Here is a 453,265-nt window from a genome sequence, read left to right as displayed (position 1 = left end):
AGGCCTGCACGTCTACCTTGGCAAATTGAGCGGGAAATCAGATAGACCATGTTCGGCCCCGGCGTCAAAACCATTCCCAACGCCACAAGAGCGAACATGAGCAATTGTGTGAAATCAGGCATAACCCATCTCCATGGATAGTAGGTAATGCCCAGGCGCGCGGCGGCAGCAAACTCACGCTCCCCGATAGTGTTCTATCTATATGCGCCAGTCACGCGAGTGAAGAGATCCTAGCACGTCTTCTCGTCTGCCGTCTCGATCCGAGCGTCCGCCGGCGTGCCCCTGCTCTTCCTCAGTACGCCGACACACAACTCCCGCGCGATTTGCTACATTCAGCGTCTGCCCCGGACTAAGAGATGAGCGCCTCACATGCTGGAAGAGTTCGATGACTTTGTCGAAGCGCCGATGGCTGAATGGCAATTGCCGGGCCTCGCGCTGGCCGTGACCAAGGAGCGGGAGACGATCCTGATGGAAGGCTATGGCGTTCGCGACGTCGACTCGCGATTGCCGGTAACCTCCGGCATTTGGAGCCGAGTCGCGATCTTCGTGACACCTATTGGCACTAGAGCCTCGTCTATCTAGCGGCCGGACATATCGCGGAACGTATCGCAGGCATGCGCCATGGATGCATTCGTCAGCGCGATTTTGCTGATTGTTTTAAGCAACATTCCGTCTTTAACGCTAAAAAAATTCGACCGGCTGGAATCTAAGAAGGATAGTATCGTGTTACTCAAAGAAGTGGACAGCTGTGAAGTTCTTGTTCTTCTCGACAATGTCAGTGATCTTCTTTCCTCGCTTCCAGAACGTGTAACTGGCGAGGTTTCCAACATTGTGAGAGCCGGTGCGTCCCAATTGACCGGACGGTGCCTGTGTTGTGCGCAATGGGGTCTTTCCCTGGTGATCAAGACTACGCTCAACGGCAAAACGCATACGGTCCTGTTTGATAGCGGCCCGGAAGGCTATGCGATCAAACGAAACGGCGAGAGGCTTGGTCTGCGTTTCGGAGATATTGACGCAGCGGTCTTCTCTCATGGCCACTGGGACCATGTCGGGGGGATGTTGACAGCGATCCAGTTGATCACCGATGCAAATGGTGACCGCAAGATCCCCGTACACGTGAATGACGGCATGTTCGTACCGCGAGCCGTGCATAAGCCGGGAGCCGATGGAGAACTCCTCCCGTTCGATGAGGTGCCATCCAAAGAGCAGCTTTCCGCGGCCGGAGCCGAGATTGTCTCAAGCGATGACGCACGCACCCTGCTTGATGGGCATTTCCATCTGAGTGGCGAGATTCCGCGGCGAACATCATACGAGAACGGGCTGCCTGGACATTTTGCGCAGACGAACGACGGCGCTTGGCTACCGGATCCATTAATAAAAGATGAGCGATGGATGGCAGTAAACGTGGCAGGCCTTGGGGCGATAGTCTTTACCGCCTGTTCCCACGCCGGGGTCGTCAACGTGCTGCATCGCGCTCAGGAAGAGCTAGCGCCAATACCGCTATGGGGAGTCATGGGAGGTTTCCATCTCAGTGGTTCAGCCAGCGAGACGTTGATTCCGCAGACCATCAGTGATCTAGGGCAGTTCAATCTGAAACGCTTTGTGCCTGGTCATTGCACTGGCTGGCGTGCGACTCACAGGCTCGTCGAGGCATTCGGGGAGGAGAAAGTCGTGCCTTCTGCTGTGGGGCAGAGACACCTCTTTCAGGCTTGAAGGCGCCGCCGGCCAGCACGCATGGACGGCTGCACGGCCCAAGATGCCCTGGAGGGCTTTACACGAAAAACGAAGAAGCTGCCGACCTTTCTGCGCGAGAGTCTGACCTACAGTCGCGGAACTGAAATGACCTGCCATATCGAGCTCTTCCGGCGATTGAGACGCTAGTCGTAGCGGAAGGTGACGGTATTGGCGGGCGATACCGTCACGCACATCCCGTCCCGGTCAGAAACCTTATAAGTCAATGACTTAGGCTTGAGATTGCGCAGCGCTGTGTCGGTCAGCATCGAGGTTTTCTCCTGTTTTTTTTGACGGCTTTTACCGTCAGGGACCAGGAGACCCGCTGATGCCCGGAAAGCCGCATGAAACAAGCTTTCCCGAGAAGGCTTTTACCGTCAAAGACGGTAAAAGCCTCAATAGTGAACGTGAGTGTCTTAATCTCGCCTCAATTCCTACCGTCAGCTCTACCGTCAACCTTTTTTGCTGGCCGGCGATAGCCACCGATAGCTGCCGTGACGTATTTCTTTTTAAATCAACACGTTACGGCAGCTTTTCGATAACTGGCGATAGTCCCCGAACGACGTCAATTCACTCCCACTCGATCGTCGCCGGCGGCTTGCCCGAGACGTCGTACACGACGCGGTTCAGCCCCCGCACCTCGTTGATGATACGGTTCGAGGTGCGGCCCAGCAGCGCGTATGGCAGGTGTGCCCAGTGCGCGGTCATGAAGTCCGTGGTCTGCACCGCGCGCAGCGCCACCACGTAGTCGTAGGTGCGGCCGTCGCCCATCACGCCGACCGACTTGACCGGCAGGAACACGGCGAAGGCCTGGCTGGTCAGGTCGTACCAGCTCTTGCCGACCTGGTCGGCGCCGCACAGGCCGGCGGCGGCGTCCTGCTCGGTGGCCAGGGTCTTGCGCAGTTCCTCGATGAAGATCGCATCGGCGCGGCGCAGCAGGTCGGCGTAGTCGCGCTTGACTTCGCCGAGGATGCGCACGCCCAGACCCGGGCCCGGGAAGGGGTGGCGGTAGACCATTTCGGGCGGCAGTCCCAGCGCCACGCCGAGCTCGCGCACTTCGTCCTTGAACAGGTCGCGCAGCGGTTCCAGCAGCTTCAGGCCCAGCGTCTCAGGCAGGCCGCCGACGTTGTGGTGGCTCTTGATGGTGGTGGCCTTCTTGGTCTTGGTGCCGCCCGACTCCACCACGTCCGGGTAGATGGTGCCCTGCGCCAGCCACTTGGCCTTGTTCAGCTTCTTGGCTTCGGCCTGGAACACTTCGACGAATTCGCGACCGATGATCTTGCGCTTCTGCTCGGGGTCGGTGACGCCGGCCAGGTGGCCGAGGAACTGTTCGGAGGCGTCGACGTGGACCACCTTGGCGTGCAGGCGGCCGGCGAACATGTCCATCACCATCTTGCCTTCGTCCAGGCGCAGCAGGCCATGGTCGACGAACACGCAGGTGAGCTGGTCGCCGATGGCGCGATGGATCAGCGCGGCGGCCACGGAGGAGTCCACGCCGCCGGACAGGCCGAGGATCACTTCCTCGTCGCCGACCTGCTCGCGGATCCTGGCCACGGCCTCGGCGATGTGGTCGCGCATGATCCAGTCGGCGCGCGCGCCGGCAATGCCCAGCACGAAGCGCTCGATCAGCTCGCGGCCCTTCGCGGTATGGGTGACCTCGGGATGGAACTGCACGCCGTAGTAGCCGCGCGCCTCGTCGGCCATGCCGGCGATCGGGCAGCTCGGTGTGGAGGCCATCAGCTTGAAGCCTTCCGGCAGCGCGGTGACCTTGTCGCCGTGGCTCATCCAGACCTTGAGCATGCCATGGCCCTCGGGCGTGGCGAAGTCCTGGATGTCCTTGAGCAGCGCGGTGTGGCCGTGCGCGCGCACCTCGGCGTAGCCGAACTCGCGCTGGTCGCTCCACTCCACCTTGCCGCCCAGCTGCACGGCCATGGTCTGCATGCCGTAGCAGATGCCCAGCACCGGCACGCCCAGATCCCACACCGCCTGCGGCGCGCGCAGCTGGTGATCTTCGTAGGTGCTGGCGTGGCTGCCCGACAGGATCACGCCCTTGGGGTTGTACTGGCGCACGAACTCGTCCGACACATCGTTCGGATGAATCTCGCAGTAGACGTGCGCCTCGCGGACGCGGCGGGCGATCAGCTGCGTAACCTGCGAGCCGAAATCAAGGATGAGGATTTTGTCGTGCATGATGTGCCGGTGGCGTTTCTTCTGGAGCGCTCTCCGTCATCACCTCCGTACCCGGCCCGTAGCCAGGCGGCGGCGTGATGACCGGCTCGCGCCGGGGTTCGTTTGATTGCGTCTGGCGCGCGGCGGGCGCGCCGTTGTTCCTTCTGGCGTCCTTGGCGGACGGCCGTTCCTGGTCCTGCTCGCGTTGATCGCGCTGTTCGCGCTCGCGCAGCCTGACTTTCTTCGCTGCGGGAATCTGCACCACCGCGAAGAAGGCAAGCACCACCGCGAGGGCGAGCAGCCAGATCTTGCCGGCGGGTTGCAGGGGTACGTCGAGGAAGAGTGTCCAGACCGCGACGATCAGCGCGCCCGCCAGGTTGACCTGGCCGACCGTGCGCGCCACCGCCACCGTCAGCTGCCCGTTGAGCGTGGCCTGCCACAGCAGCCAGGCCAGGCCGACCAGGGCCACGCCCAGCAGCTGTCCGTAGAACGCGGGCTGGGGCTGCGGCAGTTGCAGCGCGCTGTACAGCGTCGCCGACGGCGACAGCAGCAGCAACAGGCCGAGCAGCAGGTTGAGCACCGCGTCGAGAAACAGCACGCCTCGCAGCAATACCTTCATCCGAAGTCCTCCGCTAGGTTTTCCCGGGCGGGCGGATTCGCGCTGCGGCCACGGACGGCGATGCCGGACGGCCGCGGATGCCCGCGCCGTGCGCCTGCGCGCACCGGCCGGGCCCGCTTCTCGCGGTTGCCGGCCGGCGCGCCGCCGGGCGCTCAGTCGATGTGGTAGTTCGGTGCTTCCTTGGTGATCTGCACGTCGTGCACGTGCGACTCGCGCATGCCGGCCGCGGTGATCTGCACGAACTGCGAGGTCTCGTGCCAGTCGGCGATGGACTGGCTGCCGCAGTAGCCCATCGAGGCGCGCACGCCGCCGCACAGCTGGTGGATGATGGCCATCACCGAACCCTTGTAGGGCACGCGGCCTTCGATGCCTTCCGGCACCAGCTTGTCGACGTTGGCGGTGTTGTCTTCCTGGAAGTAGCGGTCGGCCGCGCCATCCTTCATCGCGCCCACCGAACCCATGCCACGGTAGCTCTTGAACGAGCGGCCCTGGAACAGGAACACCTCGCCCGGCGCCTCTTCGGTGCCCGAGAACATGCCGCCCATCATCACGGCATGCGCGCCGGCGGCCAGCGCCTTGGCGATATCGCCCGAGTAACGGACGCCACCATCGGCGACCAGCGGCACGCCCGTGCCCTTGAGCGCCTCGGCCACATTGGATACCGCGGTGATCTGCGGCACGCCCACGCCGGCCACGATCCGCGTGGTGCAGATCGAGCCGGGGCCGATGCCGACCTTGACGCCGTCGGCGCCGTGCTCGACCAGCGCGCGCGCCGCCTCGCCGGTAGCGATGTTGCCGCCGATGACCTGCACCTGCGGGAAGTTCTGCTTGACCCAGCGCACGCGGTCCAGCACGCCCTGGCTGTGGCCGTGGGCGGTGTCGACCACGATCACGTCGACGCCGGCCTTGACCAGCAGCTCGACCCGCTCGTCATTGTCCGGACCCACGCCGACCGCGGCGCCTACGCGCAGTTGGCCGTGATCGTCCTTGCTGGCCAGCGGGTGCTCGACCGCCTTCTGGATATCCTTCACCGTGATCAGGCCGCGCAGCTCGAAAGCGGTGTTGACCACCAGCACGCGCTCCAGGCGGTGGCGGTTCATCAGGCGCTTGGCCTCTTCCAGGCTGGCGCCTTCCGCCACCGTGACCAGCTTCTCGCGCGGCGTCATCTTGGCGCGCACCGGCGCGTCCAGTTCTTCCTCGAAGCGCAGGTCACGATTGGTGATGATGCCGACCACCGTCTTGCCTTCCAGCACCGGGAAGCCGGAAATGCCGTGCTGATGCGACAGGGCGATCACATCGCGGATCTTCATATCCGGCGAAATGGTGATCGGATCACGCAGCACACCCGATTCGTAGCGCTTGACGCGTGCCACTTCGCGGGCCTGGTCGGCCGGCTTCAGGTTCTTGTGGACGATGCCGATGCCGCCGGCCTGTGCCATCGCGATCGCCAGGCGCGCTTCCGTCACGGTGTCCATGGCGGCGGACACGAGCGGAATGTTCAGGTCGATCGAGCGGGTCAGGCGGGTGCGGAGGGAGACATCCCGGGGAAGGACGGCCGAATAGGCCGGGACGAGCAGCACATCATCGAAGGTGAGTGCTTTCTGGACAAGACGCATAGCAATTCCTCTAGGCGCAAAACCGAATTATACAGGAACCTCGCCGGCGCAGATGTGTCGGCGCACGCCGTCTGCTATCCTCGATTCCTTTTAGCCGCAGCACGGACGCCGCGGCGTCGTTGCCATGGGAATCGGGGTACTGTGCGGTCTGCTGGCCGGTGCGTTCTGGGGCATGGTTTTCATCGCCCCCAAGCTGCTGCCAGCCTTTTCCCCCTGGGAGCTGGCGATCGGGCGCTACCTGGCCTACGGCCTGGTGGCGGCCATCGCCTCCCTGCCGCTGCTGCGCCGCATCGCGCGCAAGCTGACACGCACCGACTGCGTCGCGCTGCTGCGCCAGGCCTTCACCGGCAACCTGCTCTACTACGTGCTGCTGGCCTTCGGCGTGCAGCTGGCCGGCGTCGGCCCCACGTCGCTGATCATCGGCATCCTGCCGATCTCGGTCACGGTGATGGGACGGCGCGATCACGGCGCAGTGCCGATGGCGCGGCTGATCTGGCCGCTGCTGGTGGTCGCGGCCGGTATCGCCTGCATCAATATCGACCTGTTCGGCGGCGGCGCCAGCGCCCACGCGGCGGCGGCCGGCGCTGCCGCGCGGCCGGTGTGGGAGAAGGTCGCCGGCGTGCTGTGCGCGGCCGGCGCCCTGGTCTGCTGGACCCTGTATGCGGTGGACAACGCGCGCTACCTGCAGCGCAATCCCCAGTACAGCGGCAATGAGTGGTCCGCGCTGTATGGCATGTCGACCGGCGCGGTCTCGGTGGTGCTGGCGCTGGCCGGCTGGCTGTTCGCCGGCAGCGCGCCGGGCGGATCCGGCAGCGGACGTGACTGGCACTGGTTCTGGATGGTCAATGCCGCCGTCGCGCTGGGCGCCTCGCTGATCGGCAACAACCTGTGGAACATCTCGAGCCGGCGCCTGCCGCTGACGCTGTCGGGCCAGATGATCGTCTTCGAGACCCTGTTCGCGCTGGCCTACGGCTTCGTCTTCGACCACCGCTGGCCACGCCCGCTGGAGCTGGCCGCCATCCTGTTGCTGATCATCGGCGTGGCCTGGTCGGTGCGGTTGCACGCGGACGACAAGTCTGCCTAAACTAGCGCCCACGGCCGGTGTGGCGCGTGCGCCGCGCCGGCCCGCCAAGCCCGCCGCGCCAGCCAAACCCGACGCCCTGCCCCGCCATGAAACGAACGCCTGCGCTATGCCTGCTCGCCACCTGCCTGCTGCTGCCGGCCACCGCGTTCCCCCAGTGGCAGTGGCGCGACGGCAACGGCCGCATGGTCTACAGCGATGTGCCGCCGCCGCCCGGTGTGCCGGACGGCAGCATCCTCAAGGCGCCCGGACGCTTCGCCGGCAGCCTGCAGGCGCTCGATGTCAGCGCGCCGGCGGCGGCCGCGCCGGCCCCACTGCCGGCCAAGCCGGGAGCGGCACTGGCAGGCGAGGAAGAGGCCTTCCAGAAGCGCCGCGCAGCACACTTGAAGCAGGAAACCGAACTGGCCCGGAAGGAAGCCCAGGAAGCGGAGCGCGAGACCCGCTGCTCCCAGCTGCGCAACTATGCCAACGGGCTCCAACAAGGCATCCGGATCGCCACCGTGGCGCCGGACGGCTCGCTCAATCGCCTCGACGGCAACCAGCGCCAGGCCGAATTGGAACGTACCAACGCCAACATCGAGCGCAACTGCATCTGAGCGCGCCCGGCTGGCGCCAGCCGGGCGCGTAGCGGGCTACCGGCCACTGGCTACTGGCCGCCGCCCCGCCACTTGTGTCCTTCCCGCGAGCCCGCCGCGCGGGTCTTCTGCACCCGCCGCTGGCGCGCCGACTTCGGATCGGCGACCAGCCCGCGATAGACCTCCACGCGGTCGCCTTCGCGCACCACGGTTTCCATCGTTTTCAGCTTGCCGAAGATGCCGACCCGCGCGCTGGCAGGATCGATCTGCGGGCAGGCCTGCAACAGGCCCGCCGCGGCGATCGCCTGGGCAATGGTGGAGCCGGCCGATAATTCGACCTCGCGCAGGAAGACCTCGCCCGGCCGGGCGTAGCAGACCAGGGCTCGCACCTGCGCGGCGGCGTCATTGTCCCTCATAGACCACCTCGGCACGCTTGACGAAGGCATCGACGAAGGTATTGGCAATCATGCTGAAGACCGGCCCGATCAGCTTCTCCAGCAGGAAGCTGGAGAATTCGTAGTGCAGGTGGAAATCGATCTTGCAGGCATCCTCGCGCAGCGGCGTGAAGCGCCATGAACCCTTGAACACCTTGAAGGGACCGTCGGCGAAGGTCATGTCGATCTGGGTCGGGCGCTGCTGCACATTGCGCGTGTGGAAATACTGCTTGATGCCGTTGAAATGGATGTGAATCTTGGCGTCGAGCAGGGTCTCGGTCTGCTCGAACACCTCCACGCCGCCGCACCAGGGCAGGAACTTGGGATAGTCTTCGACGCGCGTGACCAGGTCGTACATTTGCGCGGCCGAATAACCGAGCAGCACGGATTTATGGACGTCTGCCATGAATGGGGAAAGACAGGGGCTGCCGGCGCATGTCGGACGCCGGCAGCGTCAGTGCCGGACGTGAACCGGTGCCGGGCCGGTTTGTTAGAATTGCGATTTTAGCCGACGCGCGCCTTCCAGGCATCCCGTCGGGCCGGCGCAGGCCATCCCGCCGCCGGCCGTGCCGCCCACCCGCCGTTCAGACCGGAACCGCATGACCATCGCAGACAACAAGAAAGCCTTCTTTGACTACTTCATCGAGGAACGATACGAAGCCGGCATCGTGCTCGAAGGCTGGGAGGTCAAGGCGATCCGCGCGGGACGCGTGCAGATCAAGGAAGGCTATGTGGTCGTGCGCGATGCGGAGATGTTCCTGATCGGCGCCCACATCAGCCCGCTGCAGAGCGCCTCCACCCACGTCAATCCCGACCCGGTGCGCACGCGCAAGCTGCTGCTGAAAGCGGACGAGATCAAGAAGCTGATCGGCAAGGTCGAGCAGCGCGGCTACACGCTGGTGCCGCTGAACCTGCACTACACACGCGGCCGGGTCAAGTGCGAGATCGGCCTCGCCAAGGGCAAGAAGCTGTTCGACAAGCGCGAGACCGAGAAGAACCGCGACTGGCAGCGCGAGAAGGCGCGCCTGCTCAAGGGCGGCAGCAAGGAATAGGCCGCCGCAGGGCATCCATCCGCCGCCCCCTGAGCAATATCTATCAGCCGTACCGATCCGCCAAAGTGATGTGATTCATGAGCACCATGACTCTTGCGTGCGGCGAAGAATGCATCTGAAACTGGCCGGGTCAGCTGATTGATTTTCCATCCGAATCAGCGCTTTATAGAAGGCTCTGTGAATTCTTCATGAATCGCGGCAAGACCTGACACTGCCACAAGCGTGGTTGCGTGGTTATTCAGGGTGCAGGCCCAAAGACTAGTGGAGAGTCTAGAGATCGGCAAGCAATCGCCGAAGCGAAGACACGCAATCAATGTCAATTGCACGCCCCGTATTTGCCTGCCAGACGCTTCCGTGGCTGCCGCCGCGCAGCAGTGTTGGCGGCCAGTCACGCCGCACATCGACCAGCCCGGCCAGCGGTTCGCCCGGCAAGTCGCCCGAAGCCGCCTCATCGCGGGAATCCGCCAGCCGCTTGAGTACTGCGCTCAAACGGTCCCGCCAGCCCGGCCGGTAATTGGCCCACAGCGCATCCACCATGCCGTTCAAACCCGTGGGGCCCGGCAGGCGAGCGTGGTCGTGGACCACTTGCGCCAGATCCGTCAGCCAGTTCGCCGGTGCAGCAAGCATGAGCTCAGCCCATTTGGCGCTGGCCGCCTGCCAGACCACCAGTGAATAGCGCCGGCCGACCCGGTCGCGGGAAGCCGTCACGATACCAATCAGGTAGTCCGCATCACTCGGAAACCGCAGCCCATGTGGGCGCAGGATGAAATAGCAAGGCTCGCCCGCGCACAGCCCGGAATCTCTCACCAGGCTGGGTGGCGTCAAATGTAGCCAGTGGGGCCGGTGGCCGTCAACGGACGCCCCGGGCATCGCTCTCGATGCGCCGGCGTCCCCAGGCTCGAACCAGGTGCGCCACGCTTTTACCTGATGCAGCGGCGCATTGTGGCAGATGAAGGCGCCCGAATCCGGCAGTTTGCCGAAGATCGACGGCACGGAGATCATCCTGATCTTCCTGGACATTGGAAGCCCTGCAACAAACCCGTGGTCCATGGATTGGCAAGGCTGCCGGTGTTGATGTCGAGCTTGGCTTTGCGCCCATCGAAATCATATTCGGCAAGGAAATGGCTAGCCGTGGCTGAGCCGGCGAGCTTTCCTTTGGCAATGACCCGCAGCAATGCCCACGGGCCATCGGCAGAGAGCGTCGAGGTATCCGGCCGAATGCGCGGACTGGCCGTTATTTCCGCCCCCTGCCCGCCGCGTGGGCCAGGCCATGTCACTTTGAGCGGAATGACAGGGCCGTGTACGTAGCGCTGGCTCTGCCCGTCGAAATCCATGTTCAGCTCGACGATTTCGGGATCGAGCTCGACGACTTTCAGGTCGACCTTCCAGGCCATCTTCTTCGCGCCCGATTCGCGGAAGAATACCTCCCGGATTTCCTTGGCGCGCTGGAACGGCACCAGGCTCGGTCCGGCGATCGGCGGCACGTCAGGCGCAGTCAGCTTGTAGCGCCAGGGCGAGGTCGCGGAATCCACATGCGGAGCCAGCACCTTCTGGAAGAAATCGTCCAGCACGCCGCCGGTGGAGAAGACCCGCGCAAAATCGTCCGGATCGACATCCTGCATCGAGGTCGGCGTGAATGGATACTTACCATCGATGGCGCTGCGGCAACTCTCGCCAATGACGGCATCCATCTGGGCGATCAGGATATCCCCGATGCCCTTGTTCACGTCGCGGGCCCCCTGCACCACCAGATCGGCGAGCACTGCCTTAAAGGGCGCCGGTAGCTTTTCCGCCTCCATGCGCAGTTGCGCGCCGGCCTCCGCAGGCGGCGGCAGATTGCGTGTATTCAGAGCGTTGTTGGCCACCACCAAGGTGGTGTAGTACGCATTGACCATACCGGCAATGACATCGAGCTGCGCTTTGCCGCTCGCCCCCTGTCCGGCTGGCGAAGACGCATCCGCCTGTCCGGTGACGACTTCCCGAAGTGCTGCAAAGCGGCTGTCCAACAGTTCACGCTCCTGGCGTGCTTCGCTCCTGGCGCTCAAGCCGCCGACCTTGTCGGTCGCCTTATCCAGGACTGCGAGCGCCTTGTCGGCCAGCGACTTGTCCACCGGGTCAGCCGGCTGGCTCAGCGAGGTCTCGCGTACCGCTGCGCGACCAAGCCTTGCCAGCGGTGAGTCTGGTGCCGCGAAGTTACGCAGGATCTCCAGATCGAAGGCCAGATTGTTCCCAGTCACGGTCCGGATGTCGGACAAATACGTTTCCCATCGCTTAGCATACTCAAGCAGATAAAGGCGCCGAATCTCGCGCGTCAGAGGATCGTTGCCGTTCAGCTTGCCAGTGGCCGCGGCATCAAGCGTTTTTTTTTGAGCGCCCAGGCCGGTTCCGCGCCCCATCACCCATGCGTCAATGGCCTGCGCCTTGCCCAGGAACTCGGGCAGGCGAGCATTGAACAATTCGTGATAGCCCGCATAGGTGAACAGCCCGGGAATGCCGCGCTCCAGCGGTTCGCCGCTCGCCAGGGTAAAGACCATTCCTGCCTGTGGGCCAACGGCCCGCACGAGTGTGAAATCGTGCGGTGCCTCCTCCATCATGGCGGCCTTCGCCCGCTCATACAGCCGCTCGATGGAAGTGCTGCCGTCGAGCAAGTCCCGGGCAGTGCGAATCAAGGCCTCATTCCTGGCATAGGGAGACTGCACCGGACGGGCCCCGCCCAGCAGGTTGTTCAGGTGCTCGAGGACCGCCACCCTTCCGCCGAAAGCGTCGCCGCCATTTCCGATGGCCCAATCGCTCTGCACCCAGCTACGCACATCGGACGCGTTGAACTTGTCCTTGTCATGCAGCATCAGGTAAACGCGCAAGGTATCGTAGGTCTGCTTCGTATCCCGTGAATTCACCGCCTCCACCAGCACCGATTCGACGCGGCGTACCAGGTACGGGACCAGCAAGTGGTCCTCCAGCTTCGTATGGGTCTGCCGCGCGGCGTCCGCTACCGGCGGCACGCTGTAGAGGCCGTAGCGCCAGTCCATCGTTGGCGCGGACAGGTCCAGCCCGGTATATGCCGGCAGATCCTGAGCGGCGGCCAGCACATCCGGCATGGCAACCGGCTGCGGCTTCTTGTAGAACTCACTCACCGTCGCAGCCAGGGCCTTTGCCCTTCCCCGCACCACCTCCACATAGCTGCCATTGTGACCGAAGCTGGTGCAGAGGGCCGCAGCCAGCCACAGGAAGACGACCACCACCAGAGCGTGTCCGAGCCTGCGCAGGAGCCGGAAGCGGAATTCCCAGCGCAGGTTCGGCTTCACCAGATGCGCCTCGGGGATGATGATCTGCTTGAACACATCCTCAAGAAAGTAACTTCGGTTGCCGCTGACGGCCGCCAGACTCGGAACGCCCGCAGCCTCGCTCGCGGCCGTGGGATAGGGCTCGGACTCGCCCTCCCCGGATCCGCTGTCTAACGCTGCCTGATCGCGATCATGGCTCTCCAGAACCGTCGCATGGCTGGCGATGACGCGCGCCCCTGACTGGGCCGCACTGGTGAAATAGACTCCACGCAGCATGGATGTGCGTTCGGTGCGATCAAAACGCGAGCCAAGAAATATCTGCGAGAGCAGGTCGACGAGCGACCCCGTCAGGCTTTCCATGTCCTCCGGCAACCCGAACAGTGCTTTGTCCGGTGTCTTGCCGCATTCCTCCTCCAGGCGCGTATCTAGCCCGTGCCGTACGCGCTTGATCAGCAGCTCCATTTCCTCGCGGCACCGCTGCTCGAATGGCACCGTGGCTTCCCCGCGCTTACGCTTCTTTTCGCGAAGCGGAAACGTAAAGCCCCAGGGCCGGGCACGGCCTTCGCTGCTCAAGTCCTGAAAGTATTCAGCAAATCCTGCTAGCTGGTCCATCTTGGTGACCAGCACATAGACGGGAAAACGGATGCCCAAATCCTCACGCAGTTCCACCAGGCGGGCACGCAAACTGGCAGCCTCCGCAACACGTGCCTGCGGCGTCTGGGTCAACAGATCCTCGACGCTGATGGTCAGGACGACACCATTGATGGGGGCTCGGCTGCGGTATTTTCGCAGCAGGCCGAGGAACCCCGACCATTCCGCGGCGTCCATCCTCTGGTCCTGCTCATGATTCGTGTAACGGCCCGCGGCATCAATGAGAACGGCCTCATTGGTGAACCACCAGTCGGCGTGATCGGTGGCCTTGCGCGCCTTGGCCGCCTCGTTCATCTGCTCCGGCAGCGGAAACTGCAGCCCTGCGTTGAGCAGGGCTGTGGTCTTGCCGGCACCGGCAACGCCGAGGATCATGTACCAAGGCAGTTCATAGAGGTAGCGCCGGTCGTCGAGAAGGCGCATCGAGCCGCCACCCGACCGCATGCTCTTCAGTTGATTCAACGCACTCTGGACAGCCTTGTCCACCTTGGCGATACGGTCCTCGGCCACTACCTCCGGGCGCTTCCGACCGAAGTTGAGAATCTTCTCCAGCGCTGTCCCACCGGCCTGTGCCCGTCGCAGGAACTGATACGTCTCATAGGCGATCACCATGAAGATCAGTACTGCGATGATAACCACCCGGACGGTTGCCGAAGCCAGCGGATGCGACGCCCCGAACGCGAGCAGCGGCCCGGCATACCAGACCAGCAGGCATAGCACGGCCACCGCGATCGCTGCGAGCGACCATTTGAGAGTGATGAACAGCGCCAGGGCCAGCAACAGAACGATCGCAGCGACCCGGATGCCGGCACCGGCGAGGGGATGCATCCCGTTGAAACCCAGCAGGGGCCCGATGAACCAGATAGCGAGCCCCACCACGAGCAGCGCCACGAAGATCAGCATCTGACGCGAGAACAGTACGGCAGCGCAACGTTTCAGGAAATTCATACCGTTCTTCTCTATGATTGCGTTACCACGATTTCCACGCGCCGGTTCCTGGAGCGCTCAGCCGCAGTCGTGTTTGGCCCGAGCGGCTCGCTGTCGCCCTTGCCGATTGCCTCCAGGCGGCCCTTGGCCACGCCCTTGCCGGCCAGATACTCGATCACCGTGGTGGCCCGTTCTTCGGAAAGCGCCTGGTTCGACGGAAACCTGGCCGTCTTGATCGGCACATTGTCGGTATGACCGATCACGGTCACCTTGCCCGTCACCTTGTTGATCTCGCTCGCCACCTTGTCCAACACAGGCAGGACCCTGTCGCTCACCTCCACCTGCCCGGCGCCGAACATGTCGTCGCCTCGGAAAGTGACTTCGCTGTGCACACTGTCCTCCTTGACGCTGACGACGCCTCTCGCGATCTCCTCCTTGAGCAGCTCTGCAAGCCGCAGCGCCTTTGGCGGCTCGGGCGGCGTGGCACGGCCAATCGCCAGAATCTGCTGCTCGAGATCGTGCGAGCGCAGCAGCAACTGGTACTTGAACCACGCAAACATCCCGAACAAGGTCAGGGTCAGCACACAGGCGGTGACCCACACCGGCACTGAGCGCATCAGCTTCAACTTGCCAGCCGGCTCGCCACGCCAGTGCGGCGACAGATCCTGTGGCACGCTTCCCCGCGCCGAGGTAATCAGGCTTAGCAGACGTTGACGGATAGCGGCAAGTTCACGATCCCCATCGGGCCGTTTGCCATAGCGGCCCTGAAAGCCCAGGCACAGGGTCTGGAAGATCACCTGGATGACGTCTATATGCTCCTGCGGCGAATTCACCAACCTGCCCAGCACCTGAAAGACCTTCTCTCCGCCATCATTCTCCTGGTGGCATTGGATCAGCAGGCTCTGCGTGGCCCAGTTGTATTCACGGCCCCAATATGTGGCGTTCGCCGCCTCGTCCAACGCCGTGCAGAGGGTGTAGCGGGCGGCCAGCACATGCTCGCGACGAATATTGGCTCGCTCGCAAACGGCCTGGAACTGGCGGATTTCCTCCATCAGGAGGCGCTTGAGTGCATCGGTCGCCGTGGCGGCGTGACGGAGGTCCGCTGGCAGGTCAGCCAGCGCGCGCAGCAAAGGCTGCGCCGCAGCCAACAGCGGATTGTCTGCCTTTGCGATACGCTCGGCACGCTGCTCCTGCGTTTCAGGAGTCATCCAGCGCCATGCGGTGCGTCTGGCTGGCGCGGCCGCCCGCGGGGCGCGGCCGGACGGAGCATTCAGCGCGGCATTGCCAAGCCCCCCCGGCTCTGTGGCAACGGTGGTACCGGTATTTTCGTCGTTCATGGTCTTTTCCATCAGCCGCGCACGCCCCACAGTTCAAGTCGCAATTCGGGAAAAGTCCCGGCCACATGCAAGGCCAAACCGCCATTGCGCTGCACCTGGCCCCACAGCGGATGGTCCTTCGCGAATTCGAAGTAAACCTGCCCGGCATGGAAGGGAATCTGTCGCGGCGGAACCGGCATCGCGTGCAGGGGAATCCCCGGCAGGTGGGAACGGATCAGCTCGCCCAAGCGTTCGGACGGCCCCGCTTTTGCTTGCGCCGGAAAGCGCTTCTGCAGCACATCCGCCGGCATCTGCGCCCCCACCGCGAGCACGAACGTCCCAAAACGGTCAAACTCCGCCGGATCCAGCACCGCCACGCGAATGCCATGAGACTGGTCTCGCAACTCGAAGCGTTGTGCGCTGCGCTCAAGCACGACGTTCAGCAGGAAGCGCAGGTCGTCCACCACCGGCTTGATGCAGGTGTGGGGCTCGTCGTGCCGGTAAGCATCGTAGGTGTTCGGGCGACGCGTCGCCGTGCGCACGAACGTGGAAAGCTCACCCGCCAGCGCCGTCAGCTCAACGTAAAGCGCTTCCGGCGACGCTGCCTTGGCTTCCAGCATGTGCGTCAGGATCGGCTCACAGCGGTTCAGCAATTGCAGGATCAGATATTCCGAGACTTCCGCGGAGTCTCCGCCACGGGTGCTCGAAGCCGCCAGCCGCTCGGCCATCGCGGTCGCGCGCAGACGCAGCAGACCGTGGATCTCGCCAAGCCAGGTATGTAGCAGCGCGCTGGCGGTATAGACGTTGACGGGCGGGATCAGTGCCGGGTCCAGGCGGGCGCTGCCGTCCGCACGGATCTCGCTGACCCTGGCCAGCGGCAGTCCGAGCCAGGACTGGGTCAGCTCCCGCGCTGGAAGCAGCCGCAAGCGCAGGTCGCCCAGTTGCACCAGCTTCGGCCCCTGGGCAATCGAATTGGCGTCGAGCAGCTCTTCTTCGAAGCTGCGAAAGCGGGCCAGAGAATCAGGCGAGTCCTCGAAGTTGGTCTCTTCCGCATTCGGGGTTCGAATGGGCACAGCCAGGAAGATGGTCTGGTTCAGGTGCTCATGGCGCAGTGCCAACGGAGCGGGCAGCTTGGCATGGGCCGGCGCGTCGAATGGCGTGCCATCCTGGAAGATGCCGGCAGCCCCGGACACCACCAGCTTTCCCAAAGCGAGGGCCTCCGTATCCACCGCAAAATGATGGAAACCCCAGAAGAACGGGCTCAACGCTGCGGCACGCTTGTGAGCAAAATGCTCCAGATAGCGCTCTTGCTGCTGGAACAGTTGGGGGCGAAGGAAGAGCCCTTCGCTCCAGACGACCTTGTTATACCAGCTCATGAATCAGTCGGGTTGGGATACGGTTATCGATTGCTGGTCGAGAACGACCTGGAGCTTGACCTTGCGTGCCGGCACCACGGCGCGGTACCACGCCACTTCGGGTGCCGGCGGCAGCTTGTAGACGGTACGCCAGGTCGCCTTGGCAAGATCCCGGTAACCGACCAGGATGCCCAGCGTGGTCGTGTCACGATTCAGCTTCCGCTCGATGTCTCTCGACTCACCGGGACGCAGGATGAACTCGTCGCGAGCCAGCATGTCCTGGGTGAGAACCGTCTTATCGTTCTTGTCGAGCGAGAAGTAATCCGCGCCCTGAAACGTGGATTCGGTCTTGAGTTCGTAGACACGCACGAGAACCGGCGATGCCCTGTCCTGGTCATCCGGATTGACCGCCGCGCCAGCACTGACAGCCAAGTCAAGCTTGATCTGCTCTTTCGGGGTGGTTGACGGGGGCACTGTACATGCGGCAAGAAGCAGAACCGGCAGCGACAGAAGCGCTGCGGCGGGCCGGCGCCATTCATGCATGCTCAATCTCCCACGGAGGCGCTGCCGCACGCCATCAGTCTGCAGCCGCATTCCGTACGGCAACCTTCAACCGCCACCGCTATCCCGCCGACTGTAAAGGTCGGGTGAGCCTCGATGATCTTGTTGACGCCGTGAGGACGGCCGTTCGGATACTTCAGCGGACAATCCACCAGGTCGTGCAGGCGCGCGATCGGCTTGCCGCCGATCGTATGCGTCGGCGAGCCACTGATCACCTTGCCGCCGTGATCGGTGCGGTCTCCAACTATGATGATGCCTAGACTCATACTCTCAATCCCCTTCCCACACAATGCGGTCCGTATCCTTTAGAGGCACCGTCTTCTCCCGATTCCCATCGCATTCAGTGAATCTCACGGCTCAACAGCGAATAGCCGAAGTAGCGCCACTTGGTGGTGCCACCGTTCTCAAAATGTCCACCGGCTGCGCCCGGCCCTTCGTCCTGCCTTGTCCAGCTTTCGCCGCCGTCCCGGCTGACGAGCGCAATATCGTGTTCATTCCTGCTGCTGCTCGCGTCGATCAAGAGCAAGCCGTCCTTGCCCACGTAGAGCGCGTCGGGCCGGATATCGTCATCGAATGTCTTCAGGTGTGTCGCACGCTCACCCGTCCACCGCCAGACGCCAGCCGGACGCGCACGATCCGTGTCATGGGGAATGTCATGGTTGTGCGGCAGGCCCTGCTCCGTCAGCAGGTACAGCGCATTGCCTCGCGGCCCCCGTTCTCCGCCCCGGACCCACAACACATCCACCACAGTCGCCTCGGGAATGACGATCTCCGGGCCACGGGGCTCATCGGCACGCGCAAAGATGTCCGCTGGGTCCTCCCAACGGAGCGCGTACACCAGGCTCACTGCCTTCTGTCCGCGATATGGCTCCGGTGAGAAGAAGGCAAAAAACAGTACTCCGTTTTTCTCCAGGGATGCCGCCGTCAATTCAAAGCGCGTCCCCTTGATCGGCCGCACATCTGCTCTTGCGCTCATTTGCGCCGCACGAGTCCGCTCGGAATCCACTTCGTATGCGAGCGCAGGTGCCTTGACCTCTTCCCAGTGTTCTCCACCGTCCGCCGTACGCCAGATGCGAGGGCCCCAGCCGATCGCGTAGCCGCGATCGGCATCCAGAAAAGACAACTGACCGATATTGTTCACCTCGGGCCAAGCGAGGCGCCTCCATGTCATGCCACCGTCAGTGCTCTTCCAGAGTTTGTGGAGCGTCACACCATAGCCGTCGGGTCCGTTGCCCTGCTTGTAATCGGTCCATTCGGTGGCGATATAGATCACCTTCCAATCCGGGCTGACCCACCAAGTCGCGTTCTGGCCAAACTGCTCGAAGCGCTTAGTCAGATCCTGCTCGAAGCTCCCGGTGAAGAAGCGAACTGTGTAGCGGTTCAGTGTCTCGTGTACGTTGTTCATCCACGGTTCCGTGGGCTCCGCGATCATCGGATCTCTCCATTCGCTACGGGGCTTGAGAGTATCAAGAGGCGGGGAGACCTTCAGCCAGAGTAGCTGATTGCCTTTCACCCGAAAATCCGCACCACCGTACGGCTTGTCATGGCGTAGTACCGTTGCACGATTCGTCCACATCCAAGTTCCCCCACATCCATATCCAATGATGCCGAGCAGCACCCCGAAAATAGCGAATCCGACCAGCCAGCGGCGACTCATTGCATTTCAGCCAGAAGGCCTTGAATCACCCGCACAAGCGCCTCCCCTGATTCCTTGATGGTCTGTCGTGGTTGATTCAACTTGTGCCTCCCGACATCTGCCCCACTATCAATGGCCTGCTCCCATGTAGCCCCGTCGAGCCACTCTTCGGTATTCGGCTGGCCACCGATTCTCAGAAGATCGTCCGGAGGAAGATCCGCTAATCCTCCGTCCAAGTACGCAGGAACGTGGGTCTTAAATGCGAACGCCTTGAAATCTTCGCCATTCAGTTCGAGCTCCAACCGCTTGGCTTGTATTCTGAAGCCACGACGCTTATTGAATCGGCACGGAATCAAGATGACATCTCCCATCATGTTCTGCGCCAAGCCAAGCTCCATGTTCTTCTGCAAGTTTCTCCTTGCATCCACAAGCCAAGTCTTCCCCTTGGCTGTCAACCGCGGATACAGCTTCTCCCCATAATTCGAGCAGTAGTAGTACCCATACCCCACGTAGTACTTCGGCAGCTGATGCCCGCAGCCAATGTGCCGCATCATGAAGTTCATTCCGCGCGACCACAGCGGCGAATCGCTGGACGGCTGGATCAGGACATCACGGTTCTGCAGCAGTCTCCTGACAACATCCTGGTCGTCCCACGGGTCCCATGCGGTCAGCCATGCCTTCACGGCTTCCCAGGTCGTGACGCCACTCTTCTCGACAATCTCGGGATGGACCGGCCGGTAGTAGTAGATGCACTGGCCTATGATCTTGTCCGTTGCCGGGGGAACCATCTTGTCGCAGGACGATACCCGTACCTGGGCTCGCCCCTGCCAGCTCGCCGGGGTGTAGATGGCGTCACCGCTGCCAAGCGAATTCTCTTTTCCCTCGCTCATGCCGTCTTCCCTCGCTTGTCGAAGAGTTCCACGGTCACGCCATCCGGAACCTGGCTTTGCAACAACGCGGTCTCCCCGTTCTCGCCAGTAAGACCCTCGGCAATGACCTTTCCGCCGGCATCACGCAGGCGATAGCCAACCTGCGACGCCGGGAACCTTGTTCCGGCCCAGGTCGCAACGAAAGCCTGGTCGTAACTGCCTTGCAGCCCTTGCGGCATGGGTGGTAGGGATTGCGCCAAGATCTTCGGACCGGGGAGCCCATGCGAGCTGGCATGCGCCTTCCAACTGCCATTCGTCCCCTGCTCGATACCGCCCGCATGGAGGCGGATGTAGCTGCCTCCAGCGTTGACCAGGATCTCCTTCCTGGCACTGATCTCGATCTGGTCCGTGACACTGATCAACTTGAGCACCTTCTGCGCGATGATCTCGATATCATCGGACTGCGCCTGCAATTCGATCTTGCCCTTAGCCGCGAACAAGCGCATGCCGAGTTGCCGTGCGAACAGCACCGCGCGTTCCGCAAAGCAACCGAGTAGACTCTTCCCGGTGGCGACCGATAGGTGCTCTCCACTGGTGATGGCGGTATGCCGGCCGCTGTGCAGGTGTGTCGTCTCCGCGGTGGTCGCGCCAATCCCCGCCGGGCTGGCCAGCACCAGGTGCGGGGCGCTGAGTTCCCCTTGTTCGCCACTGCCGCGAATCGCGTCGTTCTGTGCTGCTAGCGCCTTCGCCACATCGAGCTGCTCGCCCGCCTGCGCCTGCTGGTGCTGCGCGGCATCCCCCAGCGCTTGCTGCGCATCGCCGCCGCCGGCGAGCCGCTGCACGGTCTCGCCCAGGTCCTTGTGGTGGGCCTGTGCCCCAGGCCGCGCTTCCGTCGTGACCAGCATGCCCTTGGCCGCGCGCAGCACACCCCAGCCGTCGGTGCGCAATTCATACCCTTCCCCGCGCTTTTCCTTGCGTCCCTCGGCGTTCGGCACCCGCGTGATATAGCCGAGGCTCAGCAGCGTTGCCTGGTGGTCGCTGCCGATCTGTGTCTGGATCTGCCCCTGGGTGTCGTCCTGCAGAAAGGTGTTGTGGCGCTCTCCGAACAGCTCCTTGCTGCGAAACCCGGACAAGGTATGCTGGCTCGGCAGCGTCCACGGCGCCATGGTCTCGCGATTGGGCACCCGGCCCGTGATGATCGGGCAGTCCGGATCGCCCCCGAGGAAATCGACGATGACCTCCTGCCCGATACGGGGGAGATGGCTTGCGCCGAACTGGTCGCCCTGCCAGGCCGACGACTGCCGGATCCAGCACGAACTATTCTCGTTGCGCTGGCCGACCCGGTCCCAGTGGAACTGCACCTTGACACGCCCGTACTCATCGACCCATAGCTGCTGATTCTCCGGGCCGACCACGGTAGCGGTCTGCGGCCCGTGGGTGCGGGGCTTCGGCACCTCCCGCAGCGGCCGGAAAATTTCCTTGGCCGTCTGAACCTCGAAGGCCAGCTCGCACTGCCAGTGCTGGCCCTGTCCAGACTCTTCAGCGACATCTTCCAGCGTCAGGCTCGTGGCATAGGCCAGGTACTCGATGTTGGCCAGCTTCTGCGGGTGATGTGTCAGCCTGAAGGTATTGCCGGCTGCCAGACCTCGCAGGTTTCCCTTGCCGGCGGCGCGGTTGCCGCTCTGGCGCAGCGCCTCGATGCGGATGCGGGAGAGCATGTCTCCCTCCCGCCATGGATCGCTTCCCGTCGCCGGCTGGGCGTGATCGCCTGGCCACTGGTAGATCTCCCCGTCGGCATGGGCCGTATCGCGCGGGTCCCGCGTGCCAACGCTCAGGTCCGCCCGCGGCCTGCCGAAGTCATAGTCGTTCGACACCCATGCGCCGGACACCAGCTTGTCGATAGTCGCAAACTCGAAGATGTGCTCTTCGTCGATGCGGCCGACGGAATCATGCCACCGCACGGTGTGATACGCCGGGCATCGCGGCTTGCGGAAGGCCCCGTTGCCATCGCTCAGCACCAGCCGATGACGGCCTTGCGAATGCTCGAAGAAGAAGGCAATACCCCACTCTTCCGTAAGCCGCTTGAAGAAGGTGTAGTCAGTCTCGCCGTACTGGACCTGATATTCCCGTTTGGGGTAGCGCGCCACGTCGAGGCGCCTTTCCACTGGGAACGTATAGTCGGCCAACAGTTCATCCAGAATCTCGACCACCGTCTTCTGCTGGAACACCCGGTAGTCGGAAGTAAGCGAAGCAAGGAAGAGCCACGGCCGCAACGTCAGCGTGTACGCCAGCGACCGTCCTTCGCTGGACGGCCCTTCCACCTGCGTGACCAGCCCGGTGACTTCACGAACGCCGGCGCCAACGCGACCAGTCATGCGAGTACCCATCCCATCCAGCTCGATCCGGATGGTCAACTCCCGTCCCTGCAGGCCTGGCATGTCCAGATTGGCGGCCGGACCGAACAGTTCATTCTGGCTGTCCGGCGTCTTGAGGGTGACGCGGTATTCGAAGAGTTCGCAGAGATCCTCGTGACCCTCGACGCGCACCACGGTCAGCGCCGGCTGTCCAAGCAGCTCCGGCAAGCCATCGCCCTTGAGCGTGACCGTGCGACCGCCCGAGCCGGACAGATGGAACGAGGCACCCATTGTTTCTCCCACGTTGCGAACGCTTCGAACACCTAGCCTTCGACACCCTGCCGCAGCGCACTGGCAAAAGGCCGCGGCAGGGACATCGATCAGGCCTCTTTGTTGCCCTTGATGTCATAGCCCGCGGTCACGGCTCCGCCGCTTCCGCCCTGGGCGTTCTGCACCACATACTCCTGCTTGACCTTGGAGAACGACAGCGCCACCTTCTCGCGCATCCGCACTTCGTCCTCCACCGAACCCCGCGGCGCCACCTTGGTGACGATCACATCGGTCATGGTGAGCTTCAGGTACTCGAGCGGATTGCCGCCGGCCTTGCGCACTACCAGCACGGCTTCGTTGATGTGCTTGCCGGTCAGGCAGTACTTCATCAGGTTGGGCGAGGCACGGTCGATGAAGTGCTCGAACGACATATCGGACACGGTTGCCTTGCCGGCACCGCCACCGCTGCCCGCATGCATGGTGGATTGCTGTTCGATGCTCCAGTCCCAGGCCAGCACTTCGATCTCGTTCTTGTGCGACGAGTCCTGTGACTCACCGTCGATGCCATTGATCTTCAGGAAGATGTCCTGTGCCATTGCATAACTCCTTCTGGTTTGGATACTGCAGACAAGGGCCACAGCGCCGCCCGCTCCCCAAGATGCGGGGGGCGGGGAAGGCGGTGCGCCGCTGTGGAACTACCGGTTGGATTCAGGGCTCCGACACTGTTTAGGCGGCATCCTTGACGGACGGCAGGCGTGCCACCAGACGCAGCGACACGGTCAGGCCCTCAAGCTGGAAGTGGGGGCGCAGGAAGAACTTGGCGCTGTAGTAACCAGGATTCCCTTCGGTCTCCTCCACCACCACCTCGGCTGCGGCCAGCGGGCGACGCGCCTTGGTCTCCTGCGACGAGTTGGCAGGATCCGCGTCCACGTAGTTCATGATCCATTCGTTCAACCAGCGCTGCATGTCCTCGCGTTCCTTGAACGCACCGATCTTGTCGCGCACGATGCACTTGAGATAGTGTGCAAAGCGCGAGCAAGCGAACAGGTACGGCAGGCGGGCCGACAGGTTGGCATTGGCGGTGGCATCCGCGTCGTAGTACTCCGCCGGCCGCTGCAACGACTGTGCGCCGATGAAGGCGGCATAGTCGGTGTTCTTGCGGTGCACCAGCGAGATGAAGCCATTCTTGGAAAGCTCCGCTTCGCGACGGTCGGAGATGGCAATCTCGGTCGGGCACTTCATGTCCACCCCACCGTCATCGGTCGGGAAGGTGTGGCATGGCAGGTCTTCCACTACGCCGCCACTCTCCACACCACGGATCAGCGTGCACCAGCCATACAGCTTGAATGACCGGTTGATGTTGACCGCCATGGCGTAGGCTGCGTTGCTCCACGTGTACTTGCGGTGATCGGCACCGTCGGTATCCTCCTCGAAATCGAATTCATCGACCGGATTTGTCTTGATGCCATAGGGCAGGCGCGACAGGAAGCGCGGCATGGCCAGGCCTACGTAGCGCGCATCCTCAGAATTGCGCAGGCTGTTCCAAGGCGCATACTCCAGGTTCTGGAAGATCTTCGACAAGTCGCGCGGATTGGCCAGTTCCTGCCACGAATCCATCTGTAGCACCGACGGGGAGGCGCCGGCAATGAACGGGGCGTGCGCAGCGGCCGAAATCTTGGCGAGCGAGCCGAGCAGTTCCACGTCGGGCGGTGTGTGATCGAAGTAGTAGTCCGCCACCAGACAGCCATAGGGCTCGCCGCCCAGCTGGCCGTACTCCTCTTCGTAGATGCGCTTGAAGAACGGGCTCTGGTCCCAGCCGATGCCCTTGTAGCGGCGCAGCGTGCGGCGCAGTTCCTCCTTGGACACATCCATGACACGGATACGCAGCTTGTCATCGGTCTCGGTGTTCGAGACCAGGTGATGCAGACCGCGCCACGCCGACTCCAGCTTCTGGAAATCTTCGTGATGCAGGATCAGGTTGATTTGTGCCGAGAGCTTCTTGTCGATTGCGCCGATGATGGCTTCGATGCTCTTGTAGGCGTCGTCGCTCATCGTGAAGCTGGACGCCAGCGCCTGCTCGGCCAGCGTCTTCACCGCGAGATCGACCGCCTCGCGAGCCTGATCGGTCTTCGGGGAAAACTCGCGATTGATCAACGCCGCGAAGTCGGACTGGTCAGCGCCGGTGGCGGTCGCTTGTTGCTTGGATTGTGCGGAAGCCATGGATAGCTCGATCAATGGAATGGGTCACTAGGGCGAGGCACCGCCTCAGTCAGGAATAGGCGGCGTCGCTTTCGCCATCGGAGGTCTTGGGCTTCGGCGCCTTGGCCAGCGCCTGCAGCAGTGCCGGGTCCTGCAACAGTTGGTTGATCAGCGATTCGGCACCGGACTTGCCATCCATATAGGTCTGCAGGTTGGCGAGCTGCGTGCGGGCTTCGAGGAGCTTCCTGAGCGCATCGACCTTGCCGGCAACCGCCGCCGGCGAGAAGTCCTCGATGCTCTCGAACGTCATGTCGACCATCAGTTGCCCCTCGCCCGTCAGGGTGTTGGACACGGCGAATGCCGCGCGCGGCTTCATGGCCTTCATGCGCTCATCGAAGTTATTGATGTCGACTTCCAGGAACTTTCGATCGGCTACCGGCGGTAGCGGCTCCGCTGGCGTTCCGGACAGATCGGCCAGGACCCCCATGACAAATGGCAGCTCGATGCGCTTCTCCGAGCCGTACACCTCGACGTCGTACTCAATCTGCACGCGCGGCGCACGGTTGCGCGCGATGAATTTCTGCGAACTGTTCACAACAGACATGATCCTCCCCAACGGGTTGCATGGATGTGCCGCACGGCATCACGCCGTTTTGGCTTCGGGAATCTCCGGCACGACGACATCGCAGCCGGCACGGTATTCGGTGTGATAGGCCAGCCCGAGCGATGCTTCGCTGTCGTGCCTGACCTCGATCGCGGCCAATTGGCGCCCGTCTGACAGCGCGGAGAGCCAGAGTCTGGCGAGTTGTGGTTGGATGACCAGTTCGATATAACTGATCAGTTGCCGAGCGCCGGTCTCGCCAACCGGGCAGGACCGCACAATGTGCGACACGACCGCCTCGCCGTAGGTCAGCGCGATGCCGTGTTGCTCGCGCATGCGCGATACGACCCGATCGAGATGCAGACGAACGATACGAGCGAGCCTGTCGTCGGCCAACGGCAGGTAGGGCACAACCACCAGGCGGCCAAGGAACGCGGCAGGGAACACTTTGCGCAACTCCGGCATCAGCGCATCGCGCAGCGCCGCCGGCTCCGGGATCAACGCCGGATCGTCGCAAAGGCTGGCCAGCAGATCCGAACCCGCATTGCTGGTCAGCAGCAGGATCGTGTTGCGGAAATCGATGTAGCGCCCTTCCCCGTCTTCCATGTATCCCTTGTCGAAGACCTGGTAGAAGACCTCGTGCACATCCGGGTGCGCCTTCTCGACCTCATCGAGCAGCACAACACTGTAGGGTCGGCGCCGGACCGCCTCGGTCAGGACGCCCCCTTCGCCGTAGCCGACATAGCCGGGAGGGGCGCCCTTGAGCGTCGAAACCGTATGGGATTGCTGGAATTCCGAGAGGTTGATGGTGATCAGGTTCTGCTCACCGCCATAGAGAGTGTCGGCCAGCGCCAGTGCTGTTTCGGTCTTGCCGACACCGGAAGGCCCCACCAGCAGGAAGACGCCGACAGGCTTGTCGGGGTCCGTCAATTGCGCACGGGCCGTCTGGATCCGCTCACCCAGTTGCTCCAGTGCATGCTCCTGGCCGATGACCCGCTCGCCGAGCGTCTGCGGCAGAGCCATCACAGTCGCGACCTCATCGGCTACCATGCGCGCGACCGGAATGCCAGTCCAGTCGGCCACGATTGCAGCCACGACGGCCTCATCGACTTCGGTGCGGACCAGCACGGCACCGTCTTGCGCAACGCGCAGCGATGCCTCCAGGTCTCTCAGTACCTCGGCGCCTGAACCACCCTCTTGTGCCGTTGGCGTGCTGGCGATCACTTTCCGGTGGCCAAGGATGGCGATCGCCAATTCCCTTTCCCGTTGCCAGCGTCCCTCCGCTCGGGAAAGCTCGGCCTCGGTCCGTCGGATCGCGTTGTCGACCTCCGCAAGTCGGGACTGATCTCCCTTACCGAATCGAGCGTCCTTGGCAAGAAGATCCGCTTCGACATTGACCGCGGCCAGCTTCTGGCGTAGATGCTCCACCATAGCCGGTGGCGCGTGCAGAGACAGCGCAACGCGCGCGCAAGCCGTGTCGAGCAGGCTGATAGCCTTGTCCGGAAGCTGGCGCGACGGGATATACCGATGCGAAAACTTGACCGCAGCGCGCACGGCTTCGTCGCGGATCAGCACTTGATGGTGCATCTCGAACGTGTTCACGAGGCCGCGCACCATGGCGATCGCGTTGGCTTCCTGTGGCTCCATCACCTGCAGGACTTGAAAGCGGCGGGTCAGCGCCGGATCTTTCTCAATATGGCGCTTGTACTCGCTCCAAGTGGTCGCTCCGATGGTGCGCAGCGCGCCACGGGCCAGGACAGGCTTGAGCAGGTTGGCCGCATCGCCGGTCCCCGCCTGCCCACCGGCGCCGACCAGTGTATGCACCTCGTCGACGAACAGGATGACGGGTGTGGGGGATCTGGCGGCTTCCTCGAGTACTCCCTTCAGGCGCGCCTCGAATTCGCCCTTCATGCTGGCGCCGGCCAGCAATGCGCCGACGTCGAGACTCAGCAGGCGGACTTCCTTCAGGCTCGGTGGCACGTCTCCGGCGGCAATGGCTTGCGCAAGCCCTTCGATCACAGCGGTCTTGCCCACCCCCGCCTCCCCTGTCAAGAGCGGATTGTTCTGCCGACGGCGCAGCAGGATATCCGTCATCGTACGGATCTCGTCTTCGCGTCCGATCACCGGATCCAGCCGGCCCGCCCTTGCCTCCTCGGTCAGATCCCGGCAGTACTGCCTCAGCGCGCCTTTGCCAGGCCCCGCAGGCGCCAGAGAGCCGCTCGCCTCGCCTGGCACGGCCGGCGCCAGGCCGCTGCCATCGTAGGCGGCTTCCCGGCTTTCCGGAGATTGGGCGACCAGTGCAGGAATGCTGGCGACCAGATCGTCTGCGCGCACCTTGGCGAACTGCCGGGAGATGCCGAGTACCGTGCGGCGCAGTTCCGGCGTCTTGAGCAGGGCGGTCAGCAGGTAAGCGCCGCGCACACGGTCATCGGCGAACGCCAGCGTCGCATAGACCCAGGCCCGCTCGATCGCGGACTCGAGTTGAAATGAGAAATCACTGATCGAAGTCGCGCCGGAAGGCAATGCCGCCAGCGCCCGTGCGAGATCCGCATCGAGAGCCTGCGAGTCGCCCCCCGCATCTCGAAGCACTCGCTGCAGATCGCCATCCGGTGCCTGCAGCAACTGGTGCAGCCAGTGCACCAGTTCCACATAGGGGTTGCCACGCAGCTTGCAGAAGACCGTTGCACTTTCGATCGCCTTGAACAGCGTGGGATTGAGTCGGCCAAACAGCGCCTGACGCGAGATATCCATCCGATGCCTTTCGTCTTTTCTGAATGGGCCATTGCTATTGCCCGTTGAAGCGCAACATCAATTCTTCTTTTTTAGGCTAGTGGAAAAGCAATCGACACGCAATCATCCTGAGAAAAGCGTCCTGTCGAATTTCCTTGCAGTCTCCCCGCAACCGACAGCACGTCGATTTCATGCATCTCTTGAATAGACAATACGCTACGCCGTTTCAACCAAGCCTCCGCAGAATTCCAGTTCCGCCTCGCAAATTTTCAACCCAGTAGAAAAACCAGAAGATATCAAGGCAGAGATGGAGATTTCCGCATAAAAAGCGGGAGTTAACCTAGATAAATATAAGATTTATCCGACCAAAATCTTATTGACGACTCACAATGGCTATTTTTCTTTTGCCATTCCATGATTTGCGATTACTATCCGCATCCAGGGAAGCCAAAGCTTAGAACGGACGAGCATGTTGAAAAAGACGAATATGTGCGACTTGGAAAAGCCATCGATGGAAGGCGGCGGCCCCGGACAGACTTCCGCCGGCGAAGGCGATCTCTGGCATTTGGTCGGCTCTTCCCTGGCAGATGAGAACAGTCCATTCTCACTGCTGGATCCCGCCGCCGGCCCGAGGTGCACCGGGCCAGCGCGTTCCGAGCCGGCCGAGTCTGTGGACATCCTGGAGCTGCTCATGTACGAAGCCGAGTCAGTACTGCAGGACCCGAACTACGTGAGCATGCACACGGCGACCGTCGCAGCGCTGCACGAACCCGCGCCAACTGGGTCGGGTCCCGATCCGCGTCCCTCCCGGGAACCCACAGGGCACGACAAGCGCAGCCTGCTCGAACTGCTGGAAGGCCCCGCAAGCATCAGCGGCCTGAGCGAGCCCCTCGACGACCTCGATGGTCTCGCGCTCTTTGCGGCAGCGCCGGCACCAGACGTACTACGCCTCTTTGCGGGCGGCATCGTCCCCACCCGAGTGCGCGATGTCGCCTCGCCCCTTAGCCGCCGCGAGCACCACCTCGTCTCGATGGACAGCGCCTATCGTCCGGCGCCAGCGCAGGCGCCCGGCCATGACGCCTGATACCGCGTCCAGCGAACGTGGCGGCACCGGTCTCGCGGCTATTCTCCGGCAGATGGGCTCTATCACCGAAACCCTGGCGACGGCAGAGGCTTTGGTACGCCGGCAGCCCGCCGCATTCCCGGCTCGCTGGCAGTTGTTCCAGTGGCTCTGCGTAGTGGGAGACTGGCCGCGCGCCCTCAAGCAACTGCAGGTTGTCGCCCAATTGACGCCCGATTTTGTACAGACCTCACACGTTTATCGCGATCTGATTCGTGCCGAGGTCTTCCGCCTGGAGGTATTCAAGGGAGTGCGCGAACCTGGCGCGTTGCTGCCCGCGCCAGCGTGGATGGGGCACCTGCGCGCGGCACTGGCGTCGGCCGCAGCGGGTGACATTGACGGCGCCGACCGCGACCGCCATCTGGCATTGTCCGTGGTGACGGTTTCCTCCGGCCACCATGATGGCGCCCGTTTTGACTGGATCACCGACAGCGACACCCGCCTTGGTCCTGCCTGTGAGATTGTCGCGGCCCGCCGCTATGCCTGGCTGCCATTTGCTCAACTACGCAAACTCGAGATGGATCCGGTAGCCCGCCTGCTCGATCTGATCTGGCGCCCGGCCACGCTGACCCTCGCCGATGGAGTGGTTGTCCGCGGATTCATACCCGTGCGCTATCCAGGCTCCGAGCAAGGCAGTGACGCCATCCGCCTCGCACGGGAAACCCGGTGGACCGAGATTGGCCAAACCGGGGTCATCGCTTCCGGCCAGAAGACTTGGATGACCAATGCCGGCGATATCGGCCTGCTCGAAGTGACAACGTTGACGATAAGCGAAAACGGCCATGAGTAATCCCCGCACGCCACGCCGGCCCAATGCGCAGTTGCTTCCCACGCTCTTCGATCGCCTTCGCGACGATGCGCCACTGCGTCAATCGGAGGGGCCAGGCGAATTCACCGTGACCCGTGCGCAGATGCGCGAGATCATCCAGCGCGACCTCACCTACCTGCTCAACACCACCAACCGCGAGGACGAGATCGACCGCGAGCGGTATCCCGAGGCCGCCAGTTCGACGCTGAACTACGGCGTTCCACCGGTGGCGGGCAGTTATCTATCCGAGCACAAGTGGGACGACATCATCGGCATCGTGCAACGCGCGATCGAAGACTTCGAGCCGCGGCTGATACCGGGCTCCCTCAAGGTCCGGCCGCTGATGAAGGAAGACGCCCCTCACCGCTACAACGTGCTGCTGTTCGAGATCCGCGGGCTCATCCACATGGACCCGTACCCCATGGCATTCACCGCACAAAGCTCGCTGGATCTCGAAACCAGCCGGATACAACTCCAGTCGCTTAGCGCTCACTGACGCCATGGACCCTCAACTGCTCGACTACTACAACCGGGAACTCGTCTACATGGGCGAGCTTGCCGGCGAATTCGCGCGGCAGCACCCCAAGGTCGCCAGGCGCCTGGGCATGCATGGCATCGAGGTCGCCGACCCCTATGTCGAACGCCTGATCGAGGCCTTCTGCTTCCTGTCGGCCCGCACCCAGATCAAACTGGATGCGGAGTTCCCTCGCTTCACCCAGCGGCTGCTTGAGGTCGTCTATCCGAACTACATCGCACCCACACCTGCCATCGCGGTCGCGCGGTTTCATCCAAGCCACAGGGAAGGCGACCTCGTACGTGGCGTCGCGGTGCCGCGTGGCACCTCGCTCCTTGCCCGGGCACCTGCCGGCGAATCCACTCAGTGCCAATTCCGCACCACGCAACCACTTTCCCTCTGGCCCATCGAGATTGCCGAGGCGCGGCTCACCGGGATTCCGACGGACATCCAGGGACTGGAACGGTATGTGCCAGCCCATGTGAGCGTGCAAGGAGCATTACGGATCCGCCTGCGGCTCAACCGCGACATTACCTTTGCGCAGCTGACTGGCCTCGATTGCCTGCCGGTCCACCTGAGCGGTCAGGACCAGGTCGCAACGCACCTGTTTGAACTGCTGCACAGCGCTGGCAGCGCCATCCTCATCGGCAAGCCCGGGGCGATGAGCGAGCGACCCAGCGCGGTCACGACCAACGCCGTCGGCTATGTCGGTATGGCACCTGACGAGAGCGCACTGCCGCTGGCCTGGAACAAGTTCCACGGCCATAACCTGGTGCATGAGTACTTTGCCTGCCCGCAGCGCTTCTTCTTCTTCGGCCTCAACGGGCTCCGGCCTGGACTGGCCAAGGTGGATAGCCGGGAGGCGGAGCTTGTCGTGCTGCTCTCGAAGCCGCCGGGCACCCTTGCCAGCCAGGTCGATGCTGCGCAGTTCGCGCTCTTCTGCACGCCCGTCGTCAACCTCTTCCCAATGCGCACCGATCGGATGGAAATCGATCCCGGACGCACGGAATTCCATCTGGTGGCGGACCGTCGCCGCCCGCTCGACTACGAGATCTTCTCCGTCCAGGGTCTGTCCGGGCAGGCGCACGAGCACAGCACTCCGATCGATTTTCGCCCCCTCTTTGCCACGCTCAACAGCGACGAGGGCAACCACGGCCGGTATTTCTCTGTGCGGCGCGAGCGGCGGCTCCTCTCCAATCACGCGCGCAAGTACGGCACGCGCACGCCCTATACCGGCACCGAGGTCTTTGTCTCACTGGTGGACCAGAACGAGGCCCCCTACTCCAACGATCTGCATTACCTGTCGGTAGAGGCCATGGTCACGAACCGGGACCTGCCGAATTTGATACCACGCGACGGACTCAACGATCTCCGCTCGCCCGACTCCATCCCCGTCGCCGGGGTCAGTCTGATCCGTCCGCCATCGGCGCCGCGCGCGCCCTTTGCCGAAGGCGAGATGGCCTGGCGGCTGATCCGGCAGCTGGGCTTCAACTATCTGTCGCTCACGGATCTGGATCATCGCGAGGGCGGCCAGGGTCTGCGCAGTATGTTGCGGCTGTTCGTGGCCAGCGACGACACCGCCCAGCAACGGCAGATCGAAAGCCTCATCGGCTCGCGTGTATTGCCCGTCACGCGGCGCCTGCCGGGAAACGGTCCGATTCTCTATGGCCGGGGCATCCAGTGCCAGCTAACCGTGGATGAAAGCGGGTTCTCCGGGATCAGCCCCTACCTGTTCGGCGTGGTGATCGAGCATTTTCTAGCACGCCACGTCTCGGTCAATGCCTTCACGGAAACGGAGCTGTACGCGATGGAGCGCGGCCTGATTCACCGCTGGGCGCCGCGCATGGGGGGCCGCAGCGCCTTCTAACCATGTTCCAAGGTCCCGATGACATCGGCCCGCCGGCCAGGCCCACGCACAACGCCACCAGCCACTATGCGGGTGTGGCGCCGTGGAAACTGAGTTTCCTCGGCCTGCTGCGCGGCCTCTCGGCGCGCCATCCGGACTTGCCTCCAGTCGGCCGCGCATCACGTCCGCAAGCGGAACCGTTCCGCATCGGACAGACCGCTGCCCTCACCTTCGCACCGCGGGAAATCGCAAAGCTGGAGGCGGGTGAGAACGGGTTGCGTATTCAGTTGTTCGGGCTCGGTATGCTCGGTCCCAATGGCGCGCTCCCGCTACACATGACGGAGATCGTGCGCGAGCGTAGCGCAGCACACCGCGACGATACGATCGCCGCCTTTCTCGATCTCTTCCACCACCGGGCGTTGACACAGTTCTATCGCGCCTGGGCAGGCTCGCAGGCGACCGCCGGCCTCGACCGGGAAGGCGAGGAAGTGTTCTCCCGCTATATCGGCTGGCTCGCCGGCCACGAGGCCGGTGAAATCGGCAGCAGTCCGCTGCCGCCGCATGCGCGCCTGGCTGCCAGCGCCCACCACGTGCGCGAATCGCGCAACCCGGACGGCATCGTCGGCGCGCTCGCCCACTTCTTCGGCGTTCCGGTGCGGCTGGACGAATTCGTGCTGCACTGGATCGCCCTGGATCCGGCCGAGCACAGCCACCTAGGCCGCCCCGGCGCAGCGAGCATCATGGGCCAAGGCGCGTTGCTGGGCGAGTCGGTGCCCGACCGTCAGCACCGGTTCCGGCTGGTGATCGGCCCGCTGGACCTGCAACAGTACCTCGACTTCACGCCCAAGGGCCGGGACCTGCCGGTGCTGGTCGATTGGGTACGCAGCTTCGTCGGCTTTGAATTCGAATGGGAAGTCGAACTGCAGGTTCGGCCGAACGCCGCACCGCCTGCCGTGCTCGGCGCGCAGGAGCAACTGGGCTGGTCCACCTGGCTCGGTGAGTCGGACGCCAGCCGCCCTATCTCAGGGATGGTCTTCCAGCCCGAACAATACGTCACCCGATCAGCCATGGAACAACGATGAAGGCAAGGACCAAGTCACCCAAGTCAGTGCCTGCTGCCAAGATACGGTTCGCAAACCTGGCATTGCCGGTGGATGCTGCAGTTCCTTGCGGCCGCGACCTCGAATACGATCCCGAATTCGTGGTACTCATGGCTAAAGCCGCTCCACGCGAATCAGCGCAGTATGGGAACTTCGTCGCGCCAGCCGATCCACTGAACTGGACGGAACTGGAACGTGACTGCCAGCGGCTGCTGTTGCGCAGCAAGGATATCCGCCTGCTGACGCTCTTCCTGCGTTGCCGCACGCGGCTGGAGCAAGCCGAAGGACTGCGCGATGGCCTGGCCCTGCTGTGTGCCTTGCTGACAGCCTATCCAGCCCAGATTCATCCGCAGCTCGAGGTGGACGGCGAGCAGGATCCCGCCCTGCGCGCCAATGCACTCGCAGCACTCACCGACCTGGAAGGCTTGCTGTCCGATGTGCGCGAAATCAGCCTTGGCGGCAACGCCACCACGCGCCTTCAAATTCGGGACATCGAGCGCGCGCTGGGCGCCCCGCGTCCGCACGACGCACTGGCGCCCGATGCCGTCAGGCAACAGCTGGAAGCCTACCGGCAGCAGGGTCTGGCAACGATTGCGGCGCTGGACCAGGCTTGCGCGCTGGCACAGTCCGTCCAGCGTTGGTGCGAGGCAAACCTGCCGGGCGATGCGCCCGACCTCAGTCCGCTGCTCCGCTTGCTGCACCTCGTCGGTAATCCGGAGTTGGCGCAGCCTGCCGCCTTGTGCGACGAATCTTCCTTTGGCACTTCCGCCCCCACGCACTTGCCCTCGCCGCCGCCTGGCTCGCTCGACACGGGCGTTGCCACCGACCTCCCGCAGAACGCCTCCGACGTGCCAACCGGCCGCGAGGCCGCCGTCGTGCAGGTCCGCGCTGCGCGCGAATGGTTCGAGAACCATGAGCCGAGCAGCCCCGTCTCGCTGCTGCTTCGTCAGGCCGAGCACCTCGCAGGCAAGCCCTTTGCCGAGGTATTCCAGGCCATCCCGCCCGACCTCGTCACACGCTGGACACAGGAGACGCCATGACCCGCCGCCGCGCCATTTCTCCAGATCCCAAGCTGATCCAGACGGTACGAGAGTATCTCCAGCTACGCCGCGGGGGCCGCTATAGCGCCAACAACCTCGCCCGAGTACTGAACACCAAGCCAGCCGCAGTGCTGTCCGCCCTCGAAGTCTTGCGTGCCGCCGGCGAACTCAAGACGGAACACAGCCCGCCCAGCGGCTGTGTCTATTTCATGCCGATCGAGGCCATGCCCGGACTCCGCTGGCCCTGGACGCGGGGGGAACTGACCGGCTGGGAAACGCAACTTCGCCAACGCATGGCCACCTGCATGGCCGCGCGCTGATCCTGCCGTCTTCCGTAAAGGACCACAATCATGGGCTCTCGCGACTTGCCACTCCACCCGCGGCGCTCCATCACGGTCAAGGGCCCCGGCCTGCCGCTTGTCCCTGGTGGCTCTCTCACTCTTTCACGCCTCAAGGGGCGGGACGGTATCAACACGCTCTTTGCGTATGAGATCGAGCTCAAGACGCCCGATCATTCACACGTCCGCATCGGGCCGGGAGCCAACCTGGACCTGGAGGCCATGCAGGGTAAGGAGCTCACGCTCGAGATCGAGCTCGACGGCACTGGCATCGGACTGTCCGGTGGCATCGGCGCCGGGACCCGGGAAATCACGGGGCTCGTCGATGAAGTGCGCGGCCCCTTCCTCGTCGGGCGTCAGTTCGCATATCGGCTCACGCTGAGGCCCTGGCTATGGCTCTCCACCCTCACCACCGACCACAAGATCTTCCAGCACAAGACCGTTGTCGAGATCCTGGATGCCCTTCTCACCGACTACAACTTTCCAGTGGAGAAACGGCTGGATGTGGCGCGTTACCCGAAGCGGGAGTATCAGGTGCAGTACGGGGAGACCGACTATGCCTTCTTCAAGCGGTTGACCGAGGAATGGGGAATCTCCTGGTTCTTCGAGCACTCCGATGGCAGGCACCGGCTTGTGCTGAGCGATGGAAATGGCGCCTTCCGACGCTTTGCGAGCCCGGCCTATCACACCCTGCGCTGGTACCGCAGCGCGGACCGGATCGATGAAGAACACCTGTTCGACTTCCGGCTCGTGGACAAACTGGTATCGGGGAAGTGGACGAGCAACGACTACGATTTCGTGAAGCCGCGAGCTGACCTGACCGTTGGCACCGCCGATCCGCGGGACACTGCTCACGCCGACGGCGAGATGGTAGCTTGGCCCGGCACGCACGCACAGCCGGCGACGGACAACGACCCCTGGCGCGAGGGCGATATGCTATCGCGTATCCGCATCGAATCGATCCGGCAGCATGGCAGCCGCGCCAAGGGCCGTGGGAATCTGCGCGGCATGGCTCCGGGGCACACTTTCAAGCTCGCCAACCATCCAAGCCGGCAAGCGAATCGGGAGTATCTCGTTCTCGCAACCCGCCTCGAGATCGAGGATGTGGCCGAAGCCTCCGGCCAGGGTCAGCAATGGCGATGCGAGGTGGATTTCGATGCCCAGCCAAGCAGCGAGATCTTCAGACCCGATTGCGAGCAGGCGCGAGCGCGCACGTTCGGGCCGCAAACGGCAACGGTCGTCGGGCCCGGGAACCAAGAGTTGTGGGTGGACCAGTTCGGCCGGGTCAAGGTGCAGTTCCACTGGGACCGCATCGGCCAGCACAACGAGCATAGCTCCTGCTGGATACGTGCCGCCTCCAACTGGCAAGGCGACAACTATGGCGCCATTCAACTGCCGCGTATCGGCCAGGAAGTCATCGTCGATTTCCTCACCGGAAATGCCGATTGCCCCATCATCACCGGGCGTGTCGCCAACCGGGTCAATATGCCGCCTTGGGCACTGCCCGCTCAGCATGCCCTGTCGGGATTCCGCAGCAAAGAGCTGTTTGGCGAGCGGCACAACACCTTGGTGCAGGATGACACCCAGGGGCAGATCCAAACGCAGATCAGCAGCGACCACCAGGCCTCGATGCTGAGCATGGGGTACATGATCCGCATACCTGACCATGACGGACGCAAGGACAGGCGCGGCGAAGGGTACGAACTGCGTACCGATGGCTGGGGCTGCGCTCGCGCAGGGGCCGGGATGCTGATCACCACAGAGGCCCGCCAGAATGCCTGCGGGCATCATAAGGACCTGAGTGAAACCGCGGCGCGGCTCAAAAGCGGTCAGGACATCCAGCGCTCGCTGGGAGAATCCGCAGACGCTCAGCAGGCGCTGGCAGGTGAACAGGTCGCCGTTGCCGATGCACTCCATGCGCAGAACGAAGCCATCCACGGCAGTGGAGAGCAGGACGAACTGGAACAGCCGGCACTCGTTCTGGCCAGTCCGGCCGGCATCGCCGCGACCGCCGGCAAAGACATCCACCTGCACGCTGCCCGGCACACGGCGCTCTCGACCGGCGAGCATCTGGCACTGGCGACGCACAAGAGTTTCCTCGCCAGCGCGCGCGATAGCCTGGTGCTCTTCGCTCGCCGGCGCGGTCTGCGCTTCATCGCGGCCAAGGGAAAGATCGAGGTCCAGGCCCAGAGCGACGACATCGAGGCGATTGCGCAGCGGGTGCTGCGGCTCATCAGTGCCCAAGAGCGTATCGAGATTGCATCGCCCCAGGCCGTGACCTTTTCGGTTGGAGGCAGTTTCCTGAAGATCACCGACGGCGGCATCGTGGAAGGCACGACAGGCACGTGGAGAGCGCATGCCGCGGCACACGACCTGCCTGGGCCGAAGTCGATGCGTACCGTTGTCGGCGTGCCGCCGTCGGATGTTTGCCTGCCGTGTGCCGTACAGGCGGCCCGGGAAGGTGCCGCAATCACGGAGCGTGGCAACTCGGGACCTCGCGCATGAACTCCAGCATCCACGTGGACACCGATTGGCGGCAGCCCCCGCTGCGCGAGACGTTCCGAAGAGCGCTTCTCGCCGATTTGCAGCGCTGGCTGGCGCAGACCGGGCCGACCCCAGGGTATGCGCTGGTCGACGCAGGGCAATTGCACTTCACGGAAGTTCAACTGGTTTCGCTCCTGCAGGAGCACGCCCTCCCCTTCGAGCCGATCCTGCGCCAAACACCGGAGGCGGAACTGGAAACCGTCGGGCCCTACCTCGTCGAACTGAACGGTGCAAATCCCGCAGCTCTCGAAACCATCACGGGGCTGATGGCGTACGGGTGGGTCGTCAGTTTTCTCAGCAGCCCACTGCCAACCTTCAAGCTGCACACCCATTTGCGCAGTTGCCTGAATGGCGTGCTCGAAGACGGTACGAGCGTTCAGCTCCGCTACTACGATCCGCGAATTCTGCCGGTGCTTCTGCGCTCCGCCCCGGACTCCATTCGCTCCCCGCTGATTGGCCCGATCGAAACCATCGCCTTCTGGGACCGCGAACTGCACTGGCATGCCATCGAGGGCCCGAACCAAGCAACGTTCCAGCCGGAGCACGCGAGCTTCACCTTGCCAAACGCCCTCATGCAGGCATTTGGCCAATCAGGCCAGGCGGACCTCGCCCTCAGCTGGATCCTCGCCGACGAGACGCGATCGGAACAGCTCGATTCACTGGCGCCCCATTTGCAATACCAGCTCGCTGCCGATCTTGTCAGCCGCGCGCGCAACTACGGTCTCGACTCCCAGTCCAGCATCCGCCTGTTCTGCTCCATCGGGCTCAATGCCTGCTTTACCTTCGACCAGGCCGCGCCTGCCATGGCGCAAGCGCTGGCATCACCGCTCCATGCCGAGTCACGATTCCTAGCTGCCGTGGATGGGATACCCGATGGGGATTGGCATGTCTTGGCGTTGCTTGGAGGGCAGCAACTGAAAGCCATGCGCAAGCGCTTTGCCGACGACCTGACATCGAGAATTGCATCATGACCACTCCCGAACTCACCGCCGCCGAGAGGGTGCGCATCGCCCGCACCAGTGTCACGCATGAGCGGAAGCTCGAAGGGTGTGTGGACTGCGAGGAAAAAGCGCCTATCCGTGCCATCATCCTCAGTCCCAGTCTGGGTACGCCCTTGGTCCTGCCGCCCAAGCAGACCCGGTGCAGCCTCTTTATCGCGGCTGAGGCCATGGCAGAGCAGTACTTCGGCGTGGGCAAGCCCGTGCAGCCCGTTGAGTACTACGGCCGCAAGATCATCAAGGCCAAGTACGGCCCCGTCTTCGTGGACCGCCATCTGCGCCTGTACCCGATCCAGGGCAAAGGGACTGCGGCCGAGCCCAAGGACACCATGCTGTTTCGGGACGGCAAGGCCGCCTCTCGCGCCATGGAGGTGGTCAACGTCTGGCAGGTCGGACGGTTTCATGGCGGGCTGATGGTCGATCACCGTGGCGAGCCGGTGGCCATCATCCGCCCGGAGACAGTCAGGCTGTACAAGGACATGACGCATGTCTACGAGATTGACATCGATCTCGCGACGTTGCCCGACAAGCCCGACCTCACCCTCATGCATACCTTCGCGTGGATGGTCCCGGTGCCGTCCAGGTATGCGCAACGTCCGGAGGTCAAGGGCGTACAGGCCTGGGAGTACCAGGATCAGGTGATTCTGGATTTCCTCGACGCGCAGGCGAAATCCGAGCAACAGAATGGTCAGAACCACGTGCCGCGCTTCTACGAATACGATGTGGACAAGGCCACGGCATTCGCTTTGCCGCCGCTGAAGGCCGATACCGTACACCGCCTGACGGCGTGGCATCCGGTCATCCAGAAGCCGATCGCTACCTTGAAGCTCGGACACCTGTCGGATGTCCACGTCAACGTTCGCCACCTGGCCCTGCAGAAGTCTCCGGCGTGCCTGATCGAAACTACCGATGGCACGCCAGTGCCGGGGACGCCTCCGACTCCACGCGCTTCCCATCTGTGCAATAGTTTCCTGGCGCTGCGTGATCTGATCGAACAGTTCGGCAAGGCAGGCCGCGCCGACGCCCTGGTGATCACCGGCGATCTGATCGACTTCAACCGCAACATTGTGCCGGCGGAAACTGGCAGTACCATTGCCGAGCAGTGGAACGCCTTCAACGTCCTCAACCAGATCCGCAATGGGAAACTCTACCAGCGCGGCGCGGATGACATGCTGCTCTATTCGCTGCTGCGCCATGCCTATCGGGACCTGAAGCTGCCGGTGTTCCTGACGACCGGCAACCATGAGGCCTACGCGGTGCCGTACGGAGTATCGCCACGCACCAACCCGTGGGTCGCGACGGCCGGCGCGCTGGAGCAAGTCGGGGCGCTCAAGGGCACGCACGGGCCGCGAGCGATCGACCCCGCCAAGATCGAGGATCTCGGCAAAGTGGCCAGCGCCGGGGCCGGGATCCTCGGCGGGATCCTCGGCGGACCTCTCGGTGGTCTCGCCGGCCGTGAGTTGGGCAAGCACGGCAGCAGCAAGGCGGCGGACAAAGCCGCCGAAATCTACCAGGACTTCGATCGCGCCAGCGATTGGGCCGAGGCCAAGGCGAACGCCGGGATCGCGGCGGACCACAACCTCACCCTCTACGAAATCTGCCTGGCGTATGGCCCCACCTATGCGCAGGTCCTCACGGCAAAGAACTTTACGCCCGCGAACTTCGATTGGTTCTTCACCCTCATCACGCCCCTCTCGGACTGGCGCCTGGATTACGGGCCAAGACAGACGCTGCTCGGCCTGGACTGGGGCAGTGGCGAAAACTATCTCAATCCCCTGGGAGGCATCGACAAGCTCCCCGAGGTTGACGACAAGATCCGCTGGGTAGCTGAACATCTGCCCAGTCGAGCCGACAAACAGGGGCTCGGTATCCTCCCCCGGGCAACGCAATCCCTCTCAGAAGAACAGAAATTCCTGCTGCAAGGCGGGCGCCGCCGCAAGCGCGACATCGGCGCCAGCCTGACCGTGTTCTCGCACTTCACCATCGTCAACTATGACGGCGCGATTGAACTCTCAAAGCAAGGCCGCCAGATCGAACCCCAGCAGAGCCCCAATGCTCTGAAGACGATGCGCTTCGAGGACAACGCCGGGGGCTGGAACCTGAATAATATGGGAACCTGCGAGCGCAATGTCGACTGGTATTTCCACACCTGCGTGGCGGGTCATGACCAGCCCAACCATGACAAGGTGGACTATCACCTGAGCGGGCACTCCCATCGCGCCGGGGTGTACACGGTGGGACTGCAACATGGTGGAAAGCTGGTTCAGGTGCGCAGCGCCTTCGACCCCGGACTGTCCGCCACGCAGAGTACCAACAAGCACGGCGGCCCCACCAAGCTGATCGTGAGTTCGTCGGGTGGCCCGCTTGGCACGCAGAACCTGAACGGCGAACTGAAGCAATGGTTGCTGACGGCACCGTCCGGCACGCTGCTCAACGAAGCCGACGCCACGCCCATCCGCCAGGTCAGGACCGAGGCGGGCAACGGCAAGCCGCGCCTGGCGGTGGCGCTCGATTATCTGCACGTCGACAAGGTGGAGACGCCGCTGGTGTGGGTGCCACCCGCCAACGGCCCGCTGCCGCCCACCTCCTGGACCATGCAGGTTGGCCCGCTGACCGATGCGCTGCAATGTATCGACAAGGTGAGATTCTGGGTCTTCACAGCCAGCCCAACCGGTGAAGGAGGCGACTGGAGCAAAGTTGATGCCCTGCTCAAGCCAGCAACGGACTGGCGAGCACAGCCCCGTCCGGGTAGCTATGTCATGGCCGCCCCTCTTCAACCGCTGCTGGTGCGCTTCAACCCCTCGACGTGCCGCATGTTCTGCGAGGTCTTACTGAAGGAGCCGACCTGGCCCAAGGGCGCGGAGAAGCTCAAGGGCATGTTCGATGTGGCGAGTTCCTGGGTGTTTCCCGTTGACTATCAGCATGGGCTGATTGCCCGGCGGCTGGGGGAACAGGGGGAGGTGCCGGATTGGGATTGGCTGAGTCTGACTCTCAATCCAAGTCGCTACCCAGCGAAGGGGAAAACAACAAAGGTGAATCGAGAATGATCTCGCGCCGCCATTTTCTTCGATCGCTCGCCGCCGCAGGACTGACTCTCACTGGATGCAAACGCATGACCGCCAAGAACATCGACCGGATGCCGCATGAATTTGCCATGCTCACCGACCCCGGGCTTCGTAGAAGGACGCTGGGCAACCAAGCGCTCAAGATCAGCGGGGCAGACTTCGTCACGCTCGAAGCGTTCTATGAAGCCACCTGGGAAAACGTGCACTTCTACGACTGCATCTTCTACGGGATGACCCGGCTGAGCCTGCTCAAGAATTGTGTCTTCGAGCGATGCCAGTTCCCGGGATCGAACTTCCAGGGCTACGGCTGGGATAACGTGCTGTTCGTGCGGTGCGATACGCTCGGCGAGGTCAACCTTATGGGGGGAGACGAGAGCAAGACAGTCCGCTTCGTCGAATGCGATTTCGGCGGAACCAATGAGGATCCCAATCACTGGGGTGCGGTGGGAACGTGGGCGGGTGATATTTCATTCGAAAACTGCACCGGCAAGTTCACGAGTGTATTTGGTAGAGATGCGGTCTCATACAAGGACTGTCGATTCGGTAGCATTGATTTGAGCGGCGGAGACTATGACCACAAGACCGGCACCACGTACCCGGGCAGGATGCTGCTCAACAATGTCAAAAGCGATGGGAGGCTGCGGCTAGGCCGGCGCGTATCCTCCCTCACCGTCCGCAACAGCGCCTTTGCGCTGCTCGACATGGCCCAGCTTCAAGCGACCGGTGCCGTTCGATTCGAGAACGTCACCGCCAACGGGATCGCCGCCAATGGGATCGATGCGGGAAGCTTCACGATGTCCGACGTGGTTCTTACCGGAGATGGGCTTCACGACTGGTCCCGTACCGTCATGGATGCCGGGCGCATGTGTGCAAACGCTATCGTGCTGGAGCGCGTGAGATGCCGGTCGGATAAGACCGCCATTGCACTCAGCGGTGCGGGGGTACGAGAAAGGTTGCCCCGAGAAGCATCCATTGTCTCGCAGATTGTCCTCCGCGAGTGCCAAGTGCCAGAAATCAAACTGCGATCAATCAATGCCCACAACGTGGCAATTGAGAAGGTCGACGCACAGACCGCGGACTTCTCCGAAAGCACGATCGGCTCGCTGACACTCAACGGGACAGGCATCGTGCGCAAGATCGATTTCACCAAGGCACGCATTGAGCAGATCAGCGGGCTGGTTCGATATACAACCCAGGAAATCGTGACCGAGGGGAGCAACGTCAGGCTGTGAGGGCAAGCGAGCGGGGTCTACCTGCCATACAGCGCGAGGCTTTACTGAAGGAGCCGACCTGGCCCAAGGGCGCGGAGAAGCTCAAGGGCATGTTCGATGTGGCGAGTTCCTGGGTGTTTCCCGTTGACTATCAGCATGGGCTGATTGCCCGGCGGCTGGGGGAACAGGGGGAGGTGCCGGATTGGGATTGGCTTCATGACACACACAAACATACCAAGCGATATCCGTTGAGAAAGAAGATCATTGGAGTGGATAGCAAATGATCTTGCGCCGCCAATTTCTTCGATCGCTCGCCGCCGCTGGGCTGACTCTCTCTGGATGCAAACGCATGACCGCCAAGAACATCGACCGGATGCCGCATGAATTTGCCATGCTCACCGACCCCGAGCTTCGTAGAAGGACGCTGGGCGATCAGCCGCTCAAGATCAGCGGGGCGGACTTCATCACGCTCGAAGCGTTCTATGAAGCCACCTGGGAGAACGTGCATTTCTACAATTGCATCTTCTACGGAATGACACGGCTGAAGCTGCTTAGGAATTGCGTCTTCGAGCGATGCCAGTTCCCGGGATCCAACTTCCAAGCCTCTGACTTCGAGGATGAGCTATTCCTGCGCAGTGACACTCTCAACAAGGCGTACCTGATGGCAGGGAAAACCAGCGAGAACGTCCGCTTTGTGGCGTGCGATTTTGGCCGAAAAAATTCCGATATCAATCAATATGGGGCAATCTACTTTCCGAATGTCTCTTTCGAACGTTGCACCGGTCAGTACATGGTTGTCGCCGGCGACGGTATGAGCGGATAACGTCTGCAGCACAGTGTGGTGCGCGCAACCGTCAGCCTGCGGCGCCGCTCTGGTATTTATGGAACAACGCCTCCCCAATGAAGAAGATCCTGCTCTTAAGCGTCAGCGCCGGCGCTGGCCACATGCGCGCGGCCGAAGCCATTCGCGCATGCGCTGATACGCACCCTGCCGGCATCGAAGCTACACATCTCGACGTGATGGACTTTGTGTCGGCAGGCTTTCGCAAGCTCTACACCGACCTCTACATCAAACTCGTCAGCAACCAGCCGGCGCTATGGGGCTACCTGTACCAGAAGACCGATGCGGCGGCGCCCGGCGCCCTCTCCCAGAAGATCCGCCGTGCCGTGGAGCGGCTGAGCTGTCGCCCGTTGCTGGCCGAGATCAAGCGCCAGCGCCCGGATGCCATCATCTGCACGCACTTCCTGCCCGCGGAGCTGCTTTCCCGCGAGTTGCGCAAGGGGCGCCTGGCTGTGCCGGTCTGGGTGCAGGTGACCGATTTCGATCTGCACAGCATGTGGATCGTGCCGAACATGCGGGGCTATTTTGCCGGCAATGAAGAGGTCGCCTGGCGCATGCGCGAAAGCGGCCTGGCAGAGGCCGCCGTTCACGTCAGCGGAATCCCCATCATGCCGGCGTTCAGCGAACCGCTCGACCGCGCCGTCTGTGCCGCAGAGTTCGGTATCGATCCACGGTGCAAGACCTTCCTGATGATGTCCGGTGGCGCGGGGCTGGGCGATCTGGATGTGTTGGCCGAGCGGCTGTTGGCAATGGACGGCGACTTTCAGCTCATCGCACTGGCGGGCAAGAACCAGGCGATGCTGACAGCCCTCCAGCGCGTTGCGCAGCGCTATCCGGGCAGGCTCTTCCCACAAGGTTTCACCCATCAGGTGGAACGTCTGATGGCATGCGCCGATCTGGTCATCACCAAGCCTGGTGGCCTGACCACCTCCGAATGCCTGGCAATGCAGTTGCCGATGATCATCAATTCACCTATCCCCGGCCAGGAAGAGCGCAATGCCGATTTCCTGCTGGAACACGGCGTCGCGCTCAAGGCCATCGACGACGCCGCGCTCGAGTACCGCATTCGCGCACTGCTGAAAGAGCCGGATCGCCTTACGGCGATGCACCACAGGATCGCGCCCCTTGGCCGGCCGCACGCCGCGCAGTTCGTGCTGAACCGCGTGCTGGATATCGGGCCATGAGCCCGCACCGCATGAGCGCAGCAGCCTTCATTCCGCAGCGCCGGACCCTGGTGCTAGTGGCCTGGGTGCTGCTGCTCGGCTTCTTCTTCGCCAATGTCGAGATCCAGATCGAGGGCAGCGCTGGCTGGGCCGCCGATCTCCCCACGTGGCGCATCGAAAAGCACTGGCTGCTGGACCTCTTCTGGGGCGGCCGCCCGATGACCGGCTACCACGCGTGGGTGTTCCCGTTCGTGGCGCTGTTCTTCCACCTGCCTTCGGTCTTCAATGGCCAATGGTGCTGGCGCGACGAGGCACGCATCATCGCCTGCATCATGCTCTTCTGGTTGACGGAGGATTTTCTCTGGTTCGCGCTGAACCCCGCTTACGGCCTTGCGAAGTTCGCACCGGCCTATGTGCCCTGGCACATCCACTGGATTGCGTTTGCCCCCACCGACTACTGGACTATGAGCGCCGCCGCATTCGCGCTGTTTTTCGTCTCCCGCACGCGCCCCGTCCTGCGCTGACCCGCTCGCTGCCAGGCGCATTTCATTTCTTACCACCGCGGTGTACATATCTCGAGGGAAGATATACCGCAGTTGCAGAGTCAGTGAGTCACCAGCAATGTGTACCCCTTACTGGACTGGCGCCAAGGCAGGTTTCACGGATTCGCTACCGCACCACCCTTCTGCTGCCCCTTCACGATCTGCAGCGCCGAGGCGATCATCCCGCTCATCTCGCCCAGGTTGCCCGGCACGATCAGGGTATTGCCCTGCTTGGCCAGGTTGCCGAAGGCGCCTACGTACTCCTCCGCCACCTTCAGGTTGACCGCCTCCATGCCGCCTTCGGTGCGGATCGCGCGGCCGATCTTCTCGATCGCCTGGGCGTTGGCTTCGGCCACCGCCAGGATGGCCGCGGCCTCGCCCTGCGCCTTGTTGATGGCTGCCTGCCGCTCGCCTTCGGACTTCTGGATGGCGGCCTCGCGCGCGCCGGCGGCCAGGTTGATCTGTTCCTGCCGCTTGCCTTCCGAGGCCGCGATCAGGGCGCGCTTCTCGCGCTCGGCGGTGATCTGCGCCTGCATGGCATGCAGGATCTCCTTGGGCGGCGTCAGGTCCTTGATCTCGTAGCGCAGCACCTTGACGCCCCAGTTGGAGGCCGCCTCGTCGAGCGCGTTGACCACGCTGTGGTTGATGAACTCGCGTTCCTCGAAGGTCTTGTCCAGCTCCAGCTTGCCGATCACCGAGCGCAGCGTGGTCTGCGACAGCTGGGTGATGGCGACCACGAAGTTGCTGGAGCCGTAGGAGGCCTTCATCGGATCGGTGACCTGGAAGTACAGCACCCCGTCGACCTGCAGCTGGGTGTTGTCCTTGGTGATGCAGACCTGGCTGGGCACGTCCAGCGGGATTTCCTTCAGCACATGCTTGTAGGCCACGCGGTCGATGAACGGTACCACGATGGACAGGCCCGGCGTCAGCGTAGCGTGGTAGCGCCCGAGCCGTTCCAGCACCCAGGCATGCTGCTGCGGCACGATCTTGATCGCCTGCGCGATCAGCACGACGGCGATGATGAGGATGATCAGGGGCAGCAGGCCGAGCTGGAAATCGAGCATGAATTCACTCCGTACGTAGTGAGGGGCTGCGATACCGCATCGCAGCAACGTGGGAAACACGGATGAGACGGATTCGGGCCGGGGGCGCCCGGCCCGTTCTGGCCCTGTGGCTGCGGCTAGGCCGCTGCACCTGCGGATCCGCCTGATGCAGCAGCCGGCACCACCACCAGCGTGGTGCCGTCCACCTCGATGATGCGGAAGCGTCCCGGCACGGCCGCGTGGCCGGGCGCCAGGCGGACCGACCAGTCCGCGCCCCGGTAGGGCGCGCGCGACAGGCCATAGCGGTCCCAGGCGGCCACGTCGAGTTCCTGGCCGATGTCGAGGTTGGCATTGGGATCGCTGCCCGGGGTGCGCCGCTTGGGCCGCCCGAAACGGGTGCGCCGCAGCACGGCGATGCCGGCGACCGCCACCACCGCACTGAGCACCGCCTGTGCGCCGGGCTCGAGGCCGGCCAGTCCGCCGAGCCCGCCCACCAGCAGGCCGATCGCGACCATCAGCAGGTAGAAGGTCCCGCTGGCCAGCTCGGCGATCACCAGCAGGCCGGCAGCCACGAACCACGCGTACTCGCTCGTCATCGCGTCCCCTCTTCGCGCAAGAAAAAACCCCCGCCGCGCCGTGGGCGCCTGCGGGGGCCATATCACACCTGACGCAGGGCCGGTGCGTGCCGGCGCGCGAGGCGCCGGCAACTGTCCAACGATTCTATTGTGACGCGAAATGCCTCAGGATGCCAGCTGTTGCCAGGTATCGACCACCGAGTCCGGGTTCAGCGAGATCGACTTGATGCCTTCCTTGGCCAGCCAGGCAGCGAAGTCGGGGTGGTCGGAAGGACCCTGGCCGCAGATGCCGACGTACTTGTCCAGGCGCAGCGCGGTCGAGATGGCGCGCGACAGCATGAAGCGCACGGCCGGATCACGCTCGTCGAAGTCCTTGGCCAGCAGCTCCATGCCGGAGTCGCGGTCCAGGCCCAGGGTGAGCTGGGTCAGGTCGTTCGAACCGATCGAGAAGCCGTCGAAGAACTGCAGGAATTCCTCGGCCAGGATGGCGTTCGACGGCACTTCGCACATCATGATGATGCGCAGGCCGTTCTCGCCGCGCTTCAGGCCATGCTTGGCCAGCAGCTCGATGACCTTCTCGGCCTGGCCCAGCGTACGCACGAAGGGCACCATGATCTCGACGTTGGTCAGGCCCATTTCGTCGCGCACGCGCTTCATGGCCTTGCATTCCATCTCGAACGCTTCGGCGAAATCTTCGGCGATGTAGCGCGAGGCGCCACGGAAACCCAGCATCGGGTTTTCCTCGTCCGGCTCGTAGCGCGAGCCACCGATCAGCTTCTTGTACTCGTTGGACTTGAAGTCCGACAGGCGCACGATCACGGGCTTCGGATAGAAGGCCGCGCCGATGGTGGCGATGCCTTCGGCCAGCTTGTCGACGTAGAAGGCGCGCGGGCTGGCGTGGCCCCGGGCCACGCTTTCCACTGCCTTCTTCAGATCGGCGTCGACCTGCGGGTAGTCGAGGATGGCCTTCGGGTGCACGCCGATGTTGTTGTTGATGATGAACTCGAGGCGGGCCAGGCCCACGCCGTTGTTCGGGATCTGGCTGAAGTCGAAGGCCAGCTGCGGGTTGCCGACGTTCATCATGATCTTGACGTCGATCGCCGGCATCTCGCCGCGCTGGACCTCGGTCACTTCGGTCTCGAGCAGGCCGTCGTAGATGCGGCCTTCGTCGCCTTCGGCGCAGGACACGGTCACCAGCGTGCCGTCCTTCAGCAAGTCGGTGGCGTCACCGCAACCGACCACGGCCGGCACGCCCAGCTCGCGCGCGATGATGGCCGCGTGGCAGGTACGGCCGCCGCGGTTGGTCACGATGGCGGCGGCACGCTTCATCACCGGCTCCCAGTTCGGGTCGGTCATGTCGGCCACCAGCACGTCGCCGGGCTGCACGCGTTCCATCTCGGACGGGTCGTTGATGACACGCACCGGACCGGTACCGATCTTCTGGCCGATGGCGCGGCCGCTGGTCAGCACCGGGGCGGTACCCTTGAGCTTGAAGCGCTGCTCCACCTTGCCGGCGGCCTGGCTCTTCACCGTCTCGGGGCGGGCCTGCAGGATGTAGATCTTGCCGTCCTTGCCGTCCTTGCCCCACTCGATGTCCATCGGGCGGCCGTAGTGCTTCTCGATGATCAGCGCGTACTGGGCCAGCTCGGCGACGTCGGCGTCGGTGATCGAGTAGCGGTTGCGCAGCTCGATGGGCACGTCCACGGTCTTCACGCGGCCGGCTTCGCCGGGCGCGGTGAACTCCATCTTGATCAGCTTGGAGCCGATCGAGCGGCGGATGATCGGGTACTTGCCCTCGCGCAGCGTGGGCTTGAACACGTAGAACTCGTCCGGGTTCACGGCGCCCTGCACCACCGTCTCGCCCAGGCCGTAGCTGGAGGTGATGAAGACCACGTCCTGGAAGCCCGATTCCGTGTCGATGGTGAACATCACACCCGAGGAGGCCAGGTCCGAGCGCACCATGCGCTGCACACCGGCCGACAGCGCCACCACGTCGTGGGCGAAGCCCTTGTGCACGCGGTAGGAGATGGCGCGGTCGTTGTACAGCGAGGCGAACACGTGCTTGATCTTGTCGAGCACGTCGTCGATACCGCTGACGTTCAGGTAGGACTCCTGCTGGCCGGCGAACGAAGCGTCGGGCAGGTCCTCGGCGGTGGCCGACGAACGCACGGCGAAGGAGGCTTCAGCACCTTCGCGTGCCGACACGCGGGCGTAGTGCTCGCGGATCTCCTGCTCGAGGCGGGGCTGGAACGGGGCCGAGGCGACCCATTCGCGGATCTGCGCGCCGGCCTCGGCGAGCGCCTTGACGTCGTCGACGTCCAGCGTCTTGAGACGCTCGGAGATGCGCTCGGTCAGGTTGTTGTGGGCGAGGAAATCGCGGAAGGCCAGCGCCGTGGTGGCAAAGCCACCGGGCACGCGCACGCCGGCTTCCGCCAGCTGGGAGATCATCTCGCCCAGCGACGAATTCTTGCCGCCGACGATTTCCACGTCAGCCATGCGCAACTGTTCGAACGGCAGCACGTAGGCGCCGTCTTTAGCCTGGTTGGTCATAAAAGCCTCAAAACAAAGTAAGAAACCTGTTGCGCGTTCGGCATATTCTTAGTGTTCTGCTCCCGAACAGATCGCTTGGCTAAGCCACCCCACCGCAGCCCTTGCTGCAGCGCACATTGCGCACAATCCACCGCGTAACCATTGCAACGACTGGGATTGTGGAATTGCTTAGCGAAAAGATCGCCGCTATTCTACCGTGCCGCACCGCACTTTCGCGGAAGCCGTACTCAAAATATTGTTCAGATATGACCGAGCCTGAAGTGCCGCAAGCGACCTCGCCCGCCGAGCCTACCAACGGGCGTCCCGCCGTCCGCACCGTCTTCATCGTATCCGATGGCACCGGGATTACCGCGGAGACTTTCAGCCACTCGATCCTGGCCCAGTTCGAGATGCGCTTCCGCAAGGTGCGCATGCCCTTTGTCGACACGCCCGACAAGGCGCATATCGCCGTCGGCAAGATCAACGAGGCCTTCTATGCCGAGGGCGCCCCGCCGATCGTCTTCACCACGCTGGTCAATCCCGAGTCGAACAAGGCACTGCGCCGCGCCAAGGCCATGATCCTGGACATGTTCCAGACCTTCATCGAGCCGCTGGAGAAGGAACTCGGCATCAAGTCGACCCATGCGATCGGCCGCTTCCACCAGAATGCCGACACCGAGGCCTACAAGAACCGCATCGAGGCCATCAACTTCTCGCTGGCACACGATGACGGCCAGTCGCACAAGAACCTGGCCGAGGCCGACGTGATCCTGGTCGGCGTGTCGCGCAGCGGCAAGACTCCGACCAGCCTCTACCTCGCCATGCAGTACGGCCTGAAGGCAGCCAACTATCCACTGATCCCCGACGACTTCGAGCGCGGCCGCATGCCGTCGGCGCTCTATCCGTTCAAGGGCAAGATCTTCGGTCTCTCCATCGATCCGCAGCGCCTGACCGAGATCCGCAACGAGCGGCGTCCGGGCAGCAAGTATGCCGCGCTGGAGAACTGCCGCTATGAGGTCAATGAAGCCGAATCGATGATGCGTCGCGAAGGCATCAAATGGCTGTCCTCGACGCACAAATCGATCGAGGAGATCGCCACCACCATCCTGCAGGAAATCAAGGTGGAGCGGGACAACGGTTATTGAAAGGCCGTTGAACTGCTATTGAACTGCTATTGAGTGGCGCCGCCGGACCCGGCATCCGCACTGGCCCGGCGGCGCGCCTCACCCGCGCCGCTGCCTGACTGCCTCGAACAGGCACACCGCCGTCGCCGCCCCGACATTGAGCGACTCCAGCCCGCCCGGTTGCGGAATCCCCACCTTGCGCGTCACGGCCGCCATCCATGCCGGCCCCACCCCCGCCCCTTCGTTGCCCACCACCCAGGCCACCGGCCCGCGCAGATCCACGTCGTAAAGCTCGGCGTCGGCATGCGAGGAGGTCGCCAGCAGCGGCACGGCCAGCCGCGGCAGCAGCAGTTCCGGCGTGCAGTGTTCGACGATATTCAGGTGGAAATTGGCCCCCATGGCAGCCCGCAGGGTCTTGGCCGACCATGCCAGGGCGCAGCCGGTGGCGAGAAAGGCATGGGGAATGCCCGCCGCCGCCGCGCTGCGCAGGATCGAGCCCACATTGCCGGCATCCTGCACACCATCGAGGATGATGCAGTCGGTGTCCACGCGCGCAGGCAATTTGCCCTGCGGCGTATCGATCACCAGCATCAGGTCGATCCCGTTGGCCACGGTGGCGATCTGCGCGAACAGCGCGTCCGCCAGCACCACCACCCGATCATCCGGCACGCGGCGCAGCAAAGGCACGACCTCGGCATGGTCGAAGTGGCGCTCGGACACCACGCACTGGAGCGGCGTGCCCTGCGCGTCCAGATAGGCCTGCGCCAGATGGACGCCGTCGAGCAGCGCCTGCCCGGCCTTGCGCAACTGGTGGGTGGAGGTGGTCAGCGCCTTGAGGTGCTTGAAGAGCGCGTTGTCGCGCGAGGTGAGATGCTTCACGGCGGAATCTCCGGAGTTCGGCGGGCCGGGCACGGCAGGCGCTCGGCCCGCCCGGCCATCCATCAGGCGGCGCCGGCGCCGGCTTCGAGCGCCTTGCGCACGGGTGCGAAGGAACGGCGGTGGTGCGCGGTCGCGCCATGGCGCGCCAGGGCCGCCAGGTGCTGCGGCGTCGGGTAACCGGCGTGGACGTCGAACCCATACTGCGGGAATTCCGCGTGCAGGGCCAGCAGTTCGCGGTCGCGCGCCACCTTGGCCAGGATGGAGGCCGCCGAAATGGCCTGGACCTTGGCATCGCCCTTGACCACGGCCTCCACCGGGAACGGCACCTGCGGGCAGCGGTTGCCGTCGACCTGGACCAGGTCCGGCGTGACGCCGCCGGCCGCCAGGCCCTGCACCGCGCGCTGCATGGCCAGCATGGTGGCGTGCAGGATGTTGAGCCGGTCGATCTCCTCGACGCTGGCCTGCGCGATATGCCAGCCCAGCGCACGCTCGCGGATGAGATCGAACAAGGCCTCGCGCCGACGCGCCGTCAGCACCTTGGAGTCGGCCAGCCCTTCGATCGGCCGGGCCGCGTCGAGCACCACCGCGGCGGCGTAGACCGGACCGGCCAGCGGACCGCGGCCCGCCTCATCGACACCGCACAGCAGGCCCGCAGGGGCCTGCCAGCCCAGCTCCAGCTGTGGCGCCGCCGCAGCCCTGGTCTTGCGGGTCACCATCAGAGCTGCCCCCGCTCGTGCATCAGCCGGACCACGACCTCGCTGGCGAGTCCGGCGGTGTTGCGCTGCAGCGAATGGTGCATCTGGGTGAAATGCTCACGCAGGAAGGCGGTGTTGCTCTCGTCGTTCAGCTGCAGCAGCGTCTCGCGCGCCAGCGCCTCGGGCGTGGCATCGTCCTGCAGCAGTTCCGGCACGACGAAGCGACCGGATAAGATATTGGGCAGGCCGACGTAGGGCAGATAGCCCTGGCGCTTCATGATCTGCGCGGTCAGCCAGGGCACCTTGTAGGAAATCACCATAGGCTTCTTGTACAGCGCTGCCTCCAGCGTGGCGGTACCGCTGGCGAGCAGCACCACGTCGGCCGCTTCCATCGCCAGGTGCGACTGCCCGTCGACGACGGTCAGGGCCAGGTCCGGATACTGCCGATGCAGTTCCTCGACGATGGCGCGCAGCGGCGCGCTCGCCGCCGGCAGCACGAAGACCAGGTCCGGCTCCATCGCCTGCATCCGCGCCATCGCCGCGAAGAAGGTGGCGCCCAGGTTACGCACCTCGGAGCGCCGGCTGCCCGGCAGTACGGCAACCACGCGGCGTCCTTCAGGCAGGCCGAGCCGGGCGCGCGCGCCCGCGACATCGGGCACCATCGGGATCACATCGGCGAGCGGATGCCCCACGTAGGTGGCGGGAATGCCGGCGCGCGCATAGATCTCGGGCTCGAAGGGAAAGAGGCACAGGATATGGTCGACCGCCCGTGCGATGGTGCGGATCCGCCCCCCGCGCCAGGCCCAGATCGACGGGCTGACGAAATGGACGACCGGGATGCCTGCGCGCCGCAGCGGCACTTCCAGGCCGAAATTGAAATCGGGCGCATCGACGCCGATGAAGCACAGCGGCGGCTGGGCGAGCATCTTGTCGCGCACCGCGCGGCGCGTCGCCAGGATCTCGCGCAGCGAGCCCAGTACTTCCACGTAGCCGTTGACCGAGAGGGTTTCCATCGGCCAGTCGGAGCGGAAACCCTCCGCCATCATACGCTTGCCGCCGATGCCCGCGTAGTCGACCGTGTCCCCGAGCCGGGACTTCAGCCCGGCCAGCAACTGGGCGGCGAGCAGATCGCCCGACGCCTCGCCCGCCACCATGCCAATGGTGCCCCGCTTGCCGGGCATCTGCCCGGCGTCCTGCCTTGCGCCGACGGCCGTCACCCCGGCCGCCTCAGCGCACGATGCCGCGCTGCGTGGCGGCGATGAAGGCAAGGAAGGTGTGCAGCGGCTGCGACGTGCCGGCATCGGTCTGGGCGGCGAGATCGGCAATCTCCACGCGAGCCTGGTCGAAACTCAGGTCCGACTTGTAGAGCAGCTTGTAGGCCTGGCGCAGCGCCGCGATCTGCGCGGCATCGAAGCCGCGCCGGCGCAGTCCTTCAACGTTGACGCCGTGCGGCGCCGCCTTGTTGCCGTTCTTGTCGCTGGCCGCGATCACGTAGGGCGGCACGTCCTGCACCAGCGCCGAGGCTCCGCCCAGCATGGCATGCTCGCCGATGCGCACGAACTGGTGCACGCCGCTCATGCCGCCGATGATGGCCCAGTCGCCAACCTGCACGTGGCCGGCGATCTGCGCATTGCTGGAGAACACCGTATGGTTGCCGACGCGGCAGTCGTGCGCGATGTGCACGTAGGCCATGATCCAGTTGTCGTTGCCGATGCTGGTCAGGCCCTGGTCCTGCACGGTCCCCGTATGGATGGTGGTGAACTCGCGGATGGTGTTGCGGTCGCCGATCTCCAGGCGCGTCGGCTCGTCGCGGTACTTCATGTCCTGCGGCGCGCCGCCGACGGAAGCATACGGCCCGATACGGTTGTCGGCGCCCACGGTGGTGTGACCGTCGACGGTGGTATGGGCTCCGATGCGGGTGCCGCGCCCGACGCGTACGTTGGGGCCGACGATGGAGAACGGCCCGACGCTCACGTCGTCCGCCAGTTCGGCCTTCGGATCGACCAGTGCGGTGGGGTGGATTTGCGTCATGCGTCCTGTCCTATGGTCTGATAAAGCGCATTCATGCAGGGTCCGCCGGCGCTACAGAGCGCGGCGGCACCCCTGCCCATCAGGCCTCGGCCTGCTTGACGGTACACATCAGTTCGGCCTCGCACGCGACCTTCTCGTCGACGGTGGCAAAAGCCTTGAACTTCCAGATACCGCGGATGTAGCGCTCGACGGTCACGTTCAGGTGGAGCTGGTCGCCCGGATAGACGACCTGCTTGAAGCGAGCGCCGTCGATGCCGACGAAGTAGTACAGCGCGCCTTCCTTGCGTTCGAGTTCCGCGCCGAACGTCAGCAGGCCGGCCGACTGCGCCAGCGCCTCGAGGATGAGCACGCCGGGCATCACCGGCTGCTCGGGGAAATGCCCCATGAAGTAGGGCTCGTTGATGGTGACGTTCTTCAGCGTCTTGATGCGCTTGCCCGGCTCGAACTCGAGTACCCGGTCCACCAGCAGGATGGGATAGCGATGCGGCAGCAGCTTGAGGATCTTGCGGATGTCGATGTCGGCTGCGGTCATGATGATTTCCCTTCGATTTCTTGGGTGTTGCGGTTTCCGGCGCCCTCGCCGCGCAAGCGCTTCTCGATCTGCATGACGCGCTCACGCAGCTTGGAGAGCCCGCGCACGATGGCGGCGTTCTTTTCCCATTCGCCGTGCGGCAGGAAGGGGAAGACGCTGGTGTAGTGCCCGCCGGGTTTCGTAATGGATTTGGTGATGGAGGTGCCGCCCGATACCGTGGTGCGATCGGCGATATTCAGGTGTCCGGCGAAATTGGCCGAGCCGCCGATCACGCAGAAGCGGCCCACGTGCGTGCTGCCGGCAATGGCGGCGCAGCCCGCGATCACGGTATGGGCGCCGACACGCACGTTGTGCGCGATCTGCACCTGGTTGTCCAGCTTGCAGCCGTCCTCGATCACGGTGTCCGCCATGGCACCGCGATCGATGGCGGTATTGGCGCCGACCTCGACGTCATTGCCCAGCACCGCCCTGCCCGTCTGCGGGATCTTGACGTACTCCACGCCAGCGGGGCCGATGTCCGGCGCGAAACCGAAGCCGTCCGCACCGATCACCACGCCGCTGTGCAGGATGCAGCGGGCACCCACCACGCAGCGGTGGTAGATCGATACATTGGCGTAGACCAGCGTGTCGTCGCCCACCTGCGCACCGGCACCGACGAAGCTGTTGGCCAGGATGCGCACGCGCTCGCCCAGCCTGGCCCCGCTCTCGATCACCACATTCGGGCCGATGAAACAGGACGCCGGCACCACCGCATCCGCTGCCACGCTGGCGCGCGCGTCGATACCGGTACGCAGGTCGGCATTGGCCTCGCGGTCGAAGCGCTGCGCGATGCGGGCGAACACGACGTAAGGGTTGCGCGCCACGATCCAGTGGCGGCCCTCGGCGTGGCCCTCGGCGCGCAGGCGCTCCAGGTCGGCCGGCGACACGATCACCGCCGCGGCGGTGCTGGAGGCCGCCTGCGCGAGGTAAAGCGGATTGGAAAGGAAGGAGAGCTGGTCCGGCCCCGCCTGGTCGAGCGGCGCGAGGCCGCGCACGGCGAGGTCGGGATCACCCACAACCTGCGCGCCGTTTTCGGTGGCGAGCTGACCCAGTGTGGGCGTCTTCATGGCAGTACTTCCAGGAGGGAAAAACAGCAGGCGCGAGCGCCTTACTTACCGGCCGGGGCCGTGGCGGCACCGCCTGCGTTCAGGGCCTTCATCACGTCGTCGGTGATGTCGATGCGCGGGTTGACGTAGACCGCTTCCTGCACGATCAGGTCGTACTTGCGCTGCTCGGCCAGCTGGCGGATCACGCGGTTGGCGCGCTCCAGCACCTGGGCCAGCTCTTCGTTGCGGCGCTGGTTCAGGTCCTCGCGGAACTCGCGCTGCTTGCGCTGGAACTCACGGTCGAGATCGGCCACCTCGCGCTGACGGCGCTGACGGTCGGTATCGGCCAGCACGGCCGTGTCCTTGTCGAGCTTGTCGGCCATGGTCTTGATCTTCTGGGCCATGTCCTGCAACTCGCGGTCACGCTTGGAGAACTCCTGCTCCAGCTTGACCTGCGCCTGCTTGGCAGGCTGCGAATCACGCAGGATGCGCTCGGAGTTCACGGCGGCGATGCGCGCCTCCTGGGCGAAGGCGGGTGCTGCGGCGACGGCAGCGGCGGCCAGTGCCAGCGCGCCCAGGGATTTGATCAATGGGGAAGTGGTTTTCATATAACTGTATCCCTTCTTCAGAATGCCGTACTCAGAATGCCGTACCCATCTGGAATTGGAAGCGTTGGGTCCTGTCTTCCGGTGCCAGGCGCAGCGGGAAGCCCATGCTGATCTTCAGCGGGCCGATCGGCGACAGCCAAGACATGCCGAAGCCGGTCGAGTACTTGAGCTGGCCGAAGTTCAGCGGCGCGCCTTCCTGGTAGACGTTGCCGAAGTCGAAGAACGTGAACAGGCGCAGCGTGCGATCCACGCCCGAACCGGGCAGCGGGAAGATGAATTCGGCGTTGCCGATCATCTTGGAGGCGCCGCCCACCGGGTTGCCGTTCTGGTCCTTCGGACCCAGCGTGCTGGTCTGGTAGCCGCGCACCGAGCCGATACCGCCGGCGTAGAAGTACTTGAACACCGGGAACGGCGTGTTGCCGTAGCCGTGGCCGTAGGCGACCTCGCCGTTCAACGCCAGCGTGAACGACTTCGAGATCGGGTAGAAGTACTGCTGCTGCACGCTGGCGCGGTAGTACTGCGTATCGCCGCCCGGCAGGCCGACTTCCAGGTTGGCCTGGGTGTAGGGGCCCTTGGTCGGTACCAGCGCGCTGTCACGGCGGTCGCGCGCCCAGCCGATGGTGAACGGGATATTGTTGATCGGATCGCCGCTACCCTTGCCGATCTTGTTCAGCCAGGTCACGTACTGGCTGGGCGTATTGACATCGGTGTAGACCTGGGTTCGCTCGAAGCCCACCCCGAAGAACACCGTGTCGACCTCGGAGAACGGCACGCCGAACTTGAAGCTGCCGCCCATGGTGACGATCTTGTAGTCCGAGTCACCGGTGTAGTACAGCGGTCGTGCGGTACGGTAGTAGACGTCGGTCGTGCGGCTGATGCCATCCACCGTGAAGTACGGGTCGTACTGCGTCAGCGAGATCGTGCGGAAGGACTTGGCGGTGTTCATGTCCAGGCCCAGGCTGGTGCCCGAACCGAACACGTTGTCCTGCCGCAGGCCGGCCTGCAGCACCAGCTTGTCGGTCGACGAGAAGCCCAGGCCGAGGCTGATCTGGCCGGTCGGCTTCTCGGTCACGTTGACGTTGACGTCGACCTGGTCGGGCGCGCCCGGCACGTCCTCGGTGGTGATGTTGGTGTCGGTGAAATAGCCGGTGCGGTTGATGCGGGCCTGCGATTGCGTCAGCTTCTCGCTGTCGAACCACGAGCTCTCCATCTGGCGCATCTCGCGGCGCACCACCTCGTCACGCGTCTTGCTGTTGCCGATCACGTTGACGCGGCGCACATAGACGCGGCGGCCCGGATCGACCATCAGGGTCAGCGCCACCTCGCGCTTCTCGCGATCGATCTGAGGCTGCGGATTGATGGTGGTGAAGGCGTAGCCGTAGGTACCCAGCAGGTCGGTGATGGCCTTGGTGCTCTGCGTCAGCTTCTCCGACGAGAAGACTTCACCCTTGTGAAGCTTCAGCAGCTTCTCCATCTCGTCCTGCTTGCCCAGCATCTCGCCGGCCAGGCGGATGTCCGACACCTTGTACTGCTCGCCTTCCTTGATGTTCAGCGTCAGGAAGATGTCCTTCTTGTCCGGCGTGATCGACACCTGGGTCGACTCGATGGCGAACTCCAGGTAGCCGCGGTTCAGGTAGAACGAGCGCAGCGCCTCCAGGTCGGCCGTCAGCTTCTGCTTCGAATAGAGGTCGTTCTTGGTGTACCAGGACAGCCAGTTCGGCGTCGACAGCTGCATCTCGTCGCGCAGCGTGCTTTCCTTGAAGGCCTTGTTGCCGACGATATTGATCTGGCGGATCTTGGCCACCGGACCTTCGTCGACGTTGAACACCACCGACACGCGGTTGCGATCGACCGGCGTCACCGTGGTCTGCACGTCGGCGGCATAGTAGCCGCGCGAGACGTACTGGCGCTTCAGTTCCTGCTCGGCCTTGTCGATCAGCGCCTTGTCGTAGTAGCGCGCTTCGGCCACGCCCACGGCGCGCAGCGAGCGGCGCAGGGTGTCCTTGTCGAATTCCTTGATGCCGACGAACTCGAGCTGGGAAATGGCCGGCCGCTCCTCGACGCGGACCACCAGCACGCCTTCCTCGGATCGGATCTGCACGTCCTTGAAGAAGCCGGTATTGTAGAGCGCGCGGATCGCGTCGGCGCCCTTCTCGTCGGTGAAGGTCTCGCCGACCCGGACCGGCAGGTAGCCGAACACGGTGCCCGGCTCGACCCGCTGCAGCCCTTCGACACGGATGTCCTTGACGACAAAGGGCTCCGCGGCCCAACCCGCTGGCGTCCAGGCGGCAATCATGGCGCTAGCCAGAACGCTCAGCGAGATGCGCTTATGTCTGATCAATCTTGATCCCCTCTTTGGTTCCATGCAGGATTGGACTCCGATGCCCCCGGGCTGCGCCTGGGCATCGGTATGCCTGACATCGTCGGCGACGGCTGCGCCGCCCGCCTCTTGTTCTAGCCGCGCCCGAACAGCAGCCGGCTGACGTCATTGAACAGGGCGAGCGATGTCAGGAGCAGAATGCAGGCGATGCCGACCCTCTGTAGCATTGCCTGCCAATGGTCTGGTACTGGCCTGCCGGTCAAAAATTCCACGCAATAATACAGCAAATGACCCCCATCCAGTACCGGAATAGGTAACAAATTCAACACACCGAGGCTGACGCTGACCAGCGCCAGAAAGCCCACGAAGGGCTGCCAGCCCAGGCTCGCGGCACGCCCTGCGTAGTCCGCCACGGTCAGAGGCCCGCTCAGGTTCTGCAGCGAGGCCTGGCCGACCAGCATCTTGGCCAGCAGCTTCAGCGACAGCGTGCTGGTCGACCAGACCTGGCCGGCGGCGCGCAGCAGCGCCTGGTCCGGCCGGTAGCGTACCGTCTCCATTTCCACCGCCTGGCTGAGGGCAGCGCCGAGCTTGCCGGAAGCCGCCGCACTGCCGGTGGCCGGCGCCGTGTCGAGGGTCACCGCGACTTCCTGCCGCTGCCCGTCACGCACGATGCCCAGCGTCACCGCCTGGCCGGGCCGCGCGCGTACCGCGCGGATCAGCTCGCCGGCCTGGGTCAGCGCCTGCCCCTGCAGGGCAACCACCTGGTCGCCGGCGCGCAGGCCGGCGCGCCGGGCCGCGGAATCCGGCAGCACCTCGCTGATGGTGATCGGACCGCCCTGCAGGGCGAGGCCGAGCAAGGCCAGCGGATCCTGTTCAGGGTCGCGTCCGGTATCGGGCAGCTTCGGCAGCACCGCGTCCCGCTCCGCGCCGTCGGTGCCGCGCACGCGCAGCACCGCGCGCGCGCCGCCGAAGCCCTCGGCGAACACCGCCATGCGCAGGTCGCCCCAGGAACGCACCGCTTCCGTGCTGCCGTTCGCGCTCAGCGACAGCACGCGGTCGCCGGCGCGCAGGCCGGCCTGGGCGGCCACGCTGCCGGGCGCCGGTGCGGCCAGCAGCGGCGCCGCCTCGCGCATGCCACCGGCGAACAACAGGAAATACAGCAGGATGGCCAGCAGGAAATTGGCGATCGGCCCGGCCGCCACGATGACGAAGCGCTTGCCGACCGGCTGGCGGTTGAAAGCGCGCGGCAGCTCGGCGGGATCGACGGTCGCCGCCTCACCGGGCTCCAGCTCGCGCTCGTCGAGCATCTTGACGTAGCCGCCCAGCGGGATTGCCGCCAGTGTCCACTCGGTGCGGTCGCGCCCCTTGGAAACCCGGCGCAGCAGCGGCCGGCCGAAGCCGATCGAAAAACGCAGCACCTTGACCCCGCAGGCACGGGCGGCGAGGTAATGCCCCATCTCGTGCACGAAGATCAGCACGCACAGGGCGACAAGGAAAGCGATCAGGGTCTGCATGGGCTGCGGCTCGTCACAGGGTTGCGCTTGGCGGGCACCGCCGGCACGGCGTCGTCATCGCTATTGTGGCAGAAGCCAGCTGCGCACCCGCGCATCAGGCGGGCTGCGCGCCCAGCAGCTTGTGCGCCTGGCGGCGCGCGCCGGCGTCGGCCGCCAGCACACCCTCCAGCGAGGCGGCGTCGCCCTCGGCCGGAAGCTCCAGCACGCGCGCCACGACATGGGCGATGTCCGTGAAACGGATCGCGCCCTGCAGGAACGCCTCGACGGCCACCTCGTTGGCGGCGTTCAGCACCGCCGGCGCCACGCCTTCCGCGCGCAGGGCGTCGAAGGCCAGCGCCAGACAGGGAAAGCGCTCGAAATCAGGGTGCTCGAACACCAGGCTGCCCGCCTTGACCAGGTCGAGCGGTGCCACCCCGGAATCGATCCGCTCCGGGTAGGCCAGGCCATAGGCGATCGGCGTACGCATATCGGGGTTGCCGAGCTGGGCCAGCACCGAGCCGTCCGTATAGGCCACCATCGAATGCACGATGCTCTGCGGATGAATCAGCACCTCGATCCGGTCGGCGGGAGCGCCGAACAGCCAGTGCGCCTCGATCACCTCCAGCCCCTTGTTCATCATGGTGGCCGAGTCGACGGAGATCTTGCGGCCCATCGACCAGTTCGGATGGGCGCAGGCCTGGTCCGGCGTGACATCGTGCAGGGTATGCGGATCGCGCGTGCGGAAGGGCCCGCCCGAGGCGGTCAGCAGCACCCTGGACACGCCGCCCTGGCAGCGCGGATCGTCGGCGGGCAGGCACTGGAAGATGGCGTTGTGCTCGCTGTCGATCGGCAGCAGGGTCGCGCGGTGCTCGCGCACCGCGTCCATGAAGATCGCGCCGGACATCACCAGCGCCTCCTTGTTGGCCAGCAGCACGCGCTTGCCGGCGCGCGCCGCCGCCAGCGACGGCCGCAGCCCGGCCGCACCGACGATGGCCGCCATCACGGCATCGGTCGGGCCGTCGGCAGCGATCGATTCCAGCGCCGACTCGCCCCACTCCACCACGGTCTTCAGGCCGGCTGCGCGCAGCCGGCCCTCCAGTTCGCGCGCGGCCTCGGCCGAGCCCATCACGGCGCGCTCGGGGCGGAATTCCAGGCACTGGGCCGCCAGCTTGTCCACCTGGCGGTGCGCAGACAGGGCATGGACCGAATAGCGGCCGGGGTGGCGCCTGACCACGTCCAGCGTGCTCTCGCCGATCGAGCCGGTGGCTCCGAGAATGGTAACGCGATGCATATCAGCTTGAACTTAGAAAAAGGTCGCCAGCAGCGCGGCCAGCGGGAAGACGGGCAGGAGGGCGTCGATGCGATCGAGCACGCCACCGTGGCCCGGCAGCAGCGCGCTGCTGTCCTTCATGCCGACCTGGCGCTTGAGCAGCGATTCGAACAGGTCGCCGATCACGCTGGCTGCGACCAGCAGCGTCACCAGCAGCGCCACCGGCAGCAGGCCCATGGCATCGGCACCGCGCGAGAACCAGGTCGGCGCCAGCACGTGGCTGGCAGCCAGCCACAGAGAGATCAGCGAGGCCAGCAGCCAGCCACCCAGCGCGCCTTCCCAGGATTTGCCGGGACTGATGGTCGGCGCCAGCTTGCGGCGGCCGACGGCCTTGCCGACGAAATAGGCACCGATGTCGGCGGCCCACACCAGCACCGCCACGGACAGCAGCACGCCGATGCCCGCCTGGCGCAGCACCATGGTGGCATGACCGAACGCGGGCAGCATCACCAGGCCCAGCAACGCGCCGAGCGCGGTGAAGCCCGGCGTGGCACGCCGCACGCCGCGCGCCAGCAGCACCAGCGCGATGCCCCAGCACACCACCGCCGCCTGCAGCAGGCGTACCAGCAGTGCCGGATCCGACAGCGCCTGCCAGCCGAGCAACGCCAGCAGGCAGGCGGCGCCGTACCCCCAGGCCCAGGCGCCGGGCAAGCCGATCAGCCGGCCGAATTCCCAGCCGCCGAGCAGCACGATCACGGCCACCAGGCCGGCCAGCGCGACCGGCGGCGCCAGGAACAGGATGGGCAGGAGCACCAGCAGCAGGCACAGCGCGGTGATAACACGGGTGATGAGCATGTACCGCGGGTTCCCGAAGAGCGGTTGCAGTGCGATGCGCGGCGGCGGTCCCCGGCCCTCAGGCCGTGCCGGACAGACCCGAAGGTGCCACCACCTGCGCACTGGTACGTCCGAAGCGGCGCTCGCGCTGGCGGTACGAGGCAAAGGCCTTGTCCAGTTCCGCGGCGTCGAAGTCGGGCCAGAAGACGTCGGTGAAATACAGCTCGGAATAGGCGAGCTGCCAGAGCAGGAAGTTACTGATGCGCTGCTCGCCGCCGGTACGGATGAACAAGTCCGGCTCCGGCGCGTAGGCCATCGCCAGGTGGGGCGTCAACTCCCCCTCTTCGATCTTATCCACGTCGAGCATCGGCGATCGCGCCAGCATCTTGCGCATGGCCTGCAGCAGGTCCCAGCGGCCGCCGTAGTTGGCGGCGATGGTCACGGTCAGGCCGGTGTTGCCCGCCGTGCGCGCCTCGGCATCGCGGATCAACTGCTGGATACGCGCGCTGAAGCGGCTCAGGTCGCCCACCACCTTCAACCGGATGTTGTTGGCGTGCATCTTGACCACCTCGCGGCGCAAGGCGGACATGAACAGCCGCATCAGGAACGAGACCTCCTCGACCGGACGGCGCCAGTTCTCGGAGCTGAAGGCGAACAGCGTCAGGTACTGGACGCCACGCGCGGCGCTCGCCTCCACCACGGCCCGGACGGCTTCCAGGCCGCGCGTGTGGCCGGCGATACGCGGCAGATGCCGCTGGGTCGCCCAGCGGCCGTTGCCATCCATGATGATGGCGACATGCCGGGGCACGTAGCTGGTATCGGGTACGCCTAGCGTGGAACTGATGTGCTGCATGGTGTAGGACGATCGTCCGCGGTGCCGGCGGCGGGCCGCCGGCCGCCCGCTCAGACCGTCATGATCTCCTTGTCCTTTTCCGCGACCATCTTGTCGATTTCCGCCACGTATTTGTCGGTCAGCTTCTGCACCTCGTCCTGGCCGCGGCGCTCGTCGTCCTCGGAAATGGTCTTGTCCTTGACCAGCTTCTTGAACTGCTCGTTGGCATCGCGGCGCAGGTTGCGCACCGCCACCTTGGCGCTCTCGCCCTCGGACTTGACCACCTTGGTCAGTTCCTTGCGGCGCTCTTCCGTCAGCGCAGGCATCGGCACGCGGATCACGTCGCCCATGGTCGAGGGGTTCAGGCCCAGGTCCGAGTCACGGATGGCCTTCTCGACGGCGCCGACCATCTTCTTTTCCCACGGCTGCACCGAAATCGTGCGCGCGTCGGCCAGGCCGACGTTGGCCACCTGGTTGACCGGCACCATGGAGCCGTAGTAATCGACCTGGATGTGGTCGAGCAGACCGGTATGCGCGCGACCGGTGCGGATCTTGGCCAGGTCGGCCTTGAATGCCTCGATCGATTTCTGCATCTTCTGCTCGACGCTCTTCTTGATGTCGGCGACGCTCATCATTACCTCCAAATGCCAATCGTGGCCCCGCACGGCGGGGCCGAAAATGAACCATTCTACTCTTTGCCGGCGCGGGCGCCACTGCGGCGGCCCGCCGGCCGTTTACTACACATGCACCAGCGTACCTTCGTCCTCGCCCAGGATGACGCGCTTGAGCGCACCCGGCTTGACGATGGAGAACACCTTGATCGGCAGCTTCTGGTCGCGGCACAGCGCGAAGGCGGTGGCGTCCATCACCTGCAGGTTGCGCGAGATGGCCTCGTCGAAGGTGATCGTGGTGTAGCGCGTGGCGCTCGGGTCCTTCTTCGGGTCGGCGGTATAGACGCCGTCCACCTTGGTCGCCTTCAGCACGATCTCCGCGCCGATCTCGGAACCGCGCAGCGCGGCTGCGGTGTCGGTGGTGAAGAAGGGATTGCCGGTGCCCGCGGCGAAGATCACCACCTTACCCTCCTCGAGCTGGCGGATGGCACGCGGGCGGATATAGGGCTCGACCACCTGGTCCATGCGCAGCGCGGACTGCACGCGGCCTTCGATGTTGGCGTGGCGCATGGCATCCTGCAGGGCCAGGGCATTCATCATGGTCGCCAGCATACCCATGTAGTCGGCCGTCGCGCGGTCCATGCCGGCGGCACCGCCAGCCACGCCGCGGAAGATATTGCCGCCGCCGATGACCACCGCCACCTGCACGCCGAGTTTCACGATCTCGGCGATATCGTTGACCATGCCTTCGATGGTGGCACGGTTGATGCCAAAGGCATCGTCGCCCATCAGGGCCTCACCGGACAGTTTCAAAAGGACGCGCTTATAGGCTGGCATGTTCACCCTCGGGCTGGTTCGGAACGCTGGTTCGAACGGATGTTTGAAAGCGCGCGGCGCGGATCGGCGCGCCGCCGCGCAGGAAAGACTGGTTTTCGCCGTCGTCTGCTCCGTGCGCGGTGGTACCGCGAGCGCAGGCGACGGCGGAAGCCGTCTGTCGCAGTCCGGAGACGCATGCGCCTGCCAGACCACATTTGTGCAGAAGGGCACCTTGCGGCGCCCCTCTCGGCATTATACGGGGCCGCCCTGCCTCGCTTCCGAGACAGGTGACCCGTCCGGCATCAGGCCTTCTGCGCCGCGGCTACCTGGGCAGCCACTTCCGCAGCGAAGTCGTCCTGCTTCTTCTCGATGCCCTCGCCCACCACGTAAAGGGTGAAGCCCTTGACGCTGGTGTTGGCAGCCTTGAGCATCTGCTCGACGGTCTGCTTGTCGTTCTTCACGAACGGCTGGTTCAGCAGCGAGACTTCCTTCAGGTACTTCTGCACCGAGCCTTCCACCATCTTGGCGGCGATCTCGGCGGGCTTGCCCGATTCGGCTGCCTTCTGCTCGGCGATGCTGCGCTCCTTGGCGATCAGCTCGGCCGGCACGTCGGCCGACGACAGCGACACCGGCTTCATCGCGGCCACGTGCATCGCCACATCCTTGGCGGCAGCTTCGTCACCGTCGAATTCCACCATCACGCCGATGCGCGTGCCGTGCAGGTACGACACCAGCTTGCCACCGTCGGCGTAGCGCACGAAGCGGCGGATGGCCAGGTTCTCGCCGATCTTGCCGATCAGGGCGGTACGGGTTGCCTCGACGCTCACGCCGTCGATTTCCAGGGCCGACAGGGCAGCCACGTCGGCCGGGCTCTGCTTGGCCACCAGCTCGGCGACCTTGGCCGAGAATGCCAGGAAGTCGTCGTTCTTCGATACGAAATCGGTCTCGCAGTTCAGCTCGACCAGGGCACCGACGGTGCCGTCGATGAAGGACGCGACCACGCCTTCGGCCGTGACGCGCGACGCGGCCTTGCTGGCCTTGTTGCCCAGCTTCACGCGCAGCAGCTCTTCGGCCTTTTCCATGTTGCCTTCGGCCTCGGTCAGGGCCTTCTTGCATTCCATCATCGGCGCGTCGGTCTTCGCGCGCAGTTCAGCCACCATGCTTGCGGTAATTGCCGCCATTTGTCACTCCTTGATTGGTTCTCGCCGGACAGGCACTTCGAACTGGCCACGTCCGGTCCGGATGCATGCATTTCATCCGCATCGGATCTTGCACGAGGCGGATGACAACAATTCAAAAAAAGGGGGCGCCAATGTGCCCCCTTTCCTGTCGCCTTGTCTCAGGGCGCACCCTGGCGCTCCGGCCGCCGGCCCATCCTGCCTTGCCCGGCCTGCCTGGTGCGCCAGCCTTGCGGCCGGCAGCAAACGATCGTCATTGCCCGCCGCAGCGCGGCACCACCAGGGGCCGCGCGGCGAAAGGGCTTCAGCCTTCCTGGACCTCGACGAACTCGTCGCCTTCGCGCACGGCTTCGACCACTTCCTGCACCGCGTTGGCGCGGCCTTCCAGGATGGCGTCAGCCACGCCGCGCACGTACAGCGCGACAGCCTTGCTCGAGTCGTCGTTGCCCGGGATCACATAGTCGATGCCTTCCGGCGAGTGGTTCGTATCGACCACGCCGATCACGGGGATGCCCAGCTTGTTGGCTTCGGTGACGGCAATCTTGTGGTAGCCGACGTCGACCACGAAGATGGCGTCGGGGATGCCGTTCATGTCCTTGATGCCGCCGATGGACTTTTCCAGCTTTTCCATCTCGCGCTCGAACATCAGCGCTTCCTTCTTGCTCATGGTTTCCAGCGCGCCGGCTTCCTTGGCGGCTTCCATGTCCTTCAGGCGCTTGATCGAGATCTTGACCGTCTTGAAGTTGGTCATCATGCCGCCGAGCCAGCGGGCGTCGACGTACGGCATACCGGCGCGGCCGGCTTCCTCAGCCAGGATCTCGCGCGACTGGCGCTTGGTGCCCACGAAAAGGACGGTGCCGCGGTTCGCTGCCAGTTGACGCACGTACTTCAGCGCGTCCTGGAACATCGGCAGGGTCTTTTCGAGGTTGATAATGTGGATCTTGTTGCGATGACCGAAGATGAAGGGGGCCATCTTCGGGTTCCAGAAGCGGGTCTGGTGGCCAAAGTGGCAACCGGCTTCCAGCATTTCACGCATCGTGACGGACATGGGATTCTCCATAAGGGTTGGGTCTGAAGCCCGCCCAGACATTCCTCAACAGGAACACCCCGGAAGGACGGGCTCGCGATTTACTTACCAATGAACTGCCTGCCCCGGCAGCGGACGACGCACAGCGGAAAGCGGTGCAGGAGCTGGAACCGAGATCAGGACAGCCAACGATTGTAGCAACAATGGCGCCCGCGCTCAAGTGCAAGCACGGGCCCAGAAGAGGGGTTCGGCAGTCCGGCACGCCGGCACAAGGCCGGCACAAATGCCGGATGCGGGCAGGAAAAGAGATTTACACGCAACACAGACCGAGCTGCGCAGCCGGTACATGGCCAACGCACGGCCGGCAGGCCGGGACGCGCCACGAATCGCGCCAGATCCTGCATTCCGGGCTGCGGTCCACCGCCGAAGGTGCGATAATTCGCATTTACGAATCGACTGACTGCACGACCCGGGGCAACGCCACGGCCGTCGCTTTCGTCACCTTCTTCCCGCCGCAGCATGAGCATCCATCTGAAAACGGCCGAAGACATCGCCCACATGCGGGTGGCCTGCCGCCTCGCATCCGAAGTCCTCGACTACATCACCCCCTTCGTCAAGCCGGGCGTCACCACCGGCGAACTGGATCGGCTCTGCCATGCCTATATGCGTGACGTGCAGGGCACGGTGCCGGCGCCGCTGAATTATGCGCCGCCCGGCTACCCGCCCTTCCCCGCGGCGATCTGCACCTCGGTCAACGACGTGATCTGCCACGGCATCCCGGGCGACCGCGTGCTCAAGAGCGGCGACGCGGTCAACCTCGACATCACCGTCATCACCAAGGAAGGCTACTACGGCGACACCAGCCGCATGTTCATCGCCGGCGAGGGCTCGATCCTGGCCAAGCGACTGGCCCAGGTCACCTTCGAGTGCATGTGGAAGGGCATCGCCCAGGTGCGCCCGGGCGCGCGGCTGGGCGACATCGGCCACGCCATCCAGGTCCACGCCGAGGGCGCCGGCTACAGCGTGGTGCGCGAGTACTGCGGCCACGGCATCGGCAAGAACTTCCACGAGGATCCGCAGGTCCTGCACTACGGCCGCCCCGGCACCGGCATGGAAATCCAGGCCGGCATGATCTTCACGGTGGAGCCCATGATCAACGCCGGCAAGCGCGACATCCGCACCATGCCGGACCACTGGACCGTCAAGACGCGCGACCGCAGCCTGTCGGCGCAGTGGGAGCACACGGTGCTGGTCACGGAGACCGGCTTCGACGTGCTGACGGTCTCCGCCGGCACGCAAGCGCCGCCGGCCTTCGTCACCGAGTCCCTCGCGGTCTGACCACTGCAACGGGCGCCGGATCGGCGCCCTTCTTACATCCACCGCCCGCCGCCGTGTCCGCCCATCCTCTCCCCACTCCGATGTCCGCCTCGTCCGAAGCGCAGCTCGGCGCGCGCATCCGCGACCAGCTGAAGGCCGACAAGCAGGCGTTGTTCGATGCCTTCGCCGCGGGCGGCCAGGTCGGCACACTGCTGTCGCAGCTGCGCCGCGCGGTCGACATTGCCCTGGTCACGGCCTGGCGCGAACTGTCGCTGCCCGAGGATGCCGCGCTGGTGGCGGTCGGCGGCTACGGGCGCGGCGAGCTGTTCCCGCACTCCGACGTGGACGTGCTGCTGCTGCTGTCGCGCGAGCCCGATGCCGATACCATCGAGCGGCTCGAACGCTTCATCGGGCTGTGCTGGGACCTCGGCCTCGAGATCGGCTCCTCCGTGCGCACGGTGGAGGACTGCCTGCGCGAAGCGCGCCAGGACATCACCATCCAGACCTCGTTGCTGGAGGCGCGGCTGCTGACCGGGGACCGCCAGCTGTTCACGGTCTTGCGCGAGCACTACCTGGCCGAGCTCGATCCGGCGGCCTTCTTCCAGGCCAAGCTGCTGGAGATGCGCCAGCGCCACGCCAAGTACCAGGACACGCCGTACTCGCTCGAGCCCAACTGCAAGGAAAGCCCGGGCGGCCTGCGCGACCTGCAGGTGATCCTGTGGATGACCAAGGCGGCGGGGCTGGGAGACAGCTGGAAGGAACTGTTCCAGAAGGGTCTGCTGACGCAGCGCGAAGCCCAGGAGCTGTCGCACAACGAGCGCCTGCTCAAGACTATCCGCGCGCGCCTGCACCTGGTCGCAGGCCGTCGCCAGGACGTGCTGGTGTTCGACCTGCAGACGGCCCTGGGCGAAGCCTTCGGCTACCGCCAGAACGCCAACAAGCGCGCCAGCGAGCAGCTGATGCGCCGCTACTACTGGGCGGCCAAGGCCGTCACCCAGCTCAACAGCGTGCTGCTGCTCAATATCGAGGCCCTGCTCTTCCCCAGCGAATCGAAGGTGACGCGCGTGTTCAACGAGCGCTTCGAGGAGCGCCAGGGCATGCTCGAGATCACCAGCGACGATCTCTACGAGCGTGAGCCGCGCGCCATCCTCGAGACCTTCCTGCTGTACGAGCGCACGCCCGGCATCAAAGGGCTGTCGCCGCGCACGCTGCGCGGCCTCTACAACGCCCGCACCGTGATGGACGCGCGCTGGCGCAACGATCCGGAGAACCGCCGGCAGTTCCTCGCCATCGTGCAGGAGCCGCAGGGCATCACCCACGCGCTGCGCCTGATGAACCAGACCAGCGTGCTGGGCCGCTACCTGATCAATTTCCGCCGCATCGTCGGCCAGATGCAGCACGACCTGTTCCACGTCTACACCGTGGACCAGCACATCCTGATGGTGGTGCGCAATATGCGCCGCTTCGCCATCGTCGAGCACACGCACGAGTTCCCCTTCTGCAGCCAGCTGATGGCGAGCTTCGACCGCCCCTGGGTGCTTTGGGTGGCGGCGCTGTTCCACGATATCGCCAAGGGCCGCGGCGGCGACCATTCCTCGCTGGGCGCGGTCGACGCGCGCCGCTTCTGCAAGCAGCACGGCATCGCGCGCGAAGATGCCGACCTGATCGCCTGGCTGGTCGAGCACCACCTGACCATGAGCCATGTGGCGCAGAAGCAGGACCTGACCGACCCGGACGTGGTGCATGCCTTCGCCCGCACGGTGGGCAGCGAGCGCTACCTGACCGCGCTCTACCTGCTCACCGTGGCCGATATCCGCGGCACCAGCCCCAAGGTCTGGAACGCCTGGAAGGGCAAGCTGCTGGAAGACCTGTACCGCATCACGCTGCGCGTGCTGGGCGGCGCCCGCGTCGACCCGCATTCGCTGTGGTCGCAACGCAAGGAAGAGACCATCGCGCAACTGCGCCTGATGGCCTTCGATCCCGACCTCGGCAAGCCGCTGTGGGCGCAGCTCGACGTCGCCTTCTTCCTGCGCCATGATTCGCGCGATATCGCCTGGCTGACGCGCCACCTGTACAACCGCGTCGACAGCGATACGCCGGTGGTCAAGGCCCGCATCTCGCCGGCCGGCGAAGGCCTGCAGGTGGCGGTCTACGTCAAGGACCAGCCGGATCTGTTCGCGCGCATCTGCGGCTATTTCGAGCGCAAGGCCTTCTCCATCCAGGACGCCAAGATCCACACCACGCGCCACGGCTATGCGCTGGACACCTTCCAGGTGATCGATCCGCGCATCTCCGGCGCGGCGGCCGGCCAGCACACCGGCAGCCAGGGCTACCGCGACATCATCACGCTGGTCGAGCACGAACTGGCGGAACGCCTGCACACCCAGGCTGCGCTGCCGGAACCCACCCAGGGCCGGCTGTCGCGCCAGTCGCGCAGCTTCCCGATCAAGCCGCGCGTCGACCTGCGCCCGGACGAGCGCGGCCAGTACTACCTGCTGGCGCTGTCGGCCAACGACCGTACCGGCCTGCTCTACGCCATCACGCGCGTGCTGGCGCGGCACCGCGTTTCGGTCCATACCGCCCGCATCAATACCCTCGGCGAACGCGTCGAGGATATGTTCCTCGTCGACGGCAGCCGTCTCGCCGCCGACAACAAATTGCAGTTACAGCTTGAACAGGACCTGCTGGACGCGCTCGCCATCTGAGCGCGGCCCGCAGCACCGACTCCATGACCGATGACCAATCGCCCAAGCGCAAGACGCTGGGCCTGAAACCCACCCGCACCGACAGTGCCCAGGCCGCGCCCCGCAAGGCCGGCGCCACCCGTCCCGTGCGTATCTCGGACCTGAACCGCCAGCGCGTGCGCGACGTGGCCGAGGGCATCAAGCGCGCCCGCGCCGCCCAGGATGCGGCCAAGCCGCGCAAGCCCGCCGATGCCGCGGCCAAGGCCGGCGGCGAGCGGCCCCGCCGCTTCGACGATGCGCAACCGAGGCGCGAGGGCGATGCACGCCCGCGCCGCTTCAGCGATGACCCCGCGCGCGGCCGCGCCGGCGGCGACGGACGCCGCTTCGGCGATGGCGAGCGCCAGGCGCGGCCACGGCGCTTCGGCGACGACGATGCCGGTGCCCGCCCGCAGGGCGAATGGCGCCGCCCGGCCCCGGGCGCCCGCCGTGGCGACGATAGCCGCGACGCGCGCGGTGCCGGCGATGCGCGCGGCCCGCGCCCGCGCCGCTTCGGCGACGACGACGGCAACGCCCGCCCGCAGGGCGAGTGGCGCCGCCCGGCCCCGGGTGCCCGCCGTGGCGACGACAACCGCGACCCGCGCGGTGCCGGCGATGCACGCGGCCCGCGGCCGCGCCGCTTCGGCGACGACGACGGCAACGCCCGCCCGCAGGGTGAGTGGCGCCGCCCGGCCCCGGGCACTCGCCGTGGCGACGACAACCGCGACACGCGCGGTGCCGGCGATGCACGCGGCCCGCGCCCGCGCCGCTTCGGCGATGACGACGGCAACGCCCGCCCGCAGGGCGAATGGCGCCGCCCGGCCCCGGGTGCCCGTCGTGGCGATGACAATCGCGACGCACGCGGTGCGGGCGATGCGCGCGGACCGCGGCCGCGCCGCTTCGACGACGATGGCAGCGCACGACCGCAGGGTGAGTGGCGCCGCCCGGCTCCGGGTGCCCGACGCGCCGGCGATGCGCCAGCGCGTCCGCGCGATGCTGCCGGCGACGTGCGCGCCCGCCGCTTCAGCGACACCGCCGACCGCACCAAGCCCGCGCGCGCGCTGCCGGCCGAGCGGCAGGAAGCGCCCGAACCCGCTGCCGCGGACGGGCTGGTGCGCCTGTCCAAGCGCATGTCGGAGCTGGGATTGTGCTCGCGCCGCGAGGCCGACGAGTGGATCCCGCGCGGCTGGGTGCTGGTCGACGGCGAAGCCATCACCGAACTGGGCTCCCGCGTGCGCCCCGACGCCGAGATCGAGATCCTGCAGGCCGCCCGCTCCGAGCAGGGCGAGCGCGTGACGGTACTGCTGCACAAGCCGGTCGGTTATGTGTCCGGCCAGGCCGAGGACGGCTACGAGCCGGCGGCCGTGCTGTTCGCCGAAGAGAACCACTGGCAGGACGATCCGACCCGCAAGCGCTTCGCCCCGTGGCAGCGCAAGAACCTGGCGCCCGCCGGACGCCTCGACATCGACTCGACCGGCCTGCTGGTCCTGACCCAGGACGGCCGCGTCGCGCGCCAGCTGATCGGCGAGGACTCCACCATCGAGAAGGAGTACCTGGTGCGGGTGGTCTGGCATGCGCCGCAGGGTCGCGTCGAGCGCAACGTGGCCGATGTCTTTCCGGCCGAAAGCCTCGACAAGCTGCGCCACGGCCTCTCGCTCGACGGCGTCGAGCTCAAGCCCGCCAAGGTCAGCTGGCAGAACGAAGAGCAGCTGCGCTTCGTGCTGCGCGAAGGCCGCAAGCGCCAGATCCGCCGCATGTGCGAGCAGGTCGGCCTCGAAGTGGTGGGCCTGAAGCGCGTGCGCATGGGCCGCATCGTGCTGGGCGACCTGCCGGTCGGCCAGTGGCGCTTCCTCGGTCCGTTCGAGAAGTTCTGAGGCTGCCGCCCGCCCTCCGCCGCGCGACCGTCGCGGCGCGCGCCGGGGCACCACGGGCTCCTGACACCGTGCTGTCAGGAGCCCGCAGCACCGGGCCCGTCCCGCCACATTGCAGGGCGGCGCACCGGGCCGGCAGGCGCTAGAATCCGCACTGGATCCGCTTTCCCCTCTGCGTCTTGCTTTCCCCACAACCGGGCTTCATTCTCACGCGGCACTGGCATGACACGCCGGCCGGCACGGCGGTCGAGTTCTGGCTGGCCACCGACGCGGGCCCGCGCCAGGTCAGGCTGCCGCCGCAGCCCTCGGTCGCCTTCATTCCCGCCGAGCAGGCCGAGCACGCCGCCGCCTTGCTGCGCGGCGAGCCGCAGGCCGAACTGCGCCCGCTGCCGCTGCGCGACTTCCGCCGCCGTCCGGTGCACGGGCTCTATTGCCCGCAGCACAACCAGCTGATGCGGCTGGAGAGGCTGCTGCGGGAGCACGGGGTCGACGTCTACGAAGCGGATATCCGTCCGCCCGAGCGCTACCTGATGGAGCGCTTCATCACCGCGCCGGTCTGGTTCAGCGGCAGCCATAGCGACAGCCGTAGCGACGCCGACGGCGGCGCCCTGCTGCGCGACGCGGTGCTCAAGCCGGCCCCCGACTACCGCCCCCGCCTGCGCTGCGTATCGCTCGATATCGAGACCAGCATGGATGGCGAGCTGTACTCGATCGCCCTGCACGGCTGCGGCCAGCGCCAGGTCTTCATGCTCGGCGAGCCGCCCGCGGCTGACGCGGCCGCCGATACGGCGCCCGCCGCCGGGCGGGACGACGCGGCCGATGGCGGTGAGCGAGGCGGGCAAGGCGAGTGCGGCTTCGACCTGGCCTACTGCCCCGACCGCGCCGCCATGCTGACGCGGCTCAACCAGTGGTTCGCGCGCCACGACCCCGATGCCATCCTCGGCTGGAACCTGATCCAGTTCGACCTGCGCGTGCTGCATGCCCAGGCCGAGCGCCACCGCGTGCCACTGCGCCTCGGCCGCGACGGCAGCACGCTGGAATGGCGCGAGCACCGCCTCGGCAACGGGCACCTGTTCGCCAGCGCGGCCGGCCGCCTGCTGATCGACGGCATCGAGGCGCTGCGCTCGGCCACCTGGAACTTCGCCTCGTTCAGCCTGGAGTTCGTCGCGCAGGCGCTGCTCGGCGAGGGCAAGGCGATCGACACGCCCTACGATCGCATGGATGCCATCGACCGCATGTTCGCCGAGGACAAGCCGGCGCTGGCCCGCTACAACCTGAAGGACTGCGAGCTGGTCACGCGCATCTTCGACAAGACGGAGCTGCTGACCTTCCTGCTCGAGCGCGCCACCATGACCGGCCTCGCGGCGGACCGCAGCGGGGGCTCGGTGGCGGCCTTCACCCACCTCTACCTGCCGCGCATGCACCGGCTCGGCTACGTCGCCCCCAACCTCGGCGAACTGCCCGCCGCGGCCAGCCCCGGCGGCTTCGTCATGGATTCGCGCCCCGGCCTGTATGACTCGGTGCTGGTGCTCGACTACAAGAGCCTGTACCCCTCCATCATCCGTACCTTCCTGATCGATCCGGTGGGCCTGGTCGAGGGCATGCACGAAGCCGGCGCGGCCGGGGACGGCGGGAACAGTGTGAACGACGAGGGCGACGAGGGCGACGAGGGCGACGAGCCTGGCGCTGCGGCGGCGGCGCATGGTACCGGCGGACCATCGGGTACGGGCGGGCCCGGGCCGGCAACGACCGTCCCCGGCTTCCTCGGCGCGCGCTTCTCGCGCGACAGGCATTGCCTGCCCGCCATCGTCGCCCACATCTGGCAGGGGCGCGAGGCGGCCAAGCGCGAGCGCAACCAGCCCCTGTCGCAGGCGCTGAAGATCATCATGAACTCGTTCTACGGCGTGCTCGGCTCCACCGGCTGCCGCTTCTTCGATCCGCGCCTGGCTTCCTCCATCACCATGCGCGGCCACGAGATCATGCGGCAGACGCGGGCCCTGGTGGAGGCACAAGGCTACGCCGTGATCTACGGGGATACGGATTCCACCTTCGTCTGGCTCAAGCGCGAGCACGGCGAAGAAGAAGCGGCGCGCATCGGCCATGCGCTGGTGGCCCACGTCAATCAATGGTGGCGCGAGCACCTGGCGCAGGCCTTCGGGCTCGAGAGCGCCCTCGAGCTGCAGTTCGAGATCCATTACCGGCGCTTCCTGATGCCGACCGTGCGCGGCGCCGAGCTGGGCAGCAAGAAGCGTTACGCTGGCCTGGTGCAGCGCGCCGACGGCAGCGAGGAGCTCGTGTTCAAAGGCCTGGAGACCGTGCGCACCGACTGGTCGCCACTGGCACAGGCCTTCCAGCAGGAGCTCTACCGGCGCATCTTCCGCCGCGAGCCTTACCGCGACTACGTGCGCGACTACGTGCGGCGCACGCTGGCCGGCGAGTTCGACGACCAGCTCGTCTACCGCAAGCGGCTGCGCCGCCAGCTCGACGACTACCAGCGCAACGTGCCGCCGCACGTGCGCGCCGCCCGCCTCGCCGACGAGCACCACCGCCGCCTGGGGCGGCCGCCGCAGTACCAGGGCGGCGGCTGGATCAGCTATGTGATGACCCTGGCCGGCCCCGAGCCGCTCGAACTGCGCCGTGCCGCCATCGATTACGAGCACTACCTGACGCGGCAGCTGCAGCCGGTGGCGGACGCCATCCTGCCGTTCGCCGGAGACAGCTTCGACAAGGTGGTCAGCCGCCAGCTCACGCTGTTCTGAGCGCTGGCCTGCACCTCCAGGGCCGCCTTCCCCGGCCTGGAAGCTGCGCTAAGGCAATGGCGAAGCACTAGAGCCGCCCAGCGCAGCCAAGCGCGCGTAGAATGGCGGATTACTTGACTGAACAACGAATCGAGCCACCCCTCCCCGTGGCCCCGCCAATCCCTGCGCCCGCGAACCGGGCGCGGCGCTGCGGGCCGGAATCCCCCATCGTGACGATGACTTGCCCTGCCTACCGTGGCCGGCGCCGCGACCCTGCGTCCGCCGGCACCACCTGCCGCACCGGAGACCGCCGTGGCCGCTGACCGTGCGCACGATCCGCGCGCCGCGCGCGGCATCGCCCTGCTGACCTTCGCCTTCTCGCTCAGCCAGTTCTACCGTAGCTGCCTGGCGGTGATGGCGCCCGAGCTGCAGCACGACTTCGGCCTGTCGCCGGCCGGCTTCGGCACGCTGTCCTCCTGCTTCTTCCTGGCCTTCGCCGCGGCGCAGATCCCCATCGGCATCGCCTTCGACCGCTATGGCGTCGGCCGGCCGACCGCCGGCCTGCTGGCCGTGGGCGCCGTGTCCGCGGTGCTGTTCGCGGCCGCGCCGAATGGCGGCACCGCCATGCTCGCGCAGGCGGGCCTGGGCCTGGCCTGCGCGCCGGTGTTCATGGGGCTGCTGCATTTCGCTTCCGAGCAGTTGCCGGAAACGCAGTACACCAAGGTCGTCAGCCGCTCCAATGCCACCGGCATGATCGGCGCGCTATGCGCGACCGCGCCGCTCGGCTGGGCGGCGGAGCTGTTCGGCTGGCGCGCGGCCATGTCCTGCGCCGCGCTGGGCATGGTGACCGCCTGTATCGGCGTCTGGCGCTTCGTCCACGATGAAGGGCACGCCGAGGCGCGCCATGCGCCGCTGGGCGAGATGCTGCTGCACAGCGTGCGCCTGCTGGCCCTGCGCCCGCTATGGGCCCTGATCCCGATGTGCGTGGCGATGGCGGCAGGCACGACCTTCCGCAATGCCTGGGGCGGGCCCTACCTCGCCGATGTGTTCGAGCTGAACGCAGGCCACCGCGGCATGGCCCTGACGCTGGTCAGCCTCGGCGGCTTCCTGACCGCCTTCGTGCTGCCGGTGCTGGTGTGGCGCAGTTCGCTCAAGACCACCATCGCCGGCTGGTCCTGCCTGTCGCTGGCGGGCGCGGCGCTGCTGACGCTGTGGCCGGCGCACGGCGTGGCGACAGGAGTCGGCCTGATGGCCCTGCTGTCCACCATCGGCATGCTGCATCCGCTGGTGATGGCGCAAGGCCGGGGCCTGATCCCGCCCGCCGCGCGCGGGCGCGGGCTCGGCCTGCTCAATACCTTCGTCTTTCTCGGCTCCGCGGTAGCGTCCTGGACCTTCGGCCTGATCGCCGATTTCGGCCACCACGACAACTGGCCGGTGGCCAGGATCTACTCGTCGATCTTCCTGTGCGCCGGCATCCTGGTCGCGCTGGCCCTGCTGGTCTACCTGCGCAGCCCGCTGGCGCGCCGGAGCTGAAAGCGGCGGGCCGGATGGCCCCGGAACGCCCGGCCGCGTCAGGCCGGCGCGTCTTTCACCACCACGGTATCGTCCGGCCCGAGCAGGCGCCCGTCCTGCGCGCGCAATTCCAGGTGCCGTACCGGCTGCGCGTGCTCGCGGTCGAGCAGGCGCACCGCGGGCCGGTCCGCGCCGAAGCAATAGTCCTCGCCCCACTGGCGCAGCGCCACCAGCACCGGGAACAGGCCGCGCCCCTTCTCGGTCAGCTGGTACTCGTGATAGGCGCTGCCATCGGATGCCGGCGCGGTGGCCAGGATGCCGTGCTCCACCAGGTTGCGCAGGCGCGCCGACAGGATGTTGCGGGCCAGTCCCAGGCTGCGCTGGAACTCGCCGAAACGGCGCAGGCCCTCGAAGGCGTCGCGGATGATCAGCAGCGACCACCAGTCGCCGATCGCATCCAGCGGCCGCGCCACCGGGCAGCCTGCTTCCTTGTGGCTGGTCCGTTTGACCATCGTTGCTCTTGCCTCCCTCTCACTCGTCGTCGTTGCAGCAGCGCCTGGCTGCCGCGGCGCCATTAGTTGCATTTTAAAACTGACAAAGCGGTGCGGGCAACGCAATGCCCATCCGTTCCAGCCCGTTTTCCGTTCGAGATCGGGAAAGAACGCCTTCGGCGATGCGGAATACCGGACCACGGGCAGCCGGCTGCACTCCGTAGTACCATCGTCGGCACCCCGCATACATCGCTGCGAGCCGGCGCCGGCCTCCCCATGCGCCTGCCTCCCCACGTGCCGCGACCCGGAGTCCACATGCCCGTCTATCTGCTTGCCCAGCTAACGTTCACCCAGCGCGCTGCCTACGACCGCTACCAGGCGCGCTTCATGGAAGTGTTCCGCCGCTTCGACGGGCGCCTGCTGGTGGCCGACGAACATCCGCTGCGCCTGGAAGGCGAATGGGAGCGCGACAAGGTGGTCATGATGTCGTTTCCCGATGAGGCCGCCGCGCGCCGCTTCTCCGAGTCACCCGAGTACCTGGAGATCGCCAAGGACCGCAAAGCCGGCGCCGATGCCATCGTGCTGTTGCTGCACGGCCTGCCCGGCTGAGCTGCGCAGAGATCGGCCCCGCACCCGCCATGTCCACGCCAATGCTGCCGATGTGCGCCCGCATCCGGCTCAAACCCGGCTCGCTGCCGCGCGTACGCGAATGGGCCGCCCATTTGCGCGAGCACCGTGCCGAAGCGCTGCGCACGCTCGCGGCCGAGGGCGTCTCGATCGAATCCGTCTTCCTGGACTCCAGCGCGGATGGCGATTTTCTCGTCTACTACATGCGCGCCGCCTCCGAAGCGCAGGCCCGCCAGGCCGCACAGGCGTCCACCGCCGCCATCGACGACTACCATCGGGCCTTCAAGCGCGACACCTGGGCGCAGCTCACCCGCCTGGAACTGCTGGTCGACCTGCAGTGCGAGGCCGGCCCCTCGCCGCAAGGTGATGCGGGGCCAGCCGATACTGCCCGCGCCCGCACTGACGGCTAACCGCGCGCGGGACTAGACGGCGCCGGCAGGCTGCGGGAGAACGCCAGCACGCTCCAGCGCACGCTGTCGTGGAACAGGCTCGCGCGCGCGCCGCGATGGCGCAGCGCCAGGCCGTTGGCCGCCGCCAGCGCGACCGTCTCGTCGGCGTCGACCTGGAACATGCGGCGCCCCGCCGGCACCGGTCCGTGCCGCAGTGTCAGCACCAGCAGCCCGCCGGGCGCCAGCAGCGCCGACACCGCCGCCATCGCCTGCGGGCGCTCGGCGCCGTCGAGATGCATCCACACGGCGATGCACAGGATCAGGTCGAAACGCGTGCCGCCGGCGCGCACCTGCGCGAGCGCCGGCAGATGGTCGTCGACCCACTCGATCGGCTGCGCGCCATGGCGGCGCCGGCCTTCCTCGCGCAGGCCGGCGGTCGGCTCGACCGCCACCACGCGATGCCCGCGCCCGGCCAGCGCGGCGGCGTCGCGTCCGGAACCGGCACCGATGTCCAGGACCCGGCAAGGGCGATCGGGAAAGAGCGGCAGCACCTCGCGATGCACCGCTTCGAACGCGACGCTCTCGAAACGCTGCGCGAGCGCCTCGGACTCGTCTTGGTAGCCGGCGGTACCGGCGATCATGGCGGACATGGCGGCCTGGAAGGAAGGGACAGGGGCGGCCAGTGTAGCGCCCCGCGGCAACGGCCGCAGGATGCACCGGGCCGTGTCCATGCACCAGCTTGCAGCGCGCCGGGCACGGCGGTAGAATCGATTCACCAGACGCGCGCATGGTCGCGCGTCTTGCGTTCCGACCCACACTTCACTCACCCAGGGAGGCGTCCGATGGCAGACATCATGTGCAGCGCCTTTCCAGGCGTGACCCCGCGGCGCCACTAGGCCGCCGGCCACGCGGCGCCGCCCGCCGGCACCGCTCCGCTCCAGACCGCCCTTCCCTCGCCGCCCCAGCGGCATGCCGGGCCGTCTCCGTTCCATCCTAGTCCGACGATCCAGGCGCCGCGCGTGCCTGGCTACCACAAATGGCTCGCAAGAAATTCGACCTGCGGGGACAGGCCTTCCAGGACGTCCTGCGCTTCACCTTCCGCCATTGGGCCCGCCAGCCCTGGCGCATCCTGCTGATCGCGCTGCTGGCGCTGCTGTCGGCCTGCGCCGACGTGCTGACCCCGCTCTACGCCGGGCGCCTGATCGACGCGCTGGCCGCCGGCACCGGCACCGCCCGGCCGGCAGCGCTGGGCGCCTTCACGCTGCTGGTGTCGCTCGGCGTGGCCGGCACGCTGCTGCGCCAGGCGGTGTTCCAGAACATCATCGTGCTGACGCTGCGCATGATGAGCCAGATCGCCGCCAATGCCTTCCAGCGCGTGCAGCGCTTCTCCACCGACTGGCATGCCAACAGCTTCGCGGGTTCCACCGTGCGCAAGATCACGCGCGGCATGTGGGCGCTCGATCTGCTCAACGACACCCTGCTGATCGCCCTGCTGCCCTCGCTCACCATGCTGGTCGGCGCCACGGTGCTGCTCGGCATCCGCTGGCCGATGATGGGCGCGGTGGTCGGGCTGGGCTCCGTGCTCTATATCGCTGTCACGGTCGCGCTGTCGCTCGGCTTCGTCGCGCCGGCGGCGCGCCTCGGCAATGCCTGGGACACCCGCATGGGCGGCGCCCTGGCCGATGCGGTCGGCTGCAACGCGGTGGTCAAGGCCTTCGGCGCCGAAACGCGCGAAGAAGCCAGGCTGGCGCGCGTGATCGCCAAATGGCGCCAGCGCACGCGCCGCACCTGGGTGCGCGGCACCATCAACGGCGGCGTGCAGGGCACCATGCTGGTGGCCATGCAGGCCGCCATCCTCGGCGCCGCATTGTGGCTGTGGGCGCGCGGGCAGGCCAGCGTGGGCGACATCACCTTCGCCCTGACCATGTTCTTCATGCTGCAGGGCTACCTGCGCGACGTCGGCATGCATATCCGCAACCTGCAGCGCTCCGTCAACGACATGGAAGAACTGGTCGCGCTGGAAGCGCAGCCGCTCGGCGTGGAAGACCGCCGCGGCGCCGGCCCCATCCGCATCCGCGACGGCGAGATCCGCTTCGAGCAGGTGACCTTCCGCTACGGCGCGCTGGAGAAGCCGCTCTACGCCGGGCTCTCGGTGCGCATCGCCCCGGGTGAACGGATCGGCCTGGTGGGCCACTCCGGCTCGGGCAAGACCACCTTCGTCAAGCTGATCCAGCGGCTCTACGACATCGACGGCGGGCGCATCACCATCGATGGCCAGGACATCGCGCTGGTCGAGCAGGCCTCGCTGCGCGCGCAGATCGCCATCGTGCAGCAGGAGCCGGTGCTGTTCCACCGCACGCTGGCGGAGAACATCGCCTACGCCCGCCCCGGTGCCAGCCGCGCCGAGATCGAGCGCGCGGCGCGCCTGGCCAACGCGCACGAGTTCATCCAGGCCCTGCCCAAGGGGTATGACACACTGGTGGGCGAGCGCGGCGTCAAGCTGTCCGGCGGCGAGCGCCAGCGCGTGGCTCTGGCACGCGCCTTTCTCGCCGACGCGCCCGTGCTGATCCTGGACGAGGCCACTTCCAGCCTGGACAGCGAAAGCGAGGTGCTGATCCAGCAGGCCATGGAACGGCTGATGGTGGGCCGCACCACGCTGGTGGTGGCGCACCGGCTGTCGACGGTGCGCGCGCTGGACCGTCTGCTGGTGATGGACAAGGGCCGCATCGCCGAGGAAGGCAGCCATGACGAGCTGATCCGGCGCGAGCACGGCCTCTATCGGCGCCTGTTCGAGCGCCAGGCGCTGGAGCTGAACGCGGGGCTCGCACAGCCGGCAGCGGTGCCGCTCGGCGCAACGCCTCCCTGGCGCCAGCGCGACAGCATCGCACAAGCCGAGCCGGCCGTCGGCCTGCCCTGAAGCCGGCCGCCGGACGCGGCACGCCGTCAGCGAATCGACGGCGTGCCGGCGGCCACGACGATCTCGCCGCGCCGCCGCATGCGTTCGCGGCACCACAAGGTCCAGGCGATCAGCCCGCCGTACAGCGCGTAGCCGATCAACGGCGACAGCACCAGGTAGCGTTCGATGGGCCAATGCCAGGCCAGCCAGGCACGCAGCAGGTTCTCGCCGGTCAGGCCGAGGCCCCACACCAGGGTGATCTGTCTCAGGGCCACCCGCAGGCTGGCGCGCTCCTGCCACAGCGATTCGAAACGCACGTGGCCATCCGCGCTCTCGCGCGCGAACGTGGCCCGCGCAAGATAGAAGACAAGCGTACGCCGGCAGCCCAGCGACAGCAGGAAGACGATGCCGACCACGCCCGAGACCAGCGATTCTCGCAGCAGCAGCAGGCGCGGGCTGCCGCCCAGCATCATCGCTGCCAGCGACAGGCCGATGCCGAGCAGTACCACCGCGCTGACGGCATCGACGCGGCGCGTGCGCGCGAACTCCATGGCGCTCCAGGCCACCGGCGGCACGGCCGATGCGTACAGGGCCCCCGCCATGCCCCAATGCGGCAAGGCGAGCCGGTAGGCGAGCCAGGGGAGCAAGAGATTGGCCCCCAGCTCGGCGGCCGGGCCTGCGCGCAGCTTCATCATGGTTCCGGTCGTGGGCGTCACGCGGAGCGGGAGTTGCTAGCAGTATAGGTGGCCGGCAATTGCCGGCCAGCGCACTCGGCGCGCCAGCTCACATCACGCCGGGGCCGGGGCCGGCGTCCGGGCCGCTGTATCCGGGTAGCCGCGATCAGGCCGCGGCGTCGCCGAGCCCGCGCTGGATCACTTCGGTCAGCAGGCCGGTCATCCCTTCGGCATGGTCCGCCGCCAGGGCATTCAGGCGGACCACCAGGTCCTTGTCCAGCTTGCAGGCGAACGGCACCAGGCCCTTGGCCTGGTCCAGCTTGCGCTGCTCGCGGCGATCGACCGGGGCGTCCGCAGTCTTGCCGAAGCGGTCGGCCGTCGCCTGCTTCATCTTGTTGGTGAGCTTGAGTGCCTTGTTCTTCTCAAGATCGGTCTTTTTCATTGCCATGCGGACTTCCTCTGCGGGAAACGGAAACCCCGCATTGTACGCATCGCGCCGGCGCGTGGCGGAAGCGGCTGTACAGTCAGCGCAGTCAGCCACGGCGAGCAGCCGGCAAATTCGACCGCAAGCGACGGAGTGCGCGCTCGGCGCATGCCCGTCTAGCATGGAAGCCGGAACATCGAACAGGAGACCAGGATGCCTGCCTGGCAGTCCACGCCGGCCACCGCCGTGCCTCAAGCCGCACCCGCCGACACCGCGGCCGCCGCCCTCGCCCGCCTGCAGGCGTTCGACTGGCAACAGGTGGGCGTCGAGCTCGACCTGCACGGCCATGCCGTCCTGCCCGCCGTGCTGGCGCCACCGGCATGCCGCGCCCTGGCCGCGCTGTACGCGCAGGAAGGGCCCTTCCGCAGCCGCGTGGTGATGGCCCGCCACGGCTTCGGACGCGGCGAATACCAGTACTTCGCCTACCCCTTGCCCGCCCCGCTCGCCGCCCTGCGCAGCGCGCTCTACGCCCGGCTGGCGCCGACCGCCAACCGTTGGAACGCGGCCATGGGACTGGCACCGCGCTACCCCGCCGCTCACGCGGAGTTCCTCGCCCGCTGCCATGGCGCGGGCCAGCTGCGGCCGACACCGCTGCTGCTGCGCTATGGCCCCGGCGACTACAATTGCCTGCACCAGGACCTCTATGGCGAGCATGTTTTTCCGCTGCAGGTCGCCATCCTGTTGTCGGCACCTGACACGGACTTCACCGGTGGTGAGTTCGTGCTGACGGAGCAGCGCCCGCGCATGCAGTCGCGTGCCGAGGTGGTGCCGCTCACCCAAGGCGATGCCGTCGTCTTCGCCGTCAGCCAGCGCCCGGTGACAGGCGGCCGCGGCGTCCACCGCGTCAACCTGCGCCACGGCGTGAGCCGGCTGCGCTCAGGCCAGCGCTTTACCCTGGGCATCATCTTCCATGATGCTGAATAGACCGGAATTGGCTGGCCGGTGCGCGAATTCGAGCGCAAGCGCCGGAGTGCGGCATCGCCGCGCGCGCCCTACAGTCGAACCCGAGACCACTGCTTGCCAAGGATGAAGAGGATGAACGCGATCGTGAGCACAGGCATGAGGACAAAGCAGGCTGCCAAGCGCGCCGCCGGCGTGGCCGGCACCCAGGCCCGCCACAGCGTCGCCGAGGATCCTCGCTGGGCCAAGGTATTGGCGCGCGACCCGGCTGCCGACGGCGAGTTCGTCTATGCGGTGCGCACCACCGGCATCTACTGCCGCCCGAGCAGCCCCTCGCGGCTGCCGCGGCCGGAGAACGTCGAGTTCTTCGCCACGGCCGCCGAGGCCGAGGCGGCCGGCTACCGCGCCAGCAAGCGCGCCGAGGACGATGCCGCCGAAACCGGTGCGCGGCATGCGGCCATCGTCGCCGCCGCCTGCCGCCGCATCGAGGCGGCCGACACGCCGCCAACGCTGGAGACCCTGGCTGCGCAGGCCGGCCTCAGCCTCTATCACTTCCATCGCATCTTCAAGTCGCTCACCGGGCTGACGCCCAAGGCCTTTGCCGACGCGCATCGCGCGCGGCGCCTGCGCCAGCGGCTGGGACAGGCGGCCACGGTCACCGAGGCCATCTACGACGCCGGCTTCCAGTCCAACAGCCGTTTCTATGCGGCCTCGGACGGCATGCTGGGGATGACCGCCAGCCGCTGGCGCGCGGGCGGCGCCGACATGGCGATCCGCTTCGCCATCGGGCAGTGCTCGCTCGGGGCCATCCTGGTGGCGCAGAGCCAGCGCGGCGTCTGCGCCATCCTGCTCGGCGACGACCCGGACGCCCTCGCGCGCGAATTGCAGGACCAGTTCCCCAAGGCCGAGCTGATCGGCGGCGATTCAGGTTTCGAACAATTAGTGGCGCGCGTGGTCGGCTTCATCGAGGCGCCGTCGATCGGCCTGGACCTGCCGCTGGACCTGCGCGGCACCGCCTTCCAGCTGCGTGTGTGGCAGGCGCTGCGCGAGATCCCGCCCGGCACCACGGCCAGCTACGCCGAGATCGCCGCCCGCATCGGCGCGCCCAAGGCGGTGCGGGCGGTGGCCCAGGCCTGCGCCGCCAACCACCTGGCGGTGGCGATCCCCTGCCACCGCGTGGTGCGCAGCGATGGTGCGCTGTCCGGCTACCGCTGGGGCGTGGAGCGCAAACGCGAGCTGATCGGGCGGGAAGCGCTGGCCTGAACCGGTGCCGGCGGCCGCGCTTGCGGGCGGCCACGGCAAGGCGCATGCTGGAAGCCTGTCCGCTTCCGGAGAGCTGCCATGCCTGAACCGCTGACCCGGCTGCTGGCGGCGGTGCTGATCGCCCTGGCCGTGCTGAAGCTGTGCGCGGTCCTGCTGGCGCCGCAGGGATGGCTGCGCGCCATGCGCCGGCTCTATGCCCGCCCGGCGCTCCTGGCCGCGCTGGCCTATGTACTCGCGGCGCTGGTGCTGTACGCCCTGCTGGCTTCCGGCCTGTCGATCGTGCAGATCCTGGCGGTCTGCCTGTTCATGGCGCTGCTGACGATGGCGGGCATGGTGCCGCTGGCACCACGCCTGCTCGAGGCCATGGCTGAGCCCGGCGCGCTGCGCAGGATGATGCGCGCGCAATGGCTCTATGTGCTGGTCTGGCTGGCGCTGCTGGCCTGGGGACTGGCCGCCATGCTGGCCTGAGCGCCGCCCGCGTCAGTCCTCGGCGTTGGGCGGCAGCTCGGGGAACAGCACCTCGGTGAAGCCGAAGCGCGTGAAGTCGCGCACCCGCATCGGGTAGAGGATGCCTTGCAGGTGGTCGCATTCGTGCTGCACGACGCGCGCGTGGAAGCCCTCCGCCTCGCGCTCGATGCGGTTGCCCTGCAGATCGTAGCCGCAGTACTTCAGCCGCGTATAGCGCGGCACCACGCCACGCAGGCCCGGCACCGACAGGCAGCCTTCCCAGCCGTCCTCCTGCTCATCGCCGAGCGGCGTCAGCTCGGGATTGATCAGCACCGTCTTGGGTACGGCCGGCGCGCCCGGATAGCGCGGATTGCGCTCGAAGCCGAAGATCACCACCTGCAGCCCGACGCCGATCTGCGGTGCCGCCAGGCCGGCGCCGTTGGCATGGTCCATGGTGTCGAACATATCCTCGACCAGCGTGCGCAGCTCCGGCGTGTTGAAGCGCGCGACCGGGCGCGCCACCTGCAACAGGCGCGGATCGCCCATCTTGAGGATGTCATGGATCATGCCTGTTCTCCGTGGTCGGGCTGCGCGGAAGGCGCGGAATCAGAGGGATCGGAAGGTTCGGAAGGTTCGGAAGCATCGGGGGCGGGCTCGGGATCCGCGCCATGGGCACCGGCCAGCAGCGCCAGCATGCCGTCCTCGTCGAGCACGGCCACACCCAGCGCCTGGGCCTTTTCGAGCTTGCTGCCGGCTTCGGCGCCCGCCACCACGTAGTCCGTCTTCTTCGACACCGAACCGGCCACCTTGGCGCCGGCGGCTTCCAGGCGCTCCTTGGCCTCTTCGCGCGACAGCGTCGGCAGCGTGCCGGTCAGCACGAAGGTCTTGCCAGCCAGCGGCGCGGGTGCGCGCGCCTGCGGTTCGCTCTCGGGCCAATGCACGCCGGCCGCGCGCAGTTGTTCGATCACCTCGACATTGTGCGCCTCGGCGAAAAAGTTGACGATGGACTGCGCCACCACCGGGCCCACGTCATTGACCTCGAGCAGGGCCGTCTCGTCGGCTGCCATCAGCCCGTCGAGCTTGCCGAAGTGGCGCGCCAGGTCCTTGGCGGTCGCTTCGCCGACGTGGCGGATACCCAGCGAGAAGATAAAGCGGTTGAGCGTAGTGGCGCGCGCGCCTTCGATCGCCGCCACCAGGTTGGCGGCCGACTTGTCGGCCATGCGCTCGAGCGCGGCCAGCTTGGCCACGCCCAGCTTGAACAGGTCGGCCGGGGTGCGCACGATGCCCTGGTCGACGAGCTGTTCGACCACCTTGTCGCCCAGCCCCTCGATGTCCATGGCGCGCCGCTGCGCAAAGTGCAGCAGGGCCTGCTTGCGCTGGGCGGCGCAGATCAGGCCGCCGGTGCAGCGAGCGATGGCCTCGCCCTCCAGGCGCTCGATATGCGAGCCGCACACCGGGCAGGCGGTCGGCATGACGAAGGCGCGCGCATCGACGGGCCGGCGCTCCAGCACCACGCCCACCACCTCCGGGATCACGTCGCCGGCGCGACGCACGATCACGGTGTCGCCGACATGGACGTCCTTGCGCCGTACCTCGTCCTCGTTGTGCAGCGTGGCATTGGTCACGGTGACGCCACCGACGAAGACGGGAGCCAGCCGCGCCACCGGCGTGATGGCCCCGGTGCGGCCGACCTGCACCTCGATGTCCTCGACCACGGTGGTCATTTCCTGTGCCGGGAACTTGTGCGCCAGGGCGAAGCGCGGCGCACGCGAGACGAAGCCCAGGCGCTCCTGCTCGGCCAGCGCATTGACCTTGTAGACCACGCCGTCGATGTCGTACGGCAACTGGTCGCGCCGCGCGCCGACGCCGCGGTAGAAGTCCAGCAAGCCCTGCGCGCCCCGCACCACCGCGCGCTCCTGGCACACCGGCAGGCCGAGCGCGGCAAAGCCGTCCAGCATCTGGCTGTGGGTATCCGGGCGCGGCGCGCCCTGCAGCTCGCCGATGCCGTAGGCGAAGAAGGACAGCGGGCGCCGCGCGGTGATGCGCGGATCGAGCTGGCGCAGGCTGCCGGCCGCGGCATTGCGCGGATTGACGAAGGTCTTCTCGCCGGCCTCGGCCTGGCGCGCGTTGAGCCGGTCGAAGTCGGCGCGGAACATCAGCACCTCGCCGCGCACCTCCAGCACCGCCGGTGCCTGGCCGCGCAGGCGCAGCGGGATGCTCTTGATGGTGCGCACATTGGCAGTCACGTCCTCACCGGACTCGCCGTCGCCACGCGTGGCAGCCTGCACCAGTTGCCCGTTCTCGTAGCGCAGCGACATCGCCAGTCCGTCGAACTTGAGCTCGCAGGCGTACTCGACGGCGGCCGCGGCCGAGAACAGGTCGGGCTCGCCGGCGCCCGCCGGCTCGAGCCCGAGGCCCTGGGCGCAGCGCCGGTCGAAGGCGAGCACGTCCTCGTCCTCGAAGCCGTTGTTCAGCGACAGCATGGGGATGGCGTGGCGTACCGTGGCGAACGCCGCCAGCGGTGCGCCGCCGACGCGCTGGGTCGGCGAATCGGGGTGCAGCAGCTCCGGGTGCTCGGTCTCGATCTGCTGCAGCTCGCGGAACAGCGCGTCGTAGTCGGCATCCGGCACGGTGGGCGCATCGAGCACGTAGTACTCGTAGTTGTAGCGCTCCAGCGTCTCGCGCAACCAGTCAGCGCGGGCGGCCGGCGATGCGGCGGCGGGCGCGGAGGCCTGGGCCTGCGCGCCGGTTCGGGTTCCGGTCATGGTGTCGCTCCGGACTAGTTGCTGAACAGCCGCAGCGCGACCGGCGAGCCGGCGGGCATGCCGCGCGCCTCGAGCTTGTCGTACAGCACTTCGAGCTGGCCGAAGATGGCGATGAAGGAAGCCTCGCTCAGCGGACGCATATTGTCGTCGACCAGGCGCGCACCCATGCGCTGCGCCAGGCTGTGGCCGTATTCGCAGACCGTCTTGAAGGGCTTGCTGGCGCGCGCCACCTGCGGCACGTCGAGCAGCAGCGTGATCTGGCGCCCGGCCTTGACGGTCAGGTCATCGCGCAGGAAGTTGGTATCGCCGAACTGCAGCGTGAAGAGCGCGCGCTGCACGCCGTCCGCACCCGCCAGGTAGCGCGTGAAACGCGTGCCGTCGCGCGACAGCACCAGGCCGTCCTGGGTGGCAACGGTCTGCACGTAGGCGGCCGACCAGGGTGCCCCGTCGGAGATCACATTGACGCCGAGCTGGACGTCGCAGCTCGCGGCAAAGCTGTCGAGCTCGCGTCCGTTGGCCACCGACTCGCTCATGTCGGGCAGGTCGGTCGCGCCATCGAGGGCCTCGGCCAGCCCCTGCACCGCGTTGACGAACTCGGAGAACTCCAGCGCGTTGAGCGGACCGGAGCGGTTGGCCAGCTGCACCGCCACCTGCAGGTCCTCGTACTGGTGCCCCGCCGTGACCACTTCCCAGGCGTTGGCCTCGGCATGCAGGCCCTCGATATGAACCTGCTTGGTGCCGGCGCGGCGCAGCCGCCCGGTCAGCGGCAGGATGCGGTCGCCGGAGGCCTTGCGCTCCAGGTGCAGCGGCACGATGCAGTCGACCAGCGGGTCGATGACGGCGGGAAGCGGCTGGCCTTCGAGCGCCTCGGGCGCCGTATCCTGCAGATGCTGCTGCACCGTCGCAGCCGGCTCGGCCTCGTCGCCCCGGTCCGCTGTCGCAGTGGCTTCGGTGCCTTCGCCGTTCGTGGCAGCGACATTGGCCGCCACGGCCACTTCATCGGCCAGCGCCTGGTCGGCGTCGGTCGAGGCAGCGGCGCCGATCGCGGCCGCCGCATCGAGCGGCGAGGCCGACAGCGTCGGCTCGCGGCGCTGCGCCGCCGGCGCAGGTTCGCTTTCCTTGGCGGCGGCGGGCGCGGGCCGGTCCGGCATGGACGGCGCCTTGGCGGATGCGGCGGGATAGTCGGCGCCGGGCGGCAGGTCGAAGGTGGGCTCGCGCATCGGCGCCACATCGTCATCCGGCTGCAGCGCACGCGGGCGGCGGGCCTTGCGGATCTGCCACTGGTTGTAGACGACGACCAGCAGCAGCAGGACGAGACCGGCGACGATCAGGGCGGTTTGCAGGTCCATTTATGCTGCGGCTCCCTTGAGGATGTTGTTGTGCATCGAGATTGCGAGAATTCTGGTCCCCGCCGGGCGCGCCGCGCCACGGCGGGTGGGATCAGGCGGCTTCTTCCACCATCGACATCGCGGCGTCCATGTCCACCGCGACGATACGCGACACGCCCTGCTCCTGCATCGTCACGCCGATCAGTTGCTGGGCGATTTCCATCGCGATCTTGTTGTGGGAGATGAAGACGAACTGCGTCTTGTTCGACATGCGTGCCACCATCTTGGCATAGCGATCCGTGTTGGCATCGTCCAGCGGTGCGTCCACCTCGTCGAGCAGGCAGAACGGCGCGGGATTCAGCTGGAACATGGCGAACACCAGCGCGATCGCGGTCAGGGCCTTCTCACCGCCCGACAGCAGGTGGATGGTGGAGTTCTTCTTGCCGGGCGGCTGCGCCATCACCTGCACGCCGGCATCGAGAATCTCTTCGCCGGTCATGATCAGGCGGGCCTGTCCGCCACCGAACAACTGCGGGAACAGTTCACCGAAGTGCATATTGACCTGGTCGAAGGTGCCCTGCAGCAGCGAACGGGTTTCCTGGTCGATCTTGTTGATGGCGTCTTCCAGGGTGTTGATGGCGTCGTTCAGGTCCGCCGACTGCGCGTCCAGGAAGGTCTTGCGCTCGCGCGCCGTGGCCAGTTCGTCGAGCGCGGCCATGTTGACCGGGCCCAGCGCATTGATGGCGTTGTTGATACGGGTGACCTCGCCCTGCAGCCAGGCCGGCTTCAGGTCGGCGTTCAGCTTGCCGGCCAGCGCCGCCTCGTCGACCCCGGCCTCGGTGAGCTGCTCGGCAAACTGCTCCTGGTTCAGGCGCGCGGCCTGCTCCTTCAGCTGGAATTCGGTGATGCGGTCGCGCAAGGGTTGCAGGCTGCGCTCGGCGGCCAGGCGCTGCTCGTCGAACTGGCGCAGCTGCGCCGACAGCGAGTCGAGCTCGACGCGCGCCGTGTTCAGCCTGGCTTCCTTCTCAGCACGCACTTCCAGCGCTTCCTGCAGCCCGGTATGCGCGGTCTGCTCGTTGATGGTCTCCAGCTCGGCGCGCGCGTTCTCGAGCGACTCGGCGATACGTTCGCTCTGGTCGGATGCCACCTGGATATTGCGGCGCAGCTCTTCGATGCGGCTGCCCAGGTTGCGCTCGGAAAAGACCGCCTCCTGCGCCGCGCGCTCCAGCTCACGCAGTTGCTGGCGTGCCGCCGCGAGGCGCCCGTCCAGGGCTTCGAAGGCGCCCTGGTGCGCTTCGTGGGCGGCCTGCTGGTCGGCCAGCGCGGCATCGTGCTGCTCGAAACTCGCCTCCGACTCGGCGCGGATGGCGCGCTGCTCCTCGACCTGGGCGGCGATCTCCTCCAGATCCGCGCGGATCTGGCTGCTGCGCGCAGCATAGCGCTCCATCGCCTGGGACAGCTTGAGCACGTCCATCTGCAGCGCATGCACGCGCCGCGTGGCCTGCTCGCTGGCGGTGCGCGCCTCGACCAGCACGCGGCTGGCGTGCGTGTGCGCGGTCTCCGCGCGTACCGACTGCGTCTTGGCCTCTTCGGCCAGCAGCGCCTGTGCGCGCACCTGCTTCTCCAGGTTCTCGATCTCCTGGGCACGCGCCAGCATGCCGGCCTGCTCGGAATCGGCCGCATAGAGCTGCACGCCGCTGCGGCCGACCAGGTGGCCTTCGGCCACCACGAAGGTGGCGCCCTCGGGCAGCGTGGCGCGCGCCGCCAGCGCCGCGTCGACGTCAGCGGCGGTATAGACGTTGGCGAGCCAGTCCTGCATCACCGCGCGGATGCCCGGCTCGGCGATCTGCAGCAGGGCCATCAGCGGGCGCAGGCCCGGCGTTGCTTCCTGGGGCCGTGCCGCGGCGGGTGGCGCATAGAAGGCCAGCTTGGCGGGCGGCGCGTCGGACAGGAAGGCCTTGACCGCGTCCAGGCCGGAAACCTCGAGCGCCGCCAGCTTCTCGCGCAGCACCGACTCCAGTGCATTCTCCCAGCCGGGCTCGATATGGATCTTCTTCCACAGCCGCGGCAATTCGGCCAGCCCGTGGCGGGCCAGCCACGGCTGCACCTTGCCCTCGGTCTGCACGCTCTCCTGCAGTTGCCGCAGCGCGGCCAGGCGCGCCTCCAGCGCGGCGATGGCCGCGGCCTCGCCCTGCACACGCTCCTGCGCGGCACGGCGCTCGGCGTCGAGGCGCGGCAGGCTTTCCTCCGCTTCGGCCAGCGCGACCTGCGCTTCCTCCAGCACGGCTTCCTGCTCAGCCAGGTCCGCGCGCAACTCTTCCAGGCGCACGTCGTCGGGGCGGTCGAGCCCCTTCTCTTCGCCGGACAGGCGCTCGCGGCGCTGCTCGAGCTGCTGCAGCATCTGGTCGGCGCTGCGCTGCTGCGCAGCCTCCAGCTTCAGCGCCTGCTCGGCCTGGATGATGCCGGCGCGCTGCTCGTTGAGCAGTTGCTGCGCCTCGCGCCACTGGGCCTCGAGCGCCGGCAGTTCGTCACTGCGCTGGGCCAGGGTGTCCTGCGCCTCGATCGTGCGTCCCTCGGACAGCGCCAGCTCTTCCTCGGCCTGCGCCAGGTCCTCCGAGGCCTGCTCGGCCTTGTCGCGCCACTGCTCGCCCTGCGCCGACAGCGCCGCGATCTGGGCCTGCACGCGGTTGCGCGATTCCACCACGTAGCGGATCTCGGCCTCCAGCTTGCTGACCTCGGCATTGGCCTCGTACAGCGCGCCCTGGGCGGCATGCATATTGTCGGAGGCCGCATAGTGCGCGGCGCGCATGGTCTCCAGTTCAGCCTCGACATGGCGCAGCTGGGCGGTCTGGGCCTCCAGGTCGACCTGGGCCTGCCCGACGGCGCGTTGGTGGCGTTCCTGCTCGCCCAGCGCCTCGCGCTTGCGCAGCATCCACAGCAGGTGCTGCTTCTCCTCGCCGTCGGCCTGCAGCGCCTTGAAGCGCTGCGCCACCTCGGCCTGGCCTTCGAGCTTCTCCAGGTTGTTGCCCAGCTCGCGCAGGATGTCCTCGACACGCGTCAGGTTCTCGCGCGTGTCGGACAGCCGGTTCTCGGTCTCGCGCCGGCGTTCCTTGTACTTGGAAACGCCCGCGGCCTCTTCAAGGAAGATGCGCAGGTCCTCGGGCTTGGCCTCGATGATGCGCGAGATCATGCCCTGTCCGATGATGGCGTAGGCGCGCGGGCCCAGGCCCGTGCCCAGGAAGATGTCCTGGATGTCGCGCCGGCGCACCGGCTGGTTGTTGATGTAGTAGGACGAGGTGCCGTCGCGCGTCAGCACGCGCTTGACCGCCACCTCGGCGTATTGGCTCCACTGGCCGTTGGCGCGGCCTTCGCTGTTATCGAAGACCAGTTCGACGCTGGCCCGGCCGGCTTGCTTGCGCGCGGTCGAGCCATTGAAGATGACGTCCTGCATGGACTCGCCACGCAGTTCCGAGGCACGCGACTCGCCCAGCACCCAGCGCACCGCGTCGATGATGTTCGATTTGCCGCAGCCGTTGGGTCCGACGATGCCGACCAGTTGGCCCGGCACTTGAAAATTGGTGGGATCGACGAAGGACTTGAAGCCCGCCAGTTTGATCGAGGACAGTCGCACGGTTGGTCGTGTGGATTCGGCGTAGGAAAGCGTTCGAGGAAACGGGCTGCCGCCGGGCGCCCGGCAACTCGTGCGACATCGCGAAAAAGTGAATTTCGGATCGCATTCAGCCCTGGCGTGCCCGTTGGCTGGCGCTAATCATACCATCGCCCATCCCGCATCCGGCCGGCTTTTCACGGCTTCCCGGCATCACTTTCCCTGCTGGATCGGCCATTTACGGGCGTTCCTGCGAGCACTTTCTCACCTGCCCGCCACCCCGCGCCGCGCCATGACCGCCGGCTGTCATGGCCGGCAGGCAGGAGGACAAGAAACTTATCAGGGTTGATGCTAGTCTCTGAATTGACAGCGTGACCCCGGATGCCCACCCCGAGCCGGAACCCTTGCGACGCGCCCGCGCGTCCTTTCCTGGGAGGACCAAGCATGACCGCATCTTCACCGACCCGCCTGCCGTGGTCAGTCGGAGAGATCGATTACGAAGCCATCGACACGGCGCGAATACGTCCCGACCGGCTCCTGTTCTATCTGCTGACCGCCTCCTCCTTCATCGAGAGCGGCTCCGACACCTACGCCGGCAATCTCGCCTCCTACTACGCCGACGTGCCGCAGGCCGCCTCGTGGCTCGAGCGGCACTGGGAAGCCGAGGAACTGCAGCACGGACTGGCGCTGCGCCGCTACGTGGAGCGCGTCTGGCCGGAGTTCGACTGGGAGCGTGGCTACGCACGCTTCTTCGAGGAATACCGCGTGACCTGCTCGATCGACAATTTCGAGCCCACCCATGCCCTGGAGATGGTGGCACGCTGCGTGGTGGAGACCGGCACCGCCACGCTCTACCGCGCCATCGAGCAAGCCACCGACGAGCCCGTGCTGCGCGACCTGAGCCGGCGCATCGCCAATGACGAAGTCCGCCACTACAAGCATTTCTTCCGCTATTTCAACGACTTCCGCCTCCAGGAGCAGGTCGGGCGCGGGCGCGTGCTGGGAGCGCTGGCGCGCCGCCTGCTGGAGATCAAGAACGAGGATGCCGAGATCGCACTGCGCAACGTGCTGCGCATCGAACGCGGCACCGAGGCGGTGTCCGACCGCGAAGTGCGCCAGTTGAATTCACAGGTCAGCGCCATCGTGCGGCGCCACCTGCCGGTCGATATGGCGGTCAAGATGCTGCTGCGCCCGCTGCACCTGCACAGTGGCGTGGAACGGGCCATCCGGCGCCCGCTGATCGCCCTGGTTTCCCGCGCGATGCTTCACTGAGCGGGGCCGCGTGCCGCGCGCGGCCGGTGCACCAGCCCGGACAGCGCCCCCGCCGCGACGATGCACAGGCCTCCCGCCCCCTCCTTCCAGCTCAGGGTTTCCGCGGCCAGCCACCACGAGGACAGGGCCGCCACCACGATCTCGAACAGCATCAGCAGCGACACCCGGTTGGCCGGCAGCCGCTGCAACCCGTACTGCACGATGGCGTTGCCAAGCACCAGGGTGCCCGCCAGCGCCACCGCCAGCAGCAGCACCGCGCCTTCGCGCCCGGCCGCCGGCCCCGCCAGCGCCGGCTCCAGCCACAGCGCGCAAGGTGCGCTGACCGCCACACTGCCCAGGAACACCGCCACGGTACGCACGCGCCCATCGACCTGGGGCAGGCGCTGCCCGGCGTGACGCGACAGCACATTGTTGACGGCAAAGCCCATGCCCGCCACCAGCCCGGCCCATTCCGCCAGGTTGGCGGGCAAGGGCACGCCGGCCTGCGGCGACCACAGCATCAGGCCGGCGCCGCCCAGCGCCAGCGCCACCAGGCCGAAGCCGGTGGCCGACAGGCGCTCGCCGAGCCACAGGCGCGCGAACAACGCGGTCCAGACCGGGGTCAGGTAGAACAGCAGCAGCACGCGCATGACGTGGCCGTTGACGCTGCCCCAGACGAAGCCGGCGTTGGTGATGCCGGCGGCCGCGCCGATCGCCAAGAACAACCAGGACTGGCGCAGCCCGCCCAGGTGGCGGCGGAAGGCCAGCATGGCGATGGCGGCCGCGATCAGGCTGACCAGCGCCGCCGCGCGCAGGCCGCCCAGGCCCCAGCCGGCCAGCACGCGATAGGGAAACCAGGCGATGCCCCATACCGAAGCGCCCAGCAGGATGGACAGCGAGGACTTGACGGGATCGTGGTCGGCAGCGCCGGGCTGCAAGGCAAGGGACGAAGGGCTCATCGGACCCGGGAATGACGGATGGAAATGGAAAACGGCAACGGAAAACGGGGATCCGGCAGCACGCAGCGGACATCACGGTACCGTGATGCGCGCCATCCTGGCGGGCGCCGCCCCCGCGCGGGAGCGGCGCGCCCGGCGATGGGCCCTGTTCCTCTATAATGTCCGGTTTCAACCGGCCCACCACCACAGAACGTGAATCCGCGCCTCGACCTGCTCCAGCCCTACCCGTTCGAGAAACTGCGTGCGCTGTTCGCGGACGTGAAGCCCGATGCCGCCAGGACGGCGATCAGCTTCGGCATCGGCGAACCCAAGCATCCCACGCCCGAGTTCATCAAGACGGCGCTGGCCGAGTCGCTGGCGGGGCTGGCGAATTATCCCACAACGGCAGGCTCCGACGCGCTGCGCCAGGCCATCGCCGCCTGGCTCGAGCGCCGCTACGGCCTGCCCGCGGTGAACCCGGCCAGCGAAGTGCTGCCGGTGACCGGCTCGCGCGAAGCGCTGTTCGCCTTTGCCCAGACCGTGGTGGACGGCAGCAAGCCCGGCGCGCTGGTGTTGTGCCCGAATCCCTTCTACCAGATCTACGAAGGCGCAGCCCTGCTGGCCGGCGCCACCCCGGTGTTCGCCAACAGCGATCCGGCGCGCAACTTCGCGCCCGCCTTCGACCGCATCGACGACGCCACCTGGTCGCGCGTGCAGCTGGCCTACGTCTGCTCGCCGGGCAACCCCACCGGCGCGGTGCTGTCGCTGGAAGACTGGCAGCAGCTGTTCGCCCTGTCGGACCGCCACGGCTTCGTGATCGCCTCGGACGAGTGCTACTCGGAGATCTACTTCGACGAGGGCCGCGCCCCGCTGGGCGCGCTGGAAGCCGCCCGCAAGCTGGGCCGCGGCTTCGAGCGGCTGGTGATGTTCTCCAGCCTTTCCAAGCGCTCGAACGTGCCCGGCCTGCGCTCGGGTTTCGTCGCCGGCGACGCCGCGCTGCTGAAGAAATTCCTGCTGTACCGCACCTACCATGGCGGCGCCATGAACCCCGCGGTGCAGGCGGCCAGCGTGGCGGCCTGGAACGACGAGGCCCATGTGCGCGACAACCGCGCCGCTTACGGGCGCAAGTTCAGCGAGGTGACGCCGCTGCTGGCCGAAGTGCTGGACGTGGCGCTGCCCGACGCCGGCTTCTACCTGTGGGCCGACGTCTCCCGCACCGGCCTGAGCGACACCGAGTTCGCCACGCGCCTGCTGGCTGCGCAGAACGTCACCGTGCTGCCGGGCAGCTACCTGGCGCGCGAGGCCGGCGGCATCAATCCGGGTGCCAACCGGGTGCGCATGGCGCTGGTCGCCACCCCCGAGGAATGCCTGGAGGGCGCACGCCGCATCGTGGAATTCTGCAAGGCACCGGGCTGAGCGCCCGCCCCCGCACCGGAAGCCCAGCAACCGGACCCGAGACTGTTGTAGACAACGCTTAACCATCAAGAAACGCATATGACGCAAGCACTGCAAGCCCTGATCGACCAGGCCTGGGAAGACCGCGCCAGCCTGTCGCCGAAGTCCGCCCCCAACGATATCCGCGAAGCGGTGGCCAGCGTCATCGGCCAGCTCGATGCCGGCACGCTGCGCGTGGCCGAGAAGCAGGGCAAGGACTGGATCGTCAACCAATGGATCAAGAAGGCCGTGCTGCTGTCCTTCCGCCTGGAAGACAACGCACCGATGGGCGCCGGCGGCTTCACCCAGTTCTACGACAAGGTGCCGAGCAAGTTCGCCGACTGGAGCGCCGACGACTTCGCCAAGGGCGGCTTCCGCGTGGTGCCGCCGGCCGTGGCCCGCCGCGGCTCCTTCATCGCCCGCAATGCGGTGCTGATGCCCTCCTACGTCAACATCGGCGCCTACGTCGACGAAGGCACCATGGTCGACACCTGGGCCACCGTCGGTTCCTGCGCACAGATCGGCAAGAACGTGCACCTGTCCGGCGGCGTCGGCATCGGCGGCGTGCTGGAGCCGCTGCAGGCCAACCCGGTCATCATCGAGGACAACTGCTTCATCGGCGCGCGCTCGGAGGTTGTCGAAGGCGTGATCGTCGAGGAGAACTCGGTCATCTCGATGGGCGTGTACCTGGGCCAGTCGACCAAGATCTACGACCGCGAGACCGGCGAGATCCACTATGGCCGCGTGCCCGCCGGCTCGGTGGTGGTGGCGGGTAACCTGCCGTCGAAGGACGGCAAGTACAGCCTGTACTGCGCGGTGATCGTCAAGAAGGTGGACGCGCAGACGCGCGCCAAGACCAGCCTGAACGACCTGCTGCGCGGCGACTGAACGTCGGCGCGCGATGCGCCGGCCCCCGCGCGGCCGCCCCGGCGGACGCAGCGTGGCGGCAGGCGCCGCGCGAGATGATCGTGCCCTCCCTGCGCAAGCGCATCATGGCCCTGGATCCCGCCACCGTCAGCACCGTCCTGTCGCTGCTGCCGACTATTCTCGAGCAGGCCAACAAGACCATCGAGAAGATCAAGAAGGGGCGCCGCCGCGAAGACGGGGCGCCAGGCGCGGCGGAGCCGCGCGACCCGGCCGCGCGCCTCGCCGAGCTCGAGTCGGCCGCCATGCAGCAGGCCGAGGCGGTCAAGCTGCTGGCCGAGCAGCATGCCATCACCATCGACGCGCTGCGCAAGGAGGCTGCGCGGCTCGACCGCCGGCTGCGCCTGATGACGGCGGTGGCGATGGCCGGCGTGGCGCTCGGCATCGGCGCGCTGGTGGTCTCGCTGAACCTGCTGCTGCGCTGAAGGCGGCGCCAGCCATCCCGCACGACCGGAGCCGGGCCACCCGCCCGGCTCCTTCCCCGCAATATCCGCTGAGGCAAGCTCCATGACCGTCCAGCTCTACGGCATCCCCAACTGCGACACCGTCAAGAAGGCCCGCACCTGGCTCGACGGCAACAGCGTCGCCTATTCCTTCCACGACTTCAAGAAGCAAGGGGTCAGCGAAGCCTTGCTGCGCGGCTGGCTCGCACAGGTTCCGCTCAGCACCCTGCTCAACCGCAAGGGCACCACCTGGCGTGCGCTGTCGGACGCCGACAAGGCGCGCGCCGAGGACGAGGCCGGCGCCATCGCGCTGATGCAGCAGAGCCCCTCGCTGATCAAGCGCCCCGTGCTGGAACACGGCGGCAAGGTTGCCGTGGGCTTCAGCGCCGACCAGTACGCCACCCTGTTCTGAAACCGGCCGGGCCGGCGGCCTTGCCCTGCCGCCGGCCCCGACAGCGTCCGCCCGGCTGGGCGGCGCACAGGCGTAAACTAGTGCCCCGACCTGCCGCGCCGTGCGCGGCCCGTCGGGCGCCTCTGCCTCTAGCAAACGATTCACTCCATGACCACCACCCTCGCCCTCACCGAAGACCTGATCCGCCGCCGCTCCGTCACGCCGGCCGACGAAGGCTGCCAGGCCGTGCTGGAAAGCCGCCTGAAGGCGCTCGGCTTCCACTGCGAATCCATCGTCAGCGGCCCGGACGACTTCCGCGTCACCAACCTGTGGGCGGTGCGGCGCGGCAGCGCAGGCAAGGACGGCAAACTGCTGGTGTTCGCCGGCCACACCGACGTGGTGCCGACCGGCCCGCTGGAGCAGTGGCATTCCGACCCCTTCGCGCCGACCCATCGCGACGGCAAGCTCTACGGCCGCGGCGCCGCCGACATGAAGACCTCGATCGCGGGCTTCGTCGTCGCCGCCGAGGAGTTCATCCAGGCCCATCCCGCGCACACCGGCTCGATCGGCTTCCTGATCACCAGCGACGAGGAAGGCCCGGCTCACGATGGCACCGTCAAGGTGGTGGAGGCGCTGGCTGCGCGCGGCGAGCGCCTCGACTACTGCGTGGTCGGCGAGCCGACCTCGGTCGACGTGCTCGGCGACATGGTCAAGAACGGCCGCCGCGGCTCGCTCTCCGGCAAGCTGGTGGTCAAGGGCGTGCAAGGCCATATCGCCTATCCGCACCTGGCCCGCAACCCCATCCACCTGGCCGCGCCGGCATTGGCCGAACTGGTGGCCGAACGCTGGGACGAAGGCAACGAGTACTTCCCGCCCACCACCTGGCAGATGTCGAACATCCACGGCGGCACCGGCGCCACCAACGTGATCCCGGGCCAGGTGACCATCGACTTCAATTTCCGCTTCTCGACGGCGAGCACGCCCGACGGACTGAAGGCGCGCGTGCACGCCATCCTCGACCGCCACGGCCTGGACTATGAACTGGCCTGGACCCTCGGCGGCGAGCCCTTCCTGACGCCGCGCGGCGAGCTTTCCGAAGCGATGGCCGCGGCCATCGCCGCGGAAACGGGTGTCACCACCGAACTGTCGACCACCGGCGGCACCTCGGACGGCCGCTTCATCGCCAGGATCTGCCCGCAGGTGGTGGAATTCGGCCCGCCCAACGCCAGCATCCACAAGATCGACGAGCACGTGGAAGTCCGCTTCATCGAGCCGCTGAAGAATATCTACCGCGGTGTGCTGGAACGCCTGGTGGCCTGAGCCCCGGCAGCCCGCACCGCCTCCCCGCCCCTGACCGAGAACAAACCCATGGCAACTCCCTCCCCGCTGCGCACCGTACGCGACCTGCTGCGCCTGGCGGTCTCCCGCTTCAGCGCGGCCCAGCTGTCGTTCGGCCATGGCAGCGCCAATGCCTACGACGAAGCCGCCTACCTGGTCCTGCACACCCTGCACCTGCCGCTCGACACGCTCGACCCTTTCCTGGACGCGCGCCTGCTGCCAGAAGAGATCGACGCCGTGTTGGCGGTGATCGAGCGTCGCGTCACGGAGCGCGTGCCGGCCGCCTACATCACGCACGAGGCCTATATGCACGGCCTGCGCTTCTACGTCGACTCGCGCGTGATCGTGCCGCGCAGCTTCATCGGCGAACTGCTGCAGGACGGGCTGGAACCGTGGCTGGGCGAAGCCGATGACGTCGGCCCGGTGCTGGAGCTGTGCACCGGCTCGGGCTGCCTGCCGATCCTGGCGGCCCACGCCTGGCCGAACGCCCGCATCGACGCGGTCGACATCTCGCCGGACGCGCTGGCGGTGGCCTGTCGCAACGTGGCCGACTACAAGATGGCGGAGCGCATCCACTTGCATGAGGGCGATCTCTACGCCCCGCTGCCGCATGGCGCCACCTATGACGTCATCCTGAGCAATCCGCCCTACGTCAACGAGGCCTCGATGCAGGCACTGCCGGCCGAGTACCTGGCCGAGCCGCGCATCGCGCTGGCCGGTGGCGACGATGGCATGGACGTAGTGCGCCGCATCATCGCGGGTGCCAAGGCGCACCTCAACCCGGGCGGCGTGCTGGTGGTCGAGATCGGCAACGAGCGCGCCAACGTGGAAGCCGCCTTCCCCGACCTCGAAATCATCTGGCTGCCGGTCAGCGCCGGGGACGACCAGGTCTTCCTGCTGACCTACGACACGCTGCCGGGCTGAGCGGCCGTATCACGCGGATCCTCCGCCCCGCGCAGGGGCCCGCCGCGCTCCGGCGCCCGGCTCACCATCCGGCCAGCGCCCGCAGCGCCGCCTCGCGCACCTGCTCGAGCACGCCCGCGCGCCAGTCGTCGCTATCGCCGTAGAAGGCGCGCCACATGCTCTGCTGGATCAGCGTGCGCTGGCCCTGGTCGGCGTCCGGATGCAGGTGCAGCCAATGGTCGCCGCGCAGGGCCTCCAGCACCTCGCCGACCGGCAGCGTGCCGAACTCGAGCGCGATGCCGGCATAGTCGAGCGCGGGCAGCGTCTCGGGGATGGCCCGCCAGGCCATCCCCGTCAGGCTGGCCGAGGTGGACGAACCGTCGTGGATGGAGGTCACTTCCCTGCCCCAGATGGCACGCGCATTCGCCAGCTGGCGCGCGTCGTCCGGCCCCATGTAGATGGGCTCGCCATAACCCCACGGACCGAGCCCGGTGTGGATGCCCAGCCAGCGCAGGCTGGAGCGGCCGGCACCGAAGCGCGCCAGCAGCCGACGCAGCGTGTAGTTGCTCCAGGCCGGCTTGTGCCCGCCGAAGAACAGCCCGTCGGGAAACGCATACTGGCCCGCGCTGACCGCGGCCTGGAACCACGACAATCCCTTCTCCGCCACCATCCTGTGCAGGCTGGCTTCGTCTTCCTGCGATGCCGGCCAGTGCTCGGGCAAGAGCAGCGGCGCCAGCTCGGCGTAAGCGGCGTTCTCCGGCAGCGGCCGGCTGAAGTCGAGGAAGTTGCGGTTCAGGTCGACATTGTCCTCGTTGACCCGCCGCAGATGGGAAAAGCCGTAGGGATTGAGCGCGTGCACCAGCAGCAGCGCCGCATCCGCCGCGCGCGCGGCGGCGCACAAGCCGGCATCGCGCAGCAGCGTGACCTGCGCTCCCGCACCGCAGAAGCCCTCCACCCCGTGCATGCCCGAGCTGATCATCAGGCAGTGCCGGGCGGACGCCTCGCCGACCCAGGCCACGTCGATGGCCAGGGCCTCGCCGCGGGCACCGCGCTGCGTCGGGTGCGGGAACTCGGTCAGCGCCGCGCCCGCGTCGCGCGCGGCATCGAGGAATTTCTGTCTGGCTTCGGCATAGCTGCGGGAGAAGGCGGACATGGCGTCGACGGCGAGTGGCGGCTGGCTCTTCATTAGACGCCAAATCCCGGCGCGCTGCCACCCGCCGGCCACCCGCCGGCCACCCATCGGCCGCGGCTAGAAGCCGGGCAGCTCAGTCTGGCCGCGGGCCGGCTCCGGCGGCAGGAAGGCCGCCGGATGCAAGGCCAGTCCGGCGCTTTCGATCTGCGCCGGGGTCAGCATCAGGTGGCGTGCCAGCCAGTCCTCCAGCCCGCGCAGGAAGCGCTGCTCGGAGAGGCTGCGCGATTGCGCCATGCGCCAGCACAGCTTGGTATGCGCGGTGTAGACGTCGAGCAGGTTGGTGGTCTTCAGCTTGTACGGCGTGGCCGGGCCGCGCTCGATGGCAAGGATGCGCCGCGCCTGGGCCAGCTCCAGCCCGCCCTGGCGCAGATAGCGCTCATGCAGCTCCTCGAGCGCCGCATAGCGCACCGATGGCTGGATGCGCGGCACCGCCGCCACCTTGTCGATGCGCAGCACCAGATAGCGCTCCGCCTCGGCGCGCAGCAACGCTTCCTGCCGGTACCTTGTCTTGGCGCGCTGCACGGCCGACACGCGGCCGGCCACGGCCGGCGCCTGGCCCGGCGTGGGCTGGACGCCGGCGCGCGGCGTCGCCAGACCCGCATCGCGCGCCGTGTAGTCGGGCAGGCAGGCCAACGCATCCGCGTCCGCCACCACGGCCTGGGCGCAGTCCGGCGCGAACGGGTACTCCAGCCCCTGTGCATCGCGCATCACGATGGCGCGCCCGCCGGGCACGCCATGCGGGCGCCCGTCGCTGCCCGCGATGCCGGCATGGTCGGCCACGCCGGCCAGGGCGTGGCTGCAGCGGACCTCCGCCTCGACGAAATCCTTGCGCACGGGCGTCCAGCCCCTCTCCTTGCTGTGCATTGCCTGCTTGTCCTGCCGTCCTGCTGTGATGAAGGGCCGGGTTTCCCGCCCGGCCGAAGGCCGTATTGTCCCGCATCGGCATGCCGCGCGGAATCCCTCTGCCCGCTCGCGGCGCTGCACGGCAAGCGCCTGACGCTACAATGTCGGGTTGTTCGCCGGGGCACACGCCCCTCCCGAAGTCTTTCTCCGTCCCCCTCGTGATCCGAATCGACCAGCTTGTCCTCCAGCGCGGCACCAAGGTGCTGTTCGACCACAGCAGCGTGACCCTCAACCCCGGCGAGCGCGTCGGCCTGGTGGGCGCCAACGGCAGCGGCAAGTCCACGCTGTTCGCGCTGCTGCGCGGCGAACTCCATGCCGACGGCGGCGACGTGGCGATCCCGCCCACCTGGCGCATCGCCCACGTGGCACAGGAAACGCCGGCGGTCTCGCGCAGTGCGCTGGACTACACCATCGACGGCGATACCCGCCTGCGCGACATCGAAGCGCAGATCGCGGCCGCCCAGGCCAGCGGTGATGGCAGCGCCGAAGCCGAGGGACATGCCGCCTATGCCGACGCCGACGGCTATACCGCCGCGGCGCGCGCCGAGACGCTGCTGCTGGGCCTGGGCTTCACGCTGGACCAGGTGGCGCAGCCGGTGGCGGACTTCTCCGGCGGCTGGCGCATGCGCCTGAACCTGGCGCAGGCGCTGATGTGCCCGTCCGACCTGCTGCTGCTCGACGAACCGACCAACCACCTGGACCTCGACGCCATCGTCTGGCTGGAAGACTGGCTCGCGCGCTATCCCGGCACGCTGGTCATGATCTCGCACGACCGCGAGTTCCTCGACGCCATCTGCACGGTCACCGTGCACATCGAGAACCAGCAGCTCAAGCGCTACGGCGGCAACTACACCTTCTTCGAGACGCAGCGCCTGCAGCAGATGGCGCAGCAGCAGGCCGCCTACGCACGCCAGCAGAAGCAGATCGCCCACCTCGAATCCTTCATCACCCGCTTCAAGGCCAAGGCCACCAAGGCACGCCAGGCGCAGAGCCGGGTCAAGGCGCTGGAGAAGATGGAGCGGCTCGCGCCGGTGCACGCGGCGGCGGGCTTCTCCTTTGAGTTCCGCGAGCCGGATGCCGCCCCCAACCCGATGATGCAGCTCGACGCGGTGGACTGCGGCTACCCGCCCGCAGACGGCGCCGAAGCGGCCAAGGTGATCCTGCGCGGGCTGACCTTGTCGATCCAGGGCGGCCAGCGCATCGGCCTGCTCGGCGCCAACGGCCAGGGCAAGTCGACGCTGGTGAAGACGCTGGCCGGCACCCAGGATGCGCTGGCCGGCACGCTGCGGCTCGGCAAGGGCCTGCAGATCGGCTATTTCGCCCAGCACCAGCTCGAGACCCTGCGCGACCATGACTCGCCGCTGCAGCACCTGGCGCGCCTGGCGCCCGACACGCGCGAGCAGGAGCTGCGCGACTTCCTCGGCAGCTTCAATTTCCGCGGCGACATGGCCACCGCGCCGATCGCGCCCTTCTCCGGCGGCGAAAAGGCACGCCTGGCGTTGTCGCTGATCGTCTGGCAGAAGCCCAACCTGCTGCTGCTCGACGAGCCGACCAACCACCTGGACCTCGACACTCGCGAGGCGCTGACCATGGCGCTGGCCCAGTTCGAGGGCACTCTGATCGTGGTCTCGCACGACCGCCACCTGCTGCGCGCCACCACCGACCAGTTCATGCTGGTGGCCGAAGGCCGGCTCACGCCCTTCGACGGCGACCTCGACGACTATCGCGACTGGCTGCTGCAGCAGGCCGCCGCCAAGCGCAACGCCGCGCTGCCCGAGCGCGCGGTGGCCGCGGGCGAAGCGGCGCCGGCGGCGCTCAACCGCAAGGACCAGCGCCGCGCCGAAGCGGACGAGCGCCAGCGCCTGGCGCAACTGCGCAAGCCGCTGACCAAGGAACTGGAGAAGGTGGAGAAGCGCATGGCCGAACTGCAGCAGGCCAAGGCGGAGATCGACGGCTTCCTGGCCGACGAGAACAGCTACGCGGAAGCGAACAAGGCCAAGCTGATGGCGATGCTCAAGCGCCAGGGCGAAGTCGAGGGCGAACTCGGCACGCTGGAAGAACGCTGGCTGGAACTGCAGGAGCAGATCGAGCAGATCACCTGAGTCCCGCCTGCCACGCGGGAAGCGGACGCCCGCGCCGGAGCGCTTCCGGCACGGGCGTCCGGGACGGGAGCCGCGCGGAACTCAGCGGTAGTTCTTCTCGCGCCGGATCAGCCCGACCGCCAGCGTCAGGGTCAGGATCGCCAGCCAGATCAGCGACCATGCCGGGATCGACAGGCCGAAGATCGGCGGCAGCGGCGCGGTGCACAGGCCGTCCGAGAAGAACACCTGCGGCAACAGCTTGGCGGTGGGCAGCGCATTGACCCAGTTCTCCAGCGGATCGATACCGCACGAAGCCTTCGGATTCAGCAGCAGCGACACGTGGTAGCCAGCCACCGCGATGCCGGCCACGCCGGACAGCATGCCCAGCCCCTGCCACAGCGAGCGCGTGTTCTGCGCGACCGCTGCCAGCAGCGAGAAGCAGCCGATGGCGACAAAGGCGAAACGCTGCATCACGCACAGCGGACAAGGCTGGTAGCCCTCCACGTGCTGCAGGTAGAGCGCGTAGCCGACCAGTCCGAAGGAGATCACGGCGATCAGCAGGAAATAGGCGCGAGAATTGGCTTGCATGGAAGAAATAGAGGGGTCTGACAAAGCACGGAGCCGAGCCTGGCGCGGCAAGCGGATCACGCGCGCGTGAAGCGCATTATTACCGATTTTCGCGATACGGCGCGGCCGCGGGCGCGGCACACCGCGGTAGCGCTTGCGACAGATTGACGCACCCCCGCCTTACGCCTGCGGCACGGCGGCCTGATGCGCCAGCCACTCGCCGCGCGTGATGCGGTAGAGGCAATGGCGGCGCAGGGGACTGCCCTCGGCCACGGCCGGATGGTCGAAATCAGCGCCGCTGTCGCGCATGCCGATGCGCTCCATGACGCGGCGCGAGCGCTGGTTGGCAAGCACCGTGAAAGACACGATCGACGCCAGCCCCAGCACTTCGAAGCCGGCCCGCAGCGCGGCGGCCGCGGCCTCGCTGGCATAGCCCCTGCCCCAATGGGCGCGCGCCAGGCGCCAAGCCACCTCCACGCACGGCGCGCACGGCAGTGCGGCCGCCGGCACGTGCAGGCCGACCATGCCGACGAAGGCACCGTCCTCGCGCCGCTCCACCGCCCACGGGCCCCAGCCGTGCGCGGCGATCAGGCCCTGGCAGCGCTCCGCCATGGCGTCGCTGTCCGCGCGCGCCAGCGGCGCGGGAAAACAGCGCATGACCTCGGGATCGGCGTTGAGCGCGGCGAACGGCGCGCGGTCGGCGTCGCACCACTGGCGCAAGCGCAGCCGCGCCGTGGCCGGCTCCAGCAGCGCCGGCAGCCCCGGCACGCCGGACGGAAGCGCGTCGGCCGGCGCGCTCATTCGAGATGGCGCACGCGGTCGATGGCCTGCTCGATGCGCTCCACGGCGATCACCTCAAGGCCGTCGATCGGCTGGCGCGGCGCATTGGCCTTGGGAATCACCGCCTGCGTGAAGCCCAGCTTGGCGGCCTCCTTGAGGCGCTCCTGGCCGCGCGGGCTCGGCCGGATCTCGCCCGCCAGCCCGACCTCGCCGAACACCACCAGGCCGCGCGGCAGCGGCTTGTTGCGCATCGAGGAATGAATGGAAAGCAGCACCGCAAGGTCGGCCGCCGGCTCGGTGATCTTCACGCCGCCGACCGCGTTGAGGAAGACATCCTGGTCGAAGCAGGCAACGCCGGCGTGACGGTGCAGTACCGCGAGCAGCAGCGCCAGCCGGTTCTGTTCCAGGCCCACGGCGAGGCGGCGCGGATTGGGCACGTGGGCGGTATCGACCAGCGCCTGGATCTCGACCAGCAGCGGGCGCGTGCCCTCCTGCGTCACCAGCACGCAGGAACCGGGCACGGTCTGCTCGTGCTGAGACAGGAACAGCGCCGACGGGTTGCTGATGCCGCGCAGGCCGCGCTCGGTCATGGCGAACACGCCGAGCTCGTTGACCGCGCCGAAGCGGTTCTTGAAGGCGCGGATCAGGCGATGCGACGAATGCGTGTCGCCCTCGAAATACAGCACGGTATCGACGATATGCTCGAGCACGCGCGGACCGGCCAGGCTGCCCTCCTTGGTCACGTGGCCCACCAGGATAATGGTGGTGCCGCTGCTCTTGGCGATGCGCGTGAGCTGCGCCGCGCACTCGCGCACCTGCGCCACCGACCCGGGGGCCGAGGTCAGCGCCTCGGAGTACAGGGTCTGGATCGAATCGATCACCGCCACCTCGGGCCGCTCGGCCTCCAGCGTGGCCTGGATCTTCTCCAGCTGGATCTCCGCCAGCAGGCCGAGCGCCGGGCTTTCCACGCCCAGGCGCTGCGCCCGCAGCGCGATCTGGGCGCCTGACTCCTCGCCGCTGACATAGAGCACCGGGCGCTGGGCCGCGAGATTGGCCAGCGCCTGCAGCAGCAGCGTCGACTTGCCGATGCCCGGGTCGCCGCCGATCAGCACCACGCCGCCGGCCACCAGGCCACCGCCCAGCACGCGGTCGAACTCGTCGATGCCGCTGGAGAAACGCGGCACGTCGGCAGCCTCGATCTCCGCCAGCTTGCGCACCCTGGTCGACGCCGCGAGCGGCTGGAAGCGTTTGGCCGAAGCGCTTTCCGCCACGCTCTCCACCAGGGTGTTCCACTGCTGGCAGTGCGGGCACTGCCCCTGCCAGCGCGGCACGGTGCCGCCGCATTCGGTACACGTGTAGACCGTCTTGACCTTGGCCAACTCAGTCCCCCGTGTTGCCAGGCTGGTCCGGGGCGGTCAGCATCGCCACCGTGGTCGGCACGCGCGGCGCCAGCGCGCACATCAGCTCATAGCCGACCGTGCCGCTGGCCTCGGCCACGTCGTCGATCGGCAGGCCCTGTCCCCACAGCGTGACCGGCGAGCCGACGCGTGCCTTCGGGCAGGGCGTCAGGTCCACGCACAGCATGTCCATCGATACCCGTCCGACCAGGCGCGTGCGCACCCCGTCGACCAGCACCGGCGCCGGCTTGTCGCCCCAGCCGGCGGCGTGGCGCGGATAGCCATCGGCATAGCCGCAGGCGACCACGCCGACGCGCATGGGCCGCTCGGCCGTGTACAGCGAGCCATAGCCGACGGTGTCGCCCGGCTGCAGGTCCTGCACCGAGATGAGTTCGCTCTGCAAGGACATGGCAGGCTGCAGGCCCATGCCTTCGACGTCGGCCTGGCGCCCGGTGGGCGCCGCGCCGTACAGCATCACGCCCGGCCGCACCCAGGCACGGTGGGCCTTGGGGTGCCACAGGGTGGCCGCCGAGTTGGCCAGGCTGGCCTCGCCCGGCAGGTTGGCCGTGGCCGCATCGAAGACGGCCAACTGGTGCTCGATGCCGCGCGGGCTGTCGGCATCCGAAAAATGCGTCATGTGAACGATGGAGCCCACGCACGACAGGGCGCGCGCGCGCTCCCAGATGGTCCGGTACTGGTCGGGATGGAAACCCAGGCGGTTCATGCCGGTATTCATCTTGAGCTGCACCGCCAGCGGCCCCTTGGGCCGCGCCAGCTCGAGCATGCGCAGTTGCTCTTCGCTGTGCAGCACGGTGGTCAGGCGGTACTGCTCCAGCAGGGCCACGTCCTGCGGCTGGAAGATGCCTTCGAGCAGGAGCACCGGCCCCTGCCAGCCCAGGTCGCGCAGCAGCACCGCCTCGTCCAGGTCCAGCAGGCCGAAGCCGTCGGCGGCGCGCAGGCCGGCGAAGGCACGGCGGATGCCGTGGCCGTAGGCATTGGCCTTGATCACGGCCCAGATGCGGGAATCCGGCGCGCAGCGGCGCGCCACTTCGAGATTGTTGGCAAGCGCCGGCTGGTGGACGACGGCGTGAATCGGTCTTGGCATGAAATCGGCTACTCGAGCGTAGAGAACGGCACAAAACCACCGCCTCGAACACAGAAAACGACCGGGGCACACCGCGCATGCACCACATCGGGGATTACCCGGTCCGCGCGCGCTGCCGCTCCAGCGTTGATGAACGATATTTGAACACATTCGGATCGTGCGGCCGGGAATCGAATGGCTGCCAGGCTGTCAAACTGCCTTCCCGCCGATGCGCCGAAATGTCTTGTTTTCATGATATAAAGCCGGACGCTCCGGCCATGTTTCATTCCTGATGCAATATCGATGACGAACAGACGGACCGAACGGCGTTCCACCGCTGCACGCATGCATCACTTTGACATGCCGGCAGCGCCGGGTTCCCTGCCGACGACGGCCATTGCCCCGCGCATGCCGCCGGCCGGCCTGCGCGGCGCAGGCGGGGCAGGAGTCGCCGCCGGCCTGAGCGAGTTAGCGAACCGAAGCGAGACCAGCCATGGAGAGACAGTCCACAGTATGAAGAAGGGTTTCTACATCATCATGGCGGCGCAGTTCTTCTCTTCGCTGGCCGACAATGCATTGCTGATCGCCGCGATCGCCCTTCTTGCCGAGCTGCATTCCCCGCAGTGGATGACCCCCCTGCTCAAGCTGTTCTTCGTGCTGTCCTATGTGGTGCTGGCCGCCTTCGTGGGCGCCTTCGCCGACTCCATGCCCAAGGGCCGGGTGATGTTCATCACCAACACCATCAAGATCGCCGGCTGCGCCATCATGATGTTCGGCCTGCATCCGCTGCTGGCCTACGGCATCGTCGGCTTCGGCGCGGCGGCGTACTCTCCCGCCAAGTACGGCATCCTCACCGAACTGCTGCCGCCGGAAAAACTGGTGGCAGCCAACGGCTGGATCGAAGGACTGACGGTAGGCTCCATCATCCTCGGCACGGTGGTCGGCGGCGCGCTGATCTCCGTGCACATCTCGCAGCTGCTGCTGAGTATCGACGTGCCCTATGTCGATACGGGCATCACCACCCCGGCGGAAGCCGCGATGGTGGTCATCATGCTGTTCTACCTGGTTGCCACCATCTTCAACCTGTTCATCCCGGACACCGGGGCGCGCTATCCGCAGCAGGAAAAGAACCCGATCAAGCTGATCGCCGAATTCGGCGACTGCTTCATGGCTCTGTGGCGCGATAAGCTCGGCCAGATCAGCCTGGCCGTCACCACCCTGTTCTGGGGTGCCGGCGCCACCCTGCAGTTCATCGTGCTGAAGTGGGCGGAGAAATCGCTGGGCCTCAACCTGTCGCAGGGCGCCCTGCTGCAGGCCGTGGTCGCCGTCGGCGTGGCCGTGGGCGCCATGCTGGCGGCCATGCGCATCCCGCTGCGCAAGTCGCTCTCGGTACTGCCCTTCGGCGTCGCCATGGGCGCGGTGGTGATGCTGATGGCCTTCTACACCAAGGAGATGGTGCCGACCGTCACGCTCGACCTGCTTGGCATGCGCATGCCGCTGCACATGCTGATCGCCTACCTTTTCCTGATGGTGGTGGGTGGCATGTCGGGCTATTTCGTCGTGCCGATGAACGCCCTGCTGCAGCACCGCGGCCACGTGCTGCTGTCCGCCGGCCATTCGATCGCCGTGCAGAACTTCAACGAGAACGTCTCGGTACTGCTGATGCTTTGCCTGTACGCGCTGCTGGTCAAGCTGAACGTGCCCATCGGCGTGGTCATCGTCGCTTTCGGCATCTTCGTCTGCACCACCATGCTGATGGTGATGCGCCTGCACCGCTACAACGTCCGCACGTTCAACTCCCTGGCGATGATCGGGGAAGACAAGCACCATTGAAGCCGGCGGCGCGGCACCTTGGCAGTGCCCGCGCCAGCCCGGTCCGCCGCACGCCGGCCTTTCGGCCCGCCTTCTCCGCCGCCTCGGCGCCCGCAGCCCTAGTCGCGCAACGCGCCGGCCACGCTCCCCTGTGCCGCCGGTCCTCCGCCGGCCCGCAGGCGCGCCCGCTGCTCCCAATCCAGCGGCACCACGAAGCCACGCGACACCTCGCGCCACATGCCCGGCGCCTCGGCCCCTGCCGGCTCCAGTTCGCACACCATGACCGGCGATTCGCGCCGCCAATGCCGGTCCGCGCGCGGCTCGGCGAAGCGGCCGGCCAGCTCCTCCTGCAGGGTGGCCGCATCCAGCGTCTGCGCGGCGGACACCAGCGCGCCCGACAGCCACTGCGAGCGCGACAGGCGGCACCAGCGCGCGCCCGCCTGCCGGGCAGCCCAGCCGGACCACGAGGGCAGCGTCGACCACCATCCATGCAGATGGTCAGGCGCGAAGCCGGCGTCCTCGAGCCAGTCCGGGCGCCGGCCGTCGCGGTAGAACAGCCAGCCGAGCAGGTAGGCTTCGCTGCGGTCCGGTGCCTGGCCCAGCAGCGCCAGGGCTTCGGCGGAGCGGCCCAGCGGCAGTTGCCGGCGCACGGTGTGGTCCAGCTTGTCGGCCAGGCGGTCGACCAGGTTCGGACCGACGAAATGACGCAGGTGCGCGGCCTCATCGGCGTCGCAGAGATCTCCTGCGCCTTCCGCTTCGACCAGCAGGTAGAACTTGGCGGCCATCTCCCAGTGCACGATGGCGCCGTCGGCCCGGTCGCGCCAGACGAAGTCCAGTTCGCCCAGCGTCTGCACACCGCGCGCGGAAGCGCGCCGCACCGGCAGGTTGGCGGCCAGCAGTTCGAGTCCGGCGCAGCGTTCCAGCGCGAAATGCAACAGGCGCTCGGCATGGCGGCCCAGCCGCAGGCTGCGGCCATCGCGCTCGCCGGCGGCCAGTTCATCGATGGTAGGGGGAAGCCGTTCGGGATCGGCGGCCTGGAGCCAGCGCTCCCAGGCCGCCTGCGCCGCCACGGGCCAGCGCGCCGGCGTCGCGCCGCCGGGCCCGTCCGGCAGCCTCTCCAGCAACTGGGGCGACAAGGTGCACCAGGCCAGTTCGCGCAGCCGCCGCGACGGGCTGGCGCGCCAGAGCGGCACGCGCGCCGGCGTGCCGCCCGCTGCTAGGGCTGCCTCAAGCCTCGGCTCCCGCACGGTCGTGTACCTCGCGCGCCAGGCAGAGATCGTCCCAGGCACGTGCCTTGTCGGCCGGGGTGCGCAGCAGGTAGGCCGGATGGTAGGTCACCACCACCGGGATACCCTCGTAGCTGTGCACGGTGCCGCGCAACTTGCTGATCGGCGTGGTGGTGCGCAGCAGGCTCTGCGCGGCGAAGCGTCCCAGCACCACGATCAGCCTGGGCCGGATCAGGGCGATCTGGCGTTTCAGGAAGGGCTCGCATTGCACCACCTCCTCGGGCTCCGGGTTGCGGTTGCCCGGCGGCCGGCACTTGAGCACGTTGGCGATGAAGACGCGGTTCCCACGCGCCAGGCCGAGCGAGCCCAGCATATTGTCCAGCAGCTTGCCAGCCTGGCCGACGAAGGGTTCGCCCTGCTTGTCCTCGTTCTCGCCCGGGGCCTCGCCGACCAGCATCCAATCGGCCTGGGGGTCGCCCACGCCGAACACGGTCTGCGTCCGCGTGCTGCACAGCTTGCAGGCGGTGCAGCCGGACACCTGGGCTTCCAGCGCCGGCCAGTCGAGCGAGGCAATGCCGGCAGCCCGGGCCGACAGCGCACCGTCGGCCTCGCCCTGCGTGGCAACGGCTTGCCGCGCGGGGACCGGCACCTGCGCGTGTGGCGGCATGGCGGACGGCGCCGGCGGGCGGGCTGCCGCCATGTCCGCCACGGCCGGCGTGGCGGCTTCCATGCCAGTGCCAGCGGCTTGCGGCAGGCGCGCAGGCGGCAAGACCGCTTGCGGAACGGACACGGCTGGATCGTCCCGCAGCGGGGCCATGGCTTCCACCGGCGCCACCGCCAGCGCTTCCACTGCCTCTACCGCTTCCATCGGCTCCATGGGCTCTGCCAGCGGTGCGGCTTCGGCGGCCAGCGGCGGCAGCCCACGCGGCAGCCACTCATGGGTAATGCCGAGCACTTCCAGGAATCGAGCGCGCCGGTCCGTCATGCTGCCTGTCCTCCGGTCCATGCCCGACGCAGCACCAGGGCATCCTCACGGCCCTGCGCGGCGGCCGGATAGTAGCCCTTGCGCCGCCCGATCTCGACAAAGCCGGCCTGGCGATACAAGGCCAGCGCGGCCGCATTGGACGGCCGCACTTCGAGCAGCATGGTGTGCAGGTGGTGCGCCTCGGCCGTCGCCAGTGCGGCGGCCAGCAGCAAGCGGCCCAGGCCCTGCCCTTGGCGAGCCGGCTCCACCGTGATGTTCAGCAGGTGCATCTCGTCGACCACCGGCATCAGCACGGCATAGCCGGCCAGCCCGCCTGCGGCGTCGCGCAGGACCAGGCCCAGGTGGCCCGCCTTGATCGAGTTCTCGAAGTTGCCGCGTGTCCACGGATGGCTGAAGGCGCGGGACTCGACCTCGGCCACCGCATCCGCGTCCAGTGCGCTCATGCGACCCAGCGCCCATCCTGCGGGCAACACGGGCATCTCGGGCACCTCGCACAGGCTGCTGTGCTGCGCCATATCGCTCATGGCCGGCTCCCGGCGGCGCGCAGCGCTGCCGCCGCCTCGCGCTCGGCGATGGTCTGCGCCACCTTGTCGCGCAGGTAGATCGGCATCGCCTCGGCGGCCTCGACCGCCTCGCCGCGCGCCAGCGCGCCGAAGGCCAGGGCGGCCACGGCGCGCGCGTCCGGCATCGCATCGGATGCCAAGCGCTGCGCGCCGCCCAGGCCGGCCAGCCGCTCGCCGAACACTTCGGCCGCGTTGCCGGCCAGCCAGTACGGTCCCGCCGGCAAGGCCACGGTCTCGGGCGGCCCGACCTGCATCGCGGTGAGCGCATGCCAGCGGCCGTCGCGCCAGGCGAACGCGCCGGTATAGGCTTCGTCCATGCGCGCATCCAGCGCCACCAGCACCGCGGTGCCGTCGGGCAGCGGCGGACCGTCGCGCCGGGCGCGCTCGGCGCAGGCCATCAGGGTATTGACCGGCACGACCGGCAGGCTGGCGCCGAAGGCCAGGCCCTGCGCCACACCGCAGGCGGTACGCAGGCCGGTGAAGGACCCCGGGCCGGCGCCGAAGGCGATGGCGGCGCAATCGGCCAGGGCGATGCCGGCTTCGGCCAGCAGCTCGCCGGCAGCCGGCAGCACGCGGGAGGACGAGCGCGCGCCCGTATGCTCGTGGCGGGACAGGCACGCCAGCGTGCCATCCGCATCCAGGCGGCCAAGGGCCACCGAACACCACTCAGTGGAAGTTTCAACTGCAAGAATCCAGGACATGGCGCGATTGTAGCCGCTGTCGGCCCGCTTGCCGCGTGCGGACGCGCACCCGGCGCACGCGCAGTCGAGTGCTTCCTCGGTTTTTTTCAAGGCAAACGCAGCGGGGCCGCGGCTATCATCGCCCCTTTTCCACGATGCCCAGACAGGAGATACCGATGAGCGACCTGCAAGCCCGCTTCGACCAGGCCCAGATCGATGTCAAGCAACTCAGCGAGCGCCCGAGCAATATGACCCTGCTGCGTCTTTACGCACTGTTCAAGCAGGGCAGCGAGGGCGATGCCCACGGCGACAAGCCCGGCATGACGGATTTCGTCGGCCGCTACAAGTTCGAGGCCTGGGAAACGCTGAAAGGCACCGGCCAGGACGAAGCCAAGGAGAAGTACATCGCGCTGGTCGAGGAGCTGCGCAGCGGCAAGGCCGCCTGAGATACGCACCGCGGCCGCCGGAGACGGCGCCCGCCGGCCCGGCCGCTCAGCCCGGCGGCGGCTCCGGCCGCGGCCGGATCCGCCAGGCCGCCAGGATGGCGATGGCGATCACCACGCCGACGGCGAGGAAAGTCTCGTCGAAGGCACGGATGCGCGCGGCACCAGCCGCGGCGGCACCCGCCTCGCCCAGCGCCGCCCCATGCGTGGCCAGGCGCCACTGCAGCCCGACCCCGGCCAGGCTCACACCGATCGCCCCGCCCAGCTGCCGCAGGAAATTGATGCAGCTCGAGCCCTGCGGGATCAGCGAATAGTCCACCCCGCGCATCGCCCCGAGCGTCAGCGACGGCAGGATGCAGCCCAGGCCGACGCGCCCCACCACCGCCAGCAGGACCAGCAGCAGGTAAGGCGTCGATTGCGAACCGGTCGCCATCAGCAGGAAGGACACGGCCAGCAGCGCCAGCCCGAACGACACCTGGCGGTGCGGCGGGATGCGGCGTGTCAGGCGCCCGGCGACGGCGATGGTGACCGCCAGCACCAGCCCCGCCGGCAGCAGCACCAGGCCTGCGCGCGACGGCGTATAGCCCAGCGCCATCTGCATATAGACCGGCAGCAGGTAGGTGGAGCCGAACAGGCCGGCGCCGTAGATGAAGGCCACCATGGCGCCGGCGGAAAACTGCCGGTAGCTGTACAGCCGCATGTTCATCAGCGGATGCGGCGCGCGCAGTTGCCACCAGACGAAGGCCAGCAGCATGGCCAGCCCGAGCCCCGCCAGCGCGAGGCCGTCCGCCAGGTCGCCGCGCATGGCCACCACGCCGTTGAGCAGGCTCACGGTGGCAATGCCCGCCAGACCCAGCCCGCGCCAGTCGAGCGGCTTGCGCTCTCCCATCATGGCTGAATCGACCGCCATGTAGCGGCGCGCCATCCACCATGCCGCCAGCGTCAGCGGCACCACCACAAAGAAGATGGAGCGCCAGCCGAAGGCCTCGACCAGGAAGCCGCCGAGGCTGGGACCGAGCGCGGGCGCCAGCACCACGCCGAAGCCGAACAGGCTGACCGCCTTGCCCTGCTCCCGCTCCTCGAACACGCGCAGGATGAGGATATTGGGCAGCGGCTGCAAGATGCCGGCGGCGATGCCCTCGGCCACCCGCATGGCGATCATCACGCCGTAGGTGGGCGACAGCCCGCCGACCAGCCCGCCGCAGCCGAGCAGCGCCAGGCAGCCGATGAAGGTGCGGCGCAGGCCGAAGCGATTGAGCAGCCAGGGCGTCAGCAGCAGCGACAGCGTCATGGCGATCATGAAGCTGGCCGCCACCCATTGCGCGCGCTCCTGGCCCAGGGCGAAATGGCGGCTGAGGTCGGGAATGGCGACGTTGACGATGGTCGACGAGACGATCGAGGACACCGTCCCCAGCATCAGCGTGAACAGCACGCGCCAGCGCGCCCGCTCGCCGTAGCGCGCGCGCAGCGCGGCACGCGTGGGCGCGCCGCGCGGGACGCCGGCCTGGGCGGCCGCGGCCGGCTCGCTCACCCGAGCCGCCCGCTGGCGGCCAGTTCGCGGATCTTGCGCACGGTGTCGAGATCGGCCTCATGGTAGGCGGACTTGACGATCTCCGCATAGCGGTCGTTGCCGGTCTCGTCGACCGTCGGCATGGTGGTCTCGTAGAGGAAGCGCAGCAGCAGCGCCCCTTCGGCCGGCGCCTCGATCATCATGCTGAGGGTGCCCCCGGCGTGCTCTGCCGTGGCCGCGCTTTCGTAGCGCACGCCGCGCCGGGGCTCCAGCACCACGCGGTCCTGCACGGTGGCGCCGCCGAAATGCAGCTCTCTATCCATCCAGTTGTCACCGCGTGCAACGATCTCGGAACGATCGAGCCCGAGCATGAACAGCTCTGGCTCCATGGCGCGCAGGACCAGCCCCTGCCAGAGTTGCTCCGGCGTGAGCGGCGTCAGCCGCGGATCGCCCGGGTCGTTGATCTCTACCAGATGCTCGAAACGCAACTTGATTCTCCAGAAATGGGGGGAACGTATAGCCGATATTATGACGGCACCGTGTAGCCCGCGATATCAATTCGCTTGATGCACCGCACCCAATCCCGGAGCCTTCCCATGCCAGATGCCCAGACGCCCCCCGCCGCTAACGCCCTGCCCTCCGGCGCACCGGACCCGCGCCAGATCCTCGTCTATGCCGACTCCCTGTCCTGGGGCATCGTGCCCGGCACGCGCCGGCGCCTGCCCTTCCCGGTGCGCTGGCCGGGACGCATGGAACACGTGCTCAACCGCGCCGGCGGCCCGTGCGCCGAGGCGCCGGTGCGCGTGCTGGAGGATTGCCTGAACGGGCGCCGCACGGTCTGGGACGATCCGTTCAAGCCCGGACGGAATGGTCTCGACGGCTTGCCGCAAGTCATCGAGATGCATTCGCCGCTGGCCATGGTGATCCTGATGCTCGGCAGCAACGACTTCCAGTCGATGCACCCGCACAATGCCTGGCACGCCGCCCAGGGAATCTCCGCCCTGGTGCAGGCCATCCGCGGCGCGCCGATCGAACCGGGCATGCCGGTGCCGCCCGTGCTGGTGGTGGCGCCGCCGCCGATCCGCGCCCCCCGGGGCCCGCTGGCGCCGAAGTTCGCCGGCGGCGAGCACAAGTGCGCGGGCCTGGTCGACGCCTACCGGCAGGTCTGCGACACGTTGGGCTGCCCGCTGTTCGATGCCGGCACGGTGATCCGCAGCAGCGAGGTGGACGGCGTGCACCTGGACGCCGAGGCCCACCTCGCGCTGGGCGACGCCCTGGCCGACGTGGTGGTCCGCCTGCTGCCGTCGGCGCGCTGAGCTTCACCGATCGGCGCTGTTCCCGCGCCGATGCCCCGCGCCGATGCCGGCCGGGCCACGCATCCTCCTGACAACTCCTGTCAGGAGACCGGGATCACAATGCCGCCATTGCGCCCCTCGGGCGCGCTCGATCCCTGGAGGCGGCGATGCAGTTGCTCACCCGCATTGAAGTCGATGACCTGGCCCAGGCTGCCGCGTTCTACCGCGACGGCCTGGGCCTGCACGCGGGCGCCTGGCGGCCCGGCGCCCGCGCCGTGATGCTGCACGCCGGCGGCGGGCAGCCCGCCCAGATAGTGCTGCTGGAATTGCCGCAGCGCGCCATGCGGCGCAGCATCCCGGCCCGGGTCGACTGGCTGGTGCCCGAGCTGGAACCGGCCATCGAGCGCGCGCTGGAAGCCGGCGCCGACCTCGAGGACTGGCCGCAGGAATGCGGTGCCGGCAGGCAGGCAGTGCTGCTGGATCCGTTCGGCAACGCCCTGCGCTTCCTGCAATGGCCGGGCCTGCCGGAGACCCTATGCGACCGGGCGGACACCGGCACACTGGCGACCGCGGTCGCGCCCGGCGCTGGCTTGCTGGCAGCCCCGCAAGCCAGGCAGGCTGGCAGCCCGCGCAAAGCACGAAGCCCCGCCGGCTGAGCCTGGCGGGGCTTCATCGGGTCCAGCCGCCGCGCTGCAGGAACGCAGCGCGCGGGGTACACCCTTACAGCAGCGGCGCGCCGGTCTTGGCCTGGATCTCCTCGCGGCTGACGCCGGGAGCGGTTTCCACCAGCTTCAGGCCCTGCTCGGTCACGTCGATCACGCCCAGGTCGGTAATGATGCGGTTGACCACACCCACGCCGGTCAGCGGCAGCGAGCAGGAACCGAGGATCTTCAGGTCCTCGCCGCCGTCCTTCTTCTTGGCGGTATGTTCCATCAGCACGACCACGCGACCGACGCCGGCCACGAGATCCATCGCGCCGCCCATGCCCTTGACCATCTTGCCCGGGATCATCCAGTTGGCCAGGTCGCCCTTCTCGCTGACCTGCATGGCGCCGAGGATGGCCAGGTTGATATGGCCACCGCGGATCATCGCGAAGGAATCGGCCGACGAGAAGATCGACGAGCCAGGCAGCGTCGTCACGGTCTGCTTGCCGGCGTTGATCATGTCGGGATCGACCTCGTCCTCGGTCGGGAACGGGCCGATGCCGAGCAGGCCGTTCTCCGACTGCAGCCACACCTCCATCCCTGCCGGGACATGGTTGGCCACCAGGGTCGGCAGGCCGATGCCCAGGTTGACGTAGAAGCCGTCCTGCAGTTCCGCGGCAGCGCGCGCCGCCATTTCGTCACGTGTCCATGCCATGATGTGTCTCCTTAGGCTGCGGCACGCACGGTGCGCTGCTCGATGCGTTTCTCGGGATTGGCGTTCAGCACGATGCGCTGCACGAAGATGCCCGGCGTATGGATCTCGTCCGGATCCAGCGTGCCGGTATCGACGATCTCTTCCACCTCGGCCACGGTGACCTTGCCGGCCATCGCGCACATCGGGTTGAAGTTGCGCGCGGTGCGGCGATAGATCAGGTTGCCGGCACGGTCTGCCTTCCAGGCCTTGACCAGCGCCACATCGGCGGTCAGCGAGCGTTCCATCACGTACTGGGCGCCGTCGAACTCGCGCACTTCCTTGCCCTCGGCCACCAGCGTGCCCACGCCGGTCTTGGTGAAGAAGGCCGGGATGCCGGCGCCGCCGGCGCGCAGCTTCTCGGCCAGCGTGCCTTGCGGCGTGAATTCGAGCTCGAGTTCGCCGGCCAGGTACTGGCGTTCGAACTCCTTGTTCTCGCCCACGTAGGACGAGATCATCTTGCGGATCTGGCGGGTGGCCAGCAGCAGGCCGAGGCCGAAGCCGTCGACACCGGCATTGTTCGAGATGCAGGTCAGTTCCTTGGCACCGCTGTCGCGCAGCGCGGCGATCAGCGCCTCGGGAATCCCGCACAGACCGAAACCGCCGACCGCGACGGTCTGGCCGTCACGGACGACGCCGGCGAGCGCCTCGGCGGCGCTGGCGTAGACCTTGTTCATGCTTTGCTCCTTCCTCGGTGGTTCCCGCCCGCTCGGGGCCGCCGGTCCAGCCGGCGGCGGGCGACGCGGGGAAATTGTAACGGTACAATCGGGCGGCAAGCGCCGCCATGTCGACCGAGCGAAAGCATACGCGATGGGGCGCCTGCTAGGCCATTACGTAAAAATACATAAGGACATGCCCGCAATCGACTACCAGACCGCCTTCCTGCTCGCCCCCGTCGGCCTGGTGCTGTCACGCGAGCGCGTCATCGAGGATTGCAACGACGAGGTCTGCCGCATCTTCGGCACCACCCGCGAGACCCTGGTCGGCCAGTCGTTCCAGGTGCTCTACCCCAGCGCCGACGAGTTCGAGCGCATCGGCGCACGCATCGTGCCGATCATGAACACGCGCGGCCTGTACTCGGACGAACGCATCATGAAGCGCGCCGGCGGCGAACTGTTCTGGTGCCACGTCACCGGCCGTTCGCTGGATCGCAAGGACCCGCTCGGCGCAGGCATCTGGAGCTTCGAGGACCTCTCGCAGAAGCGCCCGGTCACCGCCGAGCTGACCGCGCGCGAACGCGACGTGGCGGCCCAGCTGGTCGACGGCAAGACCAGCAAGCAGATCGGCAAGCTGCTGGCGATCAGCCCGCGCACCGTCGATATCTACCGCGCCCGCCTGATGAAGAAGTACGGGGCGAGCACGGCCGTCGACCTGGTGCAAAGGCTGATCAACCACTAGCCCCGATCGGAACACTCGTGTCCTGAATCACAAATTCGTGGACTAAGTCGGCCCTGATTGCGTCGATCAGCCGCGCGATGCGTCATCAGGAATGCTCCAAGACTCCAGCCTTGCTGCGCTGCGTACCAAGCCTCGCACGCCTTCCCGGCAGGCTGGATACTCCCGCGAATTCTGGACTCGGGGCACTAGCCGGTGATCAACGCCAGGATGGCCTCGGGCAGCGGGACCGATTTCTCCGCCTCGTAGTCGCACCAGACCACCTTGGCGCCGCCTTCGGCGTAGACCACCTCGGGCTCGTCGATGCGGCGGATCTCGATACGCGTCTCGAAGCTGGTACGTCCGGGGGCCCCGGCGTAGAGGCGGCACTCGATGTCGCCCGGATAGCGCAGCTGGCGCAGGAAGGTCATGTGCGCGTTGATGACGACCGGTCCGCAGCCGTCGGCGTCCTTGCCGCCGCGGCCCAGCGATTCGAACCAGGAGATGCGCGCCTGCTCCATGTAGCGGAAATAGACGGTGTTGTTGACATGGCCCATGGCGTCCATGTCGCCCCAGCGGATGGGCATCTGGCAGGTATAGACGGGTTTCATGCCAGCTAGCCTACCATTGCGGATGCCCCTCACGCCATCGGCCTGCCGCCGGGCCGCTCACTGCCCGAGCAAGGGCGCGTGCCCGCGCAGCTCGAATGCCGTGTCCGAAGCCGCGTAGGCGACGTCCTCGGCAGGCAGATGCCGGCTTCCCGGATGGGATTGCCAGCCGGCGCCCCGGTGTATCGACGCCGCCGGTCCCACCGCCGCCGATGACGCGGCACGCGTGGACGTTCGCCGGCCGTTCGAGGCGCCCTGCTTCCCCGCCGCTGCCACGCCTGCGCGCCGCGCCGGCACCGCCTTGCCGGCCTCCGCCGGCGGAACCCCGGCCGGCGCCATGTTGGCGGCCGGAGCGGCCGGCGCCATGTTGGCGGCCGGAGCGGCCGGAGCCGCCGCAGACCTGCTCCCCGGCACACCGGCCCCCACCTCACCCGGCGGCGCTGCCGAGGCATCCGGTGCCGGTGCCTCGCGCGCCACCAGGAGCGCAGCAGCGGCATCGGAGGCAGAAAACGCGGCCGGAGCCGGGGCGACCGGAGTCAGGGCAGTCGAGGCGCTCACGGGCGGTTCCGTCGGCGGCGCGGCCTGCTGCAGCCACCAGGCCGCGCCGCCACCACCCACCCCCAGCAGCAAGCCGGCCAGCAGGCCGCCACCGAGGCCGTGCCGGAAGGCGCGCCGCCGGGCGCGCAGGGCCCCGCCGGCAGTCCCGGCGATATATTTGGCCACGGCGTCGGCACGCATCGTCTCCAGCGCTTTGCGCACCTCGAAAGGCGTACCGAACGGCGGCGGCACGGCGATGCCGGGATAGGGATCAGAAGGGAATGCGTCGGACATGGGGATCACCTGCAGGAAGCTCGCCGGATACTGGCGTCGGCGCAGCCGGTTGCTGCGCGGAGAATTCGGAAGATGCGGGGGCATCCGCGCAATGCTCCGGCGGATGATGCGTCGGCCGCCTCGATTCCGTCCCGGCGGCCCGGCGTTCGAGCCGCCGCAAGCGGTCCGGCGCAGACGATCGGGCTCAGCGCCGGTCGCCCGCTCGCCGGCCCGCCTTTGCCGGCGGATCCGCCACGCCATCGAGCAGGCTCGCCTCGAGTTCACGGATGCGCGTGTACAACTGGTCGAGCTGCAGGCGCGCGGCACGGTTTTCGACATGCGCAGCATTGGCCTGCGCCTGCGCACTCTGCTGCGCCTCCAGCATCAGGCGCCGCTGCGCCTGCATCCGCATCAGTTCGGCGTCGAGGAGGCCGAGACGCGCCTCGCTTTCTTGTGTCAGGCGGGACAGTTCGCGCTGCTGCGAGTTCAGCACGGTGCCGACGATGGCATCCTTGGCCCAGTCGGCGTTCTGCTGCGACAGGCGCGTGAAGGCCCGTTCGGCATCGGCGAAGGCATCGAAGCGGAATACCCGCCACAGGCTGCGCTGGTGCAGCAGGGCGACATAGCAGACCACCGCATCGTCGGCGACCAGAAGGCTGGTGCCATAGTCGCCGTCGTAGCGGGTACGCAGTTCGCGCACCCGTCCTTCGCGCATGCGCGCCTGCAACTCCACCAGCATGCTGCGCGTGCCGGCAGCCGGCTCGACCCCTGCCCCATCTTGCGGCAGGACCTGGGCGCCGGCGGCCGGCATATCGCCCACCGGCAGCCCGAACTCCGCCGCGGCAGCCCCGCCCGACAGCAAGCTCGCGGCGAGTGCAACGGCGGACAACAGGGCTGGCAGGATCGGGCTGGGACGGAGCGAACGCAAGAGCATGGCCTCGGACGGGAAAAGACAGCCAAGTCTAGCGAGGGCCCTACGCCCTCGAAATCGGATGAATCTGAATCACCCCCAGAAAATGGCTGAAAGAAAAACGGGCGGAGCATCCGCCCCGCCCGTCGTCATCCCTCGTCGCGCGAGACTCAGCGCTTGGCGATGGCCGCTTCCGCCTTGGTCACCAGGTCGGCCCCGACCTGTTTCTTCCACTTCTCGTAGACCTTGGCGGTCGCCTTGCGGAAGGCATCGTGCTCGGCCGGCGACAGCTGGGTCACCTTGACGCCGTGGGCTTCCATGTCCTTCCATGCCGGCGCGCCGGGCTCGGCCAGGCCCTTGCGGGCCAGCGCGGTCTCCTGCTTACCGGCATCGATGGCGGCCTGCCTGACGATGTCGCGGTCGGCCGGGGTCCAGCTTTCCCAGATCTGCTTGTTGACGACGAAGATCAGCGGATCGGCCACATAGCCCCAGGTGGTGACGAACTTCTGGCCCACGGTATAGAGCTTGGCGGCGGCGAACACGGACTGCGGGTTCTCCTGGCCATCGACGGCGCCCGAAGCCATCGCCGGCTGCGCATCGGCCCAGCTCATCTGGGTCGGGTTGGCCCCCAGCGCATTGAAGGTCTCGATGTACAGCGGCGAGCCCACCACGCGCAGCTTCATGCCCTTCAAGTCTTCGGGCTTGCGGATCTCGCGCTTGGAGTTCGACACCTCGCGGAAGCCATTCTCGCCCCAGGCCAGCGGCACCACGCCGCCCTTCTCCAGCGTGGCGAAGAGCGACTTGCCGACCTCGCCCTGCGTCAGCGCGTCGAGCGCCTTGTAGTCGGGCATCAGGAAGGGCAGCGAGAACAGGTTCAGCTCCTTGACCTGCGGCGACCAGTTGATGGTCGAGCCCACCGCCATGTCGATCACGCCCTGGCGGATCGCGGAGAACTCGCGCGTCTGGTCGCCCGCCACCAGCGAGGTGCCGGGATACAGCTTGATATTGATGCGGCCGTTGGTGCGCTGGCGCACCAGGTCCGCCCAGATCTCGCCGCCCTTGCCCCAGGGGAAGGCGGGACCGAGCACCAGCGACATCTTGTACTCGGACTTGTAAGTCTGCGCCATGGCGCCGGCCGGCGCGAAGGCGGCGGCGGCGATCGCGGCGGCGGCGGACAGCATCAGGGCACGGCGTTTCATCGGTTTCCTCTCCTCTTGGGAATCGTTCTTCATCGTTGTGTGGCTCGGCGCCAGCGTCATCGCATCAGTAGCCGAGCCGGTCGGGCAGCCAGGTCGCCAGCGGCGGATAGGCCAGCACCATCAGCATGGCGATGAACATCGCCAGCAGCATCCAGATCACCCAGGGCACGGTCTCTTCCATGCGCACGCGGGCGATGCGGCAGGACACCATCAGGTTCACGGCCAGCGGCGGCGTGAACTGGCCGAGCGCCACCTTCAGCGTCAGCACCACGCCGAACCAGACCGGGTTCCAGTGGAAGGCGTTGGCGATCGGCAGCAGCAGCGGCACGAAGATCAGGAAGATGGAGATGCCGTCGAGGAACATGCCGACGGTCATCAGCAGCAGCACGATCAGCGCCAGCACGCCGTACTCGCCGAGGCCGGAATGGGCGATGGCATCGGCCAGCGGATCGATCACGCCCAGCGTCGACAACGCATAGGCGAAGATGCCGGCCAGCGCCACCACCAGCAGGATCACCGCCGAGGTCTCGGCCGCTTCCTGGAAGATCACGAACAGGTCGCGCATACCGATGCTGCGGTAGACCACCATGCCGACGAACAGGCCGTAGACCACCGCCACCACCGCCGCCTCGGTCGGCGTGAACCATCCCGCGCGCATGCCGCCCAGGATCAGGAACGGCGCGATCAGGCCCCAGGAGGCCTCGCGCAGGCTCTTCCAGAACGGCGGGCGCGGCAGCGCGGCCTCGATAGCGCCCATCTTGTGCTTGCGCGCCAGCCACACGGCGGGCACGATCAGCGCCACACCGGCCAGCACGCCCGGGATCATGCCGGCGGCGAACAGCGCCGGCACCGAGGCGCCGGGCACCAGCACGCTGTAGATGATGAAGGCGACCGAAGGCGGGATCAGGATGTCGGTGGCGGCCGCGGCGCCGACCACTGCGGCACTGTAGGAGCCCGGATAGCCGGCGCGCGACATGGCGGCGATCATCACCCCGCCCACCGCGGCCGCGTTGGCCGGGCCCGAGCCCGAGATGCCGCCGAGGAACATCGCCACCAGGATGGCCACCAGCGGCAGCATGCCGGGGCCACGCCCGACGATGGCGATGGCGAAGGTGACCAGGCGCTGCGCCACGCCGGAGCGGTCGAAGATAGAGCCGACCAGCACGAACATCGGGATGGCCAGCAGCGGGTACTTGGCCAGGCCGGCGTAGAAGTTCTGCGGCACCGCCAGCAGGCCGAACATCTGCGTGTCCAGGTTGGACAGGCCGATCGCGACCAGGCCGCCCAGCCCCAGCGAGACGCCGATGGGCACGCCCAGCAGCATCAGCCCGATGAAGACCGCGAACAGGATGATGGCGATCAGGGTCATCGCGCACCTCCTGCACCCGCGCTGCCGGTGGCTTCGCTGCGCCCTGCGTGCAGGGCCTTGAGCGCCCGCACGTTGCGCTGCAACAAGGCCAGCGCGCGCAGCGTGATGGCGAGCGACAGCACCGGCAGCCACATCGAGTACCACCAGCTCGGCACACCGATGCCGGGCGAGGTTTCGCCGAAGGTGTATTCGTCCCAGGCGATGCGGGCGCCAAGCACCGCCAGCGCCGCGAACATCAGCGCGACCGCCAGCGCCGACACGATCGCCAGGCGCTTCTGGCGCGCCTCGCTGCCGCGTTCGAAGAAGTATTCGATGCGGATATTGCGGTCGCGCGCCACGGCGGCGCTGCCGGCCACCAGGGCCAGCACGACCATCAGGAACACCGAGAATTCCTCGGTCCAGGCGAAGGACTCGTCGGTGAAATAGCGCACCACCACATTGGCGAAGGTGATGCCGACCAGCAGGATCATCACGATCACGCCGATCCAGTCCTCGATGCGCGGCGAGACGCGGAACTCCGCCTCGGCGGCCTCGTCGGCCGCCTGCGGGATCACCGCCGAATCGACGACATGCTGCGGCGCGGGCTCGCGCCGCGCCTCCCGTTTCTGCTCCATCCTCCCCGGCCTCCGGTCCGGTCCGCGCGGACCGTTGCGGCCGTCGCGGTGATTCGTTATGCAAAGACTTTTATGTAAAGACTTAATCGCAATGCTTGGGGCGATTATGCCAAGAGTGTGGCGAGCGTGGCGATAGGCTCGGCAGGAACTGGCTGGATTCCGCTTCGGCCTGCGTCGCAGGCGGTCGAAGCCGCGGCATGGCCGAGGGGACCGGATCGTTGTCCTCGGCCGAAAGCGACTGGCCCCGCCGGGCGCTTGTGGCGCCGGCCGGGGCTGTGGCTTGCCGGCAGCGCGCCGGACGGTGCCGTCCGGCGCCGGGCCGTCACACCATGCCGTCGTCGGCGGTGATCACGGCGCCATTGATGAACTGCGACTGGTCCGAGGACAGCAGCAACACCAGGCCGTCGAGATCCTCGGGCTTGCCCAGGCGCTTGCGCGGCAGCATCTGGATCAGCTTCTGGCCCGCCTCGGTGCCCCAGTGATGGTGGTTGATATCGGTATCGATATAGCCGGGGCAGATCGCATTGACGTTGATGCCGTGACGTGCCCACTCCAGAGCCATGGCGCGGGTCATGTGCACCACCGCGGCCTTGCTCATGCAGTAGACGCCGATCTGCGACAGCACCTTCAGCCCTGCCACCGAGGCGATGTTGACGATGCGCGACTGCGGCAGAGGATGCCCCGCCTTCTCCGCTCCCTTGGCACGCACGATCATGCGCTTCGCCACTTCCTGCGCGACGAAGAAGGCGCCGCGCGTATTGGTGTCGAAGACGAAATCGAAATCGTCCGGCGTGACGTCGGTGAGCTTCTGCGTGGTCGACACGCCCGAGTTGTTCACCAGGATATCGATCGCGCCGGCCTCGGTCTCGGCATGGGCGATCGCGGCGCGGATGCTGTCCGGATCGGTGACGTCGAGCCGCACCACGTGGGCATTGCCGCCCTCGGCCTCGATGGCCGCGCGCAGTTCCTTGAGCCGTTCCGTGCGGCGCGAGGCCAGCACCACCTTGGCCCCGGCGGCCGACAGCACGTGCGCGAAGCGCTTGCCCAGGCCGCTCGATGCACCGGTCACCAGCGCGACCTTGCCTTCCAGATTAATCGACAAACCCATGTTGACCTCTTTTACCAGCGCGCGGCCCGGATGCCCGGGGAACACGCTGCCGGCCTTCCCGCCTGTTCTTTGCTAGCCGCGGACTCCGCCCGCCGGCAACGGCACACCCGTTCACGAGCGCGCCGGCCAAAGCCAGGGCGGAAGGCAGCATATCAAAAAAAAGAACGATCGTTCAAAAAAAATCCTTGCCTGTGAGTGGCGACTCCCGGACAATGCCGGAGATTCTAAGAACTTGGCCGACAAAGGGGAAGCGAAAAAGTTCGCTCCCGGCCCGGTTCGCCTGAAGACGAATACCGTATATCCCACAAACCGCGAGGGATGGCGTCCCGGCTCCGCGCCCGCGCGGTGGCAAGGCGCGCCCGCCTGCGCGTGCTGCCAAGAAGACAGAGGGTTAGAGACAATGGATCAGCAACAGCTCCTGGAACAGTTCGGTCCCCGCGAATCGATGGAGTACGACGTCGTCATCGTCGGTGGCGGCCCGGCCGGCCTGGCGACCGCCATCCGCCTGAAGCAACTGGCGCAGGAGAAGGGCAAGGACGTCAGCGTCTGCGTGCTGGAGAAGGGTTCCGAGCCCGGCGCCCATATCCTGTCCGGCGCGGTGATGGATCCGCGCGCGATCGACGAGCTGTTGCCCAACTGGAAACAAGACGGCGCCCCGCTCAACCAGCCCGTCACCGGCGACGACGTGCTGTTCCTGAGCGAGACCGGCGTCAAGCGCACGCCCGACTGGCTGGTGCCGCGCAACTTCCATAACCACGGCTGCTACGTCATCTCGCTGTCCAATGTCGTCAAGTGGATGGCGACGCAGGCCGAGGGGCTGGGCGTGGAGATCTTCCCGGGCTTCGCGGCAGCCGAGGTCCTGTACGACGACAAGGGCGCGGTGCGCGGCGTCGCCACCGGCAACATGGGCGTCGGCAAGGACGGCGAGCCGACCGACAACTTCCAGCTCGGCATGGAACTGCTGGGCAAGTACACCATCTTCGCCGAAGGCGCGCGCGGCCACCTGGGCCGCCAGCTGCTGGAGAAGTACAAGCTGACCGCCGGCAAGGACCCGCAGACCTTCGCCATCGGCGTCAAGGAATTGTGGGAAATCGACCCGGCCAAGGCCAAGCCCGGCCTGGTGGTGCATACGGCCGGCTGGCCGATGGAGGACGACACCTTCGGCGGCGGCTTCCTGTATCACCTGGAAGACAACAAGGTCACGCTCGGCTTCGTCATCGGCCTCGACTACAAGAACCCCTGGCTGAGCCCGTTCGAGGAAATGCAGCGCTGGAAGACGCACCCGGCCATCCGCGCGCATATCGAAGGCGGCAAGCGCATCGGCTACGGCGCCCGCGCCATCAACAATGGCACCCCGCAGGCCCTGCCCAAGACGGTGTTCCCGGGCGGCGCGCTGGTCGGCTGCGATGCCGGCTACCTGAACGCCGCGCGCATCAAGGGCAGCCATGCCGCCATCAAGAGCGGCATGATGTGCGGTGAAGCCGTGTTCGACGCCGTCACCTCCGGCCGTTCGGCCGATGAGCTGTCCGCCTACCCGGCCGCCTTCGAGCAGAGCTGGCTGAAGGAAGAACTGGACCAGACGCGCAACTTCAAGCTGTGGTTCAAGAAGAGCCCGACGCTGGGCAAGATCATGACCGGCATCGAGCAATGGCTGCTGCCCAAGATCGGCGTCGCCAGCCCGCCCTGGACGCTGCACGGCACCAAGTCGGACAACCAGTCGCTCATGCCGGCAGCCGAGTGCGCGAAGATCGCGTATCCGAAGCCGGACGGCAAGCTGACCTTCGACCGCCTGTCCTCGGTCTTCATCAGCAACACCAACCATGAAGAGAACCAGCCGGCCCACCTGACCCTGAAGGATGCCTCGGTGCCGGTCAAGGTCAACTGGACCAAGTACGCCGGCCCGGAAAGCCGCTACTGCCCCGCGGGCGTGTACGAGTTCGTGCAGGACGACGCCGGCAAGGAGCGCCTGCAGATCAACGCGCAGAACTGCGTGCACTGCAAGACCTGCGACATCAAGGACCCCACCCAGAACATCGTCTGGGTCACGCCCGAAGGTGGCGGCGGTCCCAACTACGTGGGCATGTAAGGCCGGCGCCGCGTTGCGCGCGGCACCCCGGCATCAGGGAAAACGGCAGCCTCCGGGCTGCCGTTTTTTCCTGTCGCGCCCGCTATACTTTTTCCATGGGTGCACCGCCCGCCGCCTGCGAGGCGGCGCGGCGCGCCGGAATCCCCAGGGGGTGCGCAATGGAACTGTTCTCTCGGATCCTGCTCTGCTATGACGGTTCGCGCGAGGGGCGGCGCGCCTTGCGCCTGGGCGCCGACCTGGCACAGCGGCTGGGGGCGGAAACCCACCTGCTGGCCGTGCTCGACAACGCCTACTGGATCCGTGGCTACGATGCCGCGGTGATGGAAGCCACCCTGGTCGAGGAGCAATCGGCACGCGAGATCCTGCGCGAAGGCGTCGAGAAGCTGGAAACGCGCGGCGTCAACGCCACCGGACACTTCGCTACCGGCAGCCCGATCGACCAGATCGCGCGCATGGCCGACCGCATCCGCGCCGACCTGATCGTGGTGGGGCACAAGCGCTGCGGCCTGCTGGCGCGCTGGTGGGCCGGGCAAGGCCACGGCCTGCTGCTGGACAAGGTGTCTTGCAGCGTGCTGGTGGCGGTCGATACCGGCGAGGGGCCGCCGCACGAGTGATGGCGCGTGCCGGGCGCACGCTACTTGTGCCCGGCGCCGGCGCCCCAGCCCCCTCCACCGCCTCCACCGCCCCAGCTGCGGGCGGACGATGCGCCGCCCGAGCCGCCTGTCGTCGATGACCCCAGGTTGTAGAAGGTGGCGCCGAACAGCACGATCAGGCCGTAGACCAGATAGAGAATACGCACGGATCAATCCCCCTCGGCACCGCCCAGGCGGCCCACCACCCAGATGGGCGCCCACAGCAGCAACAGCGCAAAGGCCAGCGTGAACCAGCCGCTGCCGGAAAACAGCGCGATCGGCAGGTTCAGCACCAGCAGCACCAGCGCATAGACCTTGGCCGCCTTGCGGCAGAACGCCATGTCTCCGACCGCCACGCCGACCGCCTTGGCTGCTGCCGGCGTGGCCGCCGCGCTGGCCAGCCCGGGCTTGTCCGGAAACCACTGCGCCACCTGCCGGCGCGCCACCGCCACCGATAGTGTCCACACGATTTCGGTCGCCGAGGTCTCGCGGGTCAGGCGCCGCTGGCGCGGCCCGAATTCGGTCAAGCGCGTGCGGTCACCCGCCTGCACCCGCCAGTTGAAGGTGCCGGCCGCGTACAGCACCTCGCTTTCGTAGTCGGACCCGCGCTGGAAGTTGCCCCCCTGGTAGGTGGCAGTCGTCCCGGACACCAGGCGCGGCCAGGTGTCGAGCACTTCGACGCGGTCCCAGCCATCGCTCTGTTCGACCAGCCACAACAGGCCGCGCTCTTCATTGAAGAGCAGGTACTCGACCCAGGTCGAAGCCTCTTCCTCGTCATGGTCGGTGCACTGCAGCAACCCAAGCACCGTGTAGGCCCGGCCATCGATGCGGCCGCTGTCCCCGGGCGACAGGCTGGTCTTCAGCGCCTCGATCTCACCGTGCTTCTCCAGCACGATGGCGGTCGACGTCGTGCAGTCGACCTCGCTGTGGCACTGCGCGCAGATGACGAAGTTCGCCATGCCGGCACGGTACTGGATCGGGCTGCCGCATTGCGGGCAGGCCAGCGGCACCGCCTTGCCGCGGTAGCGATCCGCCGTTTGCCCGATCTCGTCGGCGGGCCGCAGCAACTGGCAGGCGAGCTGTTCCAGCTTGACCAGTTCGCCGGCATAGAGCGCCGGCGGATAGCCATCGGCATAGTCGAGCGTGAGGAAGCGCCCTTCCTCGCGGAAATCCGCCACCTGCGCTTGCCAGCCCGCCCCCACGGCGAAGGGCAGTTCGCCTTCGCCGCCGGTGCAGCGCGCGCTGCGCACGTCGCCGGCAAGGTAGTTCCGCTTGTCGAAGAACAGGCTTGCTCCGGGTGCCAGCGCCTCGAAACGCGGCAGCCCCTCGCCGCCCTGCCGCACCGGCGCATCCGCGACGCGGCGCGTCAGCATGTACTGCCCGGAAGCATCGGCCAGCCAGCCATCGCTGCCATCGTCGAACAGCAGGTACCACTCGTTCCACAGGCCGGCGTCGTAGCGCAGCTGGAGGCGGCCCACTACGATGAAGCCCTGCCCCTGCCAGCGGCCGCTGGCATGCAGCCGCAGCGGCGTGTAGTCCTCCAGCACGGCCGACATCTTGCCGATGTCCTTGACCGCATCGGCTTCCTTCAGCAGCGTGCTGTGGCAGTACTCGCAAACCGCCATCACGGCGGCAGAGGAACGGAAGGCCCCCTCCGCGCCGCAGCTCGGGCAATGGAACGTCTGCATGCGCGCCGGTCAACCCACCAGTTTCTTCAGAATCTCGGCCTTGGCGGCATCGAACTCGGCCTGCGAGATCAGGCTCTTGTCGAGCAGCTCCTTGAGCTTCTGCAGGCGTGCGGCGGGATCCTCCGCCGGGGCGCCGGCGGGAGCCGCTGCGGCAGTGGCAGAAGCGGCAGCGGCGGGCGCCGCAGCGCCTGCCAGGCCCCCGGCCATGGCCTGGCCGATGGCCGCGCCGGCGGCCAGGCCGGCGCCCAGCCCGGCCACGCCGCCCTCGTTCTGCGCCGCCAGCGGGATCGAGCTGGCCACCTGGTACTGGGTGAAGCGGCCCATATCCCCCATCATGCCCATCGAGATGCGGGTGTCGATGGCCTTCTGCAGTTCCTCGGGCAGCGAGACATTGGTGACGGCGAAATTCTCCAGCGCCACGCCATAGCGGGCGAATTCCGGCGCCAGCTTCTCCTGCACCGCCTGCGACATCAGCGCCTGGTTGGCCGCCATGTCGAGGAAGGGCAGCGAGGATGCGCCCAGCGTGCTGGTCATGGTGGCGACCAGCAGGTTGCGCAACTGCTCCTCCAGCTCCTCGCGGCCGTACTCGGCGCGCGTGCCGCTGATCTCGGTGTAGAACTTCGCCGCATCGGCAATCTTGTACGAATACAGGCCGAAGGCGCGCAGCCGCACCATGCCGAAGTCCGCGTCGCGGATGGTGATGGGCTGGGCCGTGCCCCACTTGCGGCCGATCTGCAGGCGCGTGCTGAAGAAATAGACGTCCGACTTGAAGGGCGACTCGAACAGCTTGTCCCAGTTCTTCAGGTAGGTCAGCACCGGCAGCGTCTGCGTGGTCAGCTTGTGCATGCCGGGGCCGAACACGTCGGCGATCCTGCCTTCGTTGACGAACACCGCCATCTGCGACTCGCGCACCGTCAGGCTGCCGCCGTACTGGATCTCCATGTCCTCCATCGGATAACGCCAGGCGAGCACGCCGTCGGCGTCCTCGGTCCACTGCAGGATGTCGATGAACTGCTTCTTGATGAACGAGCCGAGGCTCATGGCGGACTCCCTGGAGGCGGTGAGCGTGGAAAGGGAAGCGGGCCGGCGCGGCGGCCTCAGGACAGGCAGGCGGCGTTGAGCGCGCCGACCGCCGACGACATCGTGCCCATCAGGGCGCCCATGCCGATATTGTTCGATTCGATGGCCGCGTCCATGTCGGGCAGCATGCGGGTGAGCGCGGCATAGACCAGCACCTGCACCAGCATGGCGCCGACCGACCACAACAGGAACATCGGGAAGGTGTCGTTGTGCTGGATGCTGGCCGACAGCGTGAAGCACAGCCCGAACACCGAGCCCGCCAGCGACAGCGCCGCGGCCATATTGCCCTGGCGGATCAGCGCGAACTCGCGGAACGGCGTGATCCTGGTGTAGACTCCGACGAACACGGCCAGCAGCACGAGGCTTGCGAGAAGGTGCAAGGCGTAGGCATAGACGGGTTGCATGGTGCGTGTTCCGAGGCAGGTTGCACGGCCGGACCGGCGGGGCCGGACCAGTGGTCCCCGGCGACCCCGTGGTAAGCGACCCTGTGATCAGCGACCAAGTATAGCCGCTGTCACGGCCGCAGTCCCTTCACCCGATCACATCGCAGCGATCCGAACCCGCACCCGCCCGGTGCGCCGTGCCTTCCTTTTCCCGTTTTTCCCCGCCGCCCGATGCGCGACCGTACCCTCGTCCTTTCCGTGCTGATCGTGGCCTCCTGCGGGCTGGGCTACGAACTGATCGCCGGCGCCCTGTCCAGCTACCTGCTGGGCGACTCCATCCTCCAGTTCTCTTCCATCATCGGCTGCTACCTGTTCGCCATGGGCGTGGGTTCGTGGCTGTCGCGCTACGTCAAGGACGAGGACGTGCTGGCACGCTTCGTCGATATCGAGATCCTGGTCGGCCTGCTCGGAGGCGTTTCCGCCGCGCTGCTGTTCGTGGTCTTCGCCTGGCTGTCGGCACCCTTCCGCGCCGCGCTGTACGCGCTGGTCTTCGTCATCGGCCTGCTGGTGGGCATGGAGATCCCGCTGGTGATGCGCATCTTCAACGCGCGCCGCGCGTCCTTCAGCGAACTGGTCAGCCGCGTGCTCACCTTCGACTACCTGGGCGCGCTCGCGGTCTCGCTGGTCTTCCCGCTGCTGCTGGCGCCGCGGCTCGGCCTGTCGCGCACGGGCTTCCTGTTCGGCATGTGCAACGCCGCCGTGGCCCTGTTCACCACGCGCGTGTTCCGCGCCGAGCTGCCCGACGTGGCCGGACGCACCATGCGCGCCATGGTCGTCATCGCGCTGCTGGGGGCCGGCTTCGCCGGCTCGGCCCGCCTCACCCACTGGGCCGAGCGAGGCCTGTTCGGCGACGAGATCATCCACAGCGAGACCACGCCCTACCAGCGCCTGGTCATCACCCGCTGGAAGGACGACCTGCGCCTCTACATCAACGGCAACCTGCAGTTCTCCTCGCGCGACGAGCACCGCTACCACGAGGCCCTGGTGCACCCGGCGCTGCAGGCCCTGCCGTGGGCGCGGCGCGTGCTGGTGATCGGCGGCGGCGACGGCCTGGCGGCGCGCGAGATCCTGCGCCACCGGCAGATCGAGCACATCACCCTGGTCGACCTGGATCCGGCCATGACCATGCTGTTCTCCCGGAGCGCGCCGCTGCGCGCCCTCAACCGCGACGCGCTGCGCGACCCGCGCCTGCACGTGGTCAACGCCGACGCGGCGCAATGGCTGGAACAGAACACCGAGGTCTTCGACGCCATCATCGTCGACCTGCCCGACCCCTCCAACTTCGGCCTCGGCAAGCTGTACTCGGTGCCGATGTACCGCCTGCTCGCCCACCACCTGGCGGAAAAGGGCTACGCGGTGATCCAGTCGACCTCGCCCTACTACGCGCCACGCTCGTTCTGGGACATCGACGCCACCCTGCGCGAAGCCGGCTTCCACACCTGGCCCTACCATGCCTACGTGCCCTCCTTCGGCGAATGGGGCTTCATCCTGGCCGGCAAGCGCAGCGACTACACGCCGCCCACGCGCTACGACATGCCGATGCGCTTCCTCGACGCCGCCAGCACCGCGCTGATGTTCCGCTTCCCCGCCGACATGGCGCCGCGCGCGGGCCAGCCGAACCGTCTCAACGAACAGACGCTGGTGCACGACTTCGAACAGGACTGGCGCGACGTCATCCGCTGACGCACCCGCCCCCGCTGCCCGCCCGATGGACCGTCGCCGCTTCCTGATCCATGGTGCCGCCGCAGCCGGCAGCGCCGCGCTGGCCGGCTGCGACCGCCTGGACGAGACTGCCGGCCGCTTCCTGGCCGGCCTCGGCCTGAGCGAACTGGAGCCCGCAGTGTTGCGGCCCGGCATGGCGCAAGGCCACGCGCTGCGCGACGCGCAGCGGTGGCCCGCGCCCGACGGCGAACTGCAGACCGAGGTCGCCATCCTCGGCAGCGGCGCCGCCGGACTGTCGGCCGCGTGGCAGCTGGCGCACGCCGGCCTGCGCGATTTCGTCGTGGTCGACGGACCGGAGTCCGGCGGCAACGCGGCCGCCGGCCGCTTCGGCCCGCTCGGCTTCCCGCGCGGCGCCCACTACCTGCCGCTGCCCTCGCCCGAGTCCGCCCATGTGCGCGAGATGCTGGCCGACCTCGGCGTGATCGAGCAGGACCCGTTCGGCATGCGGCCGCGCTTCGACGAGCGCGTGCTCGTCCACGCGCCCGACGAACGCGTGTTCTTCGCCGGCCGCTGGCAGGACGGCGTGCTGCCGGCCGAGGGCATAGGCGCGGACGATGCGGCGCAATGCGCGCGCTTCTTCGCCCGCGTCGAGGGGCTCAAGCAGGCGCGCGGCAGCGACGGCCGCAAGGCCTTCGCCATTCCGCTGGCCCTGTCCTCGCGCGATCCCGCCTGGACCGCGCTCGACCGCACCACGCTGCGCCAGTGGCTGCTGGACGAGGGCTTCACCTCACCGCTGCTGCACACCTATGCCGACTACTGCTGCCGCGACGACTACGGCGCCGGCCACGGCGCCATCTCCGCCTGGGCCGGCCTGCACTACTTCGCCAGCCGCGGCGGCCACGCGCAGAACGCGGCCGACGGCGCGGTCCTGACCTGGCCGGACGGCCTGCACGGCATGGTCAGGCTGCTGACGGCACGCGTCGACCATCTGCTCGGCACCCGGCCCGGCGCGCAGGCCCAGGGCTGGCGGCGTGCCGGCATGGCCCTGCGGGTGGAGGAACAGCGCGACGGCGTCACCGTGCTGTGCGCCAGCTGGCCCGCCTGCAATGGTTCCGGCGACGCCAGCTGCGCAGGCCCGCTGCCCCCGCCGCGCACCTGGCGCCTGCGCGCGCGCCGCGTGATCTGCGCCATGCCGCTGCATGTGGCCGGCCGCCTGCTGCCGCTGGGCCGCTTCGGCTTCGACGCAGCCCGCCACCTGCCGGCGCATGCCGCCTGGCTGGTGTCGAACTTCCGCCTGCAGGGCTTCCCAGCCGAAGCCGAGGGCGTGCCGCTGGCCTGGGACAACGTCGTGCACGGCTCGCGCGCGCTCGGCTATGTGGTCGCCACCCACCAATGGATACGCCAGGCCCGTCCCGCACAGACCGTGTTCACGGCCTACTGCCCGCTCGACGCCGCGGCCCTGGGCCCGGCCGGCGCCGCCTACGGCGCGGAACCCGGCGCGCCGGACGCGGTGCGCCACTGGCTGGCGCAGGCCAGCCCCGCCGAACTGATGGACTATGCCGTGACCGATCTGCGCCAGGTCTACGGCCGCGCCTTCTGGCGCCACGCCGACCGCGTCGAGATCACCGCGCGCGGCCATGCGATGGCCTCGCCGCGCCCCGGCTTCCTCGGCAATGCCGGCACGGCGGCGCTGCGCGCGGCCGATGGACGCATCCTGTTCGCCCACGCCGACCTGTCCGGGCTGTCGGTGTTCGAGGAGGCGGCATGGTGGGGCACGCGCGCCGCGCTGCGCATCGTCGGATAGGCCGTTTGCGGGCGACGGAGCGCCATCCCGGCATCACGCATACGGCACGCCCGGCCAGTGCCACGCGTCCGTGACCGCTGCGTACTGCTCCGCCGCAGGACAGGCCATCGGGCACGACCGCCCAGGCGAGCGGAAGCCGTGTCAGGCAGGTTGGCCGCCGCCCGGCCGCAACGCCATCGGCACGAAGGCAATGCCATCGCGCTCGACACGGGCGCCGGTGACCCGGAAGCCGAAGCGCTCATAGACCGGCACCGCATAGGGTGTCGAGTTGACCGTGAAGGCCTCGCGATTGCCGGCGGCCATGGCATCCGCCTTCGCGTGTTCCCACAGCAGGCGGCTCAGGCCCCGGCCCTGGAATGCCGGCGCGACGAACAGGTGATAGAGGTGGGTGGTGCCGCGCATCGCCACCACACCGGCCAGCTCACCATCGATGAAGCCCGCGGCATAGCGAAAGTCCGGGGCCGAGATATATCCGCGCACGGCCTCCGGCCCGATGCGGGCCAGAAAGCCTTCCGCGCCCAGGCCGTGCGGATCCAGCGTGAAGAAGCGGGAGACGCTCCGGATCAGGGAACTGATGCGTTCTGCGTCGTGAGGGGTGGCGGATCGGATTTCCATGGCGGTGATGGTATCGCCTCCCCTTCCCGTTGAAAAGAACCGGAAGGATCGCCCGAGGCGGATTCCTCAATGGCTGGCCAGGTTGTCAGAGCCCCCCTGGCTATGGCATGCTGTGCGAATGCACACGACGATGACCCCTGCCCTCCGCAACTGGTGGCGCTCCTGAAGGAGCGGCATCGTCACGTTTTTCCTGTCTTTTCCCCTGACCATGCCGCCGCAGACCGGCCGGCATCGCGTCATCTCCCTGCCTTACCCGTGCTGCGGCGGTTCCCGATGGAATGCCCCATGCACGATACGCAACACTCCAGTCAAGCTTCTCCCCAGGCCGCGCGCGAAGCGTCCGTTCCCGCGCCCGCCGCCAGCCCTGTCCGCCCCATCGTCCTGACCGGCGACCGCCCCACCGGAGCCTTGCACCTGGGCCACTACGCCGGTTCGCTGAAGAGCCGGCTGGCGCTGCAGGACACGCATGACCAGACCCTGCTGGTCGCCGACACCCAGGCCCTGACCGACAATGCCGACGACCCCGACAAGGTGCGGCGCAACGTGCTGGAAGTCGTGCTCGACTACCTGGCGGTCGGTATCGACCCCACCCGCACCACCATTGCGCTGCAGTCGGCCCTGCCGGCCCTGGCGGAACTGACACTGCTGTACATGAACTTCGTCACGGTGGCGCGGCTGGAGCGCAACCCCACCATCAAGGAAGAGATCCAGGCGCGCGGCTTCGGCCGCGACATCCCGGCCGGCTTCCTCTGCTATCCGGTCTCGCAGGCGGCCGATATCACCGCCTTCCGCGCCGGCGTGGTGCCGGTGGGCGAAGACCAGGCGCCGTTGATCGAGCAGACCAACGAGATCGTGCGCCGCATCAACCGGCAGGCCGGGCGCCCGGTGCTGACCGAAGCGCAGGCGCTGATCCCCACCATGGGACGGCTGCCCGGCGCGGACGGCAAGTCCAAGATGAGCAAATCGCAGGGCAATGCCATCCCGCTGTCGGCCAGCCCCGAGCAGATCCAGGCCGCGGTGCGCGGCATGTACACCGATCCGGGCCACCTGCGCGCGGCCGACCCGGGCAGGGTCGAGGGCAATGTGGTCTTCACTTACCTGGACGCCTTCGACGAAGACCACACCGAAGTCGAGCGGCTCAAAGCCGCCTACCGGGCCGGCGGCCTCGGCGACATGGTGGTCAAGCGCCGCCTGGACGAGACACTGCAAGCCCTGCTCGCCCCCATCCGCGAGCGCCGCGCGCAGCTGGCGCGCCACCCGGACTACCTGTTGGAGGTGCTGCGGCAGGGCACCGAACGCGCCCGCGCAGTCACGCAGCTGACCCTCGACGAGGTACGCGCCGGGCTCGGGCTGTTCTCGCTGTTCTCCGCTTCGCGCTGAGCCGAACCGGCACCGGGACAGGGACGACGCCGGCCCCGGTGCCGGCAAGGACTACAGCGGCAAACGCGCGCCGGAGAGCAATTGTTCGTAGATGAAGCAGTGCAGCAGGGTCAGCTCGCGCTCGCCGAGGCTGTCGAAAGCCACGCCGAAGGCGGGAAAGCCGGCGTCCTCGGCCTCCCCCGGCAGATTGCGCACCCGCGCGACGATGTCGAGTTCGCTGTCGGCGGCCGCGGTACGCAACTGGAAACGCAGGCGCACCCGGCTGCCCGGCGTGGGCGCCGGCTCGGCGGCATGCAGCAGCGCGCCCCCCAGGCTCAGGTCGGACAGCATGACGAGGCGCTCTTCGCCCTCGCCTCCCGCCTCCTTGCCCAGGAAGGCGGCGAGGCGTGTCGGCACGCGCGCGGCCTTGCGCACGGGGATCTGCTCCACATCGGTCGGAGCCGACAGCACCAGGTAGCGGAACGGGCTGCGGCACACCGCCGTGATGGTGGAGCGGAAGCTGTAGATGACCTGGCCGGAAAACCCCCGCAGCAGCAGCGACTCGCCCGCCTCGATCGCTTGCTCGCGGCCGCCCTGTTGCGGCCAGGAGATGAACAGGGCGTGCTCCATGAAGCCGATCAGGCGGCTCGCCGCGGCACGTTCGTTGTCTTCCGGACGCTTGGCATGCAGCAGCGTGCCGACCGGCAGCCCCAGCGGACCTTTGCCGGCGCGGCCGCTGTCTGCGTTCGGCCGCACCGGCTCGCTGTCCTGGCGGCACAGTTCACCCTGCCGGAATACCAGGGCGGCGTCGCGCGCATCGCGGATGATGTTGCCGCTGCCGAGCACGCAGTTGCCCTCGTCGTCGAACAGCGACCAGGGTAGCGGCTGCCCGAGCGGCAGATCGGTGAGAGAAAGGGGGATCAAGTCCATGCGCGACAAAGCCTCGACGAAAGCACGGCTGGCAGCCACAGACACTTGCCGTGCCCGGCGGCGCCAGCCACCCGATGCGCGTGCTAACGGCGCGCCGGCGCGAAAATTAAGCTTCCGTGACAGGCACGCTGCGTCCGCCATGCGCCTGCCCGAAGCAAAGCGATGATGCGCGGACGGCCGGCGCACCACCAGCTCCAGGCGCCACATTCCGGCATGGCCGCACTTGACGGCGCCGGCCGGGCTCAGCAGAATACGCCCATCGCCCCATGCTGTCTGACAGCCTGACAGATTCAAGCCACGCCGATGGATACCCTGAGCCGCCCTGCATCGCTCGCCACCCGCATCGCCGACGCCCTGCGCGCCGACATCGCAGCCGGCCGCTTCGCGCCCGGCGCGCGCCTGCCGGCCGAAGCCGCGCTGGCGCAAGCCTTCGGCGTGAGCCGCCCGATCGTGCGCGAAGCCATCGCCCTGCTGAAGGCGGACGGCGTACTGCTGACCCGCAAGGGATCCGGCGCCTATGTGTCGGACACGCCCGGCGGGCAGGTCTGGCGCGTCAACAGCGCACCGGACGGGGGACCGACACCGGTCCAGCTGTTCGAGCTGCGCATGGTGGTGGAGACCGCCTGCGCCGAGATGGCGGCCGCACGGCGCACCGAGGCCGACCTTGCCGCCATCCGTGCGGCGCTGGAGGCGATGCGCACCCGCGCCGGTGACTTCGCCGGCGCGGCAGCTGCCGACGTGGCCTTCCACCACGCGATCGCCGCCGCCGCGCACAACCCCTGTTTCACCGGCCTGACCGACCTGGTCGGCCAGCACCTGCTGCAAGCCCGCCAGACGGCCTGGGAAAACGCCGCCCGTTTCCGCGGCGGCCACGGCGCCGCGGATGCCGAGCACGCTGCCCTGGTCGAGGCCATCGCCGCCGCCAATCCGGCTGCCGCGCGCCAGGCGGCACGCCGGCACCTGCTGGCGGCGGCACGGCGCATGGGCCTGGAACCGGGCTGAGGCCAGCCGGGCGCGCCGCGCAGGCGCCATGACGAACGGCAAGGAACAGAAACCTGTGACCGGTCACTGGCTGCTAGCTCACCGGTAGCTCGCCGGTAGCTCGCCGGTCACTGGCAACAACGAACAACGAAAAGGAAGCAAGATGGAACAAGTGGATTGCGTGGTGATCGGCGCCGGCGTGGTCGGCCTGGCGGTAGCGCGGGCGCTGGCGCAGCAGGGCCGCGAGGTGATCATCCTGGAAGCGGAGAATGCCTTCGGCACCATCACCAGCGCGCGCAACAGCGAAGTGATCCACGCCGGCATCTACTACCCGGCCGGCTCGCTGAAGGCGGAGCTGTGCGTGCGCGGCAAGGCCATGCTCTACGACTACTGTGCCGACCACCATGTCAGCCACCAGCGCTGCGGCAAGCTGATCGTGGCCACCAGCCAGGAGCAGGTTGCCACGCTGGACGGCATCCGCGCCAAGGCGGCCGCCAACGGCGTGGACGACCTGCGCTTGCTGTCGCGCGACGAGGCGCGCGCGCTGGAACCACAGCTCGAATGCCAGGCCGCGCTGTTGTCGCCGTCCACCGGCATCATCGACAGCCATGGCCTGATGACGGCGCTGCTGGGCGATGCCGAGCGTGCCGGCGCCATGCTGGCCGTGCAGTCGCCGGTGCTGTCCGGCGCGGCCGGCGACACCGGCATCCGGCTCGAGGTCGGCGCCGCCGACGGCGCAGGCACCACCACGCTGCTGGCACGCAGCGTCGTCAATGCCGCCGGCCTGACGGCCCCCGCCTTGGCGCGCCGCATCGCCGGCCTGCCCGCTGAGCATATCCCGCCGCAGTATTACGCCAAGGGCTGCTATTTCACGCTGGCCGGCCGCGCCCCCTTCTCGCGGCTGATCTACCCGGTGCCCGAGGCCGCCGGCCTGGGTGTGCACCTGACGCTCGACCTGGGCGGCCAGGCACGCTTCGGCCCGAACGTGCATTGGATCGACGAGATCGAGTATGGCGTCGACCCGTCGGACGCCGACAGTTTCTATGGCGAGGTGCGCCGCTACTGGCCCGGACTGGCCGACGGCACGCTGCAGCCGGGCTATGCCGGCATCCGCCCCAAGATCAGCGGACCGGGCGAGACCGCGGCCGACTTCCGCATCGACGGCCCCGCCGTGCACGGCGTGCCGGGGCTGGTCAACCTGTTCGGCATCGAGTCACCGGGGCTGACGTCTTCCCTCGCCATCGGCGAGCGCGTGGCCGCCCTGCTCGCCTGAACAGCGCCGCGCCTCAGCCTGCGGCCGGCAGCGCCGGCCGTGCCTCGCCAGCGAAGCTCAGCCAGGCGCACAGCGCGCCCAGCAGGGCCGCCAGCGCGGCCAGCCCGAAGGTGTGCTCGGGACCGAGCGCTTTCCAGGTCCAGCCCATCGCCAGTCCGCCCAGGGTGCCGCCCAGGCCGTAGGAAATCCCGGTGTAGAGCGCCTGCCCGCGCCCCTGCAGCGGCCCGGCGAACCAATGCTGCAGGCGCTTGAGGCTGGCGCTGTGGTGCGCGGCGAAGGTCGCCGCGTGCAGCAGTTGCACCGCCGCCATCAGCCAGGCCAGTTGCCCGAAGTAACCGGTCAGGCCGAAACGCAGCGCCGCCAGCAGGAAGGTCCCGGCCAGGATCGCGCGCAGCGGCACCCGTGCGAACAGGCGGCCCTGATAGAAGAAGAACACGATCTCGGCCACCACGCCGATGGTCCACATCACGCCGATGGCGAACTTGCTGTAGCCGAGCCGTTCCAGGTACAGCGAATAGAACACGTAGAGCGCTGCGTGCGCGAACATCATCAGGAAGGATGCGCCCAGGAACCAGGCCACGTCGGCACGCCGCAGCAGCGGCATGGCCGGCGGCGGCCGCGTGCGCGGCCCCTCCTCCGGCGCATCCCGCATTCCTGCCACCACCAGCGTGAACAGCGCGAGCGTGGCGCTTGCCAGCCACGGGAAAGCGTCGATGCCGACCCGCTCGAACAAGGCCCCGCCCAGCAGTACCGCGGCGATGAAGCCGGCCGAGCCGAACATGCGGATGCGGCCATAACGGTGGTCGAAGGCGCCATGGCGGCGCAAGGTGGAGATGGTCAGCGCGTCGCCCAGCGGTGACATGGCGCTGGTGATCAGGTTGAGGCCGAGCATCATGGCCACCATGGCGCCGTAGCCATGCACGCCGGGCACCACCAGGAAGGCCAGCAGCGCGCACACGGCGGTGAAGCGCAGGATGCGCACGCGGGTATGGGTGACGTCGGACAGCCAGCCCCACAGATAGGGCCCGGCGATGCGGGTGACCTGGAAACAGGCCATCAGCACGCCGATCTGCAGCGCCGAGAAGCCGCGGCCGGCAAAGAACAGGCTGACGTAGGGCGACACCACCCCCACGTAGCTGTAGTAGCCCAGGTAGAACAGGCCGAAGCGCGTCAGCGGCACGCGCGCGCCCGCGGCCTGGCCGGCGGGCTGCAACTCAGCCTTGTTGCGGAGCCTGGGCCGGGATGCGCGGCGTGTCCACGCGCACGTCGCCGCACTGAGCGCGGTGGCGCAAGGCGTGGTCGATCAGCACCAGCGCCAGCATGGCTTCGGCGATCGGGGTGGCGCGGATGCCCACGCAGGGATCGTGGCGGCCGAAGGTCTCGACGGTGGCGGCCTGGCCGGCCTTGTCGATCGATTCGCGCGGCGTGCGGATGCTGGAGGTCGGCTTGATCGCCAGCGAGGCCGTGATGTCCTGGCCGGTCGAGATACCGCCCAGCACGCCGCCCGCGTTATTGCTGCGGAATCCGGCAGCGGTCAGTTCGTCGCCGTGCTGGCTGCCGCGCTGCGCGACGCTGTCGAAGCCGGCGCCGATCTGCACACCCTTGACCGCGTTGATGCCCATCAGCGCATAGGCGATGTCGGCATCGAGCTTGTCGAACAAGGGCTCGCCCAGGCCGACCGGCACCTGGCTGGCCACCACCTCGATGCGCGCGCCGACCGAGTCGCCGTCGCGCCGCAGCGCATCCATATAGGTTTCCAGTTCCGGCACGATGTCGGCATTGGGCACGAAGAAGGGGTTCTCGCCGACCTGCGACCAGTCGACGAAGGGCACCTCGATCTCGCCCAGCTGCGACAGGTAGCCGCGGATCTCGGTGCCGTACTGCTCGCGCAGCCATTTCTTGGCCACCGCGCCGGCCGCTACCACGGGCGCCGTCAGGCGGGCCGACGAGCGGCCGCCGCCGCGGTGATCGCGGATGCCGTACTTCTGCCAGTAGGTGTAGTCGGCGTGGCCGGGGCGGAAGGTCTCGACGATATTGCCGTAGTCCTTGCTGCGCTGGTCGGTGTTGCGGATCAGCAGGCAGATCGGCGTGCCGGTGGTCTTGCCCTCGAACACGCCCGACAGGATCTCGACCTGGTCGGCTTCCTGGCGCTGCGTCACGTGGCGGGAAGTGCCGGGACGGCGGCGGTCCAGGTCGCCCTGGATATCCGCCTCGCTCAGCGCCATGCCCGGCGGGCAGCCGTCGATCACCGCACCGATGGCCGGGCCATGCGATTCGCCGAAAGTCGTGACAGTGAAGAGCAGGCCTAAGGTATTGCCGGACATGATGGGGAGCGCACAGGAAGAGGGAACGGCCTACATTGTAAGGCCATTGTGCCGCTTTGCCCCAGCCGTGCCGCGCACTCAGGCGGCAGCTGCCGGCCATGGCGCGGGCGGCACCGCCGCCGGCGCGGCCAGCTCCGGATAGTAGCAGCGGCGCATGCGTTCGACGTAGGCCACCACATTGGCATGCGAGGCCGCCGCCGCGCGGATCGGCGACTCGAACGCCGGCGCCAGCGCCCCCATGGCGAAGGCGAACAGCGTGGCGTCTGCGCCACATGGGCGATCACCCATCAGGTAAGGCTTGTCGCCCAGGATATCGGCCACGGAGGCCATGCCCTTGGCGGCCAGCGCCAGCAGCTCCTCCGGCGCATGCCGGCCCAGCCCCTGCGCCCACAGCGCCTGCCTGACCTTGCGCCGCACCAGGGCCTCGACCAGCCCGCGCAGCGGCGCCGGCACCGCGCGGAAGAACTGCGCCGGCCCCTTGGCGAAGTTGTCGCCCTCGAGCCAGCGCATGCGGGCGATGGCCCAGTACAGGTTATCCTCCAGCAGCTTCTCCACCGCCCAGGCGATGCCGCGCTCGGCGGCGCTGAGACCCTCGTCGAAATCGATGTGGTAGGTCTTTTCGAGATGCCAGCGGATCAGCGTCGAATCCGCCACGATGCGGCCGCTGTCGTCCAGGTAGGGCAACTTGCCCTTGGGTGCCCGCCGCAGGCTGCCGCGCTCGGAACGGTACGGCAGGCCCGCCAGCTTGAGCAGCATGTCCGCCTTGGTGACGAACGGGCTGGCATCCGGCAGGCCGAAGGCCGGCCCGAAGGTGTAGAGGACGATCATCGCTACCTGCTCCCGGGAAGATGAAGACTGCGCCGGAGCGCACGGGGCAGCCCCGGCACCACGTCCGGCACCACGCTCAACGCCAGTCGCCGCGCAGGTCGAGCACCACCTGGCGCAAGCCTTCCGGCGTCACCGCCTCCGGCGCGATCGGCTCGCCCACCACCAGCTCCAGCCGGCTCAGGATGCCGCGCCGGAACGGCCGCGACATGGCCGCCCCGCCCTTGCGCGAGAAGAAGCTGCCCCACAGGCCGCGCAGCGCCATCGGCACCACCGGCACCGGCGTGCGGCCGATGATCTGCATCACGCCCTGCTTGAAGGGATTGAGCTCGCCGTCCGCCGTGATCTTGCCTTCCGGGAAGATGCAGACGAGATCGCCCTCGGCCAGGGCCGCCGCAATGCGGTCGTAGGCGCGCGCCAGCAGCGTGCCGTCCTCGTGCGCGGGCGCGATGGCGATCGCCCCCGCCTGCCGGAAGAACCACGACAGGAGCGGCACCTTGAAGATGCGGTGATCCATCACGAAGCGCACCGGGCGGGGGCTCGCCGCCATCAGCACCACCGCATCGGCGAAGCTCACGTGGTTGCACACCAGCACCGCCGCGCCCGCCTCCGGAATGCGCTCGGCATGGATGCGGCGCAGCCGGTAGACCGTATGCACCAGGATCCAGGCGATGAAGCGCAGCAGGAACTCCGGCACCAGCGAATAAACGTAGAGCGCCACCACCACATTGAGCAGGCCCACCACCAGGAACAGGTGCGGAATGGTGTAGCCGGCCTGCGTCATCGCCACGCCCAGCAGCGAGGCAGCGATCATGAACAGGCTGTTGAGGATGTTGTTGGCGGCGATGATGCGGGCGCGGTGCGTGGGCGCGCTGCGGCTCTGGATCAGGGCGTAGAGCGGCACGCTGTAGAAGCCGCCGAACATGGCCAGCAGGAACAGGTCCGCCAGCACGCGCCAGTGGCGCGGATCGGCCAGGAAGTCGCCGACCCCCGACAGCGCTGCATGGTGCTCGCCATGGCTGGCGAAATACAGCTCGATGGCGAACACGCTCATGCCGATCGAGCCGAACGGCACCAGCCCGATTTCCACGTGGCGCCCCGAGAGGCGCTCGCACAGCAGCGAGCCGATGCCGATGCCGAGCGAAAAGACCGCCAGCAGCATCGTCACCACGTTCTGGTCGCCGCCGAGCACCTCCTTGGCGAAGCCGAAGAAGGAAGTCAGCATGGTGGCACCGAGGAACCACAGCCAGGAAATGCCCAGCAGGCTGAGGAAGACGGTGCGGTTCTGGTGCGCCAGCTTCAGGTTGCGCCAGGTCTCGCTGAGCGGGTTCCAGTTGATGCGCAGGTCCGGCTGCGGCGCCGGCGAAACCGGCACGCCGCGCGACACCAGCCGGCCCGCCAGCGCCAGCGCGAGGCAGAGCGCGCCCACGTAGAGCGGCCCGATCACGTCCCCGCCGCGGCTCAGGCCGGCCAGCTCGCCGCCCACCAGGGTGCCGATCAGGATGGCCACGAAAGTGCCCATCTCGACCATGCCGTTGCCGCCCACCAGCTCGGTCTCGTCGAGGTGCTGCGGCAGGTAGGCGAACTTGACCGGCCCGAACAGCGTGGAATGCAGCCCCATCAGGAAGGTGCAGGCGTACAGCACCGGTGCGCTGTGCCAGACGAAGCCGGCCAGCCCCAATGCCATGATGACGATCTCCAGCGACTTGACCAGGCGGATCAGGCGCGACTTCTCCATCTTGTCGGCGATCTGGCCGCTGGTGGCCGAGAACAGCACGAAGGGCGCGATGAAGATGGCCGAGATCAGGAACGCGGCGCTGTGCGGGTCGACGCCCTCGAACAGCGTGGCATGGTAGGTGACCAGCGATGTGAAGGCCACCTTGAAGACATTGTCGTTCATCGCCCCCAGGAACTGCGTCCAGAAGAAGGGAGCAAAACGGCGCGTGGACAGCAGTTGGAACTGGCTCTTGGAGTGGCTCTTGGAGTGGCTCTTGGGATCGCTCATGGGGACGCAGGAATTGGCCCGTCCGGGCAGGACGCCGGCCGTCGCCGGCAGCGGCCGCCGCGGGCGCCGCGCCATCGGCGCACCCGCGGGCGCGCCGATGGCGCCCGCCTGCGACGCCGGGGACTCAGTCGGCCCGCTCCTCGGGCCAGTCGCGGATGTAGGCCTTGAGCATACGGTTCTCGAAGCTCTGCTCCTCGACCACCGCCTTGGCCACGTCGTAGAAGGAAATCACGCCCATCAGGGTGCGGTTGTCCATCACCGGCAGGTAGCGCGCATGGCGCGCCAGCATCATGCGGCGCACCTCGTCGACGTCGGTCTCCATGGTGCAGGTCAGCGGGGCGTCGTCCATCACCTTGCGGATGCTGACGGTGCCCACGGCGCCATTGTTCGCCGCCAGGGTCTGGATGATCTCGCGGAACGTGAGCATGCCGACCAGATCGCCGTACTCCATCACCACCAGGGAGCCGATATCGTGCTCCGACATGGTGTGCACGGCCTGCATCAGGGACGTGTCCGGCGTCACGGTGAAGAGCGTGTTGCCCTTGATCTGCAGGATGTCGCTGACTTTCATGATGGTCTCCGCTGGGTCTGGCCGGATGCCCGCGCTGCAGGCGCTGGGGCTCGGGATAGCCGGTGTTGGGTAGGAATAATGTTTGTTGGAAGGGTATGTCGGCCCGGCGCCGCGAGCACTGCACAACCTCATGCGCCCGATCCTAGCCGAAACGGGCCGCCGAAGTAAAGCACAGGCGCCTTTCCGGGCGCCCGGAGAGGCGCCTGCGGGGGGTGCCGGCGGCGCGCGCGCGATGCTACGATGCACGCCGGAATCCACTTCAGCCTGCCTCATCATGTCCGGAACCCGCTTCGACACCTTGGCGCTGCATGCCGGCGCCGCGCCCGATCCCGCCACCGGGGCGCGCGCCACCCCGATCCACCTGAGCACGTCCTTCGTGTTCCGCGACAGCGAGCACGCGGCCTCGCTGTTCAATATGGAACGGGCCGGCCACGTCTATTCGCGCATCTCCAACCCCACCGTGGCGGTATTCGAGGAGCGCGTGGCGGCACTGGAGAACGGCGTCGGCGCGATCGGCGTGGCTTCCGGCCAGGCCGCGCTGCACCTGGCGGTCGCCACCCTGATGGGAGCGGGCTCCCATATCGTCGCCTCCAGCGCGCTGTACGGCGGCTCGCACAACCTGCTGCACTACACGCTGCGCCGCTTCGGCATCGAGACCACCTTCGTCAAGGCGCGCGACATCGACGCCTGGCGCGCGGCCATCCGCCCGGAGACCCGCCTGCTGTTCGGCGAGACGCTCGGCAACCCCGGCCTGGACGTGCTCGACATCCCGACGCTGGCCCAGCTCGGCCAGGAGCACAAGATCCCGCTGCTGGTCGACTCGACCTTCACCACCCCCTACCTGCTCAAGCCCTTCGACCATGGCGCCGGCCTGCTCTACCATTCGGCCACCAAGTTCCTGGGTGGCCACGGCACCACCATCGGCGGCGTGCTGGTGGAGGGCGGCACCTTCGACTTCCAGGCCTCGGGGCGTTTCCCCGAGCTGTCGGAGCCCTACGAGGGCTTCCACAACATGGTGTTCACCGAGGAAAGCACGGTGGCGCCCTTCCTGCTGCGCGCGCGCCGCGAGGGCCTGCGCGACTTCGGCGCCTGCATGAACCCGATGGCGGCATGGCAGCTGCTGCAGGGCATCGAGACGCTGCCGCTGCGCATGCAGCGGCATATCGACAATGCGCGCCGCGTGGTGCAGTTCCTGGTGTCGCACCCGATGGTCGAGTCGGTGGCCTATCCCGAGCTGGAATCCCACCCCGACTACGAACTGGCCAAACGCCTGCTGCCGCGCGGCTGCGGCGCGGTGTTCAGCTTCAACCTGAAGGGCAACCGCGTGGCGGGCCAGCGCTTCATCGAGAGCCTGACGCTGTTCTCCCACCTGGCCAACGTGGGCGACGCCCGCTCGCTGGTGATCCACCCGGCCTCGACCACCCACTTCCGCATGGACGCGGCGGCGCTGCAATCGGCCGGCATCGGCGAAGGCACCATCCGCCTGTCGGTGGGCCTGGAAGACCCGGACGACCTGATCGACGACCTCAAGCGCGGCCTCAAGGCCGCCGAGAAATCCATGAGCGGCAAGTGAGGACAGCCTGATGGAACTGACCGTTTCCGGCCGCAAGGCCTACGCCTACACCGGCGGCAAACCCTTCGACCCCACCCTGCCCTGTGCCATCTTCGTGCACGGCGCGCAGAACGACCACAGCGTCTGGGCCCTGCAATCGCGCTGGTTCGCCCACCACGGCTTCTCGGTGCTCGCCGTCGACCTGCCCGGCCACAACCGCAGCGAAGGCGAACCGCTCGCCACCGTCGAGGCCATGGCCGACTGGGTCATGGACCTGGCCCGCGCCGCCGGCGTGCAGGGCCCTGTACTCGTGTTCGGGCACAGCATGGGCTCGCTGATCGCGCTGGAATGCGCGGCGCGCCACCCCGACTCGGTACGCGGGGCCGCGCTGCTGGCGACCGCCTATCCGATGAAGGTCTCCGACGCGCTGCTGCAGGCCGCGCTGGAGCGTGAGGACCAGGCCATCGCCATGGTCAACAACTGGTCGCTGTCCAGCCTGGCCAACAAGCCCTCCTCGCCCGGCCCGGGCTCGTGGATGCACGGCGGCAACCAGCGCCTGATGGAGCGGGTGGCCCAGCGCAATCCTGGCGCCCACGTCTTCCACACCGACTTCTCGGCCTGCAACGCCTATGCCCACGGCGACGAAGCGGCGGCGGCGGTGCGTTGCCCGGTGCTGTTCGTGTGCGGCAGCAAGGACCTGATGACCTCGCCCAGGGCAGCCCAGGCGCTGGCGGCCAGGATGACCGCCGCCAGCGTGGTCACGGTGCCGTGCGGCCACGCGCTGATGGGCGAGAAGCCCGACGAAGTGCTGGACGCGCTGGCCGCGTTCGCGCGCCGCGCGATGGCGGCCGGCTGAAGCCCGCCCCCTGCCCGGCGCGGGCCGCCCGGTCCGCGCCGCAGCATGCCCGGCGCGCGGCGGCGCGCTACACTGTTTTCCGGATGTATTCCAACGAAAACAGGAGACCGCCATGCGCCCGGCATCCACGCGCGAATTCGACAGCTTCGCCGCCTTCTACCCCTTCTACCTGAACGAGCACCGCAACCGCACCTGCCGCCGCCTGCATTTCGCCGGCTCCACGGTGGCGCTGCTGTGCCTGGCCGCGCTGGTCGCCAGCGGCAATGCCTGGTGGCTCGCTGGCGCCGTGGTGTCCGGCTATGCCTTCGCCTGGGTCGGGCACTTCGCCTTCGAGAAGAACCGCCCGGCCACCTTCCGCCACCCGCTCTACAGCCTGATGGGCGATTGGGTGATGTACGCCGACATCCTGCGCGGCCGCCTCCCCTTCTGAGCGCGCGCGGCGGGCCGCCGCCCGCGGCACGGACTCAGACCTGGCCGTGCCAGCCCGGCGGCACCACCTCCAAGGTGCGGCGGCGCCCCTTGCCCTGGTCTTCGCTGCCGCCATCCCCGCCGCCGGCCGGATATTCCGCCTGGCGGAAGACCGATTCCAGCGAGCGGTCGAGCTGCGGATTGTCGAGCATGGCCTTCAACTCATCGCCGCCCTGCAGCTGCTGCGCCAGCGCGGTGCGCGCCAGGCGCGGCAGGTTGAGCACCAGTCGGCTGTGCAGCGTGCGCAGCGCCACCTGGCTCGGATCGCACAGCAAGGCCCAGTGCGCCTGCCCTCTTTCCTGCTGCAGCCGGCCCACCAGGTGCATGGCCTTGAGCTTGCCCAGCAGTGCCGCCAGGTAGTCGGCCTCCACCCGCAGCTTGCGGCCCAGGTCGAGTTCGCCCACGCTGCGCGGCACCTCGTCGCGCGCCTTGTACAACAGGTAGAGCACGCCGAGCGCGTCGAAGAACTCGCTGCCGGCGAAGCTGCGCCGGCGCCAGTGGCCCTGGCGGATCACCGGCAGGTTGGCGGCGATGGTGGCGCCCAGCAAGGTCACCAGCCAGCTCAGGTAGATCCACAGCAGGAAGATCGGCAGCGCGGCGAAGGTGCCGTAGACCACCGTATAGGTCGGGATATGGGTGATGAAGTAGCCGAAGCCGCGCTTGGCCAGTTCGAAGGCCAGCGCCGCCACCAGCCCGGCGACGATGGCGTCGCGCCAGTCCACGTAGGCATTGGGCACCGTGGTGTAGAGGAAGGCGAAGGCCAGCGCCGACAGCAGCACCGGCACCATGCTGACCAGCAGGCCGACGCCGAACGGCATGGTGCCGACGTAGCCGGCCGAGACCGAGATCAGGTAGGAACTGATCGACAGGCTGGCGCCGATCAGCACCGGCCCGAAGGTCAGCGTCGCCCAGTACACCAGCACGCGCTGCGCCAGCGGGCGCGGCCGGCGCACGCGCCAGATGGCGTTGAGCGCGTTCTCCACCGTCAGCATGGTCAGCACAGCGGTCACCATCAGGCCGCCCAGGCCCATCGCGGTCAGCCCGCGCGCGCTGCGGGAGAACTGCCCCAGGTAGCTCGAGATCGAATTGCTGACATTGCCCGGAATCAGGTTCTGGAACAGGAAGGCCTCGATCTGCGCGCGGAAGTCGCGGAACACGGGAAAGGCGGCCAGCAGGGCGAAGGCCACGGTCAGCACCGGCACCACCGACAGGAAGGTGGTGAAGGTGAGGCTCGAGGCAACCTGCGGCAGCTTGTCTTCGCCGGCGCGGCGCAGCACATAGCGCAGCAGCGCGCGCAGCTTCTGCAGGTTCCAGCCGCGGCGCAGGCGGTTCAGGCGGACGGAGGACATTGGGGGCACGGCTCCAGCTTCGATGACGATGGCCCGGCGCAGCCGGAGCTGGCGCCGGGGCCACATCTATAATAACCGCTATTGCCGGCCCGCCCGCAGCGGACCGGCCTGCTGCGTGCCCGGCACCAGCCCGGCCAGAGCCGGCCCAGGCGCGACCCAGGCGCGACCCAAGCACGACCAGAGCCCGACACCATCTGCCCGCTCCGCTCCCCGATGACCGAAATCCTTGTCCTGTACTACAGCCGCCACGGCAGCACGCGCCGGCTGGCCGAACTGATCGCCAGCGGCATCGACAGCGTGCCCGGCGCCCATGCGCGGCTGCGCACCGTGCCGCCGGTCTCCACCGTCAGCGAAGCCACTGCCCCCGACATCCCCGGCAACGGCCCGCCCTACGCCGAGCTGCGTGACCTGGAGGAATGCGCCGGCCTGGCGCTCGGCAGCCCCACCCGCTTCGGCAATATGGCCGCGCCGATGAAGTACTTCCTCGATGGCACCGTGGCGCAATGGCTGTCCGGCGCCCTGGCCGGCAAGCCGGCCTGCGTCTTCACCTCGACCGGCAGCCTGCATGGCGGACAGGAAAGCACGCTGCTGTCCATGATGCTGCCGCTGCTGCACCACGGCATGCTGCTGCTCGGCCTGCCCTATTCCGAGAGCGCGCTGATGACCACGCGCTCCGGCGGCACGCCCTATGGCGCCAGCCACTACGCCCACGTCGACAACAGCGGCCCGGTCACCGAGGACGAAAGCGCGCTGGCGCGCGCGCTCGGGCGCCGCCTGGCGCAGACGGCGCTGCGGCTCGACGCGGGAGTGCGCTGATGGCGGCCGCCCCCTTCACCGACGACACCCGCCTGCACAATCCGGCACTGCACGCCCTGTCGGCGGGCAGCCTCGTTGCCCTGCTGCTGCTGTGCGTCGGCTGGGAATGGCTGCTGGCGCCGCTGCGCCCGGGCGGCTCATGGCTGGTCCTGAAGTGCCTGCCACTGCTGCTGCCGCTGCGCGGGGTGCTGCGCCGCGACCGCTACACCATGCAGTGGTCGTCGATGCTGATCCTGCTCTACTTCACCGAAGGCATCGTGCGCGCCACCAGCGACCGCCAGCCGTCCGCCACCTACGCCTGGATCGAGGTGGCCCTGGTCCTGCTGTGCTTCGTCAGCACCATCCTCTACCTGCGCCCGTTCAAGCAACGTGCCCGCGCCAGCGCGCGCGGCCGCTGACTCCCGGCCCATCCCCGACCCTGCAGACACCATGTCCACCGCCTTCCGCCCCGACTCCTTCCTCGACCTGTGCCGCGCCGCCATCGGGCCGCAGCACGTGCTGACCACTGCCGACGACCTGGCGCCCTACCTGACCGACTGGCGCCGGCGCTACACCGGCGAGGCGCTCGCCGTGCTGCGCCCGGGCAGCGCCGAGGAAGTGGCCACGGTGGTGCATGCCTGCCACGCGCACCGCGTGGCCATGGTGCCCCAGGGCGGCAACACCGGCCTGTGCGGCGGTGCCACCCCGGCCGCGGCCGGCGAACGGCCGGTGGTGGTGATCTCGCTGCAGCGGCTCAAGCGCGTGCGCCAGGTCGATCCGCTCAACAACACCATCACGGTCGAGGCCGGCGTGGTGCTGCAGCACCTGCAGGAAGTGGCGCGCGAGCACGGCCGCCTGTTCCCGCTGAGCCTGGCGGCGGAAGGCAGCTGCACCATCGGCGGCAACCTCGGCACCAATGCCGGCGGCACCGCGGTGCTGCGCTACGGCAACACGCGCGAACTGTGCCTGGGGCTGGAAGTGGTGACCCCGTCCGGCGAACTGTGGGACGGCCTGCGCGGCCTGCGCAAGGACAATACCGGCTACGACCTGCGTGACCTCTTCATCGGCGCCGAAGGCACGCTGGGCATCATCACCGCCGCCGTGATGAAGCTCTATCCGCTGCCGCGCGCGCGCGTCACCGCGCTGGCGGCAGTGGACAGCCCGCGCGCGGCGCTGGCGCTGCTGGCCATCGCCCAGGCCCATGCCGGCGCCATGCTGACCGGGTTCGAGCTGATGTCGGCGCTGTGCATGACGCTGGTGACGCGCCACTTCCCGCAGCTGCGCTATCCCTTCGTGCAGCCCTATCCCCAGCTGGTGCTGCTGGAGCTCTCCGACAGCGAAAGCGAGGACCATGCGCGCCAGATCTTCGAGACCATGATGCAGGCCGCGCTGGAGGCCGGCGTGGTCCAGGACGCCGCCGTGGCCGAATCGGTGCAGCAGTCGCGCGACTTCTGGAACCTGCGCGAGCACATTCCGCTGGCCCAGGTGGAGGAAGGCAAGAACATCAAGCACGACATCGCCGTGCCGATCTCGCGCATCGCCGACTTCATCGAGGCCACCGACGCGCTGCTGCAGCAGGCCTTCCCGGGCGCGCGCATGGTCACGTTCGGCCATCTCGGCGACGGCAACCTGCACTACAACGTCTCGCCACCCGCAGGCACCGACCACGACGCCTTCCTCGCCAACCAGGCAGCGGTCAACCAGATCGTGCACGACAGCGTGCATGCGCACCGCGGCTCGATCTCGGCGGAGCACGGGCTGGGCCAGCTCAAGCGCGAGGAAAACCAGCGCTACAAGAGCGAGGTCGAGCTGGCCATGATGCGCGCCATCAAGCAGGCGCTGGATCCGCTCGGGCTGATGAACCCGGGCAAGGTGCTGTAGGCGCGGCACGGCTCCCTCGCTGGCCCCCCCCCCAGGCGGGAACGCGCGTCCCACCCGGGGCCGCACACGCCCTCGAGGCGCCGGCATGCACGCCGGACCATGCCGGACATGCCGATTATCCCAGCGCGACCCAGCGCCGGTTGGGAATATTCTATTTTCGGAAGTTTATTTTCCTAATTTTCATTAAAAATAAATCAAGCCATTGATTTATAAGAAAAATATTAATCTCCCACGAAAAACAGACCAGCAACACCAGGCAGCGCAGGAATTGAGCGGATATTTTTGACCTTCGATAATCCTCGGTCCACAAGGAGTGCTTGTGAAAACACAGGAACGGAGGAAAAAACCATGAAGCTCAGACTGATCGCCGCGTCGGCCGCCCTGCTGGCCTCGGGCACGCTGCATGCCCAATCGAGCGTGACGCTCTACGGCGTCGCCGACGTCGGCATCGAAGCCCTCAACCGTGCGTCGCAGGGGCATGCTCCCGGCGCCGACGGTCGCACCGTGCGCATGTCGTCGGGCAACCTGTCCGGCTCGCGCTGGGGCCTGCGCGGCGTCGAGGACCTGGGCCAGGGCCTGAAGGCGGTCTTCACGCTGGAGAGCGGCTTCCACCTCGATACCGGCAGCACCAGCGGTGGCTCGCGCCTGTTCGACCGCCAGGCCCTGGTCGGCCTGCAGGGCGAGTTCGGCAGCCTGACGCTGGGACGCCAGCAGACGCCGGTCTACGATTTCGGCATCACCTACGACCCGATGGCGCTGTCGGCGCGCTATTCCATGCTGTCGCAGGATCGCGGCATGGCCGGCCGCGCCAATAACGCCATCAAGTACACCGGCAGCTTCGGCGGCCTGACGGCATCGGCCCTGTATAGCTTCGGCTACGGCGACGAGGGCGAGCGCCCGGGCGACTCGCGCCTGGGCCGTGAGTATGCCTTCGGCCTCGGCTACGCCGACGGGCCGTTCAGCGTCGGCGCCATCTACGACCAGCGCTTGCCGTCCACCGATAAATCGCTCGGCCGCGACGTCAAGGTACAGCGCGCCGCAATCGCCGGCAGCTACGCCATCGGCCCGGTCAAGGCTTTCGCAGGCTACCGCTGGGCCATGCTGCAGGCCGGGACACCCCACTCGCGCGCCAACTTGTGGTGGGCGGGCCTGGGCCTGCAAGCCACGCCGGCGCTGTCGCTGAAGGGCGCGGCCTACTACCAGGACTTCCGCGACACGCGCGCCGACCCCTGGCTCTTCGTCGCCTCGGCGGACTATGCGCTGTCCAAGCGCACCGATGCCTACGTGAACGTCGCGCTCGCCTGGAACCGCGCCGACGCCGGCCAGGGCGTCGCCTCCAACCTCGGTGTCAACGGCGGCGACAGCCTGTATGGCGCGCCGGCCCCCTTCATCGACGGCACGGCCAAGCGCAACCAGGTCGGCGCGGTAGTCGGCATCCGCCACAAGTTCTGAGCACGGCGATACCCGGGCGGCACCCACGGCGCCGCCCGGCCTCAGGCCTGGTCTGCTTCGGCCCGGTGCTGCGCCTGCAGCTTCACGTAGTTGCCCGCGGTATAGCTGAAGAAGCTGCGCTCCTTGTCGGTCAGCGCGCGTACCTGGCGGGCGGGACTGCCGACGTAGAGATGTCCGCTCGCCAGCACCTTGCCGGGCGGCACCACGCTGCCGGCGCCGAGGATGACCTCGTCCTCGATCACGGCGCCGTCCATCACGATGGAACCCATGCCCACCAGGATGCGGCTGCCGATGGTGCAGCCATGCAGCAGTACCTTGTGGCCCACGGTCACCTCGTCGCCGATGGTGAGCGGAAAGCCGTCCGCGTTGAACGGGCCGGCGTGGGTGATATGCAGGACGCTGCCATCCTGGATGCTGGTACGTGCGCCGATGCGGATGCGGTGCATGTCGCCGCGGATCGTCACCAGCGGCCACACGGAACTGTCGCTGCCGATCTCGACGTCGCCGATCACGACGGCGCTGGCGTCGACGAACACACGGTCGCCGAGTTGCGGGGTCTTGCCTTGGAAGCTGCGGAGGGTCACGTTCGATGCCTGGGTTGAAGCCGGGCGCGCAGTGGCCGGTGGCCGGATGCCGCCGCGGCCGGGATTGGCGCCGGACCCAGGATTCTAGTCCACGGCGCATTCGAAAGGCACCCCCGATCGGACCGCGCCTCCGGGCCGTCCGTATGCGTCGTTGCAAAGGCCCGCCATGGCCGTGCCATGGCTGTGCGTTGCACCTGGCCTGCGACCTGGAGGCGGCGCCGCTCCGGTGCGCCTTCTCTGACGCAATGGACCAGCCGCCCGGGCAGGCACCTATTGCCTGAACGAGCGAAAGCGCCTAGTGTCCGAGGCTGGCCTGCGCGTGCAGCTGGCTGCAGGCCACGTTGTTCGTGCGCCGTTGTTCGTGCGCCGTTGTTCGCCCGCCGTTCTCCGCGGCCGTTCTTCGCTTGTCAGACGCAGCAACTGGACCAAGAAGCCACCTGTGAACCTGCGAACCGTCCTCTCGGCCTGCGCGGCCTGCGCCGTGCTGCTGCTCGTCGCGCTGGCGGCCGCCATCGCCTTCGGCGGCCCCACGCGGCCGCAGCCGATGCTGAGCATCAGCAACCCTTTCCGCAATGTCGATTACAGCGCGCTGCCGCCGCTGTCGCACTATGCGGCGCGCGACGGCACGCAACTGGCCTACCGCCGCTATGCGCCGGCGGGCGGCGCTGCCGCGCGCGGCAGCGTGGTGCTGGTGCACGGCTCATCGGCCAACAGCCAGAGCGTGCATCCGCTGGCGCAAAGCCTCGCCGGAGCGGGCTTCGCCGTCTACGCACTGGATATCCGCGGCCACGGCGACTCGGGCCCGCACGGTGACATCGCCTACATCGGCCAGCTCGACGACGACCTGCAGGACTTCACGGGCAGCGTGCGCCCGCCGCGCCCGAGCACGCTGGCGGGCTTCTCCTCGGGCGGCGGCTTTGCCATCCGCGTGGCCGGCGGAGCGCGCCAGGCGCTGTTCGACAATTACCTGTTCCTGGCCCCCTACACCAGCCGCCGCGCCGCCAGCTTCCGGCCCAATGCCGGCGGCTGGGTGGCGGTCGGCGTGCCGCGCGTGGTCGCGCTGACCCTGCTCAACCGCATCGGCGTCACGCGCTACAACCACTTGCCGGTGGTGGCCTTCGCCGTCGGCAATGCATCCGCTGCCGGGCTGGTCGGCACCTATTCCTATGCCCTGGTGACGAATTTCCAGCCCGACGAAGCCTACCAGGACGATATCCGCGCCATCCGCGAACCGGCCGCGGTGCTGGCCGGCGTGGACGACGAGGTCTTCCTGGCCGCCCGCTTCGCCCAGGTCTTCGCCGAAGCCGGACGGCCCGACATCCCCGTCACGCTGGTGCCAGGCAGCGGGCACATCGGCCTGACGCTGGATGCGCAAGCGCGCGCGGCCGTCGTCGCCGCGGTGGCAAAGCTCGACGCCGCGACCAGGCCGATGCCTGCCAGCGCCAGCCAGGCCCCCGCCCCCATCGGCGAGCGCGCCTACTAGCACCGGCGCCGCCGCGCTCACGGCGCTCACGGCGCTCACGGCCCAGCGCGTGCAGGCAGGCCACCGGAACGCGCCCCCGGCGGGGCGCGCGGCACCGGTCAGCGCCTGGCCAGGCGGCTGCGCACCTCGGGTGCGGCCAGCTTGCACAGTCCGCCGGGAATCTCCTCCATCACCATGCCGCGCACCTGCTTGCCCAGGTGCACACGCAGGCGCCCCAGGAAACGCGGCGCGGCCGCCAGCCGCAGCTTGTCGAAGCGGCGGGCCATGCGCGCCTCGTCGAGGAAGCGCCCAAGCCAGCGCGCGAACAGTTCATGTTCCTTGGCCGCCGGATCGGTACGCGGCGACATCGAATGCGAGGGCTCCCCCTTGCCAGCGAAGCGCCCCTGCGCATCGGTCCGCAACTGGCTGTCGCGGGCCCTGCCGAGCGGATTCAGCAGATCCTGGATCTCCTCGAAATCGCGGGAACGGCCGTTGCTCTGGAACACCCGTGCCCGGCTGCCGTCCGCAACCACTGTCCAGATCGTCGTCATCGGTCTCTCCTTCACGTGGGCGTAGCCACTGCCACCAGCATAGGTGCTGCCGGCAGTCGGCGTGCCAGGCTTCGCCATCCGCGTAGACCGCGGCCGCGCCGGTGTGCCGGCCAGGCGGAGCGGCTAGCCGGCCAGCCGCTCCCTGGCCAGTTCCTGCGCTGCCTGCGCCGACGGCGCGATCGCCATCGGTACGCCGAAGGCCTTCACCGCCAGCGCTGCCTGTGCATTCAGGGCCACGCGCTTGAGCGCATCCGGCTCGACGGCGATCACCGCCTTGCAGAGGCGGGCAAGCGCCTCCTTGTTGCGCTTGAGCCAGAGCGCACGTACCTTGCGGTCCGCATGCTCCTCTTCGGCCTGGCGCTCCGGCATCAGGATCACGAAGGGAAACTGCTGCCGCAGCAGCTCGTCCATCTCCCGCTCCCACTGCGCGGCGTAGCCCGGGCGGACGGCCTCGCGCCGGGTCCAGACCAGCGGGAACGCGGCGATATCGTGAACGGTAAACGGTGTGGCGTGCTCGAATACCTGGGTCATGGCATTGCTCCTTCTGCTTCTTCAAGCCGCGTCCGCGGCATCCATGGCAGCGGCGAGGCGTGCCGCCGCCGCGGCCGAGGCCTCCAGCGCAGCCGCCGCGCGCTCGCGCATGCCCGCCTCGTACCGCCCCAGCGCCGCCGGCAGGGCTTGATAGCCACCTGCCACCGCAGCCAGGCATGCGGCGAGCTCCGCGGCATCCTGCAGCGCCGTATTGGCTCCGACTCCGCCAGCCGGCGACATCGCATGCGCCGCGTCACCGAGCAGGGTTGCCTCCCCGGCCGGCCAGAGGGCGGGCTGGCGCGCGCTGCGCACGGGCAGCATGGCGATACTGCGCGGGTCGGTCTGATCGAACACCGTCCGCAGCGCCGGATGCCAGTCGGCGACCAGTCCGGCCACCTGCGCGAAGCGCCGTGCCGGCGTCGCTTCGGCATCGGCCGGTCCGACGCGCGCCCGCGGGCCGATCACGGCCCAATAGAAGTAGTCCTCGACCGCGCCGAGCCGGCAACCCGGTGCCAGGCGCGCGGCCAGTTGCGGCAGCGGCTCGCGGAAACGCATGGGGTCGAGGATGGCGGCAAAGCCATCGGCGAAAATCACCGAGGTGCCCTGGCACAACGCCTCGCCGGCCGCGCCGGCATCGCGCCGCAGCGCTGGCATGGCGGCACTGCGGCCGTAGAAGCAGACGGCGCCGGTGTCCTCCGGCGCGGCCGCCGGCGCCAGTTGCGCGCGGACCGGGGAATGCACGCCATCCGCGCCGACCAGCACGCTGGTGGCCAGCGCCGTGCCATCGTCGAACGCCACCCGCAGGCCGCCTTGCCCCATCGGCGCGTGGCGCAGGTAGGACTTGCCGAAATGCACCCGGCTCTCGATGCCGCACAGCAGGATCTCGCGCAGCGTCTGCCGGTGCGCGCTGAGGTCGCCACCGGCAGGCGCGCCGGCCTCGTCCACCGTGCGCCGCCAGCCGGGCGCCGGCCTGCCACGCGTCGGCCTCAAGCCGGTGTCGAAGAAACTCCCCGCGCTGGCGGCGACGGCACAGCTGTGCCGGAACAGCACGTCCAGGCCGGGCGGCAGGCACGCCGACAGCGCGCGCTGCCCGTCGGCATCGATGCGGATACGGTAGCCCTGGGCGCGGCTGTCCGGCCGCGCATCGCGCTCGAAGACGTCGAAGGCGATGCCCGCGCGCTGCAGGCCCTGGGCCAGGCACAGGCCGCCGAGGCCCGCGCCGATGATGGAAACGTGTAGACCCTTCATCGTGGATTCTTCCTGTGACCGGCGGCGGCCCATGCCGCAGCGCCGTGCCGACAAAGGTAGCCCGGCCGCGCCTTTCCGCGATAACGATATTCGGACGATAATTAATGCAATTCGGCCAACCCGGGGAAAGCCTCGCGCGGCGGCCTATCCCCACCCTGCAGGAGATGCCACGGGAAATGCCACGCACGACAGGCCGCAAAGGACAGGACCAGGCATCCGTCCAGGCATCCGACGACACCAATGCCAAGGCGCACGGCGCTCCGGACAAGCGGCGCGGCGGTGACCACGGGAAGCCTCGCCAGCCGCTCCGGGCCACGCTCCTGGCCACGCCGGCGGAGAGCGAGACCGTCCTCGCCCTGCGCGACCTGAGCGACCGCGCCGACGGCCCCGCGCTGGTCGCCTTCTGGGGCTCGGAAGCCGCGCAGAGCGAGTTCCGCCTCGGCACGCGCGAATACGGCTGGCACCGGCACCTGCGCGGCCAGTTCTTCTGCATCGAGAACGGGCTGGTGCACGTGCGCACCCGGCACGGCTCCTGGATCCTGCCGCCGCACCGTGCCGGCTGGCTGCCGCCCGGCATCGAGCACAAGGTCAGCATCAGCGGCGCGCTGAGCGGCTGGGGCGTGATGCTGACGCCGGCCGCCAGCGGCGGACTGCCGCCGGAGCCCCGCGTGCTCGGCGTCAGCGAGCTGTTGCGCGCGCTGGTGCGCCGGGCCACCTCGTGGTCGCAGGCGGAGCACCTGCTGCCGGAACAGGAGCGGGTGGTGGCGGTGCTGCTCGACGAGATGCGCCTGGCGCCGCACGAACCGCTGCACCTGCCGATGCCGTCCGACCGCAGGCTGCTGCGCGTTGCCACGGCGCTGCTGGCGCAGCCGGCCGACGCGCGCACGCTGGCGTCGCTGGCCGGCGAGGCGGGGCTGTCCGAGCGCACGCTGCGGCGCCTGTTCCTGGCCGAGACCGGCATGAGCCTGCAGCAATGGCGCCAGCAGGCACGCCTGACCTTGGCGCTCGAACGCCTGGCGGGCGGCGATGCCGTCAACGACGTGGCCGAAGCGCTCGGCTACGCCACTCCGAGCAACTTCATCGCCATGTTCCGCAAGGCCTTCGGCGACTCTCCCGCGCGCTACTTCTCGCGCCGCCGGGAGCCGCTTTAGGCCCGCGCCCGGCAATCGCGGCTATCATGTCGCTCGCCGGCCGGCCCCGCGCAGTCGTGGCGCTGCGCCCGCCGGCTCCAACATGCCTCTCCCGGAGCGCGGCGCGGCATGCGCGCGCTGCGGGCGAGGCGAGCAACCCGCGGAACCGACCATGCAAACCGAAGCCCCATCCACCGCCCGCCCGGCCATGCGGCCGCTGACGCCCCTGGAGGCACGCGTGCTGGCCGTGCTGCTGGAGAAGCAGCACACCGTGCCAGACACCTATCCGCTGTCCCTGAACGCGCTCACCGCCGGCTGCAACCAGAAGACCGCGCGCGCGCCGGTCATGAATGTCAGCGAGACCGAGGTGCTGCAAGCCATCGAGGGCCTCAAGCAATTGAGCCTGGCCATGGAAGGCAGCAGCAGCCGCGTGACCCGCTTCGAACACAATATGGGCCGCGTGCTCGGTATTCCCAGCCAGTCGGCCGCCATCCTCGCGGTACTGATGCTGCGCGGCCCGCAGACGGCCGCCGAACTGCGCTTGAATACCGCCCGCCTGCATGGCTTCGCCGACACGTCCTCGGTCGAAGCCTTTCTCGACGAACTGGCCGACGGCGAACCGGCGCGCGTGGTCAAGCTGCCGCGCATGCCGGGGGAACGCGAACACCGCTGGACGCACCTGCTGTGCGGCGAGGTCGCCATCGACGCCATGGCGGCGGCGGACGCCGTCGGCCGCGGCGCGAACGACGATGCCCTCGCCGGCACCGCCGGCGGCGTCCCCATGGCCGAGTTCGCCGCGCTGCGCGCCGAACACGAGGCGCTGAGCGACAAGGTGGAACGCCTGCAGGCACTGATCGAGCGCATGGCTGGCGAGCTGGGCATCGCCGTCGACACCACCCAGCTGTGAGCCTGGCCGGCGGCCGGTTGCCGCGGCGCTCGGCCGCTCGGCTAGAATGAGCGCCGCTGCACCGCCGGCCCTGCCTGGCGCGCCCACCGCCCACCCCCGATGCTCGTCGCCCAACTCAAATCGTTCTTCATGGTCGCCCGCCTCGGCAGCATCACGCTGGCGGCCAAGCAGCTCGGCCTGAGCCAGCCGACCGTCACCTCGCAGGTCCGCGCGCTGGAAGAGGCCTACGGCGTCGAGCTGTTCCATCGCGGCGGGCGCCGCCTGGCCCTGTCGGATGCCGGCGTGCGCCTGATGCCCCTGGTCGACGAACTGGTGCGCCAGGAGACCGAGATCGACTTCATGCTGCGCAATTCCGGCGACCTCGGCTCGGGCCACCTGCGCATCGGCGCCACCGCGCCCTACTACGTGCTCGACATCGTCGACCGCTTCTGCCGCAGCCACCCGGGCATCGAGGTCAGCATCGAGACCGGCAATTCGGTGCAGATGCTCGAGGCGCTGCAGGAGTACCGCGTCGACGTGGCCCTGTCGTCGCACCGTGCCGACGACGCGCGCTTCCTGCGCCTCGAACTGGCGCGCGACCCGCTGGTGCTGGTGGTACACCGCCGCCACCCCCTGGCCGGCCGCGCCAGCCTGCCGCTGCAGGCGCTGGCGGACTGCCGCCTGCTGGTCCGCGAAGCGGGCTCGATCACCCGCGCGATGACCGAGACCATGCTCGCGCAGGCCGGCGTCAGCGCCCGCGCCACGCTCGAGATCGGCAGCCGCGAGGCCATCCGCGAAGCCATCCTGCGCGACCTCGGCGTCAGCGTGATCGCCCGCCACGAGGTACCGGACCATCCCGAGCTGCGCGTGATCCCCTTCGCCGGCGCCACGCCCGAACTCAGCGAATACCTCTATTGCCTGCAGGACCGGCGCGAGGCGCGCCTGATCGCCGCCTTCCTGGCCCTGGTGCGGACGTTCGCCCGATAGACCATCGGCTCGGCCGTCCGCCACCCGCCGGCGGGGCTTGCGCCACCCGTGCCCGCCACCCGCCGCGGTGGCCCATCGCAAAACCAGCAATGACCGCATCGGCGTTTTTGCGATAACTGCCACGGTGCCTACATGTCGGCTGGCTACAGTGCAAGGCGTCAACCACCACGCTTGCGCCGATGTCCCAGCCCCCCAACGCCCCCCAAGCCGGCACCGCCAGCCCCGCCTTCCTGTCCGTGCGCGGCATCTCGCGCCGCTTCGGCGCCTTCACCGCGCTCGACGGGGTTTCGCTGGACGTGGCGCAAGGTGAATTCGTCTGCCTGCTCGGCCCTTCGGGCTGCGGCAAGACGACCCTGCTGCGCATCGTGGCCGGCCTGGAGGACTGCGACGGCGGGCAGATCCTGGCCGGCGGCCGCGACATCACGCAAGCGCCGCCGCGCGAGCGCGACTACGGCATCGTGTTCCAGTCCTACGCCCTCTTTCCCAACCTGACGGTGGCGCAGAACGTCGCCTATGGACTGGATTCGCGCAACACCGACCGTGCCCGGCTGCGCGCGCGCGTCGCCGAGATGCTGGCCCTGGTCGGCCTGGCGGGCAGCGAAGAGAAGTACCCCGCGCAACTGTCCGGCGGCCAGCAGCAGCGCGTGGCGCTGGCCCGCGCGCTGGCCCCGGCGCCGTCCCTGCTGCTGCTCGATGAGCCGATGTCGGCGCTCGACGCGCAGGTACGCGAGCACCTGCGCGTGGAACTGCGGCGGCTGCAGCGCAAGCTGAACGTCACCACGGTGATGGTCACGCATGACCAGGACGAGGCCATGGCCATGGCCGATCGCATCGCGGTGATGTCGAATGGCCGCATCGAGCAGACCGGCGCGCCGCAGGACATCTACGCCGCCCCGGCCACCGCCTTCGTCGCGGGCTTCGTCGGCCAGGCCAACTGGCTGCCGCTGGAGCATGCCGGCGACGGTTCGCTGCGCCTGGCCGGCCAGCCGCTGCAACTGTGCCCCGCCCAGGCCGCGCCGCGCGGCCGCGCGCGCCTGTTCTGCCGCCCCGAAGCCGTCACCCTGAATGCCCCCGAAGGCATGCCCAACCGGCACCTGGCGCGCATCACCGACCAGCTCTACCTGGGCAGCCGCAGCCGCGTCACGCTGGCGCTGGATGGCCTCGAAGACACCCCGGTGGTTGCCGAAGTCCCTTCGGCAGCGCTGCCGGCCGGCGGCGGCAAGCTCTGGATCGCGCTGCAGCGCGACGGCCTGCGCGTCTATGCGTGAGGCGGCCATGTCGACGATCCCGCGTGAACTGAGGGCCGCCACGCCGGCTGCCGCCGCTCCCGCCACCCGCCGCGGCCGCGCGCCCGGCGAAGGCGCCGTGCTGGGCAGCATGAAGCTGGCCTGGCTGGCGCTGCTGCTGCTCGGCCTGCTGCTGCCGCTGGCCGCGATGCTGCTGCAGGCCACCGGCCTGGTGACCACCGCGCGTGGCGGCGAACACGGGCTGGCGCTGGTGGCGCACGTGCTCGGCGACGCCAATTTCCTGCCGATGGTGGGGCGCAGCCTGGCCGTGGCCGCCACCGTGGCGGCCATCGTGGTACCGCTGGCCTTCGCCTTCGCCTATGCGATGCAGCGCACGCGCCTGCCGCTGCGCGGCGTGCTGCGCGCGCTGGCCATGCTGCCGCTGTTCGCACCCTCGCTGCTGCCGGGCATCGCGCTGGTCTACCTGTTCGGCAACCAGGGCCTGTTCAAGGACTGGGTGGGCGGCAGCATCTACGGCTTCTGGGGCATCGTCGCCGGCGAGGCGTTCTACACCTTCCCCTATGCCCTGATGCCGTTGCTGGCCACCCTGGCGCTGGCCGACGGCCGTCTCTACGACGCCGCCCGCGCCATGGGCGCCGGGCCGTGGCGCACTTTCCGCACGGTCACGCTGCCCGGCGCACGCTATGGCCTGTTCGGCGCCTTCGCCCTGGTCTTCACGCTGGTCGCCACCGACTTCGGCGTGCCCACCGTGGTGGGCGGCAGCTACCAGGTGCTGGCGGTGGAAGCCTACAAGGCCGTGGTCGGCCAGCAGCAGTTCGCGCGCGGCGCGGTGATCGGCCTGCTGCTGCTGCTGCCCGCCGTGCTCGCCTTCGGACTGGAGCGGCTGGTACAGCGGCGCCAGCATGCGCAGATGGCCAGCCGCGCCCAGCCCTATGCGCCACGCGCCAACCGCCTGCGCGACGCCGCCTTCCTGCTGCTGGCGCTGCTGGTGGCCGGCTGGATCCTGCTGATCCTGGCCACCGCCGTGGGCGCCTCGCTGGTCAAGCTGTGGCCCTACAACCTGGAGCTGACGCTGCGCAACTATGATTTCGACAATATGGACGGAGGCGGCTGGCTGGCCTACCGCAACAGCCTGAAGCTGGCCACGCTGACCGCTGTGTTCGGCACCGCGCTGATCTTCACCGGCGCCTGGCTGCTGGAAAAGACCCGCGCCGGCCGCCTGGCGGCCTGGACGCACCCCTTGATCCGCCTGTGCATCCTGCTGCCGATGGCGGTGCCCGGGCTGGTGCTCGGCCTCGGCTACGTGTTCTTCTTCAACCACCCGGCCAACCCGCTGCATGGTCTGTACGGTGGCATGGCGCTGCTGGTGCTCTGCACCATCATGCACTGCGCCACCACCGCGCACCTGACCTCGGTCTCGGCGCTGGGCCAGCTCGACCCGGTCTTCGAAGCCGTATCGGCCTCGCTCAAGGTCGGCGCGCTGCGCACTTTCTGGCGCGTCACCCTGCCGATCTGCCTGCCGACGGTGCTGGCCAACGCCCGCTACCTGTTCGTCTCGGCCATGACGACGGTGTCGGCGGTGATCTTCCTGTACAGCCCGGACACCGTGCTGGCCTCGGTGGCCGTGCTCAATATGGACGACGCCGGCGATATCGGCCCGGCCGCCGCCATGTCCACGCTGATCCTGCTGACCTCGATCGCCGCCACGCTGCTGCTGTCGCTGCTGACGCACCGCCTGGTGCGGCGCACGCAGGCCTGGCGCAGCGCGCCGCGCGACTGAGGCAGTGAACCCACCGCGGGCTGCCGGGGCACCTCCATGCCCGTGCGGCGGCCGCCGGGCAAGACAGGAGCGCGCCGCAACCCGGCCTCCGCCACAAGACGATAGCCACACCACCACGACTGACCGTCCGCCAGGACACTGCCTGAGACAACGCACCGACCATGGAACAAGCAAGCACCCCGATCGCGCGCCGCGAAGCCGCACCCGCCACGGCCCTGCGCCTGGAAGCCGCCATCCTCGACTGGGCCGGCACCGTGATCGATTTCGGCTCCTTCGCGCCGACGCAGATCTTCGTCGAAGCCTTTGCCGAGTTCGGCGTGGCCATCACTCTCGAAGAGGCACGCGGCCCGATGGGCATGGGCAAGTGGGACCACATCCGCGCCCTGTGCAACGATGCCGCCATCGCCGCGCGCTTCGCCCTGGCACAGGGGCATGCCCCGACCAATGACGACGTCACCGCCATCTACGAACGCTTCATGCCGCTGCAGATCGAGAAGGTCGGCGCGCATTCGGCACTGATTCCCGGCGCGCAGGAAACCATCGCCGCGCTGCGCGCGCAGGGCCTGAAGATCGGCACCTGCTCCGGCTACCCCGCCGCCGTGATGGCGCGCGTCGTCGAGTATGCCGCCGAGGCCGGCTACCGCCCCGACTGCGTGGTCGCCTCCGACGAGGTGCCGCGCGGCCGTCCCTGGCCCGCGCAGGCCTTGCGCAACGTGGTCGAGCTCGGCATCGGCGACGTCGCCGCCTGCGTCAAGGTCGACGACACCGTGCCGGGCATCGAAGAAGGCCGCCGTGCCGGCATGTGGACGGTGGCGCTGCTGATGTCGGGCAATGCGCTGGGGCTGACCTACGAACAGTACGCCGCGCTGCCCGTGACCGAGCGCGCCCGCCACCGCGTGGCCATCTCGGCCGGCTTCGCCGCCTGCCGCCCGCACTACGAGATCGACACCATCGCCGACCTGCCCGCCGTGGTGGCCGATATCAATGCGCGCCTGGCACGCGGCGAACGGCCGCAGTGCCAGTGAGGCGCCCGCCGCGCGCCTGCGCCGCACCTGCCGACCGTCTTGCCCATTCCATCCGTCTCATCCTTAGCCGTATCCGAACCAGGAGAAACTCCATGACCGCTCGCTTCGCCCTGCCGGCCGCCATCGCCGCGGCCGCCGCCACGCTGCTGGCCGGCCCCGCCCAGGCCGCCACCACGCTGACCGTCTACACCGCGCTGGAAGCCGACCAGGTGGCCGCCTACAAGGCCGCCTTCGAGAAGGCCAACCCCGATATCGAGATCAAGTGGGTGCGCGACTCCACCGGCATCGTCACCGCCAAGCTGCTGGCCGAGAAGAACAATCCGCACGCCGACGCCATCTGGGGCCTGGCCGCCTCGAGCCTGGCCATCCTCGACAAGGAAGGCATGCTGACGCCGTACGCGCCGGCCTCGCTGGCGCAGATCGACGCCCGCTACCGCAGCGGCGCCAACCCGCCGGCCTGGGTCGGCATGGACGTCTGGGGCGCGGCGATCTGCTTCAACACCGTGGAAGCGCAGAAGCAGAAGCTGCCCAGGCCGACCTCCTGGGCCGACCTGGCCAAGCCCGTCTATGCCGGCAAGATCGTCATGCCGAATCCGGCTTCGTCGGGCACCGGCTACCTCGACGTGAGCGCCTGGCTGCAGATGATGGGCGAGCAGAAGGGCTGGGCCTACATGGACGCCCTGCACCAGAACATCGGCCAGTACACCCACTCCGGCTCCAAGCCCTGCAAGATGGCCGCCACCGGCGAGTTCCCCATCGGCATCTCCTTCGAGTACCGCGCGGTGAAGACCAAGAAGGAAGGCGCGCCGATCGACATCGTGCTGCCGTCCGAAGGCCTGGGCTGGGACATCGAAGCCACCGCCATCGTCAAGGGCACCAAGAACCTCGACGCCGCCAGGAAGCTCGCCGACTTCTCCGCCAGCCCCGCCGCCATGGCCCTGTACGAGAAGAACTTCGCCGTGACCGCCATGCCCGGCGTCGCCAAGCCGGACGCGCTGCTGCCGGCCGACTATGAGAAGCGCCTGATCAAGAACGATTTCGCCTGGGCCAGCGCCAACCGCGACCGCGTGCTGGCCGAATGGTCCAAGCGCTACGATGGCAAGTCGGAGAAGAAGTAAATGATGGTGCCGTCCGATACCTCGCCGCGCCTCGATGGCGAGACCGATGTCGCCATCGTCGGTGCCGGCATCCTCGGACTGGCACACGCAGCCGCGGCGCTCCGCCGCGGCCTGCGCGTGACCGTGTTCGAACGCAGCGACATCGCGGTGGGCGCCTCCATCCGCAATTTCGGCCAGATGCTGGTGACCGGGCAGCCGCCCGGCATCATGCTGGACCTGGCGCGCGAGAGCCGCGCGCTCTATCTCGGCTGGGCCGAGCGCGCCGGCCTGTCGGTGCGCGCCAACGGCTGCCTGCTGTTCGCCCGCGATGCGCAGGAAGAGGCGGTGCTGGAGGAGTTCATGGACACCCGGGCCGCCGCCTTCGGCTATCGCGTGCGCCTGCTGCGCGGCGCCGCGCTGTCCGGGCTCTACGATGGCCGCTTCGCGCGCCATCATGCAGCCCTGCAAGGCACGGAAGACCTGCAGCTCTATTCGCGCGAGGCCGTGCCGGCGCTGGCCCGATGGCTGGCCGGCCAGGGCGTGCGCTTTCACTTCGGCACGCTGGTGCGCCACGTGGAGGATGGCCGTCTCGACACCACGGCCGGCCCCTGCCGCGCGCAGCACGTCATCGTCTGCAGCGGCCACGACTACCAGACCCTGTGCGCCGACCAGTTGCGCGCGCTGCAGCCGCAGGTATGCCGGCTGCAGATGCTGCGCGTGGCGCCGCTGGACGGCTTCGCGCTCGAGCACGTGGTACTGACCGGGCTGTCATGCACGCACTACGGCGCCTTCTCGGACCTCACCTCGGCACGCGCGCTGGCCACGCGCATCGCGCAGCAGCGGCCCGAGCTGGAGCGCCACGGCATCCACCTGCTGGTCAGCCCCACGCCCTACGGCGACTGGATCGTCGGCGATTCGCACGACTACGGGCAGGACGCGCGCCCATTCAACGCCGAGAGCGTCGATACCCTGATGCTCGACCTGGCGCGCGAGGCGCTGGGCTCCGGACTGCGCGTGATCGAGCGCTGGCAGGGCGTGTACGGCGCCAAGCGCCGCGTGCCCGAGGGCGGCGCCTTCTCGGTGACACGCGTCGACGCTCGCACCACCGCCGCACTGATGCACAGCGGCATCGGCATGAGCGTCGGCCCGGCGCTGGCGCGCCGCCACGTCGACGCTTTGCTCGACGGCAGCGCGCTGCCGGCCTGGACGCCGCCGGCCCGGCCCGGCTTGCACCAGGCAGCCACCGCGGCCTGAGCCGGCACGCCGCGGCGCCGGCGCGCCCCCGGGACCTCAGGCCTTGCGGTGCGCGTCGGCGTCGAGTTCGCGCTCGGCGGCCTCGCCCGAATGGCCCTTGTAGTAGAGGTGCACGCCGATCGCCAGCGAGTCGTGGCGGATTTCCTGGAAGGCCTTCCATGCCTTGACCGGGTCGCGGAACACCAGGTAATGGGCTTCCTGTTCGATCAGCGTGGCGACCTGGTGCAGGCCGTGCCCGTGCAGCACGTTCACCAGCGCATCGAGGCTGCGGTGCGTGCGCGCGTCGCTGCGCGGGTACAGCATGTGCAGGATCGCGACGCGCTGCGGCGCTACCAGCGCCGACAGCGCGACAACGATCTGCTGGTGGTTCAGGGCGCTGACGACCGTGTCGGCATCATGCTGGTGGCCGGGGAAAAGGGCTTCGATGGTGGTTACCATGGCTTCGCTTCCTGTTGCCTTCGATGGGCTTTATTGGCTTTGGGTGCGCGGCTGGCAGGCGCGCGGCCGGCCAGGGCGCTGGAGACGGCTGGCCGCCGGATCGAGGCGGGCTCCGCTTCGCCTCGGGGGGCACGGCCAGTCGCGCCGCTCGCTGCACCGCACTGGACATCCCGCGCTGCAGCAACGGCATGGTGCACTGTAGCGCAGGGCTTGTATCAGGGAAAACCCTGAAAGTCGCAATACACTGTTCCGCAAGCAGGACAGTCGTGAGCGTACGGCGTCCAACACGCGCCCTGCACAGCATTTGGCGCCGCGGCCGATTTCGCCAATAATGGGCTCACTGACTGGCATCTGCCATCGCTGCACGAGGGGGCGACCATGCTTCGCGGTCCCGATGCAATTCGTACCATTGCCCTGCTGGGCCATGCGGGGGGCGGCAAGACCTCGCTGATCGAGGCACTGCTGCACCGGGGCGGCGCGCTGCACGCGGCGGGCAGCGTCGAGCGCGGGACCACGGTGTGCGACTCCGACCCGCTCGAACGCAAGTATCACCACTCCCTCACCTCCGCCGTCACCCACCTCGACCACGCCGACACCCGCCTCTACCTGATCGACACCCCGGGCTATCCCGACTTCGCCGGCCTCGCCCTGAGCGCGCTGCCGGCGGTGGAGACCGCCGTCATCGTGATCCATGCGCAGACCGGCGTGGAGATGACCACGCGCCACATGATGGCCTGGGCGGCCGCGCGCAAGCTGTGCCGGCTCATCGTGGTCAACGGCATCGATTGCGACAAGATCGACCTGCCCGCCCTGGTAGCCGACATCCAGGAGGCCTTCGGCAAGGAGTGCCTGCCCATCAACCTGCCGGCGGCCCACGCCGGCCAGGTCGTCGACTGCTTCTTCGATCCGTCCGGCGAGGCGGATTTTCTTTCTGTGGGGTCGGCGCACGACGCGCTGGTCGACCAGGTCATCGAGATCGACCCGGAGCTGATGGAGCGTTACCTGGAGCAGGACCAGGCCATCACGCCCGAGCAGTTGCACGCGCCGTTCGAGCGCGCGCTGCGCGAAGGCCACCTGGTGCCCATCTGCTTCACCTCGGCCGCCAGCGGCGCGGGCATCGCCGAACTGCTCGACGTGTTCGTGCGGCTGCTGCCCAATCCCGCCGAAGGCAACCCCCCGCTGTTCTACCGCGAGGCGAACGGCAAGCGCGAAGCGGTGCGGGCCGAACCCGATCCCGGCAAGCACGTGCTGGCGCATGTCTTCAAGATCGTGGTGGACCCTTATATCGGCAAGCTGGCGCTGTTCCGCATCCACCAGGGCACGGTCGCGCGCGACAGCCAGCTCTACATCGGCGCCGGGCGCCAGCCGTTCAAGGTGTCCCACCTGCTGCTGCTGCAGGGCAAGGAGCACACTGAGGTGCCGCGCGCCGGTCCGGGCGATATCTGCGCGGTGGCGAAGATCGACGAGATCGGCTTCGATGCGGTGCTGCACGACGCCAGCGAGGACGGCGACATCCACCTGGTGCCGCTGGACTTCCCCACGCCGATCTACGGCCTGGCGATCGAGCCCGCGCGGCGCGGCCAGGAACAGCGCCTGGCCGAGGTGATGCAGAAGCTCGGCGCCGAGGATCCCTGCCTGCGCATCGAGCATCCGGCCGACACCAACGAGACGGTGGTGCTGGGCCTGGGCGAGTTCCACCTGCGCTGCCTGCTGGAGCGCCTGACCGAACAGTACAAGCTGGAGGTGGTCACGCGGCCGCCCAAGATCGCCTACCGCGAAACCATCGGCGGCAAGGCCGAGGGCCAGCACCGGCACAAGAAGCAGACCGGCGGTGCCGGACAGTTCGGCGAGGTCATGCTGCGCGTCGAACCGCTGCCGCGCGGCAGCGGCTTCGAGTTCATCGACGCGGTCAAGGGCGGCGCGATTCCGGGCCAGTTCCTGCCGGCTGTCGAAAAAGGCATCCGCCAGGTGCTGGACAGCGGCCCGCTGGCAGGCTTCCCCATGCAGGACGTGCGCGTCACCGTGTACGACGGCAAGAGCCACCCCGTGGACTCGAAGGAGGTCGCCTTCGCCACGGCAGGACGCAAGGCCTTCATCGACGCCGTGCTGAAGGCGCGGCCGAGCGTGCTGGAGCCGATCGTCGACATCGAGGTGCTCACGCCCGAGGCGGCGATGGGCGACATCATCGGCGACCTGTCGGCCAAGCGCGGCCAGGTGCGCGGCACGCGCGGCGCGACCAGCCACAGCGTCGTCGTGATGGGCAAGATCCCGCTGGCCGAACTGAACGACTACCAGACGCGCCTGAACAGCCTGACCGGCGGGCACGGCAGCTACACCATCCAGTTCAGCCACTACGATCCGGTGCCGCCCGCGCAGCAGGACCAGATGGCATCGCGCCACAAGGCCCGCGGCGAAGCGTCGGGCTGAGCGCCTCCGTCGCCTACGCGCGCGGGCGCGGCTGCCGCTGCCGTGGCGGCACCCGCGCCTGCAGGCCCGCCAGGAAGATCTCCCCGGCCCGCTGCGCCAGGGCCCGGTGGTCGATGGGCTCGTCCACGCCGGGTTCGAACTCGATGCGGCCATCGAGGATCAGCAAGGCCAGCCCGTGCGCCAGGCTCCACGCCGCCATCGCCTCGGCGGTCGCCGGCCGCGCGATGTCGAGCGCCTCGATCGCCGTGCGCACTGCGTCCAAGGCGCGGAAGCCCGCCGCGGCGAGCTGGGGATGGTCCGCCTTGCGCAACTCCGGGCCGAACATCAGGCGGTAGATGGCCGGCTCGGCCGCAGCGAACTCGAGATAGGCACGCAGCAGGTCGGCGAAGCGCAGCGCCGCCTTGCGGCGCCGCGGCAGGGCCTCGAAGCGCGCGTGCAGGCGCTCGAAGCCGCGCGCGGCCACGTCTGCCAGCAGCGCGTCCCGGTTCGCGTAATGGCGATAGGGTGCGGCATGCGACACGCCCACGCCGCGCGCCACTTCGCGCAGGCTGACCTCGGCGACGCCGCGTGTCTGCAGGATGCGCTCTGCCTCGGCCCGCAGGGCCGGCTGCAGGTCGCCGTGATGGTAAGGCGCGGCCTTGGCGCGCGACGCGGGTGGATTCATGGAGGCCTCCGGGCCGGGATGTGTGGCACGCAATGCCTGCAGCGGACAGGCCGATTCAAACGCGCGCACTTTGCCGAACCGATGTTGACAGTGCTTACATCGCTAGTTTATGTTGTCGCCGTCAACATGAAAAGCACGGCGGCCACCGCGGCCGGACGCGCGGCGCTGCCGCCGTGGCACATCGTCCACGGATCGCTCCCCAAGCCCTGCGGATACCGCCCCGGAACCAGGAGACAACGCATGGTCAGTCGAAGAACCTTCCTGCGCGCCAGCGCGGGCGCCGTCGGTGCCGCGGGCGCGCTGGTGGTCGGCTGGTCGGTGATGCCGGCGCGCCAGCGTCTGCTGACCGCCGAGCCGCTGCCGCTCGGCCCCGCGCAGGCGGCGCTCAACGGCTGGCTCAAGGTCTCGCCGGACAACACCGTCACGGTGATGATGAGCAAGTCCGAGATGGGCCAGGGGGTGTACACCGGGCTGGCCATGCTGCTGGCCGAGGAACTCGATGCCGACTGGTCGCAAGTGCGCATCGAGCAGTCCCCCATCGACAAGATCTACAACAACGTCGCGGCCACCGTCGACGGCCTGCCCTTCCACCCTGACGACCAGGGTGCGCTCAAGCGCGCGGCCGGATGGATGACCGGCAAGCTGATGCGCGAGATCGGCGTCATGATGACCGGCGGCTCCTCCAGCATCAAGGACCTGTGGCTGCCCATGCGCGAAGCCGGCGCCTCGGCGCGCGCCATGCTGGTAGGCGCCGCTGCCGCGCAGTGGCAGGTGCCCGCGCAGGAGTGCCGCGCCGAATCGGGCAAGGTGCTGCACGGCTCCGGCCGCAGCGCTACCTTCGGTGAACTGGCGGCGCTGGCCGCGCAGCAGCCGCGTCCGGACAAGGTGGCACTGAAGGAGCCCGCGCGCTTCAAGCTGGTCGGCCAGCCGCTGCATCGCATCGAGGCCGCCGCCAAGCTCGACGGCTCGGCCCGCTTCGGCATCGACGCCGCACCCGACGGCCTGCTCTACGCCAGCGTCGCCATGTGCCCCACGCTGGGCGGCAAGGCGGCGCGCTTCGACGGCGCCGCCGCGGCGCGCCTGCCGGGGGTGCACAAGGTGCTGGCGGTCGAGCCTTACCACGGCGGCAGCGGCGGCGTGGCGGTCATCGCCGACACGCCCTGGCACGCCATGCGCGCGCTCAAGCAGGTCACGGTCGAATGGGACCACGGCGCGGCCGCCAGCACGTCCAGCGACGCCATCTTCACCCAGCTGGCGGCCACGCTCGACAAGGCCGACGGCCACGCCTACTTCAGCCGCGGCGACGTCGACGGCGCGCTGGCCGGCGCCGCGCGCAAGGTCAGCGCCGAGTACCGCGCGCCCTACCTGGCACACGCGGCGATGGAGCCGGTCAACTGCACCGTGCAGGCGCAAGACGGCGCCGCCACGGTGTGGGCCTCGACCCAGGTGCCGGGCATCGCACGCGACCACGTGGCCAAGGTGCTGGGCATCGCCGCCGACAAGGTCGACCTGCGCGTGCAATTGCTCGGCGGCGGCTTCGGCCGGCGCCTGGAGGCCGACTACGTGGCGCAGGCCGCCGCCATCGCGCGCGCCATGCCCGGGCGGCCCGTGCAGACCATCTGGTCGCGCGAGGAAGACACCCGCCATGACTTCTACCGCCCTGCCTGCGTCTCGCGCTTCCAGGCCGGGCTCGATGCCGACGGCAAGCTGGTGGCCTGGCGCAACACCTCGGCGGGCCAGGCCATCATGCCCAATGTGCTCAAGCGCAGCTTCGGCCTGCCCGGCGCGGGTCCGGACAAGACCACGTCCGAGGGCGCCTTCGACCAGCCCTACGAGTGGCCCAACGCGCGCATCGCCCACGAAATCGTCGACCTGCCGGTACCGGTCGGCTTCTGGCGCTCGGTCGGCCATTCGCACCAGGCCTTCTTCAAGGAGAGCTTCCTCGACGAAGTGGCGGCGGCGGCGGGCCAGGATCCGGTCGCCTTCCGCGCCGCGCTGCTGGCGCAGCATCCGCGCCACCTGGCCGTGCTGCGGCGGGCCGCCGCGCTGGCCGACTGGGGCAAGCCGCTGGCGCCGGCCGATGACGGCAGCCCGCGCGCGCGCGGCGTCGCCCTGCACCAGTCCTTCGGCTCCATCGTGGCGCAGGTGGCCGAGGTTTCGCTCGGCCAGGACCAGGGCCAAGGCAAGCGCATCCGCGTGCATCGTGTGGTGTGCGTGGTGGATTGCGGCACGCCGGTCAACCCGAACCTGATCCGCCAGCAGATGGAGAGCGCCATCCTGTTCGGTCTGTCGGCCGCCCTCCATGGCGAAATCAAGGTGGTCGACGGCCAGGTGCAGCAGAGCAACTTCCACGACTACCCCGTGCTGCGTATGCACGAATGCCCGCGCATCGAGACCGAGATCATGTCCAGCCAGGACGCTCCCGAAGGCGTGGGCGAACCGGGCACGCCACCCATCGCGCCGGCCGTCGCCAACGCGCTGTTCGCCTTGACCGGCCAACGCCAGCGCGCCCTGCCGCTGCGGCCGGCCTGACCAGCGCAGATACCGCGCAGACTCCCGCCATCACGGCCCATCCCGACCGGAGACCGACATGCCCACCCTGAAGATCAACGGCAAGGCCGTTGACGTGCAGGCCGAAGCCGATACCCCCCTGCTGTGGGTGCTGCGCGGCGAACTCAAGATGACCGGCACCAAGTTCGGTTGCGGCATGGCGCTGTGCGGCGCCTGCACGGTCCACCTGGACGGCGCGCCGGTACGCGCCTGCGTGACCCCGCTGAGCGCGGTCGGCAACCAGGAGATCACCACCATCGAAGGGCTGCAGGGTCCGCAGGCGCAGGCGCTCAGAGCCGCCTGGACGGAACTCGACGTGGTGCAGTGCGGTTATTGCCAGAGCGGCCAACTGATGTCGGCCTGCGCCTTGCTGAAGCAGACGCCGCGGCCCACCGACGCGGACATCGATGCCGCCATGTCGGGCAATATCTGCCGCTGCGGCACATATCCGCGCATCCGCGCGGCGATCCACCGCGCCGCGGCAAAGCCGGAGGGCTGAACCCTCATACCATGGTCTGAGCCCGCTAAACCCATGCCCTAGGAAGTCTGCCCGCAAGCACAGCGGCGTCGATGCCCGCTTCGCTCTAAGCTGTGACTGGCAGACCGCGCCGGCTCCCTGACCCTCGGCCGCTGCATCCGTACCGCACAGAGGATAGCGATGACCGAGACCACCAGCCTTCAGTTGATCCGACTGCGCGCGGCCGTCCATGCCAACGGACAGGACGCCGCCCTCTGGCGCTGGTTCTCGGACCAGATGGAAGAGCGGCGGCTGTCCTGCGAGCGTGTGCAGGGATACTGGTCGATCCGCATCGCCGGCCGCGAACTGGCCTGCGATCGCTCCTTCGACGCCGCCGTACGTGCGGCCCACGTGCTGAGCCACGCCCTGCGCGCACTGTAGCCAGCGCGCCATCGCGGCACGGACGGCACCTGCCGGCCGCTCTTGCCTGCCGTGCTCCGCCCCGCCACGGGAGGCGGCCGGAGTCCGTACCGCTCAGCGCCCTCAGGCGTGGCAGATGCCGAGTTGCTGCGCCATCAGCACGAGCTCGGCGAAGGTGCGCGCCTTCATCTTGCGCATGGCCTGTCCGCGATGGATCTTCACGGTGACCTCGCTGATCCCCATCCGGCCCGCGACCTGCTTGTTCATCAGGCCGGACACCGCCAGCCCCATGACCTCCGACTCGCGCGGCGTCAGCGTCTCGAAACTGGCGCGCAGCGCCTGCGTGCGCCGCCCCGCCTCGCGCCGGCGGCGGTCCTTGTCGAGCGCCGCCGACACCGCATCGAGCAGGTCCTGGTCGCGAAAGGGCTTGGTCATGAAGTCCTCCGCGCCGGCCTTCATGGCGGCCACCGTCATGGCGATATCGCCATGGCCCGTCATGAAGATGATCGGCACGTGCACGCCCCGCTGCGCCAGGCGCGCCTGCAGGTCCAGCCCGCTCGGGCCACGCAGGCGCACATCGAGCACCAGGCAGCACGGCACGTCCGGCATGGCGAATTCGAGCATCTCCGTGGCCGACCCGAACAGTGCGACCTCCAGCCCGATCGAACGGAACAGGCAGCCCAGCGCCCCACGCAGTGCCGCATCGTCATCGACCACCAGCACCAGGGCGTCATCCCGGGTGCCCGCTTCGGCCGGTTCCAAGTTCTGTCGTGTCACAGCCCCTCCTTCTTCCCCTCGTCGCCGATCCGGCCGCCCCGCGCGGCCGGCTCAGCGCTCTGCAGCGGAATCTACGCCATGCGACCGCCGCTGCCTTGTCAATTTGTGCTGCGCCTTGATCCTGTTTGCGCTTTTTAATCGCAGGCGATGCAATCGCGTGCACAGCACTCTGACCGCCCCATATGGCTTCCTGTCGCCGAGGCTCGCAAGGACGCCGGATCCCCTCCCGCTTCAACAGTCCTCCGATTATAGGTGCCGGAATCTATATTCAAATATTTTGAATAACTCAACCTCAAATATGCCTGAAAAGATACCTGAACCAGCCCTATAGTTGAGCCCATGAACGGGATGAAGCGAAACGCAGACATTCTATAAAACTCAATAACCAATGGCATTGGAGCACATCATGAGCCACATCGTTTCCCGCAGGATCGTTTCCACCCTGCTGCTGTCCCTGGCCGCCCTCACCGCCGCGCCGGGCGCCGGCGCGCGTGAACCGAACGCCGCCGATACCTACGGCTACACCTTCCGCAGCCATGACGTCTACAGCGACGGCGCGCGCAGCGGCAAGCTCGACACATTCACCGACGGGGCGCGCGGCGCCGGCCCGGACCACGGCGATGTGTCCGCCTGATGTGTCCGCCTCGACGGCACACAGGTAATACGAACAGACAATGGCCTCCGGCCACCGCCGGGTTTAGCCTTCCGTGCGGTTGCCAGGCGAGCTTCGACCCGGCACCAGCGCGTATCACGCGCCGCAGCGCGGCGGTGAGCGCACTTTCCGCAAGCAACCCGCGCTGTCCGCCCTGGCGCCTTATCCTGCCAGAGCGGCGCAGTTTCCGCCCCCTCTTACTTCAGGAAGACATCATGTCGAACGCCAAACTCGAAGTCCTGACCCCGCAGAACAGCCAGCTGATCTTCATCGACCAGCAGCCCCAGATGGCGTTCGGCGTCCAGTCGATCGACCGCCAGACCTTGAAGAACAATGTGGTGGGCCTGGCCAAGGCAGGCAAGATCTTCAACATCCCGACCACCATCACCACGGTCGAGAGCGAGTCCTTCTCCGGCTTCACCTACCCGGAACTGCTCGATGTCTTCCCCGGCCAGAAGACCCTGGAACGCAGCTCGATGAACTCCTGGGACGACCAGAAGGTGCGCGACGCCCTGGCCGCCAACGGCCGCAAGAAGATCGTCGTCTCCGGCCTGTGGACCGAGGTCTGCAACCTCACCTTCGCCCTGTCGGCCATGCATGACACCGACTACGAGATCTACATGGTGGCCGACGCCTCCGGCGGCACCAGCAAGGAAGCCCACGACTACGCCATGCAGCGCATGATCCAGGCCGGCGTGGTGCCCGTGACCTGGCAGCAGGTACTGCTCGAATGGCAGCGCGACTGGGCGCACCGCGACACCTACGACGCCGTGATGCAGCTCGTCAAGGAGCACTCCGGCGCCTACGGCATGGGCGTGGACTATGCCTACACCATGGTGCACAAGGCACCCCAGCGCACCGCCACCACCCACGAGTCCATCGCGCCGGTGCCGGCACGCTGATCGCCGCGCCGCCGGCAGCCCACCCCGAAGCACCTCGATGCGCGGGCAAGCCGCGCGGCGGGACATGCAGGCCGCTACGGCTGGCGCCGCCGCGCAGGCGGCGCCACCGGCAAGCCGCAGGCCCGCACCCACCACGCCTCAGGAGCACACAGCATGAGCTACGTCACCGCCAAGGATGGCACCCGCATCTTCTACAAGGACTGGGGCGCCGGCCGCCCCGTAGTGTTCTCGCACGGCTGGCCGCTCAACGCCGACGCCTGGGACGCCCAGATGCTGTTCCTGGTGCAGCACGGCTTCCGCGTGATCGCCCACGACCGCCGCGGCCACGGCCGCTCCGGCCAGCCCGCCCAGGGCAACGACATGGACACCTATGCCGATGACCTGGCGGCGGTGATCGAGGCACTCGACCTGAAGGGCGCGACGCTGGTCGGCCATTCGACCGGCGGCGGCGAGGTAGCGCACTATATCGGGCGGCACGGCACCCGGCGCGTGGCCCAGGCGGTGCTGATCGGCGCGGTGCCGCCGATCATGCTGAAGACCGCGGCCAACCCGGGCGGGCTGCCGATGGACGTGTTCGACGGCATCCGCAAGAACACGGCGGAAAACCGCTCCCAGTTCTTCAAGGACCTGGCGGTCCCCTTCTTCGGCTTCAACCGTCCCGGCGCCAAGGTGTCGCAAGGCACCATCGACGCTTTCTGGGCGCAGGGCATGACCGGTGGCATCCTCGGCCAGTACCTGTGCATCCGCGAGTTCTCCGAGGTGGACTACACGGAGGACCTGAAGAAGATCGACGTGCCGACGCTGATCCTGCACGGCGACGACGACCAGATCGTGCCGATCGATGACGCCGGCAAGCTCAGCGCCAAGATCGTCAAGAACGCCACGCTGAAGATCTATCCCGGCGGCTCGCACGGCATGTGCGTGGTCGACGCGGACAAGGTCAATGCCGACCTGCTGGCCTTCCTGAACGCTTGACGCCCATGCCGTCCCGCGACTCCCAGGCAGGCCGGGACGGCCTGTTTTCGCCCCGACCGGGCCAACCGCAGCTGCCGCTGACACGCCGGCAATTCATCGCCGGCGCCGCCGCCCTCGGCGCGGCAGCCGCCACCAGGACATTCGCCATGAACGCTTCGACGCCTCCGGACCTGATCCTCGTCAACGGCAAGTTCGCCACCCTCGACCCGGCCAACCCGCAGGCCGACGCCGTTGCCATCCGCGATGGCCGCTTCGCCGCGGTCGGCCGCCGCGATGACATCATGCGCCTGGCCGCCAGCTCGACCCAGGTCGTGGACCTCGGCGGCCGGCGCGCCATCCCCGGCTTGATCGACAGCCACATGCACATCATCCGCGGTGGCCTGAACTACAACATGGAACTGCGCTGGGACGGCGTGCGCTCGCTCGCCGATGCCATGCGCATGCTCAAGGAGCAGGTGGCGCGTACCCCCGCGCCGCAATGGGTACGCGTGGTGGGCGGCTTCACCGAGCACCAGTTCGCCGAGAAACGGCTGCCGACCATCGACGAACTGAACGCCGTCGCGCCCGATACCCCGGTCTTCATCCTGCATCTGTACGACCGCGCCATCCTCAACGGCGCGGCACTGCGCGCGGTCGGCTACGCCAAGGACACGCCCAACCCGCCGGGCGGCGAGATCGTGCGCGACGGCAACGGCAATCCGACCGGCCTGCTGCTGGCCAAGCCCAACGCCACCATTCTCTATGCCACGCTGGCCAAGGGCCCCAAGCTGCCGCCCGAGTACCAGAAGAACTCCACGCGCCATTTCATGCGCGAGGTGAACCGGCTCGGGGTGACCGGCGTGATCGACGCCGGCGGCGGCTACCAGAACTACCCCGAGGACTACCAGATCATCGAGGAACTGCACAAGGACGGCCAGTTGACGGTGCGCCTGGCCTACAACCTGTTCACGCAGAAGCCCAAGGAAGAGCTGAGCGACTTCCGCACCTGGTCCGGCCAGGTCAAGCCCGGCCAGGGCGACGACCTGTACCGCCACAACGGCGCGGGCGAGATGCTGGTCTACTCGGCGGCCGACTTCGAGGATTTCCGCGTCGAGCGCCCCGAGATGCCGCCGTCGATGGAGAGCGACCTTGAACCGGTGATCCGCCTGCTGGCCGAGCAGCGCTGGCCGTGGCGCCTGCACGCCACCTACGACGAGACCATCTCGCGCGCGCTCGACGTGTACGAGAAGGTGGCGCGCGACATCCCCTTCGACGGCCTGCACTGGTTCTTCGACCACGCCGAGACCATCAGCGACCGCAACATCGACCGCATCGCCGCGCTGGGCGGCGGCATCGCGGTACAGCACCGCATGGCCTACCAGGGCGAGTACTTCGTCGAGCGCTACGGCGCGCGCGCGGCCGAAGCGACGCCGCCGATCAAGCGCATGCTGGAGCGCGGCGTCAAGGTGGGCGCCGGCACCGACGCCACCCGCGTGGCCTCGTACAACCCCTGGGTCTCGCTGTACTGGCTGACCACGGGCAAGACCGTGGGCGGCATGTCGATGTATCCGCAGGCCAACCTGCTCGACCGCGAAACCGCGCTGCGCCTGTGGACCGAGGCCAACACCTGGTTCTCCTCCGAGGAAGGCAAGAAGGGGCGCATCGCCGTGGGCCAGCTGGCCGACCTCGCAGTGCTGTCCGCCGACTACTTCGCCGTGCCCGGCGACGAGATCCAGGACATCACCTCGGTGATGACGCTGCTGGGCGGCAAGGTGGTGTACGGCGACGGCGACTTCGGCCCGCTCGCGCCGGTGGTGCCGCCGGCCATGCCGGACTGGTCGCCGGTACGCCACGGCGGCGGCTACCAGGGCCGCCCCGGTGCCCTGCGCGACAAGGCCGGGCTGGCGCGCAGCGCGGCAGCCGCCTGCGCCTGCGCCAGCGCCTGCGGCGTGCACGGCCACGCGCACACCTCGGCCCTCGCCGCCAACGTGCCGGCCTCCGACGCGCGCGGCTTCTGGGGCGCGCTGGGCTGCTCCTGCTGGGCCTTCTGAGGGAGCGCGCCATGCCCGACATGACCCTGGACCGCGCCGCCCCGCGCGTGCTGCCCCGCTGGCTGCGCTGGCTCGCCCTGCTGCTGCTGTGCGCGGCCTACCTGCAGGGCGGACTGGTCAAGCTGAGCGACTTCGGCGGCGCCGTGCAGGAGATGCAGCACTTCGGCCTGGCGCCGGCGGCGCCGCTGGCGGCGGCCGTGATCGCGCTGGAGCTGGGCGCCTCGCTGCTGATCCTCAGCGGGCGCTGGCGCTGGCTGGGTGCGCTCGGGCTGGCCGCCTTCACGCTGCTGGCCACCTTCCTGGCCAACCGCTTCTGGGCGGCGCCGCCGGCCGAGCGCTTCGGCCTGGCCAATGCCTTCTTCGAGCATCTCGGGCTGGTGGGCGGCTTCCTGCTGGTGGCGTGGGAGGACTGGCGGCACCGGTCCCCGCCCGGCGGCTGAAGCCGTGGCACCCGCGCCGGCCGCTCTCCCCCGCTGCCCTCCACCTCAACCCATGACACCGTGACATCGAGAACATCATGAAGGTCTACATCGTCTCGCTCGCCGCCGGCATCCTGGTCGGCATCATCTATGCACTGCTGCAGGTGCGCTCGCCCGCCCCGCCCGCGGTCGCCCTGATCGGCCTGCTCGGCATGCTGATCGGCGAACAGGTGGTACCGCCCGTCAAGCGCATGCTGGCCGGCGAGCCCGTCAGCGTGGCGTGGTTCCGCAGCGAATGCGTGCCCAAGATCACCGGCACGCCTGCGCCCACGCTGGTCGCCGCGCGCACCGAAGCCGAAGCATCGCCGGACCAGCCGCCGCCGGCCGCGCGCTGACGCCGGCCTCGCCGTGCGGCGGCGGCGCGCGCCTCAGGCGTCGGGCTGCCATGCCGGCAGCGTGAAGCTGAAGGCCGCGCCGCCCCCCGGCCCTGGCATGCCGTCGGGCCGGGCCGGGGACTCGGCCCAGATGCTGCCGCCATGCGCCGCCAGGATCGAGCGGCAGATCGACAGCCCCATGCCCAGGCCCTCCTTGCGCGTGGTATAGAAGGCGCCGAACAGCTTGCCGATCTGGTCCGCCTCGATCCCCGGCCCGCTGTCTTCGACGCGCAGCCGCACCTTGCCATCGTCCTCGTGCCGCGCGAGGCAGACCAGCAATTCGTGCGCCTGCCCGGGGCATGAAGCCATCGACTGGATGGCATTGACCAACAGGTTGATGATCACCTGCTGCACCTGGATGCGGTCTCCCGCCACGTCGGGCAGGCCCGGCGCTTCGTGCCGCACGATGGCGATGCCGTGCGACTCGGCCTGGTGCCGCACCATCGCCAGGGTCTCGCCGACCAGCTCGCCCAGTGCGAAGGGTTGCCGGCGCACTTCGTCCTTGCGCGCCAGCGCGCGGATGCGGCGGATCACCTCGCTCGCGCGCAGGCCTTCGGCAATCATGCTCTCGACCGCCTGGCGCGCCTCGCCCAGCTCGGGCTGGGGCCGGTCGAGCCAGCGCAGGCAGGCGCCGCCGTAGGTGACGATGCCGGTCAGCGGCTGGTTGACCTCGTGCGCGATCGAGGCAGCCAGCTCGCCCAGCGTGGCCACCCGCGACGCGTGCGCGAGTTCCGCCTGCACCCGTTCGCGCTCCTGGTTCTCCCGCAACAGCTCGTCATAGAGCCGCGCGTTCTCCAGCGAGATGGCGGCCTGCGAGGCCAGCATGGGCAGCAGGCTGATGCGGCGCCCGCCGAACAGGCCGTCGGCCAGGTTGTTCTCCAGGTAGAGCAGCCCCACCAGTTCGCCTTGCTTGACCAGCGCCAGGCAGGCCACCGAGCGCACGCTGCGCGCCCGCACATCGGGATCCTGCCCGTAGCGCGCATGCGCCTTGGCATTGTCGAGGATCAGGTCCGCCCGCACGGCGAGCGCCGCCGCGACGATCGTGCGCGGGTACGGCACCTCTCCCGACGCTTCCCCCGGATCGAGTTCAACCGAAATGCCGGCCGGCTGCGTGGTCGCCAGCGCGGCCAGCCGCAAGCTGCCGCCCTGCCACAGGAACAGCAGTCCGCGCTGTGCGGCGGCATGCTCGAGCGTAGTGGTCAGCAGCGCCTCGATCAAGCGCTCGCGGCGCATCTCGCCGGCCAGCACCTGGGTGGCGCGGATGGCGGTGTCCAGGTCCAGCTGCGCGGCCGGCCCGATATAAGTGGCCGGCAGCTCGGCCGCGCCTGGCACGCTGTCGTGGGCCGCGCTGGCCAGGCCGGAGGCGGTGTTGTCCAAGGCGCGCAGCAGCGCCTCGAGCTTCGCCACCTGGCCTTGCGCGCCCCAGCGTCCGTAGGCATCGACCGCGCGGCGCAGATAGGCCAGTCCGACCGTGGACAAGGCCTGACCGAAACAGCAACGCGCGCACAACTCATAGGCCAACGCTTCCTCGTGCAGCAGGTCCTGCTCGCGCGCCAGCCGTGCGGCCTGTTCGTAGCCCCGCATCGCCTGCAGCACATCCCCGCCCAGGCGCGTCGCCTCGGCCGTGAGCAAGGCGGCACGCGCGCCGAAGTTGACCGGGCTCTGCCGCGCCCAGGCCTCGATGGGTTCCCGGTGCCGGGCCATGGCTGCCATCCGTCCGCTATCGGCGTCGCTTGCCGCGCGCCCGCCCTCCGGCGGCGCCCAGGCCAGCGCCAGTGCACTGAAGAAGTGATAGTCCGCGGCCTCGAGGAAGCCGCTCACCGTCCACAGCCACGGCTCGGCCCGTTCCACCGCTTCCAGCGCGCCGCGCCAGTCATCCAGCGCGAAACACGCCTGCAGCTTGCGGACCCAGTAGCAGCAGGCAGCCACCGCCAGGCGCCTGTCCGCGCCCAGGCGGGCCTCGATTGCCTGCGGCGCAGGCTCGCCGGGCAGAGGCGCCGTCCAGCACGGTGCGCGCCCGCGCAGCACCGCGATATAGCGCGATTGCGCGCCGAGGATATCGTTCACGCGGCCCAGCCGCTGCGCGTGCCCGAAGGCCAGGCCGGCGTTGACCTTGGCCTCCACGTCCGCCAGCGGCTCGGCACCGCTCAGCAACTGGGTCACGAGCCGGTGGCGGCTGTCCCCCGCCAGGTTGACGTCGCCGCTCCGCCTGGCCTCGTCGAAACTGTGTTCGATCAGTTCGCGCCCGCCCTGTAGCGGCTGGGTCCAGGGCAGCAGGAAGGCACCGAAGTGCATCCTGGCCTTGGCGCGCATGCGTCCCGTGCCCTCCCGCTCCGCCAGTTCCACGCCGAGCCGGCCCAGGCGGTAGCCCGACGGGTAGTCGCCCAGGCGCGGCCCGAAGGCCATGCCGAGGTGGACGTAGGCCATGCAGGACGCCTCATCATTGCCGTGCGACAGGCTGATCGATGCCATCCAGGCGGGAATCAGGTCACGCAGGTTGGCATCGAGGCAGGACGCCGGCGACATCATTTCCGTCAGCACGCTCATGGTGGCGCGCCAGGTCGCATCCTGCATGCGCGGCAGACGGGCGAGCGCTTCGAGCGGCCGCCCGCCGAGCAATTGCAGGAAGCGGCGATAGGCCTGCTCCACCTGCCAGTCGGCGCCCGGCAGGAACACCAGTCCCGCGCCGGCCACGAACTCCAGCCCGATCTCGGCTGCCCGGTCCGCCTGGTCCAGCGCCGTATGCACGGCCACACGCAGGCGCGTGATCTCGGCCAGCGACGAAACGTCGGGCGCCCTCCTGGCCAGCGGCTCCAGGATGGCGGCCGCGACAGCCGGCTGCCCGCTGGCGAACTCGCTCTCGGCGCGGCCCTGAGCCAGCGCCAACGCCAGCGCGGGCTCGCGCTCCCACGGCTGCGCGGGCAGGAAGCGCTCGCCGGCAGCGAAATAGGCGCTGGCCGATCGATAGTCGGTGGTGCGCAGCGCGCGCGCGCCGGCCTCCAGGATCAGGCGGGCCGCCGCGATGCGCTCCGCCTCGTCGGTGATGGCCGCCCCGCCCCGCCGGAACTGGTCGGCGGCGGCGAACAGCTTGTCGGCAGGCTCGCGCGCCAGCAGGCGTGCCAGCCGCAGATGCATCAGCGAGCGGCCGGACGCTTCCAGCGCTGCGTAGGCAGCCTCCTGCACGCGGTCGTGCGAGAACAGGAAGCCGTCCCCGGCCGGCACCAGCAGGCCCGCCGCCAGGGCGGGCGCCGCCACCGCCTCCAGGGCGGCACCGTCCTGCGCCGCCTCGCCCGCCGCTTGCGCGGCCTGCCAGGCCAGCCGCGCGGCCATTGGCGAGACGCTGCCGCCCAGGCAAGACAGGGCACCGAGCCATGTGCGCGCCGGCTGCGGCAGCTGGCGCAGTTCCCGGCCCAGCAAGGCCGGCAGGTCGGCCTGCGCGGCGTCGGCGTCGAAGCCACCCGGCACCTCGCCCTCGGGAACGCCACCGCCCTCCGCCGGCAGCAGCTCGGCTCGCTGCAGGGCATAGAGGTAGCGCAGGAAGAACAGCGGGTTGCCCCCGGTCCGGCGTGCCACCAGCCGCGCGATCGCCTGCGCCCGGTCGCTGCCGCAGCCCAGCGTGCCGGCGACCAGCGCGGACAACGCCGCACCATCCAGCGCATCGAGTGCCAGTTCGCCGCGCAGGCCCCCTTGGGCACGCAGTTCCGCCAGCCAGTGGCCGGGTACCGGATCGCCAAGCGCCTCACTGCGGCAGGAGCAGATCACCAGCAAGGGCTGGGCGGGTCCGCGGCGGGCCAGCGCGGCGAAGACCTCGAGGGAGCCCGCATCCATCCATTGCAGGTCGTCCAGCACCACGGTCAGGGGCGGCGCCACGGTGCCGAACACCGCCAGCAGGCGGCGCAGCCTTTGCGCGAAGCGCGCCGCGGTAAGGCCGGCGCGCGGCTCGCGGCCCGCCTGCGGAGGCAGCCAGGCGGCGAACGCCGGCACCACCTCGCTGAACGCGCCCAGGTCGTCGCCCAGTGCAGCCGCCATGGCCGCCGCCCAGCCCTGGCGCCGCGCCTGCGCCGAATCGCAGGACTGGCGCGCGAGGTCGGCACAGATTTCCGCCACCGCCGCCAGCGGAGTGCCGCCACGTTGCGGATGCGCCTTCGCCCGTGCCACCACGCCGCCGGCGGCTTCCTGTGCACGGCAGAAGGCGCCGATCAGCGCGGACTTGCCGATGCCCGCCCGCCCCGTCACCAGCACCGTGGACAGCGCCGGTGCCGGCACGCCCGGCGCCATCGCCGCGTGCTGCAGCCTGCGCAGGGCTTCGAGTTCGCGCCCGCGTCCGTACAGCCCGTACAGCCCGGCCGGCGCGGCGGTATCGCCATCGGCCTCGGCACAAGCCGGCAGCCCGCTGCCGCTGCGCCAGGCATTGCGGCAGGCCCTGAGATCGGCGAGCAGGGCATGCGCGCCGGCATGGCGCTCGGCCGGTGCCTTCGCCAGCAAGCGCATCACGATGGCCGACAGTTCCCAAGGGACGCCGGCCTGGCGCTCGGCGGGCGCCAGCGGCTGCCGGGCAAGATGACTGTGGACCCAGCCGACGGGCTCGTCGGCCTCCAGCGGCAGCACACCGGTCAGCATCTGGTAGAAGACCACGCCGAGCGCGTACAGGTCGGCGCGCGCGTCGACCGGCATGCCGCCCCGGCCCGCCCGCTCCGGCGCCATGTAGGCCAGCGTGCCGGCCAGCATCGGCGCCGCCGGCCGCGTGCGGATCGTGGCGGCGGCGCCCGCGATGCCGAAACCCGTGAGCCACGCCCGCTGCCGGTCCGGCGCCACCAGCAGGTGGGCCGGCTTGATATCCAGGTGCACCAGGCCGGCGTCGTGCATGGCCGCCAGGGCTTCGGTCACGGCGATGGCGATATCGAGGCAATCGGGCACAGGCAGCGGCCCGCCCATCGACAGGGCCAGCGGCATGCCGCCGGCATCGGCGGCAACCAGCGCGGGCCGGCCATCGAAGCGCGTCAGCGCAGCCGGCACCACCGCCCACTGCGGGCGCAGCACGGCTTGCAGTGAGTACTCGTGCTCGAAGCGGCGCTGTACCGCGCCGGCGTCCGCGGCCGCACCGGCCACGGCCAGCAGCACGGGCTCGCATCCCGGCGCGGTCCCGCGCAGGAAAGCGATTTCGCCATCCAGCAAGTAGCTGAGCCGGTAGTGATGCAAGGGATTCATCGGGGATTGGGAAATACGTGATATCGGCGCCGGGTACGCCACGTCCGGCGCGGCCCAGTATAGCCGCGGGCGCGGCCGGCATCCGCCCACGCCGCACAATACCTACGTATGATTCCACCTGCCCGGCGCCGGCGCTAGGCTGAGTCCAATGCGCGCAATGCGAGCGCCGGCGTCCGTGCGGCGGGCTCCGGCCGCCCTCGCGACTAACAAGGAAGGCCACGTGACCGCAACCCCGGTGATCGCCATCGTGGACGACGACGTCTCCGTAAGACAAGCACTGGGGAGCCTGCTGCGCTCCTTCAACCTGGCCGTCGAGCTGTACGCGAGCGGCCCCGACCTGCTGCGCTCGCCCGGATTGGATGCCATCCGCTGCCTGGTCACGGATGTGCAGATGCCCGCGATGAGCGGCTTCGCGCTGCACGCCGAACTGCGCGCGCGCGGGCTCGACATCCCGGCGGTCTTCATGACGGCCTTCCCGGAAGCGCGTTACCGCGAGCGTGCGAAAGAGCTCGACGGTTGCGGCTTCCTCAGCAAACCCTTCCTCGATATCGACATGATCCGCTGCGTCGAGCAGGCACTCGCCCGTCAGCGCGGCGCCGGGCGCGCCGGCTGAAGTGCGCCCCCCGCCCCGCTCAGGCGCACACCTGACGGCGCCAGTTGCCCGGCGCCGCGCCGACCGTACGCGAGAACACGCGCGTGAAATGGCTCTGGTCGGCAAAGCCGCAGGCGACAGCCACCTGGGCCAGCGGCAGCCGGGAATCGCGCAGCAGCGCACAGGCATGTTCGAGCCGCTGCGCCATCAGCCATTGGTGAGGCGTCTGGCCGGTCGAGGCATGGAAGGCGCGCGTGAAATGGCTGCGCGACAAGCCGCAGGCATCCGCCACATCGGCGACCGACAGGTCACCGGCGATGTTGGCCGCCAGCATTTCCTTGGCCTTGGCCAGGCAGCGCGGCGCCAGGCGCCTGGCCGCAGCCGCCGCGGCAGCGCCCGCCTCGCCGTAGCGCCCGAGCAGATGGGTGCCGACGGCCAGACCGAGCTGGTCGATGAACAGCCGCTGCGCGTGCGACGGCTGCTGCAGCGCGGGCACCAGCGCCCGCGCCAGATGAGCCAGCACCGGGTCGGGCTCGCCCGCCACGGCGCGCAGCCCGTGCAGCGAGGCCTGCCCCAGCTCGGTGCCGGTGCGCTCGATGAAGGGGCGCGGCAGTTCGATCAGGATGAAGTCGAAGCCGTTGTCGAAGTCTGCCTTGTAGTCCTCGCCCAGGCTGCGCACATAGACCGAGCCGGCGGCGAATTCGTGCGTCCGTCCGCGGCGGCCGTCGAAGATGCGGCGGCGGTGTCCCTCGCGCAAGGACACGCCGACGAGAAAACCGCGCGGCGCTGCCGGCATCACCACCTGGCTAGCCCCCTCGCCGGCCGTGCGCTTGCGGTGGAAGCGGACGTCGCTGCCCACCAGTTCCTGGTCGTCGGCGAGCTTGTCACCGGCGCAACCGAAGGCGTCGAGTGGACAGGATGTCGCGCCATTGCTATTGGCAGGGCTTGGGCTTGTGTCGATATGCATGGATCAGGGAGAGGCTCGCCGAGGAAAGCGCGCGCGGCTCGCCTGAGCATAGCAGGCGAATCGCCTCCCCGATACCGCGGCCATGTGTCCCGCGGCCGTGCGTCCCGCGGCCGCGCGCCGATGGCGTGCCTTGCCGCGGCGCGCGCCTCCCCCCTTTCAGGCTCCCGGCACCCCTGACAGGACCGGCTCGGCGCGGTAGCGCTGCGGGAAGAACTGGCGCAGGGCCGCCACCTTGGGCAGGTCGTTGATGACGATGTACGGATAGGCCGGATGGCGCACCAGGAAATCCTGGTGGTAGGCCTCGGCCGGATAGAAGGCCTTGCCGTCCTCGATACGCGTGACGATCGGCGCGTGGAACACCTTGGCGCGTTCGAGCTGGGCGATATAGGCCTGCGCGATGCGGTGCTGCTCGGGCGTAGCGGGGAAGATCGCCGAACGGTACTGGGTGCCGTGGTCCGGCCCCTGGTAATCGAGCTCGGTGGGGTCGTGCGCCACCGCGAAAAAGATCTGCAGCAGTTGCCCGTAGCTGACCTGCGCCGGGTCATAGTCGATGCGCACCGACTCGGCATGGCCGGTGTCCCCGCCGCCGACCCGCTCATACCGGGCGGTGGCCGCGGCGCCGCCGGCATAGCCGGCCAGCACCCGCTTGACGCCCCGTACGTGCTCGAACACGCCCTGCACGCCCCAGAAGCAACCGCCGGCGAGCACCGCCGTGGCGTCGTGGGTGGCCCCGGCGGCCTCGTCGGCCGCCGGTGCAGGAAGGCGGCCCGCGCTCTCGGCGGGCAGCGCGACCTGTGCCAGGGCCAGGGCGCCGCCCGCCAGCACGGCGGCGCCGGCCAGCCTGGCCGCCAGCATGAAGCGGCGGCGCGGCCTGGAGGGATTCAGGATCTGGTTCATGGGAAACGCTCCTTCAGGTGATCTCTGGTGATCTCTGGTGATCTCTGCTGTTATCAGGCAATCGCACGGGGATCGCGTATCGCGGCTCAGCCGAAAGTAAAGGCATAGGCCTCCACGCCGGCATCCAGGAACTCGATCGAGAAGGTGTGGTCCGCCACCGGGCCCTGCTGCCGCACCAGCTGGTAAAGGCGCTGCGCCGCCACCACGCCCTGTCCGTCCGCCGCCACGTCGGCACCGTGCGCCGCGCCCGGCGCCATGCCGTCGATGCGCACGCGGAAGCGCACCGGCCGCCCTTGCGGCCCGGGCCCCAGCACAAGGTGCAGGTCGCGCGCATGGAAGCGGTAGACGATGCGTCCATCGGGCTGCACCAGCCGTGCCTGTTCGGCGCCCACGCTCCAGTCGCCTTCCAGCCCCCACTGGTTGAGCGCAGGCCGGGCCGGCGCCAGGTAGCGCTGGGCGCGGTCGCGCGCGGCGCCGCCGGGCGAGGCGAAGTGGTCGGCACGGGCATAGCCGACATAGGTCTCGGGCGAGCGCATGTCGCCACCGTCGGCGGCCGCCTGCACGCCTTGGGCGGGTGCCCCCTCCAGGCCCGGCGGCACCGCGGTGGCCTGCGGATGACCGGCCTCGGCCAGCAGTTGCTGGATCACGCGCTCCGATTGCGCGTACTCGCCTTCGCCGAAGTGATGGTGGCGGATACGCCCTTGCGCGTCGACGAAATAGTGCGCCGGCCAGTACTCGTTGCCGAAGGCGCGCCAGATGGCGTAGTCGTTGTCGACGGCAACCGGATAGTCGACGCCCAGCTCGCGTACCGCCTTCTTCACGTTGCCGAGGTCGCGCTCGAAGGCAAATTCGGGTGCGTGCACCCCGATCACCACCAGCCCGAGGTCGCGGTACTTGTGCGCCCAGGCCTTGACGTAAGGCAGGGTGCGCAGGCAGTTGATGCAAGAGTAGGTCCAGAAATCGACCAGTACCACCTTGCCGCGCAGCGCCTGCGCGCTCAGCGGGGGCGAGTTCAGCCACTGCACCGCGCCGTCCAGCGCCGGCAGCATGCCTTCGACCGGCAGCGCCGCCGCGGGCTGGGCGGCCACGCGCAGCATCGCCGCGTCGCCGGCGGCGCCGGCCTGTGCCGATGCGCGCATCATACTGGCTCCGTCGACGTCGGCACCGCCGCCGGCGGCCGCGGCATGATCGGCACTGGCGGCGCGATCGCGCGCCCCCAGCACTGCCAGCAGGCGCGCCTCCAGGCCACTGGTGGCGACCGTCGACAGGCGTGTCAGCACCCCGGTATCGAGTCCGGAAGCGATTGCCGCCACCCCCGCCAGCATGGCGGCGCCGATGCCACGCCGGATCCACTCGCCAGCCCCCAGGGAGCGCTTCATCGCCGCGAACACCTTGCCGCCCAGCAGCAAGGCCACCGCCAGCGAGGTGGCCGCGCCCGCCGCATACGACGCCAGCAGCAGCGTCGTGCCGACGCTGGCGCCGTGCAGCGCCGCGCCTGTCAGCACCAGCCCGAGGATGGGCCCGGCGCACGGCGCCCACAGCAGGCCGGTGGCCACGCCCAGCAGCAGCGAGCCGCCGATGCCGGGCGGACGGTCGTCCCGCTGCGCGCGCGCCGACAGGCGGTTGCCCGCCCGCACCAGCGGCTGTGTCAGGTGCTCGGCCAGGCGCGGCAGCAGCAACGCCGCCCCGCACGCGGCCAGCAGCGCCAGCGCCACCCAGCGGCCGGCCTGGTTGGCCTGCGCCGCCCAGCCGCCACCGACCGCCGCCAGCGTGGCCACGCCGGCGAAGGTCAGCGCCATGCCGGCCAGCAGCGGCAAGCCGCTGCGCACGAAAGGCTGGTCGGCGCGCGCGAAGACGAAGGGCAGCACCGGCAGGATGCAGGGGCTGAGGATGGTGAGCGCGCCGCCCAGGTAGGCGAGCAAGGCTAGCAGCATGATGGGACTCCCGGTCGGATCGTCGGCGTCGTGAGGGTCATCAAGGTCACGAGGGTCATGAGGGTGATGAGGGTGATGAGGGTCTTGGCGGTGCAGCGATGGCGGCGGCGCTCACACCGCCGCCGTGCGGAAGCGCATGGCCACGCCGTTCATGCAGTAGCGCAGCCCGGTCGGGCGCGGGCCGTCGTCGAACACATGGCCGAGGTGTCCGCCGCAGCGCTGGCAATGCACTTCGGTGCGGATCATGCCGAAGGTGCTGTCGGTACGCGTGCCTACCGCATGCTCCAGCGGTGCCCAGAAACTCGGCCAGCCGGTATGGCTGTCGAACTTGGTGCGCGAGGAAAACAGGTCCAGCCCGCAGCCGGCGCAGGAGAACAGCCCGGCGCGGTGCTCGCCGTTGAGCGGGCTCGAGTAGGGGCGTTCGGTGCCCTCCTCGCGCAGCACCGCATACTGCTCGGTCGTCAGCAGGCGCCGCCACTCGGCATCGCTGTGCGTGACGGCGAAACCGGCCGCGGCCGGGGCAGGCGAACTGCCGGAGGCAGCGGCGGCCGCGCGAGCCGGCAGCCGCACGGCCGCCGCCAGCGCGGCAAGGGCGGCCGCGCCACCGGCCAGAAAGTGTCTGCGTGTTGCCATGATCGGCTCCTGGAAAGAATGCTCCACCCCGCGCCACCGCTCGCCCCGGAACCCGGCGGGCCACGCCTGGCGGATGGGAATGCACGCAGCGTAGCGGCCGCCCCGTCCCGAAGTCCTCACGGAAAGTTAAATTTATTGTGATAACTCGGCGCCGGAAATCCTGCAGAATGGGGCCGCAACCTGCCAGCCTCCCGCCTCTCCCGCCCTGCCATGGAACAGCCCAGACGGATCCTGATCGTCGAAGACGACATCGACATCGCCAACGTGCTCAGCCTGCACCTGCGCGACGAGCGCTACACGGTGGTGCACAGCGCCGACGGCAACGAAGGACTGCGCCTGCTCGAGCAAGGCGGCTGGGACGCGCTGATCCTGGACCTGATGCTGCCCGGCGTCGACGGGCTGGAGATCTGCCGCCGCGCACGCGCGATGGCGCGCTACACGCCCATCATCATCACCAGCGCGCGTTCCGGCGAGGTGCACCGCATCCTCGGGCTGGAACTGGGCGCCGACGACTATCTCGCCAAGCCGTTCTCAGTGCTGGAACTGGTGGCGCGCGTCAAGGCGCTGCTGCGGCGCGTGGATGCCCTGGCCAGGGACTCGCGCATCGAGGCCGGCACCGTGGAGATCGGCGGCGTACGCATCGATCCGCTCACGCGCGAGGTCTCGGTCGACGGCACCCGCATCGAGCTGACGCCGCGCGAGTTCGACCTGCTGCACCACTTCGCGCGCCACCCCGGCAAGGCCTTCTCGCGCATGGACCTGCTCAATGCGGTGTGGGGCTACCAGCACGAGGGCTACGAGCACACGGTCAACACCCACATCAACCGGCTGCGCGCCAAGATCGAAGCCAATCCGGCCCAGCCGGCGCGCATCCTCACCGTATGGGGACGCGGCTACAAGTTCGTCGCGCCGGGCACGGACGACAGCGGGGAGACGCGATGAACCTGACCCTCTCGCAGCGGCTGTCGCTGGTCTTCTCGGTGCTGCTGCTGGCGTGCTGCGGCGCCTCGGCCTGGCTGCAGATCCGCTCCAGCGAGATGCATGAGAAAGAGGTCGTGCAGGACCTGTCGCGCGACATCGCCCGCCATATCGCGCAGAGCGCCTCGCTGATGGACGAGCACGGCCTGCGCCCGGACGCCGTGCGGCGCCTGTTCGGCCAGCTGATGGGCGTCAACCCCAGCACCGAGATCTACCTGCTCGACAATGAAGGCAATATCCGCGGCGATGACGCGCCGCCGGGACGGGTCAAGCGCACGCGCGTCGACCTGGAGCCGGTGCGCCGCTTCATCGCCGGCGAGCCGCTGCCCATCCTCGGCGACGATCCGCGCAGCGCCGACGCGCGCAAGGTGTTCAGCGCCGCGCCGCTGCAGCGCGGCGGACAGGCGCCCTCCGGCTACATCTACGTGGTCCTGCAGGGCGAGGCGCACGACCGCCTGGCCGCGCGCGTCGCCGCCAGCTCGGTGTTGCGCAACACCCTGTGGTCGATGGCCCTGGTCGCCCTGCTGGGCCTGGTGGCCGGCCTGATCGCCTTCGGCCTGATCACCCGTCCGCTGCGGCGGCTCGCCGAGGCCATGCGCCGCTTCGATGCCGACCGCACGCCCGACCTGCAGCCGCCCGTGGTGCCGCCCTCGCCGCCTTCACCGCCCTCACCGCCCGCCGCGCAGCGCAGCCGCGACGAGATCGCGCTGCTGGAGACCACCTTCGCCCAGATGGCCGGCCGCATCGGCGAGCAATGGCGCGCCCTCACCCGCCAGGACCGCCAGCGGCGCGAGCTGATCGCCAATATCTCGCACGACCTGCGCACGCCGCTGACCTCGCTGCATGGCTACCTGGAAACCCTGTCGCTGAAGGCGGAAACCCTGGACGTGGCAGAGCGCCGCCGCTATCTGGCCATCGCGCTGGCGCAGAGCACCAAGGTCGGCAAGCTGGCGCAGGAACTGTTCGAGCTGGCACGGCTGGAGTCCGGCCACGTGCAGCCGGCGCTGGAAGATATCGCGCTGGTCGACATCGTGCAGGACGTGTTCCAGAAATTCGAACTGGCCGCGCGCGCGCGGGAGATCGCGCTGCGCGCCGAGATCCCGCCCCAGGTGCCCACCGTGCGCGGCGACGTCGGCATGATCGAGCGGGTCCTGACCAACCTGCTCGACAACGCCGTGCGCCACACCCCCGCAGGCGGCGCCATCGAACTGGCGCTCGCCGCCGCCGGCGGCGGCGTCGAGGTGACGGTCGCCGACACCGGCCCCGGCATCCCGCCGGCGCTGCGCCAGGACCTGTTCCAGCGCTCGCTGAGCGCTGACGGCCGCCGCGGCGGCGGCGGGCTTGGCCTGATGATCGTGCACCGCATGCTGCAGCTGCACGGCAGCACGATCCACCTGGTCGAGCGCGCCGGTCACGGCGCGGTGTTCGTCTTCACCCTGCCGGCGCGCCCGGCGGCGCAACCTTAGCAACGGGTGGTCGAGCCGCGCTGGAGGTTCGACGCCCCGGGATGCGCACGCTTGGCGCCAGGCGGCCCCACCACACCGTCATGGGCGATGATGAATCTGACTCATTGCGTCCCCGCGACAAGGCGAGGTCAACTGCATGCACACGCTGGCAGAACACGCCATCGGCGCCGACCTGCCCGGCGCTCAGCGCTCGGCACCGGCCGGGGCCAGGCCGCCGGCACGCGCGCGCCGACGGCTCAGCACACCCATCAGCGTCAGCGCCGCCGCCGCGATCACGGCGGGCACCGCCAGCGAGCTGAAGATGGCCTGGAAGCCCAGGTTCATCGCCAGCATGCTGCCGCCCGCCATCGAGCCCAGCACCGAACCGCAACGGCCGACCGCGTTGGACCAGCTGACACCGGTGGCACGGCTGCTGGTGGGGTAATAGGCCGCCGACAGCGCGTTGACGCCGACCTGCGAGCCGCTGACGCAGAAACCGACACCGAAGATGGCGGCGGCCAGCATCCCGGTGGAAGCGGCCGAGGTGGCGCACAGCAGGATGAAGCCGGCGGCGCACAGGTAGGACAGGCCGAGCACGCGGTAGGGATCGAAGCGGTCCATCAGCCGGCCCAGCGCGATGGCGCCGACCGTGCCGCCGACCTGGAACATGGTCGTGACCAGGGCCGCGCGCTGCAGCGGCACGCCGATATTGGCCAGCAAGGTCGGCGTCCAGCTCGACACCAGGTAGACGATCAGCAGGCTGGCGAAGAAGGTGGCCCACAGCAGCAGAGTGCCGCCCAGCATGCCGCCGCGGAACAGCTCGCGCACCGGGGAGGCCGCGCTGGCGGCATCGGGCACGAAGCGATGCGAATCCGGCAGGGCCGGGTCGAGCCGGCGCGCGATGGCCAGCACCTGCGCCTGCGGGCGCTGGCGCGCCACCAGGAAGCGCAGCGACTCGGGCAGGCGCAGCGCCAGCACCGGCACCAGCAGCAGCGGCAGGATGCCGCCGAGCGCCAGCACGCCGCGCCAGCCGACCACCGGCAGCAGTTGGGCCGAGGCCAGGCCGCCCAGCGCCGAGCCGATGGTGAAGCCGCAGAACATCAGCGTGACCAGGCCCGAGCGGCGCTGGCGCGGGCAGTACTCCGAGGTCAGCGTGATGGCGTTGGGCATGGCGCCGCCGAGGCCGAGGCCGGTCAGGAAGCGCAGCACCACCAGGGCCTGCAGGTCGGGCGCCAGCATCGAGGCCAGGCTGGCCAGGCCGAAGAAGGCGGTGGTGGCCACCAGCAGCGTCTTGCGCCCGAAGCGGTCCGCCAGTGGGCCGAACACCAGCGCGCCCGTCATCAGGCCGAACAGGCCGGCGCCGAACAAGGGCGCCATCGCGGCCGCAGCCACGTGCCACTCGGCACGGATGGCCGGCGCCAGGAAGCCGATGGCCGCGGTATCGAAGCCGTCGATGGCGACCACCAGGAAGCAGAGGATCAGCAAGGTCCGCTGGAAGGCGGTGAAGGGACGTGCATCGATGAACGCCTCGATGCGCGAAGGGGCATGGGTTGTCACGGTGTCTCCTGTTCGATCTTATGGTCTGGCGATGATCCGCCGCGCGTCCTGCCGGCCCGCTGTGGCGGGCCGTGCCGGATCGTCCTGGCAGCCGCCGGGGCGCCGCACGGCGCGGCGCCCCGGCAAGGGCTCCGGGTGAGGCGGTTCAGGTGGGAATGTCCTGCAGGCAGTCCTTGGCCTGCCAGCCGTGCAGCCACTGCAACGCGTCGTAGAACTGCTCCTGCGTGCGGCCGGTCCACAGCGAATTGCGCACCAGCCGGTCGACGCCCTTGGCGTGGTAGATACGGCCCATTTCGCGCGCCGAGTACAGCACGCGCGCGGTGCGCGGGATGCGCGCCGCCTCGTACAGCCGGAAGGCGGCCGCGAAGTCGCCGCCGCCTTCCCGCACCGCGGCGCCCAGCGTGACGGCATCTTCCAGGGCCTGGCAGGCGCCCTGGGCCAGGTACTGCGTCATCGGATGCGCAGCGTCGCCGAGCAGGGTGGCGCGGCCGAAGCTCCATTGCGGCACCGGATCGCGGTCCGCGGTGGCCCAGCGGCGCCAGGAAGTCGGGCGGTCCAGCATCTGGTGCGGCAGCGGATGGATGTCCTCGAAGTAGGACAGCACTTCCTCCTTGCTGCCGTCGCGCACGCCCCACGTCTCCTGCTCGCGGCTGTGGAAGGTGACGACCAGGTTGTACTGGCGCCCGCCGCGCAGCGGGTAGTGCACCAGGTGGCAATGCGGTCCGGCCCACACCACCGGCGCGTTGATCTGCAGGTCCTTCGGCATGTTCTCGACCTCGACCACCGCGCGGTAGACCACGTGGCCGGTCACGGTCGGCTCGTCGCCGATCAGTGCGGCGCGGATCGCCGACTTGACGCCGTCGCAGCCGATCACCGCGTCGGCCCGGTAGCGTTCGCCGTGCTGGTCGATCACGGTGACGCCGCCATCGTCCTGTTCGAGCGCCCCCACCTGCGTATTGGTGCGGAACTGGATCAGGGGGTTGTCCTGCACCGCTTCGAGGATCGACAGGTGGATGTCGGCGCGATGGATCACCGCGTACGGATTGCCGAAGCGCTCGCGATAGCGCGCGCCGGTCTCGATGCGCGCGACTTGCTTGGCGTTGGTGGCATCCATCAGCGTCAGCGAATCGGTGAAGACCGCGCGGTTGCGCGCGGCCTCGCCCGCGCCGAGCGCGTCGAGCGCGTTGAAGGCATTGGCGCCGAGCTGGATGCCGGCGCCGATCTCGCCGATCTGCGCGGCCTGCTCCAGCAGCAGCACCTGGACGTCCTCGCGCGCCAGCGCGAGTGCCGCGGCCAGGCCGCCGATGCCGCCGCCGACGACGATCACGCGGCGCGATGAGGTGGATGTGTTCATGCAATGTCTCCTGGACTGCCTGGTTCGTTCACGGCACGCGGCACGCGGCACGCGGCACGCGGCACGCGGCGTGCGGCGCGCGGTTGCCGTCATGCCGTGTTCATGCCGTGTTCATGCCGTGTTCATGCCGTGTTCATGCCGTGTAGTCGGGCTGGCGCCGGGGCTCGGCCGCGACGAAGGCGGGATGCTCGCTGGCGTGGCGGTACACCGCGAGGCTGCGTGGGAAGGCGTCCAGGTCGCAGCCCATGCGCAGGGCATTGGCGATCTGCGGCACCAGGCAGCAGTCCGCCAGCGTGGGCTGCGCGCCGAAGCACCACGGCCCGCCGTAGGCTTCGGCAGCCTGCGCCAGCAGGCGCTCGACGCCGGCCATGCCCTCGGCGATCCAGTGCCGGTACCAGGCGTCCTTCTGCTCCGGCGTGACCTTCAGCACGTCCTGCAGGTACTTCAGGATACGCAGGTTGTTGACCGGATGGATATCGCAGCCGATCAGGGTGGACAGCTCCAGCACGCGCGCCCGCAGGCCGGCGTCGGCCGGGAGCAGGCGCGGCTCGGGATAGCGCGCGTCCAGCCAGTCGATGATCGCCAGCGACTGCCCCAGGTGGAAATCGCCGTCCACGATGGCAGGCACCGAGGCGGAGGGGTTGACCTGGTTCACATACTGCTTGTCACGATGTCCGCCCGTGCGGATGTTGACGCCCAGATACTCGTGTTCGACGCCCTTGAGCCGCAGCGCGATGCGCACGCGGTACGAGGTCGAACTGTTGAAGAAGCTGTAAAGCTGCACGGTGGATTTCCTTGCGGGTACGTCGAATGCATGGGAGGCGAGGAAGGCACCGCAGCATCGCCGCCTCAGCGGTCGGCCATGCTGCGGCGCCCGGTCCGCGTCTCAGACGATCTTCACGTTCAGTTCGCCCAGGCGCTCGACACCGACCCGGATGGTGTCGCCGGCCTTGACCGCGCCGACCCCTTCCGGCGTGCCGGTGAAGATCACGTCGCCCGGCTCGAGGCGGAAGAACTTCGACAGGTAGGCCACGGTTTCGGCCACCGACCAGATCAGGTGCGACACGTCGCTCTTCTGCCGGGTCTCGCCGTTCACATCCAGCCACACGCCGGCCTGCTCGAAATGGCCGACCACGCTGGCCGGGTGGATGGGGCCGAGCGGGGCGGACAGGTCGAAGGCCTTGCCGATCTCCCACGGACGGCCCATCTCGCGCATCTTCATCTGCAGGTCGCGGCGCGTCATGTCGAGGCCGACCGCATAGCCCCACACGTAGTCGAGCGCCTGTGCCTCCGGGATATCCGCGCCGCTCTTGCCGATCACCGCCACCAGCTCGGCTTCATAGTGGTAGTTCTGCGTCTGCGCCGGGTACGGCAGCGCGAGCGTCTCGCCGTAGGCGACCGGCACGATGGCGTTGTCGGGCTTGCAGAAGAAGAACGGCGGCTCGCGATCGGGGTCGAAGCCCATCTCGCGGGCGTGGGCGGCGTAGTTGCGGCCGACGCAGTAGACGCGGCGGACCGCGAACTGGTCATCGCTGCCGGCGACGGGGATGGCGACCGGTGCTTCGGGCGGGAAAACGAATGCCATGATATGGACTCTTTCAGTCGGGTTGCTGGAGGCGAGCGCCGGCCACGGCCCTGGCCGTGGCGCAGGAGCTCGCTGTGTGTCGGATCGGAGAAAACGTACTGCCGCGGCAGGCCCGCGTGGGCGCGGGGCCGCCGGGGCGTCAGTCGCGCGCTTCGCGCAGCAGGTTCAGCGCCGCCAGCACGGGCCGGTCGGAATAGCTGAACAGCACCGCGTCGCTGTCGGCCTCGAGCCGCACCGGCTGCCACGACGGCGCGACGAAGACGTCGTGCGGATCGAAGGCGAAGGTGTGCGCGCCGATGCTGGCCCGGCCCTGCCCTTCCACCACGCAGTAGACGGTGGAATCCGTGCTGCGGTAGCTCCTGCCATGGAAGCCCTTGGGCAGGAACTGCATGAAGGTGGCCATGGTGGGCATCGGCCAGCCGCCGGTGGTCGGGTTCACGTAGCGCAGCTTGACCCCGTCCCACTGGTCGAGGTCGCCGTGGCGGTAGAGCGTATCGAGCGCTTCGCGGCTGCGGGCATACGGATAGCTGAAGACCGGCGAGGTCGGGTCGGTGCTGGCATGGCGCACCGGCATCATGTTGTGGCCGAAGCGCGCGAAGCTGTCGCCCTCCGGCCGCGTGACCGGCTGCATGGCCTCCGGATAGTTCTCGGCGAAGCCGGCGTCGAGCTGGCGCAGCAGGGGGATATCGAGGCCGTCCAGCCACACCACCGGCTCGCCGCCCTCGTCCACCGAAGGATTGCCGTGGTCATGCCAGGTCCACGACGGCGTGATGATGAAGTCGCCGGGATGCATGGTGGTGCGCTCGCCGTCGACGGCGGTCCAGGCCCCCTTGCCCTCGACGATGAAACGCAGCGCCGACTGGGTGTGCCGGTGGCTGGGCGCGACCTCGCCCGGCAGGATCAGCTGCAGGCCGCCATACAGGTTGGGGGTCAGGCTCGACTTGCCGGGCAGGCCGGGATTCTCCAGCACGAGGACACGGCGGATCGCCTCCTCCGCGCTGATCACGCGCCCCGCCTCCATCACCAGTTCGCGCAACTGCGCGTACTTCCAGATGGCGGGCACCGCCTGCGGCTGCGGCGCCTTCGGCACCAGGCTGTGCAGCGATTCCCACAGCGGCGACATGCTATGGCGCGCGATGTGCTCGTAGTAGGCTGCGCGGGCGGACGCTTGCGCGGAGTCGGACATACGGGTCTCCTGTCTCTCTTGATGGCCCGGCGCGAAGGCCGGTGCGGCTGCGGGCCGCATGGCCCGGACCGCTTCGTTCGTGGTCGGGATGGCTGTATTTATAGGGCGGCGAGCTATACCATGTAAAATCACGAATTCTTCTCATCCATACGATTTATCGTATATCTGGACGAACGCAGATGACCACCGACTGGACCCACCGCCTGCGGCTGCGCCATCTGCAGATGCTGCTCTCCGTCGGCCAGACCGGCAACCTGAGCCAGTCCGCCGAGGCGCTCAATACGACACAGCCGGCCCTCTCCAAATGGTTGAAGGACCTGGAAGAGGACATCGGCCTGCCGCTGTTCGAGCGGCACGCGCGCGGCCTGCGCCCCACCCCCTACGGCATGGCGCTGATCGAGCATGCCAGGCGCATCGAAGGCCATCTCGACAGCGCGCGCGACGACATGCTGGCGCTGCGCGATGGCGGCAGCGGACTGGTATCGATCGGCACCTCGGGCGTCTCGGCCGCCGACACCGTGCCGATGGCGGTGGCCCGCCTGGTGCGGCAGATGCCGCGCGCGCAGGTGCGCCTGGTCGAGAGCACCATGAACCAGCTGATGCCTGCGCTGGTGCGCGGCGAGATCGACGTGGTGGTGGGCCGCGCCGCCAACGCCCAGCTCGACCCGGGGCTGGAGACCGAAACGCTGTATCGCGATCCGGTCAACTTCGTGGTGGGCCTGCAGCATCCGCTGGCGCAGCGCACCGCGGTCGACTGGAACGACCTGTTCCGCTACCCGTGGATCGTGTGGCCGCCGGGCACGCCGGTGCGCACCGCGCTGGAATCGGCGCTGGCCAGCGCCGGGCAGGCCATGCCGCAGCATTGCGTCGAGTCCAATTCGGCCATGCTGAATGTCACGCTGCTCAACCAGGCGGACCTGATCGGCGTCGCCTCGCACCGCGCCGCGGCGCGCTTCGAGCGCCTGAACGTGCTGCGCGTGCTGGCCATGCCGATGCCACTCGGCAGTTCCGGCGCGGTGGCGATGTACTGGCGGCCGGACAGCGTCAGCCGCCAGGCCGTGGCGCTGGCGCTCGACTGCCTGCGGGCCAGCGCCAATCCGGCGGCGGAAGCGGGCTAGTGTCCTCAATCACAGCTTGGTTGATGAAGCCAGCCCTAAGCCCGTCGATGGGCCGCGCGATGCCTCGCCACGAAGGCGCGCAAGGCTCCGGCCTGGCTGCGTCAGCGCATTGCCGCCCGGTCGTCATCCGCCTCGCTGGGCCGCGCCATCATGTCGTTCAAGGCCGGGATCAGCTTGCGCGGTTCGCGCGGCGCGCGACGGCACCGCCAGCATTCCATCCCGGCGCACGCGCAGCCGTCATACCAGGCATGCGCAATGGTCGGCTTGCGCGCGCCAGCGCTGCCCATGCCCGACCGCGAACAACACAAGGAGCCGAAGCTTGACGGCATCAGCCAGAGACCAGGCGCGTGCGCGCGCCAGCACCCTTGCCCGGACCGCATGCCGATGCGCCCGCTGATCCTGGCCTGCCTGGCCGTGAGCGCCGGCTGGATCCTCACGCCCGCGGCTGCCATCCTGGCGCGCCACCAGGCCGGCCCCTGGCCGGCCATCGCCGCGATGCTCGGCCTGCTCACCCTCCTTGGATCCGGCTGGCTCGTCGTACGGCTGCTGCGCACCGGCGCCCCGCCCCCGCTCAGCGCCGACGAACGCGCACTGCTCGCCGCCGCCTTGCGGCTGCCGGATGTCCTGCGGCAGGTCGACGGCAGGCTGGTCAACGACCACGGCAAGCGCGGGCGCGAAGCGGCGGAACAAGCGTTGGTGGAACTGGTGCGCCTGGCGCAGCAGGCAAGGGACGGCGCAAGCGAGCGCGCGGCGCGGTGAGCGTGGCGGGCGCTGCCACAAGAAGGCGGCCGCCTGCGACCGGCCTCGCGCGCGGCGCATGCACGGATTCGACCGTGCTGGCGAGCCGGGCCTCCGGCTGCCGGCGCATGCTGGATCGCAAGGGCGTGCGCACCATGGTCGCACCCGTAGGCTCACGATATCCTGGCCCACTGAATCCCAGGGTTCGGTCGGTGCCTGCCATGCCATGCAGGCGCATCGCATCGCTGCAAAGGCTCGCCATCGCGCGATGGCTGTGCTTTGCGCCTGGCGCTGATTCCCGCAGGCCATGTCTTTCACCTCCCCATTCAATGATTCAGCAATGATTCAGCGGACTAGCTGTCCGGCCCGCGCCGGGCACAGCCCTCCTGCAGCCAGGACGGCAGCTCGCCGCGCGCCCGGTAGTACTCCAGGCGGTTGTAAAGCGTCTTGAGGCTGACCCCGAGCATGCTGGCCGTATGGTTCTTCACGCCTTTGCAGGCCGCCAGGGTGGCAAAGATCAATTGCATCTCCGCCTCGGCGATCGAGCACCCGATGCGAAAGGAGACCGTGGAGCGATCGCGGGGCGACGGCGCGGCGCAAGGGGGAGGCAGCGTGATCTCATCCACGACGTCACGGTCCGCCATGATGTAGGCACGTTGCACGACATTGCGCAGCTCCCTGACGTTGCCGGGCCAGGCATGGCGGCGCAGGGCGTCCAGCGCGGCGCTACCGAACCGCCTGTGGCTGCCATAGCGGCTGTTGAGCTGCTCCAGCACCGCCTCCGCAAGCATCACCACATCGTCGCCGCGCTCGCGCAGCGGCGGCATCATGATGGGGAAGACGCTCAACCGATGGAACAGGTCGGCACGCAGCCTGTTCTCCGCGATGGCTTGGCAGGGATCCCGGTTCGTCGCGGAAATGATGCGAACGTTCGCGCGGTACTCCTGCTGCCCGCCCACTCGCATATAGGTGCCGGACTCCAGCGTGCGCAGCAGCTTGACCTGCAGCTCGGCCGGCATTTCGGTGATCTCATCCAGGAACAGGGTTCCTCCCTCTGCCTGGGCGAAGTAGCCATCATGCCGCCGATTCGCACCGGTAAAGCTCCCCCGCTCGTGGCCGAAGAACTCACTCTCCAGCAGCAGCGGCGAAATGGCAGCGCAATTGACCGCCAGGAACGGCGCGCCGCGCTGCAGCGAGAGCTCGTGCAGGGTCCGGGCGACCAATTCCTTGCCGGTGCCGCTCTCTCCGATCAGCAGCACGCTGACATCGGTCGGCGCGACGCGGCGCATGGTTTCGTACATGCGCAGCATGGCTTCCGAGGTGCCCACCATGGAGCCGAAGCCCGCCTGCCCCGCCTGCTCCGGCGCGGCCGCCGGACTGTCTGCGCATCGCGCCGGCCGCGGCTTGCCGGCAATCCTGGCGAGCAGTGTCCGCAGGTAGCACAGGTCGATCGGCTTGACCAGGTAGTCAGCCACGCCGAAACGCATGGCATCGATCGCCGTCTCGACATCCGCGTAGCCGGTGGTGACGATGACGTCGGCGCACGCCCTGTCGATCTTGGAGATGAGTTCGAGCCCGCTGCCATCGGGAAGCTGCAGATCCGCCAACAACGCGTCCGGCATCTTCCGCTCGATGTGCACAGCCGCGTCGCGCAATGACCCAGTGCTGGCGACGGAGAGCCCTTCGTCCGTCACAACCTGCTCGAGCACCTCGCGCGTCGCTTCGTCGTCGTCCACGATCAGGACATGAGCCATCGAATGAGCCATCGCTATCACCCCATTTACCGGGCCACCTGGCCCGGACGTCGGCAATACAGAACCGCCTGGGGAAACCCTGGCTGTGCGCCTTCGTTGCCACGGATGGGAAACATGGGCTTTCGGCCCGGTGTGTAATCTTTACTGGGAAGCTTAGGAAATTTTCCTGCCGAAGACTGTCCGCCTGTGTCCGACGCTCCGTCGCCCTGCATGCTGCTTTCGTTTCCTCTTTCGTTTCCTCTCAGGAGATCGGCACACCGCGGGGGCATCACCGGTGATGCGGGGCGGAGATCCCGGCCGCTCGACGCGAGGCTGAACGCCTCATTTGGCTGGACAGCGCCCGTCCGGCGAGGATATTCAAGGAAGCCACCGCACGCGCGACCGCGTGGCTGCCTGTTCCCTGCACCGGCAACGATCCGGAGCGGAATGCGGGGGGAGGCGATCGGCGGCTCCAAGCCGCAGGCATTTGGCGGCCCCCCGCCGCCGGCTATCGACGCGGCCTGCCGGCAATACGAAGAACAGGCACGTGATATGCAGCCCCCCCTTTCATCGGCGACTCCCGCGCAGAGGAGGATCTCATGCAACGCAAACCTGCCTTCGCCAGCCTGCTGGCTATCGGTCTCTGCACCATGATCGCCGGCGCGGGCGCCCAGAGCCTGGTGCCGATGGCCGCACCGGCCTTCTCCTTGGTCGACCGCGATGCGCATCCGGGTGCCCCCGCCAGCGCGATCCCATGCGGCGACTACGCCAGCGCAGCGGCCCGCCCCTGGGAAAGCCTGGAGCACAGCGGCGCGCCGAATCGCGGCGCGAATGGACTGCGCGGCCAGGATCCCCGCAAGGTCCCCCCCTATTCCACCTGGGAGCCCGGCATGGCCCTGCACGGAGCCGCCGCCAGGACCGCCGGTGGCGCCGGCGCGGACACCGGGGCATCGGAACAGTGATCACCTTGCCCCACCGACCTTTCCCTGTTGACCGAGATCGAGGAGCGGATGACGAGCCTCCCGTCCCGCGTCCGACTCTCCGGCTGCGCCGCCCTGTGCGCCATCGCGGCGGGCGCTTGTCGCCACGAAGCGGACGCATGGACGCGAGCCGCCGGCCGGAGAAGAAGCCCGCTGGACACAGCGCTCCCGCGAAGGCCCCAGCACCTCCCGGCGCGCCGGCTCCGACCGACCGATCTCCCGTCCCACGCTGGAGCCGAGGAGTCTCCCCATGCTTCGCAAGACCATCGTCCCCATCTCTCTACGCTCTCTACGCGCCCTGCTCGTGCTGTGCGCCGTGACGCCGCCGCTATGCCTCGCCCCGGCGGGCGCCGGCGAGCGGCTGGCGCAGGATACTGCCCGGCCGCCAGCGGCCGCCGATCCCTCCGCCCCCACGCCGCCGCAGACCGCGCCGCCGGACACCTTCGGCGGCCTGCCCGACGATCATCAGCACCGCCCCGGCGGCAGGAGTCCGCCCGACACCGCCCTGACGACCAATGACCTGCGCTTCCTCGACGAAGCCGTGCTCTCACTCCAGCTGCAGCGCGTGGCAGCACGGCTCGCACGGAATCGGGCACGCGATGCCGGCCTGAAGGAACTGAGCGCGCGCACGGAGCGCAGCTATACGCAGGCTCAGGCCGAACTGGAGGCACTGGCCAAGGCAGCGGGCGTCGAACCGGTGGAACGGATTCCCGAAGCGGCGGAAGCCGCGCGGCTGCGCACCGTACCGCCCGATAAGTTCGACGGCATCTACCTGCAGACCGTCTGCATCGAAGCACAAGCCCAATACCTGACCCTGCTGCGCGACCAGGCTTCGCGCGGCCGCACTCCTGGCCTGCGCGCCTACGCCGCGCGCTGGCGGCCGCGCGTACTGGAACTGCTGGAGGCCGCAGGCGCCGTCAAGCGCCGCCTCGGTGCAGGCGAAGCCTAGTCGGCTGCCTCAACTAGGCCGGCTCCACTGCGCGCTGCAGCAGCTTGGTGGCGGCAACCGGATCGTTCGGCCTCGCACCGGGCGACACAGGCCCCGAACGGGCCCCGGTGACCATTTCCCGCAGCCAGTTCATCAACAGCGTGCTGTAGGCGCGCTGGGCCTCTTCTTCGGTCAGCCCGTGATCCGCGCCGCGGATGGTGCGGTAGGTAATGGACTCCGCGCGCGAGAAGGCATCGACGTAGGACGTGACCACCGTGTGCGGCACGATCATGTCGAGCTCGGAGCCGATCACCAGCACATCGCCCTCGAACGCCGCGCAGGCGCGCAGCGCCCGGTTGCTCTGCGCCGGCACCACCGTGCGCCGGTAGGCCACCAGGTCCTGGGTCCGGTGCAGTTCGCGCTTGGGCAGCTCCCAGCCGCTGTCCATATAGAGTGCGGGCGCGCGCAGTCCCAGCCAGCGCACCGGCCGCATCTCGCTCAACAGGGCGGCGAGATAGCCACCATAGCTACTGCCGATCACGGCGATGGCACGCTTGTCGACCATCGACTGGCTGGTAAGAAGGTCATAGGCCGCAAGCAGATCTTCCAGGTTGCGCTCGCGATTGACCGTCTCGTAGAGCGAACGGGTCGCAGCATGGCCGGTCAGGTCGAAGGTCAGGCACACACAGCCAAGGCCGGCGACCTTGCGCGCCCGAGCAAGATACTGCTCCTGGCTTCCACCCCAGCCATGCACGAACAGAACACCCGGCATTTCCGTCGCCGGTGCGATCAACGTGCCGGCGATGGTGCCGCTGCCAGCGCGGATCTCCACCGGTCTTTCATGCGCTGCCATCGTCAGCCATCCCGTCAGCCTCGTCCACCGCATCCGCAAGCAGGATGGCGTACTTGGCCATCACACCCTGCTCACGGTCCTCTCCCTCGAACAGCAGTCGCGCGTGCGCCGGCAGCGCGACCGCGCCGTATCGTTCGCGCGTGGCCACTGTCGCGACCTGCCGGGCGGGGCTCCTGCGGAACGCGTCCAGCGCCAGGATCTCGGCGCCGCTGGCACCGCCTGCGCGCCAGGACTGTTCCAGCACGCCCAGCAGGCGCCCGCACTCCGGCGCCTCACCGAGCGCCACGTCATAGTTGCTGCGCGACACCCATGATCCCGGGAAGCAGTCGAGCGCGGCCGAGTGATAGGCGACCGCCGCGCGCACCACATCCGGCGGCGCCCGGCGGGCGCCGAGCGCCAGCAGGCGCTCGAAGCCACCGCGCACCACCGTCAGGGTGGAGCCGCCATAGGCGCGCTCGCCCCGGTTGTCGCGCGTCCACGACTGCACGCCGCAATAGCTGGCAGTAATCTCGCCGACGCTGAACTGTCCCACGCTGAAGGTCTGCACCCGCTCGAGATTCCGTTCGAGCACCAGGCCCTCCGCGGCCAGGCGGGACGAGCCGTCCGCTTCCTGCGCATCCAGCAAGGCCTCCAGTTCCGCCAGGCTGCGTACCACTCCCTGGCCCCGGCCGCCATCGCTGCCCGCCTCCTTGACGCGAACGGAACCATTGCGCAGCAGGCGCCCCGCCGCGATCCGCGCGTCGCGCCTGGAGAACGCGGTGTAGCCCGGCAGGACCACGTTCCGAAGCCGCCGCGCCAGCGCGGGCACCCATCCCGGCGGCGCGGCCGCGTCGGCGGACACCAAGCCGTGCGTGATGGCCTTGGTCGCTACGAAAGGGAAAGGCACCACGCCGCCGAACAGGTCGGCGCTGGAGCGGATGCCAAGCCGGCTGGCCGACTCCATCCCCACCACGGTCTGCAGAGGCAGCAGGTAGACATCACGCCCGCGCGCCGCCTCGCTCCACACGCCGCCGAACTCATAGCCCATTGCCTCGGCCAACAGGCAGCCGAGGTTGTAGAGCGTGACTTCGCGATGGCCGCCCCGGCCCCCGAGCGCGCCGGAATGGATCAGCAACGTCTTCGCCATGGCATGGCCGGTCCTGGGCAAATCGGGTTGCCGGCGGGGCACGTCATCTCCAGCGCATCGTCTACGCTCTGCCGGCAGGCCGCGCCCTGCGTGGCCGTTCCGGCCTGCGCGTCCGCCCGGGCCGGAACGGCCGCCACGGCGTGCGGTGCGCCGAGTGCTTTCCTTCGGCCTGCTGTCGCCATCTTGTCCTCGCTGCTCGGCCACGCCATCCGGTAGACCAGCAAAGACGCAACGTTCAGGCCAGCAGGCCGGCCAAGCCGCACGTGCCGACAAGGCGCACGACGGCTGGCCGGCTACGGAAAAAGCTTCCGGGATCGGTAAGAATTACATGTCGGCGGGCAACCGCTGCCAACGCCGGCCTGGACCTGGATCGGCACTCGCGAGTGCGCTCACGCTCCACCTCAGGCACTGCAGGACCCGGATCGCCAAGGGCCGTCTCCAGGGCCCCTGGCTCCGGGAATCCCCATCGGCCTCGATTTCTCATGATGGCGGCGACCTGAACGGCACGCCCCCGGCAGGAGGCCGCTTCGTCGCAAAGACAGCGCTAGCCTATCCGCTGGCAGTGGATGAGATTCGTCATTTCGGACTGGTCGACCTCAACCACATCATCCAGTTCAATCCCTTGGGCAACCACGGCCGGCACGCCTTCCCGACCGATGGAGAGGATCGTGCCGCGCCAGCAGGCGGGGCCGACCGGACCATGCAGACGGATGCAGTATTCGACGCCGCCGTCGATGGAGAACACACTGACGAAATCGCCCGCGCTCGGCTGCAGCGACCGTGTGTCGGCCACGCGGGTCGGAATGAAAATCGGCCGATGTGAAGCGCCCCTGACAAAAATGGCGATCATCGATGTCTCCTGTCATTCTTTGTGGCGTTCAGCATAAACGCGGCATCGTGAACCATGCGTGACCGCTGCCCGTCCGGAATCCATCCAATCTGGCAGGCCAGGTTCTTTCGCCATCGCATGCTCCGTCCCCCGCCGCAGCCAGGATCCGCAGCACCTGGCCCGTGAACCGGTGAGGAAGCGGGAACGGATCTTGCGCGCCCCGGGGTTCCGCCGACGAGCCGTCCGCAGCCTCGAAGATTGGAGAACGCGATGCCAGCAGTGCAACACCCGGGCAGGGCCAGGCCCTGCGTTGCCGATGTCATGACGCGGAGCCGGCCTACCTGGGCACTGTGGACCCGGTGCGGCTTGCGGCACGGATGATGGCAAAGCAGCGCGTCGGCGCGATTCCGGTCCGCGAAGGTCGCAGGCTGGTCGGCGTGCTGACCGACCGCGACGTCACCGCGCGCTGCCATGTCCGAGGGACGGTACCGGTGCAGCGGATCCGATCCGATCGAATTGGCCAGACAGAAGAGGGAGAGTGCCCAGGTACGCCGGCTTCTGGTCATCGATGCCGACCATCATTTCGCCGGCATCCTGTCGCCGGGCGAGCTGGCGACCCGGCTCGACGAGGGCACGGACTGCGGGCATACGCTGGCGTGCATTTCCTCGCCGTCGGCGCCGGCCCATCCGTCCACGGCGTCATTCGCAATGTCCCCGCGATCGACCGCGCCGCCAGCGCCGTGCGCGTGGTTGCAAAGGCTGGCCATCGCCGTGCTGCGGCCATGCTGCGCGCCTGGCCTGCGCCCCGGATGCACCGCCGCCCGGGTGCGCTTTCTCCATGGAATGCGTTGACTCAGCGATACAGCCGGCCAGCCTTTCAGGCAGCTATCCTCTCGCCGCGCGAGTACGCGCAGCCTTGCGGGCCGCCTCGGAACGGCCCGCCGCGCCCTTGGTCTTGGCAGCCTTCTTGGCGGATGCGGATCGATCGGCAGCAGTACGGCTGCCGGCCGCACGCTTGGCCTGGGCGGACAGCGCGCGATGCGAGACCCCGGCCGTGCCCTCCTGTTTGAGCACCTCGGTAGCCACCCTGCTGCGCTTGGCCTTGCTTTCCGAACTGGCGCGTCGCGGCGCCGCCTTACCGGCGTCTTTGCCGGCGTCTTTGCCGGCGGACTTGGAAGTTGCCGGGCCGGCCCCCTTCTTCGGCGGGACGTCAATGCCGGCGCGGCGCGCCTCCGACAAGCCGATCGCGATCGCCTGCTTGGCAGAGCGCACGCCATGCTTGCCTTTGCGCACGGCCTCGATTTCGTCGCGAACGAAATGACCGGCCTGGGTGCTCGGCGCCTTGCCCGCCCGCTTGTCAACCTTTGCGCGCGCTATGCTGGATGCTCTGGGCATGATGGTCTCCATGTGGCCGCGGCCCTCCGGCAACATGACGTGCCCGGTCCGCAGCGAAGATCCAGGCCTGCCGGCTGCAGGCGGGATCGGGAAATTCGAAGAAAGATGCCGTGCCCTGCCGTACCGGTCCTCGCGCGACGAGCGCGGCAATGCCGACCGTGCGGGACTTCAGCGGTGTATGCCTCCCTTGTTGCCGCCCTTGTGGCCTGCCTTGTTGCCGCCCTTGTGGCCTGCCTTGTGGCCGCCCTTGTGGCGCGCCGGCGGCCGCTCGCTGCCAGGCTGCAGGTGCCAGTCCACTTCGTCACGCCCGGTCTGGGTCCGGCGTACGGGATGCATGGCCGGACTGGTAGAGACCGGGTCGCTGGCGGGAAATGTCATCTCGAGGGCGTCGTCGACGGATTCCTGGTAGGTGGATCTCTTGCCACCGGCTTGCGCGTCGGTCTGCGAGCGGGCGCGCTGTCCTCCCGGGCGCCTGGGCTCGGCGTGCTGCCCGTCCGGTGTCTTCTTGCGGCTTGCTGTCATCGCCTGGTCCTCCATGGCTTTGGTCTGTCACCGTTCCGACGCAAGGTGCGCGCCAGCGCGAACCGGCGCGAAGGCAGCGGCGCGCTGCGCCGCGTCGGGCAAGTCTGCGCGGCCTTGCATCCATTACATGTGCGCGGCCGGCAGGCATGCGTACCGATAAATCAGCGCGCGGACGCGCGGATAGATCCAGGTGCGCCACTTGGTACCGGAAAAGATGCCATAGTGGCCGCAGCCGCTGGCAGTCAGGTCATGTTTCCGGGAGGCGCCGATACCCGCGCACAGATCGAGCGCTGCGCGGGTCTGGCTCGGGCTGCAGATGTCGTCGTGCTCGCCCTCCACCGTAATCAATGCACTGTCGCGGATATCGCAGGGACGCACCGACTCGCCGCCGATGCACCAGGTGCCGCGCGCCAGCCGGCACTCCTGAAAAACGATCTGCACCGTCTCCAGGAAATACTCGGCAGGCATGTCGAGCATGGCGTTGTAGTCGTCATAGAAGGATCGATGCCTGCGAGCCCTGTCGGCATTGCCTGCGACCATGTCGAAGTAGAAGTCCAGGTGCGATCGCAGGTGAAGCTCCGGGTGCATCGCGATGAATGCCATCTGCTGGCGGAAACCCGGGCAGACCCTGCGGCCGGCGCCGGGATAGCAGGCCGGCACGGTGTCGATCATTTCGCGCGCGAACCACGCGAGCGGCTGGCTTGCCGCCAGTTCGCCGACCGTCGTGGGCTCGCACCTGGCGTCGATCGGGCCGCCGATCAGCGTAATGCTTTGCGGCGTGGATTGACCACGACTCGCCCGCAAGGACACGGCGGCGAGCGCCGGCACGGTCGATTGGCACACCGCGACGATGTGGAACTTCGTCCCGAGGTAGTCGATGAACTCCTGCAGGTAGGCGACATAGTCGTCCAGGTGAAAGACGCCGTCCGCGAGCGGAACCTCGCGGGCATCGCGCCAGTCGGTGAGATAGACATCGAAGTCGGGCAGCATCGTCCGCACCGTGTCGCGCAACAGCGTGGCGTGGTGGCCGGACAGCGGTGCGACGAGCAGAACAACGGGCTGTCCGAGGCAAGCCGCGCGCTCGAAATGCAGAAGGCGGCAGAACGCCTTGTCCAGCACGACCGACTCCGAGACCGCTATGCGATGCCCGTCGATCGAGGTCCGGGTCAAGCCGAATTGCGGCCTGGGATAGCCTTGGCAGAGGCGCGCCAACAATTGGCAGCCGGCCGCGAGGTAGCGGCCAGGCGTGAACGGCAGCGCGTTCCCGTTGGCCTCCAGCCAGCCTGCATTGGCCTGCAGCCAGGGAAGGAACGACGCCCGGGCCGTACTGTGCAGCTCATATAGCTGATACAAAGCAGTTCCCCTGTCCAGCCACCCTGACTCCAGGGTAGGGTGCCGCATCCCATCCTTTGAGTCGGCAATGGATGGAATGCGCGCCGGGGATTGACTGTTTCCCTTGTAGGAATACCCCTACAGAGACCGGGGCAAAAAGAGGCCGGAACGCGAAGTCCCGGCACCCCGATCATCTACGCAGTGAATCTAAGCAGTGCGTCGCGGCAGCATCGGGTGTGACCGCCACGCCTCCCTCGACAATCACTTGCCGATCATCGCGCAGATCATGGTTGACGGCCGCCCTGCTGGCCCTGCTGGCCCTGCCGGCCGCCCCGGTCTTGCTGGCCCTGCCCTTGGTCTTGGCCGCCCATCTGGCCGCCACCCTGCGTCTGGCCTTGCTTCCTGTCGCGTTGTCCGGTCTGCGACTCGTCATGCTTCTGGCCCGGCTGCCCACTCGATTGCGATTGACCCGGTTGCTGTTGCTGTCCCATTTCAGTCTCCATTGCATCCATCATGCGGCGGACTGCCGCATCAGGTCAGCCGCAAGCAGCGTGCCAACCTCAGGCCGGGAACGATGACCCATGCCCATGGAGCGACCCGCGTAATGACAAGGTGCTCGTCGCCGGATGTCGTGCCCCATGCTGCCACCTGTCGCGGCGAGAGCGTTGACAAGCAGCGCGACGAGAACCCGGCGCGCATGAGGGATGGCAAGACCGCACATGAGACCGGCAGGACCGGAATGCCGGCCCGGCGCCACGCTGAAACCCATGCATTCCGGACAGGGCGCGGGCGGCCCCGGAGGCCGGCAGTCACCTAGACTGTAGATACGGTAATCGATCAGCCAGGGGCAGGACGCCCTGGCATTCCTGTCGATGTTTGTATTTCAGGCTCCGCTAGTCGGCGACAACGTCAGCGACACGATCCAGTTCGAAGGCTGGGACAATGACACGAACTGCCGCTTGTGCGCGCGTTACCGGGAAGATGTCATCGAAGTGACCGCAATGGACTTCTTCGACGCCTTGTGCCGGATACGGGAGACACTCGGGCGCGATGGATTCCACCCTCTCTGTTCCGGCGCGAGCCTCGACGTGTACCCCACGGGATCCACTCGCAAGCGGAGCCGGGGCTTGCTTGCTTACCATCTCACCATGGGCAGGGCGATCACGGAATTCGATCTGGTGCTGGTCTTCGATGGCCTGGCCGTGATTCCCGCCACCGTGCCGGAGCAGCGCGACTACTACGATCAATGGCTTCAATCCGTTCCCTGATGACCGTCGGTCTCGACGTACCCACATCAGGCATCGTCGAGGTGCCGCTTGGGGGCGGCCAAGACGGTGAAACGATCCAGTTCAGAATCGGCGAGGAATTCGGCGCTTGTCGCCTGCGCGCAAGCTACCGTCAACAGTTCATCGACACGATGGGACCGGATTTCTTTGCGGCACTCTGCCAGGTGCGCGACATCATGGCATTGTCCGGCTTGCATCCGATCTGCTATGGCGCGAGCCTGGACGTCTATTGCATCGACTCCATCCGGCGGACGGGCAAGGGGCTGACGGCCTACCAGCTGACGATGGGGCTGGAACCAGGAGAGACGGACATGGTCGGGATCTTCGCCTATGGCCCCGATGTCTGCCCGTCGACCGTGGTAGACCAGAAGCGGCACTATCAATCCTGGCTCGAGAGCCTGCCGGCATAAGCATGAAGCATGCGTCGCGGCGAGTCGGCGCGTGAGCACGCCGATTCGATGGCGTCATCGCGGCCATGGATGATGGCCGCAGCCTGCCCTGCGGCTACCAGCGGTGCTGGTAGCTCGCGGTCAGCGTGATGCCAGCCGACGGAAGATGGCTGGTGTTGTTGCTGTTGCGCATCAACTGGCTATACAGCGGATAGTAGTCACGGTTGAACAGGTTCTGGATGCCCACCGTGACCGTGTCCTTGCGGCCGATCTGATAACGGCTGATCAGGTCGACGGTGGTGTAGCTGCCGACCTCGCGCCGGCCGAAGCTGTCGACGCCGTTCAGCCGGTAATCATGGCTGGCGAAGAAGGTCGCCTGCAGGCGGTTGCTCCACTGCGGCAGCGGGCGGTACTGCAGGTAGGCGGTCAGCTTGAGCGGAGGAATTCGGTAGCCGCTCATCTGCTGGCTGCTCCCGCCCTGCGGTGTTTCCCGGCCTTGCATCCACGTCGCGGTACCGCCCGCGCCCCAGCGCTCGTCATCGGACAGATAGTCGGCGGCGGCTTCCACGCCGACGATGCGCTCGGCGGTACGGGTCAGGATCAGGCCATTGTTGAAGCTCTGCACGTCGCCGAGCTCCGAGGTGGTGTAGAACACCGCCAGCGAGGCCAGCGTATTGCCGAAGGCGCCGCGCCAGCCCAGCTCGTAGTTGTTCGTCTTGACCGGCTGCAGGTCCGACGGACCGATGTCGAACCCGGCGCGCGCATTGCGCACCTGCAGGCCGATATCGGGAAGGCTGAAGCCCTGGCTGAAGGCGGCATAGAACTCGTGGCCCTTGGCCGGCTTGTAGGCCACGCCGATATTGCCCAGCACGGCGCTGTAGTCCACGGCGCTGCCGCCGACGGTGGCGGGATTGGCCAGCCGCGATTGCGAGAGCGGTACGAAATCGTTGAAGCTGGCACGGGCGTACTGGTAGCGCAGGCCGCCCTCGGCCGACCACTGCTCGTCGAACTTGTGCTGCAGCTGGGCGAAGCCGCCCAGGCTGCGCGTGGTGATGGGCGGCATGTAGGTGAGCGTGCCGGTCTTGTTGAAGACGCGCCCGCCGCTGGCGTCATAGGCCTTGGCATCGAAGATGTCGATCGGCATGTCGCTGCGCTCCTGCTCGAAGTCCATGCCCCAGACCACGCGCGTACGCTTGTCGCTGCCCAGTGGCGTCTTCACCGTCAGGCGGCTGCCGAACACCTGCGAATTCTGCATGGTCTGGTCGACATTGCCGCCACGCGTCGACACGCTGCGCGCATCGAAAGGCGTGAAGCGGCTGAAGTAGTCGCGGTAGTAGAACTGGGTCGACAGCGTGCTGCCGAACAGGTCGCGGTGCTCATACTCCAGGTTGACGAGGGTATTGCGGATCTGGTTCTGCTCCGCCAGTTGCAGGCCGCCGATGGCGCGCGCCGGCACGCTTCCCGGCGCCAGCCTGGCCACGCCCGGATCCGGGGCGAAGCGGGTGTCCTGGTCGGCATTGAAGTGGCTGACCGCGATCTGCACACGCTGCTCCGGCGCCAGGCGCAGGCCGAGCTTGCCGCCGATGTTGTAGTTGTCCGACTGGAACAGGTCGCCCTGGCTCGGCTCCGGCGCAAGGCGCCGGCCGCGCGCATCATAGCTGCTGCCGGTGCGGCGCGCACCGACATCGAAAGCGTAATCGACGATGCCCTCGCTGCCGGAAAAGTGCTGCTGCAGGTTGGCGCTCAGGCCATCGGCACGCAAGCGCGTCAATGGCGAGCCGAGCGACAGGGTGGTATCGGCCTGCGGCGGCCCGCCCGCCGGGCGCGTGGTGATGGAGACGATGCCACCGGTCGCGCCGCCACCATAGATGGCACTGCTGCCGCGCAAGACCTCGACCCGCTCCACCAGGGCCGGGTCGATATTGGCAAGATTGCGCGCCGAATCGCGGTTGGTGTTCAACGGCACCCCGTCCAGCAGCACCAGCATGCCGCGCCCGCGCAGCGTCTGCCCGTAGTCGGTGATGGTATGGCTGGAATCGGCCATCCCCGGGATAACCTTGGCCAGCACGGTGGCCAGGCTGTCCGACCCGGTCTTCAGTTCCTCCAGTTCCGCGCGCTCGATCACGGTCACCTGGCGGGTGGGACGCACCAGGTCGCTGGAGGTGCGCGAGGCGGTCACCTCCACGGGTGCCAGCATGGTGCCCGGGTCGACTGGACCCGCAGCAGCAGCAGGCGGCGCGACAGCGTCCGCCGCGGCGCCGGCCTGCGCCGCAGGCTGCAGCACGAAGCCGTGGCTGCCGCTGCGCTGGTAGCGGATGCCGCTGCCTTGGAGCAGGACCGCGAGCGCCTCCTCCGGCGGCATGCTGCCGCGTACCGCGGGGGCCTGCCTTCCGGCCACCAGGGCGGGGGCAAAGAAGAGCTGGATGGAAGTCTGGCGGCCTAGCTGGGCCAGGGCATCGGCCAGCGGCTGGGCGCGGATATCGATCGCCACGGCCGCCTTGCGATCGGCCTCCGCGAGCGCAGGCGCCGCCACGGCGCCAAGGAGGGTGGCTGCCACGGCGGCCATGGTGCCGCGGCGGGCGCCGGGAAAGATGGGTTGGAACGGTGTCACGTCAGCTTGCTCTCGGGTTGCGTCCGGGGAGAAGACGGCCCGCCTCAGCGGGCGCCGTCGACATGAAGACGAAGCCCGCGCGCAAAACCTGAATCTATGGCGAAAAAATTTCCGCGCTGCCGTCGGCCAGCTGGCGGACGGCGACCGGCAGGAAGTGTGGCAGTGCCGCCAGCAGGGCATCGGGATCGTCGGCGCTGAACACGCTGCTGACGCGCAGCCGCGCGGCCACGGCATCGGCCACGCGCACCGGCTGCCGGCGATAGCGCGAGACTTCGGCCGCCACCTCCGACAAGGGCCTGTCGTTGAACACCAGCTTGCCGTCGCGCCAGGCCAGCGCGGCGGACAGGTCGACCGGCGCCGCCGGCGCGACCGCGCCGCTGCCGTCGACCGTGGCACCCAGCCCCGCCGTCAGCCTGACTGCCGCCCCGGCCTTGCGCGGCGCGTCGGAGTGCCCGCGCACGTCGACCGAACCGGACTCGACCGCCACCTCCATGCCGGCCGTCCGGCGGCGCACGTCGAAGCGGGTGCCGGTCACCGTCACCGATCCGGCGCCCGCGTCCACGATGAATGGCTGCGCGCCGTCGTGCGCGACCTCGAACATCGCCTCGCCCTCGAGCAAGGCGACGTCCCGCCGCCCGGCCTGGAAATGCACCGCGACGCGGCTGCGCGTGTTGAGCTGGATGCGTGAGCCATCCGGAAGGCGGACCGTGCGGCGCTCGCCCGGCGCGGTGCTGAACGCGGCCTGGTAGGCTGCCGGAACCTGTGCGCCGGCCACCCTGCCGCCCGGCTCGGGCACGGCGGACTGCCAGGCCAGCCAGCCACCGGCAAGCGCCAGCGCGCACGTGCCAGCCACCCAGGCGCCTCGCCGCCCCGGCCAGCCCGCCGCCGCCCGCCGCGCCGCAGGCATTCCCGCCCCGCCAGCCGGCTCGGCCAGCGCGCGCAAGCGCGCCGCATCCATGGCGCCGGCAGTTCCCCAGATCCGCTCCAGGGCCGCGTACTCGGCCCGGTGCCGCTCGCTTGCGGCCAGCCACTCGGCCAGGGCCTGCCGCTCCTGCGCGCTGATGTCGGGATCCTGCGCCCGCGCGAACCAGCGCGCGGCGGCATCACGGGAACGATCGGCTTTACTCATAGGTCGGGGCAGTCGGACACCTACCGGGACACCGGGCGCAGCCGGGCGGGAGCGGAAACAGGAACGAAAACAGGAACGGAGACGGATTCGGCATCGGGCGGGACATGGGGCGAGGCGCTCGACGAAGTGCTCAGTGCGGACCCAGCGCCCCCACGCGATCGCGCAGGTGCCGCATCGCGCGGATCATGTACTTCTCGACCATGTTCTTCGAGACACCGAGGCGCTCGGCGATCTCCTGCTGCGAGCAGCCGTCGAGGCGTTGCCACACGAACACCTGCCGGCACTTCAGCGGCAACTCGGCCAGCGCCGCTTCGATCTGCGCGGCGAACTGCACCGCGCTGCACTCTGCCTCGGGATCCCCGCAGGTTGCGGGATGGGACTCGATGCTGTCAAGCGCCAACGACTCGCGGCCGCCCTGCTGCCGGAACGCGTCGATCGCCAGGTTCCTCGCCGTCCGGTGCAGGTAGGCCCGTGCCTGCTCAGGGGCTGCCTTGGCCTCCAGGACGCGCAGCAACGCATCCTGCGTCAGGTCTTCGGCGGCATGGCGGTTGCTCAGTTTGCGCGTCCAGGTGTTCACCAACTCTTCGTAGTAGGCGAACAGCCCCAGCGCTCGCAGGGTCCGGGACGGCATCGGGAACGCGGCTCAGGATCTCGCCTCCCCGCGCTTCGCTACGACGGCGAGGTACCTGGGAAGGGAAGGATTGGAAATGAAGCGTGGCCTGGTGGACCGGGATGCATCGCCGGGAAGGGCGCAGCACGATCACGCAGAATCGCAAATGCGACGCATTATCATTTCATTCGTCACTTGGCGTCAATAGGCGGCCGGACCGCCTCCCCTCCCGGAATGGCCCTCCGCCGATCGCGCGGCCGGTGCCGTCGAACAGCTTCAGCGGAACCAGGCGCTCTTGCGCGAAGCGAGGGCCTGGGAACTCTCGACACTTCCGCTCGATTGAGCGATTGAGCGATTGAGCGACGGCACAAGGGCTGGCCCAAGGCCGGACGGCACCTGGCATCGGGCAGCATGAGTTCAATCATCCCAGGCGACATCGACGAAGCACTCCGCCAGATAGCCGATCAGGGCGCGGACCTTCGGCGGCAGGTGCTTGCGCGAGGGATAGACCGCATAGATGCCCAGCTCGACGGATCGGTACGCCGGGAGAATCTCCACCAGGTCGCCGTGGCGCAGGTCTTGGTACAGCATGAAGCTCGGCTGCAGCAGAATGCCGCCGCCGCCGATGGCGATGGCGCGGCACGTGTCGCCGTTGTTGCAGCGTACGGTGGAGTGCGTCTGCACGCTGACCTCGCCCTCCGGCCCGGTAAAGCGCCATTCATTGCGGGTGGCGAAGTGGCTGTACGCGATCACGGGGTGCGCGGCGAGATCGGCCGGCGTCGCCAGGGGTGGATGCCGCGCCAGGTAGGACGGTGCGGCGCAGAGACGCATGCGCGTGCTGGCAAGGCGCCGGCCGATGAGCGAGGAGTCCTGCAGGCGCGCGATCCGCACCGCCATGTCGAAGCCTTCCTCGACCAGGTCCACCACCCGGTCATTCAGGCTGATATCCAGTTCGATGCGTGGGTGGGCGCGCAGGAAGTCCGCCCACAGCGGCGCGAGGTGCTGGATGCCGAAGCTCAGCGGCGCGCTCAGGCGCAGCACACCGCTCGGCTCGACGGCACCGGATGCCACGGCGCTTTCCGCGGCGTCCATCAGCCCCAGGACCTCGCGCGCCTGCTGGTAGAAGCCCCGCCCTGCCTCGGTCAGTGACAGGCGTCGCGTCGTCCGCTGCAGCAGCCGCACCCCGAGCCGTGCTTCCAGGGCGTTGACATGCCGCGATACGGCGGCCTTGGACATGTCCAAAGGCTCCGCGGCCGCGATGAAGCTTCCCTTGTCGACGACGGTGCAGAAGACCTGCATTTCGAGTGCACGATCAGTCATAGGCTCGATAATCGAGACAATTTATCGCATTAGAACATCTTTATCTCGAAATCTGAATCCATAAACTGAAGGCATCTTCCCACTCCACCTGGAGACACCGAGATGCACATCACCCTCATCGGCACCGGCAATATGGGCGCCGCCTTCGCGCGGCAACTGGACCGGGCCGGCCACCAGGTCCGGATCACCGGCCGCGACCTGGCCAAGGCCCAGGCGCTCGCGGAACAGTTCCCCCATGTCGAAGCCTACCCGGCCGCGCAAGCCCTCGGAGACAGCGAGGTCGTGATCGTCGCCACCGCCTACCCGGATGCCGTCGGCGCGCTGCGCAGCCTCGGCGACCTGCGCGGCAAGGTGGTCATCGACATCACCAATCCGCTGACCGCGGACTACATGGGCTTGACCGTCGGCCACAGCAGCAGCGCAGCCGAGGAAATTGCCAAGGCGCTGCCCGGCATCGAGTTGGTCAAGGCCTTCAACACCTTGTTCGCGCAGGTCCTGGCAGATGGCCCGCTGTTCGCCGGCGGGCAGCGCGGCAGCGTGTTCGCCGCCAGTGACAGCGAGCGAGCCAGGCAGACCGCGCTGGCGCTGGCACGCAGTCTCGGCTTCGAGGGCGTCGATGCCGGCGGCCTGGTGAATGCCCGTTACCTCGAGCCGCTGGCCGGCCTGAACATCTACCTTGGCTACGGCGCCGGCCTGGGCACTTCGATCGCCCCGACCTGGATCCACAAGTAAGCAAGCCGCCCAGGAGATGACCGCCATGCGCCATGCCTTTCCGACCCTGTTCGTTTCGCACGGCGCCCCGACCTTTGCCCTCGAACCCGGCCTGGCGGGGGCAAGCCTGATGGCGCTGGGCGCCGAACTGCCGCGTCCTCGCGCGATCGTCGTCGTGTCCCCGCACTGGACGACCCGGGGCGGGGTCGGCGTCACCGCCAGCGAGGCGCCCGCGACGCTGCACGATTTCGGCGGTTTCCCGCCGGCGCTGTACCAGCTCGGCTATCCGGCGCCCGGCCTGCCTGCGATGGCGGAGGAAATCCGCCGGCTGCTGTCGGCGGCTGGATGGTCCTCGCTCGCCGATCCGCGCCGCGGACTCGACCATGGCGCCTGGGTGCCGTTGCTGCACCTGGTACCGACGGCCGACGTCCCGGTCCTGCAAGTGTCCTTGCCCATGCCGCTCGATCCGCTTGGCGCCTGGCAACTCGGCCGGGCCCTGCGGCCGCTGCGCGAGGCGGGCGTCCTGCTGGTCGGCTCGGGGAGCCTGACCCACAATCTGTATGAATTCCGGGCCGCCCGCGCCCCGGTCGAAGGATATGTGGAGCGCTTTGCCCGCTGGACGGCGCATGCTCTGCAGGCCGCGGACCTGGACGCCTTGCTCGACTACCGCAACCGTGCCCCCGAGGCGGAGCGCGCCCACCCCACTGAAGAGCATATCCTGCCGCTCTTCGTCGCCCTGGGGGCCGCCGGCGAACACTACGCGCTGCGCGTGCTCGAAGGCGGCGTGCAGCACGGCGTGCTGGCCATGGACCACTATCTCTTCTGCCCCTCGACTGTTCCCTCCGCACAGGACATGCTGCACGCAGCCATACCATCATGAACGCAACCATCGTCTTCTCCGAACTCCAGCAGGAGCCGCATTCCGGCCTCCAATTCCGCATCGGCCGCGGTGCCGAAGCCCCGCTGGCCCGTGTCCTGCTGCTGCATGGCGTAGGCGGCAACGAGGACAACCTCGCCAGCCTGGCCCGCCATCTGCCCGCCGGCGTCGAGGTCCTGCTGCTGCGGGCCCCCTTGCCACTCGGCGCGCAAGGCTTCGCCTGGTTCCAGGTCAGCTTTACCGCCAACGGCCCGGTCATCCGTGCGGAACAGGCTGAAGACAGCCGCCTGCGCCTGCTGCGCCTGCTCGACGCATTGCCGCCGCTGCCGACCGTGATCGCGGGATTCAGCCAGGGCGGCATCCTCAGCGCCAGCGTCGGGCTCAGCGCACCGGAGAAAGTCGCCGGCTTCGGCCTGTTGAGCGGACGGATCCTGCCCGAGCTGGAAAGCCATATCGCGCCAGTGGAAGCACTGCGCTCCCTCTCGGCCTTCGTCGGGCACGGCCGGCGTGACGACAAACTGCCCGCGAAGTGGGCCGAGCTGGCCGAAGCGTGGCTGCAGCGTCTCGGCGTCAGCCACCAGACCCGCTTCTACGAGATGGGGCACGAGATCATCGGAGAAGAAGTCGCCGATTTCATCCAGTGGCTGCGCCCGACCCTCAACCTGGGCCTCGACTGATTGCACGCCGTCGCTGGCGCACTCCGGAGCGACTCCGATCGACCGCGGCGCAGGACTTGCCATCCCTGCCGGCAGCGCATCTCGCTCCGCGCGGCACCGCATCATGGCCTGTGCGACAATGCGGCACGCCGACATGCAAGTCGGGCGCCCCCAGCGCTTGTGCCCCAGCGCTAATCAATCCTGAGCGGAGTCAGTTGTTGCCGATGGTTTCCCCCGCTTTCATTTCCGAATGGGGAGCTTGGGCCGTGTTCCTCAGTGTGCTGGTCACACAACTCGGCGCGCCGGTTCCGGCCGCGCCCATGCTTCTGCTCGCCGGCTCGCAGGTCGCGGCCGGCTTCGTCTCCTTCGGTTCGGTATTCGCGGCAGCCGTCGCCGGTGTCCTGATCTCGGACGGACTGTGGTTTACGCTCGGACGCCGCTACGGACGCCATCTCCTCACGAGACTGGTCCGCGTATCGCTGTCGCTCGACTCGAGCATACGGCGGACCCACGCCTGGTTCGAGCGGTACGGAGCGCCGCTGCTGCTGGTCGCGAAATTCGTCCCCGGCCTTGGGCTGGTCGCCTCCCCGCTGTTGGGCAGCACCAAGATCGACCGGAGGATCTTCTTCTCGTGGGACCTCGCCGGAGGGGCGATGTGGTCGGGCGCGTGGCTCGCCGGGGGAACCCTGTTCGGTTCGCAGCTGAACCGCATGATGCTGGCGGTCAGCGCGCACGGCATCACCGTCGCCGAAACGCTGCTCGCGGTCGTGGCAGTATTCCTGGCCTACCGGTGGATCCAGCGCCTGCGCTTCCGCCGCTGGCTCGCGCATATCCGGATCACGCCTCAGCAACTCGATGCGATGATGCGGTCGGAGCACCCTCCGGTCATTCTCGACGCACGCCCGCACGCCGTCCGCCAGGCAGAGCCGCACCGCATTCCGGGCGCCATGCTCATCGACCTCGCCTCCCCTGGGAAAGTCGATGAGGCGCTGCTCGAACATGACCTCGTCGTCTATTGCGTCTGCCCGAACGAAGCCACCGCCAAGACGATATCGCAGCAGATGCGCCGCAAGGGCTTCCGGCACATACGCGCCTTGAAGGGCGGCCTGGATGCGTGGGAGCTTCACGGCTACCCGGTGGAGCCCTTGTCCATGGCGGCCGGGGCCGGACCGCAGGGTTACGGGGATGCCCGAAAGGACGACGACAAGGGCGAAGTCACTGTGCGCGCGATTGCTCCGGATTGAGAGGCTGGCACGGCAGTGAGGCCAGGCTGCCGGCCCGATCGGCGGGTCAGCGCACCGGCGCCCTGGCGGCCCGATGCAGCCTCTCAGCGCGTTGACCGTCGCGCCCGGAATTACGCCGCCGTCCCATGCCGAGGCAAACCTGTCACGGCGTGACGGCCTTGCGATGGACGTCATGCGTCACGAAGCCCGCGTCATTGTCCGGCAGGGCAAGACCATCCTTGTTGGCGAGTGTCCTGCGGATATCGGCGAGCCCGGCGGACCAGTGATCGCGCATGGTCGACAGCCCGAACTGATAGTCCTTGTAGTGACGCTCGTGCGCCTTCTGCTGGTAGATCAGGTGCTGGATGTTGTATTTCTTGCTGCATGCCAGCGCCTCGGCCTCGAGACACCAGGGGTCGCTCCGGCGCTGCGCCTCCGGCAACTGATCGAGCACCTTGCGCAGCACGTTGCGATACCGTTGCTCGCGCTCCAGCGTATCGGTAACGAAGCGCGTCCGACTCGAATACTGCACATCCTTCGTCCGCTCGGTGACGGCGCCCATGGTGCGCGGCAGCGGTCCGCGCGCGCTCCACAGGTCCACCTGGAAGGCGAGCGTATCGCGGCGCGGCCGTGCGCCCAGCACCTCCATCAGCGGCGTGTTCGACACGACGCCGCCGTCCCAATAGTATTCGCCATCGATCTCGACGGGCGGGAACGCGGGCGGCAGCGCACCCGACGCGATGAAGTGCTCCGGCGCGAGGCGCGTATGCACATTGTCGAAGTAGACGAAGTTGCCGGTGCCGACATTGACCGCCCCCACGGAAACGCGGGTCTCGCCGGCGTTGATGCGATCGAAATCGCACAGCTTGAGCAAGGTCGCGCGCAGTGCGGAGGTGTCGTACCAGCTGATCTTCTCCGGATGGTCGGGCACGCCCGGCAGAGGCGGCGGAAAGCGCGGCACGAAGAAGCCCTGCTGGCCCTGCATCATCGCGCTCGCGGCCTGCGACGCGGTGAAGAGCGTGCGCACCTGGTCGATGCTGTTGAACAGCGCTGACTCGAACGCCACCGGGATCGCCGGAAAGAACGCGGGCTGGCAGATCGTCTCCCAGAACTGGCGCAGCCGATCGACGCGATGCTCGGGCGCATTGCCCGCAATCAGCGCGGTGTTGAGCGCGCCGATCGAGATGCCCGCGATCCAGTCGAGGGGAATGCCCGCCTCGTGCAGCCCCTCGAAGACTCCGGCCTGATACGCGCCAAGGGCGCCACCGCCCTGCAGCACGAGCGCGATCGTCTCGTAGGGCAGCGCGCGCGGAGCGCCCGCCCCGCCCGCCTCGTGGCGCGGCTCGACCGGATCGATGGCCTGCTTTTCGGTGCGAGCGCGCGGCTTCATTGCATGAACCAGCCGTGGCTGACCACAAACGACTGGCCGGTGAGCGCGGCGCTCGGGAATGCCGACAGGAACAGCACGGTCTGGGCGACGTCCTGCACCGTGGTAAACACACCGTCGACCGTATTGCCGAGCATCACCTTCTTCACCACATCCTCCTCGCTGATTCCCAGCTCCTTCGCTTGTTCCGGAATCTGCTTCTCCACCAGCGGCGTGCGCACGAAACCCGGGCACACGACATGCGAACGCACATTGTGCCTGGCGCCCTCTTTCGCCAGCACGCGCGCCAGCCCCAGCAGGCCATGCTTCGCCGTCACGTAGGCCGACTTGAGCGGGGACGCCTCATGCGAGTGCACCGACCCCATATAGATCACCACGCCACCGCGATCGTCCTTGTACATGTGCTTGAGCGCCGCCTTCGTCGTCAGGAACGCGCCGTCGACGTGGATCGCCTGCATCTTCTTCCAGTCAGCGAACGCATAGTTCTCGATCGGGTTGACGATCTGGATACCCGCGTTCGACACCAGGATGTCGACCGAGCCGAAGGTCTCGGCCACCTTGTCGATGCCGTGGTTGACAGCATCCTCGTTCGTCACGTCCATCGCGACGCCGATGGCCTTGCCGCCGGCCTGCCGGATCTCTTCGGCAACGGCATTGGCGCCATCCTGGTTCAGGTCGGCGATCGCCACCGCTGCGCCGGCCTTGGCCAGCTCCAGCGCGATTTCCTTGCCGATGCCGCTCGCGGCGCCCGTGACCACTGCGGTCTTTCCGTTCAGCGTGCTCATGCTCGAACTCCTGTCTTGATCGTTGGTGGGAGAAGATGATGGGCCGTCGGCGTCGTTGCGCCAGGTAGTCGTGGACGACTTCGCCCAGCCCATCCGACGGGGATCACCTGGCCGCTTTCGGTGTAGTCGCCGAATCCGGTCGCGTCGGTCATGCGGATGAATTCGTCGTGCACGATCGGCTCGGTGACCTGCAGGGGCCCCGGCACGATTTCGCGCAGGCGGGCCGGATCGGTGCGGCAGGTGATGATCAGGAACTCGCGATCGACGAAGCGGTAGGGACCCAGGGGAAACGCGGGGCTGGTCAACGGCATCGCGAACGCCTTCGATCGGACATCGCTGGTCTTCATGCGGACTCCTTGCCGGGGGTTCGCCATCGCGGATGAGGAGCCGCCATCGTAAGCCTGTCCATCGTCGTTGCGCAATGCCGCAAGCGGGAAATTCCGCCGCGCGGTCCGTGTGGCCGCTCGAGCGGAAATGTCGATATGGACAAGAAGAGACGCCTGCGCAGCGCCCCGCCGCGCCAGGTGCCGGCGAAGAGGCCGGCGGCCAGGGGCCTCCATCCTCTCGAAGTCCGGTTGCATCATGTCACCCGGGCGCGCCGCGGCGCTTTCCACCGGTAACGTCCTTTCCAGCCGGGCGCGGCCCCGCTATGCTGATTTCTATGCTGACCCAGTCGCCGTGCAGCGCGTGTTGGATGAAACTTCCCGCGCTCGCGCTCGACACAGAGCGATCGCCGCGCATCATTGCCGATGCAGAGTGCGTCGCGCCCACCTGAACCCGCGCAGGAGATTCCCCATGCAATTTCTGATCGCGTTCACCATGGCACTGCTGGCATCCGGTGCAGCCCTGGCTGCCGGACCGGCGAATCCCCCGGACCGCTATGACTATGACATGCACGTCACCAACAAGGACGGCTATGTCCCGGACGCCGCCAGGTCGACGGACAAGTTCGATCCGTACACGCAGGGCGCCAACCAGAGCACGCGCTCGAACCTGACCAGCGCCAAGGACAAGATGAAGCACACCAAGAGCGGCAAGAAGACGGCTCCGGCACACCCGAGCACGACGGAGTAAGGGGCCGGCGCAGCCGCCACGAGCGGCGCGGCCTTCAATCCCCGCGCCCGATCGCCGCAAAGCCGAGATGGTGCATCCACTCGCGCAGGATCAGCACGGCGCTTGCTTGGCGCCGGTCGGCCAGGCCTGATCGGCCGGCCGGCCTGCCGTGCGCCACGGCCACGATTTCGTTGAAGCGCGCTTCGATCTCTTCGATGCTGCGCAGCGCCTCGACACCGGGAGGCAGTTCGCCCTCCACATGAAGCAAGGCGCCGGAGGGCAATTGATGCGCGAGCGGCATCACCACGTTTTCGACGTATTCGATGGCGGCCTCCAGTTCCATGGCGGAGGGAGGCTCGCTGCGCAAGGGACCGGGGCGGACATTGTCCAGGCCGAGCGCCAGCGTGAGCGCGTGGCGGCGCCCATCCGCGCTGCTGACCAGCACCTCGGACCGGACGGAACCGAGCAGGAGGCGGACGACCGCCGCAGGTGTGCCGGACATCAGCCGAAGCGATAGCTCGAAACCGAGATGCCGCCGGCGAAACCGTCCTCGTGATAGACGCGCGTGGCGGCCTCGTTCTCGGCGGCACCCGCGGCGACCATGACGGGAATCAGGTGTTCTTCGCGCGGGTGGGCCTGGCGGGCAGCGGGTGCCTGCTCCCATCGCAGCAGCCGTTCGGTTCGGGCACTGCCTTCGTGATGCATCAGCGCATCGCCCAGCCAGCCATCGAAGGCCGCCGACGCGGCCTGGCCCGCTGGGCCGAAGGCACGCAGATTGTGGTAGCTCAGGCCGCTGCCGACGATCAGCACCTCCTCGTCGCGCAGCGCCGCAAGACTGCGGCCGAGGCGGATATGCGCCTCGGGGTCGAGCCCGCGCAGCAGCGACAGCTGTACCACCGGCACGTCGGCCTCGGGAATCATGACGGCCATCGGGGAGAACATGCCATGGTCGTAGCCGCGCGCGGCATCGATGTCGGCCGGCAACCCTGCCGCGCGCACGAGTTCGAGGGTACGCACCGCCAGCGCAGGAGAACCGGAGGAGGCATAGCGGACCTGGTAGGTTTCTTCAGGAAAGCCGTAGTAGTCGTAGATCATGCCCGGGCGCTCCGCCCCCTGCACGGTAAAGGCAGGCGCCTCCCAATGGGCCGACACCATCAGGATCGCCTTCGGCTTGCGTCCCACCTGGCGCGGCATGTCGGCAAGCGCGGCCGCCAGGCGCGCATACGTGGTCTGCAACGCCTGTGGCATCCATGGCCAGGGGCCGCCACCGTGCGAAATGAAATACGTGGGCATGCGGGCTGAGGTACTTGGGGTCATGTCGGGTCCTGGTCTGCATCGCGGTGTGGCGAGACACGGGCATCCTGGGCTCTCGCTTCCGCCGGTATCCGTACTGTACGCCCGGCAATGCCAATCCGGGCAGCCGCAGCGGTGGGAGCCGGCTCCTGGAATACCGCAAGGCGGTGGACCGCGACACGCCGAGGGACGCTGCCGCGGGCCCCTGACGCGGATCGACATGCTGCTGGCCGGCCAGCAGGAAGCGGTGGCCAACCTCGTGCGCTTGCACCTGCGCAACGCGGTACGCGAGAGACCGGATCGCAAACGGGATCATTGGTTTGCGGCATGGAGAACTGCCGCCACCAACGCCTGAGAAACGACCACCAGGCATACGTGCGCACCGAGGTCCGGCCCGGCAATCGGGGGCATGCCTGGAGAGAGATCCGGACAGAGACCGCTATCGCGCCTCGGCAAGACAGGGAACATGGCATGACACTGCTTCTCCGGGAAGCAGGCTGCGAGGCAAGCCGTGAAGCAGTGGTCAGGGCGTGGGAGCGTGGGAGCCCTTGAAGAACGCCCAAAAAAACAAAACCCCGGAAGACCGCGATCTTCCGGGGTTCCGCCGCCATTAACTGGCGGAGACGGAGGGATTCGAACCCTCGATCCAGGTTTTGGCCCGGATGCTCCCTTAGCAGGGGAGTGCCTTCGACCTCTCGGCCACGTCTCCCAAACTTGCGTTGTGCAAGGGAGGCTGCACAACGAAGCACGCATTCTAGCGAGGCTAAGTCAGTTGGTCAATGATAATTCGATGACAACTGCACTTTTTTTTCGTGCCCCGCCAGCAAGCAGGCGAATGCGTCAGGCCTGCTCGAGTTCGAACGCCTTGTGCAGGGCGCGCACGGCGAGTTCCATGTACTTCTCGTCGATCAGCACCGAGATCTTGATTTCCGAAGTGGAGATCATCTGGATGTTGATGCCCTCTTCCGACAGCGTGCGGAACATCTTGCTGGCGATGCCGACGTGCGAGCGCATGCCCACGCCCACCACCGACACCTTCGACACCTTCGGGTCGCCCAGCACGGTGGCGGCGCCGATGTGGCCCTTGACGCCGTCGTTCAGGATCGCCAGCGCGCGCTGGTAGTCACCGCGCGGCACGGTGAAGGTGAAATCGGTCTTGCCGTCCACCGACTGGTTCTGGATGATCATGTCGACGTCGATGTTCGCGTCGGCGATCGGGCCCAGGATCTGGTAAGCGATGCCGGGCTTGTCGGGCACGCCCAGAACGGTGATCTTGGCCTCGTCACGGGCAAAGGCGATGCCGGAGATGACGGCTGCTTCCATGTCAGACTCTTCCTCAAAAGTGATCAGCGTGCCCGAATGCATTTCCTGTTCGAGCGGCAGCAGGGGGTCGGTCAGCGACGACAGCACGCGGGTCTTCACGCGGTACTTGCCGGCGAACTCCACCGAGCGGATCTGCAGCACCTTGGAACCGAGGCTGGCCATTTCCAGCATTTCCTCGAAGGTGATGCGGTCCAGGCGGCGGGCATCTTCCACCACGCGCGGGTCGGTGGTGTAGACGCCGTCGACGTCCGTGTAGATCAGGCACTCGTCGGCCTCGATGGCAGCGGCGATCGCCACGGCCGAGGTATCGGAGCCGCCACGGCCCAGCGTGGTGATATTGCCGTCGGCGTCCATGCCCTGGAAGCCGGTGATGACCACCACGCGGCCGGCGTCGAGGTCAGCCAGGATGCGCTCGTCGTCGATCGACTCGATGCGGGCCTTGGTGAAGGCCGAATCGGTTTTCACCGGCACTTGCCAGCCGGTGTAGCTGACGGCGTCGATGTCCTCACCGTGCAGGGCGATGGCGAGCAACGCGACGCTGGCCTGCTCGCCGGTGGAGGCCAGCATGTCCAGCTCGCGCGGGCTCGGCTGCGCCGAGATCTCCTTGGCGAGGCCCAGCAGGCGATTGGTTTCGCCCGACATGGCCGAAGGCACCACGACTACGCGGTGACCGGCGCGGTGCCACTTGGCCACGCGCTTGGCGACATTCTTGATGCGTTCCGTGGAACCCATCGAAGTGCCGCCGTATTTGTGAACGATGAGAGCCATCTTCTTGTCGACGCCAGCGATTGTGCAAAACCACTGAAAATACACCAAGAACCCTTGCCAGGCAAGGCAGCAGGTCGATCAGCGCACGAGTCGGACATCACGCCACATCTCGATCTCACACCAGGCAGGGCGCCGCCACTGTGCGGCCATGTCCCGCGGCAGTCACGCAGGCGTGCCGGCGATACCTGTGAGCGGCTTCCTCGTCCAGGCCTCGTCCAGGCCTCGTCCAGGCTTCATCCAGGCCTCACCCAGGCCTCGTCGCCGCCCCGCTCCACCCACTCGACGCGCCAGCGCGCTCCCGTCCCGGCGTCCGGCCAGCGCCGGTGCATGCCGAGCCCGGCGGCCAGCACCAGCGTATCCCCGGCCCACAGCAGCGGCAGCGCGGCGCGGCGCCAGGCCGGTACGCCGGCCTCCTGGTAGGCCTGCTTGAGCGCCCGCGCGCGGCCGCCCGGCCGCAGCACGATGCGTTCGCCGCCACGCCGGGGAGCCAGCGCAAGCGGCTGGCGCAGCACCGCCTCCGGCACGCCGAAGGTATCGTCGCGCGTGAAATGGAGCGCGCCCTGCCAGGCCGGCACCGCCAGGCTGGCCTCACCGTGCCAGGCCAGCGTCACCGTTGCCTGCGCCGGCAGCGTGCGCGCGCGGCATGCCAGCACCCGGCCCTGGAAGCGGCGCAGGACGAGGTCCTGATGATGGAGTGCCGGCTCGCCTCCGGCATGGTCGAGCAACTGCGTGCGCATCGCCGCCAACCGCGCTGTCGACGGCGCGTGCATGCCGAGTTCGCGCAGCCACAAGCGCAGCACCGCATCGGCCTGGCCTTCCGGCAAGGCCCGGAGCCCGTCCAGGTCCAGCTCGGCCAGCGTGTCCGCGTCGCGACCCGGGCCGGCCAGCCGCGCCAGCCGCTCGGCGGCAAGCTGGTCCAGCAGGGCACCGGCCTGGGCGAAGTGCGCGGCCGCCTGAGCGACATTGGCGCGCAGCGCGGGGAAGGCCGCCAGCAGGTCCGGCATGCGGCCGCGCAGCGCATTGCGCGCGAAGCGCGGGTCGGCGTTGGTGGGATCCTCGACCCAGGGCAAGGCATGCGCCGCGCAGTAGGCATCGATGGCTTCCCTGCCCTCGTCCAGCCAGGGACGCAGCAGCAGCACGTCGGACCCGGGCGCGAGCCGCCTGGCCGCCGGCATGCCGGCCATCCCGGCCACGCCGGTGCCGCGGAACAAGCGCAGCAGCACCGTTTCGACCTGGTCGTCGAGGTGGTGGGCGAACAGCAGCAGGCCGGCCCCGGCGTCGCGGCACATGTCTGCCAGCGCCGCATAGCGCGCGCGCCGCGCCGCCGCCTCCAACCCTTCGCCGGCCAGCGGCCGCACCACCGCGCGGCGCACGAAGTAGCCGACCTGCCAGCGCGCGCACAGGTCCGCACAGAAGGCATCCCACTGGTCGGCCTGTGCCTGCAGGCCGTGGTGCACGTGCAGCGCCACCAGCCGCGCCGGCAACGCGCCGTCGGCAAGCGCCGCGCGCGCGGCATGCAGCAGCGCCACCGAATCGCGCCCGCCCGACAGCGCCACCGCAACGGCTCCCGCCGCACCGCCAGAAACAACAAAGGCCGCACCGCCCCGCAGGGACTGTGCGACCTTGTCGGTCAGGCGCGCGGAGGGATCACTCGCGGGCGCCGGTTTCCTTGAACTTGCCATAGGCCAGCAGGCGCTCGTGGCGCCGTGCCTGCAGTTCCTTCACGCCCATGCCCTGGAACTGGCGCAGCGCATCGGCGAGCGAGCGCTTGAGCATGGCGGCCATGCCCTTCGGGTCGCGATGGGCGCCGCCCAGCGGCTCGTTGACGATCCTGTCGATCAGGCCAAGCGCCTTCAAGCGGTGCGCGGTCAGGCCCAGCGCCTCGGCGGCCTCGGGGGCCTTCTCGGCGGTCTTCCACAGGATGGAAGCGCAGCCCTCGGGCGAGATCACCGCATAGGTGGCGAACTGCAGCATCTGCACCACGTCGCCCACCGCGATGGCCAGCGCGCCGCCCGAGCCGCCTTCGCCGATGATGGTGGCGATCAGGGGCACCTTCAGGCCGGCCATCACATACAGGTTGTGGCCGATGGCCTCGGACTGGCCGCGCTCTTCCGCGTCGATGCCGGGAAACGCGCCCGGGGTGTCGACGAAGGTGAAGATGGGCAGGCCGAACTTGTCGGCGAGTTCCATCAAGCGCTTGGCCTTGCGGTAGCCCTCGGGCTTGGACATGCCGAAGTTGCGCAGCGCGCGCTCCTTGGTGTCGCGGCCCTTCTGGTGGCCGAGGACCATGCACGCCTGCCCGTTGAAGCGGGCCAGGCCACCGACGATGGACAGGTCGTCGGCGAAAGCCCGGTCACCGTGCAGTTCGTGGAAGTCGGTGAAGATTTCCCGCACGTAGTCCAGCGTGTACGGACGTTGCGGGTGGCGGGCGATCTGCGCGACCTGCCAGGGGCTCAGGTTCGCGTAGATGTCCTTGGTGAGCTGCTGGCTCTTGCCGGCCAGCCGCGAAATCTCTTCGGAAATATCGACGGCCGAGTCGTCCTGCACGAAGCGCAGTTCCTCGATCTTCGCCTCGAGTTCGGCGATCGGCTGCTCAAAATCCAGGAAGGTGGTTTTCATGAAGGCACATGTACCTGTCTGTGAAGGGGCGCATTCTACCGGAATTTACCCCCGATCTTATCCGCCGGCAGACATCGCCGGCGACACTTTCTCGCAAAATCTTCGCGAGAAGAAACTAATACGTCACCGGAAGCGGATCCAGGCTGCGCCACATATACCAGGTGGCCACCGTCCGCCACGGCTCCCAATTGGCCGCGACCTCGCGCGCCTCGCTGCGTGTGACCGGCTCGCCGCTGAAGTAATTCGTCGAGATCGCGTTGATCAGGCCGATGTCGTCGAGCGGCAGTACGTTGGGCCGCATCAGGTTGAACATCAGGAACATCTCCGCGGTCCAGCGGCCGATGCCGCGGATCTGCGTCAACTCCGCGATCACCGCCTCGTCGTCCATCTCCGCCCATTGGTTGACATGCACGCGGCCGGCCTTGAAATGCTCGGCCAGGTCGATGATGTACTCGGCCTTGCGCCGGGACAGGCCGCAGGCGGCCAGTTTCTCGGTGCCGGCCTTGACCAGCTGTGCCGGCGTCAGCTTGGGACAGGCGACGACGAGCCGCTCCCAGGCCGCCTGCGCGGACTTGACCGAAATCTGCTGCCCCACCACCGAGCGTGCCAACGTGATGAACGGGTCCCCGCGCGCGACCAGGTGGCCCGGGCCATAGGTGGGAATCATCTTGCGCAGGATGCGGTCACGCTTCATCAGGTCGGCGCAGGCCTCGTCCCAGTAGGCGGGGCGCACGACCTCGACGTCGCTGTCGACCGGCAGCGGCACGGCGCCGCCCTTGCCGTCCGCCTTGGCCACGCCGGCAGCCTTGCCGGCGCGGGCCGGCGCAGCCTTGGCCGCGCTGGCGGCGGCGGGCGTCTTGCGCGCGACAGCGTTCAAGCACGCCTCCATTCGGTCACGCCACCCGGCTTGTCTTCCAGCACCACGCCGGCCGCCAGCAGTTCCGCACGGATGCGGTCGGCCTCGGCGAAGTTGCGCTCGGCCTTGGCGGCCTTGCGCGCGGCGATGCCGGCCTCGATCTGCGTCGCGTCCAGTCCGTCGGAGGTGCTGCCCGCTTGCAGGAAGGCATGCGGGTCGCGCTGCAACAGGCCCAGGGTGCCGGCCAGCGCCTTGAGCTGGCGCGCGGCGGCGGGCGAAGCGGTACGGTTGACTTCGCCGGCGAGGTCGAACAGCACCGAGAACGCGATCGGGGTATTGAAGTCGTCGCACATGGCCTCGCGGAAGCGCTGCGCATGGGCTTCGTTCCAGTCGAGCGGCTCGCCGTCGGCCTGTGCATCCTTCAGGGCCGTGTAAAGACGGGTCAGGGCGTGGCGCGCATCGTCGAGATGGGCCTCGCCGTAGTTCAGCGGACTGCGGTAGTGGGCGCGCAGGATGAAGAAGCGCACCACCTCGGAATCGTAGGCCTTCAGCACGTCGCGGATGGTGAAGAAGTTGCCGAGCGACTTCGACATCTTCTCGTCGTTCACGCGCACGTGGCCGTTGTGCATCCAGTAGTTGACGAAGGGCTTGCCGCTGGCGCCCTCGGACTGCGCGACCTCGTTCTCGTGGTGCGGGAACTGCAGGTCGGCGCCGCCGCCGTGGATGTCGAAATGCTCGCCCAGCAGCGTGCAGCTCATGGCCGAGCACTCGATATGCCAGCCTGGACGCCCGCGACCCCAGCGCGAATCCCACTTGCTCTCGTCCGGCTCGCTGGCCTTGGCAGACTTCCACAGCACGAAGTCGAGCGGATCCTGCTTGGCCTCGTTGGTGCTGACGCGCTCTCCCGCGCGCAGGTCTTCGATCGACTTGCCGGAAAGCCTGCCATAGCCGGGGAACTTGCGCACCGAGAAATTCACGTCGCCGTCCGCGGCCTGGTACACCAGTCCGTTCTGCTCGAGCTTGTCGATCAGGTTGAGCATCTGCGGCACGTACTGGGTGGCGCGCGGCTCGTGGTCGGGGCGCTGCACGCCAAGTGCCGCCGCGTCCTCGTGCAGGGCATCGATGAAGCGCTCGGTCAGCGCGCCGATGGTCTCGCCGTTCTCGGCGGCGCGGCGGATGATCTTGTCGTCGATGTCCGTGATGTTCTGCACATAGGTCACTTCATAGCCGATGGTGCGCAGCCAGCGCTGCACCATGTCGAATATCACCATGGCCCGCGCATGACCCACGTGACAGTAGTCGTACACCGTCATGCCGCAGACATACATGCGGACCTTGCCGGGTTCGATGGGCACGAAGGGCTGCTTGGCACGCGCGAGCGTGTTGTAGATATTCAATGAATGCATGAAACGAAGTGAATGATGGGGGAAGCACGCCGACGGTGTGCCGCCTGGCCGGGCGCGTACTGCAGTACGGATCACTGATTGAATCACTTCCAGCCGAGCCGGCGCTTGCTCCAGCGCAAGACTGGCGCGTCCCATATCTTACCGGAAGCGCGCCTGGCGGTCGCCGCGGGGCGGCCGAGCGCGTACCGCCCGTCCACGCTTTGCTAGAATGCCGCCGAGTATAACGGACCGCCCGAAAATGAGCCTGCTCCTGCCCTCCCTCGAATTCGCGGCCGCGCGGCTTCGGGCCCGCCGCGGCGCCGCCGCGGCAACCGCTGCCGTGCTGCTGGCCGGCCTGCCTTGCCTGGCCCAGGCCCAGATGCCGATGTCCCTGGCCGCGCCGGCGGCCTCCACCCCGGTGCGCTCCGCCGACCCGGGCATGGCCGACGCCGAGAAGGCCGTGAGCCAGAAGCATTACGCCCAGGCCGTGGAGCAGTTCGACCGCGTGCTGGCGGCCAATCCACGCAACGTGCAGGCGCGCTTCGAGCGCGCCTGGGCGCTGGCCCAGGGCGGCCGCGAGCAGGACGCCGAGCGCGCCTTCGCGGAGATTGCCCAGGACTTTCCCGAGTTGCCGGAACCGCACAACAACCTGGCGCTGCTGTATGCCCGGCGCGGCGAGTTGAAGCGGGCCGAGGCCGAGTTGCTGCTGGCGATCGACGTCAATCCGGCTTTTGCCGTGGCCTACACCAACCTGGGCGACGTCTATCGCCGCCTGGCGGAACAGGCCTACGCCGACGCGCTGCGCCGCAGCCCGGGTGATGCGCGCGCCAGCGCCGCCCTCGGCCAGTTGCGTCAGGCGGCAGCGCCCGCCGCACCTGCCGCGGCCAAACCCGCCGCAGGAGCGAACCCGGCCTCGTCCCCGGCAGCGCGCTGAGATCCACCCGGCCGCGCCCCCCGCTTCGCGCCAGGCCGCTGCGGCGCGCCGCGCCGGGCGGCCGCGCGGCATTCCCCTCGTCACCCAAGGAGTCCGTCATGTCCCTTTCCAGACGCCTCGCCATCGCCGGCATGCTGGCCGGCGCCCTCGCCCTGAGCCCGCTGGCCGCGCTGGCGCAGTCCGCGCCGGCGACCAAGCCCAAGGCCGAGCGGGTGCAGTTCACCACCAGTGCCGGCAAGTTCACCGTCGAGGTCTACCCGGACGCGGCGCCGAAGACGGTCGCCAACTTCCTGGAGTACGTCAAGAGCGGCTTCTATGCGGGCACCATCTTCCACCGCGTGATCAATGGCTTCATGATCCAGGGTGGCGGCTTCGACCGCGAGATGAACGAGAAGCCGACGCGCGCGCCGATCCCGCTCGAAGCGCGCAACGGCTTGAAGAACAAGGCCGGCACCATCGCCATGGCACGCACCAGCGACCCGAACTCCGCCACCGCGCAGTTCTTCGTCAATGTGGTAGATAATCCCAACCTCGACTATCCGGCACCGGACGGCAACGGCTACGCTGTCTTCGGCAAGGTGATCGATGGCATGGATACCATCGATCGCATCAAGGTCGCCCCGACTACCGCCTACGGGCCGATGCGCAATGTGCCGGCCACGCCGATCGTGATCCAGTCGGCCAGCATCGTCCAGTAGGCATTGACCCAGAGAAAGGAAAGCAGATGTCCAAGGTTCAGCTCCAAACCAGCGAAGGCGTGATCACGCTCGAACTCGATGCCGAGAAGGCTCCCAAGACGGTGGAGAACTTCCTGTCGTACGTGCGCAAGGGCCACTACGACAACACCATCTTCCACCGCGTGATCAAGAACTTCATGATCCAGGGCGGCGGCTTCGAGCCCGGCATGAAGCAGAAGGGCACCGACGCGCCGATCGACAACGAAGCCGGCAACGGCCTGAAGAACGACCGCTACACGGTCGCCATGGCACGCACCAACGCGCCCCACTCGGCAACCGCCCAGTTCTTCATCAACGTGGTCGACAACGACTTCCTGAACTTCTCGTCGCCGACGCCGCAAGGCTTCGGCTATGCCGTGTTCGGCAAGGTGGTCGAAGGCACCGAGGTGGTCGAAAAGATCAAGGGCGTGCGCACCGGCAGCTCCGGCTTCCACCAGGACGTGCCGCTCGAAGACGTGATCATCGAGAAGGCCACCATCGTCGAGTAATGCCTCACGCACCGGCGCGGGCCGCGGGTCCGTGCCGGCTGCTGCGGCCAAGTGCGCCCCGCGACCATGACCGCCCCCCCTGCCCCGCCGGCGTCCGGCGTGCCTGAACTCCAGGTGCCCGCGCCGGCGTGGTTCATTTCCGACCTGCACCTGACGCCCGCCATGCCCCGCACGCTGGCGGCCTTCGAACGCGCGCTGGAACGCGCGGCAATGCAGGCACACGCCCTGTTCATCCTCGGCGATTTCTTCGAATTCTGGATCGGCGACGACGAGACCGGCACGCCCTTCGCGGCCGACGTGGCCGCCGCACTGCGCACGCTGGCGACAGGCGGCGTGGCCGTCTACCTGATGCACGGCAACCGCGACTTCCTGCTCGGCGAGCGCTTCGCCGCCGCGGCCGGTGCCACGTTGCTGCCCGATCCCACCGTGATCCGCTGCGCCGGCCGGCGCGTGCTGCTCAGCCATGGCGACATGCTCTGCACCGACGACGCACGCTATATGCGCTTCCGGCGCCTGACGCGCAACCGCTGGGTGCAGCGCGCCTTCCTGGCGCTGCCACTAGCGGCGAGGCTGTCAGTGGCGCGCCGCCTGCGCGCCGACAGCGAAGCCGGCCGCGCGCGGCCCCAGCAGCCGCGCAACTATGGCGACGTCGCGCCGCAGGCCGTGGCCGGGCTGATGCGCGCGAGCGGCACGGACCTGCTGGTACACGGCCACACGCACCGGCCCGCACGCCACCTGGAAAGCACCGGCGAGCGTTGGGTCCTGACCGACTGGGATCTCGACGGCGCGCACGGCGGCCCGCCACGCGCGGCGGCCTTGCAACTCGACGACTCCGGTTTCCGTACGGTACCCCTGGACGACTGAGCGGCCGTGGCCGCCGGCTCAGTCGAACCGGCGTTGCAGGAGCGATCGCCCCCCGCGCGGCCGGCCACCCGCCGCCACGTGTTCAATCGTCACCCCAGCGCCAGCGCGGCGGCTCCCCTTTGCGCCAGCAGATAGCGAGCAGCAGCGCGCAGAGCGTCAGCTGGCTGCCGATGAAAGCGCCCGGCCGGGTGTGCGGCGGGAAGCAGGCAACAGCCATGCCGACCAGGAGCGCATATACGGCATACACCAACCAGCCCTGCCAGCACGTAGGCAGGCCCCAGCCCCATCCGTAACGCTTGGCAGGGAACCAGTACCTGGGGGACGATGGCATGGCGATGCTCCTTGGCAGAAACGCCGGAACGCGCCGGCGACAGCCACATCATAGGCCCGCGCGGCGAACAAGCGAGCCCCGCCGCCGCGTGGACGCGGTGGCGGAGGTGCCCTATTTCAGGAGCTTGCGCAAGTCGCTGGCATCGAAGCTTTCGTTGGGTGTCTTCTCCAGGTGCTCGCCGAGCCGATCCAGCGCCGCCAGTACCGCCTCGATGCGCTCATGCTGGCGGGCCGCGTTGTCGATCAGGCTCTTCAGCGCCAGCGACACCGGATCGTCCGCATTGGGCGTGATGCCATAGGCGGAGAACTCCTGCTTCGCGGCCTGCTGCTGCGGCGGCGCGTCCGGCAGGATGATGCGTGCCGGCACGCCGACCGCCGTCGCACCCGGCGGCACCGGCTTGAGCACCACGGCATTCGAGCCGACGCGCGCGCCGTCGCCGACAGTGAAGCCGCCCAGCACCTTGGCGCCGGCGCTGACGACCACGTTGGCGCCGAGCGTCGGATGGCGCTTCTGGCCCTTGTAGAGCGAAGTACCGCCCAGGGTCACGCCCTGGTAGATGGTGCAGTCGTCGCCGACCTCGGCGGTCTCCCCGATGACCACGCCCATGCCGTGGTCGATGAAGACGCGCCGGCCGATGGTGGCGCCGGGATGGATCTCGATCCCGGTCAGGAAGCGGGACCAGTGCGAGATCCAGCGGCCCAGCCAGCGCAAGCCCGCGTTCCAGCAGCCGTGCGCGAAGCGGTGGAACATGACCGCGTGGAAGCCGGGGTAGCAGGTCAGGACTTCCAGGCGGCTGCGCGCAGCGGGATCGCGCAGCATGATGGCGTCGATATCTTCCTTCAGACGAGTGAACATCGTGTCGTGTCGTGGTGCCATGCCGTGCGCCGCGCCCGTCCGGAAGCGGATCGCGCGGTCGCCGGCATGGTCATTGGCCGGTGGGAACGGGATCAGGAGTGTAAGAGATTTGCTGCCCTGATGCCGTCATGGACTTTGCCGGCGGCAAGCCGCCGGGCCCGGACCGTCAACATCGCTCCGGCACGTGCACCAGCCCGCTGAGCAGGCGGCGGGCACCGGAGCGCACGGTGACACGCCGCACCGCCGCGGCGGGCGGCGGTGCGGCCGGCGCAAAATAGTCGAGTTCGATCGTGGCGGCAGGATCTGCCGCGCCGTCCCCGCCCCCGCCCTCGTGTGCGGAGCACGGTTCGAGCGGATGGCCGTTGGTGCAAGGCACGTGCGCGAGCACGACGCGCCCGGTGTTGCGCAGCCAGATCCGTACCGTGGTGATGCCGTCGCGCGCCGGCACGAAACCGCGCCAGATGGCAAAGGCTCCGGCCGCGGCCGGCATTTCGGCCGCGGGCCCGCCAGCTTCTTCGCCACTGTCCTCGCCCGACCAGTCCATGCGCGCCACCTGGGTGGCGACCGCTCCGATGCGGCACTCCACGTCGCAGCCGGCTCGGCGCGCGGCGCGCATCAGCGCCACGCGGCCCTCGAGGCCGTCGGCATCCCCCGCGGCGACTCCCGGTGCGGCCAGCAAGCGCAGCAGCAAGGCATCGCGCGCCGCGCCGTCCTGGGGCAGGTCGTCCTCCAGCAAGAACACGCCCTTGCCGGCGCCGCTGCGCATGTAGAAGGCCGGAATCTCCGTCACCGCTCGCCGCTCCTGTCGATGGTCAGCCTGCCTGCCCGTCCGTACCGCCGTCCGGGCGGTCGTCCCGGCCGCCCCGGTCGTCCTGCGCGGCCAGCAGCATATGCTTGGCGACGCCGCGCAGGATGTTGACTTCCTCGCGCTCCAACCCGGTGCGGGCCAGCAGGCGGCGCAGCCGCGACATGAGCTTGCGCGGGTGCGCGGGATCGAGAAAACCGATGGCTTCCAGGCCCGACTGCAGGTGCCCGAACATGGCCTCGACCTGCTCGGCGGTGGCGGGCTCTCCAGCATAGCCGATCCCCGCCTCCGGCGCCGGCGCCCCCTCCAGCAGGGCCAGGCGCATCTCGTAGGCCACCAGCTGCACCGCCTGGGCGAGGTTGAGCGAAGCGTAGGCGGGGTTGGCGGGAATATGGGTCACGGCCGAGCAGCGCTCGACCACCTCGTTGGGCAGGCCGAATCGCTCATTGCCGAAGACGAAGGCGATCGAGGCGCCGGCGGCGGCGTCCAGGCAGAGGCGCCCCTGCGCCACCGCGGCGCGCGGCAGCAGCCGCGGCGGACCGAATTCGCGCTGGCGCGCGGTCATGGCCACCGCCAGCGCGGTGCCAGCCAGGGCCTGCTCGACGTCGTCGACGAGGCAGGCGCCGGCGAGCACGTCGTCGGCGCCGCTGGCCATCGCCACGGCCTCGGCATGCTCACGCACGCCGGGCTCGCGCGGACGCACCAGCACCAGGCTGCCCGGTACCGTGCCGAACCCCATGGTCTTGAGCGCGCGAGCCACCGAGCCGACGTTGCCGGGGTGGCTGGTCTCGACGAGGACGAAACGCACCCGGGCGAAGCCTTCCTGCTCCGTAGCGCGCCCACTTGGCTGGTCCAGGCGACTCCCCGTCTGGCTCGTCTGATTTGCCGGCTTGTTATACAATGTGCGATTCCTCTTGGGCGTGGCCCCGGCCTTGTGCTTTCTACAGCACCCGGAAGCGGCGCACCACCGTTCTTCTACAATCCGTTGTGTTGTCAGCCGCCAGCCGTGCAGCGCGCCATCGCGCGCCCGGTCCGTGCCGGCTTGGAGAGATTCATGCACCCGATGCTCAATATCGCCGTCAAGGCGGCCCGCAAGGCAGGTACCATCATCAACCGCGCGTCGATGGACGTCGACCTGCTGCGTGTCTCGCGCAAACAGCACAACGATTTCGTTACCGAGGTGGACCGCGCGGCTGAGGCCGCGATCATCGAGGTCATCCGCACCGCCTACCCGGAACACGCCATTCTAGCGGAAGAGTCCGGCCAGTCCTGGACCGACGGCGAGGAAACCAGCGAATACACCTGGGTCATCGATCCCCTCGACGGCACCACCAACTTCATCCACGGCTTTCCGCAGTACGCCGTTTCCATCGCCCAGTTGCACAAGGGCGTGCCCGCCCAGGCCGTGGTCTACGATCCTGCCCGCGACGAGCTGTTCACCGCCACCAAGGGCGCCGGCGCCTTCCTCAACAACCGCCGCATCCGCGTGACCCGCCGCGACAAGCTGGCCGACTGCCTGGTCGGCACCGGCTTCCCTTTCCGCGACATGGAAGGCCTGGACGAGTACCTGGAGATCTTCGCGCTGATGACGCGCAGCTGCGCCGGCCTGCGCCGCCCGGGCGCGGCCGCGCTGGACCTGGCCTACGTGGCCTGCGGCCGCCTCGACGGCTTCTTCGAGACCGGCCTGAAGCCCTGGGACATGGCCGCGGGCATGCTGCTGGTGACCGAGGCCGGCGGCCTGGTCGGCAACTACGCTGGCGAATCGCGCCACATGGAACAAGGTGAAGTGCTGGCCGGCAACCCCAAGGCCTTCGCGCAGATGGTGCGCCTGCTGTCGCCGTTCTCGCTGGACAACGCCAAGCCTGCCGCCTGACGGCGCCGCACCGCTGGCGCGCGCAGCCGCTGCGGCGGCGCGCGCCGTGGCAATTGCAACAAGATGCGCCAAGCGACCCGTTCGGGTTGACATGGCGCCTCATGACTCTTACACTCCGCCCGTCTTTTCATCCAAGGGAATTTCCGTGGGCTCTGCAACCAGTGACAGTAGTCGATCGCGCATCGGCATCGCTGCCTGACAGGTACGGAATCTCTTCTCTCTTCCGCGCCTGATCCCTCCAGGTAGCGGTGTCTTCCCGCCAGCCCTCCCGGCCGGCCCCTCGCCTCGAATACCGTCTCATCGTCCGTGTGTCCGCCAGCCTGACGGCCGGCTCGACGCGCCTGTCCCGCGTTGCCGATGACAACGCACGGTCGCCGCTTGCCAGCGCGCGGCGACCCGGCGGCCAGCGGACGGCATCCCGCGCCTCGCCCTCCGGAGCGAAAGGCCATAGCAGCCCGGGCCGTGCCCGCGCTATCCGCCTTACCGATTGCAACAAAGGGAGCACGCCATGCGCTTTCTCCACAAGCTGATGCCCGCCACCCCTGCCGCCACGGCCGCGGCCGCCGCCGGCGCCTGCCCGCCGCCGGCGATGCCCGCGTCGCAACTGTTCCAGGTCGTGGTGCTGTGCCGCGACGCCGGCGAGCGCCGCATCGCACAGCAGATCCTCGACGAACTCGACGCCAACCAGATGACGCTGCGCAGCCTCCACGCGCGCAGCCTCGCGCAGCGCGAGCTGACCGAAGTCCGCGTACTGCTGCAGTGCCCCCAGGATGCCCGTGCCGCCATGGTCCGGCTGGTGCAGGTGCTGGGTTTCACGCCGCTGGTGCGCTCGGTGCGCTGGGAAACCGTGCCGCAGCCCGCGCGCGCGCTGGCCGCCACCACGCACTGATCCGCACCGGCGCCACGCTGGCCTCACCAGGAGACCCCATGGACCCCGACCCTAGTTGCCATCCCTTGCGCCGAAGGTGCGGCGCGCCCGGCCCCGCCTGATCCTCCGTCCCGAGCCTTGATGCCGGCGGATCGGCCCCACCGGACCCGCACGGCCATTCCCGCCTGAGCGCAGCCCCGCCCCGCAGGGCCTGCCCGCCTGGAATCCCCGCCCCTTCGGCGCCGCGCCCCTCCGCGCGCAGCGCTTCGCACGACACAGCCTGCTCCCTCCAGAGACCCGTCCGGCCAGCGGCCGCCGGCCCGCTGGGGATTGCGCTCGTCCCTGCCACGCCAAGCGGCCTCGATGCCGCCTGCCCGCGCTGCCGCCCCACTTCACCGAACCGCATCCCGACATGCGTGGCGGCGCTCGATCGCCGCGCCCAGGAGAACCCATGCCGTACCCCGACTTGCGCCGGCGGCGCCTGCTCGCCCTGGCCACCGCCTGCACCGCCCCCTGGCTGCTGGCCGCCTGCGAACCCTCCGGCCCGGCCCAGGCCAAGACAGCAGAACCTCCGTCCCGGAGCGCCACCGACAAGATCCTCGAAGGCAGCCAGATCGCCCTGCCGCCCGGCTCGCCGCTGCGCGGCCGGCTGGTCGTCGACACCGTCCGCACGCAGGAGATCGCGCGGCAGATCCCCGTGCCGGGCGTGATCGAAGCCGATCCCGCGCGCCTGGTCCGCATCGCCCCGCCGCTGCCCGGCCGCATCCTGCAGCTGCACGCCGGCCTCGGCGACGCCGTGCGCCAGGGCGAGCCGCTGGTCACCCTCGACTCGGCCGAGCTGAGCAGCGCGCAGGCCGAGGCCGGCAAGGCGCGCGCCGCCCTGCAGGAAACCCGGCTCGAGCTGGAACGCCAGCGCACGCTGTATGCCGAGGAAATCGCCGCACGCAAGGACCTGGAGCAGGCCGAACTGGCGCATGCCCAGGCCAGCCACGAAGCCGAAGCCACCGCGGCCCGCCTGGCCCAGCTCGGCGCCAGCAGCGGCAACGACCCGCGCGCACGCCGCCAGCTCGTGATACGCGCCCCGATCAGCGGCCGCGTGATCGCCCTGGACGGCGCGCCGGGCGGCTACTGGAACGACACCAATGCGCCGCTGATGACCGTGGCCGACCTGTCCACCGTCTACCTGGCCGCCAACGTGCCGGAGAAGGACATCGCCGCCGTCTTCGTCGGCCAGCGCGCCCGCATCGACCTCAATGCCTACCCCGGCGAGCCGGCGAGCGGCGAAGTGCGCTATGTGGGCGAGACCCTCGACGCCGACACGCGCACGGTCAAGGTCCGCGTCGCCATGGCCAACCGCGACGGCCGCCTGCGCCCCGGCATGTTTGCGCGCGTGACCTTCAGCGGCCGTTCGCGCCAGACCCTGGTGGTGCCCGTGTCGGCCCTGCTGCAGGACGGCCTCTACACCAAGGTGATGGTCGAGCACGGCGAGTTCCGCTACGCCGCGCGCACAGTGCGCACCGGCGACGTGGTCGACGGCATGGCCGAGGTGCTCGACGGCCTGCGCGCCGGCGAGCGGGTGGTGGTGAAGAACGGAGTGCTGCTCAATGATTGACCGCCTCGTCACCCTCTGCTTCCACCGCCGCGGCATCGTCTGGCTGGTGTTCGCCCTGGTCGCGCTGTACGGCCTGGCCAGCTGGCGCCAGCTCCCCGTGGAAGCCTACCCCGACATCGCCGACGTGACCTCGCAGATCGTCACCCAGGTGCCCGGCCTGGCAGCCGAGGAGGTCGAACAGCAGATCACCATTCCGCTCGAACGCGCCTTGCTGGCCACGCCCGGCATGCACGTGCTGCGCACGCGCAGCCTGTTCGGGCTGTCGCTGGTCACGGTGGTGTTCGAGGACGGCACCGAAGGCTACTGGGCACGCCAGCGCCTGCAGGAACGCCTGGCCGAAGTGGACCTGCCCTACGACGCCAAACCCGGCCTCGACCCCTACACCTCACCCATTGGCGAGGTCTACCGCTACACGCTGGAATCGCCCACGCGCGACCTGCGCGAATTGTCCGACCTGCAGGCCTGGACCGTGATCCCGCGCTTGAAGAAGGTGGCCGGCGTGGTCGACGTGACCAACTTCGGCGGCCTCACCACCCAGTTCCTGCTCGAACTGGACCCGGCCAGGCTCAACCAGTACCACCTGACCCTGGCGCAGGTAACTGAAGCACTCAACGCCAACAATGCCAATGCCGGCGGTGGCGTGATGGACCGCGGCGAACAGTCCTACGTGGTGCGCGGCGTCGGCCTGCTGCACTCGCTGCAGGACATGGGCAACGTGGTGGTCACCAGCAAGGATGGCACCCCGGTGCTGGTCAAGGACCTCGGCACGCTGCGCTACGGCAACGTCGAGCGGCGCGGCATCCTCGGCAAGGACGGGCAGGCAGATGCCGTCTCCGGCATCGTGCTGCTGCTCAAGGACTACAACGCGGCCCAGGCGCTCGCCGGCATCCACGCCGCCGTGGCCGACCTGAACGGCAAGCTGCTGCCGCCCGATGTCAAGCTGGTGCCCTATCTCGACCGCAGCCACCTGATCGAGGCCACCATGCGCACGGTCGGCATGACCTTGACCGAGGGCATGGTGCTGGTCGCCGTGGTCCTGCTGCTGTGCCTGGGCAGCCCGCGCGCGGCGCTGATCGTGGCACTGACGATCCCGCTGGCGCTGCTGATCGCCTTCATCTTCATGCGGCACTTCCATATCCCGGCCAACCTGCTCAGCCTGGGAGCGATCGACTTCGGCATCCTGGTCGACGGCGCCGTGGTGCTGGTGGAGAACATGCTGCGCCGGCGCGAGCGCCAGCAGGACCTGCCGCTGACACCCGCCGATGCCATTGCGGCCACGCTGCAGGTGGCGCGGCCGATGTGCTTCGGCATGCTGGTGATCGTCGCCGCCTACCTGCCGCTGTTCTCCTTCGAGCGCATCGAGTACAAGCTGTTCGCGCCCATGGCCTACGCGGTGGGTGCCGCCCTGGGCGGAGCATTGCTGGTCGCGCTGACGCTGGTCCCAGGCCTCGCCTGGCTGGCCTTCCGCAAGCCGCGTCCGGTCTTCCACAATCCGGTGCTCGACTGGCTCGGCCGGCACTACCAGGCCTTCCTGGCGCGCAGCGTCGGAGGCCGGCGCTGGGTGGCGGCCGCCTGTGCCGCCGCGCTGGCCGGACTGGCCGTACTGGGACTGACCACCGGCCGCGATTTCCTGCCCTACCTCGACGAAGGCTCGCTGTGGCTGCAGGTACAGATGCCACCCGGCATCACGCTGGAACGCGCGGCCGGGATGGCCGACGAACTGCGCCGCGTCACGCGCGAGTTCCCCGAGGTGTCCTACGTGGTCACGCAGACCGGCCGCAACGATGACGGCACCGACTACTGGACGCCCTCGCATATCGAAGCCAGCGTCGGCCTGAAGCCCTATCGCGAGTGGCCGGCCGGCATGGACAAGCAGAAGCTGATCGGGCGCCTGGCGGCACGCTACGCGCAGATGCCCGGCTACTCGGTCGCCTTCATGCAGCCGATGATCGACGGCGTGCAGGACAAGCTGTCCGGCGCGCACAGCGATCTGGTCGTCAAGGTCTTCGCCGACGACCTCGCCGAGGCGCGCAGCGTGGCGGGCCGCGTGGCCGGCACGCTGCGCGGCGTGCACGGCGCGGCCGACGTGGCCGTCGATGTCGAGCCGCCGCTGCCCAACCTGAAGATCGAACTGGACCGCGCCGCGGCCGCCCGCCACGGCATCAATGCCGCCGACGTGGCCACGCTGGTCTCCACCGGCATCGGCGGCGCCCCCATCGGACAACTCTATGTCGGTGAGAAGAGCTATGACATGACGGTGCGTTTCCCGTCCGCCGCACGCAACCGCCCGGACGCCATCGGCGAGCTGATGCTCAGCGCCGCCAACGGCGCCCAGATCCCGCTGGCCGAGGTGGCCACCATCCGCACCAGCGCGGGCGAAAGCGTGATCGTGCGCGAAATGGGACGGCGCCACATCATCGTGAGGCTCAATGTACGCGGGCGCGACCTGTCCGGCTTCCTGCGCGAGGCACAGGCCGCGATCGCGCAGGCGGTGCCGGTCGACGGCCGCCGCGTGCAGATCGAATGGGGTGGACAGTTCGAGAACCTGAACCGCGCGCAGGCACGCCTCGCGCTGATCCTGCCGATGACGCTCGCACTGATGTTCGTGCTGCTGTTCGCCGAATTCCGCAATCTGCGTCAGCCGGCGCTGGTGCTGCTGGCCGTGCCGCTGGCCATGCTGGGCGGCCTCGCCGCGCTGCAGCTGCGCGGCATGACGCTCAATGTGTCGAGCGCGGTCGGCTTCATCGCCCTGTTCGGCGTGGCGGTGCTCAATGGCGTGCTGATGATCGCGCAGATCAACCGGCTGCGCGCGCAGCGCGGCGCCACGCTGCGCGCGGCCGTGCTCGAAGGCGCGGCCAGCCGCATGCGCCCGGTGCTGATGACCGCCACCGTCGCCGCCCTCGGCCTGACGCCGGCGATGCTGGCCACCGGCCTGGGCAGCGATGTGCAGCGCCCGCTCGCCACGGTGGTGGTGGGCGGGCTGTGCACCGCCACCTTGCTGACGCTGGTACTGCTGCCCGCGCTCTACTTCCTGATCGAGTCCCGCGCCGAACGCCGCGCCGCGGCCGCGGCGCCGGACCCCACGGCCGGACATGCCGCCGACCCGTCCCCACGCGCCTGAGGAACCCAGATGACCCGACTCCTTGCATTCCCGCCCCAGCGGCGGCTGGCCGGCGCGGCGAGCGCCTTTTCCACGCTGGCGCTGGCCTGGCTGGCAAGCGCATCCGCCCATGCCGGCGCCCAGCCGGCGGCCGGCGCTGTGAGCAGCGCGGCAAGCGCCGCAGCGGCAGGCCCGATCTCCGCCGACGCGCCCGCGTCCGCACCGACGCCCTCGGTCGCGCCCCCCGGTCCCGGCCGGCTGCGCTTCCCTGAGTACCTCGACGCAGTGGAGCGCCACAATCCGGCCCTGGCCGCCCAGCAGCAGACCATCCGCAGCGCCGAGGCGGAGATCAGCATCGCCGGCGTACGGCCCGATCCCAGCGTCACCTACGGCGTCAGCAATATCGAGATGAGCCGCGCCGTATCGCCCAAGCCGCCCCGCACCCAAGAGGTGGGGCTGGACCTGCCGATCGAACTGGGCGGTAAGCGCGCGCGCCGCATCCAGGCCGCCAGGTCCAACCTGCGCCTGACCGAGGCCGGCGTGGAAGGCTTCCGCAACGGGCTCTACAGCGAAGCCGCGGCGGCCTTCGTGGAAGCCTGCCGCAGCCGCGCCGCGCTGGCGCGCCAGGAGTCCTCGCTGGCGGCGCTGGCGGAAATCGCGCGCGCCAATGCGGTACGCCAACGCGCCGGCGACGTCGGCGGCCTCGAACTGGCGCAATCGCGCGTGGAGCGCGACCGCTTCGCCGCCGAGGTCAAGAGCGCGCGCGCCGCCGCCAGCAGCGCGCAGATCCGGCTGGCCATCCCGCTCGGCAAGCCCACCGCCGAAGCCTTCGGCGACATGGCGCTCGACTGCGAGCACCTGCCGCCCGTGCCACCGGCGCTCGATGCCCTGCTGGCACAGGCCCTGGAACGGCGCGATACCGTGCGCATCGCGCGCGCGGCGCTGGAGAACGCCTACGACAACCTGGCGCTGGCCCGCGCCAACCGCTGGGTCGACCCGAGCGTGCACGTCGGCCTCGACCTGACGCCCGGCGTCAACGGCACGCTGGGAGACGATGGTCAGCCGCTGGGCGATGGCGTGGCGCGCTCGCGCATGCTGAGCGTCTCGGTCTCGATTCCGCTGCCGTTCTCGCGCCTGCAGCGCGGTGAACTGGAGCAGGCCGAGGCCCGCATCACACAGGCCATGCTGGACCTGCGCGGCGCCGAGCTCACCGCGCAGACGGAGGTGCGCAGCGCGCATGCCACCTACCTCGCCGCGCGCGACAACGCGGAACAATACCGCATGTCAGTGCTGCCGGACGCCGACCGCGTGCTCGACGGCAAACGGCGCGCCTACCGGCACGGTTCCGCCTCGCTGTTGGAAGTGCTGGACGCGCAGCGCTCCGCCGACGACACCTACCAGGCCTACCTGCAGGCACGCGCCGACCTCGCGGCGGCAGCCGTGCAACTGCAGTTGTCGATCGGCGAACGCCCGTCGCTCTGAGGCGCCGGGGGCGCCGGCGGCGCCGCTGGTGCGTCAGCTGGCGCCGGCCTCGCTTGCCTTGGCCGGCTGCCTGGCGCCCTTCTTGCCGTGGGACTTCGTGCCCGCCTTCTTCTTCGCCTGCGGCGCCGACGCATCGGCCAGCGATGACTTGGTGCTGCTGTTAGCACCTTGGGTGTAGGGGTCGAACTTTCCGCCGGAGCCGTCAGGCCCGCCCTTGCCGCTGCGCAAGTTGTAGTCGTAGCGGTCCGCGGGATTGGGACTGTCCTTGGGGCCGGCGGCCAGCACCGGCTGTGCAAGACTCAGGCAGGCGGCGGCGCAGACGGCCGGCAAAGCGGCAAGCTTGGCTCTCATCTCGATTCTCCCGGACGCGGAATGGACGGCACAGGCAGGTCTCTCGCCCGCCGCGGCCGCTTCCTGAGCATAGGCGCCGCCAACCGAAATCTCAATGCCGGCGAGGCCCGCGCGCCAGCGCTCAGGCCGTGCCGTCCGGCGATGCTCTGCCCGCCGGCACCACCGTCCCGTCCCAGCGCCCCACGTAGGCAGGCAGCGTGGCCTGCTCCCCATCGGGCTGCGGCGCGCCGCCGCGCAGCGCCATCGGCAGCACGCCCGCCCACGCCGGCACTGCCATGTCCGCCTCGTCGTCCTTGGGCCCGCCACGGCGGCACTTGGTCACCGACTCGTCCAGGGCCAGCCGCAGCACCGTGGTGGCGCCAAGCTCGTTGCGGTCGCCGCGCCGTACCTCATGCGAGCGGCCCGGCGCGATATGTTCGACGAAGGCATCGAGCGCGGCGGCCTTGTGCGCTTCCTCGACGGTTTCGAACACACCGTAGATCACCGCCGAGCGGTAGTTCATCGAATGATGGAAAGCCGAGCGCGCCAGCACCAGGCCGTCCAGGTGGGTCACGGTGACGCATACCTGGGTACCGGCGGCGGCCACCTTCAGCATGCGGCTGCCGTTGGAGCCGTGGATGTACAGATGGTCGCCCTCGCGCCAGCAGGCGGTGGGAATGCAATGCGTGCCGGCTTCGTCGGCAAAGGCGACGTGGCACAGGTAGGCGTCATCCAGGATGGCATGCAGCTCGGCAGTGTCATAGCTGCCGCGCGCCGGCATGCGCCGGATGCGGGTGCGCGCCGACGGCGCCTGCCGGACTGGCTGGGCCGCCTCGGCTGCGGCGGGAACGGATGCCGGGTTCAGGGCGGAGGGCGACGACGCGGTGGATGCCATACGGATGCCTTCAGGGTGAGAAGAGGAGATCGGATCGCCAGAATAATGAGAGCGTGGCACCATTGCTAGAACCACGAACCCGCAGTTTCCTGGAGCCACCGCATGGACTACGGTCTGTTGCTCGCCACCAGCCACGCCAGCCACCCCGAGCGCATGTCGGGGCAACGGCGGCTGTACGAAAGCCTGCGCGCCGCCATCCTCGACGGCCGCCTGGCGCCGGGCGCGCGCCTGACCGCGTCGCGTGTGCTCGCCGCCGAACTGGGCATGGCGCGCAACTCTGTGCTGTACGCCTACGAGCGGCTGGCCTCGGAGGGCTACATCGCCGGCGACCGCCATGGCACCTCCGTGGCCCGGCTTGGCCTGTCGTCGCCCCGCCTCGCGAATCTGCTGGCGGCGGACCGCGCCGCGACGGCGCCGGGCCTGTCGCGCCGTGCCGCGGGCCTCGGGCGCGAGGATCCGCACAGCGGGGAAATGCTGCCCTTCGTGCCTGGCGTGCCGGCCCTGGACGCCTTTCCGCTGGCGCGCTGGCGCCGCTCGATCGAGCGCGCCTGGCGCAGCCTGTCGGCACGCCACCTGGGCCAAGGCCAGGCCGCCGGCCAGCCGGCGCTGCGCCACGCCATCGCCGAGTACCTGCGCGTGGCACGCGGGGTACGCTGCGAAGCCGCGCAGGTCTTCGTCACCGCCGGTACGCAATCGGGACTGGACCTGTGCGCGCGCCTGCTGGCCGATGCCGGCGACACCGCCTGGGTGGAGGATCCCGGCTATCCGGGCGCGCACGCCGCCTTCCGATCGGCCAGCCTGCGCCTGGAATCGATCCCGGTGGACGCCGACGGGCTCGCGCCGCCGGCCGGACATTGGCAGCGCGTGCCCCCGCGACTGGTCTACATCACGCCCTCGCACCAGTATCCGCTCGGCTCGGTGCTGAGCCTGGAGCGGCGGCTGGCGCTGCTCGCCGCGGCGCGCGCGGCCGGTGCCTGGATCATCGAGGACGACTACGACAGCGAGTTCCGCCGCGACGGCATGCCGGTCCCCGCCGTGCAAGGCCTGGAGGCCGATGCGCCGGTGATCTACCTGGGTACCTTCAGCAAGACCTTGTTCCCGGCGCTGCGGCTCGGCTTCATGGTGGTGCCGCCACAGTTGGCCACCCTGCTGGCCGGCACCGTCGGCGCCATCCCCCAGGGCGGGCACGTCGCCGAACAGCTGGCACTGGCCGAGTTCCTCGACAGCGGGGCATTCACCAGCCACCTGCGGCGCATGCGCCGCCTCTACGCCCAGCGCCGCGATGCGCTGCAGGACGCGCTGGCACGCCACCTGGGCACGCGCTTGACGGTCTCCGCCAGCGCGGGCGGCATGCACCTGAGCGCACGCCTGGAGATGCCGCTGGCCGATACCACGGTGAGTGCCGCCGCGGCGGCACGGGGGCTGGCGCTGCGCCCGCTCAGCCGCTACCTGTTGCCGGGTACGCCCCAGGCGCAATACAACGGCTTCGTCTTCGGCTACGCGAACGTGGCCGAAGACGCCGTGGACGGCGCCGTCTGCCGCCTGGCCCGCGTCCTCGACGAGGTTGCCGGCGCGCGCTCCGGCCCTGGCTAGCCGACTTCGAGGTCGACGCCGAAGCCGCCGGCGAGTTCGCTGTCGATCAGCCCCGTCGCGTAAGCCAGCAGGCAGGCTTCGATCTCTCGGATCGTGATCGGTAGTTGCATCCAGTCCGGCGTGAAGCGCACACCGACACTCTCGTCCGGGCCGGTGATGCGCACCCAGCCGTGGCCGTCTCCGACGCCGATGGCGTCAGGCACGGCGAGCCGGATGGTGAACCCCTTGTAGCGGTGCGTCCGTTCTTGCATGCAGGCCTCCTCCCTCCTTTGTTGCGGAGCAGGATAGCAGCCGGACTTTGCGCGAAATTGACAAGCATCAAGCCGGCCGGCGCCATCCGCGCCGACGAACGGCAGACGAACGGCAGCACTCAGGGGCGCCCCGCCGGTGCGCCGGTCCGTTGCGCCTGGACCAGGTGATGCGCCGCGAGGAAGCACGCCAGCGCCAGTCCGGCGCAGACCGCCAGCAAGCCGATCGCAAGCGGCCTGCCATGGCAGAAGCCCCCCAGCCAGCGCGTCAGTTCCGCGGCCAGGAAGGTCGCCCGGCCGCCGATGCTTTCCAGACGGGTTTCGTAGAGCTTGGTGTCCGGCATGGCACCGGCCAGTTGCCAGCTGGTCTCGTGCCAGGGCATCGCGTCCACCAGGCTTGCACCGATGATGCCCGCCGCCAGCAGGACTGCCCCCGCCAGATACAGGCAGGCTGGCACCACGATGAGCATGCCCCGTCCCCGCCACCACGCAGCTTCGACCATTTCAGCCTCTCCCGCCATCGTTCTTGTCTCAGTATGGGCGGCGCCGCGCGCGAGCGAAAGACTTCCGCAGGCGGCAGGCAAGGCACCCGCACAATGTGTCGCCGGCAAGACCTTGGCCGCCCCAGGCGGCTGTTCCCGCACTCCGCCGCGCTGCTTGCCTTCTCGGTTCGGAAACGCGGCCGCCAGTCCCCAGTACAATACGGACCGCCCTTATTGGCCCGCCGTTACCGGCCCCTCCGTTTTCCCGCACCCCGACTCATGTCCAATCTCATCGTGCATGGCGGCGCCCCGCTCCGCGGCCGCATCACCCCCTCGGCAAACAAGAACGCGGTCCTCCCCGTGCTTTGCGCCACCCTGCTCACCGACGCGCCGCTACGCTTGCACGGCGTGCCGGATATCACGGACGTGCGCAAGATCCTGGAGATCTTCTCGACGCTGGGCAGCGACGTCCATTGGGACCGCGAGACCGGCACGCTGGACCTGCACCACCGCGCCACCACCTTCGACGCGCAGCGCCACCGCCTGCCGGAAGAAATGCGTTCGTCGATCATGCTGGTGCCGCCGCTGCTGGCCCGCTTCGGCGTGGCGCGCCTGGAAGACAACGTCAAGGGCTGCACCCTCGGCGTGCGCGAGATCGACCCGCACGTCGACATCTTCCGCTCGTTCGGCGGCGAGGTGACGCGCGCCGAAGGCTCGCTGCTGGTGCGCAGCGAAGGCGCCCTGCGCACGACCGACCACTGGCTCGACTACGCCTCGGTCACCACCACCGAAAACTTCGTGCTGTGCGCGGCCGCGGCCCACGGCACCTCGACGCTGACCAACGCCGCCTCCGAACCGCATGTGCAGGAGTTCTGCCGCTTCATGACCATGCTGGGCGTACACATCGAGGGCATCGGCACGTCGCGCCTGACGGTGCATGGCGGCAAGCCGCTGGGCGGCGGCGAGTTCCGCTTCGACGAGGATTTCCACGAGATCACCACCTTCCTGGCACTGGGCGCCATCACCGGTGGCGACGTGGTGGTGCGCAACAGCGCACCGGAGAATTTCCCGCTGATCGACCGCACCTTCGCCAAGTTCGGCATCGGCATCGTGCACGAGGACGGCTGGTCGCGCGTGGCACGTTCGGGCCCGCTGCAGGTGCAGACGCCCTTCACCAGCAACGTGCTGACCAAGGTCGAGGCCGCACCCTGGCCCTATTTCCCGGTCGACCTGCTGCCGATCTTCATCGCCCTGGGCGTGCGTGCGCAGGGCAATGCGATGTTCTGGAACAAGGTCTACGACGGCGCGCTGGGCTGGACCGGCGAGTTGTCCAAGTTCGGCGCCCATGTCTTCTCCTCCGATCCTCACCGCCTGATTACCTTCGGCGGCAACCCGCTCACCCCGGCGGTGGTGGAGAGCCCCTACATCATCCGCGTGGCGATCGCCCTGTTCATGGTCGCCGCCAGCATCGACGGCCGCTCCGAGATCCGCAATGCCACGCCGATCCGCCGCGCCCATCCGCGCTTCGTGGAGAACCTGCGCAGCCTGGGCGCGCAGGTGGAGTGGACCAGCGAAGGCTGACGCGGCTGTATGGCAGGCGCGTCCCGGCGGCCTGGGTGGCGCCGGAACGTGCTTGCGTGGCCCCCTGCCGGAGCCATTGGCGGCACGGTCAGCATTGGCGGACCATGCCTCGCGCAGGCGGCCGTGACAGCGCTCCTGTGCGGAATCGTGCTCCCGCCGATGCATAAGGAGCGGCGATTGTCATTGCGCCCTTTCTGATTCTTTCGCATTCCTCACATCCGGACATCAAGTTCCGGGCCTCCGCTGCCGTTAGTCGGGTCATCACCTGACTGCGCCAGCGCAGTAGCACCCAGACCGAAGGACAGATCCCCCACCCCGACCAGACCGCTGCGCTGGCAAGCCGAACGCTTGCCGGGCGGGATCTCCTGCGCCTCGCCGGCACGCCGCATGACGCCGGCAAGCGCTGCCCTCGCTCAGCCAGGACAACGCCCTTCCCAACTGAACCACCTGCTGGTGAATTGCATGAACTGGTTTCGCAACCTCAAGCTGGCGCACAAGCTGCTGCTGGCCTTCGTCTCCCTGCTGGCGTTGACCGCGCTGCTCGGCATCTTCTCGATTCTGCAGCTCGGCATGGTCAACCAGGCGTCGACCGACATGGCCACCAACTGGCTGCCGTCGATACGCGCGGCCGGCGAGATCGAATACGGCCTGTCGCGCATGCGCAGCGGCGTGCTCCAGCACATCATCTCGCATGATGCGGCCACCAAGCAGAAATACGATGCCCTGATGGGCCAGATCCGCGACAAGCTGCAGAAGGACGAGCGAACCTATCGCGCGCTGATCTCCAGCGAGCAGGAGAAGCAGGCCTACGAGGCCTTCGACAAGCAGCAGGTCGCCTACGATGCGCTGATGCAGAAGGCACTGGAGCTGTCGCGCTCCGACCAGGCCGACGCGGCCATGGACATCATGCGCGGCGAGGGCCTGGAGCGGTTCAACGGCCTGGAGGCTGGCATCGGGGAAATCGTCCGCATCAACGAGGCCGGCGCCAACCAGGCCTCCGCTGACAGCGACACCCGCTATGCCTCGTCGCGCGCCTGGATCATCGGCCTGCTGGTAGGCGGCGTCGCGCTCGGCCTGGCCCTGGCGCTGTGGCTGGCGCGGCTGGTTTCGCGTCCGCTGCAGCAGGCCGTGGCCATCGCGCAGACCGTGGCCGGCGGCGACCTCGGCAGCCGCATCGAGGTGAACTCCCGCGACGAGACCGGCCAGCTGCTGCAGGCGCTCAAGCAGATGAATGAAAGCCTGGTGCGCATCGTCGGCGAGGTGCGCAGCGGCACCGAGTTGATCGGCAGCGCGTCGGCGGAGATCGCCACCGGCAACCTGGACCTGTCTTCGCGCACCGAAGAGCAGGCAAGTTCGCTGGAAGAGACGGCGGCGTCGATGGAGCAGCTGACAGCCACTGTCAAGCAGAACGCGGAAAGCGCACGCCAGGCCAATCAGCTGGTGCTGTCCGCTTCCGACGTGGCCAGCCGCGGCGGTGCCGTGGTGGCCCGCGTGGTCGACACCATGCACGCCATCCACGATGCCTCGCAGAAGATCGTCGACATCATCGGCGTGATCGACAGCATCGCTTTCCAGACCAATATCCTGGCCCTGAACGCGGCCGTGGAAGCCGCCCGGGCCGGCGAGCAGGGCCGCGGCTTCGCCGTGGTCGCCGGCGAGGTGCGCACGCTCGCGCAACGCAGTGCGGCCGCCGCGCGCGAGATCAAGGGCCTGATCGAGAGTTCGGTGCAGAAGGTCGACGAAGGCAGCCAGCTGGTCGGACAGGCCGGCGACACCATGGGCGAGATCGTCGAAAGCGTGCGCCGCGTGACCGACATCATGGGCGAGATCACCGCCGCCACGCAGGAACAGACCTCGGGCATCGAGCAGGTCAACCAGGCCATCGCGCAGATCGACGAGGTGACGCAGCAGAACGCCGCCCTGGTGGAAGAAGCCTCGGCCGCCTCGCAGTCGATGCAGGAGCAGGCCAGCAAGCTGGTACAGACGGTAAGCGCGTTCAAGCTCGCCGGCGCCGCCTCATCCGCGCAGAGCAACGCGGTGCCCGCCTCGTCCGCATCGGCGGCGCGCGCCACACGAACGGTCCGCCCCACCGCGCCCCGGGCTGCGCCGGCCGCCACCAAGCCTGCCGCAAGCGTGCCGGCAGCCAGCGCTGCAGCCCGCGCCCCCGCTACCCTGGCCGCGCCGATGACATCGCGCGGCCTGGCGAATGCCGGGGCCGGAGCCGAGGCGGAGTGGGAGCAGTTCTGACCCTTCGGGCCGGGCCATGCCGGCCCGGTGGACAGCCACCGGAACCATCCGGTGGCCTTTGAAACAGGCTCACGCCCCGCTGCCGGCCCAGACCCTTAGGAACGGCACGGAAAGGGGGCCGCGCAGGCGGCACAGTATGCGCCTGCCCGGCCGGCCTCACGCCATGCGCGGCGACGGCTGCGTGGAAAGCACGATGGCCGCGTGCGTGGGGGCCAACTGCTCGTGCTTGGCCGTCTGCGTCAGCATCGTCAGCAGCGAGGCATCGAGGATGCGGAAGCCGCACACCGACTGCTCCCCCGCCGCCAGCTTGACCAACTGGCCGGTGGAAACGCCCACCAGCGCCTCGGCAATGTCGCGCGAGATACCCAGCCGGTACATCCCCACCGCCATATTCTCCCGCAATATGCGCTGCGCCAGCACAAGATACGAAAGGTTCAGCTCCCGAATCGCGTCGAGGGCACTCTTTTCATTGTTGTCCACTTAATCCCCGCCTCTTCCTTCTTATTCCGCAATCATTCCCGGGCACTGCATTGCCGACGGTCCATTGGCCGCCGGCTAGGTCTAGATGAATCCGCATGGCTTGCGGTGCGGGCGCATTGTATAGACCTCGGCAAACGCTGCGCAATCCCCTGGCAGGACGCCATCCGCCATGCTTCCTCCTGACGAACACTTGCACCTGGCAAGTGCTAGCCGGCGCGCCATCCTGCATCTTTTCATCGATATGCACGGGTTTCTTGATCATTTCAGCCCCAAAAGCCATGCATCCAAGTAGATTTCAGCAGATCCGAGCCGATCCCTGCCCGCCGCGAGCCGAACCGACGCGCAAGGACTTCCGCCCTTCTCCCCGGACTGGGCGCAATCCGCGCCGGGGCGTGGTTTGTTGCGCATACAACTTCTTTTCCGCCACTTTTGATTCCACATACCGGAACAAAAAGAGTTCCATGAATCACAATCAGTCGATTGGTTTGTGAACAGCACCAAGTGACGCTGCAGGCATGCTATCAAAATTATCTGTTGTAGCTTTGACACAGTTGTTTCATTCACGGCGCTGACATCTTCATGTGCATGCCCTCTCCCGATGTCTCTCCCGATGTCCAGAAGCCTTGTCGGAAAGATATTCATGAATCACCAGCGCGAAAATCATGGCTGATACCGGAGCGGATATCCCAGTGGTCGGACGAGGGCTATCGGATCCCCGCGTCGCCGGACGCGTGAGACTAAGGCTGGCAGCCGCACCGCGCCCTGCCTGCCCTGCCCGCGGCAGCCGGAACACCCGCGGCGCAATGCCGGCACCCGGCCGCCCTGCCCGTCCCGCATGCGACTCGCTCGAGGCACCTGTCGCCTGGGGTAAACTGTCGCCTGTTTTGCCTTGCGTTGCGCAACTTCGCACCGGTGCATACGAGTCGCGCCCGCTTCCTTTCCAACAGCATTGGCTGCGGACCGTGGCCGGCCAGGCAGGGACCGGCTACGGCACCAGCGCGCCCGGCGGCAAGCCGGCCGCATGCTGTCGGCCCACCGCCGCCACGCAACGCAGGCACCGAAACGCATGGCGTACCGTCGCGGCGCCGGCTTGGCCACCGCCGCACCATGCCAGACAAGGAAAAGCAGGAAAAAGCCAACGTGGATCAAGCAGTCAAGAAACCGTCCAAGGACAGCCATACGCCGATGATGCAGCAGCGCGTACTCATTGGCTGGTAAGGCCTGCTGATAAAAGTTACGCCAGAAGTTACGCCAGACGCCCATCTACCTGCAGCACCCTGCCTGGCTCCGGCAGCCACCCCGATCTCGTACGCACGCGTCTATACTGTATATCCATACAGTATTCAGCAGGTGACGCATCATGGGCAATCCCAAGCTCCGCCCGGTCGACAAGTCCGACAGCGACTCGCGCGGCCCCACCATCAACCCGGAAAACGGCGTCCTGGCATACATCCCGGGCGACTACGTGCACCAGGCGCGGCAGACGCTCGGCCCTGCCGACAATGACAGCCGCACGCATGCCGAGGTGGTGATCGAGGCCGGCAACTTCGGCACCGTCCGGATCTTCTTCGAGCGGAAGCTCTCTCGCCACCACAAGAGCTACTACCACTACTGGATTGCCTACCGGGCCGAGCCGATCACCCCGGACACGGCGCACGCCGATGTCGACCACGAGTAGCGGCCGATCGCACGGCGTCCTGCCGGCCCTCGCCCAGGATGTCGCCGACATGTTGCTGCCGTCCCACCGCGACCAGCTCTTGGTCACCGAAATTCCGCTTGAAACCGCGATCGTGCCCTATCTGCATGCCCTGCGGACCGCGCTCAAGCGCGATGCCTGCTTCCAGGCCACCCACGCCCGGCATCCGACTTCGGGCCGCAACCCACGCACGTACTGTCCATCGGTGAGACCAAGCAGGAAGCGATACGGAGAGCCCGGCGCCTCCGCGGCGGATCGACTGGCATGACGCAGCCCAGGTGCTGCACGGACTATCGGGAGGTGTCATCGATGTGAACGAACTTCTCCCAGTGCCGGCCCGGTTGCTGCGCGAAGTCTTCGGCATCGAGTTGCCGGCGTCGGTCTGGAAGACCGAGACCTAGCGCGATTGCCTGGCGCAGATCGACTTAAAGAACCAGGTTAATCAATAAGCCCCCTTTGGCCAAAAGAGCACTCCAAACCGGGACCCGTCATGAGAAAAAATCACTGACTTGGTAAAAGCGACGTGACGGTAGCACTTAATCCCAGCCGATCAACCTGAGCTTGATTTACATCAATTTCATTTCCCTTAACGTCTTTAATCAAATGTTGCAGAATCTGATATCCGCGATAAGCCACGTCTGGGGCTGCGGATGGCGCTCGCCAATAGTGTTTGGTGGTTAGCTGGAAATAGAGTTGTTCCGCCGTAAGACCCGAGTCGAATCCTACGTAGACCCCGGAATCAAAGCCAGCCTCCGTAACTTGCGCAAACCACTCGTTGCAGAACCCCAAAATATCTTGCACAGGGGTGCCTTCTTTAATTCCTTCTAGATCGAGCCAAACAGTCGTACCTGTTGCCAGACCCGCCTCGCTAGCATGCAGGGCAGCGAGAGCCCCCCACTCCCTGCCCTGCGCAGGAAACGGGACGAAGTCGGAGGTTTCGGTAGCCTTGCAGCAGTGCTGGACCGCCCCTAGCCATAGGCCGGCCGCAAGGATTGCATCGGCTTCGTCCTTAATTAGATCGGTCTCTCCCAGGGAAAGTGGGTTTGGAATATAGCGAATACAGAATTTGTAACCCTTGGCAGCGTAACTTTGAGCCTGATTATAAGTCAACCTTGAGTCACTATGATCGAACCCGATGGATCCATTGGGAATAGAGATGGCTATTGTCATTGGTTAGCTCGATTATTCGTTTTTCATGAGCAATGCGAGACGACTTCGACACCGAGAATTAATAAATCATCTTGCTCAGCACAAAAATAAAGCAAAATGAAAATCCGCCAACTAATACCCCCCTCCCGGCAGCTGCCTCCAGCTCGCCCAGGAGGGGCGCATCTCTAATAACCTGTGTTCTAACTCTACGTTAGTACATCCATAGAGCCCATGCGACCCTCAGGATTTAGAACAAACTGCGCTTGAGGCAGCATTTCCCGCCGCCAGTGCGATTCCAATAGCAACGCCGGCAAGCGCACTTACACCAGGTACCAATTCAAGGATTCCTTTCAACGCCGTCAACCCCTCGCTAGCTGCCGGCCATACCTTGCAGAACTCCCCTCCCGGACCACCCGCCAACATGTGGGCATCAGTCACGTTATTCCTTATCTGCTCCGAAAGGGTAGCCAATTGTTCCTGAGTTATGACGAATTTAATATCATTTCCCATAGCCCTACTCCCTTAGAATAAATCATTAAAATTTCGTCAAGATTAACTCCACCACATCGCCACCAGACACCAACAGAACGCAAAATAGAATGATTAAAATACCGCTTGAGACACAGCCCCCGAGACTCTTCACCGAGGCCTCAGTCAGCCCCTCGCCCCTTCCGAAGATCTAGGTTCTCGCCCCAAAATATCATCGACTTATTCGATACCCAAAAATGCAACCCACGCATTAAAAATGTTCATCGAACCAGGATGATCCGTTAATTCCTTCGAATGAGATATATACCATCAACAACCAAACATCGCCCCTACTTCCGTAGGGGAAAGTTAGATTTTTCAGAAGAAGTTACGAACTCTTCATTCGACAAGAGTTGTGAACCGCTCAGTCACTACTGCTGGCAGATGGAGACTGACGCCGCCTACTTCTTGCTCGAGTCTGACCTGGTGCGCCTAGCTCTTCGCTTAAGCGTCGACAGCTTTCGCCACCTGCCACCCTGATGACATGCCCGTCGCCGGCTGTTCGACAACATGTAGGTCCGCTTTAGAGGGATTGGCCAGCCAACGCCAGTCCGTTCACGTCCATCGACGCATACATAATAAATAGCCACACACCACTCAAGACACTTGTCTATGCCACTACCCTGCTCCGCTCTTTATTGCGAAATCGAACGCATATTTCCGGAGCACCGCATCGACGAGTATTGATTGCGCTGAATCCTCCTTGGGATCCTAGGCAAATTGACCGCTGGCATGGCGAAACCTGTCGCGGTCATTTCAATAGTTGAGACTACTGGCAGGCGGCGATCGCCGCCGCCTGCTTCTCTTCGAAGGCCTTACGCTGCTCGAGCTCAACCAGCGCTGCCCGGCCCTTCGTGTACACGTCGGCGGTCGGGTCGACCAGGTCGAGCGCCCAGGCGGGGCGCTCGAGCTTCGCTACGCGGCATGGCACGGCCACCGGCACCTCTACCGGCCGCGTCTGCGTGATGGCCTGAGGGACGCTGGCGCAGCCCGCCAAACCGCAAAGCACACCGCAAAATATTCCGGGAATATTCCAGCGTCCCCTCATCGCCCGTCCCTCCGTTCGTTGATCGCCTGGGTCAGCAGCTCGTCCAGCGAGCCGCACAAGTCGTCCGGCTTTGCCGGCGGCCGACGCGCAAGGTCGGCCGCCCTCGCCTCCGCCATGCGCGCCCGCCCGGCCGCGGCGGCCACCTCCGATGCGGCATGTCGCGCCCGCTCCTCAGCCTCCCTACGCAGCGCCGCGACTGCACCGTTGGCGCGATCGACGTCCCCGGCGCACCGCTCATTGGCGCCCTGCAACTGGCCGGCCCGCTCCACCGCCGCCGCCTTGGCCTGGTTGGCGGCGCCGAGTTGCGGCCCGTACCACCCGGCCGCCGCCATCGCACCCAGCACGACACCGGCGGCGGCCACCGCGAGGTAGCCTCGCGCGCTCGTATTTCCTGCCATCACTGCACCTCCATGCATTTCGCGTGGCGCGCAAGCTGGCGCGTCCAGACGCCGTAGCAGCGCTTGTTGCCTGGCGTCGAGCAGTCATAGCCCGCCGCGTACTTGTAGCGCAGCAGCGCCCGGCACGCGCCCGCGTAGTCCCCCGCCAGCAGCAGCCGGCGCATGGACGATCCTGACCAGTTGCCGAAGCCGAACTGGCCCACGAAGTCGACGTAGAGATCGAACTCCTCCTGATAGAGCCGTACGCCTGGCAGGCTGCCTGCGAGGCGCCGCTCATCAACTGTCATCAGGTTGCGCGCCAGGATGGCCGCGCGCTCGCGCGTGATCGTGTCGCCGAGCTGGACCGGCCGGCCGTCTTCATAGCGCGTCGATCCGTGGCCGATGGTCGGAACGTCGCCTTTCGTTGGAATCACCGCGCGGTCGGTGAAGCCTTCGGATGCTGTCCAGGCCGCGAAGCCGGCGGCGGACACCGCGAGCAGCCCGGCCGCGACGCGTTGCCTATTCATGGCAGCCCCCTTCGTGCTGGCGCATGCGTGCGCGGTGCTCCTCGGCTTCGCGGCGATCCTTGCGCCGCGTGTACCAAGCATTGAGCGTGAATGTCAGCAACGCCGTGACGATGCCGAAGATGATTCCGACGTCGGTCAGCGTCAGCGACGAGACAATGGACGCTATGGCGCCGGCGTAGCTGGTGACCTCGACGGGATTGGTTTGTCGCATATGGACCCCGGAAAAGGAAAGCCCGCCGGGCGGCGGGCACGAAATTGCTGCCTGCAGGCGGCTTGCGTCTGCGGGCGGGAGGCAGCTGAGAGTCTTGGCTGACCAGACAACGGCTGCCCCCCCTTACCAAGCGCCCCCGTGGCGCTAGATGCGCTCCGCACCAGCGAAGGCCCACCGCTCGGGACTCAGCGAGAGCGACGGATCGTCCGCCGGCGGGATCTCCGCATGCGCAAGTTCTGCCTCCAGCCAGGCCAGCGCCGGTTTGTCCTGCGGCGGCACGCCGCTGAGGGTGATGTGCCAGGTGTGCATCGGCTGCTTGCCGGCAGCCTGGGCGGCCTGGCTGTGATAGCTGCTCACGGCAGCGGCGCTGTAGCCGCTATCCAGGTCGACGCTGTAGCTCGTGATGATGTGGAAGTTGGCATCCGCGCCAGTGGCGGGCGATTCGATGGCTTTCTTCAGCGGCATGTTTGCTCCTTGAAAAGAAAAAGCCCGCTCGGCGGCGGGCAAAGAAAAGGCCGCCCGAGGGCGGCCGCAAAAATGGATGGCCAGGTTAGCGAGCTGACTTCGGGTAGCTCACCTTGACGGCCCGGATGGGCTCATAGAAGGCCTCGACCTTCGGCAGTTCGCCCCGGTCCATGGCGTGCCACAGCGCGTCGAGCTGCTCCTCGATCGGCGGGTAGGCATCCTTTCGCAGCTGAGCATAGTCGGGGCGGTGGTGGATCTTCATGCGAACACCTCAAAGCTTGCATCCCTGAACGGAAATGCCTCGACGCGGACCTGGTAGGTCTTGGGATAGGCAAAGTCCAGCTCCGCCGTGTCGTCCTGACAGTCATAGCGTGTGCCATCGATGATGATGGTGCAGGGACGGGGCAGATCCCTCAGGATGGTGCCATCCAGCCTCGCGGGATTCGCCGGCCGGGCCACCACCGCCCCCTCCTGAATGTGAGACTCGTCCGGATCGTGGTGTCCCTCCACGTAGCGATGCCCCTGCGTTTCCGTGAGCATGCACACGATGGACGGCTGCAGTTGCCACTTGATCGGTGCGATGCGGCCGTGCTCGTCATAGGAGGAGTAGCTCCTCGCCAGATCCTGCTCCATGGCTTACCTCTTCAGTGCAATGATGAAGGTGTTCTCGGACTCTCCGCCGTTCATGGGGCGAACGAAATAGGAACCCGGCCCAAGCGAGGCAGCGCAGACCGCCGACTTGGGAGGCTCCAGGCCGCCCAGCGATGGTCCCCGGGTCCTGACAATGAGGCCGCCCCCCGAGTTGTACAGCCCAATCCCGCCGATCGTGCCACCGCAGCCAAAGAGCACCAGGCTGTCGTAGCTCAGCCCGAACCAGAGAGCATTGCCGGAGGTCATGGTGCCGCCTGCGTAGGCAAGCTCACTGACCGATCGGTTGACCATGTTCGGCGTGTTGACCACGTTCGCGGTCAGGCTGTTCGCCTGGATGTCACCGCGGCAGTAGAGGTTGCCGGCATTGTCGGCGCGGAAGTTGGGGAACGAGATGCCACAGTCGCCCCAGCTCGATAGCCAGATGCGCGAGTTGCCGCCAACGACATCCATGTAGGTTGAGCCCGTGCCATCTCCATAGGAGACGAAGCCAGCCCTGCCGTCGCCCCAGCCCTTCTTGTTGCTGCGGAGGAAGTTGCCTGGGCCCGCCAGATCGAGCTGCCCTGCCGAGATATAGCCGAGGTTGGCGGAAATCGCGGATAGCGAATCCGTCTTGATGCTGCCCGGCCCGATCGTCGTCGCGCCGGCGGCATCCCAGGCCGGGATAATGGTCTGGTTTGGCTGTACCTCGCCGAAGTAGGGGCGCACCATGAACAGCCACGAATCGCTCTGCCCCGGCTTGGTGCCAAACTTGCGGAAGCACACCGCTGCGCGCACGGCGCCTGCCGGCGCTCTGCCGCGCTTCCACACGCGCTTGTAGCCGCTCAGCTGCCTCCCGCCGGATCCCTCCTGGTCGTTGACCGGATCGCCGGCGATGCCCTCCCCTTCGCCCAGGAACGCGCCGCTCGCGTTGTAGAACTCCAGCCTCACATCCGACTTGCAGCGATGCACACCAAAGTAGGCGGAAACCATATAGGTCCTCCCACCCTCGATGGCGACCTGCTGATGTCGCTGCGTCGTGACCGTGTTTGCGTTCCCCTGGCCAGGGTTGTGGAACGCTGCCGTCTTGTTGGTCGTGTAGTCCAGCGCCCACGCATCCGGCGGCACTCGGAGGCTGTGGCTTCCCTGGATCGGCGTGAACTCGTCCCATCCATACCAGTCGCCCTCGAGGCCCGGGTTCACCAGCAGGTTCGATGACTGGCCCACCATCAGGTGGTCAGCGCCGATCTGGCCAGCCGCGATCTTGGCGCCAGTGATCGAACTTGCCGCGATCTTGTCTCCCGTGATCGCGCCGGCGACGATCTTGTCCGCAGACACGCTATTCACTGCCAGCTTGTCGGCCGTCACCGCGGCAGCGGTCAACTTCTGCGTCGTGATGGCGCCGTCCGCGATCAGCGTGCCATCCGACACCCGCGCCAGGCGGACCCGGGCGACACCGACCGTGCCCCTGGTGAAGCCGCCAGCGGCGTAGATATAGAGATACGCGCGCGTGGCGTCCGCCGGCACCGTCCACCGAAAGTCGTAGTCCGTCCACGCCGTCGGCAAGCCAGCAACGCCGCCAGCGATCGCCAGCACACCCGATCGGTTGTCAGAGCTGCCGTCCTTCTTGCGGTAGTGGCAGAAGACATACATGCTCGCCCCCACCGCATCCGCCGAACGCGCGAGCGCAATGCGCCCGGCATACTGCTCGCCGGGCACCACCGCCACGCCGTCCTGGTCCGCACCGGCCACGCTGTGAGGCTTGGCATGCGAGAACACCGACGTCGTGCCACCAGGCGTGCCGGACAACCGCATCACATAGGGCGTGGGCGCGTTCGCCGGCACCGATGCATCCGATGCCGCCACCACGTCGACCTGGCCCGCCCAGCGCGTCCAGTTGCGCAGGTCGCCCGTCTCGAAGTCCCCATTCGGGATCTGGTTGGAGAAGTTGCCGACCACCAGCTTGTCAGTCGTGATCGCTCCCGCGGCAATCTCCGCCGCGCCGACGGCACCGGCCGCGATCGTGCCGGCCGTGATGGCGTTGGCTGCAACCTTGCCCGCCGTGACGGCGTTCGCCGCAATCTTGCCGGTGGTGATGGCGCCGTCGACGATGCTGGTCGAGCCAACGGAGTTGTCCGGGATCTCCACGATGTCGATCTGGAACGAGTCCAGGTCGGCCACCCCATCCCCTCCCGTGTAGTTGAGATACAGGATCGGGCGCATGAAGCGGACGCTGGCGTGCGCTACAGCCGGATCATTCGCGTTCGGGCGCGGCGAAGGCGTGCCGGCCGCGGCGCTCCCCCTGAGGTAACCGACGAATTCCCGCCAACCCTCATCGACCGCAAGGCTTGCGTTCGCCGCCACGATGTAGTGCTGGGAACTGGCCGTGTCGATACCTGCACAGTTCACGCGCGTGACGCCGTTGGCAGCGACGCCGCAGAAGCCGATATAGATCCCCTTCTTGGCATTGCTCGGCTCCACGACCTGGCGCACGCGAGCCGTCAGCTTGTAGAGCTTGGCCGGATCGAACGGAATGTTTTCTTTCCATTCCATGACGACAAAACCAGTCGCGCGTAGCACGCCTGCGCCCGTGAGCGCCGTAGCATCCTCCTGCGCGACCAGGCTCCCCGCACCCGCGACCTTCGCCCATTGCTGGGCGTCAGAGCAATCGGTGGCAAACGCCTTCTGCAGCGACCAGCGATCCGAACCAAACTTCCCGATGGTCAGCGCGCCGGCGGCGATCTGCTCCGCCGCCACAGCGCCGGCCGCGATCTTGCCAGCCGTCACCGCGTTCGCCTGCAGGTTATCGGCGGACACCGAGCCCGCCGCCAGCTTCCCGGCGGTGACCGCGCCAGCCAGCAGCTTGTCCGCGCTGACCGCGCCTGCCTGCAGCTTTTCGGCGGATATGGCTCCAGCAGAGATCTGGCTCGCCCCGACGGCGCCGGCCGCGATCTTGCCGGCCACCACCGCATTCGCCGCGAGCGAATCCGCGGTCACGGCGCCCGCGGCGATCTTGCCCGCCGTGACGGCGCCCGCCGCCAGCTCGGTAGTCGTCACCGCACCGGCCGCGATCTTCCCGGCCACCACCGCGCCGGCCGCCAGCTCGCGCGCGGCCACGGCGCCCGCGTCGATCTTTCCGGCCGTGACCGCGCCGGCAGCAATCTTCTCCGCACTCACCGAGCCGGCAGCGATCTTCTCCGCTGTCACCGCACCGGCTATCAGCTTGCCCGTCGTGATGGCGCCGTCAGCGATCAGCGTGCCGTCCGACACGCGCGTCAGGCGGACCTGGGCGACGCCGATCGTGCCCTTGGTGAAGCCACCCGTGGCATAGACATACAGATACGCGCGCGTGGCGTCCGCCGGCACTGTCCACCGGAAGTCGTATTCCTTCCACGCCGTCGGGAGACCCGACACACCTCCGGCGATCGCCAGCGCGCCCGAGCCGTTGTTATGGCTGCCATCCCTCTTGCGGTAGAAGAACATGACATACATGGTCGCCCCGACCGCATCCGCCGAGCGCGCCAGCGAGACCCGCCCGGCATACTGCTCGCCAGGCACCACCGCCACGCCGTCCTGGTCCGCGCCGGCCATGCTGTAGGGCTTGGCATGCGAGAACACGGAGGTGGTACCGCCAGCCGTGGCGGACAAGCGCATCACATAGGGCGTGGGCGCGTTCGCCGGCACCGACGGATCCGACGCCGGCACCACGTCGACCGGGCCCGCCCAGCGCGTCCAGTTGCGCAGGTCGCCCGACGCAAAGTCCCCGTTCGGGATCAGGTTGGAGAAATTGCCGACCACCAGCTTGTCGGTCGTCACCGCGCCGGCGGCAATCTCCGCCGCGCCGACGGCGCCGGCCGCGATCTTGCCGGCCACCACCGCATTGGCCGCGAGCGACTCTGCGGTCACGGCGCCGGCGGCGATCTTCTCCGCAGTCACCGCGCCGGCGGCGATTTTTTCCGCGCTCACAGCACCGGCCGTGATCTTCTCCGCGCTCACAGAGGCAGCGGCGATCTTCTCCGCTGTCACGGCACCAGCACTCAGTTTGGTCGTCGTGACCGCGCCGGCGGCAATCTCCGCCGCGCCGACGGCACCGGCCGAGATCTTGCCCGCCACCACCGCGTTGGCCGCAAGCGACTCCGCGGTCACGGCGCCCGCGGCGATCTTGCCCGCCGCAACGGCGCCCGCCGCCAGCTCGGTAGTCGTCACCGCACCGGCCGCGATCTTCCCGGCCACCACCGCGCCGGCGGCTAGCTCGCGCGCGGCCACGGCGCCTGCCTCGATCTTCCCGGCCGCGACCGCACCGGCGGCAATCTTCTCCGCGCTCACCGAGCCAGCAGCGATCTTCTCTGCCGTCACCGCACCGGCCGTCAGCTTTCCCGTCGTGATGGCGCCGTCAGCGATCAGTGTGCCGTCCGACACCCGCGCCACGCGGACCTGGGCGACGCCGATCGTGCCCTTCGTGAAGCCCCCGGACGCGTAGATGTACAGATACGCGCGCGTGGCGTCCGCCGGCACCGTCCATCGGAAGTCGTATTCCGTCCAAGACGTCGGCAGACCGGCAATGCCACCGGCAATCGCCAGCGCGCCCGAGTTGTTGTTGTAGCTCCCGTCCCTCTTGCGGTAGTAGAAAAGAACACGCATGGTCGCCCCCACCGCATCGGCCGAGCGCGCCAGCGCAATGCGCCCGGCATACTGCTCGCCGGGCACCACTGCCACGCCGTCCTGTTCCGCACCGGCCACGCTGTAGGGCTTGGCATGCGAGAACACCGACGTGGTACCGCCGGCCGTGGCGGACAGCCGCATCACATAGGGCGTGGGCGCGTTCGCCGGCACCGATGCATCCGACGCCGGCACCACGTCGACCGGGCCCGCCCAGCGCGTCCAGTTCCTCAGGTCGCCCGATGCGAAGTCCCCGTTCGGGATCTGGTTGGAGAAGTTGCCCACCACCAGCTTGTCGGTCGTGACCGCGCCGGCGGCAATCTCCGCCGCGCCGACGGCTCCGGCCGAGATCTTGCCGGCCACCACCGCGTTGGCCGCAAGCGAATCTGCGGTCACCGCGCCGGCGGCGATCTTGCCCGCCGTGACGGCGCCCGCCGCCAATTCGGTAGCCGACACCGTGCCGGCGGCGATCTTCCCGGCCACCACCGAGCCGGTGGCCAGCTCGCGCGCCGTCACGGCGCCCGCGTCGATCTTTCCGGCCGTGACTGCACCGGCAGCAATCTTCTCCGCGCTCACCGAGCCGGCAGCGATCTTCTCTGCGGTCACCGCACCGGCCGTCAGCTTGCCCGTCGTGATGGCGCCGTCGACAATGCTGGTCGAGCCAACGGAGTTGTCCGGGATCTCCACGATGTCGATCTGGAACGAGTCGAGATCCGCTACCCCATCCCCTCCTGCGTAGTTGAGGTACAGGATCGGCCGCATGAAGCGGACGCTGGCGTGCGCCACAGCCGGATCATTCGCATTCGGGCGCGGCGAGGCGATGCCCGCGGCAGCGCTCCCCCTGAGGTAGCCGACAAACTCCCGCCAGCCTTCGTCGACCGCAAGGCTTGCGTTCGCCGCAACGATGTAGTGCTGCGAACTGATCGCGTTCTGACCCGCATAGTTCACGCGCGTGACGCCGTTGGCAGCGATGCCGCAGAAGCCAATGAAGATCGCCTTCTTGGCGTTGGTCGGATCCGCGGCCTGGCGCACTCGCGCCGACAGCTTGTAGAGCTTGGCCGGATCGAACGGGATGTTCTCCTTCCACTCCAGGACGACATAGCCGGCCGCGCGCAGCACGCTTGCGCCCGTGAGTGCGGTAGTGTCCGCCTGCGCGACCAGGCTTCCGTCCCCAGCGACCTTCGCCCACGGCTGGGCGTCCGAACAATCGGTGGCAAACGCCTTCTGCAATGACCAGCGGTCCGACCCAAACTTCCCGATGCTCAGCGCGCCGGCCGCGATCTGCTCCGCAGCCACGGCACCCGCCGCAATCTTGCCGGCGGTCACCGCATTCGCCTGCAGGTTCGCCGCAGAGATGGCGTCGGCCGCGACCTTGCCGGCCGTGACTGCGCCGGCGGCAAGCGCGTTGGCGGTGACCGCACCGGCGGCCAGCTTGGCGGTCGTCACCGCGCCCGCCGCCAGCTCGGTCGCGGTCATCGTTCCCGCGGCCACGTGCCGTGCCGTAATCGCGTCGGCGGCGATCTGGGCCGCCGTGACGCTTCCCGCGGCCAACTTGGGCGTCGAAATCGCACCATCGGCAATCTGCGTCGAGCCGATCGTGCCCGTGATCTTGGCGGCCGCGATGGCGTCGAGCTGGCTGTCGCTGAGCTTGCCGGTCACCTTGCCGGCCGAAATGCCGGCGAGCTGAGCGTCGGCAATGGTTCCGGCCAGGTCGGAGGTCGGAATGGAGGCCGTCCAGCCGGCGCCAGTCGAGCGGTAGAGCTTGTTGTCCGCCTTCAGCACCACCGTCGCCCCTTGCGGAAAGGCGGCGTTCGGCATCGTGGGCAGCGCCGTGACGATCACCGGCGGCCGGATGCCGCTCGCAAATTTCGTCTGGTCGATCGCACCGTCGGCGATCTGGGAGCCGGCCACCTTGCCCGCGATCTTCGCGGCATCGATCTCGGCGATCTGCGCGTCCGTCAGCTTGCCGGCGACCTTGGCCGCGTTGATCTGCGCAATCTGCGCGTCGGCCAGCTGCCCCGTCACCTCCGCCGCCGGCACCTTGCCGCTCCAGGCGTTGCCGCCCGACACATACAGGCGGCTATCCGTGGTCAGCACCACGGTCGCGCCCTTGGGAAACGCGGCGTTCGGCAGTGGCGGCAGCGTCGACACCACGACCGGCGGCCGGATGCCGCTCGCAAACTTCGCCTGGTCGATCGCGCCGTCGGCGATCTGGGCGGCGACCACCTTGCCCGAGATCTTCGCGGCGTCGATCTCGGCGATCTGCGCGTCCGTCAGCTTGCCGGCGACCTTCGCCGCATTGATCTGCGCAATCTGCGCGTCGGCCAGCTGTCCCGTCACCTCCGAGGCCGGCACCTTGCCGCTCCAGGCGTTGCCACCCGACACATACAGGCGGCTGTCCGCGGTCAGCACTACCGTCGCGCCCTTGGGGAATGCGGCGTTCGGCAGTGGCGGCAGCGCCGACACCACGACCGGCGGCCGGATGCCGCTCGCAAACTTCGCCTGGTCGATCGCGCCGTCAGCGATCTGGGCAGCGACCACCTTGCCCGAGATCTTCGCGGCGTCGATCTCGGCGATCTGCGCGTCCGTCAGCTTGCCGGCGACCTTCGCCGCATTGATCTGCGCGATCTGCGCGTCGGCCAGCTGGCCGGTCACGTCCACCGCCGGTACTTTGCCGTTCCAGGCATTGCCACCGGAGACGTACAGGCGGCTGTCCGTAGTCAGCGTTACCGTGGCACCCTTGGGAAACGCAGCGTTCGGCAATGTCGGCAGCACCGACACGACCACCGGCGGCCGGATGCCGCTCGCGAACTTCGTCTGGTCGATCGCGCCGTCGGCAATCTGAGCGGCGACCACCTTGCCCGTGATCTTCGCGGCGTCGATCTCGGCGATCTGCGCGTCCGTCAGCTTGCCGGCGACCTTCGCGGCGTTGATCTGTGCGATCTGCGCGTCGGCCAGCTGCCCGGTCACCTCCACCGCCGGCACCTTGCCGCTCCAGGCGTTGCCGCTGGACACATACAGGCGGCTGTCCGTGGTCAGCACTACCGTTGCACCCTTGGGAAACGCGGCGTTCGGCATGGCGGGCAGCGCCGTGACGATGACCGGCGGCCGGATCCCGTCGGCAAACTTGGTCTGGTCGACGGCACCGGCACCGATCTGCTCGCCCTTGAGCTGGCCGGCAATGTCCGCGGCGTCGATGTCCTTCTTCCACGCGCCCCCGACCAGGCGGTAGGTCTTGCCGTCTGTGGTATTCAGGATGACCTTCGGCCCCTTGTAGCCCGCGACCGGCGGCAGCGACGCGACCACCCCGACGGGCTCGATCCCGCTGGCGAACCGCGTGCCATCCACCGTGCCCGGCGCCAGGTCACCGCCATCGACATCCCGCTTCCAGGCGCCCCCGACAAAGCGGTAGAGCTTCCCGTCCTGCTTCAGCAGCACCACGGCCGGGCGACCACCGTAGCCGACGGGGTTCGGCAGCACGTCGACCAGGCCGATCGGCTCGATGCCCTGCGCGAACTTGCCCACATCCAGCACGCCATCCTGGATCATCTGATCGGTGATCGAGCCGGCATCCGGCGCCACGCCTACCACGTCAACGGCGATCGCCGCGGAGATCGAAAGACTGTCCTTGCCGAAATCGTCGTACCCGGCGGCGCGCACATAGTAGGTCTTACCGCCCTGCAGGGAAACGCCCGAGGCCAGCTTGGTCAGTGTGACGAAGGTATCCTGGCCGTCGTACACCTGCGTGACGGCGCTGGCGGCAAAGTCCGGCGTCTCGCCCATCCACACCACGATGCCGGCAAAGTCTCCATCATCCGGCCGCGCGCAGCGGAAATAGGCCGAACGCATCCCGCCCTCGAGCTTGATGCCGGTCAGCGGCCCGACCTGCTGGTTCGACGCCAGCAGCTGCGACCAGGGTCCGGTACGGCCGGTGCTGGCCCGCCCCCGCACCCGGAACACCACTGAGCGCCACGGGCCGCCATCGGCCCGCATGTCGGCCGCACCATAGACAAAGCGCGTCGCCTCCAGCCGGAGCGATTCCCGCCGGACCGAGACCGGCGCGCCGGCCTGCACCTGCACGTCGTAGCTGTCGGCCCCGTCCAGCGGCTCCCAGGCCAGCTTCGCGTCGCGCCCGATCCACGGCTGCTCGAAGCGCAGCCCGCGGACCGCTGGCAGCGGCGCGCCCTGCAGCACGCGCGCGTAGGCCGGCACCCGGGACAGATCCTGCGCGCCCGAGCCGTAGCGGTTGTGGCTGACGAGTTTCACCCAGACGGTTTTCCCGAGCCATTCCTTGGGGTACGGGTAGCGGAACACATTGCCGTCGAGGCGCACGAAGGGCGTGCCGGCCGCATGGGCGGTGTTGTCGGAGCCGTGCGCGCCGCGCACCAGGTAGCCCAGGTTGTAGGTATTGACGCCGGTCAGCGTGGCGTCCGCGTAGGCGAGGTACTCGCCGTCGACATAGCACAGCGTCACCAGGCTTTCCGCGTCATCTCGCGTGCCGGACAGCAGCTGCCCGCGCGAGGCGGTCATATCGACTGCGAGCAGATGGGCGCTGTCGATCACTGCGCCGGCCGGCAGCGCGGCCGCCAGCGAGCCGTGCCGCGAAGGGCACTCGATACGGCCGACCCGCTTGTAGCTGGCGTTGTCCAGCGACACCCACACGTCCGCCCCGCCCCAGTTCTCGCCGCCGGCGGTGGCCAGCCACAGCTCGGGGCGATTGTCCGTCAGCGCAAACGGCGGTTCGAACAGCACCGGCACGTTGGCATTGCCGGGCGCCACCGAGAAGTCCGGCACAAAGCCGCCAGGCGTGGCCGGCGGCACCTGCGCGACGGCGGTCGCCTTCAGGGCATAGTCTTCGGCCTCGATGTATAGGCCACCAGCATCGCTCTCCCCTTCGTCCGCCTCCTCGATGGCGGTGATCATCACCGGCACCTGGTGGAACTGGTGGCTGGGCAGGGTCAGCAGCACAATGTCCGTTGCCTCCAGCAGCACGTACTTCCATGGCAGGACGAACTTGTACGTATTGCGCACGCCGATGGAGCGCCGCACCTTGAAGTTGGCCAGGCGCTCCGCCGCCCGGCGGTCGGCGATCTCGCGCGCCTCGACCACCGGCATGGTGCGCAGGCCGCGCAGGTCGATGTCGGCCGCGTCCTTGAACTCGGCAACGTCCTCGTTGTAGTCCCGCGCGCGATCGAAGAACTTCACCTGCGCATGGTTGTGGGCTTCGGTCCCGTGCTTGCGGAACACGCGCACCGGCGGCTCCGCGCCGCTCGTGATGAAGTCGTCTTCGGTCAGCTCATACACCGGGGCGCGCGACGGCGTGTACTCGGCGCCATTGCCGGCTGCCGCCACGTCCGAGTACGGCACGATCTTGAGCCGGTTCTCGCTATAGACGGCATCCGAGAAGCCGATATCGATCAGCTGCTGCAGCATCTCCTTGGCCGGGCGCTGGTCAGTGTAGGCCGGCGACACCCAGAGGCCATTGGCGCGACAGAACGCCCAGAAGGGCGCCAGATCGCCGAGCGCGCTCGCCGGCATGCGCAAGCCATGCGTGGGGCTGGTCACCAGATCGCGGATGACCTCGCTCGGATCGCAGTCCGGCAGCGCCGCGGAGATGCGGCGCGGCGTCTCCACCTCCGCATTGTGGTTGTCCAGTTGCCCGCCGCCCCCCAAGGGGTAGGCGGCCGCCGCCAGATAGGCGATGCCGGGATAGGACAAGGCCCGCGCCGGAAACTTGCCGGCAATGTGCGGGAACGGCTTTTGCCCGTTGGCGCCGGTATAGACATCGAGGCCGAGCCGGGAGGCGTCGCTGATCTCCTTGCCCTTCCAGATGCGGCGCACACCGAGAATCTCGCCCTGGCCCATGGCCAGCAGCACGGTCGCGGTATAGGACCAGCTGGTGGTGCTCGGCGCGCTGCCACCCTTGCCGCCAGCGGCCTGCTCCTGATGGGCATGCGCCTGGAAATCCTCGTGCTGGATGACGTTGACGGCCACCCGCGGCATGCCGTACAGCAGCGGAATGGGCTTGCCGTTGCAACTCGTCTGCATGCGCAGCGAGCTGACCACCGGCGCGTTATCGCTAACCTTGGAAGAACCGAAGAGACTGGACATATCAGGCAAACAGAGTAAAAAACCCGGCACTGCGGCCGGGTTTCGCCAGATCGGCATTGCGTGTGGCATCCGCCAGCACCACCTCGCCATCCCGCAGGCTGGCATGGATGACTTCCGGCCAGTCCAGCACGATGGCGCCATGGCTGGCACATCGCCCGAAGCGGTACAAGGCAACGTCGCCGCGCTGCGGCACCTCGACGGGCGTCGCGTATTGCTCGACCCAGCCGAGGAAGCGCTCCGCATCACGGTGCAGATGCCAATCCGCGGGATAGGGCCGCGGGTCGATGCGCGGGATCAGGCCGCAGGCGTGGTACACCTCCACCAGCAGCATGGCGCAATCCGCCCCGGCCCCCTTCACGGCGCCCTGGTGGTGGTACGGCGTGCCCAGCCAGGTGCGCGCCTCGGTGGCGATCGCTTGGCGCAGATCGGCCTCCCTCACAACACCGTCTCCGGCACCGGCACATAGGGTGTGGCCTTGAACCGCGGGCGGTTGTTGTATTTGGCACCGCACGTCTCGGCGGTCTTGTCGCACCCCGGCCAGGCCATGAACGCGTCGCCCGGCCGCGGATCGAAGACAAGCGGCATGGAGAACTCCAGCGCCCCGTTCACCGCCTCGGAGCGGACGACGCTGCGGCGCACGCCCGAGTTGGGGCCGCTGGTGAAGACCAGGTAGCCGCGGGAGAACCATTCGGCCGGCCTGTTCAGCGTGGTGTGGATCCGGGCGCGGTTCCCGCCGGTCACGGCTGCGTCGACCCGGTAGGCGGCCTTGTTCACGCCGCAGCCCGCGTCGAAGAGATCGCGCACGCAGCCTGGCCCGAACAGCTCGCGCGGCAGCATCTGCCCGAAGCGCGCGCTGTCGCTCTCCACCGCCAGCTGGATCGCCAGGTCATCGCCGCTCGCCTCCTGCACGGTGCCGCGAAACCACTCCAGCGCATGGGCCGGCGCGCCCCAGTCGGCGAGGAACGCCTTTTCGATCACCACCTCTGCCTCATCGAGCGCCCCGGAGCGCAGGGCCGTCAGCCAGGACACGCCACCGATGGTGTGCTCCGGCTTGACCAGCACGGTCAACCGTTGCTCGTCCGGATCCAGGCCGCGCGACTGGCGCATCCTGGCGCCGTGGATCTCGGGCCCGTCATGCACGAAGTTCCGCCCGCCAGCCGAGATGGCGACGTCCGCGTTCGTGTAGCGGTACTCGGCGAAGCTCGGCAGACGGATGGTGTACAGGTCGCAGCGCGCAACCTGGCCGCTGTTGAGCAGGGCTTGCAAGGCTTGCGTGGCTTGTCTCATAGCTTGACCCCCAGGCTGCCCCGGAACTCGATCCGAGGCGCCTTGTACAGATTGCGTGCGATCCGGTCGAACGACACGTCGTCCGACTCGAAGCGGCACCGAAAGAAGAAGGTTCCCGTCCAGCGCAAAGGCACGCCGTTGGCAGGCGGCTGCGCAAACAGCACCACGCCGGTCGGGCTGATGGTGTAGGCGCTGGCCGGCAGCAGCAGCTCCCCGCGGCGCATGCCCTGGATCTGCTCGACGTTCTGCACGGGCTCCATGAATTCCCCGTAGCTGCGCGCCAGTTGGAACTGGGTGCGGGCGCCGTCTCCATAGCCAAAGAGCTGGTCCGCGGCGGCGCGGTCGTGCGCGCAGCGGTACAGCCAGCTGTCGAAGCTGCCGCGCCTGGCCAGGTAGAAGCCCTCCAGCGTGCGCAGCTCGGCGCGCCCGTTGGACTCGCGCAGGAACTCGAAGCCCAGGCTGAAGCGATAGATGGGATTGGCCATGCGCGAGGCGCGGAATTCGCGCCCGCTCGCCGCCTCGAGCACCTGCGTCTTGAAGCGCGGCGCGCGCGGCCGGTCCGGACGGATCCCGGCCAGCTCGGGGAAGATGGCATTGCTCATCCGAGTTTCCGTTTGTGGTCCTTGAGATAGGCGATGAACTTGTGCCCATGGGCCTCCAGCACGCGATCGACGCCGCGCGCATCCATCGCCTGGATGACCGGGTTGAACTGGAACACCTCCGAGCCATCGCCGCCGGCGGCGCCCTCCCCCTGCTGCCCCGCCATCTGCCGGATCACGTTGGCATAGCGCGCCGGCAGCACCATTTCCTCCTCGTGCAGTTGCGTGAGCGGGTTGATGCCTGCGGGAATGTCGAAGCCGCCCCGCGCCGAGCGCATCGAGCTACCCAGGCCCATGACCAGGGCGAGCGTCGCGACCATCGCCGCGGCGGCCAGGGCGGGCCCGACGAAGGGGATGGGGGCCTGCGACGCCGCCGCGCCGGATGCCGCCACCACAGCGTTGTTCGCCACCATCGCGGTCGATGCGCCGAAGGAGATCCCCGTCTTCGCGCCCGCGGCCACCGCTTCCATGCTCGTCTCCGCCGCAGTGGTGCTCTGCGTTGCCAGCAGCCGCTGCCCCAACTGGGCGATGTAGCGGGCGGTCGGCTTCACCGCCACCTCCTGAACGAAGGTCGAGCCGACGCTCGCAAACAGCCCGGCCATGCTCTGGCGCCACGACTGCGCCCGGTTCAGCATGCCGTCGGCCGCCTGGCTGAACGCGGATTCGAAGGAATCGAAGGTGTTCTTGATGGGCGACGTCTCATGCAGCGAAAGCTCGGCGCCCAGCTTGCTCCGGGCCAACTGGAAATTGCGTTCCAGATCCAGCAGTTGGTTCAGCACCTGCTGGTACGCCACCGGGTCGCGCTCCGGATCGATCGTTTCCCGGCTGCGCTCCAGGGCCTGGCGCTTGATCTCGTGCAGGCGCGCCTGGAAATCCACTTCCAGCGTGAGCAGCTGCGCGCGGTTCACCAGGCCCATGTCATAGGCAACCTGGGCTTGCTGCTGCTCGAGCGCAATGGCCTGGGTCGCCGCGCTGCGCTGTTCGGCCAAGGCCAGGTCTTCCAGCTTGCGGCGCTGGTCCAGCGCCTGGCGCTGCACCGCCTGCAGATCGCGCTGCGCATCCGCATACTGCTTCGAATCCGCGCCATAGGCCTTGCGGATCCGTTCGGCGATGTCCTCCGCGATCGCGAGCTGCGCCACGTGATTGCGCTCCATCTCGGCCATCTGGTTCTTCTGCGCCGCGATGGAGGCCGCGAAAGCTTCGCCGTTGAGGGACTGCAGCGCGGCCAGATACCGCTTCTCGACCGCGAACCGTTCTTCGGCGGACATCTGCGTGCCATCCAGCTTGGCCTTCCAGAAATCACGCTCGCGCTCCCGGCTGAACGCCACGAAGGTGCCCTGCTCCGCCGTGAGCTTCTGGTGGGCGAGCTTCATCTGGTCCAGCTCGTTGTCCCAGGCGCTCATGCGAGATTTGGCCCCCGCTGTGCCGCCGCCGGACTGGCGGATCTCGTCCATGTCGACCGGCACTTTCGGCTTGGGAACGCCGGCCGGCCCGCTGGTGCCAGTCCAGACCTTCTTGGCGTAGGTCTCGAACTCGATCCCAGCCTTCCTGGCGTCCTCCGTCATCGTTCCGAGGATGGCACGTGCTTGGCTGAATTCCCCGCTCGCGGCCGCAACGGAGGCTGCGGCGACTCTGGTGATGATGATTCCTGTCGTCTTCAGCGTCGCGCCAACCAGAGCACCGGTGATGATCAGCCCCTTCAGCGCGCCATCCACTGCCATCACAGAAGCCTCGAGCATGCTGCCCTTGGCCGAGGTATCGCCCAGTCCGTCGGCCGCCGCGCTCAACGTAGGAATCAGCTTGGCCGCGAACTGCCGCCAGATACCCTCCGACACAGAGCGCATCCGTTCGAGCTTGTCATTCAGCTCGCCTGCCGCCGCCGCGGTTTCGTCGCTGATCTCCAGGCCCAGTGCGCGCGCCTCCTCACGCAGGCGCTCGATGCCCTTCCGTCCCATATTCAGGAAGGGCAGGATGCTGGCCCCGGACTTGCCAAAGACCTCCATGGCCAGGGCGCTCTTCTGCGCGCCCTCCGGCATCTGCGAGAAGCGGTCGGCCAGGTCCAGCAGGGTTTCATCGCTGGCGCGCAGCTTGCCGTCGGCGTCCTTGATCTCGACGCCGAGTGCGCGGAAAGTGGCGGCGGTCCGCTTGTTGCCCATGTCGGCATCGAACATGCTCTTGGCGAGCTTGCCCATCGCCCCGGACAGCCCGTCCATGTCCACCGCAGCGCTCTTTGCCGCGTACACCATCGTGGACATCGACTGCGCCGAAATCGACGCGCGCTGCGCGCTCTTGTCCAGCGCGTCGGCCAGGTCGATCTGCTCGCGGATCCGATTGGCGAAGCCTGCTGCCAGCAAGCCCGCGCTCAGACCGGCGATTGCCAGCTTCATGCTGTTCGATGCGGCGGTGATCGTCTGGTCTGCCAGCGCGCCACGCAGGCCGCGCTTGCCCGGCGCATCGGCCATGGCGTCCCACGCCGTGAGAGAGCGCGCCTGCGACATCAGGTTGCGCATGGCGCCCGCGGCCGCCCGGTTGCCGTCCTCGGCGGCCTCGGCCAGCGAGTGGTACTTCTTCTCGATGCGATCCAGCTCGGCCACGACCTCCTTCGACGGGACCTTGCCCATCGCGGTGTACATGGTCTCCAGCTCGCGCCGGTGGCGCGCCCACTGGCCGGCGGCGGTATTGGCGGCGGCGCCGAGATTGTTCACCGCCGTGCGCGCACCCTCGCCGCCGCGCTTGACGCCGGTCAGGGAGTCCACGACGCCTCGCATGACGGTGGCGAAGCCCGCGTCATTGGCGCGGATCGCCCAATCGATCGTCCTGGTGTTCATGTGTCGTTCTCAGCTCAGGAGGCCGCCGGCCGAGCGGAAGGCCTCCAGGAAATTGGACCGCCGGGTCGCCTCGTCGGCCGGAGTGGTGGCCGCCTGCAGGTCTTCGGTCTTCAGGCCCATGAACCACTTCACCAGCAGGTGTACTGGCGGGTTCTGGGTCAGGTAGCGGCTGGCCGCCCGAAGTCGCCGCCAATCCAGCTCGCGCTCGATGTAGTCCATCGTCCAGCCGAGGCTGGCGCAGAGGTGGATGGCGGTTTCCTCGAACCACTCCCGGGTCAGCGGCTGGCCGGCTCCCCCGAGCCGTCCTCCTGCGGCGGCTGTCCCGCCTGAATGTAGGCCGTGCGCAGCGCCCAGATGTCGCGCGCATCCCATTCCGCCACCCAGGCATCGGGCAGGCCTGGGTAGTTGCGCCGCAGCGTGGCCACCAGGCTGCCCAGCTCCTGCTCTGCCATCTCCTTCGCCGACACGGTGCCGGCGGCGTAGCCGGCCTGCACATCGATCATGGCCAGCTGCAGCGTGTACAGCGGCGGCGGCATCATCAGCCGCGTGCCCTGCAGCGTCACAGGCTGCGAGCCTTCGCGCAGGGGCTTGGCGGCCTCCAGGTCGTGCTCCTGGCCGGCAATGCGGATCGTCGCCATGGCTTACGCTCCGCTCAGCCGACCCACGCCGCGCACGTCATCCGCGGCGGCCGACCATTCCATGTTGGGAATGACGAAATCCTCGTTCTTGCGCGCCAGGCTCAGCTTGTTGAAGGTGACCGCATAGAGATGCAGGAACAGCCCCTTCTGGTCGTAGGTGATCAGCTCGAAGGTCGGCACCTCGCCCATCTCCGCGTTGGTAATGAGGGTGGTGGCGCCGCGCGAGACGTCGATCTTGGTGTAGCTGATCTGCACCTTCTTGTCCTTGTCGGCCGCCGCCCAGGTGTACTTGCCCGTCGCCTCGTTCACCGCGTACTGGCCGGCCTTCGGATCCTTCGCGACCCGCACCAGAAAGCCACCGGTCGCCACGTCGCGAACGCCCATATCCATATCGAACTTCGCGCCGCCCGCGACGGTATAGCCATCCGCAACGATGACGGCCGGCTCGTCGTCGACGGGCACCACCATGCCGGCGCTGGTGTCCTCGTCCTTCGACCCGAAGAACAGCTCCGTCACCACACGATGATCCCAGCGCCCTGCCTGGACCTTACCGGTGATCTTGGTGCCGGCGCGCGCGGTGGCTTCGGCGAAGTTGCGCGAGCCCATCAGTTCCTTGGAACTGGCGCTGATGTCGACATCGATGCCCTGCAGCGTCGCGACCCGGATGGGCGTGGTGCCGGCCTTGAGATAACGCAGCATGCCGGCGCCGAAGTGCCAATCTGCCTTGTTGAAGAGGGAAGCCATGAATTCTCCTGCTTGGTTAGGGGATCGCGGTGGCGTCATCCGCCGCGACCCGGTACCGCCACCGATAGCGGTAGGTCTTGAGGATGCGGAGCTGGTCGGACTCCTCCCGGCGCTCATCGATGGCACCGTTGAAGGGGCGCACGGCCAGCCCGCCGAGCGTGGGGTCTGCCCACACGCGCCGGTGAATCTCCGCATGGAGCTGCGGCATCGATGCGATCTGATCGACCCCGGCCATGAGGAGCTGGACCTCCACGGTCAGCTCGTTGACGTTCTCCCAGTCCGAGATGCCGTCCACCGGCAAGTCCGTGCCGGGCAGCACGCGCACCGCCGGCAGCTCGTCCACGCTGAACTCGGCCAGGCGCAGCCGGTCATGCACGGCCACCACACCGGCCGGCGGCACCTCCCCGGCCACCGCGGCGACGGCCGCCGCATACACGCGTTCGTGTACTGTGCTCATCGCGGTGCCCCCAGCTCGACCAGCGCGTAGTCGCCGTCGCTCAAGGGCTCCGGATGCGATGCCACGCGGTAGCGCCGATCGTTCACCGTCACGTGGTCATCGAGGGCGAGGTCCGGCAGAAGCTCGACGGGATACTCCAAGCGGACCTGCTCGCCCTGCGCCACCCCGTCGAACGCAGCGGCGGCCAGCGCGATCCTGTCGACCGGCAGCGGCACATCGCGCGCCGGGCGGCCCGCGCGCGCCCGCAGGTGAAAGACGGCGGGCTTCAGAAAGCCCGCCCGCGCGAAGGCATCCCAGAAACGCCCGGGCTCCAGCGCCGTCATGGCTAGATTGCCGCGCCGTTGAGCCGCACCGCGGCGGAGGGCATGCCAGCCGCCTTGGCCTGCGCGAACACGCCCACGACCACGCGCCCGGCGGCCGCCTCGGCGAAGATGCGCGCCTTGGCCGGGTCCCAGTAGGCTTTATCGCCAATGCCGGCCACAGCCGCCGGCTCCGCCGGCAGCTCGAAGACGCCTTCCACCGCGTACTCGCCCGGCTCGTTGGCCGCGTAGGCATTGGCCGCGATGCCCAGCAGTGCGCCCATCAGCAGCGCCTGGCCTGGCGTGACGGCCGCGTTGTGGGCATAGGTCAGAAACTTGCCCGGTTGGATGTAGTTCCGCATGCTGCTTTCCTCTCTCGCAAATGAAAACGGCGGCCATGCCGTGCTGGCATGCCGCCGCTGAAGTGGAATCGCCGGTGCCCCGCCGATCCCGGTTGCCGAGGCTTACTTGGCGCCGGGGTTGCGCCACAGGCCGCGATGGTCGATCGCCTTGGAGACGAAGTCGATGCGCCCCTTGACCTTCACGCCGTCGACGTCGAAGTCGATGTGCTGCTCGGTGTAGAGCCCCTCCTCCCCCTCCAGGTAGCAGTACTCCACCGTGTCGATCTGGGCCGGGTCCGCGAGCAGATACCAGGCCTTCGGGTCAGCGGCATCCAGGCGTGCCTCCACGATGGGCTCCAGCGCGCCCACAAAGGGGTTCTGCTGCAGCGCGACGTTCGGCACATAGGCGCCGCTGGTGTACTGCCAGGCCGCGGTTTCCAGCGCGGCGGGCACGAGCAGGTACTTGGGCAGCAGGTTTAGCGTGCCGCCCGCCGGCGACTTCTGGGTGCGCAGCGCCACGCGGGCCTCGGACAGCGAATCGATGCCGATGGCCGCGCCAGCGCCCACGTTCTTGTGGTCGGCGTGGAACAGCGGCTTGCCGTCCGCCAGCTTGGGGTTATCGAGCAGGCAGGCATACACCAGGTCCGACTCCATGTCCGCGGCGGCGCGGCCGAAGAACAGCGGCAGGCGCTGCAGCGCGGAGAGATCGTCATTGATGATCATCTGGCGCGTGAACGCGACCGCCTTGCCGTAGGTGCCGAGCTGGATGACCTCGCCGCCTTCCATCAGCTTGCCGTACTTGTACTCGCCACTCTCCCGGATGCGCTCGAACTGCACCGCGGCGTCGAAGGCCACGCGCGTCACCGGCCGGAAGTCCGACAGAGTGCCCCGGCGGGCCCAGCGATCAAAGGTCTTTGGCGCAGTGGTATAGGCCTCGCGCATGGTGCGCGCGATCACCCCGCCGAAGACCAGCGGCAGGTCGCCGGTGGCGTGGTAGGCCCCGCGCTGCGTGAGGCCCAGCGCCGTGCCCGCCAGCTCGTTGACGGACATGCCGCGCGTCGAGATGCCGGCGCGCTCCAGCGCATCGCGAGACAGTTCGCGCAGGGTCATGCCCCGGTACTCGCGCGCGCTGTCGGTCAGGGTCGTACTGGGGTTGATGCGATGGATCAGCGCGGCCGTCATGGCCTCGCGCCGCACCTCGGTCTCGTCCTGCGTGGTCTCGATCCGGTTGCCGCCCACCGAACGGATGGTGGTGGCATTGGTACGCTCGGCCAGGCGGCGCAGCACGTCGGTACGCACGGCGTCGATTGCCATGCCACGGTCGACGTACTCGTCGATCAGGGTCTCGGCGCATTCCAGGGTCGAGCCGCGCACGACTTCGCGGATCTCGCGCTGGCGCTGGCGCTCGGCGGCGCGGACCGAATCGCTCGAATCGGCGCCGTCGCCCGCGGCTGGCGCAGGGGACGCAGCCGGTGCCGTGGCGTGTGCTGCGGTCGGCGGCTGGCCCTCATGTGCGCGCTGGGTAGCGGCCTGGCCTGGGTCGGCCGCCGGGGTCGTGATGGTCATGGTTTCTCCTTCGGATTGAGAGGCGGCAGCCTCGCGGGGGGTGGATGCGGCTCGTTCGATGAACTCGCATGGGAAGAGCTTCTCGCGCTCGCTGGGAGCGCCGTTCTCGGTTCGGATGACGGCGCCCGGATCAGCCCCGATGGCAACCAGGGAGACCTCCAGCGGCTCCCAGTCGACCGCCCGGTAGATCCACTCGTCGTTGCCCTCGGTGTTCGGCGGGATCATCTCCACGCGGTGCAGGCGGGCACCGACCGAGACGTTGCGCAGGATCCCGTCGAGCACGTCCTGATAGATCGGCTCCACTTCGTCCCGGCGGGAAAAGCGGATGGAGGCGCTGGCGTCATCGCCGAGCGTGGCCGTCTCGATCACACCGAGGACGCTGGAAATGCCCCAGGTCGAGTGGCTGTTGAGGAACGGTGCCGCGCCGGACTGCAGGCGCGCCATCCTGACGTGTGCGGGGTCCAGGCTCAGCTCCTCCTGGTAAGCCCGCTCGCGCATCCAGTCGTAACGGCGCACGCGCGCCCCGGCCGTCCACCTCGCGGTGACGGTGCGGCGCTCGCGATCGGCCACGGTGACCGGCGCCAGGCGCGTGACCAGCGGCATGTCCTGCGTGCCGGCGTTCTTCGATACTGGCATTGCTACTCCCCAAGGAAAAACGCCCGAGACGGGCGCTCGGGCGTGGGTTGGTCATCGTTCGGCAGGTTGCCGAGCGATCGCTTGCGCTTCGCTGGCGGACGGGCCCTTTCCTTCTCGCTCGCCTTGTTCGGCTTGCGGTCGCCGTCGTCCGCGTCGGCATCGCTGGCATCGCGTGCCCGGCCGCCCAGCGCGTTTCGCAGCGGGTCGGTCTCGATCTCCTCGTCCACCTGCAGGGGGATATAACCCAGCTCACGCACCACCTCGTGTCGCGACATGAAGCCCTGTTCCACCATGACGGCGTAGCCTTGCGCTTCGCGGTAGGGGTCGAGCAAGGGAATACGTGGCGCGGTCCAGTCGTCCGGTCGCAGGCCTGGCCGTGGCAGCTTGCCAGCCAGGTAGGCCGCCAGGGCGAACCGCTCGGCGATACGTTCCATCACCATGGGAATGAACTCCAGCCACTGGAACTGCTCGACCATGGCGCGGAACTCGATCTTTCCCATCCGGCCGCTGGTGAAGTTGACCTGCGAATAGTCGCCGGTCAGCTGCTCATAGGTGATGTCGGAGCCGGCCGCAATCGCGCGCAGGTCGACGCGCACATGCTCCTCGTAGCCCTCGCTGGCCGCTGGCGACGCAAACTCGACCCGCTCCCCGGCACGCAGGTAGTTGATCGAGCCTGGCTGCATGCCTTCGAGCCTGGGCGGTTGACGCCCGGCGCCGCCACCCGGCACGGGCGTGATGCCGCCGGCGCCGACGCCCTGGAAGCCATCCCCCTCCATCCAGACGAAGGCGGCAAAGCAGGCCTCGATCTTCTTGCGCACCAGCTCGGCCTCCTGGTACTCGCCCAGGTCACGCGCGCGCCAGATGCTGACCGCAAAGTGAGGCAGGCCGCGCACCGTGCCGGGGCGGTCGATGACCCGATAGAGGTGGATGATGTCCGCGGCCGGCACGAAGCGGCTCACCCAGGACCGGGGCACCGCCTCGACTTCGCCTGGATGGTGGTCGAACAGCCAGTAGCCTGTGCGCTTGCCCTTGAGGTTGAACTGCACGCCCGCGATGCAAAAACCGCCATCGACCGGGCCGGTACGGCTGGTATCGAGATGGTCTGCCTCCAGCACCCGCAGTTGCAGTGGCACTTCCAACCCGGCCTCCGGCGGGCAGTACTCGAAGCGCAGCAGCACCTCGCCGGACTCCCATGCGGCGCGCGCGAGCTGGGCCTGGATGCCCGCCAGGTTGAGCTGCTCGCCGGCATCGCACTGGCGCGCCCATCGGCTCCACAGCGCGCCGTGTGCCGGGTTCTCGTACTTGGGCACGATGCCGGTGCTGCTGATCGCGTTCTGCACCAGTACATTGAGCGCGCGCTTGATGTAGCCGTTGTTACGCACCAGGTCGCGGCTGCGGTTGCGCAGCCGCGCCAGCGCCGGTACCAGCTCGGCATTGCCGCTGCCGCCGCCCGGCTGCCGGCCGGCGCCGCGCGGGCCGCGCAGGCTGGCGCCGTCGAAGCCGCGCGCGATCTCGCGCGCCCGGTCGTAGTGCGCGCGCGCCGCCATGCGCCGCAGGCCTCTGGCCGGGGCGAAGTGGCCGATCAGGCGATCCAACAGGGTGGCTTTCACAGTCACCCCCGATCGAAGTAGGCGACGGTGACGCGCGGCCGCTGCGGCGACAGCCCCTGCTGCGCCAGGTCGGCGATGATGATCTCGCGCGCTGCCCGTAGATCGGCCACGCTGCGGTAGGTGATGCGCTTGCCGTCCTTCTCGATGGTCAGCTCACCCGTGGCGATGGCCGTGTTGATGCGGTCGAGATCCGCCGTCGTGAATGCACTCATGCTTACCTTCCCATCCAGTTTGAACGCACGTTGAGCCAACCGCCGCGCCGTGCGCCGGCTTCCTCGCGATCGGGGTCAGCGTTGGGTTCGGCCTCGGCCAGCAGGCTCGCGGCCGGCGGCTCCGTGGCCGCAGCCTCGCCGCCTTCCACCGCCATCGGCACCGCCAGCGCAGGGTCCGCGAACAGGTCACGCACGCGCGGCTCGATCACCATCTCCAGGCCGGCCCAGTCGGCCTCCGTCATGAGGTTCACCCGGAGGCGCGGGTGGTAGGCCGCGGCGAAGTTGTAGACCTTCAGGTCCAGCGCCTCGTTGCGCAGGCGCAGCTTGTCCCAGCGGCCCTTCGAGACGTTGAACGCCTCGGCCACAAGCTGCTTGAAGTACTCGTCTTCCAGGCCTGCAGGGAAGCGCATGCGGCGCGCGGCCGGGTCCAGCTCCTCGTCGGCCTGCAGGGCGGCGAAGATCTTGTCCTTTGCCGTGTCGGTGCCGACCTGCCAGAGCTGCACACCCTTCTGGAAGGTGCGCCCACGTATCGTGACGTCCTGCGCCGAGGGGCGGCCGATGATCGGCCGGTGCTGCTCCTTGGCGCCCTTGATCGCGAACACGCCGCGCGCCTGGCGCAGGCGGCAGTAGTCGTAGACCTCCTGCGTGTGATGCCCGCCGGAGTCGATGGCACAGGTTTGCACCTGCAGGGAGACCCCGAACGCATTGACGATTGGCCGCTCCAGCAGCGCGTCGAGCGTCGCCCAGGGGGCGGCCGTCGACGGGTCGCCGTCGATGACGACGTAGTCGATCGTCCAGTTGGTCATATTGCGGCCCCAGCCGCTGATTTCGACCTCGAGGCGGTTCTTCTGCACGTCGACGGACGCGGTCAGGATCATGCAACCGCGTGGGATGGTCCGCAGCGCATGCGACTCGGCGCGCCGCTTGACCAGCTCCCATTTGACCTCGGCGCTACGGTCTTCCCAGCACTCGCCCAGGGCGTTGTTGATGAAGGCGATCAGCTTCTCGATGTCGGCCTGCGCCTCGATCCAGTCGCGCACGAGATCCGTCCACGGCCGCCAGCCGATGGGCGCATACAGCGAGCTGATGTGAAAGCTCGCCGTCTTGCCGTCGCCAGGCGCGGTCGGCATCCAGTACGCGCCCTCGTAGCCGCGCGTCTTCCAGACGTGCTCCGGGTTGCCGACCCCGCAGACCTCGCAGTGGTAGCACACCGAGTCCGGATCGCCCTCGCTCCAGCGCATGCCCTTGCGCCAATCGAAGAACTGCGGGTGTCCGCAATCCGGGCAAGGCACGAAGTAGCGCCGCTGGTCGCCCTTCTCGTACAGCTTCTCGATCTGCGAGCGGCCCTTGATGGTGGGCGTGCTGTTGGCGAAGACCTTGGCGCGGCGGCCGAAGTTGCTGGTCCGGTTGATGGCCAGGACGATCGGGTTGCCCTGGCCGTCGACGTTGAGGAGGTACTCGTCGACCTCCTCCAGCATCACGTAGCGGACCGTCGTGGACTTGAGGCGGCCGGCGCGATTCGCGCTGACCAGGTTCATCATCCCGCCGGGGAAGCGCTTGCGGCGCTTGGTGTTATCGCTGCCCTTCTTCCCCGCGTCCTTCACGCGCGCGCGCAGCTCGGGGGTCGACTTGCGCATCGGCTCGAAGCGGTCGAGTTCCCACTTCTCCGCGTCGTCGTTGGTGGCAAACACCACCAGGACGTTGCCGGCCGCGACGCTGATGCTATGGCCGATGAAGTTCTCGCCGGCTGCGGAGCCGCCGATCTGGTGGCCCTTCATCTGCGCGACGACCGTCACCCAGGCATTGCTGAAGGGGCGCAGGTCGTCGTGTGCGTAGCGCGTGGTCACGCTGTCCTGGCCAGACAGCGCATCCATGATGCCCACCAGGTAGGGCGTGCGTTCGTTTCGCCACCGGCCCGGCTCGGGGGCGTTCTCCGGCAGGATGCGATGCTTGGCTGCCCACTCGGCAACGCCGATCCGTTCGTCCGGCCGAATCGCATTGGCGAGGGTCCGGACGAACTGATCAATCGCCCCCATCGTCCTCGTCCTCCTCTTGCTCGCGCAGGATGGCCGCCTGGTCCACCTGCTGCAGCGCCGACGCCAGCTCCTTTTCGAGCATCGCCTCGATGCGGGTGGGGTCGGTCTCGGCCGCCAGCAGGTCCTTGACCCGAACCGGCACGTTGAGCACGGCGTCGCGCAGCGTGCGGAACGCCGTGAACGCCAGGCGCTGGGCCTCGGCAACGTCGATCAGCGCGCCGCGGTACTCGTCCAGCTCGGCCTGTTCGCGCTGCCGTCGGATCGACTCGCGCGCAGCGCGCTCGACCCGGTACTGCCGCACCGCGGGATCCTCTTTCGCTCCGGCGGTGGCCACCGCCGCCCCTCCCGCCGCCGGCGGCCCATTGGCATCCATGCCTTCTTCGTCCAGCTCCTCCTCATCCTCGTCGGGGGAAGCGGATACGGGGGCCCGGCGGCGGGACAAGTCGCTGAACGAAACCCGGCCCTCGTCGGTGTTGCGCACCCAGTCGGCCGCGGCACTCTCCGAGTCGATCTTGCGGTTGTCGTTCAGTCGGATCCGGCCCGACGCGATCGCCTTCTGCACGGCGCGCAACGTGACGCCCAGATGGCGCGCGAAGGCTCGCTGGCTCATCTCTGCCATGGTGGACTGCCTCGTGTGCTGGACCTACGGGTGACTACCTGACTACCGCACCAGGTGACTACCCTGAAAAATTCCCGCCACTGCGCGAGCAACGGGGCGCGAATTACCCACGAACGCCAGGCCCCGGGAAGGACCCGCGCCCCGGGCTTGGGCCGCCGGCCGGGCCGGGCAGCCGCCCCGCCTCCGGTCCGGCAGATTGGCCGTCAGCGCGCCGTGGCCACCGCCTGCTCGAAGTACTCGACCATCAGCCGAGGAAACTCGGCCTCGGTCACGCGCTGCGCGATGCCATGGAAGTCCAGGCGAACGCGATAGCTCGGCAGGCTCACGAAGAGGAACATCGGCTTGGCCCCGCCGTGCTGCAGGTGGGCAATGCGCTTGTCGGCGCCGTAGTCCATACGGCGGTAGATCCCGGCAGGGAGCTTGCCCTCCGGCCTGGCGAGGGCGAAGTAGGTGAAGCCGCGAACCCCAGATTTCCCTCGGGCGAGGTTGTCGCGCCGGCGCTGGGTCATGTTGGCCCGGTAGCCCTTCTGCGGGAAGGCGTTGAAGTAGGACAGGATCTGCACGATCAGTGCCGGCGGCACGTTGCCGTGCTCGTCCAACTCCACTGCCGAGCCGGGCACCGCCACCATTCCCGCCGGCATGATGCCGGCCGCCTGCAGGGCGCGATCGAACGCCTTGTAGCGGCGCTCCCCGCCATAGACTTCCGGCCCGAGGAATTTTGTCGACGCCCGCCCGCCCGAGTCCACGTCCTTGAACCACACACGCGCTGAGAGATCCTGCTTGGTCGCCGGCTGCAGGTACAAGGAATTCAAGGTGTACCGGGTCGGGTTGTCGAAGACGCGCGGCATCTCCGCCTCGATGTTCGCCTTGACCAGCTGCTGCGTCTTGGTCAGCGCGCGGGCCGTAGCGAACGGCATCTGATCCTGGTGGAGCTTTGCGGCAAAGCCCAGCGCAGCATCGATGTTCGAGGAGAGGTCGAATTCGGCCATGCTGCCCCCAGTCCGCCATAAAACAAAGGGCCCGGAGGCAAACGCGCTCCGGGCCCTTGGAAGCTACGATTCGGTTGAGCGGCGCGAATCGCCGCCACTCAACTTGCTGCTCCTGGCTGGCCATAGCGCAGGCAAGTCGAACGTGCCATTCCAGTTCGGCTTTCCCTGGCCAGCACTGTCAAATGAGTTCAACGAAACTCGTAGGTGCAAGCTTCAAGACAGCGGCGTCGAAGACGTCCTCACACTTGATGCTCTTCTGGTCAAACCAAACGCACTTCACACCATCCTCAGTGCCGCCGGCAAAGGAATAGTCTCCGAGCTCAGAAACCGTCATGGTGGGTCCGCCACTCTTCACAACAACGAGATCACCCTTCTTGAACTGGGCCATACAGCCTCCTCTATGACAAGTGAGCCCACAGTGTAGTTGAGAAAGTGACGATTACGCTCAATCGAAGCACTCCCAGAGATAGGCTCGCACCCATTCAGAAACGGACGGCGATACCGCGGGAATTCTCCCCCGCGTCTTGACCGCCGCTTCACCGAAGCAACACAGTTGCGGCAACCCGCGACCTGACGGACACGCTCGCAAACAAAAAGCCCGCGCGGAGCTAACCGAGCGGGCTTACGTTTTCTGTGGGCGAGCGCCGCCCACGAACCGGAATGTAGTGCACCAAATCCGCGCTGTCAATACTCGACCCCGCGCCGACGCAACAGCGGCTCCACCTGCAGCTTGGCCCGCGCATACGCTACTGCCTGTCCCGCCCCGGCCCGCGGGTTGCGCCACACGCTCGGGCCCATGCGGTTGCGCGCTTCGATCCGGATCGCCAGCTGCGCATCGGGCTCCAGTTCCGCAATGGCGGCTGCCACCTGCTGGATCTGCCACGCGAACACGTCCGCGGCCAGCAGTTCATCCGTGGACTGCCACTGCCGCGCGCTGCGCGCCCGGGAGCAAGTTTTGTCCTGCCCCATGAAACCGCGTGCCCCGGGTTCGGCGCACTCCCAGCAGAACCAGTCGTACAGCAGGTTGTCCAGGGCATCGTAGTCCGGATAGTCGGCCAGCGCCGATTCGATTCGCGCCACCTTCGCCGGCGGCTTAGCGGTGTACATGTTTCCCCCGTTGCACGATGGCGCGCATCCGCGCCAGATTCTGTTCGGCCGCCACCGTCGACGGCGAGGCACCCACCTCTGGCGCACCCGGAATCGGCGCCAGGTGCTCCCGCGTCGCGATCGCCCATAGCTCCGTCCACCGCTCCCGCGCCTGCGGCCAGGCGTGCACCTGCAGCCCATCGCCCCCGAACCTGACCGCGGTCCAGAAGGCGGCGCGGGACGTCCAGCGATCACGACCGGCCGCGCGCAACGGAAACTGCGCAGCCGCCTCCAGGAACCCCTGCTCGGCCATCATGCGCTGCCCCGTCGACGCAGCTGCGCCTGCAGGTTCGCCGCCCATCCCTCCGGCGGCCCGGATGGCGCGGGCGCGCCGGCACGGGACAGGGCTGCTTCCCGCTCGGCGGCGCGAGCGTCGCGCGCATGTTGTCGCCGCGCACGCACACGCTCGACGTGATCGGGCACCCAGTCCTCTCCGCGCGCGCGGTTCACGATGAAATTCAGCATCTTCCACTGGTGGCGCACCTCGGTCGTCTCGCAGATGCCCTGCCATTCGTCCAGGACATCCTGGCGCAGACGATCGGGTACCCGTGCCAGCATTCGTGCCACGTAGGCCCGATGGGCAGGCGGAATGCGCACCGGCCAGGCCAGATGTGCCTCCCACCCGATCGCAGGCCGAGGCTCCTCATCTGGATGCCGCTTTTCTCCCACCGCGCTTGCGGGCTCGTGGCGCGCCTCCGAGAGCCCCGGCCCTTCCGCTTGCGATGCATGGGGGCCCTGCCCGCCCTCCCGCGCCGCAGGCGTGGGGGGCTCGATAGTCATCCCTTCCGCGCCGCAGGCGTGGGAGGGGTTGGGGAGGGTTAAGTAGTTACCGGTACTCTGATGTGTGTCGGCCTGCGGCGTTGAATTACCCTGTGAATAACCGCGCTTTCCCTTGCCACGCATGGCTTTGCGGTCGTTGGAGGGTACTGCTGCACATACTCCGGCTTTTTTCGGGTCGTTGTTATCCACCAGGGCCTTGCACAAGCGAAAACGCAGCCGCAGCTTGGTCCCGATTGGCTCCACCAGGCCCTCCTTTTCGAGCTGCGCCACACGGCGACGCAGTTGCTGCTCCGACGGCAGAATGCGCTTCACCCCAGGCCGCCCCGGCACCTCCAGATCTTCACGCAGTGCCCACCAGGAGACCGCAGCGCCGGCTACGCCAACAATGCCTGTCTTAAAGTCCATGCGCCGGCGCAGCGCGAAATACAGATTGCGCGCAAGGATGTCCACCTTGCGCATGGCCTCCCATTCGGAGTCGTCGATCACAAATCTCGACACGGCTCTTCTTCCTCCATTGGTTCCTGGTCAATCAAGACCCGGTCTGCCTTGATGCAATGCAATTCGAGACGGTGCGATGTATCCGCAAGCCTTTCCAGCAGGCCGAGTTCAACCAACCGGGCAAGCATCCGTCTCATCTTCTGCACGTCATGCGCAACGCCGCCAACACCGGGCCGCGCGGGACGCATCGTCTGAAACTTCATGGTCTGGTATGAGAACGTGCTGCCAGTTCCGCCGACGCGCCCGGTTTCGAGGTCCATGAAGGCGCGAATGCCAAATGTGTAGAAATGAAATAGGTCGGCCCCCTCACCTGCCAGGGCCGAGAGTTCTGCTGCATTGAGATAGATGCCAACGGGGATGTGGGCGTGCATGGAAGGGTCCTTATCGAAGGGTTGCAAACGTCCCATCTTCCCGCGCCAAAAGACTGATTTGAATAGGCCATGTCAGAAACGATTACGGCCGCACTACGGCGGCCTGACAAAGTGTGTGGAAGGTGGAGAGGAAAGCGGCGGCCAGGACCGGGCGCGTGCCAGCGCGATGGTGTGCCACCGCTGCTGCCACATCGGCGGCATAGCCCGCCCGAGCCTTCGGCGGCAAGGACTGCCAACGCCTGGCGCACAGCGCCGCCAGTGCTGACGGCTGTCCCGCCGCCTGGAACACCCAGCAGACATCCGCCAGCGGCCATGCGCACTCCCCCAGCAGGTGCGACGCGAAGGCCTGCAGCGCTTGCCATGCCTTGTCCGAACCGGCCGCCGCAGCGATTTCCTCGGCGCGGTGCCAGGCACAGCAGACTTGCCGTGGCCGGCTGCAGGCAAAGCCAGCACCAACGCGCCAGGACTTGCAGCAGGTCATGTCCGCGAGAAAGCGCGGACCTTCAACGGGGATCCGCCGAGCGGCAGCGGGCTGACTGCGGGATGGTGGAGTCAAACAGGCCCCTGCAGGTGACGCCCGCAAGCACCCATGCTCATGCGCGCACAGAGGCAGGAGGAACCGATCTCATTGCCGCGCGCCAGGTAGTCCATATAGGCCCGCGTAGTCACCACCAGGCCCAGGGAGTCCAGCATCGCGTGGATCTTCTCCAGCGTCACGCCGGCGCCGTTGGCGACCTTGTTGGGCATCGTGTCGTCCCAGCCAGTCGCCTCGCAGAGCGCACGGCGCTTGGCCGCGTCCCTGCACGCGTCCCGCAACGTCGCCGTCAGCAACGACTCCCGCTCGATGACGAATGCCTTGTCATTCATGGCCGTTCCATCCTGTTCAAGAATCAACGAATGCACCGGAACACGTCCGCGCCTACGATGGCGACATCGCTCCAGCCCTCCACATCGATGCCACCAACCATCCTGTTCGCTCGCCTACAGCACTACTGGATGCAGCAAGCTGCGGCCAAGGATTGCCAACACGTATCGGCGGGAGCGACTGAGCGGAGCCGGAGTTCCGGCCAGACAATGTGCCAATCCAGCGGTCGAAGCACTTCCCTCGGGACGGCTCCATGCGACCAGCCCTCGATCAACGGTGCATAGCACTCTCGAACCGGCTTTCGTAAGGTCGCCCACTCGTTCACGGTCGTCGGCGTTACTCCAAGATGCCGCGCTAGCTCGGCCGCCCTCCCCCGCTCGGCACGAAGATAGGTTCTCAGATCCATGCCCCGAATATTAGCCGCCGGCTTTCATTTTGCCAATAGCCTACAGCACATTCCATTTGTTAGCTGGCGGCTATCTAATCGTCCTGACCTACTGATCAGCGACATCGCCAGCATCCAAATGAAGACCATCGACGAGATCCGACACGAGAACCTGCTTCTCTTGATCGGCAAGTTCGGAACGGTGCAAGCGTTGGCAAACGCGGTGGGGAAGTCCCATGCCCAGATCAGTCAACTGAAGACCCGCGCGGTTCACAGCGCCACAGGCAAGCCACGAACGATTGGGGATGATCTAGCAAGGACTTTCGAGCAGCGATGCGACCTGCCACTGGGGTGGTTTGACAACCCCCATACGTCCATTGATGCGGAGGGCCCAGATCATCACCAGCAGCAAAGTACTCCGGCACCGCTCGATCTCCCGCAAAGGAGTGCGCACCCGGACCCTCACATCCGCAAGGCGATTGCGATTCTTGAAGGCCTCGATCGCGAAGGGCGTATCGAAGCCCTCGGGGCCATCAAGGTTGTCGCAGCAAGTCACCACCGGACGGCCTCGAGGTCCGCCGGCTGAGGTGATCGAGCTAGCTGCGTGGAAAGCTCGGCGGGACAGTACAAGCCCCTAGCGATTCATGCCTGGCCCGACGTAACAACGATAAGAACAAAGCCTCAGATCAGGGATCTTTCAATGCGGTAGAGCCTGCATCAAGCCGGCCAACGCGCTCACTGCCACACCCGAGATCATCGTCGTTCCTTCGAGATCTTCATTTCGATGTAGTCCTCGATGTCCTCGCGCGTCTTGGCACAAAGGGCCATGTACGCGGAGATCGCAATGCGCTGAAACGGCCATGCGGACATCTGCGGCCGTGCGTCCAGGTCTATCGCCGACGAGCATGCCGCTGCGTGTTCTTGACTCTCCTGGTCAAGGAATCCGTCCCCCATCCCGTAGTCACGCTCAAGCCGTCGAGCTGCGCGCTCGCCGAACGACGCTGAGCCGCCCAAGAGTTGCGAAAAATAGCTCCTCTCCCGTCGAGGGACTGACCGACCCTCCAGCCATTGGCGAAGGCGCTTGCGTCTCGTTTCTTGGATGTCCATCCGGACGAGTTTAGTTCAGTTGTTGATCAGACACGTCCGTGCCAGAGCCCGCCCCCACCTGGGCAGGCCCCAGCCCGAAGCCCGCTTCAGCGAGCCTCTTCCGTTCCCTCCTCCCTCTCAGCACCAGATCATTAGCCCAAGGCTATTGTCAAAACAAAAGCCCACGGCTAATATTAGCCGCAAGTGAACGGCTGACCCGATTGACCAAGCGAGGAAGGAGTCCGAAATGGCAAAGCACCCGACCTACGAGCAGATCATGGCCATGCCCCTGCCGCAGCAGGCTCTGGCAATGGAGGAGCGCCGCCACCGCGGGCGCCTACTGGAAATTAAGGACATGGCGGCGGCCCTGGCGCTGCTGGAGGCAGACCTCCCGGCCATCAAGGCTGCCGGCGCCAACATCTGCATCGAGCACACCTACCCCGTGTTCCGCGAGAGACTGAGGCTCTCGCTTGGAGGGATGTCGGTCGCTCAAGAGCGGGCGCTATGCCGCGCACTGCTGCTCACGGGCTTCAAATTCGTCGGCCGCGATGACTACGAACTGGCCAATGCCTACTTCAAGAAGGGCCGCCTCACCGTCCGCGTGATGACACGCCTCGCAGACCTAGAGCAGGCCCATCGCGAAGCGGCGGCGGCGCTCGCCGCGCCGGCGGAGGCCACGGCATGAACGCCCGCGACCGCCACGCGCGCATCACGCGCAACAACCGCGGCCTCCTCGTCGCCACGCTGATCGCCATCGCACTGGTGGCCATCTCCTGCCTGGCCACGGCCATGGACGAAGCGGCCAGCGCGATCCGCCCCACCTCGGATGGGAGGTCGGCATGATCCACGTCCACGTCACCATCGACGGCCGCCTCACCTATTCCGGCCTGTTCCGCTCCACCTGCGACGCGATCCTGGATGCCCTGGACCGCGGCGCACGCAGCGTGACGGCAGTACCGGCATGACAGCGCGCCGGATCTCGAAGGCCGAGCTGATCGCGGAGTTCCTCCGCGTGAAGGGCTCCGGCCGACCCGAAGAGCAGGTCGAGATCCCCGCGATCCGCAGAAAGCTGGCGCGCAGCCGCCGCGCCTTCCTTCGCGAGCAAGCCCGCCGCCAGCCGGCGCGGCCCCGGCTCGATCCCGACTTCATCGACCACAAACGCCGCCAGGCGAACGACCTCGACTGAGGAGAGACCATGCTGATTGGACTGACCGGCCGCACAGGATCCGGCAAGGAAACTGCTGCCGCCTACCTGGCAGAAGCGCACCGCTTCTTGCCTCTCGACTTCGCCACGCCCCTGCGCCAGATGCTGCAGGCCGGGCTTGGCCTGACGGATGCCCACTTCACTCCGGCGGCCGAGCACAACGCCATCGACTGGATCGGCCGTTCGCCGCACCAGCTGATGCAGTCGCTGGGCACCGAGTGGGGCCGCTCGCACGTCAAGGCCTCGCTGTGGACCGACTTGGCGGCCCGCGAGCTGGACAGCCTGGCGGGGCTCGATGTCGTCTTCCTCGACGTGGATGGCGAGGATGAAGCCGCCATGATCCGCGACCGCGGCGGCTACCTGATCCACCTGGTGCGGCCCGATGCCGCCAGCCCCCACGCACGCATTCCAGGAGCCGGCGTGCAGCTTCGTGAAGGCGACCAGGAGATCCACAACGATGGCAGCCTGTTCCAGCTCTACGACCAACTCGACCGCATCGTCGGCGACAAGGCCTTCGCCGGAGGTGGCCTGTGAGCACGCGCCATCTCCACCATCCGCGCCGAGTGCGTCCACCCAAGCCCACCGTGTCCCAGCCGCGCCTGCGGCTGACGTTCGCCACCGACCTGGTGGCCTTCATCCACGCGCCCACGACCCAAAGCTATAACCGGCTCACGCGCCTCCTGGACGTGCTGGCCGTAGCCCTCGCCGCACAGCGTGCGCCCGATGCGCTGATCCAGATCCACTCCGCCCGCCGCGCCATGGCCGCCATTTTCGGCCGCTGGGAGCGGACGGGCATGGTGGCCCTGAGCCGGCTGGACGAGCTGACCCTACGCGCCGCCGCCCCGCACGTCGAATCCGCCCTCGGCCGGACCCGCCTCGACGCCTTCAACCTCGCCCACGCCCTCGTCAAAGCTCAGCTGCAGGCGCAAGGCGACACCATCATCGACTGACCCCGGAGCCCGATATGAGCCACAAACCTGGCGACCTGCTTCACATCCGCGCACTCGACCTGATCATCTCGCCGCGCAACCAACGCAACCGGCCACGCAAGCGCGTGCGTGAGATAGGCGCCTCCCTGGTCGCCCATGGTCAGATTGAGAACCTGACCATCATCCCGCACGTCAGCCGCAAGAAGAACGCCCCCGCCTTCGAGGTGATCGACGGCGGCACTCGCCTGGAGGGTGCGCACCTGAGGATCGGCACCGGGGAGCTGCCAGAGTCCTTCGAGTTCCTCTGCATGGTGGCCGACCCCGACCAGGCGGAGGAGATCAGCGTAGCCGCCAACATGCATGAGGCGATGCACCCGGCCGACGAGTTCGATGCCTTCAAGCGCATGATCGATAGCGGCAGCTCGATCGAGGAAATCGCCGCACGCTTCGGCGCGACGCCGCTAACTGTGCAACGCCGCCTCAAGCTAGCCAACGTCTCCCCGCGCCTGGTGCAGGGCTACCGCGATGGCGAGCTGAACCTGGATCAACTGATGGCGCTGGCTATCACGGACGACCACGCCTGGCAGGAACAGGTGTGGAAGCGCGCCAAGAGCCAAGGTGAATGGCAGACGCGCCCCGACATGCTGCGTGCGGCAATCGCCAAGCCAGGCGCCATCAATGCGAAGACGGACCGCCTTGCCCGCTTCGTTGGCCTCGATGCCTACGAGGAGGCCGGAGGTCCCGTCCTCCGTGACCTGTTCAGCGATGGCGGAGGGTACATCGGCGATGGCTCGCTCCTGAAACGCTTGGCCCTGGAGAAACTTGAAGGTGTTGCGGAGCGCGTGCGCGAGGAGGGCTGGAGCTGGGTCGAGGCCAACGAGAGCATCAGCCTCCATGACATGACCCTCTTCGGCAAAAGCCAGCCGAAGAAGCGCGACCTGACGGACGAGGAGCAGGCGGAACTCGGTGAGCTGCAGGCGCAAGCCAAGGTGCTGGACGAGAAGATCCAAGCGCTCGACATCGAGGACGAAGCGCTGTCGACCGAACTCGGCAGCGTCGAGGCGCGCATTGAGGAGGTGGAAGCGCGACGCGAGATCTTCACCGACCGGCAGAAGGCCAAAGCCGGCGTGATCGTTCGAATCGACATGACGGGCGAACTGTCGATCCACCGAGGCCTGATCAGGCCCGAGCAGAACAAGAAGAAGGCCAAGAGCACCACAGCGGCCGAGCCCAGCGACGCGGACCCCGGCGACGCCGGTAGGGCAACCACTGCCGCGCCAGGCGAGGGCGAGCCGGAAGCCTTGCGCCCTCTGTCCGAACGCCTGGTCACGCAGCTGACAGCCCATCGCACTTCAGCCTTGCAGGCCCTGGTCGCCGACAACCCGTGCGTCGCCTTGGCCGAACTGCTCTATGCGCTGGTCCCTCCCCTTTTCGACGCCGTCGACGATCTCGCGCGCTACGACTCAGTGGCCAAGGTTTCCCTGACCAACATTCGTACTTGTGGGCAAGGCATGGCGCCCGACCTAGAGGGGTGCGCCGCCTGGACGCGCATGGACGAGCTGATCGGCGCGTGGGAGGAGCGGCTGCCGCGTGATCGCGATCAACTCTTCCCCTGGTTGCTGGAACTGAGCCACGTCGACAAGATCGACCTCCTGGCCGTCTGCGTCGCCCACAGCATCAATACGGTCGAGCAACGCGAGGACGCCCACGGCCACGCGAAGGCGCACCGTCTCGCCGCAGCAGTCGACCTGGACATGGCCGACTGGTGGGCACCGACCGCAGGTTCATACCTGGCCAGCGTACCGAAGGCGCGCCGCCTCGAGGCGGTGCGCGAGGCCGCCGGCCAGGAGGCCGCCGACGCGATCGCCGGCTTGAAGAAGGAAACGCAGATCGGCGCCGCCGAAGAGCGCCTGGTCGGCCGCCGCTGGCTACCGGCGATCCTCCGCGGCCCGGGCGCATCGGCTGCCGCGCTCCCAGACCAGGAGCCCTCCACCGCCTCGACCGAAGACGCCACCGAAGAATCGAGCCCACCTCCGACCGAGCCGGTGGCGCGGCTTCGCCCTGTGCGGTACCGCGACCAGGCCGGCAACACCTGGAGCGGGCGCGGTAAGCGCCCGGCCTGGATAGAAACCGCGCTGGCCAGTGGTAAAGCGTTGGATGAGCTGCTGGCCGAACCTGCTACCGAGGAGGTGTGACATGGAAAACCTCGACCTCCTGCAGATGGCCACCAACGCCGGCGGCACTCTTGAAGGCCCGAGCAGCGTCCGGATGCGCCCAACGCATCTGGAACACATTGCCACCCGCATCATTCGCGCTGCCGGAGCAGTACGCACGCTGTTGGAGCCCGTACCCGTCGAACGAGACCAGCACGGCTACTTCTTCCACCCGGCGCTGCCAGCGCAGCGCGGCGCAGACTTCCGTCTGGATTGGTTCGCCTTTGCCAATGGCTTCGACGTCAAGTCTGTTGTGATGGAAGACGACGAGCTGCCCGCCAAAGCGTGTGAGCGCTACCTCGGGCCTGCCGGCGACTTCTCCGATTGGGCACCAAAGTCACCCGCCGGCAAGGGGTGGTTCTGCCTGGCCATCTATGACTGTGAGGAAGGCCCGACGGCCGTCTACGTGCGCGAAGTCCGTCGGCTAGCGCAGGACACTTGCTGGAGAGTATCGGATATGCAACCCTCGGCGCCATCTGGAGTAGCGCAATGACGGTCAATTGCGCAGCCCCACTGCCGTCTGATAGCTCACTGTCGCCCATGCCGAATGGACGCGACTCAAGAAGCAAGAGGAGAGCGATTTCGCCGGTCTCTGCGAAGCCCCTCTACGTGGACCTGTCAACGGCAGCCGCAATCGTTGCCCTGTCCGAAACCAGTGTCCAGAAGTTGGTGCGCGAAGAAGCATTCCCGAAGCCTCGCCTTCTGTCGAAGCATCGGGTCGGGTGGCTCATTAGAGAGCTCGAAGAATGGGCCGAAACGCGTCCAGTCTCAGAACTGCCGCCACCGCCCAACACAAGCCGGCGCAATTGACCTCCAGAGTTGACAATGCAATCCACGCGAAGCGATGCTACTGAGATCAACCATTGCGAGATCAGCAACGGATAATGCAGCGGCAGCGGTGCGAATAACCGAGACGAGACGGGGATTGCCCCCCCGATCGGACGTCTCTTCCGGGCCCATATTGGATTGTGGAAGCTGCCTAGGCGGGTCGCACGTGGCTTCGCAAATGCGGACTGCACGAAGGCACACTTATTATTTGCAAAAACGGAGTTCCTAGAGGCCCCACCAGCGCACCCGCTACGAAACCGGCAGAGTACCCAAGGCTTGCTCCACAGATTTCCTCACCGAGATCTGAATTCTCCGAAAATGAGAGCCCTTTCTAGACGCCCCAATCTCCATCAATTGCTTACCTCCAAACTTCACATCTCGCTTCTTTCCCGATAATTGGCGAAGGAGCAAAGCAAACAGTGACTTCCCTCTCAGCAGGGTGCCATAGTTGGATTGAATTTCTTCGAGCAACGCTTCCGGATAGACCTCCCCCTCTTGCAGGGTCATTTCCGCCTCATAGAAAGCCTTGTCGTCCAAAACTTTGCCCGCATGCGTGCGAAAACTTGACGGCAACCCATTAATATTTCTATTAATTGAAAGCGCATACCACCGCAAGAACAGCTTTAATTCAGATTTAAATCCAGACACCTCATCGGGACGTAGAAAACTCTCGAGATCGCCATCAATAAATAGATCGTTCTCTATTGAATATCCCGTTGTAGTAATAAGGTCCTCTATGCCACTCGGCCGCCCCGCAATCGAATACACCCAAAGATCATTATCAACAACAAAAACGACCGGAGCCGATATGGGATTCTCTTTTATTCTCCTCCTAAGCTCAAGCACAGCATCCTTATTACCAGCCGGGAACATATCAACATCTAAATCACGTAACTCATGCTCAACAGAACGGTAAAAAATAATGTCATCCTTCCCCTCCACCAAGACCGTTGGAAGGGATGTCCGCCTAAGGATCTCATAGATCTCATCCACCGTTGGGCGCGCCTTTTCGGAACTCATATTACTCCCCCCTATCGATACCAACGCTAACCTCTTTATCTGGGTATTTTGCGTAAATAAAGGGAGAGTGTGTTGCGAAAATGAACTGATTGCCCGATTCTTGCGACTCAAGAATCGAATAAAGCCTTCTCTGCCAATCGACATGCAGACTAAGCTCCGGCTCATCAATAAATATAATGGAGTTCTTATGAAATGCGTTATAGCAAATGAAGCTGAGCATTTGCTTTTCACCCGCCGATAATGCATCGCTTGTCACTGCGGCGGCGGCATCACCAAAGCTCAATCGAGTTCCAAAGGATATGCCAGAGTGCTGAAACAATCTCTCCACGAGATCTCGAACCCCATTAAGAGGAGTCAGCGTACGCGAACTAAACTCCTCTATTTTCTCAATTTCCGCTCGAGTTTCTGAGAGGAGAGCATCCGCATCCTGTCGATTGTTTTGTGTTTTCTCGTATTGGCGAATTTTTTCAATAACGCTTTTGGTCACGTCCCCCTGAAAAGCGTTTATTTCCTCGGATAAGGCCGTGTACCTTTTCAAGAGCAAACTCACGATGTCCTGACTGGACAATGCAGCAATGAATGAATGCTTTTCATTCGAGAGCTTGCGAGAAACCGACACCAGCGACTCCTCCAACTCACCAACTGATTTCGTGCCACCTCGAGGTCGATTCGAAGAGGCAGGCGCTATAGAGAATCCACCTTCGATCCGACGGAATGTAGGGAAGAAAATGGACCCCCCCCTACCGACCATACGTGATTGAGCCTTATCCTCAGCATATTCACAATAACCGTCAGGCTCCTCATCGTCGTCCTCTAGAACATGACTTTCCCCATCGATCTCCAACTCAATCCTGCAATGCACGGACCCCGTTCGAATGACAGTGCAAGTATATTCATCCGTACCAACAGTACACGACTTAAAATTCACCTCCCGAAGGGCGAGCAATATATTGCCGCTAATTAAAGCCCAAGCCAATTTTATGATCGTTGTTTTCCCCGCCCCATTTCGTCCAGTCAGAATATTCAAATCCGGATTAAACCAATAGGTAATGACACCAGGCTTCCCAAAAAGCCCATTAACCGTCAAATAATTAATTCGCATGCACACTCGCAGATTAAGATTTCGAAAGATCTTGCACTAATGTCTCGCCACCATTCATCCCTCGACTGCCAGATGCCATACCCACCGCACATGACAACGTGATGAAGACACGCACCGTGACCAGCGCGCAGCCTGGTTAGTACTTAGCGCCCCCAAGAATCCAAATGACTGAACATTTTCAACGATCTCCTGATACGTGTCGAGAGATTGCATATGACAGGAAGTGTTCAGCGGGTTCGCAACAAGCCATTTAACCCTGAAGCACTCATGGAGCAACCGCCAGCAAAAATTCACCTCCGTGAGCCGCCTGCGCTTCCCAATATGCTGAGATACGCTTGAGCCAAGCATGTCGCTCGTGGTCGTAGGCGTGAAGGTTGTAGACACCCTGCACACCAGGCTGCATATGCCCAATGATTGCCTCGGCCACATCGGTTGGGCAACCCTGCGCCGTCAAGGTAGTCCGTAGGGTTCGCCGTAGATCATGCGGAGCCCAATGCGTGATGGTCAGCCTCGGCCTCTTCGACTTCGGCTTGGTCTTCGAATAGGGCTGATGGTAATGAACAGCGGTTTGAATCGTTTTCTGTTCAATATGGCCAACCGTCGCCCTATCGCCAGTCTGCCGCACTGGGAACAAGTAGCCATTCACAGCAATATCCCTGCGACGACGCACGATCTGCTCCGCACGGCCAATCAGCGGTACGCGCAAATCTGTAGCAGCGTCCCGATGTGAGTTTTTTGTCTTCATCTTCGGGATAGTCCACCAGAGCCCATCGGGCTCCTCGCTAAGCTCACGTACCTCCATCGATACGATTTCCGAACCGCGGCAGCCGGTCCAAAGGTAGAGCGTCAGCGCATCCGCCACCACCCGACTGAAGTTGGGCATCCACCGGACCAATTCGCCGACCTCCTTGGGCGTCAGCACGCGCTTGGCAGTGCCCACAGACTTGCCCTCAATGCGCTTGCCCTTGCTCCGCAGTCGCCCCCTCATCACCTGCCGCCACCAGTTAGGCACGGTATCCGACAGCCGGCCCGCGTCCAACGCATAGTCCCAAGCGGCGCCGAGCTCGGCACGAAGCTTGGCGGCCTGCACAGGAATGCTCGCGAAGCCATCCAGGAAGTCAAATGCCTGGGCACGAGTAATACTGTCTGCGCGAACGCTCCCTAGACCACCGAGCATCTTGTTGAACATACGCCCGACCTCGTCCGCCCCCTTCCTCTTCCGCCGGCGCTCGATGTATCCGGACAGGTAGTCGTCGCACAGCCGACGGACGGTGTAGTCAGCGGCGTGCGGTAAACTATCGGCTGTTTTGCCTTGAGCTGCGGTGCGTGCCGCGCGCTTCTCTGCAGCGGGATCTGCGCCACCATCGCGGGCGGCCCGAAGCCGCTCCCATTCGACGATAGCCGCCGCCGGTGACATGGCTGGCCAGGCGCCGATCTTGGATTGGCGCATACGCCCGTCGACCGGAGACTTGTAGCGGTAGATCCAGCTACGGCGCGTGGCACTGACCTCCAACCGGAGGCCTGGACAATCGGCGATCACCAGGTGTTCGCCTGGTTGCAGCAGCTTCGCAGCTCGGGCATCGAATTGCATGGCGTAGGTTTTCTCGGCGTAGGTTTTCCTGGAAGTGGGACACACGCACGCAGCGTAGGTTTCCTAGGACCGTTCGCCAAAAAGCTACGCTGAAGGCGCGAGTGCATTGGCGTGAGGACGGGTGCGGACGGTATATGTAGATCGCGCAAGAAGCCCACCGAACCCCGCCGAAAGCCATGCCAGACAAGGAAAAGCAGGAAAAAGCCAACGTGGATCAAGCAGTCAAGAAACCGTCCAAGGACAGCCATACGCCGATGATGCAGCATTATCGGGGTGTAAAACACTGAGCCCTTGTAGGACGGTCGTTTCAGGCTGTATGCCCAGCCAAAATAGAATATCCTGATACACCGGGCATACAGATTGGTGCGGGCTATTGGCGGCATCCCGGAACGCCCTGCTGGCCGGGTTTTGCCCCGATCGGGAGCCGGTTCCGTCGAGTATGCCCAGCCTCTTGGGCATACTTTAGAGGGGCTCCTCCGCGCACGGTGGGCTCGAGCCCATGTATGCCCCGTATGCCCGGGTATGATCGGCGTCTCTCCCCTCCACCCCGCTGATCCCCGCATGCCGATCGACAACTGCACCCACACTTTCGACGAGCTGGCCGCCACCGTGCTGCCCGCTCACCTGGAACGGCTTAAGGCCGCCCTCCAATCGCCCATTCCAGCCAACACCTTCGTCGGGTACACAACGGCCAAGAGCGCGCTGTCGGTGATCGGCGAGACCATCGACCGAAGCACCGACTTCCCCGGCTGCTATGTGTTCCTCGACGAGGACCGCCCCGTTTACGTGGGAATCTCGCGTGGGGTCATCAAACGCCTGCTGCAACACCTGAACTTCGAGACCCACTCGGCCGCCAGCCTGGTCTACAAAATGGCGAGCATGGACTTCCCGCACGAAATGAAGCGGGACCAGGCGATGAAGGACGAGCAGTTTCGCGAGGTCTTCCTCACCGCCCAGGGCCGGCTGCGGGAAATGTCGATCGCATACATTCAGATCGACAACGACCTTGAGCTGTACCTCTTCGAGGTGATGGCCTCGATGCACCTCGACACAGACACCTGGAACACCTTCCGCACCCACTGACCCGTGGCCCGGACCTGTGCAACACACGCTGATGGTTCATCGGTATCTGCGCATCAAGGCAGGTCCACCCCGCTCGCCCCGTCCGGGTGCCGCACGCTGTCGCTATACTGTTCACACAATACGGTGGGACCAATCGAGATCGGGGGCGGGGATGAAGGACCAACAGCGCAAAGGCCGGGGCCTGGCGACGTGCGTGACGGCGATCGTGGGGAGCACCCTGCTCCTCGCCGGGTGCGGTGACCGCTCCGTCTCGGGGTCCTACGTGGCCCACTTCGGCAACCAGGCGGACCTCCTGCAAATCACCGAAACGCCCGACCATCGTTTCACCGGTACGCTCCGCCACGCCGGGCTGAAGAACGACGGCACCCTGACGTCGAGCAGCGCCAACGTGTCGGGATCGGTCGACGGGAACAGCATCACCCTCACCGTCCTGGAAACGCCCCTGCCCATCGGGCAGAACTTCAGCGGGTCGGTCACCGGCGACGGGATCGACCTCACGGTGGCCAACGGTGCCCAGACCGGTGTCGAGCACTTCGCCAAAGGTCAGCCCTCCGATTTCGACCAGGAGGTGGCCCAGCTCAACCAGGCCGGCCAGCCGATCATCGCCGCACGCCAACGGGGCCAGCGGGTCGAGCAGCTCAACCGCCAGGTGAACGCCCTCACGGACAGCCTGAACCAGTTCGTCGCGAGCGCCCACCAGCACCTCGAACGCCTGCCCCGGGCCCAGGCCTACTACGAGCACGCCGTGACCGCCGAGCAGGCCAAGCTCGATCGCGCCCAGCGCCTCGAAGCCACCGGCAACGGTGTCGCGCAGGGCCAGGCCGGCGTGATCGTCGGACAGATGGGCGTCGACAAGTCGCAGATCTCGATCGCCGACGATTCGATCGACCGGGTGCAGGCCGATGCAGCGTCGGCGGAGAACGCCCTGAACGCCCGCATCGCCCAGTGGCGAGGGACCTGCCTGGACGGGAGCACCGTGAAGGTCGGGGACGTGATCCCGGACATGGGCCCGTGCAAGGGCCTCGCGCGTGCCGTCGCCGCCTACAACGCTGTGCTGCCCCCGCTGCACTCCGCGCTCGCCGCTGCCGCCCAGGCCAAAGCGCATGGCCACGCCCAGCTCGCCACCATCTGGCAGGCCGCCGACAACCTGCATTGAACACGTCCCCAGCGGAGGGAACCGTGGAAGGTTACGTCTATGTGATGTCGAACAAGGCGATGCCCGGCCTGGTCAAGGTCGGCTTCACCACCGGGACGCCCGAGGAACGCGCGGCGCAGCTCAACGGGACCCATTCGCCCCATCCTGTGGTGGTCGAATACTCGACGCACGTGCCCGACGCACGAGCGGTCGAACGGGAGGGCCACCTGCGCCTGCGCAAGCACCGCGAGGGAAAGGAATGGTTCCGGTGCTCGCGTGAGCTGGCGATCAACGCGATCAAGCGCGCCGCCGGCGACCTCGCCCGGAACGAGTTCTCCCGTGTCGAGCAGGAGCGCCAACAGGCGGCCTACCAGGAACAAGCCCGGCAGCACCGGGAAGCCGAGAAGCGGGCCCGCGACGAGGAGCAACGGAAGGCCGGGTTGAGGATCGCCGTGGAGCAGCGCTACGGGCCCCGCCTGGCGAAGTGCTTCCCTTCATTCTGGTCCGTCTACGGATGGTCGTGCGTCACGGTCTGGTTCGTGATCGCGTGCTTCCCCGGCGCCACGTTCATGGGCGGTCTGTTCGGGGGCGCGATTCTGGGTTTCATCCTCGCCTTCGTCGCCAAGGGCGTCCTCGACGATCGGGCCATGAAATCCCCAGCATACGTCGCCGCCGCTGCAGAGCGCCAACGCGAACTGGACGCGATCGACCGATCAGGGCCACCGCCAGCGCCTGCATCGAGCACGTCGACGCCCGCCAAACCCACCGTCTCTACCCGTGCCACGGCACCTGCTCCTCGTCTGGTGCGGGGGGACTACACCATCGAGCCGCCCACCGGAACGATCGCCGCGGACAAGTCCCCGGAGCAGCTGGCCCGCGAGCGCGCCGCTCGCGTGAATCAAGACCCCGCTGCCTAGCGCTTGAACCGCCACCACCCCGCCGCCCCGCGCCGGGTGTGGAGGTACGGGTTTATGCACGCTTTTTTTCGGCAAAAACGCGCTTAAAATGCACATTGCGTCATCAGATGCACTTTGCAGCATCTACAAACGCACAGCCAGACGCCACACTTCACGTCATCAAATGACGTGCTTTGGAGATTCTGGTTGTGGGAAAGGCGGTAGAGCGAAGTGCCAAGGAAATGGTCCAGGAGATTGGTCAGCGCCTCGCTGCTGTGCGCCGAGCCCGCGGCTGGACCCAGGCTGTCCTCGCCGACAAACTCGGCCTGGAAAAGGAGAGCGTCTCGCGCCTCGAAAGTGGCAAGGTCGCCATGTCCATCGAACGGCTGGTGATGTTTTGCGACGTGCTCGACGTGCCGATCGAGGAGATCCTCACCTCCGCGTCCGTGCACCCCACCGATGAAGCCCGCACCCTCATCGCCTCGTTGAACGGACTGGCCCCGGCCCAACGTGCGATCGTCCTTAAATCGGCACACCATCTGGCGTCCCTGCTCAAAAAAGAGCAACACCGAGAATGAGAGCCCATTGCGGCGGCGTAACATCAGACCTTAAAATCGTTTGCCGCTCCGGGCACCACTTAATCTCGTTCGCGTTAACGCAGACGTTTGCAGCATGGTATCCCCGATCCGCTGGGCATCCGGACTGTCCGTGATTGCGCGCAGCAGGTACAGGAGAAAGCTCCCCGGGGCGGCCTTGTCCTTCCATGAACACTCCAAACACCATCCTGATCCAGGCCCTCGTTGAAAACCAGGACCTGATGGACGCTTGGGAGCGCATGGACGTCCACGTGTTTTCCACCGGCGTCCTTGGCGTCCCATACGAGCAAGTCCAGAAAATCCTATACCCGCATCCGCCGTACAGAGCGTTCTTGATGGCGAAACGTAGCGGCGGTTTTCGCTTGATCCGTGAGCCCCGTCGTCGGCTGAAGGTTCTGCAGGAGAAAGTGCTTGCGCATTTGTACGAGCGCGCAGGAACCCCGAAGCCATGCGCGCACGCATTCATCAAAGACCGCAGCATCGTCACCAACGCACGCAGGCATCTGGAGCGACGCCCAACGTTCGTTTTGAATCTGGACCTGGAAGCGTTCTTCCCGTCGATCAGCTTTTACCGCGTGCGTGGTGTACTGAAAAAACCTCCGTTCAACTATTCCCACGAGGTCGCCACAGTCTTGGCGCAGATGTGCGTCGTCGGGAACGAGCTGCCGCAAGGCGCACCGACCTCGCCTTTTCTGTCGAACCAGGTGTGCCGGTCGATGGACCGTGATTTGATGGCCTTGGCGAAGCGTCACCGAGCCACCTACACGCGTTACGCGGACGACATCACGTTCAGCTTTTCGGCGCCCACTCGAGCAGCGCTGCCGTCGAACATCTGCACCTTCGACAGCGGCGTTGTCACGCTCGGCCAAGAACTGGTTGGGATCATCAACCAGCACAACTTCCAGATCAATCCGTCCAAGACGCGAATGTCGACGCGCCGCCGTCGCATGGAAGTCACCGGCATCGTCATCAACGAGTTCGCTAACGTCAAGCGCATTTTCATCGACAAGATTCGCGGCGCATTGCACGCTTGGGACAGGTACGGGTACGCCGCTGCCCAAGCCGCATGGGAACAACGCGTAACCAACGGCACTACCCTCGCGTATGAGAAGCGTCCGTGGAAGCGGCAAACTCGGACTGGGCAAACGCCGGCGCTGAAAAACGTTCTTTGGGGAAAACTGCTGTACGTTCGGATGGTTCGTGGGGACTCGGACGCGATCTATACGCGTCTGGCCGAGAAATACAACCGACTAGTGGCTCGGGAGCGCGACGGCAACGCGGACTTCGCCGCATCGACGCTGCCGGTCGAAGCGATCGTCCGCAACGTCGAGGACGCAGAACGCGCGGTCTTTGTCGTGGAGTGGGCCGCGGACTATCAACCACCCGTCCCTGGGCAACCCACCATGGTGGGCGGTCAGGGCACCGCTTTCGCATACAAGCAACGCAACCGGCTGATCACTTGTGATCACGTTTTCCGGGCCGAAGGTGAATACCAGTTGGGGGACGGTCCGAACGCCCAAGAAATCCCGTTCACGACGGACATCAACGAAGCAGCCGTGCAGGGGTTGAACGTGACCGCGATTGATCCAGTCTCGGGTCAGCGATGGCCTCTGCGCGTCGTGCACCGGCATGCACATCGGGATCTGGCGCTGCTCGAGTTCGAAGGCGCGCCGCCGGATCATCGTCACTTCTCAGGGATGGAAGCGCCGATCAATCGTCATGCGCCGACCCACCTCATCGGCTTCCCAAACTGGAACAACGGTCGACGTGCCAACATTGAACCCGCGATCGTGACTGCGCGTTTTCCACGCACGGGCTTACAGCGTTTTGAAATCAATCAGTTGATCCGTAAAGGCAACTCGGGCGGTCCCGTCGTTGACGAACTGTTCCGTGTGGCCGGGGTCGCGCAGCAGGGCGCGCAGCAAGACGCCGGCAACAACGAATGCCTATGCGTCCTTGAGCTGGACGCTTGGCTGGCCGAGTACGACGCTGACGTGGCTGCCCCTGCGGACGTGCCTGCCGCAGAGCCAGCGGCACCGGCTGCGGCTGCTGAAGCGCCAGCCGCGCCCGTGGCACCAGCGGAGCCCGCCGCCTAAGCCCGGTATAGGTTACGCTGTCCGTTTGCCACCAGGAGACATCCATGTGTGGTCGTTACTCCCGCGGTCAGGGCGACCTTTTCTACGTCGTGCCCCTCGCCACCGACGAGAACGACCCGCGCCTGCGCGGTCACGCGGACCTGTTCCGGCCGAGCTGGAACGTGTCGCCCGGCACCCAGCAACCGGTCATCACCCCCGACGGTCCACGTCTGCAAACGTGGGGCTACCGCCCCGCCTGGGCCGTCGAGCGCCAGCAGAAAATGATGATCAACGCGCGCCTGGACAAGTCCTCCAGCTCTGCGTGGAAATGGATGTGGAAAGCGCACCGCGTGCTCGTCCCCTGCGACGGCTACTACGAGTGGACCGGGGAGCCGGGGCACAAGCAGCCGTGGTTCATCCAGACCGCCAACGGGCCGCCCACGTATTTCGCCGGGCTGTCGAGCGTACGCGAAGGTGCCCCTCCGCCCAGCACACCGGGCGTGGTGGACGGTTTCGTGATCGTCACCGACGCCGCCGAGGGCCTGCTGGGCGACATCCACGATCGGCGCCCGCTGGTCCTCACGCTGGACGAAGCGAAGGTGTGGCTGGACCCCGCCACGACCTACGAGGAGGCGGTGCACCTGGCGAACAACGCCGTGAAGCCGTCGGAAGCCTTCCGATGGCACAAGGTGACGCCCGGGGTGAATCGCAGCGGTGGCGGGAACGACAGCCCGACGTTCAACGACCCGATCGACAACGCCTGACGGACGAAGGCCGGCGCTGTGGCCGGCCTCCCTCACGCTGCAGCAGCCCTGACGGGCCTGTTCGCGCTGCTGGCCGGACCTTCCCACACCGCCCCGCGCCCTGTCAACGTTGACAGGATGGTTACGGGAAAACCCGCTGTGCTACATTCCTCCGACCAAACGGAAGGGAGGTATGCGGCATGGGTTTTGCGTTCATTCGCGAGGGGGACACCACCTCGCACGGCGGTCGTGTTCTCGCCTGCGCGCCGGAAAACAAGGTTGACGGTCGACCGCTCGCCCTGCTTGGCGACAAGGTCTCCTGCCCGAAGTGCGGCGGCATTTACCCGATCGTCGGCGTCAAAAACCTGGGCATGACCTTCGACGGGCGGCCCGTTGCCTCTGAAGGTGACACGACCGCCTGCGGCGCATCGCTGATCGCCAGCCAAAGCACCGCCACGGCCGAGCCGACCAGCGGTCCCGGTGGGTCGATCGGTGGCGGCAAGAGCGTGCTGTCGCAAGCCAGCCAGGACACGCCCCAGCGCGGACGATTCCAGGTGGTCGACGACGCCACGCGCCAGCCCCTCCCCAATCACCCGTACACCGTCACGTCGTCCGACGGTCGCGTGGTCCAGGGCAAGACCGATGCGAACGGGTTCACCGACTGGCTCGAAGGGCACCAGGCCTCGTCCCTGTCGTTCCACCAGCCGGGGACCGACGCATGACTGGGTACGCCCCCGGATCGTCGTCCGGCGGGATGAGCCCGGAAGGCCAGACCACCCAGGTCGGGGCCAGCGCTGCCCGCCTCTCGCCGAAGGACCGCGAGGTCCTGTGCCGCACGTTCTGCAAATGCCGGCAGATCGGTGTCGCCACCAAGTCCGGACGCGTCCAGCGCCAGAAGTGCGTCGAACAGCGTCTGGGCCTAGCGAACGAGGTCTCGAAAATGGAGACGGGCGCTCCGACGGAATACCGCCCGGAGCAGCCGTACGACATGACCACCGAGCCCCCATCTCCGATCATGGACTATGACGATCCGCTTGAGCCGCATTCGAGCATCCGCCAGTGGATCCGAGACGTGTGGCCCAGCAAGGGCACCAAGTACCAGTCCGGGGACGTGCGACGCCCAGACGTCGTGATCGTCAACGACCCGACCCAGCCGCCCGTACAATCGAACATTAAGACGGTCGTCGAAATGAAGTTCCCCGGGGACCGGTACGGCCCTGACCAAGAGGCCGACTACGTGGAAATCGCGGGCAGTCCGGCGAAGTTTGCCCACCTCGGGGCCACCGAGTGCGGGTGCGGCGACGACGAAGGGGAGAAGCAAACCTCGTCGTCCAAGCAACGCGCGCCGCAGACGGACCTCGAAGATCTGTACGGTGGTGGCAGCAGCGCACCCGGAGGCCCTCCGCTTCCGCCGGTCGCGCCAGGCCCTGCCCCGTTCCCCGCCCCACCCATCTGGTAAGTTGACGCCATGACAAACGATCAGATCGAAGCCTGGGCGAAGGATCCGCGCCGCGCGGACACGATGCCTTATGGCCTCTACGAGCCCCCGCACCGCAAGGGGATCACCGGCGCCGCGCTGGTGGTCCGGGGCGCCCTGTATTTCCGCAACGGGTGCACCCCCGAGGTCCGCAAGGCGCTCGTGAGCTGCTTCGAGCAGTACAGCGCGGTGATCGACGAGTACCACCACGCCAGCGAAGTGGCCGCCGGCCAGGAGCCGTCGAAGACCGGCCCCCTGCGCTGGCTGTACGCCGAGGGAGAGGACCCGACCGCCTACGACCCGTCGGGATTCGCACGCCTGGCGTCGTCGGTGCCCGCCAACCAGACGCTGGCCGTGGCCATGACCAGCGCCGACCACAAGCTCGCCACCGGTTTCTACGATTTCACCGTGTTCGCGCTGAGCGACTGGAAAGCCGAACGCAAGCGCGGCCTGGATGCGGTGTCCTTCACCGTCCCGCGTGCGTTCCTCGTGCACCGCCCCGCTCGGTTCCAAGCGATGTTCAACGCCTTCGCCGAGGCCCTGCCCACCGTCCACGGTCACGCCGGGTTTGCGGTGAACGTGCCCCCGATGGGCCGCCGCCCGAACGAGGCCAGCGAGTTCTTCTACGCCCGCCGCTTCGGGCCCGGCGTCGACGTGGGCGACCCCGCGCGTGTGAACGTGCGCAAGCTCTACACGAAGATCAAGACGGTGGACTGGCTGAACGCGCTCGACGCGGAGCTGGTCCGCGAGGTCGGCGGTGCGTCGTCCCTCGCGCTCCCGCCGGACTGGTTCATCCGCGAGCCCTTGGGCGACGGTGGCCTCATCATCCAGGCGGGTGCCGCGCCGGAAACCGGGATCTCCGACGGTCCGGGCAAGCCGGTCCTGCCGCCGCCCGCGTACGTGATCCTCAACCAGGCGCTGCGCCCGATCGTGGCCGACACGATCGACACGTTGCAGGACGGGACGCTCGACAGCACCTCCCCGCTCCTGAACACGGTGGTGGCCACCGAGACTTGGCTGCGCCGGTTCGACGTGCCGGAGGACCAGATCAGCACCTGGTGGGTCGAGCTGCACAAGACGCCCAAGGTGACGGACGAACGCGCCGCCATCGAAACGCTCACCCAGAAGCTCCGGGAGCGCATGGGCCTGCCGGGCCGGTCCGCGTAGCGCCAATGGGAAGGGCCAGCGTTTCGCTGGCCCTTCGAGCATCGCAACCGGCGGGAGGAGATCACCGGTCGCCGTTGCTGTACGACCAGGCTCTCATGCCACCTGTTGCACGTCAAGCCGTGCCAAGGCACGGCCCAGCGTCTGGTCCGCTCCCTACCCGTAGCGCCGCGCCAGGTGCTCGGCTTGCGCCGGGGTCAGGCGCACGACCATGGACGCGAGCTGGACCTCCAGCCCGCTCCGGCGCAAGCGCCGCGCGATGCGTCTGGCGATCCGCAGCGGGACCAGCCGGGCCTTGTGCCCGATGGCGGTGCCGATCACGTGGCCGGTGCGGTAGTAGCGGACCGAGTAAAGCGTCCGGGTCTTGGGGGTGCGGGTCATCGTCGTGGTCCTCGTGGTGGTGATGCCGGGCGCCGCAGCACCCGGCTGGGTGCTCAGTTCTTCCAGATGTAGAGGAAAAACGCGTCCCGATTCGAGGCGTGCGGGTCGAAGCCAAACAGGCATTCGAGGCCCGGGGCGATGACCACCGTCATGCCGGTCTCGATGCTGCCCGGTGCATCTGTGAACCATTCCAGCGCCTGCTCGATGTAGGGGCTTTCTGCAGCCTCGCGCGTGACGTAAACCGGGCCACCGGTCAGGTCGTAGCGCAGGCAGGTGTCGCGGTCGAGCTTCACCACATCTGCTTTTTGTTGAGCCGGGATCGAGAAGGGAACGTCCTGGGCCAGGACGTTCGTGGTCGCGATGCGTTGCTGGGTGCGGGTCATGTCTGTTCTCCTGTGAGTGGGTTCTGCTTCCCGTTTTCGCCGTGACGTGGGAACAGACCAGCCCGGGAACCGGGGCCAGGCCGTCGCCGGATGCCGCACGCCCGAAGGGACCGGGAGAGGACGACGAGCGCCAGCGGTGCCTTGCCCCAACAGGGGAACGGGTTGGGCTACACGTCGGTCGGGAGGCGAAAGGGAGCAGTCGCGCAACAGGGGAATGGACCCGCACCCAGCGCGGGAACGCATCGCGATGCCGTGGACTGGGTGGTGCGTCGTGCGCGGTTCCGGGGGAAATGCTGTGCAGGGGGGGGATGGTCAAGCCGTGCCCAGGCACGGTGCCAGCGTTGCGACGCGCGAGAGCGCGCCGCCTGGTCGGGCAGGACGTGCTGGGCGAGCCGAACGAGGACACCGTCCGAGGGTGGTACCGGACCCGAGGGAAACACCCCGGGGCCGGAGGCCCGGTCGATCGCTTCCGCGCCCTCGCCCAGGGGACGACGTCCTGCCCGCGATCGAGGCCGAAGGCCTGCCGTTCGAGTGCCCGGGTCCCCGGGCGGTGTTGACGTTGGCGGAACGCCCCCGCGCGTTCCGCTCCCCCGCTGCCAGGGCCCACCCGCACCGGGACCTGGTAGCGGCCAGTCGGTCCGCCGGCCACGTCGTGCTGCCGTCCCCGTCAAACCGTAGCGTGCGGGGACGGGCCGTGCCTGGGCACGGCCTGGGGGTTAGCTGTTGAGCCACTCGTCGTAGGACTTCACCCGCCAGCCCAGCGATTCCGCGTTCGTCCGGTAGATCTCGTATTCGGCGTCGTTCGTCCCGCGCGCCTGGGTCTGCCAGTCAGCCCGGGGGAGCAGTCGCGGATCGTCGCCCGTGGTGCGAGCCATGCCGTTCAGGTTCCGCACCGCGTCGTCCACACCGCCCTCCTCCGCGATCAGCTCGTTGACCGCTTGTTGCTCGGTGCAACCGGTGCGGCGCACCACCGCCGCCACACGTTCGTCCGGTGCGTATTTCGTTGTCAGGTGGTGCATCGTTCTCTCCGTTGGGTGGGACCCGGCAAACCGTAGCGTGCGGGTCCCGTGTTGGTCAGCCCGCCAGCCGGCGGTCGTAGTCCTTCATGAACGCCCGGTCCGCCAGCGGATCGCGGGTCTTCGTGAACATCAGGCGGTCCATCACCGCCGCCACGTCGGCCGGGAGCCAGCGCAGCGCGTACCGCCCGTTGTCGCGCAGCAGTCGTCGGGCCTTCTTGTAGTCGTTCCGGGTCATCGCGATCTCCTCGGTGGAAAGGTCCAGCGGGGTGTCACCACCCCGCCGGGGACGCCTTACGCGCGGGCCATCGCATCCGCCTGACGGCCTGCCATCACGTCGAGCTGACGCGCTGCTGCGCTCCGCTCGTCGAACGGGGTCATCGGCCAGCGATACCCCTCGACCATCGCCTTGCGGGTGGCCTTGCTCAGGTGCTTCTTGCCCGCGATCTCCTCGTCGGTCGCGCCGACGATGGTGGTGAAGAACTCGTGGGTGCCGGCGGCCGTGGTGGCCAGCACGAACACGCGCAGGTAGTGGACCTTCGGCTTGTCCGCTTCGGGAGCCTTGCCCGCCGGTGCGGGTGCTGCTGCCGTGGTGCCCTCTGCCGTACCGGTGTTGCTGGTGGCGTCCGCCACGTCGGCGAAGGTGGCATCTGCTGCCGGTGCTGCTGCGGTGCTGGTCGTCATGGTCCCCTCCTGGTTGTTGACGTTGGAAACTTGCTCTTGGGAAGCCTTGGGGCGCGAGGAACGGCGCGGTTTGGCTTGTGCGGTGGTGTCGGTAAGGTGAGCCATGGTGTTTCTCCTTCTCAGGGTGGGTTGAGTTCGTTTGCTCTTCGGAGCCGCCTTGACGCATAAAGAGGACGAACAGGACCACGGGGCCAGGGCACGCCCGGATGCCGCACGCGCCGAGGAACAAGGGGAACGGGAGAGGAACGTGGCAACGCTGCGCAGCACCCTTGCCCCACCAGTGGGACGGTTTGGCCTATGCGTCGGTGAAAGGCGGACCGGGGAGCAACGAACGTTTTCAACCACCCCTGAGCCCAGGGATCACCGCGCCACGCTTGACACCACCGCCGACGGGCAACCCGCCCGTCGATGCTCGGCCGCCCTACGGTCGAGTGCCGTGGTCGTTGCCGTCAGCGGAGCACCTGCTGGATGCTTCGCCCAACGCTCGGAGCGGCCCTCCGCGCTGGACGGTTCGAGCGCCGCTTTTCACGCCCTGCCAGGCCATCCCGGCCGGTCGTGGTCCCGCGGGCTCCGGCGGTTGAGCGTCAGCAGCACCGTAGTGGCGTCGATAGCGATCAGTGGCCGAATCGCCTGCCCGCGCCGTTTTGCAGCCCCGCCCTCGCGGGGCACCCCGCCCGTCAGGTCGTCGACTCGCCCCGCTTCATCGCGTCCAGCTCGGCGAGCATGCGGGCCCGGGCTTCGTTGTTGATCTCGTCCATCCGCTGAGCGATCAGCGAGCTGTCGATCAGCACGCCCAGCCGTTGGTTGTCGGGGTAGCTCCAGCCGTGGGCCATGCACAGCACCCCCTTGAGCATGGAAAACTCGTTGTCGTTGCCGCGGAACCCGTCGACCAGGGCCTGGGTCCGGACGGTGCGTGCGTTCTTGCGTGCCATCGTGTTCTCCGTTTTTGATGGGGTGGACCCGTGCCGTGGCACGGATCCGGGTGAATCAGTGGGTTTCGACGTCGCGCGACGCCCAGTGCGCCGCTTCCAGGGTCTCGCGGTGCGCCTCGTTGGCGGCCTCCGCCATCAGATCCATGGCCACGCCCTCGAGGTACCCGTCGCTGTCGCTGTCGATGCCCCACAACGCGTGCCCGTAATCGTTCGCCACGAGGTCGTCCATGTCCTCGTCCTCGCCCAGCAGAGTCACGACCACGCCCACCCAGTGCCACTGGTCGGCGGCCCAGCGGCGCAGGTGCTCGAAGTCCAGACGCACCGCCTCGGCGCGCAACTCGCCCTCGGTCAGGGGTTTGCTCGGGTCACGCCCAGGGATGGTCACGGTCTCCGTCGCGCGGCGGTGCTCCTGCATCAGCCCGCCGAAACGGTGGGACACGGTCGCATTGCCCACGGGGCGGCGCACCACGCGGTCCTTCGCCAGCCGGGCGATCAACGCCTGACGCTGCGCGTCGGACAAGCCCCAGCCGTCACGCTTCGCGATGCGGTTGGCCTCGGCCACGTCGTAGAACCGCTTGCTGCCGTGGTCGCTCGAAAGGACCCACTCGCCCGGGCGCTTGTCGCGCGTGGTCCAGTCGCTCACCGGGCCGTGGCCGTCCTCCTCGTCCCACGGGGCGCCCTTGTCGTCGTCGGTTTCGACGTTGAGCCGGAAGCGGTACGTGGTCCCGTCGATCGCCAGTTCGCGGACCTCGCCGTCGTGCACCCAACCACGGGCGCGGGGTGCGGAGATGCCGGAGATGGTGGTCGTCGTCATGGTCGTGGTCCTTAAACGTTGGTCAGGTAGTAGTCGTAGATCGCCCAGTCGTAGCGACCCGCCAGTTGCTCGGCGTAGGCCACGGCCAGCTCATGCGTCGCAAGGTCCGCCACGCCCGCCACGCCGCCCTCCACCTCGTGCAGGTAGACGGAGAAAAACTGCGGGTTCTGGTTGTCCACCTCGCAGCAGCTCTTCGCCGGGTCGATCAGGTCGATCTCCTCGCGGACGCCCTGAATCTCGATCGCGTCGAAACGCTCGGGGGTGCCGTTGATCACCTCGGTGGCGTAGCACTCGTTCTTGAACGGTTGGGCCGGTGCCGTTACACCTGCTGTTTGGTGAGCCTGGGAGGCGAAGGAACCGTCGCGGTTTGCGCTGCTCGTGCCGGTCTGTGGGTTCGTCGTGGTCATGGCTGTGTCCTTTCCGTGGGTTTCTGCTGTCTGGAGCCGCCTGACGTCGGAGAAGCCCTGCCGGGACCCGGGGCCATGGGATCGCCGGAAGCCGCACGCCTGAACCACGAAGGGGTGAAGGACCGGGTGAGGACCGATCAGCGGAGCGCACCATTGCCCCACCAGGGGCACAGTGTTGGGCTAGACGTCGGGTTAAGGCGGACCGGGCAGCGACCACGGAAAGGTGTGGACCACGCGCCCACGGGGGAGACCGGCACGGCGCGGCGAGCAACGCCGCGGGACGTTCAGCCGTTCGAGGTTCAGACGTTCGGGGTGGGGGTCACCCGTGCTGTGGCACGGATCCAGGCCACCGGGAGCCCATGAGGTGCCCGGCTGGACCCGCCTTGGGGTTGCCGGTGGGTCAGCGTGCCCAAGGTGTGCCACGGCACGTAAGAAGTGCTTGCACGCCCGGGCGAATCTTGAGAAGCTCGGGCTTTCAGCATCAACGGGATTTCAAGGGATGGCGACGACAACGGACGTGATGGACCTGGCCGACGAAGGGGCTGTGAAACGGACCCGTGCACCACGGGGCCATCCCATCCCCGTCAAACGTGTCCACGGCTACCTCTGGAAGAAGGACAAGGACACGTTCGCGCACCTGACCGCGCAGAACGGTCTGCAAATGACCGAGACCTTCACCCGGGAAGTCGAGCGGTGGCTGTCGGGCGCGTTCGAGCTGGAGGTGGTCGAGCTGCCGGACTTCAAAACGCCGCGGGACGACTGGCCCGGTCGTCAGCCCAAGCCGAACAACGCGAAGGTGGGCGTGCGGTTCGTGGCGGACCTGCCCGAGAAGGTGTACAAGCGGTTCAAGCTGCAATGCGTGAAGCTCGATTGCTCGATGATCGAGATCACCTCGGCGCTGATCCAGCGCTGGAACGCCGAGCACCAGTAACGAAAAAGCGGGCCACGGCCCGCTTTCTTCTTGGTGCGCCCTCCTCCCAGCGCGCCGTCATGCCGGGACCGCCTGGCGCGGTACCGGTTCGACCAGGGCGTGCGCCAGCAGCCACGCCTCGTCCAAGGGCAGTGGCGCCGCGTACGGCTGATACGACGCGTCCTCCTCGTGGAACGATCGGAGCAGGTCGTCCGCTGCTTCCCGTGCGTTCTCCGCCACCGGGTGCCGGTCGAAATACGTGTCCCGATCGTTCGCCAGGCGCTCCGCCATGCCGGGCTTGAACGCGAACCAGCCCTTCTCCACGCCCGCCTGGTCGACGTTGAACAGCACTCGCAGGACCTGTTGCAGGACCCAGGGCGAGCCGAACTCCGCCGCCCGGTCGCCGAACGACCACACGGGCATGTCGTGGCCACGGGGTTGCAGCGTCAGGAAGTACGACGCGCAGCCATCGTCCCAGCCCAGGACGCCGTACCGGTCCCACTGGTCGAGCGTCCGACCGTTCAGGTCTTCGAGCGCCAGGTCCGGGGGAAGAACAAACACACGCGACAACGATAAGCGCGACATTTCAAATACCTCCAACAGGTCGTGGTTGAGCCGGCCCAGGGCCGAGCGTTTTTCCAGGATTGCACACAAATCCGGTTTTGCAAACGTAACGATGACGGTCCCACCGTCGCGTGGCGTCAAAACCTCGGGCAACCCACCAGCACCCCGCCTTCGGCCATCATCGCGCGCCGGTGGGCTCGCCCGCCCATGTACACGTGACCCAACGCCTGATTTCGCTGGAAGCCTTTCCCCTCAAGGATTCTAGCGATCATTAAGACGTGCCACGGCACATGTTGACATCATATCGGTACCCGTGGTTACATGCCAGTCATCCGTGCCACTGCACGGTCATTACCCGACAAGCCGTGCCACGGCACACCTAGAAAAAGGACACCCTCATGAAGCCGATCACCATCGTTGCGTGCAGCACCAAGGGCGGTACGAGCAAGACCACCACATGCGTGAACCTGCCGGACGCCATCGCCCAGGAGCTGGGCGTGGAGCTGGGCCCGGGGTACGACGCCCAGCTTTTCGACCTGGACCCCCAGATGTCCGCGAGCGAATGGCACGAGGCCGCCGGCGACGGTGCCCGTCCGTTCCCGGTGCTGGCGTGCCCGCGCCCCACACTCGACCAGTTCCTGGCGACGGTGCGGGAGCCGCGCGACCTGCGGGTGTTCGACTGCCCGGGGATCGAAGCCTCGAACCCGGGGACGATCGCCGCGGTGCGTGCCGCCGATTTCGTGCTGCTGCCCATCCAGCCGTCGGCGTTCGACATGTGGGCCAACGCCAAGCTGGTCGACATGGTGCGCACCCGGATGGACATCACGGACGGGCGCACGAAAGCCGCGTTCCTGATCACCCAGGCGTCGCCGCGCTCGCGCCTGGCCCGCCTGACCCGGGAAGCGTTGCTGGAAACGGGGATCCCGGTGCTGGACACCGTGATGCACGCCCGCAAGAGCTACGTCGAAGCGGCGGCCAACGGGGTGACGGTGTTCCAGCACTCGGACGCGCAGGCCCAGGCCGAAATGCGGGGCGTGGCGCGCGAGGTCCTGGCGATGCTGGCGACGTGCCACGCCGCCGACCGCGCCGCAGCGTGAGGGGGTGCCTGTGAAGACGACGCTTTCGTTTCAACGCCCCAGCGCCCGCAAAGCCCAGGACGAGAAGCCGGCCGTTGTGGTGCCCCCGCCCGCGTTGCGCCTGGTCCGCACCCCGGAGGCGCAACGCAAGGGGAACAACGCCGCGGGCAGCACGCGATTCCACGTACGCCTGCCGCTCGCGCACAAACGGTTCCTCGAAGCCAGGGCGGAAGCCTCCGGGTCGACGCTCACCACCCTGCTGCGCGGTCTGCTGGAGGACTGGCTGGCCGGGACGGTGACCGTGGCCGTCGCGCCGGTCGCGCCCGCTGACGATCGGGAACGCCTGAGCCTGGACCTGCCCACGCCGCTGTACCGCCAGGTCAAGGCACGGGTCAGCGCCGACGGGTACCGTCTCACCGACGTGGCCGTGGGCCTGATCGAGCGCCTCATGGCCAGCGCGCGCCGACGCTGACGCGCACCGCTGTATGACAAAGGCCCGGATGAACCGGGCCTTTTGCACGAGCCACGCCTCATCGAAGAGGTTAGTCGAGCGTTGCCAGGTACTCCCCAAACGCGTCGGCATCCACGGGGTCCGTGAGGATGCGCGACAGGCACGACAAGTTGCGCTGGGTGAGCAACTGGCGGCCGGACTCCACGGCGTTCTGCGCCCGTTGGAGCTTCTCTTCAACCGTGCCCGTCCACTTGACCCATTTCGCCAACTGTTCATAGGTCATGGTGTCGATGTCGAGATCGGCGAGTGCCTTGCACCGCGCTTCCAGGTCGAGCACCAAGATCTCGCGGACATCGTTTTCTCGGTACAACGCGTCCAGATGCCCGATTTGCCCGACGGGCTCGTCGATGTAGTGCGGACGCGGTACCCGTCGACCCGTACGAGCCTCTTCCGCATCGGTCTCCGCTTTCGTGGCCTCTCGCGGGACCACGACCAAGCTGCTACCCGTTTTGATCATGTCCCCCACACGGCGGACGATCGCCGCCGGACACCCCCGGTTCAGTTCGACCAGGGGTCGTGAGCGCTTGTACAGCCAATCCGCGCCCCGGTCGCCCTTCCGGATCCCGTCGATCGCTTGCGTCAGATCGTCGAGACGGAAATGGAAGCTCCAGAGCGTTTCGCGGTTCTCCTTCTCGGTCACGTCGCGCTCAAACTGACGCGACATGTCGCTGAAGTCCACACCGAAGTGGGTCTTTCCGCAATCCTTGCCGATGTTCGTCTCGAGTCCGCTCTTCGTCACCACGATGTAGCCGCGGTTGTGCGGCGTGTGGCAGCTCGACAACCCACACCGAAGTTTGTCCCGAAACGCATACCGCCCGATGATCGCTTTCAGCTCGTGCTGCTTCGGATCAAGATCGTTTGTGAAACCGGCCCGCTCACTGATCTCGTCCCAGGTGTCGACACGAACGAGCTGCTTGTCGGTATTGATGGTGATCAACACGTTCCCCTTGGCGCCCCTGCGCCATACAGTACATCGTTCAGGTGCATCTTGACGGTTCGCCCGCGACGCGGGAGCCCACGTTGGTCAGTTTAACCGCACGAACTCTATTGAAGGGTCATCAAAGGGGAACGCTGGGGTGGTTGTACCAAGAAGGCCCGGTATCCCGGGCCTCCTGTTCCCTCTTACCGGCTGCGACCGTAGAACACCTCGGCCTCGCGCTCGCGCTGCAAGCGCAGCACCCGTTCGGCCTCCAGCTTGCGCGCCTGCTCCGTCTTCTGCGCCACGGCCAAGGCCTGCTGCTCCGCCTCGCGCTTCGCCAACGCCTGGGCCTCGGCCTTCTGCCGTGCTTCGTGCGCCGCCCGTACCTTGGCACGGTGAGCCGTGAGTTCCGGCAGGGCCGTCGCGAACTGGCTCTTCGTCTGGACGGTCGACGCCTCCCGCTCGTTCGCCGCCTCGCGCGTGCGCAGGTCCACGGTGGTCGCCCCGCTGGCCAGGCGCTGGCGGGATGCCTCCTCGCTCTCCGCCGCCTGGGCGATGCTGCGCGCCTTGATCGACTCGCGCTCCTCCGCCCGGGTCTCGGCCAGCTCCGGCGGTGCCTTGATCGGTTCCAAACGACGGGCCGCCCCGCGCTGCTGCGGACGGATCTCTTTCGCTTCCTCGCGGGTGATCCGCTGAACGTCCATGGTGGTGACGTTCAGGGCCTGCTCCGTCAGGGCCTGGGCGATGCCACCGCGCCGGGTGCCGTCCTCGTCGATCCGCCCGAGCAGGTCCTCGTCCACGCCGTAGATGCCGTACTCGTCCTTCATCCGGGTCATCGCCACCAGCGCCGACTGGTTGTTGACCATGTGCACACCGCCCGGACCCACGTAGTGCAGGGTCTTGTCGATGCTTTGGCCTTGGCTCTTGTGGACGGTGCCCGCGTAGGCCAGCATGACGTCCGGGCAATCCTTCGTGTCGAACGACACGTAGCGCCCGTTCTGCTCCGGGATCTCGGAGACCAGCCGGATGGTCATGATGTGGCTTTTCTTGTCGTCGGACGGCCGGAGCTGAGTGACGATCCCGCCCTCGCCGTTCGACACGCCCAGGTCGTCGTGCTTCTCGGTGAACAGCACCTTGTCACCGGTGGCCACGATCTCCTGGCGCCACTCGTCGTTGACGATCAGCCGCACCCGCTGGTCGTCGCCCAGCAGGCCCCGGTCCTTGAATCCCTGGCGAATGTCCTCGTTCATCTGTTGCACCTCACGGTTGGTCCCGCAGATCACCAACGTCTGCGCGTAGTCCCGGTTGAACTCGTTGAACACGCTCGTGTCGATCGACACCGTGTGCTTCGGCTTGTTGAGATCGGCCGGCGTCACCTCCACCTGGATCAAGTAGCCCTCGCCGGCCTCCTTCATCTCCATGGCCCGCACCACGCCGATGTCGTTCGCGTTGATGCCCAGCGCCTTGTCCCCCGCGCTGAACACCACCTTGTCGCGCACCGCCATTTCGACCTCGCGCAGCTCACCGCTCACCATCAGCTTCACCGTGTCGGACTCGGCGACGCCCTCGGACTTGAAATAGTCCTTGACCAACATGGCCCGGGCTTCCACTTCGGTCTCCGAGGTGCGAATGTGGCCGTTGGCCATGTAGCGCTCGAAAATCTTCTGGCCGTCGCGCTCGTCGTACAGCATGTTCGCCGTGATGCGGTCGCGCTCCTGGCGCTGACGGCGGATCTCCTTCAGCGCGTGGTCCTGGACCCGGGCCTGCATGATCCGGAAGCCCGACCCGGCGCCCACCGGCTGCAACTGCAGGTGGTCGCCCATCAGCACCAGCTTCGCGCCGGCCGCATCGCAAAGGTTCTGCAGCTCCGCGATGCTCTGGGAGGTCTGCATGCCTGCCTCGTCCACGATGAGCATGGTCTTGCTGTCCAGCGGGAGCTTGCCGTTTTTGATCCGGTGCAGGGTCGTACGGGTGGAGTAGCTCTCCACCCCGCTCTCGCTTTGCAGCTTCTTCGCGGCCTTCCAGGATTCGGACACGCCGATGAGCTTCCCGCCGGCCTCCTCCCACGTGATTTTGGTGGCGATGAACGACGTGGTCTTGCCCGTGCCAGCCCGGCCCGAGATGATCGCGTTGCCCCCGGTGTCGGAACAGATGTAGCGGACGCTGCCCTCCTGCTCGGCGTTCAGCTTCAGGTGCGGGTTCTTCGCCTGGAACTTCGCCAGGCCCGCGTCGACCTGCTCCTTGGTCAAGCGGATGGACTGCTCGTCGGCGCGCGCCGCGGCCTTCTTGATGATGCCCGCTTCCAGGTCGATCATCGCCTGGGACGCGTACCGCGCCACCCCGGTCTTCGGGTCGTGCTCGAACGCGACGACGCGCTTCACGTCGTCGAGGATCGCCTCGGTCTTCTCGATCACCCCGCGCATGTCCAGGCGGCCGACGTATTCGAACGCCACCTGCTTCATCAGCTCGAACCGGGTGAACAGGGACGACGCGACGTGGACGGTCTTGAGGATCTCGTCGTCGGACTTCGGGGCCATGTCCTGCTGCTTCTCCTGCCCCTTCACCGGCTCCAGGTCCTTGTGGCCCAGGTTCGACACAACGGCCGGGTCCTTCAACGCCGCCACGGACTGGTAGGCGTTCGGGTCCTTGCGCCGGACTTCCTCGAAGTGTTCCTTCCAGATCTGGCGCAGCTCAACGATGCCGGGCTCGTTCTTGTCCTTCCTGGTCCGCTCCGCGGCCTGGTCCTCGGTGACCTCCGGGTGGGCCTCCATGTACGCCAGGATCTCCATGCGGCGCTTGCTGTGCGCATCGCGGCTGAACTCGTCGACGCCGGCGACCCGGAAAAAAACGTCCCCGGTCTCGCGCCCCTTCGCGTTGAGCTGGATGTGCTTGTCGATCTGGTAGCCCAGTTCCTGGACCTCGTGCGCAAGCTGGTTCCGGTAGATCGCTCCCGCTGCGTGCTTGATCGCCATCAGGGTGCTGTTCTCGAACGTGGTCACCCGTTCCTTCCCGTCCGGGCCGATCGAGTGCACCATGTTCATGACAATAAAGTGCGTGTGAAGATTGGGCTCCAGCAGGCGGTTGGTGTAATGCGTGACCTCCGCCGCGATCATGCCGACGTTGCGGACGATCTCGTTGCCCTGGGCCCCCACCCGCGCGTACAGCTCGGATTCGATGAACTTGATCATGGCCCGCGCAGCGCGCTTGTGCGCCTGGATGATCGCTTCCCGCTCTTCCGGGGTGTTGGTCGGGTCCGCCATCAGCATGGACACGGTCTTCTCGGCCGTGGCGCACATGTCGAACGCCGCACGACGCCCGGGCCGGCCGATGTTCTGCACACCCTTCGCCCCGTCCGGGAGCTTGCCGTTCAGCAGGTTGAGCAGAACCTCCTCGCTGACCTCGCCCTTCAACCCCAGGGCCTCTGCGCCCTTGCCGATCCATTTCGTCTGGTTCTCGATCTTCCCCGTCAGCTCGTTGACGTAATAACGGGCTTCCTTCGCCAGGAAGTAGTTGACGATGTTGTTCCCGTTCTTGTCGTGGCCCTTCGGGCTCAGCGCCATCATCGTAAGCATGGTCCCCTCCTAGATAGTACGCCTGTGCCCTGGCACGGATAGATCGAATCCCCGAACCGTCGGGTCACGGTCCACGTTAACGGGTCCCGGGGCCTCGTCAAGCCCGCCCGATCGCGTTTTTTGCAACGCCTCAAAGCGACCGCTCGGGCTCGCTCTCCGGGGTCTGCGTGCGCGCCGTGACATGCCGAACAATGCTGATCTGCTTATTCGGCGCCACCACGGTGACCTGCCGGACCTCCCCGGTCTGGTTGTCGATGACGTTCTCCACGTTTTTCGCGGGAGCCTGCGCCCCCTCGGCGATCTTCAACGCTTCCATCACCAGGTGCCCACCGGGAACGATGGCGTCCGCCAGCGGGCCGGCCACCGCCTCGAGCAGCAGTGAGGTCGACTCGTCGATCTCGCCCGGGTCGTGCCAGTCGCCGCGGCGCTCCTGCTCCCGCTGCAGGTTGGCGGCGTCGACCACGGCGTGCTGGTACTCCTCGCTGTCGCGCTCGACGTCCACCTCCACGGTCTCCACCACCAGTTCCTTCTTGCGCTGCATTTCCAGCTCATACAGCTCCATCGGGGACAGCGGGCGGTCGTTCGACGGTGTGGGAGCCGCGGGAGCGGTCGGTGCCACGTGCTCGGCGGACGGCTCCTCGGACGCGGACGCCCCCTCCGCGAGCATCGCGTCCAGGGCAGCGCCACCGGACTCGTCGTTCGCGGTGGCGGTCGGAACAGCGGACGCCTCCGCCTGGGTGGCGGCCTGCTGCGCCATCAGCGCCTCGACCTGCACCATCGGGGCGTAGTCCTGCAACGCCGGGACCTTCCCGCCCACCAGCCAGGCGGCCAGCGGAGGAACGGCCGCGTCCGACGCCGACGGCATCTTGTCCTTGTCGATGAACGGCCAGAGCAAGTGGTAGAGGTCCGATCCGATCCGCACCACCGCTTTGATGCCTGCCTTGCGCCCTCCCAGCCAGGACCCGCGCTGCTTGCCCATGTCCCGGGTGGAAGACAGGATCTCCGGACGGATCACCGGGACCTCGACGCTCTCGTAGGTGGTGGGTGTCGCCGGCTGGCCCTTCGCCGCGGGCCGCCCCTCGTGCGTGATCTGCACCGTGCGCTTCGGGAAGTTGGCGGCCATCTGCGCCCCCATCTCCGGCGCCGCCGCCCGGCCCAGGATTTTGATCGTGGTGTTGCCCGAGATCCGGCCCCGGCCCTCCTGCCCGTACAGTTCGACCAAAGCGTCCTCCGTCTGCACCGCGATGACGTGCACCATGCCCTTCGACCGGCCCAGCTCGAGCGCGTCGAAAATCGACTCCTTCTTGCCCTGGCTGGTGAACTCGTCCTCCATGAACAGCAGCGTGCGGCCCGTGCCATCGGTCGGGTTGTCCGACAGGCTGAGCATCTTCGCGGTCAGGAACGCGTGCATCGCCAGCAGGTAGCCCTTGGTCAGGGCCTTGTACTCCAGGTTGTTGCGCAGCACGATCTGGTGAACGCCCTTGCGACCGTTGCGCGCCACCCGGTCGACGAACAGCCGGAGGGACACGCGGCGACGCTTCGGTTCGCCGTCGGCCGGTTCTCCCCACGCCTTGCCCAGCTTGATGATGTCTAGGCTGAACGTGCGGAACGTCACCTCAAAACTCTTCACCGTGTTGGACTTCTCGTAGTCCGCGATCAGCCGTGCGGTCGCCGGGTCGTGCTCGGCCGCCCAGGTGTAAATGTCCTTCATCGCCGACTGGATGCGGTACGCCAGGTGGCCCCAGTGCCAGGGCTTCGGCTTCTCCACGCCCGCTGCTTCCGCACGAGCGCACGCCTCGCGGTAGGCGACGATCATCGACAAGACGATGGTTCGCAGGATGCCCCGCGCACCGTCGGACCACATGGGATCGTTTGACGGTGGGACGTAAGCGTTGGCGAACACCGTGGCGTCCTCGTCGCGGACTAGGTCCCGCCCAATGTCCCACGCCGCGTCGGTGTCGGAGAACGGACTGATGGTGGCCACGTTGTCCGACCGCCGCCCGAGCTGCTTGTTAATCGTCCTGATGACGTGGCTCTGGGTGCCCTTGGCGTCCATGATGACCATGAACACGTTCTGGACCAATGCCTCGTACGTGAGGTGGGCCAGAATCGCACTTTTCCCGGAACCTGCCGCGCCCATGATGATCGCCGACGTGCTCCACGCCTGTTGGCTCAACCAGGTCAGCTCCGGGTGCAACGGGAGGAACGGGGCCTGGTCACCGTTCAGCTCGAGCACCGCCTGCTCGGCGAGCTTCACCGCGTCCTTGCCGTCGTGGAACTGCATGCCGGACAGGTGTCGGCTGTTGCAATAGACGCGGTTCATCTTCGACGTGATGTACGCGCCGACCCCGACACCGGGCACCGTCGCCAGGGCGGCCTTGCCTTTGATCAGCCACCAGTTCATCTGGTCCAGCCCGTACTGGTAAGCCGCCACGTTGTCGGCGAACGGACGGTTGCGCATCTCGCGGTGGAGGAACGTTTCAAACCAGTAGAGCGCGTGCTTGGACAGGGGCATGTGGCTGACCCCGCCGAGCGCACCGGTCTTGCTGGCGACCCACCACTCCACGCCCACGGCCACGGCCCACGCGACGGTCCCGATGACCGCACCGCCCACCACGGCGCTGCCGATCAGGCGGTACGGCTGGTCAGGTGCCAGGTTGGCCGGCGGCTTGAACGCCGCCCAGTGAACGATCTTGGCCATGCCCTGGTCCTCCTGCCGAATGGGAAGATCCAGGGTAGCCGTCGCGGAGCGTTACGCAAGTTACGCCCCACCGCGCTGAAACCCCACCCGGTCGGGACCGGGCGATTCCGCTTCGCGCCCTGGGCCCGGGTCGATCACCGACACGCGAGGAACCGGCGTCAGCACCGCTTGTCAACCGGCCCCAGCGCCGGGAGGGGTTGGGGGGTGTCACGGGATGGGGATGTGCCCTGGCACGGACTCGCCCGTACCAAGATCGGGATCAGCGGAGCGCCAGGTAGCCGAGGGTGCCCACCAGGAGGATCACGCCCAACGGGAGGCCGTAGCACCGCACCAGCAGGTGGGCCCAGCTCTTCTCCGCCTCGCGGTCGGACGGTTCGGACACGTCCTGCACGGTCGCCGGTTCGTCGTTGCTCCCCACCACGTCGCGCGGCAACGACCAGTAGCGCCACCGGGCGCGCTGAATCCGGACGTGATCGTCGTGGCCCATCCAATGCTCCTTGCCCATGGCGACGAACGCACGGATCCGCACGACCGTCGAGCGGGTGCGAATCGCGTTCAACAGCAACGCGACCGTCTCCTTCCGCTTTCCCTCCGGCAGGACGTTCAGCCCCGCCACCAGGTTGCGCTCCAGATCAATCACCGACGGGCTCTCGCCCTCGGTCGGCACCTCGGACAGCCCCTCCGGCTCACTTCGCTTCGAGATCCCCATCGCACCGCCTCCTAACTAGGTACGCCCCCAGGTTCGAACCACCGGCAGAGCGCGGGAGCGGGCGCCCTGCCGGTGGGTGGATCAGTCCTTGCCGTCCTGCGGGTCGTCCAGCTCGGACAAGATCCGCTGAATGTCCTGGTCGTCCCGCGAGCCAACACCCGCGTGCCAGCTCGGCTTCTTCGCCGGAACAGGTGCCAGGGCACGGGGCGAGCCCGACGACGCCGCCGCTGCGGTGTTGCCCGCGCCCATGGTCGACACGGACGGGGTGCCCGGTTCGTCGAACGGGTCGGGTTGCGTCGCCGGACGGCTGGCCGGGGTGTACCCGGTCTTCGGGAGCGGGTCCCACGGCGGGTCGATCGGTTCCTCCGTCGACATGACGGTCGGAGCGATTTCCGCCGCCGCGTCCTCCTTGTCGTCTACCACCGGCTTCACCAGCGGCTTGGGCTGCGGTTCCGGCATGCCGGTGTTGACGCCCTTGGTCAGCGTGATGCCGCCCACCCGGGCGAGCACCACGTTCGCCTCGTTCGACGCCGACCGCAAGTTGTCGAGCAGGTGGGACACCACCTCACCGGCGTGGTAAGGCACGTCGCACACGTGGTCGCAGGCCCGGTGGATCGCCCAGTCGTCGTTGGCGCTGTGCCCGACGCCGACCACGACGAAGACCCCACGCTCGCGCAGGGCTTCCAGGGCCGCGACGCTTTCGGGGGCGTTGTAGGTGTCGAACTGCCCGTTCTTCACGTCCCCGCCCCCGCGCACCACCGCCACGATGTCGCCCTTGTTCGGGTACAGCACGTCCAGCCGGTCCAGCGCCTCCGACAGGTGGCCCCGGGCGTCCACGCCTTCCTTCGCCGCCTTCATGCGGACGGTTTCCGTGATCGCGTGGCCGCCCCGGCTCAGGCGCTTCTTGAAGTCCAGGAACCCGTCCGAGTGGATCGCCGCCGTGGTCACGCAGAACACCCGACCGGTGATCTCGTCCGTCGATTGGGGAACCCGGGTCTCCTCGATCGGAGCAACCAGGTCAGCGCTCGCCGCGCGCACCAGCGCCGGTCGGGCCATGATCTCCTGCATGACGGTGTGCCGCATGTGCGGGAACCGGGAGGTGCCGACCTCCACCAGCTCCGACCAGGTGTCCCCGCCGTTCAGCGATGCGCTGGCGAAGTAGACGAACGCCTCGCGGCCCGTCCGGATCACCAGGTGCTCGCGCACGGTCGTCGCCTTGCGCCCGGCCAGGGTCTCCATGTAGGTCAGCGTGCGCTCGTCGATGGTCGGCAAGCACACGACGTTGCAGCAGTTCTGGACGAACGCCTCGACGGCGAAATGGTTCTTGGCCTTGCCGTGCAGCGAGGTGATGCTCTGGGTCAGAAAGATGTTGATGTGGCCGTAGCCCCGGGAAATGTCGATCCAGTTGGAGTCATCGTTGCTGGAGCCGTCCGCCGACAGGATCTTCTGGAACTCGTCGTGCAGCTCGCCGGTGAAACGGTCGACGCCGTAGACCACGCGCTTGCCGTCGATCACCAGGCTGTCCCGGTGGTCCTGCGCGCCACGGATGACGTCGTGGTATTGCATGCGCAGGATTTCGGCGACGAACAGCGCTGCCTCCCCGTAGGTGTGGGTGGGCATTTCCAGGACGATGAACTGCTGCTGTACGTACACCAGGTCGAACCAGTCGATCCCGGTGGCCACGTCCGCGCAGAAGGCCCGGCGCAGTTTCGGGTTCTCGTAGAACGGACGGGTGATGGTCAGCAGGCTGGCCACGTGCCAGGCGTACTGCTCGAAAATCTTGGCGTCGTCCGTCGTCACCATCGAAACCTTGGTCGGGGGCGCGCTGCCCACCTGGGTGATGATGTCGGTGGTCTTGCCCTTCTTCGCCGACGGGTCCTTGGCGAAATGCAGCATGGAGAACACGTAAGCCCCGGTCTCCCGGGAGCGCAGCGCCACCAGCGTGTCCTCCGCCGCCTCTCGCTGCTCCTGGGTGGTGTAGAGCGCCTGGAACCGGTGGGCCAGCTTGTAGCGCGCCACGAACTTCAACGGCTCGTTGAGGTAGTGGAACAGGTCCGCCAGGGTGGGCTCCCGGCGCTCGACGTGGCGGATGAACCGCGCGATCAGCACCGCGTCGGTGACGCCCTCGCTCCCCCAGTAAGCCTCACCGCCCTTCACCTTCGAGCTGTACAGCGTCAGGAAATCGCGGAGCTTCTGGTCCGACCAGCCCGCCAGGAGGTTGCTGGGCATCGTGTCGCTCGCCGGCCCCAGGATCACGCTCCCGTCCAGGCGACGGCAGACGTTGGCGTAGTCGCCCTTCACCACGTCGGTGACCAGCATCGCCACGCGTGCGTCGTGCAGACGTTTCAGCAGCGGGATGCCAGCGCCCGTGGTCTTGCCCGTCCCGGTGCCGCCCAGGATCACGACCGAGGTGGTGGCGTCGCGGAACGTGAGGACGAGTTCGACCGGCTGGGTCTTCCCGTCCGCCGAGCCCGGCTTGGTGTACGCCAGGAGCGCCTGACCCGCCAGCGGTTTGGTCCGGTCGATCTCGGTGGGAAGGACAAAGGGTGCCAGGGCACGGTCCTGCACCAACGGAACGGCGGTCTGAACGGGTTGGGGTTCTGCTGCCTTCGGGGGTTGGGGTTCTGCTGCCTTCGGGGGCTGGGCTTCGGGAACGCCCAGCATCTTGAGTACCGCCAGTGCGATCTTTTTCACGTGTCTCCTCCGTGATGTCGCCGGGGTTAGGCCTTGGCGGCCAGGGCCTTCTGGATCGCGACCAGCGTGTCGTTGATCACCTTGAACTTCAGGTCGATCTTCTCGACCTCTGCCTGGACGGTGTTGCTGAGGTTCTTCATCTCGAGTTGCAACCGTGCCCGGGTTTCCCGCTCGGACTTGCCCGTGTCGCTCAGCGCCGCACGGACGTTGTCGTCGGTCTTCGAGGAGACGGCATCGGTCATCAACGGGACGGCTCCCTCGATCGTGCGGGTCACGCTGTCCAGCAGCTCGGCGCGCAGTTCTTCGAGCTGGTCGCGGCCATCGAGGAAACCGAACAGCAAGTCGCGCAACATGCGGTTCGTGCTGTCGAATCCGGCAGCCTGGCGTGCCTCCTCCACACGAGCGGCCTCCGCGGTGGAGACGTAGATGCCGAGGGTCTTGCCGTTGCGCGTCGCGCTGCGGTCGGTCTGGCTGTTTTCAGCGAGGCTTCGGACGGTGCGGGTGCGGGGCATGTTGGGCGCTCCTGTTGGAAGTGGTGATGACCCAACATGGCAGGTCCTCGCCGTTTGTCCAGCGTTTGGCGGAACCAGCCGACGAACGGTCGACTTGCATAAGCAGCTTATGCAGGTTGAGCCTTGCTCGACGGTGCTTTGCTGCATGCCGTGCGTTTTTCGCTTATGCGTTGCATAAGCAGCCGAGCCAGGCCCAGCAAGGCGATGGCGGTGGTTCTGGGGGTAGGTTCTTAAACACCGAAGGTGCGAAGGGTGTGTCGTTCCAGGATTTTCGCAAACACCCCCTCCGAGTACCGACTTTGATTTTTCGCGAGAGGGAGGTGTGACGTCGAAATCCCAGGAACCGAGTGCTTCAGCACGACGCTTCACCGCTTTTCCTCCTTCGCAGTACCCCCTCGCTCTTGCTCCCCGCGCACGTCCTTGCTCCACCTGTGCGCGCTGCTGTCCCTGTGCCCGTCCCTTCCTCTCGCACCAGGGACAGCCTCCTTCCCTCGATGTTCGCCGTTCGGTGTCGCCTTCAGCGTTCGGACCCGCCCCTGCCTCCCGGACGAACGCCCGCCGTTGGGGTTCGCCGTTGCCGTACCGGGGAGCGTTGCTCCGCTGCCCGGTGGGGGTGCCCGTCGCCGTGCGGTACGGAACGCCCAGCGTGACGCCGACGCGGTACGACGGTGGGGTCCGGGGTTGCCGTTCGCCGTTGCCTGGACGTGCCGTTGCCGCGCAGCGTGCAGCGCGACCCAGCCCCATCGGGTCGTGGCGACGCGTCGCCAAGTCCAGGCGGACGTAACGGTGCTGGGGTTGTTCGCGTCAGCGAGGTGGTCCGCCTTCCCCTGCCTCCGGTCTCGGTGCGTCGCCGCGCGTGTACGTACACCGGACGCTCGCGCCGCGCAGCGCCCCCGGGTATGACCCATGTAACCGGTATGACGCTGGCATTCGCACCAACGAAACGCGTGATCGGGTCGGGTGGGTCCGACGTGCGGTCGGTCGAACCGCCGAGCGCGCGCAGCGCCCCCGGTCACGCCCTGATGACCGGTATAACATGTGCATTGGCACGGGTGATCCAGACCGTGGACGGTGCGCCGCCACCGCGCTCCCGTTCCGCCCCATCGCCCGACTGGGACGCGCACGCGTGAACGGTACCCGCCGTCCTTCGGTGACGACGCTGGACCCGTGGTCGCCGTACCCCGGGGAGCGTGGGTGGTGTCCGACTCTGCCGTTGGGGGTGGCGGTCCAGCGTGCGTGGTCGCGGAGCGCGCACCGTGAGCGCGGACATCAGGCGACGACCCGACCGGTCGCGGCTCCCCGAAGGGGTGCCGGAACCGGGAGCGGTTGCGCCGTCCGCGCCGGTGCCGCGAAGCGAACGCACGACCTCCGCCCGCGCTGCGGTGCGGGAACGCTGGACCAGGGACGGCGTGGGTCCTGTGCCGTCCCGTTGAGGCGGTGCCGGTCACGCGTGCGCGCGGTGCCGCCTCCCTCCTTGGACGTTCAGCCGTTCGCGCTCCGCGCGTCGAGCAGTGCCCCGCCTGTGCCATCCCTCCACCCCTCGATCACGGTACGACGCCACGGGCCAGCCGCGCGTCCGACCCTCCCCCTGGTGGTGGTAGACCTCCGCCTGGCCCGAGCCGTCTTGCCCCTGCACCTGTACAGCACGATCGAACCGATCCGGGTTCAGCCTTCTCCCCAGGTCAGAGCCTTCAGCCCGCGCGGCGAGCGCGAACGTACAACCGACAGCCCGGCCGGCGAGGCCGGAGCGATCCTGCAGGTGCCGTCCGGCGAACCCCGTGGAGGTGTACCCTGGCACGACCGTATGGACTTGCGCAAACCCAAGGCGGTGCTAGGTTGGGGTCATGCCGACGCCTTGGCGTCGAGCCTTCTTAGTCAACGTGGAGGAGACCCATGCCGTCGAAAAACCCTGAACGCCGCGCGGCCGTGTACGCCGACTGGGCGAAGCGCTCGAAAACCACCCACAAGCGCCGGAGCCTGCTGGTCCCCCTGGACCTGGACGCGCTGCTGGTGTCGTACGCGAAGCTGAACGGCATCACCGTGCCGGACGCCATTGTCGAGGCGGTCGAGCGCGTCCACGGTGCGGGCCTGCGCCGCGCTACCCCGGTTGAGAGCAGCGAGGTCTGACCATGGGGAGCATGTTCAAGCGCCCCACCAGCCTGACGGTGTTCGACCACGACGAGCCGTACGAGGACCTGTACGACCCTGCGGACCACGAGGATCAGCCGGTCGAGGTGCCACCGGTTAAGGTGGAACCCGGGTCGTTGCAGGACCTGCTGTTCTCCCAGCTTGTCGAAGGTCTGCGGGCGTCGATGCGCCACACTGAGCCGTGGATGGTGCGGTACCTCGCCGACCAGCAGTCTGGGGTCTGCGCCTACTGCGGTCTTACCCTCTCGGTCACCGGGAGCCGGGTTGACGGTGCGCCCCGTGCCATGGCGGACCTGCTGGTGCCCCTGGCCTTGGGCGGGACGGCGCTGGAGGAAAACCGCGTGCTCTGCTGCGCGGAATGCCAGAACGACAAGGGCGGGCGGGACTGGCTGGCCTTCGGTCGCGCGACCGATCCGGTCAAGCTGCTCGCGCGCCGTCGTGAGGCTCTGCTGGACGGGGCCAACCATGTGCTGCCGCTGTCGGTGAAGGGGACCGACGCCGCGATGCACGCGCTGCGTCAGCGTTGGGCCTTCCCCCGCTTCCGTGTCTTGGCCCAGGCCTTCGGCGAGGTGGGGTACTTCGGTTGGGACCTGCGGAGCCTGCCCAACGAACGGGGTGGTGCTGTCCGCCTTCGCCTTCGATTCGAGTTTGGGGCGCGTGACGTGTCGCAAGGCCGGTTCGCACTGTTCGAGGTGCCCCTGGACCGATGGTACGAGGCGGCCTGGGCCCTGGTCGAGGAAAACGCCGTGCTGGTGCGCCCGAGCATGACCGATCGCGAGCGGACCGCCTTCCCCTCGTTCAGCCCGTCGTCCCTCGCATTGGAGGAGCGGGAACGCCTGGCCCCCGGTGGGTGGCACGAGCACTACGCGCGGTGGCACATCTTGCTCACCGGCGAGCGGTGGGTGCAGGAAGCGCGACGCGTCGCCCGGTGGTCGGTGCAAGCAAAGCCGGGACAGCGGGTGGTCGAGGAGCAGCGTCGCCGGACCTTGCGCGAGAAGCCGGTCAACGATGCGCTCGCCGGTCTGGCCCAACGTCTGGAGGACGTGCGCACGGGCAAAGCGGAACCTGCCGCGCCGCGTGCCGAACGTTCGGTACGGTCGCCCGGTGAATCGGCACCGCTCTATCGTCCGCTGAACCCTGAGCTGGCCCACCGCCAGGACGCCATCGTTGCCCGCCACGCGGAGTTCCTGGACGCCCTGCGTGAGGGTAAGCCCCTGCCGGTGCGCGAGCACGAGGTGGTGCCGGTCGCTCCGGTTGCGGTCGAGCCGGTGCGCGCCCCGTTGCCCATGGACGTGCAGGACCGCCTGGCCGCGTTACGGGAGCGTCTGCTCAATCCGACCAGCCAGGCCACGGCCACGGGCCGGATGGGAGGTGCCGCATGAAGGTAGCCGCCAACGAGAAGCTGAAGCGCCGCCGCCCGGTCCACCTGGTCGAGCGGTCCCTGGACCCGCACTTTTACATCTTCCGGGCCTTGGACGATCTGGCGGGACGTCGCCTGCCCCACGCCGACGTGTTCGTGCCCGAGTGGGTGGAGGACCCGTCCTGGTTCGACACGGACCGGGTGGGCTTTTACTTCACCGTGCCGAGCGAGCATTGGGCTGCCCTGCTCGTCCGTGGTTCAGCCGACGGGATGGACGTGGTTGAAGCGATGGAGGCGGACATCGCCGAGCATGCACAGGACCCGGAGTACGACCGTCGTACCCTGGCCCGGGAGCGCCTGCAGGTCCGCACGATGCGCAAGCATGGGCTGGTGTCGCACGAAGAGCTGTACGCCCAGCGTGCCTGCCTGCTCGATGGGACGTTCGCCGAGCGCCGCCAAGTCGGGAAGTACCGGGTGTTCCGGTCCAACCGGGTCGAGGTCGAGGCCTTCGCCGACATGCTCGCCACCGAGGCAGACTGGCTCATCGTCCCGGTCTTGCCCGCGTTCTCGTGGAAGAAAGCCCCGGTGGAGTTCCCCGCGGACGATCCGCGCTACGCCTCCCCGATGGTGCACGCTGTGACGCGCACGCCCTGCCCCTGGCAACCCGAGCAGCAGCAGCGGTGCGTGTTCGTGTGACGTTGGGGTTGTGCCCTGGCACGGGCATCAGCACCGGGATTTCGGGACCGGGCCGGTGGCCCCGGTGTGGGGGTGGTGGTGAATCGGGGGTGGTGGTGAATCGCCACCGCCGCGTTGCAGATCCCGGCCCCTGTCTTGCACTCGTCCGGTTCTGCCCCGCCACCCGGTACGACCAGCCCCGCGCACGGGTCCCGCACCGCGCTACGCCTGCCCATGTGAAAAGCGGCGCCATCTGGCGCCGCTTTACCCTCCTCCCCTAGTTGTTGTTGTGCTCCTCCTTGTTGTCAGGGCCACTCCTCCGGTTTGGCCCTGCTCCTCCTGTTGTTATCCAGGGTCGTGGCCCTGGGGTTGTGCGGTTCGCTGGTCAGGCGGCCAGGGCCATGGTGTCGATGGTCCGGTTCCGCTTCCGCGCCAGGGCGTCGTTCACAGGCTTGCTGTTGAGCTTCACCAGCAGGTCCAGCGTCGAGACCCCCTTGCTGTTCCGGTGCAGGAGGTTGAGCTTGTCGCTCGCGCTCAGGAGCATCACGAGGAACTTCTCGCTCACCACGCCCACGGCCTTGTCGAGCACCGTGTCACCGGTCTTGTCGACCGCGTTCAGGACGTTGGTCTTGCTGCCGGACAACATGATGATCGCGGCGGCGGCGTTCATGCGGTTGCGGGCCACCGCGATGTCGAGCCAAGTGTCCCCGGTCAGGCTGACGCCGGTCACGTCCAGCCCTTCCTTCGCCAGGCGGCGGATGTCGCGAGCGTCGTCCAGGATGACGGCGGCCATCATGCGGGCGTTCAGCTTGGTGGTGAGGGTCAGGGTGCTCATGGTCTTGCTCCATCGGGTGGCGGGTCGGCGATGTGTTTGCGCCTTCCATATGCTTTCAGTCTACAAAACCCAATGAGGTTGGCAATAGGCTCGACTGCGACGAATGCAGAAACTTCGTGCATTACTCGATCTTTCGGACGAACGGTCGACGCTCGGTACCGAGCGGTAGATACGCTGGGGGATGGCGATGAACCGCTTCCGCCGCCGCGTGGGAAGGTGTCATGCCCTCCACCGCTCAGGCGCACGTCGTCAGCCCCACAAAACACAACGCCCACCGAGGTGGTGGGCGCTGCTCCTGTCGGGTCCGTGCGTTGGCACGGGTCAACCAGTCCCATGTGCCGCTCCGTCAGAACCCGTCGAACGCGAATCCGGCCCCAACGGAACGGTCTTCCCCGAACGCGCGACCCAAGGGCGTGGTCGAACCGTACTCCCAGTCGCGGCGCCATTCACCGGTCACGCCGTCCCAGTCGTACGCCACACGTTCCCCAGCCTGGTTGACGCCGACCACGCGGTGCTTGCGCTCGATGGCGTTGGTGAGGCGGGTGATCTTGGGATCCTCGTGGTTGGGCTCCTTGAGCTGCAAAGCCGTGCGCTTGCTCATCGTCTCCTCCTCTCGTTGACGTTGACGTTCAGGGCTCGATGCGGCCCTGCTGCAGGCCACCCTAGCGGGTCATCCTGGTTCGTCAAGTACGGTGGGAGGAGACGTGGGTGGCCCATGGGACACGGACGACCGGTGGGCGCGCCATGCGTGACCGGTGCTCGCGTCATCAACGTCTGGTGGGTGTTGTGGTCAGCGGTGAACGCGAGGTGTTGATCGTTTGGCTGCTGCGGATGCTGTGGGGTCGCTCGACCGCGAGGACACCACCCTCATGGGCGGAGGGCACGAACCCCGCCTCCGGCCCTGGGTGCGAAACGGAGCTGGCCCGCGCCCGTTGGCGTCAGCACCGCCTTGACCTGGGGCCACGGGCCCAGGGTGTTGGTGTGGTCGCTGGTCGCCGCCGTTTTCCCTGGTGCCCGCCGGGCCCATCGCCGCCCGCCCCTGCCACGGTCCTGCCTGCCCCCTTGGTGGTGCCCACCGCACCGCCCGAGCGCAAGCTGCTGTAAAGTTCAGCGACGATCTGCCGTAGAGCAGGCGTCCGACAACACGAACACGAACAAGCGAGAAGACCAGCATGAGCGACGATCGAACGATTCGCGCCGGGGACCACTTGTGGGTACAGCGCTTCGGCTACGAGCACCACGGGCTTGCCTCCGGGCCCAACACGGTCATCCAATATTCGGGGAAGGACGCGCTGTGGGACACCGGGGTGATCGAGGAGGTGCCCATGTCGGCCTTTGCCAAAGACCGCAAAGTCCGGTTCGTCGATCACCCGGATCGGTTGCACGGTCGCCTGGAAAGCGTTCGGCGCGCCCGCCAACGCATCGGCGAGGAGGAGTACAACCTCGTCTTCAACAACTGCGAGCACTTCGTTACGTGGTGCATCGAGGATGAGCACACGAGCGAGCAGGTCAACAAGATGGTCCGCTCGATGGGAACCACCGCCGCGACCGCTTTCATGTACCGCTGGTACCAGACCTGGGGAACGCAGGAGGTGATGGGTTCCACGGTCCGTGTGGCCGCACAAATGATGAGCGCCGGGCGCACGGCGTCGACGGTGACGAGCGCGGTGAACGCGGCCACCGCCGCACGTGCTGCCGCATCGCTGGCCCCCACCGTAAGCGCGGCCCTTACCTTGTCGGCCCCGGCCGCCACGACCGCGATCGCCAACGGGCTGACCGCTGCGGGCCTGACCGGTGTCGTTGGTGGCGCCGGCGCCGCTGCCGTGGGGATCGTGTCCGCCCCGGTGAGCCTGCCCGTCGTCGCGGTGGCCGCCGGTGTCGGACTCGCCGTCACCGCGGTGAGCGCGCTCTGGGACAGCATTTTCGACTGACCGTCAGGCGGTGCCCGTGCCAGGGCACCGCCTCACCTACCCGCCCTGCCTCATCTTCCTTTGCCCTTGCGTGTCCGTGTTGGCGCGGCCGGTAGAGCTTGAAGTCGTTCGACCTGGTGCACGTGGTTTTCGAATCCCCGACGGTCCGATGGGCTCACCGCCACGGACATGCGCCGCCCGTTGGGTGCGATCAGTTTCCCGTGGACCCGCCCTTTTTGGAAGGTCCAACCTTGCTTGACCAGGCCCGCGACGTGGCGGTGCAGGTCTTTGTCGTTCGAGTAGTGTTGTTGCTTGCTCATGGTGGTGTCCGTAGAACGGAGCGGGATGCTCCGGTACGGACGAACCCATCGTTTCGCGATGGGCCCTGGACGAACGGTGGTGCTGGTGGTGATCAGGCCAGCGCCGCGCTGTACTCCGGTCGGGTGTCGAGCACTGCCCGGATGACGTAGCCCTCGGCGAAGTTGTCGGAGGTCAGCATCGCAGCATCCAGCTCGTCGACCGCCAGGCCCAGGCCACGCGCTATCGCTTCCGTTTTGGTCGGTGCCTCCGTGTAGCGGTCCTCGTTGCTGGGGTAGAAGCGAAACATGTTCCAGGTGGTGGTGCTCATGGCGGGGGTCCTCGGAGGGGTGGTGGGTCTGCGGCGATCGCGCCGCCCTACACATTCAGTCTACAAAATCCGATGCCCTTGGCAACGGCTTGGACCGACGATTCACGGGGTGCGCCCTTTGTATTTTTTTATGGCCCCACCACCGCTATAGCCGGACGTCAGAGCGTGCCAGGGCACGGTCTGAACGCGTGCGGTGGAGCCCCGCTCCTTGCCCCCGGGCGTCGTTCGGGTGCGAGGGTCCTGGTGTTCGAGTGCCGGGCGTGAGCCCCGGCTTGGGTTGGGGTCATGGGGCCCGGCGATGCCGATCGCCTCGCCAGAACGGAAAAGCCCACCGGTGAAGGTGGGCTCCTGGGAGAACGGCGGTGCTCCTGCTCGTTAGACCCGTGCGCGGATGGGTTGCTCCCGGTCGGCCGTGTCCTCGCCCACCGCCTGGCGCAGGTGCCGGGCTTCGATGTTCGCCACCATCGCCTGCTGGACCGGCTTGCTGCGCTTCCAGGTGACCGTGTTGCAGAGCCCGAGGTCCGCGCCATGCTTCACCGCCAGGGCCGCGGCCTGGTCGATCCACTCGAGGTCCTCGTCGCTGAACGACTTCTTGTACGCCAGCACACCGAGCGAACCGGACCGGGACGGCCGGCACACGCACAACAGGAGGACCAGCCACAACGGCCCAACCATGAACTCGGAGCCCTCCCGGGCGGAGAGGTTGAGCCCAGGGGTCACGTAAAGCGAGACCACGCGGTTCAGGTCAGCGCGAAGGATGTCCACCAGGTCTGGGTAAACGTCGGGCTGAACACCGTGGGTGTTCGCGACGCGCCAGAACGCCATCACCGGGTCCTGGTCGCTCAAGGTCAGCAGTTCTCGGATGAACGCTGAACGACCTTCCGGCTTCCGTACCGCGCCAACAACGTCGTACAGCCAGTTCTCAAGGTAGAAGTTGAACCGTTCCGGCACCGCCGTCTGGTCATCCCCGCAAAACTGCGCACGGATCGCCGCCATCGCGTCGTCGTAGCACCCCGCGTAGATCAGGTCATTCACCGGGCTTTGCGCCCGGAGTTTGCGCTCAAACTGGTTCGGCTTCTGTTCGTTGCTCATGTGCTGCTCCGATGGGGTCGGTGGATGGTACCCGGAAAGCCGCGTTCCCGCGGCCCCTGGGTCAACGTTGGGTGCCTCTGCCGCTCAGCAGGCCAGCGCCGCCTCCGCCTCGCGCTCGCCCGGGAGGTAGCCGTCCTCGTCGTAGGGGCACGGGCCAACCAAGGCGCGGTTCTGGAACGCGTCGAGCACGTCCCGAAGGGTCTGACGGACCGCCTGCCATTCCGGCGTGTTCGGCCAAACCCGTTCACGCCGAACCTTCGGCTCGAGCCACTTGCCGGACCGGCTGCGGACCAGGGTCACGCGTTCGAGACGACCGTGTTCCTCCATACCGTAGTCGAGCGAGACGCCGAGGCCGTCCTCGGCCAGCTCGATGGCTTCCTCGAGGCTGGTCGCTTCGAACACCTTGCCGCTGTGCGCGATGAAGCGCACGACGGACTTGGTGGTGAGGTGGAGCTTCCGGAACGTGAAGTTGATCCCGGATTTCAAGTCGGCGGGGCTGGTGGGGGTAGCGGTGGTCATGATCGAATCTCGTGGGGTGGGTGTGAGGGGTGCCCGCCTCCCGACGGGCCAAGTGGTTGGACGGTGGGTTCAGGTGCGCTTCACGCGGTCGCGGATCGCAAGGTACAGCGCGGTGCCGGCCATGCCCAGCGGGAAGGAGGTGAGGAGGACGACGCTGGCCAGGTGGCCACGGCCGATGTGCTGAGCGACGGACAGAAGTCCGATCAGGAGCACGGTGACCAGGAGGAAGAAGAGGTGAACGATGGGGCGCATGGAGGACTCCGGGGTGGGGTTGTGGCATTGCGTCGTTGCGCGTTGCCTATACATTCAGTCTACAAAACCCATCAAAACAAGCAACGGCGGTAAGCGGGATTTGTGTGGTAAGAACGCAGAAACTTCGTGCTATCTGACGAACGGTCGACCCTCGACGGTGAATGCTTGACCCGTGCCAGGGCACATGAAAAAACGGGGCTCGCGACCAACTCACCACAGGGCCATCACCTGCGGTCGACGCCCTGCCACCTCACCGCGCCCCTGACCGGCGCCACCTCCGCGTGCGTTCTTCGGGCGTGCGCCCTGGAGCCCCGCTCCCATCCGCTCCGCGGTGCCGGGGCCGAGTGGGCCTTGTGCCCAGGTTTTGGTTTTCGCGCCGGTTCCGGTGTTCCCCACCCCGCCCCTGGTTCAGCCTTTGGCCTGGGCCTGCTTGTCCCGCTGCCGCTTGAACGCCTGGACAGACTTCACCGGGTAGCGCCAGTACCGCCCGACGCGGACGCGGTCCAGGTGCCCGCGCTCGGCGAACCACCCGACACTGCTCAGCGCTGCAAAACCCAAGACGTCCGCCGCCTCCCGGCTGCTCATGGTGCCCGGCACGTTGGGATCCAGCTTCGCGCGCTCGGCGAGGAATCGCGCCAGCTCGTCCTGCTTGAACCGGCGCCGGCCGCTGGCGTCGACGAACGCACGGATCTCACCACGGTCCACCGCCGCGTTCAACGTCGTGGCGTGCCCGAACCCGCACAATCGGACAGCCTCGGACGTGGTGAGGCCCTCGCGCTGCTCCACGAGGGTCCGCGCGTGGGCCGAAACGGTCTTGCGTGCGAACGACCACCGGCCCCGATCGTCCTGGGTGCCGTCCAGCACGCCGCGCTCCGCCCAGGCCTTGACCGTGAAAATGGAGACGCCGAGCAGCTCCGCCGCTTCGCGAGGGCCCACCCGCGAGGTGTCGGCGGCCTGGGCCAGGTAGCGGTCCAGCTCCGCGACCGGGACAAACCACGTGCCCCGGGCGTCCTGAAGACCGTGCAACACGCCGGACTGGACCTTGCGCCAGACCGACGGCTTACTGCTCGTGGCCATGCCCAGGTACGCGGTGGCGTCCTTCAGCCGAAGGCAGGCCTGGCCCTGAACGGTGGTGGGGGTAATGCGTGCGGACATGGTGAGCGGTTCTCCTGCGTCAAGCGTGAAGGGTAAGACATGGGGCCCGTTATGCCAAAACCCGCGTTGCCGCGGGCCCTGGTTGAACGTTGGTCGATCGGTCCTTACGGGAGGACCACGTCCGCGTAGAGGGTGTCGATGAGGTCGGCGACCACGTTCACGTTGCCGATCTCGGTCACCGGAACCTCGGACGCTTTGCGGAGCGCTTCGAGACGCACGCCGGTGGACCGCTTGACCCGGCTGTAGACCGTGGCGAACTCGCGCAGCACCTCGCTCAGCGAGCTGTCCGGCAGGCGGCCGCTCGACACCAGGTGCGCCAAACCCCGGATTCCGCTGAGCGCGTTCAGCACGTGGGTGTGACGTTCCAGCAGCGCGCGGACCAGCAGTTCGGTCAGCATGCCGCGCAGGTTCGCATCGCCCAAGGCCTCGGCCGCACGAACCGCGTTCACCAGGCCGGCGCCCTTCGCCGTCAGTGCATCGTCGGCGTCGTCGAAGGCCAGACCTGCGGTGCGGTAAATCTCGCGCTCGATGCCGTGCCGCTCGCGCCGCGTCACGCCTTCGCCCAAGGCTTTGTCCAGGGCCACGTTCAGCGTTGCGCAACCGCTCTTCTCGTCCTCTTCCATCGCCACGCCGCCCACGGCGCTGCGGCTCACCTTGACCATGTACTCCACGCCGTCCACCGTCACGCTGACCACAGCAGTGGCGTCGAACTCCATGCGCATGGTCTCGCTGGTGGTCTTCGTGAAGTAGAGGGCCACGAGGTACGCGCTGCGGCGGATGGCTTCGATGGTCTTCAGGGGGCTGGTCGTGGTGATCATGAGGAACTCCGGGGGTGGGGTGATGGCGTTGCGTCGTTGCGCGCTGCCTATAAACTCAGTCTACAAACCCCAATGTCTTTAGCAACGGTAAGAACGCAGAAACTTCGTGCTATCTGACGAACGGTCGACCCTCCCCGCGGTGAACGGTTGGCCCGTGCCACGGCACATGAAAAACGGGGCTCACGCCCCGTTGCAACCCCGAGCCTCCGGCCACCCTCCATGCTCATCGCTTCACCTGCCCCACGGGCATGGGCCCTCCCCGATCGCGTGCGATGTTCGGGCGTGCGCCCTGGAGCCCCGCTTCCTCCGCTGCGCGGGCCGGGGTCGAGTGGGCCTTGTGCCCAGCTTTTGATGTTTTCGCACCGGTGCCTGTTTCCCCCTTGTGCTCGGTGTCAGTTCTTCACGGGCTTGCGTCCCCTGCGACGTGGCTGCTCGTGCATGAACGCCTCCAGATCGGCGCGATGCACGACGAGCTTGCCGTCCGGGCGGGTACCTTTGAGCCGCCCCTCGCGGACCAGCCGATCGACCACCTGACGGTGGTTAACACCCAGCAGCCGCATCACGTCGTGCAGGCCCAGCACATCCGCCTCCCCGTTCAGCGTCGTCGGCGTCGTACGTGCCGCGCTGTATCGGCTCGCGCGGAACGATTCCAGGCTGTCGCGCTGGACGTAGCTTTGTCCGTTGTGCCGTACCGTCGCCAGTGCCCCGCGCCGGATGAAGTACGACACGGTCTGCACGACGATTCCCAGCTCCTGGGCGACCTGGCGTCGGGTGAGTAAACCCTCGGGCACGGGCGCACGTTCCGCTGAACGGGAACGGTCACCGGAGAACCTGGGTTGCCGTGGACCGGACGCCGTCTCGCCCATGACCGGGGCCGGAGCCGCCTAGTCCAGGAGCATCCGTTTGGTGGAAAGCTGGGGAACACTCCTGGTCAGCCTAAAGCCGACCTCGGTTTGGGAAAGACCAAGTTCTGCGGCAAGGCCGCGGACGTCGAGTTGACCGGAAAGGATGGAGAACCTCATCGGGGGGGGTTGTGGTACCCCAAAACCAGCCCTTGCGGACTGGCCCTGGCCCCTGCCCCGGTCGAACCGTTCAGCCCCGTGCCCGTCTCGCTTTCACCGCGTCGAGTTCCTCGCGCCGAACGAGCCGGCGGCCGTCGATCAACACCGTCGGCAATCGCCCCGCGTTCACGAGCTGGTAAGCCCGTTGGGGAGAAACGCCCAGCTCGCGCGCTGCGTCGGCCATGGTCATCAACCCGCGGGCCAGGGCCTGGCGCAGTTTGTCGATGCGTCGACGCTCGGCGATTCGGGCCAGCCGCCGTGCCTCCACGACCGCGGGGTCCCGCTTGTTGGCCGCACGTTGCGCACGCAGGGCCTCCACCCTCGCCGGGTCCAGGTGGTGCTTCGAGCGGGTTTGCGCGGTCGTGGGATTCATGAGGGTAAGCACGCCGGACTGCAGGAGCTGCATCACGCGCCCGTCGCTGACGCCCAAGGCCTGGGCCGCCTGCTTGACGGTCAAAGGGGTGGACGGTGCGGTGGTGGTCATGGAAGGGCTCCGGTTCGGTAAGGGGTGCTGGTACCCAAAAGCCAGCCCTTGCGGACTGGCCCTGGTCGAACGTGGAGCCTGGATGTCAGGCGGTGGCGGCGATTTCTTCCGTCAGAACGGCCTTGAGGTGGGCGACAACCGCGTCATGCAGGGCCTGGATGTTCTCGGGCAGAACCCACTCGTTGTTCTCGTGGTCTTCTTCCGTAAACTCAATGCCCAGGTGCTTCTGGATCAGCGCCTGGAAGAGTGCGAAGTATTCCGAGCAGGCCATGATTGCGTCCGTGTCCGGTTCACCGGTGTTCTCGCTGGATGGGACGATGAGGTGACCGTTCGGCTCTTGTTGCGTACGCACGTTGAAGGTGCGACCGAAGGCTTGGACGGCCAGGGTATAGAACGTGAACTCGCCGTCGATGGTCTCGATACCGTCGTCGTTCAGCACATAGTTTTCGAGGGACCCGGCGTCGAGCACTTCGATTTTCAGGTCATCGGCGAAGTTGAAAGTTGCGTTCATGGTGAGGCTCCTTGGGGGTGGTTTTGGCATTGCGTCGATCGCGCTGCCTACACATTCAGTTTCTCGTACCTGTGGACTGAAGCAAGGGGTCTACGACACCATTCCCGGAATCGTTTTCTATCGAAACACGAAACGCTATAGCCTTCTTTAGCGTGTGCATTGGCACGGATTAACGTGGGTCTGACCGGGCTCATCCGACGCCGGTCCAGGCCCTGGCCCAGGTGTTCGAGCATGACCTTGGACATGGTCTGGTGCCCGGCGCTGCTGGGGTTCTTCTTGTTTTGTCCAGGTGTCCAGGTGGTACAGCGGATTACCGTTGTCGAGGGTGGCCCGTCGGTGGTCGAGGAACCGTCGTGCCGTTCCGCGCAACACCAGAGCTTTTCTGCCCGGACACCTGGACAGCCCGGACATTGGATCTGCTGGCCCAGGCCGGGCGGACCTCGCCGTGGTGGACGGTGTCCAGGCCTGCAGTGAGGAGCACCCGGACAGCATGCCCCTGCTGCCCGGACAAGGGGCCCGGCCATGTCCGCTGCGCGGGGCCCGGGGATGTTGCCTTTGACCTGCCCTGGGCCGCTAGGCCCCCGGGTTGGTGTTGGCGCGGGTGTCGGGTTTCGCACGCTGCTTGCGCGGCGGTTTGAGCCATCGGTCCAGCACCGCCTGCACCACATTGGCATCGTCCTTCCGTTGCTTGTAGCGCCAGGCCTGATGCAGCAGGTCGCGCAACGGGACGCCGTCCACCACGCGGTCACGGCACCCGACGGACACCAGCAGGTGCGCGGTCCCCAGGACGTGCGGAACGTAGAACCGGCCGTCGAACGGGTCCTTTTCGCCGAGGGCATCGACCAGCTCCACCAGCAGACCGTCCAGCTCTGCACGCACGACGCTGGCCTTCGGGGTCACCGCGCGCCAGGCCTGCACCTCTTCCGCGACACCCACGGCCCCCGCGAGGTCGACGGCCGGCGTCTGATAGCCCAGTTCGAATCGCTTCGGAGCGGGCGCCCCCGGGCGGACGTGGCCGTCGTCCTCCGGCCCACCTTCGAGCAGTCGCAGGACCATGAGGGCGTCGAAGGTCCGCACCGCGTTGATGACGCGCGCCCGGTGCTGCTGCTCGCGCTGGAACTGCTCGTCGAACTGCAGGAGCGCGGCCCGGGCCGCCTCCACCTTGCGCTGGGTAGCGGTCAGGGCCTGCGTGGTCGCGAGGACCGTGGACGGGGTGGTGCTCATGGGATGCTCCGGACGGATGGGCATGGGTGCCCTGTACGGCCGAACCCGCGTTTCCGCGGGCCCAGGGTGCAGCGTTGTGGGCGAGGTGCGATTACATCCGTGCGCGGATCCGGGTCGGTGCGGGGCCGTTGGCGGCCATCGCGGCGGCGGCCAGGTCGAGCAGTTCCTGACGTTCCCAGGTGCCCTTGCCGACATGTTTCACGCGTTGGGTCGACGGGGCGCCTTGCGCGGCTTCGGTCGTGTAGAGCGTCGGGTTCAGACGCCCGTTCGCCACCATGACGTCCCAGCTCCCTTGGCTCAGTTCACGTTTGTAACCGAACCGTGACAGGTCGAATCGCACAGCGTGACCGTCGAGAAGATGGTGAACCTTGGCGTTGTCGTCCCACGGCTTTGGTTGATCCCAGACTTGCTTTCGATCCTCGAACCGCGCGATGACCTCGAAGACCTGCGAAGAGTTCGGGCCATCGGTCCATTTAACGAACACCGTCTTGTCGCAACCGTGCTCGGTGATCTTCGAGCGCGACGGTTGCAGGGTGAACGAGGTTTCCGGGAAGGCTTCGCGAAGGGCTTTGCGAACCAGAGCCAGGGTTTCGTTGCGGGACAGGTGGATCATGGTGAACTCCTTGGGGTTGGGATTTGGCGTTGCGTCGATCGCGCTGCCTACATACTCATCATCTCGTACCGAGATACTTAAGCAAGGGGCTACGACACCATTCCCGGAATCGTTTTCTATCGAGATACGCCTCGCTATAGCCATCATTTAAGGTGTGCCCATGCACACCTTAAACCGCAAACACGGCCGCATCCGCGCCCGCAGCAACCCCGGTCCCTCCGGGCCATCGCTCGCGCCAACGGATCGCCCTTCCACCCCTGGCCACCGCCCCGCTCCCTGCCCCCGGCGCCGTTCGGGGTGCCTGTGTCCTGGTGTTGGTGTTCGAGTGCCGGGCCTCCGGCCCCGGCGGTGTTGCACCGGGTCCCAGCACGACCGCAACCTCGCGTCGTGTAGCATGTCCAGCACCACCGACCCATGCACGCCCAACGATGGAACGCCCACCTCTTCCGAAACGCCTGGCCTCGCGCATCGTCGCCGCGCAGAACAAGGTCACCAGCGCCCGCGATTCGATCATCGACTATGACCGTCGCATCAAAAGCAGCACGAAAGAGCTGACCGAGTTCGAGACGGACCCGCACGGTTACGCGAGCAAGCGGTACGGGAACAACGGGGTCGACTCGTACCCGGTGCAGACCCGCATCGAACGGCAGCAGGAGGAGCTGGACTACCGCATGCGCAACCTGCCCCGCAAGTACGACGAGCTGGCCGCCGCCGAGCACCGCCTGGCCGACGTCGAGGCGGAGGTCCTGCGTGAGCTGAGTACCATGCGTTCGAACACCCCCGGACGGGTGCCCTGGCCCGCCCCGCTGCCGTCGTTCAAGCGCCACCGCGAGCTGATGCTCGAAGCGTGGAACCGCATGCTGCGGGACATGGCCGAGCAGCGTGCCCGCGACGATGCGGCCCACCAGGTCTGGCAGGCCGAGGAGGACGCGCGCCTGGCCGCGGAAAGCGAACGGGAATGGCAAGCCTGGCGCGACGGGATGACCCCCGAGGAGCGGGTGGCCATCGCCGAATGGGGGCAGCGATTCCAGGCCGCCATCGCGGCGGGCAAGTTCACGTTCGCCGACTTCCTCGAGCACCTGCGCAGCAGGAACCGGGGGCCAGCAGCGCCCGCGTAAACGCTGGTGAGACCCAGCGTGTCCCTCGGCACCCCAAAGCTGAACCACGGGGAAGGTGATGCACCACGCCCACAATGGTCCCCGAAGCATCACCGTTGGTCGTCGCTGGGTTATGCGAAAAAGTCGTGTACACCGAGTAGTGGTCTCGCGGTCGAGCCGTACGGCGATTTGCTGACAAGGTGGCCAACGATCGTGCAACGCCCCATAAGCGCTATTTCTTCGGTCAACCCGGATTTTCTCATTCCAAACCAGAGCTGATTCAGCCCATCGGTAATCTGGTCCGCAGCGGAACCAGCGATCAGCCGATTCATCCCATTCTCAAAGAAGGAAGATGCGATTCCGGTCCGGTCGACGAAAGCAAGCACCGCCGGGTTGTCGCTGGTACTTGCAGCGTCAAGTTCGTACGCGATCACGTCGCGAGCGGCGCCATACTTTGTACATAACACGTCATACAAGCGTGCAGCACACATCATAGTCATCGGATGCAAAGGAACCCCGTCGTTTCGCCACGCCTCAGCATACTTCGCCAAGTTCTGCGTACCGAATCCACCTCGGTCAGCGGCCTCGAGAAGCCACAGACTTTCCTTTGCCGTAGGATGGCCACCTTGCGCGGCTTTGTAATAGCAGTCGATCGCGAGATCTAGGTTGTAAGGGCTCATGCACCCTGCACCGTTCAACATCGACATGTTGTACATCGCAGACACGTGGCCGCCCGCAGCAGCCGTACCGAACCTTTCGTTGGCAGTTTGGAAGTCACCGCTCTGAAGTGCAAGGACACCCTCTGTGTATTGAGTTTCAAGCCACGTGTCCTGACTTTGAAAGAACGGTTTTCGAAAATGCTCCATCTGGTCCTCGCTTGATTTTTGTGGTTAAACGAAAGGTTAATGTTAGCCGAAGAATGCCTTGGAAAAGTAGCTCGAGAGCATTCCGCCAGGCCGCCCGCGCGGGTTGGACGACGCCCCCGAGGCTGGCTTGAGACCACGGCATCTGATCAGATGGTCCCTAGGATCGTTACGCGCGTTCGCCCTTGATGCCACCGCGGGGGCCACGCTCCAGAACGAAGTCCGGGTACTCCACCACCTCGTCCAGGGTGTCCGCGATGTGGAGGGAGGCCGTGATCGACTGGCCGTAGCGGTCCAGCTCGTCGGACGTTTCGCGGAACGCCGCGACCGCGCCGGCCTTGGAGCTGTATTTCACGGCCTGGTCGAGGTAGTCGTCGCCCGTGCGAAGAAAGTAAGCCATCGTTGATCTCCTGTGTTTCGGTTGTGATGCAGGCCCTAGCCCCAGGGCCCTGCGGTTCGGGTTGTGGGTCAGGCGTTGCTCACGCGGACGTTCCACCACTGCCCGTCGGTGAAGCGCATGAGGATTCGCGCGCCGTTGAGCACCACCTCCTTGGTGTCGCCTTCCCCTGCTGTTCGCTGGTGAGCCTCGGGGGTGCGGGGGAACGCCGCGACGTTGTTGTTCGGGGTGCTGGTGGTGCGGGTGGTGATCGTGCTCATGGTTCTGCCCTTCCTCGTCGTTGTTGCCGTGTTCGCTGGAGCCGCCTCGACGCGGGGTCAGCGAGGCCCAGGGCAACGTGCAGGGGCAGGACCGGAGGCCGCATGCCCGATCAGAGGGAGGGACCGGGTGAGGACCTGGCGAAGCGAACCCTTGCGCGGTGTACGGGCGGAGCTACGCGTCGAAGAAGAGGCGGACCGGGGAACACGCAACGGGGTGAACGACGGGGCCAGGCGGCACGGTCACGACGATTCCCACAGCATCAGCACCACGACACGGGCGCTGTTGCCCGTGCGCATCGGAGCAACGCGACGCTGGACGGTTCAGATGAGGAAAGGCCCCTCGGGTGGGGCCTTGGAGATGTGCCAGGGCACGGACGTGCCCCAGCCGGGATGGTGTCGGGCCTGGTCAGGCCTTGTGCTGTGCCGTGGCCTGGGCCCGCTGCCGCTCGTATTCGGCGCGGCCGAAGGTGCCGGTGTACGCGGGAGGATCACGGTCCGCCTGGACCGCCTCACCGTACGCGACCTCGCAGGTGGCGCAGGACCAGCACTCGGGCCGGCGGGTGTACACGACGGGACCCGTGCAGGACGGGCAATGGGGTTTGAAGCGCATGAAAGATCCTCCTGGTGGTGAGCGCCGATCGCCGACGCGGCATGGGTTCAACGTAGCGGGTACTGGGCGCAGGTCAACACGGGAGCCGGACCCGTCGGTTCAGAGGCGACGCCGTGCGCTGCGCACCGGTGCGGCCGGGGCCTCGTCCGCCGCTTCTCGAAGGATCCTGGCTTCGTAGTCCCGGTAGTACGCTTCGATGGTCGGTGTTTCCAGACCATAGAGGCCCTGGGCGTAGTCGCCGATCACCCGCATGGAGTCGAGCCCGGCCGCAACCAGCCGTTCGAACAGTTCGAAGTGAGCGTGCACGACTGCCCAGTGCCCGGCGCTCCACGCGGTGTCGTCCTGGTGGTGCACGTCGGCGCCCGCCGCAATCAGCACGTTGGCGGTGGCCAGGTATCCCGCGCTTGCAGCGTTCGTCAGCGCAGTTTCGCCGCCGGAAGCCGTTTCGTTCACGTCCGCGCCGTGAGCCAGAAGGTACGCCACCAGTTTCGCGGTCTTCTTGTCGCTGAGGTGCGGCTTTTCGATGATGGTGGTCAGCAGAGGCCCCGAGCCCAGCAGGCTGGTGCAGATCCGCGTTTGTGCTGGATTCGCGCCGGCCTCGATCAACCGTTGGACGTGGAGCTGGGAGCGCCAGGTCCTGTTGAACAACCGGTTGAACGCCTCGTGCGTGCGCCACGGGCGACGGGGGTGCCGCGCACGGTAGGCCTGGACGGCGTGGAGCTGCTGGACGAAACGGTGCTCCGCCCAGGCCATTGAGACGGCGTGGTGCGCGGCCTCGCCCTGCTTCTCCCACCCCCGCTTGCCGTTGGGAAGCGCCAGGATCGAGTTGACCGTGACGCACCCGGGGAGGTGGTGGGCGAGGATGTCCAGCACGCGCCAGGCATGGGCCACGTCCAGCGGTTTCGCCAGTTCGTAAAAGCGCACGGTCTCGGGACGGCTGGGTTGTCGGAACGCCTGGCGCGGATCGCCCCCGGCCACCTGCCTGAAGAGCTTCCACCAGAGGGGCGTGGCGTCCCGGGTGGTCCCGTCGATGCCGAACGTGACGTACGTGCCGGAGCTGATGCCGTCCCGGGCCGCAGCGGCCCGGATCAGCGCGTCGAACATCGCATCATGCCCCTGCTGGACCAACGGCGAGGCGTTGGCCAGGAAGTCCGCGAGGTCATCGCCCTTGGGGTACATGGTGTCGATCACCTCCACCATGCGGTCCACCTGGGCCCGGGCCTCGGGTGGGAGGTCCACCGCGAACGGTTTGCGCTGGAAGGGCGCAGCCGGTGGGACGAAGGCCTGCAGGCGCGCGTTCCAGTCGCCCCACATCGCGTTGGCCTCGGCCAGTGTCACCTCGCGGTTGAGCCGCTCTTCCATGACCGTGAACAGCCGGTCGCGTTCGGCGAAGGTCAGCTTCACCGTTCCGCGGAACGGGAGCGTCGCCGACCCGGCCAGGACCGCTTCACCGTGGGCCGCCGCGCACGCGGCGCAGGTCCACACGTCCTCCTCCTGGTATGCCATGGTGGCACCGCACGACGGGCATGGCGGGTCCAGGCGGTCCGATGCAACGTAGACGTCACCGGCGTGGTAATCATCGGCCTCCGTTCGCTCGTTCCGCGCGAACCGGATCATGTCGATCCTTTTGTCGCTGCCGGGCAGTTCGTTCAGGAAATACGTGGACGTGCGAAGGCGTTGTGCGATGACGCTCATGGTTGGCTCTCCTCGAGTGCTGCGGTGTTGTCGTTCGTTCTGATTTAGCGGGTCCTGGCCTGCCGTCAAGTCGTGGCGGTGGAACGGTGAGGTGATACGGGATCCGTGCCAGGGCACGGGCTTGGTGGGGTCCGGCCAACCCCATGACACCCCACCCGGCGCAAGCGCCTCCGGTGTTGGGTGCCTTCGGCCCAGGCCGCGGGGAACCTTGCTACCCGCCAGGGCCTTCGGCGTCAGCACCGGGTTTTGTGCCCTGGGAGCGGATGCGACCCGGGGGCTTTTGACGTTCCCGCCAGGCACCCGCCCCAGCTTTACAGCCTCCGGCGCCTGAAGGTCGGCACCTCCCGTCCCGCCTGCTCAGCGTCCGCAACCGCGCGCAGCATGGCCCTGTCCCGGGCGTCGAGCGCATGCAGCCGTTCCCATACCAGGTCCAACACCGGCACGTACCTGGGTCCCCACAGCCGGTCATGGTCGACCACCCTGCGCCCGTCCTCGTCCGGATGCCGCGGATCCGCGCCGGCGTCGAGCAGCCACCGCACCACCTCGAGGTCTTCGCTCCACACCGCCCAGGCGAGCTGGCTGGCCCATTGCTGCTGGTCCTGGTTCGCCCCAGCGCCGCGGTCCAGCAGCAGCCGAGTCACACCCCGGGTCACATCGGCGGTGTCCACGAACGCCTGGTGCCGGAGCAGCACGCGGTCCAACGGCGTTTCGTTAACATGGTTCCTTCGGTCCACCGGGAAGCCCACGTCGAGGAGCGTTCGGTGAATGGCCAGCGCGTGCGGGCCCGCCTCGTACAGCGCCAACGCTAACAGGTCTCCGTAGCAGACGTTGTCAGAGCCCAGCGAGGATTCCACGTCCAGTGCGGCCCCCGCTTCCGCGAGGACGCGCACGGTCCCGTCGTTGTCGCTATGCCCCTCGGACCAGGCTAGGACGGCCGACCATATCGGCGGGAGCCCGACGGCGTTCTCCGCATCGACCGGGACCCCGCTGGCCAGCAGCGCGCGGACCCGTTCGACGTCGCCGGTCCGTGCCGCTTTGTGGAGCTGGTTGGCGAGGCGGAATCGCGGGTGGATGTGTTCGACCATCGCACGTCGGCGTTCAAGCTCGTGGGGTTCCAAGGTGTTGGCCATGATGGTCCTCGTGCGGTGAATCGCTTTAAAGGCGCCGCCGTCGCGCGGCCGGCAGTTCGGTCGTCACGGTGTCGACGACGGCGGCCAGCTCCGCGCGCTCCTGCGCCAGGCGCCGGGCCCGCTCCTCGGCTTCGAGCCGTACCGCTTCAAGCCGCTCCGCCAGGATGCCCCCGAACAGTTCCTCCATGTCCTCGCGGGAATAGATCGGGTACCCGTCCTCGTCGGTCCCGATCGGGTCGTACCGCTTGGGAAACAGACGGACCCTGGTCTGGGCAGGCTCGGGGGCCGTTTTCCCCAGGCGGGCGGCACCCAGCACGCGTTTCAGCAGGTCGAGCACGGCATCAGTGCGCGGTGCGCTTCTGGTGCAGCCAGGCCCCGCCCAGCGCGACGAGCACCGCCACCACCCACGCCACGCGGCCCACGACCCAGGGGTGCCGGGCGATCGTGCCGAGCACGTTCAGGTGCGCGTGCAAGACCGCAAGGCCCGTGGCCGCGCCGTCAAACAGACCGACCGTGCCGGCGAGCACCGCGGCGAACACGACGTAAAGGGATTCGGCGCCCGTGAGCACAGCGAGCTGGATGAGGTGGGACAAAGCGATCAGGGACATGGCATGCCTCCGGGTGGTGGGTGGACGGTGACGCGGGTTCGCGCCGTGCGCCGGTTCAGAACAGGGTGCCCTGCGAATGGGTCACCGCGTCGGTCAACTGGTGGACCGCTGCATCGAGCGCGATGGACTGCAAGCCGGTCTGAGCGGCGTCGGTCGAGGAAGCGATGGATGCGGCGGGGCCGCCGTCAGCCCGTTTCTGCGGCGTGTCTTTCGTGTCGGCATTGCCACCGGCGAGCGCGTCGAGGATTAACGCGAAGATCCCCACCCCTATCACGGTTGTCGCCAGAATCACCATGGAGAACAGGACAATCTCAAAAAAGCACACGACCATCTGACAAAAGACCAAGAAATCGCTGCCGACGGGTGCGAACGGATCGAAAAGGAACATGGCGGTACCTCGTTGGGTTGGTGGCACCGCTCCTCCGCGCTGCCTCATGGTTGAACCTAGCGGGTCGTATAGCGCCGTCAAGTGCGCCTGGTGCTCTTTACGACGAACGGTCGGGCCGTGCCAAGGCACGGCCCTTCAGAACGTGACGACGGTGAGCCGAACCTTCCCCGGGCTGGTGCCCTGCTCCCGTTGCTCGACGGTGGGCGGGGTGCTGCTGCCCGTACAGGTGGTGGCCACCCGCTGGTCCGTGGACACGGCGCACGAGCTGAGCACCGTCACGGATACGTTGAGGGTGGCCTGGGCCTGCTTCGCCTGGGCGGGTGCCGCCATGACGAGCAGCAGGACCAGCAGCGCCGGCATCAGGTGGTGCCCCGCACGTGAGGCCGGGACCCGGTCAGGCGTGTGCACGCGATGCCTGGGTGTCGTCCTTCTCGCCGAACAGCAGGGCCATGAGGGTGACGAACACCACCAGGCCCAAGGGGACCCCGACGCACCAGATGGGCCCCGAGTTGTCCGGCCAGCCCAGGGTGTGATCGCTGGTCAGCGCGCGAACGACGATGCCGGGTCCGACCGCGAGGCTCAGGCCCACGCCGGCGCCGACCATGTACGAGAGGATCGCCGACGCCAGCACGACCATGCAGACGGGGCAAATGAGGGTGACGAGCGTCAGCACGCACGCGCCACCGAAAAACAACTGCAACGGGTCGAACACCATGGGCTCCTCCTGGTGGTTGGGTGCCGTTCAGGGCGTCGGGTCTTCCTGCACCACGCCGAACGCCGCGCCCTCTCCCTCCGGGACGAGGACGATGTACGCGTCCTTGAGCACACCGTGCCACTCCATCACGCCGTTGCGGTCCGTGAAGTCCGCCAGGCCCACGGTCTCGTTGGTGGCGGTGCGGAAGAGCGTGACGTACCGATCGTCGGCGAACACGAGGTGCACGCCGTCGACCACGCCGTTATGCGTGGTCACGTTGGCCCCGCTGAACACCGGCCGGCCCGCGCCGTCCTTCACCGCGGGGAGCCCGAAGACCTGTGCGAAGCCGTACCCGTCGATCTCCGGAGTCGTCAGCACGCACGGGGGGGTGGCCGCCGTGGGATCGCCCTGGCACGCGGGAGCGAAGGACGCCACCGGGACGCCGAGGGGAACCCCGTTGAGCGTCAGGTGGCCGTGCGTGTCGCGCGCCAGCAGGTGGAGCGGTGACGCCGCGTGCGCGGTGCCGACGGTCAGGCCGGCTAGGGCCAGCGCGAGGGTGAGGATGTGCTTGCGCATGGTGGTGGGTCAGTCCTGGTAGAGGCTGATGAACGTGTTGTCCAAGAGAACGACCGGGCCCTGGTCCGGGCTCCAACTGGTGTAGTTGTCGTCCACGTGGGTCGGAGTGCCGAGCACCTGACTGGTCTGCAGGAAAGTCTTGTAGGCCGACACACGGGTGATGTTGGCCGTAACGTCCTTGACAACGGTGGAGCTGAGGTTCGTGGTGACCGTCATGCTCGTCACCGTCGGATTTCCGTCATCGTCCTTGCGCGCCGGGAAGCCATATACGTCCGCCTTCAGCTCCTTGGACCCCTCGTAGGTACGCGTCAGCGGCGTGTGGCAAAGGGTCGTCGCCTTTTCCGGGTCGGCTTCGCAGGCCGGCATGGCATCGTCCAGCGGCACCCCAAGGGCAACCTCGTTCAGCGTCTTGTGACCGTCGCTGTCGTGCGCGATCAGCGTCCTCCGGAGAACGTGATCGTTCTGTACCGCGTCGCTGCGGCTCTGCTCCGCCCTGTGAAAATGCCCATACACACCCTCCATGACATCCACGATGCCGAGGCCAGCGCAGGAGCCAAAAATCAAGGCCACACTACACTTAATAAAGATGCTGCTCGCGCTTTCCATGCTGGTCTCCTCTGCCTACGGATGTGGTGCTGCTCTATCCTCAACCTAGCGGGTCTTGGACACCCGTCAAGCCCGTCATTCCGTTTTTATTGGCCGTGCCGTGGCACGTGTTGACCGGGATGAACCCGAGCGGTGGATCGTTTTACAGGCGCTTGCGTGACCGCCGCTCGTCCTCGTGCTGCACCAAGGCGGCCAGGGCCTCGCCCTCTGCGCGGATCTGCTCCGCGCGGTACGCGTCGTACCCCGCCAGGACGCTGGCGAAGCCTTGCTTCAGGACGTCGTTGGCGAGGAGTTCGGCGGCGGTGGTCATCGGGTCAGGCCGCTTCGAGGACGGGTTGCGCGAAAGCCTGGGCCGCGCGTTCGGCGATGCGTTCGAGCTGTTCGAGGATCTGCGCTGCGAACCGGCCCACCGGGCTGGTGCGGCCGGAGCCGCACAGGTAGTGGTGCTCGAGCTGGTCTTCCTGGTGGCTGTCGCCTTCGAACTGGAAGCGCTCGCCGAACATGAGGGTGAGCTGGAACAGGACCCAGGCCAGGCCGCTTTCGTCCGCCGGTGCGCGGGACACGCGGCCGTGGTCGTTCGTCTCGTAGGTTACGCCGTAGGTCTTGCCGGCGATGGTGATGCTGGTCTCGACGCTGAGGCGCGTGGCGTTCAGGGCGAACACGCCCCCGTCGTCGAAGCCGTGGTCGCGCTCGTCGATCGACCGGGCCCAGGCGAGTTTGGCGCTGGTGAGGATCTCGAGCAGGGCTTGCGGGGTGGTCGGCATGGTGGGGTCTCCGTGGGGGAATGGGCTTTGCGTTCGCGCGTACCCTATGCCTTCAACCTAGCGCTATAGGGGGTCCGTGTAAAACGCATCCGTCATAAACCGGACCCTGTCGGTCGGTTGCCCCGATCGTATTTCTTCATCGGATGGCCCGACCCTATAGCGTTTAGTCGTGCCCTGGCACAGGTTACGGTCGGACGGGTACGCGGGAGGGGAACCGGATGATTCAGGCGGGAAAGGCGGTGCTGACGCCCGGGGTGCGGGCCGCGGAGGATGGCCCAGGCCCATGGCGCGCAGCGGGTTCTCCCCGCCCAGGCCTCCGGCCGCTTTTGACGTGGCCTCCGGTGCCGGTTTTGCCCGTAAGGGGACTTGCCAAGACCGTACAAGCTGCTAGGTCTGGAGGTGGTGCTCGGTGGATCCTCACCGACCTTGCCGGACCTGCCCGACCGCCGCACCGCCCCGGGCTCACGCACTGGAGGAACCCATGCTCAACTTCTTGACCGACCTCGACCACCTTCTCAACGTTCTGCTGCCCTTCGTCGCGGCGGCGCTGTTCGTCCTGCTCACCGTCTTCACCGTCGCGAAGCAACGCCGGGAGCGCCAGCGACGCGAGGCCGCGATGCTGGCCGCCCTGGCCCGGTCGAACGCGCCGCAGGCTGGCCCTGTCCATCATGCTCGAATCGTTCCGCACACCGGCGAACTCGAGTTCGGCTTTGGCCCGTTCGCCGCCCGGAACGTCACGAACGAGGGCGTGCACGGGCACATGGGGGTGCAGGCTCGGATCACGATGCCGTTCTGAACCACCCATCGCACGATCGCGCAGCGGCCCACCCGGGCCGCTTTTCGTTGGTCCCGCTCGACCTGTTGACACGCGGCCTGGACCCGCTAAGTACAGGGTGACGGCCCCAGCCTGGGGCCACCCATCGGAGGAGAAAACCCCATGCTGGCAACCGTCGGAATCGTTATCGCTGTCCTGTTCGTGCTGTTCGTCGCGTTCGGCGTGTTCCTGAAGCGCGTGCACGACAAGCGCGCGGACCGTGCGGCGTTCGAAGCGGAGACCGTCCGTCGCGCCTCCGCCGTGGCTGCGGCCGAGGCCAACAAGGCCAAAGCGGACCAGGCCGTGCGCGACGCCCTGGCGAACCCGCTGATCGGCGACGCCACGCGCCACTGAGGAGAGACCCCATGCCGCATCCTCCGAAGCTCACCGTCGACGAGTTGCATCGTCGTATGGATGAGCGCAACCGTCGAATCGCCGCGATCGGGAACGACCCCGTCCAGCGACGTGTCGCCGAGCCGAACCCATCGGGCGGCTACGTCATGGTGCTGAAGTCGATGATGCCGATCGACGCCGTGCTCCTGGACAAGCTCGTGCGTGCCGGCGTGGGAAAGGACCATGCCGAGGTGGTGGACAACGCCCTCCGGCTCGCCGAGCTGCTTTCCCACCACCACGATGAACACGGTGACGTCCACGTGCAAAACCACGACCCTGACGGCCCCGGCGTGATCGCCGTCCATGTCGTCGAGCCCACCTGAAGCGACAAGCGGCCCAACGGGCCGCTTCGTTTTGCTGTGGGTGCCGCTCACCCGTGGATGGGGCACGGGTTGCCGCTGTTGCACGAACCGCACTCCTCCATCTCACGCATCTCGAAGTATTGATTCCAGCCGAACATCCATTCCCGTTGGAGTTCGGGGACGTCGGCGAAAAACAGCGAGCAGTCGATCGTCTCGCCCGTATCCGCAGACACCTCGGCGTCGCGGTGCCCAAGGCACTGGGCCTCGATCATCGCCTCGTACGTGGTGTCTTCCTCGTCGGGGGCGCCGATCAGCGCAAGTTTGGCGAGGACGAACGTGCAGCGCGCCTCGAGGTAAGGGTTGGTGCTTTTGTAGGCCATGGTGCGGATCTCCAAGGATGGGTGCGGGGCCGACAAACCGAAGCGTGCGGCCCCAGCGTGGTCAGGCTTTCAGGGGCTTGCGAACGAACAGGCCGGCGGCCGTGGCGCTGCGCGGGAAGCCCTGCACCTCGGTGTGGTCGTGAAGCGCCGTCTCGACGTCGTGCTGGAGGGTGTTGCCACCGAAGTGCACGCCGTAGAGCACCACCGCCATCAGGGCGCCTTTCTTGAACGATTCGACCGTCAGGAGCTTGCGGGTCTCCGGGTCCAGGCGACCGACGTGGCGGTGGGCCAGGCGTTGCAGGACGTTGCCCACCAGGCCGTCGGAGAACTTGCGCTTGAGGGTGATGCGGTCCGCGCCCAGGCGCACGCGTTGCGGGCCCTGCGCGGTCAGTCGGAAGTGCTCCACCGGGGTGTTGCCGCCCCACTGGCCCGGGGTCGACGATTGCAGCGGCAGCAGGAGCTTGCTCACCTGCTGCTCGCGGGGGCCGTCCGTCCACTCGACGTGGAGCCGTGCGCCGTTCGCATCGCGTTGGGTCTTCACGTAGAACCCCGTGGCCGGGAACGCCTCGCGCAACACCTTCTGGACGAGCTGGGCGGTCTCCACCAGCGTCAACACGGTTTTCAGAGCTTCCGGGCTGGTCGCCGTGGCCGGTGCCGTGGTGTGGCCGTTCAACCGTGCTTTTTGGTGAGTCGGGACGTTGCCGTTCCGGGTTTGCGTGCTGGGCTGTTGTGCGCTGATCATGGTGTTTCCCTCGTCGTGAAGTGGGTGCTTTTCGGAGCCGTCGGTGCGCCTGAAGCAGCACGGGGACACCCGGCGCAATGGCCCGCCCGGAGGCCGCACGCCCGCAAGGGATCGGGTGAGGACGGGGTTCACGGACCATTGCGCATCAAGGGTGGCCCTGTGCCAGGCGTCGCTTAACCGACGGGTTCGAAAGCACCTCACGACGAGGATGGATCGGCGCACAACGGGGGAGCCCTGCACGCACGTGGGGGTTCGAGCGCACGGTGTACGTGCGCGATCGTTCAGGTGCTCAGCACCCTGGGTGGAGGGATCAAACGGTGTCGGGGTGACAACCCCTCACGGGCGCGGAGTGCCCGGACGGGGTGCAGGTGTGCCTGGGCACAGCTTGACATCTGCCAGGGATCTGCTTGGTTGAGGGCACCGGCCCCTGCCTGGGGCCACCCTCTGGAGGAGCCCCATGGACTGGACCTTTCGCATGTACCTCGACGCCGGCCTGCTGATCGTCGGCTGGCTGTTTTTCGTCAATCTGTTCTTCCTGAGCAGGGCCTACCCGGTCACGCAGATCGCCGGGCCGATCTCGCGCATCATCGCCCTCGTCACCACGTCCGTCGCGCTGTTCTCGCCGCCCGTGCCGGGTTCGGTGAGTGCGGTGCTGGTCACCGTACTGGCCGCGTGGTGGGGCCTCTACGCGGGCGGTGCCGCCTACCGCCTGTTCACGTACGTCGCCATCAGGATGAGCCAGCCTCCCCAGGCGCTCGAGCGCATGGTTGTGCAAGAGGCGATCGAGGAGAAGATGATCAGCCTGGGCCGGCAGGATCTCGTGTCCGACACCGCGCTGCACATTGGAGGGTTGACGCCGGAGGAGAAGCTGCAGTGCAAGATCGCGGCGATGGCGGCCGTGCGACAAATGCGCGCCGAGTGGGCGGAAAACTACGCGAAGCGGTCCCGGGCGCGCGCCGGCTGATCGTGGCCTTGGCCACGCAGGACTGCGAAAGCGGGGCCGATGCCCCGCTTTGCTATGCAGGTCGACTCAGCAGGCGGTGATTTAGGTGGGACCGACGGCGCCCTGCCCGTTTCACCGCGACGGCGCGTTGTCCACGCCGTCCATCAGCCGGTTGGCGAGCAAGGGCCGCGCGCTGTCCTACCGTGCCGCCTGGGCAAGACCTACGGTTCTTGCGAAGGGGCGGCTGTGCTGTGGTCGAGGGTGGGCACCCCGTGTGGCCAATGTATAGTCGTCGTTGACCGGCTCGGCCCGGGTTATCGGTCAACGACTTCAACTAGAGAGAGGCACCCACCGTGAGCATCGAGGAGTTCTCCCACATCGAGCATCAGATGGTCCTTGGTGCCGAAGAGCGTTATGGCGATTTCTTCACCAACGCTCGTGATGTAAGCCTGCTGCTCTCGAACATCATGACGTGGCCGACCAAGGATTGCGACATCTTCATCCGCTTTCTTTCGCAGATGAAGAAGGGTCACACGCTGTGCCTGATGTCGCTGGTGAGGCAGCACCGGATTCAGGCCAAAATGGTCTTGCGCTACTTTCTCGAATCGACCGTACACGCGGCGTATTCGCTGGTCCACGTCGACACAACGAACTATTTCGATACGACGGACGGCAAGAAGCACGACCCGCAAAAGGCTTCGAAAGCTGCCTACGCCTGGCTCGGTCAGCATTTCAAGGCGCAATCCGACGAGATCAAACGGATGAAGGATCTGATCAACGAGCAAACCGCCCACGCAAACGTCTACAACAGTTTCCACAACTTCGAGTTCGTTGGCGGTGAAAATGCCGCCATTTATACGAGCTATTTCGATTTTGACGACGACCATTGGTTGAAGGTCGACCTCTGGGAATGTGGCCAGGCCGGCCTGGTCGCAGCCGATCTGATCCTTGCGATTCGAAAACAGTACGGCGGCTTTATCCCGTCGCGGGCAGCCGACAAACTGCCCGAACTGATTGAGACTTCCAACCGCCTCCTGGATCTGCTGGGGGAGCAGGCGAAACCACAACCGTGATGCCTCCGCCACGCCAACGGTGAGCCCTTTCGGGAGCGATGGTGAGCCTTTCCGGGGAGCGCCACTGGTATAGTAGCGATCGAAAATCGCCCTGAAAAACAGGCTCGCACGAGGGACCAAATGAGCAACTACCAAGACCGGATCAAACCGGTTGACTTCGGCATCCAGACGTATCTCGGCAACATCCAGGCCGGGTCCTACCAGATTCCGACGTTCCAGCGCGACGTCGTGTGGGAGCGCGGCAACGTCAAGCTGCTCTGGGACAGCGTGTACAAGTTCTACCCGTTGGGCAGCATCCTGGTTTGGCGTACCCCGCTGCCGCTCCATAGCCACCGCAGCATCGGCGGTCACGTCCTGACCGAGCCGCTCAACGCCGCCGAGTACCGCTACATCCTGGACGGCCAGCAGCGCACGACCTCGCTCTACACGTCGATCTATGGCGGCACGATCGAGGGGCAATCCACCGACCCCAGCGTCTACGTCGACCTGTCCATCGCCCTCAAAGGGCCGACGGACGACGAGAGCTACCGCGAACGCTTCCTGTTCTGGGACGAGATCGACGACAAGGACGGCGCCCTGATCCGCAACAAGGGCCGCCAGATGCGGTACACCCAGGGGTTGATCGTCTCCCTGCGCGACATCGTGTTCGACTTCGGCAAGCTCGACAGCAAGCTGTCGAACCTCCCCTACGAAGCCCCCGAGCGTCAGCGCCTGCGCCAGATGCAAAGCATCCTGGCGAACTACCGCCTTTCGTTCATCGAACTGCACGGGATCGAGGTCTCGGAGGTCTGCCAGATCTTCGAACGGGTGAACCAGGCCGGGCGCCCCCTCAACATTTTCGACATCGTGGTGGCGAAGACCTACCGCGTGGCGAACCCCGAGGCGGGCATCACCGGGTTCTACCTGCGCGATCTGATCCAGGGTTTCCGGACCAGCCTGGGCACGTCGAACTACGCCCTGCTGGACGACTGGACCTTTTTGCAGATGGTGGCGGTGTGCGTACGCATCCACCAGCAGAAGGTGCACGGTCGCGCCACCGTGCTGAACATCACCGACAAGTACCTCAACGAGCTGAAAGCCGAGGACATCGAGGCCGTGTGGGAAGGCGCCCAGGCGGCGATCCGCAAGACCTTGGGCTTCCTGGACAACACGCTCGACCTGAATGGGCCGAACCTGATCCCGTACCGGTACGTCTACATGACGTTGACGGGCTACTTCTTCGACAACCCGGCGCCGAGCCTCGATCTGGCCCAGCGCTATTTCTGGTTCTCATCCTTCCACCAGAGCGACCTGCTGAGCAACACGACGGGCCTCTGGGAGCACGTCGATCAGCTCAGGGACGGTGACGGCTCGAAGGTGTTCAGCAAGGGATTCACGCTGGACCGCAACGCACTGCGCCTGACGCAATACTCGACGCGTGGTGGTCGTGCGCGTGCCCTGCTGGCGTTCTACGCCCACCACCATCCGCGCGACTGGGGCCAAGGCCACGGGCCGGTGCTCAACGCCGTCTACTACACGCTGACCGACCGGCCGAACCTCCACCACATCTTCCCGAGCGATTTTGTGGCGAAGTCGAACCTGGACCACAAGGACCTGTCGGACAGCCTGCTGAACATCGCCTACCTGCCGCAGCTCACGAACCTGCAAATCTCCAACAAGAACCCGTTGGACTACCTCGGGTCGTACGTGGGCCTTTCGACCTGGGCCCGCGAGGCGTTCCTTGGCGTGCTGAAATCGCATCTGGTGCCCACGGAAATCGTGGAATGGCAGGAGACCCTGACGGAACTGCCACCGGACGCGCTGGTGCGGTTCATCGAGGCGCGTCTGGACCTGGTGCTCGAAGCGCTGGAGAAGAAGCTCGACGGGATCACCACGAAGATCTACGACAGCGCCCCGCCGCTGCTGGCGAAGGGCCCGGTCACCCCAGTCGCCGCCCCGAACATGGACGACGCGGCCTCCGCCGAGGCCTAACGTCCCGTCCGGAAGAACCCGCCCCGCAGGTCCGGGTGCGGGTCCTGCAACAGCCGCACGACCGTCACGCCGGTCCAGAGCACCGCGAGGTTGGCGACCAGCAGGTGCAGGTTGTCCGACCAGCCCGCCGCGGCCAGGTGTATGGCCTGGGGGGCGACGAGCCAAGATGCCAGAACGCCCATGAGCATCGGGCTCGAGAAGCCGGTGATGTAGGCGTTCACGCGGTGCAGTCGACGGCCCTGCTCGCGGAGCCTTCGGTCCGCGTGGTCGAGCAACAGCGTGCAGGCCAGCACCGCCAGGCCGATGACCAGCGCATTGTCGTCGTACCGGGCGAAGAACGTTCTCGCGCCGAGCGCGCAGACCATCAGGGTGATGAGCATCAGCCCCGCGTAGAGGGCGGCCCAGAAATGGGCCGTGCGAATCCCCGCTCGCGGGGTCGAGGTTTGCGGCCGATCGCCGCCGGTGGTGTTGCGCATGGTGGGTCCCTGGTGCGGTCAGACCCAGGCGCGGAAGCGGTGGTGCTTGCCGTGCCCTGGCACGGGTCCGGGTGGAGCGTTACAGACTTGCAAGTAACCGCTCGCCCGTCAAACGCAGCACGATCCGGGTCAGAGGCCGCTCTCGACCGTCACCCTGGTGCTCTGCCCGATCAATGCCCATTCCGGCCCGACGGTCAGGCGGTAGCCGTCCGGCAGGACCCAATGGGCCTGTTCCCAGCTATACCGGGCGGCCGAGGCGGGCACGAACGCCACCGAGCCCAACGCAGCCGCGATGGCCGAGGACCATGCGTCCTCGCCGTACGGATGGTCGAGCGTGAACGAGACGGCCTGCACCTCTCCACGGATGACCTCCACCGAGAGGTCCGTGGTCCCCTTCGGCAGCGTCATGCCGTGCACGTCGTAGAAGCCGTCCCCCGGAATCGCATCGGTCCGTGGTGGCGTGCGCGTCTCACGGACCACGCACGGGACCGTCGCACGATCGGGGTTGCCCTTGCACGCCGGACCGATCGCCGCGAGCGGAGACCCCAGGCTCACGCCGTCGATGACCGTGTGGTGCTCCAGCCCGACCGGGACCGCGATGTTCGTCGGGACGGTCGTACCCACGCCCGCCGCATGGGCCCGCGGGGCCATCGCGGCCGTGGTGAACAGGACGGCGATCGCCAGCACGCTGGTCGAGAGCATGCCGATCAGAAAGGCGTTGAAAAAGCGGGCGTCAGGGTTGCGCATGAGGTCTCCTCCCTCCAAGTCAGTGACGCTTCGGGCGTTTCTGCCCGTTCAACTTCGCGGTGTTGATCGCGAGCCGGGTGGCGATGCGCACCAGGTCCTTGTCGCCGTCGGACAGGTGCTCGGCCACGGCCCAGCCCAGGTAGTCGAGCGGGCGCCGCCCCTTCCCGTCGGTCAGCAGTGGGTCGGCCCCGGCCTTGAGCAGCATTTCCACCACGCCATCGCCCACGCTCTCCACCACGGCCATGTGCAGCGCCGTACCGCCCCACCGCACCGCGACCTGGTTCACCGGAGCGCCCGCGTCGAGCAGCAGCTCCACGATGTCGGGGCTCCCGAAGTGGACCGCCAGGCCCAGCGGGGTCACGCCACCTCGCCCGTACGTGTCGGACCGTGGGCGCGTCAGATCTGCGCCGGCGGCGACGAGCTGGGCTACCCAGTCGGTGTTGCCCGCGTTGATGGCCGCTTCCAAGGCCCAGTCGTCGAGCGGGTAGCAGGGGGCGGTGCTGGTGGTGTCGGTCATGGTGGGGCGACTCATCTGGATGGCCGATGCGGACGCGCGGCTTATGGGTACAACCTAGCGGGTCTTGGTCGCTCGTCAACCGTCCGGGACGGGATTCCGAAGAACGACCTAATCGTGCCAGGGCACAGGAGAAACGGGGCTCGCGCCCCACTCGCCCTCCGGGCCATCGCTTGCGGGTGAGGTGCTTCCCCTCCGGCGGTTACAGGCGACGCCGGGCGCGCGCTTCGACGGGTGCGGAGGCTTCTGCGTCTGCGATCGCGTGGAGTTCCGGTGACAGGTCAGAAGTCGCCACGGGTCCTTCTCCGCCCCCATGGCGCTTTCCGGGATGCCCGAGAGGGCCAAGCGCGGTCGCGCGCACGGGACACCTATGCTAGGCTCCCACCTTACAAAACCAAAACATCAAGGACGCTGCATGTTTGGATTTTTCAAGAAAAAACCGCCAGCGCCGGCGACGGCATCGCCCGACGGTCGTATTGTTCACGGGGCCGCGAATCTCCTGGAGCTAGCCCTAATGATCAGTCGCTCGGCCGACAACTACCAAGCCAAGCTCCACTCGCCGTTCGTCCGTGGGTATTTCATCGGTTTCTTCGACGCGGCGCTGCAATGCGCTGGGATCGAGGTTCAAGGGGATGAGCAGTTCTTCGCCCTGATGCTCATGGGCCATGCCCAGCTTCTCGCCAAGGACGTTCCTGACCCGACCGGGTACACGCTTGAATCGTTGCGCCTGCAAGGCGATCCCGCGTTCGACGCCGCGCAAAAGGCCGGTGGCGAGGAGTATTTTGAGTTCTACACCGGGAAGGCACGGACCCCGGTCCTCCTCAGCGGCTACTTTCACGGAGCACCGGGAGCTGCGTAAACCGCACGGGCTTCCACGCCATCACGGCCACCAAAAACAACGAAGGACCACCATGAAACGGGTATTTCTTGTCGGCTGGCTTTTCGCCACGTCCGCCCTTTTGAACGTCGCTCACGCAGAGACCGCGGCCCCTTGTGGGCCGGGCAGCACAGCAACCGGGAAAAGCTACAGCGTGAACGGCCAGAACGTCCTGCTCCTGGCTGCTCCGAAGACCGGGGCCTCGAAGCTCGTGAACGAGAAAGCCACGGCGATCATGCACACCACGCAGTACATGGCGATCGACAACTCCGTGACCGTGAACGAGCAGTGCACCCAAGGATCGTGGTCCCGCGTACAGGTCACCGATCCGGATTTCCTGCACGACACACACATCGGCTGGGTGCCGTCCACCGCGCTGCGAAAGCCCCAGGTCGACGCGTCGGGACAACGGGTTTTCACCGAGGCGGATTTTCAGTTCGACAAGTCCACCCTCCCCTATAAGAAGACCATCATCGATGGGGTGAATCGCATCCACCGGGAGAACTCCCGATGTGGTGACATCGACCCGTCCTCCGCGTCACTCAGTTCGACCAGCACCAAGGCGCATCCGACGTTCTACGTCACCTGCGGCAAGGGCACCCAGGTGTTCAACGTGTTCTTCACGCCCCAAGATGTCGCCAGCCGCAAGCCGTTCGAAGCGCCGCGCAACATCGACCATGGGCAGGCGGTCGCGCTGTGCGAGGGCTACGCCAAATCTCACGCGGCCCATCCCAGCACCGTGGACTTCTCCCGGGTGTTGGACGTGGCGGTCTCCGACGGAGCGAATGGCAACACCAGGGTGACCTCAACCTTCACGGCCAAGAACAGCTTCAACCTGAAGCTGAAATACAACATCGCCTGCCTGCTCAACGCTTCCGGCTTGATCGAAGCTCAGATCAGCGAAGCCAGGTAGAACCACCGCCTGAAGTGAACCGTCACCCACGGGGTGACGGTCGCACGTGCTGGTGAGGCGGCCCGGGTCAGTGGATCCGCAACGCGGTTAGGACGGCGCGCTCGATGTCGATGCGCTCGCGCCAGTTTTCCTTCGTCACGGTGGTGGTGCCGCGGCGTTCGATGCCCTTGAACGCCAGCAGGCCCTTGCGGTTGAAAATATTGTCCGCCGGGCTGATGTTCCAGAACCGCACAAAGGCCGTGAAGGCCTGGATCCGGTCGTGGTCGCCGATCTGCTCGATCAGATCCGGGTGCGCGTGGATCAGTGCCGCGAACGGGATGCTGAACGACATGCCCTGCTGGACCGGCGGGAGCGGTTCGACCGCGTGGAAGCCGAGGGTATGGCAGCGCTCTCCCGCGATGTGGCCCAGCCAGACGTCCTGGCGTTCGAGCAGGTGGCCCATCGCGTCCTCCCACTCGATGCCGGGCTGGGGCTTGTAGACCCCGTACGCGACGTACAGCGGGCCGTTCTCGTTGGGCTTCGGTTCCACGTCGGCGATGCCGTCGCGGAAGTTGTCCAGCGCGCTCAACTCGTGGGCGTCGATGATGAACTGCTTGTCCTTCAGGGTGATCAGGGCGTATTGCATCGGGTCTCCTCATGGTGGGTGGCTGCGGCCGGATGGCCGTGGGAACAACATGGCAGGTACCGCGTGCTTGTCAAACGCCGACGGGGAGGATTTCAGAGTGTGCCGTGGCACGGATTGATACGCCGCTGTGGCGCCAACCAAATGGGGAGCCAAAGCTCCCCTGGGCGGTCACCCCGTGCCTCCGGCCCCATCGGCGTCAGCACGGTGTTGCGACCTGGCGCTCCGCGGCCAGGTGGGGTTTTCACCCCGCTCCAGCCCCACCACCCTCACGCGGAGCGCGGGGCCCGCATGTCGAGGAGCCACTGCGCCAGCCGGGTGTGGCCGTTCTGCTCCGCGAGCTGTACCGCCGTCCGGTGGTTCCCGTCGGTGGCGTGGAGGTCCGCGCCGTAGTGCAGCGCGAACCGGATGCCCAGGGCGTTGCCGGCCGCGGCGAAGCTCAGCAGGTCCAGGTTGAGGCTGTCGGTGGTTACGGTGGTCATGGTCGCACCGCCGTGCCGTTGATGAGCCAGGCCCAGACCAACCGAAGGCCCAACGCGACGATCATGCTCACGAGCAGGCCCCGGATGGGCAGGCACGCGACCACCAGGACCGTGCTCGCGCTGGTCAAGCAGTCGATCGCCAGGGTGTTCCGTGCGATGGGCCGCAGGAACGCTGCGAGCAGGATCCCCAGAACGATTCCGAGGGTGATGAGCATGGCCGTCTCCTCCGTGTGGTGACCCCAGGCTGGGGCCTGCTTTCATGAACCTGGTGATTGATCAGCGCTTGGGGACCACCTTCGCCACCACGAGGCGCCCCGCAAGGTGGGTCAGGCCCACGATCTTCCGGATGCCGAGGAGCGTGTCGCCGAGCAGGAACAGGGCCAGGAGGATGTTCAACCAAAGCGCCGGCACGGGAATGACGGTCACGATGTACAGGCAGGCTCCCAGCTTGATCGAGGTCCAGAGCGTGCCCACAACGCTCATGGCTTGGCCGCTCAGCGTGCGGTCGTCGAATCGTTCGCCCCGGTGCATCGCACTGAGGATGGCCACGCCCAGCGTGGCCCGCCAAACGATGGCCAGAGCCAGGCTGAAGATCGCGATCCACACCTCGATGTGAACGAAGGATTGCAGGATGTGCACGGTAGATCCCCCTCCTATTGATGGCCCCAGGCCGGGGCCTCTCCTTTGTACCTAGCGGGTCCTGGTCCCCTGTCAACCACCCGGCCAAAAATAGGCCCGTGCCAGGGCACGGGCGTAGGCCAATCAGTTGGGCTGGTGAAAGAAGTCGTCGAACAGCCCGTTGTCCTGCCCCTCGTAGGCGTGGGCGTCCCGGATCCCCTGCTGCTCCTCGGTGACGATCCGCGGGGCCAGGCCTTCCGCGTGCCCCATGATCTTCTCCCGAGTCTCCTCTGACAGGTCGAGCCGGCCGAGCAACCAGCGGGCGTCGAACTGCCAGTCCCGTGCGCTGCGCCGGCCGTACGTGCGCATCGCCTCCTGGACGTGCTGGCGTGCTTCCGGATCGGTCCAGCCGTTGACCGCCATGAGGTGCGCCATGGCTTCAGCCTCGCGGCCCCGGGTGCGGGCGAACCCCATGTGCGTGCTCTCGTGGCAGGACGGGCACAGGGCGATGGTGCCCGTCAGGGTCTGGACTCCCGTCTCCTCGTCGTAGTTGAACCGCTCGTGGCACTCCACCGGCCACTTGGGCCCCTTGCAGGTGCAGACTTCGCACACCCACCCGGCGGCGTCGAACGTCCGACGCTTCAACGCCGTCCACTCGGCCTCGTTCAGCTCCGACCGGAGGTTGGAGAACCAGGCCGTGCGCGGGATCAGGTCGACGTACAGCGGCCATTTCGGACCCTTGCCGGGCACCTGCGGCGGCGGGACATACTCCGGGTCGGTCCACTCGGGCCGGGCCAGGAACGGCGCCGGGTCCACGTGGTCGGGGACGTACCATTTCTTCTCGGCCTGGTTCCAGCGCGCCCCCAAGGCTTTGGCCTCCTCCTTTTGCGCAAAGGGGACGTTCAACATCAGCATGGGCACGGCGCACCTCCTGGATCGGGTCGGACGCGGTCCAGGCTAGTGGGTACTTTCGGCCCGTCAAGTACGGGCCGGGGCGCTGCGTTGGATGTGCCGTGGCACAGCTAGACGGTGAGGCCAGAATCCTGGTCGCCGGCGTCCAGCTCTTGCAGCACGGGGTCAACCTCAGCCTCGGTGGAAGCACAACGCTCAGCACCCAGACGGGTGAAAAGGACGGCATAAGCCCTCTCGGCCATGGTGTCGAAGTAGCCCGGCTCCGGGCGGATGGAGCGGATGTGCGTCAACGCTTCGGCCACCTCCTCGGGCGTGAGCCCTTCGAGGCGGGAGAGCGGATTGTGTGGGGCATGGGTGGACATGATGTGGTCTCCGGGGGTGAATGGGCTTTGCGTTGGCGCGTACCCTATACGTTTAACCTAGCGGGTCCAGGTGGCCCGTCAAGCCGTGGGGCCGCCCTTCGGACGAACGGTCGACCCGTGCCCTGGCACCCACCTTCTGCCCTGCGTTCGCACGTCGCAACCCCACCGGAGCCGGAGGCTCCTGGGCGCGAACCCCGGCCTTCGGCCCCATCGGCGTCAGCACCGGGTTTCGATCCCCATCAGCCCCGGTTGTCCGTCGGTTTTTTTTCACGCCGCGCACGGAGGATGTCGATCTGCCGGAGTGCGCATGCCCCAGCTTGGTCGCCCGCGTCGGCGCATGCGGCCTGTACGTCGGCGCCGGCGCGCACCGTCGCGCGCACGCCCAAGCCATGGTCTTCGCCGAGGGCAAAGGTCAGGCCCAACGTCGGATCGGCCCCACCGTCAAGCAGCAGCCGGATCACGCGCAGATCGTTCCGACGGGTGGTCTCAACCATGTTGTCCAAAAAGAGGTGATCGAGAATGGAACGGTTCGACTCGTCCTCTGCGTTCACGTCAGCACCCGCCTCGATCAACACCCGTACGGTGTCGACCGAGCGCTGCTGCACGGCAAAAAGAAGCGGCGTGTGCCCGTCGAGCGTTTTGGCATCGACCTCCGCCCCCAGCTCGATCAGCGCATGCGCGGCTTCGGCATTTCCTGCCCAGGCCGCGTAGTGGAGCAACGTTTGCTCGTGTTCGCTCTCGTACTCGTTCCGGCTCACCTCAAACACGTTGACGAGCATTTTGATCATCGCCCCGTTGGCGTACGGCTTGTCGTTCATGCAGTTCTCCAAGTTTGCTGTTTGTGCGTTGAACAGGGCGCCCATCGCGCCCCGGGGTTCGGATCGGTTAAGCCACCGTGCTCGTGGTCGCCTGACCTGCCTTCGCCTCCTTGCGGGCCGTCTCGTCACAGGCGTGCTCCGCGCTGCGGACACGGTTCGGGCAAATCTGAACCGCCACCGTGTCGGCCGTCGCGTCGTGGTAGTGGCGGATCAGGTCGGAGCAATGCACCCGCAGCCCGCCAAACGGCACGTTGTGCAGGATGCTGGACTGCACGATCTGCACCACCGTGGCCTTCACCATGGCGGGGTCGATGTCGTTCGCGAACACGTACATGCGCGCCACCCCTTCCTTCCCGTGGGCCGCGAACGCCTGACGGAGGTTTGCCAGCAGCAACGCGCCGGTGCCGCACGCCGGGTCGCATACGATCTGGCCTTCGCTGGCGTTGAACGGCCGGTTTGCCTCCCCGGTCGTCGCGCCCTGGCCCATCTGGGCCGCGAAGCGCGCGAGCCCGTCCGCCAGACCGGCCGGCGTCAGGTGTTGCCCCATCGCCTTGGCCTGCTTCGGTGCGATTGCGGACCCGTAGACGTCCCCCAGCACGTCGGTGAACGGTGCCGAGGTCTTCACCAGCTCCAAGTACATCGCGCCAAGGGCCAACTGCTCCGCCCATGCCTGCGGGTGGCCGCGGTACTCGTCCAGCGCGATCAGGTGATCCTTGTTGAACCACGCCGCGCCCGCGGTCAGGGCGTACATCATCGGGGCCGTGACCGACAACACGTTGAACTGCAACTGGATGATGTCGTCAAGGATCGCCTTCACGCCCGAGCGGATCGGGTTGTTCTGCGCGAAGCGTTCCACACGGTCGGTGAACGCCTTCGTCGTGGTGGTCGTGCTCGTGGTGGTTTTGCGGGCCATACGGTTCTCCTGGTGGGTTTGGGATGCGGTGGTCAGGGGGTCGGGTTACAAGGTGCCGCCGACGTGGAGCTGGGCCACCCACTCGCCGTTGCGGTAAAACGCGGCCACGTATGCCCACGTGGTCGCGCTCGCGCGCAGCACCAGCGGGCCCATGACGTAGTGGTCCTGCGACCCAGCGGCGAGGTGCTTCAATACCGTCTGGAAGCGTCCTGCCATCCACGCCCGCGGCGGCATTTCCTGGTCCAGCTCCTCGCCCAGTTCGCAGATCAAGCGGCTGACGGTCGGGAGGTTGCGACGGCCCGCGTCGTCCATACGTTCCGGACAGGTGAGCCAGCCGGCGCCGTCCAAGTGGTCAGGGGATTGCGTGTCAATCAGTTCCGGAATGAATCCCATGGTGGTGTCCTCGTGGGTTGGTTGAGACCGGTCCAGTGTCCAGGCTCGGGCCTCCCCCGCTGAGTCGCCGACCGCTCGTCGAAAACGCACGGCGCGACTCAACGGGAACGGTGCTCATGCGCCCCGGGCGGTCAGGGCTTTCACCACCGCGTGGTGGCCGCGGCGCTCCGCCAGGTCGCGAGCGGTCTTGCCGCACGCGGTCCGCGCACGGGGATTCACCCCGACTTTGAGCAACGGGCGGACGAACTTCGCCATGCCGTGCAGGGCCACCACGTGCAGCGGCGTGAGGTCCTTGAACGCGACGAACGCCCCGCCCTGGTCGTCCTGGTGGTAGCGCACGCGGTGCAGGTGCTCCACCGCCAACGGCGAGGACAGGGTTTCGCGCACCTCCACCATCTCGCCGGCGGCCAGGTCGCCCAGCAGCGCCATGCCCAGCAGGTCGACGGTGTGGGCCTTGCGCACCAGGTCGAGGGCGAGCACCGCCCCGCGCTGGTTGGCGGTCTGCACCGCGAGCAGGTACGCCGCCGCGTAGTAGTCGTACGGGACCCCGTGCGGCGGCATCGGGATCGAAACGGAGCGAGCGGCCGACGCCTGGACGGCGATCGGGTCGATCGGACGGCGCGCGTACGGCGTGCCGAGGACGCGGTTCTGCATGGCCATGGGGGTCTCCCGGTGGTTGGCGTTGGGGGGATGCGTGGAACGGTGGAAGCCCCCGACGAACCGGGGCGATCTCTCCGGTGGGGCCCGGACGTGTCGCGAGGAGGAGCGCCGTGGCGCTGGGTGTTGCGGGTGGTGCGGGTGGTGCTGGAACTGCGGTGATGCGAGTGGTGATGCCGGGCTTACCAGCGGCGGCGGACCGGTCCGCGCAGCTTCTCGAACTGCTCGAGGTCCTTCACGCGGAAGCGCATGTGGCCCGCCACCATCGTCGGCGTGATGCGGCGCTGCCCGATGTGCAGCAGCAGGCCCGACGGGTTCTTGTAGCCCACCAGCTCCGAGGCTTCGGACAGGCTGAACGTCTCGCTGTACAGCTTCTTCAGGGCCAGCACCTTGGCACGCTCGTAATAGTTGTTGCGCCCGCGCTGAACCGCAGGGATCTCGGCGCGCTGCATCAGGTCCGCCACCGCTTGCGGCGTGGCGTAGTCGAACAGCTCCATCACCTCCGCGGTGCTCATGGTCGCCGAGTCCTCCACCGGAGCCACGGAAGCCACCGGGGCCACAGGAGTGGGTGCCACCACCTGCGCCACCGGAGTGGGAACCGCCGGTTGTACGACCGCCTGAGCGGCCTGCGCGGCGGTGGTGATCGCCGCCGGGATCACGTTCAACGTGAAATCGGTCAGCGTAGCGAGCAACGGCATGAGGTTCGGCAGTTCTGCGGACGTGCATTGGATCTGGGTGGCCATGGTCAAGCTCCTTGGTGGTGGAAAACGGGTGGTTGGGACGATTCAGGGTTCAGCGGCTCAGCAGCGCGTGCGCCGCCGTTCCGGGTCGGGTCAGGTCGATGGGCTTCACAAGCTCGGTGCCCTGGTTGTGGTCCGCCGTCGCATGACGGTCCGCGCCATGGACCATCAGCACCGCCACCGCTTCCGGCTGGTTGGCCATCGCTGCGCAGTGCAACGCCGTCACGCCGGTCTGCGGGTCGGTGTAGGTGGGCGATGCGCCTTGCGCGAGCAGGATGTACATCGCCTCGATACGGCCGCCGGCGCTGGCCCACATCAGCGGGGTGAGCGCTTCGCCGGCGTGGTTCGTCGTCGTGCCGTTGATGTCCGCCCCGTCGTCGAGGTGCGCGCGGATGGCATCGAGGTCGCCGAGAAACGCCGCGGCGCACAGGGAGGCGTTGGCGATGCCGGTGGTCATGTGGTTGCTCCGTGGGTGGGTAGTGTCGATGAGTTCAGTATCGCGAGGGGGGCCGCCCTGGGTGAGTCGCGAGCCCGAGCTCACCCCCGGGGTGTCGCGACTCACGCGTGCCGGCCGGCCTGCAAACGGCGCTACGCACCTACCGGCTGCGTGGCCATCGCCACGCTGAGCAGCAGCTCCGTGCGGCACTGGCGTGCCGCACCCACCGCATGGTCCAGAGCGTTCAGGCCGTCGTGATCCACCGCGTTGATGTTTGCCCCACACCCCATCAGGAAGGTCAAAACCTTGTGGTTGCCATGCTTGGCCGCGACGATCAGGGGCGTGGCGCCCTCGTTGTCCACCCGGGATTCGAGGTGTTGCCCCTTGTCGAGGATCTGGACCAGCTCGGTGAGATCGCCGTTGGTCTTGATACGCTGGGTGATCTGGTCATACTCCCCGCGCAGGCGTTCCCGTTCTTCGTAGTAATCGTCGCCGCACGGCTTGCACGGTTTCGCCCCAGCGCCGACCAGCGCTTCAACGCAGGCCGCGACCCCGTTCTGATCGATGCTCTTCAGTGCCATATCGAGGGCGCTGTACCCATAGACGTCGACGGCGTGGACGTCGGCGCCCAACGCGATCAGTGCCGCGACCGCGTAGTGGTTCCCCAGATTGGCCGCTTCGATCAGAGGGGTGGCGCCGTCGTCGTTGCGAGCGTTCACCACCCAACCGGCAGCGACCATCCAATGGAAGCATTGCGCGCGGTCCGGGTCGGCGCCCAGCAGATCTCCGCCGCGTGCGAGCGCGTGCAGAAGGGTGTCCCCGGTGCGGCGACGGTCCGGCGTTGCCCCTTCGATCAGCAGCATGTTGATGATGAACGCGCTGCTGATTTCATAGATGTCGAAGATCGCAGTAGCGAGGGGGCAGCCATTGCTTTCCGGGCCGTACCCGTCGAACTTGAGACCGTCGGGATTCGCACCGGCATCGAGCAGTTCCCTCACGAACGCCGGGTGGTCTAGCGCCACGGCCGCCTCCAGAACAGCGGTGGCGGCGTCGGGACCCCCGATCGTTTCCAGCGCCGCCGACATCAACGTTTTGTCCAGCACGCAGCGTGCCTTTTCAAGCGAGATTTCGTTCTTGAAGTAGCGCTGGATCAGGGCATCGGCCTCCTTCATCAACTGGTCGATGGACGTGATCGGGCGACGGATTGCTGCGATGTTCGTGGTGGTCATGGGGTTGCTCCGTGGGTGTGTGGTGTCGATGGGTTCAGTATCGCGAGGGGGGCCACTCTGGGTGAGTCGTGAGGCGGGGTCGCCCAGCACCGTGGACGACTCAAGCGCTGGGCGATGCGGAGAGGGGTTAGGCGTCGACCATCCTCCTTAGCCGTCGATCGGGCCGATGTCGTCGAGCGGCATCCGCACCACGATGCGGCCCGAGCCGTCCCGGAGGATGCGGAGCAAAAGCGACCACCAGAGGGCTTCGGCGTAGGTCGGGCTGGCGATCGGGAGGTTGCGGTCAATCTGCTGGCCGCATTCCTCGAACGTGTCGTGCGGCACGAGCACCTGCGCTACCCACGCCGGGACGTGGGTGCAGGACTGCTCGATCAGCGGTTTGACGTCCACCATCGGGTGGGCGCGTTTGCCCGGGAATGCGAAGGTATGGGTCTGCTGGGTCATGCCGGTCACCGTGAAGTTGTTTCGACGGAGACCAGTGTGGGTGGGGGGGGCGCCCAGGCTGAGTTACGCCAGCGTCGCGGTTTGGACGCCGCGCAACTCACGTGGTGGGAATGGGGTCAGCGGTCCCGTGGCAACAAACCCCGGGGAACCCGGGCAGGAAGCCGGGGTACCGATCGGTGGCCGGCCCCAGGGTGCGGAGCCGATGAACGTCAGGCCTTGCGCCGACGGGAAAGCCGTTGATCGCCGCTCAAACGCCCCTGACGGGCGCGCTCGGCGGTGACGGTGGGCACGTTGTCCTCGTGCGCCAGGTACTCCGCTTCCGGGTCGTCCCGGTCGTACTCCAGCTCCTCGTCTGGCCGTGCCGGTGTCTCCACCGGCAGGAACGCGTAGCCGTTGCGGTCCAGGTAATCGCCGTGCAGCGTGCGCAACCAGCGACGCACGCCGGCCTCGATCCCAAACGGAGCGGCCCACCGGACGATCGCGCGGTGCCGCTCGCGCAGCGCCGTGAAGACCGGGTCTTCCAGCCGGCTGCGCAGGTCGCCCCGCTCACCCTTCGCGAAGATCGTGGCCAAGGCCAGCACGATTACGTCGCCCACGCTGAGCGCGCTGCCCTCACCCGCACGTTCGGTGCTGCTGACGCCCATGAGGTGCAGAAAGCTATCCGCACCCAGCTCGGCGAGCTGCTGCGCCTGGTGGCTGGTATTCGCCTTCAGGAGGGTGACCTGATCCGCCGGCGAGAGGTCGGGGTTGAGCAACGGGCGCCGGTTCAGACGCAGGTTCGCTGCGCGCGCCGGGCCGTCGAACGCCGACGGTGCTGCGTCGGGCGATCGGGTGAAGCCAGGCTTGGGGAACATCGAATGCTTCGCCCCGGATCCCGCCGCCGGCACGTCCGAACGGACGAACGCCACGCCAGTGTCCAAGTGGTCCGCGACCGCGTGACCCTCCAAGCCGCTGCCGTCGTGGTAGCGCAGAACGGGGACCCAGAGGGCCGCGATCGAGGTGTCGCCGCCCATCATCGCCCAAAGCGGTACGGGTGTCACAGTGTCGTCCGCGCACGGGCCGACCGACCAGTACAGTTCCGCGAAGCCCACGTCGATCGCCTTAAAGGGCTTGCCGTCGTGGTCGGTGCCCAGCACCGTTTCGTGTCCGGGGAACAGCCCGAAGGTGCCGCGGATCTTGTCCTCGGACGGCACGTTCGCCCCGTTCTCCCACCGGGTCCAGGCGTTGCCCGTGGTACCGCCCTGCTGCTCGCGCTGCGCCTCGTTGAGCTTGTCCATCTGCCGGCCCGAGATCATCCACACCTTGTCCGGGGCGTCGTCCACGTCGCGCCCGTCCCCCGTGAGGTGCTTCAACGACAGCAGCAGGTGCGCGCGAAAACGCGGCTCCCGTAGCCGGGGCGGCAGGTCCTCCGACCGGTTGAGCACCCGCTCCACCGTCGAGCGCATCGTGCGCGACCAGGCCTTGCCCCGGACGGTCTTCCAGTCGTCCGCGCGCTCGTCCGATCGTTTCGTTTTGGTCGTTGCGTTCGCCTTCCCTGCTGCCTTGCCCGTCGCCATCCCGCCCCCGGTGTGCTGGTCGTGTTGTTCCAGGGATTGTAGCCCGACGGGCGGCAGCCCTTCCGGGACGCGGGGCTACGGGAAGTGAGTCGCGAAGCGGTCCAGGCCCCGTGCGGGGAGCGACTCAGCTACGGAGGTGTGGGAGAAAAAAGTAGAGGTCCATCCACTTCGGAGCGGACCTCGTGAAGACCCAACGCAACTCCATCGGTCGTGATCTCGACCAGTTTTACACCAACCCCCAACTGGCTCAACGCCTTTTCGACGAGCTGATCGCCGACCACCTCGGTGATCGCTGGTCGCACGGCGTGCGCTGGCTCGAGCCGTCGTGCGGCACCGGGGCATTCCTCTCGCTGCTGCCCGAGGACGCCCTCGGGGTGGACCTCGACCCGAAGTGCCCGGGGGCCGTTCAGGCGGATTTCCTTAACTGGACGCCCCCGACCGGTGACGATCGCCCGCTCGTGGTGGTGGGCAACCCGCCGTTCAAGCACGACGTCGCGTTCTTCAACCGCTGCGCCGAGCTGGGCGCCGAACGCATCGCGTTCATCGTGCCGCGCTCGTGGCAAAAACCGTCGGTCCAGAACAAGCTCGCCCGCGCGTTCCACCTCGTCCACGAGGAGGTGCTGCCGCTCGACGCGTTCATCTTCGAGGGCCAGCCGGCCGCGGTGCCCACGGTCTTCCAGGTGTGGGAGCGCCGCGACGAGCAGCGCGCGCTGATCGTGCTGCCCACCACGCACGCGGATTTCGCGTTCGTGCCGTACGCCCAGCGCGACACCGCCGACTTCGCGATCCAGCGCATCGGGGTGAACGCCGGCGCGGTGAAGGACCTCGACGCCAAGCACCTGAGCAAGAACTCCCACCGCCTCGTGCGCGTGACCGACCGCAACCGGGTCGCCGAGGTCCGCGCGCTCTTCGAAGCCGTGGACTGGTCCCCGATCAAGGCCTGCGTCGCCGGGAACCCGAGCATCGCCAACGGCGAGATGGTGCGGGCCTACGAGACCGCCGTGGTCGACCGCCTGTTCGCCGCCACCGACTGGTTCGCGGACGTCGCCGAGGTGGTGGTCCAGCCGGCCGTCGAGGAACCGGCCGCCGTTTCGCCGACCGAGCCGGTGGCGGAGCCTGCCGTCGCGCCCATGACGATCCCGGCGGTGTACGAGCGCATCGCCGAGCTGGTCCGCGCGTCGGGGATGGACGCCCAGGGGCGCATGGTCGGCGGGGTCGTCTACACCCCGTTCGAGCTGGCGAGCGCGATGGTCGAGCTGGCCCGCCTGCAGCCCCACGAAACGGTGCTGGAGCCGTCGTGCGGCCGTGGGTCGATCGTGTTCGCCATCGTCGCCCACTGGCTGGCCCGTGGCCTGACGCACGAGCAGGTCGCGCGCTACTGCGAGCAGAAGCTGTTCGTCGGTGATCTGGACGGTCAGGCGGTCGAAGATCTCCGCACGCTCTACCGCACGTTCTTCTCCGAGCACGGCGTGACGTCGGAGCTGAACGCCCGCGTCGGGGATGCCCTGTTCGACGGCTGGCCCGGCACGTTCTCCGTGACGATCGCCAACCCGCCGTACGTGGGGCTGGGCAAGCTGCCGAAGGACTACGCAAAGCGCGTGCGCGCGTCGTTCAGCACCTGCGCGAAGGGAATGGCAGACCTCTACCAGGCCTTCATCGAGCAGGCGCAGAGCCAGTCGGACCGCTCGGTGGTGATCGCCCCGAACGCGTGGATGCGCACCAAGGCCGGGACGGCCCTGCGCAACCTGCTGCGCCCGCGTGTCCGCTCGGTGGTGGACTTCGAGCACCGCCGCGTCTTCCTCGGGCCGCTGGGGGCGAGCGTGCTGACCGCGATCGTGGTGACCGGCCCGGCCACCCAGGCACCGGTGCTGTTCCGCACGGACATGCCGCACGAGAGCGACACCCCGTGGACGGTCGCGTTCCGCCAGAGCGACGAAGCGATGGGCCCGGCTGCGTGGGCGCTGGACCCGGCGATGCCCGGGGACGCGATCGACCCCGACGCCACCACGCTGGACGAACTCGCCGAGGTGCTGGTGGGGGTGAACACCAACGCCAACGGGGCGTACGTGGTGGAGAACTGGACGGTCGACGGTGACGCGGTGCGTGCGACGAACCGCCACGGGCGCGAGGTGCGCCTGCCGTTGCAGGACGCCCCGCTGTTCCTGAAGCTGACCAAGACCGAGACGCTCGCCGACGTCCAGCACGCCCACCGCATGCTCTGCCCGTACGACGCGGAGCTGAAGGTGGTGCCCGAGGCGCAGCTCGATCCCGAGGTGCTGGACTGGTTCCGTGGCCACTCGGACCTGCTGCACGCACGCGACGGGGGCGACCTGCGCGGCTACGAGGCGTGGCACGCCTACGGGCGCAAGCAGGGGCTCTACGCGTTCGACCCGAACGAGTGTCTGCTGCTGGTGCCGTGCATGGTGGACGGCCCGATGACGCCGGTTGACGTGACCCCCGGGCAACTCGGTGGGCGCTTCCTGTGGGCGTCGGGCTTCGTGGTGCGTGCGAAGAACCCGGCCGACCACCACCGGGTCAAGGCCCTGCTGGCAGCGCCGAGCACGTGGCGCTTCCTTTACCGTCGCGGCAAGCTGTGGACCGGACGCTACCGGACGTTCACGCCGAACCAGCTCCGCATGGTGCCGGAGGTCGTGACGGTGACGCCGGTGGTGCCGCCGGTGATCGCGGTGCCGACGACGGTGTAGCCCAGCGGTTCGCCGGGCGCGGGGCTAAGGGGTGCAACGGCACCCCTCTTCCGTCCGGGTCGACGGTGTCCCGTGCAAGACCTCGGAGCCGGGGGCTCCTGCGCACGAACCCCGCCTGCGGCCTCATCGGCGTCAGCACCGGTTGTCCCCGCCCGGGCCTCCAGCCCCGGGGGTGGTTCGCGCAGCGACCGAGAGCAACACTTTTCCGCTGGTGCCCGCACGATGCGACGTGGTTCAATCGGTGCCTGCCTGGGCGTGGCGCCCAGCGACAAGACCAACGCGAGGGACCCGAGCCGTGAGCACCACCCCCACCAACCGCCCGCCCATCTGGCAACTGATCCGCGACGCGGTGAAGCCGCTCGGCCTGGGCCGTGAGATCAGCAACGCCGAGATCCGGCAGATCCTGGCTCAGGACTACCCCGACCTGAACGTGGGAACGGTGAACTGTCAGATCGTCATCTGCACGGTCAACCGCCCGAGCCGGGTGCACTACCCGGAGAACAAGAAACCCCGCCTGGCCAACGGGCCGTACGACTTCCTCTACGCCACCGGGCGCGGCAAGGTCGTCTGGTACGACCCTGACAAGCACGGCCTGTGGTCGATCGAGGAGACCCCCGAGGGGTTGAAGGTCCGCCGCGTGGACGACTCCACCGAAGAGGTGCCCGCCACGCCCGACATCGACACCGCCGAGCCGGTGGACGATGGGTTCGGCGGTGGAGCGTTCGCGCTCGAGAGCCACCTGCGGGACTACCTGGCGCGGAACCCGCCCAGCACCACCACGCACGGCCCCCTCACCCTGTTCGTCGACGCCGACGGACGGGACGGCGTGGAGTACCAGACCGATTGCGGGCCCGCCGACCTCGTGTTCCTGGATCGCGAGGGGAACTTCGTGGTGTTCGAGCTGAAGCTGGGCCGGGGGCCGGACGCCGCGCTGGGTCAGGTGCAGCGCTACATGGGGTGGATCGAGCACCACGTGGCCAAGGGCAAGACCGTGTCCGGGGTGATCGTGGCGAACTCGATCTCCGACAAGCTGAAATACGCCGGCAAGGTCGCCCCGCGCGTTCAGCTCATGGAGTACCGCCTGAGCGTGGACCTCGCGCCCGTCGCGCTGAGCGTGCCCGCACCCGGAGGTCGGGCATGATCGCGTGGTTGTCGCACACGTGGACGGCGGTGATGTCGTTCATCGAGCACCTCACCGAAGGCGAGCTGCGGCTGCTGGCCGGTGCCGTGCCGGTGGTGACCGTGCTCATCTCGGTCTTCGCCATCACCCGCCCGTTGCGCTACCAGAAAAGCGCGGCGCTGCTCGACCAGGCCGTGCGAGCGCTCGAACGCGCGTACAACGCCCTGACCGTTGACGGCACCCAGACCGCCCCGGTCCCGCCCAACCGGTTGAACTGGCTGACGGCCGCCCGCAACCTGGAAACGTACAAGGCGCTGAAGCGCGAGATCGGCGTGAAGGTCCACCGCCGGATCGCCGACGACCACGAGGAGCACTGGCGCAACCTGTTCTACCTCGCGCTCCAAGGCGACGCGTACCACCAGCCGACCTATTACCGCGAACCCGTCGCCGTCCCCCGGGCCCAGCGCACCGGCGGGATCGAACCGCATTCGGCGGTCATCGTCCACGCGTTCGCGAAGTGGCCCGACGGTCGCCCGGACCCGGTGGCGCAGGCGGACTTCGAGCGGATCTTCGAGGAGACGGACCCGCGCCCAGGCAACATCGGGTTGCGGATCTTCCTGGAAGCCCCCGAGAGCGGGACCCCCTTCCGCTTCCGCAACCTGCCGGCCCCCTACCCGAAGAGGGCCTGGTGGAGGCGCTGCCTTCGAACGCTGCGCTTGAGCAAACGCCGATGACCTCCGCCCAAGCCGCCAACGCTGTTGCCCAACCTGCGCTCAGCGCTCCCACATGGGTTTGGTTGCGGTATTGGTGATCAATCCATGCAGCGCCACCGCCGCTTCGTGGATCTTGGCGGTGACCTCCTTGATGTCGGCGACCCGCACGATCTCAACGTTGGTCTTGAAGGTGCCGCGGGCCGACATGTATGCGATGTGAACCAGACCATCCTCGTCCAGAGAAAGCGCGTTGTGCGCGTACTTGTTGCGCCCCGCCTGGGCCGCCCGTACCTTCTTGATGACGGCCTCGTAGTCCTTTAAATGAGGCACCTGATCCACGAGCTGCCCACACAGGGAGCTTACGATGTCCACCCGCTGCTGGAAGTTGCTGTGCGCCACCATCGCCAACGCGCGGATGTCGGTCGGCGACTCGTAGCCGGCCAGTTTCGAGATCGCGACCGCCGTCGTCGATTCGAGGGAGCCCCACACGCTCACCATGCGCCCGAGTTCGAGCAGGTAATCGTCGGGCACTGGCCAGTTGGGGTTGAACTCGCCGCGTTTGGAGGTCTTCTGGGTGGTCATGACTGGCTGGCCTGGGTCTTCGCTTCGATGGTTTTGAGAAAACGGACAAGGCCACCGATGTGGCTGACGATCAGAACGGCCTCGTCGTGATTCAGCATGGGATTGTCGTGCGCCAGGCTTTGGTCGTTGCGAACCGCGTTCATCGCTTCCAGGGTCGAGATGCTGGTCTTGAGGATCCGCTCGGTCATTTCGCTTTCGATCTGACCGGAGCCACGCAGGTGCTTCACGTACTCACCCATCAGGCTGTGCAACGGTTTCTCGCGCGTGACGGCAATGCCGCGTCGCTCGCAGAGCGTCCGCAAGAACTTCATCATGAAGACGTGTACGCGGTCCAAAGCCGTGGCGGGCTCGTTCGCCTCGATCGCGGCCCGAATGTGCTTCGCCGCAGCGGTGAAGTCCAGAGCGTTGACGCTCGCCGTAAAGGCGTCAACCTCGGGGACCGGACTGCTGAGTTTCAGCCGGGCAATGATCGCCTCGACGGCGGCCCGCTGTTGCGGGTCGTCCGGCAAGCATCGAAACTCCTCACCCCATTCGATCAGCGCGTCGAGCGCCCGAGCGACCGTGTGGTCGGACTCCAGCTCCCAGAAGGCACGCATCCGCTTGGCCTTGGACGTGCCTTTGAACTGGTACTTCTCGTCGTAGATGTTGAGGCCAACCTGTTCCTGGAAGAACTCACCCATCGTTCGGTCGGAAAAGTTGAGCACGAGACCGCTGCCCATGTCGAGGAACGGTTCTAGGCAACGGCGATCACGTGAGGTCAGGCTCGACATAGCAGTCACATGAAGAGGCGATAGGGGTACGCATGCCCCGGAAGATCTGGCACATTCGCGATGGTACGTGCGAGCCGTTGCGAATAGCGAATGGTCACCGGAACCGGGTCGTACAACGCGTCGTTGTTCCAGTCCATTTTGGTCAGCGCGAGGGTTTCCAACGCAGCAACTTCCAGCGGACCGCTGCCCGCGTGACGGATGATGTTGAGCGGGCGCGGAATGCTCTTGCTTCCCTGGAAAAACAAGGCACCGCTGAGCGCTGCCGACGGGGCATTGCCCGATGCCCACAACAGCGCCGACCGGTCCGTTCGCGTGAGGACAGTTCCCCGCGGCACCGGCGCTCGATCAGGCACACTTTTGGGTCCGCCCTTCTTTCCCTGCTTCAGCCACACGCCACGCCATGTGGCGCTGCTGCCGATCTCGATGCACTCCACCTCTGGAACCGTCGACAGGCCGTCGAAAACGCCTTGGAGTTCTTCGTCCTTGAACGACGTCGTTTTGTGGACGACGAGACGTCGCGGCAGCCGTCCACCATTACGCCCAAGGTAGAGGCTCAGGCTACGTGCCATTACCGCCCGCATGTCGCTCCGACTGAGAAACGGGTTCCGTCTGGCTTCGCGCGGATCCGCCACCTGCTCCTTGGCCTCGAAAGCGACGAACTGCATGCCACCGCCGTCCGCGTCGAACACCTGCGAGCAGCACGTGACGAACTGCGCGGACTTGGGGTCCCCGCGCAACGCGTAGGCGAGACCGATATAGGCCGTGTCTTCTGGTACACCGACCATCGGCGCGAGTTTCCAGGGAATGCCGCCCGCCTTGGTGAAGAGCGCGATGGCCAGGCGCCAGGCCAACGACGCCTTGAGCCGGAATGTGAAAACGCGATCGTTGATGACCTGCGTTGGGATGGCGTACCGGGCTCCAAGGGCCTTCAACGCGTCGTGGGCGTCGAATCCGTTGGCCGTGAATGCCGTTGCCCACGCATCAGGGAGATGTACCAAGACGACATCAAACTGATCGTGCAACGCATCGAGACGCGCCATGGCTTCCGACATCGCCGAAAACAACCGCTCATGGGGCGCCCCAGTACGCGCCAGGGCCATGAGATCGTCGGGCCACTTAATGTGCACGTCCTTCGGCCCCGCGACGAGCGGAACGCGAAACAGGTTTTCAAATCCGGGGAACGACGGCACGTAGTTGCGCCGGTCGCTCGCCTCGTGACCTGATCGGATCGTGTCCACCAAGCCTTTGAGCTTCGGCCAACCTGATGCAGGGGCGATTGTCGCGACACGAAGCTTCGGGGTGTAGCCCTCGAACGTCTTGCCGTTGTAGGCACCGAAACGCAAAAGGCCGCGCAGCGGGTTCTCGTCGAGGTCTGTGTCTTCGCTGTTAAACGTGAGGGCCGGCTCGTCCAGCAAGGAAAACGATGGCGCCTTCGAAAGGTTGTAGTCCATGGTCACTGGTTCCTTTGGAAGTACGCATGCTCATGGCTCGGACGGCTCCACGCCGTGATGGGCGAAACCTTGAACACGGCGTCGATGCCTTCGTCCTGGGGAACGCCCGTCGTCAGCAGAACGCGGCTCCCATCGCCCGCCAGCGTATCGGCCCACGCGTCGATGATGGCCGACCAAACGTGGTTGTAGCGCTGAGCCCATCGCTCCCGCCGCCAGTCGATGGTGGGGTCGACGAAGCGCGGACGGTCAAGGCTAGTTTCGGTGTCTGGGCGATCCTGTGCGGGTTCGGGATAAGGGACGTCGACGAACGTGGCCGGCTCGAACGTCAACCACCAGCGATCGGCAGCCTGCTCCAGGTGAAGCTCTACCCCTTCCTGGAAGGGGTACCCCTGAGGCGTCTTCCCGTATAGCGCGCTCGAATACGCGTTCCGCAGTCTGGCCTGCCGGGCCAACCGCGTCTCGCGCGCTTGCGGCGTTTCCTTGTCCGAGTCACCTCGAACCATCACCGCATGACCACTGCGCCGCCAGCGCACCCTCAGCGGACGATTTCGGCAGACGGCTCGCGTCAAAGCGTCGTATAGCAGTCCGAGCGCCCAACTGTCGTCGGCGGGTGCCAGGTTGACCGTACCGTCGAGCCGCCCGCCCGCTGGTCCGAAGGCACGAGCCAGCTCTTCGTCATTCCCGAACGCGGCTATTTCCTTTCCTCTGCTGGCGACGATCGCCCACACGTCGGCGTCCCTCAGCATCTGACGAGCATCCGGCGTGGTCACGCTCCGCTCCAGCGTGATGCGCCTCGCCACCCTCGGCATCTCCAGCACTGGGATGGCCGAGCAACGAAGAATGGGGAAAGCGCTGTGCTCCTTGGTTGGCAACGGCACCGGTCTAACCACGCTGGGCGGAGCGAACGACCCGATGTGGGCGTCGAGCTGCTGCGGCCACGTCGAACCATCGGCAATGTCTGCCGCCAACTCGTCGAACGTCTGGCACTCGACGACCGTGACCCGCACGCCTTTGGCCGCCGCGGCCTCGAGAAAGGCCCGGACGTCCGGCAACAATCCGTCGGTCGATCGGGTTACCCAATGGATCCCCGCGGGGTACGGCGTGGGCTGGGCCAGGGCATCGTTCAGAGCATTCATCACGGAAGCGTCGCGCCCGCTGTAGCCGACCACGATCAGGCCATACCGACCGCAAGCACTTGTCAGGACCGTACGCATTTGCGCGTCCTGCTCACGCAGTTCGTCGGTGGTGTTCTTCAGGCTGACCGACTGATAGTCGCCGTGGATCTTCGCCAAGAGCGCGCGGCTCTCGCCGAGGGCGTGCATCGCACGTTCCGCGTTGTCGATCCCCGACACCGACAGGTTAGCGCGGTCATCGGGAGCCACGAGCTGGTCGGTCACCGTCGCCGCGGTTTCCACTAGGCTGTCGAAGTTGGTCGTGAACACGCAAGGGACGCGACCGGTGGTGATCAACCCTGCAAGCACCCGGTGCGCGTAGGACGGCGTGCCCTTTTGCACCGCCAGGCTGATGTAGTTTCGCCGGTCCTGCGGTGTTGGGTAGACCGCCTCAAATGCCGCGGCGTACTCCGTGGGATCGTTCGGCGGCGGGAGGACCGAGCGTGACGCAAGGAACGTGTCGATGCGTTGGATCCAGAGCGGATCGTCAGCATCAACCTCCTTGAGCTTGGCCCCGGACAGATCACAAAAAATCCGCTTTTTGAAGTCGGTGATCATCGCATAGCCGGTGGGGATTCCCGCAGCGGCTGAAGCACCCGCCCCCAAAAGCCATGCGTATTGCGTTGGGCGAAGGCAAAACATTCTGGCGAACTGCGACCCCGAAACCGTTTGAATGCTCAAAACCGCTCCCGTCTGTTGTCGTTTTGGGCGCCACCGCAGCGCACAGGATTCTCCCGCCCTCGCGCAACGGCACGCATTGCGGGGCTGCCAAGCCGTGTCGTCAGCCCCACCCTATGTCCGACGATTGTAATCAAAAGCCCCGGTGCCACAGGGATGTCGCGATCACGTCGACCTCCCCAACGGCAACCTCACCTGCTAGACTGTATATCCATACAGTATTTGCATCACCATGAACCACCCCGTCCCCCTCGCCGAGGACCCGGCCGCTCTTTTCATCGTCGAGGCGCTTTCGCGCGTGCCGGCGGGCTTCCCCAGCCCCGCCCAGGACCACGCCCAGCGTCGCATCGACCTGAACGACGTGCTGGTCCTCAACCCGCTGTCGACCTTCCTGTTCAACGTCGAGGGCGACAGCATGAGCGGGGCCGGGATCTGGGACGGGGACAAGCTGGTGGTGGACCGTTCGATCGAGCCGAAGCACGGCCTGATCGTGCTCGCGTGCGTCGATGGGGAGTTCACGGTCAAGCGCCTGTACCGCCGCGGGGGGATCGTGAAGCTGGTGGCGGCCAACCCGGCCTACGCGCCCATCGTGTTCTCCGACGCCCAGGAAATGACCGTATGGGGCGTGGTCACCTGGAACCTGCGCCAGGTGCTCGCCACCCGGGTACGCGTGCGGGCCTGAGCCATGCCGACCTTCGCCCTCGTCGACGGGAACAACTTCTACTGCTCGTGCGAGCGGGTGTTCCGCCCGGACCTGGTGGGGCGCCCGCTCATCGTCCTGTCGAACAACGATGGCTGTGCCGTGGCACGGTCCCAGGAGGCCAAGGACCTGGGCGTGAAAATGGGCGTGCCCTTCTTCCAGATCCGCCACCTGGTGCAGGAGGCCGGCCTGGTCGCGCTGAGCAGCAACTACGCCCTGTACGCCGACATGTCCGCCCGGATGATGGCCATCCTCGGCCAGTTCAGCCCGGTGCAGGAGGTCTACTCGATCGACGAGTGTTTCGTGGACCTCACCGGGATGGGCACCCTCGCCGGGAGCCTGACGGTCTACGGCCAACTGATGCGCGAGCGCGTGCTGCGCTGGATCGGGATTCCGACCTGCGTGGGCATCGCCCCGTCGAAGACCCTGGCGAAGATGGCCAACCACATCGCGAAGAAGAACGTCGGGCGCCCGTGGTCGGGGGTGTGCGACCTGACCGCGCTACCGGAGCGCGATCGCGACGAGTTGCTGGGCCTGGTCGAGGTCGGCGAGGTCTGGGGCGTCGGCCGCCGGTTGCGGGAGCGCCTGGTCGCCGACGGGATCGCCACCGCGCTGGACCTGAAACGGGCCAGCCCGTCGTTCGTCCGGTCCACCGTCTCGGTGGTGCTCGAACGCACGGTGCACGAGCTGAACGGGATCGCCTGCTACGGGTTCGAGGCCGAGGCCCAGCCGCAAAAGCAGATCATCTGCTCCCGGTCGTTCGGCCACCCGGTGCTGACCCAGGAGGACCTGTCGATCGCGGTGCGGGATTTCGCCGCCACCGCGGCCGAGCGCCTGCGACGCCAGGGGCTAAAGGCGGGCCAGGTCCACGTGTTCATCCAGACGTCCGCGTTTCGCAAAAAGGACAAGCAGTACAGCGCCGCGGTGGTGGTGCCGCTCGCCGTCCCGGTGGGCGACACCCTGCGCCTGGTGGAGGCCGCGCTGGCCGGCCTGGCCCGCCTGTACAAGCCGGGCTTCAAGTACGCCAAGGCGGGGGTGATGCTGCTGGACCTGACGGACCGAACGGTGGAGCAAGCCGACCTGTTCGCCGGGCCCGCGCCACGACGCGAGCGCCTGATGGCCGCGCTGGACGCCGTGAACGATCGCTTCGGACGCGGGACCCTGCGGGTGGGGAACGTCGAGGGTCACCAGGCTTGGCACATGAGCCAGAACGCGAAAACGCCCAGCTACACGACCGAGTGGGAGGGGCTTCCGACGGCACGGTGAACCGATGCCGGCGTTGCGTGCGCGAGCACCTTTGAGCGGTGCGGATGGGCGCATTTTTCCTGCTATAGTGTGCCCAGGCTGTCGTCGCCTGCCGCACGCGCCCTCCGGGGCATGACGAAGACGATGTTCCACCGCACCCACCCCATTCCATAGTCCTTGTTTTCGATGGGCGGTCCGCAAAGCGTGCACCGGATTTACCGCCCTGGAGAAAGCAATGGATACGCAGCAGTTGAAGCTGCTGGCCGGGCTCGTCCGCGGCCTTTTGCAGCCCACGCACCCCTCCCTTGGTCATGGCCAGGCGCTCGACCTGATCGCAGCGCTGCCCGGGCTTCGTAACTGGCCCGAGGTGATGGCGTTCCCCGAGCGCGTCGCCGCCGCCGAGCTGGACACCACCTCAACCGGCCGCCTGGCGTTCCGCCTGAAGAAGCGCTTCGCGGTCGACATGTCGCCGCAGGAGTTGCTTGTCGCGCTGTCGCCGCCCGGTGCGGTCGTCGCCCGCGGGGCCCCGCAGATCTGGCCGTCGGGTCCCGTTCCCGGCGTCTATATCGCGACCTCCCAGAAGGCGATCGACGCCCTATTGGAGGTGTACGAGGACGCCACCGACGGCGCGCTGCTCTACGCCGAACGCGCCGGCAACGGATGGTCCAGCGCCATCGACCTGGGCGAATACGGCCTCTGGTCGTCCGGCCTGGATCGTGTGCCCAGCGGTACGTTGCTGGTGGTCGGCCCTCTCGAACTCGACCAGCAATCCTGGGATGGAACTGCGAGCCGTCTTGAAACCGCTTGCCGGTACGCGCTGGACTCGGGGCATCGTGTCGCGGTACTGCTCGACACCCCGACGCCCGAGATGCTCCACGAGGACGTTCGGCTCATGGTCACGTCCAGGGACGGGCACGTGGACGAAGAAACGGCACTGATCGGCGTCGTCACCGACGAGGGCGAGTTGCAAGCGCGCGTGCCGTTCTCCGGAGCATGGCCCACGATAGAACCGGTCACGCCGGCGGGAACCGCCGACGCTTTGCCGACGCCGCTCGTTGGACCTTTGCGTGATGCGCTCGCCGAACGTACGAACGGCTTGTTGCTGTTCGGGTCCGCCGTCATCGCCGAACATTCCGCGATGGACCTCGTGGCGGCCTCATTGGCGCTGACCGAGCACGCCGGTCCGGCCGCCCGCATCATGGCGCGCCACCGCTCGACGCCATCGAAGGACTGGGACGTGCCAGAAGCGATCCGGCAACTGCCCTTCTTGCCGTCGATCGAGAGCGCCTACGCCCAGGGCTATCGCCGCTTGATCTACCATCCCAGCTACACCGAACCCGAACTGTTGTTGAAGTACAGCGAGGACGCGCTGCTGATTTGCGGCACGTATGGCGCCGACGTTATGAACGTGTTCATGAGCACCATGCGCGCGGGTGGCGGGACGGACATGGAGGCGGACCTGCTGGCCCGCATCATCGCCATTGCAGCCACCACACCCCTCCCGTCCAAGGATGGGAACAAGGTGGTCGCCGATTTGTACGTGGCTACCAGCGCGCCGATCGACAACGTGGCCACGTTCGAGCAGATCGAACAGTTCCTGAACGACAAACTCCTCACACGGTGGAAGGATGGGCTGGCCAGTCTCCTCGACGCGGGCATCGTCGCGCCCGCCGAGGCGAAGAAGGCTTTCCCACGAAGCGAGGGCATCAAGGCTTTCGTTGACGAATACGTCAAGAAAAAGAAGGCGCGCGCAACCGCGTAAGCGGACACGGCACCCGGTGCTGTCAAGGTGCCGGGCGCAACGTTTCGAACTCATGCAATCGGGGGACCGCCATGGACGTGGCCTGGTTTCTGAACCAACGCCTGGATTTCATCCGGCAGCTTTACGCCCGCTCGTCGGCGCCCTTCGTCGAACGCCGGACCAAGATCGAGAACGAGGAAGAGCCCTTTGTACCGCCGTACTCGGAGGACCCGGAACCCGCGTTCATGGTCGAATGGCAGGAGGCCAACGATTCGATCGACGTCCTGGGCCATGCGTGCCTGTGCATGCTGGCGTCGGCGTTGCAGGCGTACCTGCAAACGCGCGTCAGGCTCCACTGCGAAGAGCTGAGCCCCGAGGACCGCAAACGCGTGTTCAGGAAGGGCTGGGTGCGGGGCTACGACACGATCTTTACCGAGGCGTTCAAGATCCCGTTCGCCGACGGCCCGGTGCCCATCGCCGTCCTGGAAGACATCGTGCTGACGCGCAACAGCATCCAGCACGACCTGGAGATCACCACCAACCGGCCCAAGCACGCCGACCGGAAACCGGGCGCCGCGCGCTCGGTGTTCCTGGACGCCCGCGAGGTGGAGCTGCTCGATCGCCTGGACCCGGACGCGCAGACCTGGTTGGCACCGCCCATGGTGCACGTCAGCCAGGCCTCCCTCGAAGCCACGATCAACACCGTGGAGCGCTTCGTCGCCGGGCTGGACGCGGCCATTGAGGAGAGGCTGTACGGTCCGGGTTGACACCTGCCAGGAACCGAAAAACCCAACCTTCGATGCTGTGGCCACGAGCGATGTAGATGCTCATTGCATGACCATGGCGTCCGTCGCCCGCCTGCAAAGCAGCGTCAGGCTATCATGGCGCGACCGGGTCTCTGGCATGACCGAGACCGGTTTCCGGGGTTATTGCAGGGTAGACGATGAAAAAAGAATGGGCTCCCTCCACGTGGGGCCGAAAACTGACACGATCGCCGGACTGGCGCCTCTTCCTTGAAGGCTTGAAACTGTCGTTGACGGTGGATGGAAAAACGCACGCCGTCAACATCGACGACGCTGGCGCGTACCGGGTGAATCCGGGCGTGTTCTGGACCGACGTCACGCTCCACCCAGGCCCCTCGCGGGTCGTGAAGGTGGACGGGTTGCCCAACGCCCGAGGGACCGATTTGACCAGTGCTGTGGAAGCTGCGCTGGTCGAGAAGCAAATCCGCGAGGACGTGGCGTTCCTACGTGACGCTCATCAAACCGTGCTCGATTGGCTGGACCACAAGGCCCAGCAAGAGCAGACTGCAGAAGCCGGTCGGCGATGGATCACGCACGAGGTCCAGGCGGCCATTGAAGCGGCCCGACCATCCATCGACGTGAAGGCCATTCGTGCGCGCATGACGAAGGCCAACGTGAACGCCAGGCTCGGCCAGGAAGCTGCCGAGATGGAGCGTTCCCTCGTCCAATGGGAAACCGACCATCGCCCCTACTGGGCCGCCCTCAACGCGGCCCATACGAAGCGCGAGTTGACGGCGTGCAAGGACCTGTTCGACCGGGTGGAGCGCAAGCCTCTGACCGAGGAGCAAGCGCGGGCCGTGATCTGCTTCGACAACCGCGTGCAGGTCGTTGCGTCGGCCGGCTCGGGTAAGACGTCCACCATGGTGGCAAAAGCCGCCTATGCGATCGACCGGGGCTTCGTCGCACCGAAGCGGATCGTCATGCTGGCCTTCAACAAGCAGGCCGCCGTCGAACTGGCGGAGCGTGCCGCCAAATCGTTCGAGCGGCTGGGCATGGACGACGTCGCGGTGGAAGCCTCAACCTTCCACGCCCTGGGCCTTCACATCATCGGCAAGGCCACGAAGGAAAAGCCCGACGTCCCGGATTGGGCCACCGACGCCGCCGGCGGCATCAGCAAGCTGACCGAGATCGTCGATCAGCTCAAGGACCGCTCCGCCACCTTCCGAACGCAATGGGACCTCTTCCGGTTCGTGTTTGGCAAGGATCTGCCGACGTTCGGATCGAACGGCACACCGGACGTCTGGGACGAGCAAGGCAACGGTCGAACCCTCACCGCCGACGGGAAGCGCGTGCGCAGCCAAGAAGAGGCCACCCTCTCCAACTGGCTCTTTTACAACGGCGTGGATTACCTCTACGAGGAGCGGTACAAGTTCAAGACCGCCGACGAGGATTATCGCCAATACCGCCCGGACTTCTTCTACCCGGGCATTGATCTGTACCACGAGCACTTCGCCCTGGACGCCAACGGCAAGGCCCCGCCACACTTTGGCGACTACCTCGCCGGCGTCGAGTGGAAACGCACGTTGCATCGGGAACGCGGCACGGCGCTGATCGAAACAACGTCGCACCAGGTACGCACCGGCGACGTGTTCAAGCACCTCGCCAACGAGCTGACCCGCCGGGGCGTCGAACTCGACCCCAACCCGGATCGCGAGATTCCCTCGGGCGGTCAGAAGCCCATGGAACCCGCGGAACTGGTGACGTTGGTGAGAACGTTCATCAGCCACGCCAAAAGCAACTGCTTGAACGCGGCGGCGCTGCGCCAACGCCTGGACGCCCTGCCGGACGATGCGTTCAAGTACCGGCACCGCCTCTTCCTCGACATCGCCGAGCCCATCATCAAAGCGTGGGACGCCGCGTTGGCGGCCGAGGACGGCATCGACTTCGAGGACATGCTCAACCTGGCGGCCGAGTATCTGGAAAGTGGTCGTTACGAGGCGCCCTACGAGCTGGTCATGGCCGACGAGTTCCAGGACGCCTCCCGGGCTCGGGCCCGCTTGTGCCGCGCCTTGGTTCAGAAGCCCGGGCGATACCTGTTCGCCGTGGGCGACGACTGGCAGTCCATCAACCGTTTCGCCGGCGCGGACGTGTCGGTGATGACCGGCTTCCGGGAATGGTTCGGCCACGGGCAGGTGCTCAAGCTCGAACAGACGTTCCGCTGCCCCCAGGCGCTGTGCGACGTGTCCAGCCGGTTCGTGTCGAAGAACCCAACGCAGATCAGCAAACGCGTGACGTCGGTCACCCCGCCCATCGGACCCATGCTGCAAGCGTTCCAAGTGGACAACAAGGAAAAGCTGGCCGACGCCATCGCCCAGTTCGTGATGAAACTGGCCCATGGGGTCCAAGACGGCAGCATCCCACCTGGGCGAGACGGGAAAGTGTCGGTCTTCGTGCTTGGGCGCTACAACGCCGATCGGCAGTACGTCCCGGCCAACAAGGCCCGCTTCGAGCGCTGGGTGGACGTGTCGTTCCTCACCGTCCACCGATCGAAGGGAAGCGAAGCCGACTACGTGATCTTGCCGGAAATGCTGAGCGTGCTGCGCGGGCGTAGCTTCCCGAACACGCGCGCCGACGACCCGGTACTGGCGTTGGCCATGCCCGCCGGGGACAACTACCCTAACGGGGAAGAGCGTCGCCTGTTCTACGTGGCCCTGACCAGGGCACGGCGCAGCGTGGCCATGTTCACGGCACGCGGTCAGTGCTCCAGCTTTTTGAGGGAACTTGTGCAGGACGGCGCGGTGTCGATCACCGACACCGACGGCCAGGTCGTTCAGGAGGAGGAATGCCCCTCGTGCAAACGAGGGGTTCTGGTCTTGCGCACCGGCCCCTACGGGGAGTTTCGTTCCTGTTCCAACTTCCCCGCCTGCAAGTACAAGCCCAGGAAGCGGGGAAACGCGCCAGTGCCTGCGACCACCCACGGAGCGCGGGCCAGCCAGACCAACCGCCGACCCACGGCCTCGTCCACCTCGCGGCGCTGACCGCCACCGTCCGCGCCCCTTCGGGTGCCCTGCGCGGGCCTGACCGGACACCGATTGGACGCGGGTGGCCCACCACACACAAACCCCACCGGGACGGTGGGGCATCGGGCTGTCGCCGGTGATCGCAAGCGATCGGTCAGTGCATCTGCGCGAGCTCCACGAGGCGCGCACCCGCTGCCTCGCACGCGTCCTGCAGCTCGCCGAGGCTGTGCAGCACGCCGTTCGGTTCGTCGTACAGGACGGTGGTGTTGCCGTCGAGCACCAGACGCCCGTCGCGGATGCCTGCCATCAGCGCACGGCTGTATGCCGTGTCCACCTCCGGCCCGAACGCTCCGCGCTGCACCGTCCAGAGCAGGTCGTCCAGGAGCCGCGCCGGCACGTGCAGGTTTTCAGCGCGGACGGTCTCACGGGCGTTCATCGGGTCGTCTCGATCAGCGCCGGCCGAAGCTGACCGTCGAGCGCGTCAGGCCCGCCTTGCGACGCGGACCGAACACCGCCACGCGCCCCGTCGGGGATGCCGCCGCTGCCGCACCCGGTGCCTTGCCCGGGCCTTTTCGGTACGCGTCGTTCGCCTCGACGCCTACCTCGACCGCCTTGCCCAGCAGGTGGCAGTGGGCCAGCAGTCCGACAACGTGGCTGAACAGCATCACCGCGAAGAAGTCCAGGACGGTCGACTCCGCCTGCTCCGGGGCCGGCTGGGCGGGTTGTGCCGCTCGCACGGGCGCCGGGTCCTCCACCGCCGCGCTGAGCATGCCGGGCGGCAGGTAGGAACGCTTCCCGAAGGTGACCACCCGGGACACCGGACGGTTCAGCAAGCCTCGGGTGGGGTGCAGGACAAAGTCCTGGGTGTTCATGGGGTCGCTCAAGGTCTCCTCCGCGGGCGATCGTTGCAGGTCCTACTTCCAACCTAGCAGGGCCCCAGCAGAACGCAATCCGTGCCTTGGCACACGCCCAAGCACGGGTTCACGAGGGGATCAGTCCGCGTACGTCCCATACGACGGCGGGCTGGGCACGCGGTCCCGATCGTCCAGGATGGGCCAGTTGCGCATCACGTCCGGGAGGACGAAACGCTCGAAGGACGTCGGGGCCGGTTTCGCCGCCTCGGCCGTCGTGATCAGCTTCTCCATCGTTTTGCCGAACCGCTGCTCCATCGTGGTGTACCTCCTGGTGTGGGTTGATCGGACGCGGGACCTGCGATCGCCGCGCACGTCCAGATCTAGCAGCTTCCATCGACCCGTCAACCTACATACGGATCGCCCATGAACGGCCCATAAGACGGGCCCTGGCACGGCTTGTACTTGACGTTGAGCCGCTGTCAAACGCATTTGAAATCTGAGCCACTTCGCGCCTGATCGCGCAAAGTAAAACTGAGCCAGTCGTTACTTCTTCGATGACGAGACGTGACCGGCTTGACGTTGCTGTCTCAGTCTGTAGCTGTCTCCTTTGATCTGGATGATGTGGGCATGGTGCAGGATGCGGTCGAGCATCGCTGCAGTCAGTGTGGTGTTGCCACCGAAGGTCTCGTCCCACTGCGCAAACGGCAGGTTGCTGGTCAGGATCATTGAACCGCGCTCGTAGCGTTTGGCGACGATCTGGAAGAAGTGGCTGGCCTGATCTCCCGAGAGTGGCAGATAGCCAATCTCGTCGACGATGAGCAACCTCGGGCCGAGAATGTTGTGTCGAAGTACGGCGTCGTATCGCTCCTGTCGGCGTGCGGCCTCGAGCTGCAACATTAGATCCGCCGCCGTAATGAACTTCGTCTTGATGCCGGCCTGCGTTGCAGCGTATCCGATCGCTATCGCGAGATGCGTCTTGCCCACGCCTGACGGGCCAAGCAACACGGCGTTCTCGCCCCGTTCGATGAAGCGCAGGGTGGCGAGCTCGTCGATCGTCTTGCGCGGGGCCCCGACGGCGAAGCTGTAGTCGTAGTCATCCAGTGTCTTGAGAGCGGGGAACCCCGCCATGCGCACCAGTGTTTGCCGCGAACGAACTTGCCGCGTCTCTCGTTCGTGCGCGAGCGCGTTCTCGAGGAAATCGAGGAAACTCCATTGTTTGGCCGCCGCGTCGCTGGCCAGAGCGACGTATCGGTGCATGAGCCCCTCGAGCTTCAAACTCTGGCAGTGCCCGTCGATGCGTTCCTGCTGCAAGTTCATGCGCGCACCTCGGTCAGTAATTGCTGGTAGACGGACAACGGGTGCTGGATCGACATTGCTGGATCAACGCGTGGCCGAGCGACGGCACGAGCCGGCAATCGGGGCACCGCGTAACCCGGCATATCGCGCAAGCAAGCCCGTTCGCGTTGCTCCAACAGAATCGCGGGTGCCAGCCCTGTAACCGGATGCACTCGCTGGTTAGCCACGTCGCGCAGCCATTTACTCACCTCGACGTTCGCAGTCACGGCATCGAGCATCAAGCCGGATTGCTTGAGCTGGCTCGCCAGCGGCACATAGAAATTGCCACGCAGGTAGCGGTGGAATCGCTCGACCTTGCCTTTGGTTTGCGCGCGGTACGGTTGGCACAGTCTGGGTAGGAAGCCGTACCGCTTGGCCAGATCGAGCATGCCGGCGTGCCAGCGGTGTTGACCGTCGCCATATGCATCGCGCTCGACAACGATAGTCTTGGCGTTGTCGTAAAGGATCTCGCGAGGAACGCCACCCAAGGCTTCGAACAGCGCATGATGACAGGCGACCAGCGTCTCGGCGCGTTCATCGGTGGTGAAGCGTGCCCAGCGCCACCGACTAAACCCGAGCGTGGCGGTGAAGGCGTAAAGCGGGTCGGTGCCTCGGCGGAAGACCACGAAATCGCACTGCATCTGCCGGCCAGGCTCGGTCTCGAACCTCACGACCGGGTCTGGCTTGGGCACGGACTTATGCGCGTTCATGAAAGCCTGCAGGCTTCGCAGTTGGCCCTCGTAGCCGCGCGCACGCAGCTCGCGCAGCAGCGCCGGCGCAGCGATGATCTCGGGTGCTGCGGCGCTCATGCGATCGAGGATGTACGCCTCGAACGCTCCGAGCTTGGTTGGCCGCGGTTCACGCGGCTTGTAGCGCGGCACGTCCTCGGCCGACAGGTACCGCGCCACCGTGTTGCGAGAAATACCCAGGCGCCGCGCGATCTCGCGCTCCGATACGCCTTGGGCTTTGAGCACATGGATTTGCATCCACTGTTCCTTCTGGAGCATCGCCAGCCTTTGCGCGCAAAAGGCTGACTGTACTGAAAGGTGGCTCAGATTTACTTCGCGCGAAGTGGCTCATTATTACTTTGCGCCCAACACCGCACCGTCTTAAGCTGTGAGTAACGCACCCGCGGGTGCCCACAACAGGGGGAGGTCCATCGTGTTTTTCTTTTTCTGGTTCCCGCCGATGAAGCTGCTCCCCCGTGAGGAGCGGATCCGGCGTTTCAAGATCCTGGGGGTCGTCCTGGCCGTCACGGCCGTGTGCGTGGGCGGGGTGGTAGCGCTGAACTCGCTGCTGCCGAAGCCCGCGCCCGCCAACGTGGTGGTCGAGCCCCCGGCACCGGTGCCCCTCCCGACCCCGCCGCAGGTGGTGCCCCAGGCTCAGCTCGACGCCACGCGCGAGAAGGTCCTCACCGGTGCCGACCAGATGGCCACCGAGGTCGAACGCAAGGCCCCGGGGACCATCCAGGCCCAGCAGGCCCGCAGCCTGGCCGACTTCCTCGCCTCGCATTGCGGAAAGCCCGGCGGGTGCCTGAAGAAGTAAGCCGCGATCGCCCCATGTGAAAACGCCCGGTCATGCCGGGCGTTTTGCTTGCTGGGTGCGGTTCCGTCAGGACCCGTCGCTGTCCGGTGGGATCGACGCCGGGGTGATGCACTGCCGGCGCGAGACCATGTGCCCGTTCACCTCCTGGTTGATCTGTCGGCAATGGGCCAGTGGGGGCTGACCGTTGCGCGAGCGCACCTTCGGGACGTACAGCTCGGGGCTGATGTTCGTGGTGTTGATCGGTTGCTCCGCCCAGCTCAACGGGCTGGCCAACATGCCAACCGCGAGCAGCGCAGCGGGGAGAAAACGAGCGGTGAGCATGGGCGGCCTCATGGGGTGTGTCCTGCAGTACGTACCGTAGACCATGCGCGTCCTGAAGACCAGCGCAGCGTTGCGATTCCGCCCGTGGTGTAGCTGCGCGGTCGAACCGCTGCGGCGATCGACGATCAAACTCGAAAGATCGCCATCGGTTCGGCTCGCTTCGGAGCCTGACCAGGCCGAAGGGCACGCGTTCCACAATGCCAGCCACCCGCTTCGCCCCTAGTACGGAAAGGCCGCTGCCATTAGTGCATCAAAGGTCTGCTGCGCTTTTTCCAGCGCGGCAGCGCGCTGACTTTGAATCGACCTGATCGTTGTCGCACGTTCGCCGAACACTCTCTGCTCGTCGTACGGCGCCACCGGCAAACTCAGTTCGAAAAGGCGCCCCTGAGAAATGTTCCGCATTGATGAACTTGTACCCGTGGAGATCCGACTCAGTTCTTGACGTACGTAGCGCGATTGGAACAGGGCGTGCATATACGCGGGCTCCGCCGGCTCGGACCACACGATACGCCAGAGTTTGTCGGGCAGCAGCGTTTGCCCGTTCGTGCTCTCGACAAGAGCCGTGGCGCCTACGAGTTGCTCTGTGTTTGCGCGCGAGAAAAGCATGTCGCCGACACGCACCAGGTGTGCGTCGGGAGGCTGGTATCCATCCGGTGTTGGTTTGCTTTCCTCTTCCAGGTAGCGCCCCGAAGTGACCGCGCTCACCTTCAAGATACGGAACGGTGACCCGTTCTCAGATCCCGCCAGAAGATTCTTCCCGCCCTCGAACTTTTCGACGAAATCCGATACCTGCCGCAACGGCCAGCCCTTCGGGTTTGTCGCCGGATCTCCGTACATTTCGACGAACATGACAGGAAGAAGCTCCGCTGTTTTTGCAGACGCCTCGGTGCACAATCTGACGATGCTTTCGGCCGCAGCCAGCGCCTCCACCACATCCCTCTGCTTCTCGGGAGAGACCATCGGTATCTCTTGATCCAATACCTGCCCATCCGTGACTGCTGGATACAGGGCCCCAGCAACAAGGCGCGACAGGTTTTCAACAAATCCGTGAGAACGAGTGAAGTAGTACAGATATTGCGGCAGGACCTGACCGTTTGCGCGAAGCACGCAGAAACCTGTACTCGCCACCTGCCCGCCCAATCGTTCTGGGACGAGAGCAACCGCGTTCAAGTTTGGTCTGACCGTTGAGACCAGAACGTCGTTGGCCTGGATTAGGCGTCGCGCTCGGCTGGGTGCGTCCGCACCCAACAGTGTCTTCGCTCTTTCGATGGTCTTGCTTTCGTTGTTGATCGCAGCAACGTCCACATATTCGAAGCTCTCGGCCGGCTGGCGCGTGGGATTCCTCGTCCCTGTATCCTGGGACACGACATCGCGTATTCTCACCATGCTGCTCATTGTTCGCCGTTCCGCACTATCAACCTCAACGCTTCAACCTCTTCCACGATTTCCCGTTCGAGCGCCGCCAACTCGTCGAGGAGTTCTATGGAACTACGGTGTTCGACCATCGATTGGCTTCGAGGACGATATTGACCGGCTGAAAGCCGTAGGCTGTTGCCGCGAATCGCTGCCTCGTCGGCAAACCACCATTTCTCCGTCCATTCAGTGCTGGCGTCTCGCCGCTGCCATGCGGCGAGCCTTTCTTCGCGATCACGAAAACCTTGCACAACTGCAGGCAAATCGTCGGCCTCGATAGGCAAATCGTGATTCGCGTCCCTTTTGTAGCCGTCGTTGTCCGCGTGCAGGAACAGGACATTGCTTGTCCGCCCGCCTTTCCGGAAAAACAGGACGGACGTCTTAACGACCGAATAAGGCTGAAAGACCCCACCCGGGAGGGACAAGACCGCTTCAACCTGGTTGTTCTCAAGCAGTTGTCGTCTCAGTTCGAGATGTGCTCCGGTGGTGCCAAACAGCACACCCTCTGGGACGATAACGCCACATCTGCCGCCTGGACGAAGGCTATCGATCATGTATTTGAGGAACAGCAGTTCTGTGGCTGTGCTGTTCCCGACCTTGACATCCTCGACAACCCGGTCTTTGTCGATCCGGCCCGCAAACGGGGGATTGGCGAGAATCACGTGGTAGCCATCCACCGGCAGGCCAAGCGTTTCCTTCTGCTCCCGCTCAATGGTGGTGGTCAGCACGTTGCGCAGGCGAACTCGAACGTTCGGCAGCCCACGCAAAATCAGGTTCATCGTCGCCAAGTGAACCATTTTCGGGTCTACGTCGTTCCCGAAGAACGTCGCGTTTTGCAGGGCCGTGTTCTGGGCGATCGAGAGCCGGTCGCCAGCGCCCCGCCGTTGGTCCTTGCCGTCCACCTCGACCGTCTCGACCGCGTTGGGCGACGAGTTCGCCACGCGAATATGGTTGTATGCCGCGACCAAGAAGCCAGCGGTGCCAGCCGCGGGATCGTAGACCGTCTCGCCGATCTTCGGATCAACGATCTCCGTGATAGCGCGGATGATGTGTCGTGGCGTGCGGAACTGTCCGAGTTCGCCTGCCTGCTTGATCTGACGAAGGACGTGTTCGAAGAGGTCGCCTTTCGTGTCGGCGTCTGCCGCATCGAGCCGCAGCCCATCGACCAGGTTTACGACCTGCGTGAGCACGGTGGGATCCGTGATGTTCAGTCGCGCGCCGTCCATGAAGTTGTGCGCAGCACTTTCACCCATCTCGGCAAAAAACGGGAAAACTTCGTCACGGACGAACCGCACCAGTGCCTCGCCAGACATCGCCTTGGCCCACACCGACCATTTGAACCGATCACGAGGAATGGTGTTCTTTCCCTGGTCGGCGTTGAGCGGGTTCTTCACCGCCCAGTCACCGACGAAAATGCTTTGGTACGGATGTTTCAGCACCCGCGCCTTCATGGTGTTCTCGGCGTCGATACCTTCGATCAGGTAGAAGAAGAAGAGGAAAGACAGTTGTTCAGCGTTCGACACTGGATCGGGATAGCCGCCTCCAAAGAGGTAATCACGAATCTGGTCGATTGACCGCCGCATGTTCGGCGTTAATGGCATAGGTGCTACCTTGCGTATTTATGAATGTTAGTGCGCGACCGGCTGATCTGCTGGCGCGTCGGGGGCGCCCGAATCGTCGATCGGGAAAAGCGCGGCGTTAAGTGAACCGATCAGACTCTGTACGGCCTCACTCGAACCGAAGACGCGCTCGGCCTCTTTCAGGCCACCCATCTGCGAAAAGGTGTGGAAGTAGGCGAAGTGCTCGGGAAACAACTCCGTCAAATCGTCGGCGTTTGCGCGAATCTGCGCGCCGAGGATACGCAGCCAGCGATCTTGCTCCGGGCTCACGGTCTGCTGCAACCGCCAGGCTTCGAACCGTGCGCCCAGTTCTTCGGCGCGCTGAGCAGACGCCTCGGGGAACTGCATGTTCCCGTCCTCGTCCATGGTGATCCATTCGCGCGTGGTCGGGTCGATGTGGTCGTCCACGTCGAGTGACAGCAGGCGTGTCGGTTCGTACTTCTTTGTTCGAGGGGTCTTCGACACCACGATGCCGCCCTCTCCGACCGGATCCTCGTCACCGTGGTAGGCCACGACGCCAACGAAGTCGAAGATGGTGAAAACTGGTTTGTTTTTGGCTTTGCGAGTGCCACGGCCGCGCATCTGCTGGTACAGGATGGCGGAGCGCGTGAAACGCGCAAACACCAGGTTCACGACGTCCGGGCAATCGAAACCCGTGTCGAGCATGTTGACCGACACGAGGATCTGAGGAAACTGCTCCTTCTTGAACCGCTTGATCTTCGCCATCGCGTCAACGGTATCGTCCGGCCCGGCGCCTGACACCACGTAGTCGGCGTAGCGCACGTCCGGCGACGGCTTCTTGTCGGCGAACTCGGTGTCGAACAGATTGGCCAGCGTCTCGGCGTGCTTCTTGTTGACCGCGAAAACGATGGTCTTGCCGATCAGCGGCATCCGGAGCACGCCCTTTTGGTCCGTGAACCCGTTCTGCAACACGTCTCGGAACTCTCGGACGATGGCACGGTTGCGCTCCGGGATGGTGAACTTTCGCTCGAGCGCGGCCGGGTCGATTACGATCGGATCCCGGTTGGCAAACAGTTGCTCGAACTCAGCGGACGTCTCGTCGTCCATGGCCGACCAATCGAGGTCTTTGCGGTAGACTTCGAACCCGCCTTCCGCCGCCGTCTTGACGGTCTGCGCTGCGTACACTTGATATGGAACGAGCCAGCCTTCCGAAATGGCGTCTTTAAGCTTGTACGAAAAGGTCGGCTCATCGACCTCGAAGAATCGCAGTGTGTCGCGCACGAACTGCTTGTCGTCCGCGTCCGCCTGCGCATCGTCCAGGTTGGCGACGCAGGGCGTCGCGGTCAGTCCGATCTGCACCCCGTCGAAGTATTTGAGAACCCCGGACCATTGGCCGTAGATCGAGCGGTGGCACTCGTCCGATATGATCAGGTCGAAGTAGCCGGAAGAGTATTCCGAATAGATGTTGACCATGCTCTGCAACGTGGTCACGGTGATCCGCTTCTCGTCCTGGAACCGACGTCCTGCGCGCAGCACGTAGGCCGGGTAGTCGGGCAAATGCTCGGCGAAAGCATCCTCGGTCTGCTTCGCGAGCGGGATACGGTCCACCAAGAACAGCACACGGGTCACAGCGTTGGCCTCGAAAAGCCGTTTGATCAATGCTGCGGCCGTGCGCGTCTTGCCCGTGCCGGTGGCCATCTCCACCAGCAACTTGCGCCTGCCCTGCTGCATTTCCTTGCAGAGCTTGTCGATGCCCTTGGTCTGGTATTCCCGCTCGACTATCTTCAGGTCGATCGGCACAGACAGCAGGTCCTTACGGACCGTCAGACTTGCGAACCGGCGTTCAAGGTCGTCCTGCTTGAAGAACGTTTTGACCGGATGTGGGTGGGCTTGAGCCCGCCACTCCCAAAACAGAAGCTCGGCGCCGTTGGTCAAAAAGACGTACGGGACGTTCAGATGCTCGGCATAGCGCTTGGCCTGCTCCGCCGCGTCCGCCGGGTTCGTCGTGAAGCGCTTGGCTTCGATCACTGCCAGCGATCGCCCATGCCGGTCGCATAGAACGTAGTCGGCACGCGTGCCGTCCGGCATCACCACTTCATACCGCACCTGAGTCGGGTCGGTGGTCTTCCAACCCTGGTCCGCGAGAAGCGCGTCGATCAACACCCGGGAAAAAGCTTCGTTTGTAGTCATGTCCTTGAGCCGTTGGGACTTTTGCCTATTTTAAGGGGACGCGTAACCGGGCGGAAAGATTTTTGCCCGGGATCGACGATCTTCGAAACCCTTCTAGACGAGCAGAGCATCGTGGCGGGCCAGACCAGCAAAAGAGCCCAGTGACCGTCGTCTACTGGTTCGGTTACGCTAGGCCCAGCCGCGCCGCCAGCCCCGCCACCCGCCACTGCTCCGGTATGGCCTTCCACTGATCGGGGTTGAAGCGGTACACCTGCCGCCCCGGGTGCGCCGACGTGCAGATCCGCAGGTCCGGCCGGAGCGCCTGCAGCATGGGGAGCGCGCGACGGGCCTGGCCACCGACCAGCACCACGGTGCGGATCGACGGGAGCAACGGAAGCAGGTTGCGCAGCTCCTCGATCCCGCGACGGACCTCCGCCGACGTGAACTTGATCGACTTGTCCCACCACGGGATCACGTTCCAGAGGACCGCGCGCTTGCGCGGGATGCCCGCCTCCTCCATGAACCGGAACACGGCCTCGGCCGTGGGGTCGTCGTTGTTCCGGGAAATGAACCCGGAACCCTGCTTTTTGCCGTTGGGCGAGGTCATGGGCCCGGGCTTTTCGAGCAGGAACAGCATGTCCGCCTGCACGCCGCCGTCCAGGGGATCGAAGTCCTGAAACTCCCAGGTCGGGTGCTGCGCCCGCAGGCCCTCGACGTACAGCGCCAGCGGGGCGATGTGGGGCTCCGCGAGCATGGCCCGGCGCTGAGCGATCGCCTGGGGGTGGCGCAAGGTACGCGGGGCGTCGATCTGATCAGCCATGTCCGACGTTCAGAAGTTGAAACCAGGTTTCGGCGGGCCGATGAACGGGCGATTGCGTTCCTCGTCGAGCTGCGTCGCACGGAAGCCCTCGTCGACCGCGAACTCGAAGACCGCCGCCAGACCGTACCACCCTTTGGCGTAGCCGTTGTCGAAGAACCTGGGCGTGTCGAGGATGGTCCGCCCCACCCACGCGCTGGCAAGCCAGAACCGGTAGCCAGGCGAGGCCCAATACTTCGGTGCGAGGTCCATCAGCGCATCGGCATTGCCGATGTCCGACAGCAGGACGGACCAACCCCGCTGCTCCATGGCCCAGCGGTACTTCTCCGCCGTCGAAATGACCTCGGACGGCAAGGCATCGAGGGGACGGCACACCCGTAGCAACGTGTCGAGGTCGAGCTTGGTCTTACCTGCCTCAACCTTCTCCCAGAAGGACGACGGCTTGTTGCAATGGTCGGAGAGCACCGCCTGGTGGATGCCTTGGGCCACGCGCAGCTCGCGCAGCACCACGGTGATAATGCTCTGGAAGGATGTGATTTTGGTCTCGTCGATGATCATGGTGCGGCGTGGCGGTGGAACGGTTCCGCACGATTCTACGAGCAAAGAGTGAACACCCCCAGCCCCACCACGCCTCGGTACGAAAAACGGCCGCCTAAGCGACCGTTGGCCCGACAGCCTAGTGGGTGGGCTTACTCGTCGTCCACCGGCGCCTGGTCCGTGCTCGGCAGGTAGATCACGGACCGGCGCACCCACCCCTTATCGAGGAACGCGTCCAGCCACGGCCGGTCCGGGTTGCGGGGCACGCCCTGGCCCGTGGACTGCTGCCACCAGAAGAAGTTGAGCTTCACCAAATCGTCGTAGGTCTTCATGACCTTGCGGCGGGCCCGCTTGTCGATCGCCACGATGTCGTCGTTGGCCTCGACCTCGAGCGTCATCGGCCCGTTCTTGTAGAACCCGCTGATGGTGATGATCCCGGTGTTGCCGTCGATGGTGAACGGCACGCCCTTGCGGTTCATTTCCTTGATCAGGGCCGGCATGAACCGCATGAACCCCTTGTTCTCGTCGTGCGTCGGGGCCAGCGGCTTGCTCAGGTCCACGTCGTCGCCGACCGGGATCACCACCGGGACCTTGCCGCCCATCGCGCCGGTGCCCAGCGCGTCCGCGGTGAACTCCAGCGCCGGTTCCGCCTGGTCTTCCGGGTCGGTGAAACGGTCCTCGTAAGTGTTGCCCAACTGCTCCATGTGGTTCCCCTCCTGTCGATGTGAAGGCCCTGCGGGTGCCGGGCCGGTCGGATCAAGCTCTCGTACTTCCATGCACTTTGCAAGTTTCTACGGTCGGTCAAGCCGTGCCAGGGCACGGTCACGGTCAAACGTTCGTGGCAGCCCCATGCCCCTGGACAGGATCCTGCGCCGCGTAGGCGTCCAGCTCGACCACCGCGAATCGCCGTTGCCCCCGAGGGTTGATGTTCGGGTGCAGGCGCCCCCGGAGCACGAGCTGGGACACGCGCTGCCGCGTCAAGCCGAGCTTCGCGCAGGCCTGGGCCGTCGACACGTAGCCAGCCGGATCCATCCGGGCCACCATCGCGTCGATGGCGTCGGGGTGGAAATACCGCGCCCGCGGCGCCCGCAACGCCAGCGTCAGTTCGCCGCGCGCCTGGATGGTCCGCAGGGTCGCGTACGACACACCCGCCCGGGCCGCGGCCTCGCGTTCGGTCAGCAGCGTGCCGCTGCGGATGTGGTCGAGCTGGGCCCGGATCTTGGCCAGGCCGGCCCGGGTCACGTAGTTGTAGCCACGTGGGCCACGGGTGCGCTCAACCCCGTAGCGGCGGCAGAGGCGGTCCACCGCGTAGATGCTGCAGCCCAGGTAGGCCGCCGCTTCGGAGCGCACCATCGTGCCCGGCGGGGAGGTCCGGGGGGCCTGCGTTCGGGCGGGTTGAGCGATGGTCATGGTGGCGGGTTCTCCTGTGCGAGTGGTGGCGGCACCGCTCTCGCGGTGCTCCAACCATTACTAGCGGGTTCCGCGGGCCCGTCAAGTCGCGGTGATCGCCTCGACCATCGCGCTCTGCCCTTCCAGGCGGCGCAGCAGTCGCTTGCTCCGACGCATGAGGTCCAGCTCCCGCAGGTGGGCGGACCAGGCGCGGTACTCGTTGAACGTGGTGATGTTGGCCAGCGTCGCCGACGGTTGCGGCGCCACCGGGTCGACCGGTTCTCCGGTGGTCGAGCGCTGGACGCGCATGAACGGCTGGAACGTGACCGGCGAGCCGTTCATGCTGTGCCAATGCACCTCGTTGTGGCCGCCCAAGCCGAACGGGTCGAGGACCCTCTGCACCTGCTCCACGGTGGGGCCGTCGCTCCAGGTGACGTGGATCCCGCACCGCCCGGTGGGGCTCGGCGACGCGTCGATGGTGTGGCGGGGGAAGGATTCGCGCAACGCTCGACGGACGAGCCGAAGGGTGGCGTCCAGTTTGATCAGGCGGGTATTCATGGGGATCTCGCGTGGGGAGTGCGAGATCCCAACTTAGTGAGAAAATGCGTGATGTCAAGCCGTCATCTGTCGTTGTAACGCACGCGACGTACTAGACCTCGTCCTCATGTTCCCTTTCCTCCCCCTTGCCGTTCACAGCCAATGTGCCCTTATGTGCCGTGCCCTGAACCTCATCGGGAAGTTGCTCGTAAAGCTGCTTACCCGTAAGAACCGTCAGAATGACTTCCATCCGGCCACTTGATCGATCCACACTTACTAAGTTAAACCTAAGATCGTCTCCAGGCCACCCACCGGTCGGTGTCGGCGGTTGGCCAGGTCCAGAAATACCGATCAGCAGCCGAAGGTATTCACGCATCTCCTGTGCCGTAGCTCCGGTTGGAAGCCTTTCGTCACCCTCCGTCAGATCTGGCGGGGGGCCAAACACCATCTTTTCGAACGGGAGCGTGTCGATGGCTTGAATCTGTGTGTGACGGAGTCGCTGCTTAATGTGATAGAACAGGTTGCCGCGTCCCTTCAACGCTTCCTCGAGCAAATCAAAGCGTTCCAAGATTAAGTTAGCAAGTTCAACTTTCTTCGACTTCACCCTCTGTCGTAGAAAGGCCTGTTTCAGTGTGTCCTTCCCCCACCGCGTACTTCCGAACACTTCCCATTTGTCAGAAACATTGGATTCCAGATCACTTAAAAACCCGTTGACACGACTATTCGTGTCAACCAGATTCTGGATTTTCTCCTTGGATTTTGGATCATCCAACACTTCTTTGAGGCTCAGATAGACCCAGTCCAGATACGGATGAGCGCCAAGCCACAGTTGGATTCGACTGTTCGGCACTTTTTCGATCTTCTTTGCGTTCTTTTTCGCTTTTGAAGTGGGATCAATGTCCGTCGCGAAGACTCCGAAATGGCATTTATCTGCTATCTCGCGAAACCGTGCCGTCTTGTCGTCTGGCTCTGTGAGAAAGTTCGCCACGCGCTCGAACATGCTTTTCCCACGCTCATCGGAGTGTCCACTTCGCTCCGCCTTGAACTCCATCAAAAAGTACCGCCCCTTGTTGGAGGCCAGCATATCGCCCAGCGCCGATTCAGCCCGATCGTCAAGTTTATAGGCACCCGCCGGCCCACTCTCCCAAAGCGTCCCGAAATCCTGCTTGCTAGCCGAGCGTAGTTGGACCTCCTCACGCAACCAGTAGGACCATTGCAGGTCTCTGAAAGCTAGGATAACCGTGTCCTCCCAGATCGCGCCCTCGCCAGTCGAAGACTTAACGCTTTGGTCAGTCATGTATTTCTTTCCTTCTTATGGTGCCGGTTATCGGAGTGTGCCAGCGGTCCAGGCCCGCGGGCAAGCTGGTCAGACGGTCGTCGGTCATGGGGTGATCCCATCACCCCGGAGAAACGGGCCACGGGCCCGCCCCGCCCTCCGGGCCCTGAGCCTTCGGCGTGGGGTCCCGCTGGATACCCGGGCGGTGAGGGGTGCCCTGGCACTGCCCGCCGACCCAAAGCGCATCGCCCGAGGGCGAGGCTCCGGGCACGTGGTCAGCAGTGGTTCGCCGACGTGCAGGTGTAGGTCGAGCCCCCGAAATCGAACTCCACCATGTCGCCGCCGCAACGGCAGTCACGGGCGAAGGCTTCGTAATCAATGTAAGACTTAAGGTTGTCCGGGATCGAGCTGCCGTAGCAGTCGTCGAACAGTTCCGTGGCCGCGTCCAGCAGGTTGCCGTGATACAGGGAGACATCGTCCTTCTTGTCCATCGCGCTGTCGAGGTCGTACCCGCTGTTGTCCACCAGAAAGAACACCACCGCCAGCTCGTGCTCGTCGAGGTCGACCACGTCGTCGAACCAGCGTTCGAGCGTCGATTGGTCGATTTTGAGTGCGTCGAAAAGCTCGCTTTGCGCGCGGTCCAGGTCGATCGCCTGAATCTCGAACTCCTCCACCGGGGAACCGAACGGGTCGCGCAGCGCTGCAGCCTTTGCCTGGTACTCCTCGTAGTCCGAGAAGTAGAAGCCTGCCACGCAGGTGTTGTAGGGCTGGGCGAAGTAGTCGCCGGTGTTGCTGTACCCCTGCTCTTTGGAAGCCTCGGGGGCGAGGAACTGCGCGGTGTTGCCGTTGTTGTTCGCCGGGTTTTCGATGCCGTGGTTCATGGTTCGCCTCATCGTCTGGTGGATGTCTGCTCTTCGGAGCCGCCTCGGCGTGGAAAGAGATCGGACGGGGCCCGGGGCCAGGACGTCGCCGGATGCCGCACGCCTGACCGACCACCAGGCGGGAAGGACCGGGAGAGGACGACGAGCGCTGCGCGCGAATCCTTGCCCCAACAGGGACACGGCTGAGCTACACGTCGAAGGAGAAGGCGGACCGACAAGAGCGGACCCACGTGCCTGACGACCTGGCGGAGCCACGGCATCACGGTTGAAAACCGGCGGCACGACGTGCGCGAGCGCGGCGTGCTCAGGACGCCCAGGCGTCCAGGGGTCCGGTTGTACGGGGCCGCGCTGCGCCAGGTGCACGCGCTGCGTTCATCGGGGATCGCGGAAGGACGCGGTATCCGAACGGACCACCGAGCGGAGGAACGCTCGGTCTCGATGCCGTGGGGCCCGGCCGTGTGCCGCAGGCCTGCCGGGCGGGGTTACCTGCCGTTTCGCCTCCGGCGAGGTGTTGCCCGAAGGGTGCCAGGGCACGCCAGGACCACGCCCACCGCGCAGGTGGGCGCTGGACAGCCGCCGCGGTGCCCGCGCACGGGGACGTGCCCCGTGCCCAGGTCAGGCGGCCTTGAGCTTCGCGTCCGGATCGCGCAGGACCAGGGCGAAGTCGCGCACCAGGTCGTCCATCCGGATGTGCATCGTTTTGAGGAGCGGGCCGTCGTTGGACTCGCGCCCCTGGATGTGGAAGTTGTCCGGGGAGACCATGATCCCGGCGTCCATGTACACCGTCTTCGTGCGGCGCTCCGTGAACCCGCCCGTCGGGCTCGGGTCGTAACCGATCCAGACCGTGCGCGCGTCCATGAGCTTCACCCAGTCGAAATGGTGGTGACGGGCCTGGCCCGCCACGCTGAGGATGTACATCGCTTCGTCGACGGTCAGGGTGAACTCGCCGGTGATGGGCACGGCCCCCGCCGGGTGGTCGCGGTACGTGGGCTGCTGGTAGGTCTTGCTCGTCGGGCTGTTGCGCGTCGTGACGTGGGTGAAGCGTTCCATGGTCATGTACCAGATGTGAGGGAGGCATGCCCGGAAACCGTAGCGTCCGGGCCGTGGGATCAACCGTGGTAGCGGGGCCACCGCCCCGGCCCCGGTCATGCCTGGGACTGCTTGAGGATCTCGCGACACGTGCTGCCGCCGAGGTCGTCGAACTGCTGGGCGGTGATAACACCCTCGCGCAGGTCCACCAGCAGCGCGTAGAGCTGGGCGAGGGCCGCCAAGGGTTCGTCCGGTTCCTCCACCGCCTCGCCGTTCAGGTCGTCCACCAGCGCTATCTCGCCCGGGAGCGCACCGCCCGCGATTTCCAGGCGGTAGCCGCGCACGACGGCGGCCATGGTGACGGCGTTGATCTCGGTGCGCAGGTCGCGCGTGCCGTCGGGCGTAAGCCCCAGGCTCGCGGCGTCCCCGCCCCGCTTCCATGCCTCGCGTTTGAGCTTGAGGATCGCCGCCTCCGCCTGCACGAGGTCCTCGGGCGGGCACCCCGCGTAGTTGCCGTCGTTGATGCCATTTTCCGAAGCCGTCCACTCGTCGCATTGGGGGCACAGGTGCGACATGCCCTGGTTGGTGTGACGCGTCCGCCGGCCGCAGATGCCGCACGCGAACACGCCTCCGATCATGCCGCGCCGCTGAAAGGTCGATTTGGCCATGTCATGCCTCCGTGTTGATCAGGTCCGCCGGCACCGCCACGGTTTCGCCCAGCTTGCTGCGCACGAGGCAACGCAAGCCGGCGACAAGCGGGGTCGGGCCCAGGGCCCGGTAGCCGTGGCGCAGAATCGGCGCGTCGTCGAGGTTCACGATGCGGTTCGCCTCCCAGCGCTTCGCCTCGTTCGCGTACACCCTCTTGCCGTTGCGGAAGAAACCGACGCCGTGCATTTCGAGGATCGGGCCGCCCAGCGCCCAGTCGGTGGAAAACGGTCCGGTGGTGAACGGGGCGTTGATGGCCTTGGCCACCGCCCAGTCGAGCGTGGGGCCGATCAGGTCGCCCGTGGTGATGGTGATGAGGTTCATGGTGTTCCTTGGTCGTGGGATCGGGAGCCCCGGAAACCGTAGCGTCCGGGGCGTGGGGTGGATCAATATTCGCTGGTCACCATCAAGATCCAACAGGGGCCGCGCGAGGTTTCGCCCCAGACCGCGTACAACTTGATCCCCTTCGGCAGCGGGAACGTGTGGGCGGTGTAGTGCTGGCTGTAGAGCGTCGTGCCGTTGCCGTCGGTGATCAGCAGATCGGCGGTTCTGTCCTCCTTCGGGTGCAGCTCAACGGTCATGAACCCGTCGTCGTAGTTCTGCCCCGGCACCTTCTGCGAGACCCAGGCCATCGCATCGGTGACCAGCCAGGCGCACTGGGCGTTTTCGATGAGGAACTGCACGCCGTCGGTGTAGACCGCGTTGCGGAACATGGCACCGAGGGAGAAATAGCTCTCCGTGCCGGTGTAGCGGGCCAAGCCGTTGATGATGTCTTGCGCGTCCATGCTGTTGTTCTCCTTCGTGGTCGTGTGAGTGGTGCGGCTACCTGCTCGGTGGTGAGCCTCGGGGGTGCGGGGGAACGCCGCGGTGTTGCCGTTGCCGTTGGTGGTGTGTTCGACGCCGTGGACCATTTCCCTGCTCTCCCCGTTGGGTTTCGTTTCACTGCTCAGTGGAGCCGCCTCGTCGTGGGGAAAGCGAGACCTGCCCCGGGGGCCAGGCCGTTGCCGGATGCCGCACGCGCCGACCGACCGAAGGGAGCGAGGGGAACGGGAGAGGACAACGAGCGCAGCGGTGCCTTGCCCCCGTCAGGGGCACGGTTGAGCTACACGTCGAGGAAGTGGGCGGGCCACCCAGCGGTGAATCGAAAACGGGGATGCGGGAAACACGGCGTCACGGTTGAACGCACCACCCCGCGGTGCATGCCGCGGTGCCCTGGACGTTCGGGGTCGAGCAGCGCCGGGAGCGCTGCATGTCATCGGGGATCGCGGACTGTCGCGAGGCCCGTAGCCGTGCCCTGGCACGGTGGAAAGACGGGGCTCACGCCCCGCCCAACCCCGGTCCCTCCGGGCCACGGCCTTCGGCAAGAAGTTGCGCCGTACCCGCAAGATGTTGCGCAAGTTCCGCAACTTTTTGCGCAAAACCGGCAACTTTTTGCGGCACGACAAAGCGCCCACCGGGGTGAGCGCTTCACGCTGGGCGATCGGTCCACCTTCAGTGGATCGTCGCCCGCCCGCTCCTGCGGCCCGTCGAGCTGCGATGGCGGCCGCGACGGGGCCGTCCTGGATGCACTCGTCGAGGAACCCGCGCACGAGGTCCAGGTTGTCGGTCCGCTGCCAGACGGCGGTGAGCGATGCGAGCATCAACTGCTCGACCTCCGGAAGCTCACGCAACGCGTCAGCGTGGCGCTTCAGGATCTGGGCACCGTTCAGGTTCTCGCGCCGGAAGAACGCCGTGATCGTCGGATCATCGACCTCGTTCAGGTGCGCCACCAGAGCGCTCAGCTCGAGCGGGGTGAACGTCGCCCCGACAGGGCCGCCCAGGCCACGCCGTTCCCGCTCGCCGAGCACACGCATGACGGTCGACAACACCCAGATGTCGGTGTTGAACGACTCGTCCCGCACCTCCTGGGCCTGCCCGGGGGTCTTCGCGCCCACCATGGCCAGACGCGCTTCCATGGGCACGGCGAAGAACATCAGCATGCCGATCGCCGGCCGTTCGGCGCATTCGATCAGCAGCCGCGCCATGTCGTAGGCGTCGAGGCGTTGAGGGAGCGAATCCGCGACGATCGTTTCGCGCTGGGCGTTGGGCTGCTGCATGGTGGTACCTCCTGGATGGGAATGGGTGGATGGCCATGAAAAAAGCCCGCCCGGTGGTCGCCAGGCAGGCTTCGTGAACGTCGGGCGCCGGCCTTACTTGGGCCAGACGCTGTGTTTGCACTCCGGGTAGTTGTTGCACCCGTGGAAGGTCTGCCCGGCCTTCGGACCGTTCTTCACCGTCCGGGGGACCAGGAAGCCCTTCTTGCATTTCGGGCACTTCTTCGAGCCCTCGGGTGCGGGACGCGGCTTCGACGCGCCACCGGCGTACGGCGTGCGAGCGGGCATCGCGTCCGCCGGGATGGTGGGAAGGGTCGAGGCCTGGGCCTCGTTGACCAGCTCGACGATCGCCTCCTCCTGCTTCGCCATGAACGCGTGCAGGGGGATCTTCTTGGACGCGATCGCGTCGAGCAGCGCCTCCCACCGGGCGGTCATGCCCGGGTCCGTGAGCTTGGCCGGCAGCGCGTCCACCAGGATCTTGCCGACCACGGTGGCCACGAGCTGCTTGCCCTTCACCTCCACGAAGCTGCGCTTGATGATCGTTTCGATGATCGCGGCGCGCGTGGCCGACCGGCCGATGCCGTCCAGGGCCTTCAGCCGCTTGCGCTCGACCGGATCGCTGACCGTGCGGTGGATGTGCTTCATCGCCGTCAGCAGCGAGCCCTCGGTGTAGCGCGGCGGGGGCGTGGTGCGCTTGGCGTCCACCTTCACCACCTGGCGGTTCACCGAACCGCCCTCGGTCAACACCGGCAGGCTTGGGGTGGCGTCCTTCTTCTTGGCGTCCGTGGCCTGGGCCTCGCCCTGGAACACCACGCGCCAGCCCGGGTCCTTCACCACGCGACCGCTGGCCGCGAAACGCTCGCCCGCGATCGACACCTCGATCTTGGCCTTGTCGGCCTGGCAGTTCGGGTAGAGCTGCGCCAGGTAGCGCTGCGCGATCATTTCGTACGTGCGGCGCTTGATCTCGGACAGGGTGGACCAGTCCGGGGCCTGGCGCGTCGGGATCAGCGCGTGGTGCTCGCTCACCTTCGCGTCGTTCCACACCCGCGAGCGGATCGTCACGTTGGCGTTGGTCGCGAGGCTGGCCATGTGCGGGGCGCCCTGCGCGATCGCGTCCAGCACGTCCGGTGCTTCCGCGTGCTGCGATTCAGGCAGGTACGGGCAGTCCGAGCGCGGGTAGGTGGTGTGCCCCGCGAGGTACAGCTCCTGGCAGGCGTCGAGCACCTCCTTCGCGGAATAGCCGTACTTCCCGTTGAGCGCGGTCTGCAAGCCCGTCAGCTCGAACGGCAGCGGGGGCTGTTCCTCCGCCGGCTTGTTCACGTAGCGCGTGACCGAGCCCTGGCCCGCGGCCTGGACCTTCGCCGCGATCTGGTCCGCCATCGCCTTGTTGACGATGCGGTTCTGCTCGTCCAGCCAGGCCGGGCGCTGACCCGCGATCGCGCCGTCCGCGCCGTCGGGCTCATCGCCCTCCTCGTCCTCGTCGGCCTCGCCCTTGGCGTCCACGTCCGCCTGCTTCTCGGCGGATTCCAGCGACAGCCCAGGCGGGAGCCAGCGCGACCAGAACGGCAACGCCGGTTGGCCCGGGTCGAGGAACTGCGCCTCGATGGTCCAGAAGTCCTTCGGGACGAACGCCTCGATCTCGCGGTCGCGCTTCACCACCAGCGCCAGGGTCGGCGACTGCACGCGCCCCACCGACAGCACGCCGGGGTAGTTCTGCTTCTTCGCCAGGATGGTGTAGGCCCGGGACATGTTCATGCCCACCAGCCAGTCCGCGCGCTGCCGGCCCAGGCCCGCCTCGTACAGCGGACGGAAGGTCGCGTTGTCCTCCAGCGAGGCGATCGCCTTCTTGACGCTGGTCGGGTCCATCGCGCTCAGGTGGATCCGCGCCACGGGCTTGGTGTTGCCGAAGTACAGCAGCACCTCGTCCACCAGGAGCTGGCCCTCGCGGTCCGCGTCGCCGCCGTTCACGATCGACGTGCACTTTTTCAGCAGCCCTTCGATGACCTTGACCTGGTCCTTCTTGTCCTCCGAGACCTTGAGCTTCCAGTCCTTCGGGATGATCGGGAGGTCCTCGAACTTCCAGGGGAACGTGCCCCAGCGCTCGTCGTAGTCGCCCGGCTGCACCTGCTCCATCACGTGCCCGGCCAGCCAGGACACGTAGCCGTCGCCCGTCTCGACGTACCCCTGGTGCCGCGTGTGCGGCTTCGGCAGGTGGGGGATCACGGCCATGGCCATGGACGGTTTTTCAAAGATCCACAAACGCACGACGAGCCTCCTCCAAGCTGTGCCAGGGCACGGGTACGTACCGGTAGCAGGTACGACAGGCTTGTCAAATCAGGAGGTCGGGTGGTGGTGCAGGACGGAAGGTTGGCCTGGGAGCGCGGTCAACTTTTTTGTAACAGTTCGGGAAATCGGTGTGAGTTAGGGGCGGTTTTTCAATATATGTAGAGCCATCACGCGATCGCGCGGGGTGGCGTCCGATCAACGATCCTGGAGAACCCGATGACCACCACCCTGCTCGACCTCGACCCCACCCCTGCCGCCATCGCCCGCGTACTGCTCGCCGGGCTGCTCGCGCGGCTCGACCACCAGGACGGGACCCTGCGCCAGCTCTGCCGGCGGGACCCGCACCACGCCGCCCTCTGGTCATCGCTGCCCCATGGGTGGCGGCGCAAGGTGGGGCGGATGTTCAACCGACTGGTGGGGGAGCGCCAGGGTGCCGAGGGGGAGCCGCAGGTCTGGTGCTACAACCTGCCGGCCGAGCGTCCGCACGTGCACGCGCGGTACCGGATGAGTCCTGCCAGGGGGTGATGGGAAACGGCCCCGAAGGGCCGTTGATCAGAGAGCAACGCGGGCCCGTTGGCGTGCAGCAGCCCTCTCCGCTGGCGAGCGCGTGTCCCGCTCGTCGAACGGATCCGCGCCAGCAGACACGAACGGTGCGTCGTCCACCCGTTGCGTCGGGAGGGTCACCGCCGGGACGTTCCCGCGCCGTTCCGTGTGCGCATCGGCGGTTGCCGGCACGGTGATCGGTTGCGCCGCGGCCTTCTTCGCCGGACCGATCATCATCGAACGGCTGGCCTTGACGACGTGGAGCATGTCGCCCTTGGTGATGGTCGTGCCCGCGCCAAACAGAGGGCGAATCGCCCTCTCCTCGCCCTTCTCGTTGGTGATCGTCTTGGCTTCCATCAGCTCCTTGACGGCCTCCCGGAGCTTGGCCCGGAACTTGAACAGCGGCAGGTACGACGATCCGCTCAGTTCCTGCAGCTCGCTGACCGAGTAATCCTTCCTGCCGTCGTGGGTCGAGTAGAAACCGTGGAGCCACTTCGCCAGGTAGCTGTTCAAGTGGGCCATCCGCACCACGTCGATCTCGGTGGCGTCGGCCTCGAACAACGGGGCCATGCCCTTGTCGATGCGGATCCAGTAGACAGGGTTGTTCGGGTCCGTGTCGTCGTTGTCGTAGTTCGCCAGGAACCGCTGGCGCTTGATGCCCACACCGTCGACCGTGATCTTGATGTAGCCCTTGAAGAGGCGCATCAGCGATTGCCGGAACAGGAGCGTGTTCTTGCCGCTGCGCGACTTCCAAAGATAACGGTTGCATTCGCTGAGGGAGATCGGCACGTAGGCGCCCATGTCACCCGCGTTGCGTGCGATGGCAAAGCACACCAGGAGGACCATCAGGTCGTCCGCGTTGAGCGCCTCGTCCCCGTCGTACTCGATACGGTAGTGCGCGGTCTCCGCGATCAGGAAACGCCCGTCCGTCGTGCTGGATTGGCGCGGGAAGATCTTCGCGGCGGCCATCCGTTCCCGTTGAGCACCGAACAGAGCGAAGCGCAACAGCGCGTTGGGCGTGAACGGGGACGGCCAGGCGACCGTTTCTTCACCACCGGTCTTCACGCTCTTGCCCTGGCGCGGCTCGATCGTGGTCTTGGCGCGCTGCATGTCAACAACGGTCACCGGTGCCGATGCCGGTTCTACCACCACGACCGGTTGACGATCTTGCGCTGCGTAGCGGAACGGGAACGGGCGCCGGTTCATTTCGCGCTCCCGATCACGGGGAAGCCAACCACCACGCTGGAAGGATCGCGCATCCATGCAGCCAACAGCGTCCGCAACACGTCGCTCCGCGTCGTCGAGCGCTCCGCCGCCATGCGGTCGAGCTGCGCGAGCACGGCCGTCTCGAGCCGCATGTTGAGCTGCTCCATCTGCTTCTTCGACGATTTCGAGGGGGACGCCATCGTGATCTCCGGTAAACGAAAAACGCCCCTCGGGGTTTAGTCCGAGAGGCGTCGGTCATGGCCCGCCGTGGCAGGCCCATCGTGAACGTTGCGCGCGATCATCTGCGCTCTGGTCCAGTACAACTCCAGGCCCCGGTCATGTCAAGGCTTGCCTACGAAAATCTTTACCAGCAGGACCTTCACATGGGACGCCCCAGGGGGCGAACCCGATCGGATGAGGGGGCGAACCGAATGGGATGGGGGGCGAACCCAATCGGATGAAGGGGCGAACCGAATGGGATGAAGGGGCGAACCCAATCGGATGCCCCCCCCCCTGAAAGCCTTGACAGACGGGCGTTCCAGCCCGCCTTAAGCTCTTAAGCTATTAAGCAGGGGTGCGTCCTCCGGACGCGCACCCCCTGCTTGATAGCTAACAGCAATACTCTAGAGAAAAACGGTGAAGGGGTTCCTGGGTGAACCCGCCTTTCTGGCGGTTCACCCGAACCCACCGAACGAAGAACATAACGTTTTGCCATCACCTCCGGCGCGTGGTTCAACCGATCCCCTCCGGGAACGTCAAAACCTTTTGGGAGCCTAGCGGCTCCTGGCACTCAACCCCGGAACCCGTGCGCCCCGAACACCTGCCCCCGGCACGGGGCGGGGCCAACGCCAGGGGTGGGAACCGAGTGGGATGTTTTCCTGCTGGTGGGGGCGAACCGAATGGGATGTTCTGCCGCAGAGCGCGCGCCGTGGTACCGCCGCGATGCTCTTGATGGCGTGGTTTGCCGCCTCCTGGCGGCCCATAGGTCGATGAATGAGCGGGCAGAACCACTGCCGCGCGACCGAAACACACCTCCGGCGACGATCCCGCAGGGGGGCGAACCGAATGGGATGCTCGGGTGCGAATCCCCGTGCCATGGCACCTCCCGGTCCCGATCGCCCTGCCACCAGCAGGCGACACCCGGCCGGCGGTCGCCCCCATGAAACCAGGTGCACTGCTCCTCACCGCGTTGAGCCCGGCCCGGTCACCGCAGGTACTCGCCGGGGATGGTGCCCAAGCCGCCGGAGGCGGGGTTTCACGCGCCCGAGCCCTACCGATCGCCCAGGCCTACGCCACCACCTCGGTCACCCGCACCCGGTCGAGGCTCAGCTCACCGCCGGTCGGTGGGACCACGATCACCTCGTGCTCGTCGGGGTTCTGCAGTCCCGAGGTGTAGACCCTGGGATCTTGGAGGCTGCATCCCGCCGCTTCCAGCTCGGCCACCGTCACCGCGTACACCACGCCGTCCTCCAGCCCGTCGGTGGTGGCGAAGCGCCGCGCGACCTTCTCGATGGTGGTGAACGAGAGCGCGGGGCCGTTGAATCCCTCGCTGTCCCACTGGTGCGCGTGCACCGCCTGCCCGTGCGGTGTGCCGAAGTTGATCGAGCCGTCCAGCTTCCACGTGCCGTCGAAGTACACGTGCTTCTCGAACGGCTTGTCCGGGTTTCGCGGGCGCAAGCCCCGGCCGTCGTCGTGCATGCCCCGGTTGACGCCGCGGTAAAGCACCGTGTTCGGTTGAAGGTCCAGGGGTGGATGACGTTCGGGTTGGATGGGCATACGGTGCGATGGTGCGATCGAGCGGATCAGCAGCATAACGCAACAGGCGGCCCTGATGGCCGCCTGGTCGCTCCACGGTGCGCGCCTTACCGCGCGTTGCGAACCCGGGCCCCGATGCCCTCGGTCATGGTCGCCACGCGCAGCAAGATCGGTCCGCCGTCGTCCGGGACGATCAGCGCCGACCCGCCGTCGCCCAGCACCGCGACGAGCTTGGTGTTCACGAACGCCACCGCGTTGTAGCAGCCGTTCGACATCGCGCCCAACGCCGGCAGACCCGCCTGCCCCGCCTCGCCCGGGATCCGGTCGCACACCGCCGTCGCGTCCTGGCGTACGGCCGCCAGCGACGTCGGCAGGGTGAAGCCGGTGCTGCCGTTGGCGTCGCCGCCACCGGTCATCGCGCAGATGCCGATCGTGGTGGCCAGGGCCATGGGTTTGAACAGCCGCATCGCAGGTCTCCTCCTCGTGTCCGGCCTCTGAACGTGGACCGCGTGCCCGAAACCTAGCAGGTCGTGCAGGCCCGTCAAGCGGCGAGCCGTGCCAGGGCACGGGGTTGACTTCGCCCCATGACCCGCTAAGTTGGTCCGAACACCGCCAACAGACCAGCAGGAGGAGAACCGTGGTCGGCCTTAAAATCGTCCTTGCCCTGATCGCCGGCGCGATCGGCGTGTCCTTCCTGTTCCTGGCCTGGGTCTGGATCATGACCGCGATCTTCGGACTGGTCCGTGCCCTGCTGCGCGCACCGTTCAGCCACGAGGCCCGGGCCGATCTGGCCGCCCTGCGGTTCCTGCGCCACCCGTTCTTCATCTTCGGACCGCGTGCGCCGACCGCCAAGATGCGGGACCTGGCGTTGCGCGTCGCCCAAGAACGTGGGGTGGCGCTGCCGCTGACCACCCTGCGCTCGTTTTACCGGACCCGCCGGTTCCTGAACGAGCACTCCCGGGACTGGCTCCCGCCGCGCGGTTGGTGATCCCGATTCGGACGCGTCGAAACGGTCGCCCGGGTGGCGGCCGTTCGCCGTTCAAGCCCGGGTGATCGGGTGACACGCCGGCGCCTCCCGATGGTCAAGCAATCGCCCTGCGGTCCCCGTACAATCGTTCGCTTGCCCGCCCACCCGTCCGCTGAAGGATCCGTCGTATGAGCACCACCACGCCCACCATCGCGAGCCTGTCCGACCTGTTCACCCCCGAGGAGATCGAGGGGATCGACAAGGCCCCGCTTCTACCCACCGGGACGCGCCACCCCACGTGGTTCGCCCTGTGCTCGCGGGAACCGCGCCCGGTCGACAACCTGGTCCGCCTGGCGGTGCCGGCCATCGCCCAGGAGACCGGCGGCGAAACGTGGTTGAAGGATCTCGGTGACCGCCTGCGCAACCTCCAGGACGACAGCGGTGCGTCGTCGGCCCTGGCGGAGATCCGCGCGTACGGCGGCCTGCTCGAAGCAGGATTCGACGTCACGCCGATCATCCGGGCGAGCGACGCCACGCCTGACTTCACCGTGGACGCCGGCGACGGGCCGGTGACGGTCGAGGTGTTCTCGAAGCACCAGGACAAGCAACAGGACAAGCTGATGGCCGCGGCCAACACGCCCGACGGTGAGCACCCGTACGGGATCGAACGCTCGGAAACGACGGTGGGCGAGCGGACCCTCCGTATGGCCGTGACCGAGCTGACCCCGGGCGGTCGACCGGACCCGACGAAGGAAGGCGACAGCGTCCAGGCCAACCTCATCAGCAAGGTTTGCTCGATGAAGCCGGACGAGACCCAGGTGGCCCCCGACCGGCCGTGCGTGCTCATCGCCGACTTCACCCACTTCGGTGGCCCCACCACCTCCCAACTGCTCAAGCCGCACCAGATGTCCCCGCTGATCCGTGGGTTTCACGGACGGGGGCTGTGCAGCGGCGCCATGTGGTACGGGGTCTACGGCTGGAAGGGTGCGCCCGTGTTCGAGGACCCGTCCGCCCCGAAACGCATGGGCCACGACGGGCGTTTCCGCCTCGACGACAAAAAGAAGAGCCGCCTGTCGGCCGTCCTGTTCGTGTTCCATGAGGACGTCGTGCTGCTCGAAAACCCGTGGGCGGACCGGCCGCTGCCGCCGCTCGCCCGGTTCGCGTTCGGCCGCTACCCGTATTTCAACCTGCCGTACTCGATCGCCGACTGGCACCCGGGCAACGCCCTGGCGATCGTCGACGCCCAGCGCCGGATGATCGAAGCGTTCGACCGCTGACCCTGTGGGGGCCGCCGGACCACAGGCGCCCCGCCAAGAACAACCATCCCGAACAACCACCCGCAGGAGACCACGCATGGCCATTGATCCCAACCTGGTGAAGGCGTTCGGCGACGTGTTGCGCAAGCACGGCGTCGAGGTCACGAAAGAGACCGTCGAGAAAATCAAAGAAACCCTGGGCTACGTCCCGCGGATCGGCGTGCTGGGCAAGACGGGCGTGGGCAAGTCCGCCCTGTTCAACGCGCTGTTCGGTCACGACGTCGCCGAGGTCAGCGACGTGTCGGCGTGCACCCGCCAACCCCAGCAGGCCCTGCTCGAGATGCAGGGCGACCTGTCCGGGGTGTTCCTCCTGGACCTGCCCGGCCTGGGCGAGAGCGCCGAGCGTGACGTGGAGTACAGCGCTCTGTACAAGAGCGTGCTGCCCGAGCTGGACCTCGTGCTGTGGGTGGTGAAGGCCGACGACCGGGCCCTGGCCGCCGACAAGGCGTATTACCAGAGCATCGTGGAGCCCGAGATCGGGCGCAACGCGACGCCCTTCCTGGTGGTGGTCAACCAGAGCGACAAGCTCGAACCGACCGACGACTGGATCCGCGACGAACGCCGCCCGGGCCCCGAGCAGCTCGCCAACATCGAGCAGAAGCGCTCAGACGTGGGCGCGCTTTTCAACCTGCCAAACGCCGAGGTCTGCACCGTGTCGGCCACCCGCCGGTGGCAGCTCACCGAACTGGTCGATCGCATGGTCGAGGCGCTGCCGGACCGTGCCAAGTTCGGGTTCGTGCAGGGAACCGAGAAACAGCACGTGTCGGAGAATGCCAGGCAAATGGGAAACGAAAGCGCGGTGAAGACGATGCTGAAGGCGATCGGGATCGCGGCGGGTACGGCCCTCCTCGCCGTGCTGCTGGGTACCCTCGCCGCCCGCGCCGCTGACCGCGACTGAACGAAAAAGCGGCCCCGCGCGGGGCCGTCAAAACACACACCGCGCGGTCCGAGGGCCTACGTGCGCGGTACGGTCCTACACCTGAGAGGGTGCCATCTTAAGCCATGCCTTGGGTGCCCTCGTCGACCGCCGGGTGCCCGGCCGCACCTGAGCGGTCAGTGGAGCACCGCCAGCCCGAGCAGCACGACCACGATCCCCACGCCCCAGGCGATGACCTTCCAGGGCAGCGGGTCGCCGCTCGTCACCGTCACCTGGTCCGGGCCGATCGGCACGGCCACCACGCCATTCGGCGTCAGCGACTTCACCACCTTGTCGGTGATCATGACGTCGACCTTCGAGCACCAGTCGCTCGCGATCTGGCGCACCGGCACCGAGGACGCTTTCACCGAGCCGTTGGCGGGCACCATCCCGTAGCCCAGGCCCAAACCGCCGATGTTGGCGTGCACCCCGTAGCGCGTCGGGTTGGTCACCGTGCCGCTGTGGGTGTACGTGCGGTACGACGTCCCCGTGTGGCGTGATGTCCCGTCGCGGATGACCATCGGGCCCGGGATGTACTCCTTCTGGCTGGTGCGCGTCACCTCGATCTTCAACGCTAGGGCCGCGATGATCTGCCCCGCCCAGGCGAACCCGTCCTGCACCGCCGTTTCCGCCCGCTGCCGTGCGCCCGCCAGGTCCCGGCGGTCCAGCATCGCCTTGATCTCCTGGAACGCGGTGGTCGCCCGCTGGATCGCCACGCGCTCCCGCTCCGCTGCTTCCTGCTGCTGCGCCTGGCGCTGCTGCTCCGCGATGCGTGCCTTCACCGCCTGGATCGCCCGATCGTCGCCCGCGGACGCCGCGCGTTGCAGGAAGCCCTCGGCCTCGACCGGCGAGCTCCCCTTCAACTGGCGGTAGAGCGTGAGCATCGCCCGGGCGTCGCCCTGGTTCGCCGCACGTCGGTACCAATCCAGCCCGGTGGTGGCGCTGCGGTCCACGCCCTCGCCGTTCACGTAGCAGTGGCCCACGTTGACCATGGCCCGCGCATCACCGCCCTCCGCCAGGGGGAGCCAGGCCTTGAAACCGGCGTACCAGTCCGACGGCAACTGGTCCCCGATGAAGTACAGGTCCTGGGCCTTGATCGCCTGGTCGATCTGTTCCTGGAAGCTGCTCATACTCGTGTCCTTTTTCTTCTGGTGCAGGGTGCGCCGGACGGCCGACGATCACCCGAGGTTGCCCGCCGGGTCGAACCGGTAGATCCACACGCGGTAGTCGTAGAAGGCCGAGCTGACCACGCTCATGGCGCTCGTGTCGCCGAGCGGTACGTACTTTGCCACGTAAGCGATCCGGGCGTTGATCGCGTCCAGGCGCACCTGCAACGGGTTCGCCTGGAACATGGGGCCCGTGTTCGTCAGCGGGACGCTCATGGCCCGCAACGGGGGAAGCGGACCACGTGTGCGTTGGTCGCCCGTGTTCGCCACGTTGATCGGCGCCCGGGTCTGGTCGATCTTGTCGATGATCCCCTGCGGGTTGAGCTGACCCACCTGGCCGACGGCGTCCCGGACCGCGATCGGCACGTCGCACACCTGGAACACCTCGTCATGCGAGTGCTTCGAGTTGGTCCAGATCGTCGCGCGCACCTTCCAGCAGGGCTGGCTCGCCCCGAACGTCAGGTATTCCAGAGCGACCCGCGGGTATTGCAGCTTGCCGTAGTTCGCGAGCTGCTGGTTCTGCCCGCCGAAAAGCCCCTGCAAGCTGTTCCCGCCCGAGAGCGGGGTGTAGACCGGGCCGGCCGCGTTGGTGACGTCGCCCCCGCTGTCACCGCTGCCCCCGGTCACGCTGTGGATCGCGCTCTCGACCGCGCTGTTGGCCTTCTGGACGAAGCCGTTCACGTCCGGCCCGCCGTTCGCGCACGCGGCCAGCAGGCCGCACAAAACCGTCGTCGCTGCGACGGGCAAGACGTGGTGCTTCATCGTTTTCCTCTTTCTTGTTGATTGGTCCCTCGCGTCGGCCGCGCCCATCGGACGCCGCCGCCCCGCGTTAGCCGGTCACAAAAAGCTGTTGAGCCGTTGGTACAAGGTCGATTCGAGGCTGTTGGCCGAATCGGCGGAATGCAGGTACAGCGGACCGCCCCCGGTGTCCTTGAAGGTGGCGTTCCAAGCCGCGTCGAACGCCGTGTTCAGTCTCGGGTCCACCACCCCGGGCCCCGACGCGCACACGTTGTATTGACCGGCCGGGAGGCCCACGGTCTGCGATGCCGTTGGGATCAGCCCGTTGGGGATCGCCTGAGCGCAGGCGGCTTCCGCCTGCGCTTTGAACGTGGCCAGAAACGCCGGCATGCTGGTCATCGGGAAACCGAGCCCACCGCTCGCCGAGCTGGTGATGTACCCGATCGTCGCCTCGTACGCCGAATACGCCGCGCCCATGTCCGTGTTCGCGTTCGACGTGCTCAGGAGGTCCGACGCCTGCACGGCAGCCAGGATGCTCGCCTTGCTGGCCAGTGGCAGGTGGCTGATCGTTGTGGCCATACCCTCCTGGTAGAACGTCGGGGTGCCCAGGAACGGCTCCGTGAGCGAGTAGATGGCCGCATGGGTTCCCTCGTGTACGAACAGGTCGGCGTAGGACTGCCCCACGGGCGCGGTGTAGCTGGTCGCCCCCGGGTAGCGCTGGTCGAACGACACGGCATCGGCGCTCATCACCTGCATCACGGGACCCACGCCGGTGCCGGTCTGCCCCACCAGGCTCGTCCCTGTTTCGCCCGCGCTCTGACCCAGCGAAGGATCCACACAGACCTGGATCCGGTTGGTGCCGTCGAACGCCACGCCGGTGGACGGCAGGCCCATGGCCGTGCGTATCTGCGGGATCGCCTGTTCCAGGAGGTCCGCCGCCAGCTCCTGCGCTTTGAGGCTGGCCCCGGCGGAAAACACCACAGCGTTGGGCGTGACGATCACCGTGCTGCTGACCTTCGAGGGGGTCGCGCAGTTCGACGACAGCCCGCTGTTGTACGTGCTGAACGCCGGGCCGCTGTAGCTGGTCTGCACGCCCGCCACGATGGACGCCGGCGGGGTATAGGCCGCCAGGAGCGCCGCCCCGTTGCTGGTCGTGGTGCCCGTCGAGCCCGTGCCGTTGGAGCTGGTGGTTCCGCTGCTGCTACCGTTGCCCCCACCACCACCGCCGCACCCGGCGAGCGCCAGGGCGAGGAGCGTGAAGCCGGCCGCGGTGGTGCCGCGACGCGTGGTCCGTTTCATGTTGGTCCCTCGTGCTGGTTGTCGTCGGCCATCCGCCCAGCGCTACGCTGTGCTATGGCACGTCCTGGTTTCCATTTCGGCCGAACCAGCCCAACCGTGACGTGATCGCGTCGAGCTGAAACAGGCCGTCCTTCGTCCGCCCGACCGGCACCCTCGATGCCACCGGTGCGTAGAGGTCCAGGCGCTGATCCCTGATCGTCGACAAGCCGCGGTGCCGATTGCGATGGCCGCGGTTGCGCGATGGTGATGCTGAATGGGTTGCCCCGGTGCTTCGTGCTGCTCTTGCTCTGATTCTGGGCGGGAGTTTACGGGTACCCACGGTAGAACACAACACCTCAGATCATTTGATGACGCAAAATGCAACTCCCCACACCCCGCCCCGGTACCAGGTCGATGGGTGAGCGCCCACCGCCCGGTGGACGCCTCCCTCGTGGCCATGGCACGGATCAGTACGCGCCGGCGGGCTGGTCAGGCTTGCCCTGATCCCGGACGTAGCGCGTGATCCGCCGCTTCGCGCCCAGCAAGGTCTTGCAGGGCACCAGGTCGAACCCGCCGTCGCTGTGGTGGAGCTGGACCTTGACCTCCTCGACGCTGCTGCGGTCGGCAATGGCGATGTGAATGGTGTGACCGCGATAACCGAAGCTGTGAAACATGACATTCCTCCTGGTGGTGGTGCTGTGAGCTGACCGGCTCCGAGCTTTGAGGCCCGCTTTTGACCTGGCCGTTGACGTTGTTCCGTCGAGCCTGCGTGCCTGGCGTCGTTGCCGCCGTTTTCCTGAGTTCTCGTCCCGCGATGGGGGTCGCCGAGGTCCTGGGGACGGTCAAGGATTCGAGCGCCAGGTGGTGCGGGCCGCGCAGCAACACGGCCGGGTGCGCCTTGACGGACTCCGGGCCCGAGGCAGGGTCGCGGGGAAGGACGGGAACGGGAAAACGGTGACGTCGGCAGCGCCGCTGCTGGGGAGACGGAACGCCGCGCGGCGAGCGGGTGGACGGGGTGAGCCCGTGCCGTGGCACGGCTTGCTGTACAACCGACGGTGAGGATTTACGGGAACCGTCGATGCCGGTCCTGTCCGGGCTCGCCCGGTTCCTGGCCCAGGCCTGGCCAGGTCCTCGTGGTGATGCCTGGACAGCCCGTGGGGACCGTCCCACGGTGTGCACCGAGGATCGGTCCAAGCGGTCCAAGCCTTTCCCCATGGGTTCAACAAGGATCCTGATCCCCAGCCGGGGAAGGTTGCCGTCTATGGGACGGCGTTACCTTTCCCACCGGTGGGCGCTGCCCCTTCTGGTTGTACGGGAGAACATCGCCGATTTCACCCGGACAGCCTGGACCGCCTGGGCGGTGCCCGCCCGACCCTTGCCCCACCGGGCCTCCGTGCCATGGCGCGGTCCAAGGCCGTGCCGTCGTGCCCCTGGACTGGCCAGCGTTGAGCCCGGCCCCGCCGGGACCGGGGCGAGTCCAGCCCTGGTGCGCCTGGTGCGCCACCGGCCGTGAGTCGCGCCCCCGCCCAGGGGACGGCGGGCCGGCGACTCAGGTCCGGGGGGTCGCCCCTCGACACTTCGTTCCGAGCGGCAGGTGGTCCCACGGGACGCCTCCCGCGTACCAACCGAGCACGAACAAAGGAACGACCATGGCATTCAACTTCCCGGGCGCCGGCACCCAAGAGCCGACCAAAAAGAAGCCGTCCATCGAGCTGTTTTACGCGAACAAGCTGGCGCAGGACCCGAACCTTGCGGTCGGCAAGGGCGAGGTGCCGGAGCTGTTCCGCTGGAACGGCGTGTACTGGGAGGCCCAACGCGATGTCGCTCTGGAGCAGGACGCGCTGAACGTCCTCGAACGCGACGAGCCGCACCATTTCAACCGCCGCACCGCGCGCTCGATGGTCGACACGGCGTTGACCCGCCTGTCCGGCACCAAGCTCGTCCCGGTGCCCGAGGAGGGCACGGGCGTGCTGCTGCCGATGCAGAACGGTCTGCTGGAGGTGCTGCCCACCGGCGTGGTCCGCGCCCACGAGCCCTCGCGCGAGCTGGGGGCGACGCACGCCGTGCGTTCCACCATCGACTGGACGCGCGTGGCCGAGGACGGCACGTACACGGTCCAGGAGCTGGACCCGTCCAGCAAGTTCGGGATGTTCCTGAACTCCATCCAGTCGCCCGAGATGCAGGACTACCTCGGGGCGTGCTGCGCCTCGACGATCTCGAGCACGAACTACCAGAAGTGCCAATGGTGGCAAGGCGTTGGCTCGAACGGCAAGAGTGTGCTCCTGAACATCATCGCCGCCATCCACTCCAACGTGGTGGCGTTCGACCTGAACAAGCTCGACGGGGATTTCAACGCCGAGCCCCTGATCTCCGCCACCCTCGTGACGGTGCCGGAGGCCCCCTCGCGCAAGCGCCCGATCAGCGAGGGCGTGTTCAAGGCGTACGTGTCTGGCGATCTGGTGGCGATCAACCGCAAGAACAAGGTCCCCCTGTCCGTGGCCCTGCGCGCCCGCTGGATCCTGCTGATGAACGACACGATCGGCTTCACCGACATGTCGTACGGCTTCGCGCGCCGCATCGCCAACGTTCCGTTCAACCGCACGATCGCACCGAAGGACCGCATCCCCGACCTCGACAAGAAAATCATCGACGACCCGAAGGAAATGGCCGGCGTGGTCGCGTGGTTGATCAAGGGGCTCGTCCACCTGAGCCAGCACGGGTTCCCGGAGGGTGAACGCGTGCCGCTGGAAGCGCGCCAACACGCCCTGACCATCCGCGGCTCCAACGACAACACGCTGGATTGGTTCGACTTCGTGAACTTCCGTCAGGAACCGGACGTGTGGTCGGACAAGCAGGCCCTGTACACCGCGTACAAGGACTACACCCTGTCCAACGGTGGCAAGGCGCTGGGGGCACCGGAGTTCTGGAAGCGTGCCCGCACGTTCTTGCTTCCGAAGGGCGTGGACATCGATTCGCCGGACAACACGCGCCGCGCACCGGCCGACAAGCTTGGAAGCCGTCCGCGCCTCATGCGCCTGCGCATCGACGGGGTGGCCCCGTTCGTCCGCGGTCGCGAAGCGCTCGACGACCTGCCGCCGCAGACGCCGAAGCAAGCCGCCCTCGAAGCGTGCATCAACGACACGGTGAAAGCCGTGTGCGCGGTGCTGGGCACCCCGGACGGCCCGATCAAGCAAGACGTGCTGCTCACCGTGGTCAAGGATCAGCCGCTGGCCGTCGGCCTCGACGAGGTGCGCATCGAAGCCGTGATCGGTGGCGTGCTGGACAAGCTCCGCCTGCAGGTGGAGGTGATCGACGGCGTGGCCATGCTGGTGACCAAGCCGCTCCCGCCGATGACGTTTGACCCGGCGGATCCGTTCGACGTCGCCGGTCCTGCCAACGCGTAAGCGAGCCCCTCCGCTCCACCCTCCCAGCCCGGTCCATCGCCGGGCCCAGGCCCGCGGCGAGGTTCGGGGTGGGATGCCGCCGGTGTTTGAGTGCCGGGCGTGAGCCCCGGCGGTTTTCCCGAAGGGTCCGGTGCCCTCCGGTATCATCGCCAGGCACGACCGGACCACCGGTCGGCGATGACCAGACACCTGAGCGATACCGGACCACGGGGGCAGCATGGCAACACCAACCATCAACCAGTTTCTCGACAGCTTGGGCGTCCGCCTGGCCGTCCGTCGTCCGTCGTGGGATGCCACGGACGAAAGCACGGATACCGTCGTGATGAAACTTTGGTTCAAGGATGTGGAGCCGGGGAGCAACGACCGATCCATCGGCGTCTGGAAACCTCGCCCGCCTGGCGATCGCAGCGATCCGATCGGTCGCGCCGAGCGTCTGCGCAGCATCGCCCACCTCGAAGCCGGCCGCCCCACGTACGCGGTGCTTCGATACGGGAAGGACCGCGACGATCCGCTGGCGAAGAAGTACGACGGGGTGCACCTGCGCAAGCTCAAAAGCGTGGACCGTCGCCCCAACGGCCACGTGTTCGTCACGGTCGATCGCCTCGTGACCGTCGACGACTACCTGGCCCGCCCGTCCGCCGGGTCATCGCTCGCGCAGGACCTGGCCGACATCGAGCGGCGCTACGCAAAACCCGACCAAGCCACCACCCGCCAGGCGCTCGTGCAAGCGCGCATGGGCCAGGGCCGCTACCGCGCCGGTCTGCTCTCGCTCTGGGGCGGTGCCTGCGCCGTCACCGGGTGCTCGGTCGGAACGCTCCTCATCGCCTCCCACGCGATGGCCTGGGCCGACTCGAACGACGATCAGCGCCTGGACCCGGCCAACGGGTTGCCGCTCATCGCCAACCTGGACCGCCTGTTCGACAACCATCTGATCGCGTTCGACCCGGACACCGGGGACATGCTCGTGTCCGACGTCCTGTCGGCGAAGGACCGCGCGCTGGTGGGCGTCCCCACCCCGCTGCGCAAGAAACCGACGAAGCGCCAGGCGGTCTACCTGCGCCACCACTTGGACCTGTTCCTCGCCGCCCAGGAGGACACGGGAGACTGAGCGCCCCCCGCCCGCCTGTTAGCCAAACTTCACTTGGTCGGCCATGTCGCCGTACATCTGCTGCTGCCGAAGTGCAGCGATTTGGATGACCGCCGGGATGGTCACGCGATACGCGGCACCAGCGATGTCCACCGCCGTCCAGACGCCGCTGATGATCCAACCGACCGGACCGGTGAGAATCGCCATCGTACGGGTCAGCAAAATGTTTCCACCGAACGACAGCCCGCGGCCGATCAAGGCCTTCAGCACCGCGTTCACGACGATCAACGTGAGCTGGTAGGATTTAAAGCCGCCCGCGCGGAAGATCGTTTGGAAGACCATCACCAGCGCCGGCGACGTGATGTTCGCGAAGTCCTTGATGCCCAGTTCCTTTGCCAGCTCGCGGAGCTGCTCGGGTGTCATTTTCGCGAGCGCGTCCTGCAAAATCTTCATCAGCAAGTTGCCCTCGATCGTCTCGACAGACGCCTTGGCGTTGTAGTTCACGTCCATCTTGTCGCACACGTCGCAGAGCACCTCCTTGTACAACACGCCCTTACCGCCCCGGAACATGGTAGCGAACGTGTTGCCCCCGAAGCACTGCACCTCGGCCGCGATGAGCTGCCAGTATTTGCTATGGTCCGGGGCGTATTTCTTGTAATCGTCCGCCATCGTCAGCTCTTCGGTCAACCTGGCGCTGCCGTCCTTGTCGTGCGTCAGGCAACGCACGAGGTCGTTCAGATCGCTCGATTTCATCTTGCCCAGAAAGCCCAGGTCCGGGTCGTGTCGATATGCCATTTGTATTCTTTGCTCCGTGCTTGGTTGAATCGCAACGACGTTGACCGCCGTCTCCTGCATGGAATAACTCCATGCCAGCCGTCCCCTGAAGGGGCTCAGCCCTCTGAGCGCGTTTACGGCGGCTCGTGGAAAACCTTAAGCGCCCGCTCCGTACCCACTCCTGCCCGCCGCCCCACATCCTCTGGAAGACTGCGGCATTCGAGCAACCGGCAAGGCCCAGATCAACGTCGTTCGCGCACTTGACACGCCCACAGAGCCCGCTAGGTTGAAGGTATGGAAGACGTGCCACGGCACGGGTCCCAAACCCAGCACGAGGAGCCTGCAATGCCTGCCCACCTGTTCGACGGTCTCGACGACGACGGCCTGCTCACGAAAAAGCGAATCCGCCAACTGGCTGAGGCCTACGGGGTGCAGCGCATGCTCCGCTCGCCGAAGGGCTCCCGGTCTCGCCACCTGTCCGTGCGCGAGAACGAGCGGGACCAGACCGCGAGCCGCCAAGCCTGGCGCCACGAAGCCCTGGCCAAGCGCGCCGGGCTGCGGGCCGCCTGATCCAGCGGGACCGATTTCACGATCAACGGGGGCGGCGTTTCAAGGGTGAAACGTCGCATTGAGGGGGCACGTCGCCCCCTCTTTTTCGTCCACCGTTTCGCCCATCGCCACCGCTCTCAAGCCGTGCCACGGCACGGCCATTCCTGTAACGCCGGGGTACTTGCGCACCCCGGAAAAGCCGCTAACCTGGGGTGATCGGACGCGTTCGCGCGACCGCCACGTACAGTACAGGGGGAGACAGCATGGCAGACCAGCAGAACGGCCGTCCGGGCCTTTTGGGTTCCGTCCAGGAACGTGTGGCCAACCTTTGGGGCCGCGTGCGCGAGATGCGCGCCGTGGAAGCCGCCGTCACCGCGCCGGCGCCTGCCGCGCCCCAGCCGTTGGAGAGCGCCAGCGATCGCGACGTGTTCGAGCTGACGACCATGGCCGCCAGCGACGCGTCGAAAGCGGAGTTCACCCGCTACATGGAGCGGTTCCAGGCCTCCCCGACCGCCGACTGGCTGCGCCAGCGCTACACGGACGGCCCGGAGGCGTTCGACCGTGACCTGCACGCCGAAGCGACGAAGGCCCAGGCCAAAGCGCTGCAGGAAAGCCTGCTGCGGAACGTTGTCGATGCCGACAACGTTGGCGAGTTCCTGGACCGCAGCGTACCGGACCACCTGCAGGACACGCTGCGCCACACCATCGCGCGCACGTTCCTCGAACCCGTGGTGCGGGAGCAAGGCCTCGAATGGCGCGGCCCGGAAGCCATCGCCATCAGCCACCAGTTCAGCGTCGACGCGCCCGAATCCTGGCCGGAGCGCCACGTCTCGGAGCTGTACGACATCACCGAGCGGATGCCCCAAGACCTGCTGACCGACCTGGCCAGCGACCTGACCGGTGACGAGCGCGCGCTGTTCGACGAGCACCGCGACTCCGTCGTGCGCGATGCCGTGGCCTGGGTCTGGGAGACCCGCCCGAGCAATACCCCGGACGCTTCGATCCGGCAGCAGTTCGAGGAGCATGCCCTCGGCGTTCTCGAAGAGCGTACCGGCATCGACCTCACGCCGCAGTTCGAGGAGCGCCTGCAAGCCGCCGAGGACCGCGACCTCCATTACCGTGAGGTGGCCCCGCGGCAGGACGAGCTGCTGAACCGCCTCGATCAAACGCCAACCGGTCAGGCGTTCAACCGCTACGCGTACGAACGGGACCTGCCCATGGACGAGCATCGCCTGTCGGCCCTGAACGTTGCGTTCGCCGCGTCGGCCGATGTGATCGCCCCGGGCGTCGAGGTGCCCAACGGCATCACGCGTGCCGACCTGTTCGAACAGCGGTTCCATGCGCGTCTGCTCGACGCCCTGACGCCGTTCGTCGACCAGTTGCCGGCCGCCGAGCGCGACGCCGTGCGCCAGCAGGCCGACGAGGACCTGGCCGCCGTGTTCGCCCCCACCGACCTGCCCAGCCGCCAGATGGTCGCCGATGCCGTCGAGAAGACCCTGGGCGTGACCGCCCCGGCGCCGGCGAAGGCCCAGGCCCAGGCCACCCCCCAGCAGCGTAGCCAGACCGCCCAGCCGGTCGCCGCGCGTGCGCCCGCTGCGCCGTCGCTCGCCCCGTCGAGCGCGCCGTCCGCCCCTGCCCCTGCCGAGACCGAGAAGGTCCAGGCCCCTGCCACCCCCACGGGCGAGAAGACCCCGGAGGGTGCTCCCGCCCAAGCTGCGGAAGCTGTGGCTACGCCGAGCGTGCCCGAGCGGGTGCCGACCGGCCCATGGGAGAACTTCCAGGGCAAGTGGGCTGGCGAGGTCTACGACTTTTGGCGTGCCCGCTACGCCGACCCGGCGAACAACGTGGCGATGAGCCCGCGCGAGGACGCCCCGGACGGCTTCGTGAAGAACGCCAAGGGCGAGCGCCAGGGGCTGTTCGATGCCGCTGCGTTCCTGAAGGCCCTGCCGGAAGGGACCACCCGCACCGACGCGTTCGTGGCACTGGACAACGCGTACAAGGCCCACGAGGAGGCCATGTACGTCAGCCGCATGAACAGCACCGGGCCGGACACGGTCCGCCTGGACCTGGTGAAGGCCGCGGAACATGCGTCGTTCCACGCCGAACGGTCCGCCCTGCTCCGCGGGACGCCCGAAGCCGTGGCGCAGAACCGCGAAAAGGCCCGTGAGGCCTTCGGCGCGCTGTTCGCCTACGACGTGAAGCACGGTCACCCGATCACCGACCCGGACCGCGACCTGAGCAGCGGCGCCACCGTACAGGAGCAGTTCAACTGGGTGAAGCGCGAAGACACCCGGGAGGACGGTCGCGTCCTGCAGCGTAAGGAAATCGGCGCGTCCGTTCTCGGGACCGTGCCGAGCGAGGGCCACCTCTTCACCACGCTGATGACGGGCCAGGGCGAGCTGATCGTGGGCCGCCGCCGTTCCATGATCGGCTTCAAGCCGTTGCAGGTCACCCCGCTGGAACGCAGCGAGTTCACCGCGCCGCAGGCGATCCGCACCGCGATCGCGAAGGAGCACGCCGAGGAGGTTGCGGCGAAGAACGCACGTGTACACGAGCTGCAGGAGGCGCAGAACGCGGTCCGCGTGGAGGTCGAAAAGGTCAAGGCGAAGGAGAAGGCCCAGGAGGCCGCTGTCCAGCCGTTCGTGCCCGAGCCCGACTACCAGGAGACCGACGAGGTGGTCATCGCCCGTGGGAAGCTGGTCGATCACGGGGTCCACGACATGAAGATCAACGGTCAGGAACCGACGCCGTACGCGTCCATCGAGGACCGTGAGGGCACCGTTCGCCGCGTCTACGGTTTCGACATTCCGCGCGCCTTGCAGGAGGGCAACGTGCTCCCCGGCATGACCGTGGAACTGCGCGGGGACATCACCACCTCCATGCAGCCCGACCGGAAGACCGGCGAGGAGTATCCCACCACGGTGATCCACTTCAGCGCCCGTCCGCACAACTTCGAGCAGCACGATGCCCAGCAGCGCGCGAAGTACGACGCGGCGGTCCAGCAGGCGAAGGAAAAGGAGCTGGCCACCACTCAGGGGATCCTGCCGTTCGTGCCGCAGCCGGACCACGCTCGTACGGTGGCCGAGCATTACGCGCGTGGGGTCCTGCTCGAGCAGGGGGTCCGTCCGTATCAGGACGTGGAAGGCGCCAAGCCCTCCCCGTTTGCTGTGGTGGAAGCCCGCGACGGTGAGAAGCACACCGTTTGGGGCAAGGACCTGCCGAAGGCCATCGAGGTCGGCGGTGTACAGATCGGCGACACGGTGGAACTGCGGGCGTACCGCACCGAGCCGAAGACCGTCCAGCTCGCCAACGGCGAGCAGCGGGCGGTGCCGCAGGTCACCTGGTCGGCCGCACCGCACGATTTCGTGGCCCACGAAGCGCAGCAGCGCGAGGCCCACGAGGCCCTGCACGGGAAGGTCCGTGAAGAGGTGGCGCTGACGGTCGAGGAGCGCATGGCCTCGTGGCTGGACGCGAGCGTCCAGAATCCCGAGCACTACCAGCCGCTGGCACGCGACGGCAAGGCCGAGTCGACCACGACCCTGGCCAGCTCCGCGGCTGAGCAGACCAAGGTCGTCGCCCAGGAGGAACTGAGCGCCGAGGCCCAGCGCCAAGCCAGCATCCAGGCGGCGATGAACGCGCCCGCCGCGAAGCTGAACCCGGACGTGTTGAACGAAGGGTTCAACTCGATCAAGGTCAAGGGTTTCACCTCCGACGGGGTGGCGTACAGCATGAGCATGGGCGGCGAAACCGTCGACGGTGTGGCGCCGTGGAACCGCGAGGCCAACGGCCTGGACGGTGCCACCAGCCCGAGCCTCAACCTGCTGACCGCTGGTGCGCGCCTGAACAACGCGATGGGCGGCCCGATCTCGCCGGACGATCGCGCGTTCGTCAACGAGGCGCTGCACGAGCACCTCGAGGCGAAGACCCAGACGTTCGTACGCGAGCACGGCCACCAGGTCGCGCCGATCGAAGCCCTGCTGCCGCGTGGGGATCGCCTCGCGTCGCGCATCGACGCCCGTGCCCAGGCACAGGCCCAGACCGTCGCGCAGGACCAGCAGCAGGGCCGCGGTGAGCAGGGCCACACCGCCACGGTGGAACCGGTGCAGGCCGCCCGGCACGACGCTGAGCACCAGGTGGTCGCCACGCCGAAGGTCGAGGCGCGCGAGGAGCAGCAGGTCGTGCAGCAGCCCACCGTGCAGACCCAGGCCACCACGCCGGTGGAGCGCGAGCAGCAGGTCGCCACGCCGATTGTCGAGCGCGAGGCCAAGCTCTTGCCGCCGGGCCAGTCCGACGCGCAGGTGCCGCAGCAGGAGGCCACGGGCACCTCGAAGGTCCTGGACAGCCTCATGTCCTGGACCGGTGGCGACCGTGAACCGGTACGTGTGGTGGGCACCCCCACTGCTCCGGCCCAGCAGACCGAGCGCCCGATCGTCGAGCGCGAGGCGAAGCTGCTGCCCCCGGGCCAGTCGGGCGCTCATGTGCCGCAGCAGGAGGTCAGCAGCTCTACGAAGACCCTGGACAGCCTCATGTCCTGGACGGGTGGTACGACCGCGCAGGAGCGGAAGGATGCCGCGCCGATCGTGGTGGATCCGAACAAGCCGCTGGCCCCGCAGGTCCAGGCCCACAACGAGCGCGTCCGCGAGAACTCCGACGAGGCGAAGAACCTCTGGGAGGGGCTGGGCCTCCGCGGTCCGAAGGCCGAAGCCGCGCAGCGTGAACGCCTGGGCCTGGCGCCCAGCACGCCGGCGCAGGACGTGAGCCAGACCCAGACGGGCCACGCCCAGGAGCACGACAAGCGCCGCGAGCTGAAGCTGAGCGTCGACGACGAGTACGAGCGCCGCCGCTGATCCACAGCGTCTCCTCGGCCTTGTCCGGCATGGTCAGGGTCGCTGGCCCCGGGTTCGCCCCGGGGCCTTTTTGCTTTCCGCACGTCTGGCCAGCACCCCGCCCGTGGTGATGGGGCGAAGCCTGATCGCCTGCTCCTTCCGTTGTCTTGCCCGTGCCCTGGCACGGTTTGACATGGGACCTAAAGCTGCTAGTTCTAAGTGATCGGCCATCCGCTGGCCCTAACGTTCAGGAGGATCACCCCATGTCCCAACGCCTCAAAACCTCGGTCACCGTGGTGGCCCTTGCCGCGATGGTCAGCCTCACCGCCGGTTGCGCGTCGATCAACGATGCCAGCGAATCGCTGGGCCATCACCTCGGCATTTCCAGCCAGAGTGGCGCGGCGGCCACCGGTGGTGCTGCCATCGGGTGCCTCGGTGGTGCTGCGGTGGGCGGTGTGGTCGGCGTCCTCACCGGCCACGGCCTCGCCGGAGCCGGTCTCGGTTGCGCCGGCGGTGCCGCGTTGCTCGGTGCGGAGAGCTACGCCGCGTCGGTGCAGAAGCAGCTCGACAACGCGCAGGCAGGCGCAAAGGTCCTGCGGGACAAGCTGACCGCGATGAACGCGCAGCAGCAGGTCGTCGTGGCGACCGCGATGGTCCACGACCGCGACAAGGACGGGAAACCGACCAGCAAGGAAATGCCGGCCTGGAACCACACGGACATCGGGCTTCCCCCGTCCGGCATGAAGACCCACGACCCGCGCGTCGCCGACCTGATCAGCAAGGCCGGTGAGCTGGCCAGCAAGTCCGACAAGCCGGTGACCATCGGCGTGTACGTGATGGCGCGGGACGCGAACTGGGTCCGGGGACTCCTGGACGCTGCGATCCCGAACAGCAACAAGACCACCACGTACGTGGTGCACACCGTCACCTCGCCCGCGAAGGCGAAGCTCGTCCTGACGCCGGTCCCGAGCGTCTGATCGACGGCCGACCAGGGCGGTGATCGCCGCCCTGCCACCTACAACATGTCTGGAGGAGACAGAGGATGGACAAGAAATCGTTGGAGACCGCGGTCGGCTACGCTTGGGATGACCTGGGTACCGCAGCGGTGCTCGTGAAGATGGCCGCGCAGGAGTACGTCGATGCCGCGCAAGAAACGCTTGCCGCGTTCGACGACGTACAGCGTCAGCTCACCACCATTTTCATGCAGAACCTGAGCCTGGAACAGGCCAGTCGGCTCATGGCCGAACTGCGCAAGCAGCCCGCCGGTCAGATGACCGTTGCGTTCGCGCAGGACACCCAGCTCCAAGTCAAGCTGAAGAGCGCGAACGAGGCCAAAGTTGCGTACCGGGACGCCACCCAAGCGTGGGAAAAGGCCGTCGATGCGGCCGAAGACGCGGGGTGCGAGCGGACCGCGCGGTTCAGTGCTCCCGATGAGGTGGTGCTCGCCGACCAGGCGATCGAGGCCGAGGCCAAGATCACCGACAAGCTCAACGATCTGCGCGCGGCGATCGAAAAGGGTGCCCAGCACGTCGACACGATCGTTCAGGCGGCGCAATCCGCGCCCGCTGCAACGGTGGTGCCGAGCAATGTTCCCGCCGCAGCGGTGGTGCCCTCCCCGGTCGCGCCGTCGGTTGCCGCGCCCGGGGATCCCGAGGTGGAATCGGCCGAGGACATGCTGAACGGCATGACGGACAACGGCACCACTCCGGCTGCCGCCCCTGTTGCTGAGCCGAGCGTGGCGCCGGTCGCTGCGGTGGAGGAGTCGGTCGCGGTCCAGCCCGTCGAACCTCCGCCTCAGACGTCCCTGCCGACGTCGGGCGTGGGCCTTGAGCTGGTCGACGCCATGATCAGCATGTCCGATGCGGGCCGTGCGCTCAACGATTTTGCTGGCGACGACGCCGAAGCGTATCAAACGCTCATGGGCAACATCCGGCGTGCGGTGGAGGACCTCGGGGCCGCCCTCGCCGCGTACCGCCAGGAGGAAACGGATCCTGATGCGTCGCTCATCGAGAACGCGGAAAAGCTGCGCGGCATGTTCAGCGGGATGCTCGAGGTGGAAGCCCTCGGGGAACGTGCCCGAGCCGAGTATCGCGCCCTCGACGAAGCCGCCGACGCCTACAACGCGGCAAACGACGTGTCCGACTCCAACGGCCGTATCCGTGCCCAAAGCAACTACAGGATGGCGCACGAGCGACTGGCCCGCACCTTCGCGGAGCTGAAAGCCGTCGATGGTATGGGTATGGACGCTGATTTCCTCGATGCCGTCGCTTCCGCGGTGGACAACGGCGGTCGGAACCTGGCCATGATGGCCAACCGCACGCACGTTGCCGTAACCGCCCGAGAGGGGATCGAAGCGCACGACGCGGCCTGGGGCGCCAAGCCCGCCAGCGCTGGCCTGGCCGGACTGACGAGCTACATCAAGCCCGTTGTGATCGGCGTGGCGGCGCTCCTGGTGATCGTCGCCGGTGTGTGGATCGGTTCGGGTTCGAGCAACTCGGATCCGGTCGCGGCCCCGGCTCCCGTGGTCGCGGCCCCTGCCCCGATCGCACCACCGACCGTGCCGGCACCGGCGGTTCCGGTAGTCCCCGTCCCTGCACCCGTGGCCACCCCGCGCGTCGTTGCGCCGGCGGTGCCTGCTGCGCTCGCTGCCCCTGTTGCGCACGTGGCCCCGGTTGCCCCCGCTCCGGTGGTGGCCAAGCCCGCCGTAGCGCCTACCGTGCACCGGCCGCCGGTGGTGCATCACGTCGACAACCTGGCGCGCGAGCAGGCCCAGCTCAACGCGGCCAACGCGAAGCTCGATGCCTGGGCTCAGCAGCACGACCATCAGCCGTAAAGCCTTGAGTAGAGGGGTGCTACGGCACCTCTCCACCGCACCACCAGCAGGGTTGACACGGCATCAGAACCTGCCATGTTGATCCGACCAACGACGAGGAGGAGACCTTGAAACAAACGCCCACCACCACGACCGAAAGCCCGAGCCAGAAAAGCGCCCCGACGTTGCAGTTCGGCGCGTTGGCCGACGAGATTTCCTGGCGCAGCAAGGTGTTCGACGTCATCGGTCGACTGATCTTCGGCTCGCCCAAAGCCTTGGGCGTACGGGAAGGCTTCTACCACGTGGCAGCCGAGCGGCCCCAGTTCAGCTTCGAGCTTCGCAACAACGTGCGCGACCAGCTCATCCGTCGGGACATTCGCGTGTGGCTCTCGCGCCGCATGCTAATCGTCGGCGCGGTGCTGATCGTCGTGAGCTTCATGCTCAACGACCGCTACACCCAGGCGCTGGCCGCCTCGGCGCACACCTTCTTCAACTGATCCATGGGAGGAACCATGCACGAGAACGAGACCCAAACGGTCGATCGTCCCACCAGCAACGCCCCCGAGAGCAGCACCGACACCGCAACCGCGGTTGCGGTCGCGCCGAAGGTCAAAGCCCCGCCTTACGACCGTAACGCCGCGCAGTTCATTGAACGGTTGAAGCCCGCTCTGTTCAAGGATGCCGGTCAGGGCATGGCCTACACCGGCCTCATGGGACGCGCTCGTGAGCGAATCACCAAGAACGTGAAAATGCAGGTCGCCGAGTATTTCCGGCGCAAGATCCCCCTCACGAACCGCGCCCCGTTCGACCTGCAGGACAAGGAAGGCGACACCGCCGTTGCGGGTGACGGAACGCCGCTCGTCCAGCTCCTGAAGGTGGACGGTGACGACTGCGAGATCGGGTACGGCGGGTCCAGCCTGGCCGAGACCGCCCTGCTCTACGCGCACCCGCTGGTCACTGTCGCGTCCGAGGCGATCGTGGCCTCGGGCCACATGGGCCTGCCCGGCCTCGTGCTGACGCAAGCCGCCTACGCCATCGGGACCCTGGCCCTGCTGGGCCGTAACTGGCGCTACATCATCCGCCCCACCGCGCAATACACGATGGGCATCCTCGCGGTGCAGACCGCCGCCGCGGCGACCTTCCCGGAGTTCGCCGGGCCCGTTGTCGCCGCCGGCAGTTCCCTGATGCTGGGCCGGCCGTTCCTCGAATCGCTGATCGCCAACCGCTCCGGAAAGGACCGCCTGTTCAAGCTCCCGGAACCGTTCCAAACGCCGAACGACAACGACGCGATGATGATGCGTCAGACTCAGATCAACGCTGCGTCCAACTTCGCGAAAAACGGTCCGGTGATCATCCTCGGAACGGCGCGTGGTTACCTGCAACGCGTGAAGGGCGACCCTCTGGCCCCCGACATGGACATGTACATGGGGTTGTCGGCCCACGACGACCTGACCACCCACCTGCTGGTGATCGGGGAGACCGGTTCCGGGAAGACCTTCGGCATTCTCACGCCCCTGGTCCAGCAATGGCTGGTTTACGGTCAGTTCCGCAACGGTGTGTTCGAAAACTGTGGTGGTGCTCTGCTGCTGGACGGTAAGGGTTCCCTGCCGGACGACATCATCAAGGCGTTGCGCGAGCAGGGTCTGGACAAGATCCTGACCATCATCCAGATTTCGCCGGAACCGGGTGGCGATCCGTTCGCGCTGTTGCAAGGCATGACCCCCGAGCAGGTGACGAGCGCGCTGCTCGCCGTGAACAACGACGCCAGCGACATGAAAGACTTCTGGACGGTCAGCCCGGGGAACTGGCTGCGTCACACGGCCCGCCTGCTGTGGACGGCCAGGGAGCTGGAAATGATCGAGCTGGAAGCCGAAGCTCGCAAGCGCGGTTTCGCGAACTACCGGGCCTGGTCCGACGATCTGGACCGCCTGGTCCAGACCATGAGCACCGACGGCACGACGTTCAAGCGCTGGACCGATTACGCCGCCTGGCGCAAGGCCTCCAAGATGGACGTACCGGAACCCTTCGCGTCGGCCCTGCGCAACTACTTCTGGCACTTTGCGACCCTGAGCGACTTCGCCATGTCCTGGATGGAGGATTCGATCTTCATCTCGAACATCCAGCCGCAGCCCAACCCGCAGACCGGCCAAATCCCGATCCCGTCGGACGCTCCGAAGGTGCCGGGTGGCCTCGGGCTCGTTGGGTGGTTGCAGCAGCACCCGGACGTGCTGGCGAACAACGCCCGCGGGAAGCTGATCCGCCAGGCCTTGAAGTTCGCCTCGCTGGACCTTCCCAAGCTGCGCGCGGACCTGCGGTCCGACATCCGTGCCACGCTGTCGTCCTGGTTCACCCCGATCATGAGCAACGAAAAGCTCGTGGAGTGGGCCTACCTCGAAGAGGGCTGCGACGTGCTCGCGTGCATGCGCGGCGCCGTGGTGGGGATCTCCCTGCCCGAAACGCTGTACCAGGAGGCCGGCAAGATCATCACCATGCTGGCCAAGAAGCGCGTGTTCAACGCGGTCAAGGAACGCGGGAGCGTGGTCGACTGGCAGGCCAAGTGGCCCGAGCAGCGGTCGCTGCTGTGCATGATCGACGAAGCCCAGATCCTTCTGGGCAAGGGCAGCCATGCGGACGAAGGCGAGCTGCTGTCCACCGCGCGCTCGCTGGGCCTGCGGTGCGTGTTCGCGTCCCAGACGGTCGATGCGTTCTACGCTCGCCTGGGCGAGGACTCCGCGCGGGCGTTCCTGAGCAACTTCATCTCCTGGTGCAGCATGAAGTCCTCGCCGGCGAGCCATGGGTGGGCCAATGATCGCCTGATGCGTCAGCGCGTGCACGACTACAACTACTACCTGTCGGGTGCGCTCAGGGACATCACGTCGAACGACTTCCAGCGCGCCCACCAGGGGGCTCGAGAGGCCGCGAGGATCGGCAAGCCGGAGCTGAACCCGGGTCAGCGGCTGGCCATGCTCAAGCGCCTGCGCTACGACCTGAGTCGGCCGACGGACGTCCTTCTGACGAAGGCGGATCGTGACGCCCTGCACAACCCGAAGGACCGGTCCGGCCGGCTGCCGGCGTCGCTCGCCAAGCTCGCGCTGATGTTCTCCGTGGGCGCGGTGACCACCAACCTGTGGGAGGTTGTGCGGGGCACGGGCGCCCTCGCCTCGGGCCTGGCCCGGCGCGTTGCGGGGGCGCTGAGCTGGAAGTTCATGGGCGGTGCCGTCGAGCACGACGACTACAAGCCCCCGCGGTTCTATGTGAAGCACAAGGTTGGGGAAAACAGTTATGTGCCCGACCCGAACGGCGACGTGGTCGAACTGTTCCCCTCGGACGATTGGCCCCTGCTGAACCACCGCTACGTGGGCATGATCAACGTGAAGCGTGGTGGGGTGCCGCGTCGTGACCTCTGCGACACCATCGGCAAGCTCTCGGTCAAGCAGATCCGTATGTTTGCGGGGTTGCAGGGCATCCAGACGCTCTACGACGAGCTGGAGCGCCGGCAGGCCATGGCGGCGTCCAACGACCCGGAACGCACCGCCGCCTGACCTGAACCAAAGCTCGGATCCGTCCGGGCTTTTCCGTGCCAGGGCACGGCTTGACACGGCCCTTTATCCTGCTAAGTGTAGACCATGGCCCGACGCGCTACGCGGGCACCATCGAGGAGGAGACCTCATGCTGAGCACCACCCTTCCGGGCTTCGCGTACTGGGCGACGCCGAAGTTTTATTCGTCGCTGCTTGACCCGCAGGGAACGGCCGACCTCGTGCCGATCGTGATGGCCGGGTTGCTCTTCGTGGCGCTCGTCATCGGTTTGGAGTTTTGGCGTTTCCACAAGCGCCAGCACGTCCGTGAAAACAACCTCCAATGGATGATCGACAGGATGGATGCCTTCACCAAGGCTCGTCGTGAAGGCCGCACGGAACAAATGGACCCGTTGGACTTTACGAAGAACGACATCTGGAAGCTCGAGCAGGACGTGAAACGGGGCCGTCGGAATCGGTTCGTCCTCGTCGGCGGGCTTTCGCTGGTGGGGCTGCTCGTTGCGCTCTGCCTGGCGGTCATCGTGATCTGCTGGGGCCACTGGTGGATCGAGGGCGGTTACAAGTGCGACGGCGCCGTTCAGCCCGTCTACAACCAGTTCGACCCGGAAGGTCTCCAGCAGACGGTGCTCGGTGGTCACGTGAACCTGTGCTCCCCTGGGCTGTTCACCCATGCCGATGTGTTCTTCGCCAACCCGAAAAATGCCATCCGGGAGACCTTGAACTGATGAAGCTCGATCCTCGTGTCCAACAGGGCGCTGCCCTCCTCGCCGGCCTGTGCCTGCTGTTCGCCGCCACCGTCGGCGTGACCAAGTTCCTCCACCGTCGTCCCGCCGCTCCTGCCCCCGCCACGCCGGAGCAGATCGTCGCCCAGGCGGTGGCCACCAACCCGGCGCTGGTGTCCCGCGACGCGTGCCTCCGCCTGGCCGTGGTGCCGCTGCCGTCGTCGTTGCTCGACCCGACCCGCACCCCGTTGCCGACCCAGGCCGACGCGGAAAAGCAGCCCGATGCGAACCTGCGCAACTGGCTGTCGCGTTTCAATCCGCCGCTGGCGAACCTGCCGATGAACCACGAGCAGCTCGTGATGTCGGTGATGGCCACCATGCCGACGGTCCAGGCACGCCGCGATGCCGCGCACGCGCGGATCCAGGCCGAGCTGCGCCAGATCGACGTCTACAAGGGGATCTGCGCCAAGACCTGGCCCGCGACGGACCGCCTCGCCGCATCGCTGGTCACGCTGCACCGGAACGTGCTGATGGCCATTCACCCCATGCCCCACTGATCCAGACGCATCACCGTTTTGTTGTTCAACCCACGGGCCGCATCCCGCGGCCCCGCACACCGGAGGAGACCACCGTGCACACCCTGACCAACCCCGTTATCGACATGCTCGACGTCCTGTTCGTCCAGGCCGGCATCCCGCTGCTGATCGTCGCCGGCGTCATCGGCGCCGCGTACCTCGGCCTCGTGCTGGGCACCCGTCGCAACGCCTCGCGCCCGCTGCCGCCCGAGCTGGACCAGGAGGCTCAGCCCTCCTACCTGATCCGCCCGGCGCGCCCGACGTACACCCAGGCGGAAGCCGGTCAGCGCCTGCGCGCCACGATCGCCTCGTTCAACGCCGCACGCCAGGCCCGCTCCACGGACTGACGGTGGTGGCAGGACCCGCGCAACAGCATCGCGCGTCGACCACGCATCAACACCCCGGGGGCCTAGCGGCCCCTTTCCCGTTGCTGACGCCCCTGTGCCAGGGCACGTCGATTCGCTCGCGTCCTGGGCCGGAGGCACCGCCTTTCCCGCTGGTGTTTTCCCGGGTGGTGAGCGCCGCCTCGTCCCCCTCAAAAATAGTTGCGCTGGTCCGTCGTACATGGGCTATGACTCTTGACGAGCCAATAGGTCCTGCTAGGTTAAAAGTAGGAGGTACAGAAAGATGTGCCCTGGCACATCCGAACGAACCTCCCCAACCGACCCAACCCTTACGCCACGATCGACCCCGACCACCCACGGACCGCATCATGAACGACCTGATCCTCATCCCCGACAACCTGCCCGCCACCGTCCCGGCCACCACCGCTGCTGTGCCTGCCCCTGAGCGCCAGAAGGAGGCCATCGACCGTGCGATCGACCACTACCGCAACCTCGTGTCCCGGGGCGTACGTGTCCCGGTCCCCGGCGGTTCGCCGATCACCGCGCTGGCCCTGATCACCTCCGACAAGCCAGAGCACCTCGCGCTGATGCGCGGCTTCATCGTGGTCCAGGCCAAGGCGATCAACGTCTCCCCGAAGCTGTTCCTCGCCGTGGTGAATGCCGCCCTGCGTCGCCGCAGCGCTGCCGACGCGGCCAGCCTGGCGAAGTCCGCTGCGACCACCAAGGTCTTCGACCTGGTGACCTATGACTACGACCCGGACGACGGCGTGGTGAAGGCCTACGACACCCGGACCATGGACCGGATCGACGGCACGCCGTGGACCCCGGGCTTCGGTCTGAAAGACTGCTGATCCACCCCTGATCCCAGGAGAGCGCATGGACGCCCAGACCATCAACGACGTGTCGAACTGCGAAGAGGGACGCTACCCCTACCCGGACGCCTGCGTGAAGCTGGTGATGGGCCGCGAGCGGGACGCCCTTCGCATCCCGCGTGTGGCCGGGATGGTCATCGTAAGCACCCGGGACGAGCGGGCCGAGGGTTCGTTTCAGGTTCACTGCCCGGACTTCGCGCCCCACACCGTGTCGTCCCTGGACGACGTGCGCTGGCAGGTCGAGCAGCTCCGGATCCTGGATGCCCAGCGCAAGGACGGTTGGCTCCTGCGCAAGCTCCGCAAGCCGTACATGGTCACCTTCCGCTGGACCATGGGCGTGCTGCATCGCCGCTTCATCCTCGCCTGGTCGTCCGTGGACGCCTACCGCGGCCAGGTCCCCGAACCGTACACAGGGGCCGTGATCCCGTTGTGCGACCTGGAGACCCTGCTGGCCCGGATGGAGCGGGTCAAAACCGGGGAGGAGAAGGCCCCGTACGCCTGGGATTACAGCGACGGCGGTGACTGGCCGCGGCACTGCGAGCGCGTGTGGAACGAGGCACCGCCCGAAGACCGCGCCCGGATGCAGCAGACGCTGAACGTGATGGCTGCATACAGGTCCAGTCGTCCTGGAGACCCTTCTGCGTCAGAGACCAAGGGCACCACCGATCCCGAACGGTCCGCGTGATCCAAACCGTGCCAGGGCACGGACTTTACGCGCCTCGAAATGCTGCTAGTTCTTGACCATCGCTCGCCATCCGGTGGGCACCACCCAGGGAGGAACATCCATGCTTTACGCCATCGCCATCGTCGTCCTGCTCGCCGTCCTCGTCGCGGTGTTTCGCAACACCCCCAGCTCGCTGTTCGGCGGGCAGAGCCTGGCCCAGCGCTTCCGCCAGAACCTCGCGAACGCGCGTGCTGAGCACGACGCGCGGGACGCCGGCGAGAACACCAACCGCTGATCGTTCCACCAGCACATGCAAACGGGGCCATCGGCCCCTTTTCCCATTCCCCGCCTGGTCCTGCCGTCACTGCCAGCGTGCAGCGTCCATCTCCTGCTTCACCGAGTGCACCCGCGCCACGTGATGCCGCTGGTGGTGCTCGAACGCCGCCTCGCTGGCCAGGGCCTCGATCGCGTTGCGCACGTCCTGCGCGAAGAAAATGTCCTCGAACGCCATCAGTTCCCCGCCGAACACGTCGTCCCCGATCTGCTGCTTCAAGGCCTCCCAAGCCGGCCCGGTGTCAATCGACGTCTGCAGAGCGTCCAGGCGCCCATGCCGGGCGAACATGGCCCACCAGCCCTCGCCCGGCTGCTCCGTCGCCTGAATCGTGTGGTGCCGGCCGTTGAGCGTGACGCCCACCGTTACCGTCAGCGCCGGGTACACCGCGTCGAGCCCGTCCACCACCGCCGGCTCCTCCACCTTCTCGGCCACCAGGCTGGCCACGATCGTGGCCAGGGCCTCCTCCTGCTTCGCGGTCCACATGCTCATCGCACGCTCCCCAGGATCCGGTCGATGTCCACGTGCAACTGGGCCAGCCGTTGCGCCTGGTGGGGCTGCGTGCCGGGCGCGGCCTCGTTGAACGCCACCCACCACCGCACCTCGGGATGGTCCGACAGGACCTTCACGAGCAGCTCGTTCAGGCTCTGGTTGTGCTGACGCGCAACCGCCGTCACGGCGTCGTGCAGCACCGGCTGCATGCGGAGTGTGGCGCTCCTGCGAGGGGTCTTGCGGGTGGTGGTCATCAGATCCTCCGGTTCTGGGTGGTGGTCGATTCCAACGTAGCAGGTCGAATCGTGGCGGCAAGAGCCCCGATCAGCAGAGCTTCCCCGTCAGGAACCCGGACGCCTGCTGCCACTTCTTGTCGGGGTAAAACGAGAACAGGTAGGCCCCCTTCTTCAGGCTGTCGATCATCGGGACGATCACGCCCCGCTGCACCGCCGCGCACCCCTCAGACTGCGACACGTGGCCTGTGGCCGCCCGCTCGTCGTTCACGTAGTCCGTGCCGTGCAACCAGATGCCCCGCTCCACCGCGTGGTCGTTGATGCCCTTCTCCAGCCCCACCATGCTCATCGCCGGGCCGAACTGGCTCTTGAACGGACTGCCCAGCTCGAACAGGCCCAGGCTGGACTGCTCGCTGTCGGGCTGGTTCGAGAAGGACCGCGCGTAGAGCCCCGCGCCGGATCCGCGCCCGTGCAGGACGTACTCGTTCCACAGGAGCTTGCCGTTGCGCAGGTCGAAGACCCAGAGGCGCCGGGCGGTGCTCGGCAACGAGTAGTCGATCACCACCAGGCGGTCCTTGTCCCCGTAGTGCTTCGCTGCGCATTCCATCGCCCGCATCGCCAGGTGCAACGCGTCCGGGTTGATCGTGGGCGCCACCGCCAGGAGCTGCTGCTCCGTCACGCGGAACACCGGTCGCGGCACGACCACCTGCGCCACCCCAGCCACCGTGGGCCAGAACGCGCCCACCATGCGCTCGGGCATGCGGGTGAAACGGGTCAGCCGCGGCGAAGCGTCGAACACGGGCGCGGGTTCGTCAAAGGCCGACGGGACGTCGACCAAGGATGCGGGTTGGGGAATCGCGATGGCCGCCGGTTCATGGATGTGCCCTGGCACGGCCTTGAGCGGACTGGGGCAAAGCGCGAGTGCAGCAAGGCAGGCTGCGGTGAGCGCCACCAGGCGGTGGGCAATGGGTTTCAGCGAGGGGTTCAATCGGTCCTCCAAGTGCAGTGGTGATCGCCTCCTTGTCGTGTTGTTGGCGACGGTGGGTGAAGGGCCCCAGAGCGCGGGGCCCGTGGTGGTTCAGCGCGGGCTGAACCGTGAACGGGGACGGTAAGCCTCCACCCCGTTGTCCGTGTCGTAAGCCAGGGTGCTGGCCCGCGACGTGGGTTCGAAGCGCGCCATGGTCGAGCGCGTGTCCAGACGGTTGCCCAGGCTGCACGCGCTGGGGATCGTGATCTGCGGTGCCGGGCTCCGGGGTTCGGTCGACCGCTCCACCGGGTCGATGCGGGGACCACGGCTGGCCCGCACGTCCGCCATGCTGAACTTGCGCCGCCCACCGTCGATCCGCCGCCCCTCGACGTCCAGGGTTTGCGGTTCGGTGGTCAGCACGTCGCGCGGCACGATCGTCACGCCGTCGGCTTCGAGCTTGCGGACCCGCACCAGCTTCGCGGTGACCCAGGCCTGCCGCTGCTGGAGCTGACGGATCTGCTCCGCCTGCAACGCGATGGTCTCGCGCTGCAACTTCATCGTGAGCATCACCAAGATCGCTTCGAGCATCTCGACGAGCGCCTCGATCGGCTTGCCGATCATCGCTTTCAGCTCCTCGTCCGGCTGGATCGAGAAGTCGTACATGCCTTCTGGGGTGTATCCGTTGCGGGTAGTCATCGGGGATCTCCGGGTGCGCATCGTTGGCGCGGTGGTTTTGAGGTCCTTCACTTTTCAACCTAGCAGGATCACCAGACCGGTCAACAGCAAAAGCGCCATACAAGCCCCGGATTTACAAAGTTTTTTCCATCCTCAGACGAACGGTTAACCCGTGCCCCGGCACGTGTTGGATTCTTCGCCAGAAGGTATTGACACGCGGCCATGACCCGCTAAGTACAAGGAGGTCGGGCCCGTGGAGAGGCCCCTGGATCGTCGAGGGAGGAGAACTGTGACGCGTAAGACCAAGTACCGCCTCAAGCAGCTCAACGCGCTGGCCATGGCCATGCTCACCGGGCTGGAAGCCCTGCCCGCCTTCGCCCAGAGCGATGCGGAACGCAACGTCGCCGACAGCGCCGGTCAGCCGCAGGACGCGGTGGTGAGCTACGTGCAGGAGCCCGTGGCCCAGACGCCGACCCTCTACCCGCGCGTGTCGTTCAACGCAACCGGTTCGAAGGAGTGGCACGTGTACGTCGACGCGAACCTGCACGCGTACCACTTCGACCGTCAGGCCGTGAAGGATTACCACTTCAATGAAAACAACCTCGGATTGGGTCTGGAGGCCGGAAACGACGTGTTCCGGATCATGGTCGGCCAGTACCACAACTCGATCTGGCGCAACAGCACGTTCTTCCTCGCTGGCTACACGCCCTTTCAGTTCGACATCACGTCGAAGGATCGCGTGAACCTGGGCCCGGTCGCCGGTGTGGTGAGCGGCTACCTCGAAGACACGACCGTCCAAGTGCCTTACACGATCACCGACCCCGTTCGCGGATTCCAATCCACCCGGTATCGCACCGAGAACACGCAGAAGCCTCGAGGCTTCATGCCCGCCGCCGGCCTCCTGCTCTCCTACGAGCACGACCACAAGTGGGGCGTGAACCTCATCGCCGTGCCGAACGTCAAGCGTGCCGGCATCTACGGCTTCGTGGGCGTCCAAGGCCGCATCGCCATCCCGTCGTCCTGGTTCTAGCCACCCGATCGCTGCATCTCGTTTCACCCGCTGTCCGTCGTTCCAACCACCAACCTTGAGGAGACCTACACATGATGTTTGCATTTTCCCCTTCCACCCTGCGCCGCACGTCTCTGGCGCTGGCCGCGCTGACGCTTTTCGCGTCGATCTCGGCCCAAGCCCAGGTAGCGCAAGGCACGGGAGCCAGCGCCGACTCGTCGTCGGTGGCGTTGGGCAACAGCTCGACCGCCGCGAACTCCAGCGTCGCCGCGGGGGCCAACAGCACGGCCACCGGCATCTTCAGCACCTCCGTGGGCACCAGCTCGCAAGCCACCGCCCAGGACAGCACCGCCGTCGGCTACCAGTCGAATGCCTCAGCCACCGGTGCCACCGCGCTCGGTGACGGCGCCGCGGCCAGCGGTGTGAACGGGTTCGCCGGCGGAAGCGGTGCCAGCGCCTCGGGCTCCAACTCGGTCTCGGTCGGGACCAACGCTGTCGGAGCTGCGGACTACTCCATCTCGTTCGGCGACGGCGCCAACGTCGCCGCTGGGTCCACCAACGGCATCGCCGTGGGTCAGTCGTCCGGTGTCTTCGCGGTGGGCGGTATCTCCGTCGGTACGTCGGCCATGGTGTACGGTCTCTACGGGATCGCCGCCGGAGCGAACTCCCGCGCGACCGGCGCGTACAGCGTGTCCTTGGGCTACCAGGCGAACGCCTCGCAGGATTACAGCGTGGCCCTGGGCAACGGCTCGACGACCTACTCCGTGACCGGCACCTCCGGGATGACGATCCGGGGAACCGGGTACACCTTCGCAGGCGCCACGCCGACCGGCACCATCAGCGTGGGGACCGTGGGCGGTGAGCGCACGATCACCAACGTGGCCGCCGGCCAGGTGAACGCCAACAGCACCGACGCGGTGAACGGGTCGCAGCTCTACGCCGCCACCCAGGCGATCGAAGCCCTGACCAGCGCCTCCAGCCTGGTGGCCCAGCCGGGCGGTACGAACGGGACGATCACGGTGGGCGCTTCCACCGGTGGCACGACCGTGGACCTGACCGGTACCAGCGGTGCGCGCACCCTCACGGGGGTGGCCGCCGGTAGCGTGTCCTCGACCAGCACCGACGCGGTGAACGGTTCGCAGCTCAACGCGACCAACCAGAACGTGTCGACGCTGTCCAGCCAGGTGAGCACCAACACCTCGGCCATCGCGTCGAACACTTCGGCGATCACCTCGATCAACACCAACCTGAGCAACGGTACGGTGGGCCTCGTGCAGCAGACCGGTGGTGCCCCGGGCAACGGGACGATCACGGTGGGCGCGTCGACCGGCGGTACCACGGTGGACATCAGCGGGACCAGCGGTGCGCGCACCCTGACTGGTGTGGCCGCCGGCACGGGCAGCACCGACGCGGTGAACGTGGGTCAGCTCACCGCCGCGCTCGCCAACGTGACCAGCGCCACCTCCAACGCGGTGTCGTACGACAGCTCCGCGAAGACCAGCGTGACGCTGGGCGGCGTCGGGGCCACCACGCCGGTGATCTTCACCAACGTGGCACCCGGTGCGCTCACCGCCACCAGCACGAACGCGGTCAACGGTTCGCAGCTCTTTGCGACCAACCAGGCCGTGTCCTCGCTGGGCACCCGGGTCACCGCTCTGGAAGCTGCCGAAGGGACGTCCTCGGGGGTGTCCGCCGCCTACGTGCAGCAGCAGGTCGCTGCAGCCGTGTCCTCGGCGAACACCTACACCGACCAGCAGTCCGCTGCTGCGGTGACGTCGGCCAACGGGTACACCGATCAGGCGATCGCCAAGATCCCGACCACCGGTTCCGGTTCGGGTGATGCGACGACGGTCCTGCAGTCCGCGAACACCTACACGGACCAGCAGACCGCCCAGACCCTGTCGCAGTCGAAGACCTACACCGACCAGCAGGCCGCCCAGACGCTGTCCCAGTCGAAGAGCTACACCGATCAGCAGGTCGGCGCCCTCTCGAACAGCGTGGACCAGCGGTTCGACGCGGTGAACCGGGGGATGAACGACCTGAGCAACCGCATCGACGGTGTGGGGGCCATGTCCGCTGCGGCTGCGTCCGCGATGTACAACCCGGACAGCGCCCACGACACCCAGGCGGCCATCGGGGTGGCGAACTTCCGTGGTCAGTTCGGCTACTCGGTGAAGGTGTTCCACCGGTTCGGCCCGAACGCCGTGGTCAACCTCAACGTCGGGGGCGCCACCGGTGCGGCCGGCGTCGCGGTCGGCGGTGGGGTCAACATCGGGTTCTGACCCACGGCCCGACGTCGAGCACAACGCCCACCTCGGTGGGCGTTTGTCCATGCCAGGGCACGGGTTGACAGCCCTGGCAATGCTGCTAGATGTGGATCACGGACGCCCGCCCCGTCGCGCGGGCATCACTCGGGAGGAGACCCTTTCATGCTCAAAACGACCATCACCGCCGCACTGCTCGCCGCTTCGCTGGTCAACGGGGCCGCGATCGCTGCACCCCAGCCGTACACCCTGCTGAACGATCTGAAGACGCCGCAGCAACTGACCGCCGACGGTCAGGCCTCGGTCGAGGGCTACAGTTTCCTCCCCACCGATGGTTATAGCTTCCTCACCACCGGCTTCGTGCACGGTCTGGTGCTCGGTGAAGCGCTGCCGGCCCGCTGCTCGAAGAGCACCACGCCCGAGCAGCTCCCCTGCTCCATCCCCGTGCCGGGCGCGTCGAACCTCCACGTGATCGCCGGGCTGCACCCGGACGCCAACGACGGCGCGTACGAAACCAGCGCCCTGGCGGTGACCGGTCTGGGCAACACGATCGTGGGGATCGGTCAGCCCCTGGGCGCCACGGACGAAGCGGTGTCCGCCACCGCGAAGGACCTGCTGTTCTTCCTGGGTTCTCCCAGCGAAGCGAGCGCGAATCAGGCGACCTTCGACAAGACGACCTACGCCGTGACCATCGTGCGCGGCGAGGGCCCGACGGGTCCCTTCGCGAACGTGTGGGCGTATCGCAAGGCCGCGTTCCCGGTCACGAAGGTGCCGTACGTGGCGGGCACCGCGCCGATCGCCAACCTGCTGCGCTGGAAGCAGGAGGTCTTCATCGCCCCCTGAGCCGTGCCCACGGGCCCGCGCCGGATGTGAAAACGCCCCGAGTTCGGGTCGTTTGTCGTTGAAGCATCCAGGGGTTTTGGGGTTCGGGGTTCAGAAGGTTTTGCGCCCCGGTCCCGGTGGCAGGGGTTCGCCCCGCTCGTCGTCCAGCGCGTCGAACTCCGCCCGCAGGACCGCATCGTCCTGCCGAACCTGGCTGAGGCGCATGGCCTCGCCGAGCACCTCGGTGTACGCGTCGTGGAACGGCGTGCGCTCCCGCAGGTTCGGCCAAGGTCGTGCCATGGCTTCCGGCATCGGGAGCCAAACCACCTCCAACGACTTGTCGTCGAGCCGTTCGCCCAGAAGTTCCTCCGGCCCGGTCAACGCGTGCCCCACCAACTGGTCGGTGCCGACCTTGGCGAACCACGGTTGGTCGTCGAGCAGATCCGCCATGGTCTCGAAGCGCAGGGCCCGGCGGTCGCGAACTGTCGCCTCGCGCGGGTTGTTGACCTTGTGGTTCTCGCGCCAAGCCCGCAGATCCCGCATGAGGTACGTGACCGACGGCTTGCGGCCGGTGTGCTTAGGACCGTCCTCCTGCTTCGCCTGGGTGTAGACAGGCCCCCGCCCCTCGCTGCGCATGCGTTCCAGGGTGCGCGCGGAGCGCCCCAGGAACAGGGCGGCCACCGGCTCGCTCACGCTCTGTTCGTCGTGCAGCGACGCCGCGACGTTCATCCGCCGGACCGCCACCTCGTCGTCCAGCATTTCGATGCTGATCATGCTGCTTCTTCCTCGTCGTCGTCCTCGTCGTCCAGCGGCACCTTGTCCAGCCCTCGCACCTCAATGCCGGGCCGTGGGCTCGGCCATTTTAGCGGCTCGGGCTCCCACAAGGTCATCGGCGTGATGTCCGGCGACGTGGCGATCAGCATGTTGAAGAACGGTGGGTAGGTCGATAGGATGGTCAACTCCACCGTCTGCATTGCCTCACGCAGACGCTCAGCATCCGGGATGGTGTACCGGGTCGTGACGTTCGACAACTCCGCCTTGTTTTGCAGCGTGCGCGCGACGTTGGGCGTGACGGAATCCTCCTTGGCGATCCGCTGGTCAGTCTGGGACCGGGCGTTGACGAAGTGATTCAGCAGCTTTTTGGTCGTCTCCTCGCTGAAATGAAGGGTGTCGGTAACACCACCGAACGTACGCCTCAAGTCGTGCATACCCAGCGCCGACACCGGAACCTGAAAACGGGTGCCGTCCGGGTCTGTCTTGATCGTCCACTTGATGATCCCAGCGTCCCGGCATAGGTAGGTCCGCAGGGACTTGCTGTCCTTGTAGTGGGGGGTCTTGCGCAACCGCGACTCCGACCGGGGTGGGAAAACCCAACGCTTGCGGGACGCCCGACGGAACGGATCCGGGTCCGCTGCCGCTTCCTGGTCCCGGATCACCAGACGCTCCTCGAGGATCTTGCGCGCTCCCCGGCAAATACACAGGACAAAATCCAAGCGGTTCTTAGTGTCCCGCATGGTCACGTAGCCGTTCTCCAGATCGACGAACGACACCCGCGCGGCCTCCTCTGGCGTGATCTGGTCCAGCCACATGAGGTCGGAGCATTCCTGCGACCTGCACCCCCAGAGGGTCGCCAACAACAGGTAATCGCAACCGGTGCGGTTTTCCTTGCGCCGGTGGTAGATCGCTCGCAGCCACGGACCCATGCTCCTCTCAAGGGTGAGCGGCTGGCGCCGACCCGTCAGTTTGTAGTGGTTCTCCAGCTCCTGGCGTGTGCGGTACCGGTTTTTGAGGATGTTGAACGGGTTGTAGGTCAGCACCGGGCGCTCGGCCCGACGTTGGGCCATGCGCGCCTCCTTCTCCACCGCATGGTTCACCGCGGTGGACGCCCACCGGAAGGTTTGCTCCGCCGTCGTGGGAGCCTTCGCATTGATCGCCTCGAAAGCGTCGACGATCTCATCGTCCAGGAGGTCGTTGATCCGTTTGTTCTTCCAAACCTCGAGTTTGCGCACGGCCTTGTCGTAAGACCTTAAACTACTGGCTTTCGCCGGGCGCTTTCGGTGCATGAGGTCGTGCCTGTAAACGTCCAGCGCTTCGCCCAGCGTCAGATCCCGTTCGTCGCGGTTGCGTTTGTCCGGGCCCGGTGCCCGTCCCGTTTCGACGATGCCGTCCAGCACCTCGTGCGCTTTCTTGCGCGCCTGCTGAACGGTCATCTCCGTGACGCGGCCCAGGGTCGCGCGAATCACCGCGCCCGGTCCGGATGCGCGCACCCGCTTCTGAACGATGAACGACGCGTTGCTCGCGGTCACCTTGATGCCGAACCCCGTAGGGCCAATGGCGTCGGTGACCACGTACGGTTGCCGATCCGGGTTCGCCGGCCACTTGTCCGGTGGCACGCCGACCTCGGGTCGGACGTCGATGTGCAACGCGCTGGCGATGGTAGCTGTGATCTCGATTTTCATGATTTGTATGCCCGGATAAGCCTGTATGCCCAGAAACGACCTCGCAAGCCGATTCTATTACACTGGCATACGCCCGGCATACTTTTTGGTGCGGGCTATTGGCGGCAAATGCCACGCTACGCACCAGCATCAAACCCTTGGAGAGGCCCGCCCAGTATGGCGTTGAAGGAAACAGACCGTGAAAAGCCCGATGGAACGGACGGGGTAAAAGCCCATACGCCCTACATGCAGCAGTATCTCCGCATCAAGGCCGACCACCCCGATACCCTGCTCTTCTATCGCATGGGAGACTTCTACGAGCTCTTCCATGACGATGCCGAGAAGGCCGCGCGCCTGCTCGACATCACGCTGACCGCGCGCGGCGCCTCGAACGGCGTGCCGATCCGCATGGCCGGCATCCCCTTCCACTCGGTCGACCAGTACCTGGCCCGCCTGGTCAAACTGGGCGAGTCGGTGGCGATCTGCGAGCAGATCGGCGATCCGGCAACGAGCAAGGGGCCGGTCGAGCGCAAGGTGGTGCGCATCGTCACCCCCGGCACGCTGACCGATGCGGCGCTGCTGCCGGACAAGTCCGATACCTTCCTGCTGGCTGTGCACCAGCAGACCACGCGCCGCGGCGTCAGCAAGATCGGGCTGGCCTGGCTGAACCTGGCCAGCGGCGAGCTGCGCCTGATGGAGTGCGAGGTCGCGCAGCTGGCTCGCGAGCTGGAGCGGATCCGCCCGGCCGAGGTGCTGTATGCCGATGGCATCGAGCTGCCCGCGCTCGGCTGCGCGCGTACGCGGCTGCCGGAGTGGCATTTCGACCAGGAGGCCGGCACACGGCGCCTGCGCGAGCAGCTTGGCGTGGCCAGCCTGGACCCCTTCGGCTGCGCAGGCCTGGGCGCGGCCATCGGCGCCGCCGGCGCCTTGCTGAACTATGCGGCCAACACGCAGGGGCAGTCGCTGCGCCACGTGCAGAGCCTGCAGGTCGAGCGCGAGTCCGAGTTCGTCGGCCTGGATACCGCCACGCGGCGCAATCTCGAACTGACCGAGACACTGCGCGGCGGCGAGTCGCCGACCCTGTTCTCGCTGCTGGACACCTGTGCCACCACCATGGGCAGCCGGCTGCTGCGCCACTGGCTGCACCATCCGCTGCGCGACGCCGCGCAGCCACGCGCGCGCCAGCAGGCCATCGGCACGCTGATCGAGCAAGGCACCGACACCCTGCGCACGGCGCTGCGCCGGCTGGCCGACGTAGAGCGCATCACTGCGCGGCTGGCCCTGCTGAGCGCCCGCCCGCGCGACCTGTCTTCGC

440 protein-coding genes, 1 tRNA gene, 3 pseudogenes and 1 riboswitch (2 of these 445 only partly in view) are annotated in these 453,265 nt (G+C 67.2%); of the genes and pseudogenes, 174 read left to right on the top strand and 270 right to left on the bottom strand.

Going from position 1 to position 453,265, the window contains the following annotated elements:
- Positions 1-122, bottom strand: the 5' end (the start) of a protein-coding gene (locus BKK80_RS10320; protein WP_071012491.1) for a LysE family translocator. Its footprint begins 511 nt before the window's first position; only the first 122 of its 633 coding nucleotides appear in the window; the start codon lies at positions 120-122; its stop codon lies beyond the left edge, outside the window.
- Positions 123-142: 20 nt separating this feature from the next.
- A riboswitch (ZMP/ZTP riboswitch) is annotated at positions 143-225 on the bottom strand.
- A gap of 144 nt (positions 226-369) precedes the next feature.
- On the opposite strand from BKK80_RS10320, the gene BKK80_RS10315 reads away from it, so the two are divergent.
- From BKK80_RS10315 to BKK80_RS38115, 3 genes and pseudogenes are all read left to right on the top strand, one after another.
- A complete protein-coding gene (locus tag BKK80_RS10315; RefSeq protein ID WP_071069286.1) occupies positions 370-582 on the top strand; it encodes a serine hydrolase in 213 nt (70 codons plus the stop codon).
- Between the two features lie 39 nt (positions 583-621).
- The gene (locus tag BKK80_RS35460; protein ID WP_084545541.1) at positions 622-1,713 is read left to right on the top strand and encodes an MBL fold metallo-hydrolase; all 1,092 of its coding nucleotides are present in this window, start codon (positions 622-624) and stop codon (positions 1,711-1,713) included.
- An 18-nt stretch (positions 1,714-1,731) separates the two neighbouring features.
- A pseudogene (locus BKK80_RS38115) lies at positions 1,732-1,872 on the top strand (IS30 family transposase); the annotation flags it as partial.
- Positions 1,873-1,880: 8 nt separating this feature from the next.
- On the opposite strand, the pseudogene BKK80_RS35455 reads toward BKK80_RS38115, so the two are convergent.
- The 4 genes and pseudogenes from BKK80_RS35455 to guaB form a co-directional block, all read right to left on the bottom strand.
- A pseudogene (locus BKK80_RS35455) lies at positions 1,881-2,000 on the bottom strand (Arm DNA-binding domain-containing protein); the annotation flags it as partial.
- Between the two features lie 301 nt (positions 2,001-2,301).
- Positions 2,302-3,921 carry a glutamine-hydrolyzing GMP synthase gene (gene guaA, locus BKK80_RS10305; RefSeq protein WP_071012488.1) on the bottom strand — a complete coding sequence of 540 codons (1,620 nt, stop codon included), beginning with the start codon at positions 3,919-3,921 and terminating at the stop codon, positions 2,302-2,304.
- Entirely contained in the window at positions 3,896-4,519 is a 624-nt protein-coding gene (locus BKK80_RS10300; RefSeq protein WP_071012486.1) for a hypothetical protein, read from the bottom strand. The genes guaA and BKK80_RS10300 overlap by 26 nt, the downstream gene beginning before the upstream one ends.
- A gap of 152 nt (positions 4,520-4,671) precedes the next feature.
- Positions 4,672-6,135 (bottom strand): IMP dehydrogenase, encoded by a 1,464-nt coding sequence (gene guaB, locus BKK80_RS10295; protein WP_071012485.1) that lies wholly within the window; start codon positions 6,133-6,135, stop codon positions 4,672-4,674.
- A gap of 124 nt (positions 6,136-6,259) precedes the next feature.
- Between guaB and BKK80_RS10290 the strand changes: the two genes are divergently transcribed.
- Complete coding sequence (locus BKK80_RS10290) at positions 6,260-7,219, top strand: DMT family transporter (RefSeq protein ID WP_071069284.1); 960 nt, start codon at positions 6,260-6,262, stop codon at positions 7,217-7,219.
- Between the two features lie 86 nt (positions 7,220-7,305).
- The gene (locus BKK80_RS10285) at positions 7,306-7,812 is read left to right on the top strand and encodes a DUF4124 domain-containing protein (protein WP_071012481.1); all 507 of its coding nucleotides are present in this window, start codon (positions 7,306-7,308) and stop codon (positions 7,810-7,812) included.
- A gap of 50 nt (positions 7,813-7,862) precedes the next feature.
- Here the strand turns inward: BKK80_RS10285 and BKK80_RS10280 are convergent, their stop codons facing one another.
- A complete protein-coding gene (locus BKK80_RS10280; RefSeq protein WP_071012479.1) occupies positions 7,863-8,207 on the bottom strand; it encodes an RnfH family protein in 345 nt (114 codons plus the stop codon).
- A complete protein-coding gene (locus BKK80_RS10275) occupies positions 8,194-8,631 on the bottom strand; it encodes a type II toxin-antitoxin system RatA family toxin (RefSeq protein ID WP_071012477.1) in 438 nt (145 codons plus the stop codon). Before BKK80_RS10275 ends, BKK80_RS10280 begins: the two co-directional genes overlap by 14 nt.
- Before the next feature lie 193 nt (positions 8,632-8,824).
- Here BKK80_RS10275 and smpB point away from each other — a divergent pair, with 193 nt between their 5' ends.
- Positions 8,825-9,277, top strand: a complete 453-nt coding sequence (smpB, locus tag BKK80_RS10270) for an SsrA-binding protein SmpB (protein ID WP_071069282.1) — start codon at positions 8,825-8,827, stop codon at positions 9,275-9,277.
- 270 nt (positions 9,278-9,547) lie between these two features.
- Here smpB and BKK80_RS10265 read toward each other — a convergent pair whose 3' ends face one another.
- The 13 genes from BKK80_RS10265 to tssH all read right to left on the bottom strand — a co-directional run bounded on the left by BKK80_RS10265 (position 9,548) and on the right by tssH (position 28,048).
- The gene (locus BKK80_RS10265; protein WP_157903199.1) at positions 9,548-10,297 is read right to left on the bottom strand and encodes a TagF domain-containing protein; all 750 of its coding nucleotides are present in this window, start codon (positions 10,295-10,297) and stop codon (positions 9,548-9,550) included.
- Complete coding sequence (tssM, locus tag BKK80_RS10260) at positions 10,276-14,157, bottom strand: type VI secretion system membrane subunit TssM (protein WP_071069279.1); 3,882 nt, start codon at positions 14,155-14,157, stop codon at positions 10,276-10,278. The genes BKK80_RS10265 and tssM overlap by 22 nt, the downstream gene beginning before the upstream one ends.
- A gap of 11 nt (positions 14,158-14,168) precedes the next feature.
- Positions 14,169-15,473 (bottom strand): type VI secretion system protein TssL, long form, encoded by a 1,305-nt coding sequence (gene tssL / locus BKK80_RS10255; protein WP_071037049.1) that lies wholly within the window; start codon positions 15,471-15,473, stop codon positions 14,169-14,171.
- A gap of 11 nt (positions 15,474-15,484) precedes the next feature.
- Positions 15,485-16,828 (bottom strand): type VI secretion system baseplate subunit TssK, encoded by a 1,344-nt coding sequence (tssK, locus tag BKK80_RS10250; protein WP_071069277.1) that lies wholly within the window; start codon positions 16,826-16,828, stop codon positions 15,485-15,487.
- A gap of 3 nt (positions 16,829-16,831) precedes the next feature.
- Entirely contained in the window at positions 16,832-17,350 is a 519-nt protein-coding gene (gene tssJ, locus BKK80_RS10245) for a type VI secretion system lipoprotein TssJ (RefSeq protein WP_071037051.1), read from the bottom strand.
- Between the two features lie 2 nt (positions 17,351-17,352).
- Positions 17,353-17,634: a PAAR domain-containing protein gene (locus BKK80_RS10240; protein WP_071069275.1), complete on the bottom strand. Its 282-nt coding sequence runs from the start codon at positions 17,632-17,634 to the stop codon at positions 17,353-17,355.
- A gap of 74 nt (positions 17,635-17,708) precedes the next feature.
- Positions 17,709-18,773 carry a WD40/YVTN/BNR-like repeat-containing protein gene (locus BKK80_RS10235; RefSeq protein WP_157903198.1) on the bottom strand — a complete coding sequence of 355 codons (1,065 nt, stop codon included), beginning with the start codon at positions 18,771-18,773 and terminating at the stop codon, positions 17,709-17,711.
- Between the two features lie 248 nt (positions 18,774-19,021).
- Complete coding sequence (locus BKK80_RS10230) at positions 19,022-19,894, bottom strand: hypothetical protein (protein WP_071069270.1); 873 nt, start codon at positions 19,892-19,894, stop codon at positions 19,022-19,024.
- Complete coding sequence (locus BKK80_RS10225; RefSeq protein ID WP_071069268.1) at positions 19,891-22,518, bottom strand: type VI secretion system Vgr family protein; 2,628 nt, start codon at positions 22,516-22,518, stop codon at positions 19,891-19,893. Before BKK80_RS10225 ends, BKK80_RS10230 begins: the two co-directional genes overlap by 4 nt.
- Positions 22,519-22,607: 89 nt before the next feature.
- Positions 22,608-23,093: an Hcp family type VI secretion system effector gene (locus BKK80_RS10220; protein ID WP_071037056.1), complete on the bottom strand. Its 486-nt coding sequence runs from the start codon at positions 23,091-23,093 to the stop codon at positions 22,608-22,610.
- Between the two features lie 130 nt (positions 23,094-23,223).
- Positions 23,224-24,717, bottom strand: a complete 1,494-nt coding sequence (tssC, locus tag BKK80_RS10215) for a type VI secretion system contractile sheath large subunit (RefSeq protein ID WP_071037057.1) — start codon at positions 24,715-24,717, stop codon at positions 23,224-23,226.
- A gap of 49 nt (positions 24,718-24,766) precedes the next feature.
- Positions 24,767-25,300 (bottom strand): type VI secretion system contractile sheath small subunit, encoded by a 534-nt coding sequence (tssB, locus tag BKK80_RS10210; RefSeq protein WP_071037058.1) that lies wholly within the window; start codon positions 25,298-25,300, stop codon positions 24,767-24,769.
- A 39-nt stretch (positions 25,301-25,339) separates the two neighbouring features.
- Entirely contained in the window at positions 25,340-28,048 is a 2,709-nt protein-coding gene (gene tssH / locus BKK80_RS10205) for a type VI secretion system ATPase TssH (RefSeq protein ID WP_071037059.1), read from the bottom strand.
- Between the two features lie 448 nt (positions 28,049-28,496).
- Between tssH and BKK80_RS10200 the strand changes: the two genes are divergently transcribed.
- From BKK80_RS10200 to BKK80_RS10130, 14 genes are all read left to right on the top strand, one after another.
- Positions 28,497-29,111, top strand: coding sequence for a TagK domain-containing protein (locus tag BKK80_RS10200; protein ID WP_157128378.1), 615 nt, complete (start codon positions 28,497-28,499; stop codon positions 29,109-29,111).
- Positions 29,101-29,937: a type VI secretion system accessory protein TagJ gene (locus BKK80_RS10195; RefSeq protein ID WP_071037061.1), complete on the top strand. Its 837-nt coding sequence runs from the start codon at positions 29,101-29,103 to the stop codon at positions 29,935-29,937. The genes BKK80_RS10200 and BKK80_RS10195 overlap by 11 nt, the downstream gene beginning before the upstream one ends.
- On the top strand, positions 29,930-30,451 hold the full coding sequence (gene tssE, locus BKK80_RS10190; RefSeq protein ID WP_071037062.1) for a type VI secretion system baseplate subunit TssE: 522 nt from the start codon (positions 29,930-29,932) through the stop codon (positions 30,449-30,451). The genes BKK80_RS10195 and tssE overlap by 8 nt, the downstream gene beginning before the upstream one ends.
- Positions 30,452-30,455: 4 nt before the next feature.
- Positions 30,456-32,336: a type VI secretion system baseplate subunit TssF gene (tssF, locus tag BKK80_RS10185; protein ID WP_071069266.1), complete on the top strand. Its 1,881-nt coding sequence runs from the start codon at positions 30,456-30,458 to the stop codon at positions 32,334-32,336.
- A gap of 2 nt (positions 32,337-32,338) precedes the next feature.
- Positions 32,339-33,397, top strand: coding sequence for a type VI secretion system baseplate subunit TssG (tssG, locus tag BKK80_RS10180; protein ID WP_071037064.1), 1,059 nt, complete (start codon positions 32,339-32,341; stop codon positions 33,395-33,397).
- The gene (locus tag BKK80_RS10175; RefSeq protein ID WP_084545540.1) at positions 33,394-34,455 is read left to right on the top strand and encodes a type VI secretion system protein TssA; all 1,062 of its coding nucleotides are present in this window, start codon (positions 33,394-33,396) and stop codon (positions 34,453-34,455) included. Before tssG ends, BKK80_RS10175 begins: the two co-directional genes overlap by 4 nt.
- Positions 34,452-34,775, top strand: a complete 324-nt coding sequence (locus tag BKK80_RS10170) for a hypothetical protein (protein ID WP_071037066.1) — start codon at positions 34,452-34,454, stop codon at positions 34,773-34,775. Before BKK80_RS10175 ends, BKK80_RS10170 begins: the two co-directional genes overlap by 4 nt.
- A gap of 30 nt (positions 34,776-34,805) precedes the next feature.
- Positions 34,806-37,298, top strand: a complete 2,493-nt coding sequence (locus tag BKK80_RS10165; RefSeq protein WP_071069262.1) for a type VI secretion system Vgr family protein — start codon at positions 34,806-34,808, stop codon at positions 37,296-37,298.
- On the top strand, positions 37,295-38,308 hold the full coding sequence (locus tag BKK80_RS10160) for a DUF4123 domain-containing protein (protein ID WP_071069260.1): 1,014 nt from the start codon (positions 37,295-37,297) through the stop codon (positions 38,306-38,308). Before BKK80_RS10165 ends, BKK80_RS10160 begins: the two co-directional genes overlap by 4 nt.
- On the top strand, positions 38,305-41,382 hold the full coding sequence (locus BKK80_RS10155; RefSeq protein WP_084545539.1) for a metallophosphoesterase: 3,078 nt from the start codon (positions 38,305-38,307) through the stop codon (positions 41,380-41,382). The genes BKK80_RS10160 and BKK80_RS10155 overlap by 4 nt, the downstream gene beginning before the upstream one ends.
- Before the next feature lie 65 nt (positions 41,383-41,447).
- The gene (locus tag BKK80_RS10150) at positions 41,448-42,632 is read left to right on the top strand and encodes a hypothetical protein (RefSeq protein ID WP_071069256.1); all 1,185 of its coding nucleotides are present in this window, start codon (positions 41,448-41,450) and stop codon (positions 42,630-42,632) included.
- Positions 42,633-42,960: 328 nt separating this feature from the next.
- Entirely contained in the window at positions 42,961-43,434 is a 474-nt protein-coding gene (locus BKK80_RS10140; RefSeq protein ID WP_071069254.1) for a pentapeptide repeat-containing protein, read from the top strand.
- Between the two features lie 77 nt (positions 43,435-43,511).
- The gene (locus BKK80_RS10135; protein ID WP_071037075.1) at positions 43,512-44,636 is read left to right on the top strand and encodes an MGDG synthase family glycosyltransferase; all 1,125 of its coding nucleotides are present in this window, start codon (positions 43,512-43,514) and stop codon (positions 44,634-44,636) included.
- On the top strand, positions 44,633-45,139 hold the full coding sequence (locus BKK80_RS10130) for a hypothetical protein (protein ID WP_418235856.1): 507 nt from the start codon (positions 44,633-44,635) through the stop codon (positions 45,137-45,139). Before BKK80_RS10135 ends, BKK80_RS10130 begins: the two co-directional genes overlap by 4 nt.
- A gap of 134 nt (positions 45,140-45,273) precedes the next feature.
- Here BKK80_RS10130 and BKK80_RS10125 read toward each other — a convergent pair whose 3' ends face one another.
- The 3 genes from BKK80_RS10125 to ppsA all read right to left on the bottom strand — a co-directional run bounded on the left by BKK80_RS10125 (position 45,274) and on the right by ppsA (position 49,325).
- Positions 45,274-46,221 (bottom strand): SPFH domain-containing protein, encoded by a 948-nt coding sequence (locus BKK80_RS10125; RefSeq protein ID WP_071037076.1) that lies wholly within the window; start codon positions 46,219-46,221, stop codon positions 45,274-45,276.
- 116 nt (positions 46,222-46,337) lie between these two features.
- Complete coding sequence (locus BKK80_RS10120; protein ID WP_071012471.1) at positions 46,338-46,796, bottom strand: NfeD family protein; 459 nt, start codon at positions 46,794-46,796, stop codon at positions 46,338-46,340.
- Between the two features lie 144 nt (positions 46,797-46,940).
- The gene (gene ppsA, locus BKK80_RS10115) at positions 46,941-49,325 is read right to left on the bottom strand and encodes a phosphoenolpyruvate synthase (RefSeq protein ID WP_071012469.1); all 2,385 of its coding nucleotides are present in this window, start codon (positions 49,323-49,325) and stop codon (positions 46,941-46,943) included.
- A 245-nt stretch (positions 49,326-49,570) separates the two neighbouring features.
- Here ppsA and ppsR point away from each other — a divergent pair, with 245 nt between their 5' ends.
- Complete coding sequence (ppsR, locus tag BKK80_RS10110; protein WP_071012468.1) at positions 49,571-50,449, top strand: posphoenolpyruvate synthetase regulatory kinase/phosphorylase PpsR; 879 nt, start codon at positions 49,571-49,573, stop codon at positions 50,447-50,449.
- Positions 50,450-50,527: 78 nt separating this feature from the next.
- On the opposite strand, the gene BKK80_RS10105 is transcribed toward ppsR, so the two are convergent.
- From BKK80_RS10105 to rpsB, 16 genes are all read right to left on the bottom strand, one after another.
- Entirely contained in the window at positions 50,528-51,307 is a 780-nt protein-coding gene (locus tag BKK80_RS10105; protein ID WP_071012465.1) for a TrmH family RNA methyltransferase, read from the bottom strand.
- Positions 51,308-51,369: 62 nt separating this feature from the next.
- Complete coding sequence (rnhB, locus tag BKK80_RS10100; protein ID WP_418235895.1) at positions 51,370-52,026, bottom strand: ribonuclease HII; 657 nt, start codon at positions 52,024-52,026, stop codon at positions 51,370-51,372.
- A complete protein-coding gene (gene lpxB / locus BKK80_RS10095; protein ID WP_071016289.1) occupies positions 52,023-53,183 on the bottom strand; it encodes a lipid-A-disaccharide synthase in 1,161 nt (386 codons plus the stop codon). The genes rnhB and lpxB overlap by 4 nt, the downstream gene beginning before the upstream one ends.
- Positions 53,184-53,229: 46 nt before the next feature.
- Entirely contained in the window at positions 53,230-54,033 is an 804-nt protein-coding gene (gene lpxA, locus BKK80_RS10090; RefSeq protein ID WP_071012461.1) for an acyl-ACP--UDP-N-acetylglucosamine O-acyltransferase, read from the bottom strand.
- Between the two features lie 79 nt (positions 54,034-54,112).
- Entirely contained in the window at positions 54,113-54,565 is a 453-nt protein-coding gene (gene fabZ, locus BKK80_RS10085; RefSeq protein WP_071012459.1) for a 3-hydroxyacyl-ACP dehydratase FabZ, read from the bottom strand.
- A complete protein-coding gene (gene lpxD, locus BKK80_RS10080; protein WP_071012457.1) occupies positions 54,562-55,671 on the bottom strand; it encodes a UDP-3-O-(3-hydroxymyristoyl)glucosamine N-acyltransferase in 1,110 nt (369 codons plus the stop codon). Before lpxD ends, fabZ begins: the two co-directional genes overlap by 4 nt.
- A 41-nt stretch (positions 55,672-55,712) precedes the next feature.
- Positions 55,713-56,258, bottom strand: coding sequence for an OmpH/Skp family outer membrane protein (locus tag BKK80_RS10075; protein ID WP_071012456.1), 546 nt, complete (start codon positions 56,256-56,258; stop codon positions 55,713-55,715).
- Between the two features lie 31 nt (positions 56,259-56,289).
- On the bottom strand, positions 56,290-58,623 hold the full coding sequence (gene bamA / locus BKK80_RS10070; RefSeq protein ID WP_231907891.1) for an outer membrane protein assembly factor BamA: 2,334 nt from the start codon (positions 58,621-58,623) through the stop codon (positions 56,290-56,292).
- 89 nt (positions 58,624-58,712) lie between these two features.
- Complete coding sequence (gene rseP / locus BKK80_RS10065) at positions 58,713-60,092, bottom strand: RIP metalloprotease RseP (protein ID WP_071012452.1); 1,380 nt, start codon at positions 60,090-60,092, stop codon at positions 58,713-58,715.
- A gap of 94 nt (positions 60,093-60,186) precedes the next feature.
- Positions 60,187-61,362 (bottom strand): 1-deoxy-D-xylulose-5-phosphate reductoisomerase, encoded by a 1,176-nt coding sequence (gene ispC / locus BKK80_RS10060; RefSeq protein ID WP_071012451.1) that lies wholly within the window; start codon positions 61,360-61,362, stop codon positions 60,187-60,189.
- Between the two features lie 12 nt (positions 61,363-61,374).
- The gene (locus tag BKK80_RS10055; protein WP_071012449.1) at positions 61,375-62,196 is read right to left on the bottom strand and encodes a phosphatidate cytidylyltransferase; all 822 of its coding nucleotides are present in this window, start codon (positions 62,194-62,196) and stop codon (positions 61,375-61,377) included.
- Positions 62,197-62,254: 58 nt separating this feature from the next.
- Positions 62,255-63,028, bottom strand: coding sequence for an isoprenyl transferase (locus BKK80_RS10050; RefSeq protein WP_071012448.1), 774 nt, complete (start codon positions 63,026-63,028; stop codon positions 62,255-62,257).
- A gap of 50 nt (positions 63,029-63,078) precedes the next feature.
- Positions 63,079-63,639: a ribosome recycling factor gene (gene frr, locus BKK80_RS10045; protein WP_071012446.1), complete on the bottom strand. Its 561-nt coding sequence runs from the start codon at positions 63,637-63,639 to the stop codon at positions 63,079-63,081.
- A 105-nt stretch (positions 63,640-63,744) separates the two neighbouring features.
- The gene (gene pyrH, locus BKK80_RS10040) at positions 63,745-64,455 is read right to left on the bottom strand and encodes a UMP kinase (protein WP_066735314.1); all 711 of its coding nucleotides are present in this window, start codon (positions 64,453-64,455) and stop codon (positions 63,745-63,747) included.
- Positions 64,456-64,736: 281 nt separating this feature from the next.
- Positions 64,737-65,615, bottom strand: a complete 879-nt coding sequence (tsf, locus tag BKK80_RS10035; RefSeq protein WP_071037081.1) for a translation elongation factor Ts — start codon at positions 65,613-65,615, stop codon at positions 64,737-64,739.
- 301 nt (positions 65,616-65,916) lie between these two features.
- The gene (rpsB, locus tag BKK80_RS10030; protein WP_071016287.1) at positions 65,917-66,660 is read right to left on the bottom strand and encodes a 30S ribosomal protein S2; all 744 of its coding nucleotides are present in this window, start codon (positions 66,658-66,660) and stop codon (positions 65,917-65,919) included.
- Between the two features lie 498 nt (positions 66,661-67,158).
- Between rpsB and map the strand changes: the two genes are divergently transcribed.
- The 5 genes from map to BKK80_RS10000 all read left to right on the top strand — a co-directional run bounded on the left by map (position 67,159) and on the right by BKK80_RS10000 (position 76,818).
- Positions 67,159-67,977: a type I methionyl aminopeptidase gene (gene map / locus BKK80_RS10025; protein WP_071012443.1), complete on the top strand. Its 819-nt coding sequence runs from the start codon at positions 67,159-67,161 to the stop codon at positions 67,975-67,977.
- An 80-nt stretch (positions 67,978-68,057) separates the two neighbouring features.
- Positions 68,058-70,661 (top strand): [protein-PII] uridylyltransferase, encoded by a 2,604-nt coding sequence (locus BKK80_RS10020; RefSeq protein WP_071012441.1) that lies wholly within the window; start codon positions 68,058-68,060, stop codon positions 70,659-70,661.
- A gap of 23 nt (positions 70,662-70,684) precedes the next feature.
- Positions 70,685-72,550 carry a pseudouridine synthase gene (locus tag BKK80_RS10015; protein WP_071069252.1) on the top strand — a complete coding sequence of 622 codons (1,866 nt, stop codon included), beginning with the start codon at positions 70,685-70,687 and terminating at the stop codon, positions 72,548-72,550.
- A 176-nt stretch (positions 72,551-72,726) separates the two neighbouring features.
- On the top strand, positions 72,727-75,306 hold the full coding sequence (locus BKK80_RS35450; protein WP_157903197.1) for a DNA polymerase II: 2,580 nt from the start codon (positions 72,727-72,729) through the stop codon (positions 75,304-75,306).
- Positions 75,307-75,597: 291 nt separating this feature from the next.
- Entirely contained in the window at positions 75,598-76,818 is a 1,221-nt protein-coding gene (locus tag BKK80_RS10000) for an MFS transporter (protein WP_071012437.1), read from the top strand.
- Positions 76,819-76,856: 38 nt separating this feature from the next.
- Here the strand turns inward: BKK80_RS10000 and BKK80_RS09995 are convergent, their stop codons facing one another.
- A complete protein-coding gene (locus BKK80_RS09995; protein ID WP_071069250.1) occupies positions 76,857-77,309 on the bottom strand; it encodes a winged helix-turn-helix transcriptional regulator in 453 nt (150 codons plus the stop codon).
- 294 nt (positions 77,310-77,603) lie between these two features.
- Between BKK80_RS09995 and BKK80_RS09990 the strand changes: the two genes are divergently transcribed.
- Together BKK80_RS09990 and BKK80_RS09985 are read left to right on the top strand one after the other, a co-directional pair.
- Positions 77,604-77,897: a DUF1330 domain-containing protein gene (locus BKK80_RS09990; RefSeq protein ID WP_071069248.1), complete on the top strand. Its 294-nt coding sequence runs from the start codon at positions 77,604-77,606 to the stop codon at positions 77,895-77,897.
- A gap of 29 nt (positions 77,898-77,926) precedes the next feature.
- On the top strand, positions 77,927-78,325 hold the full coding sequence (locus BKK80_RS09985) for a DUF6176 family protein (RefSeq protein ID WP_198173309.1): 399 nt from the start codon (positions 77,927-77,929) through the stop codon (positions 78,323-78,325).
- Here the strand turns inward: BKK80_RS09985 and BKK80_RS09980 are convergent.
- Complete coding sequence (locus BKK80_RS09980; RefSeq protein ID WP_071069246.1) at positions 78,322-78,954, bottom strand: class I SAM-dependent methyltransferase; 633 nt, start codon at positions 78,952-78,954, stop codon at positions 78,322-78,324. The two genes, BKK80_RS09985 and BKK80_RS09980, sit on opposite strands and share 4 nt — an antisense overlap.
- 386 nt (positions 78,955-79,340) lie before the next feature.
- Here BKK80_RS09980 and BKK80_RS09975 point away from each other — a divergent pair, with 386 nt between their 5' ends.
- The gene (locus tag BKK80_RS09975) at positions 79,341-81,221 is read left to right on the top strand and encodes an ABC transporter ATP-binding protein (protein ID WP_071012431.1); all 1,881 of its coding nucleotides are present in this window, start codon (positions 79,341-79,343) and stop codon (positions 81,219-81,221) included.
- Between the two features lie 26 nt (positions 81,222-81,247).
- Here BKK80_RS09975 and BKK80_RS09970 read toward each other — a convergent pair whose 3' ends face one another.
- Together BKK80_RS09970 and BKK80_RS09965 are read right to left on the bottom strand one after the other, a co-directional pair.
- Positions 81,248-81,892 (bottom strand): VC0807 family protein, encoded by a 645-nt coding sequence (locus BKK80_RS09970; RefSeq protein ID WP_071012429.1) that lies wholly within the window; start codon positions 81,890-81,892, stop codon positions 81,248-81,250.
- A 148-nt stretch (positions 81,893-82,040) separates the two neighbouring features.
- Positions 82,041-82,322 (bottom strand): hypothetical protein, encoded by a 282-nt coding sequence (locus BKK80_RS09965; RefSeq protein ID WP_071037087.1) that lies wholly within the window; start codon positions 82,320-82,322, stop codon positions 82,041-82,043.
- A 189-nt stretch (positions 82,323-82,511) separates the two neighbouring features.
- Here BKK80_RS09965 and BKK80_RS09960 point away from each other — a divergent pair, with 189 nt between their 5' ends.
- The 3 genes from BKK80_RS09960 to BKK80_RS36345 all read left to right on the top strand — a co-directional run bounded on the left by BKK80_RS09960 (position 82,512) and on the right by BKK80_RS36345 (position 84,989).
- Positions 82,512-83,282, top strand: a complete 771-nt coding sequence (locus tag BKK80_RS09960) for a 2OG-Fe(II) oxygenase (RefSeq protein ID WP_084545536.1) — start codon at positions 82,512-82,514, stop codon at positions 83,280-83,282.
- Positions 83,283-83,417: 135 nt separating this feature from the next.
- The gene (gene ada, locus BKK80_RS09955; protein ID WP_083384212.1) at positions 83,418-84,521 is read left to right on the top strand and encodes a bifunctional DNA-binding transcriptional regulator/O6-methylguanine-DNA methyltransferase Ada; all 1,104 of its coding nucleotides are present in this window, start codon (positions 83,418-83,420) and stop codon (positions 84,519-84,521) included.
- Between the two features lie 78 nt (positions 84,522-84,599).
- On the top strand, positions 84,600-84,989 hold the full coding sequence (locus tag BKK80_RS36345) for a hypothetical protein (RefSeq protein ID WP_071069244.1): 390 nt from the start codon (positions 84,600-84,602) through the stop codon (positions 84,987-84,989).
- Between the two features lie 12 nt (positions 84,990-85,001).
- On the opposite strand, the gene def is transcribed toward BKK80_RS36345, so the two are convergent.
- The 4 genes from def to smc all read right to left on the bottom strand — a co-directional run bounded on the left by def (position 85,002) and on the right by smc (position 92,692).
- The gene (def, locus tag BKK80_RS09945; protein ID WP_071012426.1) at positions 85,002-85,535 is read right to left on the bottom strand and encodes a peptide deformylase; all 534 of its coding nucleotides are present in this window, start codon (positions 85,533-85,535) and stop codon (positions 85,002-85,004) included.
- Complete coding sequence (gene ligA, locus BKK80_RS09940; protein WP_084545534.1) at positions 85,532-87,733, bottom strand: NAD-dependent DNA ligase LigA; 2,202 nt, start codon at positions 87,731-87,733, stop codon at positions 85,532-85,534. Before ligA ends, def begins: the two co-directional genes overlap by 4 nt.
- 14 nt (positions 87,734-87,747) lie before the next feature.
- Positions 87,748-89,082, bottom strand: a complete 1,335-nt coding sequence (locus BKK80_RS09935; RefSeq protein WP_071037089.1) for a cell division protein ZipA C-terminal FtsZ-binding domain-containing protein — start codon at positions 89,080-89,082, stop codon at positions 87,748-87,750.
- Positions 89,083-89,173: 91 nt separating this feature from the next.
- Positions 89,174-92,692, bottom strand: a complete 3,519-nt coding sequence (smc, locus tag BKK80_RS09930) for a chromosome segregation protein SMC (RefSeq protein ID WP_071069242.1) — start codon at positions 92,690-92,692, stop codon at positions 89,174-89,176.
- Between the two features lie 420 nt (positions 92,693-93,112).
- Here smc and BKK80_RS09925 point away from each other — a divergent pair, with 420 nt between their 5' ends.
- The gene (locus BKK80_RS09925; RefSeq protein WP_071069240.1) at positions 93,113-93,940 is read left to right on the top strand and encodes a ferritin-like domain-containing protein; all 828 of its coding nucleotides are present in this window, start codon (positions 93,113-93,115) and stop codon (positions 93,938-93,940) included.
- Here BKK80_RS09925 and BKK80_RS09920 read toward each other — a convergent pair.
- Entirely contained in the window at positions 93,934-94,878 is a 945-nt protein-coding gene (locus tag BKK80_RS09920; RefSeq protein WP_071012419.1) for a DMT family transporter, read from the bottom strand. The genes BKK80_RS09925 and BKK80_RS09920 overlap by 7 nt on opposite strands.
- A 192-nt stretch (positions 94,879-95,070) precedes the next feature.
- On the opposite strand from BKK80_RS09920, the gene dapC reads away from it, so the two are divergent.
- The 6 genes from dapC (at position 95,071) to prmB (ending at position 100,311) form a co-directional block, all read left to right on the top strand.
- Positions 95,071-96,273: a succinyldiaminopimelate transaminase gene (dapC, locus tag BKK80_RS09915; RefSeq protein WP_071037091.1), complete on the top strand. Its 1,203-nt coding sequence runs from the start codon at positions 95,071-95,073 to the stop codon at positions 96,271-96,273.
- Positions 96,274-96,351: 78 nt separating this feature from the next.
- Positions 96,352-97,179, top strand: a complete 828-nt coding sequence (gene dapD, locus BKK80_RS09910) for a 2,3,4,5-tetrahydropyridine-2,6-dicarboxylate N-succinyltransferase (RefSeq protein WP_071012414.1) — start codon at positions 96,352-96,354, stop codon at positions 97,177-97,179.
- A gap of 104 nt (positions 97,180-97,283) precedes the next feature.
- The gene (locus BKK80_RS09905) at positions 97,284-97,640 is read left to right on the top strand and encodes a hypothetical protein (protein ID WP_197523973.1); all 357 of its coding nucleotides are present in this window, start codon (positions 97,284-97,286) and stop codon (positions 97,638-97,640) included.
- Positions 97,641-97,722: 82 nt separating this feature from the next.
- Positions 97,723-98,070, top strand: a complete 348-nt coding sequence (locus BKK80_RS09900) for an ArsC family reductase (protein ID WP_071037092.1) — start codon at positions 97,723-97,725, stop codon at positions 98,068-98,070.
- Between the two features lie 147 nt (positions 98,071-98,217).
- Positions 98,218-99,369 (top strand): succinyl-diaminopimelate desuccinylase, encoded by a 1,152-nt coding sequence (dapE, locus tag BKK80_RS09895; RefSeq protein ID WP_071012409.1) that lies wholly within the window; start codon positions 98,218-98,220, stop codon positions 99,367-99,369.
- Between the two features lie 48 nt (positions 99,370-99,417).
- On the top strand, positions 99,418-100,311 hold the full coding sequence (prmB, locus tag BKK80_RS09890) for a 50S ribosomal protein L3 N(5)-glutamine methyltransferase (RefSeq protein WP_071069238.1): 894 nt from the start codon (positions 99,418-99,420) through the stop codon (positions 100,309-100,311).
- A 61-nt stretch (positions 100,312-100,372) separates the two neighbouring features.
- On the opposite strand, the gene BKK80_RS09885 is transcribed toward prmB, so the two are convergent.
- Both BKK80_RS09885 and BKK80_RS09880 read right to left on the bottom strand, forming a co-directional pair.
- Positions 100,373-101,443: a M14 family metallopeptidase gene (locus tag BKK80_RS09885; RefSeq protein WP_071070771.1), complete on the bottom strand. Its 1,071-nt coding sequence runs from the start codon at positions 101,441-101,443 to the stop codon at positions 100,373-100,375.
- A 96-nt stretch (positions 101,444-101,539) separates the two neighbouring features.
- Positions 101,540-102,346 (bottom strand): hypothetical protein, encoded by an 807-nt coding sequence (locus BKK80_RS09880; protein ID WP_071037093.1) that lies wholly within the window; start codon positions 102,344-102,346, stop codon positions 101,540-101,542.
- 197 nt (positions 102,347-102,543) lie between these two features.
- On the opposite strand from BKK80_RS09880, the gene BKK80_RS09875 reads away from it, so the two are divergent.
- Entirely contained in the window at positions 102,544-104,487 is a 1,944-nt protein-coding gene (locus tag BKK80_RS09875) for an ATP-binding cassette domain-containing protein (RefSeq protein WP_071037094.1), read from the top strand.
- A gap of 81 nt (positions 104,488-104,568) precedes the next feature.
- Here BKK80_RS09875 and BKK80_RS09870 read toward each other — a convergent pair whose 3' ends face one another.
- The 4 genes from BKK80_RS09870 to alr all read right to left on the bottom strand — a co-directional run bounded on the left by BKK80_RS09870 (position 104,569) and on the right by alr (position 108,315).
- Positions 104,569-105,054, bottom strand: a complete 486-nt coding sequence (locus BKK80_RS09870; RefSeq protein ID WP_071012402.1) for a disulfide bond formation protein B — start codon at positions 105,052-105,054, stop codon at positions 104,569-104,571.
- A 159-nt stretch (positions 105,055-105,213) separates the two neighbouring features.
- The gene (locus BKK80_RS09865; RefSeq protein ID WP_071037095.1) at positions 105,214-105,834 is read right to left on the bottom strand and encodes a GNAT family N-acetyltransferase; all 621 of its coding nucleotides are present in this window, start codon (positions 105,832-105,834) and stop codon (positions 105,214-105,216) included.
- On the bottom strand, positions 105,831-107,192 hold the full coding sequence (gene radA / locus BKK80_RS09860; RefSeq protein WP_071012400.1) for a DNA repair protein RadA: 1,362 nt from the start codon (positions 107,190-107,192) through the stop codon (positions 105,831-105,833). Before radA ends, BKK80_RS09865 begins: the two co-directional genes overlap by 4 nt.
- A gap of 1 nt (position 107,193) precedes the next feature.
- Positions 107,194-108,315 carry an alanine racemase gene (gene alr, locus BKK80_RS09855; RefSeq protein WP_071012398.1) on the bottom strand — a complete coding sequence of 374 codons (1,122 nt, stop codon included), beginning with the start codon at positions 108,313-108,315 and terminating at the stop codon, positions 107,194-107,196.
- A 492-nt stretch (positions 108,316-108,807) separates the two neighbouring features.
- On the opposite strand from alr, the gene lplT reads away from it, so the two are divergent.
- A complete protein-coding gene (gene lplT / locus BKK80_RS09850) occupies positions 108,808-110,127 on the top strand; it encodes a lysophospholipid transporter LplT (RefSeq protein ID WP_071012396.1) in 1,320 nt (439 codons plus the stop codon).
- 98 nt (positions 110,128-110,225) lie between these two features.
- Here lplT and BKK80_RS09845 read toward each other — a convergent pair whose 3' ends face one another.
- The 4 genes from BKK80_RS09845 to tsaB are packed head-to-tail and all read right to left on the bottom strand — an operon-like array spanning position 110,226 to position 113,581.
- Positions 110,226-111,353, bottom strand: a complete 1,128-nt coding sequence (locus tag BKK80_RS09845; protein WP_071069236.1) for a DUF1853 family protein — start codon at positions 111,351-111,353, stop codon at positions 110,226-110,228.
- On the bottom strand, positions 111,334-112,317 hold the full coding sequence (locus BKK80_RS09840; RefSeq protein ID WP_071012393.1) for a uracil-DNA glycosylase: 984 nt from the start codon (positions 112,315-112,317) through the stop codon (positions 111,334-111,336). Before BKK80_RS09840 ends, BKK80_RS09845 begins: the two co-directional genes overlap by 20 nt.
- The gene (gene rimI / locus BKK80_RS09835) at positions 112,314-112,832 is read right to left on the bottom strand and encodes a ribosomal protein S18-alanine N-acetyltransferase (RefSeq protein WP_071016277.1); all 519 of its coding nucleotides are present in this window, start codon (positions 112,830-112,832) and stop codon (positions 112,314-112,316) included. Before rimI ends, BKK80_RS09840 begins: the two co-directional genes overlap by 4 nt.
- Before the next feature lie 5 nt (positions 112,833-112,837).
- Positions 112,838-113,581 (bottom strand): tRNA (adenosine(37)-N6)-threonylcarbamoyltransferase complex dimerization subunit type 1 TsaB, encoded by a 744-nt coding sequence (gene tsaB, locus BKK80_RS09830; protein ID WP_071069234.1) that lies wholly within the window; start codon positions 113,579-113,581, stop codon positions 112,838-112,840.
- Between the two features lie 155 nt (positions 113,582-113,736).
- Here tsaB and BKK80_RS09825 point away from each other — a divergent pair, with 155 nt between their 5' ends.
- A complete protein-coding gene (locus BKK80_RS09825; protein WP_071012389.1) occupies positions 113,737-114,006 on the top strand; it encodes an acyl-CoA-binding protein in 270 nt (89 codons plus the stop codon).
- A gap of 46 nt (positions 114,007-114,052) precedes the next feature.
- Here BKK80_RS09825 and BKK80_RS09820 read toward each other — a convergent pair whose 3' ends face one another.
- Positions 114,053-115,534, bottom strand: coding sequence for a DHA2 family efflux MFS transporter permease subunit (locus tag BKK80_RS09820; RefSeq protein WP_071069232.1), 1,482 nt, complete (start codon positions 115,532-115,534; stop codon positions 114,053-114,055).
- Complete coding sequence (locus BKK80_RS09815) at positions 115,531-116,001, bottom strand: SRPBCC family protein (protein WP_071012385.1); 471 nt, start codon at positions 115,999-116,001, stop codon at positions 115,531-115,533. The genes BKK80_RS09820 and BKK80_RS09815 overlap by 4 nt, the downstream gene beginning before the upstream one ends.
- A gap of 108 nt (positions 116,002-116,109) precedes the next feature.
- Between BKK80_RS09815 and BKK80_RS09810 the strand changes: the two genes are divergently transcribed.
- Positions 116,110-116,829, top strand: coding sequence for an SGNH/GDSL hydrolase family protein (locus BKK80_RS09810; RefSeq protein WP_071037097.1), 720 nt, complete (start codon positions 116,110-116,112; stop codon positions 116,827-116,829).
- Between the two features lie 146 nt (positions 116,830-116,975).
- Positions 116,976-117,464 (top strand): VOC family protein, encoded by a 489-nt coding sequence (locus BKK80_RS09805; RefSeq protein WP_071037098.1) that lies wholly within the window; start codon positions 116,976-116,978, stop codon positions 117,462-117,464.
- Positions 117,465-117,528: 64 nt separating this feature from the next.
- Here BKK80_RS09805 and BKK80_RS09800 read toward each other — a convergent pair whose 3' ends face one another.
- Positions 117,529-118,167: a CoA transferase subunit B gene (locus BKK80_RS09800; RefSeq protein WP_071012379.1), complete on the bottom strand. Its 639-nt coding sequence runs from the start codon at positions 118,165-118,167 to the stop codon at positions 117,529-117,531.
- A gap of 11 nt (positions 118,168-118,178) precedes the next feature.
- Complete coding sequence (locus tag BKK80_RS09795; RefSeq protein ID WP_071012377.1) at positions 118,179-118,880, bottom strand: CoA transferase subunit A; 702 nt, start codon at positions 118,878-118,880, stop codon at positions 118,179-118,181.
- A gap of 175 nt (positions 118,881-119,055) precedes the next feature.
- On the opposite strand from BKK80_RS09795, the gene BKK80_RS09790 reads away from it, so the two are divergent.
- Positions 119,056-119,601: a PAS and helix-turn-helix domain-containing protein gene (locus BKK80_RS09790; protein WP_071012375.1), complete on the top strand. Its 546-nt coding sequence runs from the start codon at positions 119,056-119,058 to the stop codon at positions 119,599-119,601.
- Between the two features lie 185 nt (positions 119,602-119,786).
- Here the strand turns inward: BKK80_RS09790 and BKK80_RS09785 are convergent, their stop codons facing one another.
- From BKK80_RS09785 to BKK80_RS09755, 7 genes are all read right to left on the bottom strand, one after another.
- Positions 119,787-120,188 (bottom strand): acyl-CoA thioesterase, encoded by a 402-nt coding sequence (locus BKK80_RS09785; RefSeq protein ID WP_071012373.1) that lies wholly within the window; start codon positions 120,186-120,188, stop codon positions 119,787-119,789.
- Between the two features lie 57 nt (positions 120,189-120,245).
- Complete coding sequence (locus BKK80_RS09780) at positions 120,246-121,016, bottom strand: hypothetical protein (RefSeq protein WP_157903196.1); 771 nt, start codon at positions 121,014-121,016, stop codon at positions 120,246-120,248.
- Between the two features lie 184 nt (positions 121,017-121,200).
- A complete protein-coding gene (locus BKK80_RS09775) occupies positions 121,201-121,923 on the bottom strand; it encodes a DUF2968 domain-containing protein (protein WP_157903195.1) in 723 nt (240 codons plus the stop codon).
- A gap of 152 nt (positions 121,924-122,075) precedes the next feature.
- The gene (locus BKK80_RS09770) at positions 122,076-123,104 is read right to left on the bottom strand and encodes a DctP family TRAP transporter solute-binding subunit (RefSeq protein WP_071012369.1); all 1,029 of its coding nucleotides are present in this window, start codon (positions 123,102-123,104) and stop codon (positions 122,076-122,078) included.
- Between the two features lie 64 nt (positions 123,105-123,168).
- Positions 123,169-124,473 carry a TRAP transporter large permease gene (locus BKK80_RS09765; RefSeq protein WP_197523901.1) on the bottom strand — a complete coding sequence of 435 codons (1,305 nt, stop codon included), beginning with the start codon at positions 124,471-124,473 and terminating at the stop codon, positions 123,169-123,171.
- Positions 124,470-125,087 (bottom strand): TRAP transporter small permease, encoded by a 618-nt coding sequence (locus BKK80_RS09760; RefSeq protein ID WP_071037101.1) that lies wholly within the window; start codon positions 125,085-125,087, stop codon positions 124,470-124,472. Before BKK80_RS09760 ends, BKK80_RS09765 begins: the two co-directional genes overlap by 4 nt.
- Positions 125,088-125,409: 322 nt before the next feature.
- A complete protein-coding gene (locus BKK80_RS09755) occupies positions 125,410-126,195 on the bottom strand; it encodes an SDR family oxidoreductase (RefSeq protein ID WP_071012366.1) in 786 nt (261 codons plus the stop codon).
- A gap of 400 nt (positions 126,196-126,595) precedes the next feature.
- Here BKK80_RS09755 and BKK80_RS09750 point away from each other — a divergent pair, with 400 nt between their 5' ends.
- Positions 126,596-128,281, top strand: a complete 1,686-nt coding sequence (locus BKK80_RS09750; RefSeq protein WP_071012364.1) for an electron transfer flavoprotein-ubiquinone oxidoreductase — start codon at positions 126,596-126,598, stop codon at positions 128,279-128,281.
- A gap of 158 nt (positions 128,282-128,439) precedes the next feature.
- Positions 128,440-128,895, top strand: coding sequence for a universal stress protein (locus BKK80_RS09745; protein WP_071012362.1), 456 nt, complete (start codon positions 128,440-128,442; stop codon positions 128,893-128,895).
- Positions 128,896-128,915: 20 nt separating this feature from the next.
- On the opposite strand, the gene BKK80_RS37065 is transcribed toward BKK80_RS09745, so the two are convergent.
- Genes BKK80_RS37065 through BKK80_RS09730 form a run of 4 tightly spaced genes read right to left on the bottom strand, consistent with a single transcriptional unit; the run spans position 128,916 to position 132,085 of the window.
- Positions 128,916-129,080: a hypothetical protein gene (locus tag BKK80_RS37065; protein WP_167366672.1), complete on the bottom strand. Its 165-nt coding sequence runs from the start codon at positions 129,078-129,080 to the stop codon at positions 128,916-128,918.
- 3 nt (positions 129,081-129,083) lie between these two features.
- Positions 129,084-130,601: a DUF4178 domain-containing protein gene (locus BKK80_RS09740; protein WP_071069229.1), complete on the bottom strand. Its 1,518-nt coding sequence runs from the start codon at positions 130,599-130,601 to the stop codon at positions 129,084-129,086.
- 9 nt (positions 130,602-130,610) lie between these two features.
- Positions 130,611-131,642, bottom strand: a complete 1,032-nt coding sequence (locus BKK80_RS09735; protein WP_071069227.1) for an SPFH domain-containing protein — start codon at positions 131,640-131,642, stop codon at positions 130,611-130,613.
- A 56-nt stretch (positions 131,643-131,698) separates the two neighbouring features.
- Positions 131,699-132,085, bottom strand: coding sequence for a DUF350 domain-containing protein (locus tag BKK80_RS09730; RefSeq protein ID WP_071012357.1), 387 nt, complete (start codon positions 132,083-132,085; stop codon positions 131,699-131,701).
- 210 nt (positions 132,086-132,295) lie between these two features.
- Between BKK80_RS09730 and BKK80_RS09725 the strand changes: the two genes are divergently transcribed.
- Together BKK80_RS09725 and BKK80_RS09720 are read left to right on the top strand one after the other, a co-directional pair.
- The gene (locus BKK80_RS09725) at positions 132,296-133,807 is read left to right on the top strand and encodes a polyamine aminopropyltransferase (RefSeq protein ID WP_071069225.1); all 1,512 of its coding nucleotides are present in this window, start codon (positions 132,296-132,298) and stop codon (positions 133,805-133,807) included.
- Positions 133,808-133,832: 25 nt separating this feature from the next.
- The gene (locus BKK80_RS09720; protein WP_071012354.1) at positions 133,833-135,590 is read left to right on the top strand and encodes an NAD(P)-binding protein; all 1,758 of its coding nucleotides are present in this window, start codon (positions 133,833-133,835) and stop codon (positions 135,588-135,590) included.
- Between the two features lie 141 nt (positions 135,591-135,731).
- Here the strand turns inward: BKK80_RS09720 and BKK80_RS09715 are convergent, their stop codons facing one another.
- A complete protein-coding gene (locus BKK80_RS09715; protein ID WP_071012352.1) occupies positions 135,732-136,205 on the bottom strand; it encodes a GNAT family N-acetyltransferase in 474 nt (157 codons plus the stop codon).
- A 285-nt stretch (positions 136,206-136,490) separates the two neighbouring features.
- Between BKK80_RS09715 and trpS the strand changes: the two genes are divergently transcribed.
- Complete coding sequence (trpS, locus tag BKK80_RS09710; protein WP_156811189.1) at positions 136,491-137,585, top strand: tryptophan--tRNA ligase; 1,095 nt, start codon at positions 136,491-136,493, stop codon at positions 137,583-137,585.
- Positions 137,586-137,636: 51 nt separating this feature from the next.
- Here trpS and BKK80_RS09705 read toward each other — a convergent pair whose 3' ends face one another.
- The gene (locus tag BKK80_RS09705) at positions 137,637-138,488 is read right to left on the bottom strand and encodes a flagellar brake protein (RefSeq protein WP_071038412.1); all 852 of its coding nucleotides are present in this window, start codon (positions 138,486-138,488) and stop codon (positions 137,637-137,639) included.
- A 309-nt stretch (positions 138,489-138,797) separates the two neighbouring features.
- Between BKK80_RS09705 and BKK80_RS09700 the strand changes: the two genes are divergently transcribed.
- Positions 138,798-139,496, top strand: a complete 699-nt coding sequence (locus BKK80_RS09700) for a FadR/GntR family transcriptional regulator (RefSeq protein ID WP_071012350.1) — start codon at positions 138,798-138,800, stop codon at positions 139,494-139,496.
- Positions 139,497-139,638: 142 nt separating this feature from the next.
- On the top strand, positions 139,639-140,748 hold the full coding sequence (locus BKK80_RS09695; protein ID WP_071037112.1) for an NAD(P)/FAD-dependent oxidoreductase: 1,110 nt from the start codon (positions 139,639-139,641) through the stop codon (positions 140,746-140,748).
- Positions 140,749-140,761: 13 nt separating this feature from the next.
- Here the strand turns inward: BKK80_RS09695 and BKK80_RS09690 are convergent, their stop codons facing one another.
- From BKK80_RS09690 to BKK80_RS09670, 5 genes are all read right to left on the bottom strand, one after another.
- Positions 140,762-141,961, bottom strand: a complete 1,200-nt coding sequence (locus BKK80_RS09690) for an MFS transporter (protein ID WP_071037114.1) — start codon at positions 141,959-141,961, stop codon at positions 140,762-140,764.
- Position 141,962: 1 nt separating this feature from the next.
- Positions 141,963-143,072, bottom strand: coding sequence for a chorismate synthase (gene aroC / locus BKK80_RS09685; protein ID WP_071012344.1), 1,110 nt, complete (start codon positions 143,070-143,072; stop codon positions 141,963-141,965).
- Positions 143,073-143,150: 78 nt separating this feature from the next.
- Positions 143,151-143,900, bottom strand: coding sequence for a glutathione S-transferase C-terminal domain-containing protein (locus BKK80_RS09680; protein ID WP_071012342.1), 750 nt, complete (start codon positions 143,898-143,900; stop codon positions 143,151-143,153).
- A 76-nt stretch (positions 143,901-143,976) separates the two neighbouring features.
- Positions 143,977-145,902, bottom strand: coding sequence for an MFS transporter (locus BKK80_RS09675; RefSeq protein WP_071016268.1), 1,926 nt, complete (start codon positions 145,900-145,902; stop codon positions 143,977-143,979).
- 124 nt (positions 145,903-146,026) lie between these two features.
- Positions 146,027-146,473: a CBS domain-containing protein gene (locus BKK80_RS09670; protein WP_071012340.1), complete on the bottom strand. Its 447-nt coding sequence runs from the start codon at positions 146,471-146,473 to the stop codon at positions 146,027-146,029.
- A 274-nt stretch (positions 146,474-146,747) separates the two neighbouring features.
- On the opposite strand from BKK80_RS09670, the gene BKK80_RS09665 reads away from it, so the two are divergent.
- The 3 genes from BKK80_RS09665 to BKK80_RS09655 all read left to right on the top strand — a co-directional run bounded on the left by BKK80_RS09665 (position 146,748) and on the right by BKK80_RS09655 (position 149,311).
- Positions 146,748-148,046: an O-acetylhomoserine aminocarboxypropyltransferase gene (locus tag BKK80_RS09665; RefSeq protein ID WP_071012339.1), complete on the top strand. Its 1,299-nt coding sequence runs from the start codon at positions 146,748-146,750 to the stop codon at positions 148,044-148,046.
- Between the two features lie 10 nt (positions 148,047-148,056).
- Positions 148,057-148,881, top strand: coding sequence for an alpha/beta fold hydrolase (locus BKK80_RS09660; RefSeq protein ID WP_071012337.1), 825 nt, complete (start codon positions 148,057-148,059; stop codon positions 148,879-148,881).
- Between the two features lie 112 nt (positions 148,882-148,993).
- Positions 148,994-149,311 (top strand): Mpo1-like protein, encoded by a 318-nt coding sequence (locus BKK80_RS09655; protein WP_071012335.1) that lies wholly within the window; start codon positions 148,994-148,996, stop codon positions 149,309-149,311.
- Between the two features lie 34 nt (positions 149,312-149,345).
- Here the strand turns inward: BKK80_RS09655 and BKK80_RS09650 are convergent, their stop codons facing one another.
- On the bottom strand, positions 149,346-150,698 hold the full coding sequence (locus tag BKK80_RS09650) for a YihY family inner membrane protein (RefSeq protein WP_071037121.1): 1,353 nt from the start codon (positions 150,696-150,698) through the stop codon (positions 149,346-149,348).
- Positions 150,699-150,911: 213 nt separating this feature from the next.
- Between BKK80_RS09650 and wrbA the strand changes: the two genes are divergently transcribed.
- The 4 genes from wrbA to BKK80_RS09630 all read left to right on the top strand — a co-directional run bounded on the left by wrbA (position 150,912) and on the right by BKK80_RS09630 (position 154,826).
- Positions 150,912-151,514: an NAD(P)H:quinone oxidoreductase gene (gene wrbA, locus BKK80_RS09645; RefSeq protein WP_071012331.1), complete on the top strand. Its 603-nt coding sequence runs from the start codon at positions 150,912-150,914 to the stop codon at positions 151,512-151,514.
- Positions 151,514-151,912 (top strand): DUF2069 domain-containing protein, encoded by a 399-nt coding sequence (locus BKK80_RS09640; protein ID WP_071069223.1) that lies wholly within the window; start codon positions 151,514-151,516, stop codon positions 151,910-151,912. The genes wrbA and BKK80_RS09640 overlap by 1 nt, the downstream gene beginning before the upstream one ends.
- Before the next feature lie 31 nt (positions 151,913-151,943).
- The gene (locus BKK80_RS09635) at positions 151,944-153,374 is read left to right on the top strand and encodes an FAD-binding oxidoreductase (RefSeq protein WP_071037123.1); all 1,431 of its coding nucleotides are present in this window, start codon (positions 151,944-151,946) and stop codon (positions 153,372-153,374) included.
- Positions 153,375-153,722: 348 nt separating this feature from the next.
- Positions 153,723-154,826: a porin gene (locus tag BKK80_RS09630; RefSeq protein WP_071012327.1), complete on the top strand. Its 1,104-nt coding sequence runs from the start codon at positions 153,723-153,725 to the stop codon at positions 154,824-154,826.
- Positions 154,827-154,867: 41 nt separating this feature from the next.
- Here BKK80_RS09630 and BKK80_RS09625 read toward each other — a convergent pair whose 3' ends face one another.
- On the bottom strand, positions 154,868-155,410 hold the full coding sequence (locus BKK80_RS09625; protein ID WP_071012325.1) for a gamma carbonic anhydrase family protein: 543 nt from the start codon (positions 155,408-155,410) through the stop codon (positions 154,868-154,870).
- A 439-nt stretch (positions 155,411-155,849) separates the two neighbouring features.
- Here BKK80_RS09625 and BKK80_RS09620 point away from each other — a divergent pair, with 439 nt between their 5' ends.
- Positions 155,850-156,893, top strand: coding sequence for an alpha/beta hydrolase (locus BKK80_RS09620; protein ID WP_071069221.1), 1,044 nt, complete (start codon positions 155,850-155,852; stop codon positions 156,891-156,893).
- A 98-nt stretch (positions 156,894-156,991) separates the two neighbouring features.
- On the opposite strand, the gene BKK80_RS09615 is transcribed toward BKK80_RS09620, so the two are convergent.
- The 3 genes from BKK80_RS09615 to BKK80_RS09605 all read right to left on the bottom strand — a co-directional run bounded on the left by BKK80_RS09615 (position 156,992) and on the right by BKK80_RS09605 (position 159,202).
- On the bottom strand, positions 156,992-157,423 hold the full coding sequence (locus BKK80_RS09615; protein WP_071012322.1) for a host attachment protein: 432 nt from the start codon (positions 157,421-157,423) through the stop codon (positions 156,992-156,994).
- A 123-nt stretch (positions 157,424-157,546) separates the two neighbouring features.
- Positions 157,547-157,954 carry a hypothetical protein gene (locus tag BKK80_RS09610; protein WP_071012320.1) on the bottom strand — a complete coding sequence of 136 codons (408 nt, stop codon included), beginning with the start codon at positions 157,952-157,954 and terminating at the stop codon, positions 157,547-157,549.
- A 21-nt stretch (positions 157,955-157,975) separates the two neighbouring features.
- Positions 157,976-159,202 carry an FAD-dependent oxidoreductase gene (locus BKK80_RS09605; RefSeq protein ID WP_071037125.1) on the bottom strand — a complete coding sequence of 409 codons (1,227 nt, stop codon included), beginning with the start codon at positions 159,200-159,202 and terminating at the stop codon, positions 157,976-157,978.
- 176 nt (positions 159,203-159,378) lie between these two features.
- Between BKK80_RS09605 and BKK80_RS09600 the strand changes: the two genes are divergently transcribed.
- The 8 genes from BKK80_RS09600 (at position 159,379) to BKK80_RS09565 (ending at position 168,608) form a co-directional block, all read left to right on the top strand.
- Positions 159,379-160,353 (top strand): AraC family transcriptional regulator, encoded by a 975-nt coding sequence (locus BKK80_RS09600; protein WP_084545531.1) that lies wholly within the window; start codon positions 159,379-159,381, stop codon positions 160,351-160,353.
- A gap of 151 nt (positions 160,354-160,504) precedes the next feature.
- Entirely contained in the window at positions 160,505-161,239 is a 735-nt protein-coding gene (locus tag BKK80_RS09595) for a YceH family protein (protein WP_071037127.1), read from the top strand.
- Positions 161,240-161,338: 99 nt separating this feature from the next.
- Complete coding sequence (locus BKK80_RS09590) at positions 161,339-162,205, top strand: LysR family transcriptional regulator (RefSeq protein WP_071012314.1); 867 nt, start codon at positions 161,339-161,341, stop codon at positions 162,203-162,205.
- 179 nt (positions 162,206-162,384) lie between these two features.
- Positions 162,385-163,473, top strand: a complete 1,089-nt coding sequence (locus tag BKK80_RS09585) for a putative 2-aminoethylphosphonate ABC transporter ATP-binding protein (protein WP_071069219.1) — start codon at positions 162,385-162,387, stop codon at positions 163,471-163,473.
- 7 nt (positions 163,474-163,480) lie between these two features.
- The gene (locus tag BKK80_RS09580) at positions 163,481-165,232 is read left to right on the top strand and encodes a putative 2-aminoethylphosphonate ABC transporter permease subunit (protein ID WP_071016264.1); all 1,752 of its coding nucleotides are present in this window, start codon (positions 163,481-163,483) and stop codon (positions 165,230-165,232) included.
- A 161-nt stretch (positions 165,233-165,393) separates the two neighbouring features.
- On the top strand, positions 165,394-166,257 hold the full coding sequence (gene phnX, locus BKK80_RS09575) for a phosphonoacetaldehyde hydrolase (RefSeq protein ID WP_071069216.1): 864 nt from the start codon (positions 165,394-165,396) through the stop codon (positions 166,255-166,257).
- Positions 166,258-166,349: 92 nt separating this feature from the next.
- Entirely contained in the window at positions 166,350-167,375 is a 1,026-nt protein-coding gene (locus BKK80_RS09570; protein ID WP_071012309.1) for a putative 2-aminoethylphosphonate ABC transporter substrate-binding protein, read from the top strand.
- Positions 167,376-168,608: a TIGR03364 family FAD-dependent oxidoreductase gene (locus BKK80_RS09565; protein ID WP_071012307.1), complete on the top strand. Its 1,233-nt coding sequence runs from the start codon at positions 167,376-167,378 to the stop codon at positions 168,606-168,608. It begins immediately after the preceding gene.
- A gap of 36 nt (positions 168,609-168,644) precedes the next feature.
- On the opposite strand, the gene BKK80_RS09560 is transcribed toward BKK80_RS09565, so the two are convergent.
- On the bottom strand, positions 168,645-169,046 hold the full coding sequence (locus tag BKK80_RS09560; protein WP_071069215.1) for a hypothetical protein: 402 nt from the start codon (positions 169,044-169,046) through the stop codon (positions 168,645-168,647).
- 378 nt (positions 169,047-169,424) lie between these two features.
- Here BKK80_RS09560 and fusA point away from each other — a divergent pair, with 378 nt between their 5' ends.
- Positions 169,425-171,473 (top strand): elongation factor G, encoded by a 2,049-nt coding sequence (gene fusA, locus BKK80_RS09555; RefSeq protein ID WP_071069213.1) that lies wholly within the window; start codon positions 169,425-169,427, stop codon positions 171,471-171,473.
- Between the two features lie 13 nt (positions 171,474-171,486).
- On the opposite strand, the gene BKK80_RS09550 is transcribed toward fusA, so the two are convergent.
- Positions 171,487-172,137, bottom strand: a complete 651-nt coding sequence (locus BKK80_RS09550; RefSeq protein ID WP_071012301.1) for a TetR/AcrR family transcriptional regulator — start codon at positions 172,135-172,137, stop codon at positions 171,487-171,489.
- 240 nt (positions 172,138-172,377) lie between these two features.
- Between BKK80_RS09550 and BKK80_RS09545 the strand changes: the two genes are divergently transcribed.
- The 3 genes from BKK80_RS09545 (at position 172,378) to BKK80_RS09535 (ending at position 175,585) form a co-directional block, all read left to right on the top strand.
- On the top strand, positions 172,378-174,669 hold the full coding sequence (locus BKK80_RS09545) for a xanthine dehydrogenase family protein molybdopterin-binding subunit (RefSeq protein ID WP_071069211.1): 2,292 nt from the start codon (positions 172,378-172,380) through the stop codon (positions 174,667-174,669).
- 58 nt (positions 174,670-174,727) lie between these two features.
- Entirely contained in the window at positions 174,728-175,186 is a 459-nt protein-coding gene (locus BKK80_RS09540) for a (2Fe-2S)-binding protein (protein WP_071037133.1), read from the top strand.
- 159 nt (positions 175,187-175,345) lie between these two features.
- Complete coding sequence (locus tag BKK80_RS09535; protein WP_071012296.1) at positions 175,346-175,585, top strand: hypothetical protein; 240 nt, start codon at positions 175,346-175,348, stop codon at positions 175,583-175,585.
- 102 nt (positions 175,586-175,687) lie between these two features.
- Here BKK80_RS09535 and BKK80_RS09530 read toward each other — a convergent pair whose 3' ends face one another.
- Positions 175,688-176,341: a response regulator transcription factor gene (locus BKK80_RS09530; RefSeq protein WP_071069209.1), complete on the bottom strand. Its 654-nt coding sequence runs from the start codon at positions 176,339-176,341 to the stop codon at positions 175,688-175,690.
- 406 nt (positions 176,342-176,747) lie between these two features.
- Here BKK80_RS09530 and BKK80_RS09525 point away from each other — a divergent pair, with 406 nt between their 5' ends.
- The 6 genes from BKK80_RS09525 (at position 176,748) to BKK80_RS09500 (ending at position 181,714) form a co-directional block, all read left to right on the top strand.
- Positions 176,748-176,975: a hypothetical protein gene (locus BKK80_RS09525; protein WP_071012292.1), complete on the top strand. Its 228-nt coding sequence runs from the start codon at positions 176,748-176,750 to the stop codon at positions 176,973-176,975.
- A 233-nt stretch (positions 176,976-177,208) separates the two neighbouring features.
- Positions 177,209-177,895, top strand: a complete 687-nt coding sequence (locus tag BKK80_RS09520) for a hydrolase (RefSeq protein WP_071012291.1) — start codon at positions 177,209-177,211, stop codon at positions 177,893-177,895.
- Positions 177,896-178,048: 153 nt separating this feature from the next.
- Positions 178,049-178,870 carry an alpha/beta fold hydrolase gene (locus BKK80_RS09515; protein ID WP_071037134.1) on the top strand — a complete coding sequence of 274 codons (822 nt, stop codon included), beginning with the start codon at positions 178,049-178,051 and terminating at the stop codon, positions 178,868-178,870.
- Positions 178,871-179,016: 146 nt separating this feature from the next.
- Positions 179,017-180,900, top strand: coding sequence for an amidohydrolase (locus BKK80_RS09510; protein WP_198173311.1), 1,884 nt, complete (start codon positions 179,017-179,019; stop codon positions 180,898-180,900).
- An 11-nt stretch (positions 180,901-180,911) separates the two neighbouring features.
- Positions 180,912-181,340 carry a DoxX family protein gene (locus BKK80_RS09505; RefSeq protein WP_071012287.1) on the top strand — a complete coding sequence of 143 codons (429 nt, stop codon included), beginning with the start codon at positions 180,912-180,914 and terminating at the stop codon, positions 181,338-181,340.
- A 77-nt stretch (positions 181,341-181,417) separates the two neighbouring features.
- Positions 181,418-181,714: a XapX domain-containing protein gene (locus tag BKK80_RS09500; protein WP_071012286.1), complete on the top strand. Its 297-nt coding sequence runs from the start codon at positions 181,418-181,420 to the stop codon at positions 181,712-181,714.
- 33 nt (positions 181,715-181,747) lie between these two features.
- Here the strand turns inward: BKK80_RS09500 and BKK80_RS09495 are convergent, their stop codons facing one another.
- Positions 181,748-186,961, bottom strand: coding sequence for an AAA family ATPase (locus BKK80_RS09495; RefSeq protein ID WP_071069207.1), 5,214 nt, complete (start codon positions 186,959-186,961; stop codon positions 181,748-181,750).
- A 220-nt stretch (positions 186,962-187,181) separates the two neighbouring features.
- Between BKK80_RS09495 and BKK80_RS09490 the strand changes: the two genes are divergently transcribed.
- A complete protein-coding gene (locus BKK80_RS09490) occupies positions 187,182-187,574 on the top strand; it encodes a response regulator transcription factor (protein ID WP_071012283.1) in 393 nt (130 codons plus the stop codon).
- Between the two features lie 19 nt (positions 187,575-187,593).
- On the opposite strand, the gene BKK80_RS09485 is transcribed toward BKK80_RS09490, so the two are convergent.
- From BKK80_RS09485 to msrB, 4 genes are all read right to left on the bottom strand, one after another.
- Entirely contained in the window at positions 187,594-188,520 is a 927-nt protein-coding gene (locus tag BKK80_RS09485) for an AraC family transcriptional regulator (RefSeq protein ID WP_071012281.1), read from the bottom strand.
- A gap of 156 nt (positions 188,521-188,676) precedes the next feature.
- On the bottom strand, positions 188,677-189,417 hold the full coding sequence (gene msrA / locus BKK80_RS09480) for a peptide-methionine (S)-S-oxide reductase MsrA (RefSeq protein WP_071012280.1): 741 nt from the start codon (positions 189,415-189,417) through the stop codon (positions 188,677-188,679).
- 86 nt (positions 189,418-189,503) lie between these two features.
- On the bottom strand, positions 189,504-191,351 hold the full coding sequence (locus BKK80_RS09475) for a cytochrome c biogenesis protein DipZ (protein ID WP_071069205.1): 1,848 nt from the start codon (positions 191,349-191,351) through the stop codon (positions 189,504-189,506).
- Positions 191,352-191,462: 111 nt separating this feature from the next.
- Positions 191,463-191,984, bottom strand: a complete 522-nt coding sequence (gene msrB, locus BKK80_RS09470) for a peptide-methionine (R)-S-oxide reductase MsrB (RefSeq protein WP_071037139.1) — start codon at positions 191,982-191,984, stop codon at positions 191,463-191,465.
- A gap of 210 nt (positions 191,985-192,194) precedes the next feature.
- Here msrB and BKK80_RS09465 point away from each other — a divergent pair, with 210 nt between their 5' ends.
- Both BKK80_RS09465 and BKK80_RS09460 read left to right on the top strand, forming a co-directional pair.
- Complete coding sequence (locus BKK80_RS09465) at positions 192,195-192,926, top strand: response regulator transcription factor (RefSeq protein ID WP_071012275.1); 732 nt, start codon at positions 192,195-192,197, stop codon at positions 192,924-192,926.
- Positions 192,923-194,428, top strand: a complete 1,506-nt coding sequence (locus BKK80_RS09460) for a sensor histidine kinase (protein ID WP_071069203.1) — start codon at positions 192,923-192,925, stop codon at positions 194,426-194,428. Before BKK80_RS09465 ends, BKK80_RS09460 begins: the two co-directional genes overlap by 4 nt.
- A gap of 183 nt (positions 194,429-194,611) precedes the next feature.
- On the opposite strand, the gene BKK80_RS09455 is transcribed toward BKK80_RS09460, so the two are convergent.
- The 5 genes from BKK80_RS09455 to gtdA all read right to left on the bottom strand — a co-directional run bounded on the left by BKK80_RS09455 (position 194,612) and on the right by gtdA (position 200,026).
- Positions 194,612-195,964: an MFS transporter gene (locus BKK80_RS09455; protein WP_071037142.1), complete on the bottom strand. Its 1,353-nt coding sequence runs from the start codon at positions 195,962-195,964 to the stop codon at positions 194,612-194,614.
- 145 nt (positions 195,965-196,109) lie between these two features.
- A complete protein-coding gene (locus BKK80_RS09450; protein WP_071069201.1) occupies positions 196,110-197,318 on the bottom strand; it encodes a 3-hydroxybenzoate 6-monooxygenase in 1,209 nt (402 codons plus the stop codon).
- A 133-nt stretch (positions 197,319-197,451) separates the two neighbouring features.
- Positions 197,452-198,102 carry a maleylacetoacetate isomerase gene (gene maiA / locus BKK80_RS09445; protein WP_071037146.1) on the bottom strand — a complete coding sequence of 217 codons (651 nt, stop codon included), beginning with the start codon at positions 198,100-198,102 and terminating at the stop codon, positions 197,452-197,454.
- Between the two features lie 102 nt (positions 198,103-198,204).
- Entirely contained in the window at positions 198,205-198,903 is a 699-nt protein-coding gene (locus BKK80_RS09440; protein WP_071012261.1) for a fumarylacetoacetate hydrolase family protein, read from the bottom strand.
- 139 nt (positions 198,904-199,042) lie between these two features.
- Positions 199,043-200,026, bottom strand: coding sequence for a gentisate 1,2-dioxygenase (gene gtdA / locus BKK80_RS09435; RefSeq protein ID WP_418235894.1), 984 nt, complete (start codon positions 200,024-200,026; stop codon positions 199,043-199,045).
- 242 nt (positions 200,027-200,268) lie between these two features.
- On the opposite strand from gtdA, the gene BKK80_RS09430 reads away from it, so the two are divergent.
- Positions 200,269-201,207, top strand: a complete 939-nt coding sequence (locus tag BKK80_RS09430) for a LysR substrate-binding domain-containing protein (protein WP_071012258.1) — start codon at positions 200,269-200,271, stop codon at positions 201,205-201,207.
- Between the two features lie 150 nt (positions 201,208-201,357).
- Complete coding sequence (locus BKK80_RS36340; RefSeq protein ID WP_157903194.1) at positions 201,358-201,966, top strand: hypothetical protein; 609 nt, start codon at positions 201,358-201,360, stop codon at positions 201,964-201,966.
- Between the two features lie 332 nt (positions 201,967-202,298).
- On the opposite strand, the gene BKK80_RS09415 is transcribed toward BKK80_RS36340, so the two are convergent.
- On the bottom strand, positions 202,299-203,699 hold the full coding sequence (locus BKK80_RS09415; protein WP_071069197.1) for a sigma-54-dependent transcriptional regulator: 1,401 nt from the start codon (positions 203,697-203,699) through the stop codon (positions 202,299-202,301).
- A gap of 578 nt (positions 203,700-204,277) precedes the next feature.
- On the opposite strand from BKK80_RS09415, the gene BKK80_RS09410 reads away from it, so the two are divergent.
- Both BKK80_RS09410 and BKK80_RS09405 read left to right on the top strand, forming a co-directional pair.
- Positions 204,278-204,640, top strand: coding sequence for a hypothetical protein (locus tag BKK80_RS09410; RefSeq protein WP_071069195.1), 363 nt, complete (start codon positions 204,278-204,280; stop codon positions 204,638-204,640).
- A 268-nt stretch (positions 204,641-204,908) separates the two neighbouring features.
- On the top strand, positions 204,909-205,607 hold the full coding sequence (locus tag BKK80_RS09405; protein ID WP_071012250.1) for a DUF4142 domain-containing protein: 699 nt from the start codon (positions 204,909-204,911) through the stop codon (positions 205,605-205,607).
- Positions 205,608-205,620: 13 nt separating this feature from the next.
- Here the strand turns inward: BKK80_RS09405 and BKK80_RS09400 are convergent, their stop codons facing one another.
- The 6 genes from BKK80_RS09400 to BKK80_RS09370 form a co-directional block, all read right to left on the bottom strand.
- Complete coding sequence (locus BKK80_RS09400; RefSeq protein WP_071069193.1) at positions 205,621-206,439, bottom strand: alpha/beta hydrolase family protein; 819 nt, start codon at positions 206,437-206,439, stop codon at positions 205,621-205,623.
- Positions 206,426-207,565 (bottom strand): DUF3182 family protein, encoded by a 1,140-nt coding sequence (locus tag BKK80_RS09395; protein ID WP_071069191.1) that lies wholly within the window; start codon positions 207,563-207,565, stop codon positions 206,426-206,428. Before BKK80_RS09395 ends, BKK80_RS09400 begins: the two co-directional genes overlap by 14 nt.
- Positions 207,566-208,109: 544 nt before the next feature.
- A complete protein-coding gene (locus BKK80_RS09390; protein ID WP_071037158.1) occupies positions 208,110-208,415 on the bottom strand; it encodes a hypothetical protein in 306 nt (101 codons plus the stop codon).
- A gap of 864 nt (positions 208,416-209,279) precedes the next feature.
- On the bottom strand, positions 209,280-209,789 hold the full coding sequence (locus BKK80_RS09380) for a DUF6496 domain-containing protein (RefSeq protein ID WP_071016260.1): 510 nt from the start codon (positions 209,787-209,789) through the stop codon (positions 209,280-209,282).
- A gap of 168 nt (positions 209,790-209,957) precedes the next feature.
- A complete protein-coding gene (locus BKK80_RS09375; RefSeq protein WP_157903193.1) occupies positions 209,958-210,311 on the bottom strand; it encodes a hypothetical protein in 354 nt (117 codons plus the stop codon).
- Between the two features lie 123 nt (positions 210,312-210,434).
- The gene (locus BKK80_RS09370; RefSeq protein WP_071037164.1) at positions 210,435-211,712 is read right to left on the bottom strand and encodes a polyhydroxyalkanoate depolymerase; all 1,278 of its coding nucleotides are present in this window, start codon (positions 211,710-211,712) and stop codon (positions 210,435-210,437) included.
- A 221-nt stretch (positions 211,713-211,933) separates the two neighbouring features.
- Between BKK80_RS09370 and BKK80_RS35435 the strand changes: the two genes are divergently transcribed.
- From BKK80_RS35435 to BKK80_RS09355, 3 genes are all read left to right on the top strand, one after another.
- On the top strand, positions 211,934-212,221 hold the full coding sequence (locus tag BKK80_RS35435) for a hypothetical protein (RefSeq protein WP_071012237.1): 288 nt from the start codon (positions 211,934-211,936) through the stop codon (positions 212,219-212,221).
- Positions 212,222-212,515: 294 nt separating this feature from the next.
- Positions 212,516-212,911 carry a hypothetical protein gene (locus tag BKK80_RS09360; RefSeq protein ID WP_071012235.1) on the top strand — a complete coding sequence of 132 codons (396 nt, stop codon included), beginning with the start codon at positions 212,516-212,518 and terminating at the stop codon, positions 212,909-212,911.
- Positions 212,911-213,339, top strand: a complete 429-nt coding sequence (locus BKK80_RS09355) for a hypothetical protein (protein WP_071012233.1) — start codon at positions 212,911-212,913, stop codon at positions 213,337-213,339. The genes BKK80_RS09360 and BKK80_RS09355 overlap by 1 nt, the downstream gene beginning before the upstream one ends.
- A gap of 94 nt (positions 213,340-213,433) precedes the next feature.
- Here BKK80_RS09355 and BKK80_RS09350 read toward each other — a convergent pair whose 3' ends face one another.
- From BKK80_RS09350 to BKK80_RS09335, 4 genes are all read right to left on the bottom strand, one after another.
- Entirely contained in the window at positions 213,434-215,884 is a 2,451-nt protein-coding gene (locus BKK80_RS09350) for a TonB-dependent receptor (RefSeq protein WP_071070765.1), read from the bottom strand.
- Positions 215,885-216,023: 139 nt separating this feature from the next.
- Entirely contained in the window at positions 216,024-217,058 is a 1,035-nt protein-coding gene (locus tag BKK80_RS09345; protein ID WP_071012231.1) for a FecR family protein, read from the bottom strand.
- A 130-nt stretch (positions 217,059-217,188) separates the two neighbouring features.
- Entirely contained in the window at positions 217,189-217,689 is a 501-nt protein-coding gene (locus BKK80_RS09340; protein WP_071012229.1) for a sigma-70 family RNA polymerase sigma factor, read from the bottom strand.
- A 396-nt stretch (positions 217,690-218,085) separates the two neighbouring features.
- On the bottom strand, positions 218,086-218,967 hold the full coding sequence (locus BKK80_RS09335; RefSeq protein ID WP_156811183.1) for a LysR family transcriptional regulator: 882 nt from the start codon (positions 218,965-218,967) through the stop codon (positions 218,086-218,088).
- Between the two features lie 123 nt (positions 218,968-219,090).
- Between BKK80_RS09335 and BKK80_RS09330 the strand changes: the two genes are divergently transcribed.
- From BKK80_RS09330 to BKK80_RS09315, 4 genes are all read left to right on the top strand, one after another.
- Positions 219,091-219,720, top strand: a complete 630-nt coding sequence (locus tag BKK80_RS09330; protein ID WP_071037173.1) for an NADPH-dependent F420 reductase — start codon at positions 219,091-219,093, stop codon at positions 219,718-219,720.
- Positions 219,721-219,745: 25 nt separating this feature from the next.
- Positions 219,746-220,579, top strand: coding sequence for a DODA-type extradiol aromatic ring-opening family dioxygenase (locus BKK80_RS09325; protein ID WP_071069186.1), 834 nt, complete (start codon positions 219,746-219,748; stop codon positions 220,577-220,579).
- Positions 220,576-221,253 (top strand): alpha/beta hydrolase, encoded by a 678-nt coding sequence (locus tag BKK80_RS09320; RefSeq protein ID WP_071037176.1) that lies wholly within the window; start codon positions 220,576-220,578, stop codon positions 221,251-221,253. The genes BKK80_RS09325 and BKK80_RS09320 overlap by 4 nt, the downstream gene beginning before the upstream one ends.
- 203 nt (positions 221,254-221,456) lie before the next feature.
- Positions 221,457-222,476: a VTT domain-containing protein gene (locus BKK80_RS09315; RefSeq protein ID WP_071012220.1), complete on the top strand. Its 1,020-nt coding sequence runs from the start codon at positions 221,457-221,459 to the stop codon at positions 222,474-222,476.
- A gap of 142 nt (positions 222,477-222,618) precedes the next feature.
- Here the strand turns inward: BKK80_RS09315 and BKK80_RS09310 are convergent, their stop codons facing one another.
- The 3 genes and pseudogenes from BKK80_RS09310 to BKK80_RS09300 all read right to left on the bottom strand — a co-directional run.
- The gene (locus BKK80_RS09310; RefSeq protein WP_071037177.1) at positions 222,619-223,845 is read right to left on the bottom strand and encodes a patatin-like phospholipase family protein; all 1,227 of its coding nucleotides are present in this window, start codon (positions 223,843-223,845) and stop codon (positions 222,619-222,621) included.
- Complete coding sequence (locus BKK80_RS09305) at positions 223,842-224,627, bottom strand: 3-hydroxybutyrate dehydrogenase (RefSeq protein ID WP_071012217.1); 786 nt, start codon at positions 224,625-224,627, stop codon at positions 223,842-223,844. The genes BKK80_RS09310 and BKK80_RS09305 overlap by 4 nt, the downstream gene beginning before the upstream one ends.
- Positions 224,628-224,704: 77 nt before the next feature.
- Positions 224,705-224,974, bottom strand: a pseudogene (locus tag BKK80_RS09300) (acetoacetate decarboxylase family protein); the annotation flags it as partial.
- Positions 224,975-225,422: 448 nt separating this feature from the next.
- Between BKK80_RS09300 and BKK80_RS09295 the strand changes: the two are divergent.
- The gene (locus BKK80_RS09295; RefSeq protein ID WP_071012215.1) at positions 225,423-225,701 is read left to right on the top strand and encodes a hypothetical protein; all 279 of its coding nucleotides are present in this window, start codon (positions 225,423-225,425) and stop codon (positions 225,699-225,701) included.
- 34 nt (positions 225,702-225,735) lie between these two features.
- Here BKK80_RS09295 and BKK80_RS36335 read toward each other — a convergent pair whose 3' ends face one another.
- Positions 225,736-226,023 (bottom strand): hypothetical protein, encoded by a 288-nt coding sequence (locus BKK80_RS36335; RefSeq protein ID WP_157903192.1) that lies wholly within the window; start codon positions 226,021-226,023, stop codon positions 225,736-225,738.
- A gap of 158 nt (positions 226,024-226,181) precedes the next feature.
- The gene (locus BKK80_RS09285; protein WP_071012212.1) at positions 226,182-226,997 is read right to left on the bottom strand and encodes a DODA-type extradiol aromatic ring-opening family dioxygenase; all 816 of its coding nucleotides are present in this window, start codon (positions 226,995-226,997) and stop codon (positions 226,182-226,184) included.
- Between the two features lie 196 nt (positions 226,998-227,193).
- Between BKK80_RS09285 and BKK80_RS37750 the strand changes: the two genes are divergently transcribed.
- Positions 227,194-227,328 (top strand): hypothetical protein, encoded by a 135-nt coding sequence (locus BKK80_RS37750; RefSeq protein WP_257786753.1) that lies wholly within the window; start codon positions 227,194-227,196, stop codon positions 227,326-227,328.
- A gap of 260 nt (positions 227,329-227,588) precedes the next feature.
- Here the strand turns inward: BKK80_RS37750 and BKK80_RS09280 are convergent.
- The 6 genes from BKK80_RS09280 to cysS all read right to left on the bottom strand — a co-directional run bounded on the left by BKK80_RS09280 (position 227,589) and on the right by cysS (position 233,945).
- A tRNA-Ser gene (locus BKK80_RS09280) sits at positions 227,589-227,682 on the bottom strand.
- Between the two features lie 131 nt (positions 227,683-227,813).
- A complete protein-coding gene (locus tag BKK80_RS09275; RefSeq protein WP_071012207.1) occupies positions 227,814-229,064 on the bottom strand; it encodes an aspartate kinase in 1,251 nt (416 codons plus the stop codon).
- Between the two features lie 233 nt (positions 229,065-229,297).
- A complete protein-coding gene (tilS, locus tag BKK80_RS09270; protein ID WP_167366671.1) occupies positions 229,298-230,746 on the bottom strand; it encodes a tRNA lysidine(34) synthetase TilS in 1,449 nt (482 codons plus the stop codon).
- Positions 230,712-231,683 carry an acetyl-CoA carboxylase carboxyltransferase subunit alpha gene (locus BKK80_RS09265; protein ID WP_071012203.1) on the bottom strand — a complete coding sequence of 324 codons (972 nt, stop codon included), beginning with the start codon at positions 231,681-231,683 and terminating at the stop codon, positions 230,712-230,714. The genes tilS and BKK80_RS09265 overlap by 35 nt, the downstream gene beginning before the upstream one ends.
- Positions 231,684-231,798: 115 nt before the next feature.
- Complete coding sequence (locus BKK80_RS09260) at positions 231,799-232,572, bottom strand: DNA-3-methyladenine glycosylase family protein (protein ID WP_083384022.1); 774 nt, start codon at positions 232,570-232,572, stop codon at positions 231,799-231,801.
- Entirely contained in the window at positions 232,557-233,945 is a 1,389-nt protein-coding gene (gene cysS / locus BKK80_RS09255; protein WP_071012201.1) for a cysteine--tRNA ligase, read from the bottom strand. Before cysS ends, BKK80_RS09260 begins: the two co-directional genes overlap by 16 nt.
- Positions 233,946-234,183: 238 nt before the next feature.
- On the opposite strand from cysS, the gene BKK80_RS09250 reads away from it, so the two are divergent.
- The 4 genes from BKK80_RS09250 (at position 234,184) to BKK80_RS09235 (ending at position 236,947) form a co-directional block, all read left to right on the top strand.
- Positions 234,184-234,858, top strand: coding sequence for a tetratricopeptide repeat protein (locus tag BKK80_RS09250; protein WP_071012200.1), 675 nt, complete (start codon positions 234,184-234,186; stop codon positions 234,856-234,858).
- 98 nt (positions 234,859-234,956) lie between these two features.
- A complete protein-coding gene (locus BKK80_RS09245) occupies positions 234,957-235,556 on the top strand; it encodes a peptidylprolyl isomerase (RefSeq protein ID WP_071069180.1) in 600 nt (199 codons plus the stop codon).
- Between the two features lie 26 nt (positions 235,557-235,582).
- Positions 235,583-236,083 carry a peptidylprolyl isomerase gene (locus tag BKK80_RS09240; protein WP_071012197.1) on the top strand — a complete coding sequence of 167 codons (501 nt, stop codon included), beginning with the start codon at positions 235,583-235,585 and terminating at the stop codon, positions 236,081-236,083.
- Between the two features lie 66 nt (positions 236,084-236,149).
- A complete protein-coding gene (locus BKK80_RS09235) occupies positions 236,150-236,947 on the top strand; it encodes a UDP-2,3-diacylglucosamine diphosphatase (RefSeq protein ID WP_071037182.1) in 798 nt (265 codons plus the stop codon).
- Between the two features lie 82 nt (positions 236,948-237,029).
- On the opposite strand, the gene BKK80_RS09230 is transcribed toward BKK80_RS09235, so the two are convergent.
- From BKK80_RS09230 to BKK80_RS09215, 4 genes are all read right to left on the bottom strand, one after another.
- On the bottom strand, positions 237,030-237,278 hold the full coding sequence (locus BKK80_RS09230; RefSeq protein WP_071012193.1) for a hypothetical protein: 249 nt from the start codon (positions 237,276-237,278) through the stop codon (positions 237,030-237,032).
- A 111-nt stretch (positions 237,279-237,389) separates the two neighbouring features.
- Positions 237,390-238,133, bottom strand: coding sequence for a serine O-acetyltransferase (gene cysE, locus BKK80_RS09225; protein ID WP_071012191.1), 744 nt, complete (start codon positions 238,131-238,133; stop codon positions 237,390-237,392).
- A 166-nt stretch (positions 238,134-238,299) separates the two neighbouring features.
- Complete coding sequence (locus BKK80_RS09220; protein WP_071037184.1) at positions 238,300-238,923, bottom strand: PrpF domain-containing protein; 624 nt, start codon at positions 238,921-238,923, stop codon at positions 238,300-238,302.
- 22 nt (positions 238,924-238,945) lie between these two features.
- The gene (locus BKK80_RS09215; protein ID WP_071012188.1) at positions 238,946-239,839 is read right to left on the bottom strand and encodes an RNA methyltransferase; all 894 of its coding nucleotides are present in this window, start codon (positions 239,837-239,839) and stop codon (positions 238,946-238,948) included.
- Between the two features lie 153 nt (positions 239,840-239,992).
- Between BKK80_RS09215 and BKK80_RS09210 the strand changes: the two genes are divergently transcribed.
- The 5 genes from BKK80_RS09210 to BKK80_RS09190 all read left to right on the top strand — a co-directional run bounded on the left by BKK80_RS09210 (position 239,993) and on the right by BKK80_RS09190 (position 247,873).
- Entirely contained in the window at positions 239,993-240,811 is an 819-nt protein-coding gene (locus BKK80_RS09210) for an inositol monophosphatase family protein (RefSeq protein ID WP_071012187.1), read from the top strand.
- Between the two features lie 508 nt (positions 240,812-241,319).
- The gene (locus tag BKK80_RS09205; RefSeq protein ID WP_071012185.1) at positions 241,320-241,700 is read left to right on the top strand and encodes a hypothetical protein; all 381 of its coding nucleotides are present in this window, start codon (positions 241,320-241,322) and stop codon (positions 241,698-241,700) included.
- 430 nt (positions 241,701-242,130) lie between these two features.
- Positions 242,131-243,291: an efflux RND transporter periplasmic adaptor subunit gene (locus BKK80_RS09200; protein WP_071069178.1), complete on the top strand. Its 1,161-nt coding sequence runs from the start codon at positions 242,131-242,133 to the stop codon at positions 243,289-243,291.
- Positions 243,284-246,412 (top strand): efflux RND transporter permease subunit, encoded by a 3,129-nt coding sequence (locus BKK80_RS09195; RefSeq protein ID WP_071037186.1) that lies wholly within the window; start codon positions 243,284-243,286, stop codon positions 246,410-246,412. Before BKK80_RS09200 ends, BKK80_RS09195 begins: the two co-directional genes overlap by 8 nt.
- Positions 246,413-246,421: 9 nt before the next feature.
- Entirely contained in the window at positions 246,422-247,873 is a 1,452-nt protein-coding gene (locus BKK80_RS09190; protein ID WP_083384021.1) for a TolC family protein, read from the top strand.
- A gap of 33 nt (positions 247,874-247,906) precedes the next feature.
- On the opposite strand, the gene BKK80_RS09185 is transcribed toward BKK80_RS09190, so the two are convergent.
- Positions 247,907-248,224, bottom strand: a complete 318-nt coding sequence (locus BKK80_RS09185) for a hypothetical protein (RefSeq protein WP_071012177.1) — start codon at positions 248,222-248,224, stop codon at positions 247,907-247,909.
- Between the two features lie 121 nt (positions 248,225-248,345).
- Positions 248,346-249,098: a pyridoxamine 5'-phosphate oxidase family protein gene (locus BKK80_RS09180; protein WP_071037188.1), complete on the bottom strand. Its 753-nt coding sequence runs from the start codon at positions 249,096-249,098 to the stop codon at positions 248,346-248,348.
- 102 nt (positions 249,099-249,200) lie between these two features.
- Here BKK80_RS09180 and pdxR point away from each other — a divergent pair, with 102 nt between their 5' ends.
- On the top strand, positions 249,201-250,691 hold the full coding sequence (gene pdxR / locus BKK80_RS09175) for a MocR-like pyridoxine biosynthesis transcription factor PdxR (protein ID WP_071069176.1): 1,491 nt from the start codon (positions 249,201-249,203) through the stop codon (positions 250,689-250,691).
- Here pdxR and BKK80_RS09170 read toward each other — a convergent pair.
- Together BKK80_RS09170 and BKK80_RS09165 are read right to left on the bottom strand one after the other, a co-directional pair.
- Positions 250,688-250,942 (bottom strand): hypothetical protein, encoded by a 255-nt coding sequence (locus tag BKK80_RS09170; RefSeq protein ID WP_071012172.1) that lies wholly within the window; start codon positions 250,940-250,942, stop codon positions 250,688-250,690. The genes pdxR and BKK80_RS09170 overlap by 4 nt on opposite strands.
- A 119-nt stretch (positions 250,943-251,061) precedes the next feature.
- Positions 251,062-251,442 (bottom strand): hypothetical protein, encoded by a 381-nt coding sequence (locus tag BKK80_RS09165; RefSeq protein ID WP_071069174.1) that lies wholly within the window; start codon positions 251,440-251,442, stop codon positions 251,062-251,064.
- A 258-nt stretch (positions 251,443-251,700) separates the two neighbouring features.
- Here BKK80_RS09165 and BKK80_RS09160 point away from each other — a divergent pair, with 258 nt between their 5' ends.
- Both BKK80_RS09160 and BKK80_RS37825 read left to right on the top strand, forming a co-directional pair.
- Positions 251,701-253,002 (top strand): UDP-N-acetylglucosamine 1-carboxyvinyltransferase, encoded by a 1,302-nt coding sequence (locus BKK80_RS09160; RefSeq protein ID WP_071012170.1) that lies wholly within the window; start codon positions 251,701-251,703, stop codon positions 253,000-253,002.
- A gap of 462 nt (positions 253,003-253,464) precedes the next feature.
- Positions 253,465-255,249, top strand: coding sequence for a methyl-accepting chemotaxis protein (locus BKK80_RS37825; protein ID WP_071069171.1), 1,785 nt, complete (start codon positions 253,465-253,467; stop codon positions 255,247-255,249).
- Positions 255,250-255,405: 156 nt separating this feature from the next.
- On the opposite strand, the gene flhD is transcribed toward BKK80_RS37825, so the two are convergent.
- Complete coding sequence (gene flhD, locus BKK80_RS09150; RefSeq protein ID WP_071012168.1) at positions 255,406-255,729, bottom strand: flagellar transcriptional regulator FlhD; 324 nt, start codon at positions 255,727-255,729, stop codon at positions 255,406-255,408.
- Between the two features lie 1,360 nt (positions 255,730-257,089).
- On the opposite strand from flhD, the gene BKK80_RS09145 reads away from it, so the two are divergent.
- Positions 257,090-257,407, top strand: coding sequence for a hypothetical protein (locus BKK80_RS09145; protein WP_071069169.1), 318 nt, complete (start codon positions 257,090-257,092; stop codon positions 257,405-257,407).
- Complete coding sequence (locus BKK80_RS36325; RefSeq protein WP_157903191.1) at positions 257,391-257,693, top strand: hypothetical protein; 303 nt, start codon at positions 257,391-257,393, stop codon at positions 257,691-257,693. Before BKK80_RS09145 ends, BKK80_RS36325 begins: the two co-directional genes overlap by 17 nt.
- Positions 257,694-257,926: 233 nt before the next feature.
- Here the strand turns inward: BKK80_RS36325 and BKK80_RS35430 are convergent, their stop codons facing one another.
- From BKK80_RS35430 to BKK80_RS37960, 33 genes are all read right to left on the bottom strand, one after another.
- On the bottom strand, positions 257,927-258,595 hold the full coding sequence (locus tag BKK80_RS35430) for a glycoside hydrolase domain-containing protein (RefSeq protein WP_084545530.1): 669 nt from the start codon (positions 258,593-258,595) through the stop codon (positions 257,927-257,929).
- A 219-nt stretch (positions 258,596-258,814) separates the two neighbouring features.
- A complete protein-coding gene (locus tag BKK80_RS36320) occupies positions 258,815-259,084 on the bottom strand; it encodes a hypothetical protein (RefSeq protein ID WP_157903190.1) in 270 nt (89 codons plus the stop codon).
- Between the two features lie 787 nt (positions 259,085-259,871).
- On the bottom strand, positions 259,872-260,033 hold the full coding sequence (locus tag BKK80_RS09140; RefSeq protein ID WP_157903189.1) for a hypothetical protein: 162 nt from the start codon (positions 260,031-260,033) through the stop codon (positions 259,872-259,874).
- Positions 260,034-260,146: 113 nt separating this feature from the next.
- The gene (locus BKK80_RS09135) at positions 260,147-260,548 is read right to left on the bottom strand and encodes a hypothetical protein (protein ID WP_071069165.1); all 402 of its coding nucleotides are present in this window, start codon (positions 260,546-260,548) and stop codon (positions 260,147-260,149) included.
- A complete protein-coding gene (locus BKK80_RS09130) occupies positions 260,548-261,054 on the bottom strand; it encodes a glycoside hydrolase family protein (protein ID WP_071069163.1) in 507 nt (168 codons plus the stop codon). Before BKK80_RS09130 ends, BKK80_RS09135 begins: the two co-directional genes overlap by 1 nt.
- Positions 261,047-261,265, bottom strand: coding sequence for an HP1 family phage holin (locus tag BKK80_RS09125; protein WP_071069160.1), 219 nt, complete (start codon positions 261,263-261,265; stop codon positions 261,047-261,049). Before BKK80_RS09125 ends, BKK80_RS09130 begins: the two co-directional genes overlap by 8 nt.
- Positions 261,266-261,409: 144 nt before the next feature.
- Positions 261,410-261,730, bottom strand: a complete 321-nt coding sequence (locus tag BKK80_RS09120; protein ID WP_071069158.1) for a hypothetical protein — start codon at positions 261,728-261,730, stop codon at positions 261,410-261,412.
- Positions 261,731-261,815: 85 nt separating this feature from the next.
- Entirely contained in the window at positions 261,816-261,992 is a 177-nt protein-coding gene (locus BKK80_RS37060; protein ID WP_167366670.1) for a hypothetical protein, read from the bottom strand.
- Complete coding sequence (locus BKK80_RS09115; protein ID WP_071069156.1) at positions 261,989-262,363, bottom strand: hypothetical protein; 375 nt, start codon at positions 262,361-262,363, stop codon at positions 261,989-261,991. The genes BKK80_RS37060 and BKK80_RS09115 overlap by 4 nt, the downstream gene beginning before the upstream one ends.
- Before the next feature lie 3 nt (positions 262,364-262,366).
- Positions 262,367-273,127 (bottom strand): phage tail protein, encoded by a 10,761-nt coding sequence (locus tag BKK80_RS09110; RefSeq protein ID WP_071069154.1) that lies wholly within the window; start codon positions 273,125-273,127, stop codon positions 262,367-262,369.
- Position 273,128: 1 nt separating this feature from the next.
- Positions 273,129-273,566 (bottom strand): NlpC/P60 family protein, encoded by a 438-nt coding sequence (locus tag BKK80_RS09105; protein ID WP_071069152.1) that lies wholly within the window; start codon positions 273,564-273,566, stop codon positions 273,129-273,131.
- Positions 273,563-274,393 (bottom strand): DUF2163 domain-containing protein, encoded by an 831-nt coding sequence (locus BKK80_RS09100; protein ID WP_071069150.1) that lies wholly within the window; start codon positions 274,391-274,393, stop codon positions 273,563-273,565. The genes BKK80_RS09105 and BKK80_RS09100 overlap by 4 nt, the downstream gene beginning before the upstream one ends.
- Positions 274,394-274,410: 17 nt before the next feature.
- Positions 274,411-275,016: a DUF2460 domain-containing protein gene (locus BKK80_RS09095; RefSeq protein WP_071069148.1), complete on the bottom strand. Its 606-nt coding sequence runs from the start codon at positions 275,014-275,016 to the stop codon at positions 274,411-274,413.
- Positions 275,013-277,841 (bottom strand): phage tail tape measure protein, encoded by a 2,829-nt coding sequence (locus BKK80_RS09090; RefSeq protein WP_071069146.1) that lies wholly within the window; start codon positions 277,839-277,841, stop codon positions 275,013-275,015. Before BKK80_RS09090 ends, BKK80_RS09095 begins: the two co-directional genes overlap by 4 nt.
- Before the next feature lie 9 nt (positions 277,842-277,850).
- Positions 277,851-278,060 (bottom strand): hypothetical protein, encoded by a 210-nt coding sequence (locus tag BKK80_RS09085; protein ID WP_071069144.1) that lies wholly within the window; start codon positions 278,058-278,060, stop codon positions 277,851-277,853.
- Between the two features lie 56 nt (positions 278,061-278,116).
- A complete protein-coding gene (locus BKK80_RS09080) occupies positions 278,117-278,479 on the bottom strand; it encodes a hypothetical protein (protein ID WP_071069142.1) in 363 nt (120 codons plus the stop codon).
- A gap of 3 nt (positions 278,480-278,482) precedes the next feature.
- A complete protein-coding gene (locus tag BKK80_RS09075; RefSeq protein ID WP_071069140.1) occupies positions 278,483-279,223 on the bottom strand; it encodes a hypothetical protein in 741 nt (246 codons plus the stop codon).
- Positions 279,224-279,239: 16 nt separating this feature from the next.
- The gene (locus BKK80_RS09070; protein ID WP_071069138.1) at positions 279,240-279,680 is read right to left on the bottom strand and encodes a hypothetical protein; all 441 of its coding nucleotides are present in this window, start codon (positions 279,678-279,680) and stop codon (positions 279,240-279,242) included.
- Positions 279,677-280,003 (bottom strand): head-tail joining protein, encoded by a 327-nt coding sequence (locus BKK80_RS09065; RefSeq protein ID WP_071069136.1) that lies wholly within the window; start codon positions 280,001-280,003, stop codon positions 279,677-279,679. The genes BKK80_RS09070 and BKK80_RS09065 overlap by 4 nt, the downstream gene beginning before the upstream one ends.
- Positions 280,004-280,005: 2 nt before the next feature.
- Positions 280,006-280,341 (bottom strand): DUF2190 family protein, encoded by a 336-nt coding sequence (locus tag BKK80_RS09060; protein WP_071069134.1) that lies wholly within the window; start codon positions 280,339-280,341, stop codon positions 280,006-280,008.
- Between the two features lie 102 nt (positions 280,342-280,443).
- Complete coding sequence (locus tag BKK80_RS09055; RefSeq protein ID WP_071069132.1) at positions 280,444-282,522, bottom strand: prohead protease/major capsid protein fusion protein; 2,079 nt, start codon at positions 282,520-282,522, stop codon at positions 280,444-280,446.
- A gap of 2 nt (positions 282,523-282,524) precedes the next feature.
- A complete protein-coding gene (locus BKK80_RS09050; RefSeq protein ID WP_157903188.1) occupies positions 282,525-284,138 on the bottom strand; it encodes a phage portal protein in 1,614 nt (537 codons plus the stop codon).
- Positions 284,135-284,344, bottom strand: coding sequence for a phage head-tail joining protein (locus BKK80_RS09045; protein ID WP_071069128.1), 210 nt, complete (start codon positions 284,342-284,344; stop codon positions 284,135-284,137). Before BKK80_RS09045 ends, BKK80_RS09050 begins: the two co-directional genes overlap by 4 nt.
- A 2-nt stretch (positions 284,345-284,346) precedes the next feature.
- Complete coding sequence (locus BKK80_RS09040) at positions 284,347-286,380, bottom strand: phage terminase large subunit family protein (RefSeq protein WP_071069126.1); 2,034 nt, start codon at positions 286,378-286,380, stop codon at positions 284,347-284,349.
- Complete coding sequence (locus tag BKK80_RS09035) at positions 286,367-286,999, bottom strand: hypothetical protein (RefSeq protein ID WP_071069124.1); 633 nt, start codon at positions 286,997-286,999, stop codon at positions 286,367-286,369. The genes BKK80_RS09040 and BKK80_RS09035 overlap by 14 nt, the downstream gene beginning before the upstream one ends.
- 203 nt (positions 287,000-287,202) lie before the next feature.
- A complete protein-coding gene (locus BKK80_RS09030; RefSeq protein WP_071069122.1) occupies positions 287,203-287,988 on the bottom strand; it encodes a hypothetical protein in 786 nt (261 codons plus the stop codon).
- Between the two features lie 178 nt (positions 287,989-288,166).
- The gene (locus BKK80_RS09025; RefSeq protein WP_071069120.1) at positions 288,167-288,376 is read right to left on the bottom strand and encodes a YodC family protein; all 210 of its coding nucleotides are present in this window, start codon (positions 288,374-288,376) and stop codon (positions 288,167-288,169) included.
- A 296-nt stretch (positions 288,377-288,672) separates the two neighbouring features.
- Positions 288,673-289,095: a hypothetical protein gene (locus BKK80_RS09020; RefSeq protein WP_071069118.1), complete on the bottom strand. Its 423-nt coding sequence runs from the start codon at positions 289,093-289,095 to the stop codon at positions 288,673-288,675.
- The gene (locus tag BKK80_RS09015) at positions 289,082-289,390 is read right to left on the bottom strand and encodes a hypothetical protein (RefSeq protein WP_071069116.1); all 309 of its coding nucleotides are present in this window, start codon (positions 289,388-289,390) and stop codon (positions 289,082-289,084) included. Before BKK80_RS09015 ends, BKK80_RS09020 begins: the two co-directional genes overlap by 14 nt.
- Entirely contained in the window at positions 289,387-290,400 is a 1,014-nt protein-coding gene (locus BKK80_RS36315) for a hypothetical protein (protein WP_157903187.1), read from the bottom strand. Before BKK80_RS36315 ends, BKK80_RS09015 begins: the two co-directional genes overlap by 4 nt.
- The gene (locus BKK80_RS09005; RefSeq protein ID WP_157903186.1) at positions 290,397-290,783 is read right to left on the bottom strand and encodes a hypothetical protein; all 387 of its coding nucleotides are present in this window, start codon (positions 290,781-290,783) and stop codon (positions 290,397-290,399) included. Before BKK80_RS09005 ends, BKK80_RS36315 begins: the two co-directional genes overlap by 4 nt.
- Before the next feature lie 552 nt (positions 290,784-291,335).
- Entirely contained in the window at positions 291,336-291,650 is a 315-nt protein-coding gene (locus BKK80_RS09000) for a hypothetical protein (RefSeq protein ID WP_071069110.1), read from the bottom strand.
- A gap of 122 nt (positions 291,651-291,772) precedes the next feature.
- Positions 291,773-292,054, bottom strand: coding sequence for a transcriptional regulator (locus BKK80_RS37960; protein ID WP_084545525.1), 282 nt, complete (start codon positions 292,052-292,054; stop codon positions 291,773-291,775).
- A 118-nt stretch (positions 292,055-292,172) separates the two neighbouring features.
- Between BKK80_RS37960 and BKK80_RS08995 the strand changes: the two genes are divergently transcribed.
- The 10 genes from BKK80_RS08995 to BKK80_RS37955 all read left to right on the top strand — a co-directional run bounded on the left by BKK80_RS08995 (position 292,173) and on the right by BKK80_RS37955 (position 298,275).
- Entirely contained in the window at positions 292,173-292,619 is a 447-nt protein-coding gene (locus tag BKK80_RS08995) for a hypothetical protein (protein WP_071069107.1), read from the top strand.
- 747 nt (positions 292,620-293,366) lie between these two features.
- The gene (locus tag BKK80_RS08985; RefSeq protein ID WP_071069103.1) at positions 293,367-293,804 is read left to right on the top strand and encodes a hypothetical protein; all 438 of its coding nucleotides are present in this window, start codon (positions 293,367-293,369) and stop codon (positions 293,802-293,804) included.
- The gene (locus BKK80_RS36310) at positions 293,801-293,962 is read left to right on the top strand and encodes a hypothetical protein (RefSeq protein ID WP_157903185.1); all 162 of its coding nucleotides are present in this window, start codon (positions 293,801-293,803) and stop codon (positions 293,960-293,962) included. The genes BKK80_RS08985 and BKK80_RS36310 overlap by 4 nt, the downstream gene beginning before the upstream one ends.
- Positions 293,959-294,084 (top strand): hypothetical protein, encoded by a 126-nt coding sequence (locus BKK80_RS37745; RefSeq protein ID WP_257786752.1) that lies wholly within the window; start codon positions 293,959-293,961, stop codon positions 294,082-294,084. The genes BKK80_RS36310 and BKK80_RS37745 overlap by 4 nt, the downstream gene beginning before the upstream one ends.
- On the top strand, positions 294,081-294,305 hold the full coding sequence (locus BKK80_RS08980; protein ID WP_071069100.1) for a hypothetical protein: 225 nt from the start codon (positions 294,081-294,083) through the stop codon (positions 294,303-294,305). The genes BKK80_RS37745 and BKK80_RS08980 overlap by 4 nt, the downstream gene beginning before the upstream one ends.
- Before the next feature lie 9 nt (positions 294,306-294,314).
- Positions 294,315-294,857, top strand: a complete 543-nt coding sequence (locus tag BKK80_RS08975) for a deoxynucleotide monophosphate kinase family protein (protein WP_071069098.1) — start codon at positions 294,315-294,317, stop codon at positions 294,855-294,857.
- On the top strand, positions 294,854-295,273 hold the full coding sequence (locus BKK80_RS08970) for a hypothetical protein (RefSeq protein ID WP_071069096.1): 420 nt from the start codon (positions 294,854-294,856) through the stop codon (positions 295,271-295,273). The genes BKK80_RS08975 and BKK80_RS08970 overlap by 4 nt, the downstream gene beginning before the upstream one ends.
- 14 nt (positions 295,274-295,287) lie before the next feature.
- Positions 295,288-297,447, top strand: a complete 2,160-nt coding sequence (locus BKK80_RS08965) for an H-NS family nucleoid-associated regulatory protein (RefSeq protein ID WP_071069093.1) — start codon at positions 295,288-295,290, stop codon at positions 297,445-297,447.
- A gap of 1 nt (position 297,448) precedes the next feature.
- Positions 297,449-297,958: a hypothetical protein gene (locus BKK80_RS08960; protein WP_071069091.1), complete on the top strand. Its 510-nt coding sequence runs from the start codon at positions 297,449-297,451 to the stop codon at positions 297,956-297,958.
- On the top strand, positions 297,955-298,275 hold the full coding sequence (locus BKK80_RS37955) for a helix-turn-helix transcriptional regulator (protein WP_418235886.1): 321 nt from the start codon (positions 297,955-297,957) through the stop codon (positions 298,273-298,275). Before BKK80_RS08960 ends, BKK80_RS37955 begins: the two co-directional genes overlap by 4 nt.
- A gap of 267 nt (positions 298,276-298,542) precedes the next feature.
- Here the strand turns inward: BKK80_RS37955 and BKK80_RS35415 are convergent, their stop codons facing one another.
- From BKK80_RS35415 to BKK80_RS08955, 3 genes are all read right to left on the bottom strand, one after another.
- The gene (locus BKK80_RS35415; protein WP_084545523.1) at positions 298,543-299,313 is read right to left on the bottom strand and encodes a DUF4435 domain-containing protein; all 771 of its coding nucleotides are present in this window, start codon (positions 299,311-299,313) and stop codon (positions 298,543-298,545) included.
- A gap of 1 nt (position 299,314) precedes the next feature.
- Positions 299,315-300,415, bottom strand: a complete 1,101-nt coding sequence (locus BKK80_RS35410) for an AAA family ATPase (protein WP_084545522.1) — start codon at positions 300,413-300,415, stop codon at positions 299,315-299,317.
- Positions 300,416-300,680: 265 nt separating this feature from the next.
- Positions 300,681-302,006, bottom strand: coding sequence for a tyrosine-type recombinase/integrase (locus BKK80_RS08955; protein ID WP_071069086.1), 1,326 nt, complete (start codon positions 302,004-302,006; stop codon positions 300,681-300,683).
- A gap of 561 nt (positions 302,007-302,567) precedes the next feature.
- Here BKK80_RS08955 and BKK80_RS08950 point away from each other — a divergent pair.
- From BKK80_RS08950 to BKK80_RS08910, 9 genes are all read left to right on the top strand, one after another.
- Positions 302,568-303,089 (top strand): GIY-YIG nuclease family protein, encoded by a 522-nt coding sequence (locus BKK80_RS08950; protein WP_071070763.1) that lies wholly within the window; start codon positions 302,568-302,570, stop codon positions 303,087-303,089.
- Positions 303,090-303,240: 151 nt separating this feature from the next.
- A complete protein-coding gene (locus tag BKK80_RS08945; protein WP_071069084.1) occupies positions 303,241-304,245 on the top strand; it encodes a hypothetical protein in 1,005 nt (334 codons plus the stop codon).
- Positions 304,246-304,268: 23 nt separating this feature from the next.
- A complete protein-coding gene (locus BKK80_RS08940; RefSeq protein ID WP_071069082.1) occupies positions 304,269-305,141 on the top strand; it encodes a GIY-YIG nuclease family protein in 873 nt (290 codons plus the stop codon).
- A gap of 173 nt (positions 305,142-305,314) precedes the next feature.
- On the top strand, positions 305,315-305,698 hold the full coding sequence (locus BKK80_RS08935) for a helix-turn-helix domain-containing protein (RefSeq protein WP_224787384.1): 384 nt from the start codon (positions 305,315-305,317) through the stop codon (positions 305,696-305,698).
- 185 nt (positions 305,699-305,883) lie between these two features.
- The gene (locus BKK80_RS08930) at positions 305,884-307,812 is read left to right on the top strand and encodes a reverse transcriptase domain-containing protein (RefSeq protein WP_071069078.1); all 1,929 of its coding nucleotides are present in this window, start codon (positions 305,884-305,886) and stop codon (positions 307,810-307,812) included.
- A gap of 44 nt (positions 307,813-307,856) precedes the next feature.
- Positions 307,857-308,555 (top strand): SOS response-associated peptidase, encoded by a 699-nt coding sequence (locus BKK80_RS08925; RefSeq protein WP_071069076.1) that lies wholly within the window; start codon positions 307,857-307,859, stop codon positions 308,553-308,555.
- Between the two features lie 179 nt (positions 308,556-308,734).
- Positions 308,735-309,256, top strand: coding sequence for a PAAR domain-containing protein (locus BKK80_RS08920; protein ID WP_071069074.1), 522 nt, complete (start codon positions 308,735-308,737; stop codon positions 309,254-309,256).
- Positions 309,253-309,993, top strand: coding sequence for a VRR-NUC domain-containing protein (locus BKK80_RS08915; protein ID WP_071069072.1), 741 nt, complete (start codon positions 309,253-309,255; stop codon positions 309,991-309,993). The genes BKK80_RS08920 and BKK80_RS08915 overlap by 4 nt, the downstream gene beginning before the upstream one ends.
- A 9-nt stretch (positions 309,994-310,002) precedes the next feature.
- Positions 310,003-311,178, top strand: coding sequence for a DUF3396 domain-containing protein (locus tag BKK80_RS08910; RefSeq protein WP_071069070.1), 1,176 nt, complete (start codon positions 310,003-310,005; stop codon positions 311,176-311,178).
- Between the two features lie 153 nt (positions 311,179-311,331).
- Here the strand turns inward: BKK80_RS08910 and BKK80_RS08905 are convergent, their stop codons facing one another.
- The 8 genes from BKK80_RS08905 to BKK80_RS08870 all read right to left on the bottom strand — a co-directional run bounded on the left by BKK80_RS08905 (position 311,332) and on the right by BKK80_RS08870 (position 315,792).
- Positions 311,332-311,556 carry a hypothetical protein gene (locus BKK80_RS08905; RefSeq protein ID WP_071069068.1) on the bottom strand — a complete coding sequence of 75 codons (225 nt, stop codon included), beginning with the start codon at positions 311,554-311,556 and terminating at the stop codon, positions 311,332-311,334.
- 53 nt (positions 311,557-311,609) lie between these two features.
- Positions 311,610-311,939, bottom strand: coding sequence for a hypothetical protein (locus BKK80_RS08900; RefSeq protein ID WP_071069066.1), 330 nt, complete (start codon positions 311,937-311,939; stop codon positions 311,610-311,612).
- 716 nt (positions 311,940-312,655) lie between these two features.
- Complete coding sequence (locus BKK80_RS08895) at positions 312,656-312,958, bottom strand: hypothetical protein (RefSeq protein WP_071069064.1); 303 nt, start codon at positions 312,956-312,958, stop codon at positions 312,656-312,658.
- 55 nt (positions 312,959-313,013) lie between these two features.
- On the bottom strand, positions 313,014-313,193 hold the full coding sequence (locus BKK80_RS08890; RefSeq protein WP_071069062.1) for a hypothetical protein: 180 nt from the start codon (positions 313,191-313,193) through the stop codon (positions 313,014-313,016).
- Positions 313,194-313,249: 56 nt separating this feature from the next.
- Entirely contained in the window at positions 313,250-313,744 is a 495-nt protein-coding gene (locus BKK80_RS08885; RefSeq protein ID WP_150728578.1) for a hypothetical protein, read from the bottom strand.
- Between the two features lie 572 nt (positions 313,745-314,316).
- Positions 314,317-314,571: a hypothetical protein gene (locus tag BKK80_RS08880; protein ID WP_071069058.1), complete on the bottom strand. Its 255-nt coding sequence runs from the start codon at positions 314,569-314,571 to the stop codon at positions 314,317-314,319.
- Positions 314,572-314,626: 55 nt separating this feature from the next.
- A complete protein-coding gene (locus BKK80_RS08875) occupies positions 314,627-315,385 on the bottom strand; it encodes a hypothetical protein (RefSeq protein ID WP_071069056.1) in 759 nt (252 codons plus the stop codon).
- 11 nt (positions 315,386-315,396) lie between these two features.
- Entirely contained in the window at positions 315,397-315,792 is a 396-nt protein-coding gene (locus tag BKK80_RS08870; RefSeq protein ID WP_071069054.1) for a hypothetical protein, read from the bottom strand.
- Positions 315,793-316,312: 520 nt separating this feature from the next.
- Here BKK80_RS08870 and BKK80_RS08865 point away from each other — a divergent pair.
- Positions 316,313-316,723 carry a hypothetical protein gene (locus BKK80_RS08865; RefSeq protein ID WP_071069052.1) on the top strand — a complete coding sequence of 137 codons (411 nt, stop codon included), beginning with the start codon at positions 316,313-316,315 and terminating at the stop codon, positions 316,721-316,723.
- Positions 316,724-316,780: 57 nt separating this feature from the next.
- On the opposite strand, the gene BKK80_RS08860 is transcribed toward BKK80_RS08865, so the two are convergent.
- Positions 316,781-317,356 (bottom strand): hypothetical protein, encoded by a 576-nt coding sequence (locus BKK80_RS08860; protein ID WP_071069050.1) that lies wholly within the window; start codon positions 317,354-317,356, stop codon positions 316,781-316,783.
- Between the two features lie 308 nt (positions 317,357-317,664).
- Here BKK80_RS08860 and parA point away from each other — a divergent pair, with 308 nt between their 5' ends.
- A complete protein-coding gene (parA, locus tag BKK80_RS08855; RefSeq protein ID WP_071069048.1) occupies positions 317,665-318,363 on the top strand; it encodes a ParA family partition ATPase in 699 nt (232 codons plus the stop codon).
- Between the two features lie 10 nt (positions 318,364-318,373).
- Positions 318,374-318,814, top strand: a complete 441-nt coding sequence (locus BKK80_RS08850; protein ID WP_157903184.1) for a hypothetical protein — start codon at positions 318,374-318,376, stop codon at positions 318,812-318,814.
- 70 nt (positions 318,815-318,884) lie between these two features.
- Here BKK80_RS08850 and BKK80_RS08845 read toward each other — a convergent pair whose 3' ends face one another.
- From BKK80_RS08845 to BKK80_RS08820, 6 genes are all read right to left on the bottom strand, one after another.
- A complete protein-coding gene (locus tag BKK80_RS08845) occupies positions 318,885-319,793 on the bottom strand; it encodes a hypothetical protein (RefSeq protein WP_236903736.1) in 909 nt (302 codons plus the stop codon).
- A gap of 182 nt (positions 319,794-319,975) precedes the next feature.
- Positions 319,976-323,344, bottom strand: a complete 3,369-nt coding sequence (gene mobF / locus BKK80_RS08840) for a MobF family relaxase (protein WP_071069044.1) — start codon at positions 323,342-323,344, stop codon at positions 319,976-319,978.
- A 130-nt stretch (positions 323,345-323,474) separates the two neighbouring features.
- On the bottom strand, positions 323,475-326,045 hold the full coding sequence (locus BKK80_RS08835) for a type IV secretory system conjugative DNA transfer family protein (RefSeq protein WP_071069042.1): 2,571 nt from the start codon (positions 326,043-326,045) through the stop codon (positions 323,475-323,477).
- A 259-nt stretch (positions 326,046-326,304) separates the two neighbouring features.
- Entirely contained in the window at positions 326,305-326,754 is a 450-nt protein-coding gene (locus tag BKK80_RS08830) for a hypothetical protein (RefSeq protein WP_071069040.1), read from the bottom strand.
- 81 nt (positions 326,755-326,835) lie between these two features.
- Positions 326,836-329,448 carry a type IV secretory system conjugative DNA transfer family protein gene (locus BKK80_RS08825; RefSeq protein WP_157903183.1) on the bottom strand — a complete coding sequence of 871 codons (2,613 nt, stop codon included), beginning with the start codon at positions 329,446-329,448 and terminating at the stop codon, positions 326,836-326,838.
- 26 nt (positions 329,449-329,474) lie between these two features.
- Positions 329,475-329,960, bottom strand: coding sequence for a hypothetical protein (locus tag BKK80_RS08820; RefSeq protein ID WP_071069036.1), 486 nt, complete (start codon positions 329,958-329,960; stop codon positions 329,475-329,477).
- Between the two features lie 1,893 nt (positions 329,961-331,853).
- Between BKK80_RS08820 and BKK80_RS08815 the strand changes: the two genes are divergently transcribed.
- From BKK80_RS08815 to BKK80_RS08805, 3 genes are read left to right on the top strand one after another with little or no spacing between them, the layout of a single operon-like run.
- The gene (locus BKK80_RS08815) at positions 331,854-332,087 is read left to right on the top strand and encodes a hypothetical protein (protein ID WP_071069034.1); all 234 of its coding nucleotides are present in this window, start codon (positions 331,854-331,856) and stop codon (positions 332,085-332,087) included.
- Positions 332,088-332,098: 11 nt separating this feature from the next.
- Positions 332,099-333,490, top strand: a complete 1,392-nt coding sequence (locus BKK80_RS08810; protein WP_150728569.1) for an HNH endonuclease — start codon at positions 332,099-332,101, stop codon at positions 333,488-333,490.
- Complete coding sequence (locus tag BKK80_RS08805; protein WP_071069030.1) at positions 333,487-334,164, top strand: hypothetical protein; 678 nt, start codon at positions 333,487-333,489, stop codon at positions 334,162-334,164. The genes BKK80_RS08810 and BKK80_RS08805 overlap by 4 nt, the downstream gene beginning before the upstream one ends.
- 364 nt (positions 334,165-334,528) lie before the next feature.
- On the opposite strand, the gene BKK80_RS08800 is transcribed toward BKK80_RS08805, so the two are convergent.
- Together BKK80_RS08800 and BKK80_RS08795 are read right to left on the bottom strand one after the other, a co-directional pair.
- The gene (locus tag BKK80_RS08800) at positions 334,529-334,978 is read right to left on the bottom strand and encodes a hypothetical protein (RefSeq protein WP_071069028.1); all 450 of its coding nucleotides are present in this window, start codon (positions 334,976-334,978) and stop codon (positions 334,529-334,531) included.
- A gap of 346 nt (positions 334,979-335,324) precedes the next feature.
- Entirely contained in the window at positions 335,325-335,579 is a 255-nt protein-coding gene (locus tag BKK80_RS08795; protein ID WP_071069026.1) for a hypothetical protein, read from the bottom strand.
- Positions 335,580-336,150: 571 nt separating this feature from the next.
- On the opposite strand from BKK80_RS08795, the gene BKK80_RS08790 reads away from it, so the two are divergent.
- Entirely contained in the window at positions 336,151-336,909 is a 759-nt protein-coding gene (locus BKK80_RS08790; RefSeq protein ID WP_071069024.1) for a lecithin retinol acyltransferase family protein, read from the top strand.
- 50 nt (positions 336,910-336,959) lie between these two features.
- On the opposite strand, the gene BKK80_RS35405 is transcribed toward BKK80_RS08790, so the two are convergent.
- The 12 genes from BKK80_RS35405 to BKK80_RS08735 form a co-directional block, all read right to left on the bottom strand.
- Positions 336,960-337,208 (bottom strand): hypothetical protein, encoded by a 249-nt coding sequence (locus tag BKK80_RS35405; protein WP_084545520.1) that lies wholly within the window; start codon positions 337,206-337,208, stop codon positions 336,960-336,962.
- Positions 337,209-337,300: 92 nt separating this feature from the next.
- Entirely contained in the window at positions 337,301-337,516 is a 216-nt protein-coding gene (locus BKK80_RS08785) for a hypothetical protein (RefSeq protein ID WP_071069022.1), read from the bottom strand.
- 375 nt (positions 337,517-337,891) lie between these two features.
- Positions 337,892-338,608, bottom strand: coding sequence for a hypothetical protein (locus BKK80_RS08780; RefSeq protein WP_071069020.1), 717 nt, complete (start codon positions 338,606-338,608; stop codon positions 337,892-337,894).
- Positions 338,609-338,692: 84 nt separating this feature from the next.
- The gene (locus tag BKK80_RS08775; protein WP_071069018.1) at positions 338,693-339,127 is read right to left on the bottom strand and encodes a hypothetical protein; all 435 of its coding nucleotides are present in this window, start codon (positions 339,125-339,127) and stop codon (positions 338,693-338,695) included.
- A 69-nt stretch (positions 339,128-339,196) separates the two neighbouring features.
- The gene (locus BKK80_RS08770; protein ID WP_071069016.1) at positions 339,197-339,379 is read right to left on the bottom strand and encodes a hypothetical protein; all 183 of its coding nucleotides are present in this window, start codon (positions 339,377-339,379) and stop codon (positions 339,197-339,199) included.
- Positions 339,380-339,787: 408 nt separating this feature from the next.
- Positions 339,788-340,534: a helix-turn-helix domain-containing protein gene (locus BKK80_RS08765; RefSeq protein WP_071069014.1), complete on the bottom strand. Its 747-nt coding sequence runs from the start codon at positions 340,532-340,534 to the stop codon at positions 339,788-339,790.
- A gap of 104 nt (positions 340,535-340,638) precedes the next feature.
- Positions 340,639-341,352 (bottom strand): hypothetical protein, encoded by a 714-nt coding sequence (locus tag BKK80_RS08760; RefSeq protein WP_071069012.1) that lies wholly within the window; start codon positions 341,350-341,352, stop codon positions 340,639-340,641.
- Positions 341,353-341,744: 392 nt separating this feature from the next.
- Entirely contained in the window at positions 341,745-342,143 is a 399-nt protein-coding gene (locus BKK80_RS08755) for a helix-turn-helix domain-containing protein (protein ID WP_071069009.1), read from the bottom strand.
- Between the two features lie 301 nt (positions 342,144-342,444).
- Positions 342,445-342,897: a helix-turn-helix domain-containing protein gene (locus BKK80_RS08750; RefSeq protein ID WP_071069007.1), complete on the bottom strand. Its 453-nt coding sequence runs from the start codon at positions 342,895-342,897 to the stop codon at positions 342,445-342,447.
- 85 nt (positions 342,898-342,982) lie between these two features.
- Positions 342,983-343,408 carry a hypothetical protein gene (locus BKK80_RS08745; protein ID WP_071069005.1) on the bottom strand — a complete coding sequence of 142 codons (426 nt, stop codon included), beginning with the start codon at positions 343,406-343,408 and terminating at the stop codon, positions 342,983-342,985.
- Positions 343,409-343,981: 573 nt separating this feature from the next.
- Positions 343,982-344,632 (bottom strand): hypothetical protein, encoded by a 651-nt coding sequence (locus BKK80_RS08740; RefSeq protein WP_157903181.1) that lies wholly within the window; start codon positions 344,630-344,632, stop codon positions 343,982-343,984.
- A 91-nt stretch (positions 344,633-344,723) separates the two neighbouring features.
- Positions 344,724-345,245, bottom strand: coding sequence for an LPD29 domain-containing protein (locus BKK80_RS08735; RefSeq protein ID WP_071069001.1), 522 nt, complete (start codon positions 345,243-345,245; stop codon positions 344,724-344,726).
- 428 nt (positions 345,246-345,673) lie between these two features.
- On the opposite strand from BKK80_RS08735, the gene BKK80_RS08730 reads away from it, so the two are divergent.
- A complete protein-coding gene (locus BKK80_RS08730; RefSeq protein WP_071068999.1) occupies positions 345,674-346,363 on the top strand; it encodes a hypothetical protein in 690 nt (229 codons plus the stop codon).
- A gap of 110 nt (positions 346,364-346,473) precedes the next feature.
- On the opposite strand, the gene BKK80_RS36305 is transcribed toward BKK80_RS08730, so the two are convergent.
- The 15 genes from BKK80_RS36305 to BKK80_RS08660 all read right to left on the bottom strand — a co-directional run bounded on the left by BKK80_RS36305 (position 346,474) and on the right by BKK80_RS08660 (position 354,933).
- Positions 346,474-347,208, bottom strand: coding sequence for an SEL1-like repeat protein (locus tag BKK80_RS36305; RefSeq protein ID WP_157903180.1), 735 nt, complete (start codon positions 347,206-347,208; stop codon positions 346,474-346,476).
- A gap of 166 nt (positions 347,209-347,374) precedes the next feature.
- Entirely contained in the window at positions 347,375-347,605 is a 231-nt protein-coding gene (locus BKK80_RS08720) for a hypothetical protein (RefSeq protein ID WP_071068995.1), read from the bottom strand.
- A gap of 68 nt (positions 347,606-347,673) precedes the next feature.
- Complete coding sequence (locus BKK80_RS08715) at positions 347,674-347,862, bottom strand: hypothetical protein (protein ID WP_071068993.1); 189 nt, start codon at positions 347,860-347,862, stop codon at positions 347,674-347,676.
- Positions 347,863-348,268: 406 nt separating this feature from the next.
- Positions 348,269-348,472, bottom strand: coding sequence for a hypothetical protein (locus tag BKK80_RS08710; protein WP_071068991.1), 204 nt, complete (start codon positions 348,470-348,472; stop codon positions 348,269-348,271).
- 99 nt (positions 348,473-348,571) lie between these two features.
- Positions 348,572-350,167 (bottom strand): ankyrin repeat domain-containing protein, encoded by a 1,596-nt coding sequence (locus BKK80_RS08705; protein WP_071068988.1) that lies wholly within the window; start codon positions 350,165-350,167, stop codon positions 348,572-348,574.
- Positions 350,168-350,478: 311 nt separating this feature from the next.
- On the bottom strand, positions 350,479-351,297 hold the full coding sequence (locus BKK80_RS08700; RefSeq protein ID WP_157903179.1) for an ankyrin repeat domain-containing protein: 819 nt from the start codon (positions 351,295-351,297) through the stop codon (positions 350,479-350,481).
- A gap of 25 nt (positions 351,298-351,322) precedes the next feature.
- On the bottom strand, positions 351,323-351,634 hold the full coding sequence (locus BKK80_RS08695; protein WP_071068984.1) for a hypothetical protein: 312 nt from the start codon (positions 351,632-351,634) through the stop codon (positions 351,323-351,325).
- Positions 351,635-351,638: 4 nt separating this feature from the next.
- Positions 351,639-351,905 (bottom strand): hypothetical protein, encoded by a 267-nt coding sequence (locus BKK80_RS08690; RefSeq protein WP_071068982.1) that lies wholly within the window; start codon positions 351,903-351,905, stop codon positions 351,639-351,641.
- Between the two features lie 55 nt (positions 351,906-351,960).
- Positions 351,961-352,293 carry a hypothetical protein gene (locus tag BKK80_RS08685; RefSeq protein ID WP_071068980.1) on the bottom strand — a complete coding sequence of 111 codons (333 nt, stop codon included), beginning with the start codon at positions 352,291-352,293 and terminating at the stop codon, positions 351,961-351,963.
- Positions 352,294-352,428: 135 nt separating this feature from the next.
- Positions 352,429-352,653, bottom strand: coding sequence for a hypothetical protein (locus BKK80_RS08680; RefSeq protein WP_071068979.1), 225 nt, complete (start codon positions 352,651-352,653; stop codon positions 352,429-352,431).
- A 34-nt stretch (positions 352,654-352,687) separates the two neighbouring features.
- Positions 352,688-353,008, bottom strand: coding sequence for a hypothetical protein (locus tag BKK80_RS08675; protein WP_071068977.1), 321 nt, complete (start codon positions 353,006-353,008; stop codon positions 352,688-352,690).
- 27 nt (positions 353,009-353,035) lie between these two features.
- A complete protein-coding gene (locus BKK80_RS08670; RefSeq protein ID WP_071068975.1) occupies positions 353,036-353,563 on the bottom strand; it encodes a hypothetical protein in 528 nt (175 codons plus the stop codon).
- Positions 353,564-353,572: 9 nt separating this feature from the next.
- Entirely contained in the window at positions 353,573-354,169 is a 597-nt protein-coding gene (locus tag BKK80_RS08665) for a hypothetical protein (RefSeq protein ID WP_071068973.1), read from the bottom strand.
- Between the two features lie 142 nt (positions 354,170-354,311).
- Positions 354,312-354,479 (bottom strand): hypothetical protein, encoded by a 168-nt coding sequence (locus BKK80_RS36300; RefSeq protein WP_157903178.1) that lies wholly within the window; start codon positions 354,477-354,479, stop codon positions 354,312-354,314.
- Positions 354,480-354,483: 4 nt separating this feature from the next.
- Complete coding sequence (locus tag BKK80_RS08660; RefSeq protein WP_071068971.1) at positions 354,484-354,933, bottom strand: hypothetical protein; 450 nt, start codon at positions 354,931-354,933, stop codon at positions 354,484-354,486.
- 481 nt (positions 354,934-355,414) lie between these two features.
- On the opposite strand from BKK80_RS08660, the gene BKK80_RS08655 reads away from it, so the two are divergent.
- The 3 genes from BKK80_RS08655 to BKK80_RS08645 all read left to right on the top strand — a co-directional run bounded on the left by BKK80_RS08655 (position 355,415) and on the right by BKK80_RS08645 (position 356,463).
- Entirely contained in the window at positions 355,415-355,729 is a 315-nt protein-coding gene (locus tag BKK80_RS08655; protein WP_071068969.1) for a hypothetical protein, read from the top strand.
- Between the two features lie 141 nt (positions 355,730-355,870).
- Positions 355,871-356,101 carry a hypothetical protein gene (locus tag BKK80_RS08650; RefSeq protein WP_071068967.1) on the top strand — a complete coding sequence of 77 codons (231 nt, stop codon included), beginning with the start codon at positions 355,871-355,873 and terminating at the stop codon, positions 356,099-356,101.
- Positions 356,102-356,112: 11 nt separating this feature from the next.
- A complete protein-coding gene (locus BKK80_RS08645) occupies positions 356,113-356,463 on the top strand; it encodes a hypothetical protein (RefSeq protein WP_071068965.1) in 351 nt (116 codons plus the stop codon).
- 47 nt (positions 356,464-356,510) lie between these two features.
- On the opposite strand, the gene BKK80_RS08640 is transcribed toward BKK80_RS08645, so the two are convergent.
- Together BKK80_RS08640 and BKK80_RS08635 are read right to left on the bottom strand one after the other, a co-directional pair.
- Entirely contained in the window at positions 356,511-356,822 is a 312-nt protein-coding gene (locus BKK80_RS08640) for a hypothetical protein (protein ID WP_071068964.1), read from the bottom strand.
- Positions 356,823-356,883: 61 nt separating this feature from the next.
- On the bottom strand, positions 356,884-357,564 hold the full coding sequence (locus BKK80_RS08635; protein WP_071068962.1) for an LPD29 domain-containing protein: 681 nt from the start codon (positions 357,562-357,564) through the stop codon (positions 356,884-356,886).
- A gap of 457 nt (positions 357,565-358,021) precedes the next feature.
- On the opposite strand from BKK80_RS08635, the gene BKK80_RS08630 reads away from it, so the two are divergent.
- The 3 genes from BKK80_RS08630 (at position 358,022) to BKK80_RS08620 (ending at position 361,551) form a co-directional block, all read left to right on the top strand.
- The gene (locus tag BKK80_RS08630; protein ID WP_071068960.1) at positions 358,022-358,528 is read left to right on the top strand and encodes a hypothetical protein; all 507 of its coding nucleotides are present in this window, start codon (positions 358,022-358,024) and stop codon (positions 358,526-358,528) included.
- A gap of 332 nt (positions 358,529-358,860) precedes the next feature.
- A complete protein-coding gene (locus BKK80_RS08625; RefSeq protein ID WP_071068958.1) occupies positions 358,861-359,580 on the top strand; it encodes a hypothetical protein in 720 nt (239 codons plus the stop codon).
- 120 nt (positions 359,581-359,700) lie between these two features.
- Positions 359,701-361,551, top strand: a complete 1,851-nt coding sequence (locus BKK80_RS08620; protein WP_071068956.1) for a GmrSD restriction endonuclease domain-containing protein — start codon at positions 359,701-359,703, stop codon at positions 361,549-361,551.
- Here the strand turns inward: BKK80_RS08620 and BKK80_RS08615 are convergent.
- From BKK80_RS08615 to BKK80_RS08605, 3 genes are all read right to left on the bottom strand, one after another.
- Positions 361,548-362,027 (bottom strand): hypothetical protein, encoded by a 480-nt coding sequence (locus tag BKK80_RS08615; protein WP_071068954.1) that lies wholly within the window; start codon positions 362,025-362,027, stop codon positions 361,548-361,550. The genes BKK80_RS08620 and BKK80_RS08615 overlap by 4 nt on opposite strands.
- A 129-nt stretch (positions 362,028-362,156) precedes the next feature.
- A complete protein-coding gene (locus BKK80_RS08610; protein WP_071068952.1) occupies positions 362,157-362,774 on the bottom strand; it encodes a hypothetical protein in 618 nt (205 codons plus the stop codon).
- 19 nt (positions 362,775-362,793) lie between these two features.
- Positions 362,794-363,291 carry an ankyrin repeat domain-containing protein gene (locus tag BKK80_RS08605; RefSeq protein WP_071068950.1) on the bottom strand — a complete coding sequence of 166 codons (498 nt, stop codon included), beginning with the start codon at positions 363,289-363,291 and terminating at the stop codon, positions 362,794-362,796.
- Positions 363,292-363,703: 412 nt separating this feature from the next.
- Here BKK80_RS08605 and BKK80_RS08600 point away from each other — a divergent pair, with 412 nt between their 5' ends.
- Both BKK80_RS08600 and BKK80_RS08595 read left to right on the top strand, forming a co-directional pair.
- Positions 363,704-364,147 (top strand): hypothetical protein, encoded by a 444-nt coding sequence (locus BKK80_RS08600; RefSeq protein WP_157903177.1) that lies wholly within the window; start codon positions 363,704-363,706, stop codon positions 364,145-364,147.
- Between the two features lie 52 nt (positions 364,148-364,199).
- Positions 364,200-365,078 carry a hypothetical protein gene (locus BKK80_RS08595; protein ID WP_157903176.1) on the top strand — a complete coding sequence of 293 codons (879 nt, stop codon included), beginning with the start codon at positions 364,200-364,202 and terminating at the stop codon, positions 365,076-365,078.
- A 67-nt stretch (positions 365,079-365,145) separates the two neighbouring features.
- Here the strand turns inward: BKK80_RS08595 and BKK80_RS08590 are convergent, their stop codons facing one another.
- From BKK80_RS08590 to BKK80_RS08520, 15 genes are all read right to left on the bottom strand, one after another.
- Positions 365,146-365,703 carry a hypothetical protein gene (locus tag BKK80_RS08590; protein WP_071068944.1) on the bottom strand — a complete coding sequence of 186 codons (558 nt, stop codon included), beginning with the start codon at positions 365,701-365,703 and terminating at the stop codon, positions 365,146-365,148.
- Between the two features lie 266 nt (positions 365,704-365,969).
- A complete protein-coding gene (locus tag BKK80_RS08585; protein WP_071068943.1) occupies positions 365,970-366,182 on the bottom strand; it encodes an ankyrin repeat domain-containing protein in 213 nt (70 codons plus the stop codon).
- Entirely contained in the window at positions 366,179-366,397 is a 219-nt protein-coding gene (locus BKK80_RS08580; protein ID WP_071068941.1) for a hypothetical protein, read from the bottom strand. Before BKK80_RS08580 ends, BKK80_RS08585 begins: the two co-directional genes overlap by 4 nt.
- Before the next feature lie 61 nt (positions 366,398-366,458).
- The gene (locus BKK80_RS08575; RefSeq protein WP_071068939.1) at positions 366,459-366,821 is read right to left on the bottom strand and encodes a hypothetical protein; all 363 of its coding nucleotides are present in this window, start codon (positions 366,819-366,821) and stop codon (positions 366,459-366,461) included.
- A 123-nt stretch (positions 366,822-366,944) separates the two neighbouring features.
- Positions 366,945-367,715 (bottom strand): DUF5710 domain-containing protein, encoded by a 771-nt coding sequence (locus tag BKK80_RS08570; protein ID WP_071068936.1) that lies wholly within the window; start codon positions 367,713-367,715, stop codon positions 366,945-366,947.
- Positions 367,716-367,822: 107 nt separating this feature from the next.
- Positions 367,823-368,074: a hypothetical protein gene (locus BKK80_RS08565; RefSeq protein ID WP_071068933.1), complete on the bottom strand. Its 252-nt coding sequence runs from the start codon at positions 368,072-368,074 to the stop codon at positions 367,823-367,825.
- Positions 368,075-368,313: 239 nt separating this feature from the next.
- A complete protein-coding gene (locus tag BKK80_RS08560) occupies positions 368,314-368,892 on the bottom strand; it encodes an ankyrin repeat domain-containing protein (RefSeq protein ID WP_071068931.1) in 579 nt (192 codons plus the stop codon).
- A 67-nt stretch (positions 368,893-368,959) separates the two neighbouring features.
- On the bottom strand, positions 368,960-369,805 hold the full coding sequence (locus BKK80_RS08555; RefSeq protein ID WP_071068929.1) for an N-6 DNA methylase: 846 nt from the start codon (positions 369,803-369,805) through the stop codon (positions 368,960-368,962).
- 45 nt (positions 369,806-369,850) lie between these two features.
- The gene (locus BKK80_RS08550) at positions 369,851-370,198 is read right to left on the bottom strand and encodes a hypothetical protein (protein ID WP_071068926.1); all 348 of its coding nucleotides are present in this window, start codon (positions 370,196-370,198) and stop codon (positions 369,851-369,853) included.
- 114 nt (positions 370,199-370,312) lie between these two features.
- Complete coding sequence (locus BKK80_RS08545; protein WP_071068924.1) at positions 370,313-370,858, bottom strand: ankyrin repeat domain-containing protein; 546 nt, start codon at positions 370,856-370,858, stop codon at positions 370,313-370,315.
- A 179-nt stretch (positions 370,859-371,037) separates the two neighbouring features.
- Complete coding sequence (locus tag BKK80_RS08540; RefSeq protein WP_071068921.1) at positions 371,038-371,598, bottom strand: hypothetical protein; 561 nt, start codon at positions 371,596-371,598, stop codon at positions 371,038-371,040.
- 49 nt (positions 371,599-371,647) lie between these two features.
- Positions 371,648-372,052, bottom strand: a complete 405-nt coding sequence (locus tag BKK80_RS08535; protein ID WP_071068919.1) for an ankyrin repeat domain-containing protein — start codon at positions 372,050-372,052, stop codon at positions 371,648-371,650.
- A 131-nt stretch (positions 372,053-372,183) separates the two neighbouring features.
- A complete protein-coding gene (locus tag BKK80_RS08530; protein ID WP_071068917.1) occupies positions 372,184-373,260 on the bottom strand; it encodes an ankyrin repeat domain-containing protein in 1,077 nt (358 codons plus the stop codon).
- 147 nt (positions 373,261-373,407) lie between these two features.
- The gene (locus BKK80_RS08525) at positions 373,408-373,704 is read right to left on the bottom strand and encodes a hypothetical protein (protein WP_071068915.1); all 297 of its coding nucleotides are present in this window, start codon (positions 373,702-373,704) and stop codon (positions 373,408-373,410) included.
- Between the two features lie 209 nt (positions 373,705-373,913).
- Complete coding sequence (locus tag BKK80_RS08520) at positions 373,914-375,260, bottom strand: hypothetical protein (protein ID WP_071068913.1); 1,347 nt, start codon at positions 375,258-375,260, stop codon at positions 373,914-373,916.
- Positions 375,261-375,442: 182 nt separating this feature from the next.
- On the opposite strand from BKK80_RS08520, the gene BKK80_RS08515 reads away from it, so the two are divergent.
- The 3 genes from BKK80_RS08515 to BKK80_RS08505 all read left to right on the top strand — a co-directional run bounded on the left by BKK80_RS08515 (position 375,443) and on the right by BKK80_RS08505 (position 379,819).
- A complete protein-coding gene (locus BKK80_RS08515) occupies positions 375,443-377,965 on the top strand; it encodes an Eco57I restriction-modification methylase domain-containing protein (protein WP_071068911.1) in 2,523 nt (840 codons plus the stop codon).
- A gap of 295 nt (positions 377,966-378,260) precedes the next feature.
- A complete protein-coding gene (locus BKK80_RS08510) occupies positions 378,261-379,106 on the top strand; it encodes an endonuclease NucS domain-containing protein (RefSeq protein WP_071068909.1) in 846 nt (281 codons plus the stop codon).
- Positions 379,103-379,819, top strand: coding sequence for a hypothetical protein (locus BKK80_RS08505; protein ID WP_071068907.1), 717 nt, complete (start codon positions 379,103-379,105; stop codon positions 379,817-379,819). Before BKK80_RS08510 ends, BKK80_RS08505 begins: the two co-directional genes overlap by 4 nt.
- A 39-nt stretch (positions 379,820-379,858) precedes the next feature.
- On the opposite strand, the gene BKK80_RS08500 is transcribed toward BKK80_RS08505, so the two are convergent.
- From BKK80_RS08500 to BKK80_RS08485, 4 genes are read right to left on the bottom strand one after another with little or no spacing between them, the layout of a single operon-like run.
- On the bottom strand, positions 379,859-380,380 hold the full coding sequence (locus BKK80_RS08500; RefSeq protein WP_071068905.1) for a hypothetical protein: 522 nt from the start codon (positions 380,378-380,380) through the stop codon (positions 379,859-379,861).
- On the bottom strand, positions 380,377-381,150 hold the full coding sequence (locus BKK80_RS08495; RefSeq protein WP_071068903.1) for an abortive infection family protein: 774 nt from the start codon (positions 381,148-381,150) through the stop codon (positions 380,377-380,379). The genes BKK80_RS08500 and BKK80_RS08495 overlap by 4 nt, the downstream gene beginning before the upstream one ends.
- Before the next feature lie 5 nt (positions 381,151-381,155).
- On the bottom strand, positions 381,156-382,601 hold the full coding sequence (locus BKK80_RS08490; protein ID WP_071068901.1) for an argonaute/piwi family protein: 1,446 nt from the start codon (positions 382,599-382,601) through the stop codon (positions 381,156-381,158).
- 2 nt (positions 382,602-382,603) lie between these two features.
- Entirely contained in the window at positions 382,604-384,331 is a 1,728-nt protein-coding gene (locus BKK80_RS08485; protein ID WP_084545515.1) for an SIR2 family protein, read from the bottom strand.
- Between the two features lie 352 nt (positions 384,332-384,683).
- Here BKK80_RS08485 and BKK80_RS08480 point away from each other — a divergent pair, with 352 nt between their 5' ends.
- The 5 genes from BKK80_RS08480 to BKK80_RS08460 all read left to right on the top strand — a co-directional run bounded on the left by BKK80_RS08480 (position 384,684) and on the right by BKK80_RS08460 (position 391,918).
- Entirely contained in the window at positions 384,684-385,133 is a 450-nt protein-coding gene (locus tag BKK80_RS08480; protein ID WP_071068897.1) for a LexA family protein, read from the top strand.
- A gap of 3 nt (positions 385,134-385,136) precedes the next feature.
- Positions 385,137-386,417, top strand: coding sequence for a Y-family DNA polymerase (locus BKK80_RS08475; protein ID WP_071068895.1), 1,281 nt, complete (start codon positions 385,137-385,139; stop codon positions 386,415-386,417).
- A gap of 214 nt (positions 386,418-386,631) precedes the next feature.
- On the top strand, positions 386,632-388,158 hold the full coding sequence (locus tag BKK80_RS08470; RefSeq protein WP_071068893.1) for a hypothetical protein: 1,527 nt from the start codon (positions 386,632-386,634) through the stop codon (positions 388,156-388,158).
- Positions 388,159-388,229: 71 nt separating this feature from the next.
- The gene (locus tag BKK80_RS08465) at positions 388,230-388,904 is read left to right on the top strand and encodes a hypothetical protein (protein WP_071068891.1); all 675 of its coding nucleotides are present in this window, start codon (positions 388,230-388,232) and stop codon (positions 388,902-388,904) included.
- A 176-nt stretch (positions 388,905-389,080) separates the two neighbouring features.
- The gene (locus tag BKK80_RS08460; protein ID WP_071068889.1) at positions 389,081-391,918 is read left to right on the top strand and encodes a UvrD-helicase domain-containing protein; all 2,838 of its coding nucleotides are present in this window, start codon (positions 389,081-389,083) and stop codon (positions 391,916-391,918) included.
- 136 nt (positions 391,919-392,054) lie between these two features.
- On the opposite strand, the gene BKK80_RS08455 is transcribed toward BKK80_RS08460, so the two are convergent.
- The 5 genes from BKK80_RS08455 to istA all read right to left on the bottom strand — a co-directional run bounded on the left by BKK80_RS08455 (position 392,055) and on the right by istA (position 395,096).
- Positions 392,055-392,336 carry a hypothetical protein gene (locus tag BKK80_RS08455; RefSeq protein ID WP_071068887.1) on the bottom strand — a complete coding sequence of 94 codons (282 nt, stop codon included), beginning with the start codon at positions 392,334-392,336 and terminating at the stop codon, positions 392,055-392,057.
- A 13-nt stretch (positions 392,337-392,349) separates the two neighbouring features.
- Positions 392,350-392,772, bottom strand: coding sequence for a hypothetical protein (locus tag BKK80_RS08450; RefSeq protein WP_071068885.1), 423 nt, complete (start codon positions 392,770-392,772; stop codon positions 392,350-392,352).
- Positions 392,773-392,892: 120 nt separating this feature from the next.
- A complete protein-coding gene (locus tag BKK80_RS36295; RefSeq protein WP_157903175.1) occupies positions 392,893-393,069 on the bottom strand; it encodes a hypothetical protein in 177 nt (58 codons plus the stop codon).
- 228 nt (positions 393,070-393,297) lie between these two features.
- Positions 393,298-394,071 (bottom strand): IS21-like element ISBcen13 family helper ATPase IstB, encoded by a 774-nt coding sequence (istB, locus tag BKK80_RS08445; protein WP_006482411.1) that lies wholly within the window; start codon positions 394,069-394,071, stop codon positions 393,298-393,300.
- The gene (gene istA, locus BKK80_RS08440) at positions 394,068-395,096 is read right to left on the bottom strand and encodes an IS21-like element ISBcen13 family transposase (protein ID WP_071068883.1); all 1,029 of its coding nucleotides are present in this window, start codon (positions 395,094-395,096) and stop codon (positions 394,068-394,070) included. The genes istB and istA overlap by 4 nt, the downstream gene beginning before the upstream one ends.
- 181 nt (positions 395,097-395,277) lie before the next feature.
- On the opposite strand from istA, the gene BKK80_RS08435 reads away from it, so the two are divergent.
- Positions 395,278-395,634: a hypothetical protein gene (locus tag BKK80_RS08435; RefSeq protein WP_157903174.1), complete on the top strand. Its 357-nt coding sequence runs from the start codon at positions 395,278-395,280 to the stop codon at positions 395,632-395,634.
- 66 nt (positions 395,635-395,700) lie between these two features.
- Here the strand turns inward: BKK80_RS08435 and BKK80_RS08430 are convergent, their stop codons facing one another.
- From BKK80_RS08430 to BKK80_RS08350, 17 genes are all read right to left on the bottom strand, one after another.
- Positions 395,701-395,955 (bottom strand): hypothetical protein, encoded by a 255-nt coding sequence (locus BKK80_RS08430; RefSeq protein WP_157903173.1) that lies wholly within the window; start codon positions 395,953-395,955, stop codon positions 395,701-395,703.
- Between the two features lie 219 nt (positions 395,956-396,174).
- Positions 396,175-397,350: a restriction endonuclease subunit S domain-containing protein gene (locus BKK80_RS36290; protein WP_157903172.1), complete on the bottom strand. Its 1,176-nt coding sequence runs from the start codon at positions 397,348-397,350 to the stop codon at positions 396,175-396,177.
- Positions 397,347-398,969 carry an HsdM family class I SAM-dependent methyltransferase gene (locus BKK80_RS08420; protein ID WP_071068879.1) on the bottom strand — a complete coding sequence of 541 codons (1,623 nt, stop codon included), beginning with the start codon at positions 398,967-398,969 and terminating at the stop codon, positions 397,347-397,349. Before BKK80_RS08420 ends, BKK80_RS36290 begins: the two co-directional genes overlap by 4 nt.
- Before the next feature lie 27 nt (positions 398,970-398,996).
- Positions 398,997-401,138 carry a DEAD/DEAH box helicase family protein gene (locus BKK80_RS08415; RefSeq protein ID WP_071068878.1) on the bottom strand — a complete coding sequence of 714 codons (2,142 nt, stop codon included), beginning with the start codon at positions 401,136-401,138 and terminating at the stop codon, positions 398,997-398,999.
- A 163-nt stretch (positions 401,139-401,301) separates the two neighbouring features.
- The gene (locus BKK80_RS08410) at positions 401,302-401,937 is read right to left on the bottom strand and encodes a uracil-DNA glycosylase (protein ID WP_071068877.1); all 636 of its coding nucleotides are present in this window, start codon (positions 401,935-401,937) and stop codon (positions 401,302-401,304) included.
- Between the two features lie 9 nt (positions 401,938-401,946).
- Positions 401,947-402,492, bottom strand: coding sequence for a helix-turn-helix domain-containing protein (locus BKK80_RS08405; RefSeq protein ID WP_071068876.1), 546 nt, complete (start codon positions 402,490-402,492; stop codon positions 401,947-401,949).
- 131 nt (positions 402,493-402,623) lie between these two features.
- Positions 402,624-403,175 (bottom strand): hypothetical protein, encoded by a 552-nt coding sequence (locus BKK80_RS08400; RefSeq protein ID WP_071068875.1) that lies wholly within the window; start codon positions 403,173-403,175, stop codon positions 402,624-402,626.
- Positions 403,176-403,299: 124 nt separating this feature from the next.
- Entirely contained in the window at positions 403,300-403,881 is a 582-nt protein-coding gene (locus tag BKK80_RS08395) for a helix-turn-helix domain-containing protein (RefSeq protein ID WP_071068874.1), read from the bottom strand.
- Between the two features lie 81 nt (positions 403,882-403,962).
- Entirely contained in the window at positions 403,963-404,418 is a 456-nt protein-coding gene (locus BKK80_RS08390; protein WP_071068873.1) for a hypothetical protein, read from the bottom strand.
- A 91-nt stretch (positions 404,419-404,509) separates the two neighbouring features.
- Positions 404,510-405,694 (bottom strand): hypothetical protein, encoded by a 1,185-nt coding sequence (locus BKK80_RS08385; RefSeq protein ID WP_071068872.1) that lies wholly within the window; start codon positions 405,692-405,694, stop codon positions 404,510-404,512.
- A 254-nt stretch (positions 405,695-405,948) separates the two neighbouring features.
- Positions 405,949-406,554 carry an antirestriction protein ArdA gene (locus BKK80_RS08380; RefSeq protein ID WP_071068871.1) on the bottom strand — a complete coding sequence of 202 codons (606 nt, stop codon included), beginning with the start codon at positions 406,552-406,554 and terminating at the stop codon, positions 405,949-405,951.
- Between the two features lie 615 nt (positions 406,555-407,169).
- Positions 407,170-407,604: a hypothetical protein gene (locus BKK80_RS08375; protein ID WP_157903171.1), complete on the bottom strand. Its 435-nt coding sequence runs from the start codon at positions 407,602-407,604 to the stop codon at positions 407,170-407,172.
- A gap of 95 nt (positions 407,605-407,699) precedes the next feature.
- Positions 407,700-408,251 (bottom strand): hypothetical protein, encoded by a 552-nt coding sequence (locus BKK80_RS08370; protein WP_071068869.1) that lies wholly within the window; start codon positions 408,249-408,251, stop codon positions 407,700-407,702.
- A 1-nt stretch (position 408,252) separates the two neighbouring features.
- Positions 408,253-408,612 (bottom strand): phage protein NinX family protein, encoded by a 360-nt coding sequence (locus BKK80_RS08365; protein ID WP_071068868.1) that lies wholly within the window; start codon positions 408,610-408,612, stop codon positions 408,253-408,255.
- Between the two features lie 62 nt (positions 408,613-408,674).
- Positions 408,675-409,199 (bottom strand): DUF6876 family protein, encoded by a 525-nt coding sequence (locus BKK80_RS08360; protein ID WP_071068867.1) that lies wholly within the window; start codon positions 409,197-409,199, stop codon positions 408,675-408,677.
- A gap of 174 nt (positions 409,200-409,373) precedes the next feature.
- Positions 409,374-410,384 carry a hypothetical protein gene (locus tag BKK80_RS08355; RefSeq protein ID WP_071068866.1) on the bottom strand — a complete coding sequence of 337 codons (1,011 nt, stop codon included), beginning with the start codon at positions 410,382-410,384 and terminating at the stop codon, positions 409,374-409,376.
- Between the two features lie 93 nt (positions 410,385-410,477).
- Positions 410,478-412,646, bottom strand: a complete 2,169-nt coding sequence (locus BKK80_RS08350; RefSeq protein ID WP_071068865.1) for a DNA topoisomerase 3 — start codon at positions 412,644-412,646, stop codon at positions 410,478-410,480.
- Positions 412,647-412,883: 237 nt separating this feature from the next.
- On the opposite strand from BKK80_RS08350, the gene BKK80_RS08345 reads away from it, so the two are divergent.
- On the top strand, positions 412,884-413,192 hold the full coding sequence (locus BKK80_RS08345) for a hypothetical protein (RefSeq protein ID WP_071068864.1): 309 nt from the start codon (positions 412,884-412,886) through the stop codon (positions 413,190-413,192).
- Positions 413,193-413,219: 27 nt separating this feature from the next.
- Here BKK80_RS08345 and BKK80_RS08340 read toward each other — a convergent pair whose 3' ends face one another.
- The 4 genes from BKK80_RS08340 to BKK80_RS08325 all read right to left on the bottom strand — a co-directional run bounded on the left by BKK80_RS08340 (position 413,220) and on the right by BKK80_RS08325 (position 416,638).
- Positions 413,220-414,416 carry a hypothetical protein gene (locus tag BKK80_RS08340; RefSeq protein WP_157903170.1) on the bottom strand — a complete coding sequence of 399 codons (1,197 nt, stop codon included), beginning with the start codon at positions 414,414-414,416 and terminating at the stop codon, positions 413,220-413,222.
- On the bottom strand, positions 414,413-414,616 hold the full coding sequence (locus tag BKK80_RS08335) for a hypothetical protein (protein ID WP_071068862.1): 204 nt from the start codon (positions 414,614-414,616) through the stop codon (positions 414,413-414,415). Before BKK80_RS08335 ends, BKK80_RS08340 begins: the two co-directional genes overlap by 4 nt.
- A gap of 1,087 nt (positions 414,617-415,703) precedes the next feature.
- Positions 415,704-416,093 (bottom strand): hypothetical protein, encoded by a 390-nt coding sequence (locus BKK80_RS08330; protein WP_236903735.1) that lies wholly within the window; start codon positions 416,091-416,093, stop codon positions 415,704-415,706.
- Positions 416,094-416,278: 185 nt separating this feature from the next.
- On the bottom strand, positions 416,279-416,638 hold the full coding sequence (locus BKK80_RS08325; protein WP_071068860.1) for a hypothetical protein: 360 nt from the start codon (positions 416,636-416,638) through the stop codon (positions 416,279-416,281).
- Between the two features lie 170 nt (positions 416,639-416,808).
- Here BKK80_RS08325 and BKK80_RS08320 point away from each other — a divergent pair, with 170 nt between their 5' ends.
- The 3 genes from BKK80_RS08320 to BKK80_RS08310 all read left to right on the top strand — a co-directional run bounded on the left by BKK80_RS08320 (position 416,809) and on the right by BKK80_RS08310 (position 419,352).
- Entirely contained in the window at positions 416,809-417,159 is a 351-nt protein-coding gene (locus BKK80_RS08320) for a hypothetical protein (RefSeq protein ID WP_071068859.1), read from the top strand.
- A 167-nt stretch (positions 417,160-417,326) separates the two neighbouring features.
- Positions 417,327-418,415: a hypothetical protein gene (locus BKK80_RS08315; RefSeq protein ID WP_071068858.1), complete on the top strand. Its 1,089-nt coding sequence runs from the start codon at positions 417,327-417,329 to the stop codon at positions 418,413-418,415.
- 76 nt (positions 418,416-418,491) lie between these two features.
- Positions 418,492-419,352, top strand: a complete 861-nt coding sequence (locus tag BKK80_RS08310; RefSeq protein WP_071068857.1) for a GTPase — start codon at positions 418,492-418,494, stop codon at positions 419,350-419,352.
- Positions 419,353-419,507: 155 nt separating this feature from the next.
- Here BKK80_RS08310 and BKK80_RS37180 read toward each other — a convergent pair whose 3' ends face one another.
- From BKK80_RS37180 to BKK80_RS08290, 4 genes are all read right to left on the bottom strand, one after another.
- On the bottom strand, positions 419,508-420,500 hold the full coding sequence (locus tag BKK80_RS37180; RefSeq protein ID WP_071068856.1) for a tetratricopeptide repeat protein: 993 nt from the start codon (positions 420,498-420,500) through the stop codon (positions 419,508-419,510).
- Positions 420,501-420,548: 48 nt separating this feature from the next.
- Positions 420,549-421,298 (bottom strand): hypothetical protein, encoded by a 750-nt coding sequence (locus BKK80_RS08300; RefSeq protein WP_071068855.1) that lies wholly within the window; start codon positions 421,296-421,298, stop codon positions 420,549-420,551.
- 75 nt (positions 421,299-421,373) lie between these two features.
- Positions 421,374-422,573, bottom strand: coding sequence for a hypothetical protein (locus BKK80_RS08295; protein ID WP_071068854.1), 1,200 nt, complete (start codon positions 422,571-422,573; stop codon positions 421,374-421,376).
- Positions 422,574-423,019: 446 nt separating this feature from the next.
- Positions 423,020-423,226: a hypothetical protein gene (locus BKK80_RS08290; protein WP_071068853.1), complete on the bottom strand. Its 207-nt coding sequence runs from the start codon at positions 423,224-423,226 to the stop codon at positions 423,020-423,022.
- A gap of 975 nt (positions 423,227-424,201) precedes the next feature.
- Here BKK80_RS08290 and BKK80_RS08285 point away from each other — a divergent pair.
- Together BKK80_RS08285 and BKK80_RS08280 are read left to right on the top strand one after the other, a co-directional pair.
- On the top strand, positions 424,202-425,956 hold the full coding sequence (locus tag BKK80_RS08285) for a DNA primase family protein (protein ID WP_071068852.1): 1,755 nt from the start codon (positions 424,202-424,204) through the stop codon (positions 425,954-425,956).
- Between the two features lie 217 nt (positions 425,957-426,173).
- On the top strand, positions 426,174-427,064 hold the full coding sequence (locus tag BKK80_RS08280; protein WP_071068851.1) for an HNH endonuclease: 891 nt from the start codon (positions 426,174-426,176) through the stop codon (positions 427,062-427,064).
- 18 nt (positions 427,065-427,082) lie between these two features.
- Here BKK80_RS08280 and BKK80_RS08275 read toward each other — a convergent pair whose 3' ends face one another.
- Positions 427,083-427,898, bottom strand: coding sequence for a YaaW family protein (locus tag BKK80_RS08275; RefSeq protein ID WP_236903734.1), 816 nt, complete (start codon positions 427,896-427,898; stop codon positions 427,083-427,085).
- 264 nt (positions 427,899-428,162) lie between these two features.
- Here BKK80_RS08275 and BKK80_RS08270 point away from each other — a divergent pair, with 264 nt between their 5' ends.
- From BKK80_RS08270 to BKK80_RS36280, 12 genes are all read left to right on the top strand, one after another.
- Positions 428,163-428,387, top strand: coding sequence for a hypothetical protein (locus BKK80_RS08270; protein ID WP_071068850.1), 225 nt, complete (start codon positions 428,163-428,165; stop codon positions 428,385-428,387).
- Positions 428,388-428,629: 242 nt separating this feature from the next.
- Entirely contained in the window at positions 428,630-433,213 is a 4,584-nt protein-coding gene (locus BKK80_RS08265) for a hypothetical protein (RefSeq protein WP_071068849.1), read from the top strand.
- Positions 433,214-433,455: 242 nt separating this feature from the next.
- The gene (locus tag BKK80_RS08260; RefSeq protein ID WP_236903733.1) at positions 433,456-434,169 is read left to right on the top strand and encodes a hypothetical protein; all 714 of its coding nucleotides are present in this window, start codon (positions 433,456-433,458) and stop codon (positions 434,167-434,169) included.
- 65 nt (positions 434,170-434,234) lie between these two features.
- Positions 434,235-436,025 carry a hypothetical protein gene (locus BKK80_RS08255; RefSeq protein ID WP_071068847.1) on the top strand — a complete coding sequence of 597 codons (1,791 nt, stop codon included), beginning with the start codon at positions 434,235-434,237 and terminating at the stop codon, positions 436,023-436,025.
- Positions 436,026-436,132: 107 nt separating this feature from the next.
- Positions 436,133-436,501, top strand: coding sequence for a hypothetical protein (locus BKK80_RS08250; RefSeq protein ID WP_150728475.1), 369 nt, complete (start codon positions 436,133-436,135; stop codon positions 436,499-436,501).
- 15 nt (positions 436,502-436,516) lie between these two features.
- On the top strand, positions 436,517-439,546 hold the full coding sequence (locus tag BKK80_RS08245) for a type IV secretory system conjugative DNA transfer family protein (protein WP_071068845.1): 3,030 nt from the start codon (positions 436,517-436,519) through the stop codon (positions 439,544-439,546).
- Positions 439,547-439,673: 127 nt separating this feature from the next.
- Positions 439,674-440,267 carry a hypothetical protein gene (locus BKK80_RS08240; protein ID WP_071068844.1) on the top strand — a complete coding sequence of 198 codons (594 nt, stop codon included), beginning with the start codon at positions 439,674-439,676 and terminating at the stop codon, positions 440,265-440,267.
- Positions 440,267-440,821 carry a hypothetical protein gene (locus tag BKK80_RS08235; protein WP_071068843.1) on the top strand — a complete coding sequence of 185 codons (555 nt, stop codon included), beginning with the start codon at positions 440,267-440,269 and terminating at the stop codon, positions 440,819-440,821. Before BKK80_RS08240 ends, BKK80_RS08235 begins: the two co-directional genes overlap by 1 nt.
- 74 nt (positions 440,822-440,895) lie before the next feature.
- A complete protein-coding gene (locus BKK80_RS08230; protein WP_071068842.1) occupies positions 440,896-441,186 on the top strand; it encodes a hypothetical protein in 291 nt (96 codons plus the stop codon).
- A 365-nt stretch (positions 441,187-441,551) separates the two neighbouring features.
- Positions 441,552-442,034 (top strand): hypothetical protein, encoded by a 483-nt coding sequence (locus tag BKK80_RS08225; RefSeq protein ID WP_071068841.1) that lies wholly within the window; start codon positions 441,552-441,554, stop codon positions 442,032-442,034.
- 25 nt (positions 442,035-442,059) lie between these two features.
- Positions 442,060-442,740: a hypothetical protein gene (locus BKK80_RS08220; protein WP_071068840.1), complete on the top strand. Its 681-nt coding sequence runs from the start codon at positions 442,060-442,062 to the stop codon at positions 442,738-442,740.
- A gap of 100 nt (positions 442,741-442,840) precedes the next feature.
- The gene (locus BKK80_RS36280; RefSeq protein WP_157903169.1) at positions 442,841-443,014 is read left to right on the top strand and encodes a hypothetical protein; all 174 of its coding nucleotides are present in this window, start codon (positions 442,841-442,843) and stop codon (positions 443,012-443,014) included.
- Between the two features lie 66 nt (positions 443,015-443,080).
- Here BKK80_RS36280 and BKK80_RS08215 read toward each other — a convergent pair whose 3' ends face one another.
- From BKK80_RS08215 to BKK80_RS08200, 4 genes are all read right to left on the bottom strand, one after another.
- A complete protein-coding gene (locus BKK80_RS08215; protein WP_071068839.1) occupies positions 443,081-443,542 on the bottom strand; it encodes a hypothetical protein in 462 nt (153 codons plus the stop codon).
- On the bottom strand, positions 443,539-443,796 hold the full coding sequence (locus BKK80_RS08210; RefSeq protein ID WP_150728469.1) for a toxin-antitoxin system HicB family antitoxin: 258 nt from the start codon (positions 443,794-443,796) through the stop codon (positions 443,539-443,541). The genes BKK80_RS08215 and BKK80_RS08210 overlap by 4 nt, the downstream gene beginning before the upstream one ends.
- Positions 443,797-443,866: 70 nt before the next feature.
- Positions 443,867-444,763 (bottom strand): murein L,D-transpeptidase catalytic domain family protein, encoded by an 897-nt coding sequence (locus tag BKK80_RS08205; protein ID WP_071070756.1) that lies wholly within the window; start codon positions 444,761-444,763, stop codon positions 443,867-443,869.
- A gap of 90 nt (positions 444,764-444,853) precedes the next feature.
- Complete coding sequence (locus BKK80_RS08200; RefSeq protein ID WP_157903168.1) at positions 444,854-445,438, bottom strand: hypothetical protein; 585 nt, start codon at positions 445,436-445,438, stop codon at positions 444,854-444,856.
- 268 nt (positions 445,439-445,706) lie between these two features.
- Between BKK80_RS08200 and BKK80_RS08195 the strand changes: the two genes are divergently transcribed.
- The 3 genes from BKK80_RS08195 to BKK80_RS08185 all read left to right on the top strand — a co-directional run bounded on the left by BKK80_RS08195 (position 445,707) and on the right by BKK80_RS08185 (position 449,533).
- A complete protein-coding gene (locus tag BKK80_RS08195; protein ID WP_071068836.1) occupies positions 445,707-446,447 on the top strand; it encodes a hypothetical protein in 741 nt (246 codons plus the stop codon).
- A gap of 71 nt (positions 446,448-446,518) precedes the next feature.
- Entirely contained in the window at positions 446,519-448,708 is a 2,190-nt protein-coding gene (locus BKK80_RS08190; protein ID WP_071068835.1) for a beta strand repeat-containing protein, read from the top strand.
- A 147-nt stretch (positions 448,709-448,855) separates the two neighbouring features.
- Positions 448,856-449,533 carry a hypothetical protein gene (locus BKK80_RS08185; RefSeq protein WP_071068834.1) on the top strand — a complete coding sequence of 226 codons (678 nt, stop codon included), beginning with the start codon at positions 448,856-448,858 and terminating at the stop codon, positions 449,531-449,533.
- Positions 449,534-449,623: 90 nt separating this feature from the next.
- Here BKK80_RS08185 and BKK80_RS08180 read toward each other — a convergent pair whose 3' ends face one another.
- Positions 449,624-450,286: a hypothetical protein gene (locus BKK80_RS08180; RefSeq protein ID WP_071068833.1), complete on the bottom strand. Its 663-nt coding sequence runs from the start codon at positions 450,284-450,286 to the stop codon at positions 449,624-449,626.
- Positions 450,283-451,971 carry a site-specific integrase gene (locus BKK80_RS08175; protein WP_071068832.1) on the bottom strand — a complete coding sequence of 563 codons (1,689 nt, stop codon included), beginning with the start codon at positions 451,969-451,971 and terminating at the stop codon, positions 450,283-450,285. Before BKK80_RS08175 ends, BKK80_RS08180 begins: the two co-directional genes overlap by 4 nt.
- Before the next feature lie 156 nt (positions 451,972-452,127).
- On the opposite strand from BKK80_RS08175, the gene mutS reads away from it, so the two are divergent.
- Positions 452,128-453,265 carry the 5' portion of a DNA mismatch repair protein MutS gene (gene mutS, locus BKK80_RS08170; RefSeq protein ID WP_071068831.1) on the top strand. It continues 1,541 nt past the right edge of the window, so only the first 1,138 of its 2,679 coding nucleotides appear in the window; its start codon is at positions 452,128-452,130; its stop codon lies beyond the right edge, outside the window.

The organism is Cupriavidus malaysiensis (assembly GCF_001854325.1).
Classification (GTDB): Bacteria; Pseudomonadota; Gammaproteobacteria; order Burkholderiales; family Burkholderiaceae; genus Cupriavidus; species Cupriavidus malaysiensis.
Note: the sequence above shows the minus strand (reverse complement) of the source record. Positions and strands in the feature narration are given on the sequence as shown.

Coding starts and splice junctions, on each gene's coding strand:
- BKK80_RS10315 (WP_071069286.1), top strand. CDS start 370: ATGCTGGAAGAGTTCGATGACTTTGTCGAAGCGCCGATGGCTGAATGG.
- BKK80_RS35460 (WP_084545541.1), top strand. CDS start 622: ATGGATGCATTCGTCAGCGCGATTTTGCTGATTGTTTTAAGCAACATT.
- guaA (WP_071012488.1), bottom strand. CDS start 3,921: ATGCACGACAAAATCCTCATCCTTGATTTCGGCTCGCAGGTTACGCAG.
- BKK80_RS10300 (WP_071012486.1), bottom strand. CDS start 4,519: ATGAAGGTATTGCTGCGAGGCGTGCTGTTTCTCGACGCGGTGCTCAAC.
- guaB (WP_071012485.1), bottom strand. CDS start 6,135: ATGCGTCTTGTCCAGAAAGCACTCACCTTCGATGATGTGCTGCTCGTC.
- BKK80_RS10290 (WP_071069284.1), top strand. CDS start 6,260: ATGGGAATCGGGGTACTGTGCGGTCTGCTGGCCGGTGCGTTCTGGGGC.
- BKK80_RS10285 (WP_071012481.1), top strand. CDS start 7,306: ATGAAACGAACGCCTGCGCTATGCCTGCTCGCCACCTGCCTGCTGCTG.
- BKK80_RS10280 (WP_071012479.1), bottom strand. CDS start 8,207: ATGAGGGACAATGACGCCGCCGCGCAGGTGCGAGCCCTGGTCTGCTAC.
- BKK80_RS10275 (WP_071012477.1), bottom strand. CDS start 8,631: ATGGCAGACGTCCATAAATCCGTGCTGCTCGGTTATTCGGCCGCGCAA.
- smpB (WP_071069282.1), top strand. CDS start 8,825: ATGACCATCGCAGACAACAAGAAAGCCTTCTTTGACTACTTCATCGAG.
- BKK80_RS10265 (WP_157903199.1), bottom strand. CDS start 10,297: ATGTCCAGGAAGATCAGGATGATCTCCGTGCCGTCGATCTTCGGCAAA.
- tssM (WP_071069279.1), bottom strand. CDS start 14,157: ATGAATTTCCTGAAACGTTGCGCTGCCGTACTGTTCTCGCGTCAGATG.
- tssL (WP_071037049.1), bottom strand. CDS start 15,473: ATGAACGACGAAAATACCGGTACCACCGTTGCCACAGAGCCGGGGGGG.
- tssK (WP_071069277.1), bottom strand. CDS start 16,828: ATGAGCTGGTATAACAAGGTCGTCTGGAGCGAAGGGCTCTTCCTTCGC.
- tssJ (WP_071037051.1), bottom strand. CDS start 17,350: ATGCATGAATGGCGCCGGCCCGCCGCAGCGCTTCTGTCGCTGCCGGTT.
- BKK80_RS10240 (WP_071069275.1), bottom strand. CDS start 17,634: ATGAGTCTAGGCATCATCATAGTTGGAGACCGCACCGATCACGGCGGC.
- BKK80_RS10235 (WP_157903198.1), bottom strand. CDS start 18,773: ATGAACAACGTACACGAGACACTGAACCGCTACACAGTTCGCTTCTTC.
- BKK80_RS10230 (WP_071069270.1), bottom strand. CDS start 19,894: ATGAGCGAGGGAAAAGAGAATTCGCTTGGCAGCGGTGACGCCATCTAC.
- BKK80_RS10225 (WP_071069268.1), bottom strand. CDS start 22,518: ATGGGTGCCTCGTTCCATCTGTCCGGCTCGGGCGGTCGCACGGTCACG.
- BKK80_RS10220 (WP_071037056.1), bottom strand. CDS start 23,093: ATGGCACAGGACATCTTCCTGAAGATCAATGGCATCGACGGTGAGTCA.
- tssC (WP_071037057.1), bottom strand. CDS start 24,717: ATGGCTTCCGCACAATCCAAGCAACAAGCGACCGCCACCGGCGCTGAC.
- tssB (WP_071037058.1), bottom strand. CDS start 25,300: ATGTCTGTTGTGAACAGTTCGCAGAAATTCATCGCGCGCAACCGTGCG.
- tssH (WP_071037059.1), bottom strand. CDS start 28,048: ATGGATATCTCGCGTCAGGCGCTGTTTGGCCGACTCAATCCCACGCTG.
- BKK80_RS10200 (WP_157128378.1), top strand. CDS start 28,497: ATGTTGAAAAAGACGAATATGTGCGACTTGGAAAAGCCATCGATGGAA.
- BKK80_RS10195 (WP_071037061.1), top strand. CDS start 29,101: ATGACGCCTGATACCGCGTCCAGCGAACGTGGCGGCACCGGTCTCGCG.
- tssE (WP_071037062.1), top strand. CDS start 29,930: ATGAGTAATCCCCGCACGCCACGCCGGCCCAATGCGCAGTTGCTTCCC.
- tssF (WP_071069266.1), top strand. CDS start 30,456: ATGGACCCTCAACTGCTCGACTACTACAACCGGGAACTCGTCTACATG.
- tssG (WP_071037064.1), top strand. CDS start 32,339: ATGTTCCAAGGTCCCGATGACATCGGCCCGCCGGCCAGGCCCACGCAC.
- BKK80_RS10175 (WP_084545540.1), top strand. CDS start 33,394: ATGAAGGCAAGGACCAAGTCACCCAAGTCAGTGCCTGCTGCCAAGATA.
- BKK80_RS10170 (WP_071037066.1), top strand. CDS start 34,452: ATGACCCGCCGCCGCGCCATTTCTCCAGATCCCAAGCTGATCCAGACG.
- BKK80_RS10165 (WP_071069262.1), top strand. CDS start 34,806: ATGGGCTCTCGCGACTTGCCACTCCACCCGCGGCGCTCCATCACGGTC.
- BKK80_RS10160 (WP_071069260.1), top strand. CDS start 37,295: ATGAACTCCAGCATCCACGTGGACACCGATTGGCGGCAGCCCCCGCTG.
- BKK80_RS10155 (WP_084545539.1), top strand. CDS start 38,305: ATGACCACTCCCGAACTCACCGCCGCCGAGAGGGTGCGCATCGCCCGC.
- BKK80_RS10150 (WP_071069256.1), top strand. CDS start 41,448: ATGACCGCCAAGAACATCGACCGGATGCCGCATGAATTTGCCATGCTC.
- BKK80_RS10140 (WP_071069254.1), top strand. CDS start 42,961: ATGACCGCCAAGAACATCGACCGGATGCCGCATGAATTTGCCATGCTC.
- BKK80_RS10135 (WP_071037075.1), top strand. CDS start 43,512: ATGAAGAAGATCCTGCTCTTAAGCGTCAGCGCCGGCGCTGGCCACATG.
- BKK80_RS10130 (WP_418235856.1), top strand. CDS start 44,633: ATGAGCCCGCACCGCATGAGCGCAGCAGCCTTCATTCCGCAGCGCCGG.
- BKK80_RS10125 (WP_071037076.1), bottom strand. CDS start 46,221: ATGCTCGATTTCCAGCTCGGCCTGCTGCCCCTGATCATCCTCATCATC.
- BKK80_RS10120 (WP_071012471.1), bottom strand. CDS start 46,796: ATGACGAGCGAGTACGCGTGGTTCGTGGCTGCCGGCCTGCTGGTGATC.
- ppsA (WP_071012469.1), bottom strand. CDS start 49,325: ATGACCAACCAGGCTAAAGACGGCGCCTACGTGCTGCCGTTCGAACAG.
- ppsR (WP_071012468.1), top strand. CDS start 49,571: ATGACCGAGCCTGAAGTGCCGCAAGCGACCTCGCCCGCCGAGCCTACC.
- lpxB (WP_071016289.1), bottom strand. CDS start 53,183: ATGCCCGGCAAGCGGGGCACCATTGGCATGGTGGCGGGCGAGGCGTCG.
- lpxA (WP_071012461.1), bottom strand. CDS start 54,033: ATGACGCAAATCCACCCCACCGCACTGGTCGATCCGAAGGCCGAACTG.
- fabZ (WP_071012459.1), bottom strand. CDS start 54,565: ATGACCGCAGCCGACATCGACATCCGCAAGATCCTCAAGCTGCTGCCG.
- lpxD (WP_071012457.1), bottom strand. CDS start 55,671: ATGAAGACGCCCACACTGGGTCAGCTCGCCACCGAAAACGGCGCGCAG.
- BKK80_RS10075 (WP_071012456.1), bottom strand. CDS start 56,258: ATGAAAACCACTTCCCCATTGATCAAATCCCTGGGCGCGCTGGCACTG.
- bamA (WP_231907891.1), bottom strand. CDS start 58,623: ATGGAACCAAAGAGGGGATCAAGATTGATCAGACATAAGCGCATCTCG.
- rseP (WP_071012452.1), bottom strand. CDS start 60,092: ATGCAGACCCTGATCGCTTTCCTTGTCGCCCTGTGCGTGCTGATCTTC.
- ispC (WP_071012451.1), bottom strand. CDS start 61,362: ATGCATCGCGTTACCATTCTCGGAGCCACCGGCTCGATCGGCGAGAGC.
- BKK80_RS10055 (WP_071012449.1), bottom strand. CDS start 62,196: ATGCTCATCACCCGTGTTATCACCGCGCTGTGCCTGCTGCTGGTGCTC.
- BKK80_RS10050 (WP_071012448.1), bottom strand. CDS start 63,028: ATGCAGCACATCAGTTCCACGCTAGGCGTACCCGATACCAGCTACGTG.
- frr (WP_071012446.1), bottom strand. CDS start 63,639: ATGAGCGTCGCCGACATCAAGAAGAGCGTCGAGCAGAAGATGCAGAAA.
- pyrH (WP_066735314.1), bottom strand. CDS start 64,455: ATGCCAGCCTATAAGCGCGTCCTTTTGAAACTGTCCGGTGAGGCCCTG.
- tsf (WP_071037081.1), bottom strand. CDS start 65,615: ATGGCGGCAATTACCGCAAGCATGGTGGCTGAACTGCGCGCGAAGACC.
- rpsB (WP_071016287.1), bottom strand. CDS start 66,660: ATGTCCGTCACGATGCGTGAAATGCTGGAAGCCGGTTGCCACTTTGGC.
- map (WP_071012443.1), top strand. CDS start 67,159: ATGAGCATCCATCTGAAAACGGCCGAAGACATCGCCCACATGCGGGTG.
- BKK80_RS10020 (WP_071012441.1), top strand. CDS start 68,058: ATGTCCGCCTCGTCCGAAGCGCAGCTCGGCGCGCGCATCCGCGACCAG.
- BKK80_RS10015 (WP_071069252.1), top strand. CDS start 70,685: ATGACCGATGACCAATCGCCCAAGCGCAAGACGCTGGGCCTGAAACCC.
- BKK80_RS09995 (WP_071069250.1), bottom strand. CDS start 77,309: ATGGTCAAACGGACCAGCCACAAGGAAGCAGGCTGCCCGGTGGCGCGG.
- BKK80_RS09990 (WP_071069248.1), top strand. CDS start 77,604: ATGCCCGTCTATCTGCTTGCCCAGCTAACGTTCACCCAGCGCGCTGCC.
- BKK80_RS09985 (WP_198173309.1), top strand. CDS start 77,927: ATGTCCACGCCAATGCTGCCGATGTGCGCCCGCATCCGGCTCAAACCC.
- BKK80_RS09980 (WP_071069246.1), bottom strand. CDS start 78,954: ATGTCCGCCATGATCGCCGGTACCGCCGGCTACCAAGACGAGTCCGAG.
- BKK80_RS09975 (WP_071012431.1), top strand. CDS start 79,341: ATGGCTCGCAAGAAATTCGACCTGCGGGGACAGGCCTTCCAGGACGTC.
- BKK80_RS09970 (WP_071012429.1), bottom strand. CDS start 81,892: ATGAAGCTGCGCGCAGGCCCGGCCGCCGAGCTGGGGGCCAATCTCTTG.
- BKK80_RS09965 (WP_071037087.1), bottom strand. CDS start 82,322: ATGGCAATGAAAAAGACCGATCTTGAGAAGAACAAGGCACTCAAGCTC.
- BKK80_RS09960 (WP_084545536.1), top strand. CDS start 82,512: ATGCCTGCCTGGCAGTCCACGCCGGCCACCGCCGTGCCTCAAGCCGCA.
- ada (WP_083384212.1), top strand. CDS start 83,418: ATGAGGACAAAGCAGGCTGCCAAGCGCGCCGCCGGCGTGGCCGGCACC.
- BKK80_RS36345 (WP_071069244.1), top strand. CDS start 84,600: ATGCCTGAACCGCTGACCCGGCTGCTGGCGGCGGTGCTGATCGCCCTG.
- def (WP_071012426.1), bottom strand. CDS start 85,535: ATGATCCATGACATCCTCAAGATGGGCGATCCGCGCCTGTTGCAGGTG.
- ligA (WP_084545534.1), bottom strand. CDS start 87,733: ATGACCGGAACCCGAACCGGCGCGCAGGCCCAGGCCTCCGCGCCCGCC.
- BKK80_RS09935 (WP_071037089.1), bottom strand. CDS start 89,082: ATGGACCTGCAAACCGCCCTGATCGTCGCCGGTCTCGTCCTGCTGCTG.
- BKK80_RS09925 (WP_071069240.1), top strand. CDS start 93,113: ATGACCGCATCTTCACCGACCCGCCTGCCGTGGTCAGTCGGAGAGATC.
- BKK80_RS09920 (WP_071012419.1), bottom strand. CDS start 94,878: ATGAGCCCTTCGTCCCTTGCCTTGCAGCCCGGCGCTGCCGACCACGAT.
- dapD (WP_071012414.1), top strand. CDS start 96,352: ATGACGCAAGCACTGCAAGCCCTGATCGACCAGGCCTGGGAAGACCGC.
- BKK80_RS09905 (WP_197523973.1), top strand. CDS start 97,284: ATGGCCCTGGATCCCGCCACCGTCAGCACCGTCCTGTCGCTGCTGCCG.
- BKK80_RS09900 (WP_071037092.1), top strand. CDS start 97,723: ATGACCGTCCAGCTCTACGGCATCCCCAACTGCGACACCGTCAAGAAG.
- dapE (WP_071012409.1), top strand. CDS start 98,218: ATGACCACCACCCTCGCCCTCACCGAAGACCTGATCCGCCGCCGCTCC.
- prmB (WP_071069238.1), top strand. CDS start 99,418: ATGGCAACTCCCTCCCCGCTGCGCACCGTACGCGACCTGCTGCGCCTG.
- BKK80_RS09885 (WP_071070771.1), bottom strand. CDS start 101,443: ATGTCCGCCTTCTCCCGCAGCTATGCCGAAGCCAGACAGAAATTCCTC.
- BKK80_RS09880 (WP_071037093.1), bottom strand. CDS start 102,346: ATGCACAGCAAGGAGAGGGGCTGGACGCCCGTGCGCAAGGATTTCGTC.
- BKK80_RS09870 (WP_071012402.1), bottom strand. CDS start 105,054: ATGCAAGCCAATTCTCGCGCCTATTTCCTGCTGATCGCCGTGATCTCC.
- BKK80_RS09865 (WP_071037095.1), bottom strand. CDS start 105,834: ATGAGCGCGCCGGCCGACGCGCTTCCGTCCGGCGTGCCGGGGCTGCCG.
- alr (WP_071012398.1), bottom strand. CDS start 108,315: ATGCCAAGACCGATTCACGCCGTCGTCCACCAGCCGGCGCTTGCCAAC.
- lplT (WP_071012396.1), top strand. CDS start 108,808: ATGAAGAAGGGTTTCTACATCATCATGGCGGCGCAGTTCTTCTCTTCG.
- BKK80_RS09840 (WP_071012393.1), bottom strand. CDS start 112,317: ATGACGGACCGGCGCGCTCGATTCCTGGAAGTGCTCGGCATTACCCAT.
- rimI (WP_071016277.1), bottom strand. CDS start 112,832: ATGGCGCAGCACAGCAGCCTGTGCGAGGTGCCCGAGATGCCCGTGTTG.
- tsaB (WP_071069234.1), bottom strand. CDS start 113,581: ATGTCCTGGATTCTTGCAGTTGAAACTTCCACTGAGTGGTGTTCGGTG.
- BKK80_RS09825 (WP_071012389.1), top strand. CDS start 113,737: ATGAGCGACCTGCAAGCCCGCTTCGACCAGGCCCAGATCGATGTCAAG.
- BKK80_RS09810 (WP_071037097.1), top strand. CDS start 116,110: ATGCCAGATGCCCAGACGCCCCCCGCCGCTAACGCCCTGCCCTCCGGC.
- BKK80_RS09805 (WP_071037098.1), top strand. CDS start 116,976: ATGCAGTTGCTCACCCGCATTGAAGTCGATGACCTGGCCCAGGCTGCC.
- BKK80_RS09800 (WP_071012379.1), bottom strand. CDS start 118,167: ATGGCATGGACACGTGACGAAATGGCGGCGCGCGCTGCCGCGGAACTG.
- BKK80_RS09795 (WP_071012377.1), bottom strand. CDS start 118,880: ATGAACAAGGTCTACGCCAGCGCCGCCGAGGCGCTCGCCGGCGTCGTC.
- BKK80_RS09790 (WP_071012375.1), top strand. CDS start 119,056: ATGCCCGCAATCGACTACCAGACCGCCTTCCTGCTCGCCCCCGTCGGC.
- BKK80_RS09785 (WP_071012373.1), bottom strand. CDS start 120,188: ATGAAACCCGTCTATACCTGCCAGATGCCCATCCGCTGGGGCGACATG.
- BKK80_RS09780 (WP_157903196.1), bottom strand. CDS start 121,016: ATGTCCGACGCATTCCCTTCTGATCCCTATCCCGGCATCGCCGTGCCG.
- BKK80_RS09770 (WP_071012369.1), bottom strand. CDS start 123,104: ATGAAACGCCGTGCCCTGATGCTGTCCGCCGCCGCCGCGATCGCCGCC.
- BKK80_RS09765 (WP_197523901.1), bottom strand. CDS start 124,473: ATGACCCTGATCGCCATCATCCTGTTCGCGGTCTTCATCGGGCTGATG.
- BKK80_RS09760 (WP_071037101.1), bottom strand. CDS start 125,087: ATGGAGCAGAAACGGGAGGCGCGGCGCGAGCCCGCGCCGCAGCATGTC.
- BKK80_RS09755 (WP_071012366.1), bottom strand. CDS start 126,195: ATGGGTTTGTCGATTAATCTGGAAGGCAAGGTCGCGCTGGTGACCGGT.
- BKK80_RS09750 (WP_071012364.1), top strand. CDS start 126,596: ATGGATCAGCAACAGCTCCTGGAACAGTTCGGTCCCCGCGAATCGATG.
- BKK80_RS09745 (WP_071012362.1), top strand. CDS start 128,440: ATGGAACTGTTCTCTCGGATCCTGCTCTGCTATGACGGTTCGCGCGAG.
- BKK80_RS09740 (WP_071069229.1), bottom strand. CDS start 130,601: ATGCAGACGTTCCATTGCCCGAGCTGCGGCGCGGAGGGGGCCTTCCGT.
- BKK80_RS09735 (WP_071069227.1), bottom strand. CDS start 131,642: ATGAGCCTCGGCTCGTTCATCAAGAAGCAGTTCATCGACATCCTGCAG.
- BKK80_RS09730 (WP_071012357.1), bottom strand. CDS start 132,085: ATGCAACCCGTCTATGCCTACGCCTTGCACCTTCTCGCAAGCCTCGTG.
- BKK80_RS09725 (WP_071069225.1), top strand. CDS start 132,296: ATGCGCGACCGTACCCTCGTCCTTTCCGTGCTGATCGTGGCCTCCTGC.
- BKK80_RS09720 (WP_071012354.1), top strand. CDS start 133,833: ATGGACCGTCGCCGCTTCCTGATCCATGGTGCCGCCGCAGCCGGCAGC.
- BKK80_RS09715 (WP_071012352.1), bottom strand. CDS start 136,205: ATGGAAATCCGATCCGCCACCCCTCACGACGCAGAACGCATCAGTTCC.
- trpS (WP_156811189.1), top strand. CDS start 136,491: ATGCACGATACGCAACACTCCAGTCAAGCTTCTCCCCAGGCCGCGCGC.
- BKK80_RS09700 (WP_071012350.1), top strand. CDS start 138,798: ATGGATACCCTGAGCCGCCCTGCATCGCTCGCCACCCGCATCGCCGAC.
- BKK80_RS09695 (WP_071037112.1), top strand. CDS start 139,639: ATGGAACAAGTGGATTGCGTGGTGATCGGCGCCGGCGTGGTCGGCCTG.
- aroC (WP_071012344.1), bottom strand. CDS start 143,072: ATGTCCGGCAATACCTTAGGCCTGCTCTTCACTGTCACGACTTTCGGC.
- BKK80_RS09680 (WP_071012342.1), bottom strand. CDS start 143,900: ATGATCGTCCTCTACACCTTCGGGCCGGCCTTCGGCCTGCCGGATGCC.
- BKK80_RS09675 (WP_071016268.1), bottom strand. CDS start 145,902: ATGAGCGATCCCAAGAGCCACTCCAAGAGCCACTCCAAGAGCCAGTTC.
- BKK80_RS09670 (WP_071012340.1), bottom strand. CDS start 146,473: ATGAAAGTCAGCGACATCCTGCAGATCAAGGGCAACACGCTCTTCACC.
- BKK80_RS09665 (WP_071012339.1), top strand. CDS start 146,748: ATGTCCGGAACCCGCTTCGACACCTTGGCGCTGCATGCCGGCGCCGCG.
- BKK80_RS09660 (WP_071012337.1), top strand. CDS start 148,057: ATGGAACTGACCGTTTCCGGCCGCAAGGCCTACGCCTACACCGGCGGC.
- BKK80_RS09655 (WP_071012335.1), top strand. CDS start 148,994: ATGCGCCCGGCATCCACGCGCGAATTCGACAGCTTCGCCGCCTTCTAC.
- BKK80_RS09650 (WP_071037121.1), bottom strand. CDS start 150,698: ATGTCCTCCGTCCGCCTGAACCGCCTGCGCCGCGGCTGGAACCTGCAG.
- wrbA (WP_071012331.1), top strand. CDS start 150,912: ATGACCGAAATCCTTGTCCTGTACTACAGCCGCCACGGCAGCACGCGC.
- BKK80_RS09640 (WP_071069223.1), top strand. CDS start 151,514: ATGGCGGCCGCCCCCTTCACCGACGACACCCGCCTGCACAATCCGGCA.
- BKK80_RS09635 (WP_071037123.1), top strand. CDS start 151,944: ATGTCCACCGCCTTCCGCCCCGACTCCTTCCTCGACCTGTGCCGCGCC.
- BKK80_RS09630 (WP_071012327.1), top strand. CDS start 153,723: ATGAAGCTCAGACTGATCGCCGCGTCGGCCGCCCTGCTGGCCTCGGGC.
- BKK80_RS09615 (WP_071012322.1), bottom strand. CDS start 157,423: ATGACGACGATCTGGACAGTGGTTGCGGACGGCAGCCGGGCACGGGTG.
- BKK80_RS09610 (WP_071012320.1), bottom strand. CDS start 157,954: ATGACCCAGGTATTCGAGCACGCCACACCGTTTACCGTTCACGATATC.
- BKK80_RS09605 (WP_071037125.1), bottom strand. CDS start 159,202: ATGAAGGGTCTACACGTTTCCATCATCGGCGCGGGCCTCGGCGGCCTG.
- BKK80_RS09600 (WP_084545531.1), top strand. CDS start 159,379: ATGCCACGCACGACAGGCCGCAAAGGACAGGACCAGGCATCCGTCCAG.
- BKK80_RS09595 (WP_071037127.1), top strand. CDS start 160,505: ATGCAAACCGAAGCCCCATCCACCGCCCGCCCGGCCATGCGGCCGCTG.
- BKK80_RS09590 (WP_071012314.1), top strand. CDS start 161,339: ATGCTCGTCGCCCAACTCAAATCGTTCTTCATGGTCGCCCGCCTCGGC.
- BKK80_RS09585 (WP_071069219.1), top strand. CDS start 162,385: ATGTCCCAGCCCCCCAACGCCCCCCAAGCCGGCACCGCCAGCCCCGCC.
- BKK80_RS09580 (WP_071016264.1), top strand. CDS start 163,481: ATGTCGACGATCCCGCGTGAACTGAGGGCCGCCACGCCGGCTGCCGCC.
- phnX (WP_071069216.1), top strand. CDS start 165,394: ATGGAACAAGCAAGCACCCCGATCGCGCGCCGCGAAGCCGCACCCGCC.
- BKK80_RS09570 (WP_071012309.1), top strand. CDS start 166,350: ATGACCGCTCGCTTCGCCCTGCCGGCCGCCATCGCCGCGGCCGCCGCC.
- BKK80_RS09565 (WP_071012307.1), top strand. CDS start 167,376: ATGATGGTGCCGTCCGATACCTCGCCGCGCCTCGATGGCGAGACCGAT.
- BKK80_RS09560 (WP_071069215.1), bottom strand. CDS start 169,046: ATGGTAACCACCATCGAAGCCCTTTTCCCCGGCCACCAGCATGATGCC.
- fusA (WP_071069213.1), top strand. CDS start 169,425: ATGCTTCGCGGTCCCGATGCAATTCGTACCATTGCCCTGCTGGGCCAT.
- BKK80_RS09550 (WP_071012301.1), bottom strand. CDS start 172,137: ATGAATCCACCCGCGTCGCGCGCCAAGGCCGCGCCTTACCATCACGGC.
- BKK80_RS09545 (WP_071069211.1), top strand. CDS start 172,378: ATGGTCAGTCGAAGAACCTTCCTGCGCGCCAGCGCGGGCGCCGTCGGT.
- BKK80_RS09540 (WP_071037133.1), top strand. CDS start 174,728: ATGCCCACCCTGAAGATCAACGGCAAGGCCGTTGACGTGCAGGCCGAA.
- BKK80_RS09535 (WP_071012296.1), top strand. CDS start 175,346: ATGACCGAGACCACCAGCCTTCAGTTGATCCGACTGCGCGCGGCCGTC.
- BKK80_RS09525 (WP_071012292.1), top strand. CDS start 176,748: ATGAGCCACATCGTTTCCCGCAGGATCGTTTCCACCCTGCTGCTGTCC.
- BKK80_RS09520 (WP_071012291.1), top strand. CDS start 177,209: ATGTCGAACGCCAAACTCGAAGTCCTGACCCCGCAGAACAGCCAGCTG.
- BKK80_RS09515 (WP_071037134.1), top strand. CDS start 178,049: ATGAGCTACGTCACCGCCAAGGATGGCACCCGCATCTTCTACAAGGAC.
- BKK80_RS09510 (WP_198173311.1), top strand. CDS start 179,017: ATGAACGCTTCGACGCCTCCGGACCTGATCCTCGTCAACGGCAAGTTC.
- BKK80_RS09505 (WP_071012287.1), top strand. CDS start 180,912: ATGCCCGACATGACCCTGGACCGCGCCGCCCCGCGCGTGCTGCCCCGC.
- BKK80_RS09500 (WP_071012286.1), top strand. CDS start 181,418: ATGAAGGTCTACATCGTCTCGCTCGCCGCCGGCATCCTGGTCGGCATC.
- BKK80_RS09495 (WP_071069207.1), bottom strand. CDS start 186,961: ATGAATCCCTTGCATCACTACCGGCTCAGCTACTTGCTGGATGGCGAA.
- BKK80_RS09485 (WP_071012281.1), bottom strand. CDS start 188,520: ATGCATATCGACACAAGCCCAAGCCCTGCCAATAGCAATGGCGCGACA.
- msrA (WP_071012280.1), bottom strand. CDS start 189,417: ATGAACCAGATCCTGAATCCCTCCAGGCCGCGCCGCCGCTTCATGCTG.
- BKK80_RS09475 (WP_071069205.1), bottom strand. CDS start 191,351: ATGCTGCTAGCCTTGCTCGCCTACCTGGGCGGCGCGCTCACCATCCTC.
- msrB (WP_071037139.1), bottom strand. CDS start 191,984: ATGGCAACACGCAGACACTTTCTGGCCGGTGGCGCGGCCGCCCTTGCC.
- BKK80_RS09465 (WP_071012275.1), top strand. CDS start 192,195: ATGGAACAGCCCAGACGGATCCTGATCGTCGAAGACGACATCGACATC.
- BKK80_RS09460 (WP_071069203.1), top strand. CDS start 192,923: ATGAACCTGACCCTCTCGCAGCGGCTGTCGCTGGTCTTCTCGGTGCTG.
- BKK80_RS09450 (WP_071069201.1), bottom strand. CDS start 197,318: ATGAACACATCCACCTCATCGCGCCGCGTGATCGTCGTCGGCGGCGGC.
- BKK80_RS09440 (WP_071012261.1), bottom strand. CDS start 198,903: ATGGCATTCGTTTTCCCGCCCGAAGCACCGGTCGCCATCCCCGTCGCC.
- gtdA (WP_418235894.1), bottom strand. CDS start 200,026: ATGTCGCCGCTGTGGGAATCGCTGCACAGCCTGGTGCCGAAGGCGCCG.
- BKK80_RS09430 (WP_071012258.1), top strand. CDS start 200,269: ATGACCACCGACTGGACCCACCGCCTGCGGCTGCGCCATCTGCAGATG.
- BKK80_RS36340 (WP_157903194.1), top strand. CDS start 201,358: ATGTCGTTCAAGGCCGGGATCAGCTTGCGCGGTTCGCGCGGCGCGCGA.
- BKK80_RS09415 (WP_071069197.1), bottom strand. CDS start 203,699: ATGGCTCATGTCCTGATCGTGGACGACGACGAAGCGACGCGCGAGGTG.
- BKK80_RS09410 (WP_071069195.1), top strand. CDS start 204,278: ATGCAACGCAAACCTGCCTTCGCCAGCCTGCTGGCTATCGGTCTCTGC.
- BKK80_RS09405 (WP_071012250.1), top strand. CDS start 204,909: ATGCTTCGCAAGACCATCGTCCCCATCTCTCTACGCTCTCTACGCGCC.
- BKK80_RS09400 (WP_071069193.1), bottom strand. CDS start 206,439: ATGGCAGCGCATGAAAGACCGGTGGAGATCCGCGCTGGCAGCGGCACC.
- BKK80_RS09395 (WP_071069191.1), bottom strand. CDS start 207,565: ATGGCGAAGACGTTGCTGATCCATTCCGGCGCGCTCGGGGGCCGGGGC.
- BKK80_RS09390 (WP_071037158.1), bottom strand. CDS start 208,415: ATGATCGCCATTTTTGTCAGGGGCGCTTCACATCGGCCGATTTTCATT.
- BKK80_RS09380 (WP_071016260.1), bottom strand. CDS start 209,789: ATGCCCAGAGCATCCAGCATAGCGCGCGCAAAGGTTGACAAGCGGGCG.
- BKK80_RS09375 (WP_157903193.1), bottom strand. CDS start 210,311: ATGACAGCAAGCCGCAAGAAGACACCGGACGGGCAGCACGCCGAGCCC.
- BKK80_RS09370 (WP_071037164.1), bottom strand. CDS start 211,712: ATGCGGCACCCTACCCTGGAGTCAGGGTGGCTGGACAGGGGAACTGCT.
- BKK80_RS09360 (WP_071012235.1), top strand. CDS start 212,516: ATGTTTGTATTTCAGGCTCCGCTAGTCGGCGACAACGTCAGCGACACG.
- BKK80_RS09355 (WP_071012233.1), top strand. CDS start 212,911: ATGACCGTCGGTCTCGACGTACCCACATCAGGCATCGTCGAGGTGCCG.
- BKK80_RS09350 (WP_071070765.1), bottom strand. CDS start 215,884: ATGGCCGCCGTGGCAGCCACCCTCCTTGGCGCCGTGGCGGCGCCTGCG.
- BKK80_RS09345 (WP_071012231.1), bottom strand. CDS start 217,058: ATGAGTAAAGCCGATCGTTCCCGTGATGCCGCCGCGCGCTGGTTCGCG.
- BKK80_RS09340 (WP_071012229.1), bottom strand. CDS start 217,689: ATGCCGTCCCGGACCCTGCGAGCGCTGGGGCTGTTCGCCTACTACGAA.
- BKK80_RS09335 (WP_156811183.1), bottom strand. CDS start 218,967: ATGCAGGTCTTCTGCACCGTCGTCGACAAGGGAAGCTTCATCGCGGCC.
- BKK80_RS09330 (WP_071037173.1), top strand. CDS start 219,091: ATGCACATCACCCTCATCGGCACCGGCAATATGGGCGCCGCCTTCGCG.
- BKK80_RS09325 (WP_071069186.1), top strand. CDS start 219,746: ATGCGCCATGCCTTTCCGACCCTGTTCGTTTCGCACGGCGCCCCGACC.
- BKK80_RS09320 (WP_071037176.1), top strand. CDS start 220,576: ATGAACGCAACCATCGTCTTCTCCGAACTCCAGCAGGAGCCGCATTCC.
- BKK80_RS09315 (WP_071012220.1), top strand. CDS start 221,457: ATGGTTTCCCCCGCTTTCATTTCCGAATGGGGAGCTTGGGCCGTGTTC.
- BKK80_RS09310 (WP_071037177.1), bottom strand. CDS start 223,845: ATGAAGCCGCGCGCTCGCACCGAAAAGCAGGCCATCGATCCGGTCGAG.
- BKK80_RS09305 (WP_071012217.1), bottom strand. CDS start 224,627: ATGAGCACGCTGAACGGAAAGACCGCAGTGGTCACGGGCGCCGCGAGC.
- BKK80_RS09295 (WP_071012215.1), top strand. CDS start 225,423: ATGCAATTTCTGATCGCGTTCACCATGGCACTGCTGGCATCCGGTGCA.
- BKK80_RS36335 (WP_157903192.1), bottom strand. CDS start 226,023: ATGGAACTGGAGGCCGCCATCGAATACGTCGAAAACGTGGTGATGCCG.
- BKK80_RS09285 (WP_071012212.1), bottom strand. CDS start 226,997: ATGACCCCAAGTACCTCAGCCCGCATGCCCACGTATTTCATTTCGCAC.
- BKK80_RS37750 (WP_257786753.1), top strand. CDS start 227,194: ATGCTGCTGGCCGGCCAGCAGGAAGCGGTGGCCAACCTCGTGCGCTTG.
- BKK80_RS09275 (WP_071012207.1), bottom strand. CDS start 229,064: ATGGCTCTCATCGTTCACAAATACGGCGGCACTTCGATGGGTTCCACG.
- tilS (WP_167366671.1), bottom strand. CDS start 230,746: ATGGCAAGTTCAAGGAAACCGGCGCCCGCGAGTGATCCCTCCGCGCGC.
- BKK80_RS09265 (WP_071012203.1), bottom strand. CDS start 231,683: ATGAAAACCACCTTCCTGGATTTTGAGCAGCCGATCGCCGAACTCGAG.
- BKK80_RS09260 (WP_083384022.1), bottom strand. CDS start 232,572: ATGGAGGCGTGCTTGAACGCTGTCGCGCGCAAGACGCCCGCCGCCGCC.
- cysS (WP_071012201.1), bottom strand. CDS start 233,945: ATGCATTCATTGAATATCTACAACACGCTCGCGCGTGCCAAGCAGCCC.
- BKK80_RS09250 (WP_071012200.1), top strand. CDS start 234,184: ATGAGCCTGCTCCTGCCCTCCCTCGAATTCGCGGCCGCGCGGCTTCGG.
- BKK80_RS09245 (WP_071069180.1), top strand. CDS start 234,957: ATGTCCCTTTCCAGACGCCTCGCCATCGCCGGCATGCTGGCCGGCGCC.
- BKK80_RS09240 (WP_071012197.1), top strand. CDS start 235,583: ATGTCCAAGGTTCAGCTCCAAACCAGCGAAGGCGTGATCACGCTCGAA.
- BKK80_RS09235 (WP_071037182.1), top strand. CDS start 236,150: ATGACCGCCCCCCCTGCCCCGCCGGCGTCCGGCGTGCCTGAACTCCAG.
- BKK80_RS09230 (WP_071012193.1), bottom strand. CDS start 237,278: ATGCCATCGTCCCCCAGGTACTGGTTCCCTGCCAAGCGTTACGGATGG.
- cysE (WP_071012191.1), bottom strand. CDS start 238,133: ATGTTCACTCGTCTGAAGGAAGATATCGACGCCATCATGCTGCGCGAT.
- BKK80_RS09210 (WP_071012187.1), top strand. CDS start 239,993: ATGCACCCGATGCTCAATATCGCCGTCAAGGCGGCCCGCAAGGCAGGT.
- BKK80_RS09205 (WP_071012185.1), top strand. CDS start 241,320: ATGCGCTTTCTCCACAAGCTGATGCCCGCCACCCCTGCCGCCACGGCC.
- BKK80_RS09200 (WP_071069178.1), top strand. CDS start 242,131: ATGCCGTACCCCGACTTGCGCCGGCGGCGCCTGCTCGCCCTGGCCACC.
- BKK80_RS09195 (WP_071037186.1), top strand. CDS start 243,284: ATGATTGACCGCCTCGTCACCCTCTGCTTCCACCGCCGCGGCATCGTC.
- BKK80_RS09190 (WP_083384021.1), top strand. CDS start 246,422: ATGACCCGACTCCTTGCATTCCCGCCCCAGCGGCGGCTGGCCGGCGCG.
- BKK80_RS09185 (WP_071012177.1), bottom strand. CDS start 248,224: ATGAGAGCCAAGCTTGCCGCTTTGCCGGCCGTCTGCGCCGCCGCCTGC.
- BKK80_RS09180 (WP_071037188.1), bottom strand. CDS start 249,098: ATGGCATCCACCGCGTCGTCGCCCTCCGCCCTGAACCCGGCATCCGTT.
- pdxR (WP_071069176.1), top strand. CDS start 249,201: ATGGACTACGGTCTGTTGCTCGCCACCAGCCACGCCAGCCACCCCGAG.
- BKK80_RS09170 (WP_071012172.1), bottom strand. CDS start 250,942: ATGCAAGAACGGACGCACCGCTACAAGGGGTTCACCATCCGGCTCGCC.
- BKK80_RS09165 (WP_071069174.1), bottom strand. CDS start 251,442: ATGGTCGAAGCTGCGTGGTGGCGGGGACGGGGCATGCTCATCGTGGTG.
- BKK80_RS09160 (WP_071012170.1), top strand. CDS start 251,701: ATGTCCAATCTCATCGTGCATGGCGGCGCCCCGCTCCGCGGCCGCATC.
- BKK80_RS37825 (WP_071069171.1), top strand. CDS start 253,465: ATGAACTGGTTTCGCAACCTCAAGCTGGCGCACAAGCTGCTGCTGGCC.
- BKK80_RS09145 (WP_071069169.1), top strand. CDS start 257,090: ATGGGCAATCCCAAGCTCCGCCCGGTCGACAAGTCCGACAGCGACTCG.
- BKK80_RS36325 (WP_157903191.1), top strand. CDS start 257,391: ATGTCGACCACGAGTAGCGGCCGATCGCACGGCGTCCTGCCGGCCCTC.
- BKK80_RS35430 (WP_084545530.1), bottom strand. CDS start 258,595: ATGACAATAGCCATCTCTATTCCCAATGGATCCATCGGGTTCGATCAT.
- BKK80_RS36320 (WP_157903190.1), bottom strand. CDS start 259,084: ATGGGAAATGATATTAAATTCGTCATAACTCAGGAACAATTGGCTACC.
- BKK80_RS09135 (WP_071069165.1), bottom strand. CDS start 260,548: ATGGCAGGAAATACGAGCGCGCGAGGCTACCTCGCGGTGGCCGCCGCC.
- BKK80_RS09130 (WP_071069163.1), bottom strand. CDS start 261,054: ATGAATAGGCAACGCGTCGCGGCCGGGCTGCTCGCGGTGTCCGCCGCC.
- BKK80_RS09125 (WP_071069160.1), bottom strand. CDS start 261,265: ATGCGACAAACCAATCCCGTCGAGGTCACCAGCTACGCCGGCGCCATA.
- BKK80_RS09120 (WP_071069158.1), bottom strand. CDS start 261,730: ATGCCGCTGAAGAAAGCCATCGAATCGCCCGCCACTGGCGCGGATGCC.
- BKK80_RS37060 (WP_167366670.1), bottom strand. CDS start 261,992: ATGAAGATCCACCACCGCCCCGACTATGCTCAGCTGCGAAAGGATGCC.
- BKK80_RS09115 (WP_071069156.1), bottom strand. CDS start 262,363: ATGGAGCAGGATCTGGCGAGGAGCTACTCCTCCTATGACGAGCACGGC.
- BKK80_RS09110 (WP_071069154.1), bottom strand. CDS start 273,127: ATGTCCAGTCTCTTCGGTTCTTCCAAGGTTAGCGATAACGCGCCGGTG.
- BKK80_RS09095 (WP_071069148.1), bottom strand. CDS start 275,016: ATGAGCAATGCCATCTTCCCCGAGCTGGCCGGGATCCGTCCGGACCGG.
- BKK80_RS09090 (WP_071069146.1), bottom strand. CDS start 277,841: ATGAACACCAGGACGATCGATTGGGCGATCCGCGCCAATGACGCGGGC.
- BKK80_RS09085 (WP_071069144.1), bottom strand. CDS start 278,060: ATGGACTACATCGAGCGCGAGCTGGATTGGCGGCGACTTCGGGCGGCC.
- BKK80_RS09080 (WP_071069142.1), bottom strand. CDS start 278,479: ATGGCGACGATCCGCATTGCCGGCCAGGAGCACGACCTGGAGGCCGCC.
- BKK80_RS09075 (WP_071069140.1), bottom strand. CDS start 279,223: ATGGCTTCCCTCTTCAACAAGGCAGATTGGCACTTCGGCGCCGGCATG.
- BKK80_RS09070 (WP_071069138.1), bottom strand. CDS start 279,680: ATGAGCACAGTACACGAACGCGTGTATGCGGCGGCCGTCGCCGCGGTG.
- BKK80_RS09065 (WP_071069136.1), bottom strand. CDS start 280,003: ATGACGGCGCTGGAGCCCGGGCGTTTCTGGGATGCCTTCGCGCGGGCG.
- BKK80_RS09060 (WP_071069134.1), bottom strand. CDS start 280,341: ATGCGGAACTACATCCAACCGGGCAAGTTTCTGACCTATGCCCACAAC.
- BKK80_RS09055 (WP_071069132.1), bottom strand. CDS start 282,522: ATGCCAGTATCGAAGAACGCCGGCACGCAGGACATGCCGCTGGTCACG.
- BKK80_RS09045 (WP_071069128.1), bottom strand. CDS start 284,344: ATGAGTGCATTCACGACGGCGGATCTCGACCGCATCAACACGGCCATC.
- BKK80_RS09040 (WP_071069126.1), bottom strand. CDS start 286,380: ATGGGGGCGATTGATCAGTTCGTCCGGACCCTCGCCAATGCGATTCGG.
- BKK80_RS09035 (WP_071069124.1), bottom strand. CDS start 286,999: ATGGCAGAGATGAGCCAGCGAGCCTTCGCGCGCCATCTGGGCGTCACG.
- BKK80_RS09030 (WP_071069122.1), bottom strand. CDS start 287,988: ATGGCCGAATTCGACCTCTCCTCGAACATCGATGCTGCGCTGGGCTTT.
- BKK80_RS09025 (WP_071069120.1), bottom strand. CDS start 288,376: ATGGCCCAGTTCAAGAAGGGTGATCTCGTTGTTGTGAAGAGTGGCGGA.
- BKK80_RS09020 (WP_071069118.1), bottom strand. CDS start 289,095: ATGTACACCGCTAAGCCGCCGGCGAAGGTGGCGCGAATCGAATCGGCG.
- BKK80_RS09015 (WP_071069116.1), bottom strand. CDS start 289,390: ATGATGGCCGAGCAGGGGTTCCTGGAGGCGGCTGCGCAGTTTCCGTTG.
- BKK80_RS09005 (WP_157903186.1), bottom strand. CDS start 290,783: ATGCACGCCCACATCCCCGTTGGCATCTATCTCAATGCAGCAGAACTC.
- BKK80_RS09000 (WP_071069110.1), bottom strand. CDS start 291,650: ATGAATGACAAGGCATTCGTCATCGAGCGGGAGTCGTTGCTGACGGCG.
- BKK80_RS37960 (WP_084545525.1), bottom strand. CDS start 292,054: ATGGATCTGAGAACCTATCTTCGTGCCGAGCGGGGGAGGGCGGCCGAG.
- BKK80_RS08995 (WP_071069107.1), top strand. CDS start 292,173: ATGAAGACCATCGACGAGATCCGACACGAGAACCTGCTTCTCTTGATC.
- BKK80_RS08985 (WP_071069103.1), top strand. CDS start 293,367: ATGGCAAAGCACCCGACCTACGAGCAGATCATGGCCATGCCCCTGCCG.
- BKK80_RS36310 (WP_157903185.1), top strand. CDS start 293,801: ATGAACGCCCGCGACCGCCACGCGCGCATCACGCGCAACAACCGCGGC.
- BKK80_RS37745 (WP_257786752.1), top strand. CDS start 293,959: ATGATCCACGTCCACGTCACCATCGACGGCCGCCTCACCTATTCCGGC.
- BKK80_RS08980 (WP_071069100.1), top strand. CDS start 294,081: ATGACAGCGCGCCGGATCTCGAAGGCCGAGCTGATCGCGGAGTTCCTC.
- BKK80_RS08975 (WP_071069098.1), top strand. CDS start 294,315: ATGCTGATTGGACTGACCGGCCGCACAGGATCCGGCAAGGAAACTGCT.
- BKK80_RS08965 (WP_071069093.1), top strand. CDS start 295,288: ATGAGCCACAAACCTGGCGACCTGCTTCACATCCGCGCACTCGACCTG.
- BKK80_RS08960 (WP_071069091.1), top strand. CDS start 297,449: ATGGAAAACCTCGACCTCCTGCAGATGGCCACCAACGCCGGCGGCACT.
- BKK80_RS37955 (WP_418235886.1), top strand. CDS start 297,955: ATGACGGTCAATTGCGCAGCCCCACTGCCGTCTGATAGCTCACTGTCG.
- BKK80_RS35415 (WP_084545523.1), bottom strand. CDS start 299,313: ATGAGTTCCGAAAAGGCGCGCCCAACGGTGGATGAGATCTATGAGATC.
- BKK80_RS35410 (WP_084545522.1), bottom strand. CDS start 300,415: ATGCGAATTAATTATTTGACGGTTAATGGGCTTTTTGGGAAGCCTGGT.
- BKK80_RS08955 (WP_071069086.1), bottom strand. CDS start 302,006: ATGCAATTCGATGCCCGAGCTGCGAAGCTGCTGCAACCAGGCGAACAC.
- BKK80_RS08950 (WP_071070763.1), top strand. CDS start 302,568: ATGCCGATCGACAACTGCACCCACACTTTCGACGAGCTGGCCGCCACC.
- BKK80_RS08945 (WP_071069084.1), top strand. CDS start 303,241: ATGAAGGACCAACAGCGCAAAGGCCGGGGCCTGGCGACGTGCGTGACG.
- BKK80_RS08930 (WP_071069078.1), top strand. CDS start 305,884: ATGAACACTCCAAACACCATCCTGATCCAGGCCCTCGTTGAAAACCAG.
- BKK80_RS08925 (WP_071069076.1), top strand. CDS start 307,857: ATGTGTGGTCGTTACTCCCGCGGTCAGGGCGACCTTTTCTACGTCGTG.
- BKK80_RS08920 (WP_071069074.1), top strand. CDS start 308,735: ATGGGTTTTGCGTTCATTCGCGAGGGGGACACCACCTCGCACGGCGGT.
- BKK80_RS08915 (WP_071069072.1), top strand. CDS start 309,253: ATGACTGGGTACGCCCCCGGATCGTCGTCCGGCGGGATGAGCCCGGAA.
- BKK80_RS08910 (WP_071069070.1), top strand. CDS start 310,003: ATGACAAACGATCAGATCGAAGCCTGGGCGAAGGATCCGCGCCGCGCG.
- BKK80_RS08905 (WP_071069068.1), bottom strand. CDS start 311,556: ATGACCCGCACCCCCAAGACCCGGACGCTTTACTCGGTCCGCTACTAC.
- BKK80_RS08900 (WP_071069066.1), bottom strand. CDS start 311,939: ATGACCCGCACCCAGCAACGCATCGCGACCACGAACGTCCTGGCCCAG.
- BKK80_RS08895 (WP_071069064.1), bottom strand. CDS start 312,958: ATGCACCACCTGACAACGAAATACGCACCGGACGAACGTGTGGCGGCG.
- BKK80_RS08890 (WP_071069062.1), bottom strand. CDS start 313,193: ATGACCCGGAACGACTACAAGAAGGCCCGACGACTGCTGCGCGACAAC.
- BKK80_RS08885 (WP_150728578.1), bottom strand. CDS start 313,744: ATGGCTCACCTTACCGACACCACCGCACAAGCCAAACCGCGCCGTTCC.
- BKK80_RS08880 (WP_071069058.1), bottom strand. CDS start 314,571: ATGGCACGCAAGAACGCACGCACCGTCCGGACCCAGGCCCTGGTCGAC.
- BKK80_RS08875 (WP_071069056.1), bottom strand. CDS start 315,385: ATGACGACGACCACCATCTCCGGCATCTCCGCACCCCGCGCCCGTGGT.
- BKK80_RS08870 (WP_071069054.1), bottom strand. CDS start 315,792: ATGACCACGACGAACCCACAGACCGGCACGAGCAGCGCAAACCGCGAC.
- BKK80_RS08865 (WP_071069052.1), top strand. CDS start 316,313: ATGGACCTGGCCGACGAAGGGGCTGTGAAACGGACCCGTGCACCACGG.
- parA (WP_071069048.1), top strand. CDS start 317,665: ATGAAGCCGATCACCATCGTTGCGTGCAGCACCAAGGGCGGTACGAGC.
- mobF (WP_071069044.1), bottom strand. CDS start 323,344: ATGCTTACGATGATGGCGCTGAGCCCGAAGGGCCACGACAAGAACGGG.
- BKK80_RS08835 (WP_071069042.1), bottom strand. CDS start 326,045: ATGGCCAAGATCGTTCACTGGGCGGCGTTCAAGCCGCCGGCCAACCTG.
- BKK80_RS08830 (WP_071069040.1), bottom strand. CDS start 326,754: ATGGGGATCTCGAAGCGAAGTGAGCCGGAGGGGCTGTCCGAGGTGCCG.
- BKK80_RS08820 (WP_071069036.1), bottom strand. CDS start 329,960: ATGCCCCGCACCCGCACCGTCCGAAGCCTCGCTGAAAACAGCCAGACC.
- BKK80_RS08815 (WP_071069034.1), top strand. CDS start 331,854: ATGCCGTCGAAAAACCCTGAACGCCGCGCGGCCGTGTACGCCGACTGG.
- BKK80_RS08810 (WP_150728569.1), top strand. CDS start 332,099: ATGTTCAAGCGCCCCACCAGCCTGACGGTGTTCGACCACGACGAGCCG.
- BKK80_RS08805 (WP_071069030.1), top strand. CDS start 333,487: ATGAAGGTAGCCGCCAACGAGAAGCTGAAGCGCCGCCGCCCGGTCCAC.
- BKK80_RS08800 (WP_071069028.1), bottom strand. CDS start 334,978: ATGAGCACCCTGACCCTCACCACCAAGCTGAACGCCCGCATGATGGCC.
- BKK80_RS08795 (WP_071069026.1), bottom strand. CDS start 335,579: ATGAGCAAGCGCACGGCTTTGCAGCTCAAGGAGCCCAACCACGAGGAT.
- BKK80_RS08790 (WP_071069024.1), top strand. CDS start 336,151: ATGAGCGACGATCGAACGATTCGCGCCGGGGACCACTTGTGGGTACAG.
- BKK80_RS35405 (WP_084545520.1), bottom strand. CDS start 337,208: ATGAGCAAGCAACAACACTACTCGAACGACAAAGACCTGCACCGCCAC.
- BKK80_RS08785 (WP_071069022.1), bottom strand. CDS start 337,516: ATGAGCACCACCACCTGGAACATGTTTCGCTTCTACCCCAGCAACGAG.
- BKK80_RS08780 (WP_071069020.1), bottom strand. CDS start 338,608: ATGAGCAACGAACAGAAGCCGAACCAGTTTGAGCGCAAACTCCGGGCG.
- BKK80_RS08775 (WP_071069018.1), bottom strand. CDS start 339,127: ATGACCACCGCTACCCCCACCAGCCCCGCCGACTTGAAATCCGGGATC.
- BKK80_RS08770 (WP_071069016.1), bottom strand. CDS start 339,379: ATGCGCCCCATCGTTCACCTCTTCTTCCTCCTGGTCACCGTGCTCCTG.
- BKK80_RS08765 (WP_071069014.1), bottom strand. CDS start 340,534: ATGTCCGCACGCATTACCCCCACCACCGTTCAGGGCCAGGCCTGCCTT.
- BKK80_RS08760 (WP_071069012.1), bottom strand. CDS start 341,352: ATGATCACCACGACCAGCCCCCTGAAGACCATCGAAGCCATCCGCCGC.
- BKK80_RS08750 (WP_071069007.1), bottom strand. CDS start 342,897: ATGACCACCACCGCACCGTCCACCCCTTTGACCGTCAAGCAGGCGGCC.
- BKK80_RS08745 (WP_071069005.1), bottom strand. CDS start 343,408: ATGAACGCAACTTTCAACTTCGCCGATGACCTGAAAATCGAAGTGCTC.
- BKK80_RS08740 (WP_157903181.1), bottom strand. CDS start 344,632: ATGAGCACCACCCCGTCCACGGTCCTCGCGACCACGCAGGCCCTGACC.
- BKK80_RS08735 (WP_071069001.1), bottom strand. CDS start 345,245: ATGATCCACCTGTCCCGCAACGAAACCCTGGCTCTGGTTCGCAAAGCC.
- BKK80_RS08730 (WP_071068999.1), top strand. CDS start 345,674: ATGGAACGCCCACCTCTTCCGAAACGCCTGGCCTCGCGCATCGTCGCC.
- BKK80_RS36305 (WP_157903180.1), bottom strand. CDS start 347,208: ATGGAGCATTTTCGAAAACCGTTCTTTCAAAGTCAGGACACGTGGCTT.
- BKK80_RS08720 (WP_071068995.1), bottom strand. CDS start 347,605: ATGGCTTACTTTCTTCGCACGGGCGACGACTACCTCGACCAGGCCGTG.
- BKK80_RS08715 (WP_071068993.1), bottom strand. CDS start 347,862: ATGAGCACGATCACCACCCGCACCACCAGCACCCCGAACAACAACGTC.
- BKK80_RS08710 (WP_071068991.1), bottom strand. CDS start 348,472: ATGCGCTTCAAACCCCATTGCCCGTCCTGCACGGGTCCCGTCGTGTAC.
- BKK80_RS08705 (WP_071068988.1), bottom strand. CDS start 350,167: ATGAGCGTCATCGCACAACGCCTTCGCACGTCCACGTATTTCCTGAAC.
- BKK80_RS08700 (WP_157903179.1), bottom strand. CDS start 351,297: ATGGCCAACACCTTGGAACCCCACGAGCTTGAACGCCGACGTGCGATG.
- BKK80_RS08690 (WP_071068982.1), bottom strand. CDS start 351,905: ATGTCCCTGATCGCTTTGTCCCACCTCATCCAGCTCGCTGTGCTCACG.
- BKK80_RS08685 (WP_071068980.1), bottom strand. CDS start 352,293: ATGTTCCTTTTCGATCCGTTCGCACCCGTCGGCAGCGATTTCTTGGTC.
- BKK80_RS08680 (WP_071068979.1), bottom strand. CDS start 352,653: ATGCCGGCGCTGCTGGTCCTGCTGCTCGTCATGGCGGCACCCGCCCAG.
- BKK80_RS08675 (WP_071068977.1), bottom strand. CDS start 353,008: ATGGTGTTCGACCCGTTGCAGTTGTTTTTCGGTGGCGCGTGCGTGCTG.
- BKK80_RS08670 (WP_071068975.1), bottom strand. CDS start 353,563: ATGCGCAAGCACATCCTCACCCTCGCGCTGGCCCTAGCCGGCCTGACC.
- BKK80_RS08665 (WP_071068973.1), bottom strand. CDS start 354,169: ATGGAAAGCGCGAGCAGCATCTTTATTAAGTGTAGTGTGGCCTTGATT.
- BKK80_RS36300 (WP_157903178.1), bottom strand. CDS start 354,479: ATGACCACCGCCGCCGAACTCCTCGCCAACGACGTCCTGAAGCAAGGC.
- BKK80_RS08660 (WP_071068971.1), bottom strand. CDS start 354,933: ATGCCGACCACCCCGCAAGCCCTGCTCGAGATCCTCACCAGCGCCAAA.
- BKK80_RS08655 (WP_071068969.1), top strand. CDS start 355,415: ATGCTCAACTTCTTGACCGACCTCGACCACCTTCTCAACGTTCTGCTG.
- BKK80_RS08650 (WP_071068967.1), top strand. CDS start 355,871: ATGCTGGCAACCGTCGGAATCGTTATCGCTGTCCTGTTCGTGCTGTTC.
- BKK80_RS08645 (WP_071068965.1), top strand. CDS start 356,113: ATGCCGCATCCTCCGAAGCTCACCGTCGACGAGTTGCATCGTCGTATG.
- BKK80_RS08640 (WP_071068964.1), bottom strand. CDS start 356,822: ATGGCCTACAAAAGCACCAACCCTTACCTCGAGGCGCGCTGCACGTTC.
- BKK80_RS08635 (WP_071068962.1), bottom strand. CDS start 357,564: ATGATCAGCGCACAACAGCCCAGCACGCAAACCCGGAACGGCAACGTC.
- BKK80_RS08630 (WP_071068960.1), top strand. CDS start 358,022: ATGGACTGGACCTTTCGCATGTACCTCGACGCCGGCCTGCTGATCGTC.
- BKK80_RS08620 (WP_071068956.1), top strand. CDS start 359,701: ATGAGCAACTACCAAGACCGGATCAAACCGGTTGACTTCGGCATCCAG.
- BKK80_RS08615 (WP_071068954.1), bottom strand. CDS start 362,027: ATGCGCAACACCACCGGCGGCGATCGGCCGCAAACCTCGACCCCGCGA.
- BKK80_RS08610 (WP_071068952.1), bottom strand. CDS start 362,774: ATGCGCAACCCTGACGCCCGCTTTTTCAACGCCTTTCTGATCGGCATG.
- BKK80_RS08605 (WP_071068950.1), bottom strand. CDS start 363,291: ATGACCGACACCACCAGCACCGCCCCCTGCTACCCGCTCGACGACTGG.
- BKK80_RS08600 (WP_157903177.1), top strand. CDS start 363,704: ATGTTTGGATTTTTCAAGAAAAAACCGCCAGCGCCGGCGACGGCATCG.
- BKK80_RS08595 (WP_157903176.1), top strand. CDS start 364,200: ATGAAACGGGTATTTCTTGTCGGCTGGCTTTTCGCCACGTCCGCCCTT.
- BKK80_RS08590 (WP_071068944.1), bottom strand. CDS start 365,703: ATGCAATACGCCCTGATCACCCTGAAGGACAAGCAGTTCATCATCGAC.
- BKK80_RS08585 (WP_071068943.1), bottom strand. CDS start 366,182: ATGACCACCGTAACCACCGACAGCCTCAACCTGGACCTGCTGAGCTTC.
- BKK80_RS08580 (WP_071068941.1), bottom strand. CDS start 366,397: ATGCTCATCACCCTCGGAATCGTTCTGGGGATCCTGCTCGCAGCGTTC.
- BKK80_RS08570 (WP_071068936.1), bottom strand. CDS start 367,715: ATGCTGATGTTGAACGTCCCCTTTGCGCAAAAGGAGGAGGCCAAAGCC.
- BKK80_RS08565 (WP_071068933.1), bottom strand. CDS start 368,074: ATGTCCACCCATGCCCCACACAATCCGCTCTCCCGCCTCGAAGGGCTC.
- BKK80_RS08560 (WP_071068931.1), bottom strand. CDS start 368,892: ATGAACGACAAGCCGTACGCCAACGGGGCGATGATCAAAATGCTCGTC.
- BKK80_RS08555 (WP_071068929.1), bottom strand. CDS start 369,805: ATGGCCCGCAAAACCACCACGAGCACGACCACCACGACGAAGGCGTTC.
- BKK80_RS08550 (WP_071068926.1), bottom strand. CDS start 370,198: ATGGGATTCATTCCGGAACTGATTGACACGCAATCCCCTGACCACTTG.
- BKK80_RS08545 (WP_071068924.1), bottom strand. CDS start 370,858: ATGGCCATGCAGAACCGCGTCCTCGGCACGCCGTACGCGCGCCGTCCG.
- BKK80_RS08540 (WP_071068921.1), bottom strand. CDS start 371,598: ATGGCCACCCAGATCCAATGCACGTCCGCAGAACTGCCGAACCTCATG.
- BKK80_RS08535 (WP_071068919.1), bottom strand. CDS start 372,052: ATGACCACCGGCATCGCCAACGCCTCCCTGTGCGCCGCGGCGTTTCTC.
- BKK80_RS08530 (WP_071068917.1), bottom strand. CDS start 373,260: ATGACCACCACGAACATCGCAGCAATCCGTCGCCCGATCACGTCCATC.
- BKK80_RS08525 (WP_071068915.1), bottom strand. CDS start 373,704: ATGACCCAGCAGACCCATACCTTCGCATTCCCGGGCAAACGCGCCCAC.
- BKK80_RS08520 (WP_071068913.1), bottom strand. CDS start 375,260: ATGGCGACGGGCAAGGCAGCAGGGAAGGCGAACGCAACGACCAAAACG.
- BKK80_RS08505 (WP_071068907.1), top strand. CDS start 379,103: ATGATCGCGTGGTTGTCGCACACGTGGACGGCGGTGATGTCGTTCATC.
- BKK80_RS08500 (WP_071068905.1), bottom strand. CDS start 380,380: ATGACCACCCAGAAGACCTCCAAACGCGGCGAGTTCAACCCCAACTGG.
- BKK80_RS08495 (WP_071068903.1), bottom strand. CDS start 381,150: ATGTCGAGCCTGACCTCACGTGATCGCCGTTGCCTAGAACCGTTCCTC.
- BKK80_RS08490 (WP_071068901.1), bottom strand. CDS start 382,601: ATGGACTACAACCTTTCGAAGGCGCCATCGTTTTCCTTGCTGGACGAG.
- BKK80_RS08485 (WP_084545515.1), bottom strand. CDS start 384,331: ATGATCACCGACTTCAAAAAGCGGATTTTTTGTGATCTGTCCGGGGCC.
- BKK80_RS08480 (WP_071068897.1), top strand. CDS start 384,684: ATGAACCACCCCGTCCCCCTCGCCGAGGACCCGGCCGCTCTTTTCATC.
- BKK80_RS08475 (WP_071068895.1), top strand. CDS start 385,137: ATGCCGACCTTCGCCCTCGTCGACGGGAACAACTTCTACTGCTCGTGC.
- BKK80_RS08470 (WP_071068893.1), top strand. CDS start 386,632: ATGGATACGCAGCAGTTGAAGCTGCTGGCCGGGCTCGTCCGCGGCCTT.
- BKK80_RS08465 (WP_071068891.1), top strand. CDS start 388,230: ATGGACGTGGCCTGGTTTCTGAACCAACGCCTGGATTTCATCCGGCAG.
- BKK80_RS08460 (WP_071068889.1), top strand. CDS start 389,081: ATGAAAAAAGAATGGGCTCCCTCCACGTGGGGCCGAAAACTGACACGA.
- BKK80_RS08455 (WP_071068887.1), bottom strand. CDS start 392,336: ATGAACGCCCGTGAGACCGTCCGCGCTGAAAACCTGCACGTGCCGGCG.
- BKK80_RS08450 (WP_071068885.1), bottom strand. CDS start 392,772: ATGAACACCCAGGACTTTGTCCTGCACCCCACCCGAGGCTTGCTGAAC.
- BKK80_RS36295 (WP_157903175.1), bottom strand. CDS start 393,069: ATGGAGCAGCGGTTCGGCAAAACGATGGAGAAGCTGATCACGACGGCC.
- istB (WP_006482411.1), bottom strand. CDS start 394,071: ATGAACTTGCAGCAGGAACGCATCGACGGGCACTGCCAGAGTTTGAAG.
- istA (WP_071068883.1), bottom strand. CDS start 395,096: ATGCTCCAGAAGGAACAGTGGATGCAAATCCATGTGCTCAAAGCCCAA.
- BKK80_RS08435 (WP_157903174.1), top strand. CDS start 395,278: ATGAAGCTGCTCCCCCGTGAGGAGCGGATCCGGCGTTTCAAGATCCTG.
- BKK80_RS08430 (WP_157903173.1), bottom strand. CDS start 395,955: ATGCTCACCGCTCGTTTTCTCCCCGCTGCGCTGCTCGCGGTTGGCATG.
- BKK80_RS36290 (WP_157903172.1), bottom strand. CDS start 397,350: ATGAGCAGCATGGTGAGAATACGCGATGTCGTGTCCCAGGATACAGGG.
- BKK80_RS08420 (WP_071068879.1), bottom strand. CDS start 398,969: ATGCCATTAACGCCGAACATGCGGCGGTCAATCGACCAGATTCGTGAT.
- BKK80_RS08415 (WP_071068878.1), bottom strand. CDS start 401,138: ATGACTACAAACGAAGCTTTTTCCCGGGTGTTGATCGACGCGCTTCTC.
- BKK80_RS08410 (WP_071068877.1), bottom strand. CDS start 401,937: ATGGCTGATCAGATCGACGCCCCGCGTACCTTGCGCCACCCCCAGGCG.
- BKK80_RS08405 (WP_071068876.1), bottom strand. CDS start 402,492: ATGATCATCGACGAGACCAAAATCACATCCTTCCAGAGCATTATCACC.
- BKK80_RS08400 (WP_071068875.1), bottom strand. CDS start 403,175: ATGGAGCAGTTGGGCAACACTTACGAGGACCGTTTCACCGACCCGGAA.
- BKK80_RS08395 (WP_071068874.1), bottom strand. CDS start 403,881: ATGACCATCGCTCAACCCGCCCGAACGCAGGCCCCCCGGACCTCCCCG.
- BKK80_RS08390 (WP_071068873.1), bottom strand. CDS start 404,418: ATGAATACCCGCCTGATCAAACTGGACGCCACCCTTCGGCTCGTCCGT.
- BKK80_RS08385 (WP_071068872.1), bottom strand. CDS start 405,694: ATGACTGACCAAAGCGTTAAGTCTTCGACTGGCGAGGGCGCGATCTGG.
- BKK80_RS08380 (WP_071068871.1), bottom strand. CDS start 406,554: ATGAACCACGGCATCGAAAACCCGGCGAACAACAACGGCAACACCGCG.
- BKK80_RS08375 (WP_157903171.1), bottom strand. CDS start 407,604: ATGGAACGCTTCACCCACGTCACGACGCGCAACAGCCCGACGAGCAAG.
- BKK80_RS08370 (WP_071068869.1), bottom strand. CDS start 408,251: ATGGCCAAATCGACCTTTCAGCGGCGCGGCATGATCGGAGGCGTGTTC.
- BKK80_RS08365 (WP_071068868.1), bottom strand. CDS start 408,612: ATGAACCTCATCACCATCACCACGGGCGACCTGATCGGCCCCACGCTC.
- BKK80_RS08360 (WP_071068867.1), bottom strand. CDS start 409,199: ATGGTCCACGGCGTCGAACACACCACCAACGGCAACGGCAACACCGCG.
- BKK80_RS08355 (WP_071068866.1), bottom strand. CDS start 410,384: ATGCAGCAGCCCAACGCCCAGCGCGAAACGATCGTCGCGGATTCGCTC.
- BKK80_RS08345 (WP_071068864.1), top strand. CDS start 412,884: ATGACCACCACCCTGCTCGACCTCGACCCCACCCCTGCCGCCATCGCC.
- BKK80_RS08340 (WP_157903170.1), bottom strand. CDS start 414,416: ATGAACCGGCGCCCGTTCCCGTTCCGCTACGCAGCGCAAGATCGTCAA.
- BKK80_RS08335 (WP_071068862.1), bottom strand. CDS start 414,616: ATGGCGTCCCCCTCGAAATCGTCGAAGAAGCAGATGGAGCAGCTCAAC.
- BKK80_RS08325 (WP_071068860.1), bottom strand. CDS start 416,638: ATGCGGCTGTTCAAACCCATGGCCCTGGCCACCACGATCGGCATCTGC.
- BKK80_RS08315 (WP_071068858.1), top strand. CDS start 417,327: ATGAGCACCACCACGCCCACCATCGCGAGCCTGTCCGACCTGTTCACC.
- BKK80_RS08310 (WP_071068857.1), top strand. CDS start 418,492: ATGGCCATTGATCCCAACCTGGTGAAGGCGTTCGGCGACGTGTTGCGC.
- BKK80_RS37180 (WP_071068856.1), bottom strand. CDS start 420,500: ATGAGCAGCTTCCAGGAACAGATCGACCAGGCGATCAAGGCCCAGGAC.
- BKK80_RS08300 (WP_071068855.1), bottom strand. CDS start 421,298: ATGAAGCACCACGTCTTGCCCGTCGCAGCGACGACGGTTTTGTGCGGC.
- BKK80_RS08295 (WP_071068854.1), bottom strand. CDS start 422,573: ATGAAACGGACCACGCGTCGCGGCACCACCGCGGCCGGCTTCACGCTC.
- BKK80_RS08290 (WP_071068853.1), bottom strand. CDS start 423,226: ATGTTTCACAGCTTCGGTTATCGCGGTCACACCATTCACATCGCCATT.
- BKK80_RS08285 (WP_071068852.1), top strand. CDS start 424,202: ATGGCATTCAACTTCCCGGGCGCCGGCACCCAAGAGCCGACCAAAAAG.
- BKK80_RS08280 (WP_071068851.1), top strand. CDS start 426,174: ATGGCAACACCAACCATCAACCAGTTTCTCGACAGCTTGGGCGTCCGC.
- BKK80_RS08275 (WP_236903734.1), bottom strand. CDS start 427,898: ATGCAGGAGACGGCGGTCAACGTCGTTGCGATTCAACCAAGCACGGAG.
- BKK80_RS08270 (WP_071068850.1), top strand. CDS start 428,163: ATGCCTGCCCACCTGTTCGACGGTCTCGACGACGACGGCCTGCTCACG.
- BKK80_RS08265 (WP_071068849.1), top strand. CDS start 428,630: ATGGCAGACCAGCAGAACGGCCGTCCGGGCCTTTTGGGTTCCGTCCAG.
- BKK80_RS08260 (WP_236903733.1), top strand. CDS start 433,456: ATGTCCCAACGCCTCAAAACCTCGGTCACCGTGGTGGCCCTTGCCGCG.
- BKK80_RS08255 (WP_071068847.1), top strand. CDS start 434,235: ATGGACAAGAAATCGTTGGAGACCGCGGTCGGCTACGCTTGGGATGAC.
- BKK80_RS08245 (WP_071068845.1), top strand. CDS start 436,517: ATGCACGAGAACGAGACCCAAACGGTCGATCGTCCCACCAGCAACGCC.
- BKK80_RS08240 (WP_071068844.1), top strand. CDS start 439,674: ATGCTGAGCACCACCCTTCCGGGCTTCGCGTACTGGGCGACGCCGAAG.
- BKK80_RS08235 (WP_071068843.1), top strand. CDS start 440,267: ATGAAGCTCGATCCTCGTGTCCAACAGGGCGCTGCCCTCCTCGCCGGC.
- BKK80_RS08225 (WP_071068841.1), top strand. CDS start 441,552: ATGAACGACCTGATCCTCATCCCCGACAACCTGCCCGCCACCGTCCCG.
- BKK80_RS08220 (WP_071068840.1), top strand. CDS start 442,060: ATGGACGCCCAGACCATCAACGACGTGTCGAACTGCGAAGAGGGACGC.
- BKK80_RS36280 (WP_157903169.1), top strand. CDS start 442,841: ATGCTTTACGCCATCGCCATCGTCGTCCTGCTCGCCGTCCTCGTCGCG.
- BKK80_RS08215 (WP_071068839.1), bottom strand. CDS start 443,542: ATGAGCATGTGGACCGCGAAGCAGGAGGAGGCCCTGGCCACGATCGTG.
- BKK80_RS08210 (WP_150728469.1), bottom strand. CDS start 443,796: ATGACCACCACCCGCAAGACCCCTCGCAGGAGCGCCACACTCCGCATG.
- BKK80_RS08200 (WP_157903168.1), bottom strand. CDS start 445,438: ATGACTACCCGCAACGGATACACCCCAGAAGGCATGTACGACTTCTCG.
- BKK80_RS08190 (WP_071068835.1), top strand. CDS start 446,519: ATGATGTTTGCATTTTCCCCTTCCACCCTGCGCCGCACGTCTCTGGCG.
- BKK80_RS08185 (WP_071068834.1), top strand. CDS start 448,856: ATGCTCAAAACGACCATCACCGCCGCACTGCTCGCCGCTTCGCTGGTC.
- BKK80_RS08180 (WP_071068833.1), bottom strand. CDS start 450,286: ATGATCAGCATCGAAATGCTGGACGACGAGGTGGCGGTCCGGCGGATG.
- BKK80_RS08175 (WP_071068832.1), bottom strand. CDS start 451,971: ATGAAAATCGAGATCACAGCTACCATCGCCAGCGCGTTGCACATCGAC.